443 protein-coding genes, 11 tRNA genes, 1 other RNA gene, 4 pseudogenes and 1 riboswitch (2 of these 460 only partly in view) are annotated in these 453,731 nt (G+C 74.2%); of the genes and pseudogenes, 268 read left to right on the top strand and 191 right to left on the bottom strand.

Features of this window, described 5'->3' with window-relative positions:
* A protein-coding gene (locus tag CRP29_RS04810) for an LCP family protein (protein ID WP_217991445.1) crosses the window boundary here: on the bottom strand, positions 1–454 show its beginning. The gene continues 530 nt to the left of window position 1, outside the view; only the first 454 of its 984 coding nucleotides appear in the window; its start codon is at positions 452–454; its stop codon lies off the left edge, out of view.
* A gap of 362 nt (positions 455–816) precedes the next feature.
* On the opposite strand from CRP29_RS04810, the gene CRP29_RS04805 reads away from it, so the two are divergent.
* The 6 genes from CRP29_RS04805 to CRP29_RS04780 all read left to right on the top strand — a co-directional run bounded on the left by CRP29_RS04805 (position 817) and on the right by CRP29_RS04780 (position 7,638).
* Entirely contained in the window at positions 817–2,130 is a 1,314-nt protein-coding gene (locus CRP29_RS04805) for a UDP-glucose dehydrogenase family protein (RefSeq protein ID WP_097194116.1), read from the top strand.
* A gap of 33 nt (positions 2,131–2,163) precedes the next feature.
* Positions 2,164–2,391, top strand: a complete 228-nt coding sequence (locus CRP29_RS04800) for a hypothetical protein (RefSeq protein WP_141437052.1) — start codon at positions 2,164–2,166, stop codon at positions 2,389–2,391.
* Between the two features lie 73 nt (positions 2,392–2,464).
* Positions 2,465–3,355: a hypothetical protein gene (locus CRP29_RS04795; RefSeq protein ID WP_097193837.1), complete on the top strand. Its 891-nt coding sequence runs from the start codon at positions 2,465–2,467 to the stop codon at positions 3,353–3,355.
* A 108-nt stretch (positions 3,356–3,463) separates the two neighbouring features.
* The gene (gene rfbB, locus CRP29_RS04790; protein WP_097193836.1) at positions 3,464–4,459 is read left to right on the top strand and encodes a dTDP-glucose 4,6-dehydratase; all 996 of its coding nucleotides are present in this window, start codon (positions 3,464–3,466) and stop codon (positions 4,457–4,459) included.
* The gene (locus CRP29_RS04785; RefSeq protein ID WP_176522819.1) at positions 4,456–5,298 is read left to right on the top strand and encodes an SDR family oxidoreductase; all 843 of its coding nucleotides are present in this window, start codon (positions 4,456–4,458) and stop codon (positions 5,296–5,298) included. Before rfbB ends, CRP29_RS04785 begins: the two co-directional genes overlap by 4 nt.
* Before the next feature lie 204 nt (positions 5,299–5,502).
* A complete protein-coding gene (locus CRP29_RS04780) occupies positions 5,503–7,638 on the top strand; it encodes an acyltransferase family protein (RefSeq protein ID WP_097193834.1) in 2,136 nt (711 codons plus the stop codon).
* Positions 7,639–7,837: 199 nt separating this feature from the next.
* On the opposite strand, the gene CRP29_RS04775 is transcribed toward CRP29_RS04780, so the two are convergent.
* The 3 genes from CRP29_RS04775 to CRP29_RS22385 form a co-directional block, all read right to left on the bottom strand.
* Positions 7,838–9,232, bottom strand: a complete 1,395-nt coding sequence (locus CRP29_RS04775) for an oligosaccharide repeat unit polymerase (RefSeq protein ID WP_141437051.1) — start codon at positions 9,230–9,232, stop codon at positions 7,838–7,840.
* 129 nt (positions 9,233–9,361) lie between these two features.
* The gene (locus CRP29_RS22595; RefSeq protein ID WP_176522818.1) at positions 9,362–9,505 is read right to left on the bottom strand and encodes a hypothetical protein; all 144 of its coding nucleotides are present in this window, start codon (positions 9,503–9,505) and stop codon (positions 9,362–9,364) included.
* 246 nt (positions 9,506–9,751) lie between these two features.
* Positions 9,752–9,907: a polysaccharide deacetylase family protein gene (locus tag CRP29_RS22385; protein WP_141437050.1), complete on the bottom strand. Its 156-nt coding sequence runs from the start codon at positions 9,905–9,907 to the stop codon at positions 9,752–9,754.
* 587 nt (positions 9,908–10,494) lie between these two features.
* Here CRP29_RS22385 and CRP29_RS04770 point away from each other — a divergent pair.
* Entirely contained in the window at positions 10,495–12,000 is a 1,506-nt protein-coding gene (locus CRP29_RS04770) for a hypothetical protein (protein WP_141437049.1), read from the top strand.
* A 4-nt stretch (positions 12,001–12,004) separates the two neighbouring features.
* On the opposite strand, the gene CRP29_RS04765 is transcribed toward CRP29_RS04770, so the two are convergent.
* The 5 genes from CRP29_RS04765 to CRP29_RS04750 form a co-directional block, all read right to left on the bottom strand.
* A complete protein-coding gene (locus CRP29_RS04765) occupies positions 12,005–12,316 on the bottom strand; it encodes an SGNH/GDSL hydrolase family protein (RefSeq protein WP_141437048.1) in 312 nt (103 codons plus the stop codon).
* Positions 12,317–12,780: 464 nt separating this feature from the next.
* A complete protein-coding gene (locus CRP29_RS22590; protein ID WP_176522816.1) occupies positions 12,781–12,948 on the bottom strand; it encodes a hypothetical protein in 168 nt (55 codons plus the stop codon).
* A 163-nt stretch (positions 12,949–13,111) separates the two neighbouring features.
* A complete protein-coding gene (locus tag CRP29_RS04760) occupies positions 13,112–14,215 on the bottom strand; it encodes a glycosyltransferase family 4 protein (protein WP_097193830.1) in 1,104 nt (367 codons plus the stop codon).
* Positions 14,212–15,738 (bottom strand): sugar transferase, encoded by a 1,527-nt coding sequence (locus CRP29_RS04755; protein ID WP_097193829.1) that lies wholly within the window; start codon positions 15,736–15,738, stop codon positions 14,212–14,214. The genes CRP29_RS04760 and CRP29_RS04755 overlap by 4 nt, the downstream gene beginning before the upstream one ends.
* A gap of 140 nt (positions 15,739–15,878) precedes the next feature.
* Positions 15,879–17,132 carry a hypothetical protein gene (locus CRP29_RS04750; RefSeq protein ID WP_097193828.1) on the bottom strand — a complete coding sequence of 418 codons (1,254 nt, stop codon included), beginning with the start codon at positions 17,130–17,132 and terminating at the stop codon, positions 15,879–15,881.
* A 227-nt stretch (positions 17,133–17,359) separates the two neighbouring features.
* Here CRP29_RS04750 and CRP29_RS04745 point away from each other — a divergent pair, with 227 nt between their 5' ends.
* Positions 17,360–18,094, top strand: a complete 735-nt coding sequence (locus tag CRP29_RS04745; RefSeq protein ID WP_217991444.1) for a polysaccharide deacetylase family protein — start codon at positions 17,360–17,362, stop codon at positions 18,092–18,094.
* A gap of 10 nt (positions 18,095–18,104) precedes the next feature.
* Here CRP29_RS04745 and CRP29_RS04740 read toward each other — a convergent pair whose 3' ends face one another.
* Entirely contained in the window at positions 18,105–19,358 is a 1,254-nt protein-coding gene (locus CRP29_RS04740; protein ID WP_097193826.1) for a polysaccharide biosynthesis protein, read from the bottom strand.
* Positions 19,358–20,695: an O-antigen ligase family protein gene (locus CRP29_RS04735; protein WP_097193825.1), complete on the bottom strand. Its 1,338-nt coding sequence runs from the start codon at positions 20,693–20,695 to the stop codon at positions 19,358–19,360. The genes CRP29_RS04740 and CRP29_RS04735 overlap by 1 nt, the downstream gene beginning before the upstream one ends.
* A gap of 219 nt (positions 20,696–20,914) precedes the next feature.
* On the opposite strand from CRP29_RS04735, the gene CRP29_RS04730 reads away from it, so the two are divergent.
* Positions 20,915–21,601: a YveK family protein gene (locus CRP29_RS04730; protein ID WP_097193824.1), complete on the top strand. Its 687-nt coding sequence runs from the start codon at positions 20,915–20,917 to the stop codon at positions 21,599–21,601.
* Positions 21,602–21,644: 43 nt separating this feature from the next.
* Here CRP29_RS04730 and CRP29_RS04725 read toward each other — a convergent pair whose 3' ends face one another.
* Positions 21,645–22,289, bottom strand: coding sequence for a YveK family protein (locus tag CRP29_RS04725; RefSeq protein ID WP_097193823.1), 645 nt, complete (start codon positions 22,287–22,289; stop codon positions 21,645–21,647).
* Between the two features lie 104 nt (positions 22,290–22,393).
* Between CRP29_RS04725 and CRP29_RS04720 the strand changes: the two genes are divergently transcribed.
* Positions 22,394–23,503, top strand: coding sequence for a glycoside hydrolase family protein (locus CRP29_RS04720; RefSeq protein ID WP_097193822.1), 1,110 nt, complete (start codon positions 22,394–22,396; stop codon positions 23,501–23,503).
* Between the two features lie 27 nt (positions 23,504–23,530).
* Here CRP29_RS04720 and CRP29_RS04715 read toward each other — a convergent pair whose 3' ends face one another.
* Positions 23,531–24,430 (bottom strand): glycosyltransferase family protein, encoded by a 900-nt coding sequence (locus CRP29_RS04715; protein WP_097193821.1) that lies wholly within the window; start codon positions 24,428–24,430, stop codon positions 23,531–23,533.
* A gap of 204 nt (positions 24,431–24,634) precedes the next feature.
* Here CRP29_RS04715 and CRP29_RS04705 point away from each other — a divergent pair, with 204 nt between their 5' ends.
* Together CRP29_RS04705 and CRP29_RS04700 are read left to right on the top strand one after the other, a co-directional pair.
* Entirely contained in the window at positions 24,635–25,744 is a 1,110-nt protein-coding gene (locus CRP29_RS04705) for a GNAT family N-acetyltransferase (RefSeq protein WP_141437046.1), read from the top strand.
* Positions 25,741–26,622 carry a hypothetical protein gene (locus tag CRP29_RS04700; RefSeq protein ID WP_097193818.1) on the top strand — a complete coding sequence of 294 codons (882 nt, stop codon included), beginning with the start codon at positions 25,741–25,743 and terminating at the stop codon, positions 26,620–26,622. Before CRP29_RS04705 ends, CRP29_RS04700 begins: the two co-directional genes overlap by 4 nt.
* A gap of 9 nt (positions 26,623–26,631) precedes the next feature.
* On the opposite strand, the gene CRP29_RS04695 is transcribed toward CRP29_RS04700, so the two are convergent.
* The 11 genes from CRP29_RS04695 to CRP29_RS04645 all read right to left on the bottom strand — a co-directional run bounded on the left by CRP29_RS04695 (position 26,632) and on the right by CRP29_RS04645 (position 35,231).
* A complete protein-coding gene (locus CRP29_RS04695) occupies positions 26,632–27,684 on the bottom strand; it encodes a glycosyltransferase (RefSeq protein WP_217991443.1) in 1,053 nt (350 codons plus the stop codon).
* A gap of 11 nt (positions 27,685–27,695) precedes the next feature.
* The gene (locus CRP29_RS04690) at positions 27,696–28,703 is read right to left on the bottom strand and encodes a class I SAM-dependent methyltransferase (RefSeq protein ID WP_141437045.1); all 1,008 of its coding nucleotides are present in this window, start codon (positions 28,701–28,703) and stop codon (positions 27,696–27,698) included.
* A gap of 107 nt (positions 28,704–28,810) precedes the next feature.
* The gene (locus tag CRP29_RS04685; RefSeq protein WP_097193815.1) at positions 28,811–29,203 is read right to left on the bottom strand and encodes a VanZ family protein; all 393 of its coding nucleotides are present in this window, start codon (positions 29,201–29,203) and stop codon (positions 28,811–28,813) included.
* A gap of 31 nt (positions 29,204–29,234) precedes the next feature.
* Complete coding sequence (locus tag CRP29_RS22585; protein ID WP_176522762.1) at positions 29,235–29,393, bottom strand: hypothetical protein; 159 nt, start codon at positions 29,391–29,393, stop codon at positions 29,235–29,237.
* 65 nt (positions 29,394–29,458) lie between these two features.
* Positions 29,459–30,421 carry an LGFP repeat-containing protein gene (locus tag CRP29_RS04675; protein ID WP_097193813.1) on the bottom strand — a complete coding sequence of 321 codons (963 nt, stop codon included), beginning with the start codon at positions 30,419–30,421 and terminating at the stop codon, positions 29,459–29,461.
* Between the two features lie 179 nt (positions 30,422–30,600).
* A complete protein-coding gene (locus tag CRP29_RS04670) occupies positions 30,601–31,638 on the bottom strand; it encodes a PHP domain-containing protein (protein WP_176522850.1) in 1,038 nt (345 codons plus the stop codon).
* Positions 31,639–31,663: 25 nt separating this feature from the next.
* Positions 31,664–32,209: a DoxX family protein gene (locus tag CRP29_RS04665; protein WP_097193812.1), complete on the bottom strand. Its 546-nt coding sequence runs from the start codon at positions 32,207–32,209 to the stop codon at positions 31,664–31,666.
* Positions 32,210–32,414: 205 nt separating this feature from the next.
* The gene (locus CRP29_RS04660; RefSeq protein WP_097193811.1) at positions 32,415–33,845 is read right to left on the bottom strand and encodes a bifunctional phosphatase PAP2/diacylglycerol kinase family protein; all 1,431 of its coding nucleotides are present in this window, start codon (positions 33,843–33,845) and stop codon (positions 32,415–32,417) included.
* Positions 33,846–33,897: 52 nt separating this feature from the next.
* A complete protein-coding gene (locus tag CRP29_RS04655) occupies positions 33,898–34,134 on the bottom strand; it encodes a hypothetical protein (protein WP_097193810.1) in 237 nt (78 codons plus the stop codon).
* 199 nt (positions 34,135–34,333) lie between these two features.
* Positions 34,334–34,588 carry a hypothetical protein gene (locus tag CRP29_RS04650; protein ID WP_141437044.1) on the bottom strand — a complete coding sequence of 85 codons (255 nt, stop codon included), beginning with the start codon at positions 34,586–34,588 and terminating at the stop codon, positions 34,334–34,336.
* A 109-nt stretch (positions 34,589–34,697) separates the two neighbouring features.
* The gene (locus CRP29_RS04645) at positions 34,698–35,231 is read right to left on the bottom strand and encodes a CGNR zinc finger domain-containing protein (protein ID WP_097193808.1); all 534 of its coding nucleotides are present in this window, start codon (positions 35,229–35,231) and stop codon (positions 34,698–34,700) included.
* A gap of 103 nt (positions 35,232–35,334) precedes the next feature.
* On the opposite strand from CRP29_RS04645, the gene CRP29_RS04640 reads away from it, so the two are divergent.
* From CRP29_RS04640 to CRP29_RS04630, 3 genes are all read left to right on the top strand, one after another.
* A complete protein-coding gene (locus tag CRP29_RS04640) occupies positions 35,335–36,546 on the top strand; it encodes an MFS transporter (RefSeq protein WP_097193807.1) in 1,212 nt (403 codons plus the stop codon).
* A 173-nt stretch (positions 36,547–36,719) separates the two neighbouring features.
* A tRNA-Ser gene (locus CRP29_RS04635) sits at positions 36,720–36,808 on the top strand.
* A 20-nt stretch (positions 36,809–36,828) separates the two neighbouring features.
* A tRNA-Arg gene (locus CRP29_RS04630) sits at positions 36,829–36,901 on the top strand.
* A 100-nt stretch (positions 36,902–37,001) separates the two neighbouring features.
* Here the strand turns inward: CRP29_RS04630 and CRP29_RS04625 are convergent.
* Entirely contained in the window at positions 37,002–37,478 is a 477-nt protein-coding gene (locus CRP29_RS04625; RefSeq protein ID WP_217991442.1) for a DUF7144 family membrane protein, read from the bottom strand.
* Positions 37,479–37,747: 269 nt separating this feature from the next.
* On the opposite strand from CRP29_RS04625, the gene CRP29_RS04620 reads away from it, so the two are divergent.
* Complete coding sequence (locus CRP29_RS04620) at positions 37,748–40,186, top strand: transglycosylase domain-containing protein (RefSeq protein ID WP_097193806.1); 2,439 nt, start codon at positions 37,748–37,750, stop codon at positions 40,184–40,186.
* Here the strand turns inward: CRP29_RS04620 and CRP29_RS04615 are convergent.
* From CRP29_RS04615 to CRP29_RS04605, 3 genes are read right to left on the bottom strand one after another with little or no spacing between them, the layout of a single operon-like run.
* On the bottom strand, positions 40,152–41,585 hold the full coding sequence (locus CRP29_RS04615; protein ID WP_097193805.1) for a dihydrolipoyl dehydrogenase family protein: 1,434 nt from the start codon (positions 41,583–41,585) through the stop codon (positions 40,152–40,154). The genes CRP29_RS04620 and CRP29_RS04615 overlap by 35 nt on opposite strands.
* A gap of 52 nt (positions 41,586–41,637) precedes the next feature.
* Positions 41,638–42,249, bottom strand: a complete 612-nt coding sequence (locus CRP29_RS04610; RefSeq protein WP_245852439.1) for a class F sortase — start codon at positions 42,247–42,249, stop codon at positions 41,638–41,640.
* Positions 42,246–43,184 carry an ice-binding family protein gene (locus CRP29_RS04605; RefSeq protein WP_176522815.1) on the bottom strand — a complete coding sequence of 313 codons (939 nt, stop codon included), beginning with the start codon at positions 43,182–43,184 and terminating at the stop codon, positions 42,246–42,248. Before CRP29_RS04605 ends, CRP29_RS04610 begins: the two co-directional genes overlap by 4 nt.
* A 437-nt stretch (positions 43,185–43,621) precedes the next feature.
* Between CRP29_RS04605 and CRP29_RS04600 the strand changes: the two genes are divergently transcribed.
* The 15 genes from CRP29_RS04600 (at position 43,622) to CRP29_RS04530 (ending at position 58,810) form a co-directional block, all read left to right on the top strand.
* Positions 43,622–44,731 carry a hypothetical protein gene (locus CRP29_RS04600; protein ID WP_097193803.1) on the top strand — a complete coding sequence of 370 codons (1,110 nt, stop codon included), beginning with the start codon at positions 43,622–43,624 and terminating at the stop codon, positions 44,729–44,731.
* Positions 44,732–44,815: 84 nt separating this feature from the next.
* Positions 44,816–45,292, top strand: coding sequence for a MarR family winged helix-turn-helix transcriptional regulator (locus CRP29_RS04595; protein WP_245852433.1), 477 nt, complete (start codon positions 44,816–44,818; stop codon positions 45,290–45,292).
* A 142-nt stretch (positions 45,293–45,434) separates the two neighbouring features.
* Positions 45,435–46,412: a tripartite tricarboxylate transporter substrate binding protein gene (locus tag CRP29_RS04590; protein ID WP_097194111.1), complete on the top strand. Its 978-nt coding sequence runs from the start codon at positions 45,435–45,437 to the stop codon at positions 46,410–46,412.
* 39 nt (positions 46,413–46,451) lie between these two features.
* On the top strand, positions 46,452–47,438 hold the full coding sequence (locus CRP29_RS04585; RefSeq protein ID WP_097193802.1) for a tripartite tricarboxylate transporter substrate binding protein: 987 nt from the start codon (positions 46,452–46,454) through the stop codon (positions 47,436–47,438).
* 31 nt (positions 47,439–47,469) lie between these two features.
* Positions 47,470–47,913: a tripartite tricarboxylate transporter TctB family protein gene (locus CRP29_RS04580; RefSeq protein ID WP_097193801.1), complete on the top strand. Its 444-nt coding sequence runs from the start codon at positions 47,470–47,472 to the stop codon at positions 47,911–47,913.
* A gap of 1 nt (position 47,914) precedes the next feature.
* Positions 47,915–49,564 (top strand): tripartite tricarboxylate transporter permease, encoded by a 1,650-nt coding sequence (locus tag CRP29_RS04575; RefSeq protein ID WP_141437043.1) that lies wholly within the window; start codon positions 47,915–47,917, stop codon positions 49,562–49,564.
* A 74-nt stretch (positions 49,565–49,638) separates the two neighbouring features.
* Positions 49,639–50,307 (top strand): 3-oxoacid CoA-transferase subunit A, encoded by a 669-nt coding sequence (locus CRP29_RS04570; protein WP_097193800.1) that lies wholly within the window; start codon positions 49,639–49,641, stop codon positions 50,305–50,307.
* Positions 50,304–50,981 (top strand): 3-oxoacid CoA-transferase subunit B, encoded by a 678-nt coding sequence (locus CRP29_RS04565; RefSeq protein ID WP_217991441.1) that lies wholly within the window; start codon positions 50,304–50,306, stop codon positions 50,979–50,981. Before CRP29_RS04570 ends, CRP29_RS04565 begins: the two co-directional genes overlap by 4 nt.
* Before the next feature lie 62 nt (positions 50,982–51,043).
* A complete protein-coding gene (locus CRP29_RS04560; protein WP_097193799.1) occupies positions 51,044–52,534 on the top strand; it encodes an HAD-IIIA family hydrolase in 1,491 nt (496 codons plus the stop codon).
* A gap of 71 nt (positions 52,535–52,605) precedes the next feature.
* Positions 52,606–53,595, top strand: coding sequence for a glycosyltransferase family 9 protein (locus CRP29_RS04555; protein ID WP_097193798.1), 990 nt, complete (start codon positions 52,606–52,608; stop codon positions 53,593–53,595).
* Positions 53,592–54,572 (top strand): glycosyltransferase, encoded by a 981-nt coding sequence (locus tag CRP29_RS04550; RefSeq protein ID WP_097193797.1) that lies wholly within the window; start codon positions 53,592–53,594, stop codon positions 54,570–54,572. Before CRP29_RS04555 ends, CRP29_RS04550 begins: the two co-directional genes overlap by 4 nt.
* Positions 54,569–55,771, top strand: coding sequence for a glycosyltransferase (locus CRP29_RS04545; protein ID WP_097193796.1), 1,203 nt, complete (start codon positions 54,569–54,571; stop codon positions 55,769–55,771). The genes CRP29_RS04550 and CRP29_RS04545 overlap by 4 nt, the downstream gene beginning before the upstream one ends.
* Positions 55,768–56,475: a D-sedoheptulose-7-phosphate isomerase gene (locus CRP29_RS04540; RefSeq protein WP_245852431.1), complete on the top strand. Its 708-nt coding sequence runs from the start codon at positions 55,768–55,770 to the stop codon at positions 56,473–56,475. Before CRP29_RS04545 ends, CRP29_RS04540 begins: the two co-directional genes overlap by 4 nt.
* A complete protein-coding gene (gene rfaE2, locus CRP29_RS04535; RefSeq protein WP_097193795.1) occupies positions 56,472–57,827 on the top strand; it encodes a D-glycero-beta-D-manno-heptose 1-phosphate adenylyltransferase in 1,356 nt (451 codons plus the stop codon). The genes CRP29_RS04540 and rfaE2 overlap by 4 nt, the downstream gene beginning before the upstream one ends.
* Before the next feature lie 59 nt (positions 57,828–57,886).
* A complete protein-coding gene (locus CRP29_RS04530) occupies positions 57,887–58,810 on the top strand; it encodes a glycosyltransferase family 9 protein (protein ID WP_245852429.1) in 924 nt (307 codons plus the stop codon).
* Between the two features lie 56 nt (positions 58,811–58,866).
* Here CRP29_RS04530 and CRP29_RS04525 read toward each other — a convergent pair whose 3' ends face one another.
* Both CRP29_RS04525 and CRP29_RS04520 read right to left on the bottom strand, forming a co-directional pair.
* Positions 58,867–60,507: a VWA domain-containing protein gene (locus CRP29_RS04525; RefSeq protein WP_097193793.1), complete on the bottom strand. Its 1,641-nt coding sequence runs from the start codon at positions 60,505–60,507 to the stop codon at positions 58,867–58,869.
* Between the two features lie 96 nt (positions 60,508–60,603).
* The gene (locus CRP29_RS04520) at positions 60,604–61,590 is read right to left on the bottom strand and encodes a UDP-glucuronic acid decarboxylase family protein (RefSeq protein ID WP_097193792.1); all 987 of its coding nucleotides are present in this window, start codon (positions 61,588–61,590) and stop codon (positions 60,604–60,606) included.
* Between the two features lie 270 nt (positions 61,591–61,860).
* On the opposite strand from CRP29_RS04520, the gene CRP29_RS04515 reads away from it, so the two are divergent.
* Positions 61,861–63,078: a PucR family transcriptional regulator gene (locus CRP29_RS04515; protein WP_097193791.1), complete on the top strand. Its 1,218-nt coding sequence runs from the start codon at positions 61,861–61,863 to the stop codon at positions 63,076–63,078.
* Positions 63,079–63,082: 4 nt separating this feature from the next.
* Here the strand turns inward: CRP29_RS04515 and CRP29_RS04510 are convergent, their stop codons facing one another.
* On the bottom strand, positions 63,083–63,316 hold the full coding sequence (locus CRP29_RS04510; RefSeq protein ID WP_097193790.1) for a DUF2630 family protein: 234 nt from the start codon (positions 63,314–63,316) through the stop codon (positions 63,083–63,085).
* 36 nt (positions 63,317–63,352) lie between these two features.
* Positions 63,353–64,273: a prephenate dehydrogenase gene (locus CRP29_RS04505; protein WP_097193789.1), complete on the bottom strand. Its 921-nt coding sequence runs from the start codon at positions 64,271–64,273 to the stop codon at positions 63,353–63,355.
* Positions 64,274–64,284: 11 nt separating this feature from the next.
* Between CRP29_RS04505 and CRP29_RS04500 the strand changes: the two genes are divergently transcribed.
* From CRP29_RS04500 to CRP29_RS04480, 5 genes are all read left to right on the top strand, one after another.
* Positions 64,285–64,947 (top strand): O-methyltransferase, encoded by a 663-nt coding sequence (locus CRP29_RS04500; RefSeq protein ID WP_097193788.1) that lies wholly within the window; start codon positions 64,285–64,287, stop codon positions 64,945–64,947.
* A complete protein-coding gene (locus CRP29_RS04495; protein WP_097193787.1) occupies positions 64,944–65,453 on the top strand; it encodes a tRNA adenosine deaminase-associated protein in 510 nt (169 codons plus the stop codon). Before CRP29_RS04500 ends, CRP29_RS04495 begins: the two co-directional genes overlap by 4 nt.
* On the top strand, positions 65,450–66,103 hold the full coding sequence (locus CRP29_RS04490) for an HAD family hydrolase (protein WP_097193786.1): 654 nt from the start codon (positions 65,450–65,452) through the stop codon (positions 66,101–66,103). Before CRP29_RS04495 ends, CRP29_RS04490 begins: the two co-directional genes overlap by 4 nt.
* A gap of 139 nt (positions 66,104–66,242) precedes the next feature.
* Entirely contained in the window at positions 66,243–66,713 is a 471-nt protein-coding gene (locus CRP29_RS04485) for a nucleoside deaminase (protein ID WP_245852427.1), read from the top strand.
* 10 nt (positions 66,714–66,723) lie between these two features.
* A tRNA-Ser gene (locus CRP29_RS04480) sits at positions 66,724–66,809 on the top strand.
* Positions 66,810–66,859: 50 nt separating this feature from the next.
* Here CRP29_RS04480 and CRP29_RS04475 read toward each other — a convergent pair.
* Positions 66,860–68,464, bottom strand: a complete 1,605-nt coding sequence (locus CRP29_RS04475) for a serine/threonine-protein kinase (protein ID WP_097193785.1) — start codon at positions 68,462–68,464, stop codon at positions 66,860–66,862.
* A 27-nt stretch (positions 68,465–68,491) separates the two neighbouring features.
* The gene (locus CRP29_RS04470) at positions 68,492–68,839 is read right to left on the bottom strand and encodes a hypothetical protein (protein WP_097193784.1); all 348 of its coding nucleotides are present in this window, start codon (positions 68,837–68,839) and stop codon (positions 68,492–68,494) included.
* A 211-nt stretch (positions 68,840–69,050) separates the two neighbouring features.
* Between CRP29_RS04470 and CRP29_RS04465 the strand changes: the two genes are divergently transcribed.
* The 14 genes from CRP29_RS04465 (at position 69,051) to CRP29_RS04400 (ending at position 84,255) form a co-directional block, all read left to right on the top strand.
* Positions 69,051–71,057, top strand: a complete 2,007-nt coding sequence (locus CRP29_RS04465) for a CASTOR/POLLUX-related putative ion channel (RefSeq protein WP_097193783.1) — start codon at positions 69,051–69,053, stop codon at positions 71,055–71,057.
* Between the two features lie 16 nt (positions 71,058–71,073).
* A tRNA-Ser gene (locus CRP29_RS04460) sits at positions 71,074–71,158 on the top strand.
* 83 nt (positions 71,159–71,241) lie between these two features.
* Positions 71,242–71,337: signal recognition particle sRNA small type (gene ffs / locus CRP29_RS04455), an RNA gene on the top strand.
* Positions 71,338–71,427: 90 nt separating this feature from the next.
* Positions 71,428–72,093, top strand: a complete 666-nt coding sequence (locus CRP29_RS04450) for a YceI family protein (RefSeq protein WP_097193782.1) — start codon at positions 71,428–71,430, stop codon at positions 72,091–72,093.
* A 59-nt stretch (positions 72,094–72,152) separates the two neighbouring features.
* Positions 72,153–74,402, top strand: coding sequence for a DNA polymerase III subunit gamma and tau (locus CRP29_RS04445; RefSeq protein WP_097193781.1), 2,250 nt, complete (start codon positions 72,153–72,155; stop codon positions 74,400–74,402).
* A 77-nt stretch (positions 74,403–74,479) separates the two neighbouring features.
* On the top strand, positions 74,480–74,824 hold the full coding sequence (locus tag CRP29_RS04440; RefSeq protein WP_097193780.1) for a YbaB/EbfC family nucleoid-associated protein: 345 nt from the start codon (positions 74,480–74,482) through the stop codon (positions 74,822–74,824).
* A 37-nt stretch (positions 74,825–74,861) separates the two neighbouring features.
* Positions 74,862–75,461, top strand: a complete 600-nt coding sequence (gene recR / locus CRP29_RS04435) for a recombination mediator RecR (RefSeq protein ID WP_097193779.1) — start codon at positions 74,862–74,864, stop codon at positions 75,459–75,461.
* A 316-nt stretch (positions 75,462–75,777) separates the two neighbouring features.
* On the top strand, positions 75,778–76,869 hold the full coding sequence (locus CRP29_RS04430; RefSeq protein ID WP_097193778.1) for a methionine ABC transporter ATP-binding protein: 1,092 nt from the start codon (positions 75,778–75,780) through the stop codon (positions 76,867–76,869).
* Complete coding sequence (locus tag CRP29_RS04425) at positions 76,866–77,525, top strand: methionine ABC transporter permease (RefSeq protein ID WP_097193777.1); 660 nt, start codon at positions 76,866–76,868, stop codon at positions 77,523–77,525. The genes CRP29_RS04430 and CRP29_RS04425 overlap by 4 nt, the downstream gene beginning before the upstream one ends.
* Before the next feature lie 42 nt (positions 77,526–77,567).
* Positions 77,568–78,389 (top strand): MetQ/NlpA family ABC transporter substrate-binding protein, encoded by an 822-nt coding sequence (locus CRP29_RS04420; RefSeq protein WP_097193776.1) that lies wholly within the window; start codon positions 77,568–77,570, stop codon positions 78,387–78,389.
* Positions 78,390–78,680: 291 nt separating this feature from the next.
* The gene (locus tag CRP29_RS04415; RefSeq protein WP_245852425.1) at positions 78,681–80,297 is read left to right on the top strand and encodes an ABC transporter substrate-binding protein; all 1,617 of its coding nucleotides are present in this window, start codon (positions 78,681–78,683) and stop codon (positions 80,295–80,297) included.
* A gap of 103 nt (positions 80,298–80,400) precedes the next feature.
* On the top strand, positions 80,401–81,501 hold the full coding sequence (locus CRP29_RS04410) for an ABC transporter permease (RefSeq protein WP_097193774.1): 1,101 nt from the start codon (positions 80,401–80,403) through the stop codon (positions 81,499–81,501).
* A 1-nt stretch (position 81,502) separates the two neighbouring features.
* Complete coding sequence (locus CRP29_RS04405; protein ID WP_097193773.1) at positions 81,503–82,564, top strand: ABC transporter permease; 1,062 nt, start codon at positions 81,503–81,505, stop codon at positions 82,562–82,564.
* The gene (locus CRP29_RS04400) at positions 82,561–84,255 is read left to right on the top strand and encodes an ABC transporter ATP-binding protein (RefSeq protein WP_097193772.1); all 1,695 of its coding nucleotides are present in this window, start codon (positions 82,561–82,563) and stop codon (positions 84,253–84,255) included. The genes CRP29_RS04405 and CRP29_RS04400 overlap by 4 nt, the downstream gene beginning before the upstream one ends.
* Before the next feature lie 76 nt (positions 84,256–84,331).
* On the opposite strand, the gene CRP29_RS04395 is transcribed toward CRP29_RS04400, so the two are convergent.
* Positions 84,332–84,706 carry a Rieske (2Fe-2S) protein gene (locus CRP29_RS04395; protein ID WP_101541077.1) on the bottom strand — a complete coding sequence of 125 codons (375 nt, stop codon included), beginning with the start codon at positions 84,704–84,706 and terminating at the stop codon, positions 84,332–84,334.
* Positions 84,707–84,819: 113 nt separating this feature from the next.
* Between CRP29_RS04395 and CRP29_RS04390 the strand changes: the two genes are divergently transcribed.
* Positions 84,820–86,802, top strand: coding sequence for a TPM domain-containing protein (locus tag CRP29_RS04390; protein ID WP_097193771.1), 1,983 nt, complete (start codon positions 84,820–84,822; stop codon positions 86,800–86,802).
* A 78-nt stretch (positions 86,803–86,880) separates the two neighbouring features.
* Positions 86,881–87,639, top strand: a complete 759-nt coding sequence (locus CRP29_RS04385) for a VOC family protein (protein ID WP_097193770.1) — start codon at positions 86,881–86,883, stop codon at positions 87,637–87,639.
* Between the two features lie 72 nt (positions 87,640–87,711).
* Here CRP29_RS04385 and CRP29_RS04380 read toward each other — a convergent pair whose 3' ends face one another.
* Complete coding sequence (locus CRP29_RS04380; protein WP_097193769.1) at positions 87,712–88,713, bottom strand: pirin family protein; 1,002 nt, start codon at positions 88,711–88,713, stop codon at positions 87,712–87,714.
* Positions 88,714–88,828: 115 nt separating this feature from the next.
* On the opposite strand from CRP29_RS04380, the gene CRP29_RS04375 reads away from it, so the two are divergent.
* From CRP29_RS04375 to CRP29_RS04345, 7 genes are all read left to right on the top strand, one after another.
* Positions 88,829–89,845: a methylenetetrahydrofolate reductase C-terminal domain-containing protein gene (locus tag CRP29_RS04375; RefSeq protein WP_245852422.1), complete on the top strand. Its 1,017-nt coding sequence runs from the start codon at positions 88,829–88,831 to the stop codon at positions 89,843–89,845.
* Positions 89,842–90,606 carry a class I SAM-dependent methyltransferase gene (locus CRP29_RS04370; protein WP_245852421.1) on the top strand — a complete coding sequence of 255 codons (765 nt, stop codon included), beginning with the start codon at positions 89,842–89,844 and terminating at the stop codon, positions 90,604–90,606. Before CRP29_RS04375 ends, CRP29_RS04370 begins: the two co-directional genes overlap by 4 nt.
* Before the next feature lie 138 nt (positions 90,607–90,744).
* A complete protein-coding gene (locus CRP29_RS04365) occupies positions 90,745–92,373 on the top strand; it encodes a circularly permuted type 2 ATP-grasp protein (protein ID WP_097193768.1) in 1,629 nt (542 codons plus the stop codon).
* On the top strand, positions 92,367–93,317 hold the full coding sequence (locus CRP29_RS04360; protein WP_097193767.1) for an alpha-E domain-containing protein: 951 nt from the start codon (positions 92,367–92,369) through the stop codon (positions 93,315–93,317). Before CRP29_RS04365 ends, CRP29_RS04360 begins: the two co-directional genes overlap by 7 nt.
* Positions 93,314–94,213, top strand: coding sequence for a transglutaminase family protein (locus tag CRP29_RS04355; protein ID WP_097193766.1), 900 nt, complete (start codon positions 93,314–93,316; stop codon positions 94,211–94,213). Before CRP29_RS04360 ends, CRP29_RS04355 begins: the two co-directional genes overlap by 4 nt.
* A 103-nt stretch (positions 94,214–94,316) precedes the next feature.
* Positions 94,317–96,221, top strand: a complete 1,905-nt coding sequence (locus tag CRP29_RS04350) for a clostripain-related cysteine peptidase (protein ID WP_097193765.1) — start codon at positions 94,317–94,319, stop codon at positions 96,219–96,221.
* 51 nt (positions 96,222–96,272) lie between these two features.
* Positions 96,273–98,093: an ABC-F family ATP-binding cassette domain-containing protein gene (locus CRP29_RS04345; RefSeq protein ID WP_097194104.1), complete on the top strand. Its 1,821-nt coding sequence runs from the start codon at positions 96,273–96,275 to the stop codon at positions 98,091–98,093.
* 95 nt (positions 98,094–98,188) lie between these two features.
* On the opposite strand, the gene CRP29_RS04340 is transcribed toward CRP29_RS04345, so the two are convergent.
* Positions 98,189–98,899, bottom strand: coding sequence for a hypothetical protein (locus CRP29_RS04340; protein WP_097193764.1), 711 nt, complete (start codon positions 98,897–98,899; stop codon positions 98,189–98,191).
* Between the two features lie 146 nt (positions 98,900–99,045).
* On the opposite strand from CRP29_RS04340, the gene CRP29_RS04335 reads away from it, so the two are divergent.
* The 8 genes from CRP29_RS04335 (at position 99,046) to mnhG (ending at position 107,540) form a co-directional block, all read left to right on the top strand.
* On the top strand, positions 99,046–100,233 hold the full coding sequence (locus CRP29_RS04335) for a sensor histidine kinase (RefSeq protein WP_141437041.1): 1,188 nt from the start codon (positions 99,046–99,048) through the stop codon (positions 100,231–100,233).
* Positions 100,230–100,892, top strand: a complete 663-nt coding sequence (locus CRP29_RS04330) for a response regulator (RefSeq protein ID WP_097193762.1) — start codon at positions 100,230–100,232, stop codon at positions 100,890–100,892. The genes CRP29_RS04335 and CRP29_RS04330 overlap by 4 nt, the downstream gene beginning before the upstream one ends.
* Positions 100,893–100,975: 83 nt before the next feature.
* The gene (locus CRP29_RS04325; protein WP_097193761.1) at positions 100,976–103,852 is read left to right on the top strand and encodes a Na+/H+ antiporter subunit A; all 2,877 of its coding nucleotides are present in this window, start codon (positions 100,976–100,978) and stop codon (positions 103,850–103,852) included.
* Entirely contained in the window at positions 103,849–104,373 is a 525-nt protein-coding gene (locus tag CRP29_RS04320; protein WP_097193760.1) for a Na(+)/H(+) antiporter subunit C, read from the top strand. The genes CRP29_RS04325 and CRP29_RS04320 overlap by 4 nt, the downstream gene beginning before the upstream one ends.
* Positions 104,370–106,157: a Na+/H+ antiporter subunit D gene (locus CRP29_RS04315; RefSeq protein ID WP_217991440.1), complete on the top strand. Its 1,788-nt coding sequence runs from the start codon at positions 104,370–104,372 to the stop codon at positions 106,155–106,157. The genes CRP29_RS04320 and CRP29_RS04315 overlap by 4 nt, the downstream gene beginning before the upstream one ends.
* Entirely contained in the window at positions 106,154–106,756 is a 603-nt protein-coding gene (locus CRP29_RS04310) for a Na+/H+ antiporter subunit E (RefSeq protein WP_245852420.1), read from the top strand. The genes CRP29_RS04315 and CRP29_RS04310 overlap by 4 nt, the downstream gene beginning before the upstream one ends.
* Positions 106,753–107,094: a monovalent cation/H+ antiporter complex subunit F gene (locus CRP29_RS04305; RefSeq protein ID WP_097193759.1), complete on the top strand. Its 342-nt coding sequence runs from the start codon at positions 106,753–106,755 to the stop codon at positions 107,092–107,094. The genes CRP29_RS04310 and CRP29_RS04305 overlap by 4 nt, the downstream gene beginning before the upstream one ends.
* Positions 107,091–107,540 (top strand): monovalent cation/H(+) antiporter subunit G, encoded by a 450-nt coding sequence (mnhG, locus tag CRP29_RS04300; RefSeq protein ID WP_097193758.1) that lies wholly within the window; start codon positions 107,091–107,093, stop codon positions 107,538–107,540. The genes CRP29_RS04305 and mnhG overlap by 4 nt, the downstream gene beginning before the upstream one ends.
* 22 nt (positions 107,541–107,562) lie before the next feature.
* Here mnhG and leuA read toward each other — a convergent pair whose 3' ends face one another.
* The 3 genes from leuA to CRP29_RS04285 form a co-directional block, all read right to left on the bottom strand.
* Positions 107,563–109,296 (bottom strand): 2-isopropylmalate synthase, encoded by a 1,734-nt coding sequence (leuA, locus tag CRP29_RS04295; protein WP_217991439.1) that lies wholly within the window; start codon positions 109,294–109,296, stop codon positions 107,563–107,565.
* Between the two features lie 172 nt (positions 109,297–109,468).
* A complete protein-coding gene (locus CRP29_RS04290; protein ID WP_176522814.1) occupies positions 109,469–110,122 on the bottom strand; it encodes a helix-turn-helix domain-containing protein in 654 nt (217 codons plus the stop codon).
* Positions 110,123–110,395: 273 nt separating this feature from the next.
* Positions 110,396–111,991, bottom strand: coding sequence for a phospholipase D family protein (locus CRP29_RS04285; RefSeq protein ID WP_097193756.1), 1,596 nt, complete (start codon positions 111,989–111,991; stop codon positions 110,396–110,398).
* Positions 111,992–112,065: 74 nt separating this feature from the next.
* Here CRP29_RS04285 and CRP29_RS04280 point away from each other — a divergent pair, with 74 nt between their 5' ends.
* A complete protein-coding gene (locus CRP29_RS04280; RefSeq protein ID WP_097193755.1) occupies positions 112,066–113,331 on the top strand; it encodes an aspartate kinase in 1,266 nt (421 codons plus the stop codon).
* Complete coding sequence (locus CRP29_RS04275; RefSeq protein WP_176522813.1) at positions 113,328–114,362, top strand: aspartate-semialdehyde dehydrogenase; 1,035 nt, start codon at positions 113,328–113,330, stop codon at positions 114,360–114,362. Before CRP29_RS04280 ends, CRP29_RS04275 begins: the two co-directional genes overlap by 4 nt.
* Positions 114,363–114,423: 61 nt before the next feature.
* Here the strand turns inward: CRP29_RS04275 and CRP29_RS04270 are convergent, their stop codons facing one another.
* The 3 genes from CRP29_RS04270 to CRP29_RS04260 all read right to left on the bottom strand — a co-directional run bounded on the left by CRP29_RS04270 (position 114,424) and on the right by CRP29_RS04260 (position 117,341).
* A complete protein-coding gene (locus CRP29_RS04270) occupies positions 114,424–116,232 on the bottom strand; it encodes a S9 family peptidase (protein WP_097193753.1) in 1,809 nt (602 codons plus the stop codon).
* Positions 116,233–116,293: 61 nt separating this feature from the next.
* Positions 116,294–116,370, bottom strand: a tRNA-Pro gene (locus tag CRP29_RS04265).
* Positions 116,371–116,432: 62 nt separating this feature from the next.
* Positions 116,433–117,341, bottom strand: a complete 909-nt coding sequence (locus CRP29_RS04260; protein ID WP_097193752.1) for a metallophosphoesterase — start codon at positions 117,339–117,341, stop codon at positions 116,433–116,435.
* A gap of 53 nt (positions 117,342–117,394) precedes the next feature.
* Here CRP29_RS04260 and CRP29_RS04255 point away from each other — a divergent pair, with 53 nt between their 5' ends.
* A complete protein-coding gene (locus CRP29_RS04255; protein ID WP_097193751.1) occupies positions 117,395–117,847 on the top strand; it encodes a GatB/YqeY domain-containing protein in 453 nt (150 codons plus the stop codon).
* Between the two features lie 13 nt (positions 117,848–117,860).
* Here CRP29_RS04255 and CRP29_RS04250 read toward each other — a convergent pair whose 3' ends face one another.
* The 3 genes from CRP29_RS04250 to bagA are packed head-to-tail and all read right to left on the bottom strand — an operon-like array spanning position 117,861 to position 122,477.
* Complete coding sequence (locus tag CRP29_RS04250; protein ID WP_097193750.1) at positions 117,861–120,242, bottom strand: transglycosylase domain-containing protein; 2,382 nt, start codon at positions 120,240–120,242, stop codon at positions 117,861–117,863.
* Between the two features lie 40 nt (positions 120,243–120,282).
* A complete protein-coding gene (bagB, locus tag CRP29_RS04245) occupies positions 120,283–121,485 on the bottom strand; it encodes an ATPase BagB (protein WP_097193749.1) in 1,203 nt (400 codons plus the stop codon).
* The gene (bagA, locus tag CRP29_RS04240) at positions 121,482–122,477 is read right to left on the bottom strand and encodes an ATPase BagA (RefSeq protein WP_097193748.1); all 996 of its coding nucleotides are present in this window, start codon (positions 122,475–122,477) and stop codon (positions 121,482–121,484) included. Before bagA ends, bagB begins: the two co-directional genes overlap by 4 nt.
* Before the next feature lie 92 nt (positions 122,478–122,569).
* Between bagA and sp36 the strand changes: the two genes are divergently transcribed.
* Genes sp36 through CRP29_RS04225 form a run of 3 tightly spaced genes read left to right on the top strand, consistent with a single transcriptional unit; the run spans position 122,570 to position 123,995 of the window.
* Entirely contained in the window at positions 122,570–122,740 is a 171-nt protein-coding gene (sp36, locus tag CRP29_RS22580) for a Sp36 family protein (RefSeq protein WP_091767663.1), read from the top strand.
* Positions 122,737–123,207, top strand: coding sequence for a RidA family protein (locus tag CRP29_RS04230; protein ID WP_097193747.1), 471 nt, complete (start codon positions 122,737–122,739; stop codon positions 123,205–123,207). Before sp36 ends, CRP29_RS04230 begins: the two co-directional genes overlap by 4 nt.
* On the top strand, positions 123,204–123,995 hold the full coding sequence (locus tag CRP29_RS04225; protein ID WP_097193746.1) for an NUDIX hydrolase: 792 nt from the start codon (positions 123,204–123,206) through the stop codon (positions 123,993–123,995). The genes CRP29_RS04230 and CRP29_RS04225 overlap by 4 nt, the downstream gene beginning before the upstream one ends.
* A gap of 54 nt (positions 123,996–124,049) precedes the next feature.
* Here CRP29_RS04225 and CRP29_RS04220 read toward each other — a convergent pair whose 3' ends face one another.
* A complete protein-coding gene (locus CRP29_RS04220; protein WP_097193745.1) occupies positions 124,050–124,724 on the bottom strand; it encodes a Crp/Fnr family transcriptional regulator in 675 nt (224 codons plus the stop codon).
* A gap of 151 nt (positions 124,725–124,875) precedes the next feature.
* Positions 124,876–125,115, bottom strand: a complete 240-nt coding sequence (locus CRP29_RS04215) for a hypothetical protein (RefSeq protein ID WP_097193744.1) — start codon at positions 125,113–125,115, stop codon at positions 124,876–124,878.
* A gap of 115 nt (positions 125,116–125,230) precedes the next feature.
* Here CRP29_RS04215 and nth point away from each other — a divergent pair, with 115 nt between their 5' ends.
* Genes nth through CRP29_RS04190 form a run of 5 tightly spaced genes read left to right on the top strand, consistent with a single transcriptional unit; the run spans position 125,231 to position 129,003 of the window.
* The gene (gene nth, locus CRP29_RS04210) at positions 125,231–126,031 is read left to right on the top strand and encodes an endonuclease III (protein WP_097193743.1); all 801 of its coding nucleotides are present in this window, start codon (positions 125,231–125,233) and stop codon (positions 126,029–126,031) included.
* The gene (locus tag CRP29_RS04205) at positions 126,031–126,600 is read left to right on the top strand and encodes a TlpA family protein disulfide reductase (RefSeq protein WP_097193742.1); all 570 of its coding nucleotides are present in this window, start codon (positions 126,031–126,033) and stop codon (positions 126,598–126,600) included. The genes nth and CRP29_RS04205 overlap by 1 nt, the downstream gene beginning before the upstream one ends.
* Positions 126,597–127,364, top strand: a complete 768-nt coding sequence (locus CRP29_RS04200; protein WP_245852418.1) for an NUDIX hydrolase — start codon at positions 126,597–126,599, stop codon at positions 127,362–127,364. The genes CRP29_RS04205 and CRP29_RS04200 overlap by 4 nt, the downstream gene beginning before the upstream one ends.
* Positions 127,361–127,819 carry a cupredoxin domain-containing protein gene (locus CRP29_RS04195; protein WP_245852416.1) on the top strand — a complete coding sequence of 153 codons (459 nt, stop codon included), beginning with the start codon at positions 127,361–127,363 and terminating at the stop codon, positions 127,817–127,819. Before CRP29_RS04200 ends, CRP29_RS04195 begins: the two co-directional genes overlap by 4 nt.
* Before the next feature lie 2 nt (positions 127,820–127,821).
* On the top strand, positions 127,822–129,003 hold the full coding sequence (locus tag CRP29_RS04190) for a MarP family serine protease (RefSeq protein WP_097193740.1): 1,182 nt from the start codon (positions 127,822–127,824) through the stop codon (positions 129,001–129,003).
* A 7-nt stretch (positions 129,004–129,010) separates the two neighbouring features.
* Here CRP29_RS04190 and CRP29_RS04185 read toward each other — a convergent pair whose 3' ends face one another.
* From CRP29_RS04185 to acs, 3 genes are all read right to left on the bottom strand, one after another.
* Complete coding sequence (locus tag CRP29_RS04185; RefSeq protein ID WP_097193739.1) at positions 129,011–129,940, bottom strand: alpha/beta fold hydrolase; 930 nt, start codon at positions 129,938–129,940, stop codon at positions 129,011–129,013.
* A 7-nt stretch (positions 129,941–129,947) separates the two neighbouring features.
* The gene (locus CRP29_RS04180) at positions 129,948–130,448 is read right to left on the bottom strand and encodes a phage holin family protein (RefSeq protein WP_097193738.1); all 501 of its coding nucleotides are present in this window, start codon (positions 130,446–130,448) and stop codon (positions 129,948–129,950) included.
* 104 nt (positions 130,449–130,552) lie between these two features.
* Entirely contained in the window at positions 130,553–132,502 is a 1,950-nt protein-coding gene (gene acs / locus CRP29_RS04175; RefSeq protein WP_097193737.1) for an acetate--CoA ligase, read from the bottom strand.
* A 137-nt stretch (positions 132,503–132,639) separates the two neighbouring features.
* Between acs and CRP29_RS04170 the strand changes: the two genes are divergently transcribed.
* Entirely contained in the window at positions 132,640–133,344 is a 705-nt protein-coding gene (locus CRP29_RS04170; RefSeq protein ID WP_097193736.1) for a (2Fe-2S)-binding protein, read from the top strand.
* A 4-nt stretch (positions 133,345–133,348) separates the two neighbouring features.
* Here CRP29_RS04170 and CRP29_RS04165 read toward each other — a convergent pair whose 3' ends face one another.
* The 4 genes from CRP29_RS04165 to CRP29_RS04150 are packed head-to-tail and all read right to left on the bottom strand — an operon-like array spanning position 133,349 to position 136,563.
* Positions 133,349–134,512, bottom strand: coding sequence for an acyl-CoA dehydrogenase family protein (locus tag CRP29_RS04165; RefSeq protein WP_097193735.1), 1,164 nt, complete (start codon positions 134,510–134,512; stop codon positions 133,349–133,351).
* A 4-nt stretch (positions 134,513–134,516) separates the two neighbouring features.
* Positions 134,517–134,903, bottom strand: a complete 387-nt coding sequence (locus CRP29_RS04160) for a DUF202 domain-containing protein (RefSeq protein ID WP_097193734.1) — start codon at positions 134,901–134,903, stop codon at positions 134,517–134,519.
* Positions 134,903–135,262: a YidH family protein gene (locus CRP29_RS04155; RefSeq protein ID WP_097193733.1), complete on the bottom strand. Its 360-nt coding sequence runs from the start codon at positions 135,260–135,262 to the stop codon at positions 134,903–134,905. Before CRP29_RS04155 ends, CRP29_RS04160 begins: the two co-directional genes overlap by 1 nt.
* Positions 135,262–136,563, bottom strand: a complete 1,302-nt coding sequence (locus CRP29_RS04150; protein WP_097193732.1) for an alkyl sulfatase dimerization domain-containing protein — start codon at positions 136,561–136,563, stop codon at positions 135,262–135,264. The genes CRP29_RS04155 and CRP29_RS04150 overlap by 1 nt, the downstream gene beginning before the upstream one ends.
* A gap of 75 nt (positions 136,564–136,638) precedes the next feature.
* Between CRP29_RS04150 and CRP29_RS04145 the strand changes: the two genes are divergently transcribed.
* The 4 genes from CRP29_RS04145 (at position 136,639) to CRP29_RS22380 (ending at position 141,040) form a co-directional block, all read left to right on the top strand.
* A complete protein-coding gene (locus CRP29_RS04145) occupies positions 136,639–137,793 on the top strand; it encodes a PucR family transcriptional regulator (protein WP_097193731.1) in 1,155 nt (384 codons plus the stop codon).
* Between the two features lie 217 nt (positions 137,794–138,010).
* A complete protein-coding gene (locus CRP29_RS04140; RefSeq protein ID WP_097193730.1) occupies positions 138,011–138,886 on the top strand; it encodes a hypothetical protein in 876 nt (291 codons plus the stop codon).
* On the top strand, positions 138,864–139,508 hold the full coding sequence (locus CRP29_RS04135) for a class F sortase (protein ID WP_141437040.1): 645 nt from the start codon (positions 138,864–138,866) through the stop codon (positions 139,506–139,508). The genes CRP29_RS04140 and CRP29_RS04135 overlap by 23 nt, the downstream gene beginning before the upstream one ends.
* Positions 139,509–139,549: 41 nt before the next feature.
* The gene (locus tag CRP29_RS22380; RefSeq protein WP_097193728.1) at positions 139,550–141,040 is read left to right on the top strand and encodes an HNH endonuclease signature motif containing protein; all 1,491 of its coding nucleotides are present in this window, start codon (positions 139,550–139,552) and stop codon (positions 141,038–141,040) included.
* A gap of 28 nt (positions 141,041–141,068) precedes the next feature.
* On the opposite strand, the gene cobA is transcribed toward CRP29_RS22380, so the two are convergent.
* Together cobA and cobT are read right to left on the bottom strand one after the other, a co-directional pair.
* Positions 141,069–142,322 (bottom strand): uroporphyrinogen-III C-methyltransferase, encoded by a 1,254-nt coding sequence (gene cobA / locus CRP29_RS04125; RefSeq protein WP_097193727.1) that lies wholly within the window; start codon positions 142,320–142,322, stop codon positions 141,069–141,071.
* Positions 142,322–143,368, bottom strand: coding sequence for a nicotinate-nucleotide--dimethylbenzimidazole phosphoribosyltransferase (cobT, locus tag CRP29_RS04120; RefSeq protein WP_245852506.1), 1,047 nt, complete (start codon positions 143,366–143,368; stop codon positions 142,322–142,324). The genes cobA and cobT overlap by 1 nt, the downstream gene beginning before the upstream one ends.
* A gap of 241 nt (positions 143,369–143,609) precedes the next feature.
* Between cobT and CRP29_RS04115 the strand changes: the two genes are divergently transcribed.
* Positions 143,610–143,825: a hypothetical protein gene (locus CRP29_RS04115; protein ID WP_245852414.1), complete on the top strand. Its 216-nt coding sequence runs from the start codon at positions 143,610–143,612 to the stop codon at positions 143,823–143,825.
* A 10-nt stretch (positions 143,826–143,835) separates the two neighbouring features.
* Here the strand turns inward: CRP29_RS04115 and CRP29_RS04110 are convergent, their stop codons facing one another.
* Entirely contained in the window at positions 143,836–144,318 is a 483-nt protein-coding gene (locus CRP29_RS04110; protein ID WP_097193725.1) for a type II toxin-antitoxin system PemK/MazF family toxin, read from the bottom strand.
* A gap of 173 nt (positions 144,319–144,491) precedes the next feature.
* Here CRP29_RS04110 and CRP29_RS22375 point away from each other — a divergent pair, with 173 nt between their 5' ends.
* Positions 144,492–144,689 carry a hypothetical protein gene (locus CRP29_RS22375; RefSeq protein ID WP_141437039.1) on the top strand — a complete coding sequence of 66 codons (198 nt, stop codon included), beginning with the start codon at positions 144,492–144,494 and terminating at the stop codon, positions 144,687–144,689.
* 4 nt (positions 144,690–144,693) lie between these two features.
* Here the strand turns inward: CRP29_RS22375 and CRP29_RS22575 are convergent, their stop codons facing one another.
* Both CRP29_RS22575 and CRP29_RS04100 read right to left on the bottom strand, forming a co-directional pair.
* Entirely contained in the window at positions 144,694–145,119 is a 426-nt protein-coding gene (locus CRP29_RS22575) for a VOC family protein (RefSeq protein WP_097193724.1), read from the bottom strand.
* A 65-nt stretch (positions 145,120–145,184) separates the two neighbouring features.
* Complete coding sequence (locus tag CRP29_RS04100; protein WP_245852412.1) at positions 145,185–145,820, bottom strand: MSMEG_1061 family FMN-dependent PPOX-type flavoprotein; 636 nt, start codon at positions 145,818–145,820, stop codon at positions 145,185–145,187.
* A 40-nt stretch (positions 145,821–145,860) separates the two neighbouring features.
* Here CRP29_RS04100 and CRP29_RS04095 point away from each other — a divergent pair, with 40 nt between their 5' ends.
* On the top strand, positions 145,861–146,241 hold the full coding sequence (locus CRP29_RS04095) for an acyl-CoA thioesterase (RefSeq protein WP_097194098.1): 381 nt from the start codon (positions 145,861–145,863) through the stop codon (positions 146,239–146,241).
* Between the two features lie 9 nt (positions 146,242–146,250).
* Here the strand turns inward: CRP29_RS04095 and CRP29_RS04090 are convergent, their stop codons facing one another.
* Positions 146,251–146,919, bottom strand: coding sequence for a lysophospholipid acyltransferase family protein (locus tag CRP29_RS04090; RefSeq protein WP_097193722.1), 669 nt, complete (start codon positions 146,917–146,919; stop codon positions 146,251–146,253).
* 167 nt (positions 146,920–147,086) lie between these two features.
* Here CRP29_RS04090 and def point away from each other — a divergent pair, with 167 nt between their 5' ends.
* The 3 genes from def (at position 147,087) to CRP29_RS04075 (ending at position 148,880) form a co-directional block, all read left to right on the top strand.
* On the top strand, positions 147,087–147,644 hold the full coding sequence (gene def / locus CRP29_RS04085) for a peptide deformylase (RefSeq protein WP_097193721.1): 558 nt from the start codon (positions 147,087–147,089) through the stop codon (positions 147,642–147,644).
* A gap of 76 nt (positions 147,645–147,720) precedes the next feature.
* A complete protein-coding gene (locus tag CRP29_RS04080; RefSeq protein ID WP_097193720.1) occupies positions 147,721–148,212 on the top strand; it encodes an FBP domain-containing protein in 492 nt (163 codons plus the stop codon).
* 38 nt (positions 148,213–148,250) lie between these two features.
* Positions 148,251–148,880 carry a flavodoxin family protein gene (locus tag CRP29_RS04075; protein ID WP_097193719.1) on the top strand — a complete coding sequence of 210 codons (630 nt, stop codon included), beginning with the start codon at positions 148,251–148,253 and terminating at the stop codon, positions 148,878–148,880.
* Here the strand turns inward: CRP29_RS04075 and CRP29_RS04070 are convergent.
* The gene (locus CRP29_RS04070; protein WP_245852410.1) at positions 148,865–150,118 is read right to left on the bottom strand and encodes an MFS transporter; all 1,254 of its coding nucleotides are present in this window, start codon (positions 150,116–150,118) and stop codon (positions 148,865–148,867) included. The genes CRP29_RS04075 and CRP29_RS04070 overlap by 16 nt on opposite strands.
* Before the next feature lie 87 nt (positions 150,119–150,205).
* Here CRP29_RS04070 and CRP29_RS04065 point away from each other — a divergent pair, with 87 nt between their 5' ends.
* On the top strand, positions 150,206–151,387 hold the full coding sequence (locus CRP29_RS04065; protein WP_097193717.1) for a glucose-1-phosphate adenylyltransferase family protein: 1,182 nt from the start codon (positions 150,206–150,208) through the stop codon (positions 151,385–151,387).
* A gap of 3 nt (positions 151,388–151,390) precedes the next feature.
* Here the strand turns inward: CRP29_RS04065 and CRP29_RS04060 are convergent, their stop codons facing one another.
* Positions 151,391–152,089, bottom strand: coding sequence for a DUF4383 domain-containing protein (locus CRP29_RS04060; RefSeq protein ID WP_097193716.1), 699 nt, complete (start codon positions 152,087–152,089; stop codon positions 151,391–151,393).
* A gap of 25 nt (positions 152,090–152,114) precedes the next feature.
* Here CRP29_RS04060 and CRP29_RS04055 point away from each other — a divergent pair, with 25 nt between their 5' ends.
* Positions 152,115–152,561, top strand: coding sequence for a tetratricopeptide repeat protein (locus CRP29_RS04055; RefSeq protein ID WP_245852408.1), 447 nt, complete (start codon positions 152,115–152,117; stop codon positions 152,559–152,561).
* 343 nt (positions 152,562–152,904) lie between these two features.
* Here CRP29_RS04055 and CRP29_RS04045 read toward each other — a convergent pair whose 3' ends face one another.
* A complete protein-coding gene (locus CRP29_RS04045) occupies positions 152,905–153,666 on the bottom strand; it encodes an adenosylcobinamide-GDP ribazoletransferase (protein WP_097193713.1) in 762 nt (253 codons plus the stop codon).
* A gap of 49 nt (positions 153,667–153,715) precedes the next feature.
* A complete protein-coding gene (locus CRP29_RS04040) occupies positions 153,716–154,267 on the bottom strand; it encodes a histidine phosphatase family protein (RefSeq protein ID WP_097193712.1) in 552 nt (183 codons plus the stop codon).
* 143 nt (positions 154,268–154,410) lie between these two features.
* On the opposite strand from CRP29_RS04040, the gene CRP29_RS04035 reads away from it, so the two are divergent.
* Positions 154,411–155,199, top strand: coding sequence for a Fic family protein (locus CRP29_RS04035; RefSeq protein WP_097193711.1), 789 nt, complete (start codon positions 154,411–154,413; stop codon positions 155,197–155,199).
* 14 nt (positions 155,200–155,213) lie between these two features.
* On the opposite strand, the gene CRP29_RS04030 is transcribed toward CRP29_RS04035, so the two are convergent.
* Both CRP29_RS04030 and CRP29_RS04025 read right to left on the bottom strand, forming a co-directional pair.
* Positions 155,214–155,486, bottom strand: coding sequence for a hypothetical protein (locus tag CRP29_RS04030; RefSeq protein ID WP_097193710.1), 273 nt, complete (start codon positions 155,484–155,486; stop codon positions 155,214–155,216).
* A 57-nt stretch (positions 155,487–155,543) separates the two neighbouring features.
* A complete protein-coding gene (locus CRP29_RS04025; RefSeq protein WP_097193709.1) occupies positions 155,544–156,389 on the bottom strand; it encodes an HAD family hydrolase in 846 nt (281 codons plus the stop codon).
* A gap of 127 nt (positions 156,390–156,516) precedes the next feature.
* On the opposite strand from CRP29_RS04025, the gene ssd reads away from it, so the two are divergent.
* The 4 genes from ssd to CRP29_RS04005 are packed head-to-tail and all read left to right on the top strand — an operon-like array spanning position 156,517 to position 160,277.
* Positions 156,517–157,602 (top strand): septum site-determining protein Ssd, encoded by a 1,086-nt coding sequence (gene ssd, locus CRP29_RS04020; RefSeq protein ID WP_097193708.1) that lies wholly within the window; start codon positions 156,517–156,519, stop codon positions 157,600–157,602.
* On the top strand, positions 157,599–158,738 hold the full coding sequence (locus CRP29_RS04015; RefSeq protein WP_097193707.1) for a TadA family conjugal transfer-associated ATPase: 1,140 nt from the start codon (positions 157,599–157,601) through the stop codon (positions 158,736–158,738). The genes ssd and CRP29_RS04015 overlap by 4 nt, the downstream gene beginning before the upstream one ends.
* Positions 158,735–159,514 (top strand): type II secretion system F family protein, encoded by a 780-nt coding sequence (locus tag CRP29_RS04010; protein WP_097193706.1) that lies wholly within the window; start codon positions 158,735–158,737, stop codon positions 159,512–159,514. The genes CRP29_RS04015 and CRP29_RS04010 overlap by 4 nt, the downstream gene beginning before the upstream one ends.
* A gap of 19 nt (positions 159,515–159,533) precedes the next feature.
* A complete protein-coding gene (locus tag CRP29_RS04005) occupies positions 159,534–160,277 on the top strand; it encodes a type II secretion system F family protein (RefSeq protein WP_245852407.1) in 744 nt (247 codons plus the stop codon).
* Positions 160,278–160,282: 5 nt separating this feature from the next.
* On the opposite strand, the gene CRP29_RS04000 is transcribed toward CRP29_RS04005, so the two are convergent.
* Positions 160,283–160,711, bottom strand: a complete 429-nt coding sequence (locus tag CRP29_RS04000) for a cupin domain-containing protein (RefSeq protein ID WP_097193705.1) — start codon at positions 160,709–160,711, stop codon at positions 160,283–160,285.
* Positions 160,712–160,938: 227 nt separating this feature from the next.
* Between CRP29_RS04000 and CRP29_RS03995 the strand changes: the two genes are divergently transcribed.
* From CRP29_RS03995 to CRP29_RS23780, 3 genes and pseudogenes are all read left to right on the top strand, one after another.
* Positions 160,939–161,202, top strand: a complete 264-nt coding sequence (locus CRP29_RS03995) for a DUF4244 domain-containing protein (RefSeq protein WP_245852400.1) — start codon at positions 160,939–160,941, stop codon at positions 161,200–161,202.
* Position 161,203: 1 nt separating this feature from the next.
* Positions 161,204–161,596: a TadE family type IV pilus minor pilin gene (locus tag CRP29_RS03990; RefSeq protein WP_245852398.1), complete on the top strand. Its 393-nt coding sequence runs from the start codon at positions 161,204–161,206 to the stop codon at positions 161,594–161,596.
* A pseudogene (locus CRP29_RS23780) lies at positions 161,593–161,925 on the top strand (Rv3654c family TadE-like protein); the annotation flags it as partial. The gene CRP29_RS03990 and the pseudogene CRP29_RS23780, both read left to right, overlap by 4 nt.
* A gap of 33 nt (positions 161,926–161,958) precedes the next feature.
* Here the strand turns inward: CRP29_RS23780 and CRP29_RS03980 are convergent.
* Positions 161,959–164,421 (bottom strand): DEAD/DEAH box helicase, encoded by a 2,463-nt coding sequence (locus CRP29_RS03980; protein WP_097193702.1) that lies wholly within the window; start codon positions 164,419–164,421, stop codon positions 161,959–161,961.
* A gap of 216 nt (positions 164,422–164,637) precedes the next feature.
* On the opposite strand from CRP29_RS03980, the gene CRP29_RS03975 reads away from it, so the two are divergent.
* The 7 genes from CRP29_RS03975 to CRP29_RS03945 all read left to right on the top strand — a co-directional run bounded on the left by CRP29_RS03975 (position 164,638) and on the right by CRP29_RS03945 (position 175,655).
* Positions 164,638–166,914, top strand: coding sequence for a sodium-translocating pyrophosphatase (locus CRP29_RS03975; protein ID WP_097193701.1), 2,277 nt, complete (start codon positions 164,638–164,640; stop codon positions 166,912–166,914).
* A gap of 173 nt (positions 166,915–167,087) precedes the next feature.
* The gene (locus CRP29_RS03970) at positions 167,088–167,405 is read left to right on the top strand and encodes a type VII secretion target (RefSeq protein ID WP_097193700.1); all 318 of its coding nucleotides are present in this window, start codon (positions 167,088–167,090) and stop codon (positions 167,403–167,405) included.
* Positions 167,402–168,883, top strand: coding sequence for an alpha/beta hydrolase (locus CRP29_RS03965; RefSeq protein WP_101541076.1), 1,482 nt, complete (start codon positions 167,402–167,404; stop codon positions 168,881–168,883). The genes CRP29_RS03970 and CRP29_RS03965 overlap by 4 nt, the downstream gene beginning before the upstream one ends.
* Positions 168,884–169,125: 242 nt before the next feature.
* The gene (gene topA, locus CRP29_RS03960; protein ID WP_097193698.1) at positions 169,126–172,011 is read left to right on the top strand and encodes a type I DNA topoisomerase; all 2,886 of its coding nucleotides are present in this window, start codon (positions 169,126–169,128) and stop codon (positions 172,009–172,011) included.
* A 97-nt stretch (positions 172,012–172,108) separates the two neighbouring features.
* Positions 172,109–174,352 carry a dTMP kinase gene (tmk, locus tag CRP29_RS03955; RefSeq protein WP_245852396.1) on the top strand — a complete coding sequence of 748 codons (2,244 nt, stop codon included), beginning with the start codon at positions 172,109–172,111 and terminating at the stop codon, positions 174,350–174,352.
* Positions 174,349–175,524: a DNA polymerase III subunit delta' gene (locus tag CRP29_RS03950; RefSeq protein WP_097193696.1), complete on the top strand. Its 1,176-nt coding sequence runs from the start codon at positions 174,349–174,351 to the stop codon at positions 175,522–175,524. Before tmk ends, CRP29_RS03950 begins: the two co-directional genes overlap by 4 nt.
* Positions 175,525–175,582: 58 nt before the next feature.
* Positions 175,583–175,655: transfer RNA gene (locus CRP29_RS03945), tRNA-Thr, on the top strand.
* 170 nt (positions 175,656–175,825) lie between these two features.
* Here the strand turns inward: CRP29_RS03945 and CRP29_RS03940 are convergent.
* Positions 175,826–176,317, bottom strand: coding sequence for an inorganic diphosphatase (locus CRP29_RS03940; protein WP_176522812.1), 492 nt, complete (start codon positions 176,315–176,317; stop codon positions 175,826–175,828).
* 58 nt (positions 176,318–176,375) lie between these two features.
* On the opposite strand from CRP29_RS03940, the gene dacB reads away from it, so the two are divergent.
* The 10 genes from dacB to CRP29_RS03890 all read left to right on the top strand — a co-directional run bounded on the left by dacB (position 176,376) and on the right by CRP29_RS03890 (position 185,623).
* Complete coding sequence (dacB, locus tag CRP29_RS03935; RefSeq protein ID WP_097193695.1) at positions 176,376–177,797, top strand: D-alanyl-D-alanine carboxypeptidase/D-alanyl-D-alanine endopeptidase; 1,422 nt, start codon at positions 176,376–176,378, stop codon at positions 177,795–177,797.
* A 44-nt stretch (positions 177,798–177,841) separates the two neighbouring features.
* The gene (locus CRP29_RS03930) at positions 177,842–178,924 is read left to right on the top strand and encodes a zinc-dependent metalloprotease (protein ID WP_097193694.1); all 1,083 of its coding nucleotides are present in this window, start codon (positions 177,842–177,844) and stop codon (positions 178,922–178,924) included.
* 2 nt (positions 178,925–178,926) lie between these two features.
* Entirely contained in the window at positions 178,927–179,946 is a 1,020-nt protein-coding gene (gene tilS, locus CRP29_RS03925; protein ID WP_097193693.1) for a tRNA lysidine(34) synthetase TilS, read from the top strand.
* Positions 179,943–180,527, top strand: coding sequence for a hypoxanthine phosphoribosyltransferase (gene hpt, locus CRP29_RS03920; RefSeq protein ID WP_097193692.1), 585 nt, complete (start codon positions 179,943–179,945; stop codon positions 180,525–180,527). The genes tilS and hpt overlap by 4 nt, the downstream gene beginning before the upstream one ends.
* Before the next feature lie 274 nt (positions 180,528–180,801).
* Positions 180,802–182,781 carry an ATP-dependent zinc metalloprotease FtsH gene (gene ftsH, locus CRP29_RS03915; RefSeq protein WP_097193691.1) on the top strand — a complete coding sequence of 660 codons (1,980 nt, stop codon included), beginning with the start codon at positions 180,802–180,804 and terminating at the stop codon, positions 182,779–182,781.
* Complete coding sequence (gene folE, locus CRP29_RS03910) at positions 182,778–183,353, top strand: GTP cyclohydrolase I FolE (RefSeq protein WP_097193690.1); 576 nt, start codon at positions 182,778–182,780, stop codon at positions 183,351–183,353. The genes ftsH and folE overlap by 4 nt, the downstream gene beginning before the upstream one ends.
* 8 nt (positions 183,354–183,361) lie before the next feature.
* Positions 183,362–184,213 carry a dihydropteroate synthase gene (gene folP / locus CRP29_RS03905; RefSeq protein WP_245852394.1) on the top strand — a complete coding sequence of 284 codons (852 nt, stop codon included), beginning with the start codon at positions 183,362–183,364 and terminating at the stop codon, positions 184,211–184,213.
* Positions 184,206–184,595, top strand: a complete 390-nt coding sequence (gene folB, locus CRP29_RS03900) for a dihydroneopterin aldolase (RefSeq protein WP_097193689.1) — start codon at positions 184,206–184,208, stop codon at positions 184,593–184,595. Before folP ends, folB begins: the two co-directional genes overlap by 8 nt.
* Positions 184,592–185,092: a 2-amino-4-hydroxy-6-hydroxymethyldihydropteridine diphosphokinase gene (gene folK / locus CRP29_RS03895; protein ID WP_097193688.1), complete on the top strand. Its 501-nt coding sequence runs from the start codon at positions 184,592–184,594 to the stop codon at positions 185,090–185,092. Before folB ends, folK begins: the two co-directional genes overlap by 4 nt.
* 24 nt (positions 185,093–185,116) lie before the next feature.
* Positions 185,117–185,623: a DUF3180 domain-containing protein gene (locus CRP29_RS03890; protein ID WP_097193687.1), complete on the top strand. Its 507-nt coding sequence runs from the start codon at positions 185,117–185,119 to the stop codon at positions 185,621–185,623.
* Here CRP29_RS03890 and CRP29_RS03885 read toward each other — a convergent pair.
* Entirely contained in the window at positions 185,613–186,818 is a 1,206-nt protein-coding gene (locus CRP29_RS03885; protein ID WP_176522811.1) for an ABC transporter ATP-binding protein, read from the bottom strand. The two genes, CRP29_RS03890 and CRP29_RS03885, sit on opposite strands and share 11 nt — an antisense overlap.
* A 26-nt stretch (positions 186,819–186,844) precedes the next feature.
* Between CRP29_RS03885 and CRP29_RS03880 the strand changes: the two genes are divergently transcribed.
* From CRP29_RS03880 to CRP29_RS03870, 3 genes are all read left to right on the top strand, one after another.
* A complete protein-coding gene (locus CRP29_RS03880) occupies positions 186,845–187,543 on the top strand; it encodes an ABC transporter permease (RefSeq protein WP_097193686.1) in 699 nt (232 codons plus the stop codon).
* Entirely contained in the window at positions 187,540–188,274 is a 735-nt protein-coding gene (locus CRP29_RS03875) for an ABC transporter permease (protein ID WP_097193685.1), read from the top strand. The genes CRP29_RS03880 and CRP29_RS03875 overlap by 4 nt, the downstream gene beginning before the upstream one ends.
* A gap of 122 nt (positions 188,275–188,396) precedes the next feature.
* Positions 188,397–189,392 carry a glycine betaine ABC transporter substrate-binding protein gene (locus CRP29_RS03870; protein WP_097193684.1) on the top strand — a complete coding sequence of 332 codons (996 nt, stop codon included), beginning with the start codon at positions 188,397–188,399 and terminating at the stop codon, positions 189,390–189,392.
* A gap of 1 nt (position 189,393) precedes the next feature.
* Here the strand turns inward: CRP29_RS03870 and CRP29_RS03865 are convergent, their stop codons facing one another.
* Positions 189,394–190,002, bottom strand: a complete 609-nt coding sequence (locus CRP29_RS03865; protein ID WP_097193683.1) for a DUF1684 domain-containing protein — start codon at positions 190,000–190,002, stop codon at positions 189,394–189,396.
* An 89-nt stretch (positions 190,003–190,091) separates the two neighbouring features.
* Between CRP29_RS03865 and CRP29_RS03860 the strand changes: the two genes are divergently transcribed.
* Positions 190,092–191,537: a DUF6779 domain-containing protein gene (locus CRP29_RS03860; protein ID WP_097193682.1), complete on the top strand. Its 1,446-nt coding sequence runs from the start codon at positions 190,092–190,094 to the stop codon at positions 191,535–191,537.
* 12 nt (positions 191,538–191,549) lie between these two features.
* Here the strand turns inward: CRP29_RS03860 and CRP29_RS03855 are convergent, their stop codons facing one another.
* Entirely contained in the window at positions 191,550–192,299 is a 750-nt protein-coding gene (locus CRP29_RS03855; protein ID WP_097193681.1) for an SDR family oxidoreductase, read from the bottom strand.
* Positions 192,300–192,576: 277 nt separating this feature from the next.
* Between CRP29_RS03855 and CRP29_RS03850 the strand changes: the two genes are divergently transcribed.
* The 7 genes from CRP29_RS03850 to CRP29_RS03820 all read left to right on the top strand — a co-directional run bounded on the left by CRP29_RS03850 (position 192,577) and on the right by CRP29_RS03820 (position 200,503).
* Positions 192,577–193,548, top strand: coding sequence for a Rossmann-like and DUF2520 domain-containing protein (locus CRP29_RS03850; RefSeq protein WP_097193680.1), 972 nt, complete (start codon positions 192,577–192,579; stop codon positions 193,546–193,548).
* The gene (gene panC / locus CRP29_RS03845; RefSeq protein WP_245852392.1) at positions 193,545–194,399 is read left to right on the top strand and encodes a pantoate--beta-alanine ligase; all 855 of its coding nucleotides are present in this window, start codon (positions 193,545–193,547) and stop codon (positions 194,397–194,399) included. The genes CRP29_RS03850 and panC overlap by 4 nt, the downstream gene beginning before the upstream one ends.
* Positions 194,396–194,821: an aspartate 1-decarboxylase gene (gene panD, locus CRP29_RS03840; RefSeq protein WP_097193679.1), complete on the top strand. Its 426-nt coding sequence runs from the start codon at positions 194,396–194,398 to the stop codon at positions 194,819–194,821. Before panC ends, panD begins: the two co-directional genes overlap by 4 nt.
* Before the next feature lie 25 nt (positions 194,822–194,846).
* Positions 194,847–195,635, top strand: a complete 789-nt coding sequence (locus tag CRP29_RS03835; RefSeq protein WP_097194092.1) for a type III pantothenate kinase — start codon at positions 194,847–194,849, stop codon at positions 195,633–195,635.
* An 11-nt stretch (positions 195,636–195,646) separates the two neighbouring features.
* Positions 195,647–197,170, top strand: a complete 1,524-nt coding sequence (lysX, locus tag CRP29_RS03830; RefSeq protein WP_245852390.1) for a bifunctional lysylphosphatidylglycerol synthetase/lysine--tRNA ligase LysX — start codon at positions 195,647–195,649, stop codon at positions 197,168–197,170.
* Positions 197,171–197,328: 158 nt separating this feature from the next.
* Entirely contained in the window at positions 197,329–197,676 is a 348-nt protein-coding gene (locus tag CRP29_RS03825) for a histone-like nucleoid-structuring protein Lsr2 (protein WP_097193678.1), read from the top strand.
* Positions 197,677–197,968: 292 nt separating this feature from the next.
* Positions 197,969–200,503: an ATP-dependent Clp protease ATP-binding subunit gene (locus CRP29_RS03820; RefSeq protein WP_097193677.1), complete on the top strand. Its 2,535-nt coding sequence runs from the start codon at positions 197,969–197,971 to the stop codon at positions 200,501–200,503.
* 61 nt (positions 200,504–200,564) lie between these two features.
* Here the strand turns inward: CRP29_RS03820 and CRP29_RS03815 are convergent, their stop codons facing one another.
* Positions 200,565–201,467: an HhH-GPD family protein gene (locus tag CRP29_RS03815; RefSeq protein ID WP_281256763.1), complete on the bottom strand. Its 903-nt coding sequence runs from the start codon at positions 201,465–201,467 to the stop codon at positions 200,565–200,567.
* Positions 201,468–201,544: 77 nt separating this feature from the next.
* Here CRP29_RS03815 and CRP29_RS03810 point away from each other — a divergent pair, with 77 nt between their 5' ends.
* Positions 201,545–202,237: a MucR family transcriptional regulator gene (locus CRP29_RS03810; protein WP_097193676.1), complete on the top strand. Its 693-nt coding sequence runs from the start codon at positions 201,545–201,547 to the stop codon at positions 202,235–202,237.
* Between the two features lie 65 nt (positions 202,238–202,302).
* Positions 202,303–202,791 (top strand): hypothetical protein, encoded by a 489-nt coding sequence (locus tag CRP29_RS03805; protein WP_141437038.1) that lies wholly within the window; start codon positions 202,303–202,305, stop codon positions 202,789–202,791.
* On the opposite strand, the gene disA is transcribed toward CRP29_RS03805, so the two are convergent.
* The 4 genes from disA to CRP29_RS03785 form a co-directional block, all read right to left on the bottom strand.
* Positions 202,782–203,867 carry a DNA integrity scanning diadenylate cyclase DisA gene (disA, locus tag CRP29_RS03800; RefSeq protein ID WP_097193674.1) on the bottom strand — a complete coding sequence of 362 codons (1,086 nt, stop codon included), beginning with the start codon at positions 203,865–203,867 and terminating at the stop codon, positions 202,782–202,784. The two genes, CRP29_RS03805 and disA, sit on opposite strands and share 10 nt — an antisense overlap.
* A gap of 102 nt (positions 203,868–203,969) precedes the next feature.
* Positions 203,970–205,334, bottom strand: a complete 1,365-nt coding sequence (radA, locus tag CRP29_RS03795) for a DNA repair protein RadA (RefSeq protein WP_097193673.1) — start codon at positions 205,332–205,334, stop codon at positions 203,970–203,972.
* 61 nt (positions 205,335–205,395) lie between these two features.
* Complete coding sequence (locus CRP29_RS03790) at positions 205,396–206,007, bottom strand: copper chaperone PCu(A)C (protein WP_097193672.1); 612 nt, start codon at positions 206,005–206,007, stop codon at positions 205,396–205,398.
* 127 nt (positions 206,008–206,134) lie between these two features.
* Entirely contained in the window at positions 206,135–206,989 is an 855-nt protein-coding gene (locus CRP29_RS03785; RefSeq protein ID WP_097193671.1) for a UbiA family prenyltransferase, read from the bottom strand.
* A gap of 123 nt (positions 206,990–207,112) precedes the next feature.
* Between CRP29_RS03785 and CRP29_RS03780 the strand changes: the two genes are divergently transcribed.
* From CRP29_RS03780 to CRP29_RS03755, 6 genes are all read left to right on the top strand, one after another.
* Positions 207,113–207,595 (top strand): CarD family transcriptional regulator, encoded by a 483-nt coding sequence (locus CRP29_RS03780; RefSeq protein WP_097193670.1) that lies wholly within the window; start codon positions 207,113–207,115, stop codon positions 207,593–207,595.
* Positions 207,596–207,645: 50 nt separating this feature from the next.
* Positions 207,646–208,323 (top strand): 2-C-methyl-D-erythritol 4-phosphate cytidylyltransferase, encoded by a 678-nt coding sequence (gene ispD / locus CRP29_RS03775; protein ID WP_097193669.1) that lies wholly within the window; start codon positions 207,646–207,648, stop codon positions 208,321–208,323.
* Complete coding sequence (gene ispF / locus CRP29_RS03770; protein ID WP_097193668.1) at positions 208,320–208,823, top strand: 2-C-methyl-D-erythritol 2,4-cyclodiphosphate synthase; 504 nt, start codon at positions 208,320–208,322, stop codon at positions 208,821–208,823. Before ispD ends, ispF begins: the two co-directional genes overlap by 4 nt.
* Before the next feature lie 31 nt (positions 208,824–208,854).
* On the top strand, positions 208,855–210,255 hold the full coding sequence (gene cysS / locus CRP29_RS03765; protein ID WP_097193667.1) for a cysteine--tRNA ligase: 1,401 nt from the start codon (positions 208,855–208,857) through the stop codon (positions 210,253–210,255).
* A complete protein-coding gene (rlmB, locus tag CRP29_RS03760; RefSeq protein ID WP_245852387.1) occupies positions 210,237–211,253 on the top strand; it encodes a 23S rRNA (guanosine(2251)-2'-O)-methyltransferase RlmB in 1,017 nt (338 codons plus the stop codon). The genes cysS and rlmB overlap by 19 nt, the downstream gene beginning before the upstream one ends.
* Before the next feature lie 68 nt (positions 211,254–211,321).
* A complete protein-coding gene (locus CRP29_RS03755; RefSeq protein ID WP_097193666.1) occupies positions 211,322–211,750 on the top strand; it encodes a CBS domain-containing protein in 429 nt (142 codons plus the stop codon).
* Positions 211,751–211,760: 10 nt separating this feature from the next.
* Here the strand turns inward: CRP29_RS03755 and CRP29_RS03750 are convergent, their stop codons facing one another.
* From CRP29_RS03750 to CRP29_RS22965, 3 genes are all read right to left on the bottom strand, one after another.
* Positions 211,761–213,044: a DUF445 domain-containing protein gene (locus CRP29_RS03750; RefSeq protein WP_097193665.1), complete on the bottom strand. Its 1,284-nt coding sequence runs from the start codon at positions 213,042–213,044 to the stop codon at positions 211,761–211,763.
* A gap of 43 nt (positions 213,045–213,087) precedes the next feature.
* Positions 213,088–214,551 carry a trypsin-like peptidase domain-containing protein gene (locus CRP29_RS03745; RefSeq protein ID WP_245852385.1) on the bottom strand — a complete coding sequence of 488 codons (1,464 nt, stop codon included), beginning with the start codon at positions 214,549–214,551 and terminating at the stop codon, positions 213,088–213,090.
* Positions 214,552–214,657: 106 nt separating this feature from the next.
* A complete protein-coding gene (locus tag CRP29_RS22965; protein WP_217991438.1) occupies positions 214,658–215,434 on the bottom strand; it encodes an ABC transporter permease in 777 nt (258 codons plus the stop codon).
* 79 nt (positions 215,435–215,513) lie between these two features.
* On the opposite strand from CRP29_RS22965, the gene CRP29_RS22960 reads away from it, so the two are divergent.
* The 3 genes from CRP29_RS22960 (at position 215,514) to CRP29_RS03730 (ending at position 217,420) form a co-directional block, all read left to right on the top strand.
* Positions 215,514–216,191 (top strand): hypothetical protein, encoded by a 678-nt coding sequence (locus CRP29_RS22960; protein ID WP_217991437.1) that lies wholly within the window; start codon positions 215,514–215,516, stop codon positions 216,189–216,191.
* Positions 216,192–216,256: 65 nt separating this feature from the next.
* A complete protein-coding gene (locus CRP29_RS03735) occupies positions 216,257–216,910 on the top strand; it encodes a hypothetical protein (RefSeq protein ID WP_097193664.1) in 654 nt (217 codons plus the stop codon).
* Between the two features lie 48 nt (positions 216,911–216,958).
* Complete coding sequence (locus CRP29_RS03730) at positions 216,959–217,420, top strand: GNAT family N-acetyltransferase (RefSeq protein WP_097193663.1); 462 nt, start codon at positions 216,959–216,961, stop codon at positions 217,418–217,420.
* A gap of 9 nt (positions 217,421–217,429) precedes the next feature.
* On the opposite strand, the gene CRP29_RS03725 is transcribed toward CRP29_RS03730, so the two are convergent.
* Entirely contained in the window at positions 217,430–218,062 is a 633-nt protein-coding gene (locus CRP29_RS03725) for a LysE/ArgO family amino acid transporter (protein WP_097193662.1), read from the bottom strand.
* A gap of 70 nt (positions 218,063–218,132) precedes the next feature.
* Here CRP29_RS03725 and CRP29_RS03720 point away from each other — a divergent pair, with 70 nt between their 5' ends.
* A complete protein-coding gene (locus CRP29_RS03720) occupies positions 218,133–219,023 on the top strand; it encodes a LysR family transcriptional regulator ArgP (protein WP_097193661.1) in 891 nt (296 codons plus the stop codon).
* 24 nt (positions 219,024–219,047) lie between these two features.
* Positions 219,048–219,120: transfer RNA gene (locus tag CRP29_RS03715), tRNA-Thr, on the top strand.
* A gap of 20 nt (positions 219,121–219,140) precedes the next feature.
* Here the strand turns inward: CRP29_RS03715 and CRP29_RS03710 are convergent.
* Complete coding sequence (locus tag CRP29_RS03710) at positions 219,141–219,539, bottom strand: DUF5313 family protein (protein ID WP_097194086.1); 399 nt, start codon at positions 219,537–219,539, stop codon at positions 219,141–219,143.
* Between the two features lie 42 nt (positions 219,540–219,581).
* Between CRP29_RS03710 and rarD the strand changes: the two genes are divergently transcribed.
* From rarD to CRP29_RS03685, 5 genes are all read left to right on the top strand, one after another.
* Complete coding sequence (gene rarD, locus CRP29_RS03705) at positions 219,582–220,499, top strand: EamA family transporter RarD (protein ID WP_176522810.1); 918 nt, start codon at positions 219,582–219,584, stop codon at positions 220,497–220,499.
* Positions 220,500–220,633: 134 nt separating this feature from the next.
* Positions 220,634–220,969, top strand: a complete 336-nt coding sequence (locus CRP29_RS03700) for a DUF3263 domain-containing protein (protein WP_097193659.1) — start codon at positions 220,634–220,636, stop codon at positions 220,967–220,969.
* Between the two features lie 27 nt (positions 220,970–220,996).
* Positions 220,997–222,325 carry a LytR C-terminal domain-containing protein gene (locus CRP29_RS03695; RefSeq protein WP_097193658.1) on the top strand — a complete coding sequence of 443 codons (1,329 nt, stop codon included), beginning with the start codon at positions 220,997–220,999 and terminating at the stop codon, positions 222,323–222,325.
* Between the two features lie 77 nt (positions 222,326–222,402).
* Positions 222,403–225,213, top strand: coding sequence for an alpha/beta fold hydrolase (locus tag CRP29_RS03690; protein WP_245852383.1), 2,811 nt, complete (start codon positions 222,403–222,405; stop codon positions 225,211–225,213).
* Positions 225,210–226,073 carry an ABC transporter permease gene (locus CRP29_RS03685; RefSeq protein WP_097193656.1) on the top strand — a complete coding sequence of 288 codons (864 nt, stop codon included), beginning with the start codon at positions 225,210–225,212 and terminating at the stop codon, positions 226,071–226,073. The genes CRP29_RS03690 and CRP29_RS03685 overlap by 4 nt, the downstream gene beginning before the upstream one ends.
* Here CRP29_RS03685 and CRP29_RS03680 read toward each other — a convergent pair.
* Entirely contained in the window at positions 226,070–226,900 is an 831-nt protein-coding gene (locus CRP29_RS03680) for an HAD family hydrolase (protein WP_245852381.1), read from the bottom strand. The genes CRP29_RS03685 and CRP29_RS03680 overlap by 4 nt on opposite strands.
* Before the next feature lie 50 nt (positions 226,901–226,950).
* A riboswitch (SAM riboswitch) is annotated at positions 226,951–227,079 on the top strand.
* Between the two features lie 12 nt (positions 227,080–227,091).
* On the opposite strand from CRP29_RS03680, the gene thrC reads away from it, so the two are divergent.
* From thrC to groL, 3 genes are all read left to right on the top strand, one after another.
* Positions 227,092–228,393 (top strand): threonine synthase, encoded by a 1,302-nt coding sequence (gene thrC / locus CRP29_RS03675; RefSeq protein WP_217991436.1) that lies wholly within the window; start codon positions 227,092–227,094, stop codon positions 228,391–228,393.
* A 192-nt stretch (positions 228,394–228,585) separates the two neighbouring features.
* Complete coding sequence (locus tag CRP29_RS03670) at positions 228,586–228,786, top strand: cold-shock protein (protein WP_091987308.1); 201 nt, start codon at positions 228,586–228,588, stop codon at positions 228,784–228,786.
* Between the two features lie 265 nt (positions 228,787–229,051).
* Complete coding sequence (gene groL, locus CRP29_RS03665; protein ID WP_097193654.1) at positions 229,052–230,686, top strand: chaperonin GroEL; 1,635 nt, start codon at positions 229,052–229,054, stop codon at positions 230,684–230,686.
* An 81-nt stretch (positions 230,687–230,767) separates the two neighbouring features.
* On the opposite strand, the gene CRP29_RS03660 is transcribed toward groL, so the two are convergent.
* Positions 230,768–231,154, bottom strand: a complete 387-nt coding sequence (locus CRP29_RS03660) for a VOC family protein (protein ID WP_097193653.1) — start codon at positions 231,152–231,154, stop codon at positions 230,768–230,770.
* 25 nt (positions 231,155–231,179) lie between these two features.
* Between CRP29_RS03660 and CRP29_RS03655 the strand changes: the two genes are divergently transcribed.
* Entirely contained in the window at positions 231,180–231,962 is a 783-nt protein-coding gene (locus CRP29_RS03655) for a DUF72 domain-containing protein (RefSeq protein WP_097193652.1), read from the top strand.
* Between the two features lie 4 nt (positions 231,963–231,966).
* Here the strand turns inward: CRP29_RS03655 and CRP29_RS03650 are convergent, their stop codons facing one another.
* Together CRP29_RS03650 and CRP29_RS03645 are read right to left on the bottom strand one after the other, a co-directional pair.
* Positions 231,967–232,563: a hypothetical protein gene (locus CRP29_RS03650; protein WP_097193651.1), complete on the bottom strand. Its 597-nt coding sequence runs from the start codon at positions 232,561–232,563 to the stop codon at positions 231,967–231,969.
* 97 nt (positions 232,564–232,660) lie between these two features.
* Positions 232,661–233,656 carry a Gfo/Idh/MocA family protein gene (locus CRP29_RS03645; RefSeq protein WP_097193650.1) on the bottom strand — a complete coding sequence of 332 codons (996 nt, stop codon included), beginning with the start codon at positions 233,654–233,656 and terminating at the stop codon, positions 232,661–232,663.
* A gap of 36 nt (positions 233,657–233,692) precedes the next feature.
* On the opposite strand from CRP29_RS03645, the gene CRP29_RS03640 reads away from it, so the two are divergent.
* Positions 233,693–233,986, top strand: coding sequence for a DUF4031 domain-containing protein (locus tag CRP29_RS03640; protein WP_097193649.1), 294 nt, complete (start codon positions 233,693–233,695; stop codon positions 233,984–233,986).
* Here the strand turns inward: CRP29_RS03640 and CRP29_RS03635 are convergent.
* Entirely contained in the window at positions 233,910–234,587 is a 678-nt protein-coding gene (locus CRP29_RS03635) for an HD domain-containing protein (RefSeq protein WP_097193648.1), read from the bottom strand. The genes CRP29_RS03640 and CRP29_RS03635 overlap by 77 nt on opposite strands.
* Positions 234,588–234,644: 57 nt before the next feature.
* On the opposite strand from CRP29_RS03635, the gene CRP29_RS03630 reads away from it, so the two are divergent.
* Positions 234,645–235,415, top strand: a complete 771-nt coding sequence (locus tag CRP29_RS03630; protein WP_097193647.1) for a phospholipid scramblase-related protein — start codon at positions 234,645–234,647, stop codon at positions 235,413–235,415.
* A gap of 331 nt (positions 235,416–235,746) precedes the next feature.
* On the opposite strand, the gene CRP29_RS03625 is transcribed toward CRP29_RS03630, so the two are convergent.
* Positions 235,747–235,992 carry a DUF6458 family protein gene (locus CRP29_RS03625; RefSeq protein WP_097193646.1) on the bottom strand — a complete coding sequence of 82 codons (246 nt, stop codon included), beginning with the start codon at positions 235,990–235,992 and terminating at the stop codon, positions 235,747–235,749.
* A gap of 241 nt (positions 235,993–236,233) precedes the next feature.
* Between CRP29_RS03625 and CRP29_RS23525 the strand changes: the two genes are divergently transcribed.
* Both CRP29_RS23525 and CRP29_RS23520 read left to right on the top strand, forming a co-directional pair.
* Positions 236,234–236,365, top strand: a complete 132-nt coding sequence (locus CRP29_RS23525; protein WP_281256761.1) for a hypothetical protein — start codon at positions 236,234–236,236, stop codon at positions 236,363–236,365.
* Positions 236,366–236,421: 56 nt separating this feature from the next.
* Positions 236,422–239,403 carry a helix-turn-helix transcriptional regulator gene (locus CRP29_RS23520; RefSeq protein WP_097194084.1) on the top strand — a complete coding sequence of 994 codons (2,982 nt, stop codon included), beginning with the start codon at positions 236,422–236,424 and terminating at the stop codon, positions 239,401–239,403.
* Position 239,404: 1 nt separating this feature from the next.
* Here CRP29_RS23520 and CRP29_RS03615 read toward each other — a convergent pair whose 3' ends face one another.
* Positions 239,405–241,165 (bottom strand): DEAD/DEAH box helicase, encoded by a 1,761-nt coding sequence (locus tag CRP29_RS03615; RefSeq protein ID WP_245852379.1) that lies wholly within the window; start codon positions 241,163–241,165, stop codon positions 239,405–239,407.
* A gap of 274 nt (positions 241,166–241,439) precedes the next feature.
* Here CRP29_RS03615 and CRP29_RS03610 point away from each other — a divergent pair, with 274 nt between their 5' ends.
* Positions 241,440–243,287, top strand: coding sequence for an HNH endonuclease signature motif containing protein (locus CRP29_RS03610; protein WP_097193645.1), 1,848 nt, complete (start codon positions 241,440–241,442; stop codon positions 243,285–243,287).
* A 34-nt stretch (positions 243,288–243,321) separates the two neighbouring features.
* Here CRP29_RS03610 and CRP29_RS03605 read toward each other — a convergent pair whose 3' ends face one another.
* The 4 genes from CRP29_RS03605 to CRP29_RS23515 form a co-directional block, all read right to left on the bottom strand.
* Complete coding sequence (locus tag CRP29_RS03605; RefSeq protein WP_097193644.1) at positions 243,322–243,726, bottom strand: nuclear transport factor 2 family protein; 405 nt, start codon at positions 243,724–243,726, stop codon at positions 243,322–243,324.
* Between the two features lie 79 nt (positions 243,727–243,805).
* Positions 243,806–245,491 (bottom strand): DNA repair helicase XPB, encoded by a 1,686-nt coding sequence (locus CRP29_RS03600; RefSeq protein WP_097193643.1) that lies wholly within the window; start codon positions 245,489–245,491, stop codon positions 243,806–243,808.
* Between the two features lie 109 nt (positions 245,492–245,600).
* Positions 245,601–246,887: an SAM-dependent methyltransferase gene (locus tag CRP29_RS03595; RefSeq protein WP_097193642.1), complete on the bottom strand. Its 1,287-nt coding sequence runs from the start codon at positions 246,885–246,887 to the stop codon at positions 245,601–245,603.
* 81 nt (positions 246,888–246,968) lie between these two features.
* On the bottom strand, positions 246,969–249,227 hold the full coding sequence (locus tag CRP29_RS23515; RefSeq protein WP_097194082.1) for a helicase C-terminal domain-containing protein: 2,259 nt from the start codon (positions 249,225–249,227) through the stop codon (positions 246,969–246,971).
* Between the two features lie 73 nt (positions 249,228–249,300).
* Between CRP29_RS23515 and CRP29_RS03585 the strand changes: the two genes are divergently transcribed.
* A complete protein-coding gene (locus tag CRP29_RS03585) occupies positions 249,301–249,522 on the top strand; it encodes a hypothetical protein (protein ID WP_097193641.1) in 222 nt (73 codons plus the stop codon).
* A gap of 18 nt (positions 249,523–249,540) precedes the next feature.
* Here the strand turns inward: CRP29_RS03585 and CRP29_RS03580 are convergent, their stop codons facing one another.
* Both CRP29_RS03580 and CRP29_RS03575 read right to left on the bottom strand, forming a co-directional pair.
* Positions 249,541–249,861: a hypothetical protein gene (locus CRP29_RS03580; protein WP_097193640.1), complete on the bottom strand. Its 321-nt coding sequence runs from the start codon at positions 249,859–249,861 to the stop codon at positions 249,541–249,543.
* 49 nt (positions 249,862–249,910) lie between these two features.
* Positions 249,911–250,678, bottom strand: coding sequence for an endonuclease/exonuclease/phosphatase family protein (locus CRP29_RS03575; protein WP_097193639.1), 768 nt, complete (start codon positions 250,676–250,678; stop codon positions 249,911–249,913).
* 71 nt (positions 250,679–250,749) lie between these two features.
* Between CRP29_RS03575 and CRP29_RS03570 the strand changes: the two genes are divergently transcribed.
* Both CRP29_RS03570 and CRP29_RS23775 read left to right on the top strand, forming a co-directional pair.
* Entirely contained in the window at positions 250,750–251,316 is a 567-nt protein-coding gene (locus tag CRP29_RS03570; protein WP_097193638.1) for a nucleotidyltransferase family protein, read from the top strand.
* 41 nt (positions 251,317–251,357) lie between these two features.
* Positions 251,358–251,753 carry a cold-shock protein gene (locus CRP29_RS23775; RefSeq protein WP_097193637.1) on the top strand — a complete coding sequence of 132 codons (396 nt, stop codon included), beginning with the start codon at positions 251,358–251,360 and terminating at the stop codon, positions 251,751–251,753.
* On the opposite strand, the gene CRP29_RS03560 is transcribed toward CRP29_RS23775, so the two are convergent.
* Both CRP29_RS03560 and CRP29_RS03555 read right to left on the bottom strand, forming a co-directional pair.
* A complete protein-coding gene (locus CRP29_RS03560; RefSeq protein WP_245852377.1) occupies positions 251,750–252,244 on the bottom strand; it encodes a DUF2771 domain-containing protein in 495 nt (164 codons plus the stop codon). The two genes, CRP29_RS23775 and CRP29_RS03560, sit on opposite strands and share 4 nt — an antisense overlap.
* Complete coding sequence (locus tag CRP29_RS03555; RefSeq protein ID WP_245852375.1) at positions 252,235–253,680, bottom strand: MFS transporter; 1,446 nt, start codon at positions 253,678–253,680, stop codon at positions 252,235–252,237. Before CRP29_RS03555 ends, CRP29_RS03560 begins: the two co-directional genes overlap by 10 nt.
* Before the next feature lie 86 nt (positions 253,681–253,766).
* On the opposite strand from CRP29_RS03555, the gene CRP29_RS03550 reads away from it, so the two are divergent.
* Positions 253,767–254,594, top strand: a complete 828-nt coding sequence (locus tag CRP29_RS03550; RefSeq protein ID WP_097194080.1) for a DUF3027 domain-containing protein — start codon at positions 253,767–253,769, stop codon at positions 254,592–254,594.
* Between the two features lie 46 nt (positions 254,595–254,640).
* Here the strand turns inward: CRP29_RS03550 and CRP29_RS03545 are convergent, their stop codons facing one another.
* Positions 254,641–254,862, bottom strand: a complete 222-nt coding sequence (locus CRP29_RS03545) for a DUF2530 domain-containing protein (protein ID WP_097194079.1) — start codon at positions 254,860–254,862, stop codon at positions 254,641–254,643.
* Positions 254,863–254,986: 124 nt separating this feature from the next.
* Between CRP29_RS03545 and CRP29_RS03540 the strand changes: the two genes are divergently transcribed.
* The 5 genes from CRP29_RS03540 to thpR all read left to right on the top strand — a co-directional run bounded on the left by CRP29_RS03540 (position 254,987) and on the right by thpR (position 259,378).
* On the top strand, positions 254,987–256,498 hold the full coding sequence (locus CRP29_RS03540; RefSeq protein WP_097193635.1) for an NCS2 family permease: 1,512 nt from the start codon (positions 254,987–254,989) through the stop codon (positions 256,496–256,498).
* A gap of 93 nt (positions 256,499–256,591) precedes the next feature.
* Entirely contained in the window at positions 256,592–257,026 is a 435-nt protein-coding gene (locus tag CRP29_RS03535; protein ID WP_176522809.1) for a MarR family winged helix-turn-helix transcriptional regulator, read from the top strand.
* Entirely contained in the window at positions 257,023–258,384 is a 1,362-nt protein-coding gene (locus CRP29_RS03530; protein WP_245852373.1) for an MFS transporter, read from the top strand. The genes CRP29_RS03535 and CRP29_RS03530 overlap by 4 nt, the downstream gene beginning before the upstream one ends.
* A 47-nt stretch (positions 258,385–258,431) precedes the next feature.
* Positions 258,432–258,815: a hypothetical protein gene (locus tag CRP29_RS03525; protein WP_097193634.1), complete on the top strand. Its 384-nt coding sequence runs from the start codon at positions 258,432–258,434 to the stop codon at positions 258,813–258,815.
* A complete protein-coding gene (gene thpR, locus CRP29_RS03520; protein ID WP_097193633.1) occupies positions 258,812–259,378 on the top strand; it encodes an RNA 2',3'-cyclic phosphodiesterase in 567 nt (188 codons plus the stop codon). The genes CRP29_RS03525 and thpR overlap by 4 nt, the downstream gene beginning before the upstream one ends.
* Here thpR and CRP29_RS03515 read toward each other — a convergent pair.
* Positions 259,345–260,313, bottom strand: a complete 969-nt coding sequence (locus tag CRP29_RS03515; protein WP_097193632.1) for an aldo/keto reductase — start codon at positions 260,311–260,313, stop codon at positions 259,345–259,347. The two genes, thpR and CRP29_RS03515, sit on opposite strands and share 34 nt — an antisense overlap.
* A gap of 27 nt (positions 260,314–260,340) precedes the next feature.
* Here CRP29_RS03515 and CRP29_RS03510 point away from each other — a divergent pair, with 27 nt between their 5' ends.
* The gene (locus CRP29_RS03510; RefSeq protein ID WP_245852370.1) at positions 260,341–261,177 is read left to right on the top strand and encodes a thioesterase family protein; all 837 of its coding nucleotides are present in this window, start codon (positions 260,341–260,343) and stop codon (positions 261,175–261,177) included.
* Positions 261,178–261,184: 7 nt separating this feature from the next.
* On the opposite strand, the gene CRP29_RS03505 is transcribed toward CRP29_RS03510, so the two are convergent.
* The 3 genes from CRP29_RS03505 to CRP29_RS03495 form a co-directional block, all read right to left on the bottom strand.
* Positions 261,185–261,736, bottom strand: a complete 552-nt coding sequence (locus CRP29_RS03505) for a TetR/AcrR family transcriptional regulator (protein WP_097193631.1) — start codon at positions 261,734–261,736, stop codon at positions 261,185–261,187.
* Positions 261,737–261,807: 71 nt separating this feature from the next.
* On the bottom strand, positions 261,808–262,551 hold the full coding sequence (locus tag CRP29_RS03500; RefSeq protein ID WP_097193630.1) for an ABC transporter permease: 744 nt from the start codon (positions 262,549–262,551) through the stop codon (positions 261,808–261,810).
* Complete coding sequence (locus tag CRP29_RS03495) at positions 262,548–263,267, bottom strand: ABC transporter ATP-binding protein (RefSeq protein ID WP_097193629.1); 720 nt, start codon at positions 263,265–263,267, stop codon at positions 262,548–262,550. Before CRP29_RS03495 ends, CRP29_RS03500 begins: the two co-directional genes overlap by 4 nt.
* Before the next feature lie 81 nt (positions 263,268–263,348).
* Here CRP29_RS03495 and CRP29_RS03490 point away from each other — a divergent pair, with 81 nt between their 5' ends.
* The gene (locus CRP29_RS03490) at positions 263,349–264,155 is read left to right on the top strand and encodes a TrmH family RNA methyltransferase (RefSeq protein ID WP_097194075.1); all 807 of its coding nucleotides are present in this window, start codon (positions 263,349–263,351) and stop codon (positions 264,153–264,155) included.
* Between the two features lie 10 nt (positions 264,156–264,165).
* Here CRP29_RS03490 and CRP29_RS03485 read toward each other — a convergent pair whose 3' ends face one another.
* From CRP29_RS03485 to sepH, 4 genes are read right to left on the bottom strand one after another with little or no spacing between them, the layout of a single operon-like run.
* Positions 264,166–264,639, bottom strand: a complete 474-nt coding sequence (locus tag CRP29_RS03485) for a YflT domain-containing protein (protein ID WP_097193628.1) — start codon at positions 264,637–264,639, stop codon at positions 264,166–264,168.
* A 34-nt stretch (positions 264,640–264,673) separates the two neighbouring features.
* Positions 264,674–266,500, bottom strand: a complete 1,827-nt coding sequence (locus tag CRP29_RS03480) for an ABC transporter ATP-binding protein (protein ID WP_097193627.1) — start codon at positions 266,498–266,500, stop codon at positions 264,674–264,676.
* Complete coding sequence (locus tag CRP29_RS03475) at positions 266,497–268,272, bottom strand: ABC transporter ATP-binding protein (protein WP_097193626.1); 1,776 nt, start codon at positions 268,270–268,272, stop codon at positions 266,497–266,499. The genes CRP29_RS03480 and CRP29_RS03475 overlap by 4 nt, the downstream gene beginning before the upstream one ends.
* 53 nt (positions 268,273–268,325) lie before the next feature.
* Complete coding sequence (gene sepH, locus CRP29_RS03470; protein WP_097193625.1) at positions 268,326–269,213, bottom strand: septation protein SepH; 888 nt, start codon at positions 269,211–269,213, stop codon at positions 268,326–268,328.
* Positions 269,214–269,466: 253 nt separating this feature from the next.
* Here sepH and CRP29_RS03465 point away from each other — a divergent pair, with 253 nt between their 5' ends.
* Together CRP29_RS03465 and CRP29_RS03460 are read left to right on the top strand one after the other, a co-directional pair.
* Positions 269,467–271,332, top strand: coding sequence for a S9 family peptidase (locus CRP29_RS03465; RefSeq protein WP_097193624.1), 1,866 nt, complete (start codon positions 269,467–269,469; stop codon positions 271,330–271,332).
* Entirely contained in the window at positions 271,329–272,780 is a 1,452-nt protein-coding gene (locus CRP29_RS03460) for a circularly permuted type 2 ATP-grasp protein (RefSeq protein ID WP_097193623.1), read from the top strand. The genes CRP29_RS03465 and CRP29_RS03460 overlap by 4 nt, the downstream gene beginning before the upstream one ends.
* A 7-nt stretch (positions 272,781–272,787) precedes the next feature.
* Here CRP29_RS03460 and CRP29_RS23770 read toward each other — a convergent pair.
* The 5 genes and pseudogenes from CRP29_RS23770 to CRP29_RS03445 form a co-directional block, all read right to left on the bottom strand.
* A pseudogene (locus CRP29_RS23770) lies at positions 272,788–273,126 on the bottom strand (ATP-binding protein); the annotation flags it as partial.
* 174 nt (positions 273,127–273,300) lie between these two features.
* A pseudogene (locus CRP29_RS23765) lies at positions 273,301–273,639 on the bottom strand (response regulator transcription factor); the annotation flags it as partial.
* 162 nt (positions 273,640–273,801) lie between these two features.
* Positions 273,802–274,875 (bottom strand): annotated as a pseudogene (locus tag CRP29_RS23760) (sensor histidine kinase); the annotation flags it as partial.
* A 576-nt stretch (positions 274,876–275,451) separates the two neighbouring features.
* Complete coding sequence (gene serC / locus CRP29_RS03450; RefSeq protein ID WP_097193622.1) at positions 275,452–276,564, bottom strand: phosphoserine transaminase; 1,113 nt, start codon at positions 276,562–276,564, stop codon at positions 275,452–275,454.
* A 103-nt stretch (positions 276,565–276,667) separates the two neighbouring features.
* Complete coding sequence (locus tag CRP29_RS03445) at positions 276,668–277,798, bottom strand: citrate synthase 2 (RefSeq protein WP_097193621.1); 1,131 nt, start codon at positions 277,796–277,798, stop codon at positions 276,668–276,670.
* Between the two features lie 164 nt (positions 277,799–277,962).
* Here CRP29_RS03445 and pdxH point away from each other — a divergent pair, with 164 nt between their 5' ends.
* A complete protein-coding gene (gene pdxH / locus CRP29_RS03440) occupies positions 277,963–278,610 on the top strand; it encodes a pyridoxamine 5'-phosphate oxidase (protein ID WP_097193620.1) in 648 nt (215 codons plus the stop codon).
* A complete protein-coding gene (locus CRP29_RS03435; protein ID WP_245852366.1) occupies positions 278,607–279,872 on the top strand; it encodes an MFS transporter in 1,266 nt (421 codons plus the stop codon). The genes pdxH and CRP29_RS03435 overlap by 4 nt, the downstream gene beginning before the upstream one ends.
* A gap of 1 nt (position 279,873) precedes the next feature.
* Here CRP29_RS03435 and CRP29_RS03430 read toward each other — a convergent pair whose 3' ends face one another.
* Positions 279,874–280,578, bottom strand: a complete 705-nt coding sequence (locus CRP29_RS03430) for a UdgX family uracil-DNA binding protein (RefSeq protein ID WP_097193618.1) — start codon at positions 280,576–280,578, stop codon at positions 279,874–279,876.
* Between the two features lie 79 nt (positions 280,579–280,657).
* On the opposite strand from CRP29_RS03430, the gene CRP29_RS03425 reads away from it, so the two are divergent.
* Entirely contained in the window at positions 280,658–281,572 is a 915-nt protein-coding gene (locus tag CRP29_RS03425) for an ABC transporter ATP-binding protein (protein ID WP_217991435.1), read from the top strand.
* Entirely contained in the window at positions 281,569–282,759 is a 1,191-nt protein-coding gene (locus tag CRP29_RS03420; protein WP_097193616.1) for an ABC transporter permease, read from the top strand. The genes CRP29_RS03425 and CRP29_RS03420 overlap by 4 nt, the downstream gene beginning before the upstream one ends.
* Before the next feature lie 61 nt (positions 282,760–282,820).
* Here the strand turns inward: CRP29_RS03420 and CRP29_RS03415 are convergent, their stop codons facing one another.
* Positions 282,821–283,861, bottom strand: a complete 1,041-nt coding sequence (locus CRP29_RS03415; protein ID WP_097193615.1) for an MBL fold metallo-hydrolase — start codon at positions 283,859–283,861, stop codon at positions 282,821–282,823.
* A gap of 135 nt (positions 283,862–283,996) precedes the next feature.
* Between CRP29_RS03415 and CRP29_RS03410 the strand changes: the two genes are divergently transcribed.
* Both CRP29_RS03410 and CRP29_RS03405 read left to right on the top strand, forming a co-directional pair.
* Entirely contained in the window at positions 283,997–284,977 is a 981-nt protein-coding gene (locus CRP29_RS03410; RefSeq protein WP_097193614.1) for a TIGR03557 family F420-dependent LLM class oxidoreductase, read from the top strand.
* Positions 284,978–285,059: 82 nt separating this feature from the next.
* Positions 285,060–285,920, top strand: coding sequence for a tetratricopeptide repeat protein (locus CRP29_RS03405; protein ID WP_097194073.1), 861 nt, complete (start codon positions 285,060–285,062; stop codon positions 285,918–285,920).
* A 7-nt stretch (positions 285,921–285,927) separates the two neighbouring features.
* Here the strand turns inward: CRP29_RS03405 and CRP29_RS03400 are convergent, their stop codons facing one another.
* A complete protein-coding gene (locus tag CRP29_RS03400; protein WP_097193613.1) occupies positions 285,928–287,328 on the bottom strand; it encodes an FAD-dependent oxidoreductase in 1,401 nt (466 codons plus the stop codon).
* Positions 287,329–287,412: 84 nt separating this feature from the next.
* On the opposite strand from CRP29_RS03400, the gene CRP29_RS03395 reads away from it, so the two are divergent.
* The gene (locus tag CRP29_RS03395; protein WP_097193612.1) at positions 287,413–287,721 is read left to right on the top strand and encodes a putative quinol monooxygenase; all 309 of its coding nucleotides are present in this window, start codon (positions 287,413–287,415) and stop codon (positions 287,719–287,721) included.
* A gap of 24 nt (positions 287,722–287,745) precedes the next feature.
* Here the strand turns inward: CRP29_RS03395 and CRP29_RS03390 are convergent, their stop codons facing one another.
* Genes CRP29_RS03390 through CRP29_RS03380 form a run of 3 tightly spaced genes read right to left on the bottom strand, consistent with a single transcriptional unit; the run spans position 287,746 to position 289,829 of the window.
* On the bottom strand, positions 287,746–288,600 hold the full coding sequence (locus CRP29_RS03390; protein WP_097193611.1) for a glycoside hydrolase family 25 domain-containing protein: 855 nt from the start codon (positions 288,598–288,600) through the stop codon (positions 287,746–287,748).
* Between the two features lie 52 nt (positions 288,601–288,652).
* On the bottom strand, positions 288,653–289,462 hold the full coding sequence (locus tag CRP29_RS03385) for an Fpg/Nei family DNA glycosylase (RefSeq protein ID WP_097193610.1): 810 nt from the start codon (positions 289,460–289,462) through the stop codon (positions 288,653–288,655).
* A gap of 46 nt (positions 289,463–289,508) precedes the next feature.
* The gene (locus CRP29_RS03380; protein ID WP_097193609.1) at positions 289,509–289,829 is read right to left on the bottom strand and encodes a GNAT family N-acetyltransferase; all 321 of its coding nucleotides are present in this window, start codon (positions 289,827–289,829) and stop codon (positions 289,509–289,511) included.
* A gap of 181 nt (positions 289,830–290,010) precedes the next feature.
* On the opposite strand from CRP29_RS03380, the gene CRP29_RS03375 reads away from it, so the two are divergent.
* Together CRP29_RS03375 and CRP29_RS03370 are read left to right on the top strand one after the other, a co-directional pair.
* A tRNA-Arg gene (locus CRP29_RS03375) sits at positions 290,011–290,086 on the top strand.
* Between the two features lie 21 nt (positions 290,087–290,107).
* Positions 290,108–291,289 carry a serine hydrolase domain-containing protein gene (locus CRP29_RS03370; RefSeq protein WP_176522808.1) on the top strand — a complete coding sequence of 394 codons (1,182 nt, stop codon included), beginning with the start codon at positions 290,108–290,110 and terminating at the stop codon, positions 291,287–291,289.
* A 15-nt stretch (positions 291,290–291,304) separates the two neighbouring features.
* Here the strand turns inward: CRP29_RS03370 and CRP29_RS03365 are convergent, their stop codons facing one another.
* Positions 291,305–292,270, bottom strand: a complete 966-nt coding sequence (locus CRP29_RS03365) for a helix-turn-helix transcriptional regulator (RefSeq protein ID WP_097193607.1) — start codon at positions 292,268–292,270, stop codon at positions 291,305–291,307.
* 187 nt (positions 292,271–292,457) lie between these two features.
* Between CRP29_RS03365 and CRP29_RS03360 the strand changes: the two genes are divergently transcribed.
* The 7 genes from CRP29_RS03360 to CRP29_RS03330 all read left to right on the top strand — a co-directional run bounded on the left by CRP29_RS03360 (position 292,458) and on the right by CRP29_RS03330 (position 297,973).
* Positions 292,458–292,733, top strand: coding sequence for a hypothetical protein (locus tag CRP29_RS03360; RefSeq protein ID WP_245852365.1), 276 nt, complete (start codon positions 292,458–292,460; stop codon positions 292,731–292,733).
* A gap of 201 nt (positions 292,734–292,934) precedes the next feature.
* The gene (locus CRP29_RS03355; protein WP_097193606.1) at positions 292,935–294,335 is read left to right on the top strand and encodes a hemolysin family protein; all 1,401 of its coding nucleotides are present in this window, start codon (positions 292,935–292,937) and stop codon (positions 294,333–294,335) included.
* The gene (locus CRP29_RS03350; protein ID WP_097193605.1) at positions 294,332–295,351 is read left to right on the top strand and encodes a hemolysin family protein; all 1,020 of its coding nucleotides are present in this window, start codon (positions 294,332–294,334) and stop codon (positions 295,349–295,351) included. Before CRP29_RS03355 ends, CRP29_RS03350 begins: the two co-directional genes overlap by 4 nt.
* A 33-nt stretch (positions 295,352–295,384) precedes the next feature.
* Positions 295,385–295,831 carry an SRPBCC family protein gene (locus CRP29_RS03345; protein WP_097193604.1) on the top strand — a complete coding sequence of 149 codons (447 nt, stop codon included), beginning with the start codon at positions 295,385–295,387 and terminating at the stop codon, positions 295,829–295,831.
* 38 nt (positions 295,832–295,869) lie between these two features.
* On the top strand, positions 295,870–296,718 hold the full coding sequence (locus tag CRP29_RS03340) for an NAD-dependent protein deacetylase (protein ID WP_097193603.1): 849 nt from the start codon (positions 295,870–295,872) through the stop codon (positions 296,716–296,718).
* On the top strand, positions 296,715–297,020 hold the full coding sequence (locus tag CRP29_RS03335; protein WP_097193602.1) for a biopolymer transporter Tol: 306 nt from the start codon (positions 296,715–296,717) through the stop codon (positions 297,018–297,020). Before CRP29_RS03340 ends, CRP29_RS03335 begins: the two co-directional genes overlap by 4 nt.
* A gap of 38 nt (positions 297,021–297,058) precedes the next feature.
* The gene (locus tag CRP29_RS03330; protein ID WP_097193601.1) at positions 297,059–297,973 is read left to right on the top strand and encodes an MSMEG_6728 family protein; all 915 of its coding nucleotides are present in this window, start codon (positions 297,059–297,061) and stop codon (positions 297,971–297,973) included.
* A gap of 10 nt (positions 297,974–297,983) precedes the next feature.
* Here the strand turns inward: CRP29_RS03330 and CRP29_RS03325 are convergent, their stop codons facing one another.
* Both CRP29_RS03325 and CRP29_RS03320 read right to left on the bottom strand, forming a co-directional pair.
* Positions 297,984–298,382: a PaaI family thioesterase gene (locus CRP29_RS03325; RefSeq protein ID WP_097193600.1), complete on the bottom strand. Its 399-nt coding sequence runs from the start codon at positions 298,380–298,382 to the stop codon at positions 297,984–297,986.
* Complete coding sequence (locus CRP29_RS03320) at positions 298,379–298,735, bottom strand: VOC family protein (protein WP_176522807.1); 357 nt, start codon at positions 298,733–298,735, stop codon at positions 298,379–298,381. Before CRP29_RS03320 ends, CRP29_RS03325 begins: the two co-directional genes overlap by 4 nt.
* 66 nt (positions 298,736–298,801) lie before the next feature.
* Here CRP29_RS03320 and CRP29_RS03315 point away from each other — a divergent pair, with 66 nt between their 5' ends.
* Entirely contained in the window at positions 298,802–299,497 is a 696-nt protein-coding gene (locus CRP29_RS03315; protein ID WP_217991434.1) for a YbaK/EbsC family protein, read from the top strand.
* Between the two features lie 18 nt (positions 299,498–299,515).
* Here the strand turns inward: CRP29_RS03315 and mscL are convergent, their stop codons facing one another.
* The 3 genes from mscL to CRP29_RS03300 all read right to left on the bottom strand — a co-directional run bounded on the left by mscL (position 299,516) and on the right by CRP29_RS03300 (position 301,008).
* Positions 299,516–299,953, bottom strand: coding sequence for a large conductance mechanosensitive channel protein MscL (mscL, locus tag CRP29_RS03310; protein WP_097193598.1), 438 nt, complete (start codon positions 299,951–299,953; stop codon positions 299,516–299,518).
* A 41-nt stretch (positions 299,954–299,994) separates the two neighbouring features.
* The gene (cpaB, locus tag CRP29_RS03305; RefSeq protein WP_097193597.1) at positions 299,995–300,612 is read right to left on the bottom strand and encodes a Flp pilus assembly protein CpaB; all 618 of its coding nucleotides are present in this window, start codon (positions 300,610–300,612) and stop codon (positions 299,995–299,997) included.
* A gap of 84 nt (positions 300,613–300,696) precedes the next feature.
* On the bottom strand, positions 300,697–301,008 hold the full coding sequence (locus CRP29_RS03300) for an FmdB family zinc ribbon protein (RefSeq protein ID WP_097193596.1): 312 nt from the start codon (positions 301,006–301,008) through the stop codon (positions 300,697–300,699).
* Between the two features lie 610 nt (positions 301,009–301,618).
* Between CRP29_RS03300 and CRP29_RS03295 the strand changes: the two genes are divergently transcribed.
* The gene (locus CRP29_RS03295; protein WP_097193595.1) at positions 301,619–302,851 is read left to right on the top strand and encodes an IS110 family RNA-guided transposase; all 1,233 of its coding nucleotides are present in this window, start codon (positions 301,619–301,621) and stop codon (positions 302,849–302,851) included.
* A gap of 89 nt (positions 302,852–302,940) precedes the next feature.
* Here the strand turns inward: CRP29_RS03295 and CRP29_RS03290 are convergent, their stop codons facing one another.
* Both CRP29_RS03290 and CRP29_RS03285 read right to left on the bottom strand, forming a co-directional pair.
* A complete protein-coding gene (locus CRP29_RS03290; RefSeq protein WP_097193594.1) occupies positions 302,941–303,120 on the bottom strand; it encodes a hypothetical protein in 180 nt (59 codons plus the stop codon).
* 309 nt (positions 303,121–303,429) lie between these two features.
* Positions 303,430–304,308, bottom strand: a complete 879-nt coding sequence (locus CRP29_RS03285; protein WP_097193593.1) for a PIN domain-containing protein — start codon at positions 304,306–304,308, stop codon at positions 303,430–303,432.
* 212 nt (positions 304,309–304,520) lie between these two features.
* Here CRP29_RS03285 and CRP29_RS03280 point away from each other — a divergent pair, with 212 nt between their 5' ends.
* A complete protein-coding gene (locus CRP29_RS03280; RefSeq protein ID WP_097193592.1) occupies positions 304,521–304,748 on the top strand; it encodes a hypothetical protein in 228 nt (75 codons plus the stop codon).
* Positions 304,749–304,769: 21 nt separating this feature from the next.
* Here the strand turns inward: CRP29_RS03280 and CRP29_RS03275 are convergent, their stop codons facing one another.
* The 3 genes from CRP29_RS03275 to CRP29_RS03265 form a co-directional block, all read right to left on the bottom strand.
* Positions 304,770–305,957: an SNIPE associated domain-containing protein gene (locus tag CRP29_RS03275; RefSeq protein WP_217991432.1), complete on the bottom strand. Its 1,188-nt coding sequence runs from the start codon at positions 305,955–305,957 to the stop codon at positions 304,770–304,772.
* Positions 305,958–306,257: 300 nt separating this feature from the next.
* Positions 306,258–307,505 (bottom strand): hypothetical protein, encoded by a 1,248-nt coding sequence (locus CRP29_RS03270; RefSeq protein WP_141437037.1) that lies wholly within the window; start codon positions 307,503–307,505, stop codon positions 306,258–306,260.
* A gap of 355 nt (positions 307,506–307,860) precedes the next feature.
* Entirely contained in the window at positions 307,861–308,295 is a 435-nt protein-coding gene (locus CRP29_RS03265) for a helix-turn-helix domain-containing protein (RefSeq protein WP_141437036.1), read from the bottom strand.
* Positions 308,296–308,441: 146 nt separating this feature from the next.
* Here CRP29_RS03265 and CRP29_RS03260 point away from each other — a divergent pair, with 146 nt between their 5' ends.
* From CRP29_RS03260 to CRP29_RS03210, 11 genes are all read left to right on the top strand, one after another.
* Entirely contained in the window at positions 308,442–308,825 is a 384-nt protein-coding gene (locus tag CRP29_RS03260) for a hypothetical protein (protein WP_097193588.1), read from the top strand.
* Positions 308,822–309,430, top strand: coding sequence for a hypothetical protein (locus tag CRP29_RS03255; RefSeq protein ID WP_097193587.1), 609 nt, complete (start codon positions 308,822–308,824; stop codon positions 309,428–309,430). The genes CRP29_RS03260 and CRP29_RS03255 overlap by 4 nt, the downstream gene beginning before the upstream one ends.
* Positions 309,427–311,250 carry a DDE-type integrase/transposase/recombinase gene (locus CRP29_RS03250; RefSeq protein WP_141437035.1) on the top strand — a complete coding sequence of 608 codons (1,824 nt, stop codon included), beginning with the start codon at positions 309,427–309,429 and terminating at the stop codon, positions 311,248–311,250. The genes CRP29_RS03255 and CRP29_RS03250 overlap by 4 nt, the downstream gene beginning before the upstream one ends.
* A gap of 9 nt (positions 311,251–311,259) precedes the next feature.
* Positions 311,260–312,120 (top strand): ATP-binding protein, encoded by an 861-nt coding sequence (locus CRP29_RS03245; RefSeq protein WP_097193585.1) that lies wholly within the window; start codon positions 311,260–311,262, stop codon positions 312,118–312,120.
* 2 nt (positions 312,121–312,122) lie between these two features.
* Positions 312,123–313,025, top strand: coding sequence for a hypothetical protein (locus tag CRP29_RS03240; RefSeq protein ID WP_097193584.1), 903 nt, complete (start codon positions 312,123–312,125; stop codon positions 313,023–313,025).
* Positions 313,026–313,282: 257 nt separating this feature from the next.
* On the top strand, positions 313,283–313,486 hold the full coding sequence (locus CRP29_RS03235; protein WP_141437034.1) for a hypothetical protein: 204 nt from the start codon (positions 313,283–313,285) through the stop codon (positions 313,484–313,486).
* A gap of 2 nt (positions 313,487–313,488) precedes the next feature.
* Positions 313,489–313,905, top strand: a complete 417-nt coding sequence (locus CRP29_RS03230; RefSeq protein WP_097193582.1) for a hypothetical protein — start codon at positions 313,489–313,491, stop codon at positions 313,903–313,905.
* Between the two features lie 417 nt (positions 313,906–314,322).
* Positions 314,323–314,712, top strand: a complete 390-nt coding sequence (locus tag CRP29_RS03225; RefSeq protein ID WP_097193581.1) for an ArsR/SmtB family transcription factor — start codon at positions 314,323–314,325, stop codon at positions 314,710–314,712.
* Between the two features lies 1 nt (position 314,713).
* Positions 314,714–315,724, top strand: coding sequence for a cation diffusion facilitator family transporter (locus CRP29_RS03220; RefSeq protein WP_097193580.1), 1,011 nt, complete (start codon positions 314,714–314,716; stop codon positions 315,722–315,724).
* Between the two features lie 35 nt (positions 315,725–315,759).
* Entirely contained in the window at positions 315,760–317,145 is a 1,386-nt protein-coding gene (gene chrA, locus CRP29_RS03215) for a chromate efflux transporter (RefSeq protein ID WP_097193579.1), read from the top strand.
* A gap of 25 nt (positions 317,146–317,170) precedes the next feature.
* Positions 317,171–317,662: a MarR family winged helix-turn-helix transcriptional regulator gene (locus CRP29_RS03210; protein WP_097193578.1), complete on the top strand. Its 492-nt coding sequence runs from the start codon at positions 317,171–317,173 to the stop codon at positions 317,660–317,662.
* A 10-nt stretch (positions 317,663–317,672) separates the two neighbouring features.
* Here the strand turns inward: CRP29_RS03210 and CRP29_RS03205 are convergent, their stop codons facing one another.
* Positions 317,673–319,226, bottom strand: a complete 1,554-nt coding sequence (locus CRP29_RS03205; RefSeq protein WP_097193577.1) for a carboxyl transferase domain-containing protein — start codon at positions 319,224–319,226, stop codon at positions 317,673–317,675.
* On the bottom strand, positions 319,223–319,855 hold the full coding sequence (locus CRP29_RS03200; RefSeq protein ID WP_097193576.1) for a 5-formyltetrahydrofolate cyclo-ligase: 633 nt from the start codon (positions 319,853–319,855) through the stop codon (positions 319,223–319,225). The genes CRP29_RS03205 and CRP29_RS03200 overlap by 4 nt, the downstream gene beginning before the upstream one ends.
* A 26-nt stretch (positions 319,856–319,881) precedes the next feature.
* Here CRP29_RS03200 and galU point away from each other — a divergent pair, with 26 nt between their 5' ends.
* The 5 genes from galU (at position 319,882) to CRP29_RS03175 (ending at position 323,985) form a co-directional block, all read left to right on the top strand.
* Positions 319,882–320,814, top strand: coding sequence for a UTP--glucose-1-phosphate uridylyltransferase GalU (galU, locus tag CRP29_RS03195; protein ID WP_097193575.1), 933 nt, complete (start codon positions 319,882–319,884; stop codon positions 320,812–320,814).
* 127 nt (positions 320,815–320,941) lie between these two features.
* Positions 320,942–322,342 carry a molybdotransferase-like divisome protein Glp gene (gene glp, locus CRP29_RS03190; RefSeq protein ID WP_097194070.1) on the top strand — a complete coding sequence of 467 codons (1,401 nt, stop codon included), beginning with the start codon at positions 320,942–320,944 and terminating at the stop codon, positions 322,340–322,342.
* Between the two features lies 1 nt (position 322,343).
* Positions 322,344–322,961 carry a GNAT family N-acetyltransferase gene (locus CRP29_RS03185; protein ID WP_097193574.1) on the top strand — a complete coding sequence of 206 codons (618 nt, stop codon included), beginning with the start codon at positions 322,344–322,346 and terminating at the stop codon, positions 322,959–322,961.
* A 188-nt stretch (positions 322,962–323,149) separates the two neighbouring features.
* Positions 323,150–323,845, top strand: coding sequence for a hypothetical protein (locus CRP29_RS03180; RefSeq protein ID WP_245852363.1), 696 nt, complete (start codon positions 323,150–323,152; stop codon positions 323,843–323,845).
* 66 nt (positions 323,846–323,911) lie between these two features.
* A tRNA-Ala gene (locus tag CRP29_RS03175) sits at positions 323,912–323,985 on the top strand.
* 52 nt (positions 323,986–324,037) lie between these two features.
* Here CRP29_RS03175 and CRP29_RS03170 read toward each other — a convergent pair.
* Together CRP29_RS03170 and CRP29_RS03165 are read right to left on the bottom strand one after the other, a co-directional pair.
* Positions 324,038–324,832 carry an enoyl-CoA hydratase/isomerase family protein gene (locus CRP29_RS03170; protein ID WP_097193572.1) on the bottom strand — a complete coding sequence of 265 codons (795 nt, stop codon included), beginning with the start codon at positions 324,830–324,832 and terminating at the stop codon, positions 324,038–324,040.
* 84 nt (positions 324,833–324,916) lie between these two features.
* Positions 324,917–326,440, bottom strand: a complete 1,524-nt coding sequence (locus CRP29_RS03165; protein WP_097193571.1) for a dolichyl-phosphate-mannose--protein mannosyltransferase — start codon at positions 326,438–326,440, stop codon at positions 324,917–324,919.
* A gap of 53 nt (positions 326,441–326,493) precedes the next feature.
* On the opposite strand from CRP29_RS03165, the gene rsmI reads away from it, so the two are divergent.
* The gene (gene rsmI / locus CRP29_RS03160) at positions 326,494–327,333 is read left to right on the top strand and encodes a 16S rRNA (cytidine(1402)-2'-O)-methyltransferase (RefSeq protein WP_097193570.1); all 840 of its coding nucleotides are present in this window, start codon (positions 326,494–326,496) and stop codon (positions 327,331–327,333) included.
* A gap of 120 nt (positions 327,334–327,453) precedes the next feature.
* Positions 327,454–328,326, top strand: coding sequence for an endonuclease domain-containing protein (locus CRP29_RS03155; RefSeq protein WP_097193569.1), 873 nt, complete (start codon positions 327,454–327,456; stop codon positions 328,324–328,326).
* Between the two features lie 50 nt (positions 328,327–328,376).
* Here CRP29_RS03155 and corA read toward each other — a convergent pair whose 3' ends face one another.
* Positions 328,377–329,516 carry a magnesium/cobalt transporter CorA gene (corA, locus tag CRP29_RS03150; RefSeq protein WP_097193568.1) on the bottom strand — a complete coding sequence of 380 codons (1,140 nt, stop codon included), beginning with the start codon at positions 329,514–329,516 and terminating at the stop codon, positions 328,377–328,379.
* Positions 329,517–329,693: 177 nt separating this feature from the next.
* Here corA and CRP29_RS03145 point away from each other — a divergent pair, with 177 nt between their 5' ends.
* The 7 genes from CRP29_RS03145 to CRP29_RS03115 all read left to right on the top strand — a co-directional run bounded on the left by CRP29_RS03145 (position 329,694) and on the right by CRP29_RS03115 (position 337,230).
* Positions 329,694–330,347: a hypothetical protein gene (locus CRP29_RS03145; protein WP_097193567.1), complete on the top strand. Its 654-nt coding sequence runs from the start codon at positions 329,694–329,696 to the stop codon at positions 330,345–330,347.
* A gap of 48 nt (positions 330,348–330,395) precedes the next feature.
* Positions 330,396–332,192, top strand: coding sequence for a methionine--tRNA ligase (metG, locus tag CRP29_RS03140; RefSeq protein ID WP_097193566.1), 1,797 nt, complete (start codon positions 330,396–330,398; stop codon positions 332,190–332,192).
* The gene (locus CRP29_RS03135; RefSeq protein ID WP_097193565.1) at positions 332,189–333,073 is read left to right on the top strand and encodes a TatD family hydrolase; all 885 of its coding nucleotides are present in this window, start codon (positions 332,189–332,191) and stop codon (positions 333,071–333,073) included. Before metG ends, CRP29_RS03135 begins: the two co-directional genes overlap by 4 nt.
* Positions 333,074–333,130: 57 nt before the next feature.
* Positions 333,131–333,970 carry a hypothetical protein gene (locus CRP29_RS03130; protein WP_097193564.1) on the top strand — a complete coding sequence of 280 codons (840 nt, stop codon included), beginning with the start codon at positions 333,131–333,133 and terminating at the stop codon, positions 333,968–333,970.
* 362 nt (positions 333,971–334,332) lie between these two features.
* The gene (locus tag CRP29_RS03125; protein WP_097193563.1) at positions 334,333–335,424 is read left to right on the top strand and encodes a resuscitation-promoting factor; all 1,092 of its coding nucleotides are present in this window, start codon (positions 334,333–334,335) and stop codon (positions 335,422–335,424) included.
* Positions 335,381–336,301 (top strand): 16S rRNA (adenine(1518)-N(6)/adenine(1519)-N(6))-dimethyltransferase RsmA, encoded by a 921-nt coding sequence (gene rsmA, locus CRP29_RS03120; RefSeq protein WP_101541075.1) that lies wholly within the window; start codon positions 335,381–335,383, stop codon positions 336,299–336,301. Before CRP29_RS03125 ends, rsmA begins: the two co-directional genes overlap by 44 nt.
* Entirely contained in the window at positions 336,298–337,230 is a 933-nt protein-coding gene (locus CRP29_RS03115) for a 4-(cytidine 5'-diphospho)-2-C-methyl-D-erythritol kinase (protein WP_097193562.1), read from the top strand. The genes rsmA and CRP29_RS03115 overlap by 4 nt, the downstream gene beginning before the upstream one ends.
* Positions 337,231–337,237: 7 nt before the next feature.
* Here CRP29_RS03115 and CRP29_RS03110 read toward each other — a convergent pair whose 3' ends face one another.
* Complete coding sequence (locus tag CRP29_RS03110) at positions 337,238–337,846, bottom strand: TetR/AcrR family transcriptional regulator (protein WP_097194068.1); 609 nt, start codon at positions 337,844–337,846, stop codon at positions 337,238–337,240.
* Positions 337,847–337,923: 77 nt separating this feature from the next.
* Positions 337,924–338,907: an acyl-CoA desaturase gene (locus tag CRP29_RS03105; protein WP_097193561.1), complete on the bottom strand. Its 984-nt coding sequence runs from the start codon at positions 338,905–338,907 to the stop codon at positions 337,924–337,926.
* A 235-nt stretch (positions 338,908–339,142) separates the two neighbouring features.
* On the opposite strand from CRP29_RS03105, the gene CRP29_RS03100 reads away from it, so the two are divergent.
* The 12 genes from CRP29_RS03100 to CRP29_RS03045 all read left to right on the top strand — a co-directional run bounded on the left by CRP29_RS03100 (position 339,143) and on the right by CRP29_RS03045 (position 355,335).
* A tRNA-Gln gene (locus CRP29_RS03100) sits at positions 339,143–339,215 on the top strand.
* A 30-nt stretch (positions 339,216–339,245) separates the two neighbouring features.
* On the top strand, positions 339,246–340,763 hold the full coding sequence (gene glmU, locus CRP29_RS03095; RefSeq protein ID WP_245852361.1) for a bifunctional UDP-N-acetylglucosamine diphosphorylase/glucosamine-1-phosphate N-acetyltransferase GlmU: 1,518 nt from the start codon (positions 339,246–339,248) through the stop codon (positions 340,761–340,763).
* Positions 340,760–341,740: a ribose-phosphate diphosphokinase gene (locus CRP29_RS03090; RefSeq protein ID WP_097193560.1), complete on the top strand. Its 981-nt coding sequence runs from the start codon at positions 340,760–340,762 to the stop codon at positions 341,738–341,740. The genes glmU and CRP29_RS03090 overlap by 4 nt, the downstream gene beginning before the upstream one ends.
* 345 nt (positions 341,741–342,085) lie before the next feature.
* Positions 342,086–342,781 (top strand): 50S ribosomal protein L25/general stress protein Ctc, encoded by a 696-nt coding sequence (locus CRP29_RS03085; RefSeq protein ID WP_097193559.1) that lies wholly within the window; start codon positions 342,086–342,088, stop codon positions 342,779–342,781.
* Positions 342,782–342,873: 92 nt separating this feature from the next.
* Positions 342,874–343,437, top strand: a complete 564-nt coding sequence (gene pth, locus CRP29_RS03080; RefSeq protein WP_245852359.1) for an aminoacyl-tRNA hydrolase — start codon at positions 342,874–342,876, stop codon at positions 343,435–343,437.
* A gap of 199 nt (positions 343,438–343,636) precedes the next feature.
* On the top strand, positions 343,637–345,127 hold the full coding sequence (locus CRP29_RS03075; protein WP_245852358.1) for a sugar transferase: 1,491 nt from the start codon (positions 343,637–343,639) through the stop codon (positions 345,125–345,127).
* A gap of 153 nt (positions 345,128–345,280) precedes the next feature.
* Positions 345,281–346,528 carry a DUF1972 domain-containing protein gene (locus tag CRP29_RS03070; RefSeq protein WP_097193557.1) on the top strand — a complete coding sequence of 416 codons (1,248 nt, stop codon included), beginning with the start codon at positions 345,281–345,283 and terminating at the stop codon, positions 346,526–346,528.
* Entirely contained in the window at positions 346,525–347,196 is a 672-nt protein-coding gene (locus CRP29_RS03065) for a hypothetical protein (protein WP_097193556.1), read from the top strand. Before CRP29_RS03070 ends, CRP29_RS03065 begins: the two co-directional genes overlap by 4 nt.
* A gap of 228 nt (positions 347,197–347,424) precedes the next feature.
* A complete protein-coding gene (locus tag CRP29_RS03060; protein ID WP_097193555.1) occupies positions 347,425–352,578 on the top strand; it encodes a PKD domain-containing protein in 5,154 nt (1,717 codons plus the stop codon).
* 28 nt (positions 352,579–352,606) lie between these two features.
* On the top strand, positions 352,607–353,596 hold the full coding sequence (locus CRP29_RS03055; protein WP_176522806.1) for a glycosyltransferase family 2 protein: 990 nt from the start codon (positions 352,607–352,609) through the stop codon (positions 353,594–353,596).
* A gap of 12 nt (positions 353,597–353,608) precedes the next feature.
* Positions 353,609–354,616: a glycosyltransferase family 2 protein gene (locus tag CRP29_RS03050; RefSeq protein WP_217991431.1), complete on the top strand. Its 1,008-nt coding sequence runs from the start codon at positions 353,609–353,611 to the stop codon at positions 354,614–354,616.
* On the top strand, positions 354,613–355,335 hold the full coding sequence (locus CRP29_RS03045) for a polysaccharide deacetylase family protein (RefSeq protein WP_217991430.1): 723 nt from the start codon (positions 354,613–354,615) through the stop codon (positions 355,333–355,335). Before CRP29_RS03050 ends, CRP29_RS03045 begins: the two co-directional genes overlap by 4 nt.
* Before the next feature lie 7 nt (positions 355,336–355,342).
* Here the strand turns inward: CRP29_RS03045 and CRP29_RS03040 are convergent, their stop codons facing one another.
* The 3 genes from CRP29_RS03040 to CRP29_RS22565 are packed head-to-tail and all read right to left on the bottom strand — an operon-like array spanning position 355,343 to position 359,192.
* On the bottom strand, positions 355,343–356,371 hold the full coding sequence (locus CRP29_RS03040) for a glycosyltransferase (protein WP_097193552.1): 1,029 nt from the start codon (positions 356,369–356,371) through the stop codon (positions 355,343–355,345).
* A 50-nt stretch (positions 356,372–356,421) separates the two neighbouring features.
* Complete coding sequence (locus CRP29_RS22570; protein ID WP_176522805.1) at positions 356,422–357,912, bottom strand: lipopolysaccharide biosynthesis protein; 1,491 nt, start codon at positions 357,910–357,912, stop codon at positions 356,422–356,424.
* Positions 357,909–359,192 carry a hypothetical protein gene (locus CRP29_RS22565; RefSeq protein ID WP_176522804.1) on the bottom strand — a complete coding sequence of 428 codons (1,284 nt, stop codon included), beginning with the start codon at positions 359,190–359,192 and terminating at the stop codon, positions 357,909–357,911. Before CRP29_RS22565 ends, CRP29_RS22570 begins: the two co-directional genes overlap by 4 nt.
* 242 nt (positions 359,193–359,434) lie before the next feature.
* Between CRP29_RS22565 and CRP29_RS03030 the strand changes: the two genes are divergently transcribed.
* Together CRP29_RS03030 and CRP29_RS03025 are read left to right on the top strand one after the other, a co-directional pair.
* On the top strand, positions 359,435–360,922 hold the full coding sequence (locus CRP29_RS03030) for a tyrosine-protein kinase domain-containing protein (RefSeq protein WP_097193551.1): 1,488 nt from the start codon (positions 359,435–359,437) through the stop codon (positions 360,920–360,922).
* A gap of 59 nt (positions 360,923–360,981) precedes the next feature.
* Positions 360,982–361,512: an arsenate reductase/protein-tyrosine-phosphatase family protein gene (locus tag CRP29_RS03025; protein ID WP_217991429.1), complete on the top strand. Its 531-nt coding sequence runs from the start codon at positions 360,982–360,984 to the stop codon at positions 361,510–361,512.
* Here CRP29_RS03025 and CRP29_RS03020 read toward each other — a convergent pair.
* Positions 361,505–362,626, bottom strand: coding sequence for a glycosyltransferase family 4 protein (locus tag CRP29_RS03020; protein ID WP_176522803.1), 1,122 nt, complete (start codon positions 362,624–362,626; stop codon positions 361,505–361,507). The genes CRP29_RS03025 and CRP29_RS03020 overlap by 8 nt on opposite strands.
* A gap of 263 nt (positions 362,627–362,889) precedes the next feature.
* Between CRP29_RS03020 and CRP29_RS03015 the strand changes: the two genes are divergently transcribed.
* The 11 genes from CRP29_RS03015 to CRP29_RS02965 all read left to right on the top strand — a co-directional run bounded on the left by CRP29_RS03015 (position 362,890) and on the right by CRP29_RS02965 (position 374,694).
* Entirely contained in the window at positions 362,890–363,729 is an 840-nt protein-coding gene (locus CRP29_RS03015; RefSeq protein ID WP_245852356.1) for a CDP-alcohol phosphatidyltransferase family protein, read from the top strand.
* A 79-nt stretch (positions 363,730–363,808) separates the two neighbouring features.
* Positions 363,809–364,273, top strand: coding sequence for an FAD synthase family protein (locus tag CRP29_RS03010; protein WP_097193549.1), 465 nt, complete (start codon positions 363,809–363,811; stop codon positions 364,271–364,273).
* Complete coding sequence (locus tag CRP29_RS03005; protein WP_097193548.1) at positions 364,270–365,046, top strand: polysaccharide deacetylase family protein; 777 nt, start codon at positions 364,270–364,272, stop codon at positions 365,044–365,046. Before CRP29_RS03010 ends, CRP29_RS03005 begins: the two co-directional genes overlap by 4 nt.
* Positions 365,043–365,576: an acyltransferase gene (locus CRP29_RS03000; protein WP_245852354.1), complete on the top strand. Its 534-nt coding sequence runs from the start codon at positions 365,043–365,045 to the stop codon at positions 365,574–365,576. Before CRP29_RS03005 ends, CRP29_RS03000 begins: the two co-directional genes overlap by 4 nt.
* Before the next feature lie 146 nt (positions 365,577–365,722).
* Positions 365,723–369,268: a transcription-repair coupling factor gene (mfd, locus tag CRP29_RS02995; protein WP_097193547.1), complete on the top strand. Its 3,546-nt coding sequence runs from the start codon at positions 365,723–365,725 to the stop codon at positions 369,266–369,268.
* Between the two features lie 74 nt (positions 369,269–369,342).
* Positions 369,343–370,341, top strand: coding sequence for a SurA N-terminal domain-containing protein (locus tag CRP29_RS22370; protein WP_176522802.1), 999 nt, complete (start codon positions 369,343–369,345; stop codon positions 370,339–370,341).
* A 4-nt stretch (positions 370,342–370,345) separates the two neighbouring features.
* Positions 370,346–371,263 (top strand): nucleoside triphosphate pyrophosphohydrolase, encoded by a 918-nt coding sequence (locus CRP29_RS02985; RefSeq protein ID WP_097193546.1) that lies wholly within the window; start codon positions 370,346–370,348, stop codon positions 371,261–371,263.
* A 69-nt stretch (positions 371,264–371,332) separates the two neighbouring features.
* The gene (gene eno / locus CRP29_RS02980) at positions 371,333–372,613 is read left to right on the top strand and encodes a phosphopyruvate hydratase (RefSeq protein ID WP_097193545.1); all 1,281 of its coding nucleotides are present in this window, start codon (positions 371,333–371,335) and stop codon (positions 372,611–372,613) included.
* A gap of 10 nt (positions 372,614–372,623) precedes the next feature.
* On the top strand, positions 372,624–373,223 hold the full coding sequence (locus tag CRP29_RS02975) for an FtsB family cell division protein (protein ID WP_097193544.1): 600 nt from the start codon (positions 372,624–372,626) through the stop codon (positions 373,221–373,223).
* Positions 373,220–373,729 (top strand): DUF501 domain-containing protein, encoded by a 510-nt coding sequence (locus CRP29_RS02970; protein ID WP_097193543.1) that lies wholly within the window; start codon positions 373,220–373,222, stop codon positions 373,727–373,729. Before CRP29_RS02975 ends, CRP29_RS02970 begins: the two co-directional genes overlap by 4 nt.
* Positions 373,726–374,694 carry a Ppx/GppA phosphatase family protein gene (locus CRP29_RS02965; protein WP_097193542.1) on the top strand — a complete coding sequence of 323 codons (969 nt, stop codon included), beginning with the start codon at positions 373,726–373,728 and terminating at the stop codon, positions 374,692–374,694. The genes CRP29_RS02970 and CRP29_RS02965 overlap by 4 nt, the downstream gene beginning before the upstream one ends.
* Here the strand turns inward: CRP29_RS02965 and CRP29_RS02960 are convergent.
* Positions 374,691–375,896, bottom strand: a complete 1,206-nt coding sequence (locus tag CRP29_RS02960; RefSeq protein ID WP_097193541.1) for a GNAT family N-acetyltransferase — start codon at positions 375,894–375,896, stop codon at positions 374,691–374,693. The two genes, CRP29_RS02965 and CRP29_RS02960, sit on opposite strands and share 4 nt — an antisense overlap.
* A gap of 166 nt (positions 375,897–376,062) precedes the next feature.
* Between CRP29_RS02960 and CRP29_RS02955 the strand changes: the two genes are divergently transcribed.
* On the top strand, positions 376,063–376,833 hold the full coding sequence (locus CRP29_RS02955; protein WP_176522801.1) for a uracil-DNA glycosylase: 771 nt from the start codon (positions 376,063–376,065) through the stop codon (positions 376,831–376,833).
* A gap of 43 nt (positions 376,834–376,876) precedes the next feature.
* Positions 376,877–376,950: transfer RNA gene (locus CRP29_RS02950), tRNA-Leu, on the top strand.
* A 12-nt stretch (positions 376,951–376,962) separates the two neighbouring features.
* On the opposite strand, the gene CRP29_RS02945 is transcribed toward CRP29_RS02950, so the two are convergent.
* From CRP29_RS02945 to CRP29_RS02935, 3 genes are read right to left on the bottom strand one after another with little or no spacing between them, the layout of a single operon-like run.
* Complete coding sequence (locus tag CRP29_RS02945; protein WP_097193540.1) at positions 376,963–377,385, bottom strand: ATP-binding protein; 423 nt, start codon at positions 377,383–377,385, stop codon at positions 376,963–376,965.
* Position 377,386: 1 nt separating this feature from the next.
* On the bottom strand, positions 377,387–377,713 hold the full coding sequence (locus CRP29_RS02940) for an STAS domain-containing protein (RefSeq protein WP_097193539.1): 327 nt from the start codon (positions 377,711–377,713) through the stop codon (positions 377,387–377,389).
* Positions 377,701–379,368, bottom strand: a complete 1,668-nt coding sequence (locus CRP29_RS02935) for a PP2C family protein-serine/threonine phosphatase (protein ID WP_141437033.1) — start codon at positions 379,366–379,368, stop codon at positions 377,701–377,703. Before CRP29_RS02935 ends, CRP29_RS02940 begins: the two co-directional genes overlap by 13 nt.
* A gap of 202 nt (positions 379,369–379,570) precedes the next feature.
* Between CRP29_RS02935 and CRP29_RS02930 the strand changes: the two genes are divergently transcribed.
* Positions 379,571–380,389, top strand: coding sequence for a Bax inhibitor-1/YccA family protein (locus CRP29_RS02930; protein ID WP_097193537.1), 819 nt, complete (start codon positions 379,571–379,573; stop codon positions 380,387–380,389).
* Positions 380,390–380,502: 113 nt separating this feature from the next.
* Here the strand turns inward: CRP29_RS02930 and CRP29_RS02925 are convergent, their stop codons facing one another.
* On the bottom strand, positions 380,503–381,723 hold the full coding sequence (locus tag CRP29_RS02925) for an acetyl-CoA C-acetyltransferase (protein ID WP_091986917.1): 1,221 nt from the start codon (positions 381,721–381,723) through the stop codon (positions 380,503–380,505).
* A 135-nt stretch (positions 381,724–381,858) separates the two neighbouring features.
* A complete protein-coding gene (locus tag CRP29_RS02920; protein ID WP_097193536.1) occupies positions 381,859–382,869 on the bottom strand; it encodes an SGNH/GDSL hydrolase family protein in 1,011 nt (336 codons plus the stop codon).
* Positions 382,870–382,942: 73 nt separating this feature from the next.
* Between CRP29_RS02920 and CRP29_RS02915 the strand changes: the two genes are divergently transcribed.
* Positions 382,943–384,289: a DUF2252 domain-containing protein gene (locus CRP29_RS02915; protein ID WP_245852352.1), complete on the top strand. Its 1,347-nt coding sequence runs from the start codon at positions 382,943–382,945 to the stop codon at positions 384,287–384,289.
* Between the two features lie 10 nt (positions 384,290–384,299).
* On the opposite strand, the gene CRP29_RS02910 is transcribed toward CRP29_RS02915, so the two are convergent.
* Both CRP29_RS02910 and CRP29_RS02905 read right to left on the bottom strand, forming a co-directional pair.
* A complete protein-coding gene (locus CRP29_RS02910; protein WP_097193534.1) occupies positions 384,300–386,288 on the bottom strand; it encodes a VWA domain-containing protein in 1,989 nt (662 codons plus the stop codon).
* A 1-nt stretch (position 386,289) separates the two neighbouring features.
* Positions 386,290–387,744: a sigma 54-interacting transcriptional regulator gene (locus tag CRP29_RS02905; RefSeq protein ID WP_097193533.1), complete on the bottom strand. Its 1,455-nt coding sequence runs from the start codon at positions 387,742–387,744 to the stop codon at positions 386,290–386,292.
* 183 nt (positions 387,745–387,927) lie between these two features.
* On the opposite strand from CRP29_RS02905, the gene CRP29_RS02900 reads away from it, so the two are divergent.
* The 3 genes from CRP29_RS02900 to CRP29_RS02890 are packed head-to-tail and all read left to right on the top strand — an operon-like array spanning position 387,928 to position 391,800.
* Positions 387,928–388,926: an ATP-binding cassette domain-containing protein gene (locus CRP29_RS02900; RefSeq protein ID WP_097194058.1), complete on the top strand. Its 999-nt coding sequence runs from the start codon at positions 387,928–387,930 to the stop codon at positions 388,924–388,926.
* Positions 388,923–389,729 carry an ABC transporter permease gene (locus CRP29_RS02895; RefSeq protein ID WP_097193532.1) on the top strand — a complete coding sequence of 269 codons (807 nt, stop codon included), beginning with the start codon at positions 388,923–388,925 and terminating at the stop codon, positions 389,727–389,729. Before CRP29_RS02900 ends, CRP29_RS02895 begins: the two co-directional genes overlap by 4 nt.
* A 22-nt stretch (positions 389,730–389,751) precedes the next feature.
* Complete coding sequence (locus CRP29_RS02890) at positions 389,752–391,800, top strand: M3 family metallopeptidase (protein ID WP_097193531.1); 2,049 nt, start codon at positions 389,752–389,754, stop codon at positions 391,798–391,800.
* Between the two features lie 111 nt (positions 391,801–391,911).
* Here the strand turns inward: CRP29_RS02890 and CRP29_RS02885 are convergent, their stop codons facing one another.
* On the bottom strand, positions 391,912–392,232 hold the full coding sequence (locus CRP29_RS02885; RefSeq protein ID WP_097193530.1) for an RNHCP domain-containing protein: 321 nt from the start codon (positions 392,230–392,232) through the stop codon (positions 391,912–391,914).
* Between the two features lie 8 nt (positions 392,233–392,240).
* Positions 392,241–392,744 (bottom strand): transcription elongation factor GreA, encoded by a 504-nt coding sequence (gene greA, locus CRP29_RS02880; RefSeq protein WP_097193529.1) that lies wholly within the window; start codon positions 392,742–392,744, stop codon positions 392,241–392,243.
* Positions 392,745–392,988: 244 nt separating this feature from the next.
* Here greA and mca point away from each other — a divergent pair, with 244 nt between their 5' ends.
* From mca to CRP29_RS02850, 6 genes are all read left to right on the top strand, one after another.
* Positions 392,989–393,876: a mycothiol conjugate amidase Mca gene (mca, locus tag CRP29_RS02875; protein ID WP_097193528.1), complete on the top strand. Its 888-nt coding sequence runs from the start codon at positions 392,989–392,991 to the stop codon at positions 393,874–393,876.
* Positions 393,873–394,202, top strand: a complete 330-nt coding sequence (locus tag CRP29_RS02870) for a hypothetical protein (protein WP_097193527.1) — start codon at positions 393,873–393,875, stop codon at positions 394,200–394,202. The genes mca and CRP29_RS02870 overlap by 4 nt, the downstream gene beginning before the upstream one ends.
* 97 nt (positions 394,203–394,299) lie before the next feature.
* Complete coding sequence (locus CRP29_RS02865; protein ID WP_097193526.1) at positions 394,300–394,896, top strand: hypothetical protein; 597 nt, start codon at positions 394,300–394,302, stop codon at positions 394,894–394,896.
* 23 nt (positions 394,897–394,919) lie between these two features.
* Positions 394,920–396,170 carry a geranylgeranyl reductase family protein gene (locus CRP29_RS02860; protein ID WP_097193525.1) on the top strand — a complete coding sequence of 417 codons (1,251 nt, stop codon included), beginning with the start codon at positions 394,920–394,922 and terminating at the stop codon, positions 396,168–396,170.
* A gap of 49 nt (positions 396,171–396,219) precedes the next feature.
* On the top strand, positions 396,220–396,594 hold the full coding sequence (locus tag CRP29_RS02855; RefSeq protein WP_097193524.1) for a PadR family transcriptional regulator: 375 nt from the start codon (positions 396,220–396,222) through the stop codon (positions 396,592–396,594).
* Positions 396,591–397,610, top strand: a complete 1,020-nt coding sequence (locus CRP29_RS02850) for an HAAS signaling domain-containing protein (protein ID WP_097193523.1) — start codon at positions 396,591–396,593, stop codon at positions 397,608–397,610. The genes CRP29_RS02855 and CRP29_RS02850 overlap by 4 nt, the downstream gene beginning before the upstream one ends.
* A gap of 10 nt (positions 397,611–397,620) precedes the next feature.
* On the opposite strand, the gene trhA is transcribed toward CRP29_RS02850, so the two are convergent.
* The gene (trhA, locus tag CRP29_RS02845; protein ID WP_097193522.1) at positions 397,621–398,436 is read right to left on the bottom strand and encodes a PAQR family membrane homeostasis protein TrhA; all 816 of its coding nucleotides are present in this window, start codon (positions 398,434–398,436) and stop codon (positions 397,621–397,623) included.
* A 116-nt stretch (positions 398,437–398,552) separates the two neighbouring features.
* On the opposite strand from trhA, the gene CRP29_RS02840 reads away from it, so the two are divergent.
* The 4 genes from CRP29_RS02840 to phoH2 all read left to right on the top strand — a co-directional run bounded on the left by CRP29_RS02840 (position 398,553) and on the right by phoH2 (position 402,432).
* Complete coding sequence (locus CRP29_RS02840; protein WP_097193521.1) at positions 398,553–399,332, top strand: isoprenyl transferase; 780 nt, start codon at positions 398,553–398,555, stop codon at positions 399,330–399,332.
* A 23-nt stretch (positions 399,333–399,355) separates the two neighbouring features.
* A complete protein-coding gene (locus CRP29_RS02835) occupies positions 399,356–400,573 on the top strand; it encodes a DUF885 domain-containing protein (RefSeq protein ID WP_097193520.1) in 1,218 nt (405 codons plus the stop codon).
* A gap of 5 nt (positions 400,574–400,578) precedes the next feature.
* Positions 400,579–400,875, top strand: coding sequence for a hypothetical protein (locus tag CRP29_RS02830; RefSeq protein WP_097193519.1), 297 nt, complete (start codon positions 400,579–400,581; stop codon positions 400,873–400,875).
* Positions 400,876–401,136: 261 nt separating this feature from the next.
* The gene (gene phoH2 / locus CRP29_RS02825; RefSeq protein ID WP_097193518.1) at positions 401,137–402,432 is read left to right on the top strand and encodes an RNA 5'-3' helicase PhoH2; all 1,296 of its coding nucleotides are present in this window, start codon (positions 401,137–401,139) and stop codon (positions 402,430–402,432) included.
* 88 nt (positions 402,433–402,520) lie between these two features.
* Here the strand turns inward: phoH2 and CRP29_RS02820 are convergent, their stop codons facing one another.
* The 33 genes from CRP29_RS02820 to CRP29_RS02655 all read right to left on the bottom strand — a co-directional run bounded on the left by CRP29_RS02820 (position 402,521) and on the right by CRP29_RS02655 (position 433,325).
* Positions 402,521–403,450 (bottom strand): type IV toxin-antitoxin system AbiEi family antitoxin domain-containing protein, encoded by a 930-nt coding sequence (locus CRP29_RS02820; RefSeq protein ID WP_141437032.1) that lies wholly within the window; start codon positions 403,448–403,450, stop codon positions 402,521–402,523.
* 164 nt (positions 403,451–403,614) lie between these two features.
* A complete protein-coding gene (locus tag CRP29_RS02815; RefSeq protein WP_097193516.1) occupies positions 403,615–403,857 on the bottom strand; it encodes a hypothetical protein in 243 nt (80 codons plus the stop codon).
* Positions 403,854–406,694 carry a hypothetical protein gene (locus CRP29_RS02810; protein ID WP_097193515.1) on the bottom strand — a complete coding sequence of 947 codons (2,841 nt, stop codon included), beginning with the start codon at positions 406,692–406,694 and terminating at the stop codon, positions 403,854–403,856. Before CRP29_RS02810 ends, CRP29_RS02815 begins: the two co-directional genes overlap by 4 nt.
* Complete coding sequence (gene flhA / locus CRP29_RS02805; protein WP_097193514.1) at positions 406,675–408,720, bottom strand: flagellar biosynthesis protein FlhA; 2,046 nt, start codon at positions 408,718–408,720, stop codon at positions 406,675–406,677. The genes CRP29_RS02810 and flhA overlap by 20 nt, the downstream gene beginning before the upstream one ends.
* Before the next feature lie 93 nt (positions 408,721–408,813).
* Complete coding sequence (locus CRP29_RS02800) at positions 408,814–409,965, bottom strand: EscU/YscU/HrcU family type III secretion system export apparatus switch protein (RefSeq protein WP_097193513.1); 1,152 nt, start codon at positions 409,963–409,965, stop codon at positions 408,814–408,816.
* Positions 409,966–409,981: 16 nt separating this feature from the next.
* On the bottom strand, positions 409,982–410,746 hold the full coding sequence (gene fliR, locus CRP29_RS02795; RefSeq protein ID WP_097193512.1) for a flagellar biosynthetic protein FliR: 765 nt from the start codon (positions 410,744–410,746) through the stop codon (positions 409,982–409,984).
* Positions 410,747–410,749: 3 nt separating this feature from the next.
* Entirely contained in the window at positions 410,750–411,025 is a 276-nt protein-coding gene (gene fliQ, locus CRP29_RS02790) for a flagellar biosynthesis protein FliQ (RefSeq protein ID WP_097193511.1), read from the bottom strand.
* Between the two features lie 2 nt (positions 411,026–411,027).
* Entirely contained in the window at positions 411,028–411,882 is an 855-nt protein-coding gene (fliP, locus tag CRP29_RS02785; RefSeq protein WP_097193510.1) for a flagellar type III secretion system pore protein FliP, read from the bottom strand.
* The gene (locus tag CRP29_RS02780; RefSeq protein WP_097193509.1) at positions 411,879–412,304 is read right to left on the bottom strand and encodes a FliO/MopB family protein; all 426 of its coding nucleotides are present in this window, start codon (positions 412,302–412,304) and stop codon (positions 411,879–411,881) included. The genes fliP and CRP29_RS02780 overlap by 4 nt, the downstream gene beginning before the upstream one ends.
* A 73-nt stretch (positions 412,305–412,377) precedes the next feature.
* On the bottom strand, positions 412,378–413,109 hold the full coding sequence (gene fliN, locus CRP29_RS02775; RefSeq protein WP_097193508.1) for a flagellar motor switch protein FliN: 732 nt from the start codon (positions 413,107–413,109) through the stop codon (positions 412,378–412,380).
* Positions 413,106–414,089, bottom strand: a complete 984-nt coding sequence (locus CRP29_RS02770; protein WP_245852350.1) for a flagellar motor switch protein FliM — start codon at positions 414,087–414,089, stop codon at positions 413,106–413,108. The genes fliN and CRP29_RS02770 overlap by 4 nt, the downstream gene beginning before the upstream one ends.
* 178 nt (positions 414,090–414,267) lie before the next feature.
* Positions 414,268–414,732, bottom strand: coding sequence for a flagellar basal body-associated FliL family protein (locus tag CRP29_RS02765; RefSeq protein WP_097193506.1), 465 nt, complete (start codon positions 414,730–414,732; stop codon positions 414,268–414,270).
* Positions 414,729–415,628 (bottom strand): flagellar motor protein MotB, encoded by a 900-nt coding sequence (locus tag CRP29_RS02760; protein ID WP_097193505.1) that lies wholly within the window; start codon positions 415,626–415,628, stop codon positions 414,729–414,731. Before CRP29_RS02760 ends, CRP29_RS02765 begins: the two co-directional genes overlap by 4 nt.
* Positions 415,629–415,701: 73 nt before the next feature.
* Complete coding sequence (locus CRP29_RS02755) at positions 415,702–416,472, bottom strand: motility protein A (RefSeq protein ID WP_097193504.1); 771 nt, start codon at positions 416,470–416,472, stop codon at positions 415,702–415,704.
* Between the two features lie 3 nt (positions 416,473–416,475).
* Complete coding sequence (locus CRP29_RS02750; RefSeq protein ID WP_097193503.1) at positions 416,476–416,760, bottom strand: flagellar FlbD family protein; 285 nt, start codon at positions 416,758–416,760, stop codon at positions 416,476–416,478.
* 217 nt (positions 416,761–416,977) lie between these two features.
* Positions 416,978–418,219, bottom strand: coding sequence for a flagellar hook protein FlgE (locus CRP29_RS02745; RefSeq protein ID WP_097193502.1), 1,242 nt, complete (start codon positions 418,217–418,219; stop codon positions 416,978–416,980).
* A gap of 37 nt (positions 418,220–418,256) precedes the next feature.
* A complete protein-coding gene (locus CRP29_RS02740) occupies positions 418,257–418,709 on the bottom strand; it encodes a flagellar hook assembly protein FlgD (RefSeq protein ID WP_097193501.1) in 453 nt (150 codons plus the stop codon).
* Positions 418,710–418,723: 14 nt separating this feature from the next.
* The gene (locus CRP29_RS22365; RefSeq protein WP_141437031.1) at positions 418,724–420,076 is read right to left on the bottom strand and encodes a flagellar hook-length control protein FliK; all 1,353 of its coding nucleotides are present in this window, start codon (positions 420,074–420,076) and stop codon (positions 418,724–418,726) included.
* On the bottom strand, positions 420,073–421,029 hold the full coding sequence (locus tag CRP29_RS02725) for a transglycosylase SLT domain-containing protein (RefSeq protein ID WP_097193499.1): 957 nt from the start codon (positions 421,027–421,029) through the stop codon (positions 420,073–420,075). Before CRP29_RS02725 ends, CRP29_RS22365 begins: the two co-directional genes overlap by 4 nt.
* On the bottom strand, positions 421,017–421,466 hold the full coding sequence (locus CRP29_RS02720) for a flagellar FliJ family protein (protein ID WP_097193498.1): 450 nt from the start codon (positions 421,464–421,466) through the stop codon (positions 421,017–421,019). Before CRP29_RS02720 ends, CRP29_RS02725 begins: the two co-directional genes overlap by 13 nt.
* Complete coding sequence (locus tag CRP29_RS02715) at positions 421,463–422,791, bottom strand: FliI/YscN family ATPase (protein WP_245852347.1); 1,329 nt, start codon at positions 422,789–422,791, stop codon at positions 421,463–421,465. The genes CRP29_RS02720 and CRP29_RS02715 overlap by 4 nt, the downstream gene beginning before the upstream one ends.
* Positions 422,788–423,615: a FliH/SctL family protein gene (locus CRP29_RS02710; RefSeq protein ID WP_245852345.1), complete on the bottom strand. Its 828-nt coding sequence runs from the start codon at positions 423,613–423,615 to the stop codon at positions 422,788–422,790. Before CRP29_RS02710 ends, CRP29_RS02715 begins: the two co-directional genes overlap by 4 nt.
* A gap of 80 nt (positions 423,616–423,695) precedes the next feature.
* The gene (gene fliG / locus CRP29_RS02705) at positions 423,696–424,769 is read right to left on the bottom strand and encodes a flagellar motor switch protein FliG (RefSeq protein ID WP_097193497.1); all 1,074 of its coding nucleotides are present in this window, start codon (positions 424,767–424,769) and stop codon (positions 423,696–423,698) included.
* Positions 424,766–426,361: a flagellar basal-body MS-ring/collar protein FliF gene (gene fliF / locus CRP29_RS02700; protein WP_097193496.1), complete on the bottom strand. Its 1,596-nt coding sequence runs from the start codon at positions 426,359–426,361 to the stop codon at positions 424,766–424,768. The genes fliG and fliF overlap by 4 nt, the downstream gene beginning before the upstream one ends.
* The gene (gene fliE, locus CRP29_RS02695) at positions 426,361–426,690 is read right to left on the bottom strand and encodes a flagellar hook-basal body complex protein FliE (protein ID WP_097193495.1); all 330 of its coding nucleotides are present in this window, start codon (positions 426,688–426,690) and stop codon (positions 426,361–426,363) included. The genes fliF and fliE overlap by 1 nt, the downstream gene beginning before the upstream one ends.
* A 2-nt stretch (positions 426,691–426,692) precedes the next feature.
* The gene (flgC, locus tag CRP29_RS02690; RefSeq protein ID WP_097193494.1) at positions 426,693–427,097 is read right to left on the bottom strand and encodes a flagellar basal body rod protein FlgC; all 405 of its coding nucleotides are present in this window, start codon (positions 427,095–427,097) and stop codon (positions 426,693–426,695) included.
* Positions 427,097–427,444 (bottom strand): flagellar basal body rod protein FlgB, encoded by a 348-nt coding sequence (gene flgB, locus CRP29_RS02685; protein ID WP_097193493.1) that lies wholly within the window; start codon positions 427,442–427,444, stop codon positions 427,097–427,099. The genes flgC and flgB overlap by 1 nt, the downstream gene beginning before the upstream one ends.
* Positions 427,445–427,811: 367 nt before the next feature.
* A complete protein-coding gene (locus CRP29_RS02680; RefSeq protein WP_097193492.1) occupies positions 427,812–428,903 on the bottom strand; it encodes a glycosyltransferase family protein in 1,092 nt (363 codons plus the stop codon).
* A 139-nt stretch (positions 428,904–429,042) separates the two neighbouring features.
* A complete protein-coding gene (locus CRP29_RS02675; RefSeq protein ID WP_245852343.1) occupies positions 429,043–429,480 on the bottom strand; it encodes a hypothetical protein in 438 nt (145 codons plus the stop codon).
* Complete coding sequence (fliS, locus tag CRP29_RS02670) at positions 429,477–429,863, bottom strand: flagellar export chaperone FliS (RefSeq protein ID WP_097193490.1); 387 nt, start codon at positions 429,861–429,863, stop codon at positions 429,477–429,479. Before fliS ends, CRP29_RS02675 begins: the two co-directional genes overlap by 4 nt.
* A 51-nt stretch (positions 429,864–429,914) precedes the next feature.
* On the bottom strand, positions 429,915–431,267 hold the full coding sequence (gene fliD, locus CRP29_RS02665; protein WP_097193489.1) for a flagellar filament capping protein FliD: 1,353 nt from the start codon (positions 431,265–431,267) through the stop codon (positions 429,915–429,917).
* 124 nt (positions 431,268–431,391) lie between these two features.
* Positions 431,392–432,234, bottom strand: a complete 843-nt coding sequence (locus tag CRP29_RS02660) for a flagellin N-terminal helical domain-containing protein (protein ID WP_097193488.1) — start codon at positions 432,232–432,234, stop codon at positions 431,392–431,394.
* Positions 432,235–432,365: 131 nt separating this feature from the next.
* Positions 432,366–433,325, bottom strand: coding sequence for a sigma-70 family RNA polymerase sigma factor (locus CRP29_RS02655; protein WP_097193487.1), 960 nt, complete (start codon positions 433,323–433,325; stop codon positions 432,366–432,368).
* 140 nt (positions 433,326–433,465) lie between these two features.
* Between CRP29_RS02655 and CRP29_RS02650 the strand changes: the two genes are divergently transcribed.
* The 9 genes from CRP29_RS02650 to CRP29_RS02610 all read left to right on the top strand — a co-directional run bounded on the left by CRP29_RS02650 (position 433,466) and on the right by CRP29_RS02610 (position 440,334).
* Complete coding sequence (locus CRP29_RS02650) at positions 433,466–434,005, top strand: flagellar protein FlgN (protein ID WP_245852342.1); 540 nt, start codon at positions 433,466–433,468, stop codon at positions 434,003–434,005.
* 1 nt (position 434,006) lies between these two features.
* Positions 434,007–435,419: a flagellar hook-associated protein FlgK gene (gene flgK / locus CRP29_RS02645; RefSeq protein WP_097193486.1), complete on the top strand. Its 1,413-nt coding sequence runs from the start codon at positions 434,007–434,009 to the stop codon at positions 435,417–435,419.
* Positions 435,420–435,424: 5 nt separating this feature from the next.
* Entirely contained in the window at positions 435,425–436,315 is an 891-nt protein-coding gene (flgL, locus tag CRP29_RS02640) for a flagellar hook-associated protein FlgL (RefSeq protein WP_097193485.1), read from the top strand.
* A 49-nt stretch (positions 436,316–436,364) separates the two neighbouring features.
* A complete protein-coding gene (gene fliW, locus CRP29_RS02635; protein WP_097193484.1) occupies positions 436,365–436,829 on the top strand; it encodes a flagellar assembly protein FliW in 465 nt (154 codons plus the stop codon).
* Positions 436,830–436,914: 85 nt separating this feature from the next.
* Positions 436,915–437,223, top strand: a complete 309-nt coding sequence (csrA, locus tag CRP29_RS23755; RefSeq protein WP_097193483.1) for a carbon storage regulator CsrA — start codon at positions 436,915–436,917, stop codon at positions 437,221–437,223.
* Between the two features lie 194 nt (positions 437,224–437,417).
* The gene (locus CRP29_RS02625) at positions 437,418–437,909 is read left to right on the top strand and encodes a hypothetical protein (RefSeq protein WP_097193482.1); all 492 of its coding nucleotides are present in this window, start codon (positions 437,418–437,420) and stop codon (positions 437,907–437,909) included.
* A gap of 74 nt (positions 437,910–437,983) precedes the next feature.
* Positions 437,984–439,087, top strand: a complete 1,104-nt coding sequence (locus tag CRP29_RS02620) for a sigma-70 family RNA polymerase sigma factor (protein WP_245852340.1) — start codon at positions 437,984–437,986, stop codon at positions 439,085–439,087.
* Positions 439,088–439,228: 141 nt separating this feature from the next.
* Positions 439,229–439,573 (top strand): hypothetical protein, encoded by a 345-nt coding sequence (locus CRP29_RS02615; protein ID WP_097193481.1) that lies wholly within the window; start codon positions 439,229–439,231, stop codon positions 439,571–439,573.
* On the top strand, positions 439,570–440,334 hold the full coding sequence (locus CRP29_RS02610) for a hypothetical protein (RefSeq protein WP_097193480.1): 765 nt from the start codon (positions 439,570–439,572) through the stop codon (positions 440,332–440,334). The genes CRP29_RS02615 and CRP29_RS02610 overlap by 4 nt, the downstream gene beginning before the upstream one ends.
* Positions 440,335–440,361: 27 nt before the next feature.
* Here CRP29_RS02610 and CRP29_RS02605 read toward each other — a convergent pair whose 3' ends face one another.
* The 4 genes from CRP29_RS02605 to CRP29_RS02590 all read right to left on the bottom strand — a co-directional run bounded on the left by CRP29_RS02605 (position 440,362) and on the right by CRP29_RS02590 (position 446,148).
* Positions 440,362–442,398, bottom strand: coding sequence for an NlpC/P60 family protein (locus CRP29_RS02605; protein ID WP_245852338.1), 2,037 nt, complete (start codon positions 442,396–442,398; stop codon positions 440,362–440,364).
* A 196-nt stretch (positions 442,399–442,594) separates the two neighbouring features.
* Positions 442,595–442,786 (bottom strand): hypothetical protein, encoded by a 192-nt coding sequence (locus tag CRP29_RS02600; protein ID WP_097193479.1) that lies wholly within the window; start codon positions 442,784–442,786, stop codon positions 442,595–442,597.
* 134 nt (positions 442,787–442,920) lie between these two features.
* Positions 442,921–444,210, bottom strand: a complete 1,290-nt coding sequence (locus CRP29_RS02595) for a citrate synthase (protein ID WP_097193478.1) — start codon at positions 444,208–444,210, stop codon at positions 442,921–442,923.
* Between the two features lie 54 nt (positions 444,211–444,264).
* Entirely contained in the window at positions 444,265–446,148 is a 1,884-nt protein-coding gene (locus CRP29_RS02590; protein ID WP_101541073.1) for a glycosyltransferase, read from the bottom strand.
* Positions 446,149–446,326: 178 nt separating this feature from the next.
* Here CRP29_RS02590 and CRP29_RS02585 point away from each other — a divergent pair, with 178 nt between their 5' ends.
* Genes CRP29_RS02585 through CRP29_RS23750 form a run of 3 tightly spaced genes read left to right on the top strand, consistent with a single transcriptional unit; the run spans position 446,327 to position 448,901 of the window.
* Positions 446,327–447,469 carry a DegT/DnrJ/EryC1/StrS family aminotransferase gene (locus CRP29_RS02585; protein ID WP_217991428.1) on the top strand — a complete coding sequence of 381 codons (1,143 nt, stop codon included), beginning with the start codon at positions 446,327–446,329 and terminating at the stop codon, positions 447,467–447,469.
* Positions 447,470–447,501: 32 nt separating this feature from the next.
* The gene (locus tag CRP29_RS02580; protein ID WP_097193475.1) at positions 447,502–448,437 is read left to right on the top strand and encodes an NAD-dependent epimerase/dehydratase family protein; all 936 of its coding nucleotides are present in this window, start codon (positions 447,502–447,504) and stop codon (positions 448,435–448,437) included.
* 17 nt (positions 448,438–448,454) lie between these two features.
* Complete coding sequence (locus CRP29_RS23750; RefSeq protein WP_097194052.1) at positions 448,455–448,901, top strand: acyltransferase; 447 nt, start codon at positions 448,455–448,457, stop codon at positions 448,899–448,901.
* A 12-nt stretch (positions 448,902–448,913) separates the two neighbouring features.
* On the opposite strand, the gene CRP29_RS02570 is transcribed toward CRP29_RS23750, so the two are convergent.
* Together CRP29_RS02570 and CRP29_RS02565 are read right to left on the bottom strand one after the other, a co-directional pair.
* Positions 448,914–449,879, bottom strand: coding sequence for a Gfo/Idh/MocA family protein (locus CRP29_RS02570; protein ID WP_097193474.1), 966 nt, complete (start codon positions 449,877–449,879; stop codon positions 448,914–448,916).
* 2 nt (positions 449,880–449,881) lie between these two features.
* Complete coding sequence (locus CRP29_RS02565) at positions 449,882–450,973, bottom strand: DegT/DnrJ/EryC1/StrS family aminotransferase (RefSeq protein WP_097193473.1); 1,092 nt, start codon at positions 450,971–450,973, stop codon at positions 449,882–449,884.
* Positions 450,974–451,118: 145 nt separating this feature from the next.
* Here CRP29_RS02565 and CRP29_RS23505 point away from each other — a divergent pair, with 145 nt between their 5' ends.
* Positions 451,119–451,817, top strand: a complete 699-nt coding sequence (locus tag CRP29_RS23505; RefSeq protein ID WP_176522800.1) for an LbetaH domain-containing protein — start codon at positions 451,119–451,121, stop codon at positions 451,815–451,817.
* Between the two features lie 48 nt (positions 451,818–451,865).
* Here the strand turns inward: CRP29_RS23505 and CRP29_RS02555 are convergent, their stop codons facing one another.
* Positions 451,866–453,269 carry a class II fumarate hydratase gene (locus CRP29_RS02555; RefSeq protein WP_097193471.1) on the bottom strand — a complete coding sequence of 468 codons (1,404 nt, stop codon included), beginning with the start codon at positions 453,267–453,269 and terminating at the stop codon, positions 451,866–451,868.
* Between the two features lie 147 nt (positions 453,270–453,416).
* Here CRP29_RS02555 and CRP29_RS02550 point away from each other — a divergent pair, with 147 nt between their 5' ends.
* Positions 453,417–453,731, top strand: partial view of a hypothetical protein gene (locus tag CRP29_RS02550; protein WP_097193470.1) — the 5' portion only. Its footprint extends 285 nt past the window's final position; 315 of the gene's 600 nt are visible here — the first part of the coding sequence; the start codon lies at positions 453,417–453,419; the stop codon falls past the right edge of the window.

Genomic DNA, 453,731 nt, shown 5'->3' with positions numbered 1-453,731 from the left:
CGAAGTCGATCGCGACGTAGTGGTCGATGCGAACCTGCGTCAGCTGCTCGACGGTCTGGATCAGCAGGGAGGGGCCACCGAAGGCGTAGCTCGCATTGATCTTGTTCAGCCCCCGACCGGGGATCTCCACCCACGAGTCACGTGGGATCGAGACCAGCTGGGCGTGCTCTCGATCGGCGGAGAAGCGGGCAAGCATGATGGCGTCGGATCGGCCTCCCGGAGCGATGCCCTCCTCGGCTTCTTCCCGGGTGTCCGAGCCCACCAGCAGGAACGTGATCGGTTCTCCGCCGCCCTGCGCGGGGGTTGCCGGGGCCGGACGCACCTCTTCGTCGAGGCTCTCGAAGACATCGGCGACGCGGTCGATGTTGCCGGCCCAACGCTGGGTTAGATACCAGAGGCTTCCCCCGATGGCGAGCGCCAGGACGAGCCCCAGGATGCCCAGACTGACCAGCACGCGTCGCGCCCTGCGGCGGGGGCGCTCGGCAGCGGACCTGCCTGCCTCCGGGGCAGCATTCGCTCCCGGGGCGTCGTCGCCATGGCCGGGAGACGCCTCCGCTGCGGGTCGATCCGGCTCAGCAGCTGCTGAAGAACCGTCCGTCGCCTCGCTGTTCATGCCGGACCCCCGTGTCCACCCGATGACCGGCTCACGGTACGGCGCCTCGTGGCGCCCTGTGGGCGGACCCACTCGGCGGGGTGAGACTCCGCTCAGCGGCACGGGGCCTCTGGCCATGCGCGCACTTTCCGGCTCGACAGGCGGCCCGCACCGCTGCGTGATCCACTTTTTCGGTAGTGCGCACGGGACGCTCGGAGGTGGACGTGCGGATCTCGGTCATCGGCTGCGGATACCTGGGAGCGGTGCACGCCGCCTCACTGGTCGAGCTGGGGCACGAGGTCGTCGGCGTCGACGTGGACGAGCGCAAGATCCATGCGCTGTGCCAGGCCCGCGCGCCCTTCTACGAACCCGGGTTCGGGGACCTGCTCCGCTCATCACTGGCGACGGGGCGGTTGAGCTTCAGCACCGACATCGCCGCTGCCGCAGGAGCCCGCGTGCACTTCGTGTGCGTCGGCACGCCACAGAAGCACGGCGAGTACGCGGCCGACCTCCGCTTCGTCCAGGCGGCGGCTGAGTCGCTGCTGCTGGTGGTCGAGGCCGGCGACGTGGTCGTCGGCAAGTCCACCGTGCCCGTGGGCACGGCCGCCGGTCTCGCGACGATGTTCACGGAGAAGGTGCCGGGAACGTCCGTCGCCTGGAACCCCGAGTTCCTGCGCGAGGGGTTCGCGGTTCGCGACACCCTCTATCCCGACCGGCTCGTCTACGGCATCCCGGAGGACGGCGAACGGATCGTCGGCATCCTGGACGAGGTCTACGCCCGAATCGTCGCCCGGGGAATCCCGAAGGTCGTCACCGACTACGCGACAGCGGAGATGGTGAAGACCGCCGCGAACTCGTTCCTCGCCACGAAGATCTCGTTCATCAACGCCATGGCCGAACTCTGCGAAGCCACCGGCGGCGATGTGAAGCAGCTCGCTGACGCGATCGGCTACGACGACCGGATCGGCCGGAAGTTCCTCAACGCCGGGCTCGGCTTCGGCGGCGGGTGCCTGCCCAAGGACATCCGCGCCTTCATGGCCCGCGCCGGTGAACTCGGCGCTGACCAGGCGCTCACCTTCCTGCGCGAGGTGGACAACATCAACATGCGGCGACGGATCCGCATGGTCGAGCTGGCACGAGAGGTCTGCGACGGCTCGCTGCTCGGCAAACGGGTGGCCGTCCTGGGGGCCGCCTTCAAGCCCGACAGCGACGACATCCGGGATTCCCCCGCGCTCAACGTCGCCGCGCAGCTGCAGCTCCAGGGGGCGGTGGTGCGCGTGACCGACCCGGCCGCAGTCGACAACAGTCGCCGCGAGTGGCCGCAACTCGACTACGTGGCCACGGCGGAGGAGGCGGCCGAGCGGGCGGACGCCGTACTCCTCCTCACCGAATGGCGCGAGTACCGCGAACTCGATCCCGTCGCGTTCGGCGAGGTGGTCGCTCAGCGCCGTGTCCTGGACGGGCGCAACGCCCTCGACCGCGACGCGTGGACGGCCGCCGGTTGGACTTATCGGGCCTTGGGGCGCCGGGTCGGCTAGTGACCCGGGCGACGCAGATGGCAGGCTGCGCGGGTGGCGAAAGTGCTGGCTGCCGTGTTCGCAATCCTGCTGATCGCCGAGGTCGTCATCGCGCTGGTCATCGCCGGCGTCCTGTTCTGGCTCGGGTCGCCGCAGACCATCGGCGTGGGCCTCGCGTTGGTCGTCCTCGCGGTGCTGGTGGGCGTACTGACCGTCCGCTTCCTTCGCTCCGGGCGGACGTCGACCGCTGACGACAGCGTCGCGCGTGGCCGTACCGCCTGAGACCCGGTCACCCGAACGACCGGACTGCTGCGAGCCGTTCACGTTTCTGCGCGAAGCTGCCGATGGAGAGAACGTGTGGTGGGTCTGGGTTCTGGCAGTAGCGCTCGTCTGGATGGCGCTCGCCGTCGTGGGGGGAGTGGTCCTCGGTCGCGGGATGCGCATGGCGGACCAGCGGGAGCTGAAGCCTTCCGTCCGGCTCGCGCCCGCTGATTCGCCGGTCACCGCGCCCGCGCCGCAGCGTGCCGCCGTCCGCACCCGCCGCCGGGCCGTGCCCCTCCCGCCCGTCGGCATCGCTCTGGCCGCGCTCGCCGTGGCGCTCGAGACCGTCGGTTTCGTCGTCCGTCTCCGCGGCGAGAACGGCCCAGTCGCCAGCGCCCTCTCCATGGACGCCCCCTACTCGGTGCCCCGCACCTTCGTCGCCGTCCTCTTCGCCGTCGCCGCGGTCGCGGCAGTGGCCGGCGCCTCCCGCCTGCCCGGCCGCCGCTCCTGGTGGCTCGGGGTCGGGCTCGTCGCCGGTCTCATCGCCACGGTCAAGGTCGGCAGCACCGTCCACGTCAACGCCATGAACGCGCTCAGCGAGGCGTTCGGCGACGCCGGAGCCCTGGCTGTCAGCGTCGCGGCGGCCGCCGCCGTCATCGGCGCCCTCTGGTTCCTCAGCCGCACCGAGCGCCGTGACCGGCGCCGGGTGCTCGGCGTGCTCGGCCTCTACGCCGCCGCCTCGGTCGGCCTCTCCGGCCTCTCCAGCGTCGCGGCGACCACCTTCACCGCGAACATCGCCACGGCGGCCACGTATCTCGAGGAGTCCGGCGAGGCGTTGGCCGGCGTCGCCTTCCTCATGGCCGTGCTCATCGGTGTCGCGCCGCGCCTGGTGCTCCCGGCCGAATGGGCGCTGCGCCGCACCGCCGACGCCCAGACCCTCGAGGCGCCTGTCGCCGACGCACGGCATCGGCCGGCGACGTTCTGACCCCTGCGGGTCAGGAAGCCTGACGGCGGCCCGCACTCCGACTAGCGTCGTCACCTGCGGTGCGGGTCAGGGAACGTGCCCGACTAGACCGATAGTGGGGAAACCACCATGCGCATGCTCGTCACCGGCGGTGCCGGCTTCATCGGCGCCAACTTCGTGCACCAGACGCTGCGCGAGCACCCCGAGCACTCGGTCACCGTGCTCGACGCGCTCACCTACGCCGGGAACGAGGCCTCGCTGGCACCCGTGCGCGGCGACATCGAGTTCGTCCACGGCTCGGTAGCCGACGCCGAGTTGGTCGACCGGCTGGTCGCGCGGCACGACGTCGTCGTCCACTTCGCCGCCGAGTCGCACAACGACAACTCGCTGCGCGACCCCTCGCCGTTCCTGCAGACCAACCTGATCGGCACGTTCACGATCCTGGAGGCCGTCCGCAAGCACGGCGTCCGGCTGCACCACATCTCCACCGACGAGGTCTACGGCGACCTCGAGCTGGACGACCCGGCCAAGTTCACGGACGCGACGCCGTACAACCCGTCCAGCCCGTACTCCTCGACCAAGGCCGGCTCGGACCTGCTGGTGCGCGCGTGGGTGCGCTCGTTCGGCATCCACGCCACCATCTCGAACTGCTCCAACAACTACGGGCCCTACCAGCACGTCGAGAAGTTCATCCCGCGCCAGGTCACCAACGTGCTCTCCGGGCTGCGGCCCAAGCTGTACGGCGCCGGCGAGAACGTCCGCGACTGGATCCACGTCGACGACCACAACGCCGCGGTGCACCTCATCCTCGACAAGGGCCGCTCGGGGGAGACGTACCTGATCGGGGCCGACGGCGAGAAGAACAACCGTGAGGTGCTCGAGCTGATCCTCGAGCTCACCGGCCGGCCCGCCGACGCGTTCGACTCGGTCACCGACCGCGCCGGTCACGACCTGCGCTACGCCATCGACGCCTCGAAGCTGCGCGACGAGCTGGGCTGGGCGCCGCGGTACACCGACTTCCGCGACGGCCTGGTCGCGACGATCGACTGGTACCGCGAGAACGAGCCGTGGTGGCGCCCGCTCAAGGAGCAGGTCGAGGCGCAGTACGCGGCGCGCGGCCAGTGACCGTTCTCATCCTCGGGGCCCGCGGTCAGCTGGGCCGGGCGCTGCAGCGCCAGTTCCCCGACGCCGTTGCCCTCGACCTGCCCGAGTTCGACATCTCCGACCGGGCCACCGTCCGCGACTACGACTGGGCGGACGTCGACCTCGTCCTCAACGCCGCTGCCTGGACGGCGGTGGACGCCGCGGAGGACCCGGCCAACCTGGCGGCAGTCCGTGCGGCCAACGTCGACGCCGTCGGCTACCTGGCCCGCGCCGTGCGCACCTGCGGCGCCACGCTCGTCCACATCTCCACCGAGTACGTCTTCGACGGCCGACACGAGGGGCCGCATCCCGAGGACTGGCCGGCCAACCCGCTGAGCGTCTACGGGCAGAGCAAGGCCGACGGCGACCTGCAGGCGGGTTACGTCACCAAGCACTACCTGGTGCGGACGACGTGGGTCGCGGGGGAAGGCGGCAACTTCGTGCGCACCATGGCCGGCCTGGCCGACCGCGGCGTCTCCCCGTCGGTGGTCGACGACCAGATCGGCCGGATCACGCACGCCGACGACCTCGCCGCCGGCATCAAGCACTTGGTCGAGACGCGGGCGCCGTTCGGCACCTACAACCTCACCAACGACGGCGATCCGGCGTCGTGGGCCGATGTCGCCGCCGCCGTGTTCGAGGCCCGTGGCCGGTCTGCGGACGACATCACGCGGGTCAGCACCGCCGACTACTTCGCCGACAAGCCGGGCGCCGCGGCGCGCCCGCTCAACAGCGTGCTCGACCTGACCCGGATCAAGGCCGCCGGCTTCTCACCGCCGGACTGGCGCGACGCCCTGTCGAGGGTGCTGGCCGCGGAGTAGGGGCAGGCGACGGAGCCCTTCGGGCCTCCGCGCCGGCACTGCCCCCTCGGCTGAAAGACCATCGTGGTCCCTTCCTGTCGCCGGAAGCGCCCCCTATGGGCGACGAATGGGCGGCACCGACCGGTTCAGGCATGATGTGCCCCCGTGACGGGGGCTGAACAGATGACGAAGAGCGCGCGGGCAGCTGCAGTACCAACTGGGGCCATGGGGATACGTCCCGAGGGTGCCCCGCGATCGAATTTCCGAGGAGACGTTGAGGGCCTCCGAGCCATCGCCGTCGGCCTCGTCCTGCTCTACCACGCCGACAGCTCGCTGATGCCTGGGGGCTTCATCGGCGTCGACATCTTCTTCGTGATCTCCGGCTTTCTGATTACAGGGCTGTTGCTGGCAGAGATAGAGACCACCGGCAAGATCTCGCTGGTCGGCTTCTACGGTCGGCGGGCGAAGCGGCTTCTCCCAGCGGCAGCCGTCGTGCTCACGACCGTCGCGGTCCTCTCCGTCGCGCTGTTGCCAGAGATCCGCTGGACAAGCATCGGCGGCGACATCGTCGCGAGCGCTTTCTATGTCGCGAACTGGCGTTTCGCTCAAGGCGCGGTCGACTATCTCGCCCAGGACGCCGCCGCTAGCCCCGTGCAGCATTTTTGGTCGCTGGCCGTGGAGGAGCAGTTCTATCTGATCTGGCCATTGCTGCTTCTCGCGGCGGTGGCCCTAAGCCGCAGGAGCGGCAGGCGCGGTCGGCCGAGCACCAGGGCCCTGATGGTGGGGCTCGGCATTGTCGCGGTGCCGTCGCTTGTGTTCTCGGTGTACTTGACGGCCGCAGACCCGGGCCGTGCGTACTTCGTCACGACCACGCGAATGTGGGAGCTGGCGGTCGGCGCCGCCATTGCTATTTTGGCTGTCCAGATCGCGCGCATCCCCCGCGTCATCGCCGCCGCTCTCGCGTGGGCCGGCCTGCTGACGGTGCTCGCCACTGGCTTCCTGCTGACCGTCGAGGTCCCGTTCCCCGGCTCCATAGCCCTCGTCCCAACCCTCGGTGTCGCAGGAGTCATTGCGGGAGGCATGAGCGCTGGCGGCCTGGGACCTGCCCGGGTTCTGGGTGTCGCGCCCCTCCGCCTGGTCGGCGCGCTCTCCTACTCGCTGTACCTGTGGCACTGGCCCCTGCTGATCATCGCCGAGGGAACCTGGGGCGAGCTGTCGCTGAGCGAGAGCTTGGCAGTCGTCATCTTCTCTGCGCTCCCGGCCTACCTCACGTATCGGATGGTGGAGAACCCCCTGCGCCGGTCGAAGCGATTGGCGGCACAGCCCAGGCGTGCTGTCGGCTTCGGCGCACTGGCCACCTTGGCGATGCTCAACGTGGGCATGTTGGTCGTGTTGGCTGCGCCTGCCGTCCCCGAGAGGTATGTGCCCTCACCGGCTGCCCTGGCCGCAGCTGCCGATGACGACACCGCTCCCGAGATTGGGGCGGCGACGCTGGCATCTGTTCCCCGCGACGACGCGGCCGGAGCCCCGACGGATCAAGTTGAGTCGTTCGTTCCGGCGGCGGTGGCCGCGCGTGATGACATTCCGCCGGTGTACGACCTCGGCTGTCACGGTGATCAGCAGGAAACTAAAGCGGAGGCTTGTACTTTCGGGGACGAGGACGGTGACTTCCAGGTCGCCCTCGTTGGGGACTCTCACGCAGCGCAGTGGGTGTCACCGCTAGCTCAGATCGCTACCGAGCGCGGATGGTCACTTAGGACCTACACGAAATCGGCCTGTCCGTTCGCCGACGTCACCGTGATGGCGGGTCAGCAACCGTACGATGCGTGTGCCACCTGGAACCGCAACGTACAAGACGAACTGACCGGCCAAGCCCAGCCGGACATGTTGATCACGACGAACAGTAGCTATCTGATCGCCAATGGCGGCACGTCACTCGGATCCGTCGCGAGTGCCGAGGCGTTGAAGGCCGGCCTTGCGCGGTCATGGCAGGTGGTGATGTCCGCCGGCGTCCGAGTGGTCGCGCTAGCCGACACTCCCCGGCCAGGAATTGACATCGCCGAGTGCGTGTCAGTGAACGAGGAGCAGCTGACCAAGTGCGCCATTTCTCGGGCAGAGGCGATGGGCGACCAGGCGGGCGTGCACCGCGAGGTGGCCGCAGCGGTCCCCGGAGTAGCCCTTATTGACCTCAACGACGCAATCTGCCCGACTGACTCCTGCGCGGCGGTTATTGGTGGCGCTCTCGTCTACCGTGACACCAACCACCTGACCGACACCTACGCCCGGTCGTTGGCGCCCCGCCTCCTTGCCGAGCTCGACAGGGTGATGGGCAGCGAGCTCCCGGCTGCGGAGGGCCCCTAAAGGTGAAGGCCCCTATGGGCGCCTGGGTAGCCGCAGCTTCAGTGTCGTTGAGCGATGGCCGAGCAGAGGCGAAAGTGGCCTCCCTGGCGACGTGACCGATGAATGATCAGTACCTCTTGGATCGGTGGACCCTGGTGGGTCGTGTGGGGCTGGGCCGAGTTTGGCCTGGTGCTCGTGTTCTGCGCCCTGTGTTCGATCGTCAACTACGCGGTGACGCCGCGGGCGAGGCGACTGGCCGAGGATGCGGCGTATCGGCTGGGCTCAACCGAGGGTGACCGCGCCGGACCCTGGCCCGGCCACAGCTAGCGTCGGCGTGCGCCTCGCCGGCCAGGCGGTCTCGCAGGGCAGAGGGGAGCAGTTTCGGGTCGCGGTTCCACAACTGCGGCTGGCGGACGGGCCGATTGGTGAACCACAAGATCGCGATGAGCAGGATCAGTAGCGGTAGCCGCGATAGCTGACGGACCGCCCAGGTGTGCGTGCCCGACCATGCGAGGTCGGCGATGCCGCCGGCGAGCATCGCCCAGAACACGAGAGACACCAAGGCGTAGGGCTTCGACGCCAGGTCGGTCAGGGAGCGGCGGAAGCGGCTGTCGACGGCGATGAACAGCCAGGACAGGACGGGTACCGCGAGTAGCAGGCCGAGCGACCCAAAGTTCCAGTACCACTCGCCGTAGACGGTGCCGACGACCGAGTAGCCGCTGCCGAGGCGACCGGCGTCCACCAGCGCGACCAACTGGTAGCCGAGAGCCGGCGGCACCCAGTCCGGTTGCAGCTGCTCGGGTACGACGGCAAAGGGGACGCTGAGGAACGTCGTGCCCCAGCTTGGGGTCAGGGCGCTCACATCGATGGCCTCGATGATCTGCCCGAACAGGCGGATCGGGGACAGCATGGATTCCAGGCCTGTGCGGCCCTCGCTGGCGCCGGGGTTCAGCGACTCCTGATAGTCCAGGCGGTCCTGCGCCAGCCACCAGACCGCCAGCGGGGTGACCGCGACGGCAGCCCACTTGATCCCCCGGTACGGGAAGCGGGCGGTGAGCAGCAGGCCCAGCACGCAGGCCAGGGCGACGAGCCTGAGCCGGCCGGTCCCCTGGTGGAAGACAGTTGCGTACAGCACGAAGGCGCCGAGGGCGTAGAGCACGCGGCGTGATGCGAGTTCCGTGTCTTCACGGAAGATCAGTCCGGCGGCGAAGAGCGTCACGCTGGCGAACACCGCGGCGTCGACGACGCCCAAGTCGGCGAAGGGCAGACCGGCACGCTGGGCGATGAACACGGCGACGATGCCCGCCGCCCCCAATCGGGTGATGAGACGGGCGCCTTGGATCGGCGGCGTCCCGGGGGTCTCCGCTTCGGCCGAGGACGCCTTGCGCCAGCTGGCCTGGTTTACCAGTAGCTGGACCACCAGCGCCAGGGTGATGGCTGCGGACACGTAGCCCGCACTGGTGCGCGCCAGGGGGTCGAGGCCCTCGCTGATGCCGCCGACGCCCACGAACAGGGCGAAGGCGAAGTTGAATAGCCCCAGCGCCGTGATGCGACCGTGCCCGTGGCTCAGGAAGGCCCACGTCCCGTACAGGACCGCGACGACGCCGAGCGCCACGTTCAGGTCATCGTCCCCCCCGGGGCGGAGTCCAGTGAAAAACCACGTGGCTGTAATGGCTCCGACCACGACCAGCGAGGCCATCGCGCGTGGTGCAGTAGCGGGCACGGCTTGCGAGACTACGGCACCTCAGATGCCGCAGCGGGCGACGTCCCCGATGGTTCGAACGGCCACATGCGTTGTGGCGAGGTGGGCCGTGACGGTCTCGAGGTCGTCAGTGGAGAACTCGGTGGCTTCGTCGTCGATGCCGGGCGGGACGATGCGGTGCAGCACGAGGATCAGCCACGTCTTGTTGGCGATGGCCTTGTCGATCTCGGCGGCCCGCTCTGCCGCGGTTCGGGTGTTGACGCAGAGGACGATCCGCAGCCGATGCGGCGGCGGGCGGGTACGTCTCGTGGTCTTCTTCAGCCATGGTGCGGGCGGTGGCGAAGGAGCGGCGGACCTGGCGCAGCGGTTTGGCGGCGCAAGGCCGCCGGGGGTACGCGAAGTGGTCGGCGCCCGCGGTGAACCCGTTCTCGATCATCCAGAGCCGGCGATGGTGAAGTCGGCGGCGGGGATGCCGCACTTGCTCATGATGGGCAGGGCGGCTGTGTGCTGGTCGGGCTTGCCGTCGTCGAAGGTGACTGACACGACGTGGCGGTCGGCTCGTTGACGATCGCGAGGCCACGGAACCATCTGCCTGCCTGGACGCCGTTGCTCGTGGTCCGGAGCGGACCTCCGTGGCGTTGATCGCTGACCGGTTCGGGGTGCCGGTGACGCCGGTCGGCTTGAAGGGCAGGCTGATCCCTACCTATTCCCCGTCGAGGCGAAGGGGCGGGCGGCGCTGGGGCTGTCGAGCATCCGGGTAAACCAGGCCGAGGCCATGCTCTCGCTGGATGGGTACAGGGAGAACTCGGCGAGGCATACCCATGCGAAGGCACGCACCCAGACCAGGATCGACTTCCCCGTGGAGTCGTGGGGGCAAGCCGGGCAGGTTGGTGCGCCGGATGATCGTGGACCCGGAGCCGCCGCCGCTCGTGACCTTTACCGACGGCGAGCCAAGCACATTGACGGTCGTGTCATCAGCCATCGCCCCATTGCAGAGAACTTGAATCATCCGTGCCCGGGACTGCATGGCCCGCACGACCTCCGATGCGCGACGCCTACGTGGCGCTCCGGACGCGCCGCTGGCCCGTAACAATTCCTGCCCGACTGACGGAAAGGCCCCCTCCGTGTGCGGGCGCGAGACGCCCGCGGATCGGAACGGCGGCTACGGTGACGCGGTGCGAACACTGACGGTGACCCGACTCGAGCATCTACCCCGTCTCGCCTGGCTGGTGCAGCTCGACCAGGGCAGCGACACCGTGTCTGCCACGGTCGGCCCGTGGGTGGATGCCCGCCCCGATGCAGTGTTCGAGGGCACCTGGGCCGGAGACGTCTCGTCGGACTTCAGCGACTCGTTTTCCCTCTTCGGCAGCGGGGTGCTGCTCCGGGGTGATGAGCTCGTCGTCGCGGCGCCGTGCCACACGATGGAGGCCGTCTACTCCGTCCGCCACGACGGCAAGCTGGCCTTCTCCAACTCGATCGCCTTCCTCCTGGAGGCCGTTGGCGTCGAGCTGGACATGAACTACCTCGGCTACGAGGCGGACGCCCTGAGCATCCGCGGAGGGCTGGACAGCTACCACCGCGAGTGGCCACTGGCCGACGGGGCGCGCCTAGGCGTGCACTTCTACTGCAACGTCGTCGTCAACGCGGCTGGGGAGCTCCGCGAGGAGCGGAAGCCGGTGCCTCCCCGAGTCGGCAGCTGGCAGGAGTACCGGGGCTTCCTGGGAGACCAGATGGCCGCCGTGCACGCCAACGCCACCCACGCGGGCCGGGTGCACACCTACCCGCCGATCGTCTTCTCCTCCAACGGGTACGACTCGTCAGCCTGCGCCGCGCTCGGCAAGGAGATCGGGTGCAACGAGGCGGTGGTATTCGAGTCGAAGCGGGCATCCAGATCCGACAGCGGCCGCGACGTCGTCACCGCGCTCGGCTACACCGAGATCCACGAGAAGCACGAGCTGGACTACCGGGACACCGACACCGCGGACCTCTTCGTAGCTAACGGCGAGCTCGGCACCTCCATGTACTTCGCCGCCGCTGAGCTCGAGCTCACCGGGAAGATGCTGCTGTCCGGCGCCTACGGGGACAGGGCGTGGGACCGGACGGCCAAGGTGAACGACCAGGTCCGCCGGTACGTCCCGCTCCCGGACACCTCCCGCAAGGAGTTCCGGCTGGCCGCCGGTTACTTGATGGTGGCGCCGGCGTACCTCTCGACCATGCACCTCGCCGACGTGGTGGCCATCTCCAACTCCCCTGAGATGGCCCCCTGGACGCTGCACAACGACTACGACCGTCCCATCCCGCGCCGTGTCGTGGAGGAGGCTGGCGTGCCGCGTGAGCTGTTCGGGCAGCACAAGGACGGTGGCGCCGGCACGTCTCTGCGGTTCGGAACGCTGGCCCAGCTGCGCCGGACCATGCCGTCGAAGAGCCTCGGGCGGTTCACCGCCTACCTGGGGGAGGCGCGCAAGCGGCGCAACAAGCTCCGACCGAAGTACCTGCTACGGGTGGTCGCCTACGGGCTCTACCTGTTCACCGCGGTCCTCGACACCCGCGGCGTGAAGAAGCCGATCCGCGTCCTTCAGGACCGTTGGCCGATCGAGTACCAATGCAGCCCGTTCGCCCCGTCCTATCTGTTCCCCTGGGGCGTGAGCGAGGTCCGCTCGGCTTACCGCGCTAGCCCGTAGGCGGTCAGGCCGACCCCAGGAACGCGGCGAGGGTGTCAGTGATCAGCGCCGCGCCATTGTCCGTGGGGTGCACGTCGTCCCAGTACAGCCCCCGGTGGTGGTTCACGTTGGTCACGAGCGGGGTGCCGTTGTAGATGGGCGGGATCCGCAGGTTGAGGTCGAGGATGGCGATGTTGTTCGGGTCGGCCGCCGCGTTCTCGTACTGGACGTCGACGTAGGTCTGACGCACCTCGGCGGTGACCGCGTTGCGCTTCCACACCGGCAGCCGCAGGAAGCTCAGGTTCGTCGTCAGCTTGGACCGGATGTCGGCGATCATCTGGAGCAGGTTGGCCTGCGATTGGACCGCCGGTGATCGGCTCACCCGGGACGTTGGCCGCCAGGTTGATGATGACGAGGTCGGCGAGAACGCGGCAGCGCTGTCGCCCTTATGGGCGGCGCACTCAGGGCGAGCAGCGTCCTTGCGCTCGCTCCGGTGCGCGAGGACGGTGGCGCGCAGGAGGCGCGCCGATGCCGTGGTGGACGTGGGTGCTGGCCGTCGCGGCCGGCCTCGGCCTCGGGCTGGGGCGCGCGATGGCGCGGTGGGACAGGGCCGACCTCGGACAGCGTGCGGTCCGGAACAGGCGCGTTCGCCCGGCCCGCCGGGCCCGGCCTGGCCGGCAGATCAGGCTGCCGACTGCCCGCCGGAACGGCGAGAGTCTGCCCGGGCAGGGCAACGGCGCGACCAACGGTGCAGGTCTCGAAGGACCCGGTCAGGGCGATACCTGACGCCGCCGGGGGCGATCAGGAGAGCGGGGCGGTCGCCTGCTCGCGCAGGTAGCGCTCCACGCCGTCGATGCGGAAGGGGTCCTGATCCCGCTGGTCAGCGAGCCGCATGCCCCGGCCCAGCAGCATCCCGAAGGGCAGAGCGGCACCCACCCACACGAGTCCTGCGATCAGCGCGACGGTCATGATCTATTCCTACGGGGCTCGTCGTGATTCTCCGTGACCCCCCGCGGGCAGATTGTGACGAACTGGTCCGACGGTGCTGGTGGATCAGGTCGCGGCGCGAATCTGCCCACGCCAGCAGCAGCAAAACGTCGTGCTGCTGAACGGGTCGGGCCCCGATCCGCCGCTACCGGTGCAGGTGCATCGACACGTCGCGACGGGCCCGGGGCCCGCCGTACGCGGCGATGAGCGCGGTCCGCTGCTCGGCCGCGGTGTTGAGCTCGAGGTGCGCCGACCATCCGGCCACGTTGGCCCGGGCCGCCGCCGCATCTGCCAGGCAGGCCACCGCAGGCGCCACGTCGTCCTCTCCGGCCAGCGTCAGCCCCGATGACACGTCGGCGAACGTCGGCAGCCGGCGCACCAGGGTGGGGACCCTCAACGCGGTGGCCTCGGCCACCATCAGCGGAAAGCCCTCCCAGAGCGCGGAGTGCACGTACAGGTCGGCGGCTGCCAGCGCGGGCAGCGCCTCGGCGCGGGGGAGCCAGCCGGAGACCTGGACGCCGCCGGCCTCGAGCGCCGCGCGGAGGGCCGGGTCGCCGTCGCCCAGCCAGACGGCACGCAGGTCCGGCACCTCCGGGCGCAGCCGCTCGACGAACCGCAGGAAGAACTCCGGGTCCTTCTGTGGCGACAGCCGTCCGCCACCGACCACGAGGGGGTGGCCGGGCTCCCGGGCCGGCCGGTGCGGAACGGCCTCCGGAGCGATGTTCGGGACGAGGTGGCGCGGCGCGCGGCGCGTGGGCCACGCGGACAGCTGCCACTCGCGCGGCGCGCACGCCGCGAAAGCGGAGGTGTTCATCGCCAGCAGCGCCTCGGCCAGCCAGAAGGCGCCGCGCACCGGCGCGGAGATGTCGCGCCGCTCGAAGGCGTAGCAGTGCGGCGTGTAGACGAGACGGCTCCGGGTCCGCGCGACGCCCAGCCGGGCGTACACCCCGCCGTGGCTGGAGTGCGCGTGGACGACGTCGGGGCGCAGCTCGCGCACGACCTCACGCACGCGGCGCACCTTGGCGCGGTGCGAGCCGGTCATCTCGGTGGTGCTCCGGAAGACCGCCTGCTCGGCCAGGTCGCCCTCGGCGTCCACCGGGGTGCCCGAGAGCAGGTGGTGCTCCGCCTCGGGCAGCGTGCGGGTGTACTCGGCGATCGCCGACCCCACCCCGCTGCTGAACTTCTGCACGACGTGCAGCACCCGGAGCCCGGAGACGTCTCCGGACCCGCCCGGCGATCCGGAGGTCACCGACCGGCGCCCAGGAGCACCGCGCTGAACGTGCGCAGGATGATCTTGATGTCGAGCCACAGCGACCAGTTCTCGATGTAGTAGTTGTCGAACCGGGCGCGATCGGCGATCGAGGTGTCCCCCCGCAGCCCGTGCACCTGTGCCCACCCGGTGAGCCCCGAGGGCACCCGGTGACGGGCCTCGTAGCTCGGGTAGAGGCTCTGGAACTGGCTGACGAAGTGCGGCCGCTCCGGGCGCGGCCCGACGAGGCTCATGTCGCCGCGCAGGATGTTGTACAGCTGCGGCAACTCGTCCAGCGACGTCGACCGCAGGAACCGGCCGACCCGCGTCAACCGCGGGTCGTCGCCGATGTTCCACGTCGTCTGGGACTCGGCCTCGCTGGCCGGACGCAGCGACCGGAACTTCATCAGCTCGAAGTGGTGCCCGTCGACGCCGACGCGCTCCTGGCGGAAGAGGATGTCGCCCTTCCCGTCCAGGCGGACGGCCAGGGAGATCAGCCCCAGCAGCGGGGCGAGCAGCACGATCGTGACACCGGAGACCAGCACGTCCATCGCCCGCTTCATCCCCCATGCGCGGCTGCGGTAGGTCGCCCGGCGCAGCCGCACGAGCGGGAAGCCCCAGGCGGTGTCCATCGAGCTCTCCACCTGGTGCAGCTCGAACAATCGCGGGACGACGAACAGCTCGCAGCTGAGTCGGTCGCAGGTCCGGATCAGGCTCACCATCTGCGACTCCTTCATGGAGGAGAACGCGACGATCACGGCGCGCACGCCCCCCTGCAGCAGGACGTGGGTGAAGGCCTCCGGTCCGCCGAGCACCGGCAGGATGCGCGGCGGGTCGGTGTCCGGCGGGTCGGCGTCGAGGAAGCCGATCGGGTGCAGCCCGTACTCGGGGTGCGCGCGCAGCACGTCGGCGACCTGGCTGCCGACCCGGCCCGCCCCGAGGATCAGGGTGCGGTGGGCGACCAGCCTGTGGGCGCGCGCCCGGCGGACGACGGCGTAGCCGAGTGCGCGGCACAGCGCGACGGTGACGGTGACGACCATCGCGCCGCCGAGGTAGGACCAGTTGACGTCGTACACCCCCGACGTCAGCTCCGCCCAGGCGATCTGTGCGAGAGCGGACAGCGCGGCAGCGGCGAGTGCCCGGCCGACGAGGGTGGGCAGGTCGTCGAGGGCCGACAGGGAGAGCCGGGACCGGTACAGGCCGCCGGTCCACAGTCCGAGGAGCAGGCAGACGCCGAACGTGAGCGTCCTGGTGATCGGGGTGTCGAAGCCGGGGCCGTCGACGGCCAGCTCGAGGATCACGATGCCGACGGCGATCGCGACGACGTCGAGGGCGACGAGGAGCGGCCGGACGCTGAAGCGGGTGATCCAGGCCCAGCGTGCGGGCGGGTGCGCGAAGGGCTCCGTCATCTCCGCCCAGTCGAGCGGCGTGACGGACTGGAGGGAGCCGCCGGGTCGAGCGTCCAGGCGGGCGGGCGGGGAGGACTCCGCGCTGGGTTTCACGGAGTGCAGGCTCTTGGTCATCTGAGGTGGTCCTCGGCTGGAGCGCTGGGTGTGCAGAGAGCGGCGGACGCGACGGTCCGGAGGAGGGCACGCCGGTGCGTGCCTCTGGAGTGCGGGAGGTCCCGGCGCGCGGAGCAGGCGCCGTCCAGGGAGGACCGAGGTCAATCCGGGGTGTTGCTCATGTCGTCGGCGCTGCCGACGACATGACCCACGGCGCCCGAGACGGCGCGGGCCGACTCGCGGGCGAGCGATTCGGTCACCGCGTCGCTGAGCACCGCGAGGGGGGAGTGGACCGCGCCGTGCGCGCCGCCGCCCGACGCGGCGCCCACGGAGGCGGACGTGCACGGCCCGGCCGGCGCGGGGGACGGTGCCGGCGGGGCGGGCAGCGGCGGCACCGGGGGAACGGGCCGCGGGTCGTCGGCAGGCGACGGCGGAAGGCTCGGGGTGCTCGCGCCCACCGGGGACACCGCGGCGGGGCGCGAGACGGACCCCTTGCGCCCGTCGGAGCCACCTCGGAGCCGGTCGCTCGCGCAGACTGCCTCGCCAGTTCCCGAGGCGGATGCGGACGGCATCGCCTGGGGCTCGGTCACGGGCGCGGCGACAGGGAGCTCGGCGACCGGGGGTGCGGCGACAGGCGTCGCGGCGGCCGGTGTCCCGTCGACAGGCGTCGCGGGGGTCGGTGTCACGGCGGCCGGTGTCGCGGCGGCAGGCGCCGCGGGGGGTGCCGCGACCGTCGTGTCGGAGGCGTCGGGGCCGGCGCCCGCGGCCGCCGCGGCAGGGAGATCGGCCGGGACCTCGACCGGGAGGGGCGCCGTCGTCACGTCCGTGATCGCATCGACGACGGTCGTGCCGCCGCCGCCGCCGCCGCCGCCGACGCCGACGCCGGGGTCGGGGTTGGCGTCGACCCCGCCGGTGTCTGGCCGCGTGTCGTCACCTGTACCGACCGCGACCGGGGGGAGCGGCGGAAGCGGCCGGGGCGGCGGGAGCGGGTCCGGGGTCACGACGACCGGCGCGGTCGGGACCGGAACCCGCACGGGGCCGAGGTCACCTGCGCTGTCGATGGCACCCGCGCTGCCGTTGGCGCTGCCGCTGCCGCTGCCGTTGGCGCTGCCGCTGCCGCTGCCGCTGTCGCGGTCCGGCGCCGGCCGAGCCGTGGGTGCCGAGCCGCGCAACGGCTCGCCCGGCGGGACGTCGGGCACCGATGCGGCCGCCGGTGCCACGCGGCCCGGGCCGTGGGCCCGCCCGTGGTCGTCGTTCCCGGCCCGCGCGTGGGGGGAGAGAGCGGTGAGGAGGATGCCGAACCCGACGACGGCGAGGAGTCCGAGCACGAAGCGCAACGACCAGGTCGAGCCGTCGCCTCGCCGGCGTCCCGGGGAGCTCGCGGAGAGCGGCCGTTCGGCCAAGCCGCACGCCATGTGCGTCCTCCCCCCGCGGTCGGCCAGATCGTTTCTGACCTGGGCTTATCTCACGATCATGGGGCATGCGGGATCGTGTCGACCCGGTTCCGTCGCGCGAGAGCCGTCCGGCGGCGCAGAGGCAAGCGGATGCGGCCCGCCGTGACTCAAAGTGATGATGTTGGTCAGCAATCGTCGTGTGATCTCGACGACACCTCACCGACCGCACCGGCAGGCAGGATGATCACATGGGTCCTGCCAGCGTGTTCGGTCGCGCGCCCCGAGTCCTGATGTACCACTCGATCAGTCCGTCGCACGGCCCGGACCCGCACGCGCTGCGCGTGGCCCCCGACCGGCTCGACCAGCAGCTGGCGCACCTTCGCCGACGCGGGCTCCAGGGCGTGTCGGTGGCCGAGTGGCTGGTTGCCGTCGACCGCGGTCGGGCCCGTCGGCTGGTCGCGCTCACCTTCGACGACGGCTACCGCGACTTCGTCGACCACGCGATGCCGGTCCTCGACCACCACGGCATGACGTCGAGCGTCTACGTCGTCACCGGGAAGCTGGGCGGGCGCAGCGACTGGGACCAGGAGCCGAGCCTTCCGCTGGTCACCGCCGACGACGTCCGGGCCATCGCGGCCGCCGGCCACGAGGTGGGCAGCCACAGCGGCACGCACGTCCGGCTCGCCGGAGCTACGGCCGCGGAGCGGACCGCCGAGATCGCCGACAGCCGCCGGGCGCTGGCCGAGGTCCTCGGGAGGGACGTCCCTGGCTTCTGCTTCCCCTACGGGTCGTTCGACGAGGCGGCCGTCCAGGCGGTGGTCGACGCCGGCTACGACTACGCCTGCGTCACCGACGACCACACCCGGCCGCGGCGGCATGCGATCCCCCGGTTCTTCGTCGGGCAGAAGGACACGGGCCTCCGGCTGGAGGTGAAGTTCCTCAGGCACCGTCTCCGCGCGCGGTCCAGGGCCGCGGCGTCCTGACCCGTGGGCGTCACCCGACGGGCAGCTCCACCGGTCGGCCCGACCGGCGGAGCACCAGGGCCAGGGTCTGGGTGATCACCACGGAGACCTCGGCCAGCATGATGGCCAGCGCCGCCCCGGTGACGCCCTGCAGCGGCGGGAGGACGACCATCGAGACGGTCACCACCACCATGCTGATCGCGGTGCTCAGCGCCAGCCAGGTGCTCATCCCCAGGGGGACCAGGTGGTGGAAGCCGAGCGTCGTGCCCAGCGCGACGCACACGATGCTCACCGCGGCGAACACGATCGCGATCCCCGGCACCTCGATCCGGCCGGCGAACAGCACCTCCAGCAGGGGTGGCGCGGCCAGCAGGAACCCACCGGCCAGCAGCAGCCCGGCCGTGGCCGTGACCACCAGCGCCGTCCTGCGCCGGCGGGCCGGCGACTCGGAGGGTTCGGCGACCCAGCCCTGGAACGCCAGGCCGACCGGACCCAGGGCGAAGACGGCGAACTTGGTGATCCGGTCGAGGGCGGCGAACGCCGCGACGGTGCGGGGCGCGACCGCCGCCAGGATCGTCAGGGGCAGGGAGGTGTTGACCGCCGCCTGGACCGACACCCCCACCGCCGCCCACTGATCCCGCACCACGCGGCCGGTCGTCCGCAGCGGAGTCAGCCGCGTGCGCTCCCAGTAGCGGGCGGACACCACCACGGTCAGCACCGTCGAGGTGAGCAGCAGCACCGCCGGGTACAGCCAGGCCAGCGGGTGGAGCGAGACGAGCAGCGCGGCCAGGGCCGTGGCGGCCACCCGCGGCACCGTCTCGTACCGGGCGATCGACCCCGGCCGGCCCGATCCGACGAAGAACCAGGTGGCGGACAGGCCCAGCATGGACATCGCCAGCGCCATGAGGCCGGTCGCGGTCCGCACCCCGTCGGGGGAGAGCAGCACCGCCAGCGCGACGCCGCACGGCGCGGCGACCACGAACACGGTGAGCCGCGAGATCAGGCTGCGCGTGTAGAGCGCCCGTCCCCGGCCAGGGGCCGCCGCGACGGCGGAGGGGCCGACGACGGGCCAGCCCAGCAGCACGAGGGTGGAGACCCCGGCCCCGATCGACTGCCCGATCGCGATGCCCGCCCACGCCTCCGTCCCGACGTAGCGCAGCAGCACGGGCAGCACCAGGAAGGGCGCCGCGGCGGAGATCAGCGGGAGCCCCATGAACCCGGCCAGCCGCTTGACCGGGACACCCGTGAGGAGCGAGCGACGCCCCGGCGGAGCGGGCGCCGGCATCACGGGCCGTGCAGATCGACGTCGGCGGCCGCCCAGCCGGCCAGCCCCAGGCAGATCCCGGTGAGGATCGATCCGGGGCCGCCGAGGTCGCCGGTGATCATGCTGACCAGCTCGAAGGAGAGCAGGCCCACCCCGGCCAGCGCGATCGTCGTCGACAGGTCGGAGCGCCGTCGGGCAGCACGCACCAGCCCCCGCGCGAGCAGGACGGCGAGGACGGTGACCAGGACGAGGAGCGCCACGAGGCCCTGCTCGCTCGCGACCAGCAGGTAGAGGCTGTGCGGTGACTCCAGGGCCACCCGGTCGAAGGACGACCCGAAGGAGATGTCGCTCGAGCCCAGCAGGCTGAAGTCGGCGTAGGCGTCCCGGAAGTCCGGGAAGGCGCGCAGTCCGACGCCGGTGAGCGGGTTGTCCAGGGACATGTCGACGGCGGCCGCCCACAGCGCCTGCCGGTCGACGAGCGACTGGTCCGGAGCCGCGTCGGAGGACAGCAGGCTGGCCACGCGGTCGCCGATCGGGGTCTCGCTGGTCACCAGGGGCGGGAGGATCAGCGCGGCCAGGGCGAGTGCGGCGGTCACCGCGCCGAGCAGCCGGGCCGGCCGGCCACGGCTGACCGTCACGAGGGCGGCGACGGCGAGGGCGACCCAGGCGCTGCGGCTGAGGCTGGCGAGGTTGGCCAGCAGGAGCACCGTCGCGCCCGCGGCCGCCCAGGCGCGGAAGGCACCGTCCTGGACCACGACGACGGCGAGGCAGATGACGAACCCGACCGCGGTGATCTGCGCCAGCGAGCCGATGTTGTAGGCGCCGAACGTGCCGACCGCGCGGATGCTGTCCTCGCCGATCCCGGCGCCGGTGCCCGTCGCGAACTGGACCAGGCCCAGCGCGCCTTCCCCCACCCCGAGCCCGACGAGGGCGCCCAGCAGGATGAAGGCGTCGGTGCGCGTCCGGAGCGCGACCATCACCGCGAGCGGGGCGACGAGGAACAGCTCGACGTACCGGACCGCGCCCACCACGTTGGTGGGCACGTTGTGCGAGAGAACCGCCGCGATCAGGCCCGCCGTGCCGATCGCCAGCAGTCCCAGGGCCGGCACGCTGCGGGCCACGTCGAGCTGCTCGCCCCGCAGGATCGTGCGGACGGCGAGCAGCCCGGCGACCGCGACCGCCACGTCGCTCAGGGCGATCGGGCTGTCGCCCGAGGTCGCCGCCGGGGACACCGCGAGCAGCAGCACCGCCACGGCGATCCAGGTGGCGGGCCGCAGCGCGAGATCGGGCAGCCGCCGCGCGAGGTCGGGGAGTCGCCGCTGGGAGAGGTCGAGGGAGGAGACCTGGGCCAGTGCCATGCGTCGCTCACCCCCTGCCCGTGGACGGCGCCCCCCGGTGGACCGGCGGGCCGGTCCGGCCCGACGGGACGCTGGCGGCAGTCTGCCAGCCGGTTCGGCGCCGGCAGGTTCACGCGGCGCCCGCACCCGCCCGGGGTCACCCGTTCGCGTGGCAGCGCGGGCCCGATGGCCGCCGGAGCCTAGGATCGCGCCGTGGGGACTGGGGGGAGGACCGGCGCTGTGCCGGCCGTCGGCGAGGTCGACGAGCCCTCGCCCGGCGCCCCGCAGTCCGACCTCCGGGACGAGACGCCCGGGGTCGACGACCCCGGAGCCACCGCCGTGCCGCGCTCTGCGCAGCAGGGCGCTCCCCTGGTGGGCGCGCGCAGGCGGCGGTCGTGGGTCTGGCTGGTCGTCCTCCCGCTGCTCGGCGCACTCCTGCTGGGCGGCGCCGGCTTGGTGGCCAACCAGCAGGCCGAACCGACCTACGCCGCCGAGGCGCTGGTGACGGTGCTGCCCACCGACCCCGCGGCCCCGGTCTCCCAACCCGTCGCCGGGATCTGGGTGAAGATCGGCAGCTCCGACGCCGTCCTGTCCGACGCAGCCGACGCGCTCGACGTGGCCACGCCCGTGCTCGCCTCCCGGTTGGAGCTGGTGCTGGATGCCGACTCGCCCGTGATCGCCGTCCGGGTCACCACCGCCGATGCCGAGCGGTCCGCCACCTGGGCCAACGCGGTGGCGGCGGTGCTCCTGGAGCAGGACCGGGGCGAGCGGGTGCCGGGCTACGAGCTGGAGCAGGTCGCCACCGCCGTGCCTCCGGCCGGCGGCAGCGAGCTGCTGAGCCCGCTCCTGGTGACGGCGGCCGCGCTCTTCGGGGGCCTGATCGGGCTCGTCGGCGCGCAGCGGCTGCGCCGTCGCCGGACCACCTGACCAGCTGACCGGCTGAGGGCCGGATCGGACGCTCCGGGCCTGCTCAGTACCTGAGCAGGTCCGGGTCGGGCTCGGCCTCGGCGGCCGCCTGGTCGTCGGCCCGGCTCCTCGATGCGGTCCGCCGTCCGGGGATCGTCGCCGCGAGCACCAGCGCCAGCGCGGTGCCCAGCCCGGCGCCACCCGCCGCCTCGACCCAGGTCGGCGTGCGCGGCCCGGGAGGCAGCTCGGCGTCCGCGACGACCGTGGCGGTGAACGGCGGGTACGGCTCCAGGTCGGCGAGCGCCTCGCTGACCGTCGCGGCGAGATCGCGCGCCGTCGACGCCTCGGACGCCGCGCCGGTGATGGTCAGGATCGGCGCGTCGGGTGCGGCCTGCGCCCGCACCGAGCGGCGGGGATTCGCGGCGGCGTCCGGGAGCCCGGCGGCGCGGAGCGGGTCGCGCACCACCCCCGGCTCGGTGGCGAGCCGGGCGAGGGCCTGCGCCGCGCGCGAGGCGTCGCCCGACGTCACGCCGTCGCCGGCGGAGACGGTCAGGACGGCCGTCGACTCGAACACCGGCGGGCGGACCGCACCGACACCCGCGCCGGCTCCGAGGCCGACCGCCAGTCCGAGCGCCACCCACCAGGAGCGGCGCAGGACGAGCCGGACACCCGGCAGTCCGCCCACGGCGGGTGCGCTGTCCTCGCTCATGGCCGGTCTCCCGCGGGGTTGCAGTTCTGGGTCATCATGGCAGGCGGGACGTGGTGTCGGCCGCAGTGCCCGCCCACGTCGGAGGAGGTTCGCCCGTGCGAGTGATGGCGGCACCGACGGCCTCCGCGGTCCCGGCCGCGTCCCCTCGCCGCGGGCGGACCTGGCTGGTCGTGGCGGCCGTGCTCGCCCTGGTCGCGGCCGGCGGACTGGCTCTGCTGCCCGGGGGGCCTGCCGAACCGGCGCGTGGCGGCACGAAGGTCGTCGTGCCGTTGAGCCCCGTCGGCGGCGAGCAGCCCGACGGCAGCACCCAGACCCGGGCGAACGCCTACGACGAGGTGACGCGCGCGGCCGCCGACGGGGCCGCCGGCGTCCGGGTGACCGCCGACCTCAGCTGGCTGTGCGACGCGGACCGGAGCTGCACCACCGCACCGCTGGACCCCCTGGTCGAGCGCGCGGACGAGCTGGGGCTGCGCTTCTACCTGCACGTCAACAGCACGCCGCAGTGGATGGATCCCCGCGGCACGTGGTTCGCCCCCGTCGGCCCGGACGCCGAGGTCTGGGCGGGCCTCTTCGCGCAGCTCGTCGAGCGCTTCGGCACGCGGGTGGCCGGCTACGAGGTGTGGAACGAGCCCAACCTCGTGGAGGCCTGGCGGCAGGGGCCGGATCCGCGCCAGTACGCGGGCCTGCTCAAGGCGGTCTGGACGGCCGCCGACGCCGTCGACCCCGACGCGCAGATCATCGGCGGGATCTTGAGCAACAACGACCTCGGGTACATGCACGAGCTCAGTACCGCGCTGGCCGATCTGGGCGGCAACGCGTCCAACCGCTTCTTCTACGACCAGCTCGGGGTGCACCCCTACGCCGGGGGCGACGGCGTCGGCTACGACCCCCTGGAGGAGGCGGGGAGCCGCGACGTCGAGACGCCCTACGGCGTCAAGGACATGACCTTCCTCGGCCTGGAGCGGCTCCGCGCGCAGGTCCACGCGGACGAGGGCATCTGGCGCGACGTCGTCGTCGGCGAGTTCGGCTACGACCGGACGCCCGGGAACTGGTACTTCGTGCCCGAGCCCCGCCGCGGCGAGTACCTCGCCGCCGCGCTCGACCGGGCCGCCGCGTGGCCCTGGCTCCAGGGCGTCACGGTGTACACCGGCGAGGGCTTCGCCATCGCCGGCACGCCCAGCGCCGACGTGCTGGAACGGGACGCCGACCGCTGAGCCGAGGCCGGCCGAGCCGGCCCGGCCTCAGGAGGGAGCCGGCCCCGTCGGCGCCGGCAGGGAGGGACGGCGGTCGGTGACGATCGCCCACACGGAGCGGCCGATGCCCAGCAGGTGCCGGCGGCGGTTCGCGGTCCCGGCGAGGGAGAGCGGCGCCCGGATGACGAGGGCGGCCAGGCACACCGCACGCGCACGCAGCGGAGGCACGCCCAGCAACTGCAGGTACACCACGGCGGACCAGGCGATCACCGGGAGCACGAGGTGGATCTTGGCCCCGGTCGACGAGGACAGGGCGTGCGGGACACCCAGGTCGAAGCTGGTGATCCGCAGATCGGGGGCCGCCGCACGCGCCTGGCGCACGAACCAGGCGTCCTCGTAGCAGAAGGGCAGCTGCTCCTCCATGCCGTTCGTCTGCTGCCACAACCGGGCGCTGATCGCGACCAGCCCGAAGGAGGGGTAGACGTCGTCCTCGCGCGGCGTCGACTCGCGCGACAGCGGGCGGCCGAGGCCGTACGCCACCTTCTCCACGAGGGACAGGCCCGCGAAGACGCCGGCGGTCCCGGGGAGGTGGCGCCACGGCTCGTCGGTCAGCCGGATCAGGTGGGGGCGGTCGTCCGGTTCCCCGGCGAGGTGCGCAGCCAGCGCCTCGAACGCCTCGGGGACGAACTCCATGTCGTCGTTGGCGACGACGAGCCATCGGAAGCTCCGGCCGGCGGCGGCCAGGTTGATGCTGGCCGCGAAGCCGGCGTTCGAGCCCGGCACGACGATGTCCGGCCACTGGGCCGCGAGAGCCTGGGTCTCGGCACTGTTGGCCACCAGCACCGCCCGCAGGTCAGCGCCGCCGGCGATCGCGGCCGCCGCCGTGGCGCAGAAACGGGCCGCGTGCGAGGCCGTGACACTGGGCGAGACGACGAGGGTCGTGGTCACCGGTGAGCCACGGGGTGACCGGGTGCCGCGTGCTGCGGTCGGCCTGCTGTCCGGGTCATCGCGGCGATCCTAGGACCGCCGCCGCCGGGCTCGACGATGATGTCGCTCCCAGGGGTGAAGTTCGCCGATGCAACCGCGTGCTGTGTGATGGTCGACCAGCGAGGCCGTGCGCGCAGCGGTGGCGAGATCGGAAGGGTGTGCGGCATGGCGACGGACGAGCGGAAGCCTGGCTCCGCGGTACGGTGCCTGACCTCGGTCGCCGACGTCCGGCGCTCGACCGCCGGGTGGGACGCGCTCCCCTCGCGCAGCGGTCCGGTCGGCGGCAGCGCCTGGGTCCGTGCCTGGCTCGAGGTCTACGGCTCCCGGCACACCCTCGCCGTCGGCGTCGCGGGCGCACCGGACGCGCCGGACGCGGTGCTGCCGCTGGTCCGGCGCCGGGGCCGCCCGTGGACCGCCGAGATGCTCGGCGTGCGGCAGCTGCTGGAGCCGACGGATGCCCGGGGCAGCGACCCGGCCGCCCTGGCGGCGCTGGTGGAGGACGTCGTCCGCCGCGGCCAGCCCGTGCGGCTCAAGCGGCTGCCGGACGACTCGCCGCTGCTTCCGCACCTGCGTGCGCTCCCCGTGCGCCGCGCCGCGGTGCTGGACCGCGCGGTGGCCGGCACGCCCGCGATCGCGCTGTCCGAGCGGTGGCGCGAGCCCGAGCACCACTTCAGCAAGCGCCGTCGCGGTGACTTCCGGACGGCGCTGCGCCGGGCGGAAGGGCTCGGCGAGGTGGAGTTCTCCGTCGAGCAGCCGGCACCGGGCGAGGTCGACGCGCTGTTCGAGGAGATCACGGTCGTGGAGGCCGCCGGGTGGAAGACCGCGGCGGGGACGTCGCTGGTCGCGCGGCCCGACCAGCGCGAGTTCTTCCGGCGGTTCTGCACGCTGGCCGCCGAGCAGGACGCCACCCGCTTCGCCTTCCTGCGCATCGACGGCCGCCCCGTGGCGGTGCAGCTGGCCGTCGAGGCGCACGGCCGGTACAGCCTGTTCAAGATCGGCTTCGACGAGCAGTTCGCCCGCTGCTCACCGGGCAACCTGCTGATGCTGCACACCGTGCGCTGGGCCGCGGAGCGGGGGCTCGAGACGTTCGAGTTCCTGGGCACGGAGGAGCCGTGGACGTCGTTGTGGACGGACGTGTCCCGCTCCTGCCGCGAGGTGCACGTCTATCCGACGGCGTGGCGCTCGGTGCCGGCGGCCGCGGTCGTCGCGGGCGAGATGGCCCGCCGGAGCGGAACTCGGGCGCTCACGAGGCTGCGGGAGCGGGGCGCGCCGTGACCCGCCCGGTGGACCGTCTCCTCACGCCGATCCTGCGCCGGGCCGGACGGGCCTACCTGGCCGGCAGCGAGCGGCCGTCGGCGCTCGCGGTCGCCGGGCGGCTGCTCGCCCTCGGCTCCATGGTGTCGATCGCCTACTGGAACGCCCCCGTGGAGCCACCGGCCGCGGTCCTCGCCGAGAACGCCGCGGCCCTGGACGCGCTCGCTGCCTGGGGCCGGCGCGCCCGGCTGGCGATCAAGGTGCCGGCCCTGGGCCGGGACTGCGGGGCGGTCCGGGAACTCGCCTCCCGGGCCGCGGAGTCGGGCGTGCGGCTGGACTTCGACGCGCACGCGCCCGCCGACGCCGACGTCACCCTCGAGCTCGCGGGTGCCGCCCGGGCGCAGGGTGCGCGTGTCGCGGTGGCCCTGCCGGCGCGGTGGGCCCGCAGCCTCGACGACGTCGCCCGGGCGGCCGACGGCGACCTGGGCGTGCGTGTGGTGAAGGGGCAGTGGCCCGAGGAGGGCGGCCGGCACCTGGTCGGGGACCGCGAGCTGCGGGCCGCCTACCTGCGGCTGGTGGAGCGGCTGTCCGGCACCGACGTCCCGTTCGCGCTGGCGACGCACGACCCGGTCCTGCTGGGCCGGGCGCTGGAGCTGACCGGTCGCTCCTCGGCCCCCGCGGCCGTGGAACTGCTGCCGGGTCTGCCGCTGCGCCGTCCGCTCGCGGTGAGCGCTCGCGCCGGGGCGCGGGTGGACTTCTACGTCCCCTACGGTTCCCCCTCGCTCGGCTACCCCGTGTCCTCGGTCCTCAGCCGGCCGCGCCTGGCCGCCGCCTTCGGGCAGGGGCTGCTGCGGGGCTCCCGCAACCAGTCGATCCAGCTGGGCGAGCTGCCCGGCTGACTCCCGCCGCTACACCCGCTCGTACAGGTCGTCGATCCGGGCGGCCACCCCACGGACGTCGAACGCCGTGAGCGCGTCCGGAGCCGGGCGTGCCGGACGGGCGACCACACCGGCGAGCGCGGTGGCCAGGTCGGCGTCGGAACCGATGCGGATCGCGCCGGGCACGTCGCCGCCCATCTCGTCCACCGCCGGGCAGCGGCGGAAGACCACCGGCAGCCCGGCTGCCAGGCCCTCCAGGACGGCCAGCCCGAAGGTCTCGTAGCGGGAGGGCGACGCCAGCACGTCCATGGCCGACAGCGCGGGTGCGACCGGGCGCTCGCCGACCAGGTGCACGAACGGTGCCACCCCGAGGTCGGCGGCCAGCGCGGTCAGGGACGCCCGCTCCGGCCCCTCGCCCACGATGAGCAGCTGGTCGCTCTCGCCCAGGGTGGGTGCGAGTGACCGGATCAGCTCGTCGAACCGCTTGCCCGGGTGGAGCCGGCCCACCGCGCCGACCACCCGTGCGTCGGCCCCGACCCCGATGTCGGCGCGCACGGCGGCACGGTCCGTGGGGTCGAACGCGAGCGCATCGAGGTCCAGCCCGTTGGGCACGGTGAGCACCCGCTCGGGCGCGACCCCCCAGCGCAGCAGGTTGTCCCGGGTCGCCGCCGAGACCGCGACGGTGGCGCGGCCGAGCCGCTCGGTCGCCAGGTAGAGGAGACGGACGCCGCGGCCGGCCGATCGTCCTTCGAGCTGGTCGTCGAGCAGCGAGTGCTCGGTGGCGACGACCGTGCGCACCCCGGCCAGGCGGGCGGCGACCCGCCCGTACAGGCAGGCGCGGTACAGGTGGGTGTGGACCACGTCGTAGCGACCACGCCGGATCAGCCGCGCCAGCCGCAGGACGGCGCCGACCTCGGTGTTGCTGCGCATGCCGAGGTCGTGCACCGGCACCCCGTCGGCGCGCAACTGGTCGGCCACCGACCCGGCGTTGTACAGCGTGACCACCTCGGCGTCGTGCCGGCTGTGGCGCAGCAGGAGCCGCAGCTGCGTCTCCGCGCCGCCGGCCGCCAGGCCGGTGATCACGTGCAGGACCCTCATCCCGTGGCGCCCGGCCCGGGAACGTCCTCGGTGGGCGAGCGGCGGGCGAGCACGATCAGCTTGTTCCCCAGGCCGAGCCGACGGAAGACGCGCTCGGCCAGCGGCCACGCCCCGGCGAGGAGCCGCCCGCCCAGGGACGGCTGCCGTTCCAGGTCGTGCGAGAACGTGTGGGCCATCTTGGCCCGCGGCGAGGTGAGGCGGCGCACCTCCACCACCTCGAACCCGTGGGTGGCCAGCAGGCGGCGCAGGCCGGTCTCGGTGAAGTAGACCTTGTGCTCCCAGTAGTACATCGCGCCGATCAGGTCGACGCGGCCGCGGCTGCCCCAGTGCAGCGCACGGAAGACGGCCCGCACCGGGAACGCGGCGTCGGGCGTCTCCAGCAGCAGCGCGCCTCCGGGGGCGACGTACGGGGTGAACCGGCCGAGGAAGTCGCCCGGCTCGAAGACGTGCTCCACGACGTCCCACATGGTGAGGACGTCGACCCGGCCGAGCGGGCCCAGGACGTCGTCCAGCTCGTCGGGCACGGCGGCCACGAGCCCGCGGTCGCGCGCCGCGGCGACGGCGCGCGGCTCCACGTCGACGCCGACGGCATCGAGGCCGTGGCGGCGCGCCCAGTCGAGGAAGTTCCCGACCCCGCACCCGACGTCGAGCACGGTCCGCACCGCTCCGGCGCGGCCGCGCAGCATCCCGAAGGCGAGGTCGTAGCGCTCGTCGTAGCCGCGCCGCACGTCGTCGGAGTCGTACACCTCGAACTTGTACTCCTCCCAGTACTCGCTGTCGGTCCCGGTCCGGGTGGCGTCATCGCCGCCGGCCGGGCGGCCGTCCGAACCCGGGCCGGCCTCGATGCGCCGGAGGTACTGGGTGCCGCAGCCGGGGCAGCCGACCAGGCGGCAGCCCGGCTCCACGACCAGGGCGAGCGGTCGGCCCGGAGAGCCACACGCCGGGCAGGCGACGTCCAGCCCCTCGGCCGTCGTGCGGGAGCGTGAACGGGACAGCATGGCCATGGCGGACTCCTCGGACGTGCTGGGCTCCCGGGACATCGGACGATAGAGGGCGCCGCCCGGTCGCGGCCACGGATCCGCCGCCGGGCGCGGCCGGTCGCCGGACGGGCTCACCGGGGTGAACGGGATCGCCAGCGGCTCACGAGGGTGTGCAGCAGCACGCCGAGCGCGGCGCCCGCGGAGTTGTGGACGATGTCCCGGACGGTGGACTCCCGGCCCGGCAGGACCAGTTGCACCGTCTCCACACCCGCCGAGGCCGCGGTGCAGATCAGCCAGACGAGCACGCCGGACAGCCGCGGCGCCGCTGCGGCGAGGAGGAGCGCGACCGGCACGAACAGCAGGATGTTGGCCCACATCTCGACGGTGGGCACGGAGAGCTCGTCGAGCCCCGGCACGGACCGGGCGAGGGTGAACAGCACCTCCCCGGGCGAGGGGCCGATGGTCAGCGCGGCCACTCCGAGGGCGACCACCACGGCACCCGCGGTCAGCCAGGGCCGGTTCACCGCAGGAACGCTAGTGGCCCGGGTCCGGTGCTCAGAGGCCCGGGCGGACCAGACCGCAGCGGCAGGCGTACATGCCGGCCGGGCCGAGCGGGTCCTCGCCCACCCGGTGGAACCAGTGCACGTGCCACGGCGGCCGGGGGGCGGTGGACAGGCCGATGCCGGCTCGTCGCGACGATCGACGAGGAGGCATGCCCTCAGCGTGCATCAGGAGCGCCGGTGTGTCGACCGGTTCGCTCCGCCGCCGGAGGCCGCCGGTCACTCGTAGAGGTAGGCCGAGGCGCCCTCGCCCGGGTACCACTCGATCCAGCCGTACTCGAACTCCTGCACCGTGCCGCCGTCCTGGGTGTCGTACTCGGGGGAGGTCGGGTAGCCCAGCTCGGAGTTCTCCCAGCCCAGCGACGACCAGACGGCGTGGAACTCGCCGGTGACGGCGTACGCGCCGGTCCACGGCGTGAAGTAGATCGAGCCGCCCTCGAAGTGGTTGAACCGGCCGATGCCGTCGGGGGTCGGCAGCTCGCTGGTCAGCGGGTAGCCCAGCGGGCCGGTCTCCCAGCCGTTCGAGGCGTAGGTCTGGGAGATGGCGCCCCACACCGCGTGGGCGCCCGTGCTCGGCGTCCAGTAGACGAGCCCGCGCTGGAAGGCGTTGAACCGGCCCCGCCCGTCCGGCGCCGTCAGCTCCCCCGTCGTCGGGTACCCGAGCTGGCTGGCCTCCCAGCCGTGCGAGCCGTACTCCTGGAGGATCGCGCCACGCACCGCGTGCGCGCCGGTCCACGGCGTCCAGTAGATGAGCCCGCGCTGGAAGACCTGGAAGCGGCCGAGGCGGTCGGGCGTGGGCACGTCGCTGGTCAGCGGGTAGCCGAGGTGACCGGCCTCCCAGCCGACCGTCCCCCACTCCGCGAGGAACGGAGCCCACACGGTGCGGGCGCCGGTCCACGGCGTCCAGTAGATCGAGCCCTGGCCGAAGACGCTGAACCGCCCGAAGCGGTCCGGCGTGGTGAGCTCGTTGGAGCGGGGGATGTTCAGCCGGCCGTACAGGCCGCCCTGGGCCCGGTACTCGTCGAGGATCGCGCCCTGCACCGTCCACGTGGCGTAGTTGGGGTCGGTGTAGCGGAACGTGTCCGCCTGCGCGGGGCTCCCGCCGAACGTGACGACCGCCGCGACGGCGGCGGAGAGCAGGGCGGCGGCCGTGCGACGGCGCGCGCGGGTGGAGCGGGACATGCGGGATCCTCCGACGGCGGAACGGGTCGGCCGTCGACGGGGAGCGATCGGCACGCGAGCGGCCGGGTGGCCGCGGTCGGGCGAAACGTAGACCAGAACCGTGCCGGTCCGGTAGGTGCTGATCTGCCGACGCCACTGGTGTCACACCGGTCGCATCGGGCCAGCTCAGCGCGCCGTCGTCAGTCCTGCGTCCAGGCCAGCAGCTCGTCGGCGGACCGGGTGTTGATCACCCGGCCGGGCTCCACGCCGCACTCGATGGCCCGCTCGACGCCGTTGTACTGCCAGTCCAGCTGACCGGGTGCGTGCGCGTCGGTGTCGATGGCGAACTCGCAGCCCAGCTCGCGGGCCAGGGTGAGCAGCCGCCGCGGCGGGTCCAGCCGCTCCGGGCGGGAGTTGATCTCGACGGCGGTACCGAACTCGACGCAGGCGGCGAACACCGCCTCGGCGTCGAAGGTGCTCTCCGGGCGCGGCTTCTGCTCGCCGTTGCGCTGCTTCCGCCCGATCACCAGCCGGCCGGTGCAGTGCCCGAGGACGTCGGTGTGCGGGTTGGCGACGGCGGTGAGCATCCGCTCGGTCATCTCCGCGCTGGCCGCGCGCAGGTCGGAGTGCACGCTGGCGACGACGACGTCGAGCCGGCCGAGCAGCTCGTCGGTCTGGTCGAGGGTGCCGTCGGCGTTGATGTCGCACTCGATGCCGGTGAGGATCCGGAAGGGCGCGAGCTCCTCGTTGAGCGCGGCGACGACGTCCAGCTGCTGCTCGAGCCGCGCCGGGGACAGGCCGTTGGCGACGGTCAGCCGGGGGGAGTGGTCGGTCAGCGCCATGTACTCGTGGCCGATGGCGATGGCCGCCTCGGCCATCTCGCGGATCGGGCTGCCGCCGTCGGACCAGTCGGAGTGCAGGTGCAGGTCGCCCTTGAGTGCGGCCCGGAACGCGGCGACGTCGTCGGCCATCGGGACGAGCTCGGCGAGGTCCTGCTCGAGCTTTGTCAGGTACTCGGGCACCTGGCCCTTGTGCGCCTGCACGACGACGGCGGCGGTCTTCGGGCCCACGCCCTTGAGGTCCTTGAGCGTGTTGGTGCGGATCTTCAGGTCGAGCTGGTCCGCACCGAGCCCGTCGACGACGGCGGCGGCGGTGCGGAACGCCTGCACCCGGTAGCTGGGCTCGCGGGCGCGCTCCAGGAGGAAGGCGATCCTCCGGAGCGCGGCCGCGGGTGCCAGGGGCGTGCTCAGTGCCCGACCCTGCTCAGTGCTTCTTCTTGAGCTTCTTCTCGGCCTTCTTCTGCGCCTTGGCGGCGCGCTTGGAGGCCTTCTCGAAGCTCTTCTCGGTGGCGACGGCCGCGGCCTTGGCGCCCTTTCGGGCGCGGTAGCCGACCGACGGCTTGCCCTCGGTGTCGACGGTGGCCAGCAGCAGCCCACCGATCAGCCCGAGGTTCTTCACGAAGTGGGCGATCTTCTCGAAGGAGACCTTGGGGTCGTCCTCCTCCCAGAACCGGTGACCGGCCAGCGTCGTCGGCACGGTCGAGCCGGCGAGCGCCAGCGAGGTCAGCCGGGGGAGGCGGCCGAGGGCGAACAGCGCACCCGCACCCACCTGCAGCGCGGCGTTGGCCTTCACGTACTGCTCGACGTCGCGGGGGACCTGGACCGGGAGCTGCTTGTCCGCGGTCTCGGCGATCTTCTCCACGACCGGGGCTGCCCCCGGGACGCGGTCCTGCGGCTTGCGCAGGGTGCTGATGCCGCCGTAGATGAACGGGGCGGCGAGCAGGGGCCGAGCGATCCGGCGGACCAGCATGGTGACCTCTTTCCCTCTGTACCTCGATGGACGTCGGATCGTGCACTGCCCGGCCCGCGCCCGGGGCAATCCCTGCGTCCGACCGTAGTGATCACGGGCGCGGTCCGCCCCTCGACGGCTGGCACGCACTCAGCGGGCCGACTCCGGACGTTGCCGCCGCGATCGTGTCCGCAACGTCCGGAATACGCCGGCACAGTGGACGAGGTCAGCGGGGGCGGGAGCAGTAGACGGTCAGCGACGCGCGCTTGCGGAAGCGGAACTCGGTGGCCGGCTCGCCCATCTCGCCGTCGTAGGCCACCCGCTGCGGGCCCGACCGGGAGACCACGTCCAGCTCCGTCGTCTGGAACTTGCCGTAGCTGCGGCTGTGCTCGCTCACGCCCAGCAGCGTGGCCAGGACCGCGCGGGTGCGACCGAAGCGGAGGTCGGCGCGCAGGTACTGGACGTCGAGCAGACCGTCCTCCAGCCGCGGGCGCCAGGCGGGGGAGAGCCCGCGCGGGGTGTAGAGGCCGTTGCCGACGAAGAGGATCCAGACCCGCAGCCGCTGCCCGTCCACGTCGAGCTCCACCGGCGTGCCCGTGCGCAGCACCTGGGCCGCCGCCACGGTGAGCGCCAGCCACTTGCCCATCCGCCCCGACAGCCGGTCGCGGCGGCGCACCATCTCCGGATAGGCGCCGATGCTCGAGGTGTTGAGGAACGGCGTCCCGTTGACCTCGGCGACGTCGACGGTCACCCCCTCGCCGGCCAGCACCCCGTCGACGGCGTCCTGCGGGGTGAGCAGGCCGACGTCGCGGGCGAAGTGGTTGAGCGTGCCCGCGGGGATGACGGCCAGCGGTAGCCCGTGCTCGAGCGCCACCGCGGCGGCCGCGGCCACGCTGCCGTCCCCGCCCGCGACGCCCAGGGCCCGGGCGCCCTCGCGGGCCGCCGGCCCGAGCAGCTCCTCGACGCCGGCGTCCTCGGTCAGCTCGAGCACGCGCGCGCGGGGCAGCAGGCGGCGGATGTCCTCGGCGGGGTCGTAGTCGTCGGGGCCCGAGCGCGGGTTCACCGCGACCACCAGGCCCTCGCCGTCGGGGAGGGCCGGGGCGTCCGAGGCCGGGCGCACCCGGGCCGGATCCGTGGGGCGCACCCGCCACCAGTGCTGCGTGGCCGCGGCCACCCCCGCGCCCACGGCGAAGCCGGCGACGACGTCCCCCGGGTAGTGCACGCCGACGTGCACCCGCGAGTAGCCGACGGCGAGCCCGACCGGCGCGAGCGCGGCGCCGACCGGCAGCGACTCCATGGCGACACCGGTGACGAACGCCGCCGCGGAGGCCGCGTGCCCGCTCGGGAAGGACGACGACGTCGGCGAGCGGTGCAGCATCCGCTCGCTGCGCCCGCTGTGCTGGGGCCGGCCGCGCCGGACGACCGGCTTGAGGACGGTGTTGACCAGCGCGCTGGTGATCGCCATGGAGCCGGCTCCCCGCAGGGCGGCGCGGCGCAGCGGCCCCCGGCGGAGCGCCAGCAGCCCGCCGATGCCCAGCCACAACCGGCCGTGGTTGGCCGAGCGGGTGAGCCGGTGCAGCCATTGGTCGGCCGGGGAGCTGGGCAGCCCGCCGACGAGGGCGTGCAGCCGGGCGTCCAGGTTCGGCGGGGTGGGCACGCCGGGACGCTAGTTCAGCGTCGGCCCGCGTGCGGCCAGGGACGCGGGGAGGTCAGGCGACGAGCGCGGTGGGCGCGGTGCCGACGAAGGCGTACCGGCCGGCGAAGTCCCAGGCGCCGGCGACCCACTTCTCCAGCCGGTACTCGTCCGGGTCCAGGGCGCCCCCCGAGGCGCGCACGGAGGCGTCGCGGACCGGCAGGCCCCGGCGCATCGCGGCCAGGTCGTCGTCCGCGGCGAGGAACGCACCGGCCTCCTGGCCGTCCTGGGTCACCACTCGGTAGCGCATCACGGCCGCAGCGTCGCCCGGAGTCCGTGCGGAACGGGCCAGGCTCGCTCGCGGCGCTTCCCTGGCGCCCCACCCGCCACGCCCCGCCCCAGCCGTGCCGGGATCAGGGAACCTGATCGTGCTGCGTCCTCCCTCACGGTGGGCGGTGAGGGAGGAAGCGCGGCGGTGAGGGAGGACGGGCGTCGACGTGGATCGCCGTACGTCAGCTGTGGCTGTGCGCCGCCCTGTTCGGGAGCGCCGCCAGCCGGCGGAACTGGACGGATCCGCGGTACTCGAAGTGCACGGCGCCGTGCGGCCCGAACACCTCCTGGGGCCCCACCACCCGGAGCGTCGACCAGTCGGCCACCCGCCGCTCGTCGTCCGCGGCGATGAGGCGGTGCAACTCGGTGCGGAGCGCGGACGTCGCGCCGGCGAGATGCGCGAACGGCAGCGTCGTCGTCGTCCTGTACCTGTCCATGCCGGGGATGTCGGACGCCGCCCCGCCTGACTGGACCCGCTCCACCGACGCTTCACCCGATCGGGTGAACGCACGCCCCTGACCTGGGCTTTCGAGTCCGGATCGGCCGCTATTCGGTCTTCTGGCGGGCGCGGTACGCGGCGACGGTCGAGCGGCTGGCGCAGGTGTTGGAGCAGTAGCGGCGGCTGGCGTTGCGCGAGGTGTCGACGTAGACGTCGTCGCAGCTCTCGGCCGCGCAGACGCCCAGGCGCTGCCAGCCGTGCTGCACGACCACCTGGGAGAGCCCCATCGCCACGGTCGTCGTCAGCTGCTCGAGCGCGGGGGCGTCCGGGCGGGCGTAGTGCAGGTGCAGCTCGCCGTCGTGGTCGGTGGCGTAGGGCCGCGGCCGGGCCAGGGCCAGCAGCTCGTTGAGCCGGTCGAGGACGTCGGCCTGCGACTCGGCCAGCGCGACGGCGCGCACCAGGTCAGCTGTCGCGGCTGCCCGGGAGGTCTCACCGGGGGAGAGCTCGAGCGAGGTGCCCGGCGTGAACCACTCGTCGTGGGAGGCCAGGAAGGCACGCGCCCACTCCGGGTCGCTGCGCTCGGTGTTGGCCAGTTCGATCGCCAACTCCACCGCAGTCGACCCGTAGGTGTCGTAATCCATGTGACTCCCTACCGATCCGTGCTACCGTCGCGTCTCGTAGGTGGTCAACGTGCATTGACCGCCTACCGATTCCTTGTCCTGCAAGTGGAAAACGAGCTTCCCCGTGCGTGCGTACCTCCCTGTCTGGCGGCTGCCCTCGGCCCCCGTGCTGCTGCTCGCCGGTTTCGCCGGCCGGCTGCCCTCGGCCATGGTCCCGCTGGCGCTGCTGCTCATGGTGCAGCAGCAGACCGGCTCCTATGCCGTCGCCGGGCTCGCGGCCGCCACGCTGGGCGTCGCCTCGGCGGTCATGGCGCCGATCCTCGGCCGGCTCGCCGACCGCCGCGGCCCCCGCCCGGTGCTCCTCGCGCAGGCCGCCGCCTATCCGCTGCTCCTGGCGCTGCTCGTGGTCGCCGTCCTGGCCGGTGCGCCGAACGCCGCCGTGATCGCCGCCTCGGCCGGGGCGGGCATGGCCACCCCGCTGGTCTCGGGCACCGTGCGCGCGCTCTGGTCGCGGGTCGATCCGCGGGTGCGCCCGACCGCCTACGCGCTGGACGCCACGGCCACCGAGCTCGTCTTCGTCGTCGGCCCCTCGCTGGTCGCGGCGCTCGCCGTCCTCACCTCCCCGGCCCTGGCGATCGGCGTCGCGGGCGTGCTCGCCGTCGCCGGCTCCCTGGGCATCGCCACCTCGGCGGCCACCCGGGCCTACGTCCCCTCGCCGGGGGCGGGTGCGGGGATGTTCTCGACCGTCCGGACGCCGGGCATGCCGCGGCTGCTGATCAGCGGCGCGGCCCTGATGCTCGGGTTCGGGGCGCTCGAGGTCGCCGTCCCGGCGTTCGCGGAGCAGATGGGCCGGCCGGGCATGTCCGGGATCCTGCTGGCGCTCTGGGCGCTCGGCTCGACCATCGGCGGCCTGTGGTTCGGCGCCCGCGTGCTCAGCATGTCGCTGCCCCGGCAGTACCGGCTGCTGCTGCTCGGCGTGACGATCGGCCTCGCGCCGCTGGCCTGGATCTCCAGCCCGTGGGCGCTGGGCGTGCTGCTCTTCCTGGGCGGGACGGCGATCGCCCCGACCCTGACCGTGCAGAACACGCTGGTCGGCTCCATGGCGCCGATGCACGCGACCACCGAGGCCTTCACCTGGCTGTCCACCATCACCGTGGGCGCCTCGGCCATCGGTGCGGCCGTCGGTGGCGCGCTGATCGAGGGCCGGTTCGGGGTGAGCGGCAGCCTGGCGCTGGCCGCCGTGGGTGCGGCCACCGCCGTCGCCATCACGCTCGTGCCGGGGCGTCGTCCGGTGGCGGTCGCCCGGAACGCCGTCCGCGAGCCCGTTGCCGCCTGACCCCACCGGCGAGTGCGACGAACTCGTGGCCATCAGCGCCTCATCGCCACGAGTTCGTCGCACTCGTCGCGGGGAGCGCGTGGGCGGGAGCGGGAGGGGCCACCCGGGCTGCGAGCGCGGCCCGGGGCGCTGGTAGTCTCTCCGTCGGCGGTTACGAGGAAACTCGGACCCCGGGAGGCTTCGCCTAGTCCGGTCTATGGCGCCGCACTGCTAATGCGGTTTGGGTTAATCCCCATCCCGGGTTCAAATCCCGGAGCCTCCGCGCACCACAACTGAACACAGGCACCCGTAGCTCAACGGATAGAGCATCTGACTACGGATCAGAAGGTTAGGGGTTCGAATCCCTTCGGGTGCACGTCTGGTTGAGACACCGAGCGGCCCCGCACTTCGACGGAAGTGCGGGGCCGCTTCGTCGTCCGGCGCGGGCGGTCTCCAGCGGGGTCGTGCCCGCCTCCTCAGCGCGACCGCAGTTCGTCCCCGTGCACGACGATCGCGTAGATGATCAGGACGTCGACGGCGATGACGATCGTCGACCAGATCGGGTAGGCCGGGATGAAGGCGAGGTTGGCCAGCGCGCTGACGCCGGCCAGCGCGACGCCGACGATGCGGGCGGCCAGGTTGCCGGCCAGCAGCCCGAGGCCCAGGAGGATCGCGAGGACCCCGATGGCCAGGTGCGCCCAGCCCCACGTGGTGTAGTCGACGTCGAGGACGAGGCCGCTCGGCCGCACCACGAACAGTCCGTCGTCCAGCAGTGCGACGAGTCCGAGCACGACCTGGAAGGCGCCGGACAGGATCAGCATCGCCCCGCCGAACACCACCCATCCGGTCCACCCGGAGGGCCGGCTCTGCGGTGCGGAAGGGCTGCGCGGTGCCGGTACGCCCGGGCGCGCGGTCGTCGTGGTGTCCTGCTGGTTGCGTGTGGTCTCGGTCATGTCGCCCCCTCGGTGGCCCTCGTCCGGTGCGGGTGCGGAGCGCCAGCGGCGCCGCGGATGGCGGCGCGGGACCAGCCTTCGACGGCGCCCGGGGGGAGGCGAGGGGCGAACGTCACGGGGACCCGGGCGGGACGTCCTCCGGCCTCGTCAACCAGTTTGCGGTTGCGTGACGACCTGCCCGAGCACGTGGCTCCCCGCGCAGAGGCGGGCACGGTGGACGGTGGCCCACCCCTGGGTGGGCCGACCGCTGTCGTCCCCGAAGGAGCTCCGTGTCCGTCCGTCGTCCCGCAGGCGGCCTCCTCCTGCCCGCCGTCGAGGACGCCCCGCCGACCCGCCCACGCCGGCTCCGGGCCCTGTGGCTCCTCCTGCTGGGCGTCGTCCTCGCGGGCGCGCTGACCGCAGGGCTGGCCTGGCCGCTGGTCGGTGGGGCGGCCCTGGCCACCCGGACCACGGCCGAGGTGTTCCGCCCGGTCGGTGCCGACCTGCTGGACCGGACGCCGCCCGGCAACACCCGGATCCTCGCCGCCGACGGCCGCCTCGTCGCGGAGCTGTTCCGGCGCAACCGCACGGTGGTCCCGAGCGAGGCGATCGCGCCGGTGGTCAAGGACGCCCTCGTCGCCATCGAGGACGCGCGCTTCTACGAGCACTCCGGCGTGGACGTGCAGGGCTTGGCGCGGGCGGTGGTCACGAACGTGGCCGCCGGTGGCGTCGTGCAGGGCGGCTCGACGTTGACCCAGCAGCTGGTGAAGCAGATCCGGCTGCAGACGGCGGACGACGCCGACGCGCGGGAGGGCGCCACCGAGCAGAGCGTGGGCCGCAAGCTGCGGGAGGCGCAGCTGGCCCTGGGCCTGGAGAAGCGCTACACCAAGGACGAGATCCTCACCCGGTACCTCAACCGCGTGTACTTCGGTGCCGGCGCCTACGGGATCGCCGCCGCCGCCGAGACCTACTTCGACGTGACCCCCGAGGCGCTCGACCTGGCCCAGGCCGCCACGCTCGCCGGCCTCGTGCAGAGCCCGTCCGCCTACGACCCGTTCGTCGTACCCGAGCGGGCGACCCAGCGGCGCGACGTCGTCCTGGGCCGCATGGTGGAGCTCGGCATGGTGGAGCAGCAGGCCGCCGACGAGGCGCGGCGGGCCCCCGTGGTCCTGCAACCGGGCGACGGGCCGCCACGGGGTTGCCGCGAGGCGACGACGGCCGGCTTCTTCTGCGACTACGTGCTGCAGTACCTGACCGGCGAGCTCGGCCTGTCCCGCGACCTGGTGGAGACCGGCGGGCTCACCGTGCGCACCACCCTCGACCCGGCCATGCAGTGGGCCGGCGACCTGGCGGTGCGCGCCACCGTCGCCGAGGAGGACCCGGTCGCCGGCATCTACACCGCGGTGGAGCCCGGTACCGGCCGGGTCCTCGCGATGGCGGTGAACCGGACCTTCGGCGCCGTGTCCGGTGACCCCACCCGGACGTCGGTCAACCTGGCGCTGGCCGCCGGGCAGGGCGCGGGCTCCATCTACAAGACGTTCACCGCCGCCGCGGCGATGGAGCAGGGTTTCGGCCTCGACCACGTCATCACGACCCCGGACCCCTACGTGTCCGACGTCTACACCGACGGGGACGGCCCCTACGACGTGGAGAACGCCGGCACCTACCCGAGCACGCTGACGATGGAGGAGGCGCTGTACCGGTCCTCCAACACCTACTTCCTCGCACTGGAGGACCAGCTGGGCTCGGTCGAGGGGCCGGTGCGGATGGCCCAGCGGATGGGGCTCACCTCGCTGGACCCGGTGGCCGACGCGATCGTCGCGGAGAACCGGGGGTCGTTCACCTTCGGCTCCGAGGCGACCAGCCCGCTGGCCCTGGCCAACTCCTACGCCACCCTGGCCTCCGGCGGGGTGCGGTGCGCACCCACGCCGGTCGACGAGGTGCTCGACCGCGACGGGCAGCCTCTCACCGACGCCGACGGCCGCCCGCTGGGCGGGTCGCGCGGGTGCGAGCAGGTGGTCGACGTCGGCCTGGCGAACACCCTCTCCCAGGCCCTGCGCAAGGACGTCGAGCCGGGCCACCCGGGTCAGACCGGCCGCCGGGCCTACGTCCCCGGTCACGAGATCGCCGGCAAGACCGGGACGACGCAGAACAACTACTCGATCGGCTTCGTCGGCTTCACGCCGCAGATCTCGGCGAGCGTCCTGCTCTACGACCCCGTCGCCAACCGCGACGTCGGCGGCTTCGGTGGCGGCAAGGCCGCCCAGATCTGGCACGACTCGCTGGCGCCGGTCCTCGCGGACCGGCCGGTCGCCCGCTTCGCGCCGGCCGATCCCCGGTACGTCGAGGGCACCCGGCAGACCGTGCCCGGCGGCTGCGTCGGCGCCGACGAGAGCCGGTGTCGCAGCCTGCTGTCCGGCGTGGGGCTCACCGCGGTCGTCACGCCGGTCGACAGCGCCCGCCGGCCGGGCGTGGTCCTGGAGGTGCGGCCGGGGCCGGGCGTGGTGGCGAGCACCGACCAGCCCGTGACGGTCCTGGTGAGCAACGGCGCCCGCTGGACGCCGCCACCGCCACCGCCGCCGCCGCCGCCGCCACCGCCACCGCCACCGCCGCCGCCGCCGCCGCCACCGCCCGCCCCCGAGCCGGAGCCGGAGCCGGAGCCGCAGCCCGCGCCGGCCACCGGACCCCCGGCGGCTACCGGACCCGGCGGACCCACCGCAGCGCGGTGACGGCGAGCATCGCCGAGCGGCCGGTCAGCCGGGCGCGGACGTCGGCGATCGCGGCGTTCCACTGCGGGTCGGCGTAGGTGGGATAGGGGTGGACCGCGCCGGTCAGGTGCGCGGTCGTGAGCCCGCGCGACACCGCCAGCGTCAGCTCGGCGAGCGCCTCGCCCGCCCGCGGGCCCACCACCGTGGCTCCGCGGACGCGGTGCCGGCCGTCCACGACCAGCCGGGTGAACCCCTCGGTCGCCTGCTCGGCGATCGCCCGGTCGGCGTGGTCCAGCCCCTGGGTGTGGACCTGCCGGTCCGGCCCCGGGTCCGCCGTGGGCTCGCCGACGGCAGCGACCTCCGGCCGGGTGAACGTCACGCGCGGCACGGCGGACAGGTCGATCCTGCGGCGCAGGCCGAGGACGGCGTTCAGAGCCGCGGTGTTGCCGTGCACGCCGGCCACGTGCGTGTAGGCGGGGTGGCCGGTCACGTCGCCGGCGGCCCAGATCCGCGGGTTCGTCGTCCGCAGCGCGTCGTCCACGACCACGCAGCCGCGGCCGTCCACGGCGACGTCCGCCGCGTCGAGCCCGAGGCCGGCGGTCCGCGGGGTCCGGCCGACGGCGACGAGCAGCCGGGTGAAGCCGGCGGTGCCGCCGTCGGACAGGTGCAGCGTCCCGCCCTGCGGGCCGCCGGTCACCCGGACCGGCGCGCCGCCCGTCCGCACGTCCACGCCGTCGCGGCGGAGCGCGTCGGCCACGACCGCGGAGGCCGCCGGGTCCTCACCGGGCAGCAGCCGGTCGGCGGCCTCGACCAGGGTCACGGGGACGCCGAGCCGCGCGAACGCCTGGGCCAGTTCGCAGCCGCTTGTGCCACCGCCCAGGACGGCGAGCCGAGCGGGGAGATCGGGCAGGTCCCACAGCGAGTCGGTGGTCAGCGGATCGACGTCGGCCAGTCCGGGCAGCTCCGGCAGGTCCGGGGCCGAGCCCGTGCACACGAGGGCCTGCCGGAACCGGACCGGGACGCCGTCGACCTCCGCCCGGTCGCGCCCCGTGAACCGCACGTCCCCCGTCGCCGTCCCGGCGCCCGAGGCCCGGACGGCCTCCGGCGAGTCGACCGGCTCGATGGTGGTGATCGCCTGCCGCACGGCCGCGAGCACGGCCGGGCCGTCGACGCGCACGTCCCCGACGTGCACGCCGTAGCGGCTCGCGGCCCGGGCGTCGGCAGCGGCGTGCGCCGCCGCGAGCAGGGCCTTGGAGGGCACGCAGCCGGTCCACAGGCAGTCCCCGCCGAAGCGGGCGCGCTCCACGAGCAGGACCCGGGCGCCGGTCGCTGCCGCGACCTGGGCGCCGACCAGGCCGGCGGTCCCGGCGCCGACGACCAGTAGGTCGACGCGGTGGCGGGGGAGTGCGGGAGCGGACATGCCCCACCTTGGCACCGTCGGGCGGCGATCTCCGCCCGAGCAGGCGGTCCGGTCAGGCGGGCACGAGGTCGGCGAAGACGACGATGTTGTCGGTGTAGCTGCGCTCGCTCGCATCGAAGGATCCGCCGCAGGTGATCAGCCGCAGCCCCGCGTGGTCCAGGTCGCCGTAGACGGCGTCGGTCGGGAACTCGTCCTTGTCGAACTGCTCGACCGAGGTGACCGCGAAGACGACCGAGCTGCCGTCCGCCCGCGCGACCGTGATCCGGTCCGCCGGCTCGAGGGAGCGCAGGTCGTAGAAGACCCCGGGCTCGCCCTCCCAGTCGACGTGCCCGGCCATCACGGCCGGGCCGGTGGCGCCGGGCATGGGGGCGCCGGTGAACCAGCCGGCCGGGAAGCCGGTGGGCGGCACCTCCAGCGAGCCGTCGGCCTGCAGGCCGAGCTCCATGAGGTCCGAGTCGACGCCGATCTCCGGGATGAGCAGTCGCACCGGCGCCGCCGTCGTCGCGGCGACGACGGGAGCGACCGGAGCGGCCGGGGACGACGACGCCGTCGCGGTGGGAGCCGCCTCGACCGGCGCGCTCCCGCCGCCGCACCCCGTCACGAGGACGGTGAGCAGCGCGCCGGCCAGCGCGCCGCGGGCTCGGGTCGAGCCGGGGAAGGTCACTCGCAGGTGCCGCGCACGCTGCTGCCGTCGCCGGCGTCGACCGAGCCGACCGGGACTCGGGAGACCTGGCGGCCCGAGCCGGCCGGGGAGCCGTCGCCACCGGAGGCCGCCGGGACGCCGGTGGTCGCGGAGGCCGCAGGGCCGTCGGCCGCGGGGCTCGAGGGCGCCGCCGTCGTCGTGGGCGGCGTGCTGCAGACCGGGCGCGTGATGACGTTGTCGATGAGGGTGACGGCGCCGTTCTGCGCGAGCAGCCGTCCGGTCACCTCGGCGCGGTCGTCCAGCGTGATCGTCATGCCGGCGAGGATGGTGCCGACGAACTCGCTGTCGGAGCCGAGCGTCGCCGAGACGGCCACCCGCCAGTACACGTTGCACGCCTGGGCGCCGTTGGTGAGCACGATCCGGCTGGCCGAGCCGGTCGTCAGCGTGTCGCCCGCCTGGAAGATGAAGACCGAGTCGGCGTTGCCCTGGCCGTCGAGGGTCAGGGTTCCGGTGAGTCCCATCGCCGTCGCCTGGGTGTAGACGCCGGGGGTCAGCGTCGCGGCCGGGTTGGCGAGGTCGGCCGAGATGGTCTGCGTGGGCGCCTGGGCCGCCGCGGCGTTGAACGCGGCGAGCAGGCCGGCCTGGGCCGCGGTGGCCTCCGGCACGGTCCGGTGCACGCCGTCGAGGACGATGTCGGACTCCCCGGTGACCGCCGGCGTGGGTGCGGTGCCCAGGTCGCCGGTGATCTCGGTGCTGCCGGTGTTCGTGATCCCGGCGCCGGCGAGCACGGCGTAACCGTCCGCCGCACCGAGGTCGATCGAGGTCGCGGCCCGGGCGCTGCTCGACTGGTCGAGCAGCAGGCCCGCCGTCGTGAGCAGGGCGAGGGCCGCCGCGGCGGCGCCGAGGCGTCGCCGGGTGGACGAGGTGGGCGCAGTGTGGTCGAGGACCGACGTCACGTCGGCGCTCCCGTCTCCCGGCACGAGGACGCCGGAGTTGCCGTGCTCGAGGACGACGGCGACTCGGGGGTCGGCATCGAAGAGTCCTCGAGGGCGACCCTACGGGCCTGTGATCGGATAACTACTGCCTGTCATCAGATCGGGCGAGTGTTTTCGGTCGAGATCCCAGGCGCCCCAGGGGCATCAGCAGCGGTACGGCCGCCTGCGGGAGATGAGGGGCGGGGGGCCGGTCCTGACGGTCTGGCCGCGTTGGTCGGTCTTCCCAGCGATGGGAAGCCACTCGTTGCCGGCTGCCCCCGCCCGACCCAACTGTGAGCCAGGCCACAGTGCGGCGTCAAGCGTTCCGGGCGAGTTCGTCGGCGCCGGACGTCGGATTGCCGACACACCGGCGGACACGCCGGGCCGGGCCCCTCCGCCCCGGTGACGCACTGGCAACGATGCGTGACCTCGGTCATCATCGGAACAACGACGAGCCGGATCCGGGGGGCAGGCCGATCGACATCAACCAGCGCCGTGCTCCGCGCGCGGCGACGCCGGGGCTCGCCGCCCTGCTCGCGGGGCTCGTGCTGGGCTTCGCCGTGGTGGGGGTCCTCGCGGCCGCGCCGGCGGCGGCCATCGACGACCCGAGCCTGCCCGACGCGCAGGTCACCCGCGGCCCCAGCTGCCAGCCCGGCGGCCTGGTCGTCGAGGTGGTCGCCGGCACGGCGCCCTACGCCGTCCGCCTGGCCACGACGCGGCTGCCCACGGGCGAGGACGAGTCCCTGCTCCAGCCCGGCGAGACCGTCGTCCTGCGCACCGGCGACGTCGCTCCCGGCGAGACGATCGACGGACGTCTCGAGTTCACCGCGCAGGACGGTTCCGGGTTCGGCTACGTCGACGAGCTCGACGACTACACCTTCACCCGGCCCACCACCGAGGACTGCGACAAGGCCACCGCCCCGCCGTCGAGCCCGTCGATCCCGTCGCCGTCCCCGACGCCGACTCCGGTGCCGAGCCCCGGGTCGACGTCCCCGGAGCAGCCCGCGGGCACGCCGTCCTCGTCGTCCCCGCGGCCGACTCCGCCGCGGTCCTCGCCGTCGTCCACCACGCCGGCCCCGGCTCCGACGGCTGCGGGACAGCCCGCGCCCGCCCCGCCGTCCGGCCATCCGCCGGCTCCGCAGGCCGAGGCGCGGGTGAGCCCCGCGCCGGTCGCCGCCGGTGACACGATCCGGGTCCGCGTGGACGGCTACCTCCCCGGCGAGCGGGTCACCATCGCGCTGCACGGCAGCGGCGAGGTGCTCGGTTCGGCCGTCGCCGACGACGACGGCGCAGTCGTCGCCGAGGTGCTGATCCCCGCCTGGACCGCCTCCGGCCCCACCTCGCTCGACGTCGTCGGCGCCAGCTCGACCGCCGCCGCGGACGTCCCGCTCGACGTGGCCGCGGCTGCGACCGGCGCGCCGGAGGGCGACGAGCCCTCTCTCGTGCCGCTGCTCGCCGCCGCCGGGGCGCTCGTGGCCACCGGTGCCGGGCTCGTCTCGATGACCACCCGCCGGCGGCCAGGGCGCTGATCCCGACGCGACCCGCGAGGGAGCGGTTTCGGCCGTCCCCCGGTGGGGGACGACGGCCGCGTGCACCTGTCCGAGGACGCGCCCGTGCGCGAGGTTCCCCGGGATCCCGCCGCGCTTCCCGGAGCCGCTCCCCGCCCGGCCGAGACGTGGTTGCGCATCGTGCAGGTGCACGACCGGATCACCCGCCGGGTCGACTCCGCACTTCACCGCCGGCACGACCTCTCGCTGACCGGCTTCGAGGCACTGCGCCGGATCGCCGAGTCACCCGGCGAGCGGGCCTCGATGAGCGAGCTCGCCGAAGCCCTCGGGCTGTCACGGCCGGGGGTGACCAGCACGGTGAGCCGGCTGGTCGCCGACGGCCTGGTTCTGCGCGAGCGTCGGGACGCCGACCGGCGGGTGCTGCACGCGACGCTCACCCCCGCGGGGCGGCAGCGGGTCACCGAGGCGGCGCGCACGCACGACGAGCTGGTCGCGCATCTGCTCGCCCACCTCGGGGACGACGCCGCCGTCGTCACCGACGCCCTGGCGCGGGTGTCCTCCGCCGCCCGCGCGCGGTCCTGACCCGGCTGCACGCGGCCCGGGGACGGACCGGTCCGGATCGTTGCCGCTTCGTTGCCCCGCCGACCTGTCCGGTGCCCTGACCTGTGTTTGCATGGTGTTGCTCAGGTCACAACGTGGTGCACGAGACGAGGGGGTGGCGACGATGCGGCGAGCATCCAGGGGCGTTCCGGTGCTGCTGCTCGTGGCGGCGGGCGTGCTCGTCGGCTGCGGGGACGACGCCGACGGGGGTGGCGACGCCGCGGACTACCCGAGCGACGACATCCGGCTGCTCGTGCCGTACGCCGCCGGCGGCCCCACCGACCTGACCACCCGCACGGTCGGCAGCTGCCTGGAGTCCGAGCTGGACACCACCGTGGTGGTCGAGAACCTGCCCGGCGGCTCCGGCGCCCTGGCCACCACCGAGCTGGTCGGGGCCGAGCCCGACGGGCACACCCTCTCCCTGGTCACGGCCGGCACGATGGTGCTCACCCCGCTGGCCAACGAGGTCGGCTACACGGTCGAGGACATCACGCCGATCGGTGTCATGGCCGAGGTGCCCTCGGTGCTGGCCGTCGGGGACAACTCGCCGTACGCCTCGGCGGAAGATCTCGTCCAGGCGGTCGAGGCCGAACCGGGCTCCGTGGACGTCGGTGTCCCCGGCGCCTCCACTCCGCAGGGGATCGAGCTGCAGCGCTGGGCCGACGAGCACGGCATCGAGGTCACCGTGGTCCCGTTCGACGGGAACGCCGAGATGACGACGGCGCTGCTCGGCGGCAACGTCGACGCCGTCCTCATCAACGCCTCGCAGGACGTCACGGCGAACATCGACGCCGGCCAGTTCGTCCCGTTGATCGCCTCGTCGGAGGAGCGGCTGGACTGGCTGCCCGACGTGCCCACCTTCACCGAGCTGGGCTTCGACGGCCTGACGCTCTCGGGCTCCACCTTCGGCCTCGCCGGTCCGGCCGGCCTGCCCGACGACGTCGTCACGACGCTCGAGGACACCCTGCAGTCGTGCCTCGAGCAGGACGAGGTGCGCGAGGGCATCGGTGAGGTGTACGTGCCGGAGGAGTTCGCCGGCGCCGACGACCTCGCCGAGATCCTCGACGAGACCCAGCAGGTCTACGAGCCGATCCTCGGCTGACGCCCGACCCATCCGCGAGACCGACGACCGGAGGACCCCATGCGCCGCACCCGATCGACCGCCCCCGCCCTGCTCGCCGCGTCCGTGCTCGTCCTCGCCGCCTGCGGGGACGACGAGGGTGGCTCCGGCGGCGGCGGTGAGGCCGCCGACTACCCGACCGACGACATCAACCTCTACGTGCCCTACGCGGCGGGCGGCCCCACCGACCTCGCCGCGCGCACGATCGGGAGCTGCCTGGAGGAGGAGTTCGGGCAGACGGTGATCGTCGAGAACCGCGAGGGGGCGTCGGGCTCGATCGGCATGCAGGCGATGCTGGCCGGCGATCCCGACGGGTACACGCTCTCGCTGATCGCGGTGCCGGCCACAGCCACGAACCCGCTGCAGGACGAGGTCGGTTACACCAACGAGGACTACATCCCGATCGCGGCGGTCACCGAGATCCCGTCCGTGATCGCCGTCGGCGCGGACTCCGAGTTCGCCGACGCCGAGGCGTTCTTCGCGGAGGCGAAGGCGAACCCGGGATCGATCAACGTCGGCGTCCCGGGGACGACGACCTCCCAGGCCATGGAGCTGCAGCGCATGGCCCAGGAGTACGACACCGAGCTGACCCTGGTGCCGTTCACCGGCAACGCCGAGATGACCGCCGCTCTGCTCGGCGGCAACGTCGACGCCGTCTTCATCAACAGCTCGCAGGACGTCCTGACGCAGATCGAGGCCGGCGACTTCGTGCCGCTGGCGGTCAGCACCCCGGAGTCCGTCGACTACATCGACGCCCCGCCGCTGGCCGAGCTCGGCTTCCCCGAGCTCACCAACAGCGTGTCGGTCTTCGGGCTGGCGGCTCCCGCCGAGACCCCGGACGACGTCATCAGCACGCTCGAGGACACCGTCGCCACGTGCCTGGAGAACCCGGAGACGATCGAGCGGCTCGGCGAGCAGTACGTGCCCGACGAGTTCATCGGCACCGACGCCTTCCAGGAGCGGATCGAGGAGATCGTCGAGGCCTACGGCCCGATCATCGAGGACTGACCACCCCGGCCACCGTCCCCACGGGAGAGAGATGTCCAAGCACCTCTACCGGCTGGCGCCGCTCGTCCTGCTGCTGTTCGGCATCGCCGCGATGCTGCAGGCGCGCGACCTGTCGCTCGGGGAGTTCAGCTCGCCCGGGCCCGGGCTGTGGCCGTTCCTCTGCGCGGCGCTGCTCTCGCTGACCGCGGCCGTGCTGCTGATCGTCGACGACCCGGCCGACTACGAGCCGTGGACGCGGGGCACGGCCGGCATCGCGCTGGGGTTGCTCAGCCTCGGGATCTTCATCCTGCTGTTCCAGGAGATCGGCTTCATCATCCCCGCGGTGCTGATGCTGCTGATCTGGCTGCGCCTGTTCGCCCGGGAACCCTGGCGGTGGGCGGTCCCGCTGGCGGTGATCGGGGCGGTGGTGTTCCACCTGGTGTTCGTGGAGGCCCTGGGCGTGCCCTTCCCCGACGACATCGTGCTGGGAGGCTGAGATGGGTATCGCCGACGGCCTCGGGGAAGGTTTCTCCGTCGCGCTGGACCCGACGAACATCCTGTACGTCTTCATCGGCGTGCTGATCGGCACAGTCATCGGCGTACTCCCCGGCCTGGGCCCGACGGCGACCATCGCGCTGCTGCTGCCGCTGACCTACGAGCTCGAGCCGGTGACGTCGGTCATCCTGCTGGCCGGCATCTACTACGGCTCGATGTACGGCGGCACGATCACCTCGGTGCTGTTGCAGCTCCCGGGTGAGGCCGCCTCGGTCGTGACCACCTTCGACGGCTACCAGATGGCCAAGCAGGGCCGGGCCGGGCCGGCGCTGGGCATCGCCGCCGTCGGCTCCTTCATCGGCGGCACGCTCGCCGTGGTCGGGCTGATCCTCCTGGCGCCGCCGCTGGCCGACCTCGCGGTCGAGTTCGGTGCGCAGGAGTACGTCGCGCTGACCGCCTTCGGCATCCTGCTGGTCACCTACCTGGGCACGAAGCATCCGGTGAAGGCGCTGTGCATGGCGGCGCTCGGCCTGCTCCTGGCCACCATCGGGCAGGACCTGACCACGGGCACCGGCCGGTTCACCTTCGACCAGGTCGAGCTCTTCGACGGGCTGGACTTCGTCGCTGTGGCGATGGGCCTGTTCGGGGTGGGGGAGATCCTCTACAACCTGGAGAAGACCGAGAAGGCCGAGCAGATCAAGAGCCGGATCAAGAACATCTGGCCCAGCCGCAAGGACTTCAAGGACTCCTCCGGCGCGATCGCCCGCGGATCGGTGCTCGGCTTCTTCCTGGGTGTGCTGCCCGGTGGTGGCGGTGTCATCTCCTCCCTGGCCAGCTACGGCATGGAGAAGCGGCGCGCGAAGGACCCGTCCCGCTTCGGCAAGGGCGCCATCGAGGGCGTCGCCGGGCCGGAGACGGCGAACAACGCGTCGTCCACCTCGGCGTTCGTGCCGCTGCTCACGCTCGGCATCCCGCCGAACGTGGTCCTGGCGCTGATCTACGGGGCCTTGCTCATCAACGGCGTGCAGGTCGGCCCGCAGCTGATCGACACGAACCCGGAGATCTTCTGGGGTGTCATCGCCTCGATGTTCATCGGCAACCTGATGCTGCTCGCGCTCAACATCCCGCTGGTCGGCATCTTCGTGCAGCTGCTGCGGGTGCGAGGCGGCATCCTGGCCGCGTTCGCGCTGCTGATCACCATGGCCGGCGTCTTCTCGGTGAACAACGACATCTTCGACATGTGGGTCGTGCTGGCGTTCGGTGTCATCGGCTGGCTGATGAAGAAGACCGGCTTCGAGCCGGGCCCGCTGGTGCTGGCCTTCGTGCTCGGCGCCATCCTCGAGACCAACTTCCGCCGGGCCATGATCACCTCGGACGGTCAGTTCGACACCTTCGTCACCCGGCCGCTGTCGGGCACCATCTTCGCGCTGATGGCGCTGGTCATCGTCTACAGCACGGTGATGGGCATCCGGCGGCAGCGGCGCGGGCGGCCGCCGGCCCTGTACTCCGACCAGCTCGACGCCGCCGCTCCGCACGAGACGGCGCCGGGGAGCGAGGCGGAGGGCACGGCGGGGGTGGGAGCCACCGGTGACCGAGCCGACGGCGGCGGCTCCCCGGGCGCAACCGGCGGCAGCACGCGCGCCGAACCCTGAGCCGCGGCCCGGCCGGGGCTGGTGCAGAGTGGGGGGAGCCGGGCGCGCCGCCCGCACGAGCGGACGGGGAGCCTGTGATCGACAAGAGGGTCGGCTCGCTGCCCGAGGCGGTGGCCGGCATCGGGGACGGCGCCACGGTGCTCGTCGGCGGGTTCGGCAACTCCGGCATCCCGGTGGAGCTGGTGCACGCCCTGCTCGACGAGGGTGCCCGCGACCTCACGCTGGTCACCAACAACGCCGGCAGCAGAGAGACCGACGTCGCCGCGCTGCTCCGGGAGCACCGGGTGCGCAAGATCATCTGCTCGTACCCCCGGTCCAGCGGCTCGATCTGGTTCGAGGAGCGCTACCGGGCCGGGGAGATCGAGCTGGAACTGGTCCCGCAGGGCACGCTCAGCGAGCGGATGCGCGCCGCCGGGGCGGGCCTGGGCGGCTTCTTCACCCCCGCGGGCGCGGACTCGCTGCTCGCCGAGGGCAAGGAGGTGCGGATCATCAACGGCCGCCGGCACGTCTTCGAGGAGCCCCTGCACGGCGACGTCGCCCTGATCAAGGCGCGGAAGGCCGACCGCTGGGGCAACCTCGTCTACTCCACCGCCGCGCGGAACTTCGGCCCGACGATGGCCACCGCCGCGACCACGACCGTCGTCCAGGTACGCGAGTTCGTCGAGCTCGGCGACCTGGACCCCGAGTGCATCGTGACCCCCGGCATCTTCGTCGACCGGGTCGTGCGGGTGGAAGGCTCGTGAGCGGCCCCCGGCTGTCGCTGACGGACATGGCCCGCCGCGTGGCCCGCGACATCCCCAGCGGCGCCTACGTCAACCTGGGCATCGGCATGCCCACGCTGGTCGGCGAGGTCGTCTCGCCCGACAAGGAGATCATCTACCACTCGGAGAACGGCATCCTCGGGATGGGACCGGCGCCCGCGCCGGGTGAGGGCGACCCCGAGCTGATCAACGCGGGCAAGCAGCCGGTGACGCTGCTGCCCGGCGGCGCCTACTTCCACCACACCGACTCGTTCATGATGATGCGCGGCGGGCACATCGACGTCACCGTGCTGGGCGGCTTCCAGGTCTCCGCCGCCGGGGACCTGGCGAACTGGGCCACCGACGAGGTCGGTCACCCGCCGGCGGTGGGCGGTGCGATGGACCTCGCCGTCGGCGCGAAGCGGGTGCTGGTGCTGATGACCCACACCACCAAGGCCGGCACGCCCAAGATCCTGCCGCTGTGCACCTACCCGCTCACCGCGGCGGGCGTCGTCGACCGCATCTACACCGAGCTGGCGGTCATCGACGTGACCCCCGGCGGGCTGGTCGTGCGCGAGCTGGTCGCGGGACTGAGCCGCGAGGAGCTGCAGGAGCGCACGGGTGCCCGGCTGACCTTCGCGGACGACGTCGTCGAGCTGGTGCCCGGCGCGGTCTGAGGGCCCGAACGCTTCGAGCCCGTAGTGTTTCTGCCCCGGCCCGTCCGGGAACGGAGCCGGACATGCTGACGGAGTGCACCGTCGTGGTGCCCACGATCGGGCGGCCCTCGCTCGACGTGCTCCTCGACGCGCTCGCCACAGCTCCCGGTCCCCGTCCGGCCGAGCTGATCCTGGTCGACGACCGCCCCACCGGGGCGCCGCTGACCCCCGCCCGCCCGGGCCTGCCGCCCGTCCGCGTCGTGCGCACCGGCGGCGGCGGGCCGGCCCGCGCCCGCAACCTCGGCTGGCGCAGCGCCCGGACGCCGTGGATCGCCTTCCTCGACGACGACGTCGTGCCCGACGCCGACTGGTACGAGCGGCTGGCGGCCGACCTCGCCGGCCTGCCCGCCGATGTCGCCGGCAGCCAGGGCCGGGTGCACGTGCCGCTGCCCGGCGACCGCCGCCCCACCGACTGGGAGCGCGGCACCGCCGGCCTGGCCACCGCCAGCTGGATCACCGCCGACCTCGCCTACCGCCGGGCCGCGCTCTCCGCGGTGGGCGGCTTCGACGAGCGCTTCCCGCGCGCCTTCCGCGAGGACTCCGACCTCGCGCTGCGGATTCTGGACACCGGCGCTCGGCTGGTCCGCGGCCAGCGCCGGATCACGCACCCGGTGCGGCCCACCGACCGCTGGGTCAGCGTCCGCGTCCAGGCCGGCAACGCCGACGACGTCCTCATGCGCCGGCTGCACGGCCGCGACTGGCGGCGGCGCGCCGACGCCGCGCTGGGCCGCCGTCCGCAGCACACCGCCGTCACCGCGGCGGCGCTGGCCGCCGTCGGTGGGGTCGCGTTCCGGCGGCCGCTGGCGGCCGCTCTCGCCGCGGCCGGGTGGCTCGCCGGCACCGCGGAGTTCGCCTGGCGCCGGATCGCACCCGGGCCGCGCACCCGCGCCGAGGTCACCACGATGGTCGCCACCAGCGCCGCCATCCCGGCGCTCGCGACGTGGCACTGGCTGCGCGGGGTGGTGCGGCACGTCGGCGTCCGCCCCTGGCGGGGCCTGCCTGACCTGGTCCTCTTCGACCGCGACGGCACCCTCGTGCGCGACTACCCCTACAACGGCGACCCGGCGCTGGTGACGCCGGTTCCCGGCGCCCGGGAGGCCGTGGACGCGCTCCGCGCCCGCGGCGTCCGGGTCGGGGTGGTCAGCAACCAGTCCGGCGTGGCGCGCGGGATCATCACGCGGGCTCAGGTCGACGCGTGCATGGCCCGGCTCGAGGAGCTGCTCGGCCCGTTCGACACGGTGGGTGTCTGCCCGCACGGCCCCGACGACGGCTGCGAGTGCCGCAAGCCGGCGCCCGGCATGGTCGAGGCCGCCTGTGCCGAGCTCGACGTCGACCCGGCCCGGTGCGTGGTCATCGGCGACATCGCCGCCGACGTCGACGCCGCGGCCGCCGCCGGCGCGACCGGGATCATGGTGCCGACGCCGGTGACGCGGAAGGACGAGGTCGCCGCGGCGGCGCATCCCGCCCCGACCCTGACCGCTGCGGTCGACGACGTGCTCGGGGGCCGCTGGTGACCGCCACCCCCGGACTTCCTGCACCGGAAGTCCGCCCCGATCCCGGACTTTCTGCACCGGAAGTCCGGACGGTGCTGGTCGCCCGGCTCGACAACGCCGGCGACGTGCTGCTGCAGGGCCCGCTGGTGCGCGCTGTCGCGCACGGCGCCGACCGGGTGGTGTTCCTGGCCGGCCCGGCCGGAGCCGCGGCCGCGGAGCTGCTCCCGGGCGTCGACGAGGTCTGGACCTGGGCCTGCCCGTGGATCCTCGGCGATCCGCCCGCGGTGGACGCCGACGACCTGGCCGCGCTCGCCGACCGGGTGCGCGCGCTGGCGCCGGACGAGGCGGTGATCTCGACGTCGTTCCACCAGTCGCCGCTGCCGCTGGCGCTGGTCCTGCGCACCGCGGGCGTGCGACGGATCTCGGCGATCAGCGTCGACTACCCCGGCTCGCTGCTCGACGTCCGCCACTCCGTCGACGACGACCTGCCGGAGCCCGAGCGGGCGCTCTCCCTGGCCCGTGCCGCCGGGTTCGAGCTGCCGGCCGGCGACGACGGCCGCCTCGCCCTGCGCCGCCCCCTGCCGGCGGTTCCGCACGAGCCCGGGTATGTCGTGCTGCATCCCGGCGCCTCGGTGCCGGCGCGCGCCTGGCCCGCGGAGCGGTGCGCGGAGGCCGTCGAGGCGCTGGCCGACGCCGGCCACCGGGTACTGGTCACCGGCGGCCCGGCCGAGCGGGAGCTGACCGCGTTCGTCGCCGGCGGCCGTGGCGTCGACCTCGGGGGTGCGACGACGCTCGCCGAGATGGCCGCGCTGCTCGACGGGGCGGCGGCGGTCGTCGTCGGCAACACCGGCCCGGCGCACCTGGCCGCCGCCGTCGGGACGCCCGTGGTCTCGCTGTTCGCTCCCGTGGTCCCCGCCGAGCGGTGGGCGCCCTACGGCGTGCCCACCGTGCTGCTCGGCGACCAGTCGGCCTCCTGCCGGGGCACCCGCGCCCGCGAGTGCCCGGTGCCCGGCCACCCGTGCCTGACCTCGGTGACGGCACACGACGTCGTCGCCGCCGTCGAGAAGCTGGGAAGCGCATGAAGATCCTGGTCTGGCACGTGCACGGCTCCTGGACGACGGCGTTCGTGCAGGGCGGGCACGAGTACCTGATCCCCGTCGTGGAGGACCGGGGTCCGGACGGGCTCGGCCGCGCCCGGACCTGGGACTGGCCGGCGAACGCCCGCGAGGTGACGCCCGCCCAGCTCCGCGACGACCAGCCCGACGTCGTCGTCCTGCAGCGCCCGCGCGACCTCGAGCTGGTCCGCGAGTGGCTGGGCCGCGAGCCGGGCCGGGACCTGCCCGCGGTCTTCCTGGAGCACAACGCGCCGGGCCTGGACGACGGAGCCGCACCGATACCTCTCACGCTGCACCCGATGGCCGACCGCACCGACATCCCGATCGCGCACGTGACGCACTTCAACCGGCTCTTCTACGACAACGGCCGGGCGCCGACGACGGTCATCGAGCACGGCATCGTCGACCCCGGCGAGCGCTGGACCGGGGAGCTCGCGCGGGCCGCCGTCGTCACCAACGAGCCGGTGCGCCGCGGCCGCACCGTCGGGGCCGACCTGCTGCCCGGGCTGGCCGAGGTGGCACCGGTCGACGTCTTCGGCATGGGGCTGTCCGGTCTGCACGAGACGGTCGGGCTCGACCCCGACCGGGTCGCGCTGTTCGACGACCCGCCGCAGGCGGCCATGCACGCCGAGCTCGCCCGCCGCCGCGTGTACGTGCACCCGGTGCGCTGGACCTCGCTCGGCCTCTCGCTGCTCGAGGCGATGCACCTCGGGATGCCGGTGGTCGCGCTGGCCACCACCGAGGTGGTCGAAGCCGTGCCGGCCGACGCCGGCGTCATCTCCACCCGCCCGGAGCGTCTCTGGGAGGGGGTGCGCCGGTTCCTCGACGACCCGGACGCCGCGCGGCTGGCCGGCAAGGCCGCCCGCGCCGCTGCCCTGGACCGCTACGGCCTGGCCCGCTTCCTGCGCGACTGGGATGCCCTCCTGGGAGAGGTGACGCGATGAGGATCGAGATGGTCAGCGAGCACGCCAGCCCGCTCGCCGCGATCGGCGGGGTGGACGCCGGCGGGCAGAACGTGCACGTCGCCGCGCTCGCCGCCGGCCTCGCCCGCCGCGGGCACGACGTCACCGTGCACACCCGCCGGGACGACGAGGCGCTGCCCGAGCGCGTGGTCACCCAGGACGGCTACAACGTGGTCCACGTGCCCGCGGGCCCGCCGCACGAGCTGCCCAAGGACGACCTGCTGCGGCACATGCCCGAGTTCGCCGCGCACCTCCGCCGCACCTGGGCCGCGCACCCGCCGGATCTGGTGCACGCGCACTTCTGGATGAGCGGGCTGGCGTCGGTCGCCGCAGCCGGCGACGTGCCCGTGCTGCAGACCTTCCACGCCCTCGGCTCGGTCAAGCGCCGGCACCAGGGCGACGCCGACACCTCGCCGCCGAACCGGATCGAGCTCGAGCGCTCGCTGTGCCGCACCGTCGACCACGTCGTCGCCACCTGCACCGACGAGGTGTTCGAGCTGCGCCGGCTGGGGCTGACCACCGACCGCGCCTCGATCGTGCCGTGCGGCGTGGACACCGACGTGTTCACCCCGGACGGCCCGGTGGCGCCGCGCAGCGACCGGAAGCGGCTGCTGGTGCTCGGCCGGCTGGTCGAGCGCAAGGGCCAGGACGACGCGGTGCGCGCGCTGACGGCGGTGCCGGACGCCGAGCTCGTCGTCGTCGGTGGCCCGGCGGCGGACCGGATCGACGCCGACCCCGAGGTGCGCCGGCTGCGCGCGATCGCCGCCGAGGCCGGGGTGGCCGACCGGCTGGTGTTCGCGGGCTCCGTGGCCCGCGCCGACGTGCCCGCCTGGGTGCGGTCGGCCGACGTCGTCCTCGCCGTCCCCTGGTACGAGCCGTTCGGCATCACGCCCCTGGAGGCGATGGCCTGCGGCCGGCCGGTGGTGGCAACCGCGGTCGGCGGGCTGCAGGACAGCGTCGTCGACGGCGTCACCGGCGACCTCGTGCCGCCGCGGAACCCGGAGCGGCTCGGGGCGGTGCTCGCGGCGCTGCTCGCCGACGACGCCCGCCGGGCCGCCTACGGCCGGGCCGGCGTGGCGCGGGCCCGCGACCGCTACCGGTGGAGCCGCGTCGTCGCCGACACCGAATCCGTCTACCGGCAGGTGCGCACCGGCCGCCGTCTCGTGGAGGTCGCCCGATGAGCGTTCCGCACTCCTTCTTCGAGAACGTCGTGCAGGCCCCGGCGCCCGGGAGCACCGCCGCCGAGGTGCCCGACCCGGCGACCTGCACCCACCTCACCGGCGCCGACCACGTCGGCTCGCTCACCACCGCGCTCGGCTCGCTGAACACCCAGCTCGACGTGCTCGACGACTGGGGCCGGCTGCTCGCCGGCATCCTCTGCGGCGACGCCCGCGGCCGGCTGCTGGCCGCCGGCAACGGCGGCAGCGCCGCCCAGGCGCAGCACCTCACCGCCGAGCTGGTCGGGCGGTACCGGGCCGACCGGCCGCCGTTCTCGGCCATCTGCCTGACCGCGGAGACCTCGTCGCTGACCGCGATCGCCAACGACTACCCGGCCGACGAGCTCTTCGCCCGGCAGGTGGAGGCGCACGGCCGCCCAGGCGACGTGCTGGTCCTGCTCTCGACGTCGGGCCGCTCGCCGAACGCGGTCGCCGCCGCCCGTCGCGCCCGCGGGTGCGGCATCACCACGCTGGCGCTCACCGGGCCGGCACCCAACCCGCTGGCCGCCGCCGCCGACGACGCGGTCTGCATCGACTCCCCGTGGACGGCGACGGTGCAGGAGTGCCACCTCGTCGCGCTGCACCTTGTCTGCGCAGCCTTCGACGCCGCGGTGCTGGCCGAGCCGTCGCGGGTGCCGGCCGGGCCGTCGCTGGGCGCGGCCCGATGAGCCGGCCGCTGGTGGTGGTCGGTGACGCGCTGCTCGACGTCGACCTGGTCGGCAGCGCCTCGCGGCTGACCCCCGACGCGCCCGTCCCGGTGGTCGAGGACGTCGAGCGCCGCGAGCGCCCGGGCGGAGCGGCGCTGGCCGCGGTGATCGCCGCCGCCGCGACGTCCCGCGAGGTGGTGCTGGTCGCGCCGCTGTCCGACGACGAGGGCGCCGACCGGCTGCGGGCGCTGCTCGCCGGGCGGGTCCGGCTGGTCGGGATCCCGGCCGGCGGCGGCACCGCGGTGAAGCAGCGGATCCGGGTCGGCGACCACTCCGTCGCCCGCCTGGACAGCGGCGCCCCCGTGGCGACGCTGGGCGCGCTGCCCGCCGAGGCCGCCGAGGCGATCCGCGACGCCGCGGCGGTGCTGGTCGCCGACTACGGCCGAGGGACCACGGCCGCCGCCGACGTCCGGGCGGCCCTGGCCCGCGCCCGCGGGCCGGTGGTCTGGGATCCGCACCCGCGTGGCGCGGACCCGGTGCGCGGCATCCGCCTGGTCACGCCCAACAGCGCCGAGGCCGCCCGGGTGGTGCCCGACGTGCCCGGCGAGGGGCTCGCCGCGGTGGGCGCCCGGGCCGAGGCGCTGATCGAGCGCTGGGGCGTCGGCGCGGTCGCGGTGACCATGGGGGCTCGCGGCGCGCTGCTCTCCTACGGCCCCGGGGCGCCGATGGTGGTGCCCGCCGTGCCGGTGACCGGCGGCGATCCGTGCGGCGCCGGCGACTCGTTCGCGGCCGCCGCCGCCCTGGCGCTCGCCGACGGCGCGGTGACCGGCGAGGCCGTGGCCGCCGCGGTGGCCTTCGCCTCGGCGTTCGTCGGCCGGGGCGGCGCGACGGCGTGGGACCGCGAGACGCCAGAGGTCGTGGACGGCTCGGGCGCCGAGGGCGTCATCGCGCGGGTGCGGGCCGCCGGCGGCACCGTCGTCGCGACCGGGGGCTGCTTCGACCTGCTGCACCCCGGGCACGTCGCCACGCTGCGGGCCGCCCGCGGGCTGGGCGACTGCCTGGTGGTGTGCATCAACTCCGACGACTCCGTCCGCCGGCTCAAGGGCCCCTCCCGGCCGCTCACCAGCGCGCCCGACCGGGCCCGCGTGCTGGAGGCGCTGGAGTTCGTCGACGCCGTCGTCGTCTTCGACGAGGACACCCCGTCGGCGGTGCTCGAGCGGCTGCGCCCCGACGTGTGGGCCAAGGGCGGCGACTACGCCGGCGCGGACCTGCCGGAGGCCGCGGTGCTGCGGACGTGGGGTGGGCAGGCCGTCGTCCTGCCCTACCTCGACGGCCACTCGACCACGGCCCTCGTCGAGCGCTCCCGCGTGTGATGGGACGTCCGGACCGGACTTTCGGTGCAGAAAGTCCGGCCACCCCTTCCGGACTTCCGGTGCAGAAAGTCCGGACGGCGGTGGTGCTGCGGCCGCTCGGGCTGGGGGACCTGCTCACCGGCGTGCCGGCGATCCGGGCGGTCCGGGCCGCGGTCCCGGAGCACCGGCTGGTCCTGGCGACGACGGAGGCGCTGGAGCCGCTCGCCCGGCTGATCGACGCCGTCGACGAGGTGCTGCCCGCCCGCGAGCTCGAGCCGCTGGACTGGTCCGGCCCGCCGCCGGTGCTCGCCGTCGACCTGCACGGCAAGGGCCCGGCGTCGCACGTGGTCGTCGCCGGCCTGCGTCCGGAGCGGCTGCTCACCTTCGACAGCCCCGGCTACCCCGGGCCGACCTGGTACGCCGACGAGCACGAGGTGCACCGCTGGTGCCGGCTGGTCTCCGAGGGGCTGGGCGTGCCGGCCGACCCCGATGCGCTCGACCTCGCCGTCCCGCCGGTGCCGCCACCGGTGCGCGACGTCGCCGTCGTCCACCCGGGCGCGGCGTACCCGGGCCGGCGCTGGCCGCCCGACCGGTTCGCCGCGGTCGCCCGGGTCCTCGCCGACGCCGGGCACGACGTGCGGATCACCGGTGGGCCGGCCGAGGTGGAGCTGGCCCGCTCGGTCGCCGCCGCGGCCGGGCTCGGGACGGACGCCGTGCTGGCCGGGCGGACGACGACGCTGGAGCTCGCCGCCGTGATCGCCGCCGCCCGCGTCGTGGTCTGCGGCGACACGGGGGCGGCCCACCTCGCGACCGCCTACCGCCGTCCCTCGGTGGTGCTGTTCGGACCGGTGTCACCCGCGCTGTGGGGCCCGCCGCCGCGGGAGCAGCACGTCGTCCTCTGGCACGGGGACGGCACCGGCGACCCCTGGGGCGCCGACCTCGACCCCGCCCTGGAGAAGATCACCGTCGAGGAAGTGGAGAAGGCCCTGACGCCCCTGCTCTAGGGACTTTCTGCACCGAAAGTCCCTCGTACCTCCGGACTTTCGGTGCAGAAAGTCCGCTATCCCCGCTGGCGGAGGGCGTCGAAGAGCACCGTCTGCAGGTCGTTCTCGTCGAGGGCGGAGTAGGCGGCGCCACCGGTCGCCTCGCCGATCCGCTGCAGGGCGCTCAGGTCGGCGTCGGGGCCGAGCGCGATGCCGATGACCTTCACCGGCCGGCCGGGATCGGCCTCCGCGGCGAGGGTCTGCAGCAGCCCGTCCAGGCCGATGCTGCCGTCGTCCTCGTCCGTGCCGTCGGTGATGATCACGACGGTGTTCACCGCGGTCGGGTCGTAGTCCACCCGGGCCTTGCGGACCGCGGCGAGGGCCGTGTCGTACAGCCCGGTGCCGCCGGGGGAGAGGCGCGACGGGAACGAGTCGGCCTGCTCCTGGAGGATCGCCCGCTGCGTGCGCCCGTCGATCTCGGCGTCCAGCACGCGGGTCGGCACCAGTTCCTGCCAGTCGGTGGTGCCGTCGAGCTCGCGGGCGAACACCCACAGGCCCAGCGCCGAGCGGCCCGGGATGAGCGCGAGCGCACTCTTGGCGGCGTCGCGGGCGAGGGTGGCGCGGGTGCCGCTGCCGACCCCGGCCTCCATCGACGCCGAGACGTCGACGACGGCGAGCAGCCGGGACGGCGCGGCGAGGGCGGCCAGCCGGCTGAACAGCGCCTGCACCTCGGTCGGGTCGAGCGCCACCGACTCGGGGGCCTCGGCGCGGATCCCGCTCTCCTCGCCGGCGGCCGGCGGTGCGGTGCCGTCGGCGTCGCGGAAACCGGCCTCGCCGGCGGCGGTCCGGGCCTCCTCGGAGGTCAGCACCGCGACGACGGAGTCGACCGCGCGGCTCTGGTCGCCGGTCGGGGAACCCACCCGGACGACGGGGTAGTCCAGCGACGGGGAGCCCCCGGAGGGGTAGACCGCCACGAGCTCGGAGGCAGCGTCGGAGGCGCGGGCGGCGTAGACCGCCTGCTCGGTGACCGGCACGAGCGGGGCGTCGGCGCTGCCCGCACCGGCGGACTCCAGCGCGCTCGAGGCGCCGCCCGCCGCGCGGTCGGCGGCCAGCACGGCCTGCACGACGGCGGTGTCGCCCTCCTCGCCGTCGCCGACCGTGCTGCGCAGCGCGGAGAGCGCGGCCAGGGCCTCGCCGCTCGAGGCGATGTCGGGCATCGCGACCGGCTGGTCGCCGGTGAGGGCATCCCCCCAGGACGGCGCCTCGTCGGACCAGGCGCGCGCGTCGACGACGGCCGTGCTGGTGGCCAGGACGATCGGCGAGGTGGCCATCGACGTGCCGGGGGAGAGCTCGGCGTCCCCGGCGCGGGGGAACCAGAGGGAGGAGTCGGGCACCCAGACGTCGGGCAGCGCGTCGGCGTCGAGGGCGGCGAGGTCACCGGCGGTCTGCAGCGGCTCCTGGGCGGTCACCTCGGCGGTGACGCACCCATCGGCACCCAGGGCCTCGGGGTCGGAGAGCAGGTCCTCGGTCAGGCCGGCCAGCTCGGGGGTCACCGTCACGGCGACGGTCGACCGCGTCGCGCAGCCCTCGTCGTCGTCGCCCGCCAGCAGCCACCACGCGAGGCCCCCGACGAGGAGCAGCGCGACCACGGTCCCGGCGGCGATCAGGAGCGGAGGGAACCGGCGCGGGATGGCGGTGGGATCAGCGTGGCGGCCCATGCTCGCTCTCTGTCATCGACTCGGGACGAACGCGGCCCCCCGGTCCGCAGGACCAGCCTAGTGGGCAGCGGAGACACCGCGGCTCGCCCCGCCGGATCAGCCGGCGCGCACGTCCCGGTCGGCGAGCTGCTCGGCGAACCAGTCCACCGTCCGGCGCAGCCCCACCTCCGACGGCACCGTGGGCCGCCAGTCCAGCAGCTGCTCGGCGCGGGTGGTGTCCGGCCGCCGGACCTTCGGGTCGTCCACGGGGAGGTCGATGAACTCGACGGGGGAGTCCGAGCCCGTGAGCTCGAGGATCCACTCGGCCAGCCGCAGCATGGACAGCTCGTCGGGGTTGCCGATGTTGACCGGCCCGGCGTGGTCGGAGAAGGCCAGGGCGAGGATGCCGGTCACCGTGTCGTCGACGTAGCAGATGGAGCGGGTCTGCGAGCCGTCGCCGGCCACGGTGAGCGGCCGGCCGGAGAGCGCCTGGCCGACGAAGGCGGGGATGGCCCGGCCGTCGTCGGCCCGCATCCGCGGGCCGTAGGTGTTGAAGATGCGGACGATGCCGGTGTCGGTGCCCCGCGAGCTGCGGTACGCCGTCGTCAGCGCCTCGCTGAACCGCTTCGCCTCGTCGTAGACGCCGCGCGGGCCGACCGGGTTGACGTTGCCCCAGTACTCCTCGGGTTGCGGGTGCACCAGCGGGTCGCCGTAGACCTCCGACGTCGACGCCAGCACGTACCGGGCGCCCTTCTCGCGGGCCAGGCCCAGCGTGTGCAGCGTGCCGAGGCTGCCCACCTTGAGCGTCTCGATCGGCATCCTCAGGTAGTCCAGCGGGCTGGCCGGCGACGCGAAGTGCAGGACCAGGTCGACCGGGCCGGGCACGTGCACGTAGTCGGTGACGTCGCAGCGCACCAGCCGGAAGCCGGGGCGCTCCATGAGGTGCAGGACGTTCTCCGGGGAGCCGGTCAGGAAGTTGTCGAGGCAGACCACCTCCACGTCGCGGTCGAGCAGGTGCTCGCAGAGGTGCGAGCCCAGGAAACCGGCGCCGCCGGTCACCACCGCCCGCTGGATGGTCCGCGCCGGCCGGATCGGCTGAGCCATGACCGCTCCCTCGCTCTCCGCGGACGCACGGCGACGCGCCCGCTCCGCGGCCCTCCTACCCGGCCGGTGCGCACCGACACCCCCGGCGGACCGGTGCGGGAGGGGGCTGGGGGACCCTCGGCGCGGCGACGATTAGGTCACGAGTACGTCCGTGAGCACCGGCTGGGCCGTGCGGCGGGTCACAATGGGCTCACCGCACAGTCCTGGCGACGACGTGTTGTGCTGTACGTCACGTCGCGGCGGGTCGCGCCAGTCGGAGAAGGAGATCGAGTGCAGGCGTTCGACACCGAGGTCTCGTCCCATCTGGTCGACCTCGCCCCACTGCTGCTCGAGCAGTTGGACGCCATGACCGATCGGATGGTGGACGTCCTCTCGCGCACCGAGCCGGCCTACCGGGACTTCATCGCCGAGTCCGAGGAGGAGCTCCGCCGCTCGACGCGGGACAACCTCGAGCACGGTCTCCTCGCGCTCGTCGGCGCTCCCGTCCCCGACCGTCCGGCCCTGCACGGCGCCCGCGAGGTGGGCCGCCGTCGGGCCTCCCAGGGCATCCCGCTGGAGTCGGTGCTGCGCGCCTACCGGCTCGGCGGGCAGGTCACCTGGGAGGCGCTGCTCCGGGTGTCGGCCGCGGCCGGCGGGCGGCACGACACGTTGCTGCTGCAGGTGGCCGGCACGGTCTGGCGCACCAACGACTTCGAGTGCGCCGCCCTCGCCGAGGGTTACCGCGACGAGCAGCGCCGGCTGGCCGGTGTCGACGACGAGACCCGCCGTCAGGTGCTCGACGGGCTGCTGGACGGCCGCGGCGACGACCCGTCATTCGTGCGCGCCGCCGCCGACATGCTGGCGATGTCCCTCGACGGCCGGCTGATGGCCGTCGTCGCGCTGCCCGCCGGGGACGGCGAACCGGGGCTCGAGGGCGTGGGCCCGGAGCTGCTCCGGCACGGCGTGCGCTCGGTGTGGGGCACCCGGTCGGGCGCGCAGGTCGGGCTGATCGCGCTCGGCGCGCTCGGCGCCAACGAGATCCGCGCCCGCCTGCAGGCGCTGACCACCGGCCCGGTCGGGGTGTCCGCGCCCGTGGACGGTGCCGCGATGGTGAGCTCGGCCTACCGGCTGGCCGAGACCGCCGCCCGGACGCTGCCGCGCGAGACCCGCCGCGTCGTGACGATCGACGAGCGGCTGCCCGAAGCGCTGCTGAGCAACTCCCCGGAGATCAGCTCCCGGCTGGTGGGGCAGACGCTCGGCGGCCTCCTGGCGCTGCCGCAGGACGAGCGCGAGGTGCTGCTGGACACGCTGTCGGCGTTCCTGGCCTCCGACGGCTCGCCCACCCGCGCGGCCGACGAGCTGTACTGCCACCGCAACACGGTCATGCACCGGCTGCGGCGGATCGAGCAGGTCACCGGCCGCAAGGTCGCCGACCCGCGGGCCCGTCTGCAGTGGCAGCTCGCGCTGCTGGGCGCGCAGCACGGGCGGCCGGCCCAGCGGTCGGCCTAGCTGCTCACTGCAGGTAGCTCTCCACCTGCGGCTCGGGGCGGGGCTGCGCCTCGTCGGGGTTCTCGTCGTACTGGCGCTTGGCCCGCCGCTGCCGCAGCAGGTCCCAGAGCTGGTCCAGGTCGGCCTCGAGCTTGTTCATGCGGGCCCGCGTCTCGTCGGTGTGCTCCGCGCTGTCGCGGAGCGCGTGCTCCTCGTCGACCAGCGAGTGGATGCGGCTGAGGATGTCGGTCTCGTCCATGCCCGGTGCCTGCCCCTCCTCGGCGGCCCGAAACGGTCAGCCGGGCATCCAGCCCTCGAGGAAGGCCGCCGGCCGCCCGGTGACCGCGCCCCCGGCGCGGCCCAGCGCCAGGAGCGCGGCCCGCTCGAGCGGCACCCGCACCGGCCGGCGCCCCACCTGCCGGGTCGCGACGGCGTGCCCCGCGGCCACGAGCTCCGGCCACGGGCGGTCCAGCTGGGCGCGCACGCGGGCCAGCGCCGCCGTCGCCGGGCCGGCGTTGCCCTCGACCATGGCGGTGACGAACGCGGGGTCGCTGCCGATCACCCGTGTGCCCGAGCCGAAGCTGCCGGCGGCCAGCGCGAGGGCGAGCGGGCCGGCGTCCGCCGCGGCGGTGGCGAGCGCGGCGGCGAGCAGGTGCGGCACGGAGCTGATCGCGGCGACGGCGTCGTCGTGCTCGGCGGCGGTGACCGGCACGACCTCGGCGCCGACGGCGAGCGCGACCTCGGCGACCCGCAGCCACCGCGGCAGCTCGGTGTCCGGCTCCAGGCACAGCGCCCAGCGGGCGCCGGTGAACAGGGCTGCGTCGACGGCGGCGTGGCCGGAGCGCTCGGTGCCGCACATGGGGTGGCCGCCCACGAACCGGCGCCCCAGCGACGGGCCGAGCGTCTGGAGCACGGGGACCTTGACCGAGCCGAGGTCGGTGACGGTCGCGTCGGGGTCGAGGGACAGCCCGTCCAGTGCCGTCGCCATGGCCGGCAGCGGGACGGCGAGCACGACGACGCCGGACAGCTCCCGCGTGATCGCGACGCCGCGGGCCGCAGCGGCGTCGCGGGCGTCGGGGTCGACGTCCCAGCCGGACACGGGGCGGCCCGCGGCCGCCAGCGCGGCGGCCAGCGAGCCGCCGAGCTGGCCGAGCCCGATGACGCAGACCGGCGGGACCGGCATCGTGGACACCGGGAGGGAGGGGGCATCGGCCATGATCAGAGGCTATGACCCCCAGGTCGTTCCTCCTCACGCCGCAACTCGCCGAGTACGTCCGCGCCTCCTCGGACCCGCTCGACGAGGTCATGGCCGACCTCGTCCGGGAGACCGCGGAGCTGGCCGCCCGGGGCGAGGTGTCCGCCACGATGCAGATCGCGCCCGAGCAGGGCGTGCTCATGCGGCTGCTCACCACCGCACTCGGCGCCCGCACGGCGATCGAGATCGGCACCTTCACCGGCTTCTCCGCGCTCTGCATCGCCCGCGGGCTGCCGGCCGACGGCTCGCTGCTGTGCCTCGACCGCGACGAGCAGGTGACGGCGGTGGCCCGCCGGTACTGGGCGCGCGCCGGGCTGGCCGACCGGATCGAGCTGCGGCTCGGCGACGCGCTGCCCTCGCTGCGGTCGCTGCCGGCCGAGCCGACCTTCGACCTCGCGTTCGTCGACGCCGACAAGACCGGCTACGCCGCCTACGTGGCGGAGCTGCACCCGCGGCTGCGCCCGAACGGCGTCGTCCTGCTGGACAACACGCTGCGCGACGGCCGGGTGCTCGACCCGCGGGACGAGGACGACCGCGCGCTCGCCGAGCTGAACGCAGCCCTGGCCGCGGACCCGCGCTGGGAGACCGCGCTGCTGCCGCTGGCCGACGGCCTGACCCTGCTGCGCAAGCGGTGAGCGCGGTCGACGGCGCGCCCGCCGGTCCGGGCAACTACGCGGTGCGGGTGTCCCGGGCCGGGGGCCGCTGGGCGGTCGAACTGCTGGCCGGGGACGCCGGGGACGAGCTGCCGGTGCTCGAGCGGGCGCTGGGGGAGTTCGACGCCGCCGCCTGGCCGCCGCCGTTCGTGGTGGTCGTCGACTCGCGGCTGTACTTCGTCGTGCTGCGGCACGGGCCCGGTGGCATGGTGCGGGCGCTGATCTCCGACGCGACGATGCTCGAATGGGTGCTCGCCGCCGAGGTGGTGGAGCGGTACGGGATCGGCGTCGACACCGACGGCGCCTTCGACGACGACGAGAGCGGCTGGCCGGGCGGGGATCTGGAGATCTTCGCCGACGACGGCCTGCCCGGCGAGGAGCTGAGGACGATCGTGACTGCGGATGACCTGTGGGCCGAGGAGATGGTGGAGCGGATCGCCGCCCGGCTCGGGTTCGCCGACGAGCTCGCCGCGGCGGTGACCGCATGAGCGGCACCGTCTCGGCGGTCGTCTTCGACCTCGGGGGTGTGATCACCGAGAGCCCGATGATCGCGTTCGCCGCCTACGAGCGCGAGGCCGGACTGCCCGACGGGCTGATCCGGCAGCTCAACTCGACCGACCCCCACACCAACGCCTGGGCGCGGTTCGAGCGCAACGAGCTGGACGTGGTCGGTTTCTCGGAGGCGTTCGAGGCCGAGGCCGCGGCACTCGGGCACCGGCTGGACGCGAGCCGGGTGCTCGCGGCGCTGCGGGGCGAGGTGCGGCCGGCCATGGTCACCGCCATCCGCCGGCTGCGCGAGGCGGGCCTGCCGCTGGGGATGGTCTCCAACAACGTCTCCCCGATGGAGCGCGGCGGCCGGATGGACGAGATCCTCGACCTGTTCGACGCGATCGTGGAGTCGTCGATCGAGGGCGTCCGCAAGCCCGAGCCGGAGATCTACCGCCGCACCCTGGTCCGGCTCTCCGAGGCGGTCGGCCGCCCCATCGAGGCCACCGACTGCGCCTACCTCGACGATCTGGGCATCAACTGCAAGCCGGCCCGGGCGCTGGGCTTCTCGACGATCAAGGTCGTCGACCCGACCGTCGCCATCGCCGAGCTCTCCGCGCTGGTCGGCTTCCCGCTGGACGACGCCGCTTGACCCGGCACCTGTTCCCCGGACAGTCGGGCTCTGCCCACGGTGGTGGGCAGAGCCCGAAGGTGCGCCGAGAGTTCTTCTCCGGACAGTCGGTCTCTGCCCACACCGGCGGGGCAGAGACCGACTGTGCACGGGGGAACCCGTGACCCTCGACCTCGACCTCGACGCCGCGATGGGCCGGGCGCTGGAGCTCGCCGCCGCGGCGCAGGAGTGGGGTGACACCCCGATCGGCGCCCTCGTCCTCGGGCCCGACGGTGCGGTGCTGGCCGAGGCGGCCAACGAGCGGGAGAAGCGCGGTGACCCGACCGCACACGCCGAGGTGCTGGCGCTGCGGGCGGCCGCGGAGCAGCACGGCGACGGCTGGCGGCTGACCGGCTGCACGCTGGTCGTCACCCTCGAGCCGTGCACGATGTGCGCCGGCGCGAGCGTGCTGTCGCGGGTCGACCGGGTGGTCTACGGCGCCGACGACCCCAAGGCCGGGGCGGCCGGGTCGCTGTGGGACGTCGTCCGCGACCGGCGGCTCAACCATCGGCCGGAGGTCACCGCGGGCGTCCGGGCCGAGGAGTCCGCCACGCTGCTACGTGCGTTCTTCCGGGCGCAGAGGGGCCTGTAGTCTCTTCGGCGGTGGCGTGTCCGAGCGGCCGAAGGAGCACGCCTCGAAAGCGTGTGAGGTTCATAGCCTCCGTGGGTTCAAATCCCACCGCCACCGCAGTCCGACGGCGGCGTCTCCTCGCGGAGGCGCCGCCGTCGTCGCGTCTGCTAGACCTGCTCGTCCCGATCGAGCAGCAGCCGGCCGTTCGCGTCGGCCTCGAACCGGAGTTCGTGCCGCTCCGTGGTGCTGGATCCGTCGGGCCGCACGTAGGTGATGTCGGCGAGCGCCCGGTCGTCCCCCCGGGGCTCGATGTTGCTGATCTGCACGCTGGAGAAGTCGTCCCAGAAGCCGCTGAAGCTGGCCAGGGGAAAACGCTGCTGGAACCCCGGGCTGGTCAGCTGGTAGGCGGCGTCGAGGTTCCCGGGCACCAGCGCGAAGAAGGCGCGGACCGCGGACGCGGGATCGGTGGCGGGGGCGACGACCGGCTCGGTCGGCTGCTGGCCCGTCGGCTCGGTGGGCTCCGCGCTCGGAGCGGCGTCGTCCGTCGGATCGGCGGTGGTGTCGTCCTCGGTCTGCGGCTCCTCCGAGGCCGAGGGCGACGCCGACGCAGGCGCCTCGGCGGACGGGGACGCGGAGCCCTCGGCCTGCGTGTCGCTGCCTCCGGGGTCGTCCCGGCCGAGCGCCCAGAACCCGATGAGCGCGGCGACGGCGACGACGGCCAGTGCCGCCGCCACCCACACGCCCCTGCGCCGCGCGGGCGGCCGGGCGGCGGGCACCACCCGGGGCCGGTCGTCGACGTGCACCGGCGGCGGCGGGGGAGGGGGCTCGGCCGCCTCGGGGGCGGCGGCGGGGAAGACCTCGGTGCTCGGCCGCCCGCCGGCCGGGCGCAGGTCGGTGCGGGCCAGCAGCACGGTGGTGGTGTCCCCGCTCCGGCCCGCGGCGAGGCGGGCGAGCTCGTCCCGGACCTCGGCCATCGAGGGCCGCTCGGCCGGGTCGGCGGCGAGCATCCGCGTCAGGGGCCCGGACAGCGAACCAGCCCGCGCCGGCGGCCGGATCGAGCCTCCGGCCACCTTGTGCAGCATCGCCAGCGCGTTGTCCTCCATGCCGAACGGCGGCTGGCCCTCCAGGCAGGTGTAGAGCGTCGCGCCGAGCGAGAAGACGTCGCTGGCCTCGCCCATCTCGTAGCCCTGGGCGACCTCCGGGGCGAGGAACGCCGGCGTCCCGGTGATCTGGCCGGTCTGGGTGAGCGTGACGTCGCCGTGGGCGTGCGAGATCCCGAAGTCGGTGATCTTGACCAGGCCCTCGATCCGCTCGCCCTGGCCGATCAGGATGTTGGCCGGCTTGACGTCGCGGTGCACGATCCCGGCCGCGTGGGTGGCGGCCAGCGCATCGGCCACCTGCGCCCCGATCTGCGCCACCTGGTCCACCCGCAGCACGCCGTCGGCCTGCACGACCTCGGCCAGGCTGCGGGAGGGCAGGTACTCCATGACCAGCCACGGCACCTCGCCCTCCTGGGCGACGTCGTAGACCGAGATGGCGTGCGGATGGCTCAGCCGCGCGGCGATCCGGCCCTCGCGCAGGGCCCGCTGCCGTTGCTGCTCGGCCAGCGCCTCGTCGCTCTCGGAGACCAGCACCTGCTTGACCGCGACCTGCCGGCCCAGCAGCTCGTCGAGCGCCAGCCAGACCGCGCCCATGCCGCCGCCGCCGATCTGCGACTGCAGCCGGTACCGCCCGGCGACGAGGCGACCGGGCGCGGTGAGAGGTGTGGACATCGGAGAGTCGGGAGGCGGACCGGTCGGTCAGACGCCCGAGGGCTCCCCGTACCGGCGCACGTACTCCTCGCGGGCGCCGGCGGGCAGGGCGTCGAAGAGGGTGCCGAGCTCGGTGTGCACCGCCGGGTCGAGGTCGTCGAAGATCTGCGCCCACGTGGGGGGCTCGTCGTAGCTGCGGGTCACCAGCAGTTCCCAGGCCTGCGACTGGCGGTCCCGCTTGCTGCGGTCGGCCACGAAGTCCGAGAGGTAGGAGTCCTTGGCGGCCGCCTTCTCCGCGGCGGTCGCGCCCTCCGGCAGGGCTCCGGCGTCGCCGCCCTTGAGGACGCCGACGATCGCCTCGACCACGTCCGGCCGCACCTGCGTGTCCTCGCCCATGTCCGCCTCCTCCTCCGGTCGCCGCCGGGGAGCACTCCCCGGGGCCGCTGGTGCCCTATCCGTGCGCCCATGCCCGCCGCTCGGGACACTCAACCACCCCGGCGGGCAGGAAACGGCATCGTCCCTGGTCGGATGCCCTAACCTGTCGCCGGCCGCCTGACGGGCCGGCCATCTCGGCGCCGGCTGCCGCGGCTCCAGGCGGAGGCAGGGCATGGGCGAGATCAGGACCACCACGACGCGGGCGGCGCGACCGGGCAAGGCGGTGAGCCGCCGCACCCGCATGGCGGCGCCGGCGACCGGCGCACCGGTGCACCGGGCGCCGCGCCCCACGTCGACGCCGACGCCGGGCCAGCGGCTGCGCTACCGGTTCGACAACGCCCTGGCGCGCGGGGCCGGCGTCGTCATCGGCTGGCTGGCGCTGCTCACGCTGGCGATCTTCGTCGTCGCCGGGCTGGCGTTCTGGGCCTTCGGGCTCGACGGCGTCAACGGCGAGGGCCCGGTGCCCAACCCGGCCGAGGGCATCTGGCAGGCGATGCTGCGCGTCGTCGACGCCGGCACCTTCGCCGGTGACAGCAGCTGGCCGATGCGGCTGCTCTCCTTCGTCGTCACCCTCGCCGGCATCTTCATCGCCGGCAGCCTCATCGGCCTGATCGCCAACGCCGTCGACCAGCGGATCGAGGGCCTGCGCAAGGGCCGCAGCGACGTCCTGGAGTCCGGGCACACCGTCGTCCTCGGCTGGTCCCCGCGGATCGCCGCGATCGTCTCCGAGCTCGTCGTCGCCAACGCCAGCGAGAAGCACGCGGCCGTCGTCGTCCTCGGCGTCGAGGACAAGACGGTCATGGAGGACACGCTGTCGGCCGCGGTCGGCGACACGGGCACCACCCGGCTGGTCTGCCGCTCCGGCTCCCCGGCCAAGGTCGCCGACCTCGAGATGGTCAACCTGCTCGGCGCCCGCTCGGTGATCGTCATGAGCGCCGGCAACGGGGACGCCGATGCGATCCGCGCCGTGCTCGCGATCAAGACGCTCGACCCGGACTTCACCGGCCCGCGCGTGGTCGCCGAGATCTCCGACCCCACCTACGCCGACAGCCTGGCCGCGCTCACCGACGGCCGCGTCGTCACGGTGAACTCCGACCACGTGATCGCCGAGATCACCGCGCAGTCCTGCCGGCAGAGCGGCCTGTCGCAGGTGCTCCGCGACCTCATCGACTTCGACGGCGACGAGATCTACTTCGCCCCGTTCGACGAGCTCACCGGCGGCACCTACGCCGAGGCGCTGACCGCCTTCGACACCTCCGCCGTCCTGGGCCTGGCCCGCGCCGACGGCAGCATCCTGGTCAACCCGCCGGCGACGACGGTCCTCGAGGACGGCGACCAGGTCATCGCCGTCGCGGAGGACGACTCCACCTTCCGCTGCACCGGCGCCCGCTCCTGGCCGGTGCCCGTGCCCGCTCTGCCCCAGGACGAGGTGCAGCTGCCCAAGCGGCTGCTGATCGTCGGCTGGAGCCTGCTCGGCGCCAAGGTCGTGCGGGAGTTCGACCAGTTCGCCGTGCCCGGCACGGTCGTCGACGTCGTCGTCGACCCGTCGCTGGTCGATCCGGGCGATGTCCGCATCGAGGGGCTGCAGCACACCGACGTCCGCGTGCACCCGACCAGCGCCGGCCCCGAGGAGCTCGCGGCGCTCGTCCGGGACGAGGCCTACGACCAGGGCATCGTGCTCAGCTACCGCGAGGCGGTGGAGGCCGCCGACGGCGACGCCCGGACGCTGCTCACCCTGCTCGCCCTGCGGCGGGCCTGGCCGGCCGGCGGCGAGCGGGCCGTCCGGATCGTGGCCGAGGTGCTCGAGCGCGACGACGTCGAGCTGGTCCGGGCCGGCGGCGTGGACGACTGGATCGTCAGCGACGAGGTGACCAGCCTGATGCTCGCCCAGCTCTCGGAGCGGACGGAGCTGGCGCAGGTCTTCGTCGAGCTGTTCGACCCCGAGGGCGCGCGGCTCAGCTTCGGGCCGGCGCAGCGCTACGTGGGCAGCGACCCGGTGCCGTTCGGTGCGGTGGTGGCGGCGGGCGCGGCCCGGGGCCAGTCGGTGCTCGGCTACCGCGTCGGGGCGACCGGCGCGGTGCGGCTCAACCCGGGGAAGAGCGAGGTCGTGAGCCTCGCGGCGGCCGACTCCGTGCTCGTCGTCGAGAGCCGTGCCCAGCTTGCCGGGGGCGCCCGGTAGCATCGGACCCGCAGTTGGAGGATTCGCCTAGTGGCCTATGGCGCTCGCTTGGAAAGCGGGTTGGGATAAAACCCTCGGGAGTTCGAATCTCCCATCCTCCGCAGCACCGGGCCCGCCCCGTCCTCCCGGACGAGGCGGGCCCGCCCGCGTCCCGGGTGCGAGGCGGCAGTGCTCTACAGTGGATCCCGACCCCTCGTGTGGCGTCACCCTGTGAACCTCCCCAGGGCCGGAAGGCAGCAAGGATAAGCGGGCTCTGGCGGGTGCGCGGGGGGTCCCTTTCTTTTCCGCGGCCCCGCGATCGTGACCTGCTTCACAGCTCCCTGCCAGGTTCGTGCGCTTCGATGCATGAACCGTCAAGCAGGGAGTGGCCATGCGTGGACGCATCTGGTGGATCGTCGGGGGCGGCCTCGCGCTGCTCGTCCTGGCACTCGGAGCCGGACCGCTGATCTACGCGGCCCTGGACGAGGACGCGCCGCCGGCCGAGACCGTGGTGGCGCAGCCCGAGGGCGCGACGCTCTCGGTGGAGACCGACGGCACCTGGACTGTCGCGCCCGGCTCCACCGCCGGGTACCGCGTCGACGAGGTGCTCAACGGCGTCGACAACACCGTCGCCGGCACGACCGACCAGGTCAGCGGCTCGGTCGAGGTCGCGGGCGGCTCGCTGACGTCGGCGGAGGTGACCGTCGACGTGGCCGGTATCGCCACCGACAACGGCCGTCGGGACGGCTACTTCCGCGACACCGTGATGGACGTGGGGCAGTTCCCGACCGCCACGTTCGCGGTGACCGAGCCGGTGGAGCTCCCCGAGCTCGCGGGCACGCCCGTGCCCGTCCCGGTCGTGGGCGAGCTGACGGTCAAGGGGGTGGCGCGCGAGGTGCGCACCGAGCTCTCCGTCGTCCGCACGCCCGAGGGGGTCGACGTCTCCGGATCGGTGCCGGTGACCTTCGCCGACCACGGGATCGACCCGCCGGACCTCGGCTTCGTCCGCGTCGAGGACGCCGGTGCCGTGGAGTTCCTGCTGCACCTGACCCGCTGAGCCGCACGGCGGCCCGGGAACGTGACCGGAGCGTCGGAGGGGCAACGTAACCTCGCCCCGTGGCCCTGGCTCTGTACCGGAAGTACCGCCCGGCGACCTTCGCCGAGGTGGTCGGGCAGGAGCACGTCACCGGGCCGCTGATGAACGCGGTCGACGGCGGCCGGATCAACCACGCCTACCTCTTCAGCGGCCCGCGCGGCTGCGGCAAGACGTCCTCGGCGCGGATCCTGGCCCGCTCGCTCAACTGCGAGCAGGGCCCGACGTCCACCCCGTGCGGCGTGTGCGGGTCCTGCATCGCCCTGGCGCCCGACGGCCCGGGGTCGCTGGACGTCATGGAGATCGACGCGGCCAGCCACGGTGGCGTCGACGACGCCCGCGACCTCCGCGAGCGGGCGTTCTTCGCGCCGGTCAACAGCCGCTACAAGGTCTACATCGTCGACGAGGCGCACATGGTCACCACGCAGGGCTTCAACGCCCTGCTGAAGGTGGTCGAGGAGCCGCCGGAGTTCCTGGTCTTCGTCTTCGCGACGACGGAGCCGGACAAGGTGCTGCCCACCATCCGGTCGCGCACGCACCACTACCCCTTCCGCCTCGTGCCGCCGACGACGCTGCGCGGGCTGCTGGAGCGGACCTGCGAGGCCGAGGGCGTCACGGTCGAGCCGACGGTCTTCCCGCTCGTCGTGCGCGCCGGTGGCGGGTCGGTGCGCGACTCGCTGTCCATCCTCGACCAGCTGCTCGCCGGCGCCGGTCCCGAGGGCGTCACCTACCGCACCGCGGTCGGCCTGCTCGGCGTCACCGACGACGCGCTGCTCGACGAGACCATCGACGCCCTCGCCGCGCACGACGCCGCCGGCGTCTTCCGCGCCGTCGACCGGGTGGTCGAGGCCGGGCACGATCCGCGTCGGTTCGCCACCGACCTGCTCGACCGGCTGCGTGACCTGATCGTGCTGGACGCGGTGCCCGACGCCGGGGGCAACGGGCTGCTCGACTCGCACTCCGACCGGCTGGACCTGATGAGCCAGCAGGCGCAGGCGCTGGGCTCGGCGACGCTGTCGCGCATGGCCGACACCGTGCACGAGGGGCTCACCGAGATGCGGGGGACGACGGCGCCGCGGCTGCTGCTCGAGCTCGTGTGCGCCCGCATGCTGCTGCCCGGCGTCGACGGCTCCGCGGTGGCCACGCTGCAGCGGCTCGAGCGCCTCGAGCGGCGGATGTCGATCGCCGGCGAGCACGCCGGCCGGGTGGGCGGTGGAGCGATGGCAGCCGCACCGCCGGAGCCGGCACGCGCCGCCGAACCGCGGCCGGCGGCCGTCCGTGAGCCGGCCCGTGCCCCCGAGCCGGCCCGCGCCCCCGTCGCCGCCCCCGAGCCCGTCCGCGCCCCGGAGCCGGCCGCCGCGCCCGCGCCCGTGCGCGAGCAGCCGGCCGCCGCGGCCGCCGGGTACGTCCGCCCCTCCCAGCGCCGGGAGCCGGCCGCGCCGACCGCGACGCCGGCGCCCGCGGCCACCGCTGCCGCCGCCGACGACTGGCCGGAGACCGTGCAGCCCGGCTCCGGCGCCCGGGCCACCGCGGCCGCCGCCGGCGCTGCCGCCGCGGCCGCCCGACCCGCGGCCCCGGCGGGGCCGCCGACCGCCCGCCCGGCGGCCGGCGAGCCCGACATCCCGCTACCGCCCGAGCCCACCGACGACGAGGACTGGCCGCACCCGGCCCAGCCCGAAGCCGTGCGCGCCGCCGCGGCCCGGGTCGAGGAGCCCCGGTCCGAGGCCGCACCGCGCCCCGCCGCGGAGTCCTCGCCCGCGCCCCGGGGCGGCGAGCCCACGCCGGTGGTGTCGGCCAACCCGGAGTCCGAGGGGACGCTGAACACCAGCGACGTCCGGCGGGTGTGGCCCGAGCTGCTCAAGATCGTCCGCGGCCACAAGCGGACCACCGAGGCGCTGCTCAAGAGCGCCCAGGTGCACGACCTCGCGAACGGCGTCCTCACGCTGACCGCCACCTCGCCGGCCCTGGCGAAGATGCTGGGCGAGGACCTGAACCGCGACGTCATCCGTGGCTCGCTCCAGGAGCTGCTCGGCGTCCGCTGGAAGGTGCAGGTCGTCGTCGAGGGCGCCGTGGCACCGGGGCCGGCGGTCAGCAAGGAGGACGCCCGCGAGGCGGCGGACGCGGCGGAGGCCGCCGAGGCGCGCGAGCTCATGGCCGAGCGCGCGGCGGAGGCGTCCCGGCCCGAGAGCGAGCGCGAGCCCGCCGTCGACCCCGAGCAGGCGGCCCTGTCGCTGCTGCGCACCCAGCTCGGCGCCCGCCCGATCGACTCCTGACCGCGGCGCCCGCACCACCCGCCCCAGAGGTCGGCGGGAAGCCGCTGCGCGTCGTATCCGCGGCCTACTCTCGAACCATGAACCCCTCCGGCATGCCCGACCTGTCGCAGCTCATGCAGCAGGCGCAGCAGATGCAGCAGCAGCTCGTCGCCGCGCAGGAGGAGCTCGCCGGGCGCGAGGTCACCGGCACCGCCGGCGGCGGGCTGGTCTCGGCGACCATGACCGGCGCCGGCGAGCTGACCGCGCTCACCATCGCCCCGGCCGCGGTCGACCCCGACGACCTGGAGACGCTCCAGGACCTCGTCGTCGCCGCCGTCCGCGATGCCAAGCGTGCCGTCGACGAGCTGGCGGCCGACACCATGGGCCCGCTGGCCGGCGGGCTCGGTGGCCCTGGCGGCGGCCTGGGCCTGCCCGGCTTCTGACCGGCGCCTCTCCACACCCCAGAGATCGAGGAACACCGTGTACGAGGGCGCCGTCCAGGACCTCATCGACGAGCTCGGCCGCCTCCCCGGCGTCGGGCCCAAGAGCGCGCAGCGGATCGCCTTCCACCTGCTCGCGTCGGAATCCGCAGACGTCGGCCGGCTCGTGGCCGCGCTCAACCGGGTGCAGGCCGAGGTCCGCTTCTGCGTGACCTGCTACAACGTCGCCGAGGCCGAGCAGTGCCGGATCTGCCGCGACCCGCGCCGCTCCGAGGACGTCATCTGCGTCGTCGAGGAGCCCAAGGACGTCGTCGCGATCGAGCGGACCCGCGAGTTCCGCGGCCGCTACCACGTGCTCGGCGGCGCGATCAGCCCGATCGACGGCGTGGGCCCCGACGACCTGCGGGTCAAGGAGCTCATGACCCGGCTCATGAACAGCGGCATCACCGAGCTCATCATCGCCACCGACCCGAACCTCGAGGGCGAGGCGACCGCCGCCTACCTGGCCCGGCTGGTCGGCCCGATGGGGCTGACCGTGAGCCGGCTGGCCAGCGGCCTGCCCGTCGGCGGTGACCTGGAGTACGCCGACGAGGTCACGCTGGGGCGCGCGTTCGAGGGCCGCCGCACCATCACCGCCTGAGAGCGGATCCCGGCGTCCGCGACGGACTTCCTGCACCGGAAGTCCCGGACTTCCTGCACCGGAAGTCCGGGGGGTGGGGGGAGGGGCGCCGAACTGGTTGAGCGTTCTCTCACATCCGGTCGCGGTCCGTGGCCGGAACGCCCGCGGCGGGGGATGATCGACCGATGGTGGGCGGGGGTGTGCTGACGCGTCGGCGCGCCATCGACCTCATGCGCACGGCCAGCCGGCTCTAGCTCCGGACTGTTCGCGCCCGCCGGGGGTACCCCGGCCCGGCGCCCGTCCCGTGCCGTACCACCGAGCTCCCGCCGAGGCCCCCGTGATCGAACTGACCGACGTCCGCAAGGTCTTCCCCGCCCGCCGCGGGGCGGCCGAGGTGACCGCAGTCGACGGCGTCTCGCTGTCGGTCGCCGCGGGGGAGTTCGCCGGCGTCGTCGGCCCCAGCGGCTCGGGCAAGAGCACCCTCGCCCGCCTGGTGAACCTGCTCGAACGGCCGACCTCGGGCCGGGTCGTCGTCGACGGCCAGGTGCTCACCGACCTCGACGACGACGGCGTCCGGAAGGCCCGGCGCACCGTCGGCATGGTGTTCCAGCACTTCAACCTGCTGGACTCCCGCACCGCCGCCGGCAACGTCGAGCACCCGCTGGAGCTCGCCGGCATGGGCCGGGCCGAGCGCCGCGCCCGCGTCGCCGACCTGCTGGACCTGGTGGGGCTGGCCGACCGGCACGGCTCCCGCCCGGGCCAGCTCTCCGGCGGCCAGAAGCAGCGCGTGGCCATCGCCCGAGCCCTGGCCGCCCGCCCGAAGGTGCTGCTCTGCGACGAGGCGACCAGCGCGCTCGACCCGGCGAGCACCGCCGGGGTGCTCGACCTGCTGCGTCAGGTCCGCGCCGAGCTGGGCCTGACCGTGCTGCTCATCACCCACGAGATGGCCGTGGTCCGCGCGGTCTGCGACAGCGCCGTGCTGCTCGACCGCGGGAAGGTGGTCGACGGCGGCCCGCTCGCCGAGGTGCTCACCCGACCGCACTCGCCCCTGGCCGCCCAGCTGCTGCCCGCGCCCGCGGTCACCGACACCCGCGGAGACCTCGTGCGGATCACCGTCACCGAGTCCGCGCCGGAGGGCCGGGTGCTGCGTACCCTCGCCGGCGAGCTGGGGCTCGACGTCGAGATCGTCGGCGGCTCGGTGGAGACCGTGGCCGGCCGGCGCTTCGGCCGTCTACTGCTGGCCGTGACCGGCGACGACGGCCGGCTGGACCCGGCGCTGCAGCGGCTCCGGGACGGCGGCTCGCTGGTCGAGCGGGCGCTGCCCGGCGACGAGCCGGTGCCGGTCGACCTGACCGAACCGGAGCCCGACCCCGCGGGGCAGGCGCCCGCCTTCGCCCGCCTCCTCGACTCCCCGGACGTGCAGCGGTGAACGACTGGTCCCGGATCGCTCCGCAGCTGGCCGAGGCCACCTGGGACACCCTCTACATGGTCGGCGTCTCCACGGTGCTCACCGTGCTGATCGGGGTGCCGCTCGGCGTGCTGCTCACCATCACCGCACCCGGCGCGCTCTCCCCCCGGCCGGTGTTCAACCGGGCGCTCGGCCTGGTCGTCAACCTGGGCCGGTCGCTGCCGTTCATCATCCTGCTGGTGCTGGTCGCACCGGTGACCCGCGGCCTCGTCGGCACCACGATCGGCTCGACGGCGACGATCGTCCCGCTCACCATCGGCGCCGTCCCGTTCCTCGCCCGGCTGGTGGAGACCAGCCTGCGCGAGGTGAGCCACGGCAAGGTCGAGGCGACCTTGTCCATGGGCGCGCGCCGGCGGGACGTCGTCCGCACGGTGCTGCTGCCGGAGGCGCTGCCGTCGCTGGTCGCCGGCGTCACCGTCACCGTCGTGGCGCTGATCAGCTACTCCGCGATGGCCGGGGCCATCGGCGGCGGGGGGCTGGGCGACTTCGCCATCCGCTACGGCTACCAGCAGTTCCGCACCGACATCACCCTGACGACCGTCGTCCTGCTGCTGGTGCTCGTGCAGCTCCTGCAGTGGGCCGGCGACCGCTGGGCCCGCCGGCTCGCGCACGTCTGACCTCCCGTACCCCGCACCGCCCACGTCGCAAGGAGATCCACCATGAACCGCCCCCGTAGGTCCGCCCTGGCCGCCGTCGCGACCGCCGCGCTGCTCGGCATGTCCGCGTGCGGGGGTGACGCCGAGCTCTCCGGGGCCGACGAGCCGCTGCGCGTCGGGGCCTCCCCGGTGCCGCACGCGGAGATCCTGCGGTTCATCGACGAGGAGCTGGCCGAGGACGCCGGCCTCGACCTCGACGTCGTCGAGTTCACCGACTACGTGCAGCCGAACGTCGCTCTCGACGACGGCTCGCTGGACGCGAACTTCTTCCAGACCGTGCCCTACCTGGAGGAGCAGGAGGCCAACGCCGGCTACGACTTCACCGCCCTGGAGCCGGTGCACATCGAGCCGCTGGGCCTCTACTCCGCGACGCTGACCGACGTCGCCGACCTCCCCGACGGCGCGACGGTGGCGATCCCGAACGACCCGACCAACGCCGCCCGCGCGCTGCGCCTGCTCGAGAGCAACGACCTGCTCACGCTGGCCGACACCGGGGACAAGGCGCCGACGGCCCTGGACATCGACGAGAACCCGAAGAACCTGGAGATCCAGGAGGTCGAGGCCGCGCAGCTGCCCCGCTCGCTGGTCGACGTCGACGCCGCGGTGATCAACGGCAACTACGCGATCGACGCCGACCTCTCGCCGGCCGAGGACGCGCTGGTGCTCGAGGAGGCCGAGGGCAACCCGAACGCCAACCTGCTCGTCGTCCGCAGTGGTGACGAGGACGACGAGCGCATCCAGCAGCTCGAGGAGCTGCTGCACTCCGACGAGGTCCGCCAGTTCATCGAGGACACCTACGAGGGCGCGGTCCTGCCCGCGTTCTGACCCCCGCCACCCAGGCATGGGAAGCGATGCACCTGTTCTGCGGCTCGGAACGGGTGCATCGCTTCCCATGCCTGCGATCGGCGGACGACGTCCGCGTGCCCGGGCCTCCTGCTGCAGTCACGACGTCATAACGGTGTCGGAGCAAGATTCCTTGCGGCGGGAACCGCGTGTTACACCTACTTCATCCACTGTCCTGTGGTGGGCCGCGGTGTCGCCTGTGCGCGCATCCCGGACCGCATTTCGACGAAGACGAGGTATCGGATGATCTCCGGATCGAGCAGCCGTCGGCGCATGGTCGCCACGGCGGGCGTCGCTGTGACGGCTCTCCTGCTGAGCGCGTGCGGCGGCGACGACGGTGACAACGGCGGCTCCGAGGGCGGCAGCAGCAGCGGCGGTGCCCTGACCATCGGCACGACCGACAAGATCACCTTCCTCGACCCGGCCGGTTCCTACGACAACGGCTCGTTCGCGGTCATGAACCAGATCTACCCGTTCCTGCTGAACACCCCGTACGGCAGCCCGGACGTCGAGCCCGACATCGCCGAGTCGGCCGAGTTCACCTCGCCGACCCAGTACACGGTCACCCTGAAGCCGGGCCTGAAGTGGGCCAACGGCAACGACCTGACCAGCTCCGACGTCAAGTTCACGTTCGACCGCCAGCTGGCGATCGCGGACGAGAACGGCCCGTCCTCGCTGCTCTACAACCTCGACAGCGTCGAGACGCCGGACGACACCACGGTCGTGTTCAACCTGAAGACCGAGAACGACCAGGTCTTCCCGCAGATCCTCTCCAGCCCGGCGGGCCCGATCGTGGACGAGGACGTCTTCTCGGCCGACGCGATCACCCCGGACCAGGAGATCGTCGACGGCGAGGCCTTCCACGGCCAGTACGTCATCACGAACTACGACCAGAACAACCTGATCTCCTACGAGGCCTACCCGGACTACGAGGGTGTGCTGGGCGAGGCGAAGACCGAGCAGGTCAACGTCAAGTACTACGCCGAGGCCTCGAATCTGAAGCTGGACATCCAGCAGGGCAACATCGACGTCGCGTGGCGCAGCCTGACCGCGACCGACATCGAGGACCTGCGCGGCAACGACGAGGTCAAGGTCGTCGACGGCCCCGGCGGCGAGATCCGCTACATCACGTTCAACTTCAACACCCAGCCGTTCGGCGCCACGACGCCCGAGGCCGACCCGCTCAAGGCTGCCGCCGTCCGTCAGGCGGCTGCCGACCTGATCGACCGCGAGGAGATCGCGGAGCAGGTCTACAAGGGCACCTACACCCCGCTGTACTCCCACGTCCCCGAGGGCCTGACCGGTGCGGTCGAGCCCCTGCTGGAGAAGTACGGCGACGGCGAGGGCGGCCCCGACGCCACGGCCGCGAAGGCCCGCCTCGAGGCGGCCGGCGTGACCACCCCGGTCGAGCTGAACCTGCAGTACTCGAACGACCACTACGGCCCGTCCTCGGCCGACGAGTACGCGCTGATCAAGGACCAGCTCGAGGCGGACGGCCTGTTCACGGTCAACCTGCAGACCACCGAGTGGACCCAGTACTCGGAGCAGCGCACCGCGGACGCCTACCCGGCCTACCAGCTCGGCTGGTTCCCGGACTACTCGGACGCGGACAACTACCTGACGCCGTTCTTCCTGCTGGAGAACTTCCTCAGCAACCACTACGAGAACCAGCAGGTCAACGACATGATCCTGGCGCAGGCGAGCACCGCTGACGCCACCGAGCGCCAGGGCATGATCGAGCAGATCCAGGACCTCGTCGCGGACGACCTGTCCACGCTGCCCTACCTGCAGGGTGCTCAGGTCGCCGTCGTCGGCTCCGACGTCGAGGGCGCGGAGGACACGCTCGACGCGTCCTTCAAGTTCCGCTACGGAGCCCTCAGCAAGGGCTGATCCCACCAGCTGGGAGACTGTAGGCACCACGGCCCCGGGTGACCCGCCGCGAGCGGATCACCCGGGGTCTGCCGTGTGAGGGCCCGATGAACGAGTGGGAGAGATGACCACCACCACGACCGAGCCGACCGGGGGAGGCGGGGCTCCCGACGCCACACCCACGGCGGCTCGTCAGCGCCGCAGCGGCGGGCTGGGCAGCTACCTGCTCGTCCGCTTCCTGCTGATCTTCCCGACGATCTTCATCCTGGTGACGACCGTCTTCGTCCTCATGCGGCTCACCGGTGACCCGATCACCGCCGCGCAGGGCGGCCGGCTCCCGGCCGAGGAGCTCGCCCGGCGGATCGCCGAGGCCGGCTACGACCGGCCGATCCTCGTGCAGTACTGGGAGTACCTGGGCCAGCTCGTCCAGGGTGACTTCGGGACGGCGATCAGCGACGGCCGCGAGATCAGCGACATGCTGACCTCCTTCGGCGCCGCCACCCTGGAGCTGGCGTTCTACGCGCTGATCGTGGCCTTCGCCGTCGGCATCCCGCTGGGCCGGCTCGCCGCCTACCTGCGCGACCGCTGGCCCGACGCCGTCCTCCGCGTGTTCGCGATCCTCTGCTACGCCACCCCGGTCTTCTTCGCGGGCCTGCTGCTCAAGCTGGTCTTCGCGGTGAACCTCGGCTGGCTGCCCGTCGCCGGGCGGGCCTCCACCGGTGCGGAGATCCAGCTGCAGCAGCAGGACAGCAGCACCGGCATCTACCTGATCGACGCGCTGAAGCTCGGCGACGGCGACGTGATCCAGGACGTGCTGGAGCACGCCGTCCTCCCGGCCGTCGCGCTCGGCCTGCTCACCGCCGGGGTCTTCCTGCGGCTGGTGCGCACCAACGTCATCGGCACCCTCGGCAGCGGCTACGTCGAGGCCGCCCGCTCCCGCGGGGTCAGCGAGCGGCGGCTGCTGCGCAAGCACGCCTACCGGCCCGCGCTCATCCCGATCGTCACGGTCATCGGCCTGCAGATCGCGCTGCTGCTCGGCGGCGCGGTGCTCACCGAGACGACGTTCGAGTGGAAGGGCCTGGGCTTCCAGCTGGTCGAGTACCTGCAGGCCCGCGACTTCGTCGCCGTCCAGGGCATCGTCGTCCTGGCCGCCGTCATCGTGGCGCTGGTCAACTTCGTCGTCGACGTCATCGCCGCGCTCATCGACCCCCGGGTGAGGTACTGAGATGGCCACCTCCACGACCGCCGTCGACGCTCCCGCCGACGTCCCGGCTCCCGGTCGCCGGCCGCGCGGCTGGCGCGGCCTGCCGGTGATCCGGCAGCTGCGGCAGAGCGTCGGCCTGCAGCGCGGCATGCTCGTCGCCGGCCTGGTCCTGACCGGGATCTTCCTGGTGACGGCGATCTTCGCGCCGCTGCTGGCGCCCTTCGAGTACAGCCAGCTCCGCGACCCCTCCGGTGCCTTCGGTGCCCAGCAGGCGCCGTCGTCGGACCACTGGCTCGGGACCACCGTCGGCGGCTACGACGTGCTGTCCCGCGTCATCTGGGGCACGCGGACGGCGCTGTACGTCATCGTCGCGGCCGTCCTGATGTCGATCGTGATCGGCGTGCTGCTCGGCCTGGTCGCCGGCTACTTCGGCGGCTGGCTCGACCGCGTCCTCGTGGTGGTCGCGGACGCGATCTACGCCTTCCCGTCGCTGCTGCTGGCGATCGTCGTGGGCATCGTGCTCAACGGCGGTGAATCCAGCCTGCGGGGCGGCATCATGGCCGCGGCGCTGTCGATCACTGTCATCTTCGTGCCGCAGTACCTGCGGGTGGTCCGCGCCGAGACGGTGCGGATCAAGGCCGAGGCCTACGTCGAGTCCGCCCGCGTCATCGGCGCCTCGCACTGGCGGATCATGTCGCGGCACGTCTTCCGCAACGCCACGCGCACGCTGCCGCTGATCCTCACGCTGAACGCCTCCGAGGCGATCCTGACGCTGGCCGGCCTGGGCTTCCTCGGCTTCGGCATCGAGCCCACCGCAGCCGCGGAGTGGGGCTACGACCTGCAGAAGTCGCTGTCCGACGTCACCAGCGGCATCTGGTGGACCTCGCTGTTCCCCGGCCTGGCCATCGTGCTCGTCGTCCTCGGGCTGACCCTGGTGGGCGAGAGCCTCAACGACCTGGCCGACCCGCGGCTGCGCACCCGGCGGCGGGGCCCGGTCACGCCGGCCGACGTCGGCGAGACCTCCGTGGTGCCCGGCAGCCCGTCGGCGGACACCGCCTACCTGGACGGAAAGGGGCCCGCGTGACCACCGCACCCGCCCGCGACGTCGTCGAGATCGAGAACCTGTCGGTCACCTTCGCCACCGACGCCGGGGACGTCGACGCCGTCCGCGACGTGTCCCTGACCGTCGGGGCCGGCGAGGTGCTGGCGATCGTCGGGGAGAGCGGCAGCGGGAAGACCGTCACCGCCCGCAGCATCCTCGGGCTGCTGCCCGAGACGGCGCTGACCCGCGGCGCCATCCTGCTGACCAGCAAGGACGGCTCGGAGACCCACGACGTCGTCACGCTCTCCCGCCGCGGCCTCGGCGAGGTGCGCGGCCGGGACGCCGCGATGGTGTTCCAGGAGCCCTCGACCGCGCTGAACCCGGTGTTCCCGGTCGGCTGGCAGATCGCCGAGGGGCTGCGCGCCCACGGCGACTACAGCAAGAAGGAGGCGCGGGCCAAGGCGATCGACGTCATGCGCCGGGTGGGCATCCCGGACCCCGAGGAGCGCGTCGACCACTACCCGCACCAGTTCTCCGGCGGGCAGAAGCAGCGCATCGTCATCGCCCAGGCGCTGGCGCTGGATCCCGGCGTGATCATCGCCGACGAGCCCACCACGGCCCTGGACGTCACCGTGCAGGCCGAGATCCTGGACCTGCTGCGCCGCTGCCGCGACGAGTTCGGCACCGCGATCGTGCTGATCACGCACAACATGGGCGTCGTCGCCGACCTCGCCGACCGGGTCGCGGTCATGTACCAGGGCCGGATCGTCGAGCAGGCCGACGTCCGCACGCTGTTCTCCGCGCCGGTGGACGAGTACACCCGCCAGCTGCTCGGCTCGGTGCCGCGCCTCGGCGAGGGGCGGGCCCGCACGGCCGACCGGGCCGGCGCCCGGGCCCCCGGCTGGCAGGAGGCGACGCCGGTGGTGGAGGCCCGCGACCTGCGGATCGTCTACCCCGGCCGGCTGCGCCGGCCCGACTTCGTCGCCGTCGACGGCGTCAGCTTCGCGATCCGCCCCGGCGAGGTGCTCGGGCTGGTCGGCGAGAGCGGCAGCGGCAAGACGACGATCGGCCGGGCCATCGCCGGGCTGACCAAGGTCACCGGCGGCTCGCTCACCGTGCACGGCGCCGAGATGAACGGCATGAAGGAGCGGGCGTTCCGGCCGCTGCGCGAGCGGATCGGGTTCGTCTTCCAGGACCCGGCGTCCAGCTTCAACCCGCTGCTCACCATCGCCGACGCCGTCGCCGAGCCGCTGGTCGTGCACAAGCGGGCGAAGAACCCGCAGGAGGCCCGCGGCCGGGTGGACGAGCTGCTCGAGGCGGTGCAGCTGCCGAAGAGCTTCGGCGACCGCTTCCCGCACGAGCTCTCCGGCGGGCAGCGGCAGCGGGCCAGCCTCGCCCGCGCGCTGGCTCTGGATCCCGAGCTGCTGATCGCCGACGAGCCCACGTCGGCGCTGGACGTGTCGGTGCAGAAGCGGGTGCTCGAGCTGTTCGACGAGCTGCAGCGCGAGCTGGGCTTCGCCTGCCTGTTCATCAGCCACGACCTCGCCGTCGTCGACCTGCTGGCCGACCGCATCGCGGTGCTCTACAAGGGCGAGCTGGTCGAGGAGGGCACCGGTGAGCAGGTGCTCGGGGCGCCGCAGCACCCCTACACGCAGCGCCTGCTGGCCTCGCTGCCCGTGCCGGACCCCGACGAGCAGGCGCTCCGCCGCGCCGAGTGGGACCGCCTCCGCTGACCCCGTTCACTCAGGCATGGGAAGCGATGCACCTGTTTCGAGCGCGAGAACGGGTGTATCGCTTCCCATGCCTGGGTCACTCCAGGACGACGTCGTCGCCGTCGCGGCGAGCCCGGCGCACGCGCAACCGGGCCACCGAGCCGATCAGCCGGATCAGCTGCGTGTAGCCGGGCGTCGGGCCGTGGTAGCCGAGGAAGCCGCGCGGGCCCTCGACCATCTCGCCGGTGCGCACGTCGTAGCGGCTCCGGTGCCAGGGGCAGACCAGGCAGCCGTCGGCGTCCACCGTGCCCTCGGAGAGGTCGGCGAGCTGGTGGCGGCAGCGGCGGGAGACCGCGAAGAAGCGGTCCTCGCCGTCCGGGCCGGGGCCGCGGTTGCCCACGGCCCAGTCGCCCGATCGGCGGACGGCGCCCGGGGGCAGCTCGGCGGCGGGGATCCGGTCGTCGTCCGGCACGGGGGCTCCTCGGTGGTCGGGATGTCCGGCGCCCCTACCCACAGGGCGACCGCCGGACCCCTCTCCCCGTCGGTACTGTCGATCACCCGTACCGAATCGCTCAGGAGGTAGCCGTGCGCCGGCTGTTCGTGGTCCTGGGCGCATCCGCCCTGCTCTCCCTCGCCGCGGCTCCCGCCCTGGCCGAGGAGCCCTTCCGGCTGGACGACCAGATCGTCGACGAGGCGGGCGTGCTGAGCGGCGAGTCGGAGATCGAGTCCGCCCTGGACGAGCTGCAGTCCGCGGACGGCACCCAGCTGTTCGTCGTCTTCGTGGACTCGTTCGACGGCGTGGACTCCGACGACTGGATGCTGGAGGTCGGCGAGCTCTCCGGGCTCGGCGGTGGCGACGCGATGCTGGCCGTGGGTGTCGACGACGGCATCTACGACTTCGTGCTCCCCAACGGCACCGAGCTCACCCCGGACGAGGTCGACCGGCTCGCGGGGCAGTCGGTGGAGCCGGAGTTCGGCGACGGGAACTGGGAGGCCGGCGTCGTCGCGTTCGCCGACATCCTGCGCACCGGCGAGGCCCCGGGCGAGGGCGGTTCCGGCGGCGGGGACGCGCTGCTCCTGCTGGGCGGCATCGCCGTCCTCGGCGGTGGCGGATACCTGGTCATGCGCAACCGCCGGAAGAAGCAGCGCGCGGCGCTGCCCCCGGTGGCGCGGATCGAGAAGGTCGACCCGTTCGAGGGCGAGACGACGGAGAAGCTGCAGTTCCGGGCGAGCAGCGCGCTGCTGGAGCTGGACGAGGCGATGAAGACCTCGCAGCTGGACCTCGACTACGCCCGCTCGCAGTACGGCGACCAGGCGGTGGCCGGCTTCGACAAGGCGCTGGCCGCCTCGCGCGACGAGCTCTCCCGCGCGTTCACGCTGCGCCAGCAGCTGGACGACGACGTGCCGGAGGACGAGCCGACGACCCGCCAGATGCTCGGCGAGATGCTGGCGCTGACGAAGGCCGCCGCGGCCCGGCTGGACGAGCAGGCCACGGCGTTCGCCCAGCTGCGCGACCTCGAGCACACCGCGCCGCAGGTGCTGGACGCGCTCGCGCCGCGGATCGCCGAGCTGCACGCCCGCATCCCGCAGGAGGAGCAGCGGCTGGCCCAGCTGCAGCAGCGGTTCGCGGCCTCGGCGGTCGCCCCGGTCGCCGACAACGTGACCGAGGCCCGCGCGCGGCTGGCCGCGGCCGAGCAGGAGGTGCAGGAGGCGCGGACCGCGCTGGCCTCGCCCGAGCCCGGCACCGCCGTGGGCGACATCCGCGCGGCCGAGGACGCGGTGGCGCAGACCGCGACGCTGCTCGACGCCGTCGGCCGGCTGGGGGACGACCTGGCGGCGGCCGGCGGCCGGGTCGCCGCGGTGCGGGCCGAGACCGAGAAGGACCTCGCGGAGGCGCGGGCGCTGACGGCGTCGGGTGACCGGAGCGGCCTGCGCCCGCAGATCTCCCGTGCGGAGGCGGCGCTGACCACCGCCGACGGCCTGCTCGGCGGCGAGCGGCCGGACCCGCTGGGCGCGCTGCGGCAGCTCGAGGAGGCCGACATCGCCCTGGAGCAGGCGCTCGCCGTGGCCCGCGACCAGCAGACCCAGGTGCGCCGGGCAGCGGCCGCCCTGGACCAGGCGGTGATGACCGCACGGTCGGAGATCGCCTCGGCTCGCGACTTCATCGCCACCCGCCGGGGTGCGGTGGGCGCCGAGGCGCGCACCCGCCTGGCCGAGGCGCAGCGGCACCTCGACGCCGCGACGGACCGGGGCCGCGACGAGCCGGTGGCGGCGCTGCAGGAGGCCCACCAGGCCACCTCGCTGGCGCGGTCGGCGCTGGAGCGGGCGCAGGACGACGTGCAGGGCTGGGGTGGCGGCTACGGCGGCGGCCCGGGCGGCTTCGGGGGCGGCTACCGCGGCGGGTACCGCCGCGGCGGCGTCGACCTCGGCAGCCTGGTGCTCGGCGGGATCCTCGCCGGCGGGCTCGGCGGCGGCGGTGGCGGCTTCGGTGGGGGAGGCGGCTTCGGCGGCGGCGGCGGCGGTGGTGGCGGCTTCGGCGGCGGCGGGTCGGGCGGCGGCCGCTTCTGATCTGACGGCGGCGGGGCCGCATCCTGTCGGACCCCGGTGGCATCGTGACCTCCCTCACATCCGAGGAGGAGGAACGAGATGTCCACTCGAGACACCGCCTGGCCCGCCGGCAGCCCGTGCTGGATCGACTACGGCGCCGCGGACGTCGACGGCGCGAAGGCTTTCTACGGCGAGCTGCTGGGCTGGACCTGGTCCGGTGGCGACCCGGAGTACGGCGGCTACCTGAATGCGGCGAAGGACGGCCGGCAGGTGGCGGGCCTCGGCCCGCTGATGACCGAGGGTGACCCGCCCTCGTGGACGACGTACTTCGCCACGGACGACGCCGCGGCCACGGCGCAGCGCATCCGCGCGGCCGGCGGCACCGTCGTCGTGGAGCCGATGGAGATCGGGCCCGTGGGCACGATGGTCATCGCCCTCGACCCGCAGGGGAACGCCTTCGGGCTGTGGCAGGCCGGGGAGCACACCGGCGTCCAGCGGTTCAACGAGCCGGGCTCGCTGGTCTGGAACGAAGCGGCCGTCGAGGACCGCGCCGGTGCCCAGGACTTCTACACCGCGGTCTTCGGGTTCGAGTGGGACCCGATGGAGGGCATGGACTACGCCACCTTCCGGACCGGGGACCGGCCGCTGGGTGGCCTGGGTGCGGTCCAGCCGGGGCTCCCGAAGGGGTGGTCGGTGTGCTTCGCGGTCGCCTCGGCCGACGGCGCCGTCTCCGCGGTCGAGGCCGGCGGCGGCAAGGTGCTGCACCCGGCGGAGGACAGCCAGTTCGGCCGGTTCGCGGTGCTCGAGGACCGCTGGGGCGCCGCGTTCTCGGTCATGCAGGGCGCTCCCGAGGAGTGAGTGCCGTGCGGCCTCGCCCCGTCCGGGCCCGCGGGTCCGGAGGGGGCGAGGGCGACCGGTGCCGGTGGTCGGCTACCGGGACTCGCCGTGCACGGCACCGTGCGGCAGCCGGTCGCGGCGCCCGTACGCGGCCGGGATGGAGCCCAGTCGGCCCTTCTGGAAGTCCTCGAAGGCGTCGAGGACCTCCTGCCGGGAGTTCATGACGAAGGGGCCGGCCATGGCGATGGGCTCGCGGATGGGCGCGCCCCCGAGGACGACGACGTCCAGCGCCGGGGTGCGCGACTCCTGGGCCACCGCGCCGGTGATCGACACGGTGTCCCCGGGGCCGAGCACGGCGAGCTGGCCGGTGCGCACCGGCGCCCCGTCGATCCCGACGGAGCCCGCGCCGGAGAGCACGTACACCAGCGCGTTGAAGTCCGGCCGCCACGGCAGGTCCAGCCGCGCGCCCGGTGCCACCGTGGCGTGCACCATCGCCATCGGCGTGTAGGTCGAGCCGGGGCCGGTGTGCCCCGCGACGTCCCCGGCGATGACGCGGAGCAGCGCCCCGGCATCCGCGCTGGCCAGCAGGACGGACTCCTGCGCCCGGAGGTCCTGGTACCGCGGCTCCACCCACTTCTGCGCGCGCGGCAGGTTCACCCACAGCTGCAGGCCGTGGAACAGCCCGCCGCTCAGGACCAGCTGCTCCGGCGGGCGCTCGATGTGCAGGACGCCGCCGCCCGCGGTCATCCACTGGGTGTCCCCGTCGGTGATCGGGCCGCCACCGCCGTGGGAGTCGGCGTGCTCGAACGTGCCGTCGATGATGTAGGTGACGGTCTCGAACCCGCGGTGCGGGTGCCAGGAGGTGCCCTTCGGCTCCCCGGGGGCGTACTCGACCTCGCCCATCTGGTCCATGTGGATGAACGGGTCCAGGTCACGGAGGTCGACCCCGGCGAACGCGCGGCGCACCGGGAAGCCCTCGCCCTCGAACCCGGACGGCGCCGTGGTGACCGAGCGGGTCCGGCGGCGGACGGTGCGCGGCTCGGGCAGCGGGATCCGCGGCAGGGTGGTGGTGTCCTCGACGGTCACGGCAGGCATGCCGGCCTCCTCGGTTGAGTGTTCAACTAGTGCCACCGTAACCGCGGGCGGGCGAACTGTCTTCCCACGGAGCGCGCCTGGTTTCGGCTGCTCCCGGACGGGACACCGTCCGACGGTGCCGGACCTGCTGCCTCCCCGGCTCGGTTGCCCGAAGCGCATGGTCTTCGGCCCGTGCGGCGGGGTCCGCCCCGACGCGCGCTGCGAGGTGGCCGAGCACGCGTGCGTCTTCCTCGACGGTCCCCTCCCGGCCTGGCCGGAGCCGCCCGTCGCCGCGGCCGGGACCAGCCGACTGCTGACCGCGGCGGCCACCGGTCCCGTCGTCCTCACCGACCTCACGACGGCGCCCTTCGACGCCGATTCGGTCCGCCGCGTCGTGGAGGTGCTCGCACCGGTCTCGGACGCGCTGCTCGCCGGTGAGCACGCCAATCGGCCGGACTTCCCGCCGACGATGCTGGCCGCCCTTGTGCACGACGCCGGCGGCCGGCTCTGGACGACGCTCGCGTGCCGGGACCGCAACCGGGTGGTGCTCGAGCAGGAGCTCGCCGGGCTGTCCGCGCTGGGCGTGGACGGCGTCCTCTGCGTGACCGGCGACGCCCGCGGTCCGAGTGTCGCGGCGGCCGCGACCCAGGTGTTCGACCTCGACGGTCCGCGGCTGGCCGCGCTCGCCGCGGGGATGGGGCTGCCGGTCGCCGTGCCCGAGTCGCCCGAGGCGCCGCCGGTGGCCGCCCGGCCCGCCCGCGTCGCGGAGAAGCAGCGGGCCGGCGCGCAGCTCTGCGTGCTCAACCACGCGAGCAGTCCGGCGCGGGTCGCCGGGTTCGTCGCCGCCGCCCGGGCGGCCGGCGCGACGCTGCCGTTCGTCGCCGGGGTCGCCGTCTACACCGACGAGCGCTCGGCGCGGGTGCTGCAGCGCTTCCCCGGGCTGCACCTGGACGACGACCGGGTCGAGCAGGTGCTGGCCTCGGCCGACCCCCGGGCGGCCGGCATCGCCGCGGCCGTCGAGGAGGCGCGGGCGCTGCTCGCCGTCGACGGCGTGGTCGGGGTGAACCTCTCCGGGATGGGCTCGGGGCGGGGCGAGGACGACGGCGCGCGGGTCAAGGCCGCCGTCGCGACGGAACTGAGAGGACGTGCATGAGCGAGCTCGCGAGCGAGGCGATGGAGGCGGAGTTCGACACCGTCGCCGGCTGGACCGAGGAGGCCGTGCGCGCGCTCGGGCCGGACCACGCCGTCCCGGCCGGGTGCCGGGGCAGCGGCAGCGAGGGCGCGCTGCGCTGGCTGGCCGACCGGCTGGAGCTCCGCCCGGGCAGCCGCGTGCTCGACGCGGGCGCCGGTGTGGGCGGGCCCGCGGCCTGGCTGGCCGCCGAGCGGGGCATCCGGCCGGTCTGCGCGGAGCCGATGGTCGCGGCGGTACGGGCCTCCCGGCGGCTGTTCGGCCTGCGCTCGGTGGTCGCGATGGGTCAGCAGCTGCCGTTGGCCGACGCCTCCTTCGACGCCGCGGTCTGCCTCGGCGTCCTGGACACCACCCCGGACAAGGCCGGCGCGCTCGCCGAGCTGCGCCGGGTGCTCACCCACGGAGCCCGGCTGGGCCTGCTGGTCTTCGTCGCCGACGGCCCGCTCCCCTCGGCGGCGCCGGAGGGCAACGAGTTCCCGTCGGAGGCGGAGACGCGCGACCTGCTCGCGGCCGCCGGCTTCGAGGTCGCCGGGTCGGCCGAGGCCGACCTCTCCGACAGTCCGCCCGAGTGGACCCGGGCCGCGGACGCCGTCGACGCCGAGGTGGCCCGGCGGCACGGCGAGGACCCGGCGTTCCGGCAGGCGGAGGAGAACTCCGGCCGGGTCGGCCGGCTGCTCTCCGACGGCGCGCTGCGCCCCTGGCTCGCCGTCGCCACCGCCTGCTGACCCCGAGGCGATCCAGATCGGCGATCCGGGTGCATCCCGGGCGCTGATGGCCCCACATCGCCGATGTGGGTGGGCGCGCCGGTTCCGTACTCACGCGCCGAAACGCGCGGGACACATCCCCGAACTAGGTTCGCAGCCATGGCGGACCTCTTCGACGGCTACCTCCTGGGGCAGCAGTGGGACGAGATGTTCGGCGCCGTCGGCAGTCCCCGGCCGGCGTACGCCGGGCTCTTCTCCTCGCTGCAGCCGATCGACGGCGAGGAGCTGGCCGCCCGGGCCGACCTGCTCAGCCAGACCTACCGCGACGCGGGCGTGACCTTCGCCCACGCCGGCGAGGAGCAGCCGTTCCCGCTCGACATCGTGCCGCGGGTCATCGGCGCCGACGAGTGGGACGTCATCGAGCGCGGCGTCGCCCAGCGGGTGCTGGCGCTGGAGGCCTTCCTCGCCGACGTCTACGGCGCCGGCCAGGTCTTCGCCGACCGGGTGGTGCCGCGCAGCGTGGTCACGACCAGCGCGCACTTCCACCGCCAGGCGCACGGGCTGGTCCCGCCCAACGGCGTCCGCGTGCACGTCAGCGGCATCGACCTGGTCCGTGACGAGGCCGGCGACTTCCGGGTGCTCGAGGACAACCTGCGCTCGCCGTCGGGCGTGAGCTACGTCATCACGAACCGGGCGGCGATGAGCCAGGTGCTGCCCGAGCTGTTCGCCGACCACCGGATCCAGCCGGTCGACGACTACCCGACCCGGTTGCTGGCCGCGCTGAAGGCGAGCGCGCCCTCGAACGTCGCCGACCCGACGGTCGTCGTCCTCACGCCGGGCGTCTACAACTCCGCCTACTTCGAGCACGCGCTGCTGGCCCGGCAGATGGGCGTCGAGCTGGTCGAGGGCCGCGACCTGGTCTGCGCCGGCAACCAGGTGAGCATGCGGACGACGGACGGCCAGCGCCGCGTCGACGTGATCTACCGCCGGATCGACGACGAGTTCCTCGACCCGGTGCACTTCCGGCCTGACTCGGTGATCGGCTGCGCCGGCGTCCTCAACGCCGCGCGCGCGGGCCGGGTGACGATCGCCAACGCGGTCGGCAACGGCGTCGCCGACGACAAGCTGCTGTTCACCTGGGTGCCCGACCTCGTCCGGTACTACCTGGGGGAGGAGCCGGTGCTGCAGAACGCCGAGACCTACCGCCTCGACGACCGCGACACCGTCGAGTGGGTGCTGGAGTCGCTGGACCAGCTGGTGCTCAAGCCGGTCGACGGCTCCGGAGGCAAGGGCATCGTCATCGGCCCGCGCGCCGACCAGAAGACGCTCGAGGAGCTGGCGGTCAAGGTGCGGGCCACCCCGCGGGACTGGATCGCCCAGAAGCCGATCGGCCTGTCCACCTGCCCGACGCTGGTGGGCGGCCGGATCGCGCCGCGGCACGTGGACCTGCGGCCGTTCGCGGTCAACGACGGCGGCAAGGTGTGGGTGCTGCCCGGGGGGCTGACCCGCGTCGCGCTGCCGGAGGGAGAGCTGGTCGTCAACTCCAGCCAGGGCGGCGGGTCGAAGGACACCTGGGTGCTCAGCCGCCCGCGGCCGCTCGGGGGCGCCGACGACGCGGACCCGGCGCGCGACCTCACGACGATCGAGTTCACCGCCGCCGACCTGCCCGAGGACCCTCCGACGCAGGATCCGGGCCCGCCCAACGACAACGCGCTGGCCCAGTCCCAGCAGCAGCAGCAAGGGGCAGAGATGGCCATCTCCGCCCTCGGGGAGGGGGCGCCGTGCTGAGCCGGATCGCCGAGTCGCTGTTCTGGATCGGGCGGTACGTGGAGCGGGCCGACGACACCGCCCGGATCCTCGACGTGCACACCCAGCGGCTGGTCGAGGACCCGTGGATCGACGAGCGGCGGGCCTGCGCCAACCTGCTCGCGCTCATGGGCACGCCGGTGTCGGAGCAGGAGGCCGACACCGAGCGGGTGCTGGCGGCCCTGGCCTTCGACCGGTCCAGCCCGAGCTCGATCGTGGGCGCGCTCTCGGCCGCCCGCGAGAACGCCCGCGGCGCCCGCGAGGTGCTCAGCGCCGAGATCTGGGAGTCGCTGAACGTCACGCACAACGCGCTCCCGCAGCAGCGCACGATGGCCCGCCGGTACGGCCCGCACTCGCTGTTCCGCTTCGTCCGCGAGCGCTCGGCGATGGTCTTCGGCCTCGCCGACGCCACGATGAGCCGCGACGAGAGCTGGCTGTTCCTCATCCTGGGCCGCTCGCTGGAGCGCGTGGACATGACCTCGCGGATGCTCTCCACCCGCGTGCTGGCCGGGGACGCGGCGCCGTCCTGGACCCTGGTGCTGCGCTCCACCGGCGCGTACGAGCCCTATCTGCGCACCTACCGCGGCGTCGTCGACTCCAGCCGGGCCGCGGAGTTCCTGCTGCTCGACCGGCTGTTCCCGCGCTCGGTGTTCGCCTCCCTCGAGCAGGCCGAGGCGTGCCTGGCCGAGCTGGAGCGGGCGACCGTCCGCGACGCCACGCGGATCGGCGTGGCCGGGGAGGCGCACCGCATCGTCGGCCGGGCACGCACGATGCTGGAGTTCATGAGCACCCCCGACCTGCTCGCGCAGCTGCCCGCGCGGCTCGAGGAGCTGCAGCGCACCTGCTCCGCGGCGAGCGCCGCGGTCACCCATCGCTTCTTCACCGAGCAGGCCCCGCAGGTGTGGGTGCCGGAGGAGGCAGGGTGACCCAGACCCAGACCCAGACCCAGACCCAGACGCCCGCGGCGCGCACGCCCGGTTCGCGCTGGCGGCTGCAGATCGTGCACCGCACGCGCTTCTCCTACAGCGGGCCGGTCCGCTCCTCCTACAACGAGGCGCGGCTGACGCCGGAGAACAGCCCGCGGCAGACGACGCTGCGGTCCCGCGTCGAGATCGAGCCTGCGGCGACCGCCTACGCCTACCGCGACTACTGGGGCTCGACGGTCACCGCTTTCGACCTGCACACACCGCACGCCGAGCTGGTGGTCACCGGCACCTCGACCGTCGAGGCCGGCCCCGACCTGGCTGCGCACGACCGGCTGGGCTGGTCGGCGCTGGCCGGCCGGGAGGTGCGCGAGCAGTTCGGCGAGCTCCTCGGCCCCACGGCGCTCACGGCCATCGACGACGACGTCGTCGCCGCGGCGCGGGAGGCCGTCGGCGACGCGATCCCGCACGACGCCGGCCCGCTGGTGTGCGCCTTCGTGCACGACCACATGGAGTACCTGTCCGGCTCCACGAACGTGAAGACCAACGCCATGCAGGCCTGGACCCGGGGCCTGGGCGTGTGCCAGGACATCACGCACGTCGCCGTGGGCATCCTGCGCGCGCTGGGGCTGCCGGCCCGCTACGTCTCCGGCTACCTGCACCCGCGGCCCGACGGCGAGATCGGCGACACGGTCACCGGCGAGAGCCACGCCTGGGTCGAGTGGTGGGACGGCGGCTGGAACGGCTTCGACCCCACGAACTCGGTGCCGATCGGCAACCGGCACGTCACCCTCGGCCGCGGCCGGGACTACGGCGACGTCCCGCCGTTCAAGGGGCTGTTCTCGGGCCCGAGCAGCGAGGGGCACGCGGTCACGGTGGAGGTCACCCGCCTGGCGTGACCCGCGACACTCCGGGCCCGGTGGAGCCACTACAGCGGCGTGACCTGCCAGGATGCCGCGGGTGCCCCGGCCGGTCAGGCGTGGGCGGAGTGGATGAGGGTCCATGCGTCGTCGTCGGTGGTCGGTCCTGGGTGCAGCCGCATGCGTGCTGGTGGCGGCGGGGTGCACGAGCGGGTCCGAGGAGGCCGGCGGTGAGCCCGCGGCCGACGGCGAGGGCTGGACGGTGCTCGTCTACTCGATCGCCGACACCGACCTCGAGCCCTACCTGCTCGCCGACCTCGCCGAGTTCGCCGAGGTCGGGTCGCAGGAGTTCCTGCAGGTCGCCGCCATGGTCGACCGGGCGGCGGACTACAGCAGCGATCCCCTGCTCGACCTCGAGGACTGGGTGGGCGCCAAGTACGTCTCCATCGGCCAGGGCAGCGCCGAGGAGCTCGACGACCTCGGGGACGTCGACACCGGCGACCCGGCGCAGCTGGCCGAGTTCGTCGCCCAGGGCATCGCCGACCACCCCGCCGAGCACTACGCGCTGGTCATCAGCGACCACGGCGCCTCGTGGCCCGGCGTCGGCGGGGACGAGGGCTCGGACTACAGCAGCCTGACCCTGGACGAGATCCGCGGCGGCATCGCCGACGGCCTGGAGGAGGCCGGGCTCGACAAGCTGGACCTGCTCGGCTTCGACGCCTGCCTGATGGCCACCTACGAGACGGCCAGCACGATGGCGCCGCTGGCCGACCGGATGATCGCCAGCCAGGAGCTCGAGCCCGGGCACGGCTGGGACTACCGCGCCTTCCAGGTGGCGGCCGACGACCCGGACGTCGACGTCGACACGCTGGGCACCGCGATCGTCGACGGGTTCGCCGCCCAGGCCGAGGCCGAGGGCACCGGCGCGGACATCACGCTGTCGATGATCGACCTGAACCGGATGGCCGCCGTCGACGACGCCCTGACCGAGTTCAGCGAGGCCCTCAGCGAGCGGGCCGCCGACGTCGCGCCCGTCGTCGGCCGGGAGCGCGCCGACGTGCTCTCCTTCGGCCGCGACCCCGACCCGGAGGTCGACACCCACATGGCCGATCTCGGCCTGCTGGCCGCGGAGATCGGCGTGGAGGCCCTGGACGTCTCCGATCAGGCCGACGCGCTGATCCGGGCCCTCGGCGACGCCGTCACCTACGAGGTGGCCGGCCCGGCGGCGCTGGGCGCCAGCGGGCTGTCGATCTACTTCCCGCCGACCGAGGAACTGCTCAACGCCGACTACGCCTCGGTGGAGAGCGCCGAGGCCTGGGGCGGGTTCCTGGCCAGCTACTTCGAGGCGGGCTCGGCGATCCCCGCCGACCAGCAGCCGGTCTTCGCCGGCGACGGCAGCGCGCAGGTGTTCTTCGACGAGGACGGGCTGAACTTCTTCGCCAGCTTCGAGGCCGCCGCGGCCGACAACGTCGTGTGGTCCTCGATCAGCTACGGCGAGCTGGGGGAGGACGGTTCGACCACGTTCTTCGGCGAAGAGGAGGCCGAGGTCGCCGAGGACGGCTCCGGTGACGTGCTGGGCATCTTCGACCTCACGGTCATGACGATCAGCGACGGCCTCGACACCTCCTACGCCTACCTCACCCTGGCCTACGACGACGAGGCCGAGATCGCGACGATCGACGTCCCGCTGGCCTACTACGAGCCGGGCGAGGACGAGGAGTACCGGGACGTCACGCTCACCATCACGTTCGACCCGGAGTCCGGGGACGTGCTGAACGAGACCTACTACGGCTACACGGAGGCAGGCACCTACGGCGAGCTGACCGCCGACCCGGAGGGGATCATCGTGCCGAAGCTGCTGGTGGTCGCCGCCGACGGCACGCAGTCCTGGGAACCGGCCAGCGACGTCGGCCTGTACGCCGACCTGCCGAACCTGCAGTACGACTTCGAGACGCTGGCGAGCGGCACCCCGCTGCTCGCCCAGCTGACCGTCACCGACTTCGGTGGCAACAGCGACTCGGTGACCGCGGAGGTGCTGGTTCCCTGAGTCCGGTCCCCTGACCGAGCCCGCCGCGCGCGCACGGGGATACTGGTGGCGATGAGCGCACCCCTGAACCTGGTCAACCTTGAGCGGGTGCACAAGGCGCACGGCACCACCGTGATCCTCGACGACGTCTCCCTGGGCGTCGCCGCGGGCGAGCGGATCGGCGTCGTGGGCCGCAACGGCGGCGGCAAGTCGACGCTGCTGTCGCTGCTGACCGGCACCGACGAGCCGGACTCCGGGCGGGTCACCCGCCGCGGCGATCTCGCCATGGGCGTCCTCGACCAGCTGGGCACCCTCCCGGACGGGACGACGGTCCGCAACGTCGTGCTGCCCACCAGCATGTTCGCCAGCGAGCACGAGTGGGCCGCCGACCCCGCCGTCCGCAGCGTGCTGGCCGGGCTCGAGCTGGACCGGATGGGCCTGGATGCGCCGGTGGCCCCGATGTCCGGCGGCGAGCGGCGCCGGGTCGCGCTGGCCGCCCAGCTGATCCGTCCGCTGGACCTGCTGGTGCTCGACGAGCCGACCAACCACCTCGACGTCGAGGGGGTCGCCTGGCTGGCCGAGTACGTCAACCAGCGCGCCGGCGGGCTGGTGGTCGTCACCCACGACCGGTGGTTCCTCGACGAGGTCTGCACCACGACGTGGGAGGTCGCCGACGGCGCCGTGCACGCCTACGACGGCGGCTACTCGGCGTACACGCTGGCCCGCGCCGAGCGGGCGCGGATCTCCTCGGTCACCGAGGAGCGCCGGCAGAACCTGGTGCGCAAGGAGCTGGCCTGGCTGCGCCGCGGCCCGCCGGCGCGCACCAGCAAGCCGAAGTTCCGCATCGAGGCCGCGCAGGCGCTGATCGCCGACGAGCCGCCGGCGCGCGACACCATGGCGCTCAAGGGCTTCGCCGCCCGACGGCTGGGCAAGACGGTCTACGACCTGGAGCACGTCGACTACGCCGTCCCCACCGACGACGGGCCGCGGACGCTGTTCCGCGACCTGACCTGGAACGTCGGCCCCGGCGACCGGATCGGCATCGTCGGCGTCAACGGCGCCGGCAAGACCTCGCTGCTCAAGCTGCTCGTCGGGGAGAACAAGCCGGACGCCGGCTCGATCGTCGTCGGCCAGACCGTGGCACCGGCGTACCTGTCGCAGCACGTCACCGAGCTGCCCCCGAAGGCCCGGGTGCTGGAGGCCGTCCAGGACGTCGCCCGGATCGCGCGGATCGGCAACCAGGAGATCTCCGCCTCGACGCTGGCCGAGCGGTTCGGTTTCGCGGCCAACCGGCAGTGGACGCCGGTCGGTGACCTCTCCGGTGGTGAGCGCCGCCGGCTGCAGCTGCTGCGGCTGCTGATGGCCGAGCCGAACGTCCTGGTGCTCGACGAGCCGACCAACGACCTCGACATCGACACCCTGACCGCGCTGGAGGACCTGCTCGACAGCTTCCCCGGCACGGTGCTGGTGGTCAGCCACGACCGGTACTTCGTGGACCGGGTCTGCGACAAGGTGGTCGCGCTGCTGGGCGACGGCTCGCTGGCCGAGCTGCCCGGCGGGGTGGACGAGTACCTGCGCCGCCGCGCCGCCGGTGGTGCCCCCCTGACGACCGCGGCCGGGAGCGCGGGCGCCCGTCCGGTCGGGTCGCCGTCCACCGCGGGTCCGGCGGTCTCCGCCGCCGACGCCCGGGCGGCGAAGAAGGAGGTCGGACGGCTGGAGCGGCGGATGCTCAAGCTGGACGCCGACGAGAAGAAGCTGCACGAGCAGCTCGCCGCCGCCGCGACCGACTACGCGAAGGCCGCCGAGCTGAACGCGAAGCTGCAGGAGCTGCAGGCGGAGAAGACCGAGGTCGAGGAGGCCTGGCTGGCCGCCTCCGAGCTCGCCGACGGCTGACCGGACGCGTCCTCCCGCACCGCAGAGCGTCCTCCCTCACCGTGCACCGTGAGGGAGGACGCTCGATGATCAGGGAACCTGATCGTGGCGGAAGGTCAGGCGGTGGTGGCCTCGGCGCGGGAGCGCTGGATCATCCGCAGGCCGATGACCACCGTCGGGACGGCGCCGACGACGGCGAAGGCCGCGAACGGCAGGGGCGAGAAGGCCATCGACATCGAGGCGCCGAGCGCTGCCACGGCGGGGGCGAACAGCCACCAGCTGGTGACGCCGGCCCGCGCCAGACCGGCGTAGACCACCAGGGGCCCGAGCAGGCCGAACAGCGTCAGCGTGCCGGCGACGGCGACCGCCGGGGAGCCGGACACGTCCTCGAACAGGCTCAGGGCGGTGCCCGGGTCGAGCATGCGGCCGATGGCGCCGGTCCAGTAGTCGTACATGACCATGCCGGTCACGCTGACCAGACCGATCGCGGACAGCAGCGCACCGACGATCGTCGTGGTGCCGCCGCGCCGGCCGCGGACCAGCGCCGGCGCCGCCAGCCAGGCCAGGGCCAGCGCCATGTTCCCGTAGTGCAGGAGCATCGCCGAGAGCGCGGTGCGGCTCTCGTCCCGGCCGAGCGCGGCGATGTAGTCCGCGTTGTCCATCGAGTCCTGCGGAGGCGAGGTGGCCATGCCGGTGACGTAGAGCAGCGAGCCCACGATCAGCGCGCCGCCGGCGATCGGCAACAGGCGGGAACCGGCGGAGCGGGCGGGCCGCCCGTCGGCGGCGTCGGCGGTGGTGGTGGTCGGGGTGGTGAGCGAGGTCGTCATGGCCGAGAAAGCTAGGGACGGCGGGGGATGCCGGGCGTCCGCCGCAACGCACCGACCTGGGTCCGCCGCACGGGGGAACGGACCGGCCGCCGGTTCGGCCGCGAGAGGGATGTGCGCGGGTCCGGAAGGCCAATAGCGTGCCGGTCATGCCCCGCTGGTCCGACTCCGCCCGCCGGCTGCGCTGGCCCGCCGTGGGCGCGCTGCTGGGTGTGCTGTCGCTGGCGGAGTGGCTGATCGAGGGCCTGGAGAACAGTCTCGCGCTGGCCGCTCCCGGAGTGCTGGTGGCCGCGCTGCTCGCGGTCTGTCCGCGGTGGCCGGCCGCGACGGCCGTCCTCGGCGCGAGCAGCGTCCTGGTGAACCTGCTCGGGGGTGCGCCCGGCCCGGGTGGCGCCCAGTTCGTCGGCATGGGGCTGCTCGTCGGCCACGCCGTGGCCGTCCTCCCGCGGCGCCGCGCCTCGGGCGCCGCCGGGGCGGCCGTCGTCGTGGCCACCGTGCTCGGCTCGGTCCTCGCGCCGAACCCGTGGGAGTCGATCTTCTACGTGCTGGTGCTCGGTGCCGCGTCCGCGGTCGGCGCGCTCGTGGCGCAGTCCCGGCGCCGGGCCGCCGAGCTGCAGGTGCTCGCGGCCCGGCTGGCGGCCCAGCAGGAGGCGGTCGCCGCGGCCGCCGTCGTCGCGGAGCGCTCCCGGATCGCCCGCGAGGTGCACGACTCGGTCGCCCACTCGGTGAGCGTCATGGTGCTGCAGATGGGTGGCCTGCGGCGACTGCTCCCGGACCAGCCGCAGGCTCAGGAGGTGCTGCTCGGGCTGGAGCGGCTGGGCCGGGAGGCGGTCGACGAGATGCGCCGGGTGGTCGGCATCCTGCGCGACGGGGACGGCCGGGGACACGGCGCCGCCCCGGCGCCGCAGCCCTCGCTGTCCCGGCTCGACGCCGTCCTCGACGAACTCCGCGCCGGCGGGCTGCCGGTCGAGCTGTCCGTCACCGGGACACCACGGGAGCTCCCCCCGCTGGTCGACGTCTCCGCCGTCCGCGTGGTGCAGGAGGCGCTGTCCAACGTCCTGCGGCACGCCGGGGGAGCGGCCACCGCCGTGGAGCTGCGGTACACCCCCGAACGGGTCACCGTCACGGTCACCGACGACGGACGGCGCCGGCTGCCGCCGCCCGAGGACGAGGACCCGGCCGTGGGCGGGCACGGCCAGCTGCACATGCGTGAGCGGGTCGCCGTGGCCGGGGGCGCGCTGGAGGTCGGACCGGTCCGCGGCGGCGGCTACCGGGTGCGGGCGTCGTTCCCGGTGCCCGCGACCGTGCCGCGGACCGCGACGACGGTCAGCGCATGACGATCCGCGTCGTCCTCGTCGACGACCAGGCGATGGTCCGCACCGGCCTGCGCATGGTGCTGGCCGCGGAGGGCGACATCGAGGTCGTGGGAGAGGCCGCCGACGGTGCAGCCGGCGTCCGCGTGGTCACCGAACTGCGGCCCGACGTCGTCCTGCTGGACGTGCGCATGCCCGGCACCGACGGGCTGGAGGCCGCCCGGCAGATCCTCGCGGCCGAGCTGCCGACGCGCGCCATCGTGCTCACCACCTTCGACGAGGACGAGTACGTCGCCGCAGCCCTCCGCGCGGGGGTGAGCGGCTTCCTGCTCAAGGTGGCGCCGCCCGAGGACCTGGTGGGCGCCGTCCGCACGGTCGCCGCGGGCCAGGGGCTGCTGGACCCGGCGGTGACCCTGCGGGTCATCGAGCGCTACGCCGCGGCTCCGGCGGCCGATCCGGCCCGGGCCGCAGCGCTCGCGGGGCTCACCGAGCGGGAGACCGACGTCCTGTCGCTCGTCGCCGCCGGGCACTCCAACGCAGAGATCGCTGCCCGCCTCTACCTGGGCGAGGCGACGGTCAAGACCCATGTGAGCCGGATCCTGCTCAAGCTCGGGCTGCGCGACCGCGTGCAGGCCGTCGCCTTCGCCTATGAGAGCGGACTGGTCACGCCGGGCGGTCGCTGAGCGCGAGCCGGTAACCTGACATCTACCGCCGGTGTCCCCCGACGTCTGTGGTCCCCCGAGCCCCTCGAGACTCCCGGAGACCCGTGCTCGCACTGCTGCTCCTCCACCTGGTCGCCGCGACGGTTGCGCCGTTGCTCGTGCGCTGGTGGGGCCGGCAGGCGTTCCTGGCCCTGGCCCTCGTCCCGGCCGCGGGCTTCGCCTGGACCATGGCGCAGCTCGGCACGGTCACCGACGGCGGCGAGGTCCGGGAGACGACGCCGTGGGTGCCGGCGCTGGACCTCGAGATCGCGCTGCGCCTGGACGCGCTCTCCCTGACGCTGGCCGCGCTCGTCACCGGGGTCGGTGCGCTCGTCCTGCTCTACTGCGCGCGCTACTTCGAGCCCGACGACGAGGGCATGGGCCGCTTCGCCGGCACCCTCACCGCCTTCGCGGGCTCCATGCTCGGGCTGGTCCTCGCCGACGACCTGCTCCTGCTCTACGTGTTCTGGGAGCTCACCACCGTCTTCTCCTACCTGCTGATCGGTGGCTCCGGCGCCCGCCTGGCCGCCCGGCGGGCGGCGAGCCAGGCGCTGGTGCTGACCACGGCCGGCGGCCTGGCGATGCTGGTCGGGCTGATCATGATCGGCGAGACCAGCGGCAGCTACCTGCTGTCGGAGGTGGTCGCGAACCCCGGCGACGGGCCGTTCCTCATCGCCGGCACGGTGCTGGTGCTGGTCGGGGCGATCACCAAGTCCGCGATGATCCCGTTCCACTTCTGGCTGCCCGCGGCCATGGAGGCGCCGACGCCGGTCAGCGCCTACCTGCACGCGGCCGCGATGGTGAAGGCCGGCATCTACCTCGTGGCCCGGCTGGCCCCCGGCTTCGCCGATGTGCCCGGGTGGCGGCCGATCGTGCTCGGGCTGGGCCTGGCGACCATGCTCGTCGGCGGCTACCGGGCGATCCGGCAGAACGACCTCAAGCTGCTGCTGGCCTTCGGCACCGTCAGCCAGCTGGGCTTCCTCATGGTGCTGGTCGGCGCCGGCAGCCGCGAGATGGCCGCCGCCGGGCTGGCGATGGTCGTCGCGCACGCCCTGTTCAAGTCCACCCTGTTCCTCAGCGTCGGCGTGATCGACCACGCGACCGGCACCCGCGACCTGCGCGTCCTCTCCGGGCTCGGCCGCCGGCTGCCGGTGCTCGCCGTGATCGCGGGTCTGGCCGGCGCCTCGATGGCCGGCGTGCCGCCGCTGCTCGGGTTCGTCGGCAAGGAGGCGGCGTTCACCGCACTGCTCGACGGCGGACTGCCCGACCGCACCGCCGCACTCCTCGAGCTGGCCGGGCTGGTGCTGGGTTCGGTGATCACCGCCGCCTACACGTTCCGGTTCCTGTGGGGCGCCTTCGCCCGCAAGCCCGGCTGCGCCGACACCGAGCTGGTGCACCCGCCGACCCCGCTCTTCCTGGCCGCCCCGGCGCTGCTGGCGCTGCTGAGCCTCGTCCTCGGTCCCGCCAGCCCGCTGCTCGAGCCGCTGGCCGCCGGTTACGCCGAGGACCTCCCGCTGATCGCCCCGGAGGCGGAGAAGCTGGCGATCTGGCACGGCCTGCAGCCGGCGCTCGCGCTGTCGGCGGTGACCCTGCTCGGTGGCTGGGCGGTCTTCGCCCTCCGCGCACCGATCAACCGGTTCCAGCGGCGGGTGGCCGTGCACGCCTCCGCGGACGAGGGCTACTGGAACGTCCTGCAGGGCCTCGACCGCGTCGCCGTGCTGGTCACCGGCACGACGCAGCGCGGCTCGCTGCCAGCCTACCTCGGCACCATCCTCGTGGTCGTCCTCGCGCTGCCCGGCTCGATCCTGATCTTCCGCGCCCCGTGGCCGGACGAATGGCGGGCCTGGGACAGCCCGATCCAGGCGCTCGTCGGGGCCGTGGTCCTGGTGGCCGCGGTGCTCGCGCTCCGGATCCGGCAGCGGCTGTCCGCCGTCCTGGTGGTCGGCGTGACCGGCTACGGGCTCGCCGTGCTGTTCGCGCTGCAGGGCGCCCCCGACCTCGCGCTCACCCAGTTCCTCGTCGAGACGCTCACCCTGGTCGTCTTCGTGCTGGTCCTGCGCAAGCTGCCCAAGGACATCACCGACCGGCACCGGCCCCGGGAGCGGGCGGGCCGCGGGCTGATCGCGGTCGCGGTCGGTGCGCTGATGGCGGCGGCGGGCGCGGTGGCGATGAGCGTGCGGACCGCGACACCGGTGTCGGTGGCCTACCCGGACGAGGCGTACCGCTTCGGTGGCGGCCAGAACATCGTGAACGTGACGCTGGTCGACATCCGTGCGTGGGACACCCTCGGGGAGATCTCGCTGGTCGTCGTCGCCGCCACCGGGGTGGCGAGCCTGGTCTTCCTGCGCAAGCGGACCGGAGCGGTCGACCGCCTGGACCCGGTGCAGCTGGCCCGCCAGGGCCGCTCCGGCCGCCGGGCACCGCGCGGGCAGTGGCTCGCCGCCACGGCCGCCCTGGCCCCCGAGCGCCGGTCGGTGATCCTCGAGGTGATCACCCGGGTCCTCTTCCACACGATCCTGGTGTTCTCGCTCTTCCTGCTGTTCAGCGGGCACAACGAGCCGGGCGGTGGCTTCGCCGGCGGCCTGGTCGCCGGGTTGGCGCTGGTGCTGCGCTACCTGGCGGGCGGCCGCTACGAGCTGGGGGAGGCAGCCCCCGTCGACCCCGGGCTGCTGCTGGGCGTCGGCCTGCTGTTCGCGGGCGGCACCGGTGCCGTCGGGCTGGCGGTGGGTGCGGAGGTGCTGCAGACGGCGATCCTGGAGGGCACGTTCCCGGTCCTCGGCGACGTGAAGCTGGTGACCTCGCTGTTCTTCGACATGGGCGTCTACCTGATCGTCGTGGGCCTGGTGCTCGACATCCTCCGCAGCCTCGGCGCCGAGCTCGACCGCCAGGCCGACGAGGACGACCCCATCGACGTCAGCCCGGGAGAGGTGATCGTCCGATGACCCCCACCGTGGTCCTGCCCGTGATCATCGGCGGCCTGTACGCGGCCGGGGTCTACCTGCTGCTCGACCGCAGCCTCACCCGCGTGCTCCTCGGCTTCCTGCTGCTGGGCAACGCGACCAACCTGCTCCTGCTGTCCTCGGGCGGACCGGCGGGGCTCGCCCCGATCCTGGGATACGCCGAGCCGGAGGAGATGAGCGACCCCCTGCCGCAGGCGCTGATCCTCACGGCCATCGTGATCACGTTCGGGATCGCCGCCTTCCTGCTGGCGCTCATCTACCGGTCCTGGCGGCTGGTGCGGCAGGAGGTCGTCGGCGTGGACGAGGAGGACCGCCGCATCGCGCGCCGGTCCGCCACCGACGCCGACGAGATCGACCCGGACGACCTGGCGCCGGAGGACCGGCCCGCCATGCACGCCGACACCCTGTCGGACGAGGAAGTGGAGCGTGCTCTGGCGCGGGACTACGCGGACATCCCCTCCGACGACGTCGACCTCCCCCCGACGCGGCGGAGCGACCGGTGATCAGCGTCCTCACCCCGCTGCCGGTGCTGCTGCCGCTGCTCGGCGCCGCTGCGGCACTGCTGATCGGCGGCCGTCATCCCGGGACGCAGCGCACGCTCAGCATCCTGGTGCTGGCCGCGGTGCTCGCGGTGTCGGTCGCGCTGCTCGTGCTCGCCGACAGCGACGGGGCCGCGTCGGTCTCGGTGGGCGGGTGGCCGGTCCCGCTGGGCATCGTGCTCGTCGTCGACCGGTTGTCGGCGCTCATGCTCGTCGTCGCCGCGACGGTGGCGCTGGGCGTGCTCGTCTTCGCGGTCGGCCAGGGTGCCGCCGACGGGGACGAGGAGACACCGCTGTCGATCTTCCACCCGACGTTTCTCGTGCTCATCGCCGGCGTGGCCAACGCGTTCCTGGCCGGGGACCTGTTCAACCTCTACGTCGGCTTCGAGATCCTGCTGACCGCGAGCTACGTGCTGCTGACCCTGGGCGGATCCGCACCCCGGATCCGCGCGGGCATCACCTACATCATCGTGAGCCTGCTCAGCTCGCTGCTCTTCCTGGCCGCGATCGCGCTGGTGTACGGGGCGACCGGCACGGTGAACCTGGCCCAGCTGGCGGTCCGGCTCCAGGACCTGCCGGACGGCACCCAGCTGCTGCTGCAGTCGATGCTGCTCATCGCGTTCTGCATCAAGGCGGCGGTGTTCCCGCTGTCGGCCTGGCTGCCCGACAGCTACCCGACCGCGCCGGCCCCGGTCACCGCGGTGTTCGCCGGGCTGCTCACCAAGGTCGGCGTCTACGCGGTCATCCGCACCCAGACCCTGCTGTTCCCCGGGGGCGCGCTGGACCACGTGCTCATGTGGGCGGCGCTGGCGACGATGGTCGTCGGCATCCTCGGCGCGGTCGCGCAGACCGACATCCGGCGGATCCTCTCGTTCACCCTGGTCAGCCACATCGGCTACATGATCTTCGGGATCTCACTCGCCTCGCAGGCGGGCCTGGCCGGGGCGATCTTCTACGTCGTCCACCACATCGCCATCCAGACGACGCTCTTCCTCGTCGCCGGCCTGGTGGAACGCCAGGGGGGCTCGACGTCGGTCGACCGGCTCGGTGGGCTGGCCATGGCCTCACCGGTGCTGGCGATCCTCTACTTCGTCCCGGCCATGAACCTCGCGGGCATCCCGCCGTTCTCCGGGTTCATCGGCAAGCTCGGGCTGATGCAGGCCGGGGTGGCCGACGGCGGATGGCTGCCGGTCGTGCTGGTGGCGGGCGGGGCCGTGACGAGCCTGCTCACCCTGCTGGCCATCTCCCGGGTGTGGAACCGCGCGTTCTGGCGGCCGCCGGCGCAGGCCCCCGAGGGCGACACCTCGGACGCCGCCGCGGAGGACGCCGGTCCCGAGATCACGCCGGCGGAGGTGGCCGCCGACGCGCCGGGTGCGGCGGACACCGACGACGTCGCCGAGCCCGGTGCCGACGAGGACGCCGACGACCTGGTCGGGGCCTCGTCGACGCCGACCTCCGGTGGGCGGCAGGCCGCCCGGCGGGCCGCCTGGAAGCGGCACACCGCCGTGGCCACCGCGTCCACCCCCGCCACGGACGGTCTCGGCGACGAGCAGGACCAGGGTCGCGATCGGCCGCTGGAACCGCTGCCCCGGGTGATGGTCGGGGCGACGGCGGCGATGGTCGTCGTGACCGTGGGGCTCACCGTCGTGGCCGGTCCGCTCTACGCCGTGGCGGACCGTGCGGCCGGGGACCTGCTCGACCGCGCGCCCTACATCTCCGCGGTCTTCGGCACGGAGGACCCGCAGTGAGCGCCGGGGTCATCGCCGAGGTGGGTCCGAGCACCGCCCACCGGTTGCGGCACCAGATGCCGTTGCTGCTGTGGCTCGTGCTGGTCTGGAACCTGCTCTGGGGCACGTGGTCGTGGGCCAACCTGCTCAGTGGTGTCGCCGTCGCCCTCGGCGTCACGCTGCTGCTGCCCCTGCCGCCCGTCGTCGGCGGTGCCCGCCTGCGGCCGGTGGCCCTGCTGCGCTTCCTGGGGCACTTCGTGGTCGACCTGATCAGCTCCGGCGCCCTGGTGGCCTGGCAGACCGTGCGCCCGGCCGGCATCGACCGCAGCGCGATCATCACCGTGCAGCTGCGCACCGACTCGGACCTGCTGCTGACGATCCTGTCCGAGTCGCTGACGCTCGTGCCCGGGTCGATGGTCATCGACCTGGATCGCGAGCGCCGCACGATCGCGCTGCACATCCTGCACGTGCGGGACCAGGCCGACGTGGAGCAGCAGCGCGACGCGGTGCTGGCCGAGGAGGAGCGCGTGGTGCGTGCCTTCGGTTCGCCGGACGAGATCGCCGCGCTCGGGACCCCGCCCGGGACCGAGATCGCAGGCGAGGGGAGGAGGACGCCATGACGGTCGTCTCCTGGCTGGCCTACGGCCTGCTCGGCACCGGTGCGCTCCTCGCGCTGGTCCGCCTCGGGCTGGGGCCGTCCCTGCTCGACCGGGTGGTGGCCACGGACACGCTGCTGGTGATCATCGCGGCCGGGCTCGCGGTCCACGCCGGGCTGCAGCGGGACCCGACGGTGGTCCCCGTGCTCGTGGTGGTCTCGTTGCTCGCGTTCGTCGGCTCGGTGTCGGTGGCCCGGTACATCGGCGGCATGCTGATCGCGTCGACGGGTGACGGCCAGGACGTCGGCCTGCCCGAAGCGGCCGAGGAGCGCACCGCCCGGAGCCTGGAGGTGGACCGGTGAGCGACGTGCAGTCCGTGACCGACGTCGTCGCCGTCGTGCTGCTGCTCCTGGGGGCGTTCCTGTGCCTCACCGCGGGGCTGGGGCTGGTGCGCTTCCCCGACGTCCTGACCCGGATGCACGCCGGCACCAAGCCGCAGGTGCTCGGTGTCCTGCTGATCATGATCGGGGCGGCGTTCCGGCTGCAGGGCTGGTCGGCGACCTGGATGCTGCTGCTGGTCGCGGTCTTCCAGATGCTGACCGCGCCGGTGAGCGCGCACATGATCAGCCGCGTCGCCTACCGCCGCCGGCACGTGCGCCGCGACCGCCTGCTGGTCGACGAGCTGCGCACCGGGGAGGCGGCCGACCGGCTCTACCGCGGGGACGAGCCGGCCGACGCGCCTCCGGAGGAGCCGGCGACGGCGCTGCTGGAGAACCGTCGCGACGAGGGGACGCTCCCGTCGTCGTGAGCGGGAGCGCCCCTCGGCGTTCCTAGCGCTGGGCCCGGTTGACCGCCGAGACGACCGCACGCAGCGACGCCGTGACGATGTTGGCGTCGATGCCGACGCCCCACAGGATCCGGTCGCCGACGCCGCACTCGACGTAGGCGGCGGCGCGGGCGTCACCGCCGGCGGACAGGGCGTGCTCGGCGTAGTCGAGCACCCGGAGGTCGACGCCGATCGTGGACAGGGCGTCGACGAAGGCGGCGATGGGACCGTTCCCGTGGCCCCGCAGAGTCACGGGTACACCGCCGTCGACCAGGTCCACGACGATCTCGTCGTGCTGCTCGCCGTTGGCGGTGTGCCGGTGACCGGCCAGGCCGAAGCGGCCCCACGGCGCGTCCGGGTCGGGCAGGTACTCGCTGGAGAACGCCGACCACATCTGGGCCGCGGTGACCTCGCCGCCCTCGTCGTCGGTGTGCCGCTGGATGACGGCGCTGAACTCGATCTGCAGCCGGCGGGGCAGGTCCAGGTGGTTCTCGGTCTTCATGATGTAGGCGACGCCGCCCTTGCCGGACTGGCTGTTCACCCGGATGACGGCCTCGTAGTTGCGGCCGACGTCCTTGGGGTCGATGGGCAGGTACGGCACGGCCCACGGCATCCGGTCCACGGTCGTCCCGGCGGCAGCGGCGTCGGCCTCGAGCGCCTTGAAGCCCTTGTTGATCGCGTCCTGGTGGGAGCCGGAGAAGGCGGTGTAGACCAGGTCGCCGCCGTAGGGGTGGCGCTCGTGGACGCCCAGCTGGTTGCAGTACTCGACGGTGCGGCGGATCTCGTCGATGTCGGAGAAGTCGATCTGCGGGTCGATGCCCTGGCTGAACAGGTTCAGGCCCAGGGTGACCAGGTCGACGTTGCCCGTGCGCTCACCGTTGCCGAACAGGCAGCCCTCGATGCGGTCGGCGCCGGCGCGGTAGCCCAGCTCGGCGGCGGCGACCGCCGTGCCACGGTCGTTGTGCGGGTGCAGGGACAGGATCACCGAGTCGCGCCGGCCCAGGTTGCGGTGCATCCACTCGATCTGGTCGGCGTAGACGGTCGGCTCGGCCATCTCGACCGTGGCCGGCAGGTTCAGGATCGTGGGCCGGTCGGGGGTGGGCTCCCAGACGTCGGTGACCGCGTCGCAGATCTCGACGGCGAAGTCGAGCTCGGTGCCGGTGAACGACTCGGGGGAGTACTCGAAGCGGATGTCGGTGTCGCCCATCTGCTCGGCGAACTTCCGCACCACCCGGGCGCCGTGGACGGCGATGTCGACGATGCCGGCGCGGTCGGAGTCGAAGACGACCCGGCGCTGCAGGGTGCTGGTGGAGTTGTACAGGTGGACGATCGCCTGCTTGGCGCCCTGCAGGGACTCGAAGGTGCGCTCGATCAGCTCGTCACGGGCCTGGGTGAGCACCTGGATGGTGACGTCGTCGGGGATCAGGTCGTCCTCGATGAGCTGCCGGACGAAGTCGAAGTCGGTCTGGCTGGCCGCCGGGAAGCCGACCTCGATCTCCTTGTAGCCCATGCCGACCAGCAGCGCGAACATCCGCCGCTTGCGGTCGGGGGTCATCGGGTCGATCAGGGCCTGGTTGCCGTCGCGCAGGTCGACCGCGCACCAGCGCGGTGCCTGGGTGGTGACCGTGTCCGGCCACGTGCGGTCGGCCAGGACGACCGGGGTGAAGGGGGCGTACCGGTGGATCGGCATCCGCGAGGCCTGCTGCGGATGGCGTGCGTGGGGGTGCTGCTCGTTCACGTGGGGGCTCCTCTGGCGCGGGCTGGACTCAGCTCCGGTGGGGCGGTCAGCAGGCGCCGGGAACGCGCTCGGTCACGGCTGGACACCGCGGCGAGGGGGCCGACCTAGGAGAGGGCCTCGCCGCGGCGGGTAAGCAGGAGGCTGCCGCGCACGGGTCCACGGTAGCAGCGCCTCAGCCCAGGTCGCAGGAACACGGGCAGTCCTCCACGTGGACGGGCCGGCCGGACCAGTCGTCGAGCTCGTCGCAGGCCGGCGGGCAGGCGCAGCTGAAGGTGTTCTCAGGTGCCGGTAGATCGCCGGCCGCGCGCCGCCGCTCCCACTCCTCCAGCCGACGCTGCCGTGCCTCGGCCCGGCGGGCCGCCCGCCGCTCCTCCGGGGCGTCGCCCGGCTGCGGGAGCAGGTGGTCGTCGGGCCGGTCCGCGGCCCGCCCGTCGGCGTCGTCCCATGGCGAGCGCCGGTCGAACGTGTAGCTGGGCTGGCGGAGGCGCGGACGGTGCTCCCAGCGGGACGAGCGCTCCTCGCTCAGCACGGTGTCCAGGTGCGCCGGGAACCGCCGCCCACCGCGGTCGCGCACGGCGCCGGGGTGCATGCCCTGCACCTCGACGCCGTGCGCGTCGAGCAGAGCCAGGCGGAGCCCGGCCAGGGCGGCGGCCTCGGCGAGCAGGCGTACGTCGACGCTGCGCGTGCCCGCCTCGATCGCCGCGACGGTCGACTTCGACAGCTGCAGCCGGGCAGCCAGCTCACGCTGCGAGAGGTCGGCGATCCGTCGGATCCGGCGCACGAGACCCGTCACGTCGACACTGACGTTGCGCTGGTCCCCGGGCACGCTCCGAGCCTGCCGCTGGAACCGGGTCGGGAGTGGTCGCAGAACAGTTCTGTGGACAGTCGGCCTCTGCCCACAGGCGCGGGGCAGAGGCCGACTATTCGCGAAAGGTCGCTTGCCCGGCGCTAGGGCTCTGCCCACCACGGCGGGGCAGAGGCCGACTGTTCGCGAAAGGTCGCTTGCCCGGCGCTAGGGCTCTGCCCACCACGGCGGGGCAGAGCCCGACTGTGCTGGGGACAAGTCCTGGAGGACTCGGGGCAGGTGCGGGGAGCAGTCTCAGAACTGCTTCTTGAGGCGCAGGCGCAGCGGGCGGCCGTCCGGGTCGACCAGCAGCCGGTAGACCGGGGTGGCCCACAGCCGGGTCAGCCGGGACAGCTTCTCGGGCCGGTGCGGTCGCAGCCGGCCCGGCGGGCGGGGGCCGCGCCGGCCGCCGTCGTGCCATGCCGCCAGGGCCGCCGCGCGCGACTCGAGCGTCGCCACGAAGCGCTCCGGGTCGATCGCCAGGTGGTCCTCGCTGCCGTCGGGGGCGAGGTCCAGGTGCTCGCGGGCCAGTTCCAGACGCAGGTCCCGCGCGAAGGTGCGCGCGCCGTCCCCGGCGCCTCCGGGATCGGTGGGCTCGCGCGGGTCCCGCGTGGTGTCCAGCACGGCGGTGGAGAGCTCGCTGTCGTGCGTCCAGGAGCGGCGGTTGAAGTTGTCGCTGCCGATGCTCGCCCACACGTCGTCCACCGCGCACACCTTGGCGTGCACGTAGACGGGCGTGCCCTCGTGGTTCTCCACGTCGAACACGTGCACGCGGTCCTCCCCGCCGGCGCGGATGCACAGGTCGATCGCCTGCCGGCGGCCGACGTACTGCGGCGTCGCGTTGAACGACCCGCTCTGGTCGGGCAGCCGGGGCACCACGACGACCAGGTGCAGCTCGGGGCTGGCTTCGAGGGCGTCCGCGAAGAGTTGCGCCACCTCGGCCGACCACAGGTACTGGTCCTCCAGGTAGATCAGCCTGCGGGCCCGCTCGACCGCCTTCGAATAGCCCCGGGCGATCGAGCGCTCGCCGTCAGGGGCGAAGTCGTACGGCGGCCGGATCTTGGGATAGCTGCGCAGCGTCTGCACCAGGTGCGGGCCGCAGGGAGGCGGCGGCGGCAGCTCCGGCGGCAGCGGATCGGCGTCGAGCCGCGCGTGCCGCAAGCGGTCGAGCACGTAGGAGATGGGATTCCCGCTGTCCGGGTTCGTGGGGTCGGCCCACCGCTGGCGGAACACGGTCTCCAGGACGGCGACGGCCGGCCCGCGGATCTCCGCCTGGACGTCGTGCCAGGGCGGGGTGGGGCCATAGGCGTCCGACATGGCGATCGCCTGCGGGTCGCCGCCGTGCTCGGCGTCGTCCCGGCGGCTGTGGCACAGATCGATCCCGCCGGCGAAGGCGACGTCACGGGACGGGTCCGCCGGGCAGCGGATGACCACGATCTTCTGGTGGTGGCTGCCCACCCGGCGCACCCGCTGGTCGAGGATGACCTTGCCGCCGTCCTCCTCGATCTCCACGTCCAGGGATCGGTTCTCCTCGGCGCTGAAGGACATGGCGTCGGTGTGCGAGCGCCAGACGAGGCCGCGCACGTCCACCCCGCGGTGCGAGGCGGCGCTGAAGAGGGCGTTCACCGTGGGGCCGTCGGGGCGCAGCCGCTCGTCGGGATCGCCCCGCCAATCGGTGAACCACACGCGGTCGCCCTGGCCCAGCTTCTCGACCTCCTCGACCAGCCGGTCGAAATAGGTGACTCCGTGCACCAGTGGGCGGACCAGGTTCCCCTCCGTCCACGCCGGGAGCCCACCTGCGGGGTTGTCGCGCTCTTCCGAGGTCAGCAGCCACTCGCCGGGGTCGTCCACCGGTTGATCCCATACCGCGGGAAAGCCGGACGCAACCGCCGGGAGCGCGGCCCGCGCCGGTAACCTGCTATCCCGTGGCCCTCGTCGTCCAGAAGTACGGCGGTTCCTCCGTCGCCTCCGCAGCACACATGAAGCGTGTCGCCGAGCGGATCGTCGCCGCCAAGAAGAACGGCGACGACGTCGTCGTCGTGGTCTCCGCCATGGGGGACAGCACCGACGAACTGCTCGACCTCGCCGGCCAGATCACCGACGACCCGCCCGGTCGCGAGCTCGACATGCTGCTCACCGCGGGCGAGCGCATCTCCATGGCGCTGCTGGCCATCGCCATCTCCACGCACGGCTACGAGGCCCGCTCGTTCACCGGTTCGCAGGCCGGCGTCATCACCACCGGAAGCCACGGCAAGGCCCGGATCATCGACGTCACGCCCGGCCGGCTGCGCTCGGCGCTCGACGAGGGCTCCATCGTCATCGTCGCGGGCTTCCAGGGCGTCAGCCAGGACACCAAGGACATCACCACCCTCGGCCGCGGCGGCTCCGACACCACCGCCGTCGCCGTCGCCGCGGCGCTGAACGCCGATGTCTGCGAGATCTACACCGACGTCGACGGCGTCTTCACCGCCGACCCGCGCATCGTCCCCAACGCCCAGCGGCTCGACACCATCACCTACGAGGAGATGCTCGAGCTGGCCGCGTCCGGGGCGAAGGTGCTCATGCTCCGCTGCGTCGAGTACGCCCGCCGCTACGGCATCCCCGTGCACGTCCGCAGCTCCTACTCACACCTTCCCGGCACGATCGTGTCCGGCTCGATGGAGGACCTCCCGGTGGAACAGGCGATCATCACGGGCGTCGCGCACGACCGCTCCGAGGGCAAGATCACCGTCTACGGGGTGCCGGACCGGCCGGGCGAGGCCGCCCAGCTCTTCCGCGTCCTCGCCGACGCCGAGGTCAACATCGACATGATCGTGCAGAACGTGTCGACCGCGGCGGACAAGCTCGCCGACATCTCGTTCACGCTGCCGAAGGGGGACGGCCCGATCGCCCTGGCCGCCCTGGAACGGGTGAAGCACACCGTCGGTTACACGGACGTGAGCTTCGACCAGCACATCGGCAAGGTGTCGCTGGTCGGCGCCGGCATGCGCTCGCACCCGGGCGTCTCGGCCAAGTTCTTCGGCGCCCTGGCCGACGCCGGCGTGAACCTCGAGCTCATCAGCACCTCGGAGATCCGCATCTCCGTGGTCTGCCGCGACACCGACGTCGACATCGCCGTCCGCGCGGTGCACGACGCCTTCGACCTCGGCTCCGACGTCGAGGCCGTCGTCTACGGAGGGACCGGACGATGAGCGCAGCCATGCGTCCCCTGCACATCGGCATCGTGGGCGCGACCGGCCAGGTCGGCGCTGCCATGCGCTCGATCCTGGCCGAGCGCGACCTGCCCATCGCCTCGATCCGCTTCTTCGCCTCCGCCCGCTCGGCCGGCACCACGCTGCCCTGGGGCGACGGCGAGATCACCGTGGAGGACGCCGCCACCGCCGACCCCACGGGGCTGGACGTGGCGCTCTTCTCCGCCGGCGCCACCACCTCGCGCGCGCAGGCGCCCCGGTACGCCGCGGCCGGCGTCACCGTGATCGACAACAGCTCGGCGTTCCGCCGCGACCCGGAGATCCCGCTGGTCTGCAGCGAGGTCAACCCCGGTGACATCGCGAAGGCGCACGGCCGGATCATCGCCAACCCGAACTGCACCACCATGGCCGCGATGCCGGTGCTCAAGCCGCTGCACGACGAGGCCGGCCTGGTCCGCATCGTCGCCAGCACCTACCAGGCCGTGTCCGGCTCGGGCATCGCCGGCGTGCAGGAGCTGCACTCGCAGGCGAAGGCCGTCGTCGACAAGGCCGACGAGCTCGCCTACGACGGCTCCGCGGTCGAGTTCCCCGCGCCGGTGACGTACGTCGCGCCGATCGCGTTCAACGTGCTGCCCATGGCCGGCTCGGTCGTCGACGACGGCTCGTTCGAGACCGACGAGGAGCAGAAGCTCCGCAACGAGAGCCGCAAGATCCTCGGCATCCCGGACCTCCGCGTCTCGGGCACCTGCGTGCGGGTGCCGGTCTTCACCGGGCACTCGCTGTCGCTGAACGTCGAGTTCGAGCGGCCGATCAGCGTCGAGCGGGCCACCGAGCTGCTCGCCGCCGCACCCGGCGTCGAGCTCTCCGACGTCCCCACCCCGCTGCACGCCGCCGGCCGCGACCCCAGCTACGTGGGCCGCATCCGGCAGGACGGCGAGCGCGGCCTCGCGCTGTTCGTCAGCAACGACAACCTGCGCAAGGGCGCCGCCCTCAACACCATCCAGATCGCCGAGCTCATCGCGCAGAGCTGACGGACTTTCTGCACCGAAAGTCCGCCCCGGCGACGGACTTTCGGTGCAGAAAGTCCGCTCGTCACGGCTTGACGTGCGCCAGGGCGAAGGCCAAGGCGACCTCGACCTGGCGGATGGTCTCCTCGATGACCAGCGAGCCATGGCCGGCGTCGAACCGGTAGACCTCGTGGTCCTTGCCGAGCCGCTCCAGCTCACCCAGGTAGTTGTCGATCTGCCGGATCGGGCAGCGCGGGTCGTTGGCGCCCGCGACCACCAGCACCGGCGCGGTCACCGCGTCGACGTAGGTGATCGGCGAGGAGCGCACGTAGACGTCGCGCACCTCGTCGGGTGACCCGCCGAACAGCGCGCGGTCGTAGGCCCGCAGGCCCTCCATCTCGTCCTCGTAGGCGGCCAGGTAGTCGGCCACCGGTACCTCGGCGATGCCGGCCGCCCAGCGCTCGGGCTGGGTGCCGAGGCCGAGCAGGGTGAGGAAGCCGCCCCACGAGCCGCCGGTGATCAGCGCCCGGGCCGGGTCGACGATCCCCTCGGTGACCAGCGCGTCGTAGACCGCGCCGATGTCCTCCAGCTCGGTGAGGCCCGGCCGGCCGGTGAGGGCGTCGCGCCAGGTGGAGCCGTAGCCGGTGGAGCCCCGGTAGTTCACGTGGACGACGGCGTACCCGGCGTCCACGTAGGCCGCCCGGCGCGCGCGGTAGGAGTCGTCGTCGGCCGCCTCCGGCCCGCCGTGCACCAGGAACGCGGTCGCGTACGGGCCCTCACCGGCCGGGCGCACCAGCAGCGCGTGCACGTCGCCTCCGGGGCCGGCCACCCAGCGGTCCTCGACCGGATAGGCCGCCGGCGGCTCCTCGTCGCTCACCGACAGGACGACGGGGCCGTCCGCGCGGCGGATCACCGGCGGCAGCTCGGCGTTGGACCAGGCCAGCTCCACGGTGCCGTCCGGGCGCGCGGTGGCCCCGCGGACGACGCCGGTCGGAGTGTCCAGCTTCTCCAGCGCGCCGCTGGCGAGGTCGTAGCGGTAGAGCTCGGTGCGGGCCGCGTGGTCGTGCCCGACCAGCAGCGCGGTGCCGTCGGGGTACCAGCCGGCCGAGACGTCGCCGGGCAGGTCGAGCACGATCTCGGTCTCGGTGTCGGCGGCGACGTCCCAGATCAGCAGCTCCTCGCGGCCGCGCCGCTCGTGGCCGACCAGCAGCCGGGTGTCACCGCTCAGCGGGGCGAACTCCGAGGCGTGCAGCCCGCGGCCCTCGCCGTCCCACTTCTCCGCGACGACGGCCGGCGCGTCCTCGGTGGTGTCGGCCGTGCGCAGCACGCGCAGCGCCGGGTAGCGCGGGTCGCCGTGCTCGGAGTGCGAGACGACCAGCAGGTCGCCGTCGTGGGTCAGGGCGTCGACCGAGGCCGGGTCGGCGTGCCGGTAGACCACGCGGGGCGCCGCGCCGCGCGGGCACAGCCACAGCTCGCTGCCGTCGTCGGTGGACCGCCCGATGGCGACGACGTCGTCGCCGATCTCCAGGCCCGCCGGGTAGGCCGCCTCGACCTCGGGGACGGCGACGGTGTCCTCGCCGCCGGCGAAAGGCTGGGTCATCCAGACGCCGAACTCGTCGCCGTCGGTGTCGGCGAACCACCAGATGGTCTCGCCGTCAGGGCTGAGCGTGCCGATGAGCGTCCCGTTGGGCCGGTCGGTGACCTGCCGGTGGGTGCCGGTCGAGCGGTCCCACGCGTACTGCTCGATGACGCCGCTGAGGTCGGAGGCGTACAGGTTGCGGTGCGGGGCGTCGAACGCCCAGTCGGGCAGCGAGACCCGCGGCGCGCGGAACCGCGCCTGCCAGCGGGCGGTGACCTCGGGGGAGAGGGCGGGGGCGGTGGGCTCGGCAGTCACCGACCCATCCTCCCAGCCCCCGGGAACGACTCAGGGGCCGCCATCGGCGGCCCCTGAGTGCTGGTCGGGGTGACAGGATTTGAACCTGCGGCCTCGTCGTCCCGAACGACGCGCGCTACCAAGCTGCGCCACACCCCGAGGTGCGCTGGTCGAGTCTAGCGCTCCCCGCCCGGCGATCTCCGGGCGGGGGAGACGCCCGCTCAGGCGTCGCGCGCGGTGAGCGTGAGCAGGGTGGCCTCGGGCGGGCAGGCGAACCGGACCGGGGCGTACGGGCTCGTGCCGAGGCCCGCCGACACGTGCAGCCAGGTGCCGTTCGGCCGGTCCGCCGAGGGCTGCGCCCAGCGGTGCAGCCAGCGCACCCGGGCGCGGTCGATGCCGCAGTTGGTGACCAGCGCGCCGTAGAACGGGACCCGCAGCTGCCCGCCGTGGGTGTGGCCGCACAGGAGCAGGTCGTAGCCGTCGTCGGCGAACCGGTCGAGGACCCGCGGTTCGGGGGAGTGGGCCAGGCCCAGGCGCAGATCGGCGGTGGGGTCCGCCGCCCCGGCGACGACGTCGTAGCGGTCGCGCTTGAGGTGCGAGTCGTCGACGCCGGCGAACACGATCCGCCGTCCGTCGACGACGAGCTCGCCGGCGCCGTTGGTGAGGTCGAGCCAGCCGCGGTCGCGCATCCCGTCGCGCAGGTCCCGCCACGGCAGCTCGGTGCCGTGCACCCGCTTGTGGCCGGGGAAGAAGTACTTGAACGGGTTCTTCGGCCGCGGCGCGTAGTAGTCGTTGCTGGCCAGCACGAAGGCGCCGGGCCGGTCCATCAGCGGGTCCAGTGCCCGCAGCGTCCCGGGGACGGCGTCGAAGCCGGCCAGGTTGTCGCCGGTGTTGATGACCAGGTCCGGCTCCAGCGCGGCAAGCCCTGCGACCCACTCCTGCTTCGACCGCTGGCCCGCGGTCATGTGCAGGTCCGAGATGTGCAGGACGGTCAGGGGTGCCGAGCCCGGCGCCAGGACCGGGACGTCGAAGCGGCGCAGCGTCCAGCGGGTGCGCTCGTAGAGGCCCGCGTAGGCGAGCGTGCCGGCGCCGGTCGCGGCGAGGGCTGCAGGGACGGTGTACCAGCGCACACCGGGAAGCCTACGGGCGCGGGCTCGCCGGACGACGTGCCAGGCTGGTCCCCGTGTCCGACCTCAAGAACCAGCTGCGCGCCGACCTGACCACCGCCATGAAGGCCCGTGACGAACTGCGCACCGCGACGCTGCGCATGGTCCTGACCGCGGTGAGCGCCGAGGAGGTCTCCGGCAAGGAGGCCCGCGAGCTCGACGACGACGAGGTGCAGGCGGTGCTGCGCCGCGAGGCGAAGAAGCGCAAGGAGGCCGCCGAGGCGTTCGGGGGCGCCGGCCGCGTCGAGCAGGCCGAGCGGGAGCGGGCCGAGGGCGAGGTGCTCGCCGCCTACCTGCCGGCCCAGCTCGAGGACGCCGACCTGACCGCGATCGTCGCCGATGTGATCACCCGGACCGGAGCCAGCGGGATGAAGGACATGGGCAAGGTCATGGGCGCGGCGAACGGCGTCGTGGCCGGCCGGGCCGACGGCGGGCGCGTCGCCGCGGAGGTGCGCCGCCAGCTCGCCTGAGCGGGACCGGTCGTCAGCCCTCGTCTTCGAAGGGGAAGCCCGGCTCGAACTCGGGCTGGCCGCCCTGCGGCGGCCGGGGGCCGCTCGGCGGGGGGACGACCGGCGCCGGCTGCGCCGGGGGCGGAGCCGGCTGGGTCTCCGGCTGGGGCTGGGGCTCCGGCTGGGGCACCGGCTGGGGCTCCGGCTCGGGACGCCCGCCGCTGAGCAGGATGGAGACCGGCTCCCGGACGAAGGCCTGCTGCCCGACGGCCGGGCTGGTGCCGAGGAAGGTGCCGACCGGGGCGTCGCTCTCGACCCGCGCGACCTGCACCTGGAGGCCGGCGGCGGCGAGCGCCTGCTCGCACTCGGCCTGCGAGGTGCAGCTCGGCACGGGCACGCTGCGGCCGTTGAGCACCTGCGGGTCCGGCGGCGCGAACGGCACGTTCGGCTGGGCGCTCAGGATCGGCGCCAGGGCGTCGTGCCAGATCGTCGCCGGCTTGTTGCCGCCGAAGCCGCCGACGTCCTGGTTCGTCTTGGGGTTGAGCACCATCACGCTGGCCACGTACTGGGGGGTGTAGCCGACGAACGTGGCCGAGTGGTTGTCCTGGATCGTGCCGGTCTTGCCCGCGATGTCGATGCCCGGCACTGCGGCCCGGGTGCCGGTGCCCTCCGGGCTCATGACGTCGCCCTTGAGGATGTCGTTCAGCGTGCTGGCCACGCCCGACGGGATGGCCTCGGGCGTGCAGACGTTGCCCGTCCACACCGGGGTGCCGTCCTCCTTCTCGAGCGGCTGCCCGTTGCGGTCGAGGACCCCGGTGATCGGCGTGGGCGGGCAGGCGGTGCCGTTGGCCGCCATGGTGCCGTAGGCGCTGGCCAGGTCGAGCGGGCTGGTGGCTTCCGGCCCCAGCGTGAAGGAACCCCGGCGCTCGGCGATGATCTGGTCGGCGACCGGGTCGAGGGACCGCAGCCCCATGGCCTGCGCCATGCGCACCGGCTTCTCGACGCTGCCGAGCTGGTCCAGCAGGGCCACGAAGTAGGTGTTCGACGAGCGCACCAGCGCCCCGCGCATGTCGAGGGTGTTCGGGTAGTTGCCGACGTTCGAGATCGTGTACGGGGCGCCGCGCGTCCCGCCGTTCTTCTTGAACACGCTGGAGGTGTAGGTGTTCGGCGTCGTGATCGTGTGGCTCGCGGGGAAGCCCTCGGCGAGCGCGGCGGCGGCGGTGAAGACCTTGTACGTCGAGCCCGCGCCCTGGCTGGCGCGGGCGTTGAGGATGACCGACTCGCACTCGAGGCCCTCGCAGCCGAAGCGGCGGTTGACGCTCATCGCCAGCAGGTTCCCCGTCGCCGGCTCCAGGGCGGTGTACATGCCGGCGAGCGGGTCGCCCATGGGGAGGGTGTTGAGCACCGCCTGGTCGCCCAGGACCTGCATGTCCGGTCGCAGCGTGGTCTGGATGGTCAGCCCGCCGGTGCGCAGCTGCGCGTCGGTGAGGCCGAGCTTCTGGACCAGGTAGTCGACGGCGTAGGCGCAGAAGAACCCACCGACCGTGGCGTCGACGCAGCCGTTGGCCGGGGCGATCCCGGGCGCGACCGCCACCGGGGTGGGCGCGATCTCGGTCAGCTCGGCCTCGGTGATGTGCCCGAGGTCGAACATCCGCTGCAGCACCTGGTTGCGCCGCGTCTGGGCGTTCTCCGGGTTGTCGATCGGGTCGTCGTAGAACGGGCTCTGCACCAGGCCGGCCAGCATCGCCGCCTGCGGGAGGGTCAGGTCGATGGCGTTGACGCTGAAGTAGCGCTGGGCCGCGGCCTGGATGCCGTAGGCGCCCTTCCCGAAGTACACGATGTTCAGGTACCGGGTGAGGATCTCGTCCTTGTCGTAGGTCTCCTCCAGCGCGAGCGCCAGCCGGGCCTCGCGCAGCTTGCGGGCCGGCGTCTGCTCGGTCGCCGCGTCCCGGCCCTCGGAGGAGTCCGCCGTCTGCAGCAGCGTCTGCTTGACCAGCTGCTGGGTGAGCGTGGAGCCGCCCTCCTGGACCGAGCCCGCCGCCAGGTTCTTCACCAGCGCGCGCATCGTGCCCTGCACGTCCAGGCCGTTGTGGTCGTAGAAGCGCGAGTCCTCGATGTCGACCAGCGCCTGCTTCATCACCTCGGCGATCTGGTCCGAGCCCACCGGCGTCCGGTTCTTGTCGTACAGGTGGGTGATCAGCTGGCCGTCGGCCGCCAGCACCCGGGTCATCCCGGCCGGTGTCGCGTCGGTGAGCTCCACCGGCAGGGCGTCCAGCAGGTCGGCGGAGTTGCGCGCGACCAGCCCGCCACCGCCCACCCACGGCAGCAGGAGGCCCGCCAGCAGGACCCCGGCGACGACGATCGTCAGGGCCAGCTTGGCGAGCACGCGGGACCGGAGGCGGGCGTTCTCGGACATCCCCGTCAATGTACGGCGCGCGGCCCCGCGTCGGCCGGGGTCAGCTGCGGCGCGCGGGGAGGATCCGTGTGCGCGGCGTGCCGGTCGGCGTGTCCGCGTCGGCGCCGGTCAGCGCGGCGGCCATCGTGCGCAGCCCGTCGAGGTCGTGCACGTCGCCGGCGGCGGCCGGCACCGTGCGGACGGCGACCTCCGGATGGGCGCTGGTGAAGCGGTCGGCCAGGTGCTGCTCGCGCGCGGCGAGCGTCATCCGCTCGGCGTGCACCCGCAGCGCGGCCGCCGCCAGCGGGGCGTCGGGACCGCCGGCCTCGAGCACCTCCTCGGCCGCGGCCGCCGCTCGGGTCGCCGAGAGCGCGGCGGTCGCCGGCGGGTGGGTCCGGTTCACGACCAGCCCGGCCAGCGGCATCTCGTCGGCGGAGAGCCGGTCGACGAAGTAGGAGGCCTCGCGCAGCGCGTCGGGCTCGGGCGAGGCCACGACGACGAACGAGGTGCCCGGCCGGCGCAGCAGCTCGTAGGTGGCGGTGGCCCGCTCGCGGAAGCCGCCGAACATGGTGTCCAGCGCGGCGACGAAGGCGGAGATGTCGCGCAGCAGCTGGCCGCCGAGGATCTTCGACACGATCCGGCTGAACAGCAGGAAGCCCGCGCTGGCGAACTTGAACCCCGCCCGGCTCGGGGCCATCAGCAGCCGGATCATCGTGCCGTCGAGGAACCGGCTCATCCGGTTCGGGGCGTCGAGGAAGTCCAGCGCCGACCGCGACGGCGGGGTGTCGACGATGATCAGGTCCCACTGGTCGCTGGCCCGCAGCTGGCCCAGCTTCTCCATCGCCATGTACTCCTGCGTCCCGGAGAACGACGAGCTCAGGGTCTGGTAGAAGGGGTTGTCCAGGATCGCCTGGGCCCGCTCGGGCGTCGAGTGAGCGGCGACGATGTCGTCGAACGTCCGCTTCATGTCCAGCATCATCGCGTGCAGCTCGCCCGCGGCCCCGGGTACGTCGACCCGCCGCGGCTCGTTGTCCAGCTCGGTCAGGCCGAGCGACTGCGCCAGCCGCCGGGCCGGGTCGATGGTGAGGACGACGACGGAGCGGCCGGCCTCCGCGGCGGCCAGGGCGAGCGCCGCGGACGTCGTCGTCTTGCCGACGCCGCCGGCGCCGCAGCACACGACGATCCGGGTCTCCCGGTCCTCGATCAGCGCGCCGAGGTCGAGCGCGGGCGCCTGCGGCCGGGGCCGGCCTGCGGGCGCGGTCACGCGGCCACGTCCGCGGCGAGCAGGTGCTCCTCGAGCCGCCCGGCGAGCTCGAACAGCGAGCCGAGGTCCATCGGGCCGGTCAGCAGCGGCAGCTCGACCGTCGGCCGGCCGAGGGCCTCGACGTCATGGCGCAGCGCGTCCTGTGCCATCCAGCGGCGGGCGTGCTCGACGGTCTGGGCGGCCAGGGCGTCGGCGATCCCGCCGTCGGCGGGCAGGTGCGCCGCGGCCAGCGCGGGTGCGAGGTCGGCCCCGGTGAGCCCGTCGCCCGCGGCGCGGGCGAGGCCGTCGGGGGGCAGCACCGGCTCGGTGACCAGGTTCACGATCACCGAGCCGATCGGCAGCCCGGCCTTGTGCAGCTCGTCGATCGCGTCGGCGGTCTCCTGTACGGGCATGTCCTCGAGGATCGTGACCAGGTGGACGGCGGTCTGCGGGGACTTCAGCACCGCCATGACGCCGTCGCTCTGGGTCTTGATGGGGCCCGAGCGCGCGAGCTGGGACATCTCGCCGGTGACGCCGAGGAAGCGGGTGATCCGGCCGGTGGGCGGTGCGTCGACGACGACGGCGTCGTAGACGGGGCGGCCGTCCTGGCGGCGGGTCACCGCCTCCTTGATCTTGCCGGTGATCAGCACGTCACGGAGGCCCGGCGCGATGGCCGTGGCGAAGTCGATGGCACCCATCTTGCGCAGCGCCCGGCCGGCGCGACGGAGGTTGTAGAACATGTCGAGGTACTCCAGCAGCGCCTCCTCGACGTCGATGGCGAGCGCCTTGACCTCACCGCCGCCGCGGGCCACCGCCACGCGGCGCTCCTCGTAGGGCAGCGGCGCGGTGTCGAACAGCTGGGCGATGCCCTGCCGGCCCTCGGTCTCGACGAGGAGCACCGTGCGCCCGTCGGCCGCCAGCGCGAGCGCGAGCGCCGCCGCGACGGTGGTCTTCCCCGTCCCGCCCTTGCCGGTGACGACGTGCAGGCGCGCGGACGAGGGGGAGGGGCTCACGGTTCCAGCGTAGGAGCACGTCGGCCGCCCGGCCCGGCGCAGCCGGGGATGCACGGTCCGGGACGGTCGCGCGCTGCGCTAGCGTCGCGCGCATGACCGAATCGGCACGCCAGCGCTGGGAGTACGCCACCATCCCGCTGCTCATCCACAACACCAAGGCGATCCTCGACTCGTGGGGCGTGGACGGGTGGGAGTTGGTGACCGTCCTCCCGGGTCCCAGCGGCTCGGACCAGCTCGTCGCGTACCTCAAGCGCCCGGCGTGACCGCGCCCACGGGCGGCTGGCACGCCCGGCTCGCCGAACTGGGCATCCGGCTGCCGCCCGTGGCCGCGCCGGTCGCCGCCTACGTGCCCGCGGTGCGCTCCGGCTCGCTGGTGTTCACCTCGGGCCAGCTCCCGTTCGTCGACGGCGGCCTGCGCCGCACCGGCAAGGTCGGGGGCTCGGTGGACGCCGAGGCGGCCGCGGCCGACGCGAAGGTCTGCGCCCTCAACGGCCTGGCCGCGATCGACGACCTGGTCGGCCTGGACGAGGTCGCCCGCATCGTGCGCGTCGTCGGGTACGTCGCCAGCGCCGAGGGCTTCACCGGCCAGCCGCGGGTGGTCAACGGGGCCAGCGAGCTGCTGGCCAAGATCTTCGGCGAGGCCGGCCGGCACGCCCGCAGTGCCATCGGTGTCGCGGAGCTGCCGCTCGGTGCGCCCGTCGAGCTCGAGCTCACGGTCGAGCTGCGATGAGCGACGCGATCCGCCACGCCGCCACCGTGCTGATCGTCCGCGACGGCGACCCCGGCCTCGAGGTGTACCTGCTGCGGCGCACCAAGGGCATGCCGTTCGCCGGCGGGATGACCGCCTATCCGGGCGGCGGCGTCGACGAGCGGGACGCCGACACCGAGATCGGCTGGGCCGGGCCGACGCCGGCGGAGTGGGCCGAGGCCTTCGGCTGCGACGAGCGGCTGGCCCGCGAGCTGGTCTGCGCCGCGGTGCGGGAGACCTTCGAGGAGGCCGGCGTCCTGCTGGCCGGGCCCGCCGAGGGCGTCGTCGTGCCGGACGTGTCCGGGGACGACTGGGAGGAGCAGCGCCAGGCGCTGCTCAGCCGCGACCTGTCGCTGACCGAGCTGCTCGCCGGCCGCGGGCTGGTGCTGCGGTCGGACCTGCTGCGGCCCTTCGCGCACTGGATCACCCCGCCGATGGAGTCCCGCCGCTACGACACCAAGTTCTTCGTCGCGGCGCTGCCGGCCGGGCAGGAGGCGCGCGACGTCTCCGGCGAGGCCGACGAGGCGGCGTGGCTCTCCCCGGCCGCCGCGCTGGCGGAGCACCACGCGGGTGGGCGGCCGATGCTGCCGCCGACGTCGCACACGCTGTCGCAGCTGGGCCGGTTCGCCGGGGTCGCCGCCGCGCTGGCCGGCTCCCCGCCGGACCCGATCGTGCCGATCCTGCCCGAGTTCGAGCAGACGCCCGAGGGCCGCTTCGCCGTCCTGCCGAACGGGGATCGCATACCGCTTGTGGCACCGACGAGGCAGTGAACGCGAGAGGCCCAGAACCGGATCGGTTCTGGGCCTCTGGCGTTCAACGCTTCGTCATCGCGCGCGGCGGCGGAGGCGGTCCTCGTCGAGGACGACGACCGACTTGCCCTGCAGCTGGATCCAGCCGCGGTGCACGAAGTCGGCCAGCGCCTTGTTCACCGTCTCGCGGGAGGCCCCGACAAGCTGGGCGAGCTCCTCCTGCGTGAGGTCGTGCTTCACCCGCAGGCCGTCGGTCTCGCGGTTGCCGAAGCGGTCGGCCATCTGCAGCAGCGCCTTGGCCACGCGGCCGGGGACGTCGGTGAAGATCAGGTCGGCGACGGAGTCGTTCGTGCGGCGCAGGCGGCGGGCCAGCACGCGGAGCAGCTGCTCGCCGATCTCCGGGTGCGCCTCGATCCACGGGCGGAGCAGCGACTGCGGCATGCGTGCGAGCCGGACGTCGGTGACCGCGGTCGCCGTCGCCGTCCGCGGGCCGGGGTCGAAGACCGACAGCTCGCCGAACTGGTCGGAGGGGCCCATGACGGCCAGCACGTTCTCACGGCCGTCGGGAGCGCGGCGCGACAGCTTGATCTTGCCGGTCATCACGATGTACAGGCTGTCGCCGGCCTCGCCCTCGTTGAAGACGACACGGCCGCGGGGGAGCGTGACGATCTCGAGGCGGCTGAGGACGGGGTCCACCGCGTCCTCCGAGAGCCCCTGGAAGAGCCCCGACTGGGCCAGCACCTCGTCCACTGCACGTCCTTTCCCACTGCTGCTCGACGGGCGCAAAGCTCCCGTGTCCGCAGCGAGTCTAGGGGGCTGTGCGCGGCGTCACCCGTTCGGTGGCACCGACGTCCCCCCTGCGAGCGAGTGCGCCGGCTCACAGGCGCCGCCGGCGCGCGGCTCAGACCAGCGGGGGATTGGTGGTGCCGGCGACGCCCTTGCGGCGCCGGCGCCAGCGGAACAGCGCCCGCCGGAGGCCGGACTGGGCCAGCGTGTCGACCTCCGCGGCGTTGGCGGTGTCGAGGAACTCGCCGACCTCGCGCGGCGAGGCGGGGCGGCGCAACGGCTCCTCGACCCGCTCCATGACGAGCAGGAAGGCGATCAGCAGCGGCGGGAAGAGGATGACGCTCAGCGCGACCACGGGACCTCCTCCGGAGCTGTGCTGCGACGCGACGACGGCACCCCCGGGCGGGGGCAGTCACCCCCGATGATGGCACGGACGGGCGTTGTCAGCGGGGCCGCCTACGCTCGGTCGCGTGTCCGCCCCCGCTCCCTCGCCGGCCTACGTGCGTCCGGTCAAGGTCCGCCGGCCCACCGTGGCCGCCCGCACGGGGGCCTCCCCCTACGACCCGGGCGAGACGCCGCTGAGCCGCACCCGACGGGCCCGCCGCATGGCCCGCGAGCTGGCCGTCATCCACCCCGACGCGCACTGCGAGCTGGACTTCACCAACGCCTTCGAGCTGCTGGTGGCCACGGTGTTGTCCGCGCAGACGACGGACAAGACGGTCAACAAGGTCACCCCCACGCTGTTCGCGCGCTACCCCGACGCCGTGGCGCTGGCCGGTGCCGAGCGGGCCGACCTCGAGGAGATCCTCAAGCCCACCGGCTTCTTCCGGGCGAAGGCGAACTCCGCGCTCGGACTGGCGCAGGCGCTGGTCGAGCGGTTCGACGGCGAGGTGCCCGGCCGGATGGCGGACCTGGTCACCCTGCCCGGCGTGGGCCGCAAGACGGCGAACGTCGTCCTCGGCAACGCGTTCGGCGTGCCGGGCCTGACCGTCGACACCCACTTCGGCCGGCTGGTGCGCCGCTTCGGCTGGACCGAGGAGGAGGACCCGGTCAAGGTCGAGGCGCAGATCGCCGAGCTGGTCCCGAAGAAGGAGTGGACCGACTTCTCCCACCGCGTGATCTTCCACGGTCGCCGGGTGTGCCACGCCAAGAAGGCCGCCTGCGGGGCGTGCGGGCTGGCGCAGTGGTGCCCCTCGTACGGCATCGGCCCGGTCGAGCCCGAGGCGGCAGCGAAGCTGGTGAAGACCCCCGCCGCATCGGACACCGAGTGATGCGCCGCTGGGCGCTCGCGGTCGCGGCCCTCGCCCTGCTGTCGGCCTGCACCGGTGACGCGACGGAGGACGCCGCACCGTCGTCGGCGATCGCGGAGGAATCCGCCCTCACCCCGTGCCCGGAGCAGCCGGAGCAGCCCGCGGCCGGCGCGCGGACGCTGCCGCCGCTGTCCTTCGACTGCCTCGGCGGCGGGACGCTCGACCTCGGTCGGGCACCCGGCGTCCCGACGCTGGTCAACCTCTGGGGGAGCTGGTGCGCGCCCTGCCGAGCCGAGCTGCCGCTGCTGCAGGAGCTCGCGACGCTGGCCGGGAACCGGGTGCAGGTCCTGGGCGTGATCAGCAAGGACGGCGCGCCGCAGGCCGAGTCCCTCGCCGACGACGCGGGGATCACGTTTCCCGGCGCCTTCGACGGGGAGGGGGAGCTCATGGCCCAGCTCGGCATCAACGCGTTGCCGTACACCTACTTCCTCGACGCCGACGGCGCGCTGGTGCACACCGAGATCGGCGACGTCTCGTCGGTCGAGGAGCTGCGGGCCCTGGTCGCCGAGCACCTCGGGGTGCAGCTGTGAGCGCGGCCGACCACGTCCGCACCGACGGCCTGCCCGAGTACCTGCGCCGCCTGCTCGACGGGGCGCACGACCTGCCGCTGGCCCACCGGATGCCGGAGGTGACGGCCACCGCCCGGCGGTCGGCGGTGCTGATCCTCTTCGGCGAGGGCCCGGCCGGCCCCGACCTGCTGTTCATCGAGAAGTCGGCGCACCTGCGCAGCCACGCCGGCCAGCCGGCCTTCCCCGGTGGGGGCGTGGAGGCCGCCGACGACTTCCCCGTCGGCACGGCGCTGCGCGAGGCGCACGAGGAGGCCGGGATCCACCCGGAGAGCGTCCGCGTGCTGGCCACCCTGCAGGAGCTGTACCTGCCGCCGTCGGACCGGCTGGTCGTGCCGGTCGTCGGCTGGTGGGACGACCCGCGCGACGTCACCGTCGGCGATCCGCACGAGGTGGCCCGCGTGGCCCGGGTGCCCCTCGCCGACCTCGTCGACCCGGCCAACCGCTATCGGGTGCGCCACCCGATGGGGTTCATCGGCCCGGCCTTCGCCGTCGCCGACATGGTGATCTGGGGCTTCACCGCCGGGCTGGTCGACGCGATCCTCGAGGCGGCCGGGCTGACCCGCCCGTGGGACCACACCGACGTGCGGCCGATGGGTGCGCCCCGACTCAGCCCGTACACCCTGCCCGGCTCCGGGGACGACGACCCGGCCGGCGACACCGCCGCGCCGACGGTCGCCACTCCCGCGCCCGACGGCCCGCCGACGCGTACGGTTCCGCCCCGATGAGGACCAGGGCGAGGCGGGGGACGGCGGCGCTGTGCGTCGCGGCGGGAATCGCCGCGGGCGTGCTGGCCGGGTGCGGCAGCGACGAGGGCTCCTCCGGCGGGGCCTCCGGCCCGTCGACCGAGGGCCTCGGCACGGTGACCGTCGCCGAGGACGGCGTCCAGGAGGTGACGCTGCAGACCCAGGACGACTACGTCTTCACCCCGGACACCTTCACCGTGGCACCGGGGAAGGTGCGGCTGACCGTGGTCAACGTCGCCGACGAGATGACGCACAACCTGAAGTTCGACGACGGCGAGGGCCCCGAGCCGATCGGCGCCGGCATCGACTTCCTGGCGCCCGGGCAGGAGATGACCATCGACTTCGAGGTCTCCGCGCCGGGCGACCACCCCTTCACCTGCACCTTCCACGCCCAGCTCAACCAGGTGGGCACGATGACGGTGAGCCAGGGGAGCTGACCGTGTCGCTCGTGGACGTGGTGCTCATCGTGCTGGCGCTCGCCTTCGCCCTCTCGGGCTTCCGGCAGGGCCTGCTCGTCTCGGCCACCTCGATCGCCGGCTTCCTGGGCGGCGCCGTGCTCGGGGCCCAGCTGGCCGGGCCGGTGGCCGAGCGCATCGACGGCTCCAGCGTCACCCGGGTGTTCGCCGCCCTCGTCGTCGTCCTGGCCGGCGCCCTGCTCGGCCAGATCCTGGCCGCCGCCATCGGCCGGGCGGTGCGCCGCACGGTGACCTGGGAGCCGGCGAAGATGCTGGACTCGGTGGCCGGCGCGGTCGTGTCCGCCGCCGCCGTGCTGCTGGTCGCCTGGATGGTCGCCTCGCCCCTGGCCACCTCGCCGTTCCCGCAGGTCGCGGGGCAGGTGCGCCAGTCGGCGCTGGTGCAGGCCGTCGACAGCGCCGTCCCGGCCGGGGTGCGGTCGGTCTACGACAGCCTCCGGGAGGCCATCGACCGGCGCGGGCTGCCCGACGTGCTCGACCCGCTCACCCCGACCGAGGTCCGCGACGTGCCCGCGCCGGACCCTGCGCTCGAGGGCAGCCCCGTGGTCGCCTCGGTGCGCGGCTCGGTCGTGAAGATCACCGGCATCGCGCCGTCCTGCTCGCGGCAGATCGACGGCTCCGGCTTCGTCTACGCGGCGGAACGGGTCATGACCAACGCGCACGTGCTGGCCGGCGTCACCGAGCCCACCGTCGAGGCGGAGGGCGAGGAGTACGAGGCGACGCCGGTGTTCGTCGACGAGTCGGTCGACGTCGCGGTCCTCTACGTGCCCGGGCTGCCGCAGGTGCCGCTGACCTTCACGCCGGCCCTGGCCCAGGCCGGCGACGACGCGATCATCATGGGCTTCCCGGGCGGCGGCGACTTCTTCGTCGGCGCCGCCCGGATCCGCGACGAGGGCGAGATCAGTGGCCCGGACTTCCGCAACAGCGGCACGGTCGCCCGCGACGTCTACGCGCTGTTCGGGAGCGTGCGGGCGGGTAACTCCGGCGGGCCGCTGCTCGCGCCCGACGGCAGCGTGCTCGGCGTGGTCTTCGCCTCGGCCATCGACGACCCGAACACCGGGTACGCGCTGACCGGCCCGGAGGTCGCCGAGGCGGCGACCGCGGGCAGTGCCACCCGGGCAGCCGTGGGCACCGGCCCCTGCGAGTGAGGGGCGCTCAGCCCCGCGCCCAGTCGGCGATCGCCGCGCTGACGGTGTCGGGGGCCTCCTCCGGCAGGAAGTGGCCCAGGCCCGGGAGCTCGCGCCACTCGTAGGCGCCGGCCACGTACCGGCCCGAGCCGCGAGCGGTGTCGGGCAGCACGCAGGGGTCCAGCGCACCGTGCAGCTGCAGCGTCGGGGCGGTGATCGGCGCGGCCATCCGGCGGGCGTAGCGCAGCCCGTCGGGCCGCAGCTGCGACCGGCCGGCCCAGCGGAAGTACTCCATCGAGCTGTAGGCGGCCTGGGGGATGCGGGCGGCGGCCCGGTACCGGTCGACGGACTCGGCGAAGTCCGCGGTGTGCGCCCAGTCGGGGCCCGACCAGGTGCGGAGCAGGTCGGCCACCGGGTCGTCGTCGTCCCGGGTGAGCCGGCGCTCGGGCAGCCGCGGGAGCTGCGCGCCCAGGAAGTAGCGGAAGGCCCGTCGCTGCGCCGCGTCGGCCATCCCCGCGCGCAGCCGTCGCGGATGGGCCATCGAGAGGACGGCGAGGCGCCGCACGGTGCGCGGGTGCAGCGCGGCCATCGTCCAGGCGACCAGCGCCCCCCAGTCGTGCCCGACGACGACGGCGTCGCGCTCGCCCAGGGCGCGCACGAGCGCGGCGACGTCCGACGACGCGGTGGGCAGGTCGTAGCCGCGGGGCGGCTTGTCACTCGCCCCGTAGCCACGCAGGTCGGGCGCGACCACGCGGAAGCCCGCCTCGGCCAGGGCGGTGAGCTGGGCGCGCCAGGTCCACCAGAACTGCGGAAAGCCGTGCAGCAGCAGCACCAGCGGGCCTTCGCCGGCTTCGGCGGCGTGCAGCGAGATCCCGTTGGCCGAGATGTCGCGATGGGTCCACGGCCCGGGCAGCAGGACGCTGGTGGCGTCCGGCTGCCCGTCCGGAGGGACGGTCACCGGCGGCTCAGACCTTGTACGACTCGTTGCCGCGGAGCACGACCTTGCCGTTGCTGACCTCGGGCACGGCCCGGTGCCGCTGACCCGGGGCCTCGCGGTGCAGGACCTCGGGCAGATCGGAGAGGGTCTCCATCGTGCGCTCGGGCTTCTCGATCTTGGAGATCATCCGCTTGCCGATCAGCGCGCAGACGCCGGCCACGAGCAGCAGGAACACCCACACGATCAGGTAGGACACCCAGCGCGGCAGGCCGAGCGCGGTCAGTGCCTCGGCGATGGTGATGAACAGGAAGAACATCGAGAAGGCGGCGACCACGCCCGCGGCGCCGAACAGGCCGCCACCGATGGCGCCCTTCTTGGCCGACCGCCCGATCTCCGCCTTGGCCAGCTCGATCTCGGCGCGGACCAGCGTGGACATGTCCGCCATGGCGCTCTGCACGAGGGTCCCGACAGAGGGCTCCTCGGCTCCGGCCGTCGCGTCCCGGGGGGCCGGCGACACACTGTGGGCCACGGGGGCTCCTCCTTCGATCGGTTCAGCTGGTCAAGTAGGAATCGTGCCGCACGACGGCGGGACGCGCGCCCCCGCGTCCCGGAAGGGACGCGGAGGCGGCCGCTTCAGTCCTCCGAGGGGGCTGCGGGCAGCTTGTCCTTGATCAGGTTCATCACCGACGAGTCGGTCAGCGTGGTGACGTCGCCGAGCTCGCGGTTCTCGGCGATGTCGCGGAGCAGCCGCCGCATGATCTTGCCCGACCGGGTCTTGGGCAGCTCCTGCACGACCATGATCTGCCGGGGCTTGGCGATCGGGCCGATGTCCTTGCCGACGTGGTTGCGCAGCGTCTGCACCAGCTCGTCGCCGGAGTCCACGCCGCTCTCGCGCAGGATGACGAAGGCGACGATGCCCTGGCCGGTGGTCGGGTCGGTGGCGCCCACGACCGCCGCCTCGGCGACCGCCGGGTGCCCGACCAGCGAGGACTCCACCTCGGTCGTGGAGATCCGGTGCCCGGACACGTTCATGACGTCGTCCACCCGGCCGAGCAGCCAGATGTTGCCGTCGGCGTCCTTCTTGGCGCCGTCCCCGGCGAAGTAGACGTTCTTCCCGAACCGCGACCAGTAGGTGTCGACGTAGCGGTCGTCGTCGCCCCAGATGGTGCGCAGCATCGACGGCCACGGCTCGGTGAGCACGAGCAGACCGGTCGAGTCGTCGGAGAGCTCGTTGCCCTCGTCGTCGACGACCTTGGCGGAGATCCCCGGGAAGGGCACCTGCGCCGAGCCCGGGACCAGCGAGGTCACGCCGGGCAGCGGGTTGATCATGTGGCCGCCGGTCTCGGTCTGCCACCAGGTGTCGACGATCGGGCAGCGGCCCCCGCCGACGTGCTCGTGGTACCAGAGCCAGGCCTCGGGGTTGATCGGCTCACCGACCGAGCCGAGCACCCGCAGAGTGGAGAGGTCGAAGCCCTTCGGGACGTCCTCGCCCCACTTCATGAACGTCCGGATGACGGTCGGGGCGGTGTAGAGGATGGTCACGCCGTACTTCTGGATGATCTCCCACCAGCGGCCGCGGTGCGGCGTCTCGGGGGTGCCCTCGTACATGACCGAGGTGGCCCGGTTGGAGAGCGGGCCGTAGACGATGTAGCTGTGGCCGGTGACCCAGCCGACGTCGGCGGCGGTCCAGAAGACGTCGTCGTCGGGCTTGAGGTCGAAGCTCGCCCAGTGCGTGAAGCTGACCTGGGTCAGGTAGCCGCCGGTGGTGTGCAGGATGCCCTTGGGCTTCGCCGTCGTCCCGGACGTGTACATGATGTAGAGCGGGTGCTCGGCGTCGAAGGACTCCGGCTCGTGCTCGGGGGACTGCCGCTCCACGACGTCGTCCCACCACAGGTCGCGGCCCTCGGTCCACTCCACGTCCTGGCCGGTGCGCTTGACCACGACGACGTTGCGGACGCCGGGGCTGCGGCTCACGGCGTCGTCCACGGCCGGCTTGAGCGCGCTGGGCGCACCGCGCCGGTAGCCGCCGTCGGAGGTGATGACCAGGACGGCGCCGGAGTCGTCGAGCCGGCTGGCGAGGGCGTCGGCGGAGAAACCGCCGAAGACCACCATGTGGACGGCGCCGATGCGGGCGCAGGCCAGCATGGAGATGACCGCCTCGGGGATCATCGGCAGGTAGATCGCGACGCGGTCACCCGCGTTCACCCCGAGCTCGAGCAGCGCGTTCGCGGCCTTGCACACCTCGTCCTGCAGCTGGGCGTAGGTGATCGTGCGGGTGTCGCCCGGCTCGCCCTCCCAGTGGTAGGCGACCTGGTCGCCGTGGCCGTCCTCGACGTGCCGGTCGACGCAGTTGTAGGCGACGTTGAGCTTGCCGCCGACGAACCACTTGGCGAACGGCGGGTTGCTCCAGTCGAGCACCTCGTCCCAGTCCTGGGTCCAGGTGAGCCGGCGGGCCTGCTTCGCCCAGAAGGCGAGCCGGTCGGCCGCGGCCTCCTCGTAGATCTCGGGGCCCACGTTGGCCCGGGCGGCGATCGCCTCGGGCGGGGAGAAGGTCCGGCCCCCGGTCTCGGTCGTCTCGCTCATGCCTACCTCCGTGTCCGGCGTCGCACGGAACCGGCGACGCAGCGTGGCTCGGATCACCGTATGGCCTCTCGTGCCTGCCCGTCTGCCCCGGGACGGCGGGCGGGCGGTTCCGTGCGGCGGCCGGTCAGACTGGCGGGGTGCGGACGCCGGAGCAGGACGCCGTGGCCGGCCGGCTGCGCGGAGCCGCGTCGCTCGGGCTGGTCGTCCCGCCGGGCACGGCCCTGGTGCCCGGCGTCCGGTTCGCCGACCCCGCGTGGACGGCGCAGGTGCTCGATGCCCGCACCCCGCGGCGGGGGCCGGTCGAGCGGGGAACGGTCGCGACGGTGTGGTGGTACTCGGCCTCGACGGTGCTGGTGACCCCGTCCCTGGCCGGGCTGGTCGCCGGGATCCCGCTGTCGGCCCGGCTCGCCGACCTGACCGTGGCCCTGCTGCCCGGTCCCACCCCGATCGCGGCGGTGGCTCCGACCGGCGCGGCCGACCCGGCGGCGGACCTGCGCGGGACGCTGGCCGCGGTCGTCGCCGCCGTCGCCGAGGCGGGCGGGGTGCGGGAGCGCCCGCTGTGGGCGATCGCCACCGATGCCCTGGCCAACGCGCTGCTCACGCTGGGGCGGGCCACCGGCCGGGTGCCCGAGGTGACCGCCCTCGCCCGGCCGCTGGCCGAGGCGATCGGGACGCCGCTGCCGCTGCCGCGCTACGAGGACGTCGGCCGGGCCCGCTTCACCCGCCGGGCGTCCTGCTGCCTGCTGTACCGCATGCCGGCCGGGTCGCTGTGCACGTCGTGCCCCCGCCGCCCGCCGGCCGAGCGGCACGCCCTGCTGGAGGACGTCGCCCGCCGCTGGTGAGCGCTCAGGGGGAGTGCCGCACGTCCCGGAACGGCACGTCGCGGTCCACCTCGGGTTCGCGGGGCAGGCCGAGCAGCCGCTCGCCGATGATGTTCCGCTGGATCTGGTCGGTGCCGCCGCCGATCGAGGTGAAGTAGGCGTTCATCGAGGCGAAGTTCGCGTCGTCGCCGTCGGGGTGTGCGGGCCCCTCCAGCAGCGCCTCGGCGCCGACGATCGCGGACTGCACGCGGCCGGTCTCGTGCACGATGCGCGACATCGCCAGCTTGCCCAGCGAGGCGAGCGGGGAGGAGCTGCCCTGCTCGAGCTGCGCCTGCGCCCGCTGGTTGGTCCAGCGGTTGACCGCGCGCAGCGCGTGCACGCGGGCGATGTCGCGGCGCAGCAGCACGTCGTCCGCGCGGCCGTGCCGGCGGGCGAGCTCGACCAGGTCGGTCTCGCCCCGCCCGTTCGCGCGGGTGCTGGCGCCGAGGTTGGCCTGGCCGAGGGCGACCCGCTCGTAGGCCAGCGCGGTCTGCAGCACCCGCCAGCCCTCTCCCGGTGCGCCCAGGAGGTTCTCCGCCGGCACCCGGGCGCCGGTCAGGAACACCTCGTTGAAGTGCGCCTCCCCGGTGATCTGCCGCAGCGGCCGGACCTCCACCCCGGGCTGGGCCATGGGGAGGAAGAAGAAGCCCAGGCCCCGGTGCTTGGGGACGCCCGCGTCGGTGCGGGCCAGCAGCATCCCGTAGTCCGCGCCGGCCGCGTTCGACGTCCAGACCTTCTGCCCGTCGACGACGTACTCGTCGCCGTCGAGCACCGCGGTGGTGCGCACGCCGGCGAGGTCGGACCCGGCGCTCGGCTCGCTGTAGAGCAGGCACATCCGCACCCGGTTCTCCAGGAGCGGGCGCAGCAGCCGCCCCCGCAGCCCGGCCGTGCCGTAGGTGAGCAGGGTGTTGGCCCACAGGTTCGTGCGGTCCTGCCCGCTGCCCGGCGCGCCTGCCCGCGCGAACTCGGCCTCCACGATGCGGGCCTGGTCCTCGGCGAGCTCCCGGCCGAACGCCGCGGCGGGCCAGCGCGGCACGGCGTACCCGGCGTCCACGACGGCGGCCGCCCACGCGGTCCGGTCCGCCGCCGGATCCCAGTGCGCCGCCAGCCAGGCGCGGACCTCGGTGCGGACCTCGTCGTCGCTGCTCATCGGGTCAGGGTCGCAGCACGACCGTGGCCAGCGCCATCACGCCGACCAGGAGGATCAGCGCCGTCACCGCCGCGAAGAGGCGGGCGTCGGGCAGCGACTCCTCCCGGCGCAGCCGCGCGTCGGCGGTGTGGTGGCGCAGCGCCGCACGGGCCCCGATGACCGCGACGAGCACAGTCGTGCAGGCGGCCAGCGCCACGGCCGCGACCGGGGAGCGGTCCAGGAGCAGGCGGCCGATCAGCAGGGAGGCGCCGTAGCCGGAGAGCACCGTCCGGCGCCAGGCCAGCGTCGTCCGCTCGAGCTGCAGTCCCGGATCCCAGGGGGCGGGCCCCGACGGGGTGGCCGGGGAACGGCGCAGGAGCCGGGGACGGACGCGGCCGGCGAGACGTGCCATCAGAGCAGGATGAGGAGCACCAGGCCGAGAGCCACCACCGCGATGCCCGCGGCCAGCACCGTCCCGAGGCCCAGGCCGGGCAGCGGCTCCTGCCGTCGCATCGCGCGCTCGTTGGCCATCCACCGGGCGAAGGCCGCCGCGCTGGCTGCCATGCCCAGGACGATGAGGGCCGCCGCGAGCGGCCGGTACCCGTCGGCCTCGGCGTCCCCCGACTCGGCCAGGACGTCGACGGCGACGCCGGCGACCACCAGCGCCAGCGCCGTCCGCAGCCAGGCCAGGAAGGTGCGCTCGTTGGCGAAGGTGAACCGCGGGTCCGGTTCGGCGCCCTCCCCGTAGACCCGTGCCGGCCAGCGCCCCACTAGTCCTGCTTCGGCGCCAGGAGCCGCGCCGACGGCCCCGCCTGCGGACCGGTCCCGTCGATGACCTTGCGCGACTCGGCCGCCGCCCAGGTGAAGATCCCGCGCGCCATGAGCGACTCCTCCTCCTTGGCCCGGGCGCCGTAGACCTCGGCGCGGGCGGCGTGCGCGGTCGCGTCGCCGGCGTCGGCCTGCACGGCCAGCTCGGCGAAGTGTGCGGCCAGGCGCAGCTCCCCGGCGTCGGCGTAGCGGCGGGCGACGTCGGCCAGCGCCGTCGAGCCGCCGGCCAGCTCCGCCACGGCGGCGGCGAGCTGCGCGTCGGGCGCCGGCTTGAGGTTGGCCGGGTTGCCGTCGTACCAGCCGGCGTAGCGCCGCCAGAGGTTGCGGACGATGAACTCCGGCTCGTCGTAGCGCGCCCGGAGGTAGGGCCGGTCGGCGAGGTGCGCCGGGGGAGTGATCGCGTGCACCAGCTCGTCGAGCCGGGCGCCGGAGTTCATCCCGTCCAGCGTCTGCTCGACCAGGCTCTCCAGCCACTCGGCGGTCTCGGTGAGCGCCTGCCGGATGCGGTCGGCGCCGAAGATCGGGGCGCCGTGCGAGGGCAGCATGATCTCCGCGCCCAGCGCCGCCATCCGGCGCATGGCGATGGCCCACTCGCGCGGATAGCGCTGCACCTTCTGCGGGTTGCCGCAGTTGGGCGTGACCCAGATGAACATGTCGCCGGGGCAGAGGATCCGCTGTTCGGGCAGCCAGGCCACGGTGGCGTCGTCGGTCTCGCCCTGGACGTGGAACAGCTCCATCGTCAGCCCGCCGCGGGTCAGCGTCATGCCGTCCCGGTAGGTGACGTCGGGACGGCGGTACTCGGTGGGCCAGGTGAGCTGCGGCGCCTGGAACTGCCGCTGGTTGATGACGGCGTTGTAGCCGTTGGTGAGGACGTAGCGGTCGAACCGGTCGCCGATCAGCTCCTGGGCGACGACGATCGGCCGGGGGGAGCTCTCCGCGTCGAACGGCCCCACGCCGAAGACGTGGTCGATGTGCCCGTGCGAGAAGACGACGGTGCTCACCGGGTCGGGGCTCCACTGCCGGACCGCGCCGTGCAGGGCCTGCGCGCCCATGGGGTTGCCGCTGTCGAAGAGGATCAGCTCCCCGTTCGCGCGGAAGGTGATCACGTTGCCGAAGCCGGGGTGGAAGCCCACGCCGTCGGCGACCTCGAGCACGCCCGACCCGCCCGAGCCGCTCTGCGCGATGTTGTCGTCGGCCGCGCCGTTCCAGACGTCGTCGGCGTAGTCCGTGAGGGAGCGCGTCATGGCGTCCACCGTGGCGGCTGGCGACCGGCCGGGCAACAGGCCGTGGCGCCAGGTCGGTCGGCCTATCGTTGTGAGATGTCACAGCCGAGGAGCGACGACGGTGTCGAGGCGCGGGCCGCCGCGCTCGCCGCCCGGCTCGTGCCGCAGGTACCCGCGCTCGCCCGGCGGGTGGTCGACCGGATCCGCGCCGAGGTGCCCGGCTTCGAGTCGCTGCCCGGCGAGGTGCAGGACCTGGAGGTGGCCGCGACGGCGCGCTCGGCGATCCGGGCCTTCCTCCAGCACGCCCAGGGCCTCCCGGGCTCCAGGACGGGGCTGTCTGAGGAGCGGGCCGTGCAGCGGGCGGAGGAGGGCATCCCGCTGGCGGCGCTGGTGCAGACCTACCTCCTGGGCGCCGAGGTGGTCGTGGATGCGCTCGCCGCGGCGGCCGGGCCGGACGACGCGGCCGCGGTGCTGCACCTGACCCGCGAGCAGCTGCGCGCCGTGGGCCTGGCCGTCACCCGGGTGGCCGAGGCCTACCTGGCCGGCGCCGCCGACCAGCACGTCGCCGTCCGCGAGCTCACCTGGGCGCTCGTCCGGGGGGAGCGGCCGGAGGACGTCGCCGCCCGCTACGGGCTGCCGCTGGAGAACGGCTACCTGGTCCTCCGCGTGCGGGCTGCGCACGGCGGTGACCGGCAGGCCGCCCGCGCCGCGCTGCGCTGGGTGCTCGCGCGGACGGCGCCCCGCGCCGGCGGCCGGGCGCTGAGCCTGCGCGACGACCTCGGCGGCTTCGTGCTGCTGCCCCCGTCGTTCCCGGTCGAGGAGCTCACGCGGCCCGCCTCGTCCGGCGACGCGGTTCCCGTCGTGGGGGTCGCGCCGGCCGCCGCGCCGGCGGACGTCCCCGCGGCCGCGGCGCGGGCCGACCGGATCGCCGCCGTGGCGGGACGGCCGGGGATCCACCGGCTCTCCGACGTGCTCCTCGAGTACCACCTCACCGGACCGCTCGACAGCGCCGCGGAGGTGGCCGCGGTCCTGGAGCCGCTGGCCGGGCACCCCGACCTGCTGCCCACCCTGGTCGCCTTCCTCGGCGCCGACCTGAACCGGCGCGGCGCCGCTCAGGACCTGGGCGTGCACGCCAACACGGTGGACAACCGGCTGGAGCGCATCGGCGAGCTGACCGGCGTGGACCCCCGCTCGGCGCGCGGCATCCAGCTGTTCGGGGCTGCGATCGCGGTGCGCCGGGCCATCTCCTGAGGTCGGCGGCTCCGGCGCGCCCGGGGGGTGGGAACGGTCCGTCCCGTTCTGATCGCGTGGAGTAACGGCACACGTGCGTCACAGGTAAATCCCAGGCCGTCGGCTGGCGGGCCCGTGGACCCCTCCGGACAGTGAGGGCGCTCACTCACTTGTTCGTAACCGGGGGTCACACTTGTCTCTGCGCCGTTCCTCCTCGTCACCCGGGCGACGCGCCCTCGTGGCGACCGGCCTCGCCGCGGCGTTGGTCGCCGTTCCCGCTGGTACGGCCGCTGCGGCCGACCCGGTCGACACCGTGACCGGCTTCCTGGACGGGCTGGCGGCCGAGGCGCCGTCGGCCCAGACGGCCCCCGGGGTGCCCGCCTTCGAGGTGCCCCCGGCGATCCGGGCCGCCTTCCAGCAGCTGGCGGACGCCGCGATGCTGCCGGAGAACTGCGTGGACGGTGTCGCGGACGCCATCGAGCTGATCCTGAACGGCCTGATCGCGCTGCCGCTGGAGCTCGCCGACGTGCTCGCCGACCTGCTGGCCCTCCTCGGCGGCGGCGGGGCGCCGTTGCCCGGTGACCTGGCGGCGCTGCAGGAGCTGCTCGAGGAACTGCTCGGCGGCCTGACGGACGCGCCGCCCGCCGCCGCTCCGGTGGCCGCGGACGACGCGTCCGCCCTGGACCTGCCGATCCCCGTTCCCGGTGCCGAGACCCCCGAGGAGCAGCCCGGCGAGGAGCTGCCCGACGAGGAGATCCCGGGCGGCGAGAGCCCTGAGCTCCCGACGCTGATCGACGGCCTGCTCGCGCTCGGCGCGGCGCTCCAGGCGTGCGTCCCGGCGGCCGCCGCCCCGGCCGAGACGCCGAAGCCGACCACCCCGCCGGTCTCCGCCCCCACTCAGCAGCCGCCGGCGGCCACCCCGGCGCCGCACACCCCCGCGCCGGCGGCGCAGCCGGTCGCCTACCTAGGCTACGCCCCGACCGGCGCCGACTCGGCCCGGGCCGACGACACCTCGGTGCCGCTGACCGCCGTCGCAGGCGGGCTGGTGCTCCTGGCGGGCGCGGGTGCGGCCGGACACTGGATGCGGGGCCGTGCGGTTCGTACGGGGGATTGATGTCCGTACCGTCGGCGCCTTCCTGGTGGTGCTGGCGGTAGGAATCGGCATGCTGCTGCTCGTCGCCGGGCGGCCGGATGCGGGTGCGACCCCGCAGCCGGCCCCCGGAGCGTCGGCACCGCTCGACGGGGGACCCGTCGGGCCCATCCAGCCGGCGGCGCTGAGCATTCCGGCGATCGGGGTGGACACCCCCGTGGAGTCCCGCGGGACCGTGCGCTACGAGAACCCGTTCACCGGTCAGATGGTCGACGGCTACGGGGTGCCCGAGTCGATGGCGACCACGTCGTGGTGGTCGGACGGCCCGCTGCCCGGCTCCGGCCAGATGGCGGTCATCCTCGGCCATCAGCAGGCCGGCGGAGGGGCGGTCTTCGACCGGCTGCACACGCTGAGCCCCGGGGACGAGGTCACCCTCCGCGACGGCACCGGCGCCGTGCTGCGGCTGCAGGTGCTGGGCGAGCCGGTGACGGGCCTGGACAAGGCCACGTCCGCGCTGTCGGACACGCTCAACGGGCATCCGGCGGACGCCGACGTCGCGCTCGTGACCTGCGGCGGGGAGTTCGTGGAGGACGCCGGGACCAGCACGGACAACACGGTGGTGTTCGCGACGGTCATCGAGGGCTGAGCCCAGCCGAAACTGTCGGACCCCGAACGTATGTTCGATGCATGACGGTGACCGACTCGACGAGCCCGCCGGAAGGTGGGCTGGTCGAGTGGTGGCTGCACCAGCCGCCGTCGGTCGACCGCTTCCCGATCGAGCTGCTGACGTCCGAGGAGGTGGTCGTCGAGCTGCAGCGGGTGCAGGCCCAGAAGGCGATGCAGGCGGCCTACGAGGCGGAGCTGGTGATGGCGCTGGCCGCCGCCCGGCCGGATACCGACGACCCGCCGCCGGGACACCCCGGTGCTCGGCGGCGGGGTGCGGGGTCGCCGGTGCCGGGGACGTCGGAGTTCCTGCCCGACGAGCTGGCGATGGTGCTCAACTGCGGTGGCCCCTACGCGACCGGGAGGCTGTCCGACGCCTACCAGCTGGTGGAGCGGATGCCGGCCGTGCACGCGGCGCGGGCGGCCGGTCGGCTGGACGACTACCGGGCGCGGATCTTCGCCGACGTCCTCGGCACCGCCTCGGACGAGGTCATCGCGGTGGTGGTGCCCGCGGTGCTACCGGTCGCGGCCTCGATCTCGTCGGGGAAGCTGCGGAAGAAGCTGATCGCCGCCGCAATCGCGGCGGACGAGGAGTTCGCCGAGCGGCGCCGGATCGAGGCCGAACGCCGCGCCGCGGTCCGGCTGTACCCGACGGCGGACGGCATGTCGGCGCTCACGACCGAGGCACCCTCGGCCGTGGCGGCGGCGATGTGGTCGGTCATCGACCAGGCCGCCCAGCTGGCGAAGACCGCCGGGGATGACCGGCCCATCGGAGTCCTGCGCGCCGAGGCGCACGCGGCGCTGGTGCTGGGCACGCGGGACGACGACCGACCGGCGATCACCGGCCACCTGACGATCACCGCGCCTCTGGCAACCCTGGGGGGACAGTGCGAGCCGGTCGACGCTGCATGGATGCCGACCGTGGCCGGCGCCCCGGTCACCGCTGCCCACCTGCGCGAACTACTGACCCAGCTGGGCGCTCTCGGTGTGCAGGCACCGCCCGGCGGCAGCCTCGCGCTGGCGCTCACCGACGACGACGGCGCCCTGCTGGCCACCGCGAGCCTCGCCGAACTCACCCGGCTCGTCGCCCGCGGCTGCGCAGAGCACGGGAAGGCCGCCGACTGCGACTGCGACTGCCCCGTCCTCGGCCCACCACCCGAAGTGCCCGGCTACAGCCACACCGCAGCCCAGGAACGCTTCCTCCGGCTCCGCGACCGCACCTGCCGCCACCCCGGCTGCGGCCAGCCCGCCGCCCGCACCGACGCCGACCACGTCGTGGCCTACGACTGCGGCGGACGAACCAGCTGCGACAACCTCTGCTGCCTGTGCCGCAGCCACCACCGGCTCAAGACCTTCGCCCGCGGCTGGCGCTTCCGCATGGACCCCGACGGCACCCTGCACGTGACGACCCCGTCGGGCATCACCAGGAGCACCCGACCACCGGGGCTCCGCGATCAGCGGGCGCTACCGCCACCGCGACCGAGCCCGGTCGACGACGACCCACCGCCGTTCTGAGGCGCCGTCCGAGGGGCGGCGAGGCAGGTCAGGCGGGGGTGACGTCGGGTGCCAGCGAGACGACCGGGCCCACGACCCAGACCGACGGCGGCCGGATGTCGGCCGTCGCGAGGATGCCGGGCAGCCCGGCCAGCGTCGTGCGCACCGTGCGCTGCGTGGGCATCGAGCCGTCGCTGACGACGGCCACCGGCGTCGCGGGGTCCCGGCCGTGCTCGACCAGAGCCGCGGCGATGGCCGGCGCGGTGTCCACGCCCATGAGCACGACCACGGTGCCGCGCAGCCGGGCGATCGCCGACCAGTCGACCAGCGAGCTGGGATGGCCGGGTGGCAGGTGGCCGGAGACGACGACGAACTCGTGGGTCAGCCCCCGGTGGGTGACCGGGATGCCGGCCAGGGCGGGCACGGCGATCGCGCTGGTGACGCCGGGGACCACCTCGACGGGCACCCCCGCCGCCACGCACGCCTCGACCTCCTCCATGCCGCGGCCGAACACGAACGGGTCGCCACCCTTGAGCCGCACCACCCGCTTGCCGGCCAGCGCCCGGTCGACGAGCAGCTCGTTGATCTGCTCCTGCGCCATCGAGCGCCCGCGCGGCAGCTTCGAGGCGTCGATCACCTCGACGTCCGGGGGCAGGGATGCCAGCAGGGACAGCGGCGCGAGGTGGTCGGCGACGACGACGTCGGCCTGTGCCACGGCCTGCCGCCCGCGCACGGTGATCAGGGCGGGATCGCCCGGCCCACCGCCCACCAGCACGACGCTCCCGGCCCGCCCGGCCGCGACCGCACGCGAGGTCCGGTCGGCGACCGTGCCGTCGGTCAGCCCGGCGAGCACCGCGTCGCGCACGGCGATCGCCCGCTGCGGGTCGCCGCCGCCGTGGACGCCGACGACCAGGTCGCCGTGCCGCCCGGTGGCGGGCGTCCAGACACTGGAGGCGGCGCGGTCGTCGGCGCGCGCGCAGAAGATCCGGGCGGCCTCGGCCTCGGCCGCGACGGCACCGTTGACGGCGGGGTCGTCGGTCGCCGCCACCGCGTACCAGGCGCCGTCGAGGTCGCCGGGCTGGTAGGCCCGCTGCACCCAGGTGAGCGTGCCCGGCGCGACCAGCGCCTCGAGGGCCGCGGTCACCTCGGGGCTGACCACCGTCACCCGCGCCTGCGCCTCCAGCAGCCCGGCCACCCGGCGGTGCGCGACCTGCCCGCCACCCACGACCACCACCCGCCGGTCCCGCAGGCGCAGGCCGACGGGGTACACGACGCCGGTCACCGGGTGGACGGGGGAGGCCATCAGTTCTTCTCGGTCACGCCGGCAGAGTCGAACGTCGCGACGTCGCGCAGCGCGCGGGCGGCGCTCTGGACCAGCGGGAGCGCCAGCAGGGCGCCGGTGCCCTCCCCGAGCCGCAGGTCCAGGCCGAGCAGCGGGCGCAGCCCGAGCGCCTCCAGGGCGACCGCGTGCCCCGGCTCGACCGAGGTGTGCCCGGCCAGCGCGTACTCCATCGCGGTCGGGCAGAGCACCGCGGCCACGAGCGCGGCGGAGCCGGCGATCGCGCCGTCCAGGAGCACCGGCACCCGGGCGGCCGCCGCACCGAGCACGAACCCGGCGAGACCGGCGTGCTCCAGGCCACCGACCTCGGCGAGCACCGCCAGCGCCGCCGCGGGGGTCGTCGGGCGCGACGGGACGCGGGCCACCGCCCGGCTGACCACCTCGACCTTGCGGGCCAGGGTCGGGTCGTCGATGCCGGTGCCGCGCCCGGTCGCGGATGCCGGGGTGGCGCCGGTGAAGGCGCAGACCAGGGCGGCCGAGGCCGTGGTGTTGGCGATGCCCATGTCCCCGGTGACCAGGCAGCCGCTGCCGTCGGCGGCCAGCGCCGTCGCCACCTCGATGCCGGACTCGACCGCCCGGCACGCCTCGTCGAGGGTCATCGCCGGACCGACGGCGAGGTCGGCGGTACCGCGCCGCACCTTGCGGTCGAGCAGCGCCGGCGTGGCCTCCAGCGTGGCCGCAACCCCGACGTCCACCACGACGACCCGTGCCCCGAGGCCGGCGGCGAACGCGTTCACCACGGCTCCGCCGGCCAGGAAGTTGGCCACCATCTGCGCGGTGACCTCCTGCGGCCACGGCGTCACACCCTGGGCGTGCACCCCGTGGTCCCCGGCGAAGACCGCCACGGTGGCGGGTTCGGGCAGCGGTGGCGGGCAGGTCCCGGCGATGCCGGCCAGCTGGGCGGCGACGTCCTCGAGCACGCCGAGCGAGCCCGGCGGCTTGGTCATCCGGTCCAGCCGCTCGCGCGCGGCCCGTTCGGCCGCCGCGTCCCGGGGGTGGACGGCGGCGATGGTGTCGCCGAGGAGGGTGCCGGCGAAAGGGGCGGATGCGGTGCTCAGCGGAACTCCTCGGGACGCGGGAACGGCGTCAAGGATCGCAGACCGCCGCCCGGCCGCCTCGGGCCGCGCGTCGGGCGCACGCTGGCCGCCCGGCGCGGTCCGCGCCTACCCTGGCTGGTCGCGGAACGAGCGAGGGAGTGCCGAACTGTCCGAGGACGCTGGAACCGGGGCCGAGCCGGCCGACGACGACGCCGTGCTGTTGTTCGTCGGCGGCCCGTTGGACGGCCGCGTCGAGATCCGCAGGGCCTGCCACGGCGAGCCCCTGCCCACGGTGACGCACGTGCACCTGCACGGCGGGCCGAAGGTCGTGCACCGCTACGACCTGCAGACGCTCGCGGACGGAGCCGGGGTCTACACCGTGCGCCCGCGCGCGCAGCACCCCGTGCCCGACGACGCCGTCCCCGACTGAACGGCGCCGCTCACCAGCCCTGCACGCGGCGGGCGTCGGCGACGACGCGGTCGAAGCGCGCCCGGTCGAGGGCCGCGCCCTCGCGTCGCACCGCGTCCGGCGGGAGCTCCAGCAGCCGGTCCAGGCGGACCTCGCTGGGCCGCCCGCGCTCGTCCCAGGCGCCGGTGCCGAGGTCGGTCCAGATCCGCCCGAAGCGCGCCTCGTCGGTGGCGTCGCGGTCGTGGTCCTGACTGCTGAGGATCAGCCCGAGCAGGCGCTCGCCGCGGCGCCCGATGACCAGCACCGGACGGTCCTTACCGCGGCCGTCGCCCTCGTCGTAGGGCACCCACGCCCACACGATCTCGCCGGGATCGGCGGCGTCGTCGTCCCGTGGCCGGTACTCGACGTCCGGCCCCGACCGCGGAGCCGGACGGCCAGCGGCCGGTGGGGCGGGACGCCGGAGGAGGGCCAGGACCGACCGGGCCGCCGACCGGAACCCCCGCTGCGCTGCCATGCCCGCACGCTACGGGCACCCGGCCGCGCGGCCGCCCCAGGTGTCCCGTGTGACTCATGGGCACCATCTGGTCACCGAGTGGTTAGGGAACTCGATCGGTGGGAATCAGGCACCACACGGGGTCGGTCGTGGCGTGCGTTCGTGGCCGGGGTCCCGGGAGAAGAGGGATCCCCATGACGTCGGCAGAGCCGGCTCGGCCCGCCGTCCCCCGCGCAGGAGAGGTGCAGGCGAGCGTGCTCGCCGCCCTCCAGCTCGTCGAGGACGCGCGCCACCGGGACGGCGGTCGCAGACGCCGGGTCCAGCGCGCCCGCGTGCTCGCGGAGCGGGCGGTGGCCGACCGCCGGCTGCAGCGCGACCTGCCCGAGCACTGAACCGTCAGGCGACGCAGAACTCGTTGCCCTGGGGATCGGCCAGCGTCGCCCACTCCATCGGCCCCTGCGACTCCCGCCAGAGCTCCGTCGCGCCGAGCGCGACCAGCCGGGCGATCTCGGCCTCCCGCCGCCCGGGCCCCACGCGCACGTCGAGGTGCACCCGGTTCTTGACCGTCTTCGGCTCCGGGACCCGCTGGAAGAGCACCCGCGGCCGCCCCGGGTCCGGTGAGGTGATGGCCGCGCCCAGCGCCCAGACCAGCGCACCGCGGTGGCGCATCGTGTCGGCCTCGCTCGCGGCGCCGGCCTGCACCATGCGGGTGATGAACGCCTCGTCCTGGGGTTCCACCTGCCACCCCAGCGCCTCGGCCCACCAGTCGGCGAGCTCGTGCGGAGCGTTCGAATCGACGACGACCTGGAGATCGAATGTCATGCGGGGACGCTAGGACACCCCACCGACGACATCGGCGGCCGTCCTCCTGCCGTTCCAGGGCCGTCCTACAGCTCCTGCGCCAGGTCCGCCCAGATGGTCGCGTCGTCGGGGAGGTCCGCCTCGAGCGCGCAGTGGTCCTTGATCACCCGGCCGAACGGGGTCAGCGTCGTGGGCGCCACCCGCTGCTCGGGATCCCACAGCCCCGAGCGCATGACCGACTTGGGGCACTGGAAGAAGGCGCGGCGCACGGTCATCACCAGTACCGACAGCGGCGCCCGGTCGAACTCGGTGAGGTCGACGTCGAGCTCCTCGGGCCGGAGCAGCGCCGTCGTCCCGTAGACGCGCAGCGTCTGGTCGACACCGGGGACGAAGAACATCAACGCCGCCCTCGGGTTCACCGTGAGGTTGCGCAGGCTGTCCACGCGGTTGTTGCCGGGACGGTCGGGCAGCGCGAGGCGGTGCTCGTCGAGCACGTGCACGAAGCCCCGGTCGCCGCCGCGGGGGGAGATCTCCGGCCAGCCCTCCGGATCCGCGGTGGCCAGCGTGGCGAAGGGCGAGTGCGCGATGAACTCGCGGCAGTGCGGATCGAGGTGGTCGATCACCTTGTCCAGCACGAGCCCGCCCGGGGTGCGGTACCCGGCGAGCACCGCACGATCAGCGGGCTCGGCGGGCGGGGCGGCAGGTGCGGCGACAGGATCCACGCGAGGACGGTATCGGTCGGCCCCGTTAGCGTGGCGCCTCGTGTCCCAGGTGTGGAGTGCCCCCGTCCGGTTCGCCGAGTGCGACATGCAGGGCATCGTCTTCAACGCCCACTACCTGGTCTGGGCCGACGAGGCGCTGACCCCGTGGTGGGTCGAGCAGGGCATCGACTGGTCGGCCTACCGCGGCCATCAGTACGTCGTCGTCGCGAGCACCCTGGAGTGGCGCTCCTCGGCGCGGCACGGCGACACCGTGACCGTCGACGCCGCGCTGGAGAAGCTCGGCCGGACCAGCCTGACCGTGCGGTTCGAGATCCGCGTCGGCGAGCGGCTGTGCTGCACCGTGCGCACGACCTACGTCTGCCTCAGCGACGGCGCGTCGACGGCGTGGCCCGACGACCTCCGGGCGCGCCTGGCGGCCTGACCGCGCCGGTCAGGCGGCCGCTCCCGGAGGAGTGCCCCAGCCGTCCTTCTCCTGGCCGGACAGCGCGGCGATCCGCTCCATGATCACGTCGGTGACCTCCCGCCGGGCCTTGCCCTTCCCGGCCAGTCCCCGGTGCTCGGGGAAGGTGAGCGGCTCCCCGAAGGTCACCGACACCCGGCGCGGCCGCGGCCAGCGGGCGCCGACGGGCTGCACGCGGTCGGTGCCGGAGACGGCGACGGGGACGACCGGGCAGTCGGCGGTCAGCGCCAGCCAGGCCACGCCGGTCTTGCCGCGGGCCAGCCGGCCGTCCCGCGAGCGGGTGCCCTCGGGGTAGAGGCCGAACGCCAGCCCGCTCTGCAGCACGCCCAGCGCCGTGTCGAGCGCGGCCTGCGCGGCCCGGTGGGTCTCCCGCTCGACGGGGTGCGCACCCAGGGCGGTGAACAGCGCCCGGGTGAACCAGCCGGAGATCCCGCTGCCGGTGAAGTACTCGGCCTTGGCCAGCAACGCGACCCTGCGTGGCGCCACGATCGGGATCACGATGCTGTCGATGAAGGACAGGTGGTTGCTGGCCAGGATCACCGGCCCGGTGAGCGGCACGTTCTCCCTGCCGGTCACGCGGGGCCGCAGCAGCACCCACAGCAGCGGGCGGATGACGAACCGGGCGATGACGTAGAACACCGGGTGCTCCCTCCTCGGCCCGCCCGGCCGACGGCAGGGACCGGCGGCTCGTGCGGCGTCCGCATCCTCCCCGACGCCGTCGACTCCGCTGCGGAGGCACCCCTGCGCGGAGCGCGGGCACCGGAGGGTGTCGGTACAGCGGGCCGACGTCCCTAGGATTCGTCGTCATGCGCCTGCCCGGCCGTTACGACGGCGTCGCCCGCCCCATCGTCACCTACGGCAGCAACCCGGTCCTGCACCGCTCCTGCGCCCCGGTGACCGAGTTCGACCGGGAGCTGCGCCACCTGGTGCTGGACATGTTCGCCTCCATGGAGGCGGCCGACGGCGTGGGGCTGGCGGCCAACCAGATCGGCGTCGACGCGCGGATCTTCGTCATCGACTGCCCGGACGCCGAGGGCGAGGACGTGGTCGGCTACGTCGTCAACCCGACGCTGACGATCCTCGACCCCGCCGACGGCGAGCCCGCCGAGGAGGTCACCGAGGAGGGCTGCCTGTCGGTGCCCGGCCCCTACGCCGAGCTGCCGCGTGCCTTCCGCGCCCGGGTCGACGGCGTCGACGTGCACGGCGGCCCGGTGCGGATCGAGGCGACCGGCATGGCCGCGCGCTGCCTCCAGCACGAGGTCGACCACCTGAACGGCACGGTGTACGTCGACCTGCTGCCCGAGGAGCACCGCGAGCGGCTGCTCGCCGAGGCGGCCGGCCCGGGCGGCGACCTGCCCGCCTGAGGACGGCGAAAACCGGGTGAGTTCGGCGCCGTCGTGCGGCACGATGGCCGTTCCCCCCACGCAAGGAGATCGATCCGTGCACGCCCTCACCGAGCAGCAGGTCCGCCGCTCGTTCGTCAACTGCTCGCAGGGTGAGGCCAAGGGGCTGGCGCTGCCGAAGGACTTCGCCGACCTCGACTGGGCCGGTCTCGAACTGCTCGGCTGGCGGGACCCGAAGGCGCCGCTGCGCGGCTACCTCGTCGTCGAGACCGCCGACGGAGCCGTCGGCCTCGCCGTCCGTGCCGCCGAGTCGCGGATGTCGCCGCAGACGACGGCGATGTGCCTGCTGTGCCAGACGGCCCGGAGCGCGGACGCCGTCTCGCTGTTCACGGCGAGGCGGACGGGTGCGGCCGGGCGCAACGGCAACACCCTGGGTACGTACATCTGCGCCGATCTCGGGTGTGCGGAACGCGTCAGGACCGACATCCCGCCGTGGCTGCAGGATCGGAACCCCGCGGAGGTCGTCGCCGAGCGCGCCGCGGAGCTGCGGGAACGGGTGCGGGGCTTCGTCGACGCAGTCCGCCGCTGAGGTGTGACGGCGGTGGGTCGCGGGGCATCTGACCGTGCATGACCGACACCGCCTCCTCCGCCCAGCCCCTCCGCGCCCTCGCCCTGGTGTGCAGCCTCAAGCCCTCGCCGGCGCCCTCCAGCAGTGACCTCATGGCCCGCCAGATCCTCGAGCAGCTGGGGAAGCACGGGGTGACCGGCGACGTCGTCCGCGTCGTCGACCACGACGTGAAGCCCGGCGTCGAGATCGACCTGGGCGAGGGCGACGCCTGGCCGGGGATCCGCGAGCAGCTGATGGCCGCCGACATCCTGATCGTCTCGACGCCCACCTGGGTCGGGCACATGAGCAGCGTCGCCCAGCGGGTGCTGGAGCGCCTGGACGGCGAGCTGTCCGAGACCGACGACTCCGGCCGCCCGCTGGTCGCCGGCAAGGTGGCGGTCACCGCCGTCGTCGGCAACGAGGACGGCGCCCACAAGATCACCGCCGACCTCTTCCAGGGCCTCGACGACATCGGCTTCACCATCCCCTCGCAGGGCGGGACCTACTGGAACGACGAGGCCATGGGCAGCCGGGACTACCTGGACCTCGACGAGACGCCGGAGGCGGTCGCGTCGACCACGGCCACGCTGGCGGAGAACGCCGCGCACCTGGCCCGCGTGCTGAAGGCGAACCCCTACCCGGGCAGCTGAGCCGGGGCGAGCCGGTCGGCGGTCTCGTCCACCGGAGCCGGGACGGCGGCGATCGACCCGGCCGTGCGCCGGGCCCGAAGCATGGCGACGACGGCCAGTAGCGCGAGGACGACGACGGTGACGCCGTAGACCTCGGTGGTGCGCGTCAGGCCGACCCCGTTGGCGGAGATGCCGGCCGCGATCGCCGGCAGGCTGAACGCCAGGTACCCGACGACGAAGACGGCGGCCAGCAGGCCGGCCCGGTGCCCGGAGTCGACGCCGAGCGTGATCGTGGCGACCGCGCCGAGGAACGCGGCGCCGAAGCCGAACCCGGTGACCACCGCTGAGGCGAACAGCAGCGGGGCGGAGGTGGCGAGGAGCGCGCCGAGGGTGCCGGTGACCCCGGCCGCCACCACCAGCGCGCCGAGGACCATCGCCCGCTCCGGCGCCGCGGTGCGCAGCGCCAGCGAGCCGAGGACGCCGGTGCCGTTGAGGGCGAGGATCAACAGCCCGCCGACCAGGTGGTTGTCGATGCCGAAGACGTCGGCGACCAGGGACGGGCCGAGCGAGGCGTACAGCCCGCCGAGCGACCAGCAGGCGACCAGCAGCGGCACGGCGACGACGAAGGCCCGGCGGTGCGCCGGCGGCACGTGCACCCGGGGACGCAGGGACGCCGCCGCGCCGGGCAGCCGGGGCGAGCTCTCCGGCAGCAGGAGGGCGCCCAGGGCCGCGAACACGAAGACGACGGCGAGCACGCCGAACGCCCACTCGGCGGGGGAGGCGATCGACTGGACGAGCAGGCCCGCTCCGGCCGCGCCGATCGAGAGACCGAGGCCGGGGGAGGCGCTGTTGATGAACGCGCCGTGCGGCCGGTCCGGGTGCTGCAGGTCCAGCAGCGAGGCGCCGAGCGTGCTGGTCAGGGCGCCGGTCGCCAGCCCCTGGACCACGCGCGCGGCCAGCAGCCAGCCCACCCCGTCGGCGGCCAGGAACAGCGCCATCGCCACGGCCTCGAGCAGGAACGCCGCGATCAGCACCGGCCGGCGCCCCACGTGGTCGGAGAGACCGCCCACGACCAGCAGCGAGAGGAGCAGGGCGAAGGCGTAGATGCCGAAGATCGTCGTCAGCACGCCGGAGCCGAAGCCGAACTCCTCCTGGTAGACGCGGTAGAGCGGTGACGGCACGCCCGAGGCGGCCAGCATCAGGACCAGGAGCACGGCGACCGACCAGAAGGCGGCGGTCCTCGGCAGACGGCGGGACACGGGCACGACAGCCAGGAAGCCGCGCGCCGTGGATCTGATTCCCGGGAGAGCGTGTCGCGGCGGCGCCGGGCCGGGTAGAGGCCGGGCATGGCGCTTCCCCGCATCCTCGTCCTCGTCCTGGCCGGAGGCGCGGGTGGGCGGCTCGAGCTGCTGACCGACCGGCGGGCCAAGCCGGCCGTTCCGTTCGCCGGGGTCTACCGGCTGATCGACTTCCCGCTGAGCAACTGCCTGCACTCCGGCATCGCCGACGTCTGGGTCTCGATCCAGTTCCACCCGACCTCGATCTCGCAGCACCTGGCGAACGGCCGCCCGTGGGACCTCGACCGCAGCACGGGCGGGCTGCTGACCCTGCCGCCGTTCCAGGGCACCGATCGCGGCGGGTGGAACACCGGCACGGCCGACTCGCTGTGGCGCCAGGCCGACCTGATCCGGGCGTTCGCGCCCGACGCGCTGGTCGTCGCCAGCTCCGACGCCGTCTACAAGCTCGACTACCGCGAGGTGGCCGACGCCCACCTGGGCTCGGGCGCAGAGGTGACGATGGTGACGACCGAGGTCGCCGCCGACGACGCCCCTCGCTACGGCATCGTCGAGGTGGGCAACGGCGGCCGGGTCACCGGATACGCCTACAAGCCCGACGAACCGGCGACGACGACGGCGACCAACGAGGTGTTCGTCTTCTCGCCGACGGAGACGCTGGACCGGCTGGAGGCGCTGGCCCGGGACGCGGGGGAGGACGGGCTGGAGGACCTCGGTTCCCAGCTGCTCCCCGCACAGACCGACGACGGACTGGCCCGGGCCTTCCCGCTGGAGGGCTACTGGCGCGACGTGGGCACGATCCCCGCCTACTGGGAGGCGCACCGCGAGTTCATCCAGGAGGAGCCGCCGCTGGATCTCGACGATCCCTCGTGGGCGATCCGCACGCGGGGCGGCCGGCACAGCGCCGCGCGCCTGCTGCGCGGTGCGGTGGTCGAGGACAGCCTCGTCTCCGGCGGGACCCGGGTGGGCGGGGAGGTCCGCGGGTCGGTGCTGTCCCCGGGCGTGGTCATCGAGCGCGGAGCGACCGTCGTGGACTCGGTGCTGCTGCCCGGCGCCCACGTCCGGGCCGGGGCCACGGTCACCCGGGCGGTGCTGGACGACCGGGTCGAGATCGGGGAGTCGGCCACCGTCGGTGGCGACGGAGAGATCACGCTGGTCGGCCGACGGGCGGTGGTGGACGCCGGTGCGCAGCTCGCCGCCGGCGCCCGGTTCCCCGAGCCCGACGACGACTGACGCTCAGTCGAACTGCATCCAGACCCGGCGCCGGTCCCCCCGGGTGTGCACGCGGGCCATGGCCTCGACGCGACGGAGCTGGTCGGCCGTCGCGGTGTGGTTGACGACCGCGACCTCGGCCTCGCGCATGGCCCGCTCGGCGGCGAACTCGGCGGGCGTGGAGGGCACCGACTCCGGGCCGTCGTCGTCCGCCATCCGGGGCCGGGCGTACGGGCTGTCGGCCGGCAGGTTGCCGCTCACCCGGCCGTAGGCGCCCAGCAGCAGCAGGACCAGGCCGGTGACCTCGGAGAAGATCACGTTCTCGATCTCGAAGGCCAGGAGGTTGGCGTCGGTCCGCAGCACCGCCAGGCTGCCCAGGCCGGCGAGGAGGAACGCGATGCCGACGACGATCATCAGCGTCGAGGCGGTCCGCGGGCTGCGCAGCGCGGCGAGCACGAGCACCCCGGCGGTGAGCACCGAGACCGTCGAGAGCAGACCGTTGGACGACATCCCCAGGATCGGCTGGCCGTCGGTCGAGAAGAAGTCCAGCCCCCCGGCGAACCCGAGCAGGCCGAAGACCAGGATCACCGCCGCGACGGCGAGTGCGCCCGCGCGCTGGACGGCGAAGACCCGCGGGTCGTGGCCGCGGCCGTCGTCGTCCGCGGTGCGGGCCCGGGACGCGGCGCCGGCCGTCCGCAGGGAGGGGAGGTGGCGAAGCTGCATGGCGAGCTCCTCGGTCGGGGGAGGGATGCCCGCTCTTCCCCCGTCCTCGGCGCCGTGGATGCGCTCGTCCGGCGCGTCGCGCGAGCCGCCCGAGCGCCCGGCGGCCGGGAAGCCCGAGCGCGCCCCGCACGTTGAGGGATACGTGAACGAGCCGTTCGAGATCGACCTGCACTCGGAGTTCCTCCGCGCCGACCTGTTCCTGACCATGGGCCGGCCCGACGAGGCGGCGCGGATCCTGGAGCCGGTCGTCGACGCCGAGCCGGACAACCAGGCCGCGCTCGAGGCGCTGGCGCGGGCGTACTTCGGCTCCGCCCAGCTGACCCGGGCGGAGGGCGCGCTGACCCGCCTGGTGGTGCTCGCCCCCGCGAACGGGTGGGCCCGTCGCGCGCTGGCCCGCACGCTGGAGCGGCAGAGCCGGCACGCCGAGGCCATGTCGCACCACCGGATGGCCGACGCCCTCGGCGCCGGCTGAGGCCGGTTGGTTGGTCCGTGCTCCTCGACGCGCTGTCACGCCACGCCGCGTGCAACCCGGTGAGGTGGGTCGGGCCCGGTCGGACCGGGCACCCAGCGTCCATGAGCATCCTCGGACGACTGATGGGAACGGCAGAAGGCGCGGCGCGCGGCACGGCTCGCGGAGGCCGCGGGACAGCGCGACCGGCGCGCGGGATGGGTCGCTCCACCGGCCGCGGCGCGGTCGGGGGTCGCGGAATGCGTCGTGGCCGCGCCGGAGCGCCGGCGGCGTCGGGTGGGCTGGGCTCCCTGGTGGGCGGGCTGCTCCGGCGCCGCTGAGTTCCTGGCCGGGCTCGAGTGCCCGGCTACCAGAGGGCGGCGGCGACCAGCAGGGTCGCCGCCGTCGCCACCTCCGCCATCGCGCCCATGACGTCGCCGGTGGTACCGCCGAGCCGGCGGTGCGCCCGACGGTGCAGCAGCTCGGCCGCGACCGCGCCGGCGGCGAGGGCGCCGACCAGCACCGCGGCATGCTCCGGGCCGCGCAGCGCCGTTCCGGCGCCCGCCGCGGCGAGCACGGTCAGGGCCGCCGCACCGGCGAGCCAGGCGCGCGAGACCGTGCCGGCGACCGTGCGGCCCAGGGACGACCCCTCGGCGACCGCGACGCCGGGCAGTCCGGTGCGCCCCATGACCAGTCGGGCCCCCACGACCGCTGCCCACAGGGCCAGCCAGCCGCCGTCCTCCTGCAGCAGCGCGGTCAGGCAGGCGACCTGCAGCAGCAGGGTGAGCACCAGCGTGACGACGCCGAACGGGCCGACGTCGCTCTGGTGCATCACCTGGAGCGCGCGTTCCCGGCCGCGCAGCGGGCCGAGGCCGTCGGCGGTGTCGGCCAGCCCGTCGAGGTGCAGGCCCCGCGTGAGCAGCGCGAGGGCAGCGACGCCGAGCACCGCGCCGGTGAGGGGGGAGACGACGCGGGAGCCGGCCTCGGCTCCCGCGGCCGCGACCCCGCCGAGCAGCAGGCCGACCACCGGCGCCCACGGCAGCACGCCGCGGGTGGAGGTCGCCGCCCGGGCCGGGACGGGCAGGGCGGTGAGCAGCGCGACCGACTCCCACGGGCCGGTGAGCCTCATCGGAGCCGCTCCTCGGTACCGCGCACGGACCGGGCCCGGTCCGCCGAGGTCACGGGCAGAACTCCACCCGGGTGATGCTGCCGTTGTGCGGCGTGACGGCCGGCATGGCGTCCGGCCCCAGATCCGCGACGACGGCCTGGATCGCACGGATCGTGTCCCCGTGGGTGACCAGGGCGATCACGTCGGCCGGCGGCTCGGCGCAGAGGTCCTTGAGGTAGGCCGCGACCCGGCCGTGCAACTCGGCCAGGCTCTCGCCGCCCTCGGCCGACCACTGCGCGTCGGACCAGTCGACGACGTCCCACAGCTCCCGGGACGGGCGGCCCTCCAGCACTCCGTAGCCCTGCTCGCGCAGTGCCGGCGTGGTGACGATCGGCAGGCCCGTCGCGCGGGAGCACGCCTCGGCGGTCTGGACCGCGCGCACCAGATCGCTGCTGATCAGCGCGCCGGGGGAGAGGCCGGCGAGTTCGCTCGCGGCCTCCTCGGCCTGGCTGCGACCGAGCGCGGTGAGCGGCACGTGCGGTGTCTGCCCCTGCATCAGGCCGGCGGCGTTCCACTCGCTCTGCCCGTGGCGGACGAGCAGCAGCGTCAGCGGGCGGGCCATGGTGGGAGCGAGCGTAGCCAGGTGGGCGCCGCCCCGGGGAACGTGCCTCGTACCGTCGTCCCGACGGCTCATCAGCGAGGGCCGGAACGCATCAGCACAGCAGCGCCGGTCGGCCGCACCGACAGGCGCAGCGAGGAGAGCACGTGAGCATCCCCGTCCGTCCCGGCGCCGCCCGCTCCACGGATCGGCCGGCCGCACCGGACCAGCTGGCGCCGCTGCTCGACCTGCCCGGCGTCCGGGTCGCCGCCGACGCCGCGCGCGCGGGCGTCGACCGGCTGCTCAGCCACAAGGTGCTCCGCCGCGAGTCCGCCGGGGTGAGCACCGAGTCCGCGCTGCGGGGAGCCCGGGCCTCCGCCGCCCTCGAGGGCGTGGACGTGCCCCTGGCCGAGCTCCGGGCCGGTGCCGTCGAGGACCCGGTCGTCCAGGGCGCGCTCCGGGTGTCCGCGGGTCTGGGCGGCATGCTGGAGACCTGGCCCAAGGCGCCCGGTCAGGTGCTGGCCCGCCTGCACGTCCTGGCCGCCAGCGACCGGGTCGACACCGCCGACCTCGGCCGGCCGGCGCCGCACGCCGGGCCGCGGCTCACGGGGCTGTTCTCGCTGGTGACCGCGACCACCTCCGCGCCCGCCGTGATCGTCGCCGCGCTCGTGCACGGTGAGATCGCGGCCATGGCGCCCTTCGGGGTGGCCGACGGACTGGTCGCCCGCGCCGCCGGCCGGCTGACCGGCATCGCCCGCGGGCTGGACCCGAAGGCGTGCTCGGTGCCCGAGGTCGGCTTCGTCGAGCTGGGCGCGGCCGCCTACGCCGAGGCGCTGGCCGGCTACGCCTCCGGTGATCCGGCGGGCGTGGCGCGCTGGCTGGTGCACTGCTGCCAGGCCACCGAGCACGGCGCCCTGGAGGGCCTGGCCATCTGCGAGAGCCTGCTCCGCGGCTGAGCGCTCGCCGCCGATCAGCGCGGCGCGAGCACCAGCCCCGTCAGCGCGACGGCGGTCGCCGCGAACGCGCAGCCGGCCGCGGCGGGTGTCCACGCGCCGGTCAGCGCGCCGTAGCCCAGTCCCGCCAGCACCGACAGCCACGGGCCGGACAGCGAGAGGAACAGGCCGATCCGCGCGGCCCGGCGACGACGCCGGCGACGCGGTGCGGTCCGCACGGACTGCCCGAGGAGCACCGCGGCGGCGCACACGGCCAGGGCCGCGAGCCAGGCGAGGACCGCGGTGAGCACGACCGCAGGATGGACGAATCGACGGCGCGTCGGCCGGAGCCTCGCCGAGGCGGAGGGTCAGGCCCCGCGGCGGCGCCGTCGTCCCGACATCGGCCCCGAGGTGTCCGGGAGGACCGGACGGGCCGACCGGTACCGGGCGTACCAGGCCAGGCCGACCACGGCGGCGCCCACGCCCATGGCCGCCGCGCCGGTGACCACGGGCGCCGTCGGCACGGAGAACCGGGCCCGCATGCTCACCGGTCGCTCGAAGCGCAGCACCGGCCAGCCGTGCTGCAGCGCCGCCTTGCGCAGGCCGCGGTCGGGGTTGACGGCCGTGGGGTGCCCGACCGCCGTCAGCATGGGCAGGTCGGTCACCGAGTCGCTGTAGGCGTAGCAGTCGGCGAGGTCGTAGCCGCCCTCGGCGGCCACCTCGCGCATCGCGGCCGCCTTGTTGTCCGCGTAGGCGTAGAAGTCGATCTCGCCCGTGTAGCGGCCGTCCTCGACCACCATCCGGGTGGCGACCACCCGGTCGGCGCCCAGCATCTCGCCGATGGGCCCGACCATCTCCGCTCCGCTGCTGGAGACGATGACGATCTCCCGGCCGGCGGCCCGGTGCTCCTCGATGAGGTCGGCCGCCTCGGCGTAGACCAGCGGGTCCACGACCTCGTGCAGCGTCTCGCGGACGATCTCGTGCACCGTGGCGGCGTCCCAGCCCGTGACCATGGCGGTCATCTGCGCACGGAGCCGCTCCATCTGCTGGGCGTCGGCGCCGGCGAGGGAGAAGACGAACTGGGCGTAGGCGGTCTTGAGGACCGTCCGCCGGTTGATCAGCCCGCCCTGGAAGAACGGGCGGCCGAAGGCCAGGGTGCTGGACTTGGCGATGATCGTCTTGTCCAGATCGAAGAACGCCGCGGCGCGGGTCACGAGGCATGACGGTAGTAGGCCCTGACGGGGAGGACAGGACGCGCACGCCGTCCACACCCGAAGGAGTCATCCACAGTTCGGCCGCGGATCTGGCACTGTTCGCCCACCCGCCGGTGAGCTGTCACCCGTGCCCGCCACCCCGGTCCTGCCCGACCCGTCCCTCCGTCCCCTGGTCGTGAGCCGCGACGAGGACCTCCTCGACGACGTGCTGCGCCTGCTGGCCGCCGCCGGCGCCGAGCCCGAGATCGCCGTCGGCGGCCCACCGCTGCGGCGGGCACACCGCGCCGCGCCCCTGGTGCTGCTCGGCGCCGACGTGCTCGGGACGGCGGCGGTCCGGGGGCTCGGCCGGCGGCCGGGTGTGGTGGTCGTCGCCCGCACCGAACTGCCCGCAGCGGAGTGGGCAGCGGCGGTCGAGGTGGGCGCCGAGCGGGTCGCGCTGCTGCCCGCCGACGAGGCCTGGCTGCTGTCCCGTGCCGCCGCGGCGGTCCGTACGCCGGTCGACCGCGGCTGGCTGCTGGCCGTCGGCGGCGGGTGCGGGGGCGCCGGGGCGAGCACGCTCGCGGCCGCGCTGGCCGTCGCCGCGGCTCCCGGCGTCGTCCTGGTCGACGTCGACGGCTGGGGTGCCGGGCTCGACCTGCTGCTCGGCGCCGAACGGGTCGACGGGCTGCGGTGGCCGGAGCTGACCGGGCTGCGCGGCCGCGTCTCCGGCGACGCGCTCCGGGCCTGCCTGCCGGAGGTGGCCGGGGTGCACGTCCTCGCCGCGGCACGGTCGGCGCGACCCGAGCTGCCGGAGGAGGCGGTCCGGGCGGTGGTCGAGGCCGCCCGCTCCGAGGGCGTGCCGGTGGTGGTGGACCTGCCGCGCCCGGGGGCGGAGGGGTTCTGCTCCCCGACGCAGGCGGTGCTCGCCGAGGCCGATCTCGCGCTGCTCGTGGTCCCGGCCCGGCTGCGTGCGGCCACCGCGGCGCGGCTGCTGGTCTCGGGAGCGGGCTCGCCGTGGTCGGCCGCGCAGCTCGTGGTCCGTCCCGTGCCGGGTGGTCTCGCTCCGGACGAGGTGGCGGACGTGGTCGGTCGACCGGTGCTGGCCGAGCTGCCGCACGACCGCAGCGCCGTGCCCCGCAGCGAGCGCGGCGAGCTGCCGGCCGTCGCCCCGCGCACGCCTCTCGGCGGTGTGGCGCGGCGCGCGCTGGCCCGGGTGCGGGAGGCGGCCGCATGACCGCGAGCCTGCTGGACCGGGTCCGCTCCCGGCTGGCGCTGGAGCCGGGTCTGCCGACGCAGGCCGACGTCGCCGCCGTCGTCCGTCAGGAGAGCGGCGGGCTGCTCGGCGACGACGACGTGCTGCGGGCGGTGCGCGACGCGGTCGACGAGCTGGCCGGTGCCGGTCCCCTCGAGCCGCTGCTCCGGCTGCCCGGCGTGACCGACGTGCTGGTCGCCGCTCCGGACCGCGTCTGGATCGACCGCGGGGCGGGGCTGGAGCTCACCGGGGTGGGCTTTCCCGACGACGACGCGGTCCGCCGGCTCGCCGTGCGGCTGGCCGGGGCGGCCGGACGGCGCCTGGACGACGCCGCGCCGTGGGTGGACGTCGGCCTGCCCGACGGCACCCGCCTGCACGCGGTGCTCGCGCCGGTGGCCGGCCGCACCTGCCTGTCGCTGCGGGTGCTGCGGCGGTGCAGCCGGAGCCTGGCCGACCTCGAGGCGCTCGGCGCGCTGCCCGGCGAGAGCCCCGCGCTGCTCCGCGCGCTGGTGCGGCGCCGCCGGGCGTTCCTGGTGACCGGTGGCACCGGATCGGGCAAGACGACGGTGCTGTCCGCGCTGCTCGGCGAGGTCGGTCCGGACGAGCGGGTGCTGACCTGCGAGGACGCCGCGGAGCTCGCGCCGGCGCACCCGCACGTCGTCTCCCTGCTCACCCGCCCACCCAACGTGGAAGGGGTCGGGCAGGTGACCCTCCGCGACCTGGTGCGCCAGGCGCTGCGGATGCGGCCCGACCGGTTGGTGGTGGGCGAGGTGCGCGGGGCGGAGGTGGGCGATCTGCTGGCCGCTCTGAACACCGGCCACGACGGCGGGTGCGGCACCCTGCACGCCAACCGTCCGGCCGAGGTGCCGGCGCGGCTGGAGGCGCTGGGCGTGGCGGCGGGGCTGGACCGCTCCGCCGTGCACAGCCTGACGGCGGCCGCCCTGCACGTCGTCGTGCACCTGCGCCGGACGTCGGAGGGCCGCCGGGTGGACGAGCTGGGCGTGCTCCGCCGGGCCGGTGAGTGGGTGGTCGTCGAGCCCGGCTGGCGCGCCGACGGCGGGCCGTGCCCGGCGGGTGACCGGCTCCGGGCGCTCCTGGACGGGTCGGCCGGACCGTGAGCGTGCTGCTGCTCGGTGCCGCCGCGCTGCTGCTGTGGCCGGGCCGCCGGGCGACGGACCGGCTCCCGGACGCGGCAGAGGAGGTCGCCCCGTCCGCCCGCGGCGGGATCGCCGGCTCTCCGCCGGTGATGGCCGCAGTGCTGGCGGCCGCGGCCGGCGCGGTGCTGAGCACGCCGCTCGTCGCCGTCCTGGCCGGCGCCGCGGCCGCAGCCGGTGCCCGCGCGCACGCCGCGCACCGGGCCGAGGCGCGGGTCGAGACCACCCTAGGCGGGCTGGCGGACGGGCTCGGTGCGCTGGCGGCCGAGCTGCGCAGCGGCCGCTCGCTGGACGATGCTGCGGTGGCGGCCGGGCACGCCTCGGGTGACGACGGTGCCGGCCGGCTCCTGGCCCGGGCGGTGCGCACACCGGACGCACCCCCGGCGGAGGCGGCCGGGGAGGTGGGCGCTGCCCTCGGCAGGGTGGCTGCGGCCACGCGCCTCAGCACCCGCACCGGGTGCTCGCTGGCCGCCGTGGCGACCGCGGTCGAGGACGACCTGCGGGCCCGGGTGCGGCACCGGGCGGAGCTGCGTGCCGCGACGGCGGGCCCGAGGGCGAGCGCCGCGGTGCTGGCCGGCCTCCCGCTGCTCGGCCTGCTCATGGGCAGCGGGGTGGGCGCCGATCCGTGGCGCGTCCTCACGACCACCGGGACGGGGCAGGTGCTGCTCGTCGTCGGGGTGGCGCTCGAGGCGGCCGGCCTGGTGTGGTCGCGCCGGCTGGTCCAGCGGGCCCTGCGGTGACCCGTCCGGGCTGCTGGTCGTGACGCCCGACCGGCCCTGGCCGGCGTTGCTGGTCCTCGGCGTCGCGCTCGTGCTGTGGCCCGCCGCAGGCGGGGCGGGCATGGCCCGGTGGTCGGCGATCCGGCCGCACCCCGAGGGAGCCGTCCCGCCGCCGGAGCGGGATGCCCGGCGCGAGCGGCTCCGCCGGTGGCTGCTCGCGACCGCGGCGGGGGTGGCGGCGGTCCTGCTGGTCGGCGGGTTCGTCGGGCTGGGTGCGGGGGCGGCCCTCGGCGCAGGTGCCGAACGCATGCTGCGCGCGCGGGCTCCGGACGAGGCCGCGGCGAACCGGGCGGCCTGGCACCGCGACCTGCCCGGGGCCTGCGACCTGCTGGGGGTGTGCCTGTCCGCCGGGCTGCCCGTCGAGGGCGCGCTGGAGGCGGTCGGGCGCGCCGTGGACGGGCCGCTCGGGGCACAGCTGCGTTCGGTGGCGGCCCTGTCCCGGCTGGGCGCCGATCCGCGCCGGGCCTGGGCCGATGCCCCGCCGGAACTCGCCGCGCTGGCACGGGTGCTGGTGCGGGCGGGGGAGTCCGGCGCCCTGGTCGCCGCGTCGTTGCGGACCCTCGCCGCCGAGAGCCGGGCCTCCGACCGGGCCAGGGCCCTGGCCGCCGTGCAGCGGGCGGGCGTCTGGGTGCTCGCCCCGCTGGGTGCCTGCTTCCTGCCGGCGTTCGTCTGCCTGGGCGTGGTGCCGCTCGTGCTCGGGATCGCCGCCGACGTCGTCGGCTGACGGGGTCAGGCCTGGGGCGCCACGACGAAGACGTCGGAGTACTCCGACACGACCGCCAGCACCGCGGAGATGTCCCCGGACCGGCGTGCGACGGCGAGCTCCCGGTGGAACTCGCCCGTGCGCAGCGCCGGCCGGGTCTGCCAGGTGACGACGGCGTTCTCCGCGCCGGGGTTGCGCATCTGGTGCACGCTGCCGGCCGGGATGTCGATGGAGTCCCCGGCCCGCAGCGTGGTCTCGACGCCGTCCACCAGGCACCACATCTCGCCCTCCAGCACCGAGAAGTGCTCGCTCTGCTGCGGGTGGAGGTGCGCGATCGGCAACGCCGAGTCCGGTCGGTAGGTGGCGCGCATCTCGTGCACCTGCCCCTGGCTGTCCTCTCCGGTGGTCGTGAACTCCAGTCGGAGATTGCCGTCGTCCAGCACGTCCGCGTCCATGTGCTCGTCCCTGTCCCTGAGTGGTGGTCCGTCGTCGCGAAGGCTGCCGGGCCGGCCTTGCGGCGCACTGGGAGCGCACTTGGGCCCCGAGCCCGGGATCGACCATGGCCGGATCCACAGCCGCGGCCGCTCTCCACAGATCGGCCGGCCCCCTGGGACGTCCGGCGGTCCGCGCCGAGGCTCGGTGCACGGCCCGACCGACGGGCCACCGACGCCCGGAGGCGACCGTGTTCACCAGTTCCACGACCGTGCCCGAACCCGCTCCTCAGGAGGAGGTGGCGAGTCGCGCACCCGGCCTCCGGACCGTGCTGCGCCGCCGCCTCGCACTGCTGACCGCCGAGCCGGAGGCCGGGATGAGCACCGCGGAGTACGCGGTCGGGACGGTCGCGGCCTGCGCCTTCGCGGCCGTCCTGTTCCGGGTCGTCACCGGCGACTCGGTCGTCGACGGGCTGACCGATCTGGTCGACCGCGCGCTGGCCACGCTGGCCTGACGTGGCTGTCCCCCGCACCCGTCGGCGCCCGCGGCGCCGGGCGCCCGACCCCGAGGCCGGGATGGTGACCACCGAGACGGCCGTCGTCCTCCCGGTGCTCCTCCTGGTGCTGCTCTGCGCGGTCGCGGCGGTGACCGTCGTCGGCGCCCAGCTCCGCTGCGTCGACGCCGCGCGCGAGGGTGCCCGTGCGGCTGCCCGCGGGGAGACCGATGCGGTGGTGGCCGAGCTGGCCGGCCGGGTCGCGCCGGAGGGAGCGGACACGGCGGTACGGGAGGACGGGGAGCGGGTCCGGGTCACCGTCAGCGTCGAGCTGGCACCGCTGGGCCCGGTTCCGCTGCGCACGCGGGTGTCGGCCGAGGCCGTGGCGGTCCGGGAACCGGGCGGAGCGCCGTGAGGGGCGAGCGCGAGCGGGGGTCGGCGACCGTCTGGGTGCTGGCGCTGGGCGGCGTCCTCGCGCTCGTCGGCCTGGCCTGCGTGCTGGTGGGTGCGGCCGCGGTCGCCCGGCACCGCGCCGGCAGCGCGGCGGACCTCGCTGCGCTGGCGGCAGCCGGCCGGGCCGTGCTCGCGGATCCCCTGGCGTGCGCCGTCGCCGGAGCCGTCGCTGCGGACAACGGCGCGCGGCTCGAGCGCTGCGCGGTGGACGCGGCCGGGGTCGTCGAGGTGACGGTCGCCGTCCGGGTGTCGCTGGGTCCGGTCGGTCAGCGGAGCGCGGCAGCCCGCGCCCGCGCGGGTCCGGTCCCGCCGGAGCCCGCGCACTCAGAAGACGAGGTCGGCCTCGGGCTCGGTGACACCGGCGGGAACGGCGGGAACGGCGGCGGCGGTCTCCTCGACCGGCGGCTCGCCGGCGACGGCGAGCTCGTCGAGCACCACGTCCAGCACCCGCACCGCACCGGCCTTGTCCAGCGGATCGTTGCCGTTGCCGCACTTGGGCGACTGGACGCACGAGGGGCAGCCGCTCTCGCACTCGCAGCTGGCCACGGTGGCGCGCGTGGCCTGCAGCCACTCGCGCAGCACCTGGAACCCCCGCTCGGCGAAGCCGGCACCGCCCGGGTGGCCGTCGTAGACGAAGATCGTCGCGGCGCCGGTGTCCGGGTGGAGCGCGGTCGAGAGGCCGCCGAGATCCCAGCGGTCGCAGGTCGCCAGCAGCGGCAGGATGCCGATCGCGGCGTGCTCCGCGGCGTGCAGCGAGCCGGGCACCTCCACCTCGTCGAGCTCGGCCCGCTCCACGGCCCGGTCGCTCAGGGTCAGCCACACCGCGCGGGTGCGCAGCTGCCGCGGCGGCAGGTCCAGCGGGAACTCGGCGAGCACCTCGCCGGTGCCCAGCCGGCGGCGCTGGTAGGCGACCACCTGGTTGGTGACGTCCACGACGCCGGTGTGCGCGGTGACCGTGCCGAGCCGGCGGCTCCGGTCCGGCGACACGATGGAGAGGTCGGTGACGTCGCGCGCGACGGTGGTCCACTCCGGGCTCTCCGGGTGCACCGCGGCGCAGGCGTCCGCCACGTCGAACTCGTCGACCACGAAGGTCTCGCCCCGGTGCACGTACAGGGCGCCCTCGTGCACGGTGGCGTGGGCGGCGCCGCCGTCGACGGTTCCCAGCAGCCGGCCGGTCGCACCCTCGATGATCGCGACCGGCTCGTCGCCGCTGCCCCGGATGTCGACGTCGGGTCGCCCACGACCGGCCCAGTACCAGCCGGTCGGCCTGCGGCGCAGCTGCCCGTCGGCGACCAGCTGCTCGATGGCGGCCTCGGCAACCGGGCCGCCGAAGTCCGGCAGGTCCTCCGGCCGCAGCGGGAGCTCCGCGGCGGCGCAGCACAGCTGCGGCCCGAGCACGTAGGGGTTGGACGGGTCGGTGACCGTCGCCTCGATCGCCCGGCCGAACACCGCCTGCGGATGGTGGGCGAGGTAGTGGTCCAGCGGGTCGTCGCGGGCCACGAAGACCACCAGCGACTCCCGCTGCGCCCGGCCCGCGCGGCCGGCCTGCTGCCAGAGCGAGGCCAGCGTTCCGGGATAGCCGGCGAGCAGGACCGCGTCGAGCCCGGCGATGTCGATGCCGAGCTCGAGGGCGTTGGTGGTCGCGACCCCGAGGAGGTCGCCGGAGGACAGTGCCCGCTCCAGTTCCCGCCGCTCTTCGGGGAGGTAGCCCCCGCGGTAGGAGTCGACCCGCCGGACCAGGTCACCCCGGCCCCGGTCGCGCAGCAGCCGGCGGGCCTGGTCGGCGACGGACTCCGCGCTGCGCCGGGACCGCACGAAGGCCAGCGTGCGCGCGCCCCGCTCCACCAGGTCGGCGAGCAGCCCGGCGGCGTCGGCCGCCGCGGACCGGCGCAGGGGAGCGCCGTGCTCGCCGGTGTGCTCGGTGAGCGGCGGCTCCCAGAGGGCGAAGGTCGCTCCCGGCCGGGGCGAGCCGTCCTCGGTCACGGCGGTCACCGGCTCGCCGACCAGCCGCGAGGCCGCCCCGGCGGGATCGGCCACGGTCGCGGACGCCAGCACGAACACCGGCTCGGCGCCGTACCGCCGGCAGATCCGGCGGAGCCGGCGGAGCACGTGCCCGACGTGCGAGCCGAACACGCCGCGGTAGGCGTGGCACTCGTCGATCACGACGTAGGCGACCCGGCGCAGGGTGCTCGACCACTTCTGGTGCGCCGGCAGGATCCCGCGGTGCAGCATGTCGGGGTTGGTCACGATCCAGCGGGAGTGCCGGCGCACCCAGTCGCGCTCCTCGCCGGGGGTGTCCCCGTCGTAGGCGGCGGGCCGGACGGACGGGTCGGCCAGGCTCGCCACCGCGGCCAGCTGGTCGCGGGCCAGGGCCTTGGTCGGGGCGAGGTAGAGCACGCACGCCCGGGGGTCGTCGGCGAGCCGGCTCAGGGCCGGCAGCTGGTAGGCGAGCGACTTGCCCGATGCCGTCCCCGTCGCGACGACGACGTGCCGGCCGTCGTGCGCGAGCTGCGCGGCCTCCACCTGGTGCGAGTAGGGGGCCGTCACCCCGCGGTCCTGCAGCCGCTCCCGCAGGGGGGCGCTGACCCAGTCCGGCCACGGCAGCGTCCGGCGCTCGCGGACGGGCACCGAGTGCACGTGCGTGACCGGCTGCTCCTCCTCCGGGGTGGCGGCCAGCAGGGCGGCCAGCAGCTCGGCCCCCGGCGGCGGGCCGGCCGGGACGCCGTCCCGCGGATCCCGGTCGGGCCCCCCGAAGGCGGCCGGCCCGGCGGGATGGAGCGTGGTCACCGCTCCACTGTCACACCTGGCGGCAACCCGCGTCCGGGCGCCGGCGGGCCCGGTGTGCCCGCGAGAAGAACGCAGTGTTCAGGGGGGATGCACATCGTGTGATCTCCCTTACACTTCCGCCCGTTGCGGTGCGTCACCGACCGCTCCGCATGAGCACCTCTGCCGCACCGAGGAGCACCGGCGCTCTCCGGCGGCAGTACACGCTGGGAGGAACGCATGCCCGACGATTCGCTGTCCGGCGGGGATACGGCGCTGGTCGCCATCGTCCTCGTCGTCGCCCTGGCCGCGCTGGCCTTCGCCGCCTACCTGATCAAGGCCGTCATGGCCGCGGACCAGGGCACGGTGAAGATGCGCGAGATCGCGCAGGCGGTCCAGGAGGGCGCGGCGGCCTATCTGAGACGGCAGTTCCGCACGCTGGGCGTCTTCGCCGTCATCGTGTTCCTGCTGCTCCTCCTCCTCCCGGTCTCCGACGGGGGCTGGGAGACCCGCGCGGGACGGGCGGTCTTCTTCCTCGTCGGCGCCCTGTTCTCCGCCTCGGTGGGCTTCATCGGGATGACCCTGGCCACCCGGGCCAACGTCCGGGTCGCTGCGGCCGCCAACGTCGGCGGCTACCTGCCTTCCTTCCGCACCGCGTACCGCACCGGTGGGGTCGTCGGGATGATCACCATCGGCCTCGGCCTCTTCGGTGCCGCCCTGGTCCTGCTGCTCTTCGACGAGACCGCACCGATCGTGCTGGAGGGGTTCGGGTTCGGCGGGGCGCTGCTGGCCATGTTCATGCGCGTCGGCGGCGGGATCTTCACCAAGGCGGCCGACGTCGGTGCCGACCTGGTGGGCAAGGTCGAGGCGGGCATCCCCGAGGACGACCCGCGCAACCCGGCGACGATCGCCGACAACGTGGGCGACAACGTCGGTGACTGCGCCGGCATGGCGGCGGATCTCTTCGAGTCCTACGCCGTCACGCTGGTCGCCGCGCTGATCCTGGGGCAGGTCTTCTTCGGCTCGGTCGGCATGGTGTTCCCGCTGCTGGTCGCAGCCATCGGTGTCATCGCCTCGATGGTCGGGGTGCTCGCCACCCGCCCCGCGAAGACCGACGGGAGTGGCATGGCGCCGATCAACCGCGGCTTCTTCACCTCCGCCGCGGTCTCCCTCGTCCTCGTCGCGGCGGCGTCCTTCACCTACCTCCCCAGCATCTCCGACAACGTCGACATGGAGGTCAGCCCCCAGGTCCTCGGCTTCGTCTCCGTACTCATCGGTGTGGTGCTCGCCGCGGCGATCCAGCAGCTCACCGGTTACTTCACCGAGACCAGCCGCAAGCCGGTCAAGGACATCGGCCGCAGCTCGCTGACCGGCCCGGCGACCGTCATCCTGTCCGGCATCTCGCTCGGCCTGGAGTCCGCTGTCTACGCCGCGATCCTCATCGGTGGCGCCGTCTACGGGGCGTTCCTCATCGGCGGCGGTGCGGCGCTCTACGCCGTCGCCCTCGCCGGTTGCGGTCTGCTCACGACCGCCGGCGTCATCGTCGCCATGGACACGTTCGGCCCGGTCAGCGACAACGCCCAGGGCATCGCGGAGATGTCCGGCGACATCGACGAGGAGGGCGCTCAGGTGCTCACCGACCTCGACGCCGTCGGCAACACCACGAAGGCGATCACCAAGGGCATCGCCATCGCGACGGCGGTGCTCGCCGCCACGGCGCTCTTCGGTTCCTACAGCGCCCAACTCGAGGTCGCCCTGGAGGACGCCGGGGACACCGCCGGCGACACCCTCCAGAATGCCTTCAGCCTGGTGAACCCGAACAACGTCGTAGGGGCCATCGTCGGCGCCGCGGTGGTGTTCTTCTTCTCGGGACTGCTCATCAGCGCCGTGTCCCGGGCGGCGGGGCGGGTGGTCTTCGAGGTGCGCGAGCAGTTCCGTACGCGGCCCGGGATCATGACGTACGAGGAGCGCCCGGACCACAGCGCCGTCGTCGACATCTGCACCAAGGACTCGCTCCGCGAGCTGGCCACTCCCGGCCTGCTCGCCGTGCTGGCACCGGTCGCGGTGGGCTTCGGGCTCGGCTTCGGCCCGCTCGCGGCGTACCTGGTCGGCGCCATCGCGGCCGGCACCCTGATGGCGGTCTTCCTGTCCAACTCCGGCGGCGCCTGGGACAACGCGAAGAAGATGGTCGAGGACGGCGCCTACGGCGGCAAGGGCAGCGAGGCGCACGCCGCCACCGTCATCGGGGACACCGTGGGCGACCCGTTCAAGGACACGGCCGGCCCCGCGATCAACCCGCTGATCAAGGTGATGAACCTCGTCGCGCTGATCATCGCCCCGGCCGTGGTCAGCCTGTCGGTGGGCGAGGACGCCAACGACGCGATCCGGGTCGCCATCGCGCTGGCCGCCGTCCTGGTCATCGTGGGCGCCGTCGTGGTGTCCAAGCGGCGCTCGGTCGTGGTCGGGGAGGTCACCAGCCAGCCCGACGCGGGATCCCTCACCACCTCCGCTCCCTGATCCACCCACCCCGCGACCCTCCCGCCCGGAACGTCCCGGCGGGAGGGTCGCGGTGTGCGCTGTGGACGCCGCCGCGCGCTGTGGACGACGGCCGGCACGACGTCGGCACGGCGCTCTAGCGTCGCCGCCGCCCGATCGCACCGGACGGGCGACGACCGAGCCGGGAGGCGCCCATGACCCCGAGGATCTCCGCGCGCCCCGACGAGATCGCCGTGCGGCCCGACGAGCTGGGCGCGCTCGCCGTCGAGCTGGACGGTCTGGCCGACGCCCTGGCCGCCGAGGGCGACCGGTGCCGGGCGGTGGCGGGTGCCCTGGCCGACGCACTCGGGGGCCGGGAGGGCGCGGCAGTCGGCGGGCTGGCAGGCGCCTGGGGAGCGCTGGCCGCTGCGCTCGCTGACGGGACCGGGACGGCTGCGGGCACGCTCCGCTCCGCGGCCGCCGCATACGTCGACGTGGACGGGACGCTGGCCGGGCGGATGGGGGCGCCGTGACCGACCCCGAGGCGCGGCTCCGGGCGGTGGCGGGCTGGGACGTGCCGGCGCTGCGCGGCGGGCTGGCCACCCTCGGGGAGCTGGACGACCGCTTCCCCTCCTGGCGGGCTCGGCTGGACGCGGTCGTCCGCACCGTGGTGGACGGCGGCACCTGGTCCGGCCCCGCTGCAGCGCAGGCCCGGGAGCTCCTGCTCCGGCTCTCCACCACGGCGGCGGCGCTCGACGCCGGCCTCACCGGCTCCCGCGCGGAGTGCACCCGGCTCGCCGGAGATGCGGCCGTCGCCGCCGACCGTGCCGCCGCCGCCCTGGCGCTGGCCCCGGAGCTCCCCGTTCCCCTCGGTGTGTCGCTCACCGACGCGGACACCCTCGCGGCCGCGGTCGACCGGCTCGTGCTGGGCCCCGGGTCGGTCGGCCCGGCGGTGGCCGCCGCGCGGGAGGCACTGACCGCGGCCGAGGCGGTGGGGTCGGCCGCCGGCCGGGCGACCGACGCGTTGCCGCCGGTGCCGTCGCCCGCCGCCGGCGCGCTCGGAACGGGCGGTCGTCCCCAGCTGCCGGCCGGCACCGATCCGGCTGCGGTCGCCCGGTGGTGGGCGGCGCTGCCGGTGGCCGGGCAGCTGGCCCTGGTCGAGGAGTCCCCGGAGCGACTCGGGGCGCTGGACGGCGTCCCGGCCTGGGCCCGCGACCGCGCCAACCGGGTCCTGCTCCGCCGGGCGATCGACGATCCCCGCGCCGACGACGGCCTCCGCGCGGTCGCGCGCGTCGTCGCGGGCGTGCTGGCCGAGGACGAGGGCGCAGGCCTGGCCGTCCAGCTCCACCTGCTCGACCTGGCCGGCGACCGCGTCGCGGTCGGGTACGGCGACCTCGACTCCGCCGACGTCGTCGCCCTCGTCGTCCCGGGCATGACCATCACCCCGGCCGACGACCTCCCCGGCGTCGCGGGGGACGCGCGAGATCTCGCCGGCGTGGCCCGACGGGCGGACCCGGGCCTGACCGTCGCGACGGTGGCCTGGCTGGGCTACCGGGCGCCGCAGTTCCTGTACTCCGCGACCAGCCGGCGCGCGGCCACGACGGGCGGTGCCGTCCTGGACTCCGCCCTGACCGGGCTGGCGGCGGCCCGCGCCGCGACCGGTGCCCCGCCGGCCCGGACGACGGTCGTCGGGCACAGCTACGGCACGGTCGTGATCGACGAGGCCGCCGACCGGACCGGCCGGCTGGCGGCCGATGCCGTCGTCCTGCTGGGCAGCCCCGGCATGGAGGACGACGCCGCCGCCCTCGAGGCACCCGAGGTCTACGACGCGGCCTCGCCGGCCGACCCGATCTCCTGGAGCGGCTGGTTCGGCACCGAGACGTGGGCGGAGAGGTTCGGCTCCACCGGCCTGCCCGTCGACGCCGGCACCGGCCACTCGGGGTACTTCGACCGGGACCGGCCGACGCTGGGCGCGATGGGGGAGGTGGTCGTGGGGCGCCGGCCCGGCTGACCCCATGGCGGGGGGCCTCTTCCCCCCGTCGGGAACAGTCGCGCAGCATGCACGTTCGGTAAGGGAGACGGCACGCCCACGGGGCTCGTCCCGGGCGCTCCGTCGGCCGGGTGGCTTACCGTGGCCCGCCGAGGGGGCCTTTCCACTGCGGCGCCGCCCCGTGCCGGGCCTCCGACGCGGAGCCGGGGACCGTCCCGGCAGGCCGCACCCAGCACCACCAAGGCACCACCGACAGGAGCACCGTGCCCACGAAGACCACGCAGACCGGGAGCGAGAGCACCGAGCCGACCGCCGGGGGCGCCAAGACCCCGCGACGGGGCTCGGCCGCGGCCGGCGGCAAGCCGCTGGTCATCGTGGAGTCGCCGACCAAGGCCACCAAGATCGCCGGCTACCTCGGCAGCGGCTACGTCGTCGAGGCCAGCGTCGGCCACATCCGTGACCTCCCGCGCAACGCCGCCGACGTCCCGGCCGAGCACAAGGGCGCGGCCTGGGCGCGACTGGGCGTCGACGTCGACAACTCCTTCGAGCCGCTCTACGTCGTGAGCCCCGACCGCAAGCAGCAGGTCGCCCGGCTCAAGCAGCTGGTCAAGGGCGCCAGCGAGATCTACCTCGCGACAGACGAGGACCGCGAGGGCGAGGCCATCGCCTGGCACCTGATCGACACCCTCAAGCCCCGGGTGCCCGTCCGCCGCATGGTGTTCCACGAGATCACCCCCGAGGCCATCGCCCGGGCCGTCGCCAACCCGCGCGAGCTCGACACCGCCCTGGTCGACGCCCAGGAGACCCGCCGGATCCTCGACCGGCTCTACGGCTACGAGGTCAGCCCGGTGCTGTGGAAGAAGGTGCTGCCCAAGCTCTCGGCCGGCCGCGTGCAGTCGGTCGCCACCCGCATCGTGGTGGAGCGCGAGCGGGAGCGGATGGCCTTCCACGCCGCCGACTACTGGTCGCTGGAGGGCACCTTCGCCGTTCCCGGCAAGGCCGCCGGCGCCGACGAGGGCGAGCCCACCACGGTGCGGGCCAAGCTGGTCAGCGTCGATGACAGCCGGGTCGCCACCGGCCGCGACTTCGACGCCGCCACGGGCCGCACGACCGGTGAGGTCGTGCACCTCGACGAGGCCGGCGCCCGCGGTCTGGCCGCCCGCCTGGAGGGCCGGCAGGTCGCGGTCAGCCGGGTCGACGAGAAGCCCTACCGCCGCCGTCCCTACGCACCGTTCACCACCTCCACGCTGCAGATGGAGGCCGGGCGCAAGCTGGGCTGGTCCTCCGCGCAGACGATGCGGGTGGCGCAGCGGCTGTACGAGAACGGCCACATCACCTACATGCGTACCGACTCGACGAACCTCTCCGACGAGGCGATCAACGCCGCGCGGAGCCAGGCGCGCGAGCTCTACGGCGATGCGTTCGTGCCGGCCGAGGCCCGTCGCTACAAGAGCAAGGCCAAGGGCGCCCAGGAGGCGCACGAGGCGATCCGCCCGGCCGGTGACAGCTTCCGCACCCCCGGTCAGCTCGCCGCGGAGCTCGCGCGGGACGAGTTCCGGCTCTACGAGCTGGTCTGGAAGCGCACCGTCGCCTCGCAGATGGCCGACGCCGTCGGGCAGACCGTGAGCATCCGCCTCGCGGGCCGCAGCGCCACCGACGAGGCGGTCGAGTTCACCGCCAGCGGGCGCACGATCACCTTCCCCGGCTTCCTCAAGGCCTACGTCGAGTCGCAGGACGAGACCCGGCAGGCCAACAGCGACGACGACGAGGGCAGCGACGACGCCGAGCGCCGGCTGCCGCGCCTGGAGCGCGGCCAGCAGCTCGACACCCGCGAGCTCGACGCCAAGGGCCACACCACCAGCCCGCCGGCCCGCTACACCGAGCCGAGCCTGGTCGCCCGCCTCGAGGAGCTGGGCATCGGCCGTCCCTCGACGTTCGCCTCGATCATGCAGACCATCCAGGACCGCGGATACGTCTGGAAGAAGGGCAACTCGCTGGTGCCCTCCTTCATCGCGTTCGCGGTGGTCAACCTGCTCGAGCAGCACTTCGCCCAGCTGGTGGACTACCAGTTCACCGCCTCGCTGGAGGAGGAGCTCGACCAGATCGCCGGCGGCAACCTGCAGCGGGTGGACTGGCTGACCGAGTTCTACTTCGGCGTCGAGGGCCGCAACAGCGGGAGCATCGCCGAGTCCGGCGGGCTCAAGCACATCGTCGGCCAGCGGCTGGAGGAGATCGACGCCCGCGGGGTGAACTCCATCCCGCTGCGCGCCACCAGCGCCGACGGCCAGCCGGTCGTCGCCCGGGTCGGCCGCTACGGCCCCTACCTCCAGACCGGTGAGGACGGCGCGCGGGTCAGCATCCCCGAGGACCTCGCCCCCGACGAGCTCACCGAGGAGAAGGTGCGCGAGCTGCTCGAGGCGCCGTCGGGCGACCGCGAGCTGGGCACCGACCCCGAGTCGGGGCTGCCCGTGGTCGTGAAGGCCGGCCGCTACGGCCCCTACGTCACCACCGTCGTCCCCGAGGGCAGCAAGGAGGCCCCGCGGACGGCGAGCCTGTTCGCGTCCATGTCGGTGGAGACGGTGACGATCGAGGACGCGCTCAAGCTCCTGACCCTGCCGCGCACGGTGGGCACCGCCCCCGACGGCGAGGAGATCCAGGCGCTCAACGGCCGCTACGGGCCCTACATCAAGAAGGGCACCGACTCCCGGTCGGTGGAGGGCGAGGAGAAGCTCTTCACCATCACCCTCGACGAGGCGCTGGCGATCTTCGCCCAGCCCAAGCAGCGGGGGCGCGCGGCCGCGAAGGCGCCGCTCAAGGAGCTCGGCCCCGACCCGGTCACCGAGGGCGTGGTGACGGTGCGCGAGGGCCGGTTCGGGCCGTACGTGACCGACGGTGAGACGAACGCCAGCCTGCGCAAGGGCGACGACGTCGAGACGATCACCATCGAGCGCGCCGCCGAGCTGCTCGCCGACCGCCGTGCGGCCGGTCCGGCCAAGAAGAAGAAGGCGGCGAAGAAGACGACCGCCAAGAAGGCCCCCGCCAAGAAGACGACGGCGAAGAAGACGACGGCGAAGAAGACGACGGCCAAGAAGACGACGGCGACGAAGACGGCGACGGAGGCCGCCGCCGAGCCGGTCACCACCGGCTGAGGCACCTCGCCGAAAGGGGTCGGGATCGTCGGTGCCGGCCGGTAGCGTGAGGTCCCCGGGGCCCGCTCCGTCCCGGTCCACTCCGATCTCGGGAGCCGTGATCCAGTCCGACCCGACGCCACCGGTGCCGCCGCGCGATGAGCCGGCGGCGCCGGGCGAGCGGACCACGCCACCGGCCGACGGGCTGCCCCCGGCGAGCACGCCGGTCCTCCCGGACGCCGGCGGGCACCCGCGCGTGGGCCAGGTCGGCCTGGCCGCCAAGCTCCGGGCCGTGCTGCGGGTGCGCGACTTCCGCAGGCTGTGGCTGTCGATGTCGCTGTCCAGCTTCGGCGACTGGTTGGGTCTGCTCGCGATCACCGCGACCGCCACGTCGCTGGTCGACGGCTTCGCGGCGGCGAACTTCGCGCTCGGCGGCGTGCTGCTCTTCCGCCTGCTGCCCGCGATCGTGCTGGGCCCGCTGGCCGGCGCCTTCGCCGACCGCTTCGACCGGCGCAAGACGATGGTCGTCACGGACATCATCCGGTTCGCGTTGTTCGCCTCCATCCCGATCGTCGACGAACTCGTCTGGCTGTTCGTCGCGCAGTTCCTGATCGAGGCCTTCAGCCTGTTCTGGATCCCGGCCAAGGACGCCGCCGTCCCCAACATGCTGCGCAAGGACCAGCTGGAGCCGGCCAACCAGCTCTCCCTGGTCACCACCTACGGCCTGACCCCCGTGCTGGCCGCGATCGTCTTCGCGGTGCTGAACTCGAGCGACGGCTGGTTGCAGACGTGGCTCCCGGACGTCGACCAGGTCGACGTCGCGCTGTACCTGAACGCGCTGACCTTCCTGGTGGCGGCCGCGGTGATCTGGCGGCTGCCGTCGATCAGCGGGCGCCGCGCCTCCGGGCCGGACGCCAGGCCGGAGAGCTTCCTGGGCTCCCTCCGGCGCGGCTTCTCCTTCGCCGGCCACACGCCGCTGGTGCGCGGCCTGGTCGTGGGCATCACCGGCGCCTTCGCCGCCGCCGGCGTGATCATCGCGACCGGCCAGGCGTACGCGAACGCCCTCGGTGGTGGCGACGCCGCCTACGGGCTGCTCTTCGGAGCGGTCTTCATCGGGCTGGGGCTGGGCATCGCGCTCGGACCCAGCGTCGCCCACGACCTCGCCCGCGAGCGGATCTTCGGCATCGCGATCGTCGGCGCCGGCCTGATGGTCGTGGTGATGTCGTGGACGTCGACGCTGTGGGTCGCGTTGCTGCTGGTGGTCCTCATGGGCTTCTTCGCCGGCATCGCCTACCTGGCCGGCTTCACACTGCTGGGCACCGAGGTCCAGGACGAGGTGCGCGGCCGCACGTTCGCGATCGTGCAGTCGCTGGTCCGCGCCGCGCTGATCCTGTCGCTGGCGGTCGTGCCGTTCGGCGTGGGGCTCATCGGCCGGCACTCGATCGACGTCGGCGTCGGCACTCTCCCCGTCACCGGCGAGCGCATCATGCTGCTGGCCGCCGGGCTGCTCGCCGTCGGTGTCGGTGTGCTCGCCTACCGCCAGATGGACGACGGCCGGCCCGTCCCGCTGCTGGCCGACGTCCTCACCGCCCTCCGGCGGGACACCACCGCCCGGCGCCGGCTGGCCGGAGGCGGGGTGTTCATCGCCTTCGAGGGCGGAGAGGGCGCCGGCAAGTCCACCCAGGTGAAGCGGCTGCAGGAGTGGCTCACGAACGAGGGCCTGGTCGCCCGCTCGACGTTCGAGCCGGGCGCGACGCCCTCGGGCGCGGGGATCCGGGCGATCCTGCTGGATCGTGCCCACACGGCGATCGCCCCCCGCTCGGAGGCGCTGCTCTACGCCGCCGACCGTGCCCAGCACGTGCACGACGTCCTCCGGCCGGCGCTGGACGCCGGCGAGGTGGTCATCACCGACCGCTTCGTGGACAGCTCGCTGGCCTACCAGGGCGCGGGTCGCACCATCCCGCTCGACGACGTCCGCATGCTCTCCCGGTGGGCCACCGGCGGGCTGGAGCCCGACCTGACCGTGCTGCTGGACCTGCCGCCGGAGACGGGGCTCGCCCGGGCCCGCGGGCGGTCGGTGGCCGACCGCATGGAGTCGGAGTCCCTGGAGTTCCATCAGCGGGTGCGACAGACCTTCCGCGCCCTCGCCGAGAGCGATCCCGACCGCTACCTCGTGCTGGACGCCACGAGCAGCGCCGACGAGCTCGCCGCGGCGATCCGCGTCCGCGTCGCCGGCCTGCTCTCCGGCCTGCCGCTGCAGACGCTGCCGCAGCGCGACACGGAGGACACCCAGCAGAGGACGACGCCGGTGCACCGCCATCCGCACGCCCAGACCGGCTCGACCCCGCAGCTGCACCCATGAGCGTCGCTGCGGACCAAGGGGTGTGGGCGCGGGTCATCGGCCAGCCCGCGGTGGTGGCGGAGCTGCGGGCGGCGATCGACGACCCGGCCGCCATGACGCACGCCTGGCTGTTCACCGGTCCGCCCGGGTCCGGGCGGTCGGTGGCCGCGCGGGCGTTCGCCGCGGCGCTGCAGTGCCCCGACGGCGGCGACGGCACCTGCCACGCCTGCCGGACGGTGCTCTCGGGCACCCACGCCGACGTCACCGTGATCGTCCCCGACGGACTGTCGATCGGCGTCACGGAGGCCCGCGAGCTGGTCCGGGTGGCCGGCCGCTCACCGTCCCAGGGTCGCTGGCAGATGATCATCGTCGAGGACGCCGACCGCATGAGCGAGTCGGCCTCGAACGCGGTGCTCAAGATGATCGAGGAGCCACCGCCCCGCACCGTCGTGATGCTCTGCGCCCCGAGCCTGCACCCCGACGACGTGCCGGTCACCATCCGGTCCCGGTGTCGCGTCGTCGCGTTGCGGACCCCGACGGTCACCGCGATCGCCGACGTGCTGGAGCGCGACGGCGTCGACGCCGCACTCGCCTCCTGGTCGGCGGCGGCCTCCGGCGGGCACGTGGGCCGGGCCCGCCGGCTGGCGCGCGACGAGGAGGCCCGGCTGGCGCGCAAGGCGGTGCTCGACGTCCCGCTGCGGCTGGTGTCCCTGGCGGCGTGCATGGACGCCGCGGACGACCTGGTCGGTGCCGCCAAGGAGGAGACCGAGGCGGCCACCGAGGTGCTCGACGGGGCGGAGACCGACGCGCTGAAGAACAGCCTCGGCGTGGGCGCCCGCGGGCCAGGCGTCGTCGCGGCGAGCCGGGGGAGCGCCGGCCAGCTGAAGGACCTGGAGAAGCGGCAGAAGTCGCGGGCCACCCGCATCGGCCGGGACTCCCTCGACCGCGCGCTGGTCGACCTCGCCGGGCTCTACCGGGACGCGCTGGTGACGGCGGCGGCGCCCTCGGGGGAGCTGCCGCTCAATCACCCGGACCGCCGCGCGGACGCCGCCGAGCTGGCCCGGCTGATCGGGCCCGAGGGGGCGCTGCGGCGCATCGACGCGATCCTCGACTGCCGGACGGCGCTGGAGCAGAACGTCAAGCCGCAGATCGCGCTGGAGGCGCTGACCGTGGCGCTGCGGCTGCCCGCCTAGGCCCCTGCCCCTGCGCCGGATCGCGCAGGTGCGTGCCGTAGTCTGTGCGGGCACGTCCGCCGCCTTAGCTCAGTCGGTAGAGCATCTCACTCGTAATGAGAAGGTCGTCGGTTCGATTCCGACAGGCGGCTCTCTTCACCGCAGCGGGTCCGTCCTCCGGGACGGGCCCGCTGCGTCGTTCCGGGACCCCTGCGGCGCGGTCGGGGCCGTCCTCCGGACATGGCTGACGGCGGCACGCCGTGGAGCGAGGCGTGCCGCCGTCAGGAGGCTCGGGCGACCGGGCGGACCCGGTCGGACCGGGTCAGTGGTAGTTCTGGTCCTTCGCGCGCTGCAGCGAGGCGACGATCTCCGCCTCGGCCTCTTCGCGGCCGACCCAGTTGGCGCCCTCGACCGACTTGCCCGGCTCGAGGTCCTTGTAGGTCTCGAAGAAGTGCTGGATCTCCAGGCGGTCGAACTCCGACACGTCGGAGAGGTCCGTGAGGTGCGACTGGCGCGGGTCCGTCGCCGGAACCGTGAGGACCTTGTCGTCGCCGCCGGCTTCGTCGGTCATGCGGAACATGCCGATGGCCCGGACCGTGATCAGGCATCCGGGGAACGTCGGCTCCTCGAGCAGCACCAGGGCGTCGAGCGGGTCGCCGTCCTGCCCCAGGGTGTTCTCGATGTAGCCGTAGTCGGCCGGATAGCGGGTTGAGGTGAACAGCATCCGGTCCAAGCGGATGCGTCCGGTGGCATGGTCCAGCTCGTACTTGTTCCGCTGGCCCTTCGGGATTTCTACCGTCACGTCGAACTGCACCCGCCTAGTCTTGCGCACGGTGACCTCGCGTGTTCCGCGGAGGTCACCTTTTTGGGGGGTGGGCACCATCGCGTCGAGCGGTTCGACGATCGTCACAGCGAAGACCGGACGGTTCCGTCGGCGCATCGCGCTGGGCGTCATCGCGCTGGTCCTCCTGCTCGTGGGAGGCGGCTTCGCGCTCGCCGGCGGGTTCGACGGCGGAGGGTCGACGGCCGCCGACGACACCGTGGAGGTGCCCGACGCCGAGCTGCCCGAGCTCGCCGAGGCGACTCCGGTGCTCGCCTCGCTCGACTCGGCGGCCCCCGCGCCCGACCCCGGACTCCTCGCCGCCCGCATCGGGCCGCTGCTGCAGGCCCCCGGCCTGGGCGCCGGCGTCTCCGCCGAGGTCGTCGACGTGGCCACCGGGGAGGTGCTGCTCGACCAGGACGCCTCCTCCCCGGCGGTCCCCGCGTCCACCGCGAAGCTGCTGACCGCGGCCGCCGCGCTCACCACGCTGGACGCCGCGCAGACCCTGCCGACGACGGTCGTGGCCGGCACCGCTCCTGGAGAGGTCGTCCTCGTCGGGGGCGGTGACCCGACGCTCTCGCGCACCTCGCCGTCGCAGACCTACCCCGGCGCCCCCACGGTCGCCGACCTCGCCGCCCAGGTGACCGCGGCCCTGCCCGCCGGCAGCCCGGTCAGCCGGGTCGTCGTCGACAGCTCGCTGTTCACCGGCCCGCTGACCGCCGAGGGCTGGGGCCCGGCGGACGCACCCTCCAGCTACGCCGCGCCGATCACCGCGACCGCCGTGGACGGCGCCCGCGTGAGCCCCGGCGCGCCGGTCCGCAGCGGCCAGCCCGGCATCGACGCCGGCGTGGCCCTCGCCGACGCGCTGGGCGCCCCGGGCGCGACCGTCGTCCTCGGCGAGGCGCCGAGCGGGGCCCGGACGCTGGCGACCGTCGAGTCCGCGCCGGTCGCGCGGCTGGTCGAGCAGGCGCTGTCCATGTCGGACAACGTGCTCGCCGAGGCGCTGGCCCGCCAGGTGGCGCTGGCCCGCGACCTGCCGGCCTCCTTCGAGGGTTCCGCGGACGCGGTCGTGGCCGCGCTGGCCGAGGCCGGGATCGACGTCGGCGGCGTGACCCTCGCCGACGGCAGCGGCCTGTCCCGGCTGGACCAGGTGCCCGCCGGCGTGCTCACCGAGCTGGTGGCCGGTGCCGCGGACGGCTCGCTGGAGGGCGCGTCCAGCATGCTCTCCGGCCTGCCGGTGGCCGGCTACGACGGCACGTTGTTCGACCGGGGGGACGCAGACACCGCCCCGGGTGTGGTCCGCGCCAAGACCGGCACGCTGCTCGGCGTGCACGCGCTGGCCGGCACCGCGGTCACCGCGGACGGGCGGCTGCTGGCCTTCGCCGTCATCGCCGACGAGTCGGGCAGCGAGGTCAGCGCCGAGGCGGCCCTGGACGAGGTCGCCGCCGCGCTCGCCGCCTGCGGCTGCAGCTAGCTCGCGCACCGGGCGACGTCGTCCCCCGTGGGTACCGTGGGCCGATGAGCAGCCCCTCCTCGATGGTCGACTGGACGCTCGCCGGCCGCACCGCCCGCCGGCTCGCCGGGCCCGGGCCGGCCACCACCCGGGAGGACGCCGCGGCGGTCGTCCGCGAGCTGCACGAGGCCGCGGCCACCGCGGTCGCGCACGTCGAGAAGCTCACCGGGCTGACCCCCGCCCTCGGCGGGCCCGTCCCGGAGGTCGCCGTCGTCGACCGTCCCGGCTGGGTCGACGCCAACGCCCGCGGCATGGCCGCGTTGCTCGACCCGCTGGTCGAGGCCCTCGCCGAGCGCACCGGCAGCCGGCCCGGCGCGCTCGCCACCGCCGTCGGCTCGCGGGTCACCGGCGTCCAGGCCGGCGGCGTGCTGGCGTTCCTCAGCTCCCGCGTCCTCGGTCAGTACGAGGTCTTCGGCACCGGTGGCCGGCTGCTGCTCGTCGCCCCGAACATCGTCGCGACCGAGCAAAAGCTCGGCGTCGATCCGTCGGACTTCCGGCTCTGGGTGTGCCTGCACGAGGTCACCCACCAGCTGCAGTTCACCGCCGTACCGTGGCTGAAGCCCTACCTCGAGAGCCAGATCGCCGAGTTCGTCGACGCGACCGACCTGACCACCGACGTCCTCCGCGAGCGGTTGCAGGACGTGCTCCGCGGCATCACCGAGGCGATCCGCGGGGACGACGGCGAGTCCGAGGGGCTGATGGCGCTGATCCGCGACCCCCGCCAGCGGGAGGTGCTCGACCGGATCACCGCGGTCATGAGCCTGGTCGAGGGGCACGCCGAGTACGTGATGGACGGCGTCGGCCCGGACGTCGTGCCGACGGTGCGCACGCTGCGCAAGCGGTTCGCCCAGCGCCGCAAGGGGCGCGGGCCGATCGACCGCGTGCTGCGCCGGCTGCTCGGGCTGGAGCAGAAGATGAAGCAGTACGCCGACGGGCGGGTGTTCGTCGGCGGAGTGGTCGACCGGGCCGGCATGGAGGGCTTCAACCAGGTCTGGGCGGAGCCTGCGAACCTGCCGCTCATCGAGGAGCTCACCGCTCCCGAGCGCTGGGTCGAGCGGGTCCTCGGCCGGCCCGCCATCCCCGCCTGAGCGTGGTCGGCCCCTCCGACGCGGTCGCGCGGGTCCGCGGCGCCGTCCGGCCGGGGCTGACCGGCGGCCAGCCGGTGCTCGTCGCCTGCAGCGGGGGAGCGGACTCCCTGGCGCTGGCCGCGGCGATCGCCTTCGAGGCGCCCCGGGCGGGGGTGCCGGCCGGCGCGGTGACGGTGGACCACGGCCTGCAGCCGGGGTCGGCGGAGCGGGCCGGGAGGACGGCCGGACTGCTGCGCGACCTGGGGCTCTCGCCGGTCCTCGTCGTCCCGGTGGACGTCGGGCCGGACGGCGGGCCCGAGGGCGCGGCCCGGGCCGCCCGGTACGCGGCCCTGGCGCGCGTCGCGGGCGAGCACGGTGGCCGGGTGGCGCTGGGGCACACCCTCGACGACCAGGCCGAGACGGTGCTGCTCGGCCTCGGCCGCGGCTCGGGGCCCCGGTCGGTGGCCGGCATGGTCGAGCAGCGCACGGCCGGAGGCGCCACCTGGTGGCGCCCGCTGCTCGGCGTCCGGCGGACGACGACCCGCGCGGCCTGCGCCGCCGCGGAGCTGCCCGTCTGGGACGACCCGTGGAACGACGACCCCGCCTACACCCGCGTCCGGCTGCGCACCGAGGTGCTGCCGCTGCTGGAGGAGGTGCTGGGTGGGGGAGTGGCGCCGGCGCTGGCGCGGACGGCCGGGCTGCTCCGGGCCGACCTCGACGCGCTGGACGAGCTCGCTGCCGCCCACCTGGCCGCCCTGACCTGCGACGACGGCCTCGCCGTCGCCGACGTCGCGGACCTCGTTCCGGCGCTGCGCACGCGGGTGCTGCGGGGCTGGCTGCGCGCTGCCGGGGTGCGCGACCTCCAGGCGGTGCACCTGGCGGCGGTCGACGCGCTGCTGGTCCGGTGGCGGGGGCAGGGCCGGGTGGACCTACCCGGCGGCGCGGGCGTCGTCCGGGCGTCTGGCACCCTGAGGCTGGAGCCCGTGCGCGACGGCGGCGGCCCGCCATCTGCACCACACAACCGCGAGGAGCCCGACGCGTGAGCGAGTCTGCGACCAGCACCGGGGCACTCGGCCCCGACCACGGATACGGGCCGGACATCGACTACGTGCTGCTGAGCGAGGAGCAGATCCAGGCGAAGATCGCCGAGCTCGCCGCCCAGATCGCGGACGACTACGCGGGCAAGGAAGTCCTCCTGGTCGGCGTCCTCAAGGGCGCGGTGCTGTTCATGAGCGACTTCGCCCGCGCGCTGCAGCTGCCCACGCAGATGGAGTTCATGGCCGTCTCGTCCTACGGCTCGGCCACCAGCTCCTCGGGCGTGGTGCGGATCCTCAAGGACCTCGACCGCGACATCACCGACAAGCACGTCCTGGTGCTCGAGGACATCATCGACTCCGGCCTGACGCTGTCCTGGCTGCTCAAGAACCTCGGCGGCCGGGCGCCGGCCTCGCTGGAGGTCTGCGCGCTGCTGCGCAAGCCCGACGCGGTGAAGGTCGAGGTGCCGGTGAAGTACATCGGCTTCGACATCCCGAACGAGTTCGTCGTCGGCTACGGCCTCGACTACGCCGAGCGGTACCGCGACCTGCCCTACATCGCCACGCTGAAGCCCGAGGTGTACCAGTAGCACCTGTCGACCCTCCGGGTCGACGACCGCGGCCAGGAGACGTGCCCCCGCTGTCCCGGCTCGGCGAGGGCCGGTTCCACGCCGTTCCTCGCGGGACCCTCCGGGCCCCACTCGTCGCGGCGTAGCCAGGGGATCCACAGGATCCCCGGTGTACCTTCGGGGCCGACGACGCTGCGCAGAGCGCCGGGGGTCCTGCCCGGGTCGCAGGCAGTGTCACCGGACGAGCAGGAGGGTCGACGGGCAGACCGGTTCCGCCGGTGCCCGGCATCGGTGTATGGAACGTAAGAAGTTCTACCGCTCCGTGTGGTTCTGGGTCGTCATCGTCGTCCTCCTGGCCCTCACGCTCTCCTCCCTCTTCCGCGGCGGCGGCAGCCTCCAGGAGGTCTCCACCGCCACGGCGTTGACGCAGATCGAGGACGGCAACGTCGAGTCCGCGACGCTCAACACCAAGGAGCAGACCCTCGAGCTCGAGCTCCGGTCGGAGGTCGAGGGCAGCACCGAGGTGACGGCCTCGTACCCGCTGGCCGTCGAGGACGTGATCGTCGAGCTGCTGCGGGAGAACGACACCGAGGACTTCGACACCAACGTCACCCAGGACAGCCTGCTGGTCAGCCTGCTGGTGAGCTTCCTGCCGTTCCTGATCCTCCTGCTGCTGCTGTTCTGGCTGTTCAACTCCATGCAGGGCGGCGGCCGCGGCGTCATGGCCTTCGGCAAGTCCAAGGCCAAGCAGGTCACCAAGGACACCCCGAAGACGACGTTCGCCGACGTCGCCGGCGCGGACGAGGCGATCGAGGAACTGCACGAGATCAAGGACTTCCTGCAGAACCCGGTCAAGTTCCAGGCCGTCGGCGCGAAGATCCCCAAGGGCGTCCTGCTCTTCGGCCCGCCCGGCACCGGCAAGACGCTGCTCGCCCGCGCCGTGGCCGGCGAGGCCGGCGTGCCGTTCTACTCGATCTCCGGCTCGGACTTCGTCGAGATGTTCGTCGGAGTCGGCGCCAGCCGGGTCCGCGACCTGTTCAAGGAGGCGAAGGAGAACGCCCCGGCGATCATCTTCGTCGACGAGATCGACGCCGTCGGCCGGCACCGCGGCGCCGGCATGGGCGGCGGTCACGACGAGCGCGAGCAGACCCTGAACCAGATGCTCGTCGAGATGGACGGCTTCGACGCCAAGGGCGGCGTCATCATGATCGCCGCGACGAACCGGCCCGACATCCTCGACCCCGCGCTGCTGCGCCCGGGCCGCTTCGACCGCCAGATCGCCGTCGACCGGCCCGACCTGCTCGGCCGCAAGGCGATCCTCTCCGTCCACGCCAAGGGCAAGCCGCTCGCGCCCGACGTCGACCTGGAGACCATCGCCCGTCGCACGCCCGGCTTCACCGGCGCCGACCTGGCCAACGTGCTGAACGAGGGCGCGCTGCTCACCGCGCGGCACAACGGCTCGCTGATCACCGACGAGACCCTCGAGGAGGCGATCGACCGGGTCACCGCCGGACCCGAGCGCAAGACGCGGGCGATGAGCGAGAAGGAGAAGAAGGTGACCGCCTACCACGAGGGCGGGCACGCTCTCGTGGCGCACGCGCTGCCGAACCTCGACCCGGTGCACAAGGTCACGATCATGCCGCGCGGCCGCTCGCTCGGGCACACCCTCGTGCTGCCCGTCGAGGACAAGTACACCCAGACCCGGTCGGAGATGATCGACACCCTGGCCTACGCCCTCGGTGGGCGGGCGGCCGAGGAGCTGGTCTTCCACGAGCCGACGACCGGCGCCGGCAACGACATCGAGAAGGCCACGTCGATGGCCCGGGCGATGGTCACCCAGTACGGCATGAGCGCCAAGCTGGGCGCGGTGAAGTACGGCAGCACCGACGCCGAGCCGTTCCTGGGCCGCGACATGGGCTCCCGCCCCGACTACTCCGAGGCCGTGGCCGCCGACATCGACGCCGAGATCCGGGCGCTGATCGAGGCCGCGCACGACGAGGCCTGGGAGATCCTGGTCGAGTACCGGCACGTCCTGGACCAGCTCGTGCTCGAGCTCATGGAGAAGGAGACGCTGTCCAAGGAGGACATGGCGCGGATCTGCGCGCCGGTCACCAAGCGTCCCTCGCTGGCCCCGTACAACGGGTTCGGCAAGCGCACCCCGTCGGACGAGCCGCCGGTCCTCACCCCGTCCGAGCGGGCCGGCCAGAACGGGGCGGCCGGCAACGGCCACGACCCCGCGCCGGTCGGGGACGTCGGCGCACCGGTCCAGCGGTGACCCACCGGATCGACTCCGCCCGCGCGGAGGCGGCCGTCCGCGAGCTGCTGATCGCCATCGGCGAGGACCCGGACCGCCCCGGCCTGCAGGACACCCCGGCGCGGGTCGCCCGCGCCTACGCCGAGACCTTCGGCGGCCTGTGGCAGGACCCGTACGACATCCTGGCGACCACGTTCGACGAGAACCACGACGAGCTCGTGCTGGTCAAGGACATCCCGATGTACTCGACCTGCGAGCACCACCTCGTGCCCTTCCACGGGGTCGCGCACGTGGGCTACATCCCCGGCACCGACGGCCGGGTGACCGGGCTGTCGAAGATCGCCCGGCTGGTCGAGGTCTACGCCCGCCGCCCGCAGGTGCAGGAGCGGATGACCCGGCAGATCGCCGACGCGCTGGACGACGTCCTCAAGCCGCAGGGCGTGATCGTGGTCATCGAGGCCGAGCACCTGTGCATGGCGATGCGCGGCATCCGCAAGCCCGGCACGACCACGGTCACCTCCGCGGTCCGCGGGATCTTCCGGGACAGCGCGGCCACCCGCAGCGAGGCGATGAGTCTCGTGCTCGGCAGGTGACGGACGCGGTGGGGATCGCCCTCCCGCGACCGGGACGCTGCCTGGTCATGGGCGTCCTCAACGTCACGCCCGACTCGTTCTCCGACGGCGGCTGCTTCTCCGACCCGGCGACGGCGATCGAGCACGGCCTGGCGATGCACGCCGCCGGGGCCGACTACGTCGACGTGGGCGGCGAGTCGACCCGGCCCGGCGCCGACCGCGTCGACGCCGGCGAGGAGTGCGGCCGGGTCGTGCCCGTCGTCCGCGAGCTCTCCGCCGCGGGTGTGCGCACCAGCGTGGACACCACCCGCGCGGAGGTGGCCGAGGCCGCCCTCGCCGCGGGTGCGCAGCTGGTCAACGACGTGAGCGGCGGGCTGGCCGACAAGAACATGGCCGAGCTGGTCGCCGAGGCCCGCGTGCCGTGGGTGCTCATGCACTGGCGCGGGCACAGTCGCGAGATGTACGCCGCCGCCCAGTACGGGGACGTGGTCACCGAGGTGTGCGCGGAGCTCACCGCGCGCGTGGAGGACGTCGTCGCCGCCGGGGTCGCCCCCGAGCAGCTCGTCCTGGACCCCGGCCTGGGCTTCGCCAAGCGCGCCGAGCACAACTGGGCGCTGCTGGCGGGGCTGGACCGGCTGACCGCGCTGGGGCTGCCGGTCCTGGTCGGCGCGTCCCGCAAGACCTTCCTGGGACGGCTGCTCGCCGGCCCCGACGGCGCGCCCCGCCCCGCGGACGAGCGGGACGCCGCGACCCTCGCCACCACGGTGCTGGCCGCCGAGGCCGGGGCGTGGGGGGTGCGGGTGCACGACGCGGCCGCGTCCGTCGACGCGCTGCGCACGCTGGAGGCCGTTCGCGCGGCGCGGAGGGTCCGTCGTGGCTGAGTCCCCGTCCCCCCGCCGCGTACCGGACCGCATCGCGGTGCGGGGGCTGCGGGCGCACGCCCACCACGGCGTCTACGCCTTCGAGCGCGAGCGCGGGCAGCTGTTCACCGTCGACGCCGTCCTCGAGGTGGACACCGCCCCCGCGGCCGCCGGTGACGACCTCGCCCTGACCGTGAACTACGCCGACCTGGCGCAGCAGCTGCACCGCGTGCTGGTCGGCGAGCCGGTCGACCTGCTCGAGACGCTGTGCCAGCGACTGGCCGACGTCTGCCTGGCCGACCCGCTGGTCGCCGCGGCGGAGATCACCGTGCACAAGCCGCAGGCCGAGCTGGGCGTGCCCTTCGACGACGTGACCGTGAGCATCCGCCGCGAGCGGCCATGAGCCGCGTCGTCCTCTCGCTGGGCGCCAACCTCGGCGACCGGGCCGGCACCCTGCGCACCGCGCTGGCCGCGCTGGCCGCCGACGGCGAGGTGGCCTCCTCCGGGCTGTACGAGACCCCGCCCTGGGGGCCGGTCGAGCAGCCGCCCTACCTGAACGCCGTCGCGGTCCTGGACGGCAACCGCGACGCCGCGGGCTGGCTGGCCCGCGCGCACGAGCTGGAGCAGGCAGCCGGGCGCACCCGGGAGGTGCGCTGGGGCGCCCGCACGCTGGACGTGGACGTCGTCACCGTGCAGGGGGCCGACGGGCGCCCGGTCCGCTCCGACGACCCGGAGCTCACCCTGCCGCACCCCCGGGCGCACGAGCGGGCGTTCGTCCTGGTGCCGTGGCTGGCCGTCGACGCCGACGCCGAGCTCCCCGGGCGCGGCCGGGTGCGCGACCTCGTCGCCGCCCTCGACCGCGCCGAGGTCGACGCCGTCGTGCGGCGGGACGAGCGGTGAGCCGACGCCGATGAGCCGACGCCGATGACCCCCGTGCGCCGTCGCGATCTCGCCGTCCTCGCCCTGGGGCTGGCCGTCGCGAGCTGGCTGCTCGTCCGCGCCTGGTACGGCTCGCTGCCCGCGCTGGACTGGTGGCTGCCCGCGCCGCTGGCCGTGCTGGCGATCGCCGAGGCGCTGGGCGCGCGCACCCTGCGGACCCGGCTCGCGGCCGAGCGGGACGCCCGCGCGGGCCGCGCGCCGCGACCGGGAGAGCCCGCGGTGCGCCGGGTCGAGCCGCTGCTCGTCGCCCGGCTGGTGGTGCTCGCCCAGGCCAGCGCCTACGTCGGCGCCGTCTTCACCGGCGTCTGGGGCGGGGTGCTCGCGCACGTCGGGCCGGCGGCGGACCGGGTCCAGGCCGCGGGCGGCGACACCGTCACCGCGGCGATCGGGATCGGCTGCTCGCTCGGCCTGGTCGCCGCCGCGCTCTGGCTCGAGTCGGTCTGCCGGATCCCCCCGGAGGAGACGGGACCCTCCGAGGGGGTCAGCGCGTAGCGCCCGCGGTCTCCGGCACGGTGCCCTCCACCGAGCGGCGCAGCGCCGCGTGCAGCGACTCCGGGGTGAGCACCCCCAGGAACCGGTCGCCGTCCAGGACGGCCACCCACCCCGCCTCGTGCTGCAGCATCGTGGCGAACGCGGCCTTGAGCGAGGCGTCCGCCGGCACCCACGCCTCCATCCGCCGGGCCGCCGAGCCCACCGTTCCGGCGCCGACGGCGCGGTCGAGCGAGAGCCAGCCGTGCAGCTTGTCCTCGTCGTCGAGGACGACGGCCCAGCGGGCGCCGGCCCGCTCCTGCGCGGCCCGGGCGTCGGCCAGGCCGTCGGCGACGTGCACCACCGGGGGGCGCTCCAGGTCGCGGGGGTCGATGCCGGTGACGGCGAGCCGCTTGAGCCCGCGGTCGGCGCCGACGAAGTCGGCGACGAACTCGTTGGCCGGCCGGCCGAGGAGCTCGGCGGGGGTGGCGTACTGCTCGACCCGGCCGCCCTGGCTCATCACGGCGATCCGGTCACCGATGCGGACCGCCTCCTCGATGTCGTGGGTGACGAAGACGATCGTCTTGCGGACCGCCTGCTGCAGGCGCAGGAACTCCGACTGGAGCCGCTCCCGCACCACGGGGTCGACGGCGGAGAACGGCTCGTCGACGAGCAGCACGGGCGGGTCGGCGGCCAGCGCCCGCGCGACACCGGCCCGCTGCCGCTGACCACCGGACAGCTGCGCCGGATACCGGTCCCCGTGGGCCGCCGGGTCCAGGCCGACGGTGGTCAGCAGCTCGTCCACCCGGGTCCGGATGCGGTGCTTGTCCCAGCCCAGCAGCCGCGGGACCGTGCCGACGTTCGCGCGCACCGTCTGGTGCGGGAACAGGCCGATGCTCTGGATGACGTAGCCGATCCGCCGGCGCAGCTGCTCGGGGTCGGCGCGGGTGACGTCCTCGCCGCCGAGCAGGATCCGGCCGGTCGTCGGCTCGATCAGCCGGTTGATCATCTTCATCGTCGTGGTCTTGCCGCAGCCGGACGGCCCGACCAGGACGGTGAGCTCGCCGGCGGCGAAGGTCAGGTCCAGCTCGGCGACGCCGACGGTGCCGTCGGCGTAGACCTTGCTGATCCCCTCCAGCCGGATGTCGACCGCCGAGCTGCCGGACGAGGGGGCGTCGGTCGAGCTCGCCGGTCGACCGGCCTGCGCAGTAGCGTCCACGTCGTGACCTTCCAGGACAGCGCCCGGTGCTGAGCGCGGGGGTGGACGCGGTGCTCGCGGTGGACGAGGCACCGAACCCGTGGTTCGACGGCTCCTACGTGGCCGACAACTGGGACACCATCATGGGCTACCTCGGCGAGCACGTCCGGTTGACGATCGGTGCGGTCCTGATCGGCACGGCGATCGCGCTGCCGCTGGCCCTCCTCGCCCGCCGCAGCCGGCTGCTGGGCGGTGCGGTGCTCGGCCTGTCCACGATCGTCTACACGATCCCGTCGCTGGCCATGTTCGCGCTGATCTTCCCGTTCACCGGGCTGAGCGCGACGACCGTGCTGGTCGGGCTGACCGCGTACTCGCTGGTCATCCTGGTGCGCAACTTCCTCGTCGGGCTGCAGGGCGTGCCGGCCGACGTGCAGGAGGCCGCCCGCGGCATGGGCTACGGCGCCGTGCGCCGGTTCTGGCAGATCGAGCTCCCGCTCGCGCTGCCGGCGTTCATGGCCGGGCTGCGCATCGCCACCGTGTCCACGGTCGCCCTCACGACGGTGGGCGTGCTGGTCGGGCACGGCGGCCTCGGGCAGCTGATCACCGGCGGGTTCAACGCCAACTTCTACCGGGCCGAGATCGTCACCGGGGCCGTCGGCTGCGTACTGCTCGCCCTCGTCGCCGACGTCGTGCTCGCCGGCGTCGAGCGGCTGCTCACGCCCTGGGCCCGGGCGGGGCGGGCATGACCGGCTTCGGCGACGCGATCGCCTACCTCAACGACCCGCTCAACTGGACCCGCCGCAGCGGCATCCTCGAGCTGCTGGGCGAGCACCTGGCCATCTCGGCGGTCGCGGTTCTCGCCGCGTTCGTCCTGGCCTTCCCCGTCGGCGTGGCGCTGGGCAGCGCGGGGCGGGGGGGCGGCGCCGTCGTCGTGCTGTCCAACGTGAGCCGCGCCGTCCCGACGCTGGCCCTGCTGACCCTGTTCGCGGTCAGCCCCATCGGCTTCGGCAACCGGGCGACGACCATCGCGCTCGCCGTCTTCGCGATCCCCCCGATCCTCACCAACACCTACGTCGGGTTCCGCGGCGTCGACGCCGACGTGCGGGAGGCCGCGCGCGGCATGGGCATGACCCGCAGGCAGGTGATCACCCGCGTGGAGCTGCCGCTGGCCCTGCCGCTGGTCATGACCGGCCTGCGGACGGCGGCGGTGCAGGTCGTGGCCACCGCCGGACTGGCCGCGCTCGTCGGCGGCGGCGGGCTCGGCCGGATCGTGAACCTCGGCTTCGGCCAGCAGGACTACGGCCAGATCATCGCCGGGGCCATCCTCATCGCGGCACTCGCGCTGCTCACCGAGCTCGCGCTGGTGCTGCTGTCGCGGGTCCTGACGCCCGGACCCGGGCGCGCCGCGCTGCTCCGGCTGCGCGACCGCACGGTCGCCGGGCAGCCGGAACCCACCGCCAGCGGCGTGCCGCTCTGACCCCGATGCGGAAACGCATTGCGTTGCGCGCAACACTTCGGTTCGATGACCAGTGCGGGAAACCTCCCGCCAGACACGCGTGGCTGCAACAGGGCGGCCACGGGACACAGAAGGCGGGCACCATGCGCACGCGTATCCGGGTTCTAGCTCCTCTCGCGATGGCGGTGGCACTGACCGCCGCCTGCGGGGAGTCCGGTTCCTCCGGCTCCGACGAGGGCGGCAGCGGCGGCGGCACGGCCTCCGGCGAGGCCTGCGTCCCCATCGAGGGTGACCAGCTCGTCGTCCTCGAGGACGACATGGAGCTGCAGAACGCCGACAACGTCATCCCGGCGGTCAACGCAGCCACCGCGGCTTCCAACCCGGCGCTCCTGCCGGCGCTGGACGCGATCTCCGCCGCCCTGACGACCGACGACCTCATCGCGCTCAACGCCGCGGTCGACGTCGAGCGGCAGAGCGCGGACGAGGTGGCCGCGGGCTGGGTCGAGGAGTCCGGTGTCACCGAGGGGCTGGAGCAGGGCAGCGGCGCGATCGTCGTGGGCGGCGGCAACTTCACCGAGTCCACCGTGCTGGCGACCATCTACGCCGACGTCCTCACCGCCGCGGGCTTCGACGCCTCGGTCCAGGAGGTGGGCAACCGCGAGCTGTACCTGCAGGCGCTGAAGTCCGGCCAGATCCAGGTGTTCCCCGAGTACCTGTCCACGGTCACCGAGTTCCTCGAGGACGACGAGAACAGCGAGATCGCGTCCGGGGACGTCGACGCGACCGTGGCCGCGCTGCAGCCGCTCGCCGAGGCCAACGGGCTCGTGTTCGGGGAGCCGTCCGAGGCCGCCGACCAGAACGCCTTCGCCGTCACCACGGCGTTCGCCGACGAGCTCGGCGTCAGCACGCTCTCGGAGCTGGCCGACGCCTGCGGCGACGGGTCGCTCATCCTCGGTGGTCCGGCCGAGTGCCCCGAGCGGCCGTTCTGCCAGCCGGGTCTCGAGGAGACCTACGGGCTGGAGTTCGACAGCTTCCGCGAGCTCGACGCCGGTGGCCCGCTGACCAAGGCCGCCATCCAGCAGGGCGAGATCTCGGTCGGCCTGGTCTTCAGCTCCGACGGCGCGCTCGCCCAGGACTGAGCTAGTACCAGCCGCCGCCGGGGGGCAGCTGCTCCCCGGCGGCGACCGGCGCCTCGAGCCGGTTGCCCTCGGGTGCCAGCGGGCACGACCAGCGCGGGTCGTAGGCGCAGGACGGGTGGTAGGCCAGGTTGAGGTCGAGCACCAGCCGGTCCCCGGTGCTGCCGAGGTCGGCGCCCTTGACGGTGTCGAGCAGGTAGCGCCCGCCGCCGTACGTGGTGCGCCCCGCCGTCCCGTCGCGCAGCGGCACGAACACGCCGCCGCCGTAGAGCGCGACCCACCACACGTCCAGCCGGCCCAGCCCCGGGAGCGCCACGGCACCGATCCGCTCCAGCGGCACGCTTCCGTCGGCCGCCGTCGGGATCTCCAGCCGGGCGGGCTCGGCGCGCTCCAGCACCGGCTCGAACCGGAGCGCGGGGTCGTAGGGGGCGAACGGCAGCCCGTCGAACGTCGCGCGGGCGGCGGCGTCGAGCGGCGAGTCGGGGTGCGTGGCGAACAGCTCGTCCCGGCCGTCCCGCCAGGTGCGCCACCCCGCCTCGGGGTCGGCGGAGGAACGGGTGGCGGCGTAGAGCGCGGCCGTGCGGCGGCGCCAGTCCAGCAGCGACAGGGTCACCGGCCCACTGTCCCAGCCGGTCCCGACGACGGCAGGACGCCGACCTCCGGAGGATGAACGACGAGGGGTCGCGCCGCTACGCTTGGTGCATGCCCCGCAGCCACGACGACGCCGTCGCCGGTGGGGTCCCCAGGCGTGTGCTGGTCGTCGCCGGAGGCTTCCTGCTGGCGGCGGCCGCCACCCTGGCCGTCTTCCTCACCGACAACCCCCAGTACCTCCGGATCGCCGTCGTCGCCGTGGCCTGGGCCTTCGTGCTCGCCACCTTCGCCGCCGGGCGCCGGGGGGGCGACCGGGCGGCCGCGGCCGCCCGCGAGGCGCAGCTGCGCCGGACCTACGAGCACGAGCTCGACCTCGAGGTCGCCGCCCGTCGCGAGTACGAGCTCGAGCTGGAGAACGAGCTGCGGCGGCAGACCGAGCAGACGATGCGCGAGGAGCTCGACGCGCTCCGCGGCGAGCTCGCCGCGCTCGCCGAGCTGCGCGACCAGGTCGCCGGCGTGGCGGCGCTGCGCGCGGACCTCTCCGGCCTGTCCGGCCTGCGCGAGGAGGTCGCCCGGGTGGCCGCGATGCGCGACGACATCGTGGCGCTGGGCTCGCTGCGGCACGAGCTGGGCCAGCTGCACGAGCTGCGCGACGACATGGGCCGGCTGCGTGCGGAGCTGACCGAGCAGCTCTCCTCGGAGATGCTGATCGAGCGGATCGTCATGCGCACCCAGGCCAGCCGGGTGCCGGGGGAGCCGACCCGAACGCTGGAGGCATCCTGGGGTGACGAGACCCCGCGCGAGCTGACCGGCGGCTGGCCCGCCGTCCGTCTCGACGAGGCGCGCGAGACCCGGCAGTTCGAGCAGGTGCGGGTGGAGCGGACCGACGTCCGCCCCTCGCCGGCCCCGCACACCGCCGCGTCCTGGACGCCGCCCGCCCCGCACACCAGCGTGTTCGCCGGGCCGCAGCCCTCCCGGCTGGGACCGCCCCCGACCGCCGCGCCGGGCGTCCCCGATCCCGCGCCGGCGGACCCCGCGCCCCGCGCGCCGGCCACGACGACGTTCCCGCTGCTCCCGCCGCCCACCCCCGTCGCGCCGCCGCCCTCGCCGCTGGACTGGCTGGTGGCCCGCGAGCTGCTCGACGTCCCGGAGGTGCCGGCCGCCGCGGAGCTGCCCGCCGCTCCCGAGGTGCCGGCGGTGCGGCCGGCGCCGCCGCGGCCCTCCCCGCGGCGTCGCCGGAGCGACGACGCCGAGCTGCCCCCGGTGCCGGTCGCCGAGGCGCGCACGGCCGAGCAGCCCGGTCCGGGGCGGGCCCGGCCCCGCATCGAGGACCGCGGCGGGTACCGCGTCGCGATGCCCGACCCGGCCCCCACCCCGGCGCTCCCGCCGGTGCAGCCGGCCGGCCCGACCACGTCCCCGGGCAGCGCCAACCGGCTCGCCGAGATCCTGGCCGAGAACGGCGTCAGCCCCGCGGCCGGCGGCCGGCGGCGGCGCCGCTACCGCGAGGACGGCGACGGCTCCGACGACGTGCTCTCCCGGGTGCTCGGCCGCGACTGAGCGGTCCCGCCGTCAGCGGCCCTTGACGCCCGAGCCTCCGTCGAGCACCAGCGTCTGGCCGGTGACCCAGCCGGCGCCGTCGCCCAGCAGGTAGGCCGCTGCCTCGCCGACGTCCTCGGGCACACCGAGCCGGCCGACCGGGTAGCCCGCGGCCACCTCGGCCTCGCGGCCTTCGTACAGGGCCTCGGCGAAGCGGGTCTTCACCACGGCCGGGGCCACCGCGTTGACCCGGACCTTCGGGCCCATCTCCACTGCGAGCTGCGCGGTCATGTTGATGACCGCCGCCTTGCTCACGCCGTATCCGCCGATCATCTGCGAGGACCGCAACCCGGCCACCGACGCCACGAACAGCACCGAGCCGCCGTGCTCGGACATCCACGCCCGCCAGGCCTGCTGCACGAGGTCCAGCGACGCGACCACGTTGGTGTCGAGGATCTTGCGGAAGGCGTCGAGGTCGAGGTCCATCATCGGGCCGTAGACCGGGTTGATGCCCACGTTGCCGACCAGCATGTCCAGGCTGCCGAAGGTGTCGACGGCGGTGCGCACGGCGGCGGCGCGGTGCGCGGCGTCACCGGCGTTGCCCGCGACCGCGACGGCGACGTCGGGCCCACCGAGCGTCTCGACCGCCTCGGCGAGCGCCTCGGGCTTGCGGGCCGTGAGCACCACCTTCGCGCCGCGCTTCACCAGGCTCTGGGCGATGCCCAGGCCGATGCCGCGGCTTCCGCCGGTCACCAGAGCGGTCCGTCCCTCGAAGCTGTCCACGCCGTCTCCTGTCGCTGTAGGGGTGTTCCGGGTCACGTTAGGTGCGGCTCCCGGCGGCACGGCCGCCACCCCGCGTGAGCCATGCCACACCGCCCGCGCGTTGCACACCGGACGAGGGAGTTCCACACTCGCCCTCGGCGTTCTTCCTGCGCGACACCCACGGTTGCAGCAGGCCACGCCGGTACGGCCCGCGAGACCAGCACGACCCGGCTCCCGACCCTGGGAGCCGTGAACCGACGTCCGGTACCCGTTCGGGACTGGAACGAGAGGTGCACCGATGCCTGCTGCCCGCAGGAACGTCCGCGCTGCCGGACTCCCCTCGGCTGCCGATGCGCCCGCGCGCCTGCGCGTGGGGATCATCGGCGCCGGCCGTGTCGGCGCCGTCCTCGGCGCCGCGCTCTCCGCCGCAGGTCACGACGTCGTCGCCGCCTCCGGCCTGTCCGCCGCATCCGCCGAGAGGGCCGCCCGCCTGCTGCCGGGCGTGCCGCTGCTGCCCGCGGACCAGGTGGTCGCCGCGGCGGACCTGGTCGTCCTCGCCGTTCCCGACGACACCCTCCCCGGCCTCGTCGCCGGCCTCGCCGAGACCGGTGCCTGGCGGGCCGGTCAGCTCGCCTTCCACACCTCCGGCGCGCACGGCCTGGCGGTGCTCGCCCCCGCCGAGCGCGCCGGTGTCCTGCCGCTCGCCCTGCACCCGGCGATGACCTTCACCGGCGCCCCCGAGGACGCCGACCGGCTCGCAGGCACCCCCTTCGGGGTGACCAGCCACCCCTCCTACCGCCCGGTCGCCGAGACGCTGGTCCTGGAGATGGGCGGCGAGCCGTTCTTCGTCGCCGAGGGCGACCGCACGCTGTACCACGCGGCGCTGGTCACCGGCGCCAACCACCTGGTCACCCTGGTGGCCGAGGCCGCGGACCTGCTGCGCACCGCCGGGGTCTCCGAACCGGCCCGGATCCTCGCGCCGCTGCTCTCCGCCGCCCTGGACAACGGGCTGCGCCGCGGCGACCGCGGGCTGACCGGTCCGGTCAGCCGGGGCGACGTCGGCACGGTCGGACGCCACGTGGAGACCCTCGCCGAGCGGGCGCCGGAGTCCGTCGCCGCCTACGTCGCGATGGCCCGCCGCACCACCGAGCGCGCGCTGGCCGCCGGCCGGCTCAAGCCGCACGAGGGCGCCCCGCTGCTCGACCTGCTGCGCTCGTCCACCCACCCCGCCACCCCGGCGGAGACCCACGACGAGGAGGCCGCGCGGTGACCGTCCTCTTCCGTCCCGAGGTGGTCGAGTCGGCCGCGGACCTCGCCGCCCTGCGCGCGAGGCTGCCCGGTCCGGTGGCGCTGGTGCCGACCATGGGTGCGCTGCACGAGGGGCACCGGGCGCTCGTCCGCGCGGCGAAGGAGACCGCCGGAAGCGTCGTCGTCTCGATCTTCGTGAACCCGACCCAGTTCGCCCCCGGCGAGGACTTCGACCGCTACCCCCGGACCTGGCAGGAGGACCTGGACGCCCTGGCCGACGAGGGTGCCGACGTCGTCTTCCACCCGCCGGTCGAGGAGGTCTACCCGCCGTCCGCCGTCGGCGTGATCGTCGACCCGGGCCCGCTGGGCTCGGTGCTCGAGGGCGCGGTCCGCCCGGGGCACTTCGCCGGCGTGCTCACCGTCGTCGCCAAGCTGTTCGGGCTGGTGCGGCCGGACCTCGCCTTCTTCGGCGAGAAGGACTACCAGCAGCTGACCCTCGTCCGGTCCATGGCGCGGGAGCTGGCGCTCCCGGTCGAGGTGGTCGGGGTACCGACCGTCCGCGAGGACGACGGACTGGCGCTGTCCAGCCGCAACCGCTATCTCGACGCCGAGCAGCGGGCCGCCGCCGCGACGATCTCCGCCGCGCTGCGTGCCGGTGCCGCGGCCGGGGCGCAGGGCGCCGAGGCCGTCCTCGCCGCGGCCCGGGCGGTCCTCGACCGGCGCCCGGACCTGTTCCAGGACTACCTCGAACTCACCGATACCGACCTGGGGCCGGCGCCCGCCGCCGGACCCGCCCGCCTGCTGGTCGCCGTCCGCGCCGGCAGCACCCGACTCCTCGACAACACCGCTGTGACCCTGGGAGACCTCGCATGATGCGCACGATGCTCAAGTCCAAGATCCACCGTGCGACGGTCACCCAGGCCGACCTGCACTACGTGGGTTCGGTGACCGTCGACGAGGACCTCCTCGACGCCGCCGACCTGATCCCCGGCGAGCAGGTCGCGATCGTCGACATCACCAACGGCGCCCGGCTGGAGACCTACGTCATCCCCGGCGAGCGCGGCACCGGCGTCATCGGCATCAACGGCGCCGCCGCGCACCTGGTGCACCCCGGCGACCTGGTCATCCTGATCAGCTACGGCGGCATGGACGAGACCGAGGCCAAGAGCTACCTCCCCAAGGTCGTGCACGTCGACGCCGCCAACCGGATCGTCGAGCTCGGCGGCGACCCCTCGGCACCCGTGCCCGGTGCGACCGACCAGCAGCGCAGCGACCTCGGCGTCCCGGTCCGGTGACTCCCCGGGCGGGCGGGGCGCGGCCGTGCTGCTGACCGTCGACGTCGGCAACAGCCAGACCGTCCTCGCCACCTTCGACGGGGCCACCCGGGTCGGCTCGTGGCGGGTCACCACGGCGCCGCACGCCACCTCCGACGAGCTGCTCATGCTGTGGCGGGGGCTGTTGCGCGACACCACGGTCACCGGCGTCGCCGCCTGCTCGGCGGTGCCGGCCCTGCTGCCGGCTCTCCGCCGGCTGCTGGACTCCCTCGACGTGCCCGTGGTCCTCATCGGGCCCGGTGTGCGCACCGGCGTGCCGCTGCACGTGGACAACCCGCGCGAGGTCGGGGCCGACCGGGTGGTCACCGCCCTGGCCGCCCACGAGCTGTTCGGCCGCGGGCCGGGAGGCGCCGCCCGGCCGGTGGTCGTGGTCGACTTCGGCACCTCGACCAACGTCGACGCCGTGGGGCCCGGTGGGCAGTTCCTCGGCGGCGCGCTCGCACCCGGGGTCGAGGTCAGCCACGACGCGCTGGCCTCCCGGGCCGCACAGCTGCGCTCGGTGGAACTGACCGCGCCCCCGCACGCCATCGGCAAGAACACCGTGGCCGCGCTGCAGTCGGGCCTGGTGCTCGGGTTCGCCGGGCTCGTGGACGGGCTGGTCGGCCGGATCGCCGCGGAGCTGGTCGCCCAGTTCGGGACGGCTCCGGTCGTCGTGGCCACCGGGGGACTGGCCCCGCTGATCGCCGACAACTGCCGCACGATCTCCGAGCGGGAACCCGACCTGACGGTGCACGGCCTGCGGCTGGCCTTCGAGCGCCACCAAGCCCGCCCGTAGGCTCGGGCCCCGTGGACGACGCACCGAACCGCCCGGCCGTGGACGACGACGGCGGCATGGACGAGCTGCCCGAGCAGATGCGCGTCCGTCGCGCGAAGCTCGACCGGCTCCGCGAGTCGGGCATCGACCCGTACCCCGTGACCGTTCCCCGGACGACGACGCTGGCCGCCGTGCGCGCCGCGCACCCCGACCTCGAGCCGGACACCATGACCGGCGAGCAGGCCGGCGTCACCGGGCGGGTGATCTTCTTCCGCAACACCGGCAAGCTCTGCTTCGCGACGCTGCGCGAGGGCGACGCCGAGCTGCAGGTCATGCTCTCCCGGGACCGCGTCGGCGAGGAGTCGCTCGCCGCGTGGAAGGCCGACATCGACCTCGGCGACCACGTGCTGGTCACCGGCGAGGTGGGGACGTCGCGCCGCGGCGAGCTGTCGGTCTTCGCCGATTCCTGGCAGCTGACCGCCAAGTCGCTGCGTCCCCTGCCGGTGGCGCACAAGCCGATGAGCGAGGAGCTGCGGGTCCGCCGCCGCTACGTCGATCTGATCGTGCGCGACGAGGCCCGCCGCACGGTGCGCCAGCGCGCCACGGTGATGTCCTCCCTGCGCGCCGGCCTCACCGCGCGCGGCTACCTCGAGGTCGAGACGCCGATGCTGCAGACCGTGCACGGCGGCGCGGCGGCCCGGCCGTTCCGCACGCACATGAACGCCTTCGACCTGGACCTCTACCTGCGCATCGCGCCGGAGCTGTTCCTCAAGCGCTGCATCGTCGGTGGCCTGGACCGGGTCTTCGAGATCAACCGCAACTTCCGGAACGAGGGCGCCGACAGCTCGCACTCCCCGGAGTTCGCGATGCTGGAGGCCTATCAGGCCTATGCGGACTACCAGGAGATGGCCACGGTGACCCGTGAGCTGATCCAGGACGCCGCCGCGGCGCTGTTCGGCGACCACACCGCGCGCCACCACGACGGCACCGAGGTGGACCTGTCGGGGGAATGGCCGCAGATCCCGCTCTACACCGCCGTCTCCGAGGCCGTGGGGGAGGAGATCACGCCGGAGACGCCGATCGAGGCGCTCCGCGCGGTCGCCGAGCGGCACGACGTCGGCGTCGACCCGCAGTGGCTGCCGGGCAAGGTCGTCGAGGAGATCTTCGAGGCACTGGTCCAGGACTCGCTGCAGTCCCCGACGTTCGTCATCGACTACCCGGTGGACACCTCGCCGCTGACCCGCGCGCACCGCTCGACCCCGGGCCTGGCCGAGAAGTGGGATCTCTACATCGGGGGGATCGAGCGGGCGACCGCCTACTCCGAACTGGTCGACCCCGTGGTGCAGCGGGAGCGGTTCACCGCGCAGACCGTGCTGGCCGCCGCGGGTGACCCCGAGGCCATGGCGCTCGACGAGGACTTCCTCGAGGCGCTCGAGTACGGAATGCCGCCGACCGGCGGCATGGGCATGGGGATGGACCGCCTCATGATGACGCTCACCGGACTGGGCATTCGCGAGACGATCCTCTTCCCGCTCGTCCGCCCCCTTCCTTCCTGACTCTTTCCGAGAATCCGAGTTTCTGTTACCGCTCCATTCGGTGACATAGTCGATCTGCCTGCGACTAATGGTCGGTCGCTGTGGTTTGATGATTTCGTCGCCGACGGCGACGCACCCATCCGATCACGGGGCTGGGAAAACAGGAGTGAGGAACGGAAATGGCTCGCAAGGTACAGGTCATCCTGAGTGACGACCTCGACGAGAATCTCCCCGCCGACGAGACCGTGAGCTTCTCGCTCGACGGGACGTCGTACGAGATCGACCTCGCGGAGAAGAATGCCGCGGAACTGCGCGACGTCTTCTCCCGCTACGTGTCCGCCGCGCGCAAGGTCGGTCGCGGCAGCCGCGGCGCCTCCGGCGGAGGTCGCTCCCGCGCCACCGGCGGTCGCATGGACCGCGAGCAGGCCGGCGCGATCCGCGACTGGGCCCGCAAGAACGGCCACCAGGTCAGCGACCGCGGCCGCATCCCGGCCGGCGTGGTGGAGGCCTACGAGGCGGCTCACTGAGTCGCTCCACCCGCACGTCGCGGAGGCCCGGTTCCCCATGGGGGACCGGGCCTCCGTCGTCCCCGGGTCGCCCGCCGGCGTCCGCTGACGGCGTAACCCCGGCGGAACAGCGCTCCACGCGCATCGGTTGGACCGGACAGCCATCCACCACGCCCGTCGGACCGCGACGGGACGGGGAGGTTCGCGACTACAGTGGAATGACCGGTGCCCCCAGCGCCGACGGATGTCGGGTGCTCCTTCCCAGACCAGGGGAGGACAGTGCCGGACCAGCCGGTCGAAGGAGAAGCAGCAGATGTTCGAACGGTTCACCGACCGAGCCCGCCGTGTCGTCGTCCTGGCCCAAGAAGAGGCCCGGATGCTCAACCACAACTACATCGGCACCGAGCACATCCTCCTGGGCCTGATCCACGAGGGTGAAGGCGTCGCTGCGAAGGCCCTGGAGTCCCTGGGCATCTCGCTCGAGGGTGTCCGCCAGCAGGTCGAGGAGATCATCGGGCAGGGCCAGCAGGCGCCGTCCGGGCACATCCCCTTCACCCCGCGGGCCAAGAAGGTCCTCGAGCTCTCGCTCCGCGAGGCGCTCCAGCTCGGCCACAACTACATCGGCACCGAGCACATCCTGCTCGGCCTGATCCGCGAGGGCGAGGGCGTCGCCGCCCAGGTCCTCGTCAAGCTCGGGGCCGACCTCAACCGCGTCCGCCAGCAGGTCATCCAGCTGCTCTCCGGCTACCAGGGCAAGGAGCCGGCCGCGGCCGGCGGCCCGGCCGAGGGCACGCCGTCGACCTCGCTGGTCCTCGACCAGTTCGGCCGGAACCTGACCCAGGCCGCGCGCGACTCCAAGCTCGACCCGGTCATCGGGCGGGCCAAGGAGATCGAGCGCGTCATGCAGGTCCTGTCGCGCCGGACCAAGAACAACCCCGTCCTCATCGGCGAGCCCGGCGTCGGCAAGACCGCCGTCGTCGAGGGCCTGGCCCAGGCCATCGTCAAGGGCGAGGTGCCCGAGACGCTGAAGGACAAGCAGCTCTACACGCTGGACCTCGGCGCGCTCGTCGCCGGTTCCCGCTACCGCGGTGACTTCGAGGAGCGCCTGAAGAAGGTGCTCAAGGAGATCCGCACCCGCGGCGACATCATCCTGTTCATCGACGAGATCCACACCCTCGTCGGTGCGGGTGCCGCGGAGGGCGCGATCGACGCCGCCAGCATCCTCAAGCCGATGCTGGCCCGCGGTGAGCTGCAGACCATCGGCGCCACCACGCTCGACGAGTACCGCAAGCACCTGGAGAAGGACGCCGCGCTCGAGCGCCGCTTCCAGCCGATCCAGGTGGGCGAGCCGACGCTCGCCCACACGATCGAGATCCTCAAGGGCCTGCGCGACCGGTACGAGGCGCACCACCGGATCAGCATCACCGACAGCGCCCTCGTGGCCGCTGCGACGCTGGCCGACCGGTACATCTCCGACCGCTTCCTCCCGGACAAGGCGATCGACCTGATCGACGAGGCCGGCGCCCGGATGCGGATCAAGCGGATGACCGCCCCGCCGGACCTGCGCGAGTTCGACGACAAGATCGCCGGCATCCGCCGCGAGAAGGAGTCGGCGATCGACGCGCAGGACTTCGAGAAGGCCGCGGCGCTCCGCGACACGGAGAAGACCCTGCTGGGCGAGAAGGCCGAGCGCGAGAAGCAGTGGAAGGCCGGCGACATGGACGTCGTCGCCGAGGTCGACGACGAGCAGATCGCCGAGGTGCTGGCCAACTGGACCGGCATCCCCGTCTTCAAGCTCACCGAGGAGGAGACCTCGCGTCTGCTCCGCATGGAGGACGAGCTCCACAAGCGGATCATCGGCCAGGAAGAGGCCATCAAGAGCGTCAGCCAGGCGATCCGGCGCACGCGGGCGGGTCTCAAGGACCCGCGCCGTCCCGGTGGCTCGTTCATCTTCGCCGGCCCCTCGGGTGTCGGTAAGACCGAGCTGGCCAAGGCGCTGGCGAACTTCCTCTTCGGCGAGGACGACGCGCTCATCCAGATCGACATGAGCGAATTCCACGACAAGTTCACCGTGTCGCGGCTCGTCGGTGCGCCCCCCGGCTACGTCGGTTACGACGAGGGTGGCCAGCTGACCGAGAAGGTGCGGCGCAAGCCGTTCTCGGTGGTCCTCTTCGACGAGATCGAGAAGGCGCACGCGGACGTGTTCAACACGCTGCTGCAGGTGCTGGAAGATGGTCGGCTCACCGATGGCCAGGGCCGGATCGTGGACTTCAAGAACACGATCCTGATCCTCACGACCAACCTCGGTACGCGGGACATCTCGAAGGCGGTCGGGCTCGGCTTCCAGGCCGGTAACGACTCGACGAGCAACTACGAGCGGATGAAGCTCAAGGTCAACGAAGAGCTCAAGCAGCACTTCCGGCCGGAGTTCCTCAACCGCATCGACGACATCGTCGTGTTCCACCAGCTGACCGAGAACGAGATCGTGCACATCGTCGACCTCATGGTCGCCCGTGTGGAGACCCAGCTGGCGGCCAAGGACATGGCGCTGGAGATCACGCCCGCGGCCAAGAAGCTGCTGGCCTCCCGTGGCTTCGACCCCGTCCTGGGTGCCCGGCCGCTGCGCCGGACCATCCAGCGCGAGATCGAGGACGCGCTGAGCGAGAAGATCCTCTACGGGGAGCTGTCCGCCGGGCAGATCATCGTGGTGGACGTCGACGACGCCGAGGGCGCGCTGCAGAAGTTCACCTTCCGCGGCGAGCCCAAGCCGGTCGCCGTCCCGGACACCCCGCCGGTCGCCCTCTCGGGCGCCGAGGGTGACGAGGACGGGCCGGCCGCGGCCGAGTAAGCACCCCCCGCACGACGAAGGAGGCCCCTCCGCCCGCACCGGGCGGAGGGGCCTCCTGTCGTTAGGCCGGGAGGCGGAAGAGGCCGTCCTCGGTCTGCTCGACCAGACCGTCGGCGAGCAGCGAGTCCAGGCAGCGCGAGCGCTGGACGGCGTCGTCCCAGGCGGGCTCGAGGGCCGCGGCGTCCACGGGCTCCGGCGCGGCCCGCAGCACGTCGAGCAGCCGGCCGCGCACCTGCCGGTCGGTGCCGGCGAACTTCTGCACCCGCCGGGCCGGGCCGTCGTGCGCGGGCGAGCCGGCCAGCCGCCAGGCGCACCGGTCGCGGACCGGGCACGTCCCGCACCGCGGGGTGCCGGCCACGCAGACCAGCGCGCCGAGCTCCATGATCGCCACCGAGAAGCGCACCGCCCGCTGCTCGTCGACCGGTGCGAGGACGGCGACGTCGTCGAGGTCGGCGGCCCGGGCGGTGCCGGCCTCCGCGCGGCCGTGCACCAGCCGGGCGACCACCCGCCGGACGTTGGTGTCGACGACGGGCTGCCGCTGACCGTGGCCGAAGCAGGCCACCGCGCGGGCGGTGTACGTGCCGATCCCCGGCAGCGCCTCGAGCTCGGGGACCGCCGACGGGACGACGTCCCCGTGCCGCTCCGCGATCGCCGCCGCGGCCTCCCGCAGCCGCAGCGCCCGCCGCGGGTAGCCGAGCTTGCCCCAGGCGCGGATGACGTCGGCCGGGCTCGCGGCCGCGAGCGCGGATGGCCGCGGCCAGCGGGCGAGCCACTCCCGCCAGACCGGCTCCACCCGGGCCACCGGCGTCTGCTGCAGCATCACCTCGCTGACCAGCACCGCCCAGGCGTCCACCCCGGGACGGCGCCACGGGAGGTCGCGGGCGGCGCCGGCGAACCAGTCGACGATCACCTCGCCCGCAGCCGGTCCGGTGTGCGGCGCGGGACGGATGGGAAGGCTGGTCACGAGGGTCCAGTGTGCCGTCCCCGGGGAGCGGCGTGCCGGGTCGGGCGGCGGGGCCTGCCCCGGCTAGCGTTCCGCCCGTGCTGCACCCGGTCGGACCGCTCCCGACGCGCGTCTACTGGCGCCGTCGCCTGGTGGTGCTGGCCGTCCTGCTCGCGGTCCTGGGTGCCGGCACCTGGGGCGGGTTCCTGCTGCTCTCCGGTGGGTCCGCGAACGCCGGTGGGAGCGCCTCGACGGAGGCGGCGGAGCCGGCGCCGACGCCGGCCCTGGAGCTGGTCGTGCCCTCGCTGACCGCCGTCCGCACCCCGGAGCCACCCGAGCCGGTGGCCGCCGATCCGGCCCTCCCGGCACCCGAGGTCGCCGCTGCGCCGCCGGTCGAGGCGGGCGGGCCGTGCAGCGACGACATGCTGGCGGTCGAGGTCCGCACCCCGGGCACGGCTGCGGTGGGCGCCAAGCCGGTGTTCGAGCTCGTCGTGGTCAACGCGTCGGCCACGCCCTGCGTGCGCGACCTGGACAAGGGGCTGCAGGAGCTGATCCTGCTCGACGGCGCGGGCGCGCGGGTGTGGGGCAGCAACGACTGCTTCCCCGAGTCCGGCCCCGACGTGCGGACGCTGGCGCCCGGTGAGGCGGTGGTCTTCCCCGTGGTGTGGGGCGGGCTGACCAGCGCGCCCGACTGCGCCGGCGAGCGGACCCCGCCACCGCCCGGCAGCTACGCCGTCCGCGGCCGGCTGGACACCAAGAGCTCACCGGACGCGGCCCTGGCGCTCACCTGATCGGTGGACCGGCGCTCATCCCACCCGGTCGCGCCGATCCCCCGGCCCTAGTGTTGCCGCTCGACATGAGGCGGGCACCCTGGAACGACCAGCCACCGGCTCCGGACGACGTCCAGAGCCTCCTCGCCTGGCGCCGTACGGGGCTCGTGCTCGGGTGGGCGGCGCCCGTCCTCGCCGCAGCCGCGGGCCTGGTGTGGCTGGTGGACAGGCGGGGGTCCGACGAGCCGGGAACCACCCTGGTCGTGCTGACGGTCGGCGCGGCCCTCACCGCGGTGCTCGCGCTGGTCTACCTGCGACGGGTCTTCTCGTCGGCGGAGACCGCCGGCGACCTGGCGGTCGTCCGGGTCCGCCGCTGGTCCGACGGGGCGGTCACCACCTGGGGTGCCGCGCTGCTCCTCCGCGTCCTCTTCGAGCAGCTGCTGGGACTCGGGGGAGCCTGGCTCGACGCGGTCACGACCGTGCTGGGCACGATGGCCGTGACGGCTTACGTGTGGATGCTCCTGCTGACCACGCGGTGGCACCCGGCGCTGAGCGCCGGTGGCGATCAGCTGTAGCGGTCGAGGATCGAGGTCTCGGCGAGGCGGGAGAGCCCCTCGCGGATCCCGCGGGCCCGGGCCTCGCCGACGCCCTCGACGGCGAGCAGGTCCTCGATGGTGGCCGCGAGCAGCTTCTGCAGCCCGCCGAAGTGCTCCACCAGCCGGTCGATGATCCCCGACGGCAGCCGCGGCACCCGGTTGAGCAGCCGGTACCCGCGCGGGCTGACGGGGGAGTCGAGCGCGTCGGGCGAGGTGGGCAGCCCGTAGCAGCGGGCCACGGCCGAGAGGTCCAGCAGCTCGGTGGCGGTCAGCGCGCGGAGGTCGGTGAGCACCTGGTCGATCGTGCGGACCCGGCGGCCGCCGTCGGGCAGGTAGTCGCGGACGAGCAGGCCGCGGTCCTCCTCGACACCGGCGAGCATCTCGTCGAGCTGCAGCGCCAGCAGCCGGCCGTCGGTACCGAGCTCGACGACGAAGCCCTCGATCTCGTCGGCGATGCGGCGGACCATCTCCAGCCGCTGGCTGACGCTCATCGCGTCGCGCACCGTGACGAGGTCCTCGATCTCCAGGGCGGAGAGCGTGCTCGCCACCTCGTCGAGCCGCAGCTTGTACCGCTCCAGGGCCGCGAGCGCCTGGTTGGCGCGCGCCAGGATCGTGGTGGGGTGCTCCAGGGTGTACCGGCGCCCGGTCACGTAGACGCTGATGATGTGCATCGACTGGCTCACCGAGATCACCGGGAAGCCGGTCTGGATCGCGACCCGTTCGGCCGTGCGGTGGCGGGTGCCCGACTCCTCGGTCGGCACGGTCGGGTCGGGCATCAGGTGCACTCCGGCGCGCACGATCCGGCTGCCGTCGTAGGAGACGATGACCGCGCCGTCCATCTTGGCCAGCTCGCGGAGGCGGGTGGCCGACAGTGCGACGTCGAGGGCGAAGCCGCCGGTGCACAGGGACTCGACCACGCGGTCGTAGCCCAGGACGATGAGCGCGCCGGTACGGCCGGCCAGGATGCGCTCCAGACCGTCGCGCAGGGCGGTGCCCGGAGCGATCCGGCCGAGGAGCTCGCGCAGTGCGACCTCGGCGTCCTCAGCGGCGGGCACGAGCGCTCCTGACGGTCGAGTGGTGCGGATGCCGAGTCTACGTGCCCTGCCCACGGGGGACCGGGCTCCGGGTCAGCATCTCAGATGCGGAACCCCCAGGGCTCAGAAGAGCCGGGAGAACGCCGATCCGAGATCGGGCACCTCGACCAGGCGGATGCCGGGCGGCGGGGGGCCGGCGTCCGGCGGGACGAAGGCCACCTGGTACCCCTGCCGGGCGGCCTCGGCCAGCCGGCGGCCGGTGCCGCCCACCCGGCGGATCTCGCCGGACAGCCCGACCTCGCCGAGCGCGATCATCCCGGGCGGGAGGGCGCGGTCGCTGGAGGCCGAGGCGATGGCCAGCGCGAGGGCGAGATCGGCCGCCGGCTCGGCGATGCGCACGCCCCCGACGGAGGCCGCGAACACGTCGGCGTCGGCCAGCTTCACCCCGCCGCGGCGCTCGACGACGGCGTTGATCATGGCCACCCGCTGGGCGTCGAGACCACTGACCGCCCGCCGCGGGGAGCCGCCGCCCGAGGAGCTGGCGACCAGGGCCTGCACCTCGGCGAGCAGGGGCCGGCTGCCCTCCATCGTGACGGTGACGCAGCTGCCCGGCACGGGGGCCGCGCGCCGCGAGACGAACAGCGCCGAGGGGTCGGGCACGCCGACCACGCCGGTGTCCCCGATCTCGAAGCAGCCGATCTCGTCGGCCGGGCCGAACCGGTTCTTGGTGGCGCGGACCAGCCGCAGCGTGGAGTGCCGCTCCCCGTCGAAGGAGATGACGACGTCGACCAGGTGCTCCAGGGTGCGCGGGCCGGCGATCGCGCCGTCCTTGGTCACGTGGCCGACCAGGATCGTGGTCATCCCGCGGCTCTTCGCGACGGCGGTCAGCGCGCTGGCGACCGCGCGGACCTGCGTCGCACCGCCGTCCGTGCCGTCGCCGGGGGAGCGCACCGTCTGGACGCTGTCGAGGACGAGCAGCGTCGGGTTGACCTGCTCGACGTGCGAGAGGACGGCCGAGAGCTCGGTCTCGGCGGCCAGGTAGAGCCGCTCGTGCAGGGCGCCGATGCGCTCGGCGCGCAGCCGGACCTGGCCGGCCGACTCCTCGCCCGACACGACCAGCGCGGGGCCGTTGCTCGCGGCGACGCGGTGGGCGACCTCGAGCAGGAGCGTGCTCTTGCCGACCCCGGGCTCGCCGGCGACCAGCAGCACCGCGCCGGGGACCAGCCCGCCACCGAGGACGCGGTCGAACTCACCGATGCCGGTCGGGACGGCCCGTGCGCCGGCCAGCTCGACCTCGGCGATCGGGCGGGCGGGTGCGGTGACCGGGCCCGCCGCGACGGCGCGGAGCGAGGGACCGGCCGTGCCGATCTCCTGGATCGTGCCCCAGGCCTGGCACTCCGGGCAGCGGCCGACCCACTTCGCCGAGGCGTAGCCGCACTCGGTGCAGCGGTGGGCGGGGCGGGCGGTCTTCACTCCGGCGGGCGGCACGGGGCGACGCTAACCCCGGCCACCGACAGGACGCGGGAGCGCCGCCGGCCGGGAAGGTCGGTCAGTCGCCGACGGCGGACTCGCGCTCGCGCGCGACGTCCTCGGCACCCTCGGTGCCCTCTTCCTCCGAGTGGTGGAAGTCGAAGCCCTCCTCGCGCTCGAGCTCCTCGGCGGGGGTCGCGACCGTGGCCATGACCGTCACCTCGCCGGCGTTCTCGAAGGTGAGCACGAGGGACAGGTGCTGCCCGACGGTCAGAGGCTCGTCCAGGTCGGTCAGGGTGATCGTTCCGTCGTCGGAGCCGACGAAGACCGTGGTGTCCGCCGGAAGCTCGATCTCGTCGGACGCCGAGGTGGACGCGCTGCCCGACGGGGTGCCGGCGATCTCGACGTCACCGAAGCCCTCGCCCTCGACCGAGACGAGCGTGTCGGCCTCGTCGCCGGTGTTGACGATGGCCATCGTCAGCTCGGCGTCGTCGCCGGCGTCGTAGCTCCCGCTGCGCGGGTGGGCCAGGTTCACCTGGCGCAGGGTGAGGTCGCCGACCTCCGCCATGGCGCCGACCTTGTCCCGCTCCTGGGTGGCGGTCTGTGCGACCTGTCCCGCGCTGCACGCGGAGAGGGCAACGGGTGAGAACAGAGCAACGCCCACGATGGCGGCCCGCAGAGCGCGCTTCACAGCCGTCGACCTCCACACAGGTTCGGTCCGGCCACCGCGGGTTCGGTGGCGCGAGGATCGCCTGGAGCCTAACGGGCGCTCCCGGCGACTCGCCCGCAGGGAAGGCGTGAACCGCGGGGCCGCCGGCTCAGGTGACGCCGGCGCCGCCGGTCACGAGCAGGACGACGTCGAGCACGGTCAGGAGCATGACGGCGGGGAAGGCGAGCCGACGCCCGCGCCGGGTGCCGGCCAGCGCGGCGACGACGGCCGCGGGCACCGCGACCACCAGGCCTGCCCAGCCGGCGGCGGTCGGAGGGCCGTCCGGTCCGAGCACCAGCACGAGCGAGGCCGCGAGCAGCAGCACGGCGCAGGTGATCGCCGAGACGGTCGCGCCCAGCCGGTGGGGGAGGCCGCGCACCCCGGTGGCGAGGTCGTCCTCGAGATCGGGGGCGACGTTGGCCAGATGAGCGGCAGCACCCAGGGCCCCACCGGCGGCCACCAGCCACCACGGCGCCGACGGCGTGCCCGGTGCGGCGGCGACCACGCCGGCCGGCAGCGCACCGAACCCGGTCACGTAGGGCAGCGCGGAGAGGGCGGTGCGCTTCAGTCCCGCGTTGTAGGCCCAGCCGCTGGCCACCAGGGCAAGCAGCAGCAGCCCCGGGACGATCCCCAGCAGGAGGGAGAGGACGACGGCGACGGCGACGGCGGCGAGGGCCGCGGATCGCAGCAGCGCGGGGGCGACGGCGCCCTGCACCACCGGCTTGTCGGATCGGGCGACGGCGCGGTCCCGATCGGCGTCGAGCCAGTCGTTGCTCCAGCCGATGGACGCCTGACCTGCGAGAACAGCGACGAAGATCACTCCGGTCCGCGCGCCGCCGACGTCCGCGGCGACCGCCAGCAGCGTCGCGACGACGGTGACCGCCACCGCCGGACCGGGATGCGTGGCGCGCGCCAGACCGGCCGCGAGAGCCCGCCACGAGCCCGGTGCACGCACATCGGTCATGCCTCTGTCAACCCCTCGCCCGAGGCGGACCTGCCTTCTGACCTGCACCTTTGCAGCACGACTCGGGTCCGTCGGGTCAGTCTGCCGTGGTACTCTGGAGTCAGCGAAAGGGGTCACATTCACATGGGCTTCACTGTCGGCGAGACCGTCGTCTATCCGCACCATGGTGCCGCTCTGATCGAAGCGATCGAGCAGCGGACCATCAAGGGCGTCGAGCGAGCTTATCTCGTACTGAAGGTCGCCCAGGGCGATCTGACCGTGCGCGTCCCGGCGGACAACGCCGAGATCGTGGGCGTTCGCGATGTCGTGGGCCAGGAAGGCCTCGACAAGGTGTTCGAGGTGCTCCGCACCCCGCACACCGAGGAGCCGACCAACTGGTCGCGCCGCTACAAGGCCAACCTCGAGAAGCTGGCCTCCGGTGACGTGAACAAGGTCGCCGAGGTCGTCCGCGACCTCTGGCGTCGCGACAAGGACCGTGGCCTGTCGGCGGGGGAGAAGCGCATGCTCTCCAAGGCCCGTCAGATCCTGGTCAGCGAGCTCGCGCTCGCCGAGGGCACCAACGAGGACAAGGCCGAGATCCTGCTCGACGAGGTTCTCGCCAGCTGAGCTCGCTCTCCTCGAGCACTCGGCTCCTGAAAGACGTCCGGACCACTCCCGTGCACGCTGTCGCGATCGTCGCAGCGGCCGGGAGTGGTTCGCGTCTGGGGGCCGATCTCCCCAAGGCGCTGGTGCCGCTCGCCGGCCGTCCGCTGGTCTGCTGGGCGGTCGAGGGCCTGCTCGCCGGCGGCGTGGCCGAGGTCGTCGTCGTCGTGCCGGCCGCGCAGCGCGCGGAGTTCGAGGCCGTGCTGCCACCGGAGGTCACCGTCGTGGACGGGGGCGCCACCCGCACCGCGTCCGTGCGGGCCGGCCTGGCCGCCGCCGGCTCCGCCGCCACCGCCGTGCTGGTGCACGACGCCGCCCGCCCGCTGACCCCGCCCGGGGCGGTCGCCCGGGTGCTCGGCGCCCTCGGCGCCGGGGCGCTCGCGGTGGTGCCGGTGCTCCCGGTCGTCGACACCACCGTGCTGGTCGACGACGACGGCCTGGTCGTCGACGCCGTGCCGCGCGCACCGCTGCGGCGCGTGCAGACCCCCCAGGGCTTCGACCGGGCCACCCTCGAGGCCGCCTACGACGCGCTGGAGCCCGACGCCGAGCTCACCGACGACGCCGCCGTCGTGCGGCGGGCCGGGGTCGCGGTGACCACGGTGCCCGGTGACGAGCGCTCGGCGAAGGTCACCGTTCCGCACGACCTGGCCCTGGCCGAGCTCACCCTGACCCTCGGAGAGACCACCACATGAGCACCGCACTGCCGCGCGTCGGCGTCGGCACCGACGTCCACCCGGTCGAGGCCGGCCGCGCCTGCTGGCTCGCCGGGCTGGAGTGGCCGGGCGTCGACGGCTGCGCCGGCCACTCCGACGGCGACGTCGTCGCCCACGCGCTCACCGACGCCGTCCTCTCCGCGGCGGGGATGGGCGACATCGGCGCGCTGCTCGGCACGGACGACCCGCGATGGGCCGGCGCCCGGGGTGCCGACGTGCTCGCGCACGTCCGCGCCGTCCTCGCCGACGCCGGCTGGCAGGTGGGCAACGCCGCGGTGCAGCTGGTCGGGAACAGCCCCAAGGTGGGCCCCCGCCGTGCCGAGGCGGAGGCGGTGCTGTCCGCCGCGCTCGGTGCTCCGGTGAGCGTGACCGCCACCACCACCGACGGCCTGGGCCTCACCGGCCGGGGCGAGGGGCGGGCCGCGGTGGCCACGGCCCTGGTGGTCCGGACGGGGGAGCCCGCCTCTCCGGAGGCGTGAGCACGGCCCGCGACTCCGTAGACTCGGCGCAGTGAGCCTCCGCCTGTACGACACGGCCGCCCGTGCGGTCCGCGACTTCACGCCCCTGCGTGCCGGTCGGGCGTCGCTCTACGTCTGCGGTCTCACCGTGCAGGGTCCGCCGCACGTCGGCCACATCCGGGCCGCGGTCTCCTTCGACGTGCTGCGCCGCTGGCTGGCCGCGAGCGGCCTCGAGGTCACCTACGTCCGCAACGTCACCGACATCGACGACAAGATCCTGGCCAAGGCCGCGGAGCACGATCTCCCGTGGTGGGCCTGGGCCTTCCTGAACGAGCGCGCCTGCACCCGCGCCTACGACGTCCTGGGCGTGCTGCCCCCCACCTACGAGCCGCGGGCCACCGGCCACGTGCCGGAGATGGTCGGGCTGATGCAGCGGCTGATCGACCGCGGGCACGCCTACGCCGTCGACGGCGACGTGTACTTCGACGTCCGCTCGTTCCCGGAGTACGGCGCGCTCACCGGGCAGCGGCTCGAGCACCTGGAGCCCGCCGCCGACACCGACACCGACGAGCGCAAGCGCGACCCCCGCGACTTCGCCCTCTGGAAGGCGCACAAGCCCGGCGAGCCGGAGACGGCGGCGTGGGACACCCCGTGGGGCCGTGGCCGGCCGGGCTGGCACCTGGAGTGCTCGGCGATGGCCGGCAAGTACCTCGGCGAGGCCTTCGACATCCACGGCGGCGGCCTGGACCTGCGGTTCCCGCACCACGAGAACGAGCAGGCGCAGTCCCGCGCGGCCGGCGACCGGTTCGCCCAGTACTGGATGCACAACGGCTGGGTCACCCTCGGCGGCGAGAAGATGAGCAAGTCGCTGGGCAACACCGCCCAGGTCGACGAGGTCGTCAAGCGGGTGCGCCCGGTGGAGCTGCGCTACTACCTCGTCGCGCCGCACTACCGCTCGATGATCGAGTTCACCGACGCCGCGCTGGACGAGGCGGCCGCCGGCTACCGGCGGATCGAGTCGTTCGTGAAGCGCGCGGTCGAGAGGGTGGGTGTGGACGCCGGCGGCTGCGAGCTGCCGGAGGCGTTCCGCACGGCTCTGGACGACGACCTCGGCACCCCCGCCGCGATCGCGGCCGTGCACGAGGGCGTCCGGCTGGGCAACACCGCGCTCGGCGACGGGGACGACGCCGCGACGGCGGCTGCTCTCGGGGCCGTGCGCGCGATGCTCGGCGTCCTCGGGCTGGACCCGCTGGACCCGCAGTGGGCTCCCGGCTCCGACGACCGGCTCGCGCAGGCGACCGACGGGCTCGTGGCGCTCGCGCTGCAGCAGCGCCAGGCCGCACGGGCCCGCAAGGACTTCGCCGCCGCGGACGCGATCCGCGACCAACTGACCACCCTCGGCGTCTCCGTCGAGGACACCCCTGATGGACCCCGATGGGAGCTGAGCCGCTGATGGCCGGCAACAGCCAGCGCCGAGGCCGTAGCGACGGCGCAGGCAAGAAGCGCGCCACCGCCGGCACCGGTGGGAAGAACCGCCGTTCGCTCGTGGGCCGGGGCGCGACGCCGCCGGCCGAGGCGCGTCCCGGGCACCCCGCCCAGCGCAAGGCCGCGGCCGAGGCGCACGCCCGCTCCGAGCGCGCCCGCGCCCGGGCCCGCTCCGAGGAGTCGCCGGAGCTGCTGCTCGGCCGGAACCCGGTCGTGGAGGCGCTGCGCGCGCGCATCCCGGCGAACGCGCTCTACGTCGTCACCGGTGACAACCAGCGCCTGACCGACGAGCGGATCACCGAGGCGCTGGCCCTGGCCGCCGACCGCGGGCTGCCGCTGCTCGAGGTCGGGAAGGCCGAGTTCGACCGGATGTCCCAGGGTGCGCTGCACCAGGGCATCGGCCTGCAGGTGCCGCCCTACGACTACGCGCACCCCGACGACCTGCTCGACCTGGCCCACGACTCGGGCCGCCCGCCGCTGCTGGTCGCGCTCGATGGCGTCACCGATCCGCGCAACCTGGGTGCCGTCGTGCGTTCCGCGGCGGCCTTCGACGCGCACGGCGTCGTCGTGCCCCAGCGTCGCGCCGTGGGCATGACGGCCTCGGCCTGGCGCACCAGCGCCGGTGCCGCCGCCCGCATCCCGGTCGCGCGGGCGGTCAACCTGCCGCGCGCCCTGGGCTCCTACCAGGACGCCGGGTTGCAGACGGTCGGCCTGGCCGGCGAGGGCGACATCGAGCTGCACGAGTACGACGGCTTCGCCGACGCCGTCGCACTGGTGGTCGGCGCGGAGGGGACCGGCCTGTCGCGGCTGGTGCGGGAGAAGTGCGACGTCGTCGTGCGCATCCCGATCGACCGGGACACCGAGTCGCTCAACGTCAGCGTCGCGGCGGGCATCGCGCTGTACCAGGTCGCGATGGTCCGGCGCTCCTCCGGAGCGCACCGCGGCCAGGAGCCGTCCCCCAGCTGAGCTGAGCCGTTGCCTCTCCGGGGGGTGGAGGAGCACACTCCGCGCCACCGCCCCCCGAGGAGGCTCGCGTGCAGATCAGCCAACTGCTCCGTCACAAGGACCCTGCGGTCGCCACCATCGACGGCTCCGACAGCGTGCGGGCCGCGCTCGAACTGCTGGCGGAGAAGGGGATCGGCGCGCTCGTCGTCTCCTCCGACGGCCGCCGGGTCGACGGCATCATCTCCGAGCGGGACGTCGCCCGTGGACTGCACGAGCGCGGAGCGCAGCTCCTCGCCGACCCGGTCTCCAGCGTGATGACGACCCAGGTGCACGTCTGCCCGCCCGACGCGAGCGTGGACGGTCTCGCGCGGACGATGACCGACCACCGGGTCCGGCACGTCCCCGTCGTCGCCGACGACGTCCTGGTCGGCATCGTCTCGATCGGCGACGTCGTCAAGGCGCGGCTGGACGAGCTGGAGGAGGAGCGCCGGCAGCTGGTCGACTACATCCAGACCTGACGGCCGGCGCTCAGCCGATCAGCTGGGCCACCGAGTAGATGACCAGGCCGGCCAGGCCGCCGACGACGGTGCCGTTGACCCGGATCCACTGCAGGTCGCGCCCGACCTGGAGCTCGATCCGCTGGCTGGTCTCGTAGGTGTCCCACCGGGCGACGGTGCCGCTGACCAGTTCGGCGATGTCGCGGGAGAACCGCTCGGCCAGGTAGCCGACGGTGCCGTGCGCGTGCCGCTGCACCAGTTCGCGCACCGTCGGGTCGCTCTCCAGCAGCCGGGCGCCCTCCAGGATCAGGCCGGTCACCCGGGCGCGGAGCTCCGAGTCCGGGTCCGCGGCGGCGTCGAGGACCACGGTCTTCGCGTTGGACCACAGCGAGCCCGACCAGGCGCGCACCGCCGGGTGCTCGAGCAGTTCCTTCTTCAGCGACTCGACGCGGGCCGCCGTCTCGGGGTCGGTGCGCAGCGCCGCGACGTAGGCCCGCAGGCGGACGTCGTAGGAGCGGCGCAGCTCGTGCCGGGGATCTGCCCCGACCTCCGCGAAGAACCGCTGGATGCCGGCGAACGCGCGGTCGAAGACGCGGTCGTCCACCCAGTCGGGGACCCAGGCCGGGGAGGCGTCGCCGAGCTGGGCGCGGAAGACCAGACGGTTCTCCTCGAGGAACCGCGACAGCAGCCGCATCGCCGCCGAGAGCACCTCCTGGTGCCGGTCGCCGTCGACGACCAGTTCCAGGACCCGGGCCAGCACCGGCGCGGCCGGCGTCTCGTGCAGCTTGCGCTGGACCAGCCCGGCGACGGCGGGCTCGAGGTCCTCGTCACGGAGCAGGTCGGTCACTGCGGCGAGGACGGCGGCGGCGTCCCCCGAGAGGCGCTCGGCCCGTCCCGGGGAGGCCAGGAAGGCGCCCAGCCGGGCGGGGACGTCGATGGTGCTGAGCTTCTCCTCCACGACCGAGCGGGTCAGGAAGTTCTCCTGGACGAAGGTGCCCAGGCTCTCGCCGATCTGGTCCTTCTTGCGCGGGATGATCGCGGTGTGCGGGATCGGCAGCCCGAGCGGGTGCCGGAAGAGCGCGGTGACGGCGAACCAGTCGGCCAGCGCGCCGACCATGGAGGCCTCCGCGGTGGCGCGCACGTACCCGACCCAGGCGCCCTGCTCGGGCCCCAGGAGCACGCAGACGACGAAGACGACGGCGGCGGCCAGGAACAGCCCGGTCGCCAGCCGCTTCATGCGGGCCAGGTCGCGGGCCCGCTGGGGATCCTCGAGCGAGCCGGTCAGCGGGAGGGACGACGGTCGGGGTTCCTGCACAGCCGAAGCCTAGGTACCCCGACCGCCGTCCCGCCCCGGTGGATCAGCCGGTCGAACCGAGGGTGACCTCGACGGTGCGGTCGCTCGTGCCGCGGCGGACGGTCAGCTCGACGGTCGCCCCCGGCGCCTCGCTGCGCACCGCGGCGGTCAGCTCGGTCGAGGAGGTCACCGGGCGGTCGCCCACCGCGGTGACGACGTCGCCGACCGCGAGGCCGGCGTCCTCCGCCGCGCTGTCCGGCTCCACGCTGACGACCTCCGCGCCGTTGCCGACCTCGGTGTTCTGCCCCGCGGCGGCCGTGCTGGCACGGACGCCCAGGTAGGCACGGGTCGCCTTGCCGGTCTCCCGGATCTCGTCGCCGATGCGCTTCGCGGTGTTGCTCGGGATGGCGAAGCCGACGCCGATGTTGCCGCTCTGGGCGTCGCCGCCGGGGGCGCCCGAGGCGACCGTGGCGATGGCGGTGTTGATGCCGATCACCTCGCCGGCGCCGTTGACCAGCGCGCCGCCGGAGTTGCCCGGGTTGATCGCCGCGTCGGTCTGGATCGCGTCGATCACGGTGGCGTCGTCCTGCGAGGAGCCGGTCTGCACGGCACGGCCGGTGGCGCTGATGATGCCGTCGGTGACCGTGTTGGACAGGCCCAGCGGCGCGCCGATGGCGACCGCGACGTCGCCCACCTGGACGTCGTCGGAGTCCGCGAAGGTCGCCGGCGTGAGGCCGTCGGCGTCCGCGAGCTTGACCACGGCGATGTCGGAGGCCGGGTCGGTGCCGACCACCTCGGCGTCGTAGAGGGTGCCGTCGGAGGTGCGCACCTGCACGGTGCCCCCCTCGGCCTCGACGACGTGGTTGTTCGTGAGGACGTAGCCGTCCGCGGTGAGGACGACGCCCGAGCCGCTGCCGGCGCTGGACCGGCTGCTCACGTAGACGGTGACCACGCTGGGCGCGGCCTTCGCGGCGGCCGCGGTGGCGGTGGTCGCCGACTCGGGGTTCTGGATGACGACGTTCTGCGCCGCCGCGGGCGAGGCGCCCGAGCCGCTCCCGTCGTCGTCCAGCGTGGCGACGCCGGCACCGGCGGCGCCGCCGATGAGCGCGCCGGCGACCAGGCCCGCCAGGCCCATGCGGACGCGGCCGGACCGTCGGGCGGGCGGAGCCGCCGCGGCCGTCGCGCCGGGGTCGGTGGGGCCGGTGCCGGGCGGGAGGCCGCCGAAGCCGGCCGGGACCGGGGTGGTCGGCTGGCGCGGCGGGCCCCAGTAGGGCTGCTGCCCGTACCCGGGCTGCCCGTACGACGGCTGCCCGTAGGCGGGCTGGCCGTAGGGCTGCTGCCCGTAGGTGGGCCGCGCGTCCTGCTGTCCGTAGGGCCGGGGCGGGGGACCCGCCTGCCCGAGCGGCGGCTGGGGAGCGGTCGGCGCGCGGTCCTGGCCCTCCGGGATCCGCTCGCCGGGCCCGGGCTGCCCGCCGGTGCCCTCCGTGGGCTCGGCCGGGCCGGCACCCGACGATCCGTATTCGCTCACTGGTCGTCTCCTCCCTCCGCGCGGCCATCCGGCCGGCGCGACGGTCCTACTGTCCCGCCGCGCACTGGCGCGCGGCTGGAGGCTGCCTGTGAGCTGCCTGGACGGTTCAACGCGGCACGTCGTCCAGCAATGCCCCGCGGCCCACCAGTTCGGTGACCGCCCAGATCGCGAGCATCTGCGCCGCGAGCAGGCCGATGAGCACCAGCAGCTGTGCGGCGCCGGCCTCGAGCGGGCTGCCCCCGCCGAGGAGGACGCCGACGAAGGCGCCCGGGAGGGTCACCAGGCCGACGGTGCGGGTCTGGTCCAGCGGGGGGATCAGCGCCGAGGCCGCCGCGGACCGGATGACGAACAGGACCGCGTCCCGGGGGAGGAAGCCGAGGGCGAGCGCCGCCTCGACCTCGCCGCGCCGCTGGTCCAGCTCCTCGCGCAGCCGGCGCCCGGCCAGCGAGGTCGCCGTCATGGCGCCGCCGATCAGGATGCCGGCGATCGGGACGACCGACTCGCCCCGGAACGGCACCGTCCCGCTGGCCAGCACCAGCAGCACGACGGGTGCGGCACCGCCGGCGATCGGGAGTGCGGTGGCCAGCAGCCGGTCGCGCGCCCCGGGGGCGCGCAGCGGCAGCCCGGTCACCCGGCCCGCGGAGGTGACCGCCGCGATGACCGTCATGAGGCCGACGAACGCCGCGGAGAGGGCCAGGGACTCGACCACGGCGAGCAGCAGGGCCGAGACCACCGCCAGCTGCACCGTGGCGCGGACCGCGGCCACGAGGATCGGCCGCTGCTCACCGAGACCGGACAGCCGCCCCGCAGCGGCGGCGAGGGCGGTGAGGACGACGAGGACGAGGGCCAGGCGCAGGTCCGGATCGACGACGGAGGAGCCCACGGGCGTGGATACTGCCGGGTGACACGGAGGGCCAGGCGGCCGGCCGTCGACGTCGCCCGACCTCAGCTGGAGGACGCCCGTGCCCGGTCTCCCCGCACGCCCCGCGCTGGTTCTCGCTGCACCGTTCGGGGCCGTGCTGGCGGTCGTCGGCGGGCTCGGCCTGGACGGCTCGGCGGTCGTCGGCCTCGTGGTCGTCTCCGCTCTCGTGGCTGCCGGCCGGGCAGGAGCGGCCTGGGAGGAGTCGCGGGCGGGCGAGGTCGCCCTGGTCGCGTGGGCATGGACGGCGGCGTGCACCGCCGGTGGGCTCCTGGTCCTCTGCGGTGCCGCGCTGCTCGTCGGGACGGCCGCGACCCTGCTCGCCGCTGGGCTGCTCGCCGCAGCCGCCCTGGCGCTCCGCCGACCTGTCCCGGGCCGCGCCGCACCGGCCGGGACGCCGCTCCCGGACGAGCAGGAGAGCCCGGTCGTCCTGTCCCCGCTGCACCCCGCGGCGCCGACGTTCCGCATCGGTTCGGCCGGCAGCACCAGAACGGTCCTCCCGCCGGTCCGCTTCCTCAGCAACCGGTCGCTCGGGGAGGAGTGGCTGCGGACGACGGCGCTCCTGGACGTCTCCCCGGAGCCGCTCACCCCCGAGGGGGTCGCAGCCCGGAGGGCGTCGATCCTGGACGAGCTGGAGCGACGCGATCCGGACGGGTTCGCGCGCTGGCTGGCGGACGGGGCGGACCGGGGCAGCAACCCGGCGGCGTTCCTGCGCGAGTAGCCCGGGCGCGAACGACACCCCGGGAGCGCGTGCAGAGCGGCGGTCCCCGGGGTAGGGCGGCCCGCATGCTCGTTCGATCGGCGCTGGTCGTCGTCCTCGGGGCCGCCGCCGCGCTGGCCGTGGTGGGGGCACTCGCGCTGCGCATACCGGGCCTCGTCGCGCTGATGGTCGCCGCGGCCCTCGTGGGTGCCACCACCGCCGGGATGGTCTCCGAGGCGCCGGGCGCTCGCCGCGGGGCGGCGCTCGACGCGGGGGTCCGGGCAGCGGGGTGGACGGCGGGGGCGTTGCTCGTCCTCGCCGGGCTGTCCGCGCTCGCCGGGGCCCTGGTCGCGGTGCTCGTGGGCGCCGTGGTGGCCGGTGCGGTGGTGGGGGTCCGGCTCCGCCGGAGCGGCGCCCAGCAGGGCCGGACGCAGCGACCGGCGCCGGTCCGGCCGCTCCCGGTCCGGACGGACGGCCCGACGCTGCTGATGCCGCCGGTGGGCGGGCTGTCCACCCGCGCCCTGGGCGACGAGTGGCTGCGCAGCACCGTCCTGCTCACCGCCCGGCTGGACCCGGTCGTCCGGCGAGCGCTCGTCGGCCGCCGGGAGATGGTGCTCGACGAGCTGGAGCGGCGGGATCCGGACGGCTTCGCGCGCTGGCTGGCCGACGGTCCGGCGCCCGGCAGCGATCCCGCCGCGCACGTCCGCGACCTCCCGGCCGCGGGCACCGAAGCGGCCTGACCCGGAAAGGGGTCGAGGGAGCGGGCCGGAGCTGGCAGCCTGGTCCGCGTGACGGCCGGCCCGCTGGTCCTCCGCCGCGCCCGGTCCGCCGACGCCGCGGCGGTCGCCGACGTCTGGCTGCGCTCCTTCGACGCCGCGCTGCCCACGTTGCGCCGCGCGCATCCCGACGACGAGGTCCGACGGTGGCTCCGGGAGGTGGTCGTGCCGCGGGAGGAGACCTGGGTCGCCGAGCTCGGCGGCGCGGTCGTCGGCGTCCTCGCGCTGACGCCCGGGTGGATCGACCAGCTCTACCTGGATCCCGACGTCCGGGGACGGGGGATCGGGGACCGGTGCATCGCGCTGGCGCAGGAGCGGCAGCCCGCCGGACTGCGGCTGTGGACCTTCCAGGTCAACGCAGCGGCCCAGCGGTTCTACGAGCGGCACGGGTTCGTCGCCGTCGAGCGCACCGACGGCGCGGGCAACGAGGAACGCGAGCCCGACGTGCGCTACGCGTGGCGACCGGCCGGATGACGCCGACGGTCAGAGCGCGTCCAGCCCCCGGACGACGAGGGAGACGGCGAGCACGGACATGACGACGGCGATGACGACGTCGAGCACCCGCCAGGCCGCCGGGCGGGCGAAGACCGGCCGCAGCAGGCGGGCGCCGTAGCCGAGCGCGGTGAACCACAGGACGCTGCCCAGCCCCGCCCCGACGGCGAACTCCCACCGGTGCTCCTCGTACGTCGAGGCCATCGAGCCCAGCAGGACCACCGTGTCGAGGTAGACGTGCGGGTTCAGCCAGGTCAGGGCCAGGCAGGTGCCGACGGCGGCGGCGAGGCTCGAGCCGGCCCCGCCCGCCTCGGTGAGCAGCGCGCCGGGGCGGGTGGCGCGGCGACCGGCCACGGCGCCGTACGCCAGGAGGAAGGCGGCCCCGGCGAAGCACACGACGGGGATCAGCAGCGGCGCCCGGGATACGGCCGCGCCGGCGCCGAGGACCCCGGCGGCGATGAGGGCCACGTCGGACAGCGCGCACACCGCCACGACGGCGGCCACGTGCTCGAGCCGGAGCCCCTGTCGCAGGACGAAGGCGTTCTGCGCGCCGATGGCCACGATGAGCCCGAGGCCGAGAGCGAGCCCGGAGGCGAGGGCCACGAGGGCCGGGGTCGTGGACACGGTCTCGACGCTAGGAACAGGAGATCTGGCGGTCCAGCTAAGGATTCTTCCGCGCCGTTAGCGTTGCTTCATGGATCTGGACGTGGCCCAACTGCGGGCGCTGGACGCGACCGTGCGCGAGGGCACGCTGGAGGCGGCCGCCCGGTCGCTGCACGTGACCCCGTCGGCCATCAGCCAGCGGTTGCGTGCCCTCGAGGCGGCGACCGGCCGGATCCTGCTGGTGCGCAGCAAGCCGGTCCAGGTCACCGACTCCGGCCGCGCGGTGCTGCGGCTGGCGCGGCAGGTGCAGCTGCTCACCGCGGACGTGGCCCGCGAGCTGGGCGGCGAGGCGGTGCCGACGCAGGCGCCCGCACTGCCGATCGCCGTGAACGCCGACTCGATGACCACGTGGCTGCTGCCCGCGCTCGCACCGCTGGCCGGCGAGGCCTGCTTCGACCTGCACCGCGAGGACCAGGAGCACACCAGCGCCCTGCTGCGGGCCGGCACGGTCATGGCGGCGGTCACCACGGAGGCCGACCCGGTGCCGGGCTGCACGTCCACCCGCCTCGGCGCCATGCGCTACCGGCCCGTGGCCGCCCCCGGCTTCGTGCAGCGGTGGCTCCCGGACGGCCCGACCGCCGAGGCGCTGGCCCACGCCCCGGTCGTGGTCTTCGACCGCCGGGACGACCTCCAGCACCGCTACCTCCAGGCGCGGGCGGGGGACGGCGCCGCCCCACCGACCCATCACGTGCCCGCGTCGGCGGACTTCGTCGACGCGATCGCGCTCGGTCTGGGCTGGGGGATGGTGCCCGACCTGCAGCGGCGGCCGGGCCTGGTGGACCTCGACCGGGAGGCCGCCGTGGACGTCACGCTGTACTGGCAGCAGTGGCGGTTGCGCTCGGCGACGCTCGACCGGGTGCGGGAGGCGGTGATCGAGGCAGCCGGGCGCGAACTCGACCCGGGCGGGCACTCCCTATCCTGAGCGCGGGACCTGGTCCCGTCGTCCGCCGACGTGGCGCAATTGGTAGCGCACCCGACTTGTAATCGGGCGGTTAGGGGTTCAAGTCCCCTCGTCGGCTCCGCTCCGCCGGGCCTCGGCTCAGTCGAAGCTGCCGGCGCCGTCGCGGCGGTAGGGCGCGCGCCGCTCGATGCGCTCCCGCTCGGCGCGCTCCTCGCGCATCCGCGCGGCGGTGCCCGGCGGATAGCCGGCCTTCACCACCCGGTGCTCGATCGTCTCGGTCATGAAGGCCATCGAGAACAGCAGCCCGATCAGCAGCCCGCCGACGGCCGCCGACAGCCGGTAGGACAGGGCCACCGGCGGCAGGGCCAGGCAGAGCACGACCAGCGGGAGCATCTGCACCAGCGCCCGGGCGAAGTGCCGCCAGATCCACGTCCGCCGGGTCGTGTCGGCCAGCACCCAGGGCGAGAACCGCCGGGGGAGTCCACCGCCCAGCGCGTACCAGAGCCACCGCACCGGGTCGGGCCGATCACCGCGCACGCCCTCGAAGGTAGGCCGTCCGCACGCGTACGGTGGCGCCCCGTGGACGAGCGTCGCCTGGGGGTCGTCTCCGGGCTGGCCGCCTACTCCCTGTGGGGCCTGTTCCCCCTGTACTTCCCGCTGCTGGAGCCCGCCGGCGGCGTCGAGATCGTGGCCCACCGCGTGGTCTGGTCGCTGCTGTTCGTCGCGCTGCTGCTCACCGCGGTCCGCCGGTGGGGGCACGTCCGGGCGGCGGTGGTCGACCGGCGCACGATGCTGGTCCTCGCGGGCGCGTCCCTGCTCATCGCCGCCAACTGGCTGATCTTCGTCTACGGCGTGAACTCCGAGCACGTCGTCGAGACCTCGCTCGGGTACTTCATCAACCCGCTGGTGAGCGTCCTCCTGGGCGTCGTCGTCTTCGGCGAGCGGCTGCGGCGGCTGCAGTGGGTGGCCGTGGCCATCGCCGGGATCGCGGTCGCCGTCCTGACCGTCGACTACGGCCGCCCGCCGTGGATCGCGCTGGGCCTGGCGGCCAGCTTCGGGCTCTACGGGCTGATGAAGAAGCTGGTCCGGGTGGAGGCCGCGCCAGGCCTCTTCCTCGAGACGGCGGTGATGACGCTGCCGGCCCTCGCGCTCCTGGCCTTCCTCCACGCCGACGGCGCCGGGACGTTCGGCTCCGCCGGCACCGGTCACACCCTGCTGCTGGTGAGCTCCGGGATCGCCACCGCCGTCCCGCTGCTGCTGTTCGCCGCCGCGGCCCGGCGCATCCCGCTGTCGACGATCGGGCTCCTGCAGTACGTCACCCCGCTGATGCAGCTGTCGGTCGGGGTGTTCGTCTACGGCGAGCCGATGCCGCCGGCGCGGCTGGCCGGTTTCGCCATCGTGTGGGTGGCGCTCGCGGTGTTCACGGCGGACACCCTGCGACACGCCCGTGCAGGGACACGCCGGTCACTTCCGGAGGTCGTGCCGGCCGGTTTGTGACCTGCGCCGCCGGTCCGCGCGGTCCGGCACCGGGGCCCGGCGGGGCGCCGAGAACTGTCGGAGGCCGCGCCTACGGTTCCTCCCGAGCCCCCCGCATCCGGGTCGGCCGGAGTCAGGCAGGAGCTGGAGCGAGCATGAGCACGGACCTCTCGACGGCACCCGCAGCCGGCGGGGACGACGTCGCGGCGGAGCTGTCCGTACCGGCATCTCCGCAGGTCGCGGGGGTGGACCTCTCCCCGCGCGAGCGGGAGATGCTGGCCTTCGAGCGGCAGTGGTGGCGGGCGGCCGGCGCCAAGGAGACGGCGATCCGCGACCGCTTCGGGCTCAACCCGACCCGCTACTACCAGGTGCTCAACGCTCTGGTGGACCGGCCGGCCGCCCTGGTGGCCGACCCCCTGCTCGTCCGGCGGCTGCGGCGGGTCCGGGCGGCACGGCAACGGACGCGTCCGTCCCGGGGTCCTGGGCATTGAGAGTTACAAGCATTAGATTCCGTCACCGTGGGCAGGCACGCGGGATCAGGCAGTGACGGGACGAGCTCGTCCGTCATCGGTGGACGTCGTCGGACGGATGCTCCCGACGCGCTCTGGCGCGGGGTTCCCGACGCCGGACTGAGCGACCACCCCACCGCGCCCGGGCGGGACCGTGCCCGGCTCGACGCCGCCCCGTCGCGCCGGCCCACGGCCGCCGCGGTCGCCAACCGCGCCGGCGACGCCAACCGCGCCGGCGAGCCCGCGGCCCCGATCTCCCGCTCCCGCCTTCCCCTGCCGCCGGTCCCCGCGGCCGGACGTCCCGTGCCCGCTGCGCCCCCGATCCCCGCCGGCCCGCTCGCCGAGAGCCTGCGCGCCGCGGAGGCGGCCGCGGCCCGCCGGAAGGCGCTCCAGGCGGAGATCGCCTCCGAGTCGCCGAGCGCCGGACCGTCGAGCACCGAGCCGTCCAGCAGCGCGCCCAGCGGCATCCGCACCGACGCGCCCGCCCCGCGCCTCCCGCGGCAGACCGCCGGCGGCTCGGACTCCCGCTACGGCGACTGGACCAAGCCCTCCCGCTCCGGCGACCTGCCGTCGGAGGAGGAGATGCGGGCCGCGCTCGCCCCCTCCACCACCCTCATCCCCGAGCGTTCGGGCACCCGCAACGACGAGGACCGCTCCGACATCGGCGACTTCGGCGACGAGATCCCGGCTCCGCGGGACGAGCGTTCGTTTTCCCGCGCCCCCGTCGGTGGCCGGGCCGCCCTGCGCGCCGAGCGGCAGGCCGCCGAGGAGGCCCGCCGGAAGGCCGCGAAGGACAGCGGTGTCGCGCTGCTCGACGAGGAGCCCCGCCGCTCCCCGCGCCGCGTCGCCAAGGGCCTGGTCGCCATGGCCGTCGTCGCGCTCGGCGTCCTGGGCGTCTACCAGTTCACCTCGCCGCAGACCGACGAGGCCGGCGCCGTCCAGCCGACGGCTCCCGTGGCCGCTGCCCCGGTCGCCCCCCTGCCCCCGCTGCCCGAGCTGGCCATCGACGCCCCGGCCGAGCCGGTCGCCGCCACCCCGGTCCGGGTGCCCTACGTCGTGCTCAACGCCACCTCCACCAACGGCCTGGCCGCGAAGATCTCCGGCGCCGTCGAGGCCGGCGGCTGGGAGGCCGCGGGCGTCGGCGCCTACGAGGGCGACGACGTCCCGGCCAGCACCGTCTACTACACCGAGGGCGACGCGACGCAGCTCGAGGCCGCCAACCAGCTGGTCGCGGAGTTCCCGCAGCTGGCCGGCCCGGCGCCGCGCTTCTTCGAGCTGCCCGCCGAGATCACCACGCCCAGCCTGGTCATCGTCGCGACCGGCGACTGGACGCCCTGACCCGAGCTGCTGACGGCCGGCGGAACCCGGACCGCCCGCCGTCCGTTGGCCGCTTCGTGCGTCGCTCCCGCGGGCTCGTGCGTCCGCGCTCCGGCGCCCGGCGTGCGCTCGCCGTCCTGCTGCCCCTGCTCGTCGCCGCACCCCTGCTCGTCGCCGCTCCGGCGGCCGCGGCCGACGTCCGGACCGAGGACGCCCGCATCCCGGCCGGCTCCGGCGCGGACGCCGTCGAGCTCGACACGACGCTCTTCCTGCCCGCCGACGGCGAGCCCCCCGCACCCGCGGTCGTGCTGGCCCACGGCTTCGGCGGCAGCAAGGACTCGGTCGCCGACGAGGCACGGGCGCTCGCCGGGCGCGGCTACGTCGTCCTCACCTTCTCCGCCCGCGGGTTCGGCCGCAGCACCGGCTCGATCGGGCTGGACGACCCGCGCTACGAGGTCGCCGACCTCTCGGCGCTGATCGACGTCCTGGCCGAGCGGGACGACGTCGTCCAGGACGGCGACGGCGATCCGCGGGTCGGTGTCGCCGGGGCCTCCTACGGCGGCGCCCTGGCCCTGCTCGGCGCCGCCTACGACCAGCGGATCGACGCCATCGCCCCGCAGATCACCTGGAACTCGCTCACCTCGGCGCTGTTCCCCTCGCAGGTCGGCGAGACTCCCGGGGCGACGCCCGCGGACACCGCCCAGGCCGCCGGCGCCGGCGTCTACAAGCGGCTGTGGTCGGGGCTGTTCTTCGGGCTGGGGGCGGCGCCCTCGGGAGATCTGCTCGACCTCCTCGGCGGCGCGGCCGGGCGGGATGACCGTCCGGCGCCGGCCGACGTCGACGTGGAGGACGTCACGTCGGCGCTGACCTGCGGCCGGTTCAGCGCCGAGGTGTGCGCGGCCTACGAGGCGGCCGCCTCGGGCGCGGAGCTGACCCCCGAGATCGCCGCGGTGCTCGACCGCGCGAGCCCGGCCGGGGTGCTCGACCGGATCACCGCGCCCACGCTGCTGATCCAGGGCACCCAGGACTCGCTGTTCGGGCTCGGCCAGGCCGACGCCAACGCCCGGGGCATCGCCGCGAACGGCACCGACGTGGCCGTGGTCTGGTACGCCGGCGGTCACGATGCCCCGGCCTCGGACCAGGACACCGCCGCACTGCGCAACCGCGTCGGTGACTGGTTCGACGCCCACCTGCGCGGCCGCGACGGCGCGACCTCGAGCTTCGAGTTCCCCGCGCCCACCGGCCTGGGCACCGCAGGCACCGTCGGTCGGGTGCAGGGCGGCACCCGCACGGTCACCGCCGAGCGCTATCCGGGGCTGGACGGCGCGGACCCGGTGCGCCGGACCGGGATCGAGCTGAGCGGAACGGTGCAGCCCGTGGTGAACCCCGCGGGCGGTACGCCCGCCGCGCTCACCACGGTGCCCGGCCTGGGCGCGCTCACCGCGGCGCTGGGCGGCTCGACCCTGGAGATCCCCGGCCAGTCGGCGAGCTTCGAGAGCGCGCCGCTCCAGGACGCCGTGGAGGTGGTGGGCGCCGCGACGGTCGAGCTGGCCGTCTCCTCGGCCGGCGGGTCGGCCACCCTGTTCGCCAAGCTCTACGACGTCGGACCCGACGGGACGGCGACGCTGCCGGCCGGGCTGGTCGCCCCCCTGGCGCTGACGGGGCTGTCGGCCGACCCGGCCGCCCCCACGCGGGTGGGCGTGACGCTGCCCGCGATCGTGCACCGGTTCGAGGCGGGGCACACGATGCGGCTGGTGGTCTCCACGACCGACCAGGGGTTCGCGCTGCCCGTCGAGCCGGCGGTCCACTCGATCGCCCTCGCCGATCCAACGACCGTGCTGGACGTGCCGCAGGTCGAGGGGCGGACCGAGGCCGCGGGCGGCGCCACCCGCTGGTGGCTGCTGCTCGCCGGGCTGGTCGCCCTCGCGCTGCTGGGCTGGGGTGCCGCTCTGCTGATCGGGCGGCGCCGGGACCGGCAGCTCAGCGCCGTCCAGCCCGACGGCGAGGACGTGCCGCTGCGCTTCGAGGGCGTGACCAAGGCCTACAAGGACGGGTTCGTCGCCGTCCGGGACCTCTCCTTCGAGGTCCGCCGCGGCCAGGTGCTGGGCCTGCTGGGCCCCAACGGCGCCGGCAAGACGACGTCGCTGCGCATGCTCATGGGCCTCATCCGCCCGACCGAGGGGCGGATCAGCGTCTTCGGGCACGCCGCGCGGCCGGGTGCCCCCGTCCTGTCGCGGCTGGGGTCGTTCGTCGAGGGCACCGGCCTGCTGCCGCACCTCTCCGGCCGGGAGAACCTCCGGCTGTACTGGGCGGCGACCGGCCGCCCGGCGGAGGACGCGCACATGGAGGAGGCGATCGAGGTCGCCGGCCTGGGTGCGGCGCTCGACCGGCCGGTGCGCCGCTACAGCCAGGGCATGCGCCAGCGCGTCGCGATCGCCCAGGCCATGCTCGGCCTGCCCGACCTCCTGGTGCTCGACGAGCCGACCAACGGGCTGGACCCGCCGCAGATCCACGCCATGCGCGAGGTGCTGCGCTCCTACGCGGCCACCGGTCGCACGGTCATCGTCTCCAGCCACCTGCTGAGCGAGATCGAGCAGACCTGCAGCCACGTCGTCGTCATGGCGAAGGGGCAGAAGATCGCGCAGGGCACCGTCGAGGAGATCGTCGGTGCCGGGGGCGCGGTGCTGCTGGGCGTGGCCGAGGCCGACACCGACCGGGCGATCGCGGTCCTGGAGGGCCTGCCCGGCGTGACCGCCGGCCGGACCGATGACGGGCTGGTCGCCGAGCTCGAGGGCGTGCCCCGCGCCGAGGCGCTGCGGGCGCTGGTGGACGCGGGCATCGCCGTGGACCAGTTCACGCCGCGGCGCCGGCTCGAGGACGCCTTCCTGGCGCTGGTGGGGGAGTCATGAACCACGTGCAGGTCAACGGGGCGGTCGCCGGCTACCGCCCGTCGCGCACGCTGCGGCTGACCGTCGAGCTCCGGCGGCAGTTCGCCCGCCGCCGGACCTTCGGCGTCGTCGCGCTCATGGTGGCCCTGCCGCTGCTGCTCATCGCCGCGCTGAAGCTCGGGGCGAGCGAGGACGCCGGGGAGAACAACCGGATCAACCTGGTCGACGTCGCCACCGCCAGCGGGCTGAACTTCACCCTGTTCGTGCTCTTCGCGACCACCGGCTTCTTCCTGGTCGTCGTGTACGCGCTCTTCTTCGGCGACACCGTCGCCAGCGAGGCCCAGTGGGGCGCGCTCCGGTACACCCTCGCCACACCGGTGCCCCGGATGCGGCTGCTCCGGCAGAAGTGGCTGGCCGCGCTGGTGCTGTCGGTGGGGGCCTTGCTGACGCTGACCGCGGTCTCGGTGCTGGCCGGCTCGGTCGCCTTCGGGTTCGGCGCGATCGAGACGCCGGTCGGAGTGACGCTGGCGCAGGGGGAGGGGTTCCTGCGGCTGGCCGGGATGCTCGGCTACCTGGCCGTCCACCTGCTCGTCGTCGGGACGCTGGCCTTCTGGTTCTCCACGATCACCGACGCGCCGCTGGCCGCCGTCGGCGGGGCCGTGTTCACCATGTTCGTCTTCGCGATCCTCGAGCAGGTGGAGCAGCTGGGCTCGCTGCGCGACTGGTTCCCGACCGCCGGTGAGTTCGCCTGGACCGACCTGCTGCAGACGCCGGTCGCCGACGGCGACCTCTTCCGCGGCGTCATCCAGTCGCTGGTCTACGCGGCCGTCTTCACCGCACTCGGCTTCCGCGCGTTCGCGCGCCGCGACGTCACCAGCTAGAGGCTCGCCCGGACGGCCTGGGCCCAGCCGTGCCCCATCGGGGCGTCGGCCACGGTCGCGTTCGGGACGGTGGCGATCCGGGCCGCCATGCCGTCGACGGCCGCGCCGTTCGCGGTGATCCACAGCCGCCCGACGGCCGGCGCCATGTCCAGGTCGCTGATGCTGTCGCCGATCGCCACCGCGTCGGCGGGGTCGATGCCGCGGCGCTCGAGGTCCCAGGCGATGGCGGCGCCCTTGGAGATCCCGCGCGGCATCAGGTGGTAGACCCGCGGCGGCGCGGGATCGGGGTCCAGCGTCATCCGCGAGTTCAGCTGGATGGCGCCGTTGTCGTTGAGGGTCAGCCATCCCAGGCCCCGCTCGGCGAGCCACGCGTCGACGGCGACGGGGTCGACGCGCCCCCGCAGCAGCGCGTCGGTGTCGTGGGTGGCGTGCCAGGGCGCGTGCCACTCCAGCCGGCCGGGGTGCGCGGCGATCAGCTCCTCCACGACCCCGAGGGCGGCCATGACCTCCATCGGAGTCCGCCCGTCGTGCCCGTCCGGCAGCTCGCCGGTCAGCTGACGGCGCTCGCGTCCGCCGTTCCAGCTGACGGTCGCGCCCAGCTCGGCGATGGCGCCGTCGGCGGCGAAGATCCGCGCGGCCTCGACCACCTGCTCCAGCGTCCGGCCGCTGACCAGCACCAACGGGATCCCGGCCCGGTGCAGGTCCAGCAGCGCCGTCGCCGGTTCGGCGGTGAGGTCCCGGCCGGCCGTGTGCCAGAAGGAGCCCCGGGGTCCGACCATGGTGCCGTCGAGGTCGGTGTAGACGATCCGGGTTGCCACGCTCCTCATCCTGTCCGCCGCCACGGCGCCGGCGCGCGGTGGGTAGAGTCGGGCCCGTTCACTCATCCAGAGGGGCAGAGGGACACGGCCCGATGAAGCCCCGGCAACCGCCGACTGCGCACGTCTGCAGCGGGAGGTGCCAATTCCGTCCCGCGCGGCTCGACGGCCCGACGCGGGGAAGATGAGGAGGTAGTCGTCGCATGACTCTGACCGCTCCCGGTTCTGTCCAGGCCGATTCCACCGCCGGTGGCCCCGTGCCGCCCTGTCCGGCCCGCGGGCTGATCTGCCGCAACTGCGGCGCCACCTTCGGTCTCATCGCCGAGCACGCCTGCGCCGAGTGCTTCGGCCCGCTCGAGGTCGACTACGACCCCGAGCTGATGAAGGCCGTGACCCGCGAGCAGATCGAGGCCGGCCCGCAGAACATCTGGCGCTACGTCGCCCTGCTGCCGGTCGGCCAGGACCCGGCCTCCCGCGTCTCGCTCGACCCGGGCATGACCCCGCTGGTCCGCGCCGACCGCCTCGCCGAGGAGCTGGGCATCACCGGCGGCCTGTGGGTCAAGGACGACTCGGCGAACCCGACGCACTCCTTCAAGGACCGCGTCGTCAGCCTCGCCGCCACCGCGGCCAAGGGTCTGGGCTACACGAAGATCGCCGCGGCCTCGACTGGCAACCTGGCCAACTCCGTCGCCGCGCACGCCGCCCGCGTCGGCATCCCGTCGTTCGTGTTCGTCCCCTCGGACCTCGAGCCCGGGAAGATCGTGCAGTCCGCGGTGTACGGGCAGACGCTGGTCGCCGTCAACGGCTCCTACGACGACGTCAACCGGCTGACCAGCGAGCTCGCCGAGACCGACGAGTTCGAGGACACCGCGTTCGTCAACCAGAACGTGCGGCCGTACTACGCCGAGGGCTCCAAGACGATGGGCTACGAGCTCGCCGAGCAGCTCGGCTGGCGGATCCCGGCGCAGGTCGTCATCCCCATGGCCTCGGGCTCCCTGCTCACCAAGGTGGACAAGGCGTTCCGCGAGCTGGCCGCCGCCGGCATCGTCGAGGCGACGGAGTGGACGATCTTCGGTGCGCAGTCGGCCGGGTGCGACCCGATCGCCACGGCGTTCGACAACGGCTGGGACGTCGTCAAGCCGGTGAAGCCCACCGGCATCGCGAAGTCGCTCAACATCGGCAACCCCGCCGACGGCCCGTACGCCCTCGACGCGATCCGTCGCACCGGCGGCGCGGTGGGCCGGGTGGGCGACGACGCGATCGTCCAGGGCATCCGCGACCTGGCCCGCACCACCGGGGTCTTCGCCGAGACGGCCGGCGGCGTCACCATCGCCGTCCTCCGGCAGCTGGTGGAGAACGGCCGGCTGGACCCCGCCAAGGAGACCGTCGTCCTCAACACCGGCGAGGGGCTCAAGACCCTCGACCCGCTGGAGCCGGTCGTCGGCCCGACGCACCACGTCGAGCCCTCCCTGAAGTCCGCGCGCGCCGCCGGCCTGATCGGCTGACGCGTTCCTGGATCGGTCGCGCCGTCGACCGATCCGGTAACGATTCGTGCTGCAAGCGGGTGTAACCCAGGTCACCTTGTTGTAGGTTTCCGCCCGGTTCTCTCCTCCAGGTTCGTGTTCGCGGGCGGAAGAGCGAGACCTCGCCCCACCACCCGCGGTGGGGCGACCGCACGCACGATCGTGGGAGCACACGTGGCACAGGGTTCCGTGAAGTGGTTCAACGCCGAGAAGGGCTTCGGCTTCATCGCCGTCGACGGCGGCCAGGACGTCTTCGTCCACTACTCGGCCATCCAGATGGACGGCTACAAGTCCCTCGAGGAGGGTCAGCGCGTGGAGTTCGAGGTCGTCCAGGGGGCCAAGGGGCCGCAGGCCGACGCGGTGCGCAGCGCCTGATCTCCTCGCGGCAGAGGCCCGGTTCCCCGTGCGGGGGCCGGGCCTCCGTCATGTCCCGGGTGACCGCACGGACCCCCCCCGTTCTTGCACTCGGCAGGGGAGAGTGCCAGACTCTTTTCTGGCACTCGGGGTTCCCGAGTGCCAATCAGGTCGGAACGGTGAGGCACTGGCGCGCGGACGCAAGGGAGTCCGCGTCACCCCGGTGTCGTCCGTCGCGGGCACCCACCCGACCGTGCAGCGATCCATGCTCGGAGGACATCACCACATGGCCAAGATGATCGCGTTCAACGAAGAGGCGCGCCGCGGCCTCGAGCGAGGGATGAACACCCTCGCCGACGCCGTCAAGGTGACCCTCGGCCCCCGTGGCCGGAACGTCGTGCTCGAGAAGAAGTGGGGCGCGCCCACCATCACCAACGATGGTGTGAGCATCGCCAAGGAGATCGAGCTCGAGGACCCGTGGGAGAAGATCGGGGCCGAGCTCGTCAAGGAGGTCGCCAAGAAGACCGACGACGTCGCGGGTGACGGCACCACCACCGCCACCGTGCTGGCCCAGGCGCTCGTGCGCGAGGGTCTGCGCAACGTCGCCGCCGGCGCCAACCCGATGGCCCTGAAGAAGGGCATCGAGGCCGCCGTCGCGTCGGTCAGCGAGTACCTCCTGGCCACCGCCAAGGACGTCGAGACCAAGGAGCAGATCGCGGCCACCGCCTCGATCTCCGCCGCGGACCCGGCCATCGGCGAGCTCATCGCCGAGGCGATGGACAAGGTCGGCAAGGAAGGTGTCATCACCGTCGAGGAGAGCAACACCTTCGGGCTCGAGCTCGAGCTCACCGAGGGCATGCGCTTCGACAAGGGCTACATCTCGCCCTACTTCGTGACCGACACCGAGCGCATGGAGGCCGTCCTCGACGACCCGTACGTGCTCGTCGTCAACTCGAAGATCAGCACCGTCAAGGACCTGCTCCCGCTGCTGGAGAAGGTCATGCAGTCGGGCAAGCCGCTGGCGATCATCGCCGAGGACGTCGAGGGCGAGGCTCTCGCGACCCTGGTCGTGAACAAGATCCGCGGCACCTTCAAGTCCGTCGCCGTCAAGGCCCCGGGCTTCGGTGACCGCCGCAAGGCCATGCTGACCGACATCGCCATCCTCACCGGTGGCCAGGTCATCAGCGAGGAGGTCGGCCTCAAGCTCGACAACGCCGACCTCGAGCTGCTCGGCCGCGCCCGCAAGGTCGTCGTCACCAAGGACGAGACGACGATCGTCGAGGGCTCGGGCGACACCGACCAGATCCAGGGCCGGGTCAACCAGATCCGCGCCGAGATCGAGAAGTCGGACAGCGACTACGACCGCGAGAAGCTGCAGGAGCGCCTGGCCAAGCTGGCTGGTGGCGTCGCCGTCATCAAGGCCGGCGCCGCGACCGAGGTCGAGCTCAAGGAGCGCAAGCACCGCATCGAGGACGCCGTGCGCAACGCCAAGGCCGCCGTCGAGGAGGGCATCGTCGCCGGTGGTGGCGTCGCTCTCGCGCAGGCCACGGCCGTCGCGTTCGACAAGCTCGAGCTCGAGGGTGACGAGGCGACCGGTGCCAACATCGTGCGCGTCGCGCTCGAGGCGCCGCTGAAGCAGATCGCGATCAACGCCGGCCTCGAGGGTGGCGTCGTCGCGGAGAAGGTCCGCAACTCGGAGATCGGCTGGGGCCTCAACGCCGCCACCGGCGAGTACGTGGACCTGATCGCGGCCGGCATCATCGACCCGGCCAAGGTCACCCGCTCGGCGCTGCAGAACGCCGCCTCCATCGCGGCGCTCTTCCTCACCACCGAGGCCGTCATCGCCGACAAGCCGGAGAAGAACGCTCCGGCCGGCGGCGGCGGTGGCGACATGGGTGGCATGGGCGGCATGGACTTCTGAGTCCAGCCCTCCCGTAGTACCAGCACTGCCCGGCAGGGGCGGTCCGCTTCGGCGGGCCGCCCCTGTCGGCGTTCGCGGGGTTCACTCCTCCGGCGCGAAGACGCAGAACTCGTTGCCCTCCGGGTCGGCGAGGACGCTCCACTCGACCTCGTCGTCCTGCTCGCGCACCATCCGTGCCCCCGCGGCGATCAGCGGCCACGTCTCGCCGACGACGTCGAAGTGCATGCGGTTCTTGACCGTCTTGCGCTCGGGCACCGGGACGACCCAGATGAGCGGCCCCTCGCCGGCCGCGTCGACGATCGGGATCGGCCAGTCGTGCGGGCGGGGCTCGTCGTCCTCGGGTGTCCCGGCGTCCTCGAGGTCGTCCCGCCGCACGTAGCCCATCGCGGCGCACCACCAGTCGGCGAGGGCGTGGTGGTCGTTCGCGTCGAGGCAGAGGTCCTTGAAGCGCGCCGGTGCGTCAGCCATGGACGGAGAGGGTAGGCGGCTCCCCGTGACGGTGATCATCGGGACGTCGGGGTGGCAGTACCGCGACTGGCGCGGCGCCTTCTATCCGCCGAAGCTCCCGCAGCGGCTGTGGCTGGAGCACTACGTCGAGCACTTCGCGACCGTCGAGAGCAACAACGCCTTCTACCGGCTGCCCGAGCGCGAGACGTTCGAGAAGTGGCGCGACCGCACCCCACCGGACTTCCGCTGGGCGGTCAAGGCCAGCCGCTTCCTCACCCACATGAAGCGGCTGCGCGAGCCCGAGGAGCCGGTCGGGCGGCTGATGGAGCGCGCCGCCGGGCTGGGCACCAAGCTCGACACGATCCTGCTGCAGCTCCCGCCCACGCTGAAGGCGGACGCCGAGCTGCTCCGCGAGTGCCTGGCGCAGTTCCCCGCCGGCACGCGGGTCGCCGTCGAGCCGCGGCACGAGTCGTGGTGGACCGACGAGATCCGCGCGCTGCTGGAGCGGTACGGCGCCGCGCTGTGCTGGGCCGACCGCGACGAGCAGCCCATCGCCCCGTTGTGGCGCACCACCGACTGGGGCTATCTGCGCTTCCACCACGGCTTCGAGGGCTGGGGCTACCGAGCGGAGACCCTGCAGCTCTGGGCCGAGCGCGTCGTCGGCACCTTCGGCGACGACGATGTCCTCGTGTACTTCAACAACGACCCGGGCTGCAACGCCGTCATCGACGCGGTGCGGTTCGCCGACGCCGTCCGGCGGGCCGGGGGGACGACGACCCGCGTGCCCGCCGCCGACGAGGCGACGGGCACGGCGTGGGTGCCGGTCTAGGGGGTCAGCGCCCGGATCGGCCGCGCTCGGCGGAACCGTGGCCGCTTTCGGCCGGGGCCTCCCCGACGGCGGGCACCTCGACGGTGTCCTCCACCTCGTCGCCCGCAGCGTCGCGTGCGGCCTTCTCCGCCTCGCGGGCCTCGGCGCGGGCGTCCCGCGCGGCGTGGTTCCCCTCCACCCGGGCCTGGGCGGCCTGCAGCGCCTCCTGGGCGTGCTCGTCGGCGTGCGTCAGGGCGTTGTCGAGCCCCCGGGGCGCGTCCTCCACCGGCTCCGCGTCGGGCTCCACCTCGTCGACGACCTCGGTGTCCTCGTCCGGGGCGTCCGTCTCCTCGGCGTCCGTCTCCTCGGCCTCCGGCGTGGTGGCGTCGTCCTCGGGAACCGGGGCGGGTGCGAGGTCCTCGTCCGACTGCGGCAGGTCCAGCGGGGTCACGGTCTCCACCGCGTCGGCCACGACGTCCTGCACCGGCGCCGGCAGTGCGTCGGCCGCCCCGGCGCCGGTCACGCCGGCGGCGGCGATGCCGAATCCGGCGGCGACCTTGGCGACGGTGCCGGTGCCGGCGATCTTGGCGAGGGCGGCTGCCAGTCCTTCGACGAGTGCCATGCGGGGGGTCCTCCTGGTGCGGGCTGTTCGGGCTCTTCCCTCCACCATCGGCAGCCCCGACCGCGGGCTGGAGCCCGGCCACCCGGACGGGGGAACGTCACACGGGGGTGCGGTCCTCCCCGTGCCCCACGCCGAGCTGCTCGGCGGCCTGCCCGAGCACGTCCTGGACGGCGAGGGTGTCGGCCAGCGGCATGACCGCGCTCTCGGTGCGTCCGGCGCGCAGGCACTCGGTGACCTCGATGAGCTCGTGCGCGTAGCCGACCCCGGTCGCCGGGCGGGTGATCGTCTCCGGCTCGGCGCCGGCGCGGTGCAGCACGATCGTGTCCGGGTGGTGGAACCGTGGGAGGACGTCGATCCAGCCGGCGGTGCCGAACACCCGCGCCTGGCCGGGCAGCGCCTGGCGCAGCGAGGCGAGCAGCGTGGCGGTCCGGCCGTCGTCGTAGCCGAGCAGCAGCCCGAACTCGGCGTCGACGCCGGAGGGGAACCGCGATCCGGTGGCGACGACGCGCTGCGGCGTCCCGAGCAGGAACTGGGCGAACGAGACGACGTAGACGCCGAGATCGAGCAGTGCGCCGCCGCCGAGGTCGAGGGCGAACAGCCGGTCGGCCGGGTCGTACTCGCGGGAGACCCCGAGGTCGGCCTGGACCGACCGCACCTCGCCGATCGCGCCGTCGGTCACGAGCTCCCGCAGGGCGACGACCGCCGGCTGGAAGCGGGTCCACATCGCCTCCATGGTGAAGACGCCCGTCTCGCGGGCCAGGTCGACGACCTCCCGCGCGCCCGCCGTGGTGGCGGTGAACGACTTCTCCACCAGCAGCGCCTTGCCCGCGCGCAGCGCGGCCAGGGCGACGGTGGCGTGCTGGGCGTGCGGGGTCGCGACGTAGAGGACGTCGACGTCCGGGTCGGCCAGGATCGCTGCGTACGAGCCGTACGCGCGGTCGATCCCGTGCCGCGCGGCGAACGCGTCGGCCCGCTCCTGCGACCGCGAGGCGACCGCGACGACGCGGGCGTGCGGCACGTGCGCGAAGTCGGGCAGCAGGCTCTCGGCGATGCGGCCCGGCCCGACGATGCCCCAGCGGATCTCTGCGCTCACCCGTCGCACGCTAGCCGCGGCGGGCAGACTGCTCCCGTGACGGTGCTGATCGACACCCCCGTGTGGCCGTGGCGGGGCCGGAGGTGGTCGCACCTGGTCAGCGACACCTCCTACGACGAGCTGCACGCCTTCGTCGAGGCCGAGCTCGGCATCCCCCGGCGGGCGTTCCAGGGCGACCACTACGACGTCCCGGTGGAGCTCTACGACGTCGCTGTCGCCGCAGGTGCGCAGCCGGTCGAGTGCCGGGAGCTGCTCAGCCGGCTGCTGGCGGCGGGATTGCGGGTCCGGAAGCCCCGCCTGCCGAAGCCGAGCGGGCGCGCAGCAGGCTGAGCTCGGCCGCCATGTTCGCCCGCGCCCGCGGCTCCCAGGTGCCGGCGACGACGGGCAGCCGGTAGAGCCGGGGCAGCGCCAGCAACTGCTCCAGGACGGCGATCCGTCCCGCGGTGAACAGCTCGTCGGGGACGTGGCCGTACTCCTCGCGCACCGCGGACGCGTAGGCGGCGTAGGACTCCGGCGGGGAGGCCAGCACCGCGAGATCGGCGTCGCAGAGCACCGCGCCGTTCGCGTCGCCGGGCTCCACCGCGTGGCCGGCGGTGAGCAGCACCAGCCGCTCGACCTCCGCGATCCGCTCGTCGGGGACCAGTCCGCGCAGCCCCGCTCGCGCCCGGCCGGCGCTCGACGCCTCGTTGTCGTTCCGCCGCGGGTCGTAGACGACGTCGTGGTACCAGGCGGCCAGCCGCACCGCGGCGGGGTCGGTCGCGTCGTCGGCCAGCCGGTCGACGATGCCCAGGACGGCGGCCAGGTGCGCGAGGTCGTGGTACCGGCGGTGCGGCTCGCCCCACGCCCGGACGACGGCGGCCCACTCGGTGCGCGAGGTGGGGGAGTCGCCGGCCAGCGCCGCCCACGCCTCGAAGCCGACCAGGTCGCTCACGCGGCGAGTCTGGCACGGGGCACCGACACCGCGACGGCGTCCCGCTACGGTGCGGCCGTGACTCAGCCTCCGCCCCCTCCGGGCTGGTACCCCGACCCCGCAGGCACGCCCGGCACCCGCTGGTGGGACGGCCAGGGCTGGACCGAGCACGTCCAGCAGGCCGCTCCCGCCGCGTCACCGCCACCGCCGCCCGCCCCCATGACGCCGCCGCACGTGCCGCAGGGTGCCGGCCCGTCGCTCTACGACCAGTCGGTCCTGCTGGTGAACCAGAAGACCAAGCTGATCGAGCTGACCAACGAGTACGCGGTCCTCGACGGCGAGGGCAACCAGATCGGCGCCGTCGTCCAGGTGGGGCAGAGCGCGGTGAAGAAGGCGGTGCGGCTGTTCAGCCAGCTCGACCAGTTCCTCACCCACACGCTCGAGGTGCGCGACGCCCGCGGGCCGGTCCTCGTGCTGACCCGGCCGGCGAAGCTGATGAAGTCGCGGGTCCTCGTGGCGCGGCCGGACGGCAGCCCGGTCGGCGAGATCGTGCAGGCCAACGTGTTCGGGAAGATCCGCTTCGACCTCGTCGCCGGCGGCCAGGTGGTCGGCGCGATCCAGGCCGAGAACTGGCGGGCCTGGGACTTCGCGATCACCGACGCGGCCGGCACGGAGGTCGCCCGGATCACGAAGAAGTGGGAGGGCCTGGCGCGGACGATGTTCACCACGGCCGACCGCTACGTCGTCCTCGTGCACGTCCGGCTGCCCGAGCCGCTGGCCAGCCTGGTCATCGCCTCCGCGCTGACCGTCGACACCGCCCTCAAGCAGGACGACCGCGGCTTCAACTGAACGGCGACGCTCCGCGTCGCACCGCGGCCAGGAGCCGTGCCCCGCCTGCGAGGAGCCGTTTCGTCGCCCCTGCGCGGGACCCTCCGGGCCCCACTCGGGTCGACACCGCAGCTCTTCGCCGGCGCGTACCCTGGGTCCTGTCCGGGCCGGGTGCCACGTGCCCCCGGGTGCCATTTGGTTACGCCTTCACGGACTACCGCCCCGACCTCGGTCGGGGGCCTGGAGCTGTGTTGTGCTTTTCGCCGCGAGGCGGCCGTCATCCGGTCCGGACCTCAGTTGCACGAAGGGCCCCCGTCCTCGCGGACGGGGCCCTCGTCGTGCCGGGCAGCGCTCAGTAGGTCTCTTCGGTGGTGCTCCGGCGGACCGGTGCCGAGCCCGGTTCGGCGTAGGCGTCCGTCCGCGTGACGCGGCGCTGGCGGGGACCCCACACCGCCAGCTCGAGGACGATCCCCAGCGCTCCGACGATCATCAGGATCCAGCCGACCACCTGCAGGTCGATGCCGCTGACGTCGACGTCCAGGGCGAAGGTCAGGATCGCGCCGAGCGCGAGCAGGACGATGCCGGTTCCGAGCCTCATGCCGTACTCCCTCTGCTGCGGCTGCGGGCGGACCCGAGCCGGCGGCGGACGCCGCGGCCAGCGGCATGCCCTCGGGCGCTCCCGGGAACCGCCCAGGCCGGCGATGTCCCCCGAAGGGGTGCGGTCTGAGGCCCCTCAGACGGCTCGACGCCGCAGAAACGCGTGACCTGCCGATGCCCGGCCCGGGGCCTCAGCACGAACGTCGTCGTCATCCACACCAGGGACGACGGAAGGCACGACGATGACGCTCCACTACAGCAGCCCCGCCCTCGAGGCGGAGATCGCCTACCGCCGCGAGGTGCTCGCCGCCGCCGGTGCCGGCACGCGGACCCGCCGCAACCCGTGGTTCCGCAGCCGCCGGCGCTCGCGCTGACCCCCCGCCGCGGAACCGGTTCGGTCCTGTCGGAGGCCCGTGCCACGATCGTCGCCATGCCCCGCTGGGACGACGCGCCGATGGTGGGACGGGCCTCCGAGCTCGCCCTCCTGCTGGAGGCCGTCGACCGTGCGGCCGCCGGGCGGGCGGGCACCGTGCTGCTCTCCGGCGACGCCGGTGTTGGCAAGACCCGGCTGCTCGATGAGCTGGCGGTCCGCGCCGGCGAGCGGGGGGTGCGGGTGCTGATCGGGCACTGCGTGGACCTCGGCGACGTCGGCCTGCCCTACCTGCCCTTCGTCGACCTGCTGCGGCCGGTGGCCGCCGACCCCTCGCTGGCTGCCGGGGCGAACCCGGTGCTCGCGCCGCTGTTCGCCGGTCGTCCGGTGCCGGCCGAGCCGGCGGTGCCTGCCGGTGAGGGGGGCGACCTCACCCGCCCGCTGCCGCACCGCGCGGCGCCGCCGCCGGTGAACGACGGCCGGTTGCAGCTCTTCGAGGCGGTGGCCGCCCTGCTGTGCGAACTGGCCGCCGAACGGCCCCTGCTGGTGGTGCTGGAGGACCTGCACTGGGCCGACCGGTCGAGCCGCGACCTGCTGCGGTACCTGCTCGCGCGGCTCTCGGACGAGCCGGTCGCCGTAGTCGGTTCCTACCGGGCCGACGACCTGCACCGGCGCCACCCGCTGCGCCCGCTGCTGGCGGAGCTGGTCCGGCTGCCGGGCGTGGAGCGGCTGGAGCTCAGCCCGCTGCCCGACTCCGACGTCGGGGCGCTCGTGCGCCGGCTGGCCGCCACCTCCGGTCCACTGCCGGACTCCGTGCTGGAGGACGTCGTCATCCGCGCCGAGGGCAACGCCTTCTACGCCGAAGAGCTGCTGGCGGCCGGGCTGCACGGCGAGGCGCTGCCCCTGGCGCTGACCGACGTCCTCCTCGCCCGCGTCGAGCAGCGTTCTCCGGACGCGCAGCAGGTACTGCGCGTCGCTGCCGTGGCCGGTCGCCGGGTCCGGCACGAGCTCGTGGCCGCCGTGAGCGGGCTCGACGACGGCGGCCTGCAGACCGTGCTCGCCGAGGTCGTGCACTCCCACCTGTTGGTGGTCTCCGACGACGGTCGCTACCGGTTCCGACACGCGCTGCTGCGGGAGGCGGTGCTCGCCGATCTGCTGCCCGGTGAGCGGGTGCGGCTGCACGCGGCGATCGCCGGCTACCTGGCCCGCGAGCCGGCCGCCGGGACGGCGGCCGAGCGGGCGCACCACGCGCGCGAGAGCCACGACCTGCCGGGCGCCTTCGCTGCGTCGCTGGAGGCGGCGGCCGCGGCCCGGGGCGTGGGTGCGCCCGCCGAGCAGCTCCAGCACCTAGAGGCCGCGCTGGCCCTGTGGTCCGCGGTGCCCGACGCCGCGGAGCGGGCGGGGCGCGACCAGGCCGCTCTGCTGCAGGAGACCGCGGCGGCCGCGCGCACGGTCGGCGAGCCCTCGCGCGCCGTCGCCCTGCTGCGCGCGGCGCTCGAGGTGCTGCCGGCGGGCGCTGAGCCGGCCGAGCGGGCGCGGGTCCACTACACGCTGGCGCAGGCGATGGTGCGGGTCGAGGACGACGCGGGCGCCCACCGCGAGAGCGCGGCGGCGATGGCGCTGGTGCCCGCGCAGCCGCCGTCGCGCACGCGCACCTGGGCGGCGGCGACGCACGCGCGGATGAGCTACTCGGTCGGCCGGATCGACGAGGCGGACGCAGCTGCGGACGAGGCGCTCGCCGCGGCCGACGCGCTGGGGTTCGACGGGGCCTGGGCCGACATCGCGGTCACCCAGGCGCGGTCGCGGCCCGGCACCGATCCGGCGGCGGTACGGGCCCGGCTCGACGAGGCGCTGCTGCGGGCGCGCCGGTCCGGCGACGTCGAGGTGGAGATGCGGGTGATCTTCAATCTGGCGACGGTCACCTTCGAGGCGGGGGGGATCGCCGAGGCGCTGGAGTGGACCGCGCTCGGCACGCGGCGGGCCCGGGACCTCGGCGTCGAGTGGTCGTACTACCCGGCGGAGCTGCGGCACCTGCACGTCACCGCGCTGTACATGGCCGGCGACTGGGACGCGAGCCTCGCGGAGGCCGACGTGCTGGCCCGCGTGCCGGAGATGTCGGCGCACGTGCGGGCCGCCGCGCTGCTCGTGCTCGTCGGACGCGGGGATCCGGCCGCGCGCGCACGGGCCGACTGGGCGCGCGGGCTGATCCCGCGGCTGAGCGCGCACGTGTTGCTGGACCTGGTCACCGCGGGATCGGAGATCGACCTCGCAGCCTGGGAGGGCCGGCCGCAGGAGGCCGTGGACCGCGCGCAGACGGTCTACCGGCGGCTGCGTCAGGAGTGGGACGACGACCACCTCGGCATCCTGCGGCTGGCCGGGACGGCGCTGATGCCCGTGGCCGATGCGACGATCGCTGCCCGCCGGGTCGGCGACGAAGCGGCGGTGGAGCGCTGGGTGCGGGCGGGGTATGAGCTGGCCGAGGCGGCCCGGACCGCGGTGAAGATCTACCGCAAGACCTACGGCGACGTCATGGGGGTCGAGGCGCAGGCCTGGCTGGCCCGGGTCGAGGCGGAGGCCGCCCGGGTGCGCGGGGAGTCGGCGGTCGAGCTGTGGCGGGCAGCGGTCGAGGCGTTCGGGTTCGGCCACGTCTACGAGCAGGCCCGGTCGCGGTGGCGGCTGGCCGAGGCGCTCCTGGCCGACGGTGACCGGGCGGGTGCGGCCGAGCAGGCGGCGGCGGCGCACGCGGTCGCGGTGCGCCTCGGCGCGACGCCCCTGCGGACCGCGCTCGAGGCGCTGGCCCGCCGCGGCCGGCTCGAGGTCGGGGGAGTGCGTCCGGTGGAGATCGGCGCCGTCTTCACCCCGCGGGAGGCCGAGGTGCTCGCGCTGCTGGCGCAGGGCCGGACGAACCGGCAGGTCGGGGCCGAGCTCTTCATCAGCGAGAAGACCGCGAGCGTGCACGTCAGCAACATCCTGGCCAAGCTCGGCGCCAACGGCCGCACCGAGGCCGTCGCCATCGCGGCGAACCGGGGCCTGCTGCCCTAGCTCACAGCATCGTGCGCAGGCGCTCCCGGCGGGCACGGAGCACGTCGACCGACGCCGACGCCGACGGCGGGCCGGGCACCGAGGCGCGCAGCTGCGTGTGCACCACGGCCTGCGGCTGCGCGGTGCGCGCCGCGACCCGGTTGACCAGCTTGTTGATCTCCCGGCGCAGCTCGGCGGCGTCGCGCCACGAGCGGCCGGCGTCGTCCTCGTCGGGGTGGTCCTCGACGACCATGAAGTCGTCGGGGTTGTCGCGGTGGCTCTGCGCGACCCGGATGCGCAGCTCGTCGTCCCGCTTGGAGAGCAGCTCGGCGGTCTGGGCAGGGGTGAGCAGCCCGGGGATGCCGAGGAACTCCTCCTCGTCCTCGCCGACCACCAGCGTCGGGCCCGAGCCCTCGCCGGTGTGCGCCGTCCCGCTGTGCAGGACGTGCGCGAAGCGCGCGTCGGCCTCGAGCGCCTCCCACTGCTTCGCCTCGCCCTCGCGCGGCTCCCGCGGCGGCAGGTCCAGCGCCTCGAGCTCCTCGTCCGGCTGTGTCTTCGGCGGCGGCATGACGTGGTTGCGCTGCTCCTCCATCGCGGCGGCCAGCGACAGCAGCGGGCGCACCGCGGGGAGGAAGACCGTCGCCGACTCGTGCGGCGCGCGGGAGCGGACGACGCGGCCGACGGCCTGGGCGAAGAACAACGGGGTCCGGTAGGAGGTCATCCACGCCAGGACGGCGGCGCGGGGGACGTCGACGCCCTCGGAGATCATCCTGACGCAGACGGCGATGCGGGCCGAGCCGGTGGCGAAGCGCTCGATCTTCTTCGAGGCCTTCGGGTCGTCGGAGAGGATCAGCTCGGCGGCCTTGCCGGTCACCCGGCGGACGATCTTGGCGTAGGCGCGGGCGTCGTCCTGGTCGCTGGCGAGGATCAGCCCGGCGGCGTCGGGCATGCCGGTCTCGCGCAGGTGGGTGATCCGGTCGTCCATCGCGGCGATGACGTGCGGCACCCACTGGCCCTTGGGGTCCAGCGCGGTGCGCCACGCCTGCATCTCGACCGAGCGGGTGCCCGCCTCCGAGAGGGACGCGGCGACGACCTCGCCGGCGGAGTTACGCCAGCGGGAGGTGCCGGTGTAGGCGGCGAAGACGACGGGGCGGACGACGTTGTCGGCCAGCGCCTCCTTGTAGCCGTAGGTGTAGTCCGCGCGGCTGACCAGGCCGACACCGCTCTCGCCGGCGTCGCCCTCGAAGGTGTCCTCCTCGTAGCGCACGAAGGGGATGCGCTCGTCGGGCTTGGTGCGGAACGGCGTCCCGGTCAGGCAGAGCCGGCGCGCGGCCCGGCCGAAAGCCTCTTCCGACGCCTCGCCCCACGAGAGGCCGTCACCGGCGTGGTGCACCTCGTCCAGGATCACCAGCGTCTTCACCGAGGTGGAGCGGGCGGCGTGCAGCATCGGCTTGCCCGCGACCTGCGCGTAGGTGGTCACGTAGCCCTGGGTGCCGGCCCGCACCGGGCCGACGGCGTTGGTCAGCCCCGGGTCCAGCACGATGCCCATCGCGTCCGCGGCGTCGGCCCACTGCATGCGCAGGTGGTCGGTCGGGCAGACGACGACGACCCGTGCGACCTCGCGGCGGGACAGCAGTCGCGAGGCCAGCGTCAGGGCGAAGGTGGTCTTGCCGGCGCCGGGCGTCGCGGTGACGAGGAAGTCCTTCGGGGAGGTCTCCTCGTACTGCTCGAGGGCGGTCCGCTGCCACGTGCGGAGCGGTCGGCTGTTCGTCTGCGGGCTCAAGGCCTCCGCTCGTGCTGCGCTCCCCATGTCGGGGTCCATCTTGGCTGGCGGAGGGGCAACACGCCCAACCCGGGTCCTGCCGCGCGCCCCGCCGCGCTCCACGTATAGGGCGGGCGAACACCGCCCTGACCTGCGGAAATGCGATCTGCCCGGCGAGTCGTGTGGTGATTCCCATCCTGTGAGGGACGGATACGTCACGCCCCGCCGGTCACGGCCTTCCCAGCCGCCCCGCCTGGCCCGGAAACTGTCGGAGGTCGAACATACGATCGAAAGCATGAAGGACGGCGCGACGACGGGGGAGCCCACGGCGGGCTGGGCGTCGGGTGCGCTCGGTGCGGTCCAGGCCGCCGACCGCGAGATCTCCCGGCAGACCGCCGTGCGGGCCCGCGGCGTCGCTGCCTTCGCCGCCACCCGACCCGCCTCGGACGACCGCCCCGCCGGTCAGCCGGGGTCGATGAGCGAGGAGCGACGCGCGGCGCGGCCCGCGGTGCTCGCCGACGCCAGCGAGTGGGCGGGGCAGGAGCTCGCCCTCGCGCTCGAGATCAGCGGCCAGGCGGCCGAGACGCTGCTGGAGCGGTCACTGACCCTCGTGCACCGGCTGCCGCGCACCCTCGAGGCGCTGGAGTCCGGTGCGCTGCACGTCGGGCACCTGTTCCCGATGCTGGAGCGGGTCGGTCCGATCGCGGACGACGCGAAGCGCGCGGAGGTGGAGGCGAAGCTGCTCGCCTGGATGGCCGGCCGGGTGACGACGCCGGCGCAGCTGACGGACAAGGCCCGCCGGCTGGGGCTGCTGGTCGACGCCCGCGACAGCGCGCGCCGGCTGGTCAAGGCGGTGCGCCGGCGCGGGGTGCACGTCCGGCCCGACCGCGAGGACGGCATGGCGCAGGCGGTGGCGCTGCTGACCGTGCCCGAGGCGGCGGCCCTGGTCGACGCCCTCGGCCGCTACGCCGACGCGCTCGACGAACCGGGCGACGAGCGCACGCGGAGCCAGAAGATGGCCGACTGCCTGCTCGACCTGGTGCTGCGGCCCGGCGAGACGGGGATGGCGCCGGTCCAGGCGCACCTCACCGTGGTCGCGGCGGTGTCCACGCTGCTCGGCGGGGACCAGCCGGGTGAGATCGCCGGCCAGGTCGTCCCGGCCGAGCTGGTGCGCGCGCTGGCCCGTGCGCTCGGGCTGCTGCCCGACGAGGACGGTGCCGTTGACGAGGCCGAGTCGCCCGCCGAGGCCGAACCGCCCACCGAGTTGGCCCTGCCCGACGACCAGGCCGAGCCCGACCAGGCCGAGCCCGGCGGCGCGTCGCCGCTGGAGCGAGCGCTGGAGGAGTGGTGGCGCGACGTCGAGCGACGCGCGCTGACCGAGGAGTGGGGCACCGGCCGACGACCGGTGCTCGAGTACGAACCGGTCCACCATGCCGGCCGACGACGACCGCAGGCGCCGGCGCCCCCGGGCAGCCCGGCCATCCGGGAGCCCAGTACGTCCGCCGACTCGGCGGTCACCGCAGCCGGGCTGGCCCTGCTCGGGTTCGACCGCGCCCTCGGCCGCGCCTGCACGGCGGTCCGGCGCGCCGAGCTCACCGGTGCTGCCGATGAGGCCGCGTGGCGGCGCTCCCCGGCCGGACGGGCCTCCGCCGCGGGCGACGCCCTCCAGTCGCTGCGCGAGGCGGGCGACGAGCAGCGTGCCGCCCTGGCCCGGCTGCTGGACGCGACTGCGGGCGGCGGGCTCGCCGAGCGGCCGCGGATCGCCGTCGTCGACGCGCTCGGTGGCGCCCTGCTCGCGCTCACCGACAGCCGTGGGCTGCGCCGGGGCGCGGGGCTGGGCCCGCCACCGCCGACCGCGGGATACCGGCCGGGTGCTGCGCTCGATCGCTACCTGCGCGCACGGGACCGGCGGTGCCGCTTGCCCGGCTGCCGCCGTCCGGTGCCGCGCGGCGGGGAGCTGGACCACAGCCGGCCCTGGCCGGACGGGCCGACCAGCGCGGCCAACCTCGCCGGCTACTGCACGCCGCACCACCGGGGCAAGCACCAGGCGCCCGGCTGGCGGCACGAGCTGGCCGCCGACGGCACGCTCACCGTCACCACGCCGTCGGGGCTGCGGGCGACCAGCGCCCCACCGCCGTTCTGATCGCAGGGATCAGAAAGGCGGCGGGGGTTCGGGATCAGGCCTTGGCGGGACGGTCCTCGAGGATCCGCTCGGCGAAGCGCCAGCCGGCCTCGGTCTTCACGTACCGGTCCACGTAGCGCGGGGCGCCGGCGATGATCCAGGAGCCCTCGACCGCGAGGAGCAGGATCATGTCCGCGGCGCCGTGGGCCTCGGTCGCGGAGTCGAGCGTGACGGTGACCCCGCCCATGACGTGCCGCAGCTTCATGCTGGACGTGACGCCGGTGATCCACTCGGTCAGCGCGGGCCGCCCCTCGAGCGGCTGGCCGTTGGCCTCCATGCGGGCGTCCTCGACGAACAGCTCGGTCCACTCCTGGATCCGGGTGTCGTCGGTGTGCTGCGCGTACTGCGCGACCAGGTTGCGGATCTCGTTCTGGGCGACCAGCTGCTGGATCTCGTCCATGGATGCGTGCTCCTCGGGGTGGGACCGGATCGTCGCCCTGGAAGCTACGGGCCGGGTCCCACCGCGAGTGACCGGGGTCTCAGTCGGCGGACTCGTCCACCCAGTCGGGCCCGTTGACCTCGCCCGGTCCGGCCAGGTCGTCGGCGTCGACGATCGTGTACGCGTAGCCCTGCTCGGCGAGGAAGCGCTGGCGGTGCGCGGCGTACTCGCTGTCGAGGGTGTCGCGGCTGACGACGCTGTAGAAGTGCGCCTGCCGCCCGTCGGCCTTCGGCCGCAGCAGCCGGCCCAGCCGCTGCGCCTCCTCCTGGCGCGAGCCGAACGTCCCCGACACCTGGACGGCGACGGCCGCCTCGGGCAGGTCGATGGAGAAGTTCGCGACCTTGGAGACCACCAGCGTGCGGATCTCGCCGGTGCGGAAGGCCTGGAACAGCCGCTCCCGCTCCTTGTTCGTCGTCGACCCCTGGATGACCGGGGCGTCCAGCGCGGCACCCAGCTCCTCGAGCTGGTCGAGGTAGGCGCCGATCACCAGCGACGGCTCGTCGGGGTGCCGGTCCAGCACCCGGCGGATGACCGGCAGCTTCGACTGCGCGGTCGCCGCGATCCGGTACCGCTCCTCGGGCTCGGCGACGGCGTAGGTCATCCGCTCCTCGTCGTCGAGCGAGACCCGCACCTCGATGCACTCGGCCGGCGCGATGTAGCCCTGCGCCTCGATGTCGCGCCACGGGGCGTCGTAGCGCTTCGGCCCGATCAGCGAGAAGACGTCGTCCTCGCGGCCGTCCTCGCGCACCAGCGTGGCGGTGAGCCCGAGCCGGCGGCGGGACTGCAGATCAGCGGTGAGCCGGAAGATCGGGGCGGGGAGCAGGTGCACCTCGTCGTAGACGATCAGACCCCAGTCCTGCGCGTCGAACAGGTCCAGGTGGATGTACTCGCCCTTCCGGCGGGTGGTGATCACCTGGTAGGTCGCGATGGTGACCGGCCGGATCTCCTTGCGCTCACCGGAGTACTCGCCGATCTCCTCCTCGGTGAGCGACGTGCGGGCGATCAGCTCCCGCTTCCACTGCCGCCCGGCGACCGTGTTGGTCACCAGGATCAGCGTCGTCGCCTTCGCCTCGGCCATGGCCGCGGCACCGACCAGCGTCTTGCCGGCGCCACAGGGCAGGACGACGACGCCGGAGCCGCCGGCCCAGAACCCGTCGACGGCCTCCTGCTGGTAGTCGCGCAGGTGCCAGCCGGACTGGTCGAGCTCGATCGGGTGCGCGGTGCCGTCGACGTAGCCGGCGAGGTCCTCGGCCGGCCAGCCGATCTTCAGCAGCGCCTGCTTGAGCCGCCCGCGCTCGGCAGCGTGCACGATCACGGAGTCGGAGTCGAGGCGGGCGCCCAGCATCGGGGCGACCTTCTTCGAGCGGATGACCTCCTCGAGCACGGCGCGGTCCGAGGAGGTCAGCACCAGTCCGTGCACCGGGTTGTTGGCCAGGGTGAGCCGGCCGAAGCGGTCCATCGTGTCCGCGACGTCGACCAGCAGCGCGTGCGGCACGGGGTAGCGCGAGTAGCGGACCAGTGCGTCGACGACCTGCTCCGCGTCGTGCCCCGCGGCGCGCGCGTTCCACAGCGCCAGCGGGGTGACCCGGTAGGTGTGCACGTGCTCCGGCGAGCGCTCCAGCTCGGCGAACGGGGCGATCGCCGCCCGGCACTCCTTGGACAGCGGGTGGTCGACCTCGAGCAGCAGCGTCTTGTCGGACTGGACGATCAGGGGGCCGTCGGACACGCGTCAACGTCCTTCGTTCGGGGATTGCGGCGCGGACGAGCGCGCCGGACTGTCCAGGCTAACGCCGCGGGACGGGCGGTCCTTCCGGATCAGCGCTGTGCCGGCGGCCTCAGACCCAGGCGTCGCGGCGCAGCGGGGGCTGCTCGCCACCGGGCCGCCGCAGCAGCACCTGGTTCACGCCCATCTCGCCGGACTCGAAGGTCAGCGCACACGCGGCCATGTACAGCCGCCACACCCGCGCCCGGCCCGGGCTCGACGCGGCGACCGCGGCGTCCCAGTCCGCCTCGAGCCGGCGCACCCAGGCCCGCAGCGTGAGCGCGTAGTGCTGCCGCAGCGCCTCGACGTCCAGCACTTCGAGCGCACCGCCGGCCTCGAGCAGCCCGACGGTCTCGCCCAGCCCGAGCAGCTCGCCGTCGGGGAAGACGTAGCGCGCGATGAAGGTGTCGGGGTTCCAGGTCGCCGTCCCCGCGTTCCAGGCGATGGCGTGGTTGAGCAGCCGTCCACCCGGGCGCAGCAGGTCGTGCAGCTGCCGCGCGTAGGCCGGCATCTCCGCGCGGCCGACGTGCTCGGACATGCCGATGGAGCTGATCGCGTCGAACGGGCCGTCGTCGACCGCGCGGTAGTCCTGCACCCGGATGTCGATGCGGTCGGTCAGTCCGGCCTCGGCCACCCGCTTGCGGGCCAGCTGCGCCTGCTCCTCCGAGAGCGTGATGCCGACGACGGTGACGCCGCAGCGCTGCGCGGCGTGGATCGCCAGGCTGCCCCAGCCGCACCCGACGTCGAGCAGCCGGTCGCCGTCGGACAGTCCCAGCTTCCGGCAGACCAGGTCCAGTTTCGCCTCCTGGGCGGCCTCCAGCCCGGCATCGGGGGAGCTCCAGACCGCGCAGGAGTAGGCCATCGACGTCCCGAGGACCAGCCCGTAGAACTCGTTGCCCACGTCGTAGTGGTGGGAGATGGCCGCCGCGTCCCGGCCGCGCGAGTGCCGTCGGCCGACGCGTCCGAGGTCGGCCTCCTCGACCGGCGGCGCGGGCTCGGGGCCGATCGCGCCCAGCCGCAGCGCCGAACCGACGAGGTGCAGCCGGTCCCGGAGCGGAGGCGCGGGCACCGACCCCTTCTCGGCGAGCCGCCCCACGGAGCGGAGGGCCTCGAAAGTGTCGAAGACGTCATCCTCGATCTCGATCTCGCCCGCGACGTAGGCCCGGCCGAGACCCAGCTGCCCCGGCGACCAGGCCAGCCGGCGCAGCGCGCGGCGGGACCGCACCGTGATCACGGGCGCCCCGGGCGGGCCGGTCAGCGAGCCGTCCCACCCGCGCAGCCGGAGGGGGAGTTCGGTCGTCCCGAGCACGGCGCCCAGCGCCTCCGCGAGCCGGTCCGCCACCGTCCGTCGTCGTGCCATGTCTGCTCCTCGTCCCCGGGCAGCATCGAGCGGGGCCGGAGTCTCCCGCAGCGGAGCAGGGAAGCGACAGCGGTTATCGCGTCAGCCGGGAACCGGGGCGTCGTCCTGCTCGACCAGCGCGACCGAGGTGATGCGGTGGACGGCGAAGGTCCGGCTCTCGCCGCGGCGCTCGTCGAAGCCCTGCAGGAAGCCGCCGACGAGCGACACCGGCTGCACGACGCGCTGGCTGCCGCTGCCCTGGGCGTCGACGTAGCCCAGCCACACCGGCGTCCCGTCGCGCACGGCGCGGGACAGCAGCTCGAGCGTCGACGCCGTCGTCACGCCCGGCACCTGGCGCACGGCCTCGCCGCGCCGGGCCGCGACGGCGGCGTCGCCGGCCCGGATCTCGCGCACGGTGGCGGCCAGCTCGTCGGGGGTCAGCGGCCGAGGCGCGGACGGTGCCTCCGTGCCGGTCCGCCGGCCGGCGGCCCGCGGTCGCCCGGGAGGCCGGGTGAGGACGGCGCCGCCCGGGTTCTCGCCGGCCGGCGCGAAGCCCGCTGCGCGCAGCACCGACAGCACCTCGTCCGCGGCCAGTCCGCTCACCAGCACCCCCGGTGCCAGCCGGCGCAGCTCCGCCGCCGCCGTCCGGCGGTCGCCGAGCACCTGGGAGAGCAGCCCGTGGTCGTCGGAGCGCACGTAGCTCTCGATGGCACCGACGCGCAGCCGGCCGTGCTGTCGGGCGACGTCGTCGATGAGGTAGTCGAGGGCCTGCGGCACCGGTGTGCGCGACGCCTTCGTGAAGAAGTCGTGCAGGTCCGAGGCCGACCAGCCGGCGTCCAGGGCCCGGCGCACGCTGGACTCCGACACCCGGAAGACCGTCGCGCCGCCGGAGGACTCCACGTCGGCGACGACCGACAGCGTGTCAGCCAGCTCCGCGACGAGCGGGCCGGGCGCGATCAGCGAGAGGTCGGGCTGGGCGAGCACGTGGTCGACCGGCGCGGGCAGCAGACCGCGCATGCCGGCGGCCGCGCCGTCCTCGCCTCCGGAGAGCAGGCCGCGCCCACCGGAGGAGAGCACCCCGCCGACGACGATCCCGAGCCGGGCGGCCTCGGCGAGCATGCCCGGGACCGGCGCCAGCCGGTCGGCCCGCCGCGGGGTGCGCCAGCGCAGCAGGGCCACCAGGTCGTCGGCGCCCAGCCCCGAGCCGGCCGGGTGCTCGGCGAGCGCGGCCAGCGCCGACCGGCGGATCGCCGGGGCGGTGTGCCGCACCAGGTCGGGGGAGAGCGCGTTCGCCGCCTTGCCGGCCACGTCCCGCTGCCCGACGAGCGCCGGCAGCCGGGTGCCGGCCAGCCAGCCGGCCGCCAGCACCGCCCAGCGGTCGGCGAGGTCCTGCTCCCGCCAGATGTCGTAGCCCCGGGTGGGCAGCCACTCGTCGCGGTGCGGGCCACCCACGTCGAGCAGCCCGGCGGCCAGTGCCAGCTCCAGCAGCCAGGCCGCGTCGGGCTCGGCCACGTGCAGGTCCCGCGCCAGCCGCTTCTGGTCGCGCACGGCCACCCCGCCACTGCGCAGCAGGCCGGCCGGCTCCTCCTCGAGGAGGGCGAGCAGCTCGCCGATCCGGCCCACCGACTCCATGGCCGCGCCCGCCGCCTGCCGGTCGACGGTCGTCGGATCGCGGGTGGTGAGCACCGGCTCGGGTCGCAGCCGCGGCGGGCCGTAGGGCTGGTCCCCGCGCAGCAGCAGCGCGATCTCCCGGGGCAGCTCGACGTTGAGCGCGTCGATCCGCGCCAGCAGGCCGCGCTGCAGCAGCCGCCGGGCCGGTGAGTCCGCGCCACCGGAGCTGTCGGGCAGGTGGCCCACCGGGCGGTCACCGGCCAGCCGGTCCAGCACCTGGCGCTCGTCGTCGGCCAGGCCGGCCAGCACCCCGGGCAGATCGGCGGGCAGCTGCACCCGCAGGTCGACGGCCCGGCGGCCCAACCCGGCGGGGTGCCGCACCGCGCGCCGCACCGGATCGGGTGCGTGCAGGACGTCGTCGCCCCACAGCAGGGCCCGGTCGGCCAGCGCCGCCAGCGCCGTCTCCAGCAGCTCACGGGGGACGTCGGGAAGGGCGGCGACCAGCTCGTCGCGTGGCACGCCGTCGGTGGGCGCGAGCAGCACCACGTCGAGCACCTGCAGCGTCCCCGCGTCGAGCTCGTCGAGGGCCCGGTCCACCGACACCGGCACGGCCAGCCGGCCGGCGAGGGCGACGACGTCCGAGGGCGCCGGCCGGGCGACGTCGGGCCGGGCGGCCAGCAGGGCGGCGAGCTGGTCGTCGTCGCGCGTGCGCAGCCAGGCGGCGAGCGTCGGCGGAGGGGCGGTGGGCATCCGGTCCACGTTACGACGCGGTCCGGGAGCGGCGCCGTGCGGTGCGGGCGGGGCGTCGGGGAGGATGGGTGCCATGTCGAAGCGCAACGCGAAGAACGCCCACCTGGTCGAGCCCACCTGGGGCGAGTCCGAGGACGGTGGCCCGCCGCTGACCGAGCTCTCCGCGTCCGTCGCCGGCGGCCTGTCGCCCTTCGGTCAGGACCACGACTTCCCGATGCCGGTGGAGCTGGTCCGCTACGCGCACCCGACGGACAAGCCCAACCGCGCCGGCGTGCAGCTCCCCGAGAACCGCTGAGCCCGCCGGCCGCCCGCCTCAGGCCTTGGCGCTCGAGGCGGGCGCCAGCCGGACGATCAGCTTCGAGATCAGGTTGCCGGCGACCACCCAGATGAGGGCGGCGAGCGCGTCGTTGATCGTCTCGCCGACCTTGGCGTCGGAGGGCTGGAACAGGTCCTTGGTGAACCAGCCGAAGCTGTCCCGGATCCCCGCGGTGAACTCCACCAGCGGGTTGGTCGGGTTCGCCTCGAAGAAGACGAACACCGCGTGGGCGACGATCAGCGCGGCGATCACCGACGCCACGACGCGGACGACGGTGGCGAGCAGGGTGAAGATCTGGGTCGCGCCGGTGCGTGCCATGGCGACATGATCTACCGGGCCGCAGCGCTGCGCGACCCGTGTCCGCAGGTCAGCCGTGCACGGTGGGCACGACGAGTGCCCGGTGGTCCGACAGCGGCAGCCGCACCGCCTCCGCCGGCCCGGTGGCGCTGATCGGGCCGCGCACAAGCACGTGGTCGAGCTGCCGCGCCGGGCGCCCCGCAGGGAACGTGGGCGCCGTCGCGATGGGGGTCATGCCGCTGTTCCGTGCCGCTTGGCGGCGCTCCATGTTGAGGTCGCCCATCAGCACCAGCGGCTCCCGCGTGCCCTCCAGCGAGCGCACCAGCCGGCGCAGCTGCGAGGCGTTCCAGCCGGGGATGAACGACAGGTGGGTGTTGCACACGGTGACCTGGCCCCGGGGCGTGTCCAGGACCGCGGCCACGGCCACCCGCGGCTCGTCCCGCGCCAGGAACGGCCGCCGGGACTGCGGCGACCACAGCGGCACGCTGGCCCGCAGCGCCGGCAGTCGGACCACCCGCCACGAGATCACCGGGTAGCGGGACAGCAGCGCGATCCCGTAGCTGGCCGAGCCGGGCTGCTCGTCGCCCGTCGCGGCCATCCAGGTGCCGCCCGGGGTGCCCGACAGCGCCGCCACGAACTGGTGGTCGACCGCCCCCATCGCCTCGGCGGCGACGGCGGTGAGGTCCGCCCCCAGCGACCGGGGCTGGTCGCGGTCGACCTCCTGGAGCCCCAGCACGTCGGGGTCCAGGGTCTTCACCGCCGAGGCCAGCCGGTCGACGTCGACCCGTCCGTCGTCGAGGGAGCGGCCGTGCAGGATGTTGAAGCTCGCGATGCGCACGCAGCCTCCAGTGCCCGGGGCGGGGGCGGATACACCGTGCGTATCCCGCCGGGAGCGGGTAGCAGCAGCCCGTGCCGAGTCTCCCCGTCGACGACGACCCCCGCGACAACGTCCGCGATCTCCTCAAGCGCACCGCCGTGGCGCTCAAGGAGGGCGGTGTGCCCTTCGCCCTGTGCGGCGGCTACGCGGCCTGGATGCGCGGCGCCCCCGAGCCCGACCACGACGCCGACTTCCTCGTCCCGGCGGCCGAGGCCGAGCGGGCCGCGAAGGTGCTGGCCGACGCCGGCCTGCAGGTCGTGGACCCGGCCGAGGACTGGCTGCTCAAGGTCGTGCGGGACGACGTCTTCGTCGACGTGCTGTGGCGCACCTGCGGCCACCCGGTCGAGACCGACCTGATCGACCGCGCCGACGTGCTGCCCGTGCTGTCGGTCCAGATGCCGGTGCTCACGGCCACCGACGTCCTGGTCACCAAGCTCATGGCCCTCGACGAGCACTACTGCGACTTCGGCCGGATGCTGCCGGTCGCCCGGGCGCTGCGGGAGCAGGTCGACTGGCCGCAGGTGGCGCGGGAGGTCGCCGGCAACGACTTCGCCGTGGTCTTCCTGCAGCTTCTCGGGCGACTCGACGTGGTGCCCTAGCCTGAGGGCAGCATCTTCCAGCGAGAACTGAGGGATCGAACGTGCCCACCGGCAAAGTGAAGTGGTTCAACGCGGAGAAGGGGTTCGGCTTCCTCGCCCGCGAGGACGGGCCGGACGTCTTCGTGCACAAGGACGCCCTTCCGGCCGGCACGGAGGAGCTCAAGCCCGGTCAGCGGGTGGAGTTCGGCATCGTCGCCGGCAAGCGGGGCGACCAGGCACTGCAGGTGCGCATCCTCGACCCGCTGCCCTCGGTCGCGGCCGCCGTCTCCGCGAAGAGCCGGAAGAAGCCCGACGAGCTCGTCCCGATCATCGAGGACCTGATCAGGCTGCTCGACGACGTCGGCGAGGGGCTGCGGCACGGCCGGCACCCCGACCGCGCCGAGTCGCGCAAGATCGGCTCGTTGCTGCGCGCCGTCGCGACCGACCTGGAGGCCTAACCCTCCGGCGGCGCCTCCGACGTCGGGGCGCCGCCGAGGTCGCCGCCGGCCCGGATGAAGCCGATCGGCCACGCCCGCGACCACACCCCGCAGTCGCCGCCCTTGTCCTCAACGACGAGCAGGTAGAACGCCGTGGGGACGACGTCGTCGCTGTTGATACCGGTGAAGCGGTCCTCGCCCGCCGGCACGTCGACGGTGCCGAGCTTCTCCTCGAGCCGCTCGTCGAAGACCTGCACGCCCCACCCGCGCTCGGCCACCGATTCGGGCACGGTGAGGGTGATGTCGGCGTCTGGGGAGACCTCCACGACCGGCGGGGTGGTGTCGTACCGCACCTCCTCGCCGTCCTCGCAGCCCTGCACCGCCGAGGCGGCGACGTCCTGCGCGCCGACCTCCACGCGCACCTGACCGGGGCCGTCCTCTCCGCTCGCGCAGCCGGTCAGCAGCAGCGCGATCGCGGGCAGCACGACGGCGGTCGTCCGTCTCAGGTCCACTGCGTTCCCATCGGGGTCGTCGGGGCGTCGGGGGTGGCCGGCGTGGGGGCGCGGCCGCCGACGATGGACCGGACGACGAGGCCGACCGCCAGCACCAGGATCGCCGCGGCGACCGTGAAGCCGATCCAGCCCGTCGTCGGGAGGGCGATGGCCAGCCCGCCGCCGGCGACCCACGCCAGCTGCAGCATCGTCTCGGACCGGGCGAACGCCGAGGCGCGCAGGTTCTCGGGCACCTCGCGCTGGATGATCGCGTCCAGCGACACCTTGCCGATGGCGTTGGTGACCGCCGCGACGCCGGCCACGACGACCGCCATCCCGAAGCCGTAGAAGATCGCCGCCAGCACGGTGACGGCGGTGGCGGTGGCGGCGGCGATCAGCACCACGCGGTCCGGCGCCGCCGTGCCCAGCCGCGACCCGGCGGCGGTGCCGACGAAGCTGCCGACGCCGGCGGCGAGGGCCACCCCGCCGAGGGCCAGCGTCGCGGTCCAGCCGTCGGCGAACTCGGCCTGCACGAGGAACGCCAGGAAGATCGTGAGGAAGCCGGTCAGCCCGCGCAGCGCCGCCGTGGCCCGCAGGGCGAGGACGACGTGCGGGTTGACCCGCCGGCGGCGCCGGCCCGTGACCGGGATCTCCGTGGTGCTCAGCACGTCTGCCTGCAGCTCCCCGCCCGGGACGTCGACGTGCCGGGGGAGGCGTGCGGCGAGCACGCCCGAGACGACGAAGACCCCGGCGGTCAGCCACAGCTCCGGCGGGAACCCGACCGCCCACGCGACGCCGGCGCCGAGGGCACCGGCCACGCCGGAGGTGGCCAGGCCGAACACCGACAGCCGGGCGTTGGCCGAGGTCAGCGTCAGCGCCGAGGGCAGGACACGGGGGACGACGGCGGCGCGCAGCACGTTGTGCGCCTTGGACAGCACCAGCACGCCGAGGGCGGCCGGGTAGAGCAGCAGGTCGTCGAAGTGCGCGGCCATGAACAGTGCCAGCGCTGCCCGGCCGAACGAGCTGGCGGCCAGCGCCCACCGGCGGCCACGCTGCAGCCGGTCCAGCAGCGGGCCGATGACGGGGGCCAGCAGCGCGAACGGCGCCATCGTGACCAGCAGGTAGAGCGCCACGTTGCCGCGCTGCGCGTCGGTGGTGGCCGCGAAGAACAAGGTGCCCGCGAGCGAGACGGCGATCAGCGCGTCCCCGGCCATGTGCAGCGCGTTGACCCACAGCAGTTTGCTCAGCCCGCTGGCGTCGGCGCCGTCGGCCCGGCTCGCGGCCTGCACCCGACGGGCGGCGGCCCGCGAGAGCTCGCGGCTGCGGGAGATCGCGACGCGGGTGACCGTCACCCGCGGCGACGCCCCGGCCGCGGGCATCGGCCTCGTCGAGGGCCGACCCAGCGGTGTGGTGTCGGCGCGGTCCGGCGGCGGCACCGGACGGCGGGAGCTGGGCACCCGTCCATGGTGCCGCACCGACCTGGCAGCCAGGCCCGTTGCCTCGCGGAGGGTCCGCGACCCACGGACCGTCGTCCTCAGGGATGATGGCCTGCGTGTCCGATCCCTTCAGCTCCCGGCCCGCGTCCTCGCTCCCCGCTTCCCTCACGGAGGCGGCCGCGGTCGAGCAGGCCCGTGCCGCCGCGGCGGAGACTGCCGGCGACGCCGACCTCGTCGGTGAGCACCTCGGGATCGAGCCGGAGATCGCCGTCCCGGAGACCGACGAGGTCGGGCCCGAGGCGCTCGGTGCCACCGCGACGCACACCTTCGCCAGCCGCCAGGCCGGTTACGTGGGCTGGCACTGGGCGGTGACGGTGGCGACCGTCCCCGGCGACGACTCGGTGACCGTCGACGAGGTCGTCCTGCTCCCCGGTGAGCAGGCGCTCCTGGCGCCGGCGTGGGTGCCGTGGCACGAGCGGCTGCGCCCCGGGGACCTCTCCGTCGGCGACGTGCTGCCCTCCACCGAGGACGACCCGCGGCTGGTGCCGTCCTACACCGCCGACGACGACAGCGCCGAGGACCCCGAGGGCCGGGTCGTCGCCTTCGAGCTGGGCATGGGCCGCGAGCGCGTCATGTCGGCCGAGGGGCGCGCCGACGCGGTCACCCGCTGGGGCGACGGCGACTTCGGCCCGGCGTCGGCGATGGCCCGCTCGGCCCCCGGCCCCTGCGTCACGTGCGGGTTCTGGCTGCCGCTGGCCGGATCGCTGCGGCAGCGGGTCGGCGCCTGCGGGAACGCCTACGCCCCGGCCGACGGTCGGGTCGTCACCGCCGACTACGGCTGCGGCGCGCACAGCCAGGCGACGCTGGTGGCCGCCGACCGCAGCGAGGTCGTGCACACGGCGCGCTACGACACCGGCGGCTACGACCTGCTGTGACACCGCGGTCCTCCGGGCCCCACTCGGCGCGCAACCCGTAGGCGGCTCAGTCCCTGCGGCCGAGCTGGCCCTGCAGGCGCATGACGCCGAGGCCGAGGACGCCCAGGCCGATGGCGGCCACACAGGTCCAGGTCCACATCCGGTCGACCCGGTCGCCCAGCAGCAGGACGACGACGAGCGCCACGGCCCACAGCGCGATCCCGGCGAGGACCACCCGCGCGGTGTCCACCTGCAGCGGGGGAGGGGCCTGCTTGGTCGGCGTCGGCACGCCCCGACTGTAGGACCGCGCGCCGCGCCGGACGACGCCCACCCGCGGCCCGTCATCGGTGGGAACGATCATGTGGCACTCTGTCGCCGCTCGACCGCCGCCGCACGACTCCGGGAGTACGACCATGGCCGACCACCCCCGCTCCACCGCGGGTGACACCCCCGCCGACGTCGTCGCCGACGACACCGCCGTGCCGCGGCGCAGCGACGGCCCGCGGGCGAAGCCGAAGAACGGCCTGGACCGGTACTTCGAGATCACCGCGCGGCGCTCCACCGTCACCCGCGAGGTCCGCGGTGGCTTCACCACGTTCTTCACGATGGCCTACATCGTGGTGCTCAACCCGATCATCCTGTCGGGGCTCGACGTCTCGGGGAACGAGCTGCCCTTCGCGTCGGTCGCCGCGGTCACCGCGCTGATCGCCGGCGCCATGACGATCCTCATGGGCATCGTCGGGAAGTACCCCTTCGCGCTGGCGACCGGCCTGGGCATCAACGCGATCGTCGCCGTCTACGCGTCCACCCAGCTGTCCTGGCCCGAGATCATGGGCCTGGTCGTGCTCGAGGGCCTGCTCATCACGGTGCTGGTGCTCACCGGTTTCCGGCGGGCCGTGTTCGAGGCGATCCCGACGCAGCTGAAGGTCGCGATCGCCGTCGGCATCGGCTTCTTCCTCACGATCATCGGCCTGGCCGACGCCGGCATCATCGCGGGCGGTCAGGGCACCCCGATCAGCTTCGGCATCGGTGGGCAGCTCGCCGGCTGGCCGATGCTCGTGTTCGTCGTCGGCCTGCTGCTGTCCGCCGTGCTCGTCGTCCGCAAGGTCAAGGGCGCGCTGCTCATCGGGATCGTGGCGACGACGGTGCTCGCGATCATCGTCGAGGCGATCGCCGACATCGGCCCCACGTTCCTGGACGACGGCTCGGTCAACGCCCGCGGCTGGCAGCTGCAGGTGCCCGAGCTGCCCGACGACGTCGTCAGCAGCCCCGACCTCTCGCTGCTCGGCAACTTCTCGCTGTTCGGCGGCTTCGAGCGCATCGGCATCATCGCCGCGCTGCTCATCGTCTTCTCGATCATGATCGCGGACTTCTTCGACACCGTCGGCACCGTGACCGCCGTCGGCGCCGAGGGCGACATGCTCGACGAGAGGGGCAACCTGCCCAAGTCGCAGCCGGTCCTGCTGGTCGACTCGATCGCCGCCGCCGCCGGTGGCGCGGGCAGCGTGTCGTCGAACACGACCTACATCGAGAGCACGGCCGGTGTCGCCGACGGCGCCCGCACGGGCCTGGCCAGCATCGTCACCGGTGCGCTCTTCCTGGTGGCCATGCTCTTCACGCCGCTGGTCGAGATGGTCCCGTCCGAGGCGGCCGCGCCGGCGCTGGTCATCGTCGGCGCACTGATGATCACCCAGATCCGGCACCTCGCCTGGGACGACATGTCGCTGGTCATCCCGGCGTTCCTGACGATCGCGCTGATGCCGTTCACCTACTCGATCACCAACGGCATCGGTGCCGGTGTCATCACCTACGTGCTGCTGCGGGTGGCCGTCGGGCGTCGCCGCGACGTGCACCCGCTGATGTGGGTGATCACGGCGCTGTTCGTCGTCTACTTCGCGCTCGAGCCGATCCAGCAGATCGTCTGACCCGCGTCGCCCCAGGGGCCCGTCACCGGTTCGCCGGTGGCGGGCCCCTGTGCGTGCCGGGCCGGGGGACAGTTAGTGAGGTACGCTAACTATGTGACCCGCACGACGCTCGACACCGCCGCGCTCGCGCACGACCTGCGCCTGGGCGTGATGCGGCTCGCGCGCCGGCTGCGGAGCCAGCGGGTGGACACCTCGGTGACGCTCACGCACCTCTCCGCGCTGTCCACGCTCAAGCGGCACGGGCCGATGAGCGCGGGGGAGCTGGCCGCGCACGAGCGCGTCCAGCCGCCGTCGATGACCCGGGTCGTCGGAGCGCTCGAGGCCATGGGCCTGGTCAGCCGGACCCCGCATCCCACGGACGGCCGGCAGGTCGTCCTCGGCCTGACCGGGGCGGCCCTGGAGCTGCTGGCGGCCGAGGGGCGGGCCCGCGACGCGTGGCTGTCGGGGCGGCTGCACGAGCTCAGCCCCGAGAAGCGGGCGGTGCTGCGCGAGGCCGCGGCCATCATGGACGAGCTGGCCGGCGCATGACCGCGCCCAGCAGCACCGGGCAGAGCACCGGGGTGCAGAGCACCGAGGAGCAGAGCACCGAGGAGCAGGCCCGGGGCGGCATGTTCCGGGCGCTGCGGGTGCACAACTACCGGCGCTACGCCTCGGCCAACCTGGTCAGCCAGACCGGCACCTGGATGCAGCGGATCGGCCAGGACTGGCTGGTCCTGCAGCTCACCGACGACAGCGGCGTGGCCCTCGGGCTGATCACGGCCCTGCAGTTCGCCCCCACGGTGCTGCTGAGCCCCTACGGGGGGCTGCTCGCCGACCGCTATCCCAAGCGCCGGCTGCTGCAGATCTCCCAGGCCGTCATGGGGCTGCTCGCGCTCGTCCTCGCCGTCCTGGTGGTCACCGACGCGGTGGCGCTGTGGCACGTGTTCGTGCTGGCCAGCGGCCTGGGTGCGGCCGCGGCGATCGACGCCCCGGTCCGGCAGGCCTTCGTCTCGGAGATGGTGGGGCCCGAGCTGCTGACCAACGCGGTCAGCCTCAACTCGACGATCTTCAACGGTGCCCGGCTCGTGGGCCCGTCGGTGGCCGGCCTGCTCATCGGTCTGGCGTCGGGGAACACGGCGCCTGCGTTCTTCATCAACGCGGCCAGCTTCGGGTTCACCATCCTCGCGCTGGGCTCCATGCGCGCCGACGAGCTGCTGCCCAGCGCCCGCGTGGCGCGGGGCAAGGGGCAGCTGCGGGCGGGTGCGGCCTACGCCTGGGCGCACCGCGACCTCGTGCTGGCCATGGGGCTGGCCTTCGTCGTCGGCACCTTCGGGTTCAACTACCAGATCACCATCGCGCTCATGGCCCGCGCGGAGTTCGGCCTGGGCGCCGAGGCGTTCGGCCTGCTCGCCACGGTCTTCGCCGTCGGCTCGCTCAGCGGCGCCCTGCTCTCGACCCGCCGCAGCCGCCGGCCGCGGGTGCGCTTCCTCATCGGCTCCGCGCTGGTGTTCGGGGTGCTCACCGTGATCACCGGCCTGATGCCGGGCGAGATCGCCTTCGGCGTGCTGCTGGTGCCCACCGGTGCGGCGGCGCTGGTGTTCAGCGTGGCCAACAACAGCTTCGTGCAGCTCGGCGTCGACCCGCAGATGCGCGGCCGGGTCATGGCGCTGTACTTCATGTGCTTCATGGGCGGGACGCCGATCGGTGCGCCGCTCATCGGCGTCATCGCCGAGCAGCTCGGCCCGCGCTGGGGGCTGCTCCTCGGTGGTGGGGTCGTGGTGCTGGCCGCGGGGGTGGCCGGCGCCGTCCTCGCCCGCGGGCGGTCGGTGCGGCTGGAGCGCCGGCCGGAGCGGCCGTGGGTGGCGCTCCGGGTGGGGGAGCGCGCCGTCCCCCCGCCGGTGGGCTGATCCGCGGGTACCGTTCGGTGGTCCGCCCGACTCGGTCCGGAGATGCCATGACCGGCTCGCTCCTCCTGCTGCTCCCGTTCGCCGCGCTGTGCGCCGTCGTCGTCGGGTTCGGCCCCGCCGAGCGATGGCTGGCCGAGCGCGCGGCCCGGCGCCGGGCCCGCCGGCTGCCGCCCCTCGACCGGCGGCCGCTCCAGGTGGTCGCCGCCGACGTCCGCCGGCTCCGGCGCCAGCTGGCCCTGGTCCCCGCGGGCGCGCCCATGGCCCGCCGGCGCGCACTGCAGGCGGCCTGCGACGACGTCCTGACCGAGGCGGCCGGCATGCTCGACGTCCCGCATGCGCTGGCCACCGAGCCGCCCGGGCGAGCCCGTGACGCCGAGCGGCTGCGGCTCGTCGCCGCACTGGAGGCCGCCGGCCTGGCGGTGCAGGACTGACGACCGCCCGCCTGTTCTTCGCCGTCGATCCGCCCGAGGCGGCGCGGGCGCACCTCCGCCGGGCGCTCGACCCGCTGCGCGACGTACCCGGCGCCCCCCGCTGGACGGCGTCCGCGCGATGGCACCTCACGCTGCTGTTCCTCGGCGCCGTGCCCCGCGAGGTGCTGCCCGCTCTCGCCGCCGGCGCGGTTCCCGCCGTCGCGGCCGCCCCGCCGATGCGGCTGCGGCTGGCGGGCGCCGGACGGTTCGGCAGCGCCCGCCGCCCCCAGGTCGCCTGGGCCGGGCTCGACGGGGACGTCGTCCCGCTGACGGCGCTGGCGGACCGGCTGGCCGAGCTGGCCCGTGGGCTGGGCCTGGCCGTCGAGGATCGGCCCTTCCGCCCGCACCTCACCCTCGGGCGGTGGCCTCCCCGGCAGCCCGCGGACGGAACGCTGACCGACCGGCTGGCGGGCTACCGCGGGCCCGCCTGGCCGGTCGGCGAGGTGCTACTGCTGGAGAGCCGGCTCGGCTCCGGGCCGAGCTACGAGCGTCACCAGGCGTACTCCATCGGCGCGGCCTTGTAGCCCGGGAAGATCTCGTCGAGGCGGGCCAGCTGATCGGCGTCCAGGGTCAGGTGCAGCGCGGCGAGCGCGCCCTCGAACTGCTCCATCGTGCGCGGACCGATGATCGGCGCGGTGACCGCCTTCTGGTGCAGCAGCCAGGCGACGCCGACGTCGGCCGGCGCGGCGCCGATCTCGCGGCAGAACGCCTCGTACTTCTCGAGCTGGGGGCGCAGCTTCGCCACCCGCTTCTGCGTCCTCTCGTCGGCCCGGCGGCCCTCCTCCGCCTTTTCCAGCACGCCGGCCAGCAGCCCGCCGGCGAGCGGGCTCCACGGGATGATGCCGACGCCGTAGTGCTTCGCCGCCGGCAGCACCTCGAGCTCGACGTGCCGGGTCAGCAGGTTGTAGTGCGACTGCTCGCTGACCAGGCCCTGGAAGTGCCGGCGGGCGGCGGCCTCGTTCGCCGCGGCGATCTGCCAGGCGGCGTGGTTCGAGGAGCCGACGTAGAGCACCTTGCCCTGGGCGACCAGCGTCTCGCAGGCCTGCCAGATCTCCTCCCACGGAGTGCGGAGGTCGACGTGGTGGAACTGGTAGAGGTCGATCCAGTCGGTCTGCAGCCGCCGCAGCGAGGCGTCGCACGCCCGCACGATGTTGCGGGCGGAGAGGAACGTGTCGTTGGGCCAGTCGCTCATGTTGCCGTAGACCTTGGTGGCCAGCACCGTCTTCTCGCGCCGCTCCGCGCCGTGGGCGAACCAGCTGCCGACCACCTCCTCGGTGCGGCCCTTGCCGGCGTCGCCGCCGTACACGTTGGCGGTGTCGAAGAAGTTGACGCCTTCGGCCAGTGCCCGGTCCATGATCTCGTGCGAGGCGGACTCCTCGGTCCGCGAGCCGAAGTTCATGGTGCCGAGACAGAGGCGGGAGACCGTGAGGCCGCTACGACCGAGGTGCTTGTACTCCATGCGCCCCACCCTGGCACTCTGTGATGCGTGCCGCTGACTGACGACGACCAGCCGACCTACGACTTCGACACCGCGACCGCCGTGCGGCGCGGTGAGGGCGGGGTCCTCCTCGCCGATCTCGACCAGACCTGGCAGGTCGGCGGCGGGATCCTGAACGGCGGCTACCTGCTGTCGGTGGCGGCCCGGGCCGCGGTGTCCGAGAGCCCGCACCCGCACCCCGTCGCGGTGGCGGCCAGCTACATCCGCCCGACGCCGGCGGGGGAGGCGACGCTCGAGGTGACCCCCGGGGCGGCCGGCCGCACGCTCGCGCACTCGGTGGTCACGCTGTCCAGCTCCGGTGCCGGCCCGTCGATCGTCGTCCAGGCGACCACGGCCACCCTCGGTGACGAGACGCCCGACTACGACTCCTCGCGCATGCCCGACATGCCGCCGCCCGAGGAGTGCGTGGACCTCTCCGCGCGGCTCAACCCCGACCCGGGCAAGCGGCCGGGCCTGAGCCGGCACGTCGACAGCCGGCTGGACCCGGCGACCGCCGGCTGGACGGTGGGCGAGCCGTCGGAGGAGCCGGTGCTCCGTGCCTGGATCCGGTTCGTCGACGGCCGCCCGGCCGACCCCCTGGGCCTGCTCACCTTCGCCGACGTCTTGCCGCCGCTGGGCTTCGCGATCGGCCAGCGCGGCTGGGCGCCGACCGTGCAGCTCCAGGTGCTGGTCCGCGCGATGCCTGCCCCGGGCTGGTGCCTCGCGGAGGCCCGCGCCACCCAGATCGCCGGCGGCTGGATCGACGAGGACTGCACCATCTGGGACTCCGAGGGCCGGCTGGTCGTCCAGGCCCGGCAGCTGGCCCGCCTCTCCCGCGGGCGCTGACCCCGGGTCACCCCGGCAGCGCCACCTCGCCGGTGAGGTAGCGCTGCACGGTCGGGCCGACGGCGGCGACCAGCCACTCGGGTGCGGCCGAGGCCAGCGGCTCGATCTTCAGCACGTAGCGCCCGACGACCAGGCCGACGAGCTGCGAGGCGGCCAGCGCCGCCCGGAGCTCGGCCTCGGCCGGCGGGTGGTCGAGCGAGCGGATGACCCGGCGCAGCACCTGGGTGGCCAGGAACTCGCGCAGCAGCCGCGCGCCCCACTCGTTGCCGATCGCCGAGCGCACCAGGGCCAGCCCGGCGGCCTGGCCCGGGCCGTCCCAGACGGTGAGCAGCGTGCGGACGACGCCCTCGCCGAGGCGGTCAGGCCCTCCCGCCAGCAGCTCCGGGAGCAGCTCGGCCGGGTCGGCCGGCGCCTCGATCGCGGCGAGGAACAGCTGGTCCTTGCTGCCGAAGTAGTGGTGCACCAGCGCCGGGTCGACGCCGGCGGCGGTCGCGATGCCGCGGATTGTCGCGCCGTCGAAGCCGCGCTCGGCGAACGCGGCGCGGGCGGCGGCGAGCACCGCCTCCCGGGTGCCGGGATTGCCCGGTCGCCGTCCCGGCCGCCGGGTGCCGCCGCCGCGGGGCTCGCTGCTCAGCTGGTCCTCCTCCGCAGGGTGCCGGCCGCCAGGGCCAGGGCGAGCACGGCCGTGCCGGCCACGGCGGCGAGATCGAGCCAGATCCGGCCGGTGACCTCGGAGGAGCGTCCCACCTCCTGGAGGGCGTCCACGGCGTAGGTCAACGGCAGGACGTCGCTGACCGCCTGCAGCCACCCGGCCATCTGCTCGCGGGGCGCGAGCAGCCCGCAGAGGAAGAACTGCGGCAGCACGATCACCGGCATGAACTGCACCGCCTGGAACTCGCTGCGGGCGAAGGCGCTGGCGAGCAGGCCGAGGGCGACGCCGAGGATCGCGTCGACCACCGCGATGAGGACGACGAGCGCGAGCGATCCGGCAACCGTCAGGTCGTAGAGCGTCGTCGCCACCGCCACGGTGACCACCGCCTGGAGGGCGGCGGCGAGGCCGAAGGCGATGCCGTACCCGAGCAGCAGGGCCGGCCGGGACAGTGGCGTGGTGAGCAGCCGCTCGAGCGTGCCCGAGGTGCGCTCGCGCAGCATCGCGATGCTGGTCACGAGGAACATGACGACGAACGGGAAGATGCCGAGCATGGTCAGCCCGACCCGGTCGAAGACGCCGACCTGACCGGGCGGGGTGGGGAGGTCCTTCCACAGCAGGTACAGCAGGCCCAGCAGCAGGCCCGGGACCGCCAGCATCATCGCGATCGTGCGCGGGTCGTGGCGCAGCTGGCGCAGCACCCGGCCGGCGGTGGCGGCGGTCATGCCGGCACCCCGGCCGAGGCCCGGACGAGCGCGAGGAAGGCCTCCTCCAGGTCCGGCGAACCGCCGTCGGCGCGCAGTCGGGCGGGGGTGGTGTCGGCGAGCAGGTCGCCGTCCCGCAGCAGGAGCAGCCGGTCGCAGCGGCGGGCCTCGTCCATCACGTGGCTGGAGACGACGAGGGTCGTCCCGGCCGCAGCCAGGGCGGCGAACCGCGCCCACAGCTCGGCGCGCAGCACCGGGTCCAGCCCCACGGTCGGCTCGTCGAGCACCAGCAGCTCGGGCTCCCCGACCAGTGCGCAGGCCAGCGAGGCCCGTCCGCGCTGCCCGCCGGAGAGGTCGTCGACGAGCTGGTGCGCGGCCTCGGCCAGCCCCACGTCGGCCACCGCGGCGTCGGCCTCGCGCGCGCCGCGGCCGTACAGGGCGGCGAAGTAGCGCACGTTCTCCCGCACGGTCAGGTCGCCGTAGACGCTGGGCGCCTGGGTGACGTAACCGACCCGGCGGCGCAGCCCGGGCGAGCCGGCCGGCTCCCCGAGCACGGTCACCTCGCCGGAGCGGACCCGCTGCACCCCCACGAGGGCGCGCATGAGCGTGCTCTTCCCGCTCCCGCTCGGCCCCAGCAGGCCGGTCAGCTGGCCGGTCGGGATGGCGAACCCCAGCCCGTGCAGGACGCCGCGCCTGCCGCGCTCGACGACGAGATCCCGGACGACGACGGCGTCCATGGCAGCTCCCAGAACTCAACGGCTGATGAACTCAACGCTAGGTGAGTTAGTCCGGAGCCGTCAATGGGGCACGATCGCACCGTGCCCGAACCCGTCGTCATCACCGATCCCGACGACCCGCGGGTGGCCGACTACCGCGACCTCAAGGCGGGGGACCGCCCGGCCGGGGCGCCCCGGGGCGTCTCGCCGGTCATCGTGGAGGGCACGGCGGCGATCGAGCGGCTGCTGCTCTCGCCCTATCCGGTGCGGTCGGTCTTCGGGGTGGCGGGCCGGGTGGAGGACCTCGGGCTGGCCGACGACGTGACGGTCTACGTCGCCGACAAGTGGGTGGTGTCGGAGGTCATCGGGTTCCGGCTGACCCGCGGGGCCCTGGCCGCGGCCGACCGGCTGCCCCCGGCGGACCTGGGGCAGCTGCTGGCCGGTCCGGACCCGTCGGCGCCGCGTCGGCTCGCCGTCCTCGAGGGGCTCAACGACCACGAGAACCTCGGCTCGATCGCCCGGTCGGCCATCGCGCTCGGCGTCGAGGGGCTGCTGCTGGACCCGCGCTGCGCCGACCCGCTGTACCGGCGCTCCGTGCGGGTCTCGATGGGCCACGTGCTCACGCTGCCGTTCGCCGTCCTGCCGGACTGGCCGGCCGGCCTGGACCGGCTGCACGACGCCGGGTATCTCACGGTGGCGCTGACCCCGGCCGCCGACGCGGTCGACCTCGACGAGGTGGATCCGCGCGCGCACCCCCGCACGGCGGTGCTGCTGGGCGCCGAGGGGCCGGGGCTCACCGCGGAGGCGCAGCAGGCCGCGCGGGTGCGCGCGCGCATCCCGATGCGGTCCGGGGTGGACTCGCTCGGGGTGGCCGCCGCGGCGGCCGTCGCCTTCGCGGCGCTCCGCTAGGGGTGGCCGGCTAGAAGCGCAGGGCGAAGCGCGCGAGGATCTCGCGGGCCTGCTCGGCCTGCGCCGGGTTGCACATGACGTCGTAGCGGCCGGCGACGATCGTGCTCGTGCTGGTGAAGTCCCGCTTGCCCTGGGTGGCGGCGTAACCCATCCAGCCGAACAGCGCGCCGAAGGCGAGCCCGACGAGCAGCCCGGTGAGGACCGCGCCGATCCAGCCGGCGCCGTCCTCGGAGAAGATGCCGAGCAGCAGGCCGACGAACAGACCCCACCAGGCGCCGCCCGCCGCCCCGGCGGCGATGGCCCGGCCGGTGGTCATCCGGCCGAGGACCTTCTCGACCTGGCGCAGGTCCGAGCCGATGATCGTCACGTTCTCGACGGGGAACTTCTCGTCCGAGAGGTGGTCGACGGCCGCCTGGGCACGCTCGTAGGAGTCGTAGGAACCGACCTGGACGCCGCCCAGCGGCATCGACACGGAAGCACTCATGCCGGGTCAACGGCTCGCCGGACCGGGCTGTTCCTCAGACGAGGCTGTCTGCCCAGGCCTGGTGCAGCGCGGCAAAGCGGCCGGTGCCGGCCACGAGCTCGGCGGGGGAGCCGTCCTCGACGATCCGGCCGCCCTCCATGACCAGCACCCGGTCGGCGATCTCCACGGTGGAGAGCCGGTGGGCGATGATCAGCGCCGTCCGGTCGGCGAGCAGCGTCCGCAGCGCGTGCTGCACCAGGCGCTCGCTCGGGACGTCGAGGGAACTGGTCGCCTCGTCGAGGATGAGCACCGCCGGGTCGGCGAGGAAGGCCCGGGCGAAGCCGACCAGCTGCCGCTGCCCGGCCGACAGGCGCCCGCCGCGCTTGTCCACCTCGGTGTCGTAGCCCTCGGGCAGGGCGGTGATGAACGCGTGCGCACCGATCGCGCGGGCGGCGCCCTCGATCTGCGCGCGGTCGGCGCCCGGCCGGCCGAAGGCGATGTTGTCCGCGACGGTGCCGGAGAACAGGAAGCTCTCCTGGGTCACCATCACGACCGCCCGCCGCAGGTCGGCGTCGCTCAGCCGGTGCAGCGGGACGCCGTCCAGCCGCACCTCGCCCTCGACCGGGTCGTAGAACCGTGCCGCCAGGCGGGCGAGGGTGGACTTGCCGGCACCCGTGGTGCCGACCAGCGCCACCGTCTCGCCGGGGGGCAGGGTGAGCTGCAGACCGGGCAGCACGGTCGTCCCGGTGTAGCCGAACCGGACGTCGTCGAAGACCAGCTCGCCGGCCGCGGCCGGCAGCGGCACCGGGTCGCGAGGCTCGGGGACGGTGGGCCGCTCCTCGAGCACGCCCGAGAGCTTCTCCAGCGCGGCCGTCGCCGACTGGTAGCTGTTGTAGAACATCGCGATGTCCTGCAGCGGGTCGAAGAACCGCCGCAGGTAGAGCAGGAAGGACACCAGCGTCCCCACGGCCAGCGCGCCGTCCATGACCCGCAGCGCGCCGTGGCCGAGGACGGCCACGGTGACCAGGTTGCCGATCAGGACGACGGCCGGGACGAAGACGGCGATCAGCCAGAACGCCCGGTCGTGCGCCTGCCGGTTGTCCTCGTTGAGGACGGCGTAGAGCTCGTCGTTGCGCGGCTCGCGCCGGAACGCCTGCACCGCGCGGATGCCGCCGAAGGTCTCGGTGAACTGGACGATCAGCGCGGCGATGGTCTCGCGGGTGCGCCGGTAGGCCGCGGTGGAGTTGCGCTGGAACCAGCGGGCCACCCAGAACAGCGCGGGGAAGCCGAGCAGCGCGGTGAGCCCCAGCGGCGGGTCGAGCACCACCAGCACGATGCCGATGCCGAGCACGCTGAACAGCGCGGTGATCAGCCCGTCGAGGCCCTCGTCGAGCAGTTCCGCGAGCGCCTCGACGTCGCTGGTCAGCCGGCTGATCGTGCGGCCCGAGGTGTACCGCTCGTGGAAGGACAGCGGCAGCACCTGGACGTGGGTGAACACCCGCCGGCGCAGGGTCAGCAGCACCGCCTGGCCCACCCGGCCGGAGCCGGTGAGGAACAGGAAGCGCAGCCCGGTGTCCAGCGCCGCCGCCGCGACCATCGCCAGGGTGATCCACACCAGCGGGCCCGCGTCGCCGTCGACCAGCGCCGGGACCGCGACGTCGATGCCCACGCCGATCAGCAGCGGGCCGGCGAGCCAGGCGGCGTTCTGCGCGACGACGGTCGCCAGCAGCCACCACAGCGACCGCCGGTGCGGCCGCAGCAGCTCGCCGAGCAGCCGCCGCGACCGGGCGCGCAGGAAGATCCCCGCACCCGGAGGCAGCTCGTCGGTGTCCTCGGTCGCGACGCCGCGCCAGTCCTGTCCCGTGGGTGCAGGGTCGGTCACGGGAGCACCTCCGCCAGGTTGCTCTCCTGCGCCAGCAGGTCGCGGTACGCCGGGTGCGCGGCGAGGAGCTCGGAGTGCGTGCCGAGGGCGGCGATCCGGCCGCCCTCGAGCAGCGCCACCCGGTCGGCCAGGAGCACGGTGGAGGGCCGGTGGGCCACGACCAGCGCCGTCGTCCCGGCGAGCACCTCGCGCAGCGCGCGCTCGACCAGCGCCTCGGTGTGCACGTCGAGGGCCGAGAGCGGGTCGTCGAGGACCAGCACCGAGGGGCGGCCCAGCACCGCGCGGGCCAGCGCCAGGCGCTGCCGCTGGCCGCCGGACAGCGACAGGCCCTGCTCGCCGATGCGGGTGTCCAGGCCCCACGGCAGGTCGTGGACGAACTCCGCCTGGGCCACCCGCAGCGCCTCGGCGACGTCGGCGTCGGTGGCGTCCCGCCGCCCGAGCGTCAGGTTCTCCCGGACGCTCATCGAGAGCAGCGTCGCCTCCTCGAAGGCGACCGAGACGACGCCGCGCAGCTGGGCCAGCGGCAGGTCCCGCACGTCGACGCCGTCGAGGGTGACCCGGCCCCCGGTCACGTCGTGCAGCCGCCCGACCAGCGAGGTGAGCGTGGTCTTGCCCGAGCCGGTCGCCCCGACCAGCGCCACGGTCTCGCCCGGCTCGACGACGAGGTCGACGCCCGCCAGCACCGGACCGGCCGGGCCGGGGTGCCGGAAGCCGACGCCCTCGAAGGCGAGCCGGGCCGGCGACCCCACCGGCTGCGGCACGACGCCGGGCCGGTCGGTGACCGTGAGCGGCTCGTCGAGCAGCTCCCCGATGCGGTCGCAGGCGCTGGCGGTCTCCTGGGCGAAGGCGAACAGCCAGCCCAGCGACAGGATCGGCCAGAGCAGCACGGTGAACAGCGCCACGAAGGCGACCAGCCCGCCCACGGTCAGGGCGCCGGTGCTCACGGCCGTCGCGCCGCCGACCAGGATCAGCGCCAGCGTCAGCTGCGGGTGCAGCTCGAAGACGCACCACAGCAGCGCGAGCGTGCGGACCTTGTCAAGCTCGAGCCGGCGCAGCCGCCGGGCCTTGGCGTCGAAGCGGTCGAACACCAACCCGCGCCGGCCCAGCGACTTGACCACCCGGATGCCCTGCACGGCCTCCTCCACGTCGGTCGCCAGCTCGCCCTGCTCGTCCTGCACCCGGCGGGACTGCACGTTGTAGCGCCGCTCCCAGCGCTGGCCGAGGAGGGTCAGCGGAACGGTGGTGAGGAGCACCGCGATGCCGAGCGGCCAGTACGTGACCAGCAGCAGGACCGCGACGACGACGCAGGTGATCAGGTTGACCGCGAGGAACACGGCGGCGAAGCCCACGAAGCGGCGCACCGTGGACATGTCGCTGGACGCGCGGGAGAGCAGCTGACCCGAGGGCCACCGGTCGTGGAAGGAGACGGGCAGCCGCTGCAGCCGCTCGTAGAGGGCGCCGCGGAGGTCGCGCTCGATCGCGAGGCAGCTGCGGGTCATCGCCCAGCGGCGGAGGAAGAACAGGCCGGCCTCGGCGACCCCGAACAGCAGGGCGAGCCCCAGGAGGGGCACCAGACCGGCGCGGTCGCCGTCGGCGATCGGCCCGTCCACCAGCGCCGCGGTGATCAGCGGCACGGCCAGCTGGGCGAGCGTGGCCAGCAGGGCGGCCGCGAACGTGACCGCGATCAGCCCCCGGTAGGGCCGGGCGTAGGGCCACAGCCGCAGGAGGGCGGAGAGGCGGCCGCGGTCGTCGGGTGCGGCGGCGTCGTCCATGGCGGATCGAGGCTAGGCCCGACCTCCGACAGGAGCGACCGACTTATCGCGGCTCAGCGGTTGCGACGGACCCCGAAGACGATGTCCTCCCACGCCGGGATGCGTGCGCGGGGGTCCTCGGAGTCCAGGTCCTCGCCGGGGCGGCCCAGCACGACGGTGTCGTGGTCGGCGATCTCGTCGAGGAAGGTGTCCATCGAGCGGTGGTCGTCGGGGGAGCCGCTGGGCGGGTGCACGTCCCGCACGTGGAGGTCGTCGACCGCGGGCGCGGGCGGAGTCTCGTCGCGCAGGACCGCGACCGGGCGGGCGGGCTGCACCGGGGCCGGCGGCGGGCCGGTGGGCACGTCGGGGACGACCCGGACCAGGCGGGTGCCCTCGGCGAAGTCCGTCGTCGCGGCGTCGAGCGGGGCGACCGTGCGCGAGGGCAGGTCGAAGGTCCAGCGCGCGGTGCCGGACTTCTCGCCCGCACGCCACTCGCCGGTGACCACCCAGGCACCGGTGTCGCTGCGGTAGGCGTCCCAGGCCACGGCGTCGACGTCGGTGTCGATGAGCCGCAGCCGCTCGGTCATGAACCGCTGGAGGGTCGTGCCCGGAGTGCTGTCGCTGAGCCGCACCCGCGCCTCGCGGGCCTGCTCGGCCACGCGCTCGCGCTCCTGGAGCACGGGGTGGGCGAACCGCATGATCCGCTCGACGCGCGCCCCGGTGGCGGCGGCGACCTGCTCGGGCGTCTCGCCGGCGCGGATGCGGGCCTGGATCACGCGGGGCGGCAGCTCGGTGCCCAGGTCGACGTCGATCTGGGTGAGCCGGCGGGAGTCCCCGCGGGCGGCGGCACGGAGGCGGTCGTCGACCGGGACGGAGAACCGCTGCTCGCCGTCCTCGGTGTCGGCGACGAGCACCAGGCTCGAGCCGTCGTCGGAGAGCCCCACGAGGCGCAGCGTGCGCACGGGCGACCTCCTGCAAGGCGTGAGCGGTAGGGCTCCGGAGAGAGACCGGGCCCGAGGCTATCGGCGCGCACCCGCGCCGCGCCGCAGGTGGCCCGGCGCGGCGCGTCACGGGGCCGCTGTGGCGCCCGTTCCTGACATCGACGACATCTCCGCGAAACGCCTGCTCGGCACAGTGGGCGGCGCCCCGTGCCGTGCGATCCTGCCGCTCGCGTTCCGCCGGGGGACGCATCCGTCCGAGAGCCGAGGAGGTGCGATGGCCGGTCCCGGGATCGACCTGGTGCCCGCTCCTCCTGCGCGGCTCGCCGGCGACCTGCTCGCCGAGATCGCCGTCGTCGCGGGCGCCGTCGGCGCGTGGTGCCCCGCGCTGTCGCCCGACGGGCGGCACGTCGCCTCCGTGACCGACCGGTCGGGGATCCCGCGCCTGGAGGTGGCCGCCGTCGACGGCGCCGAGCCGCCGCGGGTGCTCTCGCAGCCGGCCCAGGAGGTGGTGTCGGTCGCGTGGTCCCCGGACGGCGCCTGGCTGGCCTACCTGGTGAGCCCGGGCGGCTCGATCTGCGCCGAGCTGCACGCCGTGCGGCCCGACGGCACCGACGCCCGCCTCGTGGCGGGCGCGGATCCCCGCGCCACGGTCTTCGCCGGGTTCTGGGCCGGGCCCGGCCGCTACGTCTGCTCGATCGCCCCCGGCACCGGGCCCGATGCCGACGTCGTCCTCGTCGACGTCGAGGCCGGGACGAGCCGGACACTGGCCCGGGGCGGGTTCCTCTCCGTCTCCGCGCTCTCCCCGGACGGCCGGATCCTGCTGGCCCGCCGCGGCCCGCGCGCGCACCGGCACGTCGTCGCGATCGACGTCGCGACGGGGGTCCAGCGCCCGGTCCTCGCCCCCGGCGCTCCGGGCGGGGTCGCGTCCGAGGACGGGCGGTTCGCCTCCGACGGCCGCTCGATCCACCTGCGCGCCTCGCTGCCCGGGCCGCTGCTCGCCGACCGGGCGGGGCTGGTCGAGGTGCCCCTGGGCCCCGACGGGCCGGCCGGGGAGGGGCGCACGGTGCTGTACCGCGCCGACGCCGACCTCGACGGCTACGCGCTGCGCGCCGACGGCACCGTGCTGGCGGTCTGGAACGCCGGCGGCGCCACCGAGCTGTGCGTGCACGACGTCTCCGACGGCTCGCTGGTGCGCAGCATCCCGTTGCCCGACGTCGTGCTGCCCGGCTGGTCGCTCGGCGCCGACGGCGCCACGATGGTCGCCGAGCTCACCGGGCCGAGGACGCCGCGGGCGCTCTGGCGGGTGCACCTCGACGGCGGCAGCCGGGCCGTTCCGCTGCCCGGGTCGGCGCCGCCTCCCCGCAGCCCGCGGATGGTCGCCCCCGAGCGGCTCGCCTACACCGCTCCCGACGGCATGCCGCTGTCCGGCTGGCTCTACACCCCGCGGGACGCGCAGGCGCCGAACCGCACGGTGGTCAGCTTCCACGGCGGCCCGGAGGGGCAGCACCGCCCGGCGTTCGACCCGCTGGTGCAGTGCCTGGTGGCGGCCGGCCTGACGGTGTTCGCACCCAACGTGCGCGGTTCGGGCGGGTTCGGGCGGGCGTTCATGACCGCCGACGACGTCGCCGCCCGTGAGGCCTCGTTCGAGGACGTGCGGACGACGGTGGACGAACTGGTCACCGCCGGCATCGCCGCACCGGGCCGGATCGGTGCGCACGGCTGGTCCTACGGCGGCTACCTCACCCTGGTCGCGCTGACCCGGTGGCCCGAGCTCCTCGCCGCCGGTGCCACGCTGGCCGGCATGAGCGACCTGCGGACCTTCTTCGCCGGCACCGAACCGTGGATGGCCGCGGCGTCGGTCACCGAGTACGGCGACCCCGTCGCCGACCGGGAGATGCTCGGGGCGATCGCCCCGATGACGACGCTGGACCGGGTGACCGCGCCCCTGCTGCTCGCCCACGGCGACCGCGACACCAACGTGCCGGTCGCCGAGACGGTGCAGGCGCACGCCGCGCTGGCCGCCCGGGGAGCGCCCTGCGAGCTGCTCCTGCTGCCGGGTGAGGGGCACACCGTGGTGGGTCGCGACCACCTCGTCGAGCTGAGCGGCCGGGTCACCGCCTGGTTCGACCGCTGGCTGTGAGCGGCGGACTGCTCGCCGGCTACCCCGCGCCCACCGCCGACGAGGCGGTGACCGCCGAGGGCCGGCTGCGCCCGGACTACGCCCCGCTCGAACCGGTGCTGGCCGGGCTGGGTGCCGGCGGGCTCGCCGCGGCCGGGCAGGCGCTCGCCGAGCTGCGCGCCGCCCGCGGGGTGGCGCTGGGCAGCTGGTCCGACTGCCGGCACGAGCGGCACCCGGTGGTCCTGGACCCGCTGCCCCGGCTGATCCCCGCCGCGCAGTGGCGGCTCGTGGCCGCCGGCGTCGAGCAGCGGCACCGCGCCCTGGGGGCGTTCCTCGCCGACACCTACCGGGCGGCCGGCCGGCGTCGCGGCGACGCCGACCGGGCGCCGGAGATCGTCCGTGCCGGTGTGCTCCCCGAGTGGGCGGTGGTGCACAACCCGGCCCGCGATCCCGCCGCCATCGGTCAGGCCTGGCCGGGACAGCCGCGCGCGACGGTGGCCGCGGCCGACCTGGTCCGCACCGCCGACGGCGGGTGGGCGGTGACCGCCGACGACCTGCGCACCCCCGCGGGCCTCGGCTTCGCCGTGGAGGACCGCCTCGCGCTGCGAGCCGCCGCCCCCGCGTTGTTCGGCGCGGCTGCGCCGGGTGCCCCCGAGGTCGCGGTGGACCTGCTGCGCGCGGCGCTGGCCGAGGCCGCTCCGCCGGCCTGCCCGGGCGCCCCCCGGATCGCCGTCCTCAGCGCGGGGGACACCGACAGCTCCTGGTTCGAGCACGCCGTCCTCGCCGACGCGCTGGGCGTGCCGCTGGTGCAGGCAGGCGACCTCTGGCCGCGCACCGACGGCGGCCTGGAGATCGCGGTCGACGGCGAGCGCCGTCCGGTCGACGTCCTGTACCGGCGGTTCGACGAGGGCGCCCTCGGTGCCTACCGCACGCCCGTCGGCCAGCCCCTGGACCAGCAGCTGACCGAGGCCGTCCGCGCGGGGCGGCTGGGTCTGGCGAACGTGCCGGGCAACGGCGTGGCCGACGACGCCGCCACCTTCGCCTTCGTGCCGGCGATGATCGGCTTCTACCTGGGCGAGCAGCCGCTGCTGCCCTCGCCGCGCACCTGGGTGCTCGCCGACCCGGTGGCGCTCGCCGAGGTCCGCGGCCGGCTGCCCGACCTGGTCGTCGAGGAGGTCGCCGGGTACGGCGGCCGGGAGGCCGTGGACGGCCGCACCTGCAGCGCCACGGAGCTCGCCCGGCTGGAGGCGGCGGTCGACGCGGCCCCGCACCGGTTCGTGGCCCGGGAGCCTCTCGCGGAGGCGACCCTGCCGGCGTTCGTGGACGGCACGCTGCGACCGCGGTCGGCCCGGCTGCGGGTCTTCTCGGTCGGGACCGGCGGGGCGACGCGTGCGCTCCCCGCACCGTGGACGCGGGTGGCCCTGGGCGGGCCGGTCGCCGGCAGCAAGGACACCTGGCTGCTGCCCTGACCTCCGGTCAGGCCGGCAGGCCGGTGATGACCACGGTCGTGCCGGCGGGGCTGGGCGTGGCGGTGACGGAGGCGAACGCGCTCATCAGCGTGGAGCCGCGCCCGCGGTCCATGCTGGGCACCCGTTCCCGCCACTGGCCGAAGTCCCGCACCGTGATCTCCGGCCGGTCGCCGCGCATCCCGACGCCGACCTCGACGAACGGCTCGGTGGGCTGCTGGGCGTGCTCGATCGCGTTCGTCACGGCCTCGCCGGCTGCCAGCAGCAGGTCGTAGGCGCGGTCGGCGTCCACGCCCGCGCCGTCGAGCACGGCGCGCAGCCGGCGCCGCAGCAGCGGCACCGAGGCCGGCTCCGAGGGCAGCCGCCACGAGGCCAGCAGGGCCGGCGGTGCGGGATGACCGGCCGGCGTGCGCGGGAGCGGCGGGACGGGGGCGCTCGGCAGGGGGATCGGGGCGGTCGATGCGGGGACCGCCGGTGCCGGTGCCGGCACCGGCAGCCGGATGGGGCCGGTGCGCCCGGTGCTGCGCTCGAGCACGGCCCGCACGCGGGCGACGAGCTCATCGGCCCGGAACGGCTTGGCCAGGTAGTCGTCGGCGCCGGCGTCCAGGCCCTCGACCGAGGCCTCCTGGCCGGCGCGCGCGGTCAGCATGATCACCGGGATGTGCCGGGTGGTGGGGTCGGAGCGCAGGGCGTGCAGCAGCTGGAAGCCGTCCACCCGCGGCATCATCACGTCGGTCAGGACGACGTCGGGCTGCTGCTCGCTCACGGCCCGCAGCGCCTCCTCGCCGTTGGCGGTCGAGCGCACGGTCCAGTGCGCGCCGAGCAACCGGGTCAGGTAGCCGCGCATGTCGGCGTTGTCGTCGACCACGAGGATGCCGGCGGCGCCGGGGCGCGCGGTCGCCGGCGCGCTCGGCCGGGCCGTGTCCGACTCCCAGCTCGCCGCCTCGCCGCGCGCGGCGTCCGAGGGGCGCGCCGCGGCGGGCTGCTCGTCGGCGCCGAGGTCCGAGGCGCCGTAGGGCAGCGCCACGGTGAACGCGCTGCCGACGCCGGGCTCGCTGGTCACCGCGACCGCGCCGCCGTGCAGCGCGGCCAGCTCCTGCACCAGGGCCAGCCCGATGCCGGTGCCCTCCCGCGTGCGCGCCGTCGCCCCCGCCACGCGGTGGAAGCGCTCGAACAGGTGCGGCAGCTCCTCGGCGACGATGCCCACCCCGGTGTCGCGGACGGTGAGCGCGAAGCCCTCGTCGTCGGACCGCAGGGCGACGTCGATACCCCCGACGAACGTGTACTTGACCGCGTTGGCGAGCAGGTTGACGACGATCTTCTCCCACATGCGGGGGTCGACGTGCGCGGGCCGGGGCAGTGGCGGGCAGTCGACGGTCAGCCGCAGACCGGCCCGCTCGGTGGCCGCGCGGAAGATCCCGGCGAGCTCCGCGGTGAAGGTCGCGACGTCGGTCTCCACGCGCACCGGGCTCGCCCGGCCGGCCTCGATGCTGGCGAAGTCGAGCAGGTCGTTGACCAGTCGCTGCAGGCGCTGGCCGTTGCGCAGGGCCAGCTCGAGCGCCTCCCGGGCGGCGGCGGGCAGGGACCCGTCGGGAGCCGCGAGGACGTCGCCGATGGGGCCGAGCAGCAGGGTCAACGGCGTCCGCAGCTCGTGGCTCACGTCGGAGAAGAACGTCGTCTTGGCGCGGTCGAGCTCGGCGAGCGACTCCGCCCGCAGCCGCTCGGTCTCGAACGCCCGGATGTTGACCACGGCCGCGACGAACTGGGCGGCGAGCAGCTCGTGGAACGTGCGGTACTCCGCGTCCAGAACCAGGTTGGGGCTGCGCCCCGCCAGAAGGAGGCCCAGGGGTTCGCCGTCCCTCGTGGCGGTGAGCGGGAGGACGACGGCGTCGGTGACCCGGTCGCCGAAGGGCCCGCCGGTCACCTGGAGCGCGTCGGCGACCGCGGCCAGGTCGGCCGCCGAGGCCGCGGCCCCCGGCAGCAGCGCCGCGTCGCAGCCGACCGCCGCGACGCGGGAGAAGCCCTCGCGTCCGGGCGTGGACAGGTAGACGGCGGCGAACGGCACGTCGAGGGGGTCGCTCGACAGCGCCGAGCACATCGCGGTCACGACCTCCCGCTCCGCACCCAGGTGACCCCCGACCGTCGCCAGCTCGTGCAGCAGCGCCTGCCGTCGCGTGCCCAGGATCTCGCCGGTGACCTCGGTGCAGACGGCGTGCATCCCGGCGACGCGGCCGTCGTCGTCGAAGGCGGGCGCGTGGGAGACGGTGAAGTAGGTCTCCTCGCGGTAGCCGGCGCGCTCCAGGAGGAGCAGCAGCCCGGGCAGCCAGGAGGCCTCGAGCGTGCTCATGGCGTGCTCGATCGGCGGGCCGAGGGCGTCCCAGCCCTCGGCCAGCGTGGCGCGGATGTCCGCGCCGATCGCGGGGTGCTTGGCGCCGATGAAGGGCGCGTAGGCGTCGTTGTAGAACTGGGTGAACTCCGGCCCCCAGGTCAGGACCATGGGGAACCGGGAGACGAGCACCGTGCGCACGGCGAAGCGCAGGCTGGCCGGCCAGCCCGACACCGGGCCGACCGGGGTGGCCGACCAGTCGAGGGCGGCCATGAGCCGCCCCGCCTCGCCGCCGGCCGCGAACAGGCCGTCGGGTGCGGCGGCGCCGGAGTGTGCTGCGTCCACGCGTTAGAGGCGCTCGACCACGTGGTCGATGCAGGCGGTGAGCGCGCTGACGTCGTCGGGGTCGACGGCGGGGAACATGCCGACGCGCAGCTGGTTGCGGCCGAGCTTGCGGTAGGGCTCGACGTCCACGACGCCGTTGGCCCGCAGCGTCTTCGCCAGGGCCGCGGCGTCGACCGAGTCGGCGAAGTCGATGGTGCCGACGACGAACGAGCGCTCGTCCGGGTCGGTCACGAACGGCGTCGCGTAGGGCGACTTCTCCGCCCACGAGTACAGCCGGCTCGACGACTCGCGGGTGCGGCCCACGGCGCCGGACAGCCCGCCGAGCGACAGCAGCCACTGGATCTGGTCGTTCAGCAGGAACAGCGTGGCGAGGGCGGGGGTGTTGTAGGTCTGGTCCTTGGTCGAGTTGTCCACCGCGATCGACAGGTCCAGGAACCCGGGGATCCAGCGCCCGGAGGCCTTGATCTCGGCGACCCGCGCGAGGGCGTCGGCCGACATGAGCGCCACCCACAGACCGCCGTCGGCGGCGAAGGACTTCTGCGGGGCGAAGTAGTAGACGTCGGTCTGCGAGACGTCGACCGGCAGGCCGCCGGCGCCGGAGGTCGCGTCGATGAGCACGAGGGCGTCATCGGTGCCTGCGGGGCGCTCGATCGGCGCCATGACCCCGGTGGAGGTCTCGTTGTGCGCCCAGCCGTACGCGTCGATGCCCTCCTGGGCGGTCGGCAGCGCCAGCGTGCCCGGCTCGGCCTTCACGATCACCGGCTCGCCGAGGAACGGGGCCTCCTTGGCGCCGGAGGCGAACTTCGCGGAGAACTCGCCGTAGGTTCCGAAGGCGGCGCGGTCGCGGATGAGGCCGAACAGGGCGGCGTCCCAGAAGGCCGTCGTCCCGCCGTTGCCGAGCACCACCTCGTAGCCGTCCGGCAGGTCGAACAGCTGGCGCAGCCCCTCGCGGACCGAGCGGACCAAGTTCTTCACCGGGGCCTGGCGGTGCGAGGTGCCCATGATCGCGGCGCCGTCGGTGGCCAGGGCCTGCAGCGCCTCGGGGCGGACCTTGGACGGGCCGCAGCCGAACCGCCCGTCCGACGGCAGGAGTTCGGCGGGGATGGTGAGGGTCATCCGGGAGTGCCTTCCGGGTCGCGGTGCGAGGTGGTGCGCGGGCGTGGGACGGCCCGGGTCCGCCGAGGGCGGGCCCGGGCCGTCGACACATCGGGAGTGCCGATCAGGCGGGGGCGACCTGCGTGGTGGTCTTGGTCTGGATCGTGTCCCAGCCCTCGACCTCGTCGGGCGTGCGCGGGTCGGGGCCGATGTACCTGGCCGACGGACGCACGAGGCGGCCGGTCCGCTTCTGCTCGAGGATGTGCGCGCACCAGCCGGCGGTGCGGGCGCAGGTGAACATCGAGGTGAACATGTGGCTGGGCACCTCGGCGAAGTCCAGGACGATCGCCGCCCAGAACTCCACGTTGGTCTCGACCGGCCGGTCGGGACGCCGCTCGCGCAGCTCCTTGAGTGCGGCCTGCTCGAGCGCCAGCGCGGCCTCGAAGCGCGGCGCACCGAGTTCCTGGGAGGCACGGCGCAGCACGCGGGCGCGGGGGTCCTCGGCGCGGTAGACCCGGTGCCCGAAGCCCATCAACCGCTCCTTGCGGTCGAGCAGGTCCTTCACGTACTTCTCGGCGTCGCCGGTGCTCTCCACCGCGTCCAGCATGTGCAGCACGCGCGAGGGGGCACCCCCGTGCAGCGGGCCGGACATCGCGCCGATCGCGCCGGAGAGCGAGGCCGCGACGTCGGCGCCGGTGGAGGCGATCACGCGGGCGGTGAAGGTCGAGGCGTTCATGCCGTGCTCGGCGGCCGACGTCCAGTAGGCGTCGACGGCCGCGACGTGGCGGGGGTCGGGCTCGCCGCGCCAGCGGATCATGAAGCGCTCGACGATGGTGGCGGCCTCGTCCACCCGCTTCTGCGGGACTGCGGGGTTGCCGATGCCGCGGGCGGACTGCGCGACGTAGGACAGCGCCATGACGGCGGCGCGGGCCAGCTCCTCGCGGGCCTCCTCGTCGGTGATGTCCAGCAGCGGGCGGTAGCCCCAGATCGGGGTCAGCATGGCCAGCGCGGCCTGCATGTCCACCCGCACGTCACCGGTGTGCACCGGGATCGGGAACGGCTCGGCCGGGGGAAGCCCGGGGCCGAACTTGCCGTCGACCAGCAAGGCCCAGACGTTGCCGAAGGTCACCTTGCCCACGAGGTCTTCGATGTCGACGCCGCGGTAACGCAGCGCGCCGCCGTCCTTGTCCGGTTCTGCGATCTCCGTCTCGAAGGCGATGACGCCTTCCAGGCCGGGTACGAAGTCGTCGGCCATCTCGCATGCTCCTCTGCGCACGGAACCCGTGCGCGCATGGGTCATGCCGCACGATTGCTTCCGACCCTAGGCCGTGGGGACTCGCCGGGCGCAAGTGGGGCCGTCGTCCGCCCCGCCGGAAGGCTTTCCGCGCCGGACCGCCCGCACGGTGTCAGCATGGCGGGGTGCCCGACCTCTCCCGCATGCGCAACGACTACACGCTCGGGCGGCTGCGCGAGGACGACCTCGCCCCGACGTGGGTCGAGCAGTTCGACCGCTGGTTCGCCGACACCGTGGCCGCCGAGATCCCCGAGCCCAACGCCGTCGTCGTCGCGACGGCCGACGCCGACGGTGCCCCCGACGCGCGCATCGTGCTGATGAAGGGCTACGACGAGGCCGGGGTCGTGTTCGGCACGAGCTACGCCTCGGCCAAGGGCGCGCAGCTGGCCATCAACCCGCGGGCGGCGCTGGTCTTCCCGTGGCACGCGCTGCAGCGCCAGGTCCGGATCACCGGCACGGTGGAGCGGATCGGGGACGGCGCCTCCGACGACCTGTGGGACCCGAGGCCGCGCGGTTCGCAGCTGGCCGCGGCCGCCTCGGTGCAGTCGACCGTCGTCGACTCCCGGCAGGAGCTCGAGGAACGGGTGCGCCGGCTCGACGAGCAGACGCCGGAGGGGAAGGTGCCGCGCCCGGCCGCCTGGGGCGGGTACCGGGTCCTGCCCGAGCGGGTGGAGTTCTGGCAGGGCGGCACCGACCGGCTGCACGACCGGATCCGCTTCGTGCGTGACGACGAGGAAGGTGGCGGCTGGATCGTCCAGCGACTCGCCCCGTGAGCGGGGGTTCCACCCCTCGGCGCTCCTGGGCGATCGACACCACGCCGCTGCGCAACCCGGCCTACCGGCGGCTGTTCTGGGGTGTGGCCGCGACCATGCTCGGCCAGCAGATGACGCTGGTCGCCGTCCCGTTCCAGGTCTACCTGCTCACCGGCGACTCGCTGATGGTGGGCGTGACCTCGATCGTCGCGCTGGTGCCGCTCGTCGTCTTCGGTCTGCTCGGCGGCGCCATCGCCGACTCGATGGACCGCCGCCGGCTGATGCTCGTCACCTCCGTCGGTGCCGCGGCGACGAGCGCGCTGCTGGCGGTGCAGGCGCTGTTCCCCGGGGACGGGAACCTCGCGGTGCTGTGGGTGCTGACCGCCTGCGTCTCCGCGTTCGCGGCGGTCAACCAGCCGGCGCGCAGCGCGGTCATCCCTGCTCTGGTGGGGCCGGCGGGGGTGTCCGCGGCCAATGCGCTGTCGATGACCGTGCGCCAGGCCGCGGTCATCGTGGGGCCGCTGCTGGCCGGCGTCCTCATCGGGGCGGGGGAGCTGTTCCTGGCCTACGCGATCGACGCGCTGGGCTTCCTCGCCGCCGCCGTCCTGCTGCGCGGGCTGCCGCCACTGCCGCCGGGCCGGGACGTCGGCCCGCTGCGCCTGGGCGCGGCGATCCGCGGTGTGGGGGAGGGCTTCGTCTTCCTGCGCACCCAGCCGGTCCTGCTCATGACGTTCGTCGTCGACATCGTCGCGATGTGCTTCGCCTGGCCCCAGGCGGTGTTCCCCGAGCTGTCGGAGACCCGGTTCACCGACTCGCCCAATGCGCTGGGCTGGCTGTTCGCCGGTGTCTCGATCGGCGCGCTGCTCATGGGGCTCACCTCGGGGTGGGTGTCCCGGGTCGACCGGCAGGGCGCGGTGGTGCTGGCGGCGATCGCGGTGTGGGGCGTGGCGATCGTCGGCTTCGGCTGGGCGCAGTCGCTGTGGCTGGCCGTGCTCTGCCTCGCGGTGGCCGGAGCCGGCGACATGGTCAGCGCGGTGCTGCGGTCGTCGATGCTGCAGCTGGCCGCGCCGGAGGAGATGCGCGGGCGGATGCAGGGCGTCTTCATCGTCGTCGTCGCCGGGGGGCCGCGGCTGGGCGACCTGCGCGCCGGTGCGCTGGCGAGCGCGGCGTCGGTGAGCGTGGCGATGGTGTCCGGCGGCGTCGTCGTCGTGGTGGCGATGGCGCTGGTGGCCGTGCTGGTGCCGTCGTTCTGGCTCTTCCGCGCCTCCCGCACGGCGGTCTGACTCAGGCCAGGGCGGCGGCCACCACCTGCAGGTCGGAGACGAGGGCGTCGAAGGCGGCGTCGCGGGCATCGTCCGGTGTGCGCAGGACGGCCGAGGGGTGCGTCGTCGCCAGGATCCAGGTCTGGGCGGGCGCGGCCTCGTCCGGCTCGTCGTCGTCGGCCTCCTGGGCCACGGGCGGGGGCGGCAGGCCGGGCAGTGCCCAGGGCAGCAGCCGACCGCGGTCGGTCGTGATCCGGAAGGACGGCGCGATGAGCGCCTTGGCCGCCGTCGCACCGAGCGCCACGACCACCTCGGGCCGGAGGACGGCGAGCTCGGCGTGCAGCCACGGGGCGCACGCGCGCAGGTGCTCGGCGCCGGGCGTCTGGTGGATGCGCCGCTTGCCCTTCGGTGTGAACCGGAAGTGCTTCACCGCATTGGTGACGTAGGCGTCGGAGCGCTCGATGCCGGCGCCGGCGAGCGCCTGGTCCAGCAACCGGCCGGCCGGTCCGACGAACGGCTCGCCCGTCCGGTCCTCCTGGTCGCCGGGCTGCTCGCCGACGAGGACGACGCGCGCGGTGGGTGGGCCCGAGCCGAAGACCGTCTGCGTCGCCGGCTCCCACAGCTCGCAGGCCCGGCAGCCGGCCGCGGCGGCTGCCAGCCCGTCGAGACCGACGCCGGTCGGAGGCTGCGCGGGGCCGGTGCGTCCGGGGCCGTTGCGTTCGCTCATCGGCCTCATGACACCGCAGGGCGGCGGTCCCCGCGACCGATACGGTCGGGCCTCTCACGCGACGACGACAGGAGGACGGGTGCTCGAGTTCGACGGGCTCCACAAGAGCTTCGGCGACGTCCGGGTCCTGGAGGGCGTCGGGTTCACCGTCGCCCCCGGCTCGATGTTCGGGTTCTGCGGATCCAACGGCGCAGGCAAGACGACCACGATGCGCATCGCCATGGGCCTGGTCCGCGCCGACGCCGGCGAGGTCCGCTGGAACGGCAGACCGCTGGACCAGGCCTCGCGTCGGCGGGTCGGCTACATGCCGGAGGAACGCGGGCTCTACCCGAAGATGAAGGTCGGCGAGCAGGTCGCCTACTTCGCGAGGTTGCACGGGCTCGGCGCCGCTGCCGCCGCGACGGCCGCCGACGAGTGGCTCGAGCGGCTCGGTCTGGGCGCACGTCGCGGGGACGCCGTCGAGAAGCTGTCGCTGGGCAACCAGCAGCGGGTGCAGCTTGCGGCCGCACTGGTCAGCCGCCCCGAGGTGCTCATCCTGGACGAGCCGTTCTCCGGCCTCGATCCGATCGGCGTCGATTCCCTCGCGGAGGCGCTGCTGGGTCAGGCGCGCGCCGGCGTGCCGGTCGTGTTCTCCAGCCACCAGCTCGATCTCGTCGAGCGGCTGTGCGACTCCGTCGGCATCCTCGCCCGCGGCCGGATGGTCGCCACCGGCACCGTCGACGAGCTGCGCCACAGAGAGTCCGGTCGGCTGCTGCGGGTGGTCGTCCCCGACGCCGATGCGCCATGGGCCTCGTCCGTCCCCGGTGTCCGGGTCGTCTCGGAACGGGCCGGGGACACGGTCCTCGAGCTCGCGGACGGCGCGGATGACCAGGCGGTGCTCGCCGCGGCGCTGCGGACCGGCCGGGTCACGCACTTCGCCTGGCAGCAGCCCTCGCTCGTCGAGCTCTTCCGCGAGGCCGTCGCAGCGCCGGCACCGGCGGAGGTGGCGGCATGACCGCGCCCGCTCCGCACGAGCCCTCCAGCGCCTCGCTGGTCCGACTGGTCGCCGCCCGCGAGGTGGCCACCCGCATCCGCGACAAGGGCTTCATCATCAGCTCGGTCGTGATCCTGCTGGTGATCGTCGCGGCGGTGGTCATCCAGGTGGTGACCGGCTCGGGTGACGAGGAGAGCCGGGTCGGTCTCGTCGGGGGCGACGGCTCGCTGGTCACCGCCCTGGAGGCGCAGGGCGAGGCGCTGGACGTCGACGTCGAGGTGGTCGAGCTCGACGACGAGGCCGCCGCCCGCACCGCGGTCGACGACGAGGACGTCGACGGCGCACTGCTCGCCGGGGCGGACCCCGAGCTGCTCGTCCGCGAGTCCGCCGGCGGCACCCTCGAGGCGATCGTCCAGGGCGCGGTCGGGCAGCTCGCGGTCGCCGAGCAGCTGACCGAGGCAGGCCTCACCGGGCTCGACGTGCCGGAGGTCGCGGTCACGGCCCTGGACGCCGATGCCGCGGCCGACGAGCAGCGGGTCGTGGCCGCCATCTTCGGGGTGGTGATCCTCTACAGCCTGCTGATCCTGTTCGGGCAGTTCATCGCCCAGGGCGTGGTCGAGGAGAAGTCCAGCCGGGTGGTCGAGCTGCTGCTGGCCACGATGCGTCCGTGGCAGCTGCTCGCCGGGAAGATCCTCGGCCTGGGGGTCCTGGCGCTCGGGCAGATCGTCGCCATCGGTGTCGTCGCGGTCGTCGCGGCACTGGCCTTCGACATCGTCGAGGTGCCCGGTGACCTGATCAGCACCGTCGCCATCGTGATCGCCTGGTTCGTGCTGGGCTACGCCTGGTACGCGGCCGTCTTCGCCGTGGCCGCCTCGCTGGTGAGCCGGCAGGAGGACCTGGCGACCGTGCTCATGCCGACGTCGATGGTGCTCATCGTCGCCTTCTTCATCGGCATCCAGGCCGCCTCCGACCCGGGTGGCCTGCTGGCCACGGTGACGTCGCTCGTCCCCGGCCTCTCGCCGCTGGTCATGCCGGTGCGGCAGGCGGCGGGCGAGGTGGCGCCCTGGGAGATCGCGCTGGCCGTCGTCCTGATGGTGCTGGCGATCGGGCTCGTGGTCCGTCTCGGCGGCCGGATCTACTCCGGCGCGCTGCTGCGCACCGGCGGGAAGATCAAGATGCGGGAGGCGCTGGCCGCCGATCGGGCGTGACCGGCCGGTGCGGGTCGGTTCCTCAGCCGGGACATCTTCCGCGAGTGGTGGTCGGTGGTCCTCATGCGGCGAGGGAGTACCTCGTCCCGGAGCTGCTCGCCACCCACGCGTCGGGCAGCGCAGCCTCCAGGGCGTGCTGAGCCCGCCAGCCGGTGCAATGACCGGGGGCGAGCAGGTCCGGCGCGAGGTCGGTGAGCGCCCGCACGGTGGGCGGGATGATCGGCTCGAACGCGGGGCCGCCGAGGTGGAGACCGCCGAGCAGCGCGTGCAACCGGTCGACACCGGTCAGGCGCATCGCGTGCCGCACCGTGTTGACCGCGCCGCCATGGCCGCAGCCGGTGAGCACCACCAGTCCGCGCCCGCGGACGTGGACGACGAGCGCCTGGTCGTCCAGGACCAGTGGGTCGTGCTGCCAGCCGACGCCGTCCCACGCCTGGTGCGACGGGGGCATGCCGTTCTCGTAGTCGGTGGTGCGGTCGATCTCGCCGGTGATCAGCACGCTGCCGTCTACCAGCAGCGACGGCTGCCGACGTTCGATCACCGAGAAACCCTCTCCCTCCAGGGCTCTGCGGCTCAGCGTCGGCAGCTCGACCGGTTCCGCGCCCGGCACAGCGAGGCGCCGCCTGCTCCAGATCAGCGGGTGCACGGTCATGGGGAGCGAGCGCCGACGGGCCAGGCCGGCCAGGCCGCCGGCGTGGTCGAAGTGACCGTGGCTGAGGACGACGCCCTGTACGGCACCGAGGTCGATGCCCAGACGGCTCGCGTTCTCGACCATGCCGTCGGGCGAGACACCCGTGTCGAACAGCAGACTCGTGGTGGTCACACCCCGGCGCACCGTCACGAGGGCGGAGAAGCCGTGCTCGGCGCGCAGGCCGGCGATGGTCCTGCCCCCCTCGAACTGCGCGGCCGTGACGACGCCGGTGCTCCACGCCGCCGCACGGCGGACCCGCTCGGTGCCGACGAGCAGTCCGTCGAAGGAGTTGTCGACGAGCGTGGTGATGACGACCTCGTCCACCGGCTCCAGCGCGATGGGGTCGACCGCCGAACCGACCGCCGGCCGCGGCGCCGCCGCGGCGGCCTCACGGGACGCTCCTCCGCACATTCCCGGACAGTAGCCAGCACGGACCCCCCGGCGTGGTCTCCGGATCCTGTCGATCCGGACCGTGCGGTCCCCGGGGAGCCGGCGAGCCGGTCTGCACGCCGGTTGGGCCCGGCGGCCCGGGGGTAGCCGCGCGGCATGGGCATGCAGCTGGGCTACACGATGATGACCGAGCAGGCCGGGCCGAAGGAACTGGTCCGCCACGTGGTGGGCGCCGAGGAGGTCGGCTTCGACTTCTCGGTGAGCAGCGACCACTACTTCCCGTGGCTGGACGAGATGGGGCACTCGCCGCACGCCTGGACGGTGCTCGGCGCCGCGGCGCAGGCCACCAGCCGCATCCCGCTGATGACCTACGTGACCTGCCCGTCGTTCCGGTACCACCCGGCGGTCGTGGCGCAGAAGGCGGCGACGTTGCAGATCCTGTCCGACGGCCGGTTCACCCTCGGCCTGGGCTCCGGCGAGAACCTCAACGAGCACGTCGTGGGCGCCGGCTGGCCGCCGGCCGACGTCCGCCAGGAGATGCTCATGGAGGGCCTGCACATCATCCGGGAGCTCTTCGACGGCGAGGGCTACACCAACTTCCGCGGCGAGCACTTCGACGTGGAGTCGGCCAAGCTCTGGGACCTGCCGGAGAAGCGGGTGCCGATCGGTGTCGCCTCCGGTGGCGCGCAGGCCTCGCGGATCGCCGGTGAGCTCGCCGACGCGCTCATCGCCACCGAACCCGAGCGGGAGCTCATCGAGGCGTTCGACGCCGCCGGAGGGGCGGGGAAGCCGCGGATCGCGCAGATGCCGATCAGCTTCGGCACCGACAAGGCCGCCGCCGTCGCCCGGGCGCACACCCTGTTCCGCTGGTTCGGCTTCGGCTGGAAGGTCAACGCCGAGCTGCCCGGCCCGGCCGCCTTCGACGCGGCCGCGCAGTTCGTCCGCGAGGACGACGTCGAGAGCAGCATCCCGTGCGGTGACGACGTCGCCGCGGTGATCGAGGCGGCGAAGGAGTACGCCGACGCCGGCTTCACCCACCTGGCGCTCGTGCAGATCGGCGGCGACCAGCAGGAGCCCTACCTGGAGTGGACCCGGAGCACCCTGCTGCCGGCCTGGCGGGAGGCGTTCGGCGGCTGACCGCCGGGAGACCCTCCCGTTGGGGTGAGGTCACCCCTGCGGGCGGCGCGGGGGAGGCGGGGTGCCCGCGAAGATCGCTGGCATGACCGAGGACCTCGACAGGCGCCTCCGGCGGCTGCGGGCCTCCGGGGACCCCGATGCGCTGATCGACCTCGGCTGCGACCTCGCCGACGCCGGCCGGCACGCGGACGCCGAGGAGTGCTTCCGCCGGGCCGCCGACGCCGGCGACACCGTCGCGTCGTTCAACCTCGGCAACGCGCTGGCCGCGCAGGGCCGGTGGGCCGAGGCCGTCGACGCCTACGAGGTGGCGCTGGCCGCCGGCGAGCCCGACGCGTGGCGCAACCTGGGCCTCGTGCTCGAGGACCTCGGCGACCTCGCCGGTGCGATGCGCGCCTACCGGGGTGCCGTCGACGCCGGCGACCTCGAGGGCGGGCTGCAGCTGGCCTTCCTGCTCCGCGAGCAGGGCGAGCGCGAGGAGGCGCTGGCCGTCGCCGAGGAGATCGCCGCCGCCGGGGACGCCGAGGCCGCCGCCGTCGTCGCCTGCTGGCGGTTCTGCGCCACGCTGGACCCCGCGCTCGAGGACGACCTGCGGGCCGGCGCCGCCCACTTCCCGGCCGCCCGCACCGACCTGGCGCACCTGCTGCGCGAGAGCGGCCGGGGTGCGGAGGCGCGGTCGGTGCTCGAGCGCGGCGCCAAGCTCGGCGAGCAGGTGTCCTGGCTCCCCCTGGGCAACCTCTACCGCGAGGACCTCGGCGACGACGAGGCCGCCGAGGAGGCGTTCCGCGCCGGCATCGCCGCCGGCGACGTGTACTGCCACCAGAACCTCGCCGTGCTGCTGGCCGACCGCGGTGACCTCGACGGCGCCGTCGAGCAGTTCCGGCTCGGTGCCGAGGCGGGCGACCAGCTGGCCGCGCAGACGCTGCGCAGCCTCGACATGGGCTGATCCGGCCTCAGCGCACGACGGCCCGGACCGCCGCCAGCAGGGCCTCGCGCTCGTGCATCGTCGTGCGCGCCCGGCCGCGGCTGGCGCCCAGCGCCACCTCCGCGGCGTCGATCGCCCGCCAGTCCTCCAGCAGCACCGGCTCGGCCCCGCGGGCCTGCAGCGTCTCCACCAGGTCGTCGACCGCGCCCCGGACGGCGAGCGTGCCGTCCGCGGCGTCGGCGAGCAGCGCGTCCACCGTCTCCCGGGCGTCGTGCTTGTTGGTGCCCACGACACCGCTGGGTCCGCGCTTGATCCAGCCGGCGACGTACTCGCCGGCGGAGGACCGACCGTCGCGCTGCACCCGGCCCACGCCGTCGTGCGGCACCGTCCCGCTGCTCTCGTCGACCGGCAGCCCCGGCAGGGGGGTGCCGCGGTAGCCGACGGAGCGGACGACCAGGTCGGCGGGCAGCAGCTCCAGCTCGCCGGTGCCGACCGCGCGTCCGTCACCGTCGACGGCGGTGCGCTCGACCTCGATGCCGGTGACCCGGCCCTCGCCGACCAGCCGCACCGGGCGGCGGAAGAAGCGCAGCCGCAGCGGCGTGCGGCCGGCCTCGAGCACGTGCCCGGCCCAGCCGCGCAGCACCCCGAGGTTGCGGCCGACGACGCGGTCGGCGGCGGCGCGCTCCTCGCTCGCCGGGTCGAGCTCCAGGTCGACGGGGTCGACGAGCACGGTCGCTGCGGTCATCTCGTCGAGCTCGCGCAGCTCCTGGGTGGTGAAGGCGGCCTGCGCCGGGCCGCGGCGACCCAGGATCGTCACCTGCTCCACGGGGGCGGCGGCCAGCACGTCCAGCACGTGCTGGGGCATGTCGGTGGACTCCAGCTCCGAGGGCTCGCGGGCCAGCACGCGGGCCACGTCCAGCGCGACGTTGCCGACGCCGATGACGACGACCGAGCGGGCGAGGGCCAGCGCGGCCTCGACCCGCTCCCGGTCGGCGTCGGGGTGGCCGGTGTACCAGGCGACGACGTCGGTGGCCGCGAGGCTGCCGGGGAGCTCCTCGCCGGGGATGCCGAGGCGCCGGTCCAGCGCGGCGCCGTAGGTGTAGATCACGGCGTCGACGTGCTCCCGCAGCTCCTCCAGCGACAGGTCGACGCCGATGTCGACGTTGCCCACGAAGCGGACCAGCGGCTGGTCGAGGCTGCGGTGCAGCGTCTCCCGGATGGCCCGCATCTTCGGGTGGTCCGGTGCGATCCCGTGCCGGACCAGGCCGAACGGCGTGGGCAGCCGGTCGATGAGGTCGATGGAGACCGGGACGTCGTCCTGCCGGGTCAGCGCGTCGGCGGCGAAGATGCCCGCCGGCCCCGCGCCGATGATCGCCACTCGGAGAGGACGGCGCGCGGATGGGGGAGCGGCGGAACCGTCGGCGACCATGACTGGCATCCTGACCCGGCCGGGGGCACTCCACCAGAGCGCGCGCCCGGTTTCCCGATCATCGTCGCTCGAGGAGGCCCCTCCATGTCCATCGTCGTCGTCGCCACCCTCACGCCCAAGCCCGAAGCCACCGACGCCGTCCGGGAGGCGATCCTGGCCGCCATCCCGAAGGTGCACGAGGAGCCCGGCTGCGAGCTCTACGCCCTCCACGAGGCCGACGGGAGCTTCGTCATGGTGGAGCGCTGGGCCGACGCCGACGCGATGAAGGCGCACGGCAAGGCCGAGCCGCTCGCCACCCTCGGTGCCGCCCTGGCCGGCAACCTCGCCGCCGCGCCCGACATCCGCCGGCTCACCCCCGTGCCCGCCGGCGACGCCGGCAAGGGCGCCGTCTGATCCGGCCGGGCGCGCCCGGCGACCTCAGCGGCAGGAGTGGTTCCGGTCCAGGTCGTCGGGCACGTACTGGGTCAGCGTGACCCGGCTGCGCGGGACCAGCGGGGGCAGCTCGCAGGCCTCGACGGCCTGCGCCACGGTGACCGAGCCGGCCAGCCAGCTCGGCAGCCCGGCGAGCGGGCTGTCGCCGGGCACGGTGCCGACGATCTCCTGCCACTGCTGGTTCGTGGAGTACAGGCCGACCTCGGCGCCCCGGAAGTCCAGGTATCCGGCCATGCCCTCCAGGGTGGCGCGGTTGCGCTCCCGGGCCTCGTCGGAGCCGGCCTGCCAGGTGTTCATCGTCTCGACGTCGAGCCACCAGCGGTAGCTCGACGCCAGGCTGTCGACCTCGGCCTCGCGGGCGGCCGGCTGGAACACCTCGGTGACGCTGTCGCGGGCCCGCTCCCACCCGTACCGCCACGAGCACGCCGTCGAGTTCTCGCCGTCGCACTCGCCGTACGGGGTCTCACCGGTGGAGGGCCAGGTGCTGACGAGGCCTCGCACCTGCCCGGGGTTGGCGGTGTTCAGGTACAGCTGGGCGACCGGCTGCTCGGGAACGGAGCCGTTGGACGCCCACGCCCACTCGAGCTGCTCGGCCAGGCACGGGTTGGCCTCGGTGGCCACCCCGCCGTTGACCCCGACGATGGCGAAGGCCCGCGCGTCGGGGAGGGTGGCGTCGCACTGCGGGTGCGAGATGTCGACGCCGACCGGGCTCTGCGGGAGGTCGAACTCGGTGGGCGCCGCGGCGGCGGGGGACTGGCCGGCGAGCGCCGTCGCGACGGCGGCCAGCCCGACGGCGGCCGCTGAGCGCAGCCTGCCGCGATACGTGCCCCCGTTGGCCATCCCGCCGACGGTACCCGGGTGCGGGGGTCCGGGGGGAGCCCCGCGGCTGCGGTCAGACGGCCTGGCAGGTGGGGCACCAGTGCAGGTTGCGGCCGGCCATGACCTCGGTGCGCACCTCGGTGCCGCAGAGCCGGCAGGGGAGCCCGGTGCGGCGGTAGACGTAGTGGGCGTCCTCGCGCCGCACGGCACCGCCGCGGCGGGTCCGGTCCTCGGGCCGGGTGGTGACGATGCGGCCCATCCGGACGCCGGCCCGCATCAGCGGAACCAGGTCGCCCCACATCTGCGCCCACAGCGCGTCGTCCACCGCCCGCCCGGGGCGGAAGGGGGAGACCCGGTGCCGGAACAGCAGCTCGGCCCGGTAGACGTTGCCGACGCCGGCGAGCACGGACTGGTCCATGAGCAGGGCGCCGATCGCGGTGCGGCTGGCGGCGATCCGGCGGTGCGCGCGGCCGCCGTCGGCGCGCGGGCGCAGCGGGTCGGGGCCGAGCCGGTCGAGGATCGTCGTCACCTCGGGGGCGGGGAGCACCTCGCAGGCGGTGGGGCCGCGCAGGTCGGTCCAGACGCCGGTGCCCTCGGGACCCTCGGCCTCCCAGCGCATGCGCAGGGCGCCCTTGACGGGGGGTGGCGTGCCCGCGCCGGTCAGGTAGGTGCCGTACAGGCCCAGGTGCACGTGCAGGGAGTCGCCGCCGAAGCGGGCGAACAGGTGCTTGCCGTAGGAGAAGACCTCGTCGAGGACGCGACCGTCGAGCAGCGCCGCGCCCGCCTCGAAGCGGCCCTGCGGGCTGGTGACGTGGACCGGCCGGCCGGCGAACAGCGTGGACTGCTCCCGCGCGAGGCGGTACAGGGTGTGGCCCTCGGGCATCCGGGCAGCGTAGGTGCCGCGTCCTTGCCCGTGGTCAGGGCCCGGCTCAGCGGTCGACGGTCTCCAGGCCGAAGTGCGGGCGGTCGTCGACGGCGACGAGGTCGAGGAACTCGGGGTGCTGGAGGATGTGGCGCCGCACGAAGGAGCAGTAGGGCAGCACGGTCAGGCCGCGCTCCCGGGCAGCGGTGAGGACGGCGGCGACGAGCGTCGTCCCGATGCCCTGGCCGCCCACGGACGGGTCGACCTCGGTGTGCGGCAACGTCATCTGGCCGTTGTCCACGTGGTAGCTGGCCAGCCCGACGACCCGCTCGCCCTGCCGGATCTCGAAGCGTCCCCGCTCGGGGACGTCGACCACCGAGGTCTCCATGTCAGATCCACCTTCCGTCATCTCCGGCACCGTTGCCGGAGCTCGACGTGTGACGCAGAACCGTAACGCCTGGGAACCGGTTCGTCTCTCTTCGATACGACGAGTCGGGTCGGGCGGGGGTTCCCCGAGCGCCCCCGATAGCCTCTGCGCCGTCGGTCCCGCGCGCGTGCGTCGCGCGGAGGCCCCCGTAGCTCAGGGGATAGAGCATCGGTTTCCTAAACCGTGTGTCGCAGGTTCGAATCCTGCCGGGGGCACCAGATTCGCGGCAGAGTCGCCCCGTGATCTCTTCCCGCACCCGGCTCCGGTCCACGGCCGGGGTCCTCGCCCTGCTCGCCTCGCTGACGGCCGGGTGCTCGTCCGACGACGCCGCCGGCGCGGGGGATCCCTCGGCGTCCGGGGCGACGTCGACGGCGCCCGCCCGGGAGTACGACTTCTCGGCGGTCGCGCCGATCGTCGAGGCGTTTCTCGCCGAGAACGGGCTGGACGGCGCCGGCCTGGTGATCGTCGACGAGGACGAGGGGATCATCGACGAGCAGTACTTCGGGGAGTTCGACGCCGACCGGGTCTCGCTGGTCGCCTCCGCCTCGAAGATGGTCACCGCCGGGGTGCTGGTCCGCCTCGCCGACCAGGGCCTGCTCGACCTCGACGAGCCGATCGCCGAGTACGTCGAGTGGGCGGAGGGCGCCAACCCGGGGATCACCGTCGCCCAGCTGCTGTCGAACAGCTCCGGCCTCGTGGGGCTCCTGCCGAACCCGGCGTACGGGCCCTACGTCTGCCAGTTCCTGCCCGCGGAGGAGCTCGAGGACTGCGCGGCCACCGCCTGGGCCACGCCCGGCGACGACGCCGACATCGTGCCGCCGGACACCGAGTTCCGCTACGGCGGGGTGCAGTGGCAGATCGCGGGGGCCGTGGCCGAGACCGTGTCGGGCAAGCCGTGGTCGCAGCTGCTCGAGGAGACCTACGTCGAGCCGTGCGGCGTCGAGTCGCTCGGCTACAACAACCACTGGACCCAGATCGGGGAGGGCCTGTCCGGGTACCCGGACGAGTTCGGGGGCGACCCGGGCCTGCTGGCGCCCACCGAGAACCCGCACATGGAGGGCGGCCTGTACATCGACCCGGTCGACTACGCCGAGCTGCTCCTCATGCAGCTGCGCGACGGCCGGTGCGGGGACACGCAGGTCCTGGAGCCGGAGTCGGTCGAGCGGATGCACACCGACCGGGTCGGCGAGACCTACGCCGGCGCGACGATGACGGGCACGGGCTACGGCTTCGGCTGGTGGATCGACCGGGACGGCAGCAGCCGGATCACCGACCCCGGCGCCTACGGCGCGGTGCCGTGGCTCGACCTCGACGGCGGCTTCGGCGGCTACCTCGTGCTCGAGGCCGACGCTCGGCTGGGTGCGACGCTGGCCGCGCAGCTGTACGAGCCGGTCGAGGCCGCGATCACGGCGGCCCGGTAGCGGCGCCCGCGACCGTCAGGACAGCAGCGTCTCCTGCGGGCTGCGCCCGTAGCGGCGGCGGTACTCCTCGGCGAACCGGCCGCGGTGGTGGAACCCCCAGCGGGCGGCGACCGCGGTCACGGTGACGCCCTCTCCGGGGTCGCCGGCCTGCAGCTCCCGGTGCGCCCGGTCCAGGCGGGTGCCCCGGAGGTGGGCCATGGGTGTCGTCCCGCGGTGCCTGCGGAACGCCTCCTGCAGCGCCCGCGGCCCGACGCGGGCGCCCTCGGCGATCGCGTGCAGGGTGAGCGGCTCGTGGGCGCGGGCCTCGATGAGCTCGAGAGCGCGCCGCACCGACGCCGGTGTGCCGTGATCGACCGACCGCGCCGCCTCGTCGTCCGTCGCGTTGTGCGGGAACGTGGCCAGCGCGGCGGCCGCGATGGAGTCGAGCGCCGCGGCCCGGACCAGCGGCTCGGCGATCGTCGCGTCGTCGCCCGCGAAGAGCGAGTGCACGTAGCCGATGGTGTTCGCGCAGTACCGGGCCAGGGCGGGGGAGATCGGCGCCAGGCCGCGGAACCGGAAGTCCCGCGGATCGACCCCGGCGACCTCAGCGGCCCGGCGGGCGACCTCATGGGTGGGCAGCCGGACGACCCGCAGGTCCATGAGCGGCCACTCGCAGGTGAAGTCGACGCCCTGGGGGAAGAGCAGGACCTCACCGGCCGTGCCGCTGACCTGCTCGCGGGCATGGCCCACCTGGAGCTGGCCGCCGGCGATCAGCCCGATCCACACGGCGTCGATCGGGTCGACCTCCTCGCGCACGCCCATGGTGTGCAGCAGCGAGTCGACGGCGAGGTCGCCGCTGGTCGCCGTCGTCTGCCGGTAGCGGAAGCCCTCCTGGCTGCCCCGGATCAGCAGCCGGTGACCGGCGAACGTGTCCCGGATGGACTCGTGCGCGCGGAGGACGTCGCGGGTGGCGACCTCGAACCGCTGGACCGCGCTGTCCATGTCGCCCTCCGCTCCGATCCGCTGCGCCCGCTCCCATGGTCCCCGCTCGGCCGGGCGGGCGCCTGACCGATCGGCGGCCCGGGTGGTCCGGGATGCGCGGTGCGTGGGCCGCCGGACGAGGTCCGACCGGGTGCTCCTTGCCGCGCATCCGCCGGGCGTGCGGTCATGGGCTCGCGGAGGTGCGGCGGTGACGACCAGTCATGACGAGGGGGCCGACCGGCGGGAGACCGGCCGGTCCGCGTGGATCGTGGGCGCCGACGGGTTCGGCACCCAGATGTGGTCGGGCGAGCCGGTGGAGATGCCGACGGGTCGGTTGCACGCGGTCGACGGGGCGGGGTTCCTTCTCGGCCGGGCGGTCTGCCTGGTGCCGGTCGTGCTGCTGGACCCGGCCGACTGGCGCTGGCCCGACGACGCCGGGGACGAGTGGCCCCTCTGCTGGATCTGCTGCGCGCTGACCCGCTGAGGCCGCGCCGTCGCCGACCCGGTTCCACGGCGGCGGAGACGATTCCCACTGATTCTCGGATCCCGGAACGCGGCGCCGCATCCGTCCGTTGTCTCCCCGCGAGCGCCCCTCGGCGCCCGCGCCCTCGTCGAAGAGAGACATGAGTACAAGTCACAGTCCCCAGGCCACGACTCCCTGCCCCGATGAGGGGGTGCGTGGCCGGTGACCGATCTCCTGTCCCTCCTGCTCGGCGTGCTCGTGGTGCTCGGCATCACGGTGGTCACGGGGTACTTCGTGGCCCAGGAGTTCGCCTACATGGCGGTCGACCGCTCGACGCTGGCCGCCCGCGCCGATTCCGGGAACCCCGCGGCGACCCGCGCCCTGTCCGTCACCCGCCGCACCTCGTTCATGCTCTCGGGCGCCCAGTTGGGCATCACCGTCACCGGCCTGCTGGTCGGTTACGTCGCCGAACCGCTGATCGGTGAGTCGATCGGCGGGCTGCTCGGCGGCGTCGACGTCCCGTCCGGGGTGAGCGTCGGCATCGGTGCGGTGCTGGCCCTGCTCTTCTCGACCCTGGTGCAGATGCTCTTCGGCGAGCTCTTCCCGAAGAACCTCGCCATCGCCAGGCCCGAGCCGGTCGCGCTCTGGCTGGCGACGTCCACCGTGCTCTACCTGAGGGTGTTCGGCTGGCTGGTCTGGGTCTTCGACCAGGCGTCGAACCTGCTGCTCCGGGCGCTGAAGATCGAGCCGGTGCACGACGTCGAGCACGCCGCCACGGCGCGGGACCTCGAGCACATCCTGGAGGAGTCTCGGGAGAGCGGGAACCTGCCGGCCGAGCTGTCGATGATGCTGGACCGGATCCTCGACTTCCCGAACCGGCACGTCGAGCACGCGATGATCCCCCGCCCGCGGGTGGGGACGGTCGCCACCACCGACACGATCGGGCACCTGCGCGAGCTGATGGCCCAGGGCCACTCGCGCTACCCGGTGCTCGACCCCGAGACCGGTGACGTCGTCTCCGTCGTGCACCTCGCCGACCTGCTGACGACGACGGCGCCCGACGACGCGCCGGTGACCGCCATGGCCCGCCCGTGCCTGGTCGTCTCCACGTTCACCTCGCTGCCGGACGCGCTGCGCGAGCTCGCCGACTCGGGCAACCAGATGGCCTGCGTCATCGACGAGTACGGCGGCTTCGCCGGCGTGATCACGCTCGAGGACCTCGCCGAGGAGCTGGTCGGCGAGATCACCGACGAGCACGACGACGACGATCCCGGCTACGTGCCGCTCGAGGGCGACGGCGTCTGGGAGATGTCCGGCGACGTGCACGTGGACGAGGTGGAGCGGGCTCTGGCCATCGACCTCCCGCGGGGGGACTACGAGACCATCGCCGGCCTGGTCATCGCGGCCGCCGGCACCCTGCCCGAGCCGGGCACCCGCCTCGCCGTCGAGCTGCCCCCGGACCCGGGCGACCTGGTGCACGAGGACGACCCGGAGCCCCGGCTCCTGCACGTCGAGGTGCTCGAGGTGGAGCGGCACGTCCCCTCCCGCGTGCGCCTCGAACTGCCCGACCGCACCGCCCCCGCTGATCAGCCGGCCGCCGGCACCGAGGAGACGACCCGATGAGCGACAGCCCCTGGGTCGTCGTGACCGCGACGGTCGTCATCGTCGCGCTGAGCGCGTTCTTCGTGGCCGTGGAGTTCGCCGCGCTCGCCGCCAAGCGGCACCGGCTCGAGGAGGCCGCGCCGACCAGTCGCGCCGCCCGCGCCGCGCTGCGCAACTCCTCGGAGCTGACGCTGCTGCTGGCCGGCTCGCAGCTGGGCATCACCGCCGCCACGCTGGCGCTCGGTGCGATCAGCAAGCCCGCCGTCCACCACTGGCTGACGCCGCTGTTCACCGACTGGGGGCTGCCGGAGGTGGCCGCCGACGTCGCCGCGTTCGTGCTCGCCCTGCTGATCGTGACCTTCATCCACCTCGTCGTCGGCGAGATGGCCCCCAAGTCGTGGGCGATCGCCCACCCCGAGCGCTCGGCCACGCTCCTGGCGGTGCCCATGCGCGCGTTCATGGCGGTCTTCCGGCCGCTGCTGCGCGCCCTGAACGCCGCGGCCAACCGGCTGCTGCGCTGGGTGGGCGTGGACGCCGTCGACGAGCTGGCCGTCGGGCACAGCCCCGATGCGCTCCGGCACCTGGTCGAGCACTCGGCGAACGTCGGGGCGCTGGACGCGAGCTTCTCCGAGCAGATCGCCGGGGTGCTCGAGCTGGAGCAGCTGACCGTGCGCGAACTCGTCGACCCGGGCACGCCGCTGACGTGGGTGCCCACCGGCGGCACCGCCGGCGACGTGCGCGCGGCCGCCCGGCGCAGCGGCCACCTGCGGATCCTCACCCGTGACGGCGAGCGCATCGCGGGGGTGGTGCACGTCCGCGACACCCTCGCCGCGGCCGACGACGCCCCCGTGGCCGACTTCGCCCGCCCGGTGTTCAGCCTGGACGCGGGCACCACGGTGCACGCCGCGCTCAAGGCGATGCGCGAGACCCGCAACCACCTCGCCGTGGTCGTCGACGGCGAGGCCGTCGTCGGGGTGGTCACGCTGGCCGACGTGCTGCGCCGGCTGTTCCCGCGGCGCGAGGTGACGACCGCCTGAGCCGGGCGCGGGCCCGCACGGGAGGATGACGGCATGAGCCAGGTCGTCGTGCACGCCGAGAAGATCATCTCCGCATCCGCCGAGCAGGTGAGCCGGGCGCTGGCCGACTACGAGACGGTCCGCCCGCGCATCCTGCCCGTGCAGTTCAGCGAGTACCGCGTCGAGAGCGGCGGGCACGGCGCCGGCACGGCGGTGCACTGGAAGTTCGCCGCCACCTCCAAGCGCGTCCGCGACCAGCTGATCGACGTCACGGAGCCCGCGATCGGCACCCTGGTGGAGACCGACCGGAACTCCTCGATGGTCACCACCTGGACGGTGCTGCCCGAGGGTGCCGGCGCAGCCACGGTGAAGGTCCGCACGACGTGGGACGGCGCCGGCGGCATCGGCGGCTTCTTCGAGCGCACCTTCGCGCCCAAGGGCCTGGGCCGGGTCTACGTCGACCTGCTGCACCGCCTCGACGCGGAGCTCGCCGCCGGCTGATCCGGGCGCGGAGGCCGATCGGCGGGGACCATGAGCCGGTGACCCTCGCACCACCCGCCGTCGCCGCCTCGCTCGACGCCCTGGCCGACCTGGTGGGCGACGGCGACGCCGTCGTCCTCTCCGGCGCGGGGCTGTCCACCGACTCCGGGATCCCCGACTACCGCGGCGCCACCGGCAGCCTGCGGCGGCACACCCCGATGACCTACCAGACCTTCACCCGCGATCCCCGCGGCCGGCACCGGTACTGGGCGCGCAGCTTCGTCGGCTGGCGGCAGATGCGCGCGGCCCGGCCCAACGACGGGCACCGCGCCGTGGGCCGGCTGCAGGCGGCCGGGCTGGTCGGCGGGCTGATCACCCAGAACGTCGACGGCCTGCACCAGGCCGGGGGCGCGCGGGACGTCGTCGAGCTGCACGGCGGCCTGGATCGCACGCTCTGCCTGGGCTGCGGCGACGTAGCCGACCGGGGCGTGCTCGACGATCGGCTGCGCGCGGCCAACCCGGACTTCGGGCCGCGGGTCGACGAGATCAACCCCGACGGCGACGCCGAGCTGCCCGACGAGGTGCTCGACGGCTTCGTGATGGTCGAGTGCCTGGCCTGCGGCGCGGACCTGCTCAAGCCCGACGTCGTCTTCTTCGGCGAGACGGTGCCCCGCGACCGCGTCGACGGCTGCTTCGCCCTCGTGGAGGACGCCGGCAGCCTGCTCGTGCTCGGCTCGTCGCTGACCGTGATGAGCGGCTACCGCTTCGTGCTGCACGCGGCCAAGCTCGGCATCCCGGTGGCCATCGTCAACGTCGGGCCGACCCGCGGCGACACCAGGGCCGACGTCCGCGTCGACGCCCCGCTGGGCGAGGTGCTCCCGGCGCTCGCCGCCCGCCTGGCCGGATGACCCGCGAGGTCGAGCGCACCGACGACGGCCGCTACATCGTGGTCGACGGGCGGCGCTGGCGGACGGCGGACCCCAGCCTGCCGGACGACGTCCGCGAGCAGCTGCTGCACCACCTCGGGGTGGGGCGCTCCGGGGTGCGCACGGCGAAGAAGGCGGGCGACGCCGACGCCGTGGCCGCCGCCCGGGCGCGGGTTCAGCTGGCCAAGACCGGGCTGGGGGAGCGGGGCACCGCGTGGTGGGAGCAGTCCGACGACGAGCGGCGGGCCCGCTGGGAGGAGGCGCTGCGCTCGCTCGGCGGCTGATCCGGCGGGCAGGGCCCCGCTCGGTCAGGATGGGGGCGATGCAGACCTTCGTGCCGGTGGCCGACTTCGAGGAGAGCGCGCGGCTGCTGGACTCCCCGCGGCTGGGCAAGCAGCGGGTCGAGACGCTGCAGATCCTGCGCGCGCTCGAGCTGCCCGACTACGGCTGGGCCAGCCACCCCGCGGTCGCGATGTGGCGCGGGCGGACCCCCGCCCTGGTCGGCTACGGGCTGGCGATGGTGCGGGGCTGGCGCGAGCGCGGGTTCGCCGACAGCACCGAGACGCTGATCGGCGAGTTCGCCCCCGAGGTGGTGGGCGTGCCCCAGGCCGAGCTGGCCGCGGCCGGGCTGCTCCCGTCCTGGGTGGGCAACGAGGAGCTGCACCGCTCGCACCGGTCCAACCTGGTGGCCAAGGAGCCGGACTTCTACCGCGCCCGCTTCGCCGAGCTGTTCGGCCCCGAGCCCGACGACCTGCCCTATCTGTGGCCCGGGCCCGACGAGCTGCCCCCGCGCCCGGAGCCCGAGGGTGTGCGCGTCTGGGTCGTGCGGCCGCGGGCGCACAACGAGCTCGGGGCCTGCCTGGCCGCCGGCGTGATCGGGCTGGGCACCCAGTCGGGGATCGACGTCGACGCCACCGGGCTGGGGCCCGCGGAGCTGCGGAACCTGTCGAAGGAGATCTCCGGCCGCCGGCCGGCCAAGGACCTGCGCCAGCTGTCGACCTTCCTCGACGAGCTGCGCCCGGGCGACCCGGTGGGCCTGCCGATCGAGAACGGGGCGGGGCTGCTGCTCGGCGAGTTGGTCGGCGACTACCTGTTCCAGGGCCGCGAGCTGCTGCCGCACCGCCGGGCCGCGCGCTGGGACCGGGTGGTCCCGCGCTCGGCCGCCCGGCCGCCGGCGACGCTGCAGGACCCGCGCGCGCTGTTCTCGGTCGTGCTCGACCCCGCCGTCCTCGGCTGACCGGAGCGGGTCAGGCCCCCGGCAGCGGGATGTTCTGCAGCCGCACCCGGCCCTGGGCGACGAGCTTGCCGTCCTCCCGGGTGAGCGTCACCTGCCAGAGCTGCTGGGTGCGGCCCTGCTGCACCGGCTCGGCGACGACGTCGACCCGCCCCGCGGTCATCGAGCGGACGAAGTCGGTGCTGTTGTTGACGCCCACGGAGAACTGCCCGGCATCCTTCACCGCGGTGCTGGCGCCGACGCTGGCGGCGGTCTCGACGATCGCGCAGTAGACGCCGCCGTGCACGACGCCCCAGGGGGTGTGGTGTTCGGGGCCCAGCTCTGCCGTGCCGGTCACCCGCGTGCCGCTCACCTCGGTCGTGGTGAGCCCCATGGCGCGGACGAACGCCGGCGCCTGCCCGGGCTCGCTCATGCGTCCCACACGAGGCAGAAGGGGTGGCCGACCGGGTCGGCGTACACGCGGAAGTCGCCGCCCTCGCCGGGCAGCCGCCGGGCGCCCAGCGCGAGCACCTTCGGCTCCGCCTCGGTGATGTCGGCGACGCGGATGTCGAGGTGGAACTGCTGCGGGCGCTCCGGGTCGGGCCAGTCCGGCGGCCGCAGGTCCGGGGCCTGCTGGAAGGCGATGCGGTAGCCGGCGCCGGTGACCACCACCCAGTCGTCACCGGGCTCGCCCTTCACCTCCATCCCGAGCAGGTCGGCGTAGAAGCGCGCGAGGGCGTGCGCGTCGGGCGCATCGATGACGACGGAGTGCAGCTGGCCGATCATGGGATCCATCCTGGCCCGTCCGACCCCCGGAGGCAGCCCCGGCCGGCGCTGGCGCAGGATCGTGGGGTGGCTCCGACCCCGCCCGTCCTGGGCACACTCACCTGGCTGCCGGCCGCCGAGCACCCCGAGCTGCTCGGGGCGCCGGTCGCCGCCGCGCTCGCGCAGCTGACCGGCCCGGCCTGGGTGGCCGAGATCGACGACGACCTCGCCGACACCGCCGCCTTCACCGAGGCCTACGGCGTCCCGGCCGAGGCGTCGGCGAACTGCGTGGTGGTGGCCACCCGCCGCGCCGGTCAGACCGCGCTGGCCGCCTGCCTGGTGCTGGCCACCACCCGGGCCGACGTCAACGGGCTGGTCCGCCGGCACCTGGGCGCGCGGAAGGCCTCGTTCGCCCCGCAGGACGTCGCCGTCACGGAGAGCGGCATGGCCTACGGCGGCATCACGCCGGTGGGGCTGCCCGCGTCGTGGCCGGTGCTGGTCGACGCCGCCGTCGCCGCGGCCGGGCTCGTGGTGGTCGGCTCGGGCACGCGCGGCAGCAAGCTCGCCGTCCCGGGAACGGTGCTCGCGGGCCTGCCGTCGGCCGAGGTGCTCGACGGACTCGGGCAGCCCGTGGTCGAGACGTCCGCGCCCCCGCCGCCGGCCCCCGTCCGCCTCCGGGCACCGGACGACAGCGACGTGGGCTGGGGGGAGCGGCCGGCCGACACCTCCGACAGCGACCGGCGCTACCTCGAGGACCGGCCGCCGCACTGGGGCAGCGACTGACCCCGGGTCAGCTCGGGGTCAGAGCTGGCCGGGGAGCGACGTCGTGCCCGGGCCGGAGGGGTCGGTGCCGGGGCCCTGGCCCTGCTGCGCGAGCAGCAGGTCGCGGATCTCGACCAGCAGTTCGACCTGGGTGGGCTCGGACGGGCCGGCCTCCTCGCCGCGCTTGCGCCGCTCGATGAGCGCCTTCATGGGCAGCACGACGACGAAGTAGACGACGGCCGCGGTCAGCACGAAGGTGATGACCGCGTTGAGGAACGCGCCCCAGGTGAAGAACTGACCGTCCACCTCGACCGATCCGCCGTTCACCCCGCCACCGCCGATCAGGGCGATCAGCGGCTCGAGGAACGACGCGGTGAACGCGGCGACGAGTGCCGTGAAGGCGGTGCCGATGACGACGGCGACCGCGAGGTCGACGATGTTGCCCCGGAGGAGGAAGTCCTTGAATCCCTTGATCATGGGCGACATCCAACAGGGTTCCCCCGGCTGCTGACGAGGGCTCACGGTGGCGGCAGGCTCACGGTGAGCGTCGAACCGGTCGCGGCCGCGGCGAGTCGCGCCGCCGTCGGCGTGTCGACGGCGACCAGCAGCAGCCCCGCGGCCGGGTCGTCCCCGGAGCCGCCCGCGGCGAGCACGCGGACCCCGGCGGCGAGGAGTTCGGCCTCCGCCGCCCCGGGCGCGGTGGCCAGCACGTCGACCCGGTCGCCGGTGCGCACCAGCGCGGCCACGGCGAGGTCGGCGAGGCGGACCGGGGCGGCCACCTCCCCCTCGGGGAGCAGGGCCGTGAGGCCCGGGCCGACCAGCCGGGCGTCGGTGAGGGGCTCGCCGGGCCGCACGGCGCCGGCGAGCACCCGACCGATCAGCAGGTCGGGATCGGGCACCACGCCCGTGGGCGCGGTGCCGGCGGGGTAGCGGCCGACGGTCAGGTCGCCGGCGGCCAGCGCCCGGCCGGCCTCGAGCGCGCGGGCGGCGACCACGACGGGCACCGCCTCCGGGGTGGCCGCGTCGGCCGGGGGACCGGGCCGCACGGCCAGCGCCACGGCGGTCACGGCCAGGAGCACGGCGGCGATCCGGCGGGCGAGAGCGGCCGGGGAGCGGGGTCGGCGCAGGCGCGGCATGCAGCGAGCCTGCTGCTGCCGCGGGCTGCGCGGGGTCCGCGCGCCGAGGTTGTGGACGGACCGGTCGGCTGTGGACCGACCGGATCAGTCGGCGGCCTTGGCCCCGCTGCCCGACGTCGAGGCCGGCGCGCTGGCGGCCGCCGGCGCGGCGGCGGCCGGCTTGCTGTCGGAGGAGGAGCTGCTCGTCGAGGCGGTCTCCGTGGCCGAGGACGCCTTGCGGCTGTCCGTCCGGTAGAAGCCCGAGCCCTTGAAGACGACGCCCACGGAGCCGTAGACCTTGCGGACGGGCGCTCCGCACTGCGGGCACTCGGTCACCGCGGCGTCGGTGAACGACTGGACGAGCTCGAACTCGTGCTTTCCCTCGGGGTTGGTGCAGGCGTACTGGTAGGTCGGCACGTGCGTGGGCTCCCTGGTCGAGCGGAGGTGGGCGCCGGGCTGGCACTCGCACCCGGCGACTGCCAATGATGCGCCATCACGCGCCCGCCCGTCCACGACTGTCGGCGAGCGTCACCTTTGCGCTGCGCGAGGGTCTGATTTCGGCAGCACCCGTGGGCGGCTTTGCGGCGGCGAGGGTCAGCTCTGCGCCCGTGAGGGTGGCTTTGCGGTCGATGCACCGCCGGTGACGCTGGCGCAAGCCGTCGTCAGCCCTGCGGGCGGGTGTGTAGGCAGCGTCGTGGGATGTCGTGCCGCAGGCGGAGGCGTCTGGCGGCCCTGTAGGAGGCCGCGAGGGTGGCCTCGAAGCCGCCGTGTGGGTCGGTGTCCCTAATGGGGCTGCATCCGGTCGCTTCTGGACCAGGATCGGGTGTCCGAGCCGCCGGCGGGTGAGCACTGCCAGTCCCGGGTCCGTTGGTCGAGGCCCACGCTTAGATCGTGCCCCCGCCGGTGAGCGAGGAGGAGCGGATGGCCGGTGGGATGTCGTGCCTCGAGCACTGATCCATTAGGTCGCCACGGTCTTCTCCTCCAGGGTTCGGGCCGGTGGTGCCGATCCGGAGGAGGCCGTAGCGCAGTGTTGTTTATCGGAGATGACTGGGCCGAGGCCCATCACGACATCGAGATCGTCGATGCCGAGGGCCGGCGCCTTGCCCGGCGGCGACTGCCTGAGGGCGTCGAAGGGTTAGCGACGTTGCACAGCCTGATCGCCGACCACTTGACCGAGGACGACGACGCTGACCAGGTAGCGATCGGGATCGAGACCGATCGCGGTCCGTGGGTCGGCGCGCTGATCGCGGCCGGCTACATCGTCTATGCGGTTAATCCGTTGCAGGCGGCCCGCTACCGGGAACGACACGGCACCTCCGGTGCCAAGAGCGACCCCGGCGACGCGCACGTGCTGGCCGAACTGGTGCGACTAGACCGGGCCCATCACCGCCCGGTGGCCGGTGACTCCGCAACCGCCGAACACGTCAAGGTGCTGGCCCGTGCCCATCAGTCGCTGATCTGGTCCCGGCAGCGGCAGACCAACGCGCTGCGCTCCATGCTGCGCGAGTTCTACCCCGCCGCGCTGGCCGCCTTCGGCGAAGAGCTCGACGGCCGGGACGCGCTGGCGATCTTGGCCATCGCCCCCTCTCCAGAAGCCGGCCGACGGCTCTCCCAGAGCAAGATCGCCGCCGCGCTGCGGCGGGCCGGGAGACAACGCAACCTCGAGCCCACCGCCGAACGGATCCAGGCCACTCTGCGCGCCCCGCAGCTGGCTGCCCATCCCGGCGTGGTGGGCGCCTACGCCACCGCAGTGCGTTCGCTTGTCGCGGTGATCGCCGAGATGGCGACCCAGATCGAGGGGCTCAGGGCGCAGGTGGAGGCGGGTTTTGGTCAGCACCCGGACGCTGAGATCTACCTGAGCCAGCCCGGACTGGGGCCGGTTCTGGGCGCCCGGGTGCTCGCCGAGTTCGGAGACGACCCGACGCGCTACACCGACTCCAAGGCACGGAAGAACTACTCCGGCATGGCGCCAATCACCCGCGCCTCAGGCACCCGACGCATCGTGCTGGCCCGCTATGCCCGCAACCGCCGCCTCGCCGACGCCCTCTACTGCCAGTCATTCAGCGCGCTTACCAGCTCACCGGGCGCCCGCGCCTACTACGACCGCCAGCGCGCCCGCGGCGCCACCCACCACCAAGCCCTGCGCGCCCTTGCCAACAGGCTCGTCGGCATCCTGCACGGCTGCCTGCACCACCACCGCCGCTACGACGAGACCACCGCCTGGCCCGCCGAGAACATGGAGGCTTCCATCGCCGCTTGACGACTTACAGCCGTGGGATGTCTAAGCGGCCCACTCAGGGACAGTTGACATTGGGGGGATGTGCCGCCGAGCGCCCCCGGCGGGGCGCCCTACTTCTCCTCAAGCCAGGTGTTGACGAGCACTGCGGCGAAAGTGAGGGGCAGTCCAGTCTCTTCACGCAGCAGACGCACGCCGCGTGCCTTGTTCTGGCGGGCGAGCTCGACTACACGCGCTTGGACCTCCGGCTTGACCATGACGTTCTCGGGCTTGGGCTTGAAGCTCCAGGGCATCGGGCTCCGATCTAATGAGCGACGGGTCGCGACCTCCGGAACGGTAGAAGTCGAGTGCTAGGTACGCAGGCGGAGCACTCGACCGGGTGACGAGGGCGTCCCTCAGCCTGGGTCAACGCAGAGAGGCCAGCTCGCCAGCTCGGTGTCCCATAGGCCGCCCTCAGAGCGACCCCCAGTGTTTGTCTCTGAGCGGCCCACCTAGGGACACCGAACTCCGGTCGCGCGGGCAGCACGGGCCGGCTCGGGTACGCCATGTCGGCGACGCTAGGCGCGCGACTCGTCGGCGCGCGTCCCCCGCGGCGGTGAAGCTCAGTCCGGCGGCTCGACGAACGGCAGCCGTACCGCGGCCAGCTTCGTCTGCAGGTTCAAGTCGCCGGTAGCCACGAACACCGTCGAGCCCGGGTGGGCGCTCTGCAGCAGCAGTGCGGCGGCGACGAGGCGGTCGTCGGGCACGGTGAGGTCCAGCCAGCTGGGCAGCTGCTCGTCGCGCGGCTCGATGTGCTCGAACACCGCAGAGATGTCCCCGGCGACCCGGACCCCGGCGCGCACGTCGCCGGCGTCGCGCAGCCCCTTGAGCCGGCGCACGGCGGTGCGCGCGGCGTCTCGGAGCTCGGGTGTGCGACCCGACCGCTTGAGGTCGTCAAGCTCCCCGAGCACCACCGGCAGCAGATGCACCCGGTACCGCGGCCCGAGCTGCTCGGCGTACACGGTGAGGTCCGGGCAGTCGATGAGGGCGTTGGTGTCGGCGACCACCCGCACCGCCAGGTCGTCGTCGGGCAGCAGCCGACGGGCGTCCCGCAGGGTCTGCACCGCCGCGCGCAGCCGCCCGGTCGCCGAGTCGATGCTGCCCGGGGCGTTGATGTCCCCGCCGGCGCGCACCAGCCAGCCCTCCAGCAGCTCGAAGGCCTCGGTGTGGCGGTGCTCCACCTCCGGGGTCGGATGCCGGAACAGCAGCTCGAACCGCGGCCGCAGGTCGCGCACCTGTGCCAGCAGAACCATCCGCGCCGCCTCGAGGGCGGCATCGCTGTCCGCCCACCCCCAGGGCGGCAGGCCGAAGACGCCGGGCACGGGGGCGTAGCGCTCGATCGCCGACGCCTGCAGCACTGCCAGGTAGGCCGCCTCGATGTCGGCGAGCTCACCGACCAGCGCGTCGGCGTAGGCCACCGGTGCGGTTCTGGACCTCGGCATGCTCCGGATCCTCGACCACCGGGTGCGTCGACCCGGCGCCGACACCCCGCCGGCCGGGCAGCGGCCGCGGCCGGTCGCGGCGCGCTGAGTGGCGGGCCGCGTCCTCACCGCGCCGCCACCTCGGTAGGTCGTCGCGTGCGCCGTGCATTGGCCACTCGCTGCGTGGCGACGTGGATCTTCCTGACTGCGAGGAACCGTGACACCGTGACCACGTGTCCGGTGCCGGGAGCCTCATCGAGCTGCTCGTGCAGTGCGGAGTGCCCGCAGAGGACGCGGTGGAGTTCGTCGACCGGCCGACCGACCTGCTAGGCGGTGAGTCCGCCGCCCAGGTCGCGCAGCGGGACCCACAGCGTGCGCTGACCGCCACCCGGCGCTTCCTGGCCTTCTGGCTCGACCAGCGCGCCCCGGGCGCTCCACGACGCGGCGAATGGGGCTGGTAGCCGCCGCAGACGCTGGCGGCGCTACGGCTTCGCGCTCGTCCGGGCGTCGGCCGGCCAGCTGGACAGGCTCTGGTAGTACTGCTCCGCGTCGGGTGTGGCGGCGTACTCGAGCAGGTTCCCAACCTTCTCGGCGAGGACCGCGCGGACCTGTTCCGGAGTCGCGAAGAAGAACTCGCGCCGCTCGTTGACGCGGTTCAGGCGGCGCTCGCCGAACGCCTTGTGCAGCTCGTTCTCCAGCGTGACAGCGTCATCGGAGAAGTAGAGGGCGTGCACGTCGAACGGGAATGGCACGGACGCGTCGCCCAGTTCGCGGATGCGGTCCATGGGCTCGAGTCGTCGGGTCATCCCAATCTTCACGACCCGGTCACCGAAGGCACCGACATTGCTGATGACGTACACGTAACCGGCACGGATGTTGGCCGCCCGGAAGTCGTTGAGCTCGATCGCCGCGTCGAGCTCGGCCAGTCGAGCTTCTACGTCGGCGAGGTCGGCGTCCGCGCCCTGGGCGCGCAGTGCAGCAAGGGTGTTGGCGTAGTGCGCGCGCTCCTTGTCGAGCTTCTCTCGCTGCTGCGCGAGCTCCTGCTCGGCCTTGCGCTCTTCGCGCAACCGCTCGCGCTCTTCTCGGGCGGCTTCACGTTCCTCCTGCTGCTTGAACAGGTAGTCCGCGGTCAGTTCCAGTTCAGTGATCCGGACAGCGTGGTAGTCCGGGGAGACCCGCATCTCCATCATCTTGCCCAGCCGAGCGATCGTGCCGGCGGCCGTCTCCAGGCGCTTGGTCGCTGCGGGTAGAGCGCCGGCGCGCAGTGAGCGCACGCAGTTGTCGGCCTCGGCGTTGTACGCCCGCAGCATCAGCTTGCTGAAGTCGGCCGTCATGCGGCGGCCGAGGGCGAGGGAGTTGTTGTACGAGAACTTGTCTGAGGCCTCGATCGCGTTGCCGGCCTTGACCATCTCCTTCACCTGCTCCCGCAGTTCGGCGAGGCGCTCGCGGTAGAGCTCCGTGTTCTCCAGCGGGTGGTGGTAGTGGTAGATGCCCACCTGCTGCAACAGCCGCGCGTCGTCGAGCTCGACGAAGTCGTCGCCGACCGGTCGCGTCGCGTTGGGGCGGCTGTTCGCTTCGGCCAGCTGGCGACGCAGCGCCTCGACTTCCGCCTCGAGCTCGCGAACGCGCGAGCTCTCAGTCGACACCGGTGCCGCGGCGTCGGCGCCCACGGAGGGCGCAGTCTCCGGCTCTTGCGGGGCCGCGTGGCGTGCGATCGGAATGGGCGCCGGCTCCGCGATCGCTTCGGTACCCGGCGGCGCCTCCATCGGCTCCGCGGCCGGCGCAGGAGCAGCTGCGGAGGTGGGCGCGGGGGTCTCGTCCGGTACCCAGAACGCCCATCCCGCCGGCGCGGCCGGCCAGCTGGGGTCGGGTACCCAACCGGTGGGTGGGGTCCATCCCGGCGGCGGCGCGGGCCAGCCAGGAGGGGTGTTGAACCGGAATCCGTGCATCTCGTGGACCTCGTTGGTCGGTCAGTGGGCGCGGACGCCGGGGGCGAGCTTGATCGGGGTGATCGCGTGGGCGTTCTTCGACACGACAGCGCCCAGGTGTCGCAGCGTTTCGCCCGGTGCGACACGTGACAGGTCGATGTCCTCGAACGTGAGCCGGTCGACAGCGGCTGCGACCAGCGGCGTGACGGTGTCCTTCCCGGTGGCCGGGTCGACGTGGCTCACCGAGCCGATCAACGAGATGCTGTCGACCTTCTGGCGGCGATCGGACTCCCACACCTCGTGCAGCGTCCGCAGCGTCATGTTGCTCACCAGTGCGGCGTACCGCTCGCGCTGCTCCTTCTGCGTCTGCTCGGTGCTGGTGATCTCGTCCTTCGCCCGGACGTACTTGTACTGCCGGATCGTGGGCAGGGTCTCCGGAGCCGGGAAGTGCAGCTGGATCTCCAGCTCCTTGGTCTCTGCGTCGTAGGTGTACTCCGGGGGCCACGGCCAGTCGGCCGGGTAGACGGAGTTCCCGAACACGATGCTCAGGTACTCCTCGATCGCCTCCGGAGTGCCGGCGTCGAGGTCCCGAATCAGCTCGTCGAGCTCGGCGTTCGACTCATCGACCTCCCGCTGCCGCTCGGCGCACTCAGCGTCGTACCGGGCGCGGTCGGTCGCAAGGTTCGCCTGTCGGGCGTCCTCGGCCTGCTTGTGCTCGGCCAACTGCGACAGCTGCTGCATCGGCACGGCGGCCGCGGCCTGTTGCCACTGCTGGTGCGCCTGCGCGAAGGCAGCCTGGGCAGCGGCCACGGCCTCGGCGTGCTTCTTCTTGCCGCCGAACACCGCGCCGACGCCGCGGGGCGCGTCCGGCTCGACGTACACCGGCTCCGGTGGCGTCTCGATCGGTGCAGGGGCCGGGATCGGCGAGCTGTGGCGAGACTCGAATCGGGGGTGCTTGGCCTTCTTGCGGAGATCCTCGAGGTCGACGTAGTCGTCCACCTCGAGGGTCGCGGTCAGCACGTTGTCGATGTCGGCCAGCTGCATCGCCAGCTCGCCGTTGAGGCGCTCCACCTCGGCCTCGCGGGCGGCGATGTGAAGCTGCTTCTCTTCCTTCTCCGTCATGATGAACTGCCGGGTGCGGGCCCGCTCGAGCTGCTGCTGGAGGCGTTCCGCCTCGCGCTGGCGCCGAGCCTGCTCCTTGGTCGCGGCGGCCTGGGCGCGCTGCCGGTTCTTCTCAGCCACTGCCGCCTGATGTGAGATCTCGGCGAAGAAGCCGCGCCTGCGTGCCATGGAGTACCTCCACAAGTCCCCGTTGCGGCCCCGCGTCACCGGCGCCGAGCTGGCGCGGACAGAGCCGATCCCTGATTCCCCGGGAGCGTAGGCGACGACCGAGACCGTCCTGGGCCGCAAGGCCCAGCGCACGGTGTGCCGTGTCCACCAGCGAACCCACCCTCGCCACCGGCGTAGCGCTTCCTCCCGTCGGGCCCCGGGTGCCCGGCGGCCCGCTCATGCAACAGCTACAGCTGACGGCATGACTTGCTGATCTTGGAACGCACGTGGCACGCTTCGAACAAGCGTTCGAACAGGGGGGAGAACGGGAGGCGGCCCGATGGCCGGCACCAGCGAGGTTCGTGGTCGGCAGTGCTCAGCCGGCTGGACGACGGCGACGGCGCTTGCCCCGCCACCACGGTTCACGACCGGGTTCCTCCTGCACCCGGGGTCGGAGGTCGGCCCGGTCGTCGATGTGCAGATCCATCTCCAGGACAGCCAGCAGGGCGGTGAAGGTCTCCCAGCTGGGTGCGTGGTCGCCGCGCAGCACCGCCTGCAAGTTGGCCAAGCTCACGCCGGCCCGCCGGGCGAGTTCGTCAGGCGGCATCTGCTCGAGCTCCTGCACGCGGCCGATCGCGTTGGTCAGGTCCTGAAGCCAGACCAGCGCAAAGCGGACCCGCTCGTCGGGGATGGTCTGCTTGTCGAAGGTCTTGCGTCCCCAGGGCTGGTCGGCCGGACCATGCGCCTTCGGCGGCTTGGCGCCGAACGGGTCTCCGGTGACCGGGTAGCTCCGTGGGGGCACATCCGGCACAACGGCGACGCTAGGAACCGCAACCTGGCCACTGCTACTGCACGCAAGGCGTTACGAGAGCACACTTGCCACTACTGCGGCACATGTGTGCACCGAGGCACTGCAGCGCGACTGCGCCGCCTGCTGGCTGCGCACCGTGCCGCCGCATGGCTCCCTACAACCTCCTGCCGACCGGCTGCAGCAGCCTCTACCGACAGCTCCGCTCTCACACCCACGCCGCGGCGCACCACCTACTGCCTGCCGCGACGACCGACGTGCTGCACCGGCTGCGCACCGGACTCGACACCGCCGAGGACGGCGACGAACTCGCCGAGGTGTGCGTCCGCGCGGCCGGCCGGGCCGGCATCGACACCCGTGAGGAGCAGCGCGTCCTCGCGGCGGCGTTGCTCACGCACCTCACCGGCACGCCCGCGGCGACGGGAAGGGTGAGCCGGTGCGCCAGCTGCCCCGCTCGAGTGCACCCCGCCCGCTGGCCGGTCGTCACCCGGTGCTGCACGCACCCGGCCGGGGTCCGGACGGTGGCCCAGTGAGCCCCTCGCCGACGCAGGTCGCCGCGTTGCTGGTCGCCGCCGCGGCTGCCGCCGACGTCATCGAGCACCACCCGTCCGCCGGCCCGCGGAGCACGGCGATGGAGCTCATCGCGGCCGCAGCCGAGCACGCCGCGGTCTGCGACGTCCGCCGGCTGGACCGGCGCCTGGGCGTGTACGCCGCCAGTCACGCGAACACCTATCTGCGCACCTTCGCCGACCGCACCCGCGTCAGCGTGCTGCGCGACATCCCGTCGCTGGGCCTGTCCCGCCCGGTTGCCGCCGTGCAGCGGGCGCTGCTCGCCGGAGTGCCCGGCGCCATCGACGGCGTGCACCCGCTGGACCTGCGGCTGCTGTACGCGACTCCGGCCGGTGTGGTCATCGACCAGCTGACCCAGCCCAACACCGCCCGCTCGGTCGGCGTGGACGGGTTCGCCCGCGCCGCGGTCGCCGCACACCTGGCCCTCGGCGGGCAGCTGCCCTCCTTCGCCGGGGTGCGACTGCTGGCCTTCCGCGTCCCGCGGGCCAGCCGCCACTACCGCACCGCCACCGACTGGCACCTGCTCGGCCAGTGCGCCGCCTGCAGCAGCCCGAGGTCGGCCCGATGAGCACCACAACGACCCGGCGGCGGGACTCCGGCGCGAAGGTCATCCCGCTGCACCGCGCCCGGCACACCGCCGCACCCAAGCGCGGCTACGTCCGGCTGTCAGACGAGCAGCGGGTCCGCACGACCCGCGAGCTGGTCGCGCTCAAGGTCGCCGGCCGGCTCGACGCGGCGGCCTACGCCGCCATCAGCGCCCGCACCGGCGCGTCCAAGCGGACGCTGGAGGGGCTGCTCGCTGCCGCGCTGCGCAACGCCGCCGCCGGCGGCGAGCCACTGCCCGACCCGCGCACCGCGCGCACTTCGAAGCTCGACATCAGCGACGAGGTGCTGCTGTGCCACGTCGGCCGCGACCTCACCAACGCGCACATGCTGGCCATCGCGCAGGGCCTCATCCCGCCGTGCCACCGCACCACCTACCGCGACGCGGTGCTCAAGGAGCTCAGTGCCAACGAGCTCAACGGCCTGCGCCTGGGCCAGCGGGTCCTGCCGCAGCAGTGGGTGTACCTCGACCGCCGGGAGAACCCGCTGATGGACCAGTTCACCATCGACCTGTTCTTCCCCCGGGTGCGCACCACACTGGCCGACGGCACCACCGCCGTGCCGGTGTGGGTGTCGGTGCGCGAGCGCTCCCGGGGCCTGCTGCTGGCGTGGGGGCTGTTCCACCGCACCCCGCGCGACGACTTCGACGTCGAGGGCGACCCGGCGTCCGGGCCGACCGCGGCCACCGTGCTGGCGCTGCTCGGCGAGGCCATCCGCGGCTGGACCCGCGACGGGGTGTTCTGCGGCGGCCTGCCGCGGGCCCTGCGCTGCGACCGGGAGGCGCTGTTCCTCACCGAGGAGCTGCGCACCCTGCTGATGACCCTGGGCATCGAGGTCGACCCGACCAACTCCTACTCCTCCTGGGAGAACGGCGCGCACGAGCGAATGCACCAGGTCATCCGCCGCGAGGCGCTGCAGGGGCTGCCGGCCTCCAACGAGGGCCCGCGCACCCGCTCGGGCAAGCTGCGCTTCGCCGAGGCCACCATGTCCTTCGACGAGCTGGCCGCGCGGCTGGACCGCTGGGCGCTGTCCTACAACTTCGAGCGGGCCAACCCCGCTGTCGGCGGGCTGACGCCCTTCGCCAGCTGGTGCGAGCGCATCGACGCCGGCGACACCGTCGAGCGCGCCAGCAACCGCGAGCTCGCCGCCCTGAGCCTGCCGACCGGCAAGACCGCGACCAAGCAGCGGAACGGCATCACCGTGCCCGGCGGCGGCCTCACCTACTCCGGCCCGGCGCTGGTCGGCGTGCGCAACGGCACCGTCTTCGCGCTCGGCACGTGGGTCGGCGACGACAGGCACCTGGAAATCTTCGACCCGACCACCGGCGCCTACGTCGCCACGCTTGAGCGCACGAGCGACATGTCCGGCGCCACCGAGGGCGCCATCATGCGCACGCGCGCCCGGCAGCGGGAGACGGTGGAGACCATCCTCGCCGAGGCCGCGCGCCGCCACCGCATCGAGCACGGCGCCACCCCGGCTCGGCCGACCCCGGCCGACGAGCTCACGCCCGCCGACGACGCCGACGAGCTGGGCGCCGACTGCGCCGCCGAGGGTGGCGCCGCGGCGGACGACCGCCACGAGGCACCGGCCGTGGGGCGGCACGCCGTCCCCGCCAACGCCGCCCCCGACGCGCCCGAGGAGGCCGTCGGCCAGGCCGAGTCGTCGCCGTCGCTCAGCATCGCGCCGCAGAGCAGCGCGTCGGGCGTTTCCTTCGCCGCCCGCCTCGCCGCCGCGGAAGCGCACCAGCGCGCCGCGGCACCCCAGACCGCCGCTGACGCCCCGTAGGAGACCGTGATGCCCCGCCTGCACCTGCCGCCGTTCCACCCGGTGACCACCCGCGGTGACCTGCCCGCGCACGCCACAGAGTTCCTGCCCGACGGGGCCGACATCGTCTTCACGCCCGAGCTGGTCGAACTGCTCGCCGGCGCGCCAGTGGCGCTGCGCAACCGGCGGCTGGTCGTCGTCGACGGACAGCCCGGGTGCGGGAAGTCCACCGCGCTGGCCGTGCTGGCAGCAGCCAGCCCCATCCGCACCGCCGTGTTCACCGTGCCGACGAACCGGTCCGGGCACGGCCGGCAGTTCATGGAACGGGCGCACAGCGCGGTCGCCGGCCGACCGGTGCGCAACCTCAGCCAGCGCGAGCACGAGAACGCCCTAGGGGAGCTGCTGGCTGAGGAGCCGATGCTGCTGTTCATCGACGAGGCACAGAACGCGCCACTGGAGGTACTGCGCAACCTGCGCACCCTGCTCGAGGCACCCGGCGCCCAGTTCGCAGTGGCTCTGTTCGGCACCGGCGTGCGGGCCAACATCGCCCGCGAGCCGATGCTGCACACCTGGCGGGGGTTCACCAAGTGCCTCGAGCCGCTGCTCACACCTCACCAGGTGATGACCGCCCCCGCGGGCCGGGCCGCCGACCTCGCCCGCCGCTCGCAGCTGCTACCCACCCTGGCCGGGCTGCACCCGCGGCTGGCCACCACGCCGGCGCGGCTGCTCATCGAGGCCAACCGGGTGCACGCCCACGGGCTGCTCCGGCAGTGGACGCTGCTGCTGGAGTGGCTGCTCGACCTGCACCCGGGCGCCGGCCCGTTCACCCGCGAGGACCTCATCGCAGCCATCACGGCCATCGACAACGACCCGCCGGCGTTCGCTGCATAACCATGACCAACCTGCACCCGGCCGGCCCGCTCCCGGCCCATCAGCCGCCGGTGGTGGTCGTCGCCCCCGATCTCGAGCGCGACCCGTCGACCTTCGGCGACCTCACCACCAAGCTCGCCGACCACCCCAACTACCTGCCAGTACGGGTCCGCTACGGCGCCCGCCGGCCCCGACTGGCCGACCTGGCCGCCGACATCCTCGACGGCCTCGGGCGGGTCGGGACCCAGGCGGTCATCCGCCGCACACAGTCGGCGGACCTGACCCAGCTGGTGCCGTTCCTGCTCACCGACTCCACCGACACGCTGGTGGTCATGGACGCCGGCTGGCTTGGCGTCGACGGCGTCGAGGACCTCATCGCCATCGCCGCGGTCGCCGACCACCAACTGTGGCTGGTCCTCGGGGAGACGCCCTCGCCGGAGCTCGCCGACCTTCTGCGGGAGCACTGCGACCCTTGGCTCTCCCTCGCCGAGGCCTCTCGGCAGTGGTGGGCCAGGCCGCCTGCCAGCAAGAACGCCGCCCGGCTGCGCAAGCCGGTGCTCAGCGGCCGCACCAGCAGCGACACCGCACGGCGCACCGTCGTGGAGGTCCTCGCCGGCCTCAGCGGAGCGCACCGCCGGGCCGTCGAGGACGTCTACACCCGCGCCACGGTGCAGCCGGCCATCACCGCCCTGCACGCCGTCGGCCTGAACGACGAGCGCTTCCTGCGCTGCCTGCGGGTGCGCGAGCTGACCACCGACGGCGCCGAGCTGCACCTGCGCGACCGCACCATCTCCGTCCCGGCACCCCTGCGCCGGGCTCTTGTCCGCCAGCGACTGCACGCAGGCGTCATCGGCCAGCGCCCTGGTGACCAGCTGCTCAGCTTCGACGGCTCGGTCGCCAGCCCGTCGGCTCTGGCCTGGTACTGACGCCGGCCGACGCGCCGCACTCGACGGCACGGCAGCGAGGACGACGCTGGTGGTCAGCTCCGTCGAAGCGCCCTGGCCAGTTGAGCCTTACCGGATGCGGGCGGCTTGCGGTCATCCACCGGCCACGCCTCACCCGGTCGCAACGACAACACATCACTGCAGTCGCCTCTGTGACACCGAGGCCAACCGTTGCTGATAGCGGTCAGGGACGTCATCGGCCGTTCGAGATGTCCGTGTCCAGCCGTAGCGTGCCCGACGTGAACCGAACCGAAGGCGAGCGCCTCGCGGCGCTGGATGCGTTCCTGGCTGAGTACGAAGCCGCGCACGGGGAGATCACCGCCAGTGAGATGGATTCGGCCGCAAAGCGGGCGCGGGTGTCCGCCGACAGGCAGGCCCGCCACGCTGCCGAACTCACGGCCTCGCCCCAGCGGTCGAGCGCTGACCGTGGCAGGAGGTCCTGACGATGGTGGACATCCGCTGTGATGTGCAGCAGGGCGACGAGCGCGGCTACGTCTGGACGCTCCTCGACGAGGCTCACGATCCGAGCGTCATCGTTCCCGGAGCCATCGTGATCACCGGCAACGAAGAAGAGCCGGTGTTCGCCCAGGTCATCGACATCGTCGGGTACGGAGCCACGCGCAGGGTCCACCTCCACATCGCACCCGGCACCCCGGACCTGTACCTGCGCGCTGCTGCTCGTGCCCACCTCATCGCGACGGACCCGCTGGACGCGTCTATCTCCGAAGCGGCCCGCACCATCCGCTTCGGAGAGGTCCTCGCCGCGCGCGGCGTGACCACGGTCGCCCTCGACGAGCACGGCAAGCTGAGGCGCTACCCGCCGAACGGCACCACCAGCGGCACCACCAGCCCGCTCCAGTAGCGCAGCCGGGCACGCCTCGACCTCCAGGCCGCTCCGTGCGGCGGTGGGTGGGAGGCCGTAGCGGCCGCCCGTGGCGCTGCGGACGGGCCGTTGACTGCCTCGAGCCACGACCTTGTGCCGACCACCGGGCAACCGGACGGTGTTATGGACGTGACACCCCATAACCGGCCACATCCGCTCCTCGCGGCCGCAATCTCACGCACGGGCAGCCGCAATTCCACACTCGCGGGCGCAGACCGGCGCTCACGGAGATTGCGGCGAAGCTCATCAGGTGCGCAAACGTGACGCTCGCCGACAACGACTGCGGGCGAACGTCACCTCCCGGCCGGCGGGTCCGGCCCGCCGGAGCCGGTCGGCTCGGCCCGCACTCCACGCACCGGTCTTCCCTGGGGGAGCACCGCGGTGCACTATCTGCGTATGAGCGCAGATAACCAGGCTTGTCGCCGGTCCCTGCCGGACGACCAGGTCGATCTCGCCGTCGAGGTGTTCCGCATGCTCGCCGACGGCACCCGGATCCGGATCCTGTGGGCGCTCATCGGCCGGGAGTCATCGGTGAACGAGCTGGCCGCCGAGGTCGGCAAGCTGCCGGCGGCCGTCTCCCAGCACCTGGCCAAGCTGCGCATCTCCCGCCTCGTCGCCACCCGTCGCGAGGGGACCACGGTGTTCTACCGGCTGGAGAACCAGCACGTCGCCCAGCTGGTCACCGACGCGGTCCACAACGCCGAGCACTCCGGGCCCGGGGTGCCGGGGCACCACCTGGCCGACGCCGAACTCGTCCGCCTGCACGGGAACGAGGAGCGGGCCTGACATGAGCCACGACCACGACCACGACCACCAGCAGCAGCACGAGCACGAGCACGAGCACGGACTGCGGGGGTGGCTCACCGGTCTGGTCCACCCGCACAGCCACGATGCGGCCGACTCGGTCGACCCGGCCCTGGAGTCCTCCGCGCAGGGCATCCGGGCGGTGAAGATCAGCCTGGTCGCGCTGGCCGTCACCGCCGTCCTGCAGTTGCTGGTCGTGCTGGTGAGCGGGTCGGTCGCCCTCCTCGCCGACACGGTGCACAACTTCTCCGACGCGCTCACGGCGGTCCCGCTCTGGATCGCCTTCGTCGTCGGCCGGCGCGCGGCCGACCGCCGCTACACCTACGGCTACGGGCGGGCGGAGGACCTCGCCGGGCTCTTCATCGTCGCGATGATCGCGCTCTCGGCCGTGGTCGCCGGTGTCGAGGCGGTCCGCCGCCTGATCGACCCGGCTCCGGTCCAGCACCTGGGCTGGGTGGCGCTGGCCGGGTTCGTCGGCTTCCTCGGCAACGAGCTGGTCGCGGTCTACCGCATCCGCGTCGGCCGGCAGATCGGCTCGGCGGCTCTGGTCGCCGACGGCCTGCACGCCCGCACCGACGGGCTCACGTCCCTGGCCGTGCTGGCCGGCGCCGCCGGTGTGGCGGCCGGTTTCCCACTGGCCGACCCGATCGTCGGGCTGGCCATCACCGTGGCGATCGTGCTCGTCCTCCGCACCGCCGTCCGGGACGTCTGGCGCCGCCTGATGGACGCCGTCGATCCCGACCTGGTGGAGCTCGCCGAGCGGTCCCTCGCGGGCACGCCGGGGGTCGTCGGGGTCGGTGCGGTCCGGATGCGCTGGATCGGCCACGCACTGCACGCCGAGGCAGACCTGGACATCGACGGTGGCCTCAGCATCTCCGCGGCGCACGACCTGGCCCACGACGCGGAGCACCGGCTCGTCCACGACGTCCCGCGGCTGCGCACCGTGGTGGTCCACGCCTATCCGGCCACCCGGCACGAGGTCGTGCGTTCCTGATCGGACGTGGAGATGCACCGTGGTTGCATCTCGGCGTGCCAACCCCGCCCCCGCCGGCCGCGGACCAGCGGGACGGCGTGCCGTTCGGCGCAGCCGTGCGCACCTGGTTCCTCATCTCGCTGCAGACCTTCGGCGGCCCGGCCGGCCAGATCGCGGTGATGCAGCGCGCGCTCGTCGAGGAGAAGCGGTGGATCGGGCAGCGCCGTTTCCTGCACGCGCTGAACTACTGCACCCTGCTGCCGGGCCCCGAGGCCCAGCAACTGGCCACCTACATCGGCTGGCTGCTGCACGGCACCCGCGGCGGACTGGTCGCCGGCGGGCTCTTCGTCCTCCCCGGCGTCGTCGCGCTCCTGGCACTGTCGGCCGTCTACGTGCAGTTCGGCACCACGACCGGCGTCACCGCCGTGTTCACGGGGCTCGCGGCGGCGGTGCTCGCCATCGTCGCGCAGGCCGTGATCCGGGTCGGGAAGAAGGCGCTCGACAGCCGCGCGCTCGTCGCGCTGGCGGTCGCGTCCTTCGTCGCGCTCGCCGTGTTCGGGGTGCCCTTCCCGCTCGTCGTCGGCGTGGCCGGCCTCGCCGGCTGGGCCCTGGGACGCTGGCGACCCTCCGCGCTGCCGGGCCCGACGGCCGCCGACGGGCCGGACGCCGGCCCGGCGCCGGTGATCTCCGACGACGTCCTGCACCACGAGGCGCCGTCTGCCCGTCGCAGCCTGCGGGTGCTCCTCGTCGGGCTGCTGGTCTGGGGAGTCCCCCTGACGGCGGTCGCGCTGCTGACCGGGGGCGGGAGCGTCTTCACCGAGCAGGGGCTCTTCTTCTCCGGCGCGGCCGTGGTCACCTTCGGCGGCGCCTACGCGGTGCTGGCCTACGTCGCGCAGCAGGCGGTCGAGGTCTACGGCTGGCTGGCCCCGCGCGAGATGGTCCGGGGGCTGGCGCTGGCCGAGACCACGCCCGGTCCGCTGATCATGGTGGTCCAGTTCGTCGCGTTCCTCGGTGCCTACCGCGACCCCGGCGACCTCGACCCCTGGGTGGCCGCGGTGCTGGCCTCGCTGCTGGTCACCTGGGTCACGTTCGTGCCGAGCTTCCTGTTCGTGCTGCTCGGCGCCCCGTACATGGAGCGGCTGCGCGGCAACCGGTCGCTGTCGGCGGCGCTCACCGGCATCACCGCCGCGATCGTCGGGGTGATCGCCAACCTCGGCGTCTACTTCGCCGTCCACACGCTGTTCGACCGGACCGTGGCCCTGGACGACGGGCCTCTGGCGCTCGAGCTGCCCGACCTCGGCACCCTGCGGCTCGTGCCCCTGGCCATCGCCCTCGTCGCGGCGGTGCTGCTGTTCCGGCTGAGGTGGTCGGTGCTGCGCACCCTCGGCGTCTGCGCGCTGCTCGGCCTCGCCGCCGGCCTGGCCGGGTTGCCGCTGGCCTGACGCGGGTGCGCAGTACGGTCGCGCCGTGGCGCAGCGGTGGCTGGACGAGGACCAGCAGCGGACCTGGCGCGCCTGGCTGTCGGTCTCCGAGCTGCTGCCCCGCGCGCTGGACGCCCAGCTGCAGCGCGACGCCGGCCTCAGCCACGCCGCCTACGTGGTGCTGGCGATGCTCTCCGAGGCGCCCGGCCGCAGCCGGCGGATGAGCGACCTGGCGCGCCGGTCCAACCAGTCGCAGAGCCGGCTCTCCCACACCGTCACCCGGCTCGAGGACCGGGGCTGGGTGCGCCGCGAACGCGCCAGCGAGGACGGTCGCGGCAACCTCGCCGTCCTCACCGACGCGGGCTGGGACGTCGTCCGGACGCTGGCGCCCGGTCACGTCGACGCCGTCCGCGAGGCGCTGTTCGAGCCGCTGACCGCGGAGCAGACCCGTGTGCTCGGCGACGCGCTCCAGGCGGTCCTCGACCGGCTGGACCCCGACCACAGCCAGCGCCTGCAGGAGGGCGACCAGCCGACCTGAGGCCCGGCCCTCAGCGGCCGAGGTGGCGGTACCGGTGCAGTCGCGTGCGGAAGCGCTCGGTGTCGTCGCGGCCGAGCAGACCGGCCAGTTCCTCGCCCAGCACCCGGCCCAGGCGCAGGCAGAAGTCGGTCGGTTCGTCGGCGGCGTCGGGCCGCTCGGGGACGACGCGGTCGACGATCCCCGCCCGCCACAGGTCGGTGGCCCGCACGCCCTGCGCCGCGGCCATCTCGCCGGCGTGGTCGGTGTCGCGGTGCACGATCGCCGAGGCGCCCTCGGGTGGCAGCGGCCCGAGCCAGCCGTTGGCCGCGGCGAGCACCCGGTCGGCCGGCACCAGCGCCAGCGCGCCCCCGCCGGTGCCCTGACCGAGCAGCACCGCCAGCGTCGGTGCCTGCAGCATCACCAGGTCCTGCAGGCACCGGGCGATCTCCCCGGCCAGCCCGCCCTCCTCGGCCTCGCGGGACAGCGCCGCGCCCGGGGTGTCGATGAGCGTCACCAGCGGCAGCCGCAGCTCCTGGGCCAGGTGCATGCCGCGCCGCGCCTCGCGCAGCGCGGCCGGGCCCAGCGGCGCCGCCAACGACTGGCCGCGCCGGTCCTGGCCCAGCACGACGCAGGGCGCCCCGCCGAACCGGGCCAGCGCCAGCAGCAGGCCGGGGTCCTTCTCGCCGGCCCCGGTGCCGGACAGCCCGACGACGTCGGTGGCCGCGGTGCGCAGCAGCCGTCGCACGCCGGGGCGGTCCTCGCGCCGGGAGGCGGTCACGACGTCCCACGCCGAGCGCCCGTCTCCGTCATCGGACCCGCCCGCCCCGTCGGCGTCGGTCCCGTCCTCGGCCGTGGGCCGGTCGGCCGAGGCGACGTCGACGTGCCACGTCTGCCGGGCGGCCAGCACCCGCAGCGCCCGGTCGGCCACCTCGGCGATCTCGTCGTGGGGGACGACGGCGTCGATGAGGCCGTGCTCGGCCATGTTCTCGGCGGTCTGCACGCCCTCGGGGAACGGCTCGCCGTACAGCGCCTCGAACACCCGCGGGCCGAGGAAGCCGATCGAGGCCGCGGGCTCGGCGATGGTCACGTGCCCGAGCGAGCCCCACGACGCGAGCACGCCGCCGAAGGTGGGGTTGCGCAGGTAGACCAGGTAGGGGAGCCCGGCCTGCTTGTGGCGGGCGATCGCCGCGGTGATGCCGATCATCTGGAGGAAGGCGACGGTGCCCTCCTGCATGCGGGTGCCGCCGGACACCGGCGCGGCCAGCAGCGGCAGCCCCTCGTCGGTCGCCCGCTCGACCGCGGCGATCAGCCGGTCGGCGGCCGCCACGCCGATCGAACCCGCCAGGAAGCCGAACTCCCCGGCGACGACGGCGACGCGCCGCCCGCGGAGCAGCCCCTCGCCGGTGATGATCGACTCGTCCTGCCGGGTCCTCTCCGCGGCGCGGGCCAGGTCGCGGGCGTACTCCTCGCTCACCTCGCGGGGCGGGATCGGCGAGTCCCAGGACCGCCACGACCCCGGATCGAGCACCAGGTCGCGCAGCGCGCGGGCGTCCAGCCGCGAGGGCCGGTCGGGGGCGGCGGTCACGGGAGCTCCATTCCATGGGGGAGGTGCGGGGTGCCGATGATCTCCCAGCCGCCGGACGGCGTGACGACCGCGGTCACCCGGTGGTCGTGCGCCTCCCCGGGCACCGCGTCGAGCAGTTCGTCGTCGAACACCACCGCCACGACGACGGCGTCCGGGCGGGCGTGGGCCAGTGCCCGGTCGTAGTAGCCCCCGCCCCGGCCGAGCCGCACCCCGTCGCGGGACACCGCCAGGGCCGGGACGACGACGACCTCGGCCGTCCCGATCGTCTCCGGCCCCAGCCGCGGGCCGGCCGGCTCGAGCAGGCCGAACCGCCCGGGCACCAGCCGGCCGTCGGCGACCGCCCACGCCAGTTCCCGGCCCTGCGCCGGCACCACGGGCAGCAGGACGCGCGCGCCCGACCCGGCGAGCGCCGCCGGGAGCCGGCCGTGCCCGGGCTCGGTCTCGTCCGGCACGTGCGCGGCCACGGTGCCGGCCCCGCCGAGCCCCCCGAGGAGCGCCGCGGCGACCGCGGCGGCCGCTTCCGCCCGGGCGGCCGGCGGACGGGCGAGGCGCGCCGCCAGGTGTCGGGCGCGGAGCGCCGCCTTCGCGGCGACCGGATCTCCACCGACCAGATCTCCACCGGGGGCCATGCCGGGAGGCTAGCTAGGCTGCCGGGATGTCGACCTCGGGCGCCCGACCTGCACGCAAGGCCGTCATCCCCGTCGCGGGGATGGGCACACGCTTCCTGCCGGCGACCAAGGCCGTGCCCAAGGAACTGCTGCCGGTGGTCGACCGGCCGGCGCTGCAGTACATCGTCGAGGAGGCGGCCCGGGCCGGCCTGCCCGAGGTGCTCATGGTGACCGGCCGGAACAAGGGCGCCATCGAGGACTTCTTCGACAGCACCCCCGAGCTGGAGACGGCGCTGGAGAAGAAGGGCGACGCGGCCCGCCTCGACGCCGTCCGCTCCTCCACCGACATCGCCCAGGTGCACTTCGTCCGGCAGGGCGAGGCCAAGGGCCTGGGGCACGCCGTCCTGCAGGCCGCGGCGTTCGTCGGGGACGAGCCGTTCGCCGTCCTGCTCGGCGACGACCTCATCGACGCCCGCGACCACCTGCTCGAGCAGATGCTCGCCGTGCAGGCCGAGCACGGCGGCTCGGTCATCGCGCTGCTCGACGTCGGCATGGAGAACATCGACAAGTACGGCGCGGTCGCCGTCGAGCCGGGCGGGCAGCCGGCACTGGACGGCGACGAGGTCGTGACCGTCACCGGCCTGGTCGAGAAGCCACCGGTCGACGAAGCCCCCAGCAGCCTGGCGATCATCGGCCGCTACGTGCTGAGCCCGCAGATCTTCGACGTGCTGCGCGAGACCGAGCCCGGCCGCGGCGGGGAGATCCAGCTGACCGACGCGCTGGCCACCCTCGTGGCGCGCGGGGAGCCCGTCCACGGCGTCGTCTTCAGCGGCCGCCGCTACGACACCGGCGACAAGCTGGACTACCTCAAGGCGGTCATCCGGCTGGCCGCCGAGCGCGACGATCTCGGCCCCGCGCTGCGCACCTGGCTGCACGAGTTCGTCAGCGAGCTGCCCGCCGAGGGCGCGTCGCCGGCCTGACCGGGCCCGACAGGGGGCACCATCGGGCGGCGGGGTACCGCGCCGGCCCCCGATCGGGGCCCGCGGCGCCGCGCGGGCCGGTGCCGCCGAACGGCGGACGGCACGGCGGAACGGTGGTGGTGTGGGCATGATCGGCAGCGAAGACGGCAACGGCGGGGTGGACCGGGGGTACCGGGACACCCAGTTCGTCGACGGTCCGGTACGCCCGCCGGCCACCGGCGACGTCCCCCCGCTGCCGACCCCGCGGTCCGTCGTCGAGGGCCCGATCCCGCTCCCTCCCGCCGAGTCCGTGCCGCTGTCGGTGATCTGCACCGTGGAGCGGCACCTCGACGAGATCCTCGCCAGCGTTCCGCAGCCCGACCCCATCGAGCTCGCCGTCCTCGACGCCCAGGGCCTGCTCTGCGCCGAGGAGGTCGTCAGCCAGCGCGCGCTGCCCGCCTTCGACCAGGCCGCGCTCGACGGCTACGCCGTCCGCGCCGAGGACGTCGCCGGTGCGCGGCTGTCCGCTCCGGTGCCCCTGGCCGTCGTGGGGGAGAGCGTCGCCGGTGCGGGCACCCCGGCCTCCATCGGCCCCGGGCTGGCCTTCCGGGTGTCGGCCGGCGCGATGCTGCCCGTGGGCGCCGACGTCGTCGTCCCCGGGGTGTGGACCGACCAGGGCCGGGTCCGCGTCGAGGTGCTGGCCGGCCCGCCGGCCGGCGGCTACGTGCGCCGGACCGGGGACGACGTCGCGCCCGGCGATCCCGCCGTCCAGGTGGGGACGCCGATCGGCCCCGCGCAGATCAGCCTGCTGGCCGCCGTCGGCCGGGAGCGCGTGCTGGTCCGCCCGCGGCCGCGGATCGCCGTCCTCTGCGCCGGCACCGAGCTCGTGGACGTCGGCACGACGCCGGCCCCGGGGCAGGTCGTCGACGTCAACAGCTACGCCCTCGCCGCGGCCGCCCGCGACGCCGGGGCCGAGGCCTACCGCTCCGGCATCCTGCCGACCGACCGCCGCCGGCTGACCGAGGTGCTCGAGAGCCAGCTGCTGCGCAGCGACCTCGTGCTCATCGCCGGCACCTTCGCCCCCGGCGGGCTGGACATGGTGCAGGAGGTGCTCGCCGAGCTCGGGGAGATGCAGTTCCGTCAGGTGACGATGCACCCCGGGCCGGTGCAGGGCTTCGGTCGGCTGGGCCGGGACCGGGTGCCGGTCATCTGCGTCCCGGGCGAGCCGGTGGCCGCGCTGGTCGCCTTCGAGGTCTTCGTGCGTCCCGCGATCCGGCTCATGCTGGGCAAGCGCCAGCTGTTCCGCCGCACGGTGCAGGCGGTCGCGGGCCAGGCCCTGGCCTCACCGCTGGGCTACCGCCAGTACCTGCACGGCACGGTCATGCGCCACCCCGACGGCGGCTACGTCGTCGAACCGGTGGGCGACGGCACCGACGCGCTCCTGGCGCGGATGGCGCGGGCCAACTGCCTCATCGTGGTCGACGAGGACGTCACCGACGTCGCCGCCGGCGGGCTGGTCACGGTCATGCCCCTGCTGCTCGGCGGCTGAGCTGGAGCCCGTCCCGCACCCCGGCTGGCCCGCGCGGCTGGGCTGGGGCCCCGTCGAGCTGCACCCGCTGCGCCGCAGGGACGCGGGGGAATGGAGCCGGCTGCGGTCGGCGAACGAGGACTGGCTGCGACCCTGGGAACCCACGTCGACCCAGCCCTGGGCGGTGCGGCACAGCCCGGCCGCCTACCGCGTGATGCGGCGGGCGCTGGCGCGGCGGGCGCGGGCCGGCATCAGCGTGCCCTTCGCCGTCCGGGTCGAGGGCCGGCTGGCCGGCCAGGTCACCGTCGACAACGTCGTGCGCGGCGCGCTGCGCTCGGGCTGGCTCGGCTACTGGGTCGACCGCGAGGTGGCCGGGCGCGGCATGGCCTCGCTCGCCGTCGCGCTCGTCTGCGACCACGCCTTCACGGAGATGGGGCTGCACCGGCTGCAGGCCGACATCCGCCCGGAGAACGGGCCCAGCCAGCGGCTGGTCGAGCGCCTCGGCTTCACGCGGGAGGGCCTGCTGCGCCGCTACCTCGACATCGACGGGGAGTGGCGGGACCACCTGGCGTACGCGCTGCTCGCCGAGGACCTGCCCGGTGGCGCGCTCGCGCGCTGGCGCGAGCACGCGGGTCGATGACCGGTCCGTTAGCACGGGGCCGGAGAGGTCACCGGCTCTCCGGTGTCGACACGCCGACCGCTGGTCACACCAGTCACACGACTCATCGGCGACACGCCGCGCGCCTCCCTCGTTCGGAGGACCCGTCTGCATAACCTCGCCCTCGCGAGTGACTCATGTGACAGGTGGTGTTCGAAATGGGATCAGGCGTGCTGCTGGCAGCTCTGGTCGTCCTCTGGTTCGTCGTGCTGGTGCCCATGGTGGTGACCCGCGGCGACGCACAGGACGGCCGGACCGAGCGTGCCGACTCCGGGCGGACGCTGCAGCGGCGCCGGACGGCGAACAACGTCGTCCACGCGGAGACCGAGCGGGTGTCGATCGACCGCGAGGCGCTGCTCACCACCGGTGAGCTGAAGGTCGACGTGCACGCGCTGCGCCGTCGCACCCTCGGCGGTCTGGTCGCGCTCGCTCTCGTCGGCCTGGTCGGCGCCGTGGTCTACAGCCCCTGGCTGTGGATCGCGCAGCTGGTCCTCGACCTCGCGGTCGTCGGGTACGTGCTGGTGCTGCGCAAGGTCGCCCGCCGCGAGCGGCTCGCCGCCCGCCGGGCAGCCCGGACCGCCGCCCGTGCGGCGATGCGCACCACCGCGCAGCCCGCGCCGGTCGCCGCGCCCGCTCCGCGCACCGCACCCGAGGTGCACGAGACCGTCGCCGGGGAGGCCCTGCCGAGCCTGCCGCACCCCAGCGTCCCGCTCGCGCCGGTCGCCCAGTTCCGCGGCCGCGTGGTCGCCGCCCGCACGCCCGCTCCGGCCGGCTGGCAGAACAGCGCCGTCGTCGGGCTCGACGACGACGACCTCGGTTTCGCCGACATCGACGAGTACCAGCCGCGCCGCGTGGCGAACGCCTGACGGCTCGCCGGCGCCGCCCCCGGTGGTGGCGCCGGAGGGGCAGGACGGTAAGCTGGCCACTCGTAGGGGGCTGTGGCGCAGTCCGGTAGCGCACCTCGTTCGCATCGAGGGGGTCAGGGGTTCAACTCCCCTCAGCTCCACCCCAGTACGCCATGAACGCCGTCGGGCATCAGCCCGGCGGCGTTCGTGCGTTCAGCGGGCGTTCCGGAAGTCGGGCGCGCGCTTCTCGACGAACGCCCGCACCCCCTCGCGTCCCTCCGGGTCGGAGGCGGACTCGGCGATCAGTTGCGCCTCGTCGTCCAGCTGCTCCTCGAGGGTGCGGGTGGCCGCCTGCCGCACCAGCGCCCGGGTGCGGACCATGGTGCGGATCGGGCCGGCCGCGATCCGGGTCGCCAGCTGCTCCGCGGTCGCTTGCAGGTCCTCGTCCTCGACGAGGCGGGCCACCAGCCCGGTCAGGTGCGCTTCGGCGGCGGTGAGCGAGCCGTTGCTGAGCAGCAGGTCCAGGGCGCGGGGCGCGCCGAGTGCGCGGCTCAGCGCCCACGACGTCCCGCCGTCCGGGGTGAAGCCGATGGCCCCGTAGGCGGGCCGGATCTTCGTCGTCCGCGCGCAGACGACGAGGTCGCAGGCGCCGATGAGCCCGACGCCGGCCCCGGCGACGGCACCCTGGACACCCGCGACGACCGGCACGGGGCAGGAGAGCAGCGCGCGGATGACCTGGTGCCAGTCGGAGGCGAGCCGGCCGACGAAGTCGCCGGGGTTGCTCGCTCCGGCGAAGGAGCCGATGTCGCCGCCCACGCAGAACCGCGGGCCGTTGGCCAGCAGCAGCACCACCCGCGACTGTTCCGGCCGGGCGGCGAGGGCGGCCGCCAGGTCGGCGGCGAGTGCGGGCGTGACGGGGTTGCCCGTCTCCGGCCGGTCCAGGGTGATCCGCCAGACGTCGCCGTCGGCAGCGGTCAGCACGGTGGGGCGGTCGGGCGCGTCGGTCATCGTCGTCCTCTCCCGGGGGTGGCCACCGTCACCGTAGGCGGGCGCGGCGGCCGGTGTCTCAGGAGCGGGCGCGACGAGCGGGGCTCAGAACCACGACGGGAACCACATCCGCCGCAGCCACTCCGCGTTGCTGAGCGGCTCCCCGGTGAGGACCGGCAGGAAGAAGACGAACGTGACCGCCACGAAGGCCACGTACAGGCAGACGACCGCCAGCCCGACGGTGCGCCGGGGCCCCCGCGCGCGCGGGCCGAGCACGTCCTGGAGCAGCAGGGTCACCCCCAGGACGAGGAAGGGCACGACCGGCGCCAGGTAGAAGATGAACATCGTCCGGTCGGTGTTGACCAGCCAGGTCAGCCAGCCCGCGGCGATCGCCGTGCCGACGATCCCGGCAGCCGGGTCGCGCCGGGCCGCCCAGCGCCAGACGAGCCAGACCATCGCCGGGACGAAGAGGAACCACAGCGTCGGGGTGCCGACCATCAGGATGTAGCGCACCACCGGCTCGCCGGCGTCGTCGGTCAGCCCCTGCGGGTTCCACAGCAGGATCGGGCGACCGTTCACCACCCACGACCAGGGGCCCGACTCCCACGGGTGCGGCGTCGACAGGCCGCCGTGGAAGCGGAGCCACTCGGCGTGCTGGTGCCACAGCGAGCGCAGCGCGTCCGGGACGAACGGGAACGCGGTGTCGGGGTTCTGCTGCGCCCACGCCTTGCCCTGCGAGGTCTCGCCGAGGAACCACCCCGTGAAGCTGGCCAGGTAGGTGAGCACCGGCACCGCGGCCAGCGCCCACAGCGCCCCGGGCAGGCCGTACCGGGCGGCCGCACGCGTGGGCCGCGCAGCGCCGGCGTCCCGCCAGGACGCGCGATCCCAGAGCAGCGACGCGACGGCGAAGAACGCCAGGAACCAGACGCCGCTCCACTTCACCGCGCAGGCGCAGCCGAAGAGGAAGCCGGCCGCGATCCGCCAGCCGCGGGGGCCCAGCCGGAAGCCGTCGGTGGCCCGGTCCCCGGCGTCGCGGATGCGGGCCCGCACCCGGTCGCGGTCGACCACCAGGCAGGCCACGGCCGCGACCACGAAGGTCTGCAGGAAGACGTCGAGCAGTCCGGTGCGCGACAGGACGAAGGAGAAGCCGTCCAGCGCCAGCAGCAGTCCGGCGACCAGCCCGAGGAGCGTCGAGCCGGTCAGCCGCCGCGTCAGCCGGACGAGGACGACGACGGCGATCGTGCCCGCCACCGCGCCCGGGAACCGCCAGCCGAACGAGTCGTTGCCGAAGAGCGCCTCGCCCGTCGCGATCAGCCATTTCCCGAGCGGCGGATGGACGATGAAGGTGTAGCCGCGGTTGTACTCGTGGCCCCAGCGGAGCAGTTCCGCGGCCTCCGGCGGGTAGTAGGCCTCGTCGAAGATCAGCTGGCCGGGATAGCTGATGCCCACGAGCCGGCTGGTCAGCGTCAGCGCCCCGAGCACGGCGGTGAGCAGCCAGGACAGCCTCGTGTCGCGGGGCAGGGGAGGGGTGCGGTCGCGTCGCGGGCGGGGCGCCGTCGGCCGGCCGGCGGGGGCCGGAGGAGGCGGGGCCGGCTCCTGCTCCGCCCGCTCGGGTGCCGTCACCGCCATGCGGGTCAGGGTAGGTGGACCGGCTCCCCTGCCCGCCGTGACAGGCTGCATCGGTGACTGGACGGCTGGTGCTGGGTGGAGCGCCCCTGGGACAGCCCGGCGACGTCGGCCCGCGGCTGCGTGCGGTGATGGAGACCGCCGACGTCCTCGCCGTCGAGGACACCCGCCGCCTCCACCGGCTCGCCTCCGACCTCGGGGTCACCTTCACCGGCCGCGTGGTCACGTTCCACGAGTCGGTGGAGCAGCAGCGGCTGCCGGGCCTGCTGAGCGCCCTGGTCGACGGCGCGACCGTGCTGCTGCTCACCGACGCCGGCATGCCCTCGGTGTCCGACCCCGGCTACACGCTGGTGCGCGCTGCCATCGACGCCGGGATCCTCGTCACCTCGGTGCCGGGCCCCTCCGCGGTGACCACGGCGCTGGCGGTCTCCGGACTGCCGGTCGACCGGTTCTGCTTCGAGGGGTTCCTGCCGCGCAAGGCGGGGGAGCGGCGGTCGCGGTTCGCGGCGCTGGCCGACGAGCAGCGCACGATGGTGTTCTTCGAGTCGCCGCACCGCCTCGCCGACGCCCTGACCGACGCCGCCGCCGTCCTCGGGGACGACCGCGCCGCCGCGGTGTGCCGCGAGCTGACCAAGACCTACGAGGAGATCCGCCGCGGCTCCCTGGCCGAGCTCGCCGCGTGGGCCGCCGAGGGGGTCAAGGGCGAGATCACGCTGGTGGTGGGTGGCGCTCCCGAGCGGGCGGTGCAGCTCACGCCGGCCGAGCTCGCCGCGGAGGTGGCTGCCGAGGAGGCGTCCGGCGCGACCCGCAAGGACGCGATCCGCGCCGTCGTCGAGCGCACCGGCATGCCGCGCCGGGTCGTCTACGACGCCGTCGTCGCCGCCAAGGGCTCCTGACCCGGCGCGAGTGCGCACGAGACGTGGTCCGACCCGCGCCAGGACCACCATGACCGCGCACTCGTCGAGCCCTGTGGACAGCGCCCCGGGTCGCCACGCTCCGTCGGGCAGCGTGACCCCGTGCGTCCGCCACTCGTCCCCGCCGCGTTGGAGCGGCACGCCTTCCGCGGGACGGAGGCCGTCCGCGCCGGGACGCTGACCGCGAACCAGCTCCGCGGACGGGCGTGGCGGCGTCTCTACCCGGACGTCTACCTCCATCGCGACGTCCCCGTCACCCACCTCGTGCGCGTGCGGGCGGCGACCCTGCTCCTGCCAGCATCCGTCGTCACGGGGAGGAGCGCCGCAGCGGTGTGGGGCGTCGACCTCGCGGCTGCGGAGGACGACGTCGAGGTCACCGTGCCTCCAGGCACTCATCAGCGCCGTGTCCCGGGCCTGGTCGTCCGTCGGGCGGTCGTGCCGGACCAGCACCGGTGGCGCCGGCTCGGACTGCCCGTCACCACGGCCGGCGCCACCGCGGTGCGCCTCGCGAGCATGCTGCCGCCCGTCGAGGCAGTGGTCGCCGTCGACCGGATGATCGCGACGGGAGCGACCGACCTCGCGGAGGTGCGGGCCATCGCGGCCGCCGGCAGGGGCCGGGGGTGCGCACGTGCGCGGACGGCGTGTGCGCGGGCGGACGGTCTCGCCGAGTCCCCGCCGGAGACCCGCGTGCGCCTGCTCCTCGAGGACAGCTCGCTGCCACGCTCCGTCGCGCAGCACACCATCACGGTGGGCGGGTTCTTCGTGGCGCGGGTGGACTTCGCCTGGCCGGAGCGGAAGGTCGCGCTCGAATACGACGGGTCGTGGCATGCGGAGCCCGGTCAGTTCGCGAAGGACCGGCGCCGCCTCAACCGGTTGCGGGAGGCGGGCTGGGTGGTCGTGTTCGTGACCGCCGAGGACCTCCGACGCCCCGGAGCCCTCGTCGACCGGGTCGCCCGGGCACTGGGTGCGCGCTGAGCGTGGTCACGGCTCCGCGAGAACGACGCGGAGCGCGCACTCGGTGCGGGTCAGAGCCAGCCGTTGCGCTTGAAGCCGCGGTACAGGAGGAGGCAGGCGGCGAGGATCACCAGCAGCACGACCGGGTAGCCGTGTCTCGCGCCCAGCTCCGGCATGTGCTCGAAGTTCATCCCGTAGATCCCGGCGATCGCGGTGGGGACGGCGATGATGCCGGCCCACGCCGAGATCTTGCGCATGTCCTCGTTGTCGGCCATCGAGGTGCGGGCCAGTGACGCCTGCAGGATCGAGGTGAGCAGCTCGTCGAGCCCGGCGACCTGGTCGCGCACCCGGATCGCGTGGTCGAGCACGTCGCGGAAGTAGGAGCGCATCGCCTCCGGGACGACGTCGATCTGCCGCTCGGTCAGCTTCTGCAGCGGCACCTCCAGCGGGAAGACCGCCCGCCGCAGCGCCATCAGCTCGCGCTTCAGCTGGTACAGCCGGCCGATGTCGTCGGTGCGCGACGGGCTGAAGACGGAGGCCTCGAGCTCGTCGACGTCGTCCTCCACGTCCCCCGCGACGTCGACGAAGGCGTCCACGACGTGGTCGGCGACGGCGTACAGGACCGCGGCGGGGCCCAGGCGCAGCAGCTCGCGCTGCTCCTCGAGCCGGTGCCGCAGCTCGCTGAGCTCGCCGTGGTCCCCGTGGCGCACGGTGATCACGTAGTCGGTCCCGACGAAGACCATCACCTCGCCGGTCTCGACCACCTCGCTGGTCGCGGTCAGCTCCTCGTGCGCCACGTAGGTCGCCGTCTTCAGCACCATGAACAGCCCGTCGTCGTAGCGCTCGAGCTTGGGCCGCTGGTGGGCGAAGACGGCGTCCTCGACGGCCAGCGGGTGCAGGCCGTAGTGCCCGGCCAGCGCCCCGAGCTCGTCCTCCGCCGGCTCGTACAGCCCGAGCCACACGAAGCCGCCGCTCTCCCGGGCGGTCCGGAGCGCCTCCTCCGGCTCGACCAGGTCCTGGCGCAGGCCGTCGACGTAGACGGCGCAGTCGACGACGGCGGGCGTCCCGTCGCGGCGGGTCGACATCCGCGGCTCCCGGCCGGCCGTGCGGGGACGGGGGCCGGGCGGGCCGTCCGGCGCGACGGGGGGTGCGGCGGCGCGGTCGGGCAGCGGCGGGGTCGAGGGCGTGGACGACGTGTCGGCGCTGCTCATCGGGCATCTCCTCGGGGCCGGGCGTCAGCAGCGTAGGCATGCCCGCGCCCGGTCGTGGACACCGTCGGCTGAACCCGCTCACCCGTCCGGGTGGACCCGCGCTCAGGGTCCTTCAGCCGGCCCCGCCGCGCGCCGAGCTGACGGGGACACCCACGTACCGGTCAGGGGAGGCCCGCAGTGGCGATCAGCGTCTACGACGTCCGCGACACCTTCGCGCGTCCGCGGCTGGTGCTCCCCGTGCGCCGGACCGCGGCGCCGGGGGCGGCGCGACGCCGGCCACCGACGACGGCGCTGCTCACCGGCCTGCTCGCGATGGTCGAGGCGGTCGGCCTGCTCGCCGTCGCGCTGCACGGCCTGGACGGGCTGCTCACGGCGCCGTCGCGCCCCGCCGGCCCGGTGCTGGCGGTCGCCCTGCTCGTGCTCGCGGCCTGGATCGTCCTCGCGGCGGGCAGCGGCGCCGCGGTGATCGACGGCTCCGGCCGCCGGCTGCTGGTCGGGGTCGCCGTCGGAGAGCTGGTCCTGCTCGCGCTGATCGGCGTCGCCGCCGTGTTCGTCCCGGTCGCCCTCCCGCTGCCCGGGCTCCTCCTGCTCGCCACGGCGGTGCCCGTGGGCAAGCTGCTGCTGGCCGGGTCGCCCTCGGTCGTCGCCTGGCTGGCCGCCGGTCCCCGCCCCGTCGAGCGTCGTCCCGATCCGGCGGCGGCACACCGCGTCCTGGCGACGGCGACCCTCGGCGTCATCGGGCTGGCCCTCGGCGCGGTCGCGCTGCTCGGCCCGGTCGACCAGCAGGTGCGCACCGGCGAGACCGCCGCCACGACCGTGTACCAGCCCTGACCCGACGGCCCCGGGAACGGGTGGACGGGCCTCCGTACTGTTGAACCCGTGAGTGATCGCCACATCCTGACCGCGGTCGCCTGGCCCTACGCCAACGGCCCGCGGCACATCGGCCACGTCTCCGGTTTCGGAGTTCCCTCCGACGTCTTCAGCCGCTTCCAGCGGATGAACGGCAACCGGGTGCTGATGGTGAGCGGCACCGACGAGCACGGCACCCCCATCACCGTCGCCGCCGACGCCGAGGGCGTCACGCCCCGGCAGATCGCCGACCGCAACAACCGCATCATCGTGGACGACCTGCAGTCCCTCGGGCTGAGCTACGACCTGTTCACGCGGACGACGACGGTCAACCACGCCGCCGTCAGCCAGGAGATCTTCCTGGGGCTGCTGAAGAACGGTTACGTCTTCCCGAAGACGACGCTCGGCGCGATCAGCCCGTCGACCGGCCGCACCCTGCCCGACCGCTACATCGAGGGCACCTGCCCGATCTGCGGGTACGACGGGGCGCGCGGCGACCAGTGCGACAACTGCGGCAACCAGCTCGACCCGACCGACCTGATCAACCCGGTCAGCAAGATCAACGGCGAGACGCCGAAGTTCGTGGAGAGCGAGCACTACTTCCTCGACCTGCCGGCGTTCACCCGCGCGCTCGGCGACTGGCTGGGGACGCGGAAGAACTGGCGCTCCAACGTCCTGAACTTCAGCGTCAACCTGCTCGAGGACCTCAAGCCGCGCAGCTACACCCGGGACATCGACTGGGGCGTCGCGGTGCCGCTCGACGGCTGGCGCGACCGCCCCGACAAGCGCATCTACGTCTGGTTCGACGCCGTCGTCGGCTACCTCTCCGCGTCGATCGAGTGGGCCCGTCGCTCCGGCGACCCCGAGGCCTGGCGGCAGTGGTGGCAGTCGCCGGACGCCGATGCCTACTACTTCATGGGCAAGGACAACATCGTCTTCCACTCCGAGATCTGGCCCGCCCAGCTCCTCGGTTACAACGGCGAGGGCGACAAGGGCGGGACGCCGGGCTCCTACGGCCGGCTCAACCTGCCGACCGAGGTGGTCTCCAGCGAGTTCCTCACCATGGAGGGCCGCAAGTTCTCCTCCTCGCGGAACGTCGTCATCTACGTGCGCGACTTCCTCGCCCGGTACGACGCCGACGCGCTGCGGTACTTCATCGCCGCCGCCGGCCCCGAGAACCAGGACACCGACTTCACCTGGGCGGAGTTCGTCCGCCGCAACAACGACGAGCTCGTCGCGGGCTGGGGCAACCTGGTCAACCGGACGGTGTCGATGGCGGCCAAGAACGTCGGCGCGATCCCCACCCCCGGCGAGCTGACCGACGCCGACCGCGCGCTGCTGGCCTCGACGTCGGCGGCGTTCGGGCCGATCGGTGACCTGCTGGGCCGCAACCGGCAGAAGGCCGCGGCGGGCGAGGCGATGCGGGTCGTCGGCGAGGCCAACAAGTACCTGTCCGACCAGGCGCCGTGGAAGCTCAAGGAGGACCCGGCCCGCCGGGACACCGTGCTGCACACGGCCCTGCAGGCGATCAGCGACTGCAACGCGCTGCTCACCCCGTTCCTCCCGCACTCGGCGCAGAAGGTGCACGAGCTGCTCGGAGGTGAGGGGGTGTGGTCGCCGGCTCCGCAGATCGTGGAGACCACGGACCTCGACGACGGCTCGCCGTACCCGATCATCACCGGCGACTACGCCGGTGCGTCGGCGACGTGGGGTTCCCGGCCGCTGCCGTCCGGGAGCCCGCTGAGCGCGCCCACGCCGATCTTCAAGAAGCTGGACGACTCGGTGGTCGAGGAGGAGCTCGCCCGTCTCGAAGAGGGCTCTGCGTGAGCCGGTCGGCCTCCTCGCGCGCGAACAGGCGCGGTGAGCCGCCGCCGTCGCCGGAACCGCTGCCGGCGCCCGCGCTGGACAGCCACACCCATCTCGACATCGTCCTGGGGGAGCGGCCGGCCGACGACGAGCACGGCGAGTGGGCCTCCGACGCCGCCGTCGACGCCGAGATCGCGGCCGCCGCGGCGGTGAACGTGACCCGGCTGGTCCAGGTCGGTGTCGACGTCGCCTCGTCGCGGTGGTCGGCCGCGCTGGCCGAGCGCCACCCGGCCGTGCTGGCCGCCGTGGCGCTGCACCCCAACGAGGCGGGTGAGGGGAGGGCCACCGACGAGACGCTGGCCGAGATCGACCGGCTCGCCGCGCTGCCGCGGGTGCGGGCCGTGGGGGAGACCGGCCTCGACCGCTTCCGCACCGGGCCCGAGGGCTGGGACGCCCAGGAGGCGTCGTTCCGGGCGCACATCCGGATCGCCAAGGAGCACGGCATCGCGCTGGTCATCCACGACCGGGACGCGCACGAGGAGATCCTCCGCGTGCTGGACGACGAGGGTGCGCCCGAGCACACCGTCTTCCACTGCTTCTCCGGGGACGCCGACTTCGCGAAGGCCTGCGTCGCGCGGGGCTTCGTGCTCTCCTTCGCCGGGACGCTGACCTTCGGCAACGCCGGCTACCTCCGCGAGGCCGCCGCGCTCACCCCGCCGGCCCAGCTCCTGGTCGAGACCGACTCGCCCTTCCTGACGCCGATGCCGCACCGGGGCCGCCCCAACGCCTCCCGGCTGGTGCCGCACACCGTGCGCGCCCTGGCCGAGGTCACCGGCACCGAGCTGACCGAGCTCTGCGACGTCCTGACCGCGAACGCGGAGCGGGTCTTCGGCCCCTGGTAGCCGTAGGGAGACCCGGCTCGTGGCCGAGGTGTCGCCCGAAGGACGACAATCAGCAGCGTGGGCCGTCTCATCGCTGTCGTGCTGTTCATCGCCCTGCTCGTGCCGGGCGTGCTGCTGGCCCGTGCCTGGGCCCGCGCTGCGGACCGGCGGGCGGTGGCCGGCGGGTCGGTCGAGCTGGCCGAACCGACGGCCGAGGGCTCGGCCGCGCTGACCGCCCAGGCGATCCACGGCCGGCGCTGGCGCCGGGTGGGCCTGCTCCTGGGCATCGCCGGGATCGTCGGCCTGGTCGTGCTGCAGGGCGAGTCGTCGGTCTTCCTCTGGGTGCCGGCCCTGGCGCTGGGCCTGCTGGCCGGCGTGCTGCTCGCCGAGGTCACCCGCCCCCGCCCGCGCTGGACCGTGGCGCAGCCGCACCGCCGGCCCCGGCAGGCGGAACTCGTCTCCGGCGGGCTGGTGTGGGCGACCCGCCTGGTGGTCGTCGCGGAGCTCGCCGTCGCGGCCTGGCTGTGGTCGGGCGGGGAGGTGGGCGAGGTCGTCGGCTGGACCGCCGTCGCCGTCCCCGCGGTCGCCTGGGTGCTGGCCGAGCTGGCGCTGCTGCGGGCGGTCGTCCGGCCGGTGCCGGCGGCCGGGGCGGACGTGCCGGTCGACGAGGCGCTGCGCACCTGGTCGGCGCACCTGGTCTCGGCCGCGGCCACCGTGCTGGCGCTCCTGCCGCTGGGCGCGCTGCTGCTCACCGCCGGGATCGACCGGGGCGACCGGGTGACCGAGCACTTCGACCTGCTCCCGGTGGCTCTGGTGGCCGGCGGGTTCTGCGCGCTGGTGGCCGGGCTGGCGGTGGCGGTGTTCCTGCTGACGTGGCTGCGCCCGGTGCGCGCCGGGGCGCGGGCGCTGGCGGGCTGACCGGGCGCCGTCGATGCGCCGAACGGCCTCTGTTCACCCTGTGTCCTTGCTCACCGGGGTCGACGAGGCGCGGGTGGCCTCCGGGTGGCTGACCTCGGCACGGCTGTCACTCAACGTGTCGGCGCGTCCACATAGCGACATGGCGACGGTCTGATTCACTCGTCTCGCACCGTTGCACCACACACCGTGCTCGTTATCGTGTCGTGATCAGCCGGGGTGGAGGACGCCCCGGGCCGCGCGCGCCCGGCCGGAACCCAGGTTCCAGCCGAGCAGCCGACCCGGATGCGGACTGCAGCGGGCGTGCCGTCCACCGGCGGTGTGCCCCCTCCTCCTGCCCGGGTTTCGAGACCCCTGGATGTGCCGTGCGCCGCTCGCTCCGTTTCAGCCTCTTCGCCCTGGTCCTGCTCGGACTCGTGGGCGGGACGCTGGCGTTCTTCATCGCCCAGAAGTCCGTCGTCCTCACCATCGACGGGCAGGCCCAGCGGATCGGCACCTACGCCGACACCGTGGCCGAGGTGCTCGACGAGGAAGGCCTGGAGCCGGCCGCCCACGATGTCCTCCTGCCGGCCGCCCACGAGGCGCTGGCCGACGGCGACACCATCGTGCTCACCCGCGCCCGTCCGCTGAAGCTCAGCATCGACGGCGTCGAGCAGGAGATCTACGTGACCGCCCTGTCGGTGGACGAGGCGCTCGAGCAGCTCGGCCTCCGCGCCGACGGCCTGGTCCTCTCCGCGAGCCGCAGCGAGCGCCTGCCGCTGGACGGCATGAGCCTCAAGGTCACCACGCCCAAGGACGTCGTCCTCGTCGTGGACGGCCAGGAGCGCGTCGTGACCACGACCGCCGCCACCGCAGGCGACCTCCTGGACGAGCAGGGCATCGTCCTGAGCCCGACCGACCGCGCCAGCACCGAGCTCTCCCAGCCGCTCACCTCGCAGCTGCGCCTGCAGGTCTTCCGCGTCACCGTCAGCGACGTCACCGAGACCGTCGCCGTGCCGCACGAGCGCGTCGAGACGCCCGACCCCGAGGCCCTCGTCGGCACGAAGAAGGTCACGACGGCGGGCGTCGACGGCCAGCAGACCGTCACCTACCGCGTCACCCTCACCGACGGCGTCGAGACCGCCCGCGAGACGCTGAGCACGACCGTCGACCGCGCGCCGGTGACCGAGCAGGTCACCGTGGGCACCAAGGCCCGCCCGACCGCGAGCCCCGCTGCCGACGGCCTCAACTGGGGCGCTCTGGCGGCCTGCGAGTCCGGCGGTCGCCCCAACGCGGTCAGCAGCACCGGCAAGTACCACGGCCTGTACCAGTTCGGGGTCGGCACCTGGCAGTCCGTCGGCGGGACCGGCCTCCCGTCGCAGGCCAGCCCGGACGAGCAGACCTACCGGGCCCAGCTCCTCTACCAGCGCTCCGGTGCCGGCCAGTGGCCGCACTGCGGGCCGCGCCTCTTCGGCTGATCGGCGTCCCCTGAGCACCGTCCCCGAGCAGTCCGACGGGCTCCTCGGCCCGGCCGCGATCCGCGAGCTGGCCGCGGAGCTCGAGCTGCGCCCCACCAAGCAGCTGGGCCAGAACTTCCTGCACGACGCCAACACGATCCGGCGGATCGTGCGGACCGCCGACCTGCGACCCGACGACGTCGTGCTGGAGGTCGGGCCCGGGCTGGGGTCGCTGACCCTGGGCCTGCTCGCGGCCTCGGCCGCCGTCGTCGCCGTCGAGATCGATCCGCGGATGGCTCAGCGGTTGCCGCGGACGGTCGCCGAGCGGCGGCCCGATCTCGCCGACCGGCTGACCGTCGTCGAGGCCGACGCGCTGCGCATCCAGGAGCTCCCCGGCCCGCCGCCCACGGCGCTGGTCGCCAACCTGCCCTACAACATCGCCGTCCCGGTGCTGCTGAACCTGCTCGAGCTGCTGCCCACCCTGGACCGGGCGCTGATCCTGGTGCAGGCGGAGGTGGCCGAGCGGCTGGCCGCGCCCCCGGGTGGCGCGGCCTACGGCGTCCCCTCGGTCAAGGCCGCCTGGTACGGCGACGTGCGCAGGGCCGGCAACGTCGGCCGGCGGGTGTTCTGGCCCGAGCCCAACGTCGACTCCGGGCTGGTCGCCCTGGTCCGTCGTCCGCCACCGCCGGGGGACCGGCGGGCCACCTTCGCCGCGATCGACGCGGCCTTCGCCACCCGCCGCAAGGGTCTGCGTGCGGCGCTGGCGCGCTGGGCCGGCAGCCCCGCCGCGGCGGAGATCCGGCTGCGGGCGGCCGGCATCGATCCGGCCACCCGCGGCGAGCAGCTGTCGGTCACCGACTTCGCCCGGCTGGCGGCGACCGACGAGGTGCAGCCGTGACCGCGGACGGCGCCCGCACCGCGCGCGCCCCGGCGAAGATCAACGCACACCTGGCCGTGGGGCCGCTGCGCGCCGACGGCTTCCACGAGCTGCGCACGGTCTACCTCGCCGTCTCGCTGTTCGACACGGTCACCGCGCGGCAGGGGGACGGGCTGAGCCTGGCCGTCAGCGGCGAGGGCGCCGGCGCGGCCACCGGGGCCGACGCCGTCCCGACCGACCGCCGGAACCTGGTCTGGCGCGCCGCCGAGCTGCTGGCCGAGCACGCCGGTGTGCCCGCCGACGCGCACCTGGAGATCACCAAGACCATCCCCGCCGCGGCCGGGCTGGCCGGCGGCAGCGCCGACGCCGCGGCCGCGCTGGTGGCGCTCGACGCGCTCTGGGGCACGCGGGCGGACCGGGCGGACCTCCTGGAGCTGGCCGCCCGGCTGGGCAGCGACGTGCCGTTCAGCCTGCTGGGCGGGGTCGCGCTCGGCACCGGACGCGGCGAGCAGCTGGCCCCCGTGCTGGCCGGCCGGGCGTGGCACTGGGTCCTCGGCATCGCCGGCCAAGGTCTCTCGACGCCGTCGGTGTACGCGGAGCTCGACCGGCTCCGGGCGGCGGGGCTGCTGCCCGACGGCGAGGAGCTGCTCCCGGCCGAGCCGGTGATCGGCGCGCTGCGCAGCGGCCCGGCCTCGGGGCTGGCGACGGCGCTGGCGAACGACCTGCAGGCCCCCGCGCTCGCGCTGCGGCCGGAGCTGCGGCGGGCGCTGGGGGCGGCGACGTCCGCGGGCGCCCTGGGCGCTGTCGTCAGCGGCTCGGGCCCGACGGTCGCCGCGCTGGCGGAGGACGAGACGGCCGCGGTCCGCCTGGCGGCCTCCCTGGCCGGCGAGGGCGTCTTCCGCACCGTCCGGGTGGTCACCGGACCCGTTCCCGGCGCACGGCTGGTCTGACGGGCGCTCAGTCGGTGCGGGGCCCGTCCAGCAGGTCGGGCGAGGGGTCCAGGTGGGACAGGCCGTTGTAGGCCAGGTTCACCAGGTGCGCGGCGACGACCCGCTTGTCCGGCGTCCGGGTGTCCAGCCACCACTGGCCCACCAGCGCGACCATGCCGACCAGCGCCTGGCTGTAGAGCTCGGCGAGGCGCGGGTCGTACCCGCGGGCGCCGAAGTGCCCGCCGAGGATGTGCTCGACCTTGCGCGCCACCTCGCCGATCAGCGACGAGTAGCCCCCCACCCCGCTGGTGACCGGCGCGTCGCGGGTGAGGACGAGGAAGCCGTCGGTGTCGGACTCGATGTACTCGAGCAGGACCAGGGCGGCGCGCTGCAGCAGCTCGCGGGGGTGCCCCGGGTCGGACAGGGCAGCGGTGAACCGGCCGAGCAGCAGCTGCATCTCGCGGTCGACGACGACGGCGTGGATGCCCTCCTTGCCGCCGAAGTGCTCGTAGACGACGGGCTTGCTGACGTGCGCGTGCGCCGCGATCTCCTCGATCGAGGTGGCGCCGTACCCGCGCCGGCCGAACAGCTCGCGGGCGACGTCGATGAGCTGCTCGCGCCGCTGCGCGCCGGTCATGCGCACCCGGGCCCGGGCGCCGTCCGTGCCCGGCCCGCGCTCGGGGTTCCCCTCGAGCGCGGGGCCGGGGTCGGTGCTCAGGACGCGGCCGGGGCCTCGACGCGGCGCTTGGCGGCCAGGCGCACCGGGTCGGGCCACTTGACGTGCGAGGCCCAGCCGAGCTTCTCGAACACCCAGATCACCCGAGCGCTGATGTCGATCTGGCCGCGCAGCACCCCGTGCCGGGCGCATGTCGGGTCGGCGTGGTGCAGGTTGTGCCAGGACTCGCCGCCGCTGAGGATCGCCAGCGGCCAGAAGTTCGTGGCCCGGTCGCGGGACGCGAACGGCCGGTTGCCCACGACGTGGCAGACGGAGTTGATCGACCAGGTGACGTGGTGCAGCAGGGCCGCGCGGACCAGACCGGCCCAGAAGAACGCCGACCAGGCGCCGGCCCAGCTGCCGGTGATGAGCCCGCCGAGGACGGCGGGCATCGCCAGGCTGAGGAAGGCCCACACGACGAACGTCCTGCTGACGAACACCAGGCCGCGGTCCTTGAGCAGGTCGGGGGCGTAGCGCTCCTGGTTGGTCTTGCGGCGGTCGAACAGCCAGCCCAGGTGGGCGTGGAACATGCCCTTGAGCAGCGAGCGCAGGTCCGTGCCGTAGCGCCAGGGGCTGTGCGGGTCGCCCGCCCGGTCGGCGAAGGCGTGGTGCCGGCGGTGGTCGGCCACCCACTGGTTGACCGGGCCCTGGATCGCCATCGAGCCGGCGACGGCCAGGCCGAGGCGCAGGGGGCGCTTGCCCTTGAACGAGGCGTGCGTGAAGTGCCGGTGGTAGCCGACGGTCACGCCGAGCAGGGAGAGGTAGTAGAAGCCGACGGCGAGGCCGACGTCCAGCCAGGAGATGCCCCAGCCCCACACCGCGGGGACGACGGCGGCCAGGGCGAGGAACGGCACCAGCACGATCACGTACAGCGTGACGATCTCGAGCGTGCTCTTGCGCCGGCCGATGGCGTTGTCCGGCAACCCGGCGTAGGGCTCGGCGCGGGGCGGAGCCGTGGGCCGGGTGAGTGCGGGAGCTGACAAAGGGACTCCTGTGCTGTGTGGACTTCGCCTCGGGCGCGGTCTGAACCGGCGTGCTCCGGGCTACGTGCGAGAAAACCTACGGCACCGTAGGCGCATCCGCGAACCGGGCGGGAGGCGCTCCGGACGCACGGCACGGGCGCCGGCCGCCGCCCTGGCGCCGGGCCCGGCGCTTAGGCTCGCCCCGGGTGCCGGTCCGCACGGGCACCTGCGCGACGCCGTCCGACGGCGCCGCGGGTGGGGGATGGGGTAATCGGCAGCCCGCCGGCCTTTGGAGCCGTGCAGTCTCGGTTCGAGTCCGAGTCCCCCAGCAGTCGTGCCGTCACCGTCGGAGGAGATCCGTGGCCCCGCAGGAATCATCGTCGTCCGAATCCGCCGCGACGCCGGCCGTCGCTGCCGTCGTCGTCCTGGCCGCCGGCCAGGGCACCCGCATGCGCTCGTCGACCCCGAAGGTGCTGCACACCCTCGGGGGCCGCAGCCTGCTGGGGCACGTCCTGGCGGCGGCCGCGCCGCTGTCGGCCGGCACGACGGTCGTCGTCGTCGGTGCGGGCCGGGACCAGGTCGAGGCGCACCTCGGCGAGATCGCCCCCGGCGCCCTGGCGGTCGTGCAGGAGCAGCAGCTGGGGTCGGGACACGCGGCAGAGGTGGCGCTGACCGCCGTCCCCGACCTCGACGGCTCGGTCCTCGTGGTCAACGGGGACTCGCCGCTGCTGACCACCCGCACGCTCACCGCGCTGGTGGCGGCTCACGACGCCGCCGGCAGCGTCTTCACCGTCCTCACCGCCGAGGTCGACGACCCCACCGGGCTGGGCCGCATCGTCCGGGACGGCAGCGGGGCCCCGCAGGCCATCGTGGAGGAGCGCGACGCGACGGCGGAGCAGCGGGCGATCCGCGAGGTGAACGCCGGCGTCTACGTCGCCGACGCCGCGACGCTGCGCCGCGTGCTGGCCGGCGTCGGCACGGCGAACTCGCAGGGCGAGCAGTACCTCACCGACGCCCTGGCGCCGCTGGTCGGGGAGGGCGCCCCGACCGCCGCCGTGCGCGCCGACGACCCCGACGACGTCCTGGGCTGCAACGACCGCCGGGAGCTGGCCGAGCGGCGGCGCACGCTCAACGACCGCGTGCTCGACGACCTGATGCGCGCCGGCGTGACGGTGATCGACCCGCAGACCACCTGGGTCGACGTCACCGCGACCGCCGGGCCCGACGCCGTCCTCCAGCCGGGCACCCAGCTCCTCGGCAGCACGACGGTCGCCTCCGGCGCCGTGGTGGGACCGGACAGCACCCTGGTCGACTGCACCGTGGAGGCCGGGGCCACCGTCCTGCGCTCGCACTGCCTCGGCGCGGTGATCGGGCCGGAGGCGACCGTCGGCCCGTTCAGCTACCTGCGCCCGGGCACGCGGCTGGCCCGCGGCAGCAAGGTGGGCGGGTTCGTGGAGACCAAGAACGTCGAGGTGGGGGAGGGGTCGAAGATCCCGCACCTCTCCTACGTCGGCGACGCCACCATCGGCCGCGGCTCGAACATCGGTGCGGCCACCGTGTTCGTCAACTACGACGGCGTCGCCAAGCACCGCACGACCGTCGGGGACCACGCCCGGATCGGCTCGGACACGATGCTCGTGGCGCCGGTCACCATCGGCGACGGCGCCTACACCGCGGCCGGGTCGGTCATCACCAGCGACGTCCCCCCGGGCGCCATGGGCGTGGCGCGGGGGCCCCAGCGAAATGTGGCAGGCTGGGTCCGGCGCCGACGGCCGGGGACCCCCGCCGCGGAGGCCGCCGCGGCCGCCGAGCAGCGGGCGGATGCCCCCGGGGATCTCGGGGTGCACGACGACGACGAGGGACAGCTGACTCGATGAGCGCCATCCGGCAGACCACCAACAAGAGCCTGATGCTCTTCTCCGGCCGGGCGTACCCCGAGCTCACGGACGAGATCGCCGGGCACCTCGGGGTGACCCCCACCCCGACCGCTGCCTACGAGTTCGCCAACGGCGAGCTGTTCGTGCGGTTCGAGGAGTCGGTGCGCGGCTGCGACGCCTTCGTGGTGCAGAGCCACACGGCGCCGATCAACACCTGGCTCATGGAGCAGCTGATCATGGTCGACGCGCTCAAGCGCGCCTCGGCCAAGCGGATCACCGTCGTCGCGCCGTTCTTCCCCTACGCCCGTCAGGACAAGAAGCACCGCGGCCGCGAGCCGATCTCGGCCCGCCTCGTCGCGGACATGTTCAAGGTCGCCGGCGCCGACCGGCTGATGACCGTCGACCTGCACACCGCGCAGATCCAGGGCTTCTTCGACGGCCCGGTCGACCACCTCTTCGCCCTCGACCTGCTGATCAACCACGTCAAGGAGCGCTGGGGCGGCCGCGACATCACCGTCGTCTCGCCCGACTCCGGCCGGGTGCGCGTCTCCGAGCGGTGGAGCGACAAGCTCGGCGGCACCCCGCTGGCCTTCATCCACAAGACCCGCGACCCGCTGGTCGCCAACGAGGTCGTCGCCAACCGCGTCGTCGGCGAGGTCGAGGGACGGGTCTGCATCCTGGTCGACGACATGATCGACACCGGCGGCACGATCGTGAAGGCCGCCGAGACGCTCTTCGAGGCCGGTGCCGCCGACGTGATCGTCGCCGCGACGCACGGCGTGCTGTCCGGCCCCGCCGTCGAGCGGCTGTCGAACAGCAAGATCAGCGAGGTCGTCGTCACCAACACGCTGCCGATCGAGGACGCGCGCCGCTTCGACAAGCTCACCGTCCTCTCCATCGCCCCGCTGCTCGGCCGGGCGATCAAGGAGGTCTTCGAGGACGGCTCGGTGACGAGCCTCTTCGACGGCGCTAGTTGATCTGTCGCGCTCCGCGCTCCAACCGCGGCCATGACACTGCGGTCCTCCGGACCGCACCGCGGCCAGGAGCCGTCCCCCAGCTGAGACGAGCGCGTTCCCGTCCCACCTCGGGGGGCCTCCGGCCCCCCGCTCGGCGGGACCCGCTTCGCGGCGTTGCTCGCCCGTCCGTCCTCGGGGGACCCTCCGGGCCCCCGCTCGGCCGGACCCTCGGCTGGGTCGCGTATCGTCTCTCCCGTTGCCCGGCGAGGGAGCTTTCCGCTCCGTGATCGACGTGCCTGCCTCCTGAGGTGTGCTGCGTCGGCGCCGGCCCGCAGACCTGATCCACCTCCAGAGGAGCACATCACCGTGGCTGACTTCCGGCTCGAAGCCGAGACCCGCACCGAGTTCGGCAAGGGCAGCGCTCGCCGCACCCGCCGCGCCGGCCGCGTCCCCGCCGTCCTCTACGGGCACGGCCAGGACGTCGTCCACCTGTCGCTGCCGGCCCGCGAGTTCGCCGCGGCCCTGCGCAACGGTGGCGGCAACGTCCTGCTGACCGTCGTCCTGGACGGCAAGGAGCAGCTCGCGCTGACCAAGGCCATCCAGCGCGACCCGCTGACCCGCCAGCACAAGCACGCCGACCTGCTGCTCGTCCGCCGTGGCGAGAAGACCACGGTCGAGGTGCCGATCGTGATCGTCGGCGAGCCCGCTCCCGACTCGATCCCGAACCACCAGCTCAACACCGTCTCGATCGAGGCCGACGCCACGAAGCTGCCCGACAGCATCGAGGTCGACATCACCGGTCGCGCCGCCGGCCAGAACATCACCGCCGGCGACCTCGTCCTGCCCTCGGGCTCGACGCTGATCACCGACCCGGAGGCCATGGTCATCGGCTTCCTGGGCGCCCCGACCGCCGAGGCGCTGGAGGCCGAGCTCGCCGAGGCCGAGGCCGAGGCCGGCATCGAGCGCGAGGAGTCCGACGCCGACGGCGACGTCGTCCCGGAGCCGCAGGACCAGGGCAGCGGCGAGTCGATGGACTCGGCCGAGAAGTCCGCGGACAACTGAGGCATCCGCTGACCGACAGCACGACCCGCGGGGGCGCCGGCACCGCCGGCGCCCCTGCGGCGTCCGCCCCCAGCGAGGGGCCCTTCCTCGTCGTGGGGCTGGGCAACCCCGGGCCGGGCTATGCCGGCAACCGGCACAACGTCGGCGCGATGGTGCTCGACGTGCTCGCCGAGCGGGCCGGTATCCGCCTCTCGCCCGGCAAGGGCGCCCGCTCGCGCGCGCTCGCCGGCGAGGGCCGGCTGGCCGGCCGCCGCGTGGTCCTCGCCCGGCCGCTCAGCTACATGAACGAGTCCGGCGGCCCCGTGCGCAGCCTGCTCGACTACCACAAGCTGCCGGCGACCGACCTCGTCGTCGTGCACGACGAGCTCGACATCGACTTCGCGGTCCTGCGGCTCAAGCGCGGTGGCGGCGAGGGTGGGCACAACGGCCTGCGGTCGATCACCCGCTCCACCGGCACCAAGGACTACCTCCGCGTGCGGGTCGGCATCGGCCGCCCTCCGGGCCGCCAGGATCCCGCGGACTACGTGCTCAAGGACTTCTCCTCGATGGAGCGCAAGGAGCTCGACCTCCTGCTCGTCGAGGCGGCGGACGCCACCGAGCTGCTGCTCGCGCGCGGCCTGGAGGCCGCGCAGAACGACGTCCACCCCCGCAGCTAGGTCACTCTCCGCTGTCGTCTGCCGCCCTCCCTCCCGAAAGGGTGAAGGCAGGCCGTCCGTGTTGACCGCGACGGTCACGGACTGTGAGGGTTGCTCCGGCATCGAGGACTGCACTCGGGGGAGAACGTCCTGTTCGATGGCCTGACGGCCTCATCCCTCGCGTGTCGACCCGATAACAATGCGTAACGGGGGAGCACACGTGCTGGTGGACAAGCAGGCGTTGAGCAGCGGTCTGGACATGATCCCGGCGCCGCGCGCCGGAGCGACGACGCAGCCGGCACCGGCGCTGGGCGTCACCGCGTCGTGGGTCCGCACCTACGCCCTCGCGCTGGCCGCCTTCGAGGCCCTCGCCGCGGCGGTCATCGGCGCCGGCGTGGTGCTGACCCGCCCCGAGGGCCTGCCGCCGGCGCCCTCCCTGTTCTGGGCCGCCGTCGCGCTCGTGCCGGCCTGGCCGCTGCTGCTCTGGGCCTGCGGCGCGCACGCCGAGCGGGTCTTCGGCACCGGCAGCGACGAGTACCGCACCGTCGGCCGCGCCGGCCTCATCCTGCTGGCCGTCGCCGGCTTCGTCTCCTACGCCGCCGACCTGGACCTCAGCCGTGCCCTGGTCGTCGTCGGCGTCCCCGCCCTCACCGTCACCACGCTGGTCGGGCGCTACGCGGCGCGCTGCCACCTCCGCAGGCTGCGCGCCCGTGGCCGGTGCAACAAGCGCGTCATCGTCGTCGGCCGTGGCGGAGCGGTCATGGAGCTGGCCGACCGGGTGCGCCGGGAGAGCTACGCCGGGCTCGACGTCGTCGGCCTCTGCGTGACCCCCGCCGACCGCTCCCGCGTCGCCGGCCTGGTGGACGTGCCGGTCGAGGGTCTGGACGACGTGGTGTCCATGGCCTCCCGGCTCGGCGCGGACACCATCGCGGTGACCTCGGCCAGCGAGACCGCCGCGCAGTACCTGCGCCAGCTCTCCTGGCGGCTCGAGGGCAGCGGCGTCGAGCTGCTGGTCGCCCCCGGCCTGATCGAGGTCGCCGGCCCTCGCCTGCACATCCGCCCGTTCGAGGGCCTGCCCCTGCTCTCGGTCGAGCAGCCCCGCTTCGAGGGCTGGCGGCGCATGGTCAAGGGCGCCGTCGACCGCTGTGCCGCGGGGCTGGCCCTGGTCGTGCTGTCCCCGGTGCTCCTCGGGATCGCGCTCGCGGTCCGGCTGACCAGCAACGGGCCGGCGCTCTACCGGCAGGAGCGGATCGGCATCAACGGCCGCGCCTTCACGATGCTCAAGTTCCGCAGCATGGTCGTCGACGCCGATCAGCGCCTGGACGACATCCGGGCGGACAACATCTCCGACGGCCTGCTGTTCAAGATGCGCAACGACCCCCGGGTGACCCCGGTCGGCCGCTGGTTGCGCCGGCTGTCGCTGGACGAGTTGCCGCAGCTGATCAACGTCCTGGCCGGCACCATGGCGCTCGTGGGCCCGCGCCCGCCGCTGCCGGGCGAGGTCGCCCGGTACGACGCCTCCGTCAGCCGCCGGCTGCTGGTGAAGCCCGGCCTCACCGGCCTGTGGCAGATCTCCGGCCGCAGCGACCTGCCGTGGGAGGAGGCCGTCCGCCTCGACCTCCGGTACGTGGAGAACTGGTCGCTGGCCCTGGACCTCCTGATCCTCTGGAAGACCGCCCGCGCCGTCCTGAGCTCCTCCGGGGCCTACTGACCCACCCCTTCCGGAGGTCACCCCCACGGGGGACGGCGTCCGCCGGATCCGGTTCCGGACGCCTCGGCGCGCCGATCCTTGATCCGCGGTACGGAATCACGTGCCGGAGCGGCCGCATCCCCGGTCGCGGACGAGCGAACGGACGGACCCACGATGCGCATCGCCATGCTGGGCACACGAGGTGTGCCGGCCCGGTACGGCGGCTTCGAGACCGCCGTGGAGGAGGTCGGCCGGCGGCTGGCCGACCGCGGTCACCGGGTCGTCGTCTACTGCCGGACCGCCCGGGGGGAGACCGACCGCCCCACGCACCACCTGGGCATGGAGCTGGTCCACCTGCCTGCCGCGCACAAGCGCGCCCTGGAGACGCTCAGCCACTCGGCGCTCTCCGTCGGCCACCTGCTGGGCCATCGCACCGACGCCGCGATCGTCTTCAACGCCGCGAACGCGCCCCTGCTGCCGGCGCTGCGCGCCGCCCGCATCCCGGTCGCCACGCACGTGGACGGCCTGGAGTGGAAGCGCGCCAAGTGGGGCCCGGTCGGCCAGCGGTACTACCGCGCCGCCGAGTCCATGGCCGTGCGCTGGTCCGACGCGCTGATCGCCGACGCGGTCGGCATCGCCGACTACTACCGGCGCGAGTTCGGCGCCCCGACGACGCTGCTCACCTACGGTGCGCCCCTGATCGAGCCGGGCTCCGACCGCCTCGCCGAGCTGGGCCTGGCTCCGGGGGAGTACCACCTCGCCGTCGCCCGCTTCGAGCCGGAGAACCACGTCGACGTGATCGTCGAGGGCTTCGCCCGGAGCAACGCGACCAAGCCGCTGGTCGTGGTCGGCTCCGCGCCCTACTCCGACGACTACACCGCGCGGGTGCACGCCGTGGCCGACGACCGCGTGCGCTTCCTCGGCGGCGTCTGGGACCAGGTGCAGCTCGACCAGCTGTACGCCCACGCCTACACCTACCTGCACGGCCACTCGGTCGGCGGCACGAACCCCTCCCTGCTGCGCGCCATCGGCGCCGGCGCGGCCGTGCTGGCCTACGACGTGGACTTCAACCGCGAGGTGGTGGCCGAGGCCGGCCGCTACTTCGTCAGCCCGGCGGACGTCGCCCGCCTGGTGGACGCCGCCGAGGCGGAACCCCGGCGGATCCGGTCCGCCGGGCGCCGCGCCCGCCAGCTGGCCGCGAAGTACGACTGGGACACCGTCGCGACCGGCTACGAGAAGCTGGCGCTGGACCTGGCCCGCCGCGAGTTCCCGGACCGCCGGCCCAGCGGACGGCGTCTGCCGACCGACGCCGGGATGCCACCGATGCGGTCGACGGCGACGCCGTTGCCGGACAACGTGCGGGTCCTGCCCACCCAGGTGCAGCGCGGGCTGCCGGAGCAGCGCCCGGCGGCGCAGCAGTGAGCCGCCCGGACGGCGGGACCGAACGCGACACGGCGCTCCTGGGTACCCCGCGCCGGCGGCTGCTGCTCGCGGCGGCGGCGCTGGTGGCAGCCGCCCTCGTGGCACTCGTGCTGGTCCTCACCGGCGGTGACGACGACGCAGGCAGCCGTGCCGCCGCGGCGCCGACGGCCGCGCCGGACGACGAGCCGTCGCTGGACGGACCCGAGATCCCTGCCCCGCCGGTGGAGAGCGCTCCGGCCGGGCAGACCGCGCCCACCGACGAACGTCCGCCGAACCTCCCTGCCGTCGCGCTGGACGCGCCGGCCGAGACCGGCGACGGCGTCACGGGCTCGCTCGTGTCGGTCGAGGCCATCGACGGGACCGGTGTCGGCCGGGGCAACATCGCCGGCCCGGCGCTACGGGTGACGGTGCGGCTGACGAACGGGACCGCTGAGGCGGTGCCGCTGGACGGGGTGGCGGTCGAGCTCACCCACGGATCCGATGCGGTGCCGGCCTCGCCGCTGGACGACCCCTCGCGGGCCCCCTTCGGTGGCTCACTGGAGCCGGGCGCTTCGGCCCAGGGCGTGTACGTCTTCAGCGTCCCGGCCGACGACCGTCGGATCGTGTCGGTCTCCGTCGGGTACCGAGCCGGTGCTCCCTTCCTGGTGTTCAGCGGCTCCGCCCCCTGATCCTCAGCCCCAACCCAGCAGGGCCCCAGGCGAACGCCTGGGGCCCTGCTGTCGGTCTGTGGACGTGTTCGGCGTCACCCACGGTGACGGGACCGGGGTAAATCTTGCGGTTTCTGCGCCGTTGTCACCGCATCGGGGGATGCCTGTGCCCCTCTCGTCACGCTTAGTGTTCGCTCGTCTGGCCGCAGGACGGTCATGCGCACGGCGCGACACACGGGGGAACACGTCATGTCAGCACGCACGGTTGCCACATCGAAGACACTCACGGCGGGGCTGCTCGCGGCCCTGCTCCTGATGGGAGTCCTCGGTGGGGTGTTCCCGGCCACGGCACGTGCCGACTGGGCGCCCCTCGCACCCACGGAACCGTCGACGCCCACCACGGTGACCGCCGACGCGCTGCCGACCGTGCAGATCAACGGTGTCGCCTGGACCCAGGTCGTGGTCGGCAACACGGTCTACGTGGGCGGCAACTTCAGCACCGCGCGGCCGGCCGGCTCCCCGGCGGGCACGGCGGAGACCCCGCGCAGCAACCTGCTGGCGTACGACATCCGCACCGGCGAGCTGATCACCTCCTTCGCGCCGACGCTCGACGGGCAGGTGATCTCCCTCGCCGCCTCCCCGAACGGCTCCCGGCTCTACGTCGGCGGCGACTTCGGCCGCGTGAACGGGGCGGTCCGGTCACGGATCGCGGCGTTCGACACCGCCACCGGGCAGCTCGTGCCCGACTTCCGCCCGGCCGTGTCCGGGCAGGTCTCGGCCCTCGCGGTGTCCAGCAACGCCGTGTACTTCGGCGGCACGGTGACCGCGGTCGGTTCCGTGCCGCGCAACCGCCTGGCCGCCGTCAGCCCGACCGACGGCGCCCTCCTGGCGTGGGCACCCCAGCCCGGCGGGACCAGCAACGTCGTGCTGGCGATGGTCCTCGCCGGCACCAACCAGGTCGTCGTCGCCGGCCGCTTCGCCACGCTGAACGGCTCGGCGGCGACCGGCGTGGGCGCTCTCGACGCCACCACCGGCGCGACGAAGCCGTTCGCCGTGAGCGCGCTCCTGAAGAACCAGGGGCCGGACTCCGCGATCATGAGCCTCGCGACCGCGAACGGCGTCGTCTACGGCACCGGCTACGACTACGGCGGCCCGGGCAACCTCGAGGGCACCTTCGCCGCCCGCGCGGACGGCGGCGCGGCGGTCTGGTTCGCCGACTGCCGCGGCGACCACTACTCGGCCTACGCCACGACCGAGGTCGTGTACACCTCCTCGCACGCCCACGACTGCGCGAACATCGGCGCCTTCGGGGAGCAGACCCCCCGCTACCACGACTACGCCCAGGCCGTCTCGGCGGCACCGACCGGGACCGTCCAGCGCGTCAGCCCGTGGATCAACAACAGGTCGACCAACAACCAGCTGGTCGGCCAGCCCGCGCCGACCTTCCTCGCCTGGAACCCCACCTTCCAGGGCGGCACCTTCACCGGGCAGTTCCAGGCCGGCTGGTCGGTCGCCGGGAACGGTGACTACGTCGTCTACGGCGGCGAGTTCCCCTCCGTGAACGGCTCCGGTCAGCAGGGCCTGGTGCGGTTCGCCGTGCGTCCCCTCGCGCCGGGCAAGGTCGGGCCGCAGAGCTTCGCGCCCTTCACCGTGACCCCCACCATGCTGCCCGGCGGGGTCCGGGTGACCTGGCCCGCGGTGGCCGATCGGGACAACGAGAACCTCACCTACCGGGTCTACCGGGACACCAACACCTCCACGCCGGTCTGCGAGGTCACCCGGCCCTCCCGCTGGTGGAAGCTGCCGACCTACGGCTGCACCGACACCGGGGCCTCGGCAGGCGAGCACCGCTGGCAGGTGACCATGGCCGATGCGTCGGGCAACCAGCTCGCCTCGGCCTGGGTCACCGGCACGGTGCCGGCCGGCAGCAGCAGCACGCCCCGCCGCTACGCGCAGGCGGTCATGGCCGACGGCGCCACCAACCACTGGTACCTCGGCGAGCCCTCGGGCGGCATCGCGTACGACTACGCCGGTACGGGTGACCTCACCGCCTCCAGCGGCGTGACCCGCGGCACGGCCGGCGCGATCCAGGGCGACGCGAACCGCGCGGCGACCTTCAGCGGCACGTCGACCGGCACGGCGTCCACCGGTACGCCGGTCGCCGGCCCGCAGACGTTCAGCGTCGAGGCCTGGTTCAAGACGACGTCGCGCAACGGAGGCAAGATCGTCGGCTTCGGCGACCGCACCACCGGGCAGAGCACGAACTACGACCGCCACGTCTACATGGACACCGCGGGACGCCTGAACTTCGGCATCTACACCGGCGCCGAGACGGTGGTCTCCTCTCCGGGCAGCTACAACGACGGCACGTGGCACCACGTCGTCGCCACGATGAGCTCCAGCGGCCTGGCCATGTACGTCGACGGCACGCAGGTCGGGTCGCGCACCGGTTCCTTCCGGGCGCAGGCGTACAACGGGTACTGGCGCGTCGGTGGCGATACGTCCTGGTCCGGCGGTGCGTGGTTCGCCGGCGCCATCGACGAGGTCGCCGTGTACCCGGTCGCCCTGACCGCCCAGCAGGTGTCGAGCCACTCCGCGCTCGGCCGCGGGCAGAACCTGGCCCCGGCGGCGTCGTTCACCTCCCAGGTCACCGACCTGACCGCCCGCGTGGACGGCACCGGCTCGACCGACCCCGAGGACGCACCGCTGACCTACGCGTGGGACTTCGGTGACGGCACCACCGGCACGGGTGCCACCGCGTCGCACACCTACACCGCGGCGGGCACCTACACCGTCCGGCTGACCGTCACCGACGCCGGCGGGCTCACCGCCACCACCACCCGCTCGGTGACGGCCAGCGCGCCGCCCACCGGCGCGGGGTCCATCGCGGCCGACACCTTCGGCCGGGAGGTTCCCTCCGGCTGGGGCACCGCCGAGCGCGGCGGGGCGTGGACGACGTCGGGCTCGACGTCGGTCACCGCCGGCACCGGGCGCCTGGTGGCCGGTGCGGGTCAGAGCGCCGCGGCGACCCTGGCCGGGGTCAGCCGGACCGACGTGGCTGTGCAGGCGACGCTCACGCTGCCGGCGCTGACCACCGGCGGTGGCACGTACGTGAGCCTGGCGAGTCAGAACGTCGGGCTGACCGACTACCGGGCCAAGCTGCGCTTCCGCGCCGACGGCCAGGTCGAGGTCATGCTCATGCGCACGGTGAACGACGAGGACGTCATCCTCGGCGGCTACCTGCTGGCCGGCGGCTACAGCGCCGGCACGTCGCTGAACGTGCGGCTGGAGACCAGCGGCACCGCGCCGACGACCGTCCAGGTCAAGGTGTGGAAGGCCGGCACCGCCGAGCCGGCGGCCTGGGATCTCTCCCGGACCGACAGCACGGCTGCCCTGCAGCGCCCCGGTGGGGTCCGGCTGGACATCTACACCACCGGCAGCGCGACGGCGGCCACCACCGTCCGCGTCGACGACCTGCGGGTCGAGCCGGCCGGCACGGTCGTCGTGGTGCCGAACGAGGCGCCCGTCGCCGCGTTCACCGCGACGACGTCGCAGCTGACCGCGACCGTGGACGGCTCCGCGTCGACCGACGACGCCGGTGTCGCGGGCCACGTGTGGGACTTCGGCGACGGCGCGACCGCGACCGGGGTCGCCGCGTCGCACACCTACACCGCGGCGGGCACCTACACCGTCCGGCTGACCGTCACCGACGCCGCCGGCCTGACCGGCACCACCACCCGCTCGGTGACCGTCACCGCGCCGACGCCCCCGCCCGCGGGGACGCCGATCGCGGCCGACACGTTCGGCCGGGAGGTCACTTCCGGCTGGGGCACCGCCGAGGTCGGCGGGGCGTGGACGACGTCGGGTTCGACGTCGGTCACCGCGGGCACCGGGCGCCTGGTGGGCGGTGCGGGTCAGAGCGCCGCGGCGACCCTGGCCGGGGTCAGCCGGACCGACGTGGCCGTGCAGGCGACGCTCACGCTGCCGGCGCTGACCACCGGCGGTGGCACGTACGTGAGCCTGGCCTCCCAGAACGTCGGGCTGACCGACTACCGGGCCAAGCTGCGCTTCCGGGCAGACGGCCAGGTCGAGGTCATGCTCATGCGCACGGTGAACGACGAGGACGTCATCCTCGGCGGCTACCTGCTGGCCGGCGGCTACAGCGCCGGCACGTCGCTGAACGTGCGGTTGGAGACCAGCGGCACCGCGCCGACGACCGTCCAGGTCAAGGTGTGGAAGGCCGGTACCGCCGAGCCGGCGGCCTGGGATCTCTCGCGGACCGACAGCACGGCTGCCCTGCAGCGCCCCGGTGGGGTCCGGCTGGACATCTACACGTCCGGCAGCGCGACGGCGGCCACCACCGTCCGCGTCGACGACCTGCGGGTCGACCCGGCCGGCACCTCGGTGACGCAGCCGGACCCGCAGCCCGAGCCGCAGCCCGAGCCCGAGCCCGAGCCCGAGCCCGAGCCGGGGACGGACCCGCCGGCGAACCAGGCTCCGGTGGCCGCGTTCACGGCGGTCCCCTCGGGGCTGACCGTGGCCGTGGACGGCTCGTCGTCGACCGACGACGCCGCGGTGACCGGCTACGCGTGGGACTTCGGTGACGGCACCACCGGCACGGGTGCCACCGCGTCGCGGACGTACACCGCGGCGGGTACCTACACCGTCCGGCTGACCGTCACCGACGCCGCCGGCCTGACCGGCACCACCACCCGCTCGGTGACCGTCACCGCGCCGACGCCCCCGCCCGCGGGGACGCCGCTCGCGGCCGACGCCTTCGACCGCGCGGTCACCGGCGGCTGGGGCACGGCGGACATCGGTGGCGCCTGGGTCCTCGCCGGGGCACCGGCGAACGCCTCCGTCGCCGACGGCGCGGGGCTGCTGACGGGCCCGGCCGGTCAGACCACCACCGCCACCTTCGGCGAGCTGTCCCTCCTGGACAGCGCGGTCCAGGTGGGGCTGACCCTGCCGCAGGTTCCCACGGGCGGCGGCGTGTACGTGAGCCTCGCCTCGCGCAGCAGCGGCACCACAGACTACTCGGTGAAGCTGCGGTTCCGGGCCGACGGCCAGGTGGAGATCATGCTGATCCGCACGGTGAACGACCAGGACACCATCCTGGACGGCTACGCGCTCAGGGGCGGCTACCAGGCCGGGACGACGCTGAACGTCCGGTTCGACGTCAGCGGCACCACGACGACGGCCCTCAAGGTCAAGGCGTGGAAGGCCGGCACGATCGAGCCGGCGGCCTGGGACCTCTCCCGGACCGACAGCACGGCCGCGCTGCAGCGGGCCGGATCGTTCGCGGTCCAGCAGTACGTGTCGGGCACCGCGACCTCGGCCGTCCCGGTCCGGGTCGAGCAGCTCTGGATCGGCGAGTCGGGCACGGCGCCGGCTGCGCAGTGACGCCGACCCGCACCGTTAGCGTGTGCCGGTGACCATCCAGCACCCCCGGCCCGCCGCCTCCCGCGGTGGTCCGGGGGTGCTGGGCGTCGTGGTCGTCAACTACGGCTCCAGCGCCCTGCTCCGCCAGAACCTGGCAGCCGCCGGTCCCCTCGGCCCCGACGTCCGGGTCGTCGTGGTGGACAACCACAGCACCGACGAGGAGCGAGCCGCGGTCACCGCGCTGGCCGCCGAGCGCGGCTGGGACCTCGTCGCGCTCCCGGACAACCGGGGGTTCGGCGCGGCCAGCAACGCCGGCTTCGCCCGGGCCCGGACACTCGGCTGCACGACCTTCTGCTGCCTCAACCCCGACGCCTCGGCCACGCCCGAGGTGCTGGACGAGCTGCGCCGGGCGAGCACCGCCGACCCGCTCGCCGTGATCGCCCCGCGGATCGTGGACTCGACCGGAGCCACCGTGTTCGCCGGGTCGACGCTCGGCCTGCGCGACGGCCGCACGGGGGCGGCGCACAGTCCCACCCGGTCCCGCGGGCCCGTCGAGGAATGGCTGACCGGCGCCTGCCTGGTCGTCTCCGCCGAGATGCTGGACCGCATCGGCGGGTACGACGAGGACTACTTCCTCTACTGGGAGGACGTCGACCTCAGCCACCGGGCGCTGGCCGCGGGCGGAACTCTCGCCGTCCGCTCCGACTTGGTCGCCGTGCACGACGAGGGCGGCACGCAGGGGGAACGCACCGGCGACGCCAAGTCCGACCTCTACTACCGGTACAACTGCCGCAACCGGCTGGTCTTCGCGGCCCGCAACCTGCCGCGGCGACAACTGCTGGGCTGGCTGCTCCGCACGCCGCGGGTCAGCTGGGAGATCCTGCTCCGCGGGGGCCGGCGGCAGCTCGTGCAGTCGCCCCGGCCGCTGCTCGCGGTGGTCCGGGGGACGCTGCAGGGCGTCGGGATCGCGCTGGTCGCGCTGGTCGGGCGGCCCTCACCCCAGCCCCAACGGGTGAGGCGCACGCCGGCTCCCCGGTGATGTGATGAGCGGGTGACCGCCACGACCGCGTCGCCGTCGATCCCTGGCCTGCCCGACGCGGGCGGAGTGCGGATCACGGTCGCCGTGCCGACCTTCCGCCGCCCGGCCGACCTGGCCGACCTCCTGCCCCGCCTCCTCGAGCAGGCAGCCGAGGTGACCGCCGGCGGCCGGTACTGCGCGGAGGTCCTCGTCGTCGACAACGACCCGACGGGCAGCGCCGCCGCCGTCGTCGCCGGGCTGCCCGGGGTGCGGTACGTGACCGAGGCGCGTCCGGGCATCGCCGCGGTCCGCGACCGCGCACTCGACGAGGCGGCGGACTCCCGGTTGCTGGCGTTCATCGACGACGACGAGCGGCCCCGCGACGGGTGGCTCGCCGCGCTCGTCGGCACCTGGGAGGACTCCTCCGCCGCAGCCGTGTCCGGACGGGTCCTCGCCGAGTACACCGCCCCGGTGGACCCCTGGATCGAGGCCGGCCGCTTCTTCGTGCGCCGGCAACTGCCCACCGGCACCGCCATCGACGTCGCGGCCACCGGGAACCTGCTCCTCGACCTCGACCAGGTGCGCGCCGCCGGGACCCGGTTCCAGTCGTCGCTCGGCCTCGCCGGAGGCGAGGACACCCTCTTCAGCAGGTCCCTCGCGCGGGCGGGCGGGCGCATGGTGTGGTGCGACGAATCGGCGGTGTACGACCGCGTGCCCGCCGAGCGCATGACCCGCCGCTGGGTGCTCACCCGGGCGTGGAGCCACGGCAACGCGACGGTGCTGACGGAGCTGCGGCTCGCTCCCGGTGGTGCCGCGCGGCTGCGCGTGCGCGCCCTGGGCCTCGGGCGGGGGGTGCTCCGCGTCGGCGGCGGCGCCGCGCGCTGGGCACTGGGCCTCGCCGTGCGATCGCCGCGCCACCAGGCGCGCGGCGCCCGGGCGCTGTTCCGCGGCGCCGGCATGGTCGGCGGCGCGGTCGGCGTCGTCTACGAGGAGTACGCCCGGACCGGCCGTCGATGGCGTCTGGGCCGGGTCGCCGCGTGATCGGCCGCCGGACGGTGCTCACGGCTGCCCGCCGTGCGGCCGGCCCCGTGGCCGGCTCGGTCGTGCGGGTGCGCACGCCGGAGGCCCGCGTGGTCCTGACGTTCGACGACGGACCGGAGCCGGGCGGCACCGACCGCGTGCTCGGCGCGCTGGCGGACGCCGGTGCGACGGCGACCTTCTTCGTGCTGGTCGGCCGGGTGCGCCGGTACCGGCAGCTGTTCGACGAGATCGTCGCCGCCGGCCACGAGGTGGGACTGCACGGGATGGACCACCGGGCCCTGCCGGAGGTGCCCACGGCCGAGGTCGCCGCCGCGATGCGCGCAGGCCGGGCCGAGCTGGAGGACGCCGCGGGCCGTGCCGTCCGGTGGCACCGGCCGCCCTACGGCCGGCAGACCCTGGGCAGCTGGCGGGCGGTCACCGGGGCCGGGCTCGTGCCCGTGCTGTGGGGGCCGACCACCTGGGACTGGCGGGACGTGCCGCACGACGTGCGGCTGGCCAAGGCCCGGGAGGGCGTGCACCCGGGCGCCATCGTGCTGGCCCACGACGGCTTCGCCACCGCGGAGGACGGCGCCTCCGACGGGCCCGCGCCGGTGCTCGACCGGGGGCGGCTGATCACCGAGGTCCTGGCCGGCTACGCGGCCGACGGGCTGCGCGGGTGCTCGCTGGACGAGGCACTGCAGGCCGGTACCGCCGTCCGCGAGGCCCGCTTCCTCCGCTGACCCGGCGTCAGCCGCGCAGCGCCGCGCGGGCCCGGCGGTAGGCAGCCAGGTGCGCGCGCCCGGCGCCGTCCCACTCCCGCCGCGCGAGATCCGGCCGGCCGGCCGGCGGGCTCGTCCGCAGCCCGGCGAGAGCCCCCTCCAGGTCCGCGCCGGTCAGGGGCGGCGTGAAGGTGTGCACCCATCCGGCGCCGACCTCGGCGGCCAGGCGGCGGGTGACCTCGTTGTCGGGTACGAGCACCGGAGTGCCCAGGGAGAGCGCGGCGAGGGCGCCGCCGGAGTTGTGCATCTCCCGGTAGGGGAGGACGACGAGCTCGGCCTCGGACACCTCGGCGACTAGGTCCGCATCGGGCAGGAAGGACAGCGACAGGCCGATCCGCGGGTCGTCCGCGGCCGCACCGCGCAGCTGGTCGGCCAGCTCCTCCGACGTCGGCCGGCCGGCGACGCGCAGGCTGAGCCCGGCGTCGGCGGTCTCCCGGAAGGCGGCGACGAGGGAGTCCACGCCCTTGTAGCGGCGCACCTGGCCGACGAAGACCAGGCGCCCGGGGCGGCGCTCCCGACGCGGGTGCGGGGCGTACCACTCGCGGTAGTGACCGTGCAGGACCGTCTCGACCGGTGTCCCGCCGTCCAGCTCGGTCGTCTCGTTGATCCGGATGCGCAGCGCCGTGACGCGCTCGGCCCACCGGAGCAGCACGGTCTCGCGGCGGGTCAGGCCCTCGGGCAGCTCGAGGTTGTGGACCGTCCGGACCAGCGGCACGCGGGTGAGCCGCAGCCGGAGCAGGAACAGCACGAACAGCCCCTGCCGGACGAGCTTCTTCAGCGGGCCGTTGCCGTCGACCAGGATCTCCGGCCAGTGCGCGTGGAAGGCGTCGTAGCGCGCCGTGAGCGCCCGCCGCCAGGAGAAGGTCAGCACGCGGACGCCGGGCGTCCGGTCGAGAGCGTCCCGGAGCATCACCACGTAGGGGTTCGTCGTCTCCCGCGGCTCGGGAAAGGACTGCAGGACGGTGAACGGGTGCCGCGGTGCGGGCTCGGCGCTCATGGCCTCTGGACCTCCGGGGTGTGCCGGGCGGGCGACCGGCGGTGGGGTGGTCATCGGCGGACCATCGAGCGACCGAACGCCAGGACGCCGCCGAGGTCCTCCCGGATCCTCCGGGAGGCGACGGCGAGGACGGCCATCACCGCGGCACCGGCCAGGCCGGCGAGCAGCAGCTGGACGGCGAGCGGCAGCGGGTTGGCGAACAGGCAGACCAGCCGGGCGGCCACCCCCGCAGGAACGGCACACGCGAGGATGCGCGCCGCGCCCCCCGCCAGCGCGCGGCCGGGGAACGGGGTGATGCGCGACAGCCACCACAGCGACAGGGGCCACTCGAGGAAGGCGGCCAGCGCGTACCCGGCCGCGACGCCGACGACGCCCCAGGAGCTGCCCGCCAGCACGCAGACCAGCCGCAGCAGGGCGGTGCCCACCGTGTAGCGGAGCAGCTGGGTGCCCAGGCCGCGGGTCAGGTAGGTCCACAGGCCCACGAACGCCAGCGTCTGGGACGCCGCGGCCACGGCCAGCAGCGCCAGGATCGGCGTGACCTCCGACCACCGTGGTCCCAGGAACAGCTGCACCAGCGGCTCCGCCGCGCCGACGACCACCCCGAGCGTCACCACGATCGGGAGGCCCAGGGCCAGCTGGCCGCGGCGGAGGTACTCGTCGAACCGCTCGCGGTCGCCCTGCAGCCTCGCCAGCACGGGCAGCGCCACGGCCGTGGCGGGGGAGCGGAGCTGGTTGAGCGGCGTCATCAGCAACTGGAAGCCGCGGTTGTAGAGGCCGAGGGCTGCGGGGTCCAGGCGCAGGCCGATGGTCACGGTGTCGACGTTGTTGCCCGCGTAGTTGACCAGCTGGGTCCCCACCAGGTGCAGGCCCAGCGTCAGGAACGGGCGCAGCCCGGGGGTGCGGCGCGGCCGGCCGGGCGCCCAGCCGGCCGGCACGGCCACCAGGACGAGGGCGACGGTCGCCTGGACCAGCTGCTGGGCGACCAGGGCCCAGTAGCCCGCGCCCGCGACGGCGAGGACGATCGCCGACCCGGCACCGGCCGCCTGCGCGAGGACGTCCGCGGTCACGAGGGGGCGGAAGCGCATCTCCCGGGTCAGGGTGACGCGGAACTGGGTGGCCATCCCGTTGAGCACGAACGTCCCGGCGAGGGCGCAGGCGATCCCGCTGAGCGCCGGGCGGTCGAACAGACCGGCGAGGAGCCCGGAGGACGCGACGACCACGAGGCACAGGGCGGCACCGATGCCCGTGTTGATCCAGAAGAGCGCGTCCCGGGTGGACCGTGGCAGCTCCGGGGCCCGGATCGCGGCCGTGCTCAGCCCGAAGTCGCGGACGATCTCGCCGATGCCCACCACCACGAGCACGATGGCCAGCAGGCCGTAGTCCTCCGGCAGGAGCAGCCTGGCCAGCAGCACGATCGAGCCGAACTGGATGACGATGCGCAGGGCCTGGCCGACCAGGGTGATCCCGGCGGCGCGGGCGGCCCGCGGCTCGGCGGCCGGCGGCTCGCCCGCCGCCGGGGACGGGATCTCGACGGCGGTCACGACGTGCCTACCGGAACGGCTGTCGCCGGGCGGGGGAGCGCCGCCTCGGGCCCGGGCCGGGCCGTGCGGGCAGCGGAACCGAGCGTCGCGAGCGCGACCAGGAGCACGGCGGTGGCGTTCCACTCCAGCAGGTCGAACGACATGACCATGCCGACCATCAGCAGGGCCGCCGGCCGGACCTGCGGATCCCCGCGGAGCAGCCCCAGCGCCAGCGCGGCCACGAGCGCGACCGCCCCCACCAGCCCGGCGACGGCGAAGGTGGCCACGAGCTGGTTGTCCACGGCGAAGAAGCCGTCCAGCTGCAGGAGACCGGCGGCGAACAGGTCGTCCAGGGAACCGGTTCCGCTGCCCAGCAGTGTCTGGGCCAGGGACCGGTCGAGCAGCCGCTCGGCGGCGTCGAGTGCGGCCAGCCGGTGCGTCAGCGAGCCGGTGCCCTCCAGGCTGCTGACGATCCCGAGCCGGGCGTCCTGCAGGCGGAGGACGACGCCCGCCGCGGTCAGCACGATCGCGATCCGGGCGGCCATGCCGATCCGCAGCGCGCCGGGCGTCACCACGGCGATGACCGTGGCGGCGCAGAGGACGACGGCGGCGCTGCGGCTGCCCGACATCGCCAGCCCGTAGCCGGCGGCCGCACCGGCCAGGACGCGGACGGAGACCGGCCAGCGGGTGGCCCGGGTGAGGCAGAGGGCGGCCGCCACCGCCATGAGCGTGCCGAACGGGATCGGGTGGGCCATGGTGCCGGTCGCCCGGTCGCCCAGCGCGGGCACCAGCTGGTTGACGTCGTAGGCGGGAGCGGCGCCGCCGAGGTAGCCCCACGGGGCGGGCACCCCGAACGAGCTGCCGGCGAGCGCCACGGCCAGCTCGGCCAGGGCCAGGAGGACCAGCCCACGGGCCAGCAGACGCACGTCGTCCGGCCCGCAGGTGACGGCGAGCAGGGTGCAGCCCACGAGCAGCAGGGCGGTGGCCGCCCCGGCGACCAGCTCGACGGGGGTTCCGTGGTGCACGCTCGAGACGGTGCCGCACAGGAGGACGACGGTCACCAGCGTGACGGGCATCGTCCAGCGGACCGTGCGCCCGTGCTGCCACAGCGAGGCCAGGACCAGGACGAGCAGGGCGGCGAGCACCGCCCAGGTGATCTTGGGCCCGGCGACGAGCGAGGGGACCGCCGCCCATGCGGCGACCACCACGACGAGGACCACGCCCGGCCGGGTGGCCAGCGGGCCGACCCGGGAGGCGGGGCCGGTGCCGCCGCCGCTCGTGTCGTATCCCAGGCTGGTCACGCGCCCAGTCTGCGGGCGGAGGGCGGAGTTCCCCGCGTACCGGCGGCCCCCCGCCACCCGGAAGGGGCAGTCCTCCCGGCCCGCCGGCCGTTCACCCCTTGGGGGCAGCCTCCGGCCCGACCCGGTCCCGGCACGGCGCTGTCTCGATAACGTGACGCGAGGGCATCCGTCGGCCGACCCGACAGGTACACGCGGTGAGGCGGCCGTTCCTCTCGATCGCTGTGCACCTACGGGGGAGACTGATGGACCTGCACGAGCTACTGCAGCTGCTCCGCCGGCGCTGGCGGTGGACGGCCGCCGTCGCCTTCGCGGGTCTGCTGGTCGCGGGCGTCGGCTCCCTGGCCACGCCGTCCTCCTACCAGGCCGGCAGCAGCATCTTCTTCTCGCTGCGCTTCGGCGACAGCGCCGACGACCTGGCCCAGGGCTCGGCGTACGCCCAGAACCAGGTGGCCTCCTACGCCATGCTGGCGGGCACCCCGGCCGTGCTGGACCCGGTCATCGTGAAGCTCGGCCTGGAGACCACGCCGCAGGCCCTGGCCGGGCAGGTGTCCGCGGAGGTCGAGTCCGGCACCGTCGTCCTGCAGGTGCGCGTCAGCGACGCGTCGCCGGCGCGGGCCGCGGAGCTGACGAACGCGGTCACCGAGCAGTTGGTCGCGACCGTGGCCGAGCTGGCGCCGCAGACCGCGGACGGGCAGCCGACGGTCGAGGGGGTCACGGTCTCCCCGGCGGTGGCTCCGACGTCGCCGAGCGAGCCGCGCACCACGCTGAACCTCGCCATCGGACTGCTCGCCGGGCTCGTCCTGGGGATGGGCGCCGCGGTCGTCCGGGACCTCACCGACACCCGGGTGCGCACGGCCGAGGACCTCGCCCAGGTGACCGACCTGCCCCTCCTGGCCGGCCTGGACACCCCGCCGGGGGCGGACGCCGGCCGCGACCTCGTCGTCGTCAACGCGCCGCGCAGCCCGTCGGCCGAGGCCTTCCGGTCCCTGCGCACCGCCGTGCAGTTCACGGCCCGGCCGGGGCAGCCGCTGACGCTGCTGGTCACCTCCTCGCACGCCGCCGAGGGCAAGTCCACCGTGGCGGCGAACCTGGCCGAGACCCTGGCCGAGACCGGCCTGCGGGTCGCGCTGGTGGACGCCGATCTCCGCCGGCCCTCGGTGGCCGACGCCTTCGGCCTCGAGGGAGCGGCCGGCCTGACCACCGTCCTGATCGGCCAGGCCGGTCTGGACGACGTCCTCCAGGACTGGGGCTCCTCCGGGCTGCACGTCCTGACGTCGGGGCCGCTCCCGCCCAACCCCAGCGAGCTGCTCTCCGCCCCGGCGATGGCCGACGTGCTGGCGCAGCTCGGGGCGAGCCACGACGTCGTCCTCGTCGACGGGGCCCCGCTGCTCCCGGTGACCGACTCCGCCGTCCTGGCCCGGCTCGTCTCCGGGACGATGCTGATCGCCGACGCGAGCCGCACCCGACGTCCGGCCGTGCTCCGCAGCCTCGGGCTGCTCGAGCGCGTCGGCGCCCGGGTCGTGGGCGTCGTGCTGACCCACGTCCGCCAGCGCGCCGCCGACGGCTACGGCTACGAGGCGGCGCAGCACCCCGAGCAGCCCACGCAGCCCAAGCAGCTCAAGCGGCCGAAGCGGTCCGAGCGGCCGGAGGTCGTCGCCGCCCGCAGCCTCCTGGCGGTGCCCCCGCCCAAGGCCCGTGGCGGGAACCCCGAGCCCTCCGGACGCCGGTGATCCCACCCCCCGCACCCTCCGGCGGGGACGGGGCCCCGACCGGGGTCTCCGTCCTCGTCGTGTGCACGGCCAACATCTGCCGCTCACCCGTCGGGGAGCGGCTGCTGGCGTCCCGGCTGGAGGGCTCGGGCGTCACCGTCGGCAGCGCCGGCACCGCCGCCCTGGTCGGCCGTCCCGTCGATCCGCCGATGGCGGAGCTCCTGGCGGGCGCCGGGTTCCCGGCGGAGGCCTTCACCGCCCGTCAGGTGCGGGCGGACCTGCTCCGGGACGCCGCCCTCGTGCTGACCATGACCCGGGAGCACCGCGCCGCCGTGGTCGCCACGGCGCCCGGGGCCGTCCGTCGCGCCTTCCTGCTGACCGAGGCGGCCGACATCGCCGAGGCCGTCGCGGCATCGGGGTGGCCGGCGGGGGTGGCCCCGGGGCCGGCGGCCCGGCTGGCCGCGCTCCCGTCGCTGGCCGGTCCGCACCGGGTCCCCGGCGGGTCCGGGGTCGACGTGCCCGACCCCCACCGGCGCCCGGCCGAGGACTACGCGCGGTGCTTCGCGCTCATCGAGGACGCCGTCGACCGCCTGGTGCGCGCGGTCAGCTGACCGGCGGGAGGACGGCCTCGGCGAGGGCGGCCGTGAACGCCGCCATGGAGAAGCGCGCCTCCGCGTCGGCGCGGCCGGCCGTCCCGAGCGCAGTCGCGAGCTGCGGGTCGCGCAGGAGCCGGAGCACCGCACCGGCCAGCGCCCGCGGGTCGTCGGCGTCCACGAGCAGGCCCGTCTCGCCGTCCCGGATGACCTCGAGCAGCCCGCCGGTCCGGGCGGCCACGACCGGCCGGCCGAGCAGGAGCGCCTCCACGGCGACGAGGCCGAAGGACTCGACGCGCGAGGGGACCAGGACGACGTCGGCGCCGGCGACGTAGGGAGCCGGGTCCTGGAAGCCGGTGAAGACGGTGACGTCGTCGACCCCCTCCCGGACGGCCAGGTCGCGCAGCTCCACCTCGACGGCCTCGTAGCCGGGATAGCAGTCGCCCACGAGCGTCAGCGTCACGTCGTGCCCCGCCGCGCGCACCAGCGCGGCCGCCCGGATGGCGGTGTCCTGCCCCTTGATGGCCGACAGCCGGCCGACCACGACGAGGTCGCAGGAGCCCGCAGGAGCGGCGGTGGCCACCGGCGGCCGCACCCCGTTGTGGACCACGCGGAGGCGCCGGGCGGCCCACGGCAGGGAGTTCCGCACCCACGCCTGCGTGGCCGCGCTGTTGGCGACGACCAGGTCGGCGGCGAGCAGGGGGGAGAGCAGGAGCGCGCGGGCCGGCCGGGGCATGGGCATGCTCTCGTGCACGTGGCAGACGACGCGGATCCCGCTCAGCCGTCCGGCCAGGAGCCACTCCGGCGCCGTCACGGTGCTGACGTAGAGCACCGCGGCGTCCTGCGCGCGCAGCCAGGCCGACAGCGTCAGCACCGAGCGCAGGAAGCGCCATCCGAACACCGCGGCCTTGCGCGGGTCCTTGAGCTCCACCTTGCGCAGGACCGGGAAGTCCTTGACGAGGACCTCGTGGCCCCGGGACCGCACGGCCTCGACCAGCGGGCCGGAGGTCGACACGACGGCCAGCACGTCGGGACCGAGCGCGGCGAGGGCCTCCAGGAACATCCGGTCGCTGCCGTACAGGTCGGCGTGCGGGTGCACGGCCACGACGCGGCCGGTGCGCGGTCTTCCCACGGGAACTCCAGGTGTCGGTGGGCGGCTCGCGCGGCGAGCGCGGTGCCCGGCCATGTCGCGCATCGCGCCGGACGCTAGCCGCGCGGAGGGGACCGCCACCACGCCCGGTGACCCCTTCGGGGTGGTTCCGGCGTGCCCGCGGGAGGCCGCCCCTCCCGATGGGGTGAGGCGGCTCCCGGAAGGGGCGGCGGCAGGCCCGTCAGCGCCCACACTCGGCGGGCCGGTCCGCGGCAAGCGGGCCCGACGAGACCACCGGAGGCACCGTGCTGCACGACGACGTGGCGGAGGCGCACGTGCCCGCGCCCCCCGCCGCCCCGACCCGGCCCCTGACCCGGCCGGCGCCCGGGGAGACGGTGACCGACACCGTCCGGCGTCTGGCCGGCGCGCAGAAGGGGTCGCAGGGCGCCCCGGCGTACGGGCGCTTCGTGAACCGGCCCCTGGGCCGGCTGTTCGCCGCCCTGGCGTTCCACCGCGGCATGACGCCGGACGCCGTGACCGCCTGCAGCGCCGCCTTCACCTTCTCCGCGCTCGCCGCGGTCGCGCTCGCGCCGCACACCTGGTGGGTCGGGGTGCTCGTCGCAATCGGGCTCGTCGTCGGCTACGCCCTCGACTCCGCCGACGGGCAGCTCGCCCGCCTCCGGGGCGGCGGTTCGCCCGCGGGCGAGTGGCTCGACCACATGGTGGACGCGGCCAAGATCGCCTGCCTGCACCTGGCGGTGGCGATCGGGCTCTACCGGCAGGGCGACCTGGACGAGGCCTGGCTGCTGCTGCCGCTGGGGTACCTCGTCGTGGACGTCGTCTACTTCTCCGCCATGCTCCTGAACGAGGCGCTGCGCAGCCGGCACGGTACCCCCACGCGGGCCGCGCCGACGGCGGCCGGGGCGAGCGTGCTCCGCTCGCTGGTCCTGCTCCCGACCGACTACGGCGTGCAGTGCCTCGTCTTCGCGCTCCTCGGGTGGACGGCCGCGTTCGTGGGCCTCTACGCCCTCCTCGCGGCGTGCACCGCGGGCTTCCTCGTGCTCGCCCTGCCCCGGTGGCGGGCCGAGATGACCCGTCTCCCCGACCGCCCGGCCGCGGTTCCGGGTGCCACTCCCTTCGGGTGAACGCGACTCCCGGAACGGTGACGCAGCGTCATGCGGCCTGTTCGACTAGGGGTTCAGCATCGAAACGGGGGAACGTGAGATGACGCTGATCGGATACGCGCCGGGTGCCTACGACCTGTTCCACATCGGTCACCTGAACATCCTCAGGCATGCGGCCCAGCACTGTGACCGGCTCATCGCCGGCGTCGTCTCCGACGAGATGCTGCTGCAGGCCAAGGGCCGGCTGCCGGTCGTCCCGCTCGCCGAGCGCATGGAGATCGTGAGCAGCCTGCGGTTCGTCGACGAGGTCCACGCCGAGACCGTCCCGGACAAGATCGACACGTGGCGTGAGGTGCGGTTCGACGTCATCTTCAAGGGCGACGACTGGCGCGGGACGCCCAAGGGGGAGCGGCTGGAGCGGGACTTCGCCGCCGTCGGGGTCGAGGTCCGCTACTTCCCGTACACGATGCACACCTCGAGCACGGTGCTGCGCCGGGCACTCGACCTGCTGGACGCCGGCTCGCCGGCGGCCGTGCCGGCCGCCCGCCGCGGCGGTGCCCGGTGACCGCTGCCGCGACCGGCCGGCCGCACGCGCCGGGGTCGGGCCGGGGCCGGCTGCGGATGGCGCCCGTGCTCATGTACCACTCGATCAGCCCGTCCGGCGTCGCGGACCCGCACCGGATCCGCGTGCACCCGGATCGGCTGGACCGGCACCTGCGGCTGCTGCGCCGCCTGGGTCTGCGCGGGGTCCCGCTCGCGGAACTGGTCCGCGCCACCGACCGCGGCGAGGCCGCCGGGCTGGTCGGGCTGACCTTCGACGACGGCTACACCGACTTCCTCGAGCACGCCGTGCCGGTGCTGGACCGGCACGGCATGGCCGGCACGGTCTACGTCGTCGCCGGCCGGCTGGCCGGGCAGAACGAGTGGGACGAGGGGCCGCGGCTGGACCTGATGGACGCCGACGCGGTGCGCGCGGTCGCCGCCGCCGGGCACGAGGTGGGCAGCCACACGCTGCACCACGTGCATCTGCGCGGCGCGACCCCGGCCGTGCTGGCCGAGGAGATCCAGGGCAGCCGGCGGGTGCTGGAGGAGGTCCTGCAGGCCGAGGTGCCCGGCTTCGCCTACCCGTGGGGTGAGTTCGACGCCGCCGCGGCCGACGCGGTGCGCGCGGCCGGGTACGACCACGCCTGCGTCACCGGCGACTACCTGCCGGGCGACCGCTTCACGATCCCGCGGTTCTACGTGGCCCCCGGGGACGGGGCGGCGCGGCTGCTCGCCAAGCTGACCCGGCACTCCTGGCGCATGCGCGGCGTCCCCGATGCGGGCGGTGCCGGGTGAAGCGCCGGGGACGGCGGGGTGCGCCGGTACTGCCGGTGGTGGTCCGGGACCTCCTGGTCAACGGCGTGCTGGCCTCACCGGTCGTCCCGACCCGTGTGCGCTCGGCTGCGCTGCAGCGGCTGGGGCTCGGGGTGGCGGCCGGGGTGACCGTCTCGCCGGGTTGCTTCTTCGGCGGCACGGACGTGCGGATCGGCCGGGGGACCTTCGTCAACGGTGGGGTGCTCGTCGACAACCAGGCGGCCGTCACGATCGGGACCAACTGCGCCATCGGTCACCGGGTGCAGCTGATCACCAGCTTCCACGAGCAGGGGCCCAGCAGCCGGCGGGCGGGAGCCGTCCGCGGCGCGCCGGTCACCATCGGGGACGGGTGCTGGATCGGCGCCGGCGCCATCGTCCTGCCCGGCGTCACCGTCGGGGACGGCTGCATCATCGCCGCCGGCGCCGTGGTGACCCGGGACTGCGCGCCGGACGGCGTCTACGCCGGGGTGCCCGCGCGACGGCTGCGGGATCTGGCGGCCGACGTCGCCTGACCGCGGAGCCGGGCGCCCACCGGGGGACGGCGGGTGCGGCCACCGCTGGGCGACGGGTGTCGCTCCTGCCGACTAACCTGGGATCGGGCCCCGTGCCGCACTCGGCGGCAGCGGTGCGGCCCCGCATCCCAGGAGAGAGATACAGCGTGAGTCTGCGCGGCGTGCTCGACGTCGTCCTCAGCGATCCCGGCATGGCCCGCGTCGTCGCGGCGGCGGGGAGCGCGGAGCTCTCGGTCACCGCGCCGCCGCCGGTGCAGCCGCTGGTCGCGGCCGCCCTGGCGGCGCGGCAGCCGGGCGCCGGCGTGCCCGTCCTGCTGGTGACGGCGGGGGAGCGGGACGCCGACGTCGCCGCCGACCTGCTGCGCTGCTTCCTGCCCGGCTCCCGGATCGCCACGTTCCCGGCCTGGGAGACGCTGCCGCACGAGCGGCTGAGCCCCCGTGCGGACACGGTGGGCCGCCGGCTCGCGGTGCTCCGCGACCTCACCCACCCCGGCGAGAACGGCACCATCGACGTCCTGGTCGCGCCGGTGCGCAGCGTGCTGCAGCCGCTCGCGCCGGGCCTCGGTGACCTGATCCCGGTCGAGCTCAAGCCGGGGGACGCAGCCGACCTCGACGACGTCGCCCGCGCCCTGGCCGACGCCGCATACACCCGCGTCGAGCTGGTCGAGAAGCGCGGCGAGTTCGCCGTCCGCGGCGGCCTGCTCGACGTCTTCCCGCCCACCGAGCCGCACCCGGTCCGCGTGGAGTTCTGGGGCGACGAGGTCGACGAGCTGCGCTACTTCTCCGCCGCCGACCAGCGCTCGCTCGACGAGCGCCCCGACCGGCTGTGGGCACCGCCGTGCCGCGAGCTGCTGCTCACCGACGAGGTGCGGGCCCGCGCCGCCGCGCTGGCTCATCTGCACCCCGGCCTGATCGAGGTGCTCGGCAAGCTGGCCGAGGGCATCGCGGTCGAGGGCATGGAGTCGCTGACGCCGGCCCTGATCGGGGACGAGGCGATGCAGCTGCTCACCGACCTGCTGCCGGCCGGCACGCACGTGCTGGTCGCCGACCCCGAGCGGGTGCGCAGCCGGTCCGCGGACCTGGTGCGCACCGCCGAGGAGTTCCTCGCCGCCTCCTGGGCCACCGCCGCGGAGGCGGGGGAGTCGCCGCTCGACCTCGGCGCCTCGTCCTTCCGAGACCTGGCCGACGTCGAGGCGGCCGCCCGGAGCCGTGGGCTGCCGTGGTGGACGACCGGCTCGTTCACCGTCCAGGCCGAGGACGACGAGCACCAGATCACCCTCGACGCCACGATCGTCGACCGCTTCGCCGGCGACGTGCCGAAGGCGATCGAGACGATGCGCGGCTGGCAGCGGGAGGGCTGGCGGGTCGTCGTCACCTTCGCCGGGCCCGGTCCCGCCCAGCGCGCCGCCGACCAGTTCGCCGAGGCCGAGCTGGGCGCCGCGCTCGTGCCCGGCGTGGAGACCGCACCGGAGCCCCGGCTCACCTCGGTCACGCAGGGCAACCTGGAGGCCGGCTTCGCCTTCCCCGGCGTCGGCCTGGCGCTGCTCACCGAGCACGACCTGACCGGTCAGCGCGGCACGTCGATGCGCGACGCGACCAAGATGCCCGCCCGCCGGCGCAACGCCGTCGACCTGGTCCAGCTCCAGCCCGGCGACCTCGTCGTCCACGAGCAGCACGGCATCGGCCGCTACATCGAGATGATCAGCCGCACCGTCAACGGCGGGCAGCGCGACTACCTGATCGTCGAGTACGCGCCGGGCCGGCGGAACCAGCCGCCGGACCGGCTGTTCGTGCCCACCGACTCCCTCGACCAGTTGACCCGCTACGTCGGCGGCGAGGCCCCGGCGCTGTCCAAGCTCGGCGGCGCGGACTGGAAGAACACCAAGAGCAAGGCGCGCAAGGCGGTCAAGCAGATCGCCGGCGAGCTGATCCGGCTCTACTCGGCGCGCATGGCGTCGAAGGGCCACGCCTTCGGTCCCGACACCGTCTGGCAGCGCGAGCTCGAGGACGCCTTCCCGTTCCAGGAGACGCCCGACCAGCTGGCCGCCATCGACGAGGTGAAAGCCGACATGCAGCAGTCGGTCCCGATGGACCGGATCATCTGCGGCGACGTCGGCTACGGGAAGACCGAGATCGCCATCCGCGCGGCGTTCAAGGCGGTGCAGGACGGCAAGCAGGTCGCCGTCCTGGTGCCGACGACGCTGCTGGCCAACCAGCACTTCAAGACCTTCTCCGAGCGGGTCGCGCAGTTCCCGGTGACGGTGAAGGTGCTCTCCCGGTTCCAGTCGGACAAGGAGACCACCGAGATCCTGCGCCAGCTGGCCGCCGGGGAGGTCGACATCCTCGTCGGCACCCACCGGCTGCTGCAGCCCTCGACGCGGTGGAAGGACCTCGGCCTGGTCATCGTCGACGAGGAGCAGCGCTTCGGGGTCGAGCACAAGGAGTACCTGAAGACGATGCGGACGGCGGTCGACGTGCTGTCGATGTCGGCCACGCCGATCCCGCGCACGCTCGAGATGTCGCTGACCGGCATCCGCGAGATGTCGACGATCCTCACCCCGCCCGAGGAGCGGCACCCGGTGCTCACCTACGTCGGTGCGTGGGCGGACAAGCAGATGGCCGCCGCGATCCGGCGCGAGCTGCTGCGCGACGGCCAGGTCTTCGTGATCCACAACCGGGTGCAGTCGATCGACAAGGCGGCGGCGAAGATCCGCGCCCTGGTGCCCGAGGCCCGCGTCGCCGTCGGCCACGGACAGATGAAGGAGCACGAGCTCGAGCGGATCATGGTCGGCTTCTGGGAGAAGGAGTACGACGTCCTCGTCGCGACGACGATCGTGGAGTCCGGTCTGGACATCCCCAACGCCAACACCCTCATCGTCGACCGCGCCGACACCTTCGGTCTCTCCCAGCTGCACCAGATCCGCGGGCGCGTCGGTCGAGGCCGCGAGCGGGCCTACGCCTACTTCACCTACGACCCGACCCGCACGCTCACCGAGACCTCGGTCGACCGGCTGACCACCATCGCCAACAACACCGACCTGGGTGCGGGCATGGCGGTGGCGATGAAGGACCTCGAGATCCGCGGCTCGGGCAACCTGCTCGGCGGCGAGCAGTCCGGGCACATCGCCGGCGTCGGCTTCGACCTCTACGTCCGGCTGGTCGGCGAGGCGGTCGCCGACTACCGCTCGCAGGTCACCGGCGAGGAGGCCCCGGCCGAGCCGGTCGAGGTCCGCGTGGACCTGCCGATCGACGCGCACCTGCCGCACGACTACGTGCCGGGCGAGCGGCTGCGCATGGAGGCCTACCGCAAGGTGGCCTCCATCCAGGACGAGGGCGCCGCCCAGGCGGTGCTCGACGAGCTCACCGACCGGTACGGCGCCCCGCCGGCGCCGGTGCTCAACCTGCTGGCGGTCGCCCGGTTCCGGGTGGCCATGCGGGCGCTCGGGATCACCGAGGTGTCGCTCCAGGGCCGGGCCATCCGGATCAGCCCCGTGGTGCTGCCGGAGTCCAAGCAGATGCGGCTCGCCCGGCTCGCCGAGGGCGCGTCCTACAAGGCCGCCGTGGAGACGATCGTGCTGAAGATGCCGGTCGGCCCCGACCGGCGGACCCCGGTGCGCGACGTCGCCCTGCTGGAGAACCTGCGGGCCACGCTGACCGCCGTCCTCGAGCAGCCGGTGGCTGCCGCCTCCTGACCGCCGCCTCCTGGACCCGGGGCGGACATGGCCATTTCCGCCCCGTGGCCCGGCGGGTGTGGGAGTCTCCCGGCGTGCTGATCCCTCGCGCTCCCCGGGTGGCGGCCGCCGGGCTGCTGCTCGCCCTCACCCTGCCCACGCTGGCGGCCTGCCGGACCTCGCCGGACGTCGCCGCCTACGTCGGGGACGCGACGGTGACCGTCACCGAGCTGGAGCGGGGCGTCGAGGACCGGCTCGCCGACGACGGGATCGCCGAGTACGCCGCCGCGGGCCCGGCCGACTACACCCGCCGGGTGCTCGGCTTCCTCGTCGAGCGGGAGGTCTACGCCGAGGTCGCGGAGCGCTACGACGTCGCCGTCGACGACGCCGCGGTCCGCGAGCGGATCGACCAGCTCATGGGCGACGACGACCCCGACGACGTCTACGCCCAGCTCGCCGCGCAGGGCGTGAGCCGGGCCGACGTCGCCGAGACGATCCGCCAGCAGCTGCTCCGGGAGGAGCTCGCCCGCGCCGAGGGAGCCGGGGACCTGTCGGAGGCCTCGCTGCGCGACGCCTACGCGCAGGTGCGCGAGGAGTACGTGCAGCCGGAGTTCGGCTACATCACCGTCGCCGACGAGGCGACGGCGTCGGCGGTGGCCGCCGAGCTCACCGCCGCGCCGGAGGCGTACGCGGCGGTGGCGGCCCGCTACCCCGGCCCGTCGACGCTGCCCGAGCTGACCCGTCGCCCCGCCGAGGAGCTGCCCCCGGTGCTCAGCGACGAGTTCGCCGACGCGGAGCCCGGCACCGCGTTCAGCGTGCCCGTGCAGGACCTCGGCGTCGTCGTCGGCTTCCTGGCGGGGGAGGTCTACCCGTCCTTCGAGGAACTCCGCGAGCAGGTGGAGGTGGTGGTCGCCGAGCGGCTCGCCGCCGCCGGCGCCGAGGTGGCCGACGAGGTGCGCGAGGACCTCGACATCACCGTCAACCCGCGCTACGGCGTCCTCACCGAGGAGGGCCGGCTGGTGCGCGGGGAGGGCGGCGTGGTCCGCATCCTGGCCGACCGGCCCGAGGTGCAGCCGGCGGGTCCCGGAGACTGAGCCGGTGCCCGTCGCCCTCGTCGTCGTCGTCAGCCCCCGCCTCCCCGGCCTGCTGGGTCCGGAGGCCTGGCAGGCACTGGCCGGCCGCCCGGTCGTCGCGCTGCCCGAGGCCGAGGGCACCGCGGAGGCGCTGCGCGCGGCCGGCTGGCACGTCGACGACGTCCCCGACGGCGCCGCCGCGCAGGCCCGGCCGGACGCGGTCGTCCTGCTGACCGGCGACGCCGCCGCCGTGCCCGGGGCCGAGGTGGTCCGCGGCGCGCCCGAGCCGGCCGGCGCCCGGCTGCTGGACGTCGTCCGCGTGATGGACCGGCTGCGCTCGCCCGGCGGCTGTCCCTGGGACGCCGAGCAGACGCACGCCTCGCTGCGCGGCTACCTGCTCGAGGAGGCGCACGAGGCCTACGACGCGATCGTCGACGACGACCCGGTCGCCATGCGCGAGGAGCTCGGCGACGTGCTGCTGCAGGTGGTCTTCCACGCCCGGGTCGCCGCGGAGGCGGGGCCGGACCGCGGGTTCGACGTGGACGCCGTCGCCGGGGATCTGGTGGACAAGCTGGTCCGCCGGCACCCGCACGTGTTCGGCGACGCGGGCCCCCGTGACGTCGAGCAGGTCGAGGCGGGCTGGGACCAGATCAAGCAGCAGGAGAAGCAGCGCCGCTCGCCCACCGAGGGCGTCTCGCGCTCGCAGCCCGCGAGCTCGTGGGGCGCCGCGCTGGTCCGACGGGCCGGGCGGGCCGGACTGCCCACGCCGGAACCGGCCGAGCTCCCCGATCGCAGCCCCGAGGAGCTGGGCGAGCGGCTGCTCGGGGTGGTGGCGGCGGCGCAGGCGCGCGGCTGGGACGTCGAGGACGCGCTGCGCGAGGCGGTGCGGCGGTACGCCGGCGAGCTCGACGCCGCGGCCGAGCAGCGGACCGCGGGACGCTGAGCAACCCGAAAGGGCGGTGCCGGGCGAGGCTGTCGTGACGGAAGGGAACAGCTGGTTAGGCTGCCCCCCGTGCCGAGCATCGATGCCGTAGGCGCGCGGGAGATCCTCGACTCGCGCGGAAACCCCACCGTTGAGGTCGAGGTCGCCCTCGACGACGGGACGATCGCCCGGGCGGCGGTGCCCAGCGGCGCCTCCACCGGCGCCTTCGAGGCGGTGGAGCTGCGCGACGGCGGGAGCCGCTACGGCGGCAAGGGCGTCACCAAGGCGGTCGACGGCGTCCTCGACGTCATCGGCCCCGAGCTCCTGGGCTTCGAGGCCAGCGAGCAGCGGCTGGTCGACCAGCGGCTGATCGACCTCGACGGCACGCCGGACAAGTCGCGCCTGGGTGCCAACGCCATCCTGGGCGTGAGCCTCGCCGTCGCCCGCGCCGCCGCCGAGTCCTCCGGCCTGCCGCTGTTCCGCTACGTCGGCGGTCCCTCGGCGCACCTGCTGCCCGTGCCGATGATGAACATCCTCAACGGGGGTGCCCACGCCGACAGCAACGTCGACGTGCAGGAGTTCATGATCGCCCCGATCGGCGCCGGCACCTTCGCCGAGGCGCTGGCCATGGGCACCGAGACCTACCACGCGCTCAAGGCCGTCCTGAAGAAGGAGGGCCTGTCCACCGGGCTGGGCGACGAGGGCGGCTTCGCGCCGAACCTGTCGAGCAACCGCGCGGCGCTGGACATGATCACCCGGGCCGTCGAGCAGGCCGGCTACTCCGTGGGCAGCGACATCGCCTTCGCCCTCGACGTCGCCGCCACGGAGTTCCACTCCGACGGCTCCTACGCCTTCGAGGGCAAGCAGCTCTCCTCGGACGAGATGGCCGAGTACTACACCGGCCTGGTCGACGCCTTCCCGATCGTCTCGATCGAGGACCCGCTCGACGAGCAGGACTGGGACGGCTGGGTCGCGCTGACCCAGGCCCTCGGCAGCCGCGTGCAGCTCGTCGGCGACGACCTGTTCGTCACCAACCCCACCCGGCTGGCCGACGGCATCGCCCGGGGTGCGGCGAACGCGCTGCTGGTGAAGGTGAACCAGATCGGCACGCTCACCGAGACCCTCGACGCGGTCAACCTGGCCCACCGCAGCGGCTACCGCAGCATGATGAGCCACCGCTCGGGCGAGACCGAGGACACCACGATCGCCGACCTCGCCGTCGCCACCGACTGCGGGCAGATCAAGACCGGTGCCCCGGCCCGCAGCGAGCGCGTGGCCAAGTACAACCAGCTGCTGCGCATCGAGGAGGAGCTCGACGACGCCGCGCGCTACGCCGGCGCCGCCGCGTTCCCCCGGCTGGCCCAGGGCTGACCTCCCGCCCATGAGCAGCGTCCGCGGCCGGCGCGGCGGCAACACCCCGCCGTCCGGCTCCCGCAGCACCGGTCGCGTGCCACGGGTCCACACGACCCGTCCGGTGCGCACCGGGCTGCGGTCGGGGACGCCGCACCCCACCCGCCGGCCGGGGGAGCGGCGCGCCGCGCGCCGGCCCACCCGGACGACGGCCGCCCCGGCCGGCCGCCGTCGGCCGCTGCTCACCGGGCGGGCGGTGCTGCTCATCGGGCTGGTCCTGCTGCTCGCCCTCACCCTGGCCGGCCCGTTCCGCCAGTACCTGGCCGGTCAGCAGGAGCTGGCCGAGCTCGGCGCCCAGGGCCAGGAGCTCGACCGGCGGGCCGCCGAGCTCGAGGCGCAGCTGGAGCGGCAGGGCGATCCGTCCTGGACCCAGCGCCAGGCGCGGGAGCGGCTCACCTACGTGCTGCCCGGTGACCGGCTCGTCGTCGTCGTCGACGGCGAGGCGGTCGAGGGCGACGCCGGCACGCTGGACGAGGTGGCCGCGCCTCCCGAGCCGCAGCCGTGGTTCGACGGACTGATGGAGTCGGTCGCCCGGGCCGACGGCGACCTGCCCGAGGAGCCGCAGGAGTGAGCGAGCAGATCACCCCGGCCGACCGCGACGTCGTCGAGCGGCAGCTGGGCCGGGCACCCCGTGCGCTCGAGGGGGTCGCGCACCGCTGCCCCTGCGGCCAGCCCGACGTCGTGGAGACCGCACCCCGGCTCGAGGACGGCACGCCGTTCCCGACGCTGTACTACCTGACCTGCCCGCGGGCGTCGGCCGCGGCCAGCCGGCTGGAGTCGGCCGGCCGCATGCGCGAGTGGCAGGACGAGCTGGGCACCGACCCGGAGCTGGCCGCTGCCTACCGCGCCGCGCACGAGGCCTACCTGGCCGAGCGGGACGCCAAGGACGTGCTGCCCACCCGCGCCACCGCCGGCGGGATGCCCGACCGGGTCAAGTGCCTGCACGCGCTGGCCGGGCACGCGCTGGCCGCCGGGCCGGGCGTCAACCCGATCGGCGACCGCGCGGTGGAGGAGATGGGGGAGTGGTGGGCGAAGGGCCCCTGCGCACTCCCCGAGGGGCCGGGGGAGACCGCGTGACGCGGGTCGCCGCGATCGACTGCGGGACCAACTCCATCCGGCTGCTCGTCGCCGACGTGCCGTCCACGGGCGGCGCGACCGACCTGGTCCGCCGGATGGAGGTCGTCCGGCTCGGGCAGGGCGTCGACGCCACCGGCCGGCTGGCCGCGGACGCGATCGAGCGCACCCGCGTCGTGCTGGCCGAGTACGCGGCGACCGCACGCGAGCTGGGTGCCGAGGACGTCCGCATGGTCGCGACCAGCGCCACCCGGGACGCCGCGAACCGGGCCGAGTTCGAGCAGATGGTGCTGACCACGCTGGGTCGGCTGCCCGACGTCGTCCCGGGCCGGGAGGAGGCCGAGCTCTCCTTCCTGGGCGCGACGGCGTCCCTGGAGACCGCCGCGGCGGCGCACGGTTCGGCCGCGCCGGAGGCCCCGTTCCTCGTGGTCGACATCGGCGGCGGGTCGACGGAGTTCGTGCTCGGCGACGCGTCGGGGCTGCGGGCGGCCCGCTCGGTCGACATCGGCTGCGTGCGGCTGACCGAGCGGCGGCTGGCGGGCGATCCGCCGACCGACGCCGAGGTGCAGGCCACCGTCGCCGACATCCGCGCGGCGCTGGCGCTGGTCACCGCGGAGGTGCCGGTCGCCGCGGCGGCGAGCCTGGTCGGGCTGGCCGGCTCGGTGACCACCGTCGCGGCCCTGGCCCTGGACCTGCCCGCCTACGACCCGGAGACCATCCACGGCTCCCGCATCGCCGTCGCCGACGTACGCCGGGTGAGCGAGTCGCTGCTGGCGATGCCGCGGACGCAGCGAGCGGCGCTCCCCGTCATGCACCCCGGACGGGTCGACGTCATCGGCGCCGGCGCGCTCATCCTGCGGGTGATCATGGACGAGTTCGGCCTGGACGAGGTCGTCGTCAGCGAGCACGACATCCTCGACGGCATCGCCCTGCGGCTCGCGCGCGGCCGGCCCGACCCGGTCGGCTAGCGGCTCGCCCTGATCTGCCGGACCCGGTGCATGACGGATCGGGCGAACTCGCGCGCCCGGCCGTCCAGGGTTCGCCGGGCGAGGGTCAGCACGGCCGAGGTCACCGCCGTCGCGGGGACGTAGCCGGCCGAACCGAGGAGCCCCGGGCGTGCGAGCAGGATCCGCTCCGCCGTCACGTGGTCCGGGCGCCACCGGAGCTTGTAGTCCTCGTCGCCGCGGAGGAACGAGTACTCGGGCAGCTCCAGCCGCTCGGCGAGCGCGAGGGCACCACCGACCAGGAGCACCGAGGTGTCGAGGTGCTCGCGCAGGTCCGGGTCGATGCCCGCGAGGTAGTAGGCCAGCTGCCGGTGCCCGACCAGGTCCACCTCGCTCGCCATCACCCGGCCGTCGAGGCGGTACTCGACGACCACGGCCTGACCGCGGTCGACCATCGCTCCGACCGCCTCGACGAGGAAGGTCCGGAACCGCTCGGTGAGGTGCTCGGGATTGCCCCGCCGGCCGGCCCACTGGGCCTCGTGCAGGCGGAGCAGTTCGTCGACGGCGTCCGGGACGTCGGCCCGGGCGAGCTCGATCCGGTCGATGCCCAGCTTGTCGACCTTCTTGAGCTTGCGGCGCAGGGTGCCGGCGGTCCGCGACGGGAGCCGCGCGAGGAGATCGGCCTGCGGGAGCACCGGGAGCTGGAGGTTGAGCGAGGAGGGGACCCGCCGGAGCCGGCCCGGCCAGCTCCGTGCCCAGTCCTCGGCCGCGGAACCCGGCAGCACCTCCGGCAGGTCCAGGACGCGCCAGCCGGGGACCCGCGCGAGCGCGCGGGCGAGCCGGGGCCCGGCGTCGGGCACCTGCGGATCCAGCAGGACGTCGGTGGAGTCGCTCAGCGGGCCGCCGAGAGGAGCCAGCACCCGCACCGGTCCGCGGCGGGTCCGGTGCAGCGGCGCCGCGGCGACGAGGGTGTCCCCGTCCCACACGGTGACCGTGGCCAGCTGTCCGGCCGGGACGTACGCGCGGGCCCAGGCGCTGCTCCACGCGTGGGACTGGAACGCGGTGGCGGCCGGGTTGCGTCGCCAGAGGTCGTCCCATGCCTGTGCCAGGGCGTCGAACTCGTCGTGCGCGGAGACGACGACCTCCCGCGGTCCGGCCGGGGCCGCCGCGTCCGTGCCGACGCCGTCCTGCACTCCGCTGTCGGGGGGAACCACCGTCGTGCTCATCGAGCCACACCCTTCTCCGGACGGCGGCTCCTGCCGTGTGGCGGATCGCTGACCTGCACGAGGATAGGGACTGCCGGACCGGGGCGGACCCCTCCGACGAGGGACTTCCCGGAGGTTCGTCCGGCCCCTCCGGAACGCGCCCGCCGCGGGGGTGGTGCACTGGGCCGTGCTCTCCGACGACGAGGCCCGGTTCCCGGTCACGCGCACTCCCGCAGGGGTGGTCCGGGCGGCGCGGGCCACCCGCGAGCTCACCGTGCTCGACCAGCGGATCTCCGGCTGCTCCGCCTGCCCGCGGCTGGTGGCCTGGCGCGAGGAGGTCGCCGAGGTGAAGCGGGCGTCGTTCCGGCACGAGGAGTACTGGGGCCGGCCGGTGCCCGGGCTCGGGCCGGCCGACGCGCGCATCGCCGTCGTCGGCCTGGCCCCGGCGGCGCACGGCGGGAACCGCACCGGCCGGGTGTTCACCGGCGACCGCAGCGGCGACTGGATCTTCGCCGCCCTGTGGCGGGCGGGGCTGGCGAACCAGCCGACGTCCACGCACGTCGGTGACGGCCTCGAGCTCACCGACGTGCGCGTCGCCGCCGCGGTGCGCTGCGCTCCGCCGGCCAACGCGCCCACCCCGGCGGAGCGGGACACCTGCTCGCCGTGGCTGGCCCGCGAGCTGGACCTCCTGCCGCGGCTGCGGGTGGTCGTGGTGCTCGGTGGGTTCGGCTGGACGGCGCTGTGGCCGGTGCTCGCCGCCGCGGGTTACGCGATCCCGCGGCCCCGGCCGGTGTTCGGGCACGGCGCCGAGGTGCAGCTGTCCGGGTCGCGCGGGCCGCTCACGGTGCTGGGCAGCTACCACGTGAGCCAGCAGAACACCTTCACCGGGAAGCTCACCGAGCCGATGCTCGACGCCGTCCTCACCCGGGCGACGGAGCTGGCCGGCTCCGACGGCTGACCGGCGGCGGCGCTAGCGTGCTGCCAGGCATCGCAGTCAGTCCGCCCCCGTAGCCCAACTGGCAGAGGCAGACCCCTTAAAAGGGTTCCAGCGTCGGTTCGAACCCGACCGGGGGCACCGTTCCACGAGTCAGACGTCGTCCACCGTGGTGCCGCTGGGCGACGAACCTGCAGAGGTCCGGGTCACGGCCAGCTCGAACCACACGGTCTTGGCATCGCCACCGGAGGTGCGGCGCACACCCCACCGGTCGGCGAGCAGGCCGACCAGGTGGAGACCGCGCCCGTGCTCGTCGGTGACCCGAGGGGAGCGCTGCACCGGGTAGCCGTCGCCGTCGTCGGTGACGCCGATGCAGATCCGCTCCCCGGGCAGGACGTCCACCGACACCTCGACGCGAGGGCCGGAGCCGTGCCGGACCGCGTTGGTGACCAGCTCGGAGACCAGCAGCTCCGCGGTCTCCCGCGGCCGGTCGGAGAGATCGGCGAGGGCGTCGGCCACGTAGCGGCGGGCATCCGGCACCGACCCCGGATAGGCGGGGAACGAGCGACTGGGCATGTCAGCCGCCGACCAGGCCCAGGTGGTCCGCCAGACCGAGCGCCGCCACGACGCGGCGCACCGCCGGGGTGGTGTGCACCAGCTCGATCCGGTCGAAGTGGTTGGCGAGCCGGATCAGCACCGCGAGACCGGTCGAGTCGAGGAACCGCAGCTCGGTGGCGTCGACGCGCACCGGCTGAGGGGGCAGGCGCAGCAGCCGGTCCAGCGCGGGCTGCACGTCGGGCAGCCCGGCGAGGTCCAGCTCACCGCCGAGCCGGACCAGCAGCGGCGTGCCGTCGGCTGCGGCGGCCACGTCCAGCCGCGCGCGCTCGGCGGCTAGCTCGTCCATCGGAGCGCCATGAGCACAGTGTCATCCTTCGCGCCGGTCCCCGTCAGGTCCTCCATCAGCTGATCGACGAAATCCTCCAGCGGCCGGCCGGCATGACGGGCGGCCGTCTCGCGCAGCCGGTCCAGGCCGGTGTCGAGAACCTCGTCGCGGCGTTCCACCAGACCGTCGGTGAATGCCAGCAACGTCGCCGGGCCGTGCACGCGAACCTCCGTGGCCGACCTCAGCCGCGCAGGGCCGACGCCGATCGGCGGCGCGATCGGGCAGTCGATCGCCTCGGCGCGCCCGTCGGTCACCAGCAGGGGAGGGAAGTGCCCCGCGCACAGCACGCGGAGCCGCCCGGCCGACACGTCCAGCTCCCCGAGCAGGACGGTGGCGAACTGGTGGTCGGTGTCGATCTGCAGCAGCCCGTTCAGCTGCGCCATGACCGTCTCGATGTCGTGGCCCTCGGCGAGGTAGGCGCGCACCGCGAACCGCAGCGAGGCCATCGTGGTGGCCGCCGGGAGCCCGCGGCCGGAGATGTCGCCGACGACGAACACGCAGCAGCCAGGACCGCGCGGGATCACGTCGTACCAGTCGCCGCCGACGTCGAGCTCGTCGACGCCGGCGACGTAGCGGGCGGCCACCTCGAGCCCGTCCAGTTCCGGCAGGTCCGGCAGCAGCGAGTGCTGCAGGGTGCCGGCGATACCCCGCTGCTGGCGGTAGAGCCGCCCGTTGTCGTCGGCCAGCCGTTGGGCGACCTCCCGCCGCCGGGACAGGATCTCCACACCCGCGGCGAAGGCCACCGCCAGGGCGGCCCCCGCACCGGCGACGATCCACGGCAGCGCGGTCGCCAGCCGGCCGGTCAGCGGTGACTCGGCGGAGCCGACGATGGTGAGAACGGTCTTCCCGAACGGCGTGGTCGCCACCTCGGTGTCGCCGCGGATGGGCGCCGGTGCGGTGGACAGCACCAGGTTCGCCGGATCCGTGCCCTCACCGAGGTAGACGGCGAAGTCAAGGCCACCGAACGGTGCGTCCTCCGGCGCCTCGGGCTCCGGCTGGGGGCCGGGGTCGACCCGCGACTCGGCGTAGACGACCAGCCCGGTGGGGTCCCCGGCAGGCATCAGCGCGAAGGCGAGCCGCGTCTGCTCGCCGGGCAGCAGGCCGGCCACCGCCAGCTGCCCGTCGGGTTGCAGGCCGGTGAAGAACGGGTCGTCCAGCCCACCGGCCGGCAGCCGGGGCTCCTCGCCCTCGGTGGCCAGCACCTCGACCCGGCCGTTGGTGATGCGCAGCAAGGACAGCGAGGCGAAGGACTCGTTGCCGGTGAGCCGCGCGGCCGCGAACCCCTGGAACGGTCCGGGTGCGGCGGCGGTGGCGAGGGCGACCTGCGCGGCGTCGCCTAGTTGCACCTGGAGGGTGCCGACCCCGCTGCTCAGGACGGTCGCGGCCTGCTCCACCTGCCGGTCGAGCAGATCCCGGTTGGCGTCCTGGGTGACCCGCGCCGCCAGCCACGCCAGGGCTCCGGCGATCAGGAGCACCGCGACGGCGACCAGAGCGCTCGTGCGGTGCAGGGCAGGGCGGCGGGTCCCGACCTGCGAGCGCCGCCCCCGCGCCGGGCCACGCTCGTCGATCCCGGTCCGGTCGTCGCCGGCCACCGGCGGCTCCTGCCGATCGTTCACCGCCACCATCCAGGAAGTCCCGTCCCGACGGGGTGACGGTAGCCGCAGCTCCATCCGGCCGGGGGCCGGTCGGCCACGTCCGCCGCGGGCGGAGCCCGCGGCGACACGCCGGAACTACAGCAGCCCCCGAAGCGTTGACCTGACCGAGTGGAGTGCACCACCGTGTACGCCACGATCCAGCGGTCACCTCGAGGAGATGACAATGCCCAGCAACAACCCCGCTTTCCGGGGGCTCGGCGGCGCGGGCGGCGGCCAGCAGCAGGCGGGCTGGGGCTCGACGCCGCAGTTCGGCGCGCCCGGCCAGTACGGTGCCCCGACGCAGGACCCCTATGCCGCTCCCTCGCCGTACGCGGCGACGACGACGCGCTACCTCACGATGGACGACGTCGTCACCAAGACGGGCCTGTCGTTCCTGGTGACGGTGCTGGCCGCGGCAGCCGTGTGGGCCGCCCCCGGTGACGCCGCGTGGGGCCTGGCCCTGCCGGCCGTGCTCGTCGCCTTCGTGCTCGGCCTGGTGATCTCGTTCAAGCAGATCGCCAACCCGATCGCCACGCTGTCCTACGGCGCGCTCTACGGTGTCGCGCTCGGCGCCATCAGCGAGGCGTTCAACGACATCTACCCCGGCATCGTGATGCAGGCGCTGATCGGCACCTTCGGTGTCTTCGGCGGCATGCTGGTGGTCTACAAGACCGGCGCCGTCCGGGTGACCCCCAAGCTGACCCGCTGGGTGTTCGGTGCGCTCATCGGCGCCCTGGTGCTCATGCTGGCCAACTTCGTCGCCTACTTCTTCATGGACGACGGCCTCGGCATCCGCAGCGACGGCCCCATCGGGATCCTGTTCAGCGTCGTGATGATCGGCATCGCCGCGTTCCTGCTGCTGATGGACTTCGACATGGCCGACGAGGCCATCCGCCGCGGCGCCCCGGCGAAGTTCGCCTGGTACATCGCCTTCGGCCTGCTGGTCACGGTGGTCTGGCTGTACATCGAGATCCTGCGTCTGCTCAGCTACCTGCGCGACTGAGCTGAACCCTGCACCCTGAACGCTGCACCACATGACAGTGGCCCGGTCCCCGCGAGGGGGCCGGGCCACTGTTCTGTCCGGGGGCTCCCTGTGCGGGAGCCCCCGGAGCGGGATCAGGAGAGGCGCTCGATGACCATCGCCATGCCCATGCCGCCACCGACGCACATGGTCTCGAGACCGAACGTCTTGTCGCGGGTCTGCAGGCCGTTGATCAGCGTGCCGGTGATGCGGGCACCGGTCATGCCGAACGGGTGGCCGACGGCGATGGCGCCACCGTTGACGTTCAGCTTGTCGATGTCGATGTTCAGGTCCCGGTAGCTCGGGATGACCTGAGCGGCGAACGCCTCGTTGATCTCCACGAGGTCGATGTCGTCGATGGTCATGCCCGCGCGCTTGAGGGCCACCCGCGACGCGTCCACCGGGCCGTAGCCCATGATCTCCGGCGAGAGGCCGGTGACCGCGGTGGAGACGATGCGGGCCAGCGGCGTGAGGCCCAGCTCGGCGGCCTTCGTGTCGCTCATGACGATCACGGCGGCGGCGCCGTCGTTGAGCGGGCAGGCGTTTCCGGCGGTCGCGCGGCCGTTGGGGCGGAAGGCCGGCTTGAGGCCGGACAGGCCCTCGACGGTGGTGCCGCGACGCGGGCCGTCGTCCTGGCTGACCACGGTGCCGTCCGGCGTGGTGACGGGGGTGATCTCGCGGGCCCAGAAGCCGTTGTCGATCGACTCCACGGCCAGGTTCTGGCTGCGGGCGGCGAACTCGTCCATCTCCTGGCGGGAGACGTCCTTGATCAGCGCGAGGTTCTCGGCGGTCTGGCCCATGCCGATGTAGACGTCGGGCAGTGCGCCGTTCTCGCGCGGGTCCTCCCACGTCTCGGCGCCGCTCTCGGCATCCTTGGCCGCCTTGGCCTGGGCCTCCTCGAAGAGCGGGTTCTTCGTGTCCGGCAGGCCGTCGCTGTTGCCCTTGACGAAGCGGGACACCATCTCGACGCCGGCGGAGATGTAGACGTCGCCCTCGCCGGCCTTGATGGCGTGCATCGCCATGCGGGTGGTCTGCAGCGAGGAGGAGCAGTAGCGGGTGATCGTGGTGCCGGGCAGGTGGTCCATGCCCATGAGGACGCTGACGACGCGGCCCATGTTGTAGCCCTGCTCGCCACCGGGGAGACCGACGCCGAGCATCAGGTCGTCGATGTCGCGCGGGTCGAGGGACGGCACCTTGTCCAGCGCCGCGCGCACGATGGCGGCGGCGAGGTCGTCGGGGCGCATGTCCTTCAGCGAGCCCTTGAAGGCGCGGCCGATGGGGGAGCGGGCGGTGCTGACGATGACTGCTTCGGGCATGGGTCCTCCACGATGAGGGGGTCCGGCCACGATCTCGCCGGACGTCGGGTCGCCTCTGAAGCTACCCCGGGCGCCTCCCGGGCTATGAGCCGCGGCACACGAGGGCAGGCCGGTGTGGTCCGCGTCACCCGGAGGTCAGGGCGCGACCGGCTCGCGGTCGGCCTCCTCCGCCGTCGGCAGGTCCGGGGGCCGGCGGCGGCGCAGCAGCGCCCAGCCCCCCCAGGGTCCGGACTCCGTGCCGGGCACCTCGGCGGGCTGGACCTCGCTGCCCGTCCGGCTGGCGGCCCGGGCCGCGGCGCTGGCGACGGGGCGGACCGAGTCGCGCCGCAGGGGGCCCCGGCGCCGGTCGGCCGACGCCGGCCAGACGCCGAGCGAGTCCGCGACCGAGGGCAGGATCACCGCGGCCGCGTGCGCGTAGCCCACGGCGCTGGGGTGGAACTCGTCGCGGCTGAACATGTCGCGGTCCGAGGCGAACGTGGGGCCGAGCACCGAGCCCAGCGACACCGTGCGGCCGCCGGCCTCCACGACGGCGATGGTCTGCGCCGCGGCCATCTGCCGGCTCCAGCGCCGCGCCAGGGTGCGCAGCGGCTGCCGGATCGGTCGGATCGTGCCGAGGTCGGGGCAGGTGCCGACGACGACCTCGGCGCCCGCGTCCGTCAGCCGGCGGACGGCGTCCCCGAGGTGGCGGACCGAGACGGCCGGTCGGGTGCGGCTGGTGACGTCGTTCGCGCCGATCATGATCAGGGCGACGTCCGGGTGCTCCTGGAGGGCGGCGTCGACCTGCGCGTCCAGCTGCGGCGACCTGGCGCCCGAGACGGCCAGCCGGGTGAGTCGCACAGGGCGCTCGGCCAGCTCGGTCAGGGCCGCGGCGATCAGCACGCCCGGGGTCTGGGTGGCCCGTTCGACGCCCAGGCCCACCGCGCTCGAGTCGCCCAGCACGGTGAAGGAGATCGGCTTCCCGCGCCCGCGGCCGTAGACCCCGTCGCCGGACGGTGGGTCGGGGTCGCGGCGGGCGTCGACGCGACGCCGCGCGGCCCGTGCCTCCTCGCGGATCAGGGCGAACAGCGCGGCACCGGCCAGGCCGACGCCACCGCCGCCGTAGGCGGCACCGGTCGCCAGCCGCCGTGCCACGGTCGCTCGCGTCACGCTGCCCCCTCCGGCCGTCCGGGCGGCCCCCGATGGCCGAGCACCGAGGCTATCCGCCACCTACCGTGCCCCTGTGGCACTCTCCCCCGACGGTATGACCCCGCCCGAGGCGCTCGACGACCGGAGCCGGCTGATCGTGGACGTGCTGGTCGACGCCTTCGCCGACCTGATGGCGGCCGACGCCGGGGCCTTCCGCGCCAAGTTCCGCAAGATGGCCGCGGACCCGTTCGCCTTCTACCGGGGCAGCGCCTGCCTGTTCTACGCCGACATGGCGACGGAGGAGGACCGCTGGAGCGACGAGCGGACGTCGCGCGTGTGGATCCACGGTGACCTGCACGCGGAGAACTTCGGCACCTACATGGACGCGAACGGCCGGATCGTCTTCGACGTCAACGACTTCGACGAGGCCTACCTCGGGCACGTGAGCTGGGACCTGCGCCGCTTCGCGGCCAGCTTCGCCCTCCTGGCCTGGCGCAAGGCGTTCTCCGACGAGGTGATCGGCGAGCTGCTCGTCGTCTACCTGGACGCCTGGCTCGACCAGGTGGAGGCGTTCACCCGTTCCGACGCCGATCGCGACTTCGCCCTCGTGGCCGGCAACACCGAGGGCGCGGTGCACGACCTGATCCGCCGGACGGCCACCCGCACCCGCCTCGGCCTGCTGGAGCGGATGACGGCGGTGGAGGACGGCGAGCGGCGCTTCGCCGACTCCTCGCGCAACCGGCGGCTGGACGACGCCGAGCGCGACGAGGTCCTGGCCGCGCTGGAGCGGTACAAGGCGACGCTGCCGCCCCGCCCGTGGCGCCGCGAGGTCGCCTACGACGTGAAGGACCTCATCGGCACCGGTGGCTTCGGCATCGGCAGCGCCGGGCTGCCGGCCTACAACGTGCTGCTGGAGGGCTACGACCAGGCGCTGGAGAACGACGTCGTCCTGTCGGTGAAGCAGGGCAACGTGCCCGCGCCCAGCCGGATCGTCGACGACGCGGAGATCGCCGGCTACTTCCAGCACGAGGGGCACCGGACGGCGGTGAGCCGGCGGGCGCTCCAGTCGCACGCCTCCCAGTTCCTGGGCTACACCGACATCCGTGGGGCGGGCTTCGTCGTCGCCGAGCTGTCGCCCTACGAGCTCGACCTCGACTGGGAGGACCTCACCGAGCCCGACGAGATCCGGCCGGTGCTCGCCCAGCTGGGCCGCGCCACGGCGAAGCTGCACTGCGTGGGCGACGCCGACAGCGACCACACGCTGGTGCCGTTCCAGACCGAGGAGGCGATCGGCGCGATGCTCGGTGGGCGGCGGCGGGAGTTCGTCGACGACGTCGTCGCGTTCGCGCACACCTACGCGCGCCGGGCCCAGGAGGACCACCGGCTCTTCGTCGACGCCTTCCGCGCCGGCGCGATCCCCGGAATCAGCTCGAGCACCTGAGCCTCGGGGCTCACCGCGTCCGGCGGCCCCGGCGCGTGCGCAGGTAGTCGGCGACCACGAACTCGCCGAGCCGGTCGCTGTCGGGAGTGAAGACCCGGCCGCCGGCCCGCTCGGTCAGGTCGTGCACGAAGTGCACCAGGCCGGGGTCGGGGTCGAGCGCGAACACGTTGACCGTGGCTCCGGTCCGGGCCACGCGCTCCACCTCGGCGACCGTGCGGGCGATCGTCTCGGGCATCGGGGGCCAGCAGAAGAACGGCGTCCCGTCGTCCTCGAGGTGCGCGGTCGGCTCGCCGTCGGTGACGACCAGGACGACGGGCTCGGCGTCGTGGTGCTTGGCCAGGAACCGCCGGGCGAGCATCAGCCCGTGCTGCAGGTTGGTGCCCTGCAGCGTGTCCACCGACAACTCGGCCAGCGTCGAGGGCTGCAGCACCTGGGCGGTCGAGGCGAACCCGATGATCTCGATCGCGTCCTGCGGGAAGCGGGTGGTCACCAGCGAGTGCAGTGCCATGGCGGTGGACTTCGCCGCACCCCAGGTGCCGCGCAGCGCCATGGAGTAGGAGAGGTCGACCAGCAGCGCGACCGCCGCCCCGGTGCGCCGCTCGGTCTCGACGACCTCGAAGTCCTCGACCGCGATCCGCACGCGGCGGCTGTCGTCGGCCCGGGGCTCGTGCGCCGTGCGGAGGACGGCGTTCTTCACGGTGCGGACGACGTCGAGCGGCTGCTCGTCGCCGAACCGCCACTCCCGCGAGCTGCCGGTGAGCTCACCGGCAGCGCCCGCGTCGGCGACGTCGTGGTCCCCGCGGCCGGCGGCGTCGAGCTGGGCGAACACCCGCCGCAGCGCCGTCGCCCCGAGGCGGCGGACCGCCTTGGGGGAGAGCTCCAGCTTGCCGCCGGAGCGGTTGAGGTAGCCCTGCCGCTCGAGTTCGGTCTCCATCTGCCGCAGCGCCGCGAGGTCGTCGACGGCGGGGCGGCCGAGCGCGCGCTCGAGCAGTTCCTCGTCGATGTCGGCGAGCGAGGCGCCGGCGTAGCCCTGGGACAGCTGGTTGGACAGCGCCTCGAGGTCGGCGAGCTCGGCGACGGCGGAGGTGGCGTCGCCCATGCCGAGGGCCTGTTCGCCGTCGGGCACCTGCCCGCGCCGGCCCCACGGCAGGTCCGGGCGGGCCTGGCGCAACGCGTCGCCGAGGTGGGCCATCTCGCTGGCCAGCCCCATGTCCTCCATGGTCTGCGCCATGAGGTCGGCGAGCTCGGCGCGCTGCTCGGGGGAGAGACCGGCCATCATCCGTTCCTGCGCGGCCGCCCGGCGGGCGAGGGAGTCGATCAGCTCCTCGACCGTCTGCGGGTCGTCCGGGAAGAACTGCCCGTGCTTCTCCATGAACTCGGCGAAGCGCTCGTCGGTGTCCTCGCCGCGGTTGTGCGCGTCGACGAGCTGGGAGAGGTCGGCGACCATGTCCTTGATCGCCTGCATGTCCTGCTCGCCGGCGCTCTCCAGCGCCTGCTTCATCGAGGCGAAGGAGCTGTCGAGCACCTCGCGGCGGAGCAGGTCCTGGATCTGCTCGTAGGCCTGCCGCGCGTCCTCGGACCGCCACTGCCAGTCCTTGAGCGCGCGCACCGCGCCGGCGGTGTCCTCGGGCAGCGCATCGAGCTCGCCCTCGGCCAGCCGGGCGGCGTCGTCCGGGTCGGGGAACAGCTCGCGGCGCTCGGCTTCCACCGCGCGGTCGAGCAGCTCGCGCACCTCCTGCAGCGTGCCGTCCATCCGGCCGGCGGTGCGGGCCTTGCGCAGCCGCTCGCGCACCGAGCGGCGCAGCTCGTCGAGGCCGCGGCGGCCCTCGGCGCCGCGGCGCAGCAGCTCGCGCAGCGCCTCGCGCACGCCGCTGCCGCCCAGGACGGAGTCGCCGATCTCGTCGACGGCGTTGCCCAGGTCGTAGGGGGGTGCGAGCGGGTCCGGCCCGCCGTGCCAACGCGCGTAGCGGTAGCCCCTCGCGGGGCGCCGGGTGGTCACCTCAGGCCCCGTAGATCGTGCGGCCGCCGTCGGTGTCCTTGGCCAGCCGCCGGGTCAGGTACAGGCCCTCCAGGGCGAACTCCACCGCGGCCGCGGCCTGCTCGGCCGAGTGTTCGCCCTCGGGGACGCCGAGGCGGCCCAGCAGCTCGGCCAGCTTCGGGATGGTGCCGAGCTGCCCGAGCAGGGCCGGGGCGCTCACCAGCTCGCCGGACTCGACGGTCTCCCCGCCGGTGAAGTGCTCCTGCAGGCCGGTGAGGTCCAGCCCGGCGCAGCGGGCGCGGAAGGTCTGCGCGGTCGCCTGCCGGAGCAGGTGGTCGAGGATCTCCAGCTCGCGGTCGTCGTCGTTGTCGCTGCCGGAGTCGGCGAACTCGACCTTGCCGCGGCTGGCGGGGACGACGCTGGGAAGGTCCACCACGCGGGCGACCGGCCGGGTCTCGCCGGCGATGGCGGCCCGGCGGACGGCGGAGGCGGCGACGGTCTCCAGGCCGGCGATCGCGAACCGGGCGCTGACGCCGGAGCGCTGGTCGACGTGGGTGGACTCGCGGACCAGGCGGGTGAAGCGGGCGACGATCTCCACGAGGTGCTCGGGGACGAGGGGGGCGGTGAGGCCGTCGCCGCCCAGCGCGGACGTCTGCGCCTCCTGGTGCAGCAGCCGGATCTCGTCGGCGAGCTCGATCGGGTAGTGGGTGCGCACCTCGGCGCCGAACCGGTCCTTCAGCGGGGTGATGATCCGGCCGCGGTTGGTGTAGTCCTCGGGGTTGGCGCTGGCGACCAGCAGCAGGTCCAGGGGCAGCCGCACCCGGTAGCCGCGGATCTGGATGTCGCGCTCCTCGAGCACGTTGAGCAGCGCCACCTGGATGCGCTCGGCGAGGTCGGGCAGCTCGTTGACGCTGAAGATGCCGCGGTTGGTGCGCGGGACCAGCCCGTAGTGCACCGTCTCCGGGTCACCCAGCGTGCGGCCCTCGGCGACCTTGATCGGGTCGACGTCGCCGATGAGGTCGCCGACGCTGGTGTCCGGGGTCGCCAGCTTCTCCCCGAACCGCTCGCTGCGGTGCAGCCAGCCCACGGGGGTGGCGTCGCCGTGCTCGGCGATCTGCCGGTGCGCCCAGACGCTGATCGGGGCCAGCGGGTGCTCGTTGAGCTCGCTGCCGGTCAGCACCGGCGTCCACTCGTCGAGCAGGCCGACGAGGGTGCGGATCAGCCGGGTCTTGCCCTGGCCGCGCTCGCCCAGGAGCACCAGGTCGTGCCCGGCGATGAGGGCCCGCTCGACCTCGGGCAGCACGGTGTCCTCGAAGCCCACCATGCCCGGCAGGCTGGGCTCGCCGCGGCCGAGGCGGGCGAGCAGGTTGGCGCGGATCTCGGCCTTGACCGGGCGGGGGGTCGCGCCGCTCGCGCGCAGTTCGCCCAGGGTCGTGGCAGCGGGGGAAGGGGTGGTCGGTCCGGCAGCGTCCGTCACCCCAGGAACGGTACGACGCGGACGGCGGGAACGGAGCCCCTCGCGGGATCGCTCTCCCAGCCCGATCGCCGATGACTCCGGCGCCCACGCGCGGTCTCCGTCGGTATGCATCGCACAGATTCCTCTCCGCCGGCCGCGAAAACTGCTCGGAAACCGTCGGTGCCCGGCTCTAGCGTGGCCGGCATGACCGACGCGATAGTCGTCGAGGGCCTGGTGAAGCGCTTCGGCGCCACCACGGCCCTCGACGGAGTGGACCTGACCGTGGCCGAGGGGTCCGTGCTCGGGCTGCTGGGCCCCAACGGTGCCGGCAAGACGACCGTGGTGCGCATCCTGACCACGCTGCTGGCGGCCGACGAGGGCCGGGCGGAGGTGGCCGGTCTCGACGTGGTGCGCGACGCCGACGAGGTCCGCGCCGCCATCGGGCTCACCGGCCAGTACGCGGCGGTGGACGAGTACCTGACCGGCTTCGAGAACCTGGAGATGGTGGGCCGGCTCTACCGCCTGCCCAAGACGGAGGCACGCGCCCGGGCGGGTGAGCTGCTGGAGCGGTTCGACCTGGTCGGCGCCGCGAACCGCCCGGCGAAGACCTACTCCGGCGGCATGCGCCGCCGGCTGGACATCGCCGCGTCGCTGATCAACCGGCCCCGGGTGCTGTTCCTGGACGAGCCGACGACCGGGCTCGACCCGCGCAGCCGGCTGGCGATGTGGGAGTTCATCGCCGAGCTCGCCGACGGCGGCACCACCATCCTGCTGACCACGCAGTACCTGGAGGAGGCCGACCGGCTGGCCGACCGCATGGTCGTCATCGACCGCGGTCAGGTCATCGCGCGGGGCACCGCCGACGAGCTGAAGGCCCAGGTGGGCGGTGAGCGGCTGGAGTTCACCGTCACCGACGCGGCCGCTCTGCCGACGATGGTGGAGGCGCTGCGGCCGCTCGGTGTCGACGAGCCGAACGTCGACGTCGCGAGCCGGCGGTTCTCGATGCCGGTGAGCGGCGGTGCCGATGTGCTCGCCGAGGCGTTGCGCCGGCTCGACGGCGCGACCGCGCAGATCTTCGACATCGGCCTGCGCCGACCCGATCTCGACGACGTCTTCCTCGCCCTGACCGGGCATGCGGCCGAGGACGTCGCCACCGACGACGAGCAGCCGGCCGAGCCGGCCGTGTCCGGAGGAGTCCGATGAGCAGCCTCGCCGCGACGTTGTCCGACAGCGCCGTCATCACCAAGCGCAACCTGATCAAGGTCAAGCGCGTGCCCGACCTGATCGTCTTCGCGACCCTCTCGCCGATCATGTTCGTGCTGTTGTTCCGGTACGTCTTCGGTGGGGCGATCAACCTGCCGCCGGGCATCAACTACGCCGAGTTCCTGCTGCCGGGCATCTTCGCCCAGACCGTCGTCTTCGGGTCCACGGTCACCGGCGCCTCGATCGCCGAGGACCTGCAGAAGGGGCTCATCGACCGGTTCCGCTCGCTGCCGATGTCACGTGCCGCGGTGCTGATCGGGCGGACGGTGGCCGACGCCGGTCTGAACGTCATCTCGATCACGGTCATGGCGCTGACCGGGCTGGCCGTGGGCTGGCGGATCAACTCCTCGGTGGTCGAGGCGATCGGCGGTTTCCTCCTGCTGCTGGTCTTCGCCTATGCGATCAGCTGGCTGATGGCGCTGGTCGGTCTCCTGGTGCGCACGCCGGAGGTCGTGAACAACGCCAGCTTCATGGTGATCTTCCCGCTCACCTTCGCGTCGAACGCCTTCGTGCCCCTGGAGTCCTTCCCGTCGGTGCTCCAGACGTTCGCCGAGTGGAACCCGGTGTCCACCGTCGTGCAGGCGGCCCGGGAGCTGTTCGGCAACACCGTCCCGGGGGCTCCGGTGCCCGAGGCCTGGCCGTTGCAGCACCCGGCGCTCTACACGCTGCTGTGGACGGCGATCATCCTGGCGGTGTTCGTGCCGCTGTCGGTGCGCACCTACCGCCGCACGGCCGCCCGTTGAGGATCAGGATGTAATACCCGGGATGAGCGCTGACGAGATCTCTCCCGCGAACCCGCTGTTCCGCCCCTCGCCGCTGCCCTTCGGGCTGCCGCCGTTCGGCGAGATCACCCCGGAGCACTGCCGGGAGGCGCTGCTGGCCGGGATGGCCGAGCAGCGCGCGGAGGTGGCGGCGATCGTCGGGTCCGAGGAGCCACCGAGCTTCGAGAACACCGTCGTGGCGATGGAGCGCTCCGGCCGCCTCCTCACCCGGGCGTGGAGCGTCTTCGGCACCCTGACGTCGTCGGTCTCCTCGCCGCGGCTGCGGGAGATCGAGCGGGAGATCGCGCCGCTGGCCGCCGCGCACTCCGACGCCCTGCGGCTGGACCCGGCGCTGTTCGGCCGCATCGACGGTGTGCACACCGCGCGGCGCGACCGGGGCCTGGACGAGGAGTCCGTCCGGCTGGTCGAGCGGTACCACCTGGACTTCCGGCTCTCCGGCGCGCAGCTCGACGAGGCGGGGCGGGCCCGGCTCACCGGGCTGAACCAGGAGCTCTCCGGCCTGACGACGACGTTCGGCCAGAACGTGCAGCTGGCGATGGAGGCGGCCGCGGTCCACGTGACCGAGGCCGACCAGCTGGACGGGCTCGGCGCCGAGGAGGTCGCCGCGGCGCGGACCGCCGCGGTCGACCGCGGCCTCGAGGGCTGGCTGCTGCCGCTGCTCCTTCCCAGCCGGCAGCCGCTGCTGGCCAAGCTGCGCAACCGGGAGCTGCGCCGGCGGGTGCACGAGGCCTCGGTGAACCGGGCCTCGTCCGGCGAGCACGACAACGGTCCGGTGGCCGTCCGCATCGCCACGCTGCGGGCCGAGCGCGCGCGGCTGCTGGGCTTCGACACCCACGCCGACCTCGTGCTCGCCGACCAGACCGCCCGCACCACCGAGGCCGTCGACGCGATGCTCGCCTCGATGGTCCCCGCGTCGGTGGCCAACGCCGAGGCCGAGGCCGAGGTCCTCGCCGAGGCCGCCGCCCGCGACGGCGTGGAGCTGGCGCCCTGGGACTGGGCGTTCTACAGCGAGCAGGTCCGCACCGAGCGCTACGCCGTCGACACCGCCGCCCTGCGGCCGTACTTCGAGCTGGACCGGGTGCTGGTGGACGGCGTCTTCCACGCCGCCGAGCTGCTCTACGGCTTCCGGTTCACCCCGCGGCCGGACCTGGCCGGCTACCACGCCGAGGTCCGGGTCTGGGAGGTCACCGACGCCGACGGCTCCGCGCTCGGGCTGTACGTGGGTGACTACTTCGCCCGCGAGGGCAAGCGCGGTGGCGCCTGGATGAACTCGTTCGTGACGCAGTCGCGGCTGCTCGGGACGTCTCCGGTCGTCGTCAACAACCTGAACGTCTCCCGGCCGCCGGCCGGTCAGCCCGCGCTGCTGACGCTGGACGAGGTCGACACGCTGTTCCACGAGTTCGGGCACGCGCTGCACGGCCTCAGCTCTGCGGTCACCTACCCGCGGTTCGCCGGGACCAGCGTGCCGCGGGACTTCGTCGAGTTCCCCAGTCAGGTCAACGAGATGTGGGCGGCCTGGCCCGAGGTGCTGTCCCACTACGCCCGGCACGTGGACACCGGGGAGCCGATCCCGGCCGCGGCGGTGGAGGCGGTCGACGCCGGGCGGCTGTGGGGCGAGGGCTTCGCGACCCTCGAGTACCTGGCCGCCACGTTGCTGGACCAGGCCTGGCACCGGATCGCACCGGACACCGAGATCGGTGACCCGGTGGAGTTCGAGCGCGCCGCCCTGGAGAAGGCCGGCGTCGCCTCGGACCTGGTCCCGCCCCGCTACCGGACGACGTACTTCAACCACGTCTTCGCCGGTGGCTACTCGGCCGGCTACTACTCCTACATCTGGTCCGAGGTGCTCGACGCCGACACCGTGGAGTGGTTCAAGGAGAACGGTGGGCTGACCCGGGCCAACGGGGACGCCTTCCGAGAGAAGCTGCTTGCCGTCGGCGGCTCGGTCGACCCGCTGTCGGCGTTCCGTGCCGTCCGGGGCCGGGACGCCGACCCCGCCCCGCTGCTCAGGAGACGCGGCTTGGCCCGCTGAGGTCTGGTCGTGCCGAGTGGGCCCCGGAGGGGTCCGCGCAGGCGCGACGGAGGCGCTCCACGCCACGGGGGGACGGCTCCTGGCCGCGGTGCGATCCGGAGGATCGCGATGTCATAGCCAGGGCAGCGACAGCACCAGTTCGAGGTCGTCGGGGGCGTCGCCGTCGCGCACGAGCCGGTTGGGCTGGCGGTGGCCGCACGCCGTGCAGCGGTGCACCACCTGCCAGCCCTTGCCGGACTTCTCCACCAGCCCGATCGGCTCCATCGGCTGGCGGCACCCGCTGGCCCGGTCGCCGGGGAGGTCGTCGACGTGCAGCGACCACAGGCAGTACGGGCAGTGGTTGCGGTAGTGCCCGTCGGTGTTGGCGGGCACCGGGATCGTGCAGTGCACGCACGCGAACCCGGTGTTCTCTGCCCGTCGGGAGCGGGTCACGGTGCGGGTCAGGGGACGAAGGGCTCGACGCCCACGACCTCGACGGTGATGTCGCGGCCGTTGGGCGCCTGGTAGGTCACCGATGCGCCCGGGGCGGCGCCCATGATCGCCGCGCCCAGCGCGGACTCGGGGGAGTAGACGTCCAGGTCGGTGGTGCCGGCGATCTCGCGCGAGCCGAGCAGGAACTTCTCCGTGTCGTCGTCACCGGCGAACCGGATGGTGATCACGGTGCCGAGCTCGGCGTTGGTCGCCGTCGTCGGGGGCTCGCCGACGCGGGCCTTGCGCAGCAGGTCGGTGAGCTGCCGGATGCGGCCCTCCTGCTTGCCCTGCTCGTCCTTGGCGGCGTGGTAGCCGCCGTTCTCCTTGAGGTCGCCCTCTTCGCGGCGCGCGTTGATCTCGGCGGACATGGCCGGACGGTTCGCCACCAGCTGGTCGAGCTCGGCCTTCAGCCGGTCGTAGGCGACCTGGGTCAGCCAGACGCCCTGGTCCTGCTCGTCAGTGGGGGTGGACACGACGGACTCCTGAGAATCGGGAGGCCGCCCCCGAACGGGGACGGCCGCTGGTCGAACGGTCAAGTTAACACCGCATCGGAGCACGGTGCACGGAGCCGGAAAGGCGCCCCGGGATGCGGAACGGTACCGGATCAGGCGTGACGGAGAGCACATCTCGCCCGTCCGGGGGACCGACCAGCACCGTTGCGTCGCGGCCGACGGGAGGGCCCGCCGGCTTCCCGGCCGGACGGGGGACAATGCACCGGTGACCCGACCCGACCAGCTGCGTCTGCTCGCCGTGCACGCCCATCCGGACGACGAGTCGAGCAAGGGCGCCGCCACCATGGCCAAGTACGTCGCCGAGGGCGTGCGCGTCATGGTGGCCACCTGCACCGGGGGAGAGCGCGGTTCCGTGCTCAACCCGGCCATGGACCGGCCCGAGGTCTGGGAGCGGCTGCCCCAGATCCGTGCCGAGGAGATGGCGAAGGCCCGCGACATCCTCGGCGTCGAACAGGAGTTCCTCGGCTTCGTCGACTCCGGGCTGCCCGAGGGCGACCCGCTGCCGCCGCTGCCCGAGGGGTGCTTCGCGCTCGTGCCGGTAGAGGAGGCCGCCGCACCGCTCGTGGCGCTGATCCGCCGGTTCCGGCCGCACGTGCTCACCACCTACGACGAGCGCGGCGGCTACCCGCACCCCGACCACATCAAGACCCACGAGGTCTCGATGCACGCGTTCGACGCCGCAGGCGATCCGGACCGGTACCCGGAGCTCGGCGAGCCCTGGCAGCCGAGCAAGCTCTACTACCACATGAGCTTCACGCTGCCCCGGACGAAGGCCCTGCACGAGGCGATCCTGGCCACCGGTGCCGAGTCGCCCTACACGGAGTGGCTGGCCAACTGGGATCCGGCGCGGGACATCTCCCACCGGGTGACCACGCGGGTGCCGTGCGGGGAGTACTTCGCCGTCCGTGACGCCGCGCTCATCGCGCACGCCACCCAGATCGACCCGCTGGGCCGCTGGTTCGCCTGCCCGATCGAGACCCAGCAGGAGATCTGGCCGACGGAGGACTACGAGCTCGCCCGCTCTCTGGTCGACACCCCCGTACCGGAGGACGATCTGTTCGCCGGCCTGCGCAGCGAGGTAGGAGTCCGATGAGCACCGCTTTCCAGACCGTCCTGGCCGCCGAGGAGCTGCCCGAGGACATCGGCAAGGCCGGCCCGCTGGGCCTGCTGCTGATCGTGGTCCTGCTGATCGCCACGGCGCTGCTGGTGAAGTCCATGTCCGGGCACCTGAAGAGGCTGCCGCGCAGCTTCGACCCGGCCGACCAGGAGCCCGGGATCGTCGTCCCCGACGACCTCTCCGAGCTGGACGCGCGGTCGGAGCCCGGCCAGGAGCTGCTGGACACCCTGCGCCGGGCGCCGCTGGCGATCGAGCCGCCGCGGGACGACGACCGCCGGAACGGGCCCGCGGCGCAGGGCTGACGCCGTTCGCTGTCGGCGCACGCGCCGGGCTTGTGCGGCGACCACCGCGGTCTACCGTTGTAAGCGTGTAATCACCACGCTGCCTCGGGAGGCCGCCATGCACGCACACCGTTTCGCCGAAGCCGACTTCGGGGCCGCGTTCCGCCGCGGTCGCGGTCGCGGGTCCGGCAGCCGGAGCCAGGAGACGCCGCCGGTCGAGCGCGCGGAGGTGGCCGGCTGGTTCGCCGGCCGGCTCCCGGACGGCTGGTTCACCGGGCCGGTCGAGCTCACCGTCGACCGCGACGAGATCACCGTGGTGGGCACGCTGCCCGAACCCGCCGCCGGTGAGGGGGACGCCGCCGCGGCGCAGGCCGGGCGGATCGCCCGCTTCCGCGAGGACACCCGCAGCGAGCGGATGGCGATCGCGGACGCCGCCCAGGAGCGCTACGGCCGCTCGGTGGCGTGGGGCGCCGCCTGCGGCACGAGCCGGGAGCTGTTCACCACCCTGTCGATGCCCGTCATGACCCGGCTGCGCCAGCCCGAGCGGCTCGTCCTGGACACCCTGGTGGACGCCGGGGTCGCCCGGTCGCGGTCGGAGGCGCTGGTCTGGGCCGTGCGCCTGGTGGGCCGCAACGCCGACGAGTGGCTGGCCGAGCTGCGCCGGGCGATGGCGTCGGTGGAGGAGGTCCGGGCGCGGGGGCCGCAGGCCGACTGAGCCGACCAGGGACACTGGGCGACGTGACCGCCAGTGCCGTCCCCGCCGCGACCGACGTCCTCGTGGTGGGGGCCGGTCCGGCCGGCTCCGCCGCCGCGGCCTGGGCTGCGCGCTCCGGGCGGGACGTCGTCCTCGCCGACGCCTCCGTCTTCCCCCGGGACAAGACCTGCGGCGACGGCCTGACCCCGCGCGCCATCGCCGAGCTGGACCTCCTCGGCCTCGGCGACTGGGCGCGCGGCAAGGCGCGGAACCGGGGGCTGCGGGCCGCCGGCTTCGGGCGGGAGTGGCAGCTGCCCTGGCCCGGCGGCGAGCTCCCCGACCACGGCAGCGCGGTGCCCCGCACCGAGCTCGACGCGCGGATCCGGCAGGTCGCCCTGGACGCGGGGGTCACCCCCGCGGACGGCGCCCGGGCGGTCGACGTCGAGCGCGACGGCGAGCAGGTCCGCGCGGTGGTGTTCGAGCACACCGACGGCACCCGGTCGACGGTGGCGTGCGGGCGGCTCGTCGTCGCCGACGGGGTCCGCTCACCGCTGGGCCGCGTGCTGGGCCGGGAGTGGCACCGCGACACCGCCTACGGGGTGGCCGCCCGCGGGTACGTGCGCTCGAGCCGCAGCGACGACGAGTGGATCTCCTCCCACCTCGAGCTCCGCGGGGTCGACGGCGAGCTGCTCTCGGGCTACGGCTGGGTCTTCCCGCTGGGGGCCGAGGCGGGCGAGGTCAACATCGGCGTCGGCACGCTGGCCACCGCCCGGCGCCCTGCCGGCGTGCAGCTCAAGCCGCTGCTGCAGAGCTACACCGACGCCCGCCGGGCCGAGTGGGGGATCGAGGGCGCCGTCCGGCTGCCGGCGTCCGCGCTGCTGCCGATGGGTGGCGCGGTGTCCGGCGTGGCCGGGCGGAACTGGGCCCTGATCGGTGACGCGGCCGGCTGCGTGAACCCGCTGAACGGCGAGGGGATCGACTACGGCCTGGAGACCGGCCGGACCATCGCCGGCCTGCTGGACGAGCCCGACTGGGCGACGGCGTGGCCGGCGACCCTCCGCCGGCACTACGGCGAGGCCTTCTCCATCGCCCGGCGCCTGGCCGGGCTGCTCACCCTCCCGCGCTTCCTGCCCGCGGCGGGGCCGGTGGGCATGCGCTCGCGCCCGCTGATGACCGTGGCCCTGCGGGTCATGGGGAACCTGGTCACCGAGTCCGACCGCGACCTCACCGCCCGGCTGTGGCGCACCGCGGGGCGGCTGTCGGTGCGGCTGGACGACCGCCCGCCCTTCAGCTGAGCCGGCCCCGCCGCGCCCAGCGGTGCTCGACTGCGTGCACTACTGCGCAATGAGCAGTACCGTGCGTCGCACCGAACCGGAGGTGCACGTGGACACCACGCAACTGCTCAAAGGGGTCCTGGACCTCGCCGTCCTGGCCGTCCTGGACGAGGAGGACGGCTACGGCTACGACGTGGTCCGGCGGCTGCGCGCCGCCGGGCTCGACGACGTCGCGGACGCCTCGGTCTACGGCACGCTGCGCCGGCTGTTCGCCGCGGGGCACCTGACGTCCTACGTCGTCCCCTCCGTGGCGGGGCCGCACCGCAAGTACTACGGCCTGAACGCCTCCGGCCGGGCCGAGCTCGAGGGCTCGGCGAAGACCTGGGCGGGATTCGCGGACACGATGGCGGCCCTCCTGGCCGCGCGGAAGGAGGTGGCGGCATGACCGCTGCCCAGCAGGCCGAGCCCGACGTCGAGGTGCGCGCCTACGCCCGCCAGGTGCGGGCGGCGCTGGCGGACGTTTCGGCCGCGCAGCTGGCCGAGCTGCTCGACGACCTCGAGGAGCACCTGGTCGAGGTCGCCGCCGAGGGTGGGGAACCACTGACCGTCCGGCTGGGTCCGCCGGCCGAGTACGCCGCCGAGCTCCGCCGGGCCGCCGGCCTGGCGGAGCCGGCCGTCCCGGTCGACCGCCCCCTGCCGGGCTGGCGTGCGGAGTTCGGTGCCGGCGTCGACCGCCTGCAGGCGTCCCCGGCGTACGGCGCGGTGCGGGACTTCCTGCCCGAGCTGCGCCCGGCCTGGTGGGTGCTGCGGGCCTGGGCCGCGCTGGTCGCCGCGGACGCACTCCTCGCCGGGAGCGACTCCTTCCCGGTGCCGACCTTCGGGGTGGGCCCGGTCATCGGGCTGGTGCTGACGGCCGCGGCGGTCACCTGGTCGGTGCGGCGCGGCCTGCGCGTGCGCCGCGATCCGGGCCTCGCCCACCGGCGCCTCGCCGTCGCCGCGAACGGAGCGCTGGCGCTGCTCGCGCTGGTCGCGGTCTTCGGTGCGGGCGGGTCGCCGGAGCCGGCGATGGCCTGGAACACCGGGGTGCCGTCGTCCCCGGACCTGGCGCACGAGGACGGCACGCCGATCACCAACATCCACCCGTACTCGTCCACCGGCGAGCCGTTGGAGGGGGTGTTGCTCTACGACCAGGACGGGCGGCCGATCGACAACCTGGCGCCCTACACCGCCGACGGCGGCGAGGTACGGCGCCTGGACGTGGACCCGCCGGCACCGGCCAACGCCTTCCCGCAGCAGCAGCGGGTGCTGACCTGGGACGAGTCCGGCCGCGAGGTCTGGATCGAGCCGGACACCGCACCGGACCCCGAGCCGCAGTCGGAGCCCGCGCCGTCCGCCGTCCCCGGTGAGCCGGTGCCGCCGGCCGACGTCCTCCCGGCGCCCCCGGTGGAGCCCGTCCCCTGAGGGGCGGAGCTCAGGTGAGGGGCGAGTTGTACATCGCGAAGTAGACCGCGATGTAGTGGCAGATCGCGGCCACGACGGTCATCGCGTGGAAGACCTCGTGGTAGCCGAACGTGCCGGGCCAGGGGTTGGGCTTCTTGATGCCGTAGGCGATCCCGCCGAGGGTGTAGAGCACGCCGCCGGCCGCCAGCAGCACCAGCGAGGCGACGCCGGCGAAGTGCAGGATGTCGGTCAGCACGAAGACCGCCACCCAACCCAGCGCGATGTACAGCGGCACGCCCACCCAGCGGGGCGCGGTCGGCCAGGTCATCTTCAGCGTCACGCCCCCGAGCGCGCCGAGCCAGACGACCGCGAGCACCCAGAAGCCGGTCACGCGGTCGACGGCGAGGAGCGCGAAGGGCGTGTAGGTGCCGGCGATGAACAGGAAGATCATCGAGTGGTCGAGCCGCTTCATGATCCGCCAGCCGCGCGGTGACCACCGGCGCCGGTGGTACAGGGCGCTGATGCCGAACAGACCGCAGATCGTCAGGCAGTAGACCGAGACCGCCATGCCGGCCCGGGGGCTCTCCACGAACGCCAGCGGGATGAGCACGCCGCTGGAGAGGATCGCGCCGAAGAACGAGAACAGGTGCAGCCAGCCGCGCATGCGCGGCCGGGTGTCCGGGTGGTTCCAGTCGCTGTCGCCGAAGTCCTCGGCGGTCCACTCGCGCTGGACCTGCTCGCCTTCGGCGAGGACGGCGGTGCGCGCTTCGTCGCGGGGCGCCTCGAGTTCGGCGCTGTCGGCCTCCACCCGGACGGGCTCGCTCGTGGAGGGGGAGGGGTGGCTCATAGGCCGAGGTTACGGAGCCGTAGGTCCGGCGTCATCCGCACGGACTGTGAGCTTGCTGCCAGCTCCGCCGAGCCGTCTCCCACCCGGCACGGCGGCGAGGCCTAGGGTGAGCGTTCGTGGGTGTGCGGCGGACGATCCGGGAGGCGCTGACCCACGTCTACGAGCGCCGCCTGGCCCGCGCCCTGATCGGTGCCGACGTCCCCCGCCACGTCGGGGTGATCATGGACGGCAACCGGCGCTGGGCCCGCTCGATCGGGCTGGAGGACGTCGCCCACGGCCACCGGCGCGGCGCCGACAAGATCATCGACCTGCTGGGCTGGTGCGACGACGCCGGCGTGCAGGTGGTCACCCTCTTCATGCTGTCCACCGACAACCTGCGCCGTCCCGAGCCCGAGCTCAGCGCGCTGCTGCGGATCATCGAGGACGTCGCCATCGACCTGTCCGGCCCGGGCCGCCGGTGGAAGGTCAACTCCATGGGCGCCTCCGAGGTGCTCCCTCCGGAGACCGTGGCCGTGCTCAAGCAGGCCGAGGAGGACACCCGGGACCGGCCGGGTGCCACGGTCAACCTGGCGGTCGGCTACGGCGGTCGCCGGGAGATCGCCGACGCCGTCCGCTCCCTGCTGGCCGAGCACGCCGCCCGCGGCACCGCCCTCGACGACCTCGTCGAGGTGCTCGAGGTGGAGCACATCGCCGAGCACCTCTACACCCGTGGTCAGCCCGACTGCGACCTGGTGATCCGGACCAGCGGGGAGCAGCGGATGTCCGGGTTCCTGCTCTGGCAGACGGCGAACGCCGAGTTCCACTTCACCGACGTCTACTGGCCCGACTTCCGCCGGGTGGACTTCCTGCGGGCGTTGCGCGACTACTCGGCCCGGCACCGCCGCTTCGGCGAGTAGCCGGCGGCTGCGAGACTGCCCGCATGAGCGCCGGAGCCCTCGACCTGCCCGCGGAGTACGTGCGGCTGGGGCTGCGCTTCGACCGGCTCGAGCCCGGCTTCGTCGACGCGTTCACCGGCGACCCGCGGCTCCGGGCGCAGGTGGGCGACGAGCCGGCACCGACGCCGCAGCAGCTGCGCGACCGCGCCCGCGACCTGCTCCGCGAGCTGGACTCCGCGGGCCTGCCGGCCGATCGGACCGAGTTCCTCCGCGGCCAGCTGACCGGCCTGGAGTGCAGCGCCCGGAAGCTGAGCGGCGAGCCGGTGGGGTTCGTCGAGGAGGTGTCCCGCTACTTCCAGGTCGACGTCGCCCTCGGGGACGAGGCGACGTACGCGGCGGCGCACGCCGAGCTCGACGCGCTGCTGCCCGGCAGCGGGGCGCTGACCGAGCGGTACGCCGCCCACCGGCGCCGGGAGGAGTGCCCCCCGGGCCGGCTCGAGGCAGCGGTCCACGCCCTGTCCAGCGCGCTGCGCGACCGGGCGCGGGGGCAGTACGGGCTGCCCGAGGCCGAGACCGTCCGCTACGAGGTGGTCACCGACAAGCCGTGGTCGGGCTTCAACTACTACGAGGGCGGCTTCCGGTCGCGCGTCGCGATCAACGCCGACCTCCCGCACCGGCTCTCCCAGCTCGCCCACCTGGTCGCCCACGAGTCCTACCCGGGGCACCACACCGAGCACTGCCGCAAGGAGCTCGGGCTGGTCGAGCGCGCCGGCCGCGCCGAGCACACGGTGTTCCTGGTCAACACCCCCGAGTGCCTCATGGCCGAGGGTCTGGCCGACCTGGGCGTCGAGGCGGCGATCGGCGAGGGGTGGGGGCCCTGGTCCGCGGAGATCCTCGGCGACCTCGGCCTGCGCTTCGACGGCTCCCTCGCCGAGCGGATCGCCGCCGCGGCCGCGCCGCTGAACCGGGTGCGTCAGGACGCCGCGATCCTGCTGCACGACCGAGGCGCGGACACCGAGGAGGTGGCCGCATACCTGCAGCGCTGGTCGCTCGTGGCAGGGGACCGCGCCCGCCAGCAGATCAGGTTCCTCACCGATCCGCTGTGGCGGGCCTACATCTCCACCTACGTCGAAGGCTTCGGGCTGCTGTCGCGGTGGCTGGACGCCCGCCCGGCGGGCCAGCCGGTCGCGGACCGCTTCCTGCGGCTGCTCGACGAGCCGCTGACCCCGGCCGCCGTGGCCGGCGAGCTCGCGGCCGCCTGATCGCCGTGAGCCACCGCGACCCGCAACGCGCCCGGGTGCTCGGGCTGTGGACGGCGGGCTGGCTGGCCGTCTTCCTCGTCGTCGGGATGATCCGGCTGGGGGAGCCCACGGTGCAGTGGCCCGTGCTCGCCGTGCCGCTGCTGTGGGCACTGGCGGCGCTGCGTCACCGACGCGGTCCCGAGGAGGACGCCTGGGACGAGGGGCAGGACGACGACTGGCCGCCGGAGCTCCCCGAGCAGCCGGGTGCCGGCTACCGGACCGACACGGTGGAGCGACCCGCCGTTCGCCCGCCCTGGGAGTGACCGGCCACCGCTGGGACGGCTGTGACGGCAGGTACCCCGTCGGGTGAACGTTGTGTTGCCCGGCGTGGTGGGGCTCGCAGTTGTCGGTACGCCGTCCTAACGTCCGCCGTGAGCGGCTCGGAGTTGCCCGCGCCGCTCACGGGAGGCCCGGTTGGTGCTGACGAGTTCGTCGACCAGGGGGGCCGGTACCCGGCCTCCGTGCCGGGGCCCGGTCACCTTCGAGTCGGGGCGCGCTGCCCGCCGCCCTCCGGGAGTCGTCTCGTGAATCCTCGTCGCACGTACGTCCTCGACACCTCCGTCCTGCTCTCCGACCCCGGGGCGCTGCTGCGCTTCGGCGACTCCGACGTCGTGCTCCCGCTGGTCGTGATCGGTGAGCTGGAGGCCAAGCGCGACCACCCCGAACTGGGCTGGTTCGCCCGCCAGTCGCTGCGCATGCTCGACGACCTGCGGGTCCGGTACGGCCGGCTCGACTCCCCGGTGGCGGTGAGGGAGTCCGGCGGCACCGTGCACGTCGAGCTCAACCACAGCGACGCCTCGGTCCTGCCGGCCGGGTTCCGCAACGACAGCAACGACAGCCGGATCATGGTCGTCGCGCTGAACCTGCGGGCCGAGGGCCGCGACGTCTGCCTGATCACCAAGGACGTGCCGCTGCGGGTGAAGGCCGCCGCGGTGGGCCTGGCGACCGACGAGTACCGCGTGCACGACGCCGTCGACACGGGGTGGACCGGCATGTCCGAGATCGCCCTGGACGACTCGGAGCTCGGAGAGCTCTACGAGACCGGCGAGGTCTTCCTGCCGGCCGCCGCCGAGCTGCCGACCCACACCGGGCTGGTGCTGATGTCCTCGCGCGGCTCCGCGCTCGGCCGGGTGCTGCCCGACAAGCAGGTCCGGCTGGTGCGCGGTGACCGGGAGGCGTTCGGCCTGCACGGCCGCTCCGCCGAGCAGCGCGTGGCCCTGGACCTCCTGCTCGACCCCGACATCGGCATCGTCTCCCTCGGCGGCCGGGCGGGCACCGGCAAGTCGGCGCTGGCGCTCTGCGCGGGGCTGGAGTCGGTGATGGAGCGCCGGGCGCACAAGAAGGTCGTCATCTTCCGGCCGCTGTACGCCGTCGGGGGCCAGGAGCTCGGGTACCTGCCGGGCAGCGAGGGCGACAAGATGTCGCCCTGGGCTCAGGCGGTGTACGACACCCTGGGCGCGCTGGTGTCGACCGCCGTCCTGGACGAGATCGCCGACCGGGGGCTGATCGAGGTGCTGCCGCTCACGCACATCCGCGGGCGGTCCCTGCACGACTCCTTCGTGATCGTCGACGAGGCGCAGTCGCTGGAGCGCGGCGTGCTGCTCACCGTGCTCTCCCGGCTGGGTGCGGGTTCGCGGGTGGTCCTCACCCACGACGTCGCCCAGCGCGACAACCTGCGCGTGGGCCGGCACGACGGCATCGCCGCGGTGGTGGAGAACCTCAAGGGGCACCCGCTGTTCGCGCACATCACGCTGACCCGCTCCGAGCGCTCGCCGATCGCCGCGCTGGTCACCGAGATGCTGGAGGACCTGCCCCTCTGACCCGCTCCGGGGTGCTCATTGCGGGCGTTGTTCGAACGTTGCGTGCCTGGTAGGGGCCGCAATCCTCGGACAGCGCCCGCAATGCGGGTCAGCCGAGGCGGCCGGCGCCCCGCACCAGCGCACGCTGCACCCGACGGTGCACCGATGCCGGGTGCACCAGCTCACCCCAGGTCCACCGAACCACGCGCCAGTCCTCGTCGCGGATCAGATCCTCCCGCCGCTTCTCCTCGAACACCGCGTCTCCGGGGTGCTGGCCGGGGCGGAGCAGCCGCCCGTACTTCACCCGCCCGTCGAACTCGCCCACCACCCGCTCCTCCTCCCAGACGAAGTCGGTCCGCGCCACGACCAGGCCGCTCGGGGTGCGCACCTCGAACTGCAGGTCGGACGGCGGCAGACCGAGGCGGTGGAGCAGCACGCGGCTCCGGGATTCGCCCACGCTCTCGCTGCGCGCGTCGGCCACGGTGACCCGCACCGCCTGCCGGACGCCCGTGACCCCCGCGGCCGCGGCTACCCGGGACCGGAGCGCGTCGTGGTCGACGAGGTCACGGCGGAGGGCTGCGTCGAGGTTGGCCACGGCTGCTTCGAACGGGATGGTCCGCGCGAGGTCCAGCGCGGTACGGAGCGGAGAGGTCACCGCGATCCCGCCGACGACGACCACGTCGTCGTCCTGCAGCCTGGCGACGTGGACGCGCAGTGACCGGCCGATGGCGGTCGTGGCCCGCGGCTGTCGAGTGACGTGCACCTGGTCCAGACGGCAGCCCCACAGCGGAAAACCCAGCAGCACGGCCGCCGACTGGTGGCTCACGACAGCGGGCCGCTGCAGGCCGGCGAGTGCCGCGTCGATCAGCAGACGGTGACGGGTCGTTGCGTCCGGAGGCTCCGCGGCCTCGACGTACGCGCCACGGCGCAGGCGTGTCCAGTCGCCCTGCCGGGTGAGCCGGCCGAGCTCCTCATCCGACCAGCCCTGGGCGAGCGCGTCCCGGCGAAGGTGGAGGCGGGGTGGTGGCGTGGAATCCATGCGGGCCACGGTCGCGCGCACACCAGGCCAGCGGGACGTCGAGCGAAGGAACCGTGGATGACGGCGACGGCTGTGGATGAGCCGGATTGCCGGCGTTCCACCGCCGTTGCCGTCCGTGCAGGCCCGGCAATGGTCGAGAAGAGCCCGTGATGCTGAGCGACCCGTCAGCGGGCGGGTTCGTCCTCGGCCGGCGCCTGCCCCGGGCTCCGGGTGGCGACCTTCCGGGCGGGCGCGGGGGGAGTGGTCGCGAAGCGCAGCAGCGCGACCGCAGCCCACCCGGCAGCCAGGCACCAGGGCAGCCGGAGGGTCACCTCCTCGGCGGTGAAGTCCCCGCGCAGCCCGAGCGCGAGCACCGGCAGGGCCAGCAGGAACCCCACCTGCAGCACGTCCCACCGGAAGGGGCTCATGCCGGCGCGCTCTCCAGCCGCTCGCACAGCACCGACGCCCACCGGTGCGGCGTGGCGCGGACGCCGTCGACGACCGCCACGGGAGCGGCCAGGCGGTCCAGCACGGCGGCCGGGTCGGCGGAGAGGTCGGTGTCCTGGACGACGAGGGCGTCGACGCGGGCCAGGCCGTCGACCCAGTGCTCGAGGTCCTCGGGCTTGCGGGTGGCCTCGACCACGGCCCACACGGCGACCGGCGTCCAGATGGCCAGCATCTGCGCCATCCAGTAGGCGTCGCTGCGCAGCGGTGCGTCCACGGCGACGATCGTCACGGTGCCGGACGTCGAGGCGTCCTGCCGGCGGCGCAGCGCGGCGTCGATGGTGCTCATCCGGCTGGCCTCGGGAGCCAGGCCCACGAGGTCCCCGCGGGTGGCCCACTGCACGCGGTCGGGATCCAGCCGCAGGGTCGCGGCCAGCGAGCGCGCGGCGCGCAGCGTCTCCACGCCCGGGCCCACGAGGAAGAGGACGTCGCCGGCGCCGGTCGGGAGCTCCGGTGCCTCCGGCAGCCGGTCGGCGAGCGCGCGGGTGAGCGCGGCGTAGGTGCCGTGGGCCTCGACGTCGGCGAGGAACGCCGCACCGAGCAGATCGGCCGGGACACCGAGGTCGGCGAGCCGGGAGACCACCTCCGCGGGAGTGCGCGGCGGGGCGATGCACACCCGGGTCGGCCGCTCGGGCACGGCTGCGGGCAGCACCGGCGAGTCCAGCAGACCCGAACCGTCGGCCTCGATGAGGTCGGCGAGCTCGGCCAGCTCCGGCATGTCCGGCGTCTCGGGCGTGGCCATGAGCGGTGCCACCGGCAGCCGGGTCACCGTGGCCAGCAGGTCGGGGGTGCGGGGGGAGGACGCCGGGCGCTCGGAGCGCGCGGTCCCGCGTCCGCTCGACGGCGGCACCGGCGGGCGGCCGGAACGCGGCGGCACCGGCGGCAGCCCGCGGCCACGGGACGACGATCCCGGCAGGAGAGACAGCGGCGGCATGACGGTGGTCGCGTCCATGCTCGCGGACCCGGTCAGCGGCGCGGGGTCGCTGGCGGTGCGGGCGAGCAGCGGTGCCACCTCGAGGTCCAGCGCGGAGCCGGCCTCCTCCGCGAGGGTCTCGGCGACGACGTCCTCCGCGGCGGTGTCCTCGGCGGCGGTGTCCTCGGCGAGGACCTCCTCCGGGACGTCGACCTCCACCTCGTCGATCTCCGCGGCGACGGCCTCGTCGGCAGCCTCCTCGAACAGCGGGGTCTCGAACAGCGGGGTCGCGGCGGTCGGGGCGGGCACGGCCGGTGCGACATCGCCCCAGATGTCGGCGTTCGGCCTGGCGGCTGCGGACGTCGTGGCCGGGGCCGGCGTGGACACCTCGCCCCACAGCCGGACCGGCGACGACGGCTCCGCCGCGGGCGCGACCGGAGCGACGACGGCCGGCGGGGTCACCGGGGCGAACAGGTCGAACTGCGCGACGGCGACGGCCGGAACCTGCTCGACGACGACGGGCACCTCGACGGGCATCTCGACCTGGGCCACCTCGACGACCGACGGCTCGACGACGGGCACCTCGACCTCGGCGACCACCTCGACCACCGGGACCACCTCGACGACCGGGGCCACCTCGACGACCAGGCCCTCGACCGACTCGGCCAGCACGTCCTGCGGCGAGTCGCCGGCCACGACCGCGCGCAGGATCCCGGCGAGGGCGTCGTCCGAGTGCCCCTCCGCCAGAGCGGCGCGCAGCACCTCGGCGATCGCCTCCTCGCGGGACACCGGCTGGGCGACCGCCGGCTCGATGGCGGCCGGCTCGTCGAGGAACGACGTCCCGGGGAACGAGGTCTCCGGGAACGATGTCTCCGCGAACGATGTCTCCGCGAACGGGGCGTCCGCGAACGACTCGTCCGCCCAGGCGGCGAAGTCCGCCCGCTCGTCGACCGACGGAGAGGGCGGCGCGATGACCTGGTCTCCCACCGTTTCCTCCTCCTGGCGCGACCGCACCGCTGACGAACTCGTTGCCTCGGGTTCGGGCGTCGAGGCCCGGAGCCCGTCCTGCTCGTCGCCCGACCGGGCGACGTCCGACGTCTCCAGCGCCTCGCGCACCGCGTGCTGGACGTCCCGGTCGCCGGCCACCATCCGGGCCAGCGCGGCGGTGAAGGGTGAGGGTGCGCTGGACACGGGAGCCGACGGCGCCCCGACCGCGTCGTCCTCGACCGGGAACGCCGGCGGGAGGTTCGAGCGGCTGGTGCGCGGGAAGCTGGCCGGCGCCACAGCGGCCCGGGCGGCAGGCGCGGCGGGCACCGCGCTCCGCTGGACGGGCGGCGCAGCCGGGACACCGAGCAGGCCGGCGAGCTCGTCGACCAGGTCGTCGTCCGCGGGCTCGGAGGGGCGGGGTTCGAGCGAGGGGCGCAGGGCCTCGGGCCGGCGTCCGGCACCCGAGGAGGCGCCGACGAGCTCCGGGACGGCGGGTGCGGCCGGGCTGCCCGACCGGGCCGCCGCGGCGGCCCAGGCAGCGGCGCCGTTGCGCGGCGGCGCGGGGCGCGCGCGGGCCGGCGAGGCCGCGGCCAGGGGAGACCCGTAGGCGCGCAGCGAGCCGGTGTCCGGGTCCTCGGTCAGGGCGCCGGCGGGGCGGGCGGGCACGGCGGCGGGCAGGCCCGGGGCGCCGGCCGGCTCGGGCGCGACCTCGGCCACGTAGCGCTCGGTCGCGAAGAACCCGAGGACGCCGCCGGAGCGGATCCGGCGCACGCCGACCACCCGGGCGGACGGGCCGAACTGCTCCCGGGCCGCCGCGATGGCGTCGTCCCGGCTGGCTGCCTCAACGGATCGCAACGGCACCGCTCACCACTCCCAGCGATTCGATCTGAGCCGTCCGGGACACCTCGGCGTACGAGATGACCGGCAGGCGGGGCAGGACCTGGCGCATGAGCCGCGCCAGGGCGGAGCGGACCTGCGGCGAGCACACGAGCACGGGGGAGAGGCCCTGACGCTCGGCATCCTCGAGCAGCCCGCTGCAGCCCACGACCAGCGCGTCGACGGTGCCGGCGTCCAGGGCCAGGACGGCGCCGGCCTCGCTCTGCCGCACCGACTCCAGGAGCCGCTGCTCGAAGCCGGGGTCGAGGGTGAAGACGTGCAGCCGCTCGTCGGGGGTCACGTACGGGTGGCTGATCGCGGAGCCGAGTGCGTTGCGCGCGGCCTCGACCAGTCCGTCCAGATCGGTCGAATGCTTCGCACGTACAGAGAGTGCCTCGAAGATGCGGACCAGGTCCCTGATCGACACACCCTCTTCGAGCAACGCGTGCAACACCCGTTGCACCTCTCCCAGGGTGAGCAGGGAGGGGGTCAGTTCCTCGACGACGACGGGGTGCGTGCGGCGGATCATCTCCACGAGCAGGCGCACGTCCTCGCGGCCGAGCAGGTCCGCCGCGTTCTGGCGGACGACCTCGGCCAGGTGCGTGGTGATCACCGACGAGCGGTCGACGACGGTGGCGCCGGCCATCTCCGCGGCGCGCTGCAGCTCGACCGGCACCCACTTGGCGGCGAGGCCGAACACCGGCTCGCGGGTGGCCTTGCCGGGCAGCCCGTCGAGGTTGTCCCCGATCGCGAGCACGGTGCCGGCGGGGGAGATGCCCTTGGCGGCGGGGACGCCGTTGAGCCAGATGACGTACTGCGAGCCCTGCAGGTCCAGGTTGTCGCGGGTGCGGACCAGCGGGATGACCAGGCCGGTCTCCATGGCGACCTTCCGGCGCAACGCCTTGACGCGGTCGAGCAGGTCACCGCCGCGGGAGGCGTCGACCAGCTCGACCAGGTCGAAGGCGACCTCGAGCTCCAGCGGGTCGACCCGCATCTTCTCGACGATCGCCTCGGGGGAGTCGGGCTGCGGCTCGGCGTCGATCGCGGCGGCCGCGGCCTCGGCCTCCTCGTCGACCAGCGGCGTCTCGGTCATGCGGGCCGCGGCGATGAGGAACAGCCCGCCCACGAGCAGGAACGGCAGCTTGGGGAGACCGGGGATGAGGCAGAGAGCGAGGGAGGCGCCGCCGGCGATCCGGACCGGCTGCTTGAAGCGGCCGAGCTGGGCGATGAGGTCGGTGCCCATGTCGCCCTCGGTGGCCGACCGGGTGACGATGATGCCGGTCGCGGTGGACATCAGCAGCGCCGGGATCATCGAGACCAGGCCGTCGCCGACGGTCAGCAGCGAGAACGTCGTCACCGCCTCGCCGGGGGCCATCCCGCGCTGCATGACGCCGATCGCGAACCCGCCGATGAGGTTCACCAGCGTGACGATGATGCCGGCGATGGCGTCGCCCTTGACGAACTTCGACGCACCGTCCATCGAGCCGTAGAAGTCGGCCTCGGCGGTGACCTCGTGGCGGCGCTTGCGCGCCTGCGCCTCGTTGATCAGCCCGGCGTTGAGGTCGGCGTCGATGGCCATCTGCTTGCCCGGCATGGCGTCGAGGGTGAAGCGGGCACCGACCTCGGCCACGCGGCCGGCACCGTTGGTGATGACCACGAACTGCACGACGGTGAGGATCACGAAGATCACCAGGCCGACGACCAGCGAGCCGGCGATGACGATGTGCCCGAAGGCCTCGATCACCTTGCCCGCGTAGCCGTCGGTGAGCACCAGCCGCGTCGAGGAGACGTTGAGCGCCAGCCGGAACAGCGTCGCGATCAGCAGCAGCGAGGGGAAGACCGCGAAGTCCAGCGGCTTGCGGATCTGCATGGCCACGAGCAGGACCAGCAGTGCGACCGCGAGGTTCAGGCCGATCAGCAGGTCCATGAGGGCCGCCGGCATGGGCACGACCAGCATGAGCACGATCGCGACGACGCCGACCGGGACGGCGACCTTGGCGACCCCCTTCACTCGCCCACCACCAGGGGTGCGGAAGACGGGGGCTGGCTCACGTTCCCCTTCATCGGCAGGCGGGGGCGTGCTCGGTACCGCCGGAGGAGTGCGTCAGGCGGCGGGCTGGACGGCGCGGCGGCGACCGGCCTTGGGCAGGTCGGAGGTGTCCGGCGGCTCGAAGCCGGGCCGGTGCAGGCCACCGCGCACGCCGCGGGCGCCCAGGTGCATGACGAAGGCGAGCACCCGGGCGACGGCGGTGAACAGCTGGGGCGGCACCTCCTGGCCCAGTTCGCACGACGCGTGCAGGGCCCGGGCGAGCGGGATGTCCTGGACCATGGGCACGCGCGCCTCGGCGGCGACCTCGCGCAGCTTGGCGGCGATCTCGCCGGCGCCCTTGGCCACGACCCGCGGTGCGCCCTTGGCCGCCTCGTACTTGAGCGCCACGGCGACGTGGGTCGGGTTGACCAGCAGGACGTCGGCCTCGGCGACCTCGGCCATCATCCGGTTGCGCGACATCGAGAGGGCCACCCCCTTGCGGTGGGCCTTCATGTACGGATCGCCCTCGGCCTGCTTGTACTCCCGGGTGATCTCGTACTTGCTCATCTTGAGCTGCTTCATCATCTTCTTGCGGACGACCAGGTAGTCGGCGATCGCGATCACCAGCCCGGTCATCGCGACGACCCGGAACATCAGGATCGCCGAGTCCACGAAGGTGTCCACCACCGCCGACAGCGGCAGCGCGCCGGCCGACGAGACCAGGGTCTGCGCCCGGTCGCTGGTGATGACCACGACCGTCGCGAGCGCGATGGTCTTGATCAGCGCCTTGGTCACCTCCCACAGGCCCTGGGTGCCGAACATGCGCTTCATGCCGGTGAGGGGGTTGAACTTCTTCAGCGTCGGCTTCATCCCCTTGGTGGCGAAGGTGACGCCGCCCTGGCTGGCGGACGCCACGAGGCCGACGACCATGAGGCCCAGCGCCAGCGGCAGCACCGTCATCACGAATGCGGTCAGCGCCTGACCGAGGAGTGCGGAGATCGCCGAGACCTCGGGCTGGGTGGCCACGGCGCCGATCTGCACGAACAGCGTCTGCACCTCCGCGAAGCCCTTGCCCGCGATCATCGGCAGCAGCACGCTGGCCGCCGCGATGCCCGCCCAGGTGCCCAGCTCCTGGGTCCGCGGGATCTGCCCCTCCTTGCGCGCCTTCTTCAGGCGCTGGGGCGTGGGCTTCTCGGTCTTCTCACCGCCGGGACCGTCCTTAGCCACGGGTCATCACCACGGGTCAGCCGCTCCGGAGGGAGGTCATGGCCTGCACACCGTGCTCGAGCAGCGCGTCGAGCGCCGGTGGCAGCAGCGGGAAGGTGAGGCCGAGCATGACGAGGGTCAGCGTGATCTTGACCGGGAAGCCGATCGCGAAGATGTTGAGCGCAGGTGCCGCCCGGCTGAGCAGGGCGAGCGCGACGTCGGCCAGCAGCAGCACGGCCACCATCGGCCCGGCGATCTGCAGGGCGGCCAGGAACATCATCGACACAGCCTGGATGAGCACCGCCCCGAGCTGGTCGACCGGGACCTCGCCGCCGACCGGCATCCCCTGGTAGGAGGTGGCGAACCCCTTCACCAGCAGCAGATGACCACCGCTGGTGAACAGCAGGGTGACGGCGAGCAGGTAGTGCAGCCGGCCGATGGACGCGTTCTGGGTCATGGAGAGGGGGTCGTAGGCCGGCTGGAGCGAGAAACCGCCGGTCACGTCGATGAGGTCACCGGCCATCTGCACGGCGGTGAAGAGCACCTGGACGACGAAGCCGAGCGCCGCGCCGATGATCACCTCGGTCACGGCCGCGACGACGATGAAGCCGGCCGTCGGCTCGGGCAGCGTCGGTGCGATCTGGGTCGACAGCAGCAGCGACAGGGCCATCGCCAGCGCGCCCTTGACCGGTGCCGGGATGGTCCGCGAGTTGAACGGCGGAGCCAGCAGCACGAACCCTGCGGCCCGTGCGGTGCCGAGCAGCAGCGCGACCAGGGTGACGGCGGGGACCGTGAGGTCCATCGCTCAGGTCCGGTCGAGCAGTCGGGGCAGCTGGTCGAACAGGTGCTCGGTGAAGTCCACCAGGGAGGAGAGGACCCAGTTCCCGGTGATCAGCAGGACGACGGCGACCGAGATCATCTTGGGCACGAACGACAGGGTCGGTTCCTGGATCTGCGTGGCGGCCTGGAACAGCGAGATCAGGAAGCCCACCGCCAGCGCCGTGAGCAGGATCGGGGCGGCGACCTTGGCGGCCAGCATCATCGTCTGGGCCGCGATCTCCGTGACGTCGGCGTCAGACATCGCTACCCACCCCCGTACGAGCCGACGAGCGCGGTGGTGATCAGCGACCAGCCGTCGACCACGACGAACAGCAGCAGCTTGAACGGCAGCGAGACGATCGTGGGCGGCACCATCATCATGCCCATCGACATCAGCGAGGCGCTGACCAGCATGTCGAGCACCAGGAACGGGATGAAGATGACCAGCCCGATGATGAACGCGCTCTTGAGCTCGGAGAGCACGAACGCGGGGACGAGGGTGGTCATGCTCACCGCGCTCGCGTCGGCCGGTGCCTCCTCGCCGGAGAGGCCGATCATCAGCTTCAGCTCGTCCTCGCGGGTGTTGCCCAGGAGGAACTCCCGCAGCGGGACGACGCCGGCGTCGTAGGCCTGCGAGACCGACATGGCGCCGTCCATGTAGGGCTGCACGGCGACGTCGTTGATGTCGCCGAACACCGGGCCCATCACGAACAGCGTGAGGAACAGGGCCAGGCCGGTGAGCACCTGGTTGGGCGGCGAGGTGGGCAGCCCGAGGGCGTTCCGCGTGATCCCCAGGACGACGATGATCTTGGTGAACGAGGTCGCGAGAAGCAGCACCGACGGGGCCACCGAGAGCACGGTGATGGCCAGGATGAGCGTGATCGACGTGCTCGCCGAGCCGCCGCCGATGGAGATGTCCACGCCGCCGTCGGCGCCGCCGACGCCGGGGACGACCGGCGCGACCGGGTCGGTGGGCGCGGTGGGCGCCGTCGGCACGGCTGCGGCCGGGCCGGCCGCGAGCACCGCGGCGAGGCCGGCGAGCAGCGTCAGCAGCAGGACGACCGTCGCGCGCCACCGGGCCACGTCCAGCCGCGACCGCCGTCGGAGCGGGGCGGTCATGACCGGCGGACCGTCCGCTCGCGGAGCTGGTGGACCAGGTTGCCCCAGCCGTCGCGGTCCAGGACCGAGCCGGCGAGCGCGCCGGACGTGGACCGGGCGACCAGGGTGGGGGAGTCGTCGTGGGAGTCGGGCGCGGTCGCCAGGCGCATCGGCGTCCGCTCGCGCTGCGCGGCGTCGACGGCCTCGGAGTCGAGCTCGGCGAGCAGCGTGACCTGCTCCTCGGTGGCGCCGACGACCAGGACGACGTCGGCGATGCGGATGACGTTGACCGTGCTCGAGCGGCCCATGCGCTGGCGCGCGACGACCTCGATCAGGTTCGACCCCTGCCCGAGGCCGCGCTTCTTCGCGAGCCGCGCGGCGTACAGCAGGATCAGCGCGACGAACCCCAGCGACAGGATCAGCCGGATGATCATCCAGGTCATGTCCACTCCTCGCTGGCGCTCGTCGTTCCCATGACCCACGTCGCTCCACCCATGGGTGAGCTCGCAAGCTCGCTCACGCACTCACACCCAGCTCGGCGGCGTCGCTGACGATCTCGCTGATCCGCAGGCCGAAGTCCTCGTCGACGACCACGACCTCGCCGCGGGCGATGAGGGTGCCGTTGACCAGCAGGTCCGCCGGCGCGCTGGCCGCACGGTCGAGCTCGACCACCTCGCCCGGGTGCAGCGAGAGCAGCTCCTGGACGGTCATCCGGGTGCGGCCGATCTCGACGGTGACCTCCATGGCCACGTGGCGCAGCAGGTCCAGGCTGCCGCTCGGGGTGCGCGCGGCCGGCAGGTCCACCTGCAGTGCGAAGGTCGCCTGGTGCTCGCCGTCGGCCATGAGCGGGACGGCGACGAACATGCCCTTGTCGCGCAACCCGTCGAGGGCGGTGACCGGGTCCACGAGCCGCTCGGAGGCGACGCGCACCTGGCCGAGCGTCGCCGCTGCGGCCTCGAGGGCCGGGCGCAGTGCCGCCGCGACGTCCATCTTGCCGACGGGGGAGTTGCTCAGCGCTTCCACGACGTCGGCGGAGACGACGAGGACGACGTCGCCGGTCACCTCGCCCGACAGGCCGGCCGTGACCGCCGAGGCCGCGCCCGGGGGGAGCGAGACGCTGTCGGGGTCGCTGACCGGGGTGCCCGCGACCAGCTGCGTCGTGGCCGGGACCAGGGTCGCGGCGGCCCGGGCAGCGCTGGCCACCACGGCGGTGACGGTCTGGGAGTCCTGGGTGCTGTCGGTGCTCATGCGGTGTCCTTCACGGCAGCGTGCGGGGTGGGGACGATCGAGGCGGCCAGACGGCGCCGGTGGTTGCTCGCGATCGCGTAGGCGAACGTGGTGTCGTTGGTGGTGACCTCGAGCGGACTGTCACGCGGATGGCGCAGCAGGAGGACGTCGCCGACGGCGAGGGAGAGCAGGTCGGCCGAGGACACCGACAGCGGGGCGAACCGCACGCTGACGTCCACCGGCACGAGGTTGAGGCGGGCGGCCAGTGCCTCGGCCGCCTTCTTGCGCTTGCGCAGCGCGGACTCCGACAGCTGCGGCGAGGCGGCGTTGTTCAGCGACTGGGCGAACGAGGAGAAGGGCAGGACCAGCGTGGCCTCGCCCTCCCGGGCGCCCACGGCCATGGCGAAGTTCGCGACCATGACGGTGTCCGACCCCGACGCGGCCTGGGCCAGCTGCGGGTTGTACTCGAAGCCGGTCATCACCGGCTGGAGCTCGGTGATCGTCGCGAACGAGACCGCGAACTCGTGCAGCAGACGCTCCAGCAGGTGAGTGGTGATGGACGTCTCCATCGCCGTCATCGGCCGGGCGGGCTGTGCGGCGGCGCCTGAGCCGCCGAGCATGTGGTCGACGATCGCCATCGCGATGTCGAGGGGGTAGGCGAGCATGCCCTTGCCGGCCAGCGGCTCGAGGGTGAACGTCGTGATGAACACCGGGTCGGGCAGCGTCTTGACGTAGTCGTCGTAGGAGAACTGCTCGATGCTCACCAGCTCCAGCCGCGCACCGGCGCGGAGGAACGTGGTGAGGATCGTCGTCGCCTGGCGGGCGAACGACTCCTGCGCGATCTGCATGACGCGCACGTGCTCGCGGGAGAGCTTCGTGGGCCGGCGGAAGTCGTAGGTGCGCGGCTCGCCGCGGCGGCTGCGGGTGCTGCTGACCGGTGCCGCCGCCGGTGCCTGTGCTGCTCCCCCGTGGGGGGCCGGGCCGGTCTCGGGGGTGGTCACGGAGGAACTCATCGGCGGGAACCGGGGTCACCCTGACCGGCGTGCGGGGCCCGGCCGGTCGGACGGGAGAGCTGTGGCGAGTGGTGCTGGGGGGATCGGAGGGGCGTCGTCGGGGCGAACCGCGCGCCGGAGACGCCAGGGCAGAAATGGCCATTTCTGCCCTGGCGCCCGGCGACGGCTACTGGGTGACGTACTCCGTGTAGTAGATGCCCATGACCATCGGGACGTCGTGGTCGGTGTACGCGGCGATGATCTTCTGCTCGAGGGCTTCCTTCAGCGCGTCCCGGGCGCCGATCACGTCGGCCGGGTTCGCCTGCGAGAACGTGGAGATGATGGCGTCGTAGGCCTTGGCGCCGTCGACGGTCGCGCCGCCGCCGTGCCCGCCGCCGGCTGCCGCCGCGACGGTGATGTCGAGGGTGATGCCGACCTTGAGGTAGCCACCGCCCGCCAGGTTCACCGCGACCGGCTCGAGGGCGACGTAGCCGCCGTGCTCGGGGGCTGCGGCCTCGGCCTCGCCGCCGGCGAACAGGAAGAAGTAGGCGGCGCCGGCCAGGGCCAGCACGACCACTCCGACGACGAGGAACAGCTTCTTCTTGCCCTTGGGGGCGGCCTCGTCGGTCTCGGTCTTCGAGTTTTTGCTCATGGGGTGGCCTCCTGTTGTGCGGCGTCGATGCCTGGCAGCAGTGCGTTGGCCTCGGCAGAGGCGGTGGACAGGACGACGACGTCGACGCGACGGTTCGCGCTGATCGCCGTGGGGTCGGAGATGGGCACGAGCGGCTTGGTGGACGAGTAGCCGGCCGAGGACATGCGGTCCTCGGGGACGCCGTCACCGGCCAGGTAGCGCAGCACGGTGCTGGCCCGCCAGCCCGACAGCTCCCAGTTCGACGGCCAGGGGCCGCCGCGGGTGACGGGCAGGTGGTTCGCGTGGCCCTCGATGCGCAGCACGTTGGGCAGGTCGGTGAGGGTCGGGGCTATGGCGCCCAGGATGGCGGCGCCCTCCGGGCGGAGGGCGGCCTCCTCGGCGTCGAAGAGGACGGCGTCGGCGACGATGTGCACCACCAGGCCCCGCTCGTCGATCTCGAAGCGCGCCGCGCCGGAGTACCCGGCCTCGGCCAGCGCGGCCTCGAGCGCGGCGCGGGCAGCGGCGAGCTCGTCGTAGGCGTCGGCGGCCTCGGCGGCGACCCGCTGGGCGCGCTCGGCGGCCGCGGCCGCGGCGGCGGCGTCGACCTCCGCCTCGGGGACGGTGGGGTTCGGCGGGATCGCCGAGGCGATGTCGATCGCCCCGGGCAGCCCGTCGAGCACGGACCCGTCCGGCGTCGGCCCGGGGGTGACGACGATGGGGCCGCCGAAGCTCTCCGCGAGGCCCTTGGCCAGGGCGGCGAACTTGTCCTCGTCCACCTTGCTCATCGCGAAGAGCACGACGAACACCACGAAGAGCAGCGTCATCATGTCGAAGGCCGAGACGAGCCACCGCTCGTGGTTCTCGTGCTCCTCGTGCTCTTCGTGCTTCTTGCGGCGGCGGCCGTGTCCGCCGCTCATCGGTCCTCCTCGCCGGCGCTCGTCGGTCCGCTTCGCGGACTCGCTGTGCCCCTGGCGGAGCTCGCAAGCTCGCTCACGCTGCTGCCTTGGCCAGCTCGCTCGGCGGGATGAGCGCGTTGAGCTTCTGGCGGACCGCGCGCGGGCTGGTGCCGGCCTGGATCTCGGCGATGCCCTCGACGAGCAGCTCCATCTGGGCGGCCTGCAGCTCGCTGACCCGGAGGATCTTGGCGCCCATCGGCAGGAACCAGAAGTTGGCCGCCATGACGCCCCAGAGCGTGGCGATGAACGCGGCGGAGACCATCGGCCCGAGGGTCTCGGGTCGGTCCAGGTTGGCCATGACGTTCATCAGGCCGACGATGCAGCCCAGGATGCCGATGGTGGGCGCGTAGCCACCCATGGCGTTCATGAACTTCGCGGCGACCTTGTCCTCGGCCTTCTTCGCCGAGATCTCGCTCTCCAGGACGTCGCGCAGTTCCTCGGGGTCGGTGCCGTCGATGCCCATCTGCAGGCCGCGCTTGAGGAACGGGTCCTCGATCGCCTTGACCTGCGCCTCCAGCGCGAGCAGGCCCTCCTTGCGGGCCTTCTCCGCGAGGGAGACCAGGATCTGGATCTGGTCGGTCGGCGGCGGAACCTTGGCCGGGAGCACGGCCATCTTGAACCAGGCCGGCATCTTCTTGAGGTCGGCCATGGTCTGGCTGGCCATGGCCGCACCGAAGGTGGCCACGATCACGAGGATGATCGCCGGCAGGAAGAGCAGCGTCATCGGCGCGACCCCCTCGAGGGTCATGAAGACGAACAGCGCGACGACGGAGATGCCGAAGCCGATCAGGGTCACGGGGTCCACGGGTCAGCGCTCCTCTCGGACCGGGAACGGCACGACCGACGAGTCGCCGACGGGCAGGGCCTCGGCACGGTGGGAGCGGTACTCGCCGCGGTCCATCTCGTAGCTGGTGGCGAGGATGCCGGCGCGGTACTCGCGGATGTCACGCATGACCGTGTCCACGGACTCCGTCACCACGTACCGGGTCCCCTCCAAGAGGAAGACGACGGTGTCGGGGTGCGCCTCGACCCGCTCGATGAGGTCGGGGTTGAGCGCGAACTGCTCCCCGTTCAGGCGGGTCACACGGATCACGGGACAGTCCTCTTGCTCGGTGGGGCGGAAGTCGGGACGGGCGGGAATCGTCACTGTCACCATCGGCTCCGCGGGCCCGGCACTTGAGCCGAAGCGACCGCGGTGGGGCTCACCCCGGAGGGTGAGAGCCCCGCTGCGACGGGACATCCGCTGCAGAACGTCCGCGGCTCTCCGGGGCCTCCGCTGCAGGAGGTCCCGGAGAGCCGTGGTCCGGCTATCAGCGCTTGAGGTTGACCAGGTCCTGGAGGAGCTCGTCGGAGGCGGTGATCACGCGGCTGTTGGCCTGGAAGCCGCGCTGGGCGACGATCAGACTCGTGAACTCCTCGGAGAGGTCCACGTTGGACATCTCCAGCGCGCCGGAGGACAGCACGCCGCGGCCACCGGCACCGGCGACGCCGACCATGGGCTCGCCGGAGTTCTGGGCGACCCGGAACGAGGAGTTGCCGGCCTTCTCCAGGCCGCTCGGGTTGTTGAACGAGGCCATGGCCAGCTGACCCAGGTTCTGCCGGAGCCCGTTGGAGTAGGTGCCGGTGATGGTGCCGTCGTTGGAGAGCGAGAAGCCCTGCAGCGTGCCCATCGCGTAGCCGTCGACGTCGGAGGGGACGACCTCGCTCTTGCCACCGAACTGGTCGATGCCGGACAGGTCCACGGCGACGGCGCCGGGCCAGCTCGCCGTCCCGGGGGTGAAGGTGACCCCCGCGGCCGGCGTCAGCATCGTGCCGTCGTTGTCGAACGTGACCGTCCCGTCGAAGGGCGTCCCGTCGGCGTTGTTGAGCGGCAGCGTCGTGCCGCCGTTGGCCACCGCGAGGGTCCACGTGTTCGGGGTGGCGGTCTTGGTGAACGTGTAGGTGACCTCCTGCCGGACGCCCATCTGGTCGAACATGCGCACCGGCGTCTGGACGAAGGCCCCGTCCGCCGCCGCGGAGTCGAGGTTGCCCTCCACGACCGACGTGCGCGTGGCGGTGGGCGGCACGGCGGCGCCGTAGGGCACCGACAGGTCCTCGATCGGCCCGTTCGGGTTGATCGTCCCGTCGGGCCCCGCGATCCAGCCCTGCAGGATGCCGCCGTCGGGGGTCACCAGGCGCCCGGTGGCGTCGAACGAGAGCGAGCCGGCCCGGGTGTAGAGCTGCTCGCCGCCGGAACCCTGGGTGACGAAGAACCCGTCGCCCTCGATCATGAAGTCGGTCGAGCGGCCGGTCGACTGGGCGGCGCCGTTGGTCCAGTTGGTGGTGATCGCCGCGAGCTTGACGCCCAGGCCCACCTGGGCCGGGTTTGTGCCGCCACGGTCGGCGGCGGGGGCGCCGCCGGCCCGGACGACCTGCGACAGGGTGTCCTGGAAGACAGCGCTGCTGCTCTTGAAGCCGACGGTGTTGACGTTGGCGATGTTGTTGCCGGTGACGTCCATCTTTGCCTGGTGGGCCTTGAGGCCGGAGATGGCGGAGAACATGGAGCGGAGCATGGGAAGGGTCTCCTCGGGTGCCGGGGTGGGAAGTGGATCAGGACGCCGCGGAGGAGCTCGTCCCTGAGCTCGGCGTGGTGGAGATGGCGGTGATGCGGCCGACCTGGACCTGCTGGCCGGCGACGACGGCCACCGCCTCGCCGTCGCCGGAGGCGAGCCGGACGGAGCTCACCAGCCCGGTGACCGAGGTGCCGGTGGTGTCGGTGTACGTGACGTGGCGGCCGACCATGGCGCCCGCGGCTGCGTGCTCCTGGAGGATCAGGGCCGTGGCGCTGCTCGCGGCGATCTGCTCCAGCTTCTCGACCTGGGTGAAGGTCGCGGTCTGCGCGATCATCTGCGAGGAATCGACAGGCTTGGACGGGTCCTGGTAGCGCATCTGGGCGACCAGGAGCTTGAGGAAGGTGTCCTTGCCCATCTGGTCCCCGCGGTCCACCTGGGGGGTCGCGTAGGTGACGGGCACGTTCTGGGTGCCGCTGACTGCGTCCGGCATGGGTGAGCTCCTGTTCAGACGCGGACGTCGACGCCCGACGACGGCGATCCGGTGGTCGGGACGGTCCTGGTCTCTCCGCTATCGGCAGGACGCAGCCATGGTCGTGACCGTCCGTCCGGCGGACCCTGCTGACCGGGGCGGTCGCCGAAGCCCTGCTGCGCCTGCTGGCCGGCGGCGTGCCGGTCCAGCCAGGACCCGCCGCTGTCCCGTGCCACCTCGAGCTTGGAGGTGGTCAGGCCGGCCGCCTCGAGATCGCGGCGCAGGTCGGGCAGCGCGTCGAGCAGGGCGGCGCGGCCCTGCTCGTGCGCTCCGCGGAGCATGAGGTCGACCGTGCCCTTGGTGACGGTGACCGAGACCTCGACCGGCCCGAGCGTCTCGGGGGTGAGGACGAGGGTCATGGTGTGCGAGCCGTCGGGCCCGCCGCGCAGCACCGCGACCTGCCGGGCGACCTGCCCGGCCACCGGCAGGCTCGCCGCGGCACCGGTCGCGCCGTCGGCGTCCGGAGCCGCCGGTGTCAGGGTGGGGAGGGCGGCGCCGGGGACCGGAGTCGTAACCGGCTCGGCGGCCTCGACGCCCGGGGCGGCGCCGCCGGAGCCCTGACCCTGGCTCTGGCTCTGGCTCTGGCTCTGGCTCTGGCTCTGGCTCTGGCTCTGGCCCTGGCCGCCGGTGCCGGCACCGGCCGAGAGGTTCGCGGTTCCTGGCAGGACAGCCGGGGCGGCCTGCGCGGAGGTGGCGTCGGCCGCGGGGTCGGGAGCCGACGCCGGCGGCGTCATCGTGGTGCCGGACGCCGCGGCTGTCGCATCGGCCGGGGCCGGTCCGCCGGCTGCCGGCACCGACCCGGGCGCTGCTGCCGGGAGGCCCGGCGCCGCCGGTCCGCCGGTGGCCGGGACGACGGCGGGGTCGACGGGCAGGCCGGCGACGGGCGGGGCAGCGGCACCGGCCGGAGCGGCCGCCGGAACCGCGGTCGAGGCAGCGGCACCCGGAGCGACGGCCGAGGTGCCCGTGGCCTCACCCGGAGCGAGGGCGGAGACCGCGAGGGCGGCGTCCCCCGCAGGGGGAGTCGACGGCTGCCCGCCGGCCTGAGCGGAGCCGAGGGCGAGCGCCCACAGGGTCGCGGGCAGGACGACGGCGGCCGGCACCTCGACGGCTCCCGCCTCACCGGGGACGACGGGCCCGGCCGGCGACTCGGAGTCCTGCGACTCCCCGTCGCCGGTCGCCCCGTCGCCGACGGTGCCCCGGCCCTCGGCCAGGGCGCCGTCGAGCGCCGAGGCGAAGGGCGTGCCGCTGTCGGCCCCCCCGGCGTCCGACGTCCCCCCGGTCGAGGCGGTCCGCGCGGCAGGAGCCGCCGGCATCACTGGTGCGCTCATCGGTAGGTCTCCGCCTTGCTCATCACGGTGCGGACGTAGTTCTGGGTCTCGGGATAGGGCGGGATGCCGCCGTGGCGGCTGACCGTCCCCGGGCCGGCGTTGTAGGCGGCGAGGGCCAGCTCGGTCGAGCCGAACTGGCCGCTGAGGCTCTTGAGGTAGCGGGCGGCGCCGTCGACGGCCGACGCCGGGTCGAGCGCCGTCACACCGAGGCCGGCGGCGGTGGCGGGCATGAACTGCATGAGCCCCTGGGCGCCGGCCGGGGAGACCGCGCTCGGGTTGAAGCTGGACTCGACCGAGGCGACGGCGGCGAGCAGCGAGGCATCCACGCCGTGGCGGCCGGCCGCGGCGGTGAACAGGTTGGCGTACGGGACGCCCGCGATGCCGCCCGAGCCCGAGCCGGCGGATGCCGCGACGGGGGCAGCCTGCGGCAGGATCCGCCGGATCGACGTCGGGTTGCCGACGTCCTGCACCTTGACGACCTCGCCGGCCTGCGGGGCGGCGATCATCTTGCCGTTGCCCACGTAGATGCCCACGTGGTCGATACCGGCCCGAGAGGAGGAGTTGTCGAAGAAGACGAGGTCGCCGGGGCGGGCGTCGGCGAGGGAGGCGACCGCGGTGCCGCTCGTCGCCTGCTGCGACGATGTGCGCGGCAGGTCGATGCCCAGCCGCCCGAAGACGACCTGGACCAGGCCCGAGCAGTCCAGGCCCTTCGACGGGTCGGTGCCGCCCCACAGGTAGGGCACGCCCAGGTACTTGCTCGCCTCCGCGACGACCGCCGTCTCCGAGGCCGTCCCGGCCGCGGCGGTGGCGGAGCTCGACGAGGTCGAGGCGGTCCCACTGAGGCCCGCGGCCGCGGCCGCCGTCGCCCAGCCCCGCGACGACGTCGCCAGCTGGGGGGTGAAGCGCGTCTGGATCTCGTTGATCCGCGACTGCACCGCGGTCAGTCCGTCCACGGGACCTCCTCGGTCGTGGACCGGCCGGCGCGGCCGGTCACCAGGTCGTCGACGGCGCGCTCCTCGGCGGCCGCCTCGGCGCGCTGCTGGGCCTCCCGGTGCCGCTCCCGCAGCCGCTCGAGCGCCAAGGTGGCTTGCGCGGCCGCCGTCCACTGCGCGCGGACCGCCTCGGCCTGCTCGGCCGACGCGACCGCGGCCGCGCGGGCGTCGGAGGCGTCGGTCGCGGCGATCCGGAGCAGCGTCATCGCCGCCACGAAGTCGCCGGCGCCGAGGGAGCGGGGCAGGACGGCCGAGGCCAGCGTCGTCTCGTGGTCGGTCGCGCGGTCGGCGGCGTCGACCGCGGCCTGCGCGGCCCGGGCCGAGGCCACCGCGGCGGCGCGCTCCTCGGTGCGGCGCAGCTCGAGCACCGGCTGCAGCCGGAAGGGTGCCTGCTTCATGCCCGGACGATCCGCTGCAGCCAGGCCCACGCCTCGGGCGCCGGCGTCGACTCACCCATGGACTGCTGCAGGAACGCCTCGATCTGCGGCGCGAGCTCGCGGGCCCGGTCCACCAGGGGGTCGCTGCCGGCCTGGTACGCGCCGATCTCGATGAGCTCCTTGACGTCGCGCAGCGCGCCCATGAGGCGGCGGATCTCCCGCGCGTCGGCCATGAGCGGCGGCGGCACCACGGCGGTCGCGACGCGGGAGATGGACTCCAGCACGTCGATGGCCGGGAAGTGCCCGACGGTGGCGAGCTTGCGGGTGAGCACGATGTGCCCGTCGAGGATGGAGCGCGCGGTGTCGGCGATCGGCTCGTTGTGGTCGTCGCCCTCCACCAGCACCGTGTAGAGCCCGGTGATCGAGCCGGTCGCGCCCGTGCCGGCCTTCTCGAGCAGCTGCGGCATCATCGCGAAGACGCTCGGCGGGTACCCGCGGGTGGCCGGGGGCTCGCCGGCGGAGAGCCCCACCTCGCGCTGGGCCATGGCGGTGCGGGTGATCGAGTCCATGAGCAGCAGGACGTCGCGGCCCTGGTCGCGGAAGGCCTCGGCGATGCGCGTCGCCACGAAGGCTGCCTTCAGCCGGACCAGCGGCGGCTCGTCCGAGGTGGCGACGACGACGACGGTGCGCGCCATGCCCTCGGGGCCGAGGTTCTCCTCGATGAACTCGCGCACCTCCCGGCCACGCTCGCCGATGAGACCGATGACGCGGACGTCGGCGTCGGTGCCGCGGGTGATCTGGGCGAGCAGGCTGGACTTGCCGACGCCGGAACCGGCGAAGATGCCCAGTCGCTGCCCCTTGCCGCAGGGCACGAGGGTGTCCAGGGCGCGGACGCCGAAGGTGAGCGGCTCCTGCACGCGGGTGCGGGCCAGCGCGTGCGGCGTCTCGCTCGCCAGGTCGACCCAGGAGACGCGGGCGGCCAGCGGCGGGCCGCCGTCGACGGGCCGGCCGAGGCCGTCGAGGACGCGGCCGAGCAGCGCCTCGCCGACCGGCACCTGCAGGGGGAGGCCGGTGGCCCGGACGGGCGCTCCGGCGACGACGCCGGAGAGCGTGCCCAGCGGCATGCAGGTGAGGCGGCCGTTGCCGACCGCGACCACCTCGGCCAGCAGCGGGCGGGTGCCCGGGTCGATCTCGACGAGGTCGCCGACGGCCGCGACGACGCCCTCGACGGTGAGCGTGAGGCCCATCGCGCCGGTGACGATCCCGGTGACCTGGGGCCGGGCGGCCGCGCGGGCGCGGGCGAGCAGCGCCGACGGCAGCCCCGACGGGGCGGTGGCCGTGGTCACGAGGACAGCACCGCCTGGACGCGCTCGAGGGCCGCGACGAGCTGGGCGTCGACCCGGCGGGACCCGGTCTCGGCGACCGCGCCGGCGCGCTCGACGGCCGGGTCGCCGACCACGCGCACCGAGTCGGGCAGCTCGATCAGCGCGCCGGCCGGCAGCTCGGCGAGGTCGTCGGGGTGCACGCGCACCACCGCGGGGGCGTCGGCGGGGCAGAGCGTGAGCGCCCGGCGGACGGCGTCGAGGACGGGGGAGTCGGCGAGCGCGAGCTCCCGGCCCAGCAGGTCCTCGACCAGGGTCAGGACCGTGCCCAGCACGGTCTCCCGCACCTCGTCGGCGGTCGGGACGGCGGCCTCGTCCAGGCGGGCCGCTGCGGCACCGAGGGCTGCGGTGGCCGAGGCGATCCGCCGCTCCCAGCGCCCCTGGGCGGCGGTCATGCGCTCGGCGGCGGCCCGCTCGGCCTGCGCGACGACGTCGGCCGCGGCGGTCAGGCCCTCGGTCCGCCCGGCCGCGAAGCCCTCGGCGTGTGCCTGGCGGCGCAGCCGTTCGAGCTCGTCGGCGTAGACCTCGCCGAGCCGGATCGTCGGCCGGCCGCCGGCGACGACGGGCTGGTCCTCCGCGCGGCGGACCGTGGTGCGCCGCTCGATGGGGGAGGGCTGCGGGGGCACCGCGTGCGGAGCGCCGTCGTCGGTGACCTGCCGGTAGGGCCGGGCCGAGCTCGCCGCTCCGCCGCGCAGCACCGCGCCCTCGCGCGGCGCCCGCGGGGCGGGAGGCCCGCCCGCGTCCGCCGCGCGCAGCACGACCGGCATGGCGTCCACAGGAGACGCCATCACGCGATGGCCCTGGACGCGATTCCGCGCCTCGGTCCGCTCCTCGCTCGTTCCTCGCTGCGATGCTCCCGTGGCCGTCATCACGCGACGAACTCGTCGTCGACGCCGCGCGAGATGGTCAGCACACCCTGCTCCTCGAGCGTGCGGATGACGCCGACGACCTTGGCCTGGGCCTCCTCGACGGTGCGGGTGCGGACCGGGCCGAGCATCTCGATCTCCTCGGAGAGGTTCTCGGCGGCGCGCTCGGAGAGGTTGCGCTGGATCTTGTCGCGGACGTCGGGCCGGACGCCCTTGAGCGCGGTGGCCAGGTCGTTGGCCTCCACCTCGCGCAGCACCAGCTGCAGGGAGCGGTCGTCGATCGAGACGATGTCCTCGAAGACGAACATCTGCGACCGGACCTGGTCGGCCAGCTCCGGGTCGGTGTTGTCCAGCCACTCGAGGATCGAGCGCTCGGTGGGCCGCGGCGAGCGGTTGATGATCTCGACGAGGGCCTCCACGCCACCGGCGGTGGTCATGTCCTGGTGCGCGAGGATCGAGCCCATCCGGCGGCCGAGCTCCTCCTCGACGAGGCGGACCATCTCCGGCGAGGTGCGGTCCATCGTGGCGATCCGGTGCGCGACCTCCGCCTGCTGCTCGGGGGCGAACCCCGACAGGACCTCCGCCGACTGTCCTGCGGGCAGGTGCGCGAGCACCAGGGCGATGATCTGGGCGTGCTCGTCCTTGAGGAAGGTGACCAGCTGCCGGACGTCGGCGTTCCGCAGCGAGGCGAAGGGCACCTCGGTGTAGACGACGTTCAGGCGGGAGAGGATGCCCTCCGCCTTGTCCTCGCCCAGACCCGCCGCGAGGATCTCGCGGGCGAAGTCGACGCCGCCGCGGCCGATGAACTGCTGGGCGGCCATGAGGCTGTGGAACTCGTTGAGGACGCCGTCGACGTCCTCGACCTCGACCGAGCCCAGGCGCATGAGCTCCCGGGTCAGGGACTCGACCTCGCGCGGCCGCAGCTTGGCCAGCAGGACGCCGGCCTCCTCCTTGCTCATCTGGGCGAGGAAGACCGCGGCCTTGCGGAGGCCCGGCAACTCGGGTCGGGGCGGAGCGGGCGGGACGGCGGGCAGGTTGCCCGCGCCCAGCAGCTGGTCCATTCCGGCGAGCGTCATGCCTTGTTCTCCGTCAACCAGCCGCGGAGCATCGCCGCGACCTCGTCGGGGCGATCGCTGATCATGGCGGAGATGTCGGTGCGCACCTTCTGCCGCTCGGCGGCCTCGAGCTCGGCCACCCGGTTGTCGATGACCGGCTCGTCGCGGGTGCTCGCGATCCGGATGCGGTCCAGCTCGGCGAGCATGTCGTCGGTGAGCTCGAGGGGCTCGTAGTCCTCCTCGGCCTGGCCGGTGCGGCGCGACCGCAGCCAGACGACCAGCACGACGAGCGCGATGCCGGCCGCGATACCGCCGGTGCGGATCATCGACCACATCTGCTCGCTGGCCTCGGCCTCGCGGACCGCCTCCATCTCGGCGGCGGCGGTGTCGGCAGCCGTGGTGTCGAACGGCATGGCGGCGACGGTGATCGCGTCGCCGCGCGCCTCGTCGAGGCCGACGGCGTTGCCGACGAGGGCGGTGATCTGGGCCTGGGGCAGGTTGGCGGCCACGGCGTCGTCCATCACCACGGAGACGGTCAGCCGGTTGAGGCCACCCGGTGCGGCCTGCACGACCTCGGTGGTCTCGCCGATGGCGTTGTTCGCCGTCGTCGACTCCTTGGTGTAGCTCGAGTCGCCCCCACCGGCGTTCGCACCGGCGTCGGGCATGTTCTCCGGGCCGAGCACGCCGCCGACGATCGCGCCGCCACCACCGGTGTAGTCCTCGGTGGTGGTGCTCTCCGAGACCGGGGGCGTGCCCTCGTCGTAGGTGTAGGTCTTCGAGGTGGTGTCGCGCTGGTCGAGGTCGACGTCGGCGCGGACGGAGACGACCGCCCGGTTGGGACCGAGCACCCGGTCGAGGATCTGCTGGGCGTTCGCCGCCAGCCGGTTCTGGTAGTCCAGTTCGACCTGCGAGCGGGCGTCGCCGGCGGCCGCGCTGATGCCGGCGCCGGGGGAGGAGAGCACCTGGCCCGACGTGTCGGTGACCGTCACCTGCTCGGGCGACATGTTCTCGACGCTGGAGGAGACGAGGTTCGTGACGGCCTGGATCTGCTCGCCGGACAGGGTGGTCCCGGCGGCCAGGTCCAGCAGCACCGAGGCGGTGGGCTCGGCCTGGTCGGTCACGAAGACCTCGTCCTCGGGGAGCGCGACGTGCACGATCGCGGAGTTGACGCCGTCCAGGGACTCGAGCGTCTTGGACAGCTCCCCCTCCAGGGCGCGCCGGTAGGTCGTCTGCTGCTGGAACTCGCTGGTCGTGATGCCCTGCTCGTCCAGCAGCGCGTAGCCGGTGTCCGCGCCGGCCGGGAGGCCCTGGCCGCTCATCTGCAGGCGCAGGTCGTACACCGCGTCCTTGGCGACCATGATCGTCTGGCCGCCGTCGGTCAGCTCGTAGGAGACCCCCGCGGCGTTCAACTCCTCGACGATGGCCGAGGCGTCGCTGGCGGCCAGGTTGGAGAACAGCGGCGCCTGGGTGGGCGCGGTGATCCACCGGGAGAAGAAGAAGCCGCCGAGGAGCAGCCCGACGAGCAGCAGGCCGATGACGACCTTCTGCCCCAGGCTGACCGTGGCGAACGCGGAGCGGGCACGCTCCAGCGTCCCGGCGAGTGCCGTCTGCATCAGACCGGCATCCTCATGATCTCGTTGAAGGCCTCAACGGCCTTGTTCTTCAGGCCCACGACCATCTCGACGGCCAGCGAGGACTCGCTCCGGGCGATCATGTAGTCGTGCACGTCCTTCAGGTCGCCGGTGGCGGCCTGGGCGGCCAGGCCGTCGGCCTTGACCTGGGTCGCCTGCAGCTGGTCGAAGGAGGACGCCAGCACCGAGGAGAAGGCGTCGCCGTTGGCGCCGCCGGCCTGGGAGACCGCGGCAGTGGTGTCGATGCCGGCCACCCCGCCCATGCCGGCCAGGGCACTGATGCCGGGGATGCCGCCGATGGGGAACGTCATGATCAGCCCTTCCCGAGCTGGAGCGCGGCCTGGTAGGCCTCGGTCGCCCGCTCCACCACGGCGAGGTTCGCCTGGTAGCCACGCTGCGCCATGATCATCTGGGACATCTGGTCCCCGAGGTCGATGTCGGGGTACTTCACGTACCCCTCCTCGTCGGCCAGCGGGTGGTTCGGCTCGTAGACCAGGCGCCCCTCGGGCTTGGCGAACTCCGCGCGCGCGGCGCGCACGCCGCCCTCGCCGGACCCGTAGTCGACCGACTGCGCGACGATCATCCGCTGCTGGAACGCGTCCTCGTCCGTCCGGCGGACGGTGTTGACGTTGGCGATGTTGTCGGAGACGGCGTCGAGCCACTTGCGGTGCGTCATCAGGCCGGAGCCGGCGATGCCGAAGGTGTCGAAGATGGCCATCACTGCGTCCTGAGCGCCGTGCGGATGGAGTTGTACTTGCCGTCCAGGGCGCTGAGCGCCAGCTGGTAGCGCAGGCCGGTCTCGGTGGCGATGAGGGTCTCCGCATCCAGGTTCACGTTGTTGCCGTTCGTGTTGGTCGGCTCCAGCGAGCGCGCGGTCGTGCCGCCGTTGATCTGCGGGGTCTCGCCGCTGCGCAGGGCGCCGCCGAGCGCCGACTCGAACTCCACACGCCCGGCCAGGAAGCCCGGCGTGTTGATGTTGGCGATGTTGTCGGCGGTGACCCGCTGGCGCTGGGAGAGCCCGGACAGGGCGGCGTGGAGTGCGGCGGGGGTGAGCTCGCCGATCATGGCTCTGTGATCGTGGAGCTGGGCCGGCGGGAAGAGCAGGACACGTTCGACCTCCGGGTATGCGGAAGACACTCGCGAACGAGTGCTGGGTCCGCCAATCCGTGGCGAGGGGGCTTGCTCTCCGTGCCTCAGCTTCATCGGCAGCGCCGGTCCGCCGGCTGACCGTCGTCGTGCGCCGTGAGGGGTGCCAGTCGCCGCGAGGGGGCGCGGTGGCGGGTGGGACGTGCGGTGACCTTGCCGTGTCCTGCGTCGACGGGGGCGGGGGAGTTGGCAGCTTCCGTGCCGATCGGCGGGCATGCCCCGCCGAACGCACGAACGCCCCGTCTCTCGACGGGGCGTTCGGGGGACGAGCTGTGCGCGGGTGCGGTCAGGCCTTCGCGGTGGCGAGGCGGCCGGCGCCGAGAGCGCGCGAGCGGTTCTCGCGGGCGGTGCGCCACGCCGCGGCCCACCGCTCGGCGGTGTGCTCGGTCAGGTGCTGGGCCAGCACGCGCTCCCGGGCAGCCGCGGCGATCTCCCGGCGCCGGTCGGCGTCCTTGATGCCGAGGGAGAGGAACTTCGCCCAGTCCTTGGGGGAGCGGGCCGGCATCCCCAGCCCCAGCCGCTCGTACTCCTCGGTCCGGGCCCGCACGCAGTACACGCCCCGCGCCGAGTACTCGAGCGGCTTGAGCCAGCTCTTGCACGTGTTGAACCGGTCGATGCGCAGGGGGGCGATGCCGACGTCGAAGAGCTCACCGAGCCGCTCGACGTACCCGTCCACGTCCAGCAGCCAGGGCACCTCCTCCGGCTCCTCCGCCAGGCCCAGGCGCTCCTTCACGTCCCACTTCTGCCCGAGGATCACCAACCGGCTCGCACCGCGGCCACGGTCCAGCGCCTGCTGGAGTCCCGACCCCATCTCCTGCAGGTCGTAGGGGTGGCTCAGGACGTTCCCGGACCAGCCGACCGTCACGACCTCGGGGTCGCGCTCGTACGCCGGGGGCAGCTCCGCGTTCCGCCGGGGGATCGCGTTCTCGACGACGGCGCCGCGCCCGTGCCTGGCGTACTCCTTGAGCAGGGCGGGGGTCGACGTGGTGACCAGGTCGGCCTCGCGGGCGGCCTGCAGCGCGAGGTCGCCGAGGCCCTGCCGGACGAGCACCGTGTGCCCCATGTGCCCGTAGGGCACGCCCGAGAGCAGGTCGTCCATCTCGACGACGACGGCGACGCCCTGGGCCTGCAGCACCCGCTGGGTCTGGAGCATGCCCACGGTCTTCGGCAGCTGGAGGACGACGACGTCAGCGCCCTGGGCGTCCGCCTCGACGACCTCGGGCTCGGCGCCCTCGCGCAGCGGACGCATCGTCGTGGTGACCCCGCGCGCGACGGCCACCTCGATGCCGAGGTCTGCGGCCTGGACAGCGCGGGCGGGCTCTTCGACCCGGTAGTACGTGGAACCCGTGGCGATGGCGTGCGTGAGCAGGACGCGCATGGAGGGACCTTTCGGTGTGCGGCCGAGGACCGGCCGGGGAGGACGCCGCGCCGGCGTCCTGGCCGGTGCTCGCCCTTCTCTCATCGGCAGCCGAGCTGCCCAACGGGTTCCGTCCGCGCCGGTTTCTCACCGGCGGTGCTCAGAGCGCGCGGTCGATGAAGGACGCGGTGGGACGCTCGTCGCCGTAGGACATGCGGGCGGCGACGTCACGCTGCTTCTGGGACTGGGTGATGCGCTCGACCAGGGCCTCGGCCACGGAGAGCTGGTGCTGCAGGAGGATGGCCGCGCGCTCGCGCAGGTCGGTCGGGATGGGTCCGAGCCCCGAGGGCGGCACCCAGTCCGAGCTGCGTCGTCCCCACGCGGCGATCTCGTCCGCCCGTCCGCGGGCCAGGCTCTCCTGCGCCTCGAGGACGTCGCCCTCCAGTTCGGCGAGGGCCTCGTGCCAGTCGGCGGGCGGGCGTCGCCGGCCCCGGTCGTGGGTGGCCTGGTCGCCGGGGGAACCGGACTGCCCGGCGGGGGCGTAGGGGCTCTGGCCGAAGCCAGCGAGCGCCGAGCCGCTGACCGGGCCGACGGTCACGACGCCACGCCGGCCAGGGAGGCAGCGGCCTGGCGCCACGCGTCGCGCAGCGGCTCGACCACCTGACGGCAGGAGGTGATGCGGTTGGCGTCCATCTTCACGTTGGCCTGGACCAGCTCGCTGAGCAGCCAGTTGTAGAGCGCGGCCAGCCGGGGGCCGCCCTCCCACAGGTCCACCTGGAGGCTGGAGAGCAGCTCGAGCACGATCGCCTGGGCGTGCTGGAGCTCCTCGTTGACGCGGGGGCGGTCACCATCGGCGACAGCCACCTGGGCGCGCTCGAGGTCCAGGGTCAGCCGGTCGTACAGCATGACCAGCACCTGCTGCGGCGAGGCGGTGGCGACGGAATCGCCGAGGTAGCGGGCGCGAAGCGAAGCGGCACTCATCGGTCAGGTTCTCCTGGGGCGAGGGGTGGAACAGGGTGCGGCAGGTCGGGACTACTGCGACAGCGAGCCGAGCTGCCCGGCCAGCCAGTTGGACTGGTTGTTCAGCGAGCTCAGCGCGGTCTCCATGGCGGTGAACTGCCGGGTGAGCATTTCCTTGCGCTTGGCCAGCCGGAGGTCCCAGGTGGCGATGCGGTCCTGGATGTCGCGGACGAGGGAGTCCTGCCCCTTGGCCATGGAGCTCAGCGTTCCGGTGGTGACGTCCGAGGCGACCTTGGCGACGTCCCGGATCCGCCCGGCGATGCCGGTGACGGCGCCGGGGTCGCCGGCCGTCCCGGTCCCGCCCACGAGGCGCTGGGCGAGGTCGGGGGACGCCTTGATGGCGGCGGAGAACTTCTCCTTGTCGAAGACGATCGCCCCGTCCCTCGTCGACTGGATGCCGATCTGCGCCGCGGACCCCAGAGTCCCGACCGCCGAGATGACGGCGTCCAGCAGCTGACCACCGATGGAGGTCACCGCGTACTCGCCGCGCAGCGCCGCTTTGCTCCCCGGCGTGTTCTCCGTGTACGTCCTGATGGTCTGGAGCGCGTTGTTGATGGAGTCGACGAAGCCGGAGACCTTGGTGGCGAGGCCGTCGGGGTCCGCGGCGACGGAGACGGTGACCGGCGTGGACTCCTCGCGGGTCACCGTGAACGACGCGCCGGTCAGCACACCGTCGAACGTGTTGCTGGCCGAGCGGATCGTGTACGACGACGTGGTGGCGGTGTCGGTGCCGACCTTCAGCTCGGCGTCCTGACCCACGCCGGTGGCGGAGAAGGGGGAGCCGGCGGCGAGCTCGAAGCCGGCCGCGGCGCCCGACGTGGCGGCGCTCAGCTGCAGCGCGAACTGGCCCGGCGCGATCTGCACGGTCGAGGCGACCACGCCCAGGCCGGCAGTGGCGTTGATCTTGGTGGCGACCTGCTCGAGCGACTCGGTGCCGTCGAGCGCGACGCTGCCCTTGCTGCTGCCGTCCACGGTGCTGAGGAAGTCGAGGGTGGCGAGGCCCGCCGGCTCGGTCGTCGTCGCCCAGCGGCCGGTGCTCACGCTGGCAGCGGTCGTGGCGAGCTTGGCGACGGTGAAGGTCAGCGAGCCCGGGGTCGCCGACGACGTCGTCGCGACGGTCACGCTGCCGGCCGAGCTGCTGCCCTTCGTGCTGGTCCACGACTCCGGCTTCGCCAGGGCCTCGGCGGCGGTGGCGAGTGCGGCGAGAGCGGAGTTCACCGTGCGGTAGGCCGATGCGGTGACCTGCGTGGTGGACAGGCGGCTCTTGAGGGCGTTCTGCGGCGCCGCCTCGAGCTGGATGAGCTGGTTGACCATGGTGCCGGTGTCCATGCCGGAGACCAAGCCGGTGTTGATGCTCATCGTCATGTCACTGGCTCCTGGTTCGGCGGGACGGGGGCCCCAAGCGAATGAGGGGGGAGGCACGAGGGCCTCCCCCCTCACCCGGGGTGGTGCTGAGGGTCTGCGGCCTCAGCTACTCAGCTGATCGGGATCAGCGGAGCAGCGAGAGGACGCCCTGCGAGGCCTGGTTGGCCTGCGCGAGCATCGCGGTACCGGCCTGGCTGAGGATCTGGGCGCGGGTGAACCCGACCATCTCCTGGGCCATGTCGGCGTCGCGGACCCGGCTCTCCGACGCGCTCAGGTTCTCGATCGAGACGTTGAGCGAGTTGATGGTGCTCTCGAAGCGGTTCTGCTTCGCACCGAGGGTGGCGCGCGACTCCGAGACGGTCTTGATCTGGGTGTCGAGCGCGGTCAGGTCGGCCGCAGCGGAGTAGGTGCCCGAGGCGGCCATGTTCGTGGCCACACCGGTGACCGCCGTGGCGACCGTGGTGACGTTGCTCAGCTCGACCGTCATGGTCTCGCCGTTGTTGGCACCCGTCTGGAAGGTCAGGGTGCCGGACGCGCCGGCCGTGCCGTTCAGCAGCTTGGTGCCGTTGAAGTCGGTGCGGGCGGCGATGTCGGTCAGTGCGCCGGCGAGCTCGGTGACCTCCTTGGCGATGTAGCCACGCGCCTTGTCGTCCACGACGCCGGTGTTACCGGCCTGGACGGTCAGGTCACGAACGCGCTGGAGGATCGAGTGCACCTCGGTGAGGGCACCTTCCGCCGTCTGGACGACGGAGACGCCGTCCTGAGCGTTGCGGACGGCGACCTTGAGGCCACCGACCTGCGAGCGCAGGCCCTCGGAGATCGCCAGACCGGCCGCGTCGTCGGCGGCGCGGTTGATCCGGAAGCCGGAGGACAGCTTCTCGAGCGACTTGCTCATCTGGTTGTCCGTGATGGACAGGTTCCGGTGAGCGTTGAGAGCAGCAATGTTCTGGTTGATGCGCAGACCCATGATGATCCTCCTTGGACGGGGTCGTACTGGTTTCCCGCTGCATCCGTGCTGCGGGGCCGTGCAGAGATGGTTTCGGCGCGGGGGCCGGGTTGCTTGAGCCGAGTAGCCCGATTTCTTTCCGATCGGGTGAATCAGGCGGTGCGGGCGGCGCGCTCCCGGCGGTCCGGCCAGGCCGAGCGCTGGCGGGGGAGTGACCCACCGCTGCGGCCGGCGACCCGGTCGACGTATGCGGCCTGCTGGTTGCGGGCCCGCACGCCGCCGTCGGCCACGACCTGGCGGCCTTCCCACACCTCGCTCATCGCGGCGTGCAGGAGGGTGAGGGCCCGGGCGCGCATCTGCGAGACCCGGGACAGGGTCACCCCGAGGTCCTCGGCGATGTCCGTGAGCGATTCGTCACCGAAGAAATTGCGCTCCACCACCTCGTCCAGGCGGTCGGGGAGGGCGCGGATCGCCTCGTGCAGATAGCGGGCCCGCTCGCCCCGCAGCAGTGCGCGCTCGGGGGACTCGCCGGTGTCGGGCAGGTCCAGCGAGCCGCCGTCGGTGCTGGTCTCCGCGTCGATGCTGACCATGACGGCGCGGTGCACGTCCACCTGCAGGCTCTCCAGCTCGCTGCGCGGCACCCCGAGGGCGACGGCGAGCTCCTCCCGCGTGGGCGGCCGGCCGAGCGAGACGGTGAGCGCATCTGCGGCCGCGTCTGTGCGCCGGGCCGCGGCGCGGACCGAGCGGCTCGCCCAGTCCCCGGAGCGGAGCTCGTCGAGGACGGCGCCCTGGAGCCGCGCCAGGGCGTAGGTGGAGAAGGAGGCGCCCGCCGAGGGATCGAACCGCTTGGCGACCTCGACCAGCGCCACGTGCGCGCAGGACACGAGGTCGTCCCGGCTCACGTGTGCCGGCAGCGAGATGCGCGTCGCGACGGCGTTGACGGCGAAGGAGGCGAGCGGCAGGTGCTCGGTCACGAGGGCGTCGACGTCGGCCGGCGAGCGGGGGACCGCGGTTCCCCTGGACGGGTGCGGGACGCGGCCGGTGGTGGTCCGCTCTCGGATGGTTCGGTCGCGGAGGGGGCGCTCGGTCGCGACGGCACGGGCTGGGCTCACGCCTCCCTTCTCGGCTGACCCGGCCCGAGATGGCACCACCCATCGGCAACTTTCCTGCCGGGCTTGAGCGGGGAGTTGGCTGCTCGGCTTGAGGTGCGGTCCGCCGGTGCCGAAGCCAGCACCAACGAGGAGAGCGCGCGGTGGTCAGGATCGCCGTGGCGCCCGAGCGCGAGACGACGGAGAGGCGGTGGCACGTGGACTACCAGCACCTGTCGACGTTGCTGTGGCGGGAGCAGGAGCTCCTGGACCTCCTGCTGTTCAAGGCGGAGGAGAAGCAGTACCTGATCCTCACCGGCAAGACCCGCTGGCTGGCGCGGATCGCGCACGAGATCGAGGTCGTGCTGGACCAGCTGCGCACCCTGGAGGTGGAGCGGTCGGCGGCCACCGAGGTCATCGCCGCCGGGCTGGGTCTGCAGACCAACCCCTCGCTGCGCCAGGTCGCCGACGCGGCGCCGGCGCCGTGGGGTGACCTCCTCGGCAAGCACCACGAGGCACTGCTCGTGCTCATCACCGACCTGCGCAGCCTCTCCGACGCCAACCGCGAGCTCATCGAGGGCGGCCTGGCCGCCATCGGGGACGCGCTCGCGTCGACCCGGGGCCCGTCGGCCGGTACCTACGGCGCCACCGGTCGGCAGTCCGACGGCACGCACCGCGCAGTCACCCTGGACGGAGCACTCTGACGTGAGCACCTTCGGCTCGCTCAACACGGCCACCACGTCCCTGTGGGCCCAGCGCCGCGCGCTGGACGTCACCGGGCAGAACATCGCCAACGTCAACACCGACGGCTACTCGCGCCAGCGGGCCGACCTGCGCGCCATCGGCGGCAGCGCGGTGCCGGCCTTCTACTCCACGAGCTCGGGCATCGGCGGTGGCGTCAGCGTGGAGGACGTCATCCGGATCCGGGACTCCTTCCTGGAGGGTCGCGGGCACACCGAGCACGGCAACAGCGCGCGGCTCACCGCGGAGAGCGAGGCGTACTCGCTGGTCGAGCAGGCGTTCCGTGAGCCGGGCACCACCGGGCTGCAGAACCTCATGTCCGACATGTGGCGCGGATTCCAGGACGTCGCGAACAAGCCCGAGGACCCCGCGGCGCGGGGTCAGGTGCTCAAGCGCCTCGAGACGCTCGTGGGCGGCCTGCACTTCAGCAGCAGCCAGCTGGACGGGCAGTGGACCCAGTCGCGCGAGAACCTCGACGTCCTGGTGAAGGACGTCAACGCGGCCGCCGACACGATCGCGCAGCTCAACACCGCCATCCTGCGCGCCAGCCAGAGCGGACTGCCGTCCAACGACCTGATGGACCGGCGGGACGTGCTGGTCATGAAGCTCGCCGACCAGGTCGGCGCCACGGTCCGTCCCCGGGACGGTGGCGTCGTCGACGTCGTGCTCGGGAGCGTCACCCTGGTGGCCGGCGGGTCGTCGTCGAAGCTCGCCGTCGCGGGCTCCATCGACCCCACCGACCCCACCACCGACCCGCCCCGGGTCGTGACCGCGACCGGCTCGCTGGCGGTTCCCGTCGGCGGTACCGCCGGCGGTCAGCTGCACGCGCTCAACTCGGTCATCCCGACCTACCGAGCGGAGCTGGACGGCATCGCCGTGCGCCTGGCCACGTCGCTCAACGACGCGCACGACGACGGCTTCGACCTCGACGGCGTGCGCGGCGGGGCGCTCCTGGGCTCTTCTGCCGGACCGATCACGGCGAGCTCGATCTCGGTGCTCATCACCGATCCGCGCAAGCTGGCGGCCTCGGCCATCGGCGCGGACGACGGCTCCGTCCCGGCGAACCTCGACCGCGGCAACGCCGACAAGCTCGCCCAGCTCGGCACGGGCGTCGGCTCACCCGACACCGCCTACCGCCGGATGATCGTCGAACTCGGCGTCCAGTCGGCGGTCTCCCAGCGCAACCTCGGGATCCAGTCCGTGATCACCGGCCAGGTCGACGCCGCCCGGGAGTCCGTGGCCGGCGTCAACCTCGACGAGGAGATGACCAACATGCTGTCCTTCCAGCACGCCTACTCGGCCGCCAGCCGGCTGGTCAGCACGATCGACGAGATGCTCGACGTCCTGATCAACCGCACCGGCCGCGTGGGGCTGTGATCTGAGTGCGCATCACGCAGAAGGCCGTCGCGCTCACCAGCCTGCAGGGCCTCAACCGCAATCTCGACACGTTCGGCAAGCTGCAGCAGCAGCTCACCTCCGGCCGGGTCATCAACGCGCCGTCGGACTCGCCGACCGGCACCAACAAGGCGATGCAGATCCGGTCGGACCAGGCCTCCGTCGAGCAGTTCTCGCGGAACCTCTCCGACGCCGACAGCTGGCTGTCGATCACCGACTCCACGTTGCAGAACATGCTCGACGTCACCCGTCGGGTCCGCGATCTCACCGTGCAGGGCGCCAGCACCGGCACCTCGTCCGAGGCGAGTCGCCGGGCGCTGGCCACCGAGGTCGAGTCGCTGCGCGGCAGTCTGCTCGGGCTGGCGAACACCACCATCCAGGGCCGCCCCATCTTCGGCGGGGTGACGACGGGTGCCAGGGCCTACGACGGGGACACCGGCGACTACCTCGGCATGGCCGTGCCGGGGGGCGACGTCCTGCGGCGGGTGTCCTTCACCGAGGAGGTCCGCGTCGACCTGACCGGCCGCGAGGCCTTCGGCCCGGCCGGTGACGACCTCTTCGCCGTCGTCGCCCGGGTGGCCGACGACCTGATCAACGATCCGGCGGCGCTCGGTCAGGGCCTCGATGACATCGACGCGGCGATGAGGCGGATGCTCGGCAGCGTCGCCGACGTGGGCGCGCGGGCCGCGCGGGTCGACCGCGAGATGCAGATCAACACCGACCTCGCGCTCACCCTGGAGATCCAGCTCGGCGACGTCGAGAACGTCGACCTGCCGGGCACGATGATGCGCATGCAGATGCAGCAGGTCGGGTACCAGGCAGCACTGCAGGCGACCGCGAAGGCGATCTCGCCGACCTTGATGGACTATCTGCGCTGATGCCGTGCCGCCCCGGACCCGCGGTCGTCCCCCCGAGGAGGTGCCCCGCATGACCCCGTCCCCGGCCACCCTGGCCGCGCGTCCGCACGCCCCCGCGTCCGCGCCGGTCCGGCCCCGTACCGCGGTCCCCCCGGTGCAGGTCCTCACCCTGACCGAGCCGTTGCCGGGCTTCCCGGCACACCGGGACTACGTGCTGGTCCCGGCCGACGGCGCCGGCCTCCTGTCGTGGCTGCAGTCGGTCGCCCCCGACGGACCGCGGTTCCTCGTCGCACGCGCGGAGGCGTACTTCCCGGAGTACGCGCCGGCCCTCCCGCGTGCGGCCTGTGCCGAGCTCGGTCTCGAGGAGACGAGCCACGCGCAGGTGCACTGCCTGGTGACGGTCCCTGCCGGGGACGTCGCCGGGGCCACGGCCAACCTCCGGGCCCCGCTCGTGGTGAGCCCCCTCACCGCCCGCGCCCGGCAGGTCGTCCTGCCCGACCCAGCCCATCCGGTCCGGCGCCCGATGCGCCGATAACACTCACAGCGGCGCCCGGCGCCGCTCGCCCGGCACCGCCGGGAACGCCACGGACGGCTACACCCACACCCATGGAGGGGTACACGTGCTCACACTCACCCGCAGCGTCGGCGAGACCATCCGCATCGGCGACGACATCGAGGTCCACGTCGTCGAGGTGCGCGGTGGCACGGTCCGGCTCGGCTTCAAGGCGCCGCGCGAGGTCACGATCCACCGCGAAGAGGTCTACCGGCAGATCGCGGAGGCCAACCTGCTCGCCGCGCAGGTGACCGCCGACACGCTGGGCGCGCTGGCCGCGTTCGCGCCGTCGGCCGTCGCCGCGGAGTCGGCAGGTGTCCCGGCGGCCGGCGCGGTCACCGCGACCGAGCCGGCGAGCGGGGACGCGCAGGCCTGACCGACCAGCTTCGGGCGGCTCCTTGGGCACACCCTGCCAAGGGAGCCGCCCGAACGGTCCGAGCGCCAGCGACACAGGCAACTTCTGCCGAAGTGTTGGCCCAGAAGTGCGTATGACACGGCGAGTGTTGTGCCCTCGGTTGCCGAGGGGATGAGGCAGATTTCCCCTCAAGCAAGTGACAGGGGGCGATCACCATGCAACACACTGCATCCAACGCGCAGGCCGACGTCGACCACGGCGCCGAGCAGGAGTCCGTGGTGGTCCACGTGCAGCTTCGGCCGCGCCGGGGCGCGACCCGCAAGTGCCTGGCGGCGCTCGCGACGCTGGCCGCCGAGCACGACGAGGTGGCCTTCGCCGTCTCCGGGCTGAGCAAGGACGACCGCGTCGTCCGCGTGACCGTCGGCGTGGACCTCGGTCCCCGCACCGCCGTCGCCAAGTTCTCGCCGCAGGCCCAGGCCGCGTACGCCTTCGTCAGCGCCGTCTTCACCTCGCTGTACGACCACATGCCCGTCTACGTCGCCGAGCCCAGCCAGGCCGAGCGCGCCGCCGCGGCCGTCCTCATGGAGCGGGCCGCCGCCGGCACCACCGCCGCCGACGTGCTCGAGTCCCTCCCGGTGTCGGCCGAGCCCGCGCCGGTTCCCAGCCCCCGGACCGCAGGTCCGGGAGAGCAGCGCATCCCGGCCTGACGGCCGGCTCCCGAGCGTCTTCGCAGGCCTCCTTCCCCGAGGTCTGTCCTTCCCCGTAGTGCCCAGGAGTTCCGGTGTCCGACATCTTCGCGCCTTCCGCAGCCACCCTCGACCCTCGCGCCCGCAACCGTCAGCCGCTGGTCTTCGGCGGCATCCCCGAGGCCGACGGATGGGCGCTCGCGCCCATCACCCCCCGCGACCGGGTGCACTTCCGGGTCGACCGCGAGCTACCCCTCGAGGAGTTCCGCGCCGAGCTGCCCGACGGTGTCACCGTCAGTTACGACCAGGGCGACGGGCTCTACCGCGTGGACGGCGCCCGCGGGTCGGCGTCCGTGCTGGCCGACTGGGTGCGCGCGTGGTGCGCCGGGCGCGGCTGCACCACCGTCGGGCTCCGCGCCGAGACCGACGTCCGGCGGCGGGCGCCCCGCGACCTGCCCGCGGACTTCCTCGCCGACCTGTGCCGGCACTACGGCCCGGTCAGCCTCAAGCGGCTGCAGCGCAACATGAGCACGATCCGGATGCACCTGCCCGACCCGGACGACCTGGGCCAGCAGGTCTACGAGTGGGTGCTCAAGGCGGTCAGCCAGTTCGACGAGACCAAGTCGGTCCCGTTCGGCGCGTTCCTCGCCACCCAGCTGTCCAAGTGGGTGCACGACCTGGGCCGCAACGCGCACGGGCGCACCGCCGCCGACACCGAGCACAAGCAGCAGAAGGCCATCGCAGCCTTCATCGCCGAGCACCAGCGCCGCCCGAGCGAGCGGGAGCTCGCCGCCTACATGGGGCAGAGCGTGGCCACGCTGCGCCGCAACTCCCAGACCGTCGCCACGCTCAACGGCCTGCGCAACCTGCAGTCCCTCGACGGCGGGCCGGACGGCACGACCGAGATCCTGCTGCCCGACTCGGGCGAGGCGCCCGACGAGATCATGGGCGAGGCCGAGCAGACCCTGCTCTCGCACGCGCTGACGGCGGCCTGCGCTCCCGATCCGCACGCCCGTCCCGACCAGCGGGCCGGTCAGCCCAATGTGCTGGGCTGGGCGACCTGGTACCTCACGACCTGGGGTGGGCAGACCAAGACCCAGCTCTCGGCGGACCTCAACACCTCGGTGCGCAACATGAACGTCTACGCCGACCGGGTGGAGAAGGCGCTCAAGGACCGGCTGGCCGAGCTCGCCGACTGATCGGTGGCGTGAGCGTGCGCCCGCCAGCAATTGGTGGCCGCGGACGGGTCGATCCGGGCGCTGTCCTGCCGATATCCACCTCGTGACGCTGCGCATCCCGACCCGCCGGACCGCTCGCGCGGTCGTGTCGGGTGGCCTCCGGTGAGCGCGCTGCCCATCGACGAGGCCGGCGCCGGCGTCCTGGTCCCGCACTGGCTCGGCGCTCCCCAGCGCCTCGAGCTGGCCGCCGCGGTCCGGGCCGCCCTGGGCAGCACCGCGGTGCACCCGGTCGCCGTCATCCACCTCGAGGACGTCCTCACCGAGCTGCACGTGGCGGCCGCGCGGGACGCCGTCTGGCCGGCCTCGGCCGCCCGCGTGCGGCTGGCCACCGGCTGGGACGCCGACGTGCTGCCCGTGCGCCTGAGCATGGCCGAGGTGACCGCCGTCCTGTCGCTCTGCGTGCTGTCCGACGCCCTGCGCGCCCGGCTGGCCGGGGACGGGCGGTGAACCCCTTCGGTACCGGAGGGACCGCGAGCCTGCTGCAGCGCCTGCGCCCGACGCCGCGGATCGGTGTCGCGGACCTGCTGGAGGTCGCCGACGCGGTGCTCCCGTCGCTGACCGGCCCGCATCTCCGGGTGGAGCTCGTGCGCCGGACCTCCGCCGGCTCGGTCGTCGTCCTGGAGGAGGACGAGCGCAGCCTGCACGTCGAGCTCGCCGATCTCGCCGACGACATGACCAGCGCCGGGGTCGCCCCCACCCCCGAGGCGATGGCCGCCGCGCTGGACGCCTGGGTGGCCCGCCGCCCGGTGACCGACGCGACCGCGGGCGCGGCCGGGGTGGCCGTGCTCGACTGGACCGACGCCGTCCGCTCCTCGGTCGGCTGGCGGGTCGTCGTCCGCCGTGGCGACGTCGCCCTGCCCTGGACGCCCGCTCCCGGCACGCCGCCCGAGCGGGTGCACGCCACCCGTGCCGCCGCGACCGCGCGATCCGCGACGGTGGACCTCGCCCTGCGGGTCGAGGGCCCGGTGGCGCTGTGGTCGCACCCGGCCGCCCCCGTGCTGGCCACCACCGTGCTGGCCGCCCCCGACCGCGCGCTCGCCCGCATCGCCGCCGCCGGCCTGCCGGTCGAGGAGATGCACGCGGTGGTCACCCCGCACCGGCCCCTGGCCTGCGCCGGGCGCAGCGTCGCCGCGCGCCTGGCGGGGGAGACCCCGGAGGTCAGCGTGACCCTGCCCTGGGCGCGGCTGCCCGAGCTGGCCTGGCTCTGAACCGCTGAGCCTCCGGATCCGGCCGGGTCAGGAGATGTAGCCGAACTCCCAGTGCCAGGGTTCGGGCTTCTCGCCGCCGGGTGCGGCCCAGTCCGGCTGGACGAAGCCGTAGCGGCCGGCATTGGCGGTCATCCAGCGCCACTCGGCGGAGCCGGCGACGTTGATCCCGCCGCACAGGTCCACGGCCAGGGCCCAGCCGTGGTTCGAGGTACCGGGCACCGCGGCGAGGGCCGGCTTGAGACGGAACGCCGTCATCTGGCTGCCCAGCGACCGGTAGGAGTCGGTGATGCACAGGTCGGTGCCGAACCGGTCGGAGAAGGCCGCACCCATCGCGGTGTAGCCGGCCGCCGCGTCGCAGCGCAGCGCGTGGCGGTAGACGCCCAGCTGGCACAGCGCCTCGGTCGGGATCGCCCCGTTGTCCCATCCGCCCCACTGCGGGCTGGTGACGCCGGGGGTCGGGAGCGCGGCGCCGCACGGGCCGGTCGGGCCCCCCTCGGGCAGCGGCGCGTTCGGCTCGGTGGGCCGCACCGGCACGCGGACGGCGGTGGAGCCGGCGGCGACCGAGCGGACGCCGACCTGGTACGTGGCCGCCGAGGCGCCCAGCACGTCGCCGTCGCCGAGGTAGATGCCGACGTCCTGGCCGCCGGGCGGGAAGACGAGGTCGCCGATCTGCAGGCCGTCCAGTGGCACCGCGGCGCCCGCGGCCCACTGCGCCTGCGGGGTGGCCGGCAGGGCGTAGCCGCCGAGCAGCCAGGAGGCGGCGGTGAAGCCGCCGCAGTCGTAGGTCTCCGGACCGGTGGTGCCGGGCACGAAGGGGCGGCCCAGCTGGGACAGCGCGTTGCTCACGGCCGCGACGGTCTCCGACGGCAGCACGGTGACCGGGCTGCTGCCGATCACCGCCCACGCCACGCCGGGCACGGGCAGGCCGCCGGCGTCCAGGGCGGGGGAGAGGCCGCCGGGCAGGTCGGCCGGATCGGTCAGTTCCGCGGCGGCGGGCGGTGTGATGCCGGCGGCGGTGAGCTGGGCGAGGTAGCCCTGCCAGCGGGCGACCGCCTGCTGGTTGCGGTCCTGCTGCTCTCCGGCGGCAGGGATGGTGCCCAGGGACGCCAGCCGGCCGCTCACCTCGGTGCTCAGGTCGTCGACCTGGTGCCGCATCTCCTCGAGGGCGACGTCGAGGTCCGCCTCGGCCGCGTCGGCCGCGGCCTGGGCCTGCTCCACGCGGGCCACGGCGTCGGCGAGGGCCACCCCGGTGCGCTCGGCGCGGACGACGGCGCTCTCGAGCGCGCGGTCGGTGTGCTCGGTGACCGCCTGCTGGAAGAGCACGGCGGAGGTAGCGCCGGGGTCGGCGGCGTCGAGGGCGAGCACGGGGTACCGCGCGACGGGCGTGGCCCGGTACAGGTCCGCGGCACCGGCGCCGACCACCCGGCGGTCGGCGGCGATCTCGTCGCGGACCGCCTGCTCGGCGGCGCGGGCCTCCTCGAGCTGGGCGCGCCGGTGCGTGGCCGTCTGCTCCAGGGCGCGGTAGCCGTCGGCCGCCTCCAGCATCGAGCTGCGGGCGGTGAGCGCCAGCGCCGTGACGTCCAGCGGCCCGCCCGAGGGGGTGGTGGCGCCGGGCAGCACGACGGTGATGAGCGCGGGGACGAGCAGGGTGCCGAGCGCGACGACGCCCAGGCGGGTGCGCCAGCCCGCGCCGGTGCGCTCCGTCGTGGACGCGGGGCGCGTGCTGCTGCGTCGCTTGCTCGGGGGTCGCTTGGTCGTGGGTCGCTTGGTCGTGGGTCGCTTGGCGGCGGGGCGCTTGGCGGCGGGGCGCTTCCCCGGAGTGCGGGTGCCGCGAGCGGCGGTGCCGGACTGCGCCGCCAGAGCGGCGCGGGCGGCGGCCAGCTGTGCCGGGGTGAGATCCGGTCGTGCGGCCGCCAGCTGGCGCAGCGCCATCGCCTCGCGCAGCGCCATCGCCTCGCGCAGCGCCATCGCCTCGCGCAGCGCCTGGGCCTCGCGGGCGCCGAGGGCCGGGCGGGCCCCGGGACGGGGCGCGGCGGGGCGGGCGGGCGTGCGTGGTGCGGGCACTGCGGCTTCCCCCGGCGGTCTCGTCGTTCCGATGGCCGGCCCGCCTGCGGAGTGCAGTCGGGCTCTGACCTCGTATCGACGTGCCGGGAGGGGCGCCTGAGGAGGGGGGAGGTGATCTCACCCCTGCGGGGGAGGATGAATTCGCGGGGGGCGCTCGGACGGGTGAGCGCGGGGGTGGGCGGTTACCCGCGGGCGGTCACGGAGCCCACCAGGCGCCGTGCCGGTGGACCAGGGGGATGCGCAGCTGACCGCCGTCCTCGGTGGACACCACGACCTCGACGGTGAGGATGCGCACCGGCGGCCCGTCGCCCTCGGGCTCGAGCATGCTGCCGCTCGCCAGCGGGATGGGCGGTACGACGAGGACGTCGTCGCCGGGCGGCTCGGCCATGGGCGGACCTCCAGGGTGGGCGACTGCTCCGCGGGTGCGGGGCCCTCACCGTAGGGGGCGGCCCGCCGGAACCGGATCGGGCCGGGCGGCTCCCCGGGGGGAGGCCGCCCGGCCCGGTCGTCGGAGAGCTCCGGTCAGCGCTGGTCGAGCGGGACGAAGGTCCGCTCGGTCTCCCCGATGTAGAGCTGCCGGGGGCGGCCGATCTTGGTGGTCGGGTCGGCGATCATCTCGCGCCACTGCGCGATCCAGCCGGGCAGCCGGCCCAGCGCGAACAGCACGGTGAACATGCGGGTGGGGAAGCCCATCGCCTGGTAGATCAGCCCGGTGTAGAAGTCGACGTTCGGGTAGAGCTTGCGCTCCACGAAGTAGTCGTCCTTGAGCGCGATGTCCTCGAGCTGGCGGGCCAGGTCCAGCAACTCGTTGTTCCCGCCGAGCTTGTCGAGCACCGAGTCGGCGGTGGCCTTCACGATCGCCGCGCGCGGGTCGTAGTTCTTGTAGACGCGGTGACCGAAGCCCATCAGCTTGACGCCGGGCTCCTTGTTCTTGACCCGCTCGACGAACCGGGGGATGTCCCCGCCGTCGGCCCGGATCGCCTCGAGCATCTCCAGCACCGACTGGTTGGCCCCGCCGTGCAGCGGGCCGAACAGCGCGTTGATGCCGGCGGAGACCGAGGCGAACAGGTTGGCGTGCGAGGAGCCGACCAGCCGGACGGTCGACGTCGAGCAGTTCTGCTCGTGGTCGGCGTGCAGGACGAACAGCATGTCCAGCGCCTTGACCAGCTCGGGGTCGAGGTCGTACGGCTCGGCCGGGAGGCCGAACGTCATGCGCAGGAAGTTCTCGACCAGGCCCAGGGAGTTGTCCGGGTAGAGGAACGGCTGGCCGACGCTCTTCTTGTAGGCGTAGGCCGCGATGGTCGGCAGCTTGGCCAGCAGACGCGTGGTCGACATCTCGACCTGGTCGTCGTCGAAGGGATCCAGCGAGTCCTGGTAGAAGGTCGACAGGGCGCTGACCGCGGACGACAGCACCGGCATGGGGTGCGCGTCGAGCGGGAAGCCCTTGAAGAACTGCTTGAGGTCCTCGTGCAGCAGCGTGTGCCGCCGGATCCGCTGGTCGAACTCGCCCAGCTGGTCCGGGGTCGGCAGCTCCCCGTAGATCAGCAGGTGGCTGACCTCGAGGAAGCTGGCCTTGCCCGCCAGCTGGTCGATCGGGTAGCCGCGGTAGCGCAGGATGCCGGCGTCACCGTCGATGTAGGTGATCGCCGAGGTGCACGCGGCGGTGTTCACGAACCCGATGTCCAGCGCGACCGTGCCGGTCGTGGCCAGCAGCTTGCTCGTGTCGAGGCCGTCTGCTCCCTCCGTCCCGTGCTTGACGGGAAGGGGCAGTTCTCCACCGGGGTAGCGCAGGGCTACATCTGTCTCGCTCATCGGGGACGACGCTAGCCGTTTCGGCGGCGCGATGCCGCCCGGGCCGTCACGGGATCAGCGTCCGGCTGCGAGCAGGTCCCCTGCGCGCGTCGCGGGGGCGTCCTCCCACATCGGTGAGGTGATCAGCTTCCCGAGCCGGTCCAGCGCCTCGTCGGTGAACTGCAGCTCGCCGGGAAGGGCGAGGGCGGCGTGCGGTGCCGTGCTCTCCAGCCCGACGTCGCCGCAGTTCTCCGTGGTGAGGCCGACGCCGGCCAGCACCTCGGTGAGCCGGGTGACGCTCGTGGTCCCGTGGGCGTCGTCGCCCTCGGCGAACGGCATGCTCACCCGCAGCCGCGGGGCGGCGGCGGACAGTGCGAGCAGGCGGGCGGTCCAGGCCGGGTGGTCGGTCCAGCCCGGCGCGACGCGCACCTGGAGCGTGGCCGCCTGACCGCACATGAGCCCCGCGACCAGATCGCACTCGAGCGTGGCGTCGTACAGGTCGCCGAGCGCGAGGACGAGGGCGCGCGGGTCGTGGCTGGTCTCCATCGGGTTGGCGCTGCGCAGCAGCAGGGATGCGTACCGCTCGTCGATGGGTGAGTCACCGAGGTGCGCGACGTCGGCCGGCTGCGCGGCCCGCGCCCGCTCGTACAGCTGCTCCATCCGCACCCGCCAGCCGGGGTTGTCGTGCACCGCACGGACGGCCGCCTGCGCCTCCGCGCCCTCGCGCCGGCGCAGGTCGGCGTCGGCCGCGAGGCGGTGCACCGCCAGGGCCAGCGCGCCGGGCGTCGTCGCTGCCGGGCGTCCGGCCAGCCCCGGGGACCAGCGCTGGAACAGGTGCCCGGGGTCGTCGCCGGGGACGTCGGCCAGGCCGACCACGGGCAGGCCGGCGAGGGCCGCCTCCAGCGGCGACGTGCCGGCGAAGGTCGGGTAGGACTCGAGGTAGAGGTCGGCCAGGGCGAAGTAGGGAGCCGGGTCCGGGACCCGCCCGACCACGTGCACGCGTCCGGGGTAGCGCCGGGCCAGCCGCTCCCACACCGGCGTCGGGGCGGTCCCCACGAGCACGTAGGTCAGGCGCGGGGAGACGTGCAGCACCTTGTCGACGACGTCGTGCAGCCCCCGGCCGCCGGGGGGTGCGGCGACCTTCCAGCTGTCGCTCACGGTCAGCGCGACGACGGCGTCGGGCCGGATGCCCAGCCGGCGGCGCACCTCCGCGCCGTCGGCGCCGGCCATCGCGTCCACCGGCATGGGCAGCACCGCGATGCGCTCCTCGGGCACGCGGCGCAGCGCGACGTCCGTGAGGTGCGGTTCGGGCCGGAGGTCGCAGAGGACGTCGGCGGCGCCCACGCCGATCCAGAAGCCGAGGTCGGCGTGGTTCTCGTAGACCACCGGTGGCCGGTGGCCGGGCAGGTTCGCGGCGGCCAGGGCGACGACGTCGTAGGGGTTGACGTGCAGGACGACGAGGTCGGCCCGGTCCATCTGCGCGCGGAGCGCGACGGCCCGGTCGAGCAGCGCGGGGGTCGTCGGGCGCAGGTCCCGCAGGACGCCGCCCGAGGCGCGGACCGACGCGGCGAGGGCGTCCGGCACCGGCAGGCTCTGGTTGGTCAGGACGACGTCGCTGGTGCGGTCGTCCCGGTCCATCCACCGCCAGGCCAGCCGGGTGTGGCCACCGACCGGGTGGGCCTCGGAGAGGACGTGCAGCACGCGCCCGGTCCGGCGACCGCCGTCGACGGTGACCGACCCCGGGCCGCGCACGGCGTCGACCACCAGCCGCTCGAGCTCGAGGTCGCCGAGCAGGCCGACGGGCGTCCACCAGGCGTAGTTCGCGGCGAGCATGGCCGCGCGCAGCACGTGCTCGACATCGCCCTGCGCGGCGTACTGCCGCACCAGCCGGACCAGTAGCGCGTAGTGCCGTCGGTTGCCGGCGAGCACGCCCGGGACGGCATCCTGCGTACGGGGCATGACCGGGGTCCTCCAGTGCCGGGACGGGGCCGATCCCCCTCCACCACCCCTCCGCATCGGCAGTCGCGGGCGGGGCAGTGACCGCAGGGGCCGCAGCGCGCCGGGGGGTGTCCGGGGTCCCCGGAGGCACGAGTCGCCGCGCGTACTGTCCCTGAGCCCCCGTCCGACAGGAGTCCTCGTGACCTCGCAGCCCCCGTCCGTCATCGCCCTCGGTCAGCCGACGGTCGGCGAGCCGGAGCTCCGCGCGATCGCCGAGGTGTTCCGCTCGGGCTGGATCGCCGGCAACGGCCCCACCGGGATGCGCTTCGCCGAGGAGTTCGCCCGGGTCGCCGGGACCGCGCACGCGCTGCCGGTCACCAACTGCACCGCGGCGCTGCACCTCGCGGTTGCCGCCCTGGGCGCGGGCCCGGGGGACGAGGTCGTCGTCGCCGACTACACCTTCCCGGCGACCGGCCACGCCGTCGTCTTCACCGGCGCGACGCCGGTCTTCGCCGACGTCCGGCCCGACACCGCGACGGTGGACCCGGCGGCGGTCGAGGCCGCCGTCACGGAGCGGACCGTCGGGATCATCGCCGTCGACGCGCTGGGGCAGTGCGCGGACTACACCGAGCTGCAGGCGGTCGCCGACGCGCGCGGGCTGTGGCTCGTGGAGGACGCCGCCTGCTCCGCCGGGGCCACGTACCAGGGCCGGCCGGCCGGCAGCTTCGGCGACGCCGCCTGCTTCTCCTTCCACGGCCGCAAGGGCATCACCGCGGGCGAGGGCGGGGCGCTGACGACCGACCGCGACGACGTCGCCGCCCAGGCGCGCAAGACCCACGCCTTCGGGATCGAGAGCGCGCTCGCCCGCTCGGGGTCGGCGGACCTGCCGATCCCCGAGTTCGACGAGATCGGCTGGAACTACAAGCTCTCCGACGTCGCGGCGGCCATCATGCTGGCCCAGCTCGAGCGGCTGCCCGGTCTCGTGGCGGCCCGGCAGGCCGTCGCCGACGCGTACGGAGAGCTGCTGGGCGACCTGGAGCTGGTGGACCTGCCGGTCACCGTCCCGGACCGCACGCACTCGTGGCAGAGCTACGTGGTCACGCTGGACCCCTCGGTCAGCCGGGGCGCGGTCGCGCGGGAGCTGCGCAGCCGCGGCGTGCAGTGCAACATCGGCACCTACGCCTCCCACCTGCAGCCGGTCTACGGGGCCACCACGCCCTGCCCCGTCTCGGCGGACCTGTTCCGTCGCCACCTGGCGATCCCCATGCACGCGAACCTCACCGAGGCCGAGGTCGAGCGCGTCGCCACCACCCTTCGAGACGCCGTCATGACGTCCCGCTGAGCACCGTCAGCCCGTACCGAGGAGCGCCGCGCATGTCATCCACCGTCCTGGTCACCGGAGGTGCCGGGTTCATCGGCGCCCACCTCGTCCCACAGCTGCTCGACCGCGGCGACCGGGTGCGCATCCTCGACAACATGTCCCGCGGCGACCGCGGCCGCATCGCCGCGTGGGTGGCGACCGGCCGGGTCGAGCTGGTCGAGCAGGACATCCGCTACGGCGGCGCCGTGCACCAGGCGATGACCGGGTGCGACCGGGTCGTCCACCTCGCCGCGGTCTCGATCAACAAGAGCGAGGCCGACCCGTACGAGTCGATCGACATCAACGTCGTCGGCAGCAACAACGTCTTCAAGGCCGCCGCGGACCACGGGGTCCGGCGGGTGGTCTTCGCCTCCAGCGCGTCGGTCTACGGCGACCCGGAGACGCTGCCCATGGCCGAGGACGGGCCGCTGCACCCGCTGACGCCGTACTGCATCGCCAAGCACACCGGGGAGCAGCTCCTCGACTACTACTCCCGCCGGTCGGAGCTCTCCTGGTTCGCGCTGCGCTTCTTCAACGTCTACGGCCCCGGCCAGAAGCCGACCGCGTACTACACCTCGGTGATCAACCACTTCGTGCAGCGGCTGCGGGCCGGTGAGCCGCCGGTGATCGACGGCGAGGGCGCGCAGTCGATGGACTTCGTGCACGTCCACGACGTCGCCCGCGCGATCGTCATGGCCCTGGACGCCGACGCCGCCCGGGCCGACGTGCCGGTCAACATCGGCACCGGCATCGACACCTCGGTGGCCGAGCTGGCCCGCACCCTGATCGCCGCGGTCGGCGTGGACGTCGAGCCGCAGTTCCGGCCGCGGGACGTGCTGGTGTCGCGGCGGGCCGCGGACATCTCCCGCGCGCTGGACGTGCTGGGCTGGAAGCCGACGATCGACCTGCGGACCGGGATGCAGGACCTCGTCGACTCCGAGATCGCCTGACGGTGGAGCGCCCGACGGTGCCGCACGACGCGGCCGCGCTGCCGGCCAACCCGTACAACGCGCACGCCTGGATCACCGGGGACCCGCGGATCGGCGCGGGCACCTGGGTCGGTGCGTTCACCGTGCTCGACGGTTCGGGCGGCCTGACCATCGGCGAGGGCTGCGACATCTCCACCGGCGCGCAGGTCTACACCCACTCGTCGGCCCGGCGGTGCGTGTCCGCGGGCGCGTTCCGGGAGGTGGAGCGGGCGCCCGTGCGCATCGGTGACCACGTCTTCATCGGCGCCGGGGCGGTCGTGACCATGGGCGTCACGATCGGCGATCACAGCGTCGTGGCCGCGGGCGCGGTCGTCACCCACGACGTCCCGCCGTTCACCGTCGTCGCCGGCGTGCCGGCCCGGCCCACCGCCCGGGTGGTCCTGGACGGCGACGCGGTGCGCTTCGACCCGCTGCCTGCCGGCTGACCGGACGGCGGATCAGGCGCGCGCGGTGGCCGCGTCGAGGGCCCGGGCCACGACGCGGTGGGCCGGCAGGATGCCCGCCCGCTCCACCTCGGAGTCGGCGGACCCCTCCACCAGGTCCACGAAGTGCGACAGCTGCGCGGCGAGCGGCTCCCCGAGCGGGGCCATCATGGGGATCTCGATGACGGTCTGCTGCCGGTAGCCGAGGCCGTCGTCGGTGGCCGGCTCGTTGGCCACGTGCCGGTAGATGGTCACGGCCTGGCGGAGCAGGTCCACCTCGATCGACCGGTCGACCTCCGTGATGGTCATGCTGCGGATCTTGCGCTGGCCGATGCGCGAGGCCGACAGCGCGGCGAGCTGCCCGTCGGGGAAGGTCAGCTGGACCTCGGCGAGGTCCTCCGCGCCGGACGGCGAGGCGGGGTGGAAGTAGCCGAACTGGGCCTCCACCGACCGCGGCGCGGCGCCCATCAGCCGCAGCGTGATGTCCACGTCGTGCACCAGCAGGTCCCAGGCCACGCCGGTCGGGATGCGCGGGGCGTAGGGCGAGAGCCGCTGGGCGGAGATGTGCACCGGGTCGCGGGTGAGCCGTGCGGCGGTCACGACCGCGCTGTTGTACCGCTCCAGCAGCCCACACATCAGCGGCACGTCGGCGGCCGCGGCGGCGGCCACGATCTCCTCGCTGTGCGCGAGGCTGTCGGCCATCGGCTTCTCGACCAGCAGGGGCAGGCCCGAGGCGATGACGTCGAGCGCGATCGCGTGGTGGGCGCTGGTCGAGGCGGCCACGATGACGGCGTCCACCCCGGTCAGCCCGGACAGGTCCGGTGCCCAGCGCGCCCCGTACCGCTCGGACACAGCCCGGCCGAGCTCCTCGTGCGGCTCGACGACGACGGCGAGCTCGCTGCGCGCCGAGCTCTGCACCACGCGGGCGTGCAGCGCGCCCATGGCGCCTGCGCCGACGACGGCGACGGCGGGTCCGGCCACGGTCAGGCCCCCAGTGCGTCGCGGAACCGACCGACCACGGTGTCCAGCTCGTCGGCGGTGAGGTGGTGGTGGACCGGCAGCGACAGGCACCGCCGGGCGACGGACTCCGCGACCGGGACGTCGGCGACGACCACGCGCGGGTCCTGCCGGTAGCAGTCGTGGTCGAACACGGTGCGGGGGTAGTAGATGCCGCTGCCGACGCCGCCGGCGGCCAGGTCGGCGATCACGCCGTCGCGGTCGGTCCCGTCGGGGAGCAGCACGGTGTACTGGTGCCAGACGTGGTCCCGTCCCGGCAGGGCGGCCGGGAGCCGGAGGCCGGGTACGTCCGCCAGGCCGGCGGTGAGGCGGGCCGCGTTGCTCCGGCGGCGCCCGGCGATCTCGGCGGTGCGGGCCACCTGGGGCAGGCCGACCGCCGCGTGCAGGTCGGTCATCCGGTAGTTGTGGCCGGCCATCTCGTACTGGTACCGCGCCCGCATGCCCTGGTTGCGCAGGACCCGGAGCCGGTCGGCGACGGCGTCGTCGGCGGTGGTGATCATGCCGCCCTCGCCGGTGGTCAGGTTCTTGGTCGCGTAGAACGAGAAGCAGCCGGTGCCGAAGGCGCCGGCGGCCCGGCCCTCGTAGGCGGCGCCGTGCGCCTGGGCGGCGTCCTCGACCAGGTGCAGGCCGTGGCGCCGCGCGATCCCGGTCAGCCGACCCATGTCGGCGGTCTGCCCGTAGAGGTGCACGGGCATGAGCACCGCCGTCCGGTCGCCCACCGCGTCCTGCACCGCGGCCGGGTCCACCGCGAAGTCGTCCTCGCGGATGTCGGCGAAGCGGGCGGTCGCGCCCGCCTCGAGGATCGCGTTCAGGGTGGCGGCGAAGGTGAACGGCGAGGTGATCACCTCGTCGCCCGGGCGCAGGTCCAGCACCTGGAGCGCGGCGACCAGGGCCGTCGTCCCGTTGTTCACCGCGACCGCGTGCGGCACGTCGACGACCGCGGCGAACGCCTGCTCCAGCCGTTCGACCATCGGGCCCTGGGCGAGGCTGCCGGACCGGAGGACCTCGAGGACGAGGGGCTCGGCGTCACGGACGTCGACCTTGCTGATGGGAATCACGGGGGCGTGCACACCTCGCCGGTGGGGATCACGGAACGGGCCGCGGCCCACCCGTACCGTAACCGTCGGCCTCGGCACGGCCGGTCATGCAGGAGCAGGTGCGCCGGCGATGTCGCGCCGGCCACGATCCCCACGGAGGACGAGCATGGGCAGCCAGGTGCACCCGACCGCGGTCGTCGGCCCGGGGGTCGAGCTGGGGACGGACGTCGTCGTCGGGCCGTACGCGGTGCTCACCGGACCGTGCCGCATCGGCGACCGCACCTGGATCGGGGCGCACGCCGTGATCGGCGCCGCCCCCGAGATCCGCGGGCACGAGCCGGGCCTGCCCTGGGCGGACGCCGCGCACGACATCGGCGTCGAGATCGGGCAGGACACGACGGTCCGCGAGTTCGCCACGGTGCACCGGGGCACGCACCGGCTCACCCGGATCGGCGCCCGGTGCTTCGTCATGAACAAGGTGCACGTCGGCCACGACGCGGTCGTCGGCGACGACGTGACGCTCGCGGTGAGCGCGATCCTCGGCGGCCACGTCGAGATCGGGGACGGCGCGAACCTGGGCCTGGCCGCCGTCCTGCACCAGCGCCGCGTGGTGGGCCCGGGTGCGATGGTCGGCATGGGCGCGGTGGTCACGCGGGACGTGCCGCCCTGGGCGACGGCGTTCGGCTCCCCGGCCCGCGTGCACGGGGTCAACGAGGTGGGGATGACCCGCGGCGGCATCGGCGCCGTGGACATCGCGGCGGTGGCCGAGCGCTACCGGACCGGCGGGCCGGCGGACGGGGCGTGGACGCCACCGGAGACGCTGCGCCCGGCCTGGGAGTGGTGGCTCGCCCGGACCGGCGGCTGAGCCGCCGCGCCGGGTCGGGACCCGGCGCGGCGGCTCAGCGGAGGCCGCTCAGGGGTGGGTCATGGAGAGGACGTCGAGAGCCTCGTCGAGCTGCTGCTCGGTGAGCTTGCCCTGCTCGACGTAGCCGCGCTCGAGCACCACCTGGCGGATGGTCTTCTGCTCCTTGAGCGACTGCTTGGCCACGATCGCGGCCTCCTCGTACCCGATGTACTTGTTCAGCGGGGTGACGATCGAGGGCGAGGACTCCGCGTACTCGCGGCACTGCTCGACGTTGGCCACGATGCCGTCGACGCAGCGGTCGGCCAGCAGCCGGCTGACGTTGGCGAGCAGGCGGATCGACTCGAGCACGTTGCGCGCCATGAGCGGCAGCGTGACGTTGAGCTCGAAGACGCCGGTGGTGCCGGCGTAGGTGACCGCGGCGTCGTTGCCGATCACCTGGGCGCCGACCTGGATCACCGCCTCCGGGATCACCGGGTTCACCTTGCCGGGCATGATCGAGCTGCCGGGCTGGAGGTCGGGGAGCTGGATCTCGCCCAGGCCGGTGCGCGGACCGGAACCCATCCAGCGCAGGTCGTTGACGATCTTGATGAGGCCGACGGCGATGGTCTTGAGCTGACCCGAGGCCTCGACCAGCCCGTCGCGGGAGCTCTGCGCCTCGAAGTGGTCGCGGGCCTCGGTGAACGGCAGGTCGAGCTCGCCCGAGAGCCGCTCGATGATGGCGGCGGCGAACCCGGGCGGGGTGTTGATGCCGGTGCCCACCGCGGTGCCGCCGAGGGGCAGCTCGGCGATGCGGGGGAGGGAGGCCTGGAGCCGCTCCACGCCGTACCGGACCGCCGCCGCGTAGCCGCCGAACTCCTGGCCGAGCGTCACCGGGGTGGCGTCCATCAGGTGCGTGCGGCCGCTCTTCACGACCGTGGCGAACTCGTCGGACTTGCGCGAGAGGGACAGCTCCAGGTGCCGCAGCGCCGGGATCAGGTCCCGCACGATCGCGCTGGTGGCGGCCACGTGGATGGCCGAGGGGAAGACGTCGTTGGACGACTGCGAGGCGTTCACGTGGTCGTTCGGGTGCACGGGGCTGCCCAGCGACTCGGTGGCGAGGCTGGCGACCACCTCGTTGGTGTTCATGTTGCTCGACGTCCCCGAGCCGGTCTGGAAGACGTCGATCGGGAAGTGCTCGTCCCACTCGCCGCGGGCGACGGAGGCCGCGGCCTCGCCGATGGCGCCGGCGATGATCGGGTCGAGCACGCCCAGGTCGGCGTTGACGGCTGCCGCAGCACCCTTGATGGCGGCCAGGGCGCCGATGAGCTCGCGCTCGATCGGCGTGCCGGAGATCGGGAAGTTCTCCACGGCGCGCTGGGTCTGGGCCCGCCACTTGGCCCAGGCGGGAACACGGACCTCCCCCATGGAGTCGTGCTCGATGCGGTAGTCGGTGCCGTCCTGCTGGGTGGCCACGCTGTGCTCCCGGGTGTCTGGATGGTGACGGTGCTCCGGAGAAACCCTAGACACCGGCGCACGGGCGTGGTTCCGGCCCGGTCCGGGGGAGCCGATGAAGGCAGCGACGGCGGGATGCTGCCGCGATCGCCCAGCCGAGGAGTACCCGTGACCCAGCCGCCGCCCGCCGCCGCGTCCCCCGACCCCGCGCCGGGCGGGTGGCCCGCCGCGACGCAGCCGTCCTGGGCCCCCGCGTGGCAACCGCCCGCGCCGGTTCCCTCGGCCGGGGCGCCGGTCGGGGCGTCCCCGCGGTCGCGCGGTCCGCTCGTGGCCGCCGCGGCCGGCGGGCTGCTGGCCGGCCTGCTGGCCTCGGGGCTGGTGGTCGTGGCGCTGTTCACCGCCTCCGCCGAGGACATCGGCGCGACCATGGCCGACCGGATCGGCACGGCCGTCGAGGAGGGGATCGTCGACGGCACCCGGATC

It is taken from the genome of Blastococcus aggregatus, assembly GCF_900221005.1.
In the GTDB taxonomy this organism is placed as follows: domain Bacteria; phylum Actinomycetota; class Actinomycetes; order Mycobacteriales; family Geodermatophilaceae; genus Blastococcus; species Blastococcus aggregatus.
Note: the sequence above shows the minus strand (reverse complement) of the source record. Positions and strands in the feature narration are given on the sequence as shown.

Bases quoted from the DNA above. Each gene is read 5' to 3' on its own strand.
- rfbB (WP_097193836.1), top strand. From the start codon at position 3,464: ATGCGCATGCTCGTCACCGGCGGTGCCGGCTTCATCGGCGCCAACTTC.
- CRP29_RS04780 (WP_097193834.1), top strand. From the start codon at position 5,503: ATGGGGATACGTCCCGAGGGTGCCCCGCGATCGAATTTCCGAGGAGAC.
- CRP29_RS22385 (WP_141437050.1), bottom strand. From the start codon at position 9,907: ATGGTTCCGTGGCCTCGCGATCGTCAACGAGCCGACCGCCACGTCGTG.
- CRP29_RS04765 (WP_141437048.1), bottom strand. From the start codon at position 12,316: ATGATCGCCGACATCCGGTCCAAGCTGACGACGAACCTGAGCTTCCTG.
- CRP29_RS22590 (WP_176522816.1), bottom strand. From the start codon at position 12,948: ATGACCGTCGCGCTGATCGCAGGACTCGTGTGGGTGGGTGCCGCTCTG.
- CRP29_RS04755 (WP_097193829.1), bottom strand. From the start codon at position 15,738: ATGACCAAGAGCCTGCACTCCGTGAAACCCAGCGCGGAGTCCTCCCCG.
- CRP29_RS04750 (WP_097193828.1), bottom strand. From the start codon at position 17,132: ATGGCGTGCGGCTTGGCCGAACGGCCGCTCTCCGCGAGCTCCCCGGGA.
- CRP29_RS04745 (WP_217991444.1), top strand. From the start codon at position 17,360: ATGGGTCCTGCCAGCGTGTTCGGTCGCGCGCCCCGAGTCCTGATGTAC.
- CRP29_RS04740 (WP_097193826.1), bottom strand. From the start codon at position 19,358: ATGCCGGCGCCCGCTCCGCCGGGGCGTCGCTCGCTCCTCACGGGTGTC.
- CRP29_RS04735 (WP_097193825.1), bottom strand. From the start codon at position 20,695: ATGGCACTGGCCCAGGTCTCCTCCCTCGACCTCTCCCAGCGGCGACTC.
- CRP29_RS04725 (WP_097193823.1), bottom strand. From the start codon at position 22,289: ATGAGCGAGGACAGCGCACCCGCCGTGGGCGGACTGCCGGGTGTCCGG.
- CRP29_RS04720 (WP_097193822.1), top strand. From the start codon at position 22,394: ATGGCGGCACCGACGGCCTCCGCGGTCCCGGCCGCGTCCCCTCGCCGC.
- CRP29_RS04705 (WP_141437046.1), top strand. From the start codon at position 24,635: ATGGCGACGGACGAGCGGAAGCCTGGCTCCGCGGTACGGTGCCTGACC.
- CRP29_RS04690 (WP_141437045.1), bottom strand. From the start codon at position 28,703: ATGGCCATGCTGTCCCGTTCACGCTCCCGCACGACGGCCGAGGGGCTG.
- CRP29_RS22585 (WP_176522762.1), bottom strand. From the start codon at position 29,393: ATGCCTCCTCGTCGATCGTCGCGACGAGCCGGCATCGGCCTGTCCACC.
- CRP29_RS04675 (WP_097193813.1), bottom strand. From the start codon at position 30,421: ATGTCCCGCTCCACCCGCGCGCGCCGTCGCACGGCCGCCGCCCTGCTC.
- CRP29_RS04665 (WP_097193812.1), bottom strand. From the start codon at position 32,209: ATGCTGGTCCGCCGGATCGCTCGGCCCCTGCTCGCCGCCCCGTTCATC.
- CRP29_RS04650 (WP_141437044.1), bottom strand. From the start codon at position 34,588: ATGGACAGGTACAGGACGACGACGACGCTGCCGTTCGCGCATCTCGCC.
- CRP29_RS04645 (WP_097193808.1), bottom strand. From the start codon at position 35,231: ATGGATTACGACACCTACGGGTCGACTGCGGTGGAGTTGGCGATCGAA.
- CRP29_RS04625 (WP_217991442.1), bottom strand. From the start codon at position 37,478: ATGACCGAGACCACACGCAACCAGCAGGACACCACGACGACCGCGCGC.
- CRP29_RS04615 (WP_097193805.1), bottom strand. From the start codon at position 41,585: ATGTCCGCTCCCGCACTCCCCCGCCACCGCGTCGACCTACTGGTCGTC.
- CRP29_RS04600 (WP_097193803.1), top strand. From the start codon at position 43,622: ATGCGTGACCTCGGTCATCATCGGAACAACGACGAGCCGGATCCGGGG.
- CRP29_RS04590 (WP_097194111.1), top strand. From the start codon at position 45,435: ATGCGGCGAGCATCCAGGGGCGTTCCGGTGCTGCTGCTCGTGGCGGCG.
- CRP29_RS04585 (WP_097193802.1), top strand. From the start codon at position 46,452: ATGCGCCGCACCCGATCGACCGCCCCCGCCCTGCTCGCCGCGTCCGTG.
- CRP29_RS04580 (WP_097193801.1), top strand. From the start codon at position 47,470: ATGTCCAAGCACCTCTACCGGCTGGCGCCGCTCGTCCTGCTGCTGTTC.
- CRP29_RS04575 (WP_141437043.1), top strand. From the start codon at position 47,915: ATGGGTATCGCCGACGGCCTCGGGGAAGGTTTCTCCGTCGCGCTGGAC.
- CRP29_RS04560 (WP_097193799.1), top strand. From the start codon at position 51,044: ATGCTGACGGAGTGCACCGTCGTGGTGCCCACGATCGGGCGGCCCTCG.
- CRP29_RS04550 (WP_097193797.1), top strand. From the start codon at position 53,592: ATGAAGATCCTGGTCTGGCACGTGCACGGCTCCTGGACGACGGCGTTC.
- CRP29_RS04545 (WP_097193796.1), top strand. From the start codon at position 54,569: ATGAGGATCGAGATGGTCAGCGAGCACGCCAGCCCGCTCGCCGCGATC.
- CRP29_RS04540 (WP_245852431.1), top strand. From the start codon at position 55,768: ATGAGCGTTCCGCACTCCTTCTTCGAGAACGTCGTGCAGGCCCCGGCG.
- rfaE2 (WP_097193795.1), top strand. From the start codon at position 56,472: ATGAGCCGGCCGCTGGTGGTGGTCGGTGACGCGCTGCTCGACGTCGAC.
- CRP29_RS04525 (WP_097193793.1), bottom strand. From the start codon at position 60,507: ATGGGCCGCCACGCTGATCCCACCGCCATCCCGCGCCGGTTCCCTCCG.
- CRP29_RS04520 (WP_097193792.1), bottom strand. From the start codon at position 61,590: ATGGCTCAGCCGATCCGGCCGGCGCGGACCATCCAGCGGGCGGTGGTG.
- CRP29_RS04510 (WP_097193790.1), bottom strand. From the start codon at position 63,316: ATGGACGAGACCGACATCCTCAGCCGCATCCACTCGCTGGTCGACGAG.
- CRP29_RS04505 (WP_097193789.1), bottom strand. From the start codon at position 64,273: ATGGCCGATGCCCCCTCCCTCCCGGTGTCCACGATGCCGGTCCCGCCG.
- CRP29_RS04500 (WP_097193788.1), top strand. From the start codon at position 64,285: ATGACCCCCAGGTCGTTCCTCCTCACGCCGCAACTCGCCGAGTACGTC.
- CRP29_RS04490 (WP_097193786.1), top strand. From the start codon at position 65,450: ATGAGCGGCACCGTCTCGGCGGTCGTCTTCGACCTCGGGGGTGTGATC.
- CRP29_RS04475 (WP_097193785.1), bottom strand. From the start codon at position 68,464: ATGTCCACACCTCTCACCGCGCCCGGTCGCCTCGTCGCCGGGCGGTAC.
- CRP29_RS04470 (WP_097193784.1), bottom strand. From the start codon at position 68,839: ATGGGCGAGGACACGCAGGTGCGGCCGGACGTGGTCGAGGCGATCGTC.
- CRP29_RS04465 (WP_097193783.1), top strand. From the start codon at position 69,051: ATGGGCGAGATCAGGACCACCACGACGCGGGCGGCGCGACCGGGCAAG.
- CRP29_RS04450 (WP_097193782.1), top strand. From the start codon at position 71,428: ATGCGTGGACGCATCTGGTGGATCGTCGGGGGCGGCCTCGCGCTGCTC.
- CRP29_RS04440 (WP_097193780.1), top strand. From the start codon at position 74,480: ATGAACCCCTCCGGCATGCCCGACCTGTCGCAGCTCATGCAGCAGGCG.
- CRP29_RS04420 (WP_097193776.1), top strand. From the start codon at position 77,568: ATGAACCGCCCCCGTAGGTCCGCCCTGGCCGCCGTCGCGACCGCCGCG.
- CRP29_RS04415 (WP_245852425.1), top strand. From the start codon at position 78,681: ATGGTCGCCACGGCGGGCGTCGCTGTGACGGCTCTCCTGCTGAGCGCG.
- CRP29_RS04410 (WP_097193774.1), top strand. From the start codon at position 80,401: ATGACCACCACCACGACCGAGCCGACCGGGGGAGGCGGGGCTCCCGAC.
- CRP29_RS04405 (WP_097193773.1), top strand. From the start codon at position 81,503: ATGGCCACCTCCACGACCGCCGTCGACGCTCCCGCCGACGTCCCGGCT.
- CRP29_RS04385 (WP_097193770.1), top strand. From the start codon at position 86,881: ATGTCCACTCGAGACACCGCCTGGCCCGCCGGCAGCCCGTGCTGGATC.
- CRP29_RS04380 (WP_097193769.1), bottom strand. From the start codon at position 88,713: ATGCCTGCCGTGACCGTCGAGGACACCACCACCCTGCCGCGGATCCCG.
- CRP29_RS04370 (WP_245852421.1), top strand. From the start codon at position 89,842: ATGAGCGAGCTCGCGAGCGAGGCGATGGAGGCGGAGTTCGACACCGTC.
- CRP29_RS04365 (WP_097193768.1), top strand. From the start codon at position 90,745: ATGGCGGACCTCTTCGACGGCTACCTCCTGGGGCAGCAGTGGGACGAG.
- CRP29_RS04350 (WP_097193765.1), top strand. From the start codon at position 94,317: ATGCGTCGTCGTCGGTGGTCGGTCCTGGGTGCAGCCGCATGCGTGCTG.
- CRP29_RS04345 (WP_097194104.1), top strand. From the start codon at position 96,273: ATGAGCGCACCCCTGAACCTGGTCAACCTTGAGCGGGTGCACAAGGCG.
- CRP29_RS04340 (WP_097193764.1), bottom strand. From the start codon at position 98,899: ATGACGACCTCGCTCACCACCCCGACCACCACCACCGCCGACGCCGCC.
- CRP29_RS04335 (WP_141437041.1), top strand. From the start codon at position 99,046: ATGCCCCGCTGGTCCGACTCCGCCCGCCGGCTGCGCTGGCCCGCCGTG.
- CRP29_RS04330 (WP_097193762.1), top strand. From the start codon at position 100,230: ATGACGATCCGCGTCGTCCTCGTCGACGACCAGGCGATGGTCCGCACC.
- CRP29_RS04320 (WP_097193760.1), top strand. From the start codon at position 103,849: ATGACCCCCACCGTGGTCCTGCCCGTGATCATCGGCGGCCTGTACGCG.
- CRP29_RS04305 (WP_097193759.1), top strand. From the start codon at position 106,753: ATGACGGTCGTCTCCTGGCTGGCCTACGGCCTGCTCGGCACCGGTGCG.
- CRP29_RS04275 (WP_176522813.1), top strand. From the start codon at position 113,328: ATGAGCGCAGCCATGCGTCCCCTGCACATCGGCATCGTGGGCGCGACC.
- CRP29_RS04250 (WP_097193750.1), bottom strand. From the start codon at position 120,242: ATGTCCGAGAACGCCCGCCTCCGGTCCCGCGTGCTCGCCAAGCTGGCC.
- sp36 (WP_091767663.1), top strand. From the start codon at position 122,570: ATGACCGAATCGGCACGCCAGCGCTGGGAGTACGCCACCATCCCGCTG.
- CRP29_RS04225 (WP_097193746.1), top strand. From the start codon at position 123,204: ATGAGCGACGCGATCCGCCACGCCGCCACCGTGCTGATCGTCCGCGAC.
- CRP29_RS04205 (WP_097193742.1), top strand. From the start codon at position 126,031: ATGCGCCGCTGGGCGCTCGCGGTCGCGGCCCTCGCCCTGCTGTCGGCC.
- CRP29_RS04195 (WP_245852416.1), top strand. From the start codon at position 127,361: ATGAGGACCAGGGCGAGGCGGGGGACGGCGGCGCTGTGCGTCGCGGCG.
- acs (WP_097193737.1), bottom strand. From the start codon at position 132,502: ATGAGCGAGACGACCGAGACCGGGGGCCGGACCTTCTCCCCGCCCGAG.
- CRP29_RS04165 (WP_097193735.1), bottom strand. From the start codon at position 134,512: ATGAGCAGCGACGACGAGGTCCGCACCGAGGTCCGCGCCTGGCTGGCG.
- CRP29_RS04160 (WP_097193734.1), bottom strand. From the start codon at position 134,903: ATGGCACGTCTCGCCGGCCGCGTCCGTCCCCGGCTCCTGCGCCGTTCC.
- CRP29_RS04150 (WP_097193732.1), bottom strand. From the start codon at position 136,563: ATGACGCGCTCCCTCACGGACTACGCCGACGACGTCTGGAACGGCGCG.
- CRP29_RS04145 (WP_097193731.1), top strand. From the start codon at position 136,639: ATGTCACAGCCGAGGAGCGACGACGGTGTCGAGGCGCGGGCCGCCGCG.
- CRP29_RS22380 (WP_097193728.1), top strand. From the start codon at position 139,550: ATGACGGTGACCGACTCGACGAGCCCGCCGGAAGGTGGGCTGGTCGAG.
- cobA (WP_097193727.1), bottom strand. From the start codon at position 142,322: ATGGCCTCCCCCGTCCACCCGGTGACCGGCGTCGTGTACCCCGTCGGC.
- CRP29_RS04110 (WP_097193725.1), bottom strand. From the start codon at position 144,318: ATGGCAGCGCAGCGGGGGTTCCGGTCGGCGGCCCGGTCGGTCCTGGCC.
- CRP29_RS22375 (WP_141437039.1), top strand. From the start codon at position 144,492: ATGACGTCGGCAGAGCCGGCTCGGCCCGCCGTCCCCCGCGCAGGAGAG.
- CRP29_RS22575 (WP_097193724.1), bottom strand. From the start codon at position 145,119: ATGACATTCGATCTCCAGGTCGTCGTCGATTCGAACGCTCCGCACGAG.
- def (WP_097193721.1), top strand. From the start codon at position 147,087: ATGCGCCTGCCCGGCCGTTACGACGGCGTCGCCCGCCCCATCGTCACC.
- CRP29_RS04075 (WP_097193719.1), top strand. From the start codon at position 148,251: ATGACCGACACCGCCTCCTCCGCCCAGCCCCTCCGCGCCCTCGCCCTG.
- CRP29_RS04065 (WP_097193717.1), top strand. From the start codon at position 150,206: ATGGCGCTTCCCCGCATCCTCGTCCTCGTCCTGGCCGGAGGCGCGGGT.
- CRP29_RS04060 (WP_097193716.1), bottom strand. From the start codon at position 152,089: ATGCAGCTTCGCCACCTCCCCTCCCTGCGGACGGCCGGCGCCGCGTCC.
- CRP29_RS04055 (WP_245852408.1), top strand. From the start codon at position 152,115: ATGCCCGCTCTTCCCCCGTCCTCGGCGCCGTGGATGCGCTCGTCCGGC.
- CRP29_RS04045 (WP_097193713.1), bottom strand. From the start codon at position 153,666: ATGAGGCTCACCGGCCCGTGGGAGTCGGTCGCGCTGCTCACCGCCCTG.
- CRP29_RS04040 (WP_097193712.1), bottom strand. From the start codon at position 154,267: ATGGCCCGCCCGCTGACGCTGCTGCTCGTCCGCCACGGGCAGAGCGAG.
- CRP29_RS04015 (WP_097193707.1), top strand. From the start codon at position 157,599: ATGACCGCGAGCCTGCTGGACCGGGTCCGCTCCCGGCTGGCGCTGGAG.
- CRP29_RS04000 (WP_097193705.1), bottom strand. From the start codon at position 160,711: ATGGACGCGGACGTGCTGGACGACGGCAATCTCCGACTGGAGTTCACG.
- CRP29_RS03975 (WP_097193701.1), top strand. From the start codon at position 164,638: ATGCCCGACGATTCGCTGTCCGGCGGGGATACGGCGCTGGTCGCCATC.
- CRP29_RS03970 (WP_097193700.1), top strand. From the start codon at position 167,088: ATGACCCCGAGGATCTCCGCGCGCCCCGACGAGATCGCCGTGCGGCCC.
- CRP29_RS03950 (WP_097193696.1), top strand. From the start codon at position 174,349: ATGAGCGTCGCTGCGGACCAAGGGGTGTGGGCGCGGGTCATCGGCCAG.
- CRP29_RS03930 (WP_097193694.1), top strand. From the start codon at position 177,842: ATGAGCAGCCCCTCCTCGATGGTCGACTGGACGCTCGCCGGCCGCACC.
- ftsH (WP_097193691.1), top strand. From the start codon at position 180,802: ATGGAACGTAAGAAGTTCTACCGCTCCGTGTGGTTCTGGGTCGTCATC.
- folK (WP_097193688.1), top strand. From the start codon at position 184,592: ATGAGCCGCGTCGTCCTCTCGCTGGGCGCCAACCTCGGCGACCGGGCC.
- CRP29_RS03890 (WP_097193687.1), top strand. From the start codon at position 185,117: ATGACCCCCGTGCGCCGTCGCGATCTCGCCGTCCTCGCCCTGGGGCTG.
- CRP29_RS03875 (WP_097193685.1), top strand. From the start codon at position 187,540: ATGACCGGCTTCGGCGACGCGATCGCCTACCTCAACGACCCGCTCAAC.
- CRP29_RS03870 (WP_097193684.1), top strand. From the start codon at position 188,397: ATGCGCACGCGTATCCGGGTTCTAGCTCCTCTCGCGATGGCGGTGGCA.
- CRP29_RS03860 (WP_097193682.1), top strand. From the start codon at position 190,092: ATGCCCCGCAGCCACGACGACGCCGTCGCCGGTGGGGTCCCCAGGCGT.
- CRP29_RS03850 (WP_097193680.1), top strand. From the start codon at position 192,577: ATGCCTGCTGCCCGCAGGAACGTCCGCGCTGCCGGACTCCCCTCGGCT.
- panD (WP_097193679.1), top strand. From the start codon at position 194,396: ATGATGCGCACGATGCTCAAGTCCAAGATCCACCGTGCGACGGTCACC.
- CRP29_RS03825 (WP_097193678.1), top strand. From the start codon at position 197,329: ATGGCTCGCAAGGTACAGGTCATCCTGAGTGACGACCTCGACGAGAAT.
- CRP29_RS03820 (WP_097193677.1), top strand. From the start codon at position 197,969: ATGTTCGAACGGTTCACCGACCGAGCCCGCCGTGTCGTCGTCCTGGCC.
- CRP29_RS03805 (WP_141437038.1), top strand. From the start codon at position 202,303: ATGAGGCGGGCACCCTGGAACGACCAGCCACCGGCTCCGGACGACGTC.
- CRP29_RS03785 (WP_097193671.1), bottom strand. From the start codon at position 206,989: ATGACCGATGTGCGTGCACCGGGCTCGTGGCGGGCTCTCGCGGCCGGT.
- CRP29_RS03780 (WP_097193670.1), top strand. From the start codon at position 207,113: ATGGGCTTCACTGTCGGCGAGACCGTCGTCTATCCGCACCATGGTGCC.
- ispF (WP_097193668.1), top strand. From the start codon at position 208,320: ATGAGCACCGCACTGCCGCGCGTCGGCGTCGGCACCGACGTCCACCCG.
- rlmB (WP_245852387.1), top strand. From the start codon at position 210,237: ATGGGAGCTGAGCCGCTGATGGCCGGCAACAGCCAGCGCCGAGGCCGT.
- CRP29_RS03735 (WP_097193664.1), top strand. From the start codon at position 216,257: ATGCTCGTTCGATCGGCGCTGGTCGTCGTCCTCGGGGCCGCCGCCGCG.
- CRP29_RS03720 (WP_097193661.1), top strand. From the start codon at position 218,133: ATGGATCTGGACGTGGCCCAACTGCGGGCGCTGGACGCGACCGTGCGC.
- CRP29_RS03700 (WP_097193659.1), top strand. From the start codon at position 220,634: ATGAGCACGGACCTCTCGACGGCACCCGCAGCCGGCGGGGACGACGTC.
- CRP29_RS03685 (WP_097193656.1), top strand. From the start codon at position 225,210: ATGAACCACGTGCAGGTCAACGGGGCGGTCGCCGGCTACCGCCCGTCG.
- CRP29_RS03680 (WP_245852381.1), bottom strand. From the start codon at position 226,900: ATGAGGAGCGTGGCAACCCGGATCGTCTACACCGACCTCGACGGCACC.
- thrC (WP_217991436.1), top strand. From the start codon at position 227,092: ATGACTCTGACCGCTCCCGGTTCTGTCCAGGCCGATTCCACCGCCGGT.
- groL (WP_097193654.1), top strand. From the start codon at position 229,052: ATGGCCAAGATGATCGCGTTCAACGAAGAGGCGCGCCGCGGCCTCGAG.
- CRP29_RS03660 (WP_097193653.1), bottom strand. From the start codon at position 231,154: ATGGCTGACGCACCGGCGCGCTTCAAGGACCTCTGCCTCGACGCGAAC.
- CRP29_RS03650 (WP_097193651.1), bottom strand. From the start codon at position 232,563: ATGGCACTCGTCGAAGGACTGGCAGCCGCCCTCGCCAAGATCGCCGGC.
- CRP29_RS03625 (WP_097193646.1), bottom strand. From the start codon at position 235,992: ATGAGGCTCGGAACCGGCATCGTCCTGCTCGCGCTCGGCGCGATCCTG.
- CRP29_RS23525 (WP_281256761.1), top strand. From the start codon at position 236,234: ATGACGCTCCACTACAGCAGCCCCGCCCTCGAGGCGGAGATCGCCTAC.
- CRP29_RS23520 (WP_097194084.1), top strand. From the start codon at position 236,422: ATGCCCCGCTGGGACGACGCGCCGATGGTGGGACGGGCCTCCGAGCTC.
- CRP29_RS03610 (WP_097193645.1), top strand. From the start codon at position 241,440: ATGAAGGACGGCGCGACGACGGGGGAGCCCACGGCGGGCTGGGCGTCG.
- CRP29_RS03605 (WP_097193644.1), bottom strand. From the start codon at position 243,726: ATGGACGAGATCCAGCAGCTGGTCGCCCAGAACGAGATCCGCAACCTG.
- CRP29_RS03595 (WP_097193642.1), bottom strand. From the start codon at position 246,887: ATGGCACGACGACGGACGGTGGCGGACCGGCTCGCGGAGGCGCTGGGC.
- CRP29_RS23515 (WP_097194082.1), bottom strand. From the start codon at position 249,227: ATGCCCACCGCCCCTCCGCCGACGCTCGCCGCCTGGCTGCGCACGCGC.
- CRP29_RS03585 (WP_097193641.1), top strand. From the start codon at position 249,301: ATGTCGAAGCGCAACGCGAAGAACGCCCACCTGGTCGAGCCCACCTGG.
- CRP29_RS03580 (WP_097193640.1), bottom strand. From the start codon at position 249,861: ATGGCACGCACCGGCGCGACCCAGATCTTCACCCTGCTCGCCACCGTC.
- CRP29_RS03550 (WP_097194080.1), top strand. From the start codon at position 253,767: ATGGCCTGCGTGTCCGATCCCTTCAGCTCCCGGCCCGCGTCCTCGCTC.
- CRP29_RS03540 (WP_097193635.1), top strand. From the start codon at position 254,987: ATGGCCGACCACCCCCGCTCCACCGCGGGTGACACCCCCGCCGACGTC.
- CRP29_RS03530 (WP_245852373.1), top strand. From the start codon at position 257,023: ATGACCGCGCCCAGCAGCACCGGGCAGAGCACCGGGGTGCAGAGCACC.
- CRP29_RS03525 (WP_097193634.1), top strand. From the start codon at position 258,432: ATGACCGGCTCGCTCCTCCTGCTGCTCCCGTTCGCCGCGCTGTGCGCC.
- CRP29_RS03515 (WP_097193632.1), bottom strand. From the start codon at position 260,313: ATGGAGTACAAGCACCTCGGTCGTAGCGGCCTCACGGTCTCCCGCCTC.
- CRP29_RS03500 (WP_097193630.1), bottom strand. From the start codon at position 262,551: ATGACCGCCGCCACCGCCGGCCGGGTGCTGCGCCAGCTGCGCCACGAC.
- CRP29_RS03495 (WP_097193629.1), bottom strand. From the start codon at position 263,267: ATGGACGCCGTCGTCGTCCGGGATCTCGTCGTCGAGCGCGGCAGGCGC.
- CRP29_RS03485 (WP_097193628.1), bottom strand. From the start codon at position 264,639: ATGAGTGCTTCCGTGTCGATGCCGCTGGGCGGCGTCCAGGTCGGTTCC.
- CRP29_RS03475 (WP_097193626.1), bottom strand. From the start codon at position 268,272: ATGGACGACGCCGCCGCACCCGACGACCGCGGCCGCCTCTCCGCCCTC.
- CRP29_RS03465 (WP_097193624.1), top strand. From the start codon at position 269,467: ATGGCCGGTCCCGGGATCGACCTGGTGCCCGCTCCTCCTGCGCGGCTC.
- serC (WP_097193622.1), bottom strand. From the start codon at position 276,564: ATGACCCTCACCATCCCCGCCGAACTCCTGCCGTCGGACGGGCGGTTC.
- CRP29_RS03445 (WP_097193621.1), bottom strand. From the start codon at position 277,798: ATGGCCGACGACTTCGTACCCGGCCTGGAAGGCGTCATCGCCTTCGAG.
- CRP29_RS03430 (WP_097193618.1), bottom strand. From the start codon at position 280,578: ATGAGCGAACGCAACGGCCCCGGACGCACCGGCCCCGCGCAGCCTCCG.
- CRP29_RS03420 (WP_097193616.1), top strand. From the start codon at position 281,569: ATGACCGCGCCCGCTCCGCACGAGCCCTCCAGCGCCTCGCTGGTCCGA.
- CRP29_RS03415 (WP_097193615.1), bottom strand. From the start codon at position 283,861: ATGTGCGGAGGAGCGTCCCGTGAGGCCGCCGCGGCGGCGCCGCGGCCG.
- CRP29_RS03410 (WP_097193614.1), top strand. From the start codon at position 283,997: ATGGGCATGCAGCTGGGCTACACGATGATGACCGAGCAGGCCGGGCCG.
- CRP29_RS03405 (WP_097194073.1), top strand. From the start codon at position 285,060: ATGACCGAGGACCTCGACAGGCGCCTCCGGCGGCTGCGGGCCTCCGGG.
- CRP29_RS03400 (WP_097193613.1), bottom strand. From the start codon at position 287,328: ATGGTCGCCGACGGTTCCGCCGCTCCCCCATCCGCGCGCCGTCCTCTC.
- CRP29_RS03395 (WP_097193612.1), top strand. From the start codon at position 287,413: ATGTCCATCGTCGTCGTCGCCACCCTCACGCCCAAGCCCGAAGCCACC.
- CRP29_RS03390 (WP_097193611.1), bottom strand. From the start codon at position 288,600: ATGGCCAACGGGGGCACGTATCGCGGCAGGCTGCGCTCAGCGGCCGCC.
- CRP29_RS03385 (WP_097193610.1), bottom strand. From the start codon at position 289,462: ATGCCCGAGGGCCACACCCTGTACCGCCTCGCGCGGGAGCAGTCCACG.
- CRP29_RS03380 (WP_097193609.1), bottom strand. From the start codon at position 289,829: ATGGAGACCTCGGTGGTCGACGTCCCCGAGCGGGGACGCTTCGAGATC.
- CRP29_RS03365 (WP_097193607.1), bottom strand. From the start codon at position 292,270: ATGGACAGCGCGGTCCAGCGGTTCGAGGTCGCCACCCGCGACGTCCTC.
- CRP29_RS03350 (WP_097193605.1), top strand. From the start codon at position 294,332: ATGAGCGACAGCCCCTGGGTCGTCGTGACCGCGACGGTCGTCATCGTC.
- CRP29_RS03345 (WP_097193604.1), top strand. From the start codon at position 295,385: ATGAGCCAGGTCGTCGTGCACGCCGAGAAGATCATCTCCGCATCCGCC.
- CRP29_RS03335 (WP_097193602.1), top strand. From the start codon at position 296,715: ATGACCCGCGAGGTCGAGCGCACCGACGACGGCCGCTACATCGTGGTC.
- CRP29_RS03330 (WP_097193601.1), top strand. From the start codon at position 297,059: ATGCAGACCTTCGTGCCGGTGGCCGACTTCGAGGAGAGCGCGCGGCTG.
- CRP29_RS03325 (WP_097193600.1), bottom strand. From the start codon at position 298,382: ATGAGCGAGCCCGGGCAGGCGCCGGCGTTCGTCCGCGCCATGGGGCTC.
- CRP29_RS03320 (WP_176522807.1), bottom strand. From the start codon at position 298,735: ATGATCGGCCAGCTGCACTCCGTCGTCATCGATGCGCCCGACGCGCAC.
- mscL (WP_097193598.1), bottom strand. From the start codon at position 299,953: ATGATCAAGGGATTCAAGGACTTCCTCCTCCGGGGCAACATCGTCGAC.
- cpaB (WP_097193597.1), bottom strand. From the start codon at position 300,612: ATGCCGCGCCTGCGCCGACCCCGCTCCCCGGCCGCTCTCGCCCGCCGG.
- CRP29_RS03290 (WP_097193594.1), bottom strand. From the start codon at position 303,120: ATGCCCTGGAGCTTCAAGCCCAAGCCCGAGAACGTCATGGTCAAGCCG.
- CRP29_RS03285 (WP_097193593.1), bottom strand. From the start codon at position 304,308: ATGCCGAGGTCCAGAACCGCACCGGTGGCCTACGCCGACGCGCTGGTC.
- CRP29_RS03270 (WP_141437037.1), bottom strand. From the start codon at position 307,505: ATGGCACGCAGGCGCGGCTTCTTCGCCGAGATCTCACATCAGGCGGCA.
- CRP29_RS03260 (WP_097193588.1), top strand. From the start codon at position 308,442: ATGGCTCCCTACAACCTCCTGCCGACCGGCTGCAGCAGCCTCTACCGA.
- CRP29_RS03250 (WP_141437035.1), top strand. From the start codon at position 309,427: ATGAGCACCACAACGACCCGGCGGCGGGACTCCGGCGCGAAGGTCATC.
- CRP29_RS03245 (WP_097193585.1), top strand. From the start codon at position 311,260: ATGCCCCGCCTGCACCTGCCGCCGTTCCACCCGGTGACCACCCGCGGT.
- CRP29_RS03240 (WP_097193584.1), top strand. From the start codon at position 312,123: ATGACCAACCTGCACCCGGCCGGCCCGCTCCCGGCCCATCAGCCGCCG.
- CRP29_RS03230 (WP_097193582.1), top strand. From the start codon at position 313,489: ATGGTGGACATCCGCTGTGATGTGCAGCAGGGCGACGAGCGCGGCTAC.
- CRP29_RS03225 (WP_097193581.1), top strand. From the start codon at position 314,323: ATGAGCGCAGATAACCAGGCTTGTCGCCGGTCCCTGCCGGACGACCAG.
- CRP29_RS03220 (WP_097193580.1), top strand. From the start codon at position 314,714: ATGAGCCACGACCACGACCACGACCACCAGCAGCAGCACGAGCACGAG.
- CRP29_RS03200 (WP_097193576.1), bottom strand. From the start codon at position 319,855: ATGGCCCCCGGTGGAGATCTGGTCGGTGGAGATCCGGTCGCCGCGAAG.
- galU (WP_097193575.1), top strand. From the start codon at position 319,882: ATGTCGACCTCGGGCGCCCGACCTGCACGCAAGGCCGTCATCCCCGTC.
- glp (WP_097194070.1), top strand. From the start codon at position 320,942: ATGATCGGCAGCGAAGACGGCAACGGCGGGGTGGACCGGGGGTACCGG.
- CRP29_RS03170 (WP_097193572.1), bottom strand. From the start codon at position 324,832: ATGACCGACGCGCCCGACCGCCCCACCGTGCTGACCGCTGCCGACGGC.
- CRP29_RS03165 (WP_097193571.1), bottom strand. From the start codon at position 326,440: ATGGCGGTGACGGCACCCGAGCGGGCGGAGCAGGAGCCGGCCCCGCCT.
- corA (WP_097193568.1), bottom strand. From the start codon at position 329,516: ATGAGCAGCGCCGACACGTCGTCCACGCCCTCGACCCCGCCGCTGCCC.
- CRP29_RS03110 (WP_097194068.1), bottom strand. From the start codon at position 337,846: ATGACCGGCGCGCAGCGGCGCGAGCAGCTCATCGACGTCGCCCGCGAG.
- CRP29_RS03090 (WP_097193560.1), top strand. From the start codon at position 340,760: ATGAGCGCCATCCGGCAGACCACCAACAAGAGCCTGATGCTCTTCTCC.
- CRP29_RS03070 (WP_097193557.1), top strand. From the start codon at position 345,281: ATGCGCATCGCCATGCTGGGCACACGAGGTGTGCCGGCCCGGTACGGC.
- CRP29_RS03060 (WP_097193555.1), top strand. From the start codon at position 347,425: ATGTCAGCACGCACGGTTGCCACATCGAAGACACTCACGGCGGGGCTG.
- CRP29_RS03040 (WP_097193552.1), bottom strand. From the start codon at position 356,371: ATGAGCGCCGAGCCCGCACCGCGGCACCCGTTCACCGTCCTGCAGTCC.
- CRP29_RS03030 (WP_097193551.1), top strand. From the start codon at position 359,435: ATGGACCTGCACGAGCTACTGCAGCTGCTCCGCCGGCGCTGGCGGTGG.
- CRP29_RS03010 (WP_097193549.1), top strand. From the start codon at position 363,809: ATGACGCTGATCGGATACGCGCCGGGTGCCTACGACCTGTTCCACATC.
- CRP29_RS02975 (WP_097193544.1), top strand. From the start codon at position 372,624: ATGAGCAGCGTCCGCGGCCGGCGCGGCGGCAACACCCCGCCGTCCGGC.
- CRP29_RS02960 (WP_097193541.1), bottom strand. From the start codon at position 375,896: ATGAGCACGACGGTGGTTCCCCCCGACAGCGGAGTGCAGGACGGCGTC.
- CRP29_RS02945 (WP_097193540.1), bottom strand. From the start codon at position 377,385: ATGCCCAGTCGCTCGTTCCCCGCCTATCCGGGGTCGGTGCCGGATGCC.
- CRP29_RS02940 (WP_097193539.1), bottom strand. From the start codon at position 377,713: ATGGACGAGCTAGCCGCCGAGCGCGCGCGGCTGGACGTGGCCGCCGCA.
- CRP29_RS02930 (WP_097193537.1), top strand. From the start codon at position 379,571: ATGCCCAGCAACAACCCCGCTTTCCGGGGGCTCGGCGGCGCGGGCGGC.
- CRP29_RS02925 (WP_091986917.1), bottom strand. From the start codon at position 381,723: ATGCCCGAAGCAGTCATCGTCAGCACCGCCCGCTCCCCCATCGGCCGC.
- CRP29_RS02900 (WP_097194058.1), top strand. From the start codon at position 387,928: ATGACCGACGCGATAGTCGTCGAGGGCCTGGTGAAGCGCTTCGGCGCC.
- CRP29_RS02895 (WP_097193532.1), top strand. From the start codon at position 388,923: ATGAGCAGCCTCGCCGCGACGTTGTCCGACAGCGCCGTCATCACCAAG.
- CRP29_RS02890 (WP_097193531.1), top strand. From the start codon at position 389,752: ATGAGCGCTGACGAGATCTCTCCCGCGAACCCGCTGTTCCGCCCCTCG.
- CRP29_RS02870 (WP_097193527.1), top strand. From the start codon at position 393,873: ATGAGCACCGCTTTCCAGACCGTCCTGGCCGCCGAGGAGCTGCCCGAG.
- CRP29_RS02865 (WP_097193526.1), top strand. From the start codon at position 394,300: ATGCACGCACACCGTTTCGCCGAAGCCGACTTCGGGGCCGCGTTCCGC.
- CRP29_RS02855 (WP_097193524.1), top strand. From the start codon at position 396,220: ATGAGCAGTACCGTGCGTCGCACCGAACCGGAGGTGCACGTGGACACC.
- CRP29_RS02850 (WP_097193523.1), top strand. From the start codon at position 396,591: ATGACCGCTGCCCAGCAGGCCGAGCCCGACGTCGAGGTGCGCGCCTAC.
- trhA (WP_097193522.1), bottom strand. From the start codon at position 398,436: ATGAGCCACCCCTCCCCCTCCACGAGCGAGCCCGTCCGGGTGGAGGCC.
- CRP29_RS02835 (WP_097193520.1), top strand. From the start codon at position 399,356: ATGAGCGCCGGAGCCCTCGACCTGCCCGCGGAGTACGTGCGGCTGGGG.
- CRP29_RS02820 (WP_141437032.1), bottom strand. From the start codon at position 403,450: ATGGATTCCACGCCACCACCCCGCCTCCACCTTCGCCGGGACGCGCTC.
- CRP29_RS02815 (WP_097193516.1), bottom strand. From the start codon at position 403,857: ATGAGCCCCTTCCGGTGGGACGTGCTGCAGGTGGGGTTCCTGCTGGCC.
- fliR (WP_097193512.1), bottom strand. From the start codon at position 410,746: ATGGACCTCACGGTCCCCGCCGTCACCCTGGTCGCGCTGCTGCTCGGC.
- fliQ (WP_097193511.1), bottom strand. From the start codon at position 411,025: ATGTCTGACGCCGACGTCACGGAGATCGCGGCCCAGACGATGATGCTG.
- fliP (WP_097193510.1), bottom strand. From the start codon at position 411,882: ATGACCGCCCCGCTCCGACGGCGGTCGCGGCTGGACGTGGCCCGGTGG.
- CRP29_RS02780 (WP_097193509.1), bottom strand. From the start codon at position 412,304: ATGACCTGGATGATCATCCGGCTGATCCTGTCGCTGGGGTTCGTCGCG.
- fliN (WP_097193508.1), bottom strand. From the start codon at position 413,109: ATGAGCACCGACAGCACCCAGGACTCCCAGACCGTCACCGCCGTGGTG.
- CRP29_RS02765 (WP_097193506.1), bottom strand. From the start codon at position 414,732: ATGAGCAAAAACTCGAAGACCGAGACCGACGAGGCCGCCCCCAAGGGC.
- CRP29_RS02760 (WP_097193505.1), bottom strand. From the start codon at position 415,628: ATGAGCGGCGGACACGGCCGCCGCCGCAAGAAGCACGAAGAGCACGAG.
- CRP29_RS02745 (WP_097193502.1), bottom strand. From the start codon at position 418,219: ATGCTCCGCTCCATGTTCTCCGCCATCTCCGGCCTCAAGGCCCACCAG.
- CRP29_RS02740 (WP_097193501.1), bottom strand. From the start codon at position 418,709: ATGCCGGACGCAGTCAGCGGCACCCAGAACGTGCCCGTCACCTACGCG.
- CRP29_RS22365 (WP_141437031.1), bottom strand. From the start codon at position 420,076: ATGAGCGCACCAGTGATGCCGGCGGCTCCTGCCGCGCGGACCGCCTCG.
- CRP29_RS02720 (WP_097193498.1), bottom strand. From the start codon at position 421,466: ATGAAGCAGGCACCCTTCCGGCTGCAGCCGGTGCTCGAGCTGCGCCGC.
- CRP29_RS02710 (WP_245852345.1), bottom strand. From the start codon at position 423,615: ATGGCGTCTCCTGTGGACGCCATGCCGGTCGTGCTGCGCGCGGCGGAC.
- fliG (WP_097193497.1), bottom strand. From the start codon at position 424,769: ATGACGCTCGCCGGAATGGACCAGCTGCTGGGCGCGGGCAACCTGCCC.
- fliF (WP_097193496.1), bottom strand. From the start codon at position 426,361: ATGCAGACGGCACTCGCCGGGACGCTGGAGCGTGCCCGCTCCGCGTTC.
- fliE (WP_097193495.1), bottom strand. From the start codon at position 426,690: ATGACGTTCCCCATCGGCGGCATCCCCGGCATCAGTGCCCTGGCCGGC.
- flgC (WP_097193494.1), bottom strand. From the start codon at position 427,097: ATGGCCATCTTCGACACCTTCGGCATCGCCGGCTCCGGCCTGATGACG.
- flgB (WP_097193493.1), bottom strand. From the start codon at position 427,444: ATGATCGGCGAGCTCACCCCCGCCGCACTCCACGCCGCCCTGTCCGGG.
- CRP29_RS02680 (WP_097193492.1), bottom strand. From the start codon at position 428,903: ATGCGCGTCCTGCTCACGCACGCCATCGCCACGGGTTCCACGTACTAC.
- fliS (WP_097193490.1), bottom strand. From the start codon at position 429,863: ATGAGTGCCGCTTCGCTTCGCGCCCGCTACCTCGGCGATTCCGTCGCC.
- fliD (WP_097193489.1), bottom strand. From the start codon at position 431,267: ATGACGATGAGCATCAACACCGGCTTGGTCTCCGGCATGGACACCGGC.
- CRP29_RS02660 (WP_097193488.1), bottom strand. From the start codon at position 432,234: ATGGGTCTGCGCATCAACCAGAACATTGCTGCTCTCAACGCTCACCGG.
- fliW (WP_097193484.1), top strand. From the start codon at position 436,365: ATGACCCCGTCCCCGGCCACCCTGGCCGCGCGTCCGCACGCCCCCGCG.
- CRP29_RS02625 (WP_097193482.1), top strand. From the start codon at position 437,418: ATGCAACACACTGCATCCAACGCGCAGGCCGACGTCGACCACGGCGCC.
- CRP29_RS02600 (WP_097193479.1), bottom strand. From the start codon at position 442,786: ATGGCCGAGCCGCCCGGCGACGACGTCCTCGTCGTACCGCCCATCCCG.
- CRP29_RS02595 (WP_097193478.1), bottom strand. From the start codon at position 444,210: ATGAGCGAGACAGATGTAGCCCTGCGCTACCCCGGTGGAGAACTGCCC.
- CRP29_RS02590 (WP_101541073.1), bottom strand. From the start codon at position 446,148: ATGCCCCGTACGCAGGATGCCGTCCCGGGCGTGCTCGCCGGCAACCGA.
- CRP29_RS02580 (WP_097193475.1), top strand. From the start codon at position 447,502: ATGTCATCCACCGTCCTGGTCACCGGAGGTGCCGGGTTCATCGGCGCC.
- CRP29_RS23505 (WP_176522800.1), top strand. From the start codon at position 451,119: ATGGGCAGCCAGGTGCACCCGACCGCGGTCGTCGGCCCGGGGGTCGAG.